At 40.6% G+C, this 461,373-nt stretch carries 379 protein-coding genes, 16 tRNA genes, 3 rRNA genes, 12 pseudogenes, 3 riboswitches and 1 other annotated feature (2 of these 414 only partly in view); of the genes and pseudogenes, 117 read left to right on the forward strand and 293 right to left on the reverse strand.

What is annotated here, in order from left to right; genetic code table 11:
• A protein-coding gene (locus N4627_RS06655; protein WP_098045529.1) for a phosphoenolpyruvate carboxykinase crosses the window boundary here: on the reverse strand, positions 1-1,676 show its 5' portion. It extends 22 nt beyond the left edge of the window; only the first 1,676 of its 1,698 coding nucleotides appear in the window; the start codon lies at positions 1,674-1,676; the stop codon falls past the left edge of the window.
• A gap of 178 nt (positions 1,677-1,854) precedes the next feature.
• On the opposite strand from N4627_RS06655, the gene N4627_RS06660 reads away from it, so the two are divergent.
• A complete protein-coding gene (locus N4627_RS06660; RefSeq protein WP_098045528.1) occupies positions 1,855-2,367 on the forward strand; it encodes an acyl-CoA thioesterase in 513 nt (170 codons plus the stop codon).
• A gap of 58 nt (positions 2,368-2,425) precedes the next feature.
• Here N4627_RS06660 and N4627_RS06665 read toward each other — a convergent pair whose 3' ends face one another.
• The 7 genes from N4627_RS06665 to N4627_RS06695 form a co-directional block, all read right to left on the reverse strand.
• On the reverse strand, positions 2,426-2,797 hold the full coding sequence (locus tag N4627_RS06665; protein WP_375712428.1) for a heavy metal-binding domain-containing protein: 372 nt from the start codon (positions 2,795-2,797) through the stop codon (positions 2,426-2,428).
• A 540-nt stretch (positions 2,798-3,337) separates the two neighbouring features.
• Entirely contained in the window at positions 3,338-4,033 is a 696-nt protein-coding gene (apf, locus tag N4627_RS06670) for an aggregation-promoting factor (RefSeq protein ID WP_152378537.1), read from the reverse strand.
• A 355-nt stretch (positions 4,034-4,388) separates the two neighbouring features.
• Positions 4,389-5,390 carry a SufD family Fe-S cluster assembly protein gene (locus N4627_RS06675; protein WP_098045488.1) on the reverse strand — a complete coding sequence of 334 codons (1,002 nt, stop codon included), beginning with the start codon at positions 5,388-5,390 and terminating at the stop codon, positions 4,389-4,391.
• Between the two features lie 12 nt (positions 5,391-5,402).
• Entirely contained in the window at positions 5,403-5,990 is a 588-nt protein-coding gene (gene nrdG, locus N4627_RS06680) for an anaerobic ribonucleoside-triphosphate reductase activating protein (protein ID WP_003717206.1), read from the reverse strand.
• A gap of 11 nt (positions 5,991-6,001) precedes the next feature.
• Positions 6,002-8,236 carry an anaerobic ribonucleoside-triphosphate reductase gene (nrdD, locus tag N4627_RS06685; protein ID WP_260964365.1) on the reverse strand — a complete coding sequence of 745 codons (2,235 nt, stop codon included), beginning with the start codon at positions 8,234-8,236 and terminating at the stop codon, positions 6,002-6,004.
• 349 nt (positions 8,237-8,585) lie between these two features.
• Complete coding sequence (locus tag N4627_RS06690) at positions 8,586-9,512, reverse strand: MMPL family transporter (RefSeq protein WP_191337237.1); 927 nt, start codon at positions 9,510-9,512, stop codon at positions 8,586-8,588.
• A 66-nt stretch (positions 9,513-9,578) separates the two neighbouring features.
• Positions 9,579-11,567 (reverse strand): MMPL family transporter, encoded by a 1,989-nt coding sequence (locus N4627_RS06695; RefSeq protein ID WP_260964369.1) that lies wholly within the window; start codon positions 11,565-11,567, stop codon positions 9,579-9,581.
• Between the two features lie 164 nt (positions 11,568-11,731).
• Between N4627_RS06695 and N4627_RS06700 the strand changes: the two genes are divergently transcribed.
• Entirely contained in the window at positions 11,732-12,280 is a 549-nt protein-coding gene (locus N4627_RS06700; protein WP_040531337.1) for a TetR/AcrR family transcriptional regulator, read from the forward strand.
• Between the two features lie 165 nt (positions 12,281-12,445).
• Here N4627_RS06700 and N4627_RS06705 read toward each other — a convergent pair.
• From N4627_RS06705 to N4627_RS06795, 19 genes are all read right to left on the reverse strand, one after another.
• Positions 12,446-12,530: transfer RNA gene (locus N4627_RS06705), tRNA-Leu, on the reverse strand.
• A 28-nt stretch (positions 12,531-12,558) separates the two neighbouring features.
• Positions 12,559-12,629 (reverse strand) — tRNA-Cys (locus N4627_RS06710).
• Positions 12,630-12,669: 40 nt separating this feature from the next.
• Positions 12,670-12,744 (reverse strand) — tRNA-His (locus N4627_RS06715).
• Between the two features lie 17 nt (positions 12,745-12,761).
• Positions 12,762-12,832 (reverse strand) — tRNA-Trp (locus N4627_RS06720).
• 6 nt (positions 12,833-12,838) lie between these two features.
• Positions 12,839-12,921, reverse strand: a tRNA-Tyr gene (locus N4627_RS06725).
• Between the two features lie 5 nt (positions 12,922-12,926).
• Positions 12,927-12,999: transfer RNA gene (locus tag N4627_RS06730), tRNA-Phe, on the reverse strand.
• A 52-nt stretch (positions 13,000-13,051) separates the two neighbouring features.
• Positions 13,052-13,124: transfer RNA gene (locus N4627_RS06735), tRNA-Val, on the reverse strand.
• 8 nt (positions 13,125-13,132) lie between these two features.
• A tRNA-Glu gene (locus N4627_RS06740) sits at positions 13,133-13,204 on the reverse strand.
• Positions 13,205-13,211: 7 nt separating this feature from the next.
• Positions 13,212-13,303: transfer RNA gene (locus tag N4627_RS06745), tRNA-Ser, on the reverse strand.
• A gap of 48 nt (positions 13,304-13,351) precedes the next feature.
• Positions 13,352-13,468, reverse strand: a 5S ribosomal RNA gene (rrf, locus tag N4627_RS06750).
• A 76-nt stretch (positions 13,469-13,544) separates the two neighbouring features.
• Positions 13,545-16,466 (reverse strand): 23S ribosomal RNA (locus tag N4627_RS06755).
• A gap of 203 nt (positions 16,467-16,669) precedes the next feature.
• Positions 16,670-18,244, reverse strand: a 16S ribosomal RNA gene (locus N4627_RS06760).
• Together the 16S, 23S and 5S rRNA genes with 9 tRNA genes alongside form the textbook arrangement of a ribosomal RNA operon.
• A 404-nt stretch (positions 18,245-18,648) precedes the next feature.
• Complete coding sequence (locus tag N4627_RS06765) at positions 18,649-18,897, reverse strand: YkuJ family protein (protein WP_260964371.1); 249 nt, start codon at positions 18,895-18,897, stop codon at positions 18,649-18,651.
• 157 nt (positions 18,898-19,054) lie between these two features.
• Positions 19,055-20,074 (reverse strand): lysylphosphatidylglycerol synthase transmembrane domain-containing protein, encoded by a 1,020-nt coding sequence (locus N4627_RS06770; RefSeq protein ID WP_260964373.1) that lies wholly within the window; start codon positions 20,072-20,074, stop codon positions 19,055-19,057.
• Complete coding sequence (locus N4627_RS06775; protein ID WP_191337232.1) at positions 20,074-21,099, reverse strand: glycosyltransferase family 4 protein; 1,026 nt, start codon at positions 21,097-21,099, stop codon at positions 20,074-20,076. The genes N4627_RS06770 and N4627_RS06775 overlap by 1 nt, the downstream gene beginning before the upstream one ends.
• 3 nt (positions 21,100-21,102) lie before the next feature.
• Complete coding sequence (locus N4627_RS06780; RefSeq protein WP_040530885.1) at positions 21,103-22,320, reverse strand: glycosyltransferase family 4 protein; 1,218 nt, start codon at positions 22,318-22,320, stop codon at positions 21,103-21,105.
• A gap of 157 nt (positions 22,321-22,477) precedes the next feature.
• Positions 22,478-24,208 carry a phosphoenolpyruvate--protein phosphotransferase gene (gene ptsP / locus N4627_RS06785; RefSeq protein ID WP_191337231.1) on the reverse strand — a complete coding sequence of 577 codons (1,731 nt, stop codon included), beginning with the start codon at positions 24,206-24,208 and terminating at the stop codon, positions 22,478-22,480.
• The gene (locus N4627_RS06790) at positions 24,208-24,474 is read right to left on the reverse strand and encodes a phosphocarrier protein HPr (protein WP_003716808.1); all 267 of its coding nucleotides are present in this window, start codon (positions 24,472-24,474) and stop codon (positions 24,208-24,210) included. The genes ptsP and N4627_RS06790 overlap by 1 nt, the downstream gene beginning before the upstream one ends.
• A gap of 117 nt (positions 24,475-24,591) precedes the next feature.
• Positions 24,592-24,777, reverse strand: a complete 186-nt coding sequence (locus N4627_RS06795) for a hypothetical protein (RefSeq protein WP_003716807.1) — start codon at positions 24,775-24,777, stop codon at positions 24,592-24,594.
• 232 nt (positions 24,778-25,009) lie between these two features.
• Between N4627_RS06795 and N4627_RS06800 the strand changes: the two genes are divergently transcribed.
• The 3 genes from N4627_RS06800 (at position 25,010) to proC (ending at position 28,863) form a co-directional block, all read left to right on the forward strand.
• On the forward strand, positions 25,010-27,214 hold the full coding sequence (locus tag N4627_RS06800) for an ATP-dependent Clp protease ATP-binding subunit (RefSeq protein WP_098045331.1): 2,205 nt from the start codon (positions 25,010-25,012) through the stop codon (positions 27,212-27,214).
• A 151-nt stretch (positions 27,215-27,365) separates the two neighbouring features.
• The gene (locus tag N4627_RS06805; protein WP_003716805.1) at positions 27,366-28,088 is read left to right on the forward strand and encodes a MucBP domain-containing protein; all 723 of its coding nucleotides are present in this window, start codon (positions 27,366-27,368) and stop codon (positions 28,086-28,088) included.
• Positions 28,078-28,863 (forward strand): pyrroline-5-carboxylate reductase, encoded by a 786-nt coding sequence (gene proC / locus N4627_RS06810; protein ID WP_260964382.1) that lies wholly within the window; start codon positions 28,078-28,080, stop codon positions 28,861-28,863. Before N4627_RS06805 ends, proC begins: the two co-directional genes overlap by 11 nt.
• A 274-nt stretch (positions 28,864-29,137) precedes the next feature.
• On the opposite strand, the gene N4627_RS06815 is transcribed toward proC, so the two are convergent.
• From N4627_RS06815 to N4627_RS06845, 7 genes are all read right to left on the reverse strand, one after another.
• Positions 29,138-29,845, reverse strand: coding sequence for a hypothetical protein (locus N4627_RS06815; RefSeq protein WP_040530881.1), 708 nt, complete (start codon positions 29,843-29,845; stop codon positions 29,138-29,140).
• Positions 29,838-30,710 carry an ABC transporter ATP-binding protein gene (locus N4627_RS06820; protein ID WP_003716802.1) on the reverse strand — a complete coding sequence of 291 codons (873 nt, stop codon included), beginning with the start codon at positions 30,708-30,710 and terminating at the stop codon, positions 29,838-29,840. Before N4627_RS06820 ends, N4627_RS06815 begins: the two co-directional genes overlap by 8 nt.
• Positions 30,688-31,071 carry a GntR family transcriptional regulator gene (locus tag N4627_RS06825; protein WP_003716801.1) on the reverse strand — a complete coding sequence of 128 codons (384 nt, stop codon included), beginning with the start codon at positions 31,069-31,071 and terminating at the stop codon, positions 30,688-30,690. The genes N4627_RS06820 and N4627_RS06825 overlap by 23 nt, the downstream gene beginning before the upstream one ends.
• Before the next feature lie 365 nt (positions 31,072-31,436).
• The gene (locus N4627_RS06830) at positions 31,437-32,555 is read right to left on the reverse strand and encodes an AI-2E family transporter (RefSeq protein ID WP_260964386.1); all 1,119 of its coding nucleotides are present in this window, start codon (positions 32,553-32,555) and stop codon (positions 31,437-31,439) included.
• 163 nt (positions 32,556-32,718) lie between these two features.
• A complete protein-coding gene (locus tag N4627_RS06835; protein ID WP_260964388.1) occupies positions 32,719-33,117 on the reverse strand; it encodes a hypothetical protein in 399 nt (132 codons plus the stop codon).
• 132 nt (positions 33,118-33,249) lie between these two features.
• Positions 33,250-34,173: a type II toxin-antitoxin system antitoxin SocA domain-containing protein gene (locus N4627_RS06840; protein ID WP_260964390.1), complete on the reverse strand. Its 924-nt coding sequence runs from the start codon at positions 34,171-34,173 to the stop codon at positions 33,250-33,252.
• A 14-nt stretch (positions 34,174-34,187) separates the two neighbouring features.
• Positions 34,188-34,478, reverse strand: a complete 291-nt coding sequence (locus N4627_RS06845) for a type II toxin-antitoxin system MqsR family toxin (protein ID WP_260964392.1) — start codon at positions 34,476-34,478, stop codon at positions 34,188-34,190.
• A gap of 563 nt (positions 34,479-35,041) precedes the next feature.
• Between N4627_RS06845 and N4627_RS06850 the strand changes: the two genes are divergently transcribed.
• A complete protein-coding gene (locus N4627_RS06850; protein ID WP_260964393.1) occupies positions 35,042-35,575 on the forward strand; it encodes a hypothetical protein in 534 nt (177 codons plus the stop codon).
• Between the two features lie 88 nt (positions 35,576-35,663).
• Here the strand turns inward: N4627_RS06850 and N4627_RS06855 are convergent, their stop codons facing one another.
• The 3 genes from N4627_RS06855 to N4627_RS06865 form a co-directional block, all read right to left on the reverse strand.
• Entirely contained in the window at positions 35,664-36,176 is a 513-nt protein-coding gene (locus N4627_RS06855) for a hypothetical protein (RefSeq protein ID WP_260964395.1), read from the reverse strand.
• A gap of 81 nt (positions 36,177-36,257) precedes the next feature.
• Positions 36,258-37,466, reverse strand: a complete 1,209-nt coding sequence (locus N4627_RS06860) for a mannosyl-glycoprotein endo-beta-N-acetylglucosaminidase (RefSeq protein WP_003716792.1) — start codon at positions 37,464-37,466, stop codon at positions 36,258-36,260.
• A 110-nt stretch (positions 37,467-37,576) separates the two neighbouring features.
• Positions 37,577-39,721, reverse strand: coding sequence for an SEC10/PgrA surface exclusion domain-containing protein (locus N4627_RS06865; RefSeq protein WP_260964397.1), 2,145 nt, complete (start codon positions 39,719-39,721; stop codon positions 37,577-37,579).
• A 338-nt stretch (positions 39,722-40,059) separates the two neighbouring features.
• Here N4627_RS06865 and N4627_RS06870 point away from each other — a divergent pair, with 338 nt between their 5' ends.
• The gene (locus N4627_RS06870; protein ID WP_373878835.1) at positions 40,060-41,370 is read left to right on the forward strand and encodes an LCP family protein; all 1,311 of its coding nucleotides are present in this window, start codon (positions 40,060-40,062) and stop codon (positions 41,368-41,370) included.
• 50 nt (positions 41,371-41,420) lie between these two features.
• Here the strand turns inward: N4627_RS06870 and N4627_RS06875 are convergent, their stop codons facing one another.
• The 6 genes from N4627_RS06875 to N4627_RS06900 all read right to left on the reverse strand — a co-directional run bounded on the left by N4627_RS06875 (position 41,421) and on the right by N4627_RS06900 (position 51,508).
• Positions 41,421-42,398 carry an Lreu_0056 family protein gene (locus tag N4627_RS06875; protein WP_260964400.1) on the reverse strand — a complete coding sequence of 326 codons (978 nt, stop codon included), beginning with the start codon at positions 42,396-42,398 and terminating at the stop codon, positions 41,421-41,423.
• 127 nt (positions 42,399-42,525) lie between these two features.
• Positions 42,526-43,026: a hypothetical protein gene (locus N4627_RS06880; RefSeq protein ID WP_040530864.1), complete on the reverse strand. Its 501-nt coding sequence runs from the start codon at positions 43,024-43,026 to the stop codon at positions 42,526-42,528.
• Positions 43,027-43,084: 58 nt separating this feature from the next.
• Complete coding sequence (locus N4627_RS06885; RefSeq protein WP_098045420.1) at positions 43,085-44,389, reverse strand: NlpC/P60 family protein; 1,305 nt, start codon at positions 44,387-44,389, stop codon at positions 43,085-43,087.
• A 208-nt stretch (positions 44,390-44,597) separates the two neighbouring features.
• Positions 44,598-46,598, reverse strand: coding sequence for a hypothetical protein (locus N4627_RS06890; RefSeq protein WP_260964403.1), 2,001 nt, complete (start codon positions 46,596-46,598; stop codon positions 44,598-44,600).
• A 112-nt stretch (positions 46,599-46,710) separates the two neighbouring features.
• Positions 46,711-49,017: a peptidoglycan amidohydrolase family protein gene (locus N4627_RS06895; RefSeq protein ID WP_260964406.1), complete on the reverse strand. Its 2,307-nt coding sequence runs from the start codon at positions 49,015-49,017 to the stop codon at positions 46,711-46,713.
• 103 nt (positions 49,018-49,120) lie between these two features.
• Positions 49,121-51,508: a KxYKxGKxW signal peptide domain-containing protein gene (locus tag N4627_RS06900; RefSeq protein ID WP_260964408.1), complete on the reverse strand. Its 2,388-nt coding sequence runs from the start codon at positions 51,506-51,508 to the stop codon at positions 49,121-49,123.
• A 162-nt stretch (positions 51,509-51,670) separates the two neighbouring features.
• Here N4627_RS06900 and N4627_RS06905 point away from each other — a divergent pair, with 162 nt between their 5' ends.
• Positions 51,671-52,420: a hypothetical protein gene (locus N4627_RS06905; protein WP_260964410.1), complete on the forward strand. Its 750-nt coding sequence runs from the start codon at positions 51,671-51,673 to the stop codon at positions 52,418-52,420.
• A gap of 121 nt (positions 52,421-52,541) precedes the next feature.
• Here N4627_RS06905 and N4627_RS06910 read toward each other — a convergent pair whose 3' ends face one another.
• The 12 genes from N4627_RS06910 to N4627_RS06975 form a co-directional block, all read right to left on the reverse strand.
• On the reverse strand, positions 52,542-53,516 hold the full coding sequence (locus tag N4627_RS06910) for an acyltransferase family protein (protein WP_003716783.1): 975 nt from the start codon (positions 53,514-53,516) through the stop codon (positions 52,542-52,544).
• Between the two features lie 12 nt (positions 53,517-53,528).
• A complete protein-coding gene (locus N4627_RS06915; RefSeq protein ID WP_003716782.1) occupies positions 53,529-55,106 on the reverse strand; it encodes a peptide chain release factor 3 in 1,578 nt (525 codons plus the stop codon).
• 108 nt (positions 55,107-55,214) lie between these two features.
• Positions 55,215-56,942, reverse strand: a complete 1,728-nt coding sequence (locus tag N4627_RS06920) for a hypothetical protein (RefSeq protein ID WP_260964414.1) — start codon at positions 56,940-56,942, stop codon at positions 55,215-55,217.
• A gap of 49 nt (positions 56,943-56,991) precedes the next feature.
• A complete protein-coding gene (locus N4627_RS06925) occupies positions 56,992-58,110 on the reverse strand; it encodes an acyltransferase family protein (protein ID WP_260964416.1) in 1,119 nt (372 codons plus the stop codon).
• Entirely contained in the window at positions 58,107-59,597 is a 1,491-nt protein-coding gene (locus tag N4627_RS06930) for a BCCT family transporter (protein WP_260964417.1), read from the reverse strand. Before N4627_RS06930 ends, N4627_RS06925 begins: the two co-directional genes overlap by 4 nt.
• 4 nt (positions 59,598-59,601) lie before the next feature.
• The gene (locus tag N4627_RS06935) at positions 59,602-60,315 is read right to left on the reverse strand and encodes an NTP transferase domain-containing protein (RefSeq protein ID WP_003716773.1); all 714 of its coding nucleotides are present in this window, start codon (positions 60,313-60,315) and stop codon (positions 59,602-59,604) included.
• 1 nt (position 60,316) lies between these two features.
• Complete coding sequence (locus N4627_RS06940; RefSeq protein WP_260964419.1) at positions 60,317-62,053, reverse strand: phosphotransferase; 1,737 nt, start codon at positions 62,051-62,053, stop codon at positions 60,317-60,319.
• A gap of 167 nt (positions 62,054-62,220) precedes the next feature.
• Positions 62,221-62,334, reverse strand: coding sequence for an IS3 family transposase (locus tag N4627_RS06945; protein WP_390893942.1), 114 nt, complete (start codon positions 62,332-62,334; stop codon positions 62,221-62,223).
• 83 nt (positions 62,335-62,417) lie between these two features.
• Positions 62,418-62,798, reverse strand: coding sequence for a DDE-type integrase/transposase/recombinase (locus N4627_RS06960; protein WP_390893929.1), 381 nt, complete (start codon positions 62,796-62,798; stop codon positions 62,418-62,420).
• Positions 62,799-63,279: 481 nt separating this feature from the next.
• Positions 63,280-63,657, reverse strand: a complete 378-nt coding sequence (locus N4627_RS06965) for a transposase (protein ID WP_260964420.1) — start codon at positions 63,655-63,657, stop codon at positions 63,280-63,282.
• Positions 63,658-63,737: 80 nt separating this feature from the next.
• Positions 63,738-64,802, reverse strand: a complete 1,065-nt coding sequence (locus tag N4627_RS06970; protein ID WP_260964422.1) for a glycosyltransferase — start codon at positions 64,800-64,802, stop codon at positions 63,738-63,740.
• 24 nt (positions 64,803-64,826) lie between these two features.
• A complete protein-coding gene (locus tag N4627_RS06975; RefSeq protein ID WP_260964424.1) occupies positions 64,827-65,942 on the reverse strand; it encodes an acyltransferase in 1,116 nt (371 codons plus the stop codon).
• Positions 65,943-66,000: 58 nt separating this feature from the next.
• Here N4627_RS06975 and N4627_RS06980 point away from each other — a divergent pair, with 58 nt between their 5' ends.
• Entirely contained in the window at positions 66,001-66,807 is an 807-nt protein-coding gene (locus tag N4627_RS06980) for a LicD family protein (protein ID WP_260964426.1), read from the forward strand.
• Positions 66,808-66,851: 44 nt separating this feature from the next.
• Here the strand turns inward: N4627_RS06980 and N4627_RS06985 are convergent, their stop codons facing one another.
• The 3 genes from N4627_RS06985 to N4627_RS06995 form a co-directional block, all read right to left on the reverse strand.
• The gene (locus N4627_RS06985) at positions 66,852-67,829 is read right to left on the reverse strand and encodes a glycosyltransferase family 2 protein (protein WP_260964428.1); all 978 of its coding nucleotides are present in this window, start codon (positions 67,827-67,829) and stop codon (positions 66,852-66,854) included.
• 7 nt (positions 67,830-67,836) lie between these two features.
• The gene (locus N4627_RS06990; protein WP_260964430.1) at positions 67,837-68,703 is read right to left on the reverse strand and encodes a beta-1,6-N-acetylglucosaminyltransferase; all 867 of its coding nucleotides are present in this window, start codon (positions 68,701-68,703) and stop codon (positions 67,837-67,839) included.
• 73 nt (positions 68,704-68,776) lie between these two features.
• A complete protein-coding gene (locus N4627_RS06995; protein ID WP_260964432.1) occupies positions 68,777-70,888 on the reverse strand; it encodes a C39 family peptidase in 2,112 nt (703 codons plus the stop codon).
• Between the two features lie 182 nt (positions 70,889-71,070).
• On the opposite strand from N4627_RS06995, the gene N4627_RS07000 reads away from it, so the two are divergent.
• The gene (locus tag N4627_RS07000) at positions 71,071-73,371 is read left to right on the forward strand and encodes a GH25 family lysozyme (protein WP_260964434.1); all 2,301 of its coding nucleotides are present in this window, start codon (positions 71,071-71,073) and stop codon (positions 73,369-73,371) included.
• Positions 73,372-73,656: 285 nt separating this feature from the next.
• Positions 73,657-74,928, forward strand: a pseudogene (locus tag N4627_RS09250) (ISL3 family transposase).
• A gap of 363 nt (positions 74,929-75,291) precedes the next feature.
• Here the strand turns inward: N4627_RS09250 and istB are convergent.
• Positions 75,292-75,915, reverse strand: a pseudogene (gene istB, locus N4627_RS07015) (IS21-like element helper ATPase IstB); the annotation flags it as partial.
• Positions 75,916-76,032: 117 nt separating this feature from the next.
• Positions 76,033-77,448 (reverse strand): IS21 family transposase, encoded by a 1,416-nt coding sequence (istA, locus tag N4627_RS07020; RefSeq protein ID WP_152378542.1) that lies wholly within the window; start codon positions 77,446-77,448, stop codon positions 76,033-76,035.
• A 137-nt stretch (positions 77,449-77,585) separates the two neighbouring features.
• Between istA and N4627_RS09215 the strand changes: the two are divergent.
• Positions 77,586-77,738 (forward strand): annotated as a pseudogene (locus N4627_RS09215) (IS30 family transposase); the annotation flags it as partial.
• A 148-nt stretch (positions 77,739-77,886) separates the two neighbouring features.
• Here the strand turns inward: N4627_RS09215 and N4627_RS09240 are convergent.
• The 5 genes and pseudogenes from N4627_RS09240 to glf all read right to left on the reverse strand — a co-directional run bounded on the left by N4627_RS09240 (position 77,887) and on the right by glf (position 83,167).
• Entirely contained in the window at positions 77,887-78,234 is a 348-nt protein-coding gene (locus tag N4627_RS09240) for an IS110 family transposase (protein WP_390893932.1), read from the reverse strand.
• Positions 78,235-78,649: 415 nt separating this feature from the next.
• Positions 78,650-79,318: pseudogene (locus tag N4627_RS09255) on the reverse strand (peptidoglycan DD-metalloendopeptidase family protein); the annotation flags it as partial.
• Between the two features lie 117 nt (positions 79,319-79,435).
• Positions 79,436-80,485, reverse strand: a pseudogene (locus tag N4627_RS09260) (KxYKxGKxW signal peptide domain-containing protein); the annotation flags it as partial.
• Between the two features lie 135 nt (positions 80,486-80,620).
• Positions 80,621-82,042 carry a flippase gene (locus tag N4627_RS07030; protein WP_260964442.1) on the reverse strand — a complete coding sequence of 474 codons (1,422 nt, stop codon included), beginning with the start codon at positions 82,040-82,042 and terminating at the stop codon, positions 80,621-80,623.
• A 6-nt stretch (positions 82,043-82,048) separates the two neighbouring features.
• Positions 82,049-83,167, reverse strand: coding sequence for a UDP-galactopyranose mutase (glf, locus tag N4627_RS07035; protein ID WP_098045298.1), 1,119 nt, complete (start codon positions 83,165-83,167; stop codon positions 82,049-82,051).
• Between the two features lie 180 nt (positions 83,168-83,347).
• Between glf and N4627_RS07040 the strand changes: the two genes are divergently transcribed.
• Positions 83,348-83,797 carry a hypothetical protein gene (locus N4627_RS07040; RefSeq protein WP_098045299.1) on the forward strand — a complete coding sequence of 150 codons (450 nt, stop codon included), beginning with the start codon at positions 83,348-83,350 and terminating at the stop codon, positions 83,795-83,797.
• 55 nt (positions 83,798-83,852) lie between these two features.
• Here N4627_RS07040 and N4627_RS07045 read toward each other — a convergent pair whose 3' ends face one another.
• The 8 genes from N4627_RS07045 to recX form a co-directional block, all read right to left on the reverse strand.
• Positions 83,853-84,869, reverse strand: a complete 1,017-nt coding sequence (locus N4627_RS07045) for a galactofuranosyltransferase (RefSeq protein WP_260964447.1) — start codon at positions 84,867-84,869, stop codon at positions 83,853-83,855.
• A gap of 87 nt (positions 84,870-84,956) precedes the next feature.
• Positions 84,957-85,886, reverse strand: a complete 930-nt coding sequence (locus tag N4627_RS07050; protein WP_260965087.1) for a glycosyltransferase family 2 protein — start codon at positions 85,884-85,886, stop codon at positions 84,957-84,959.
• Positions 85,887-86,021: 135 nt separating this feature from the next.
• Entirely contained in the window at positions 86,022-86,858 is an 837-nt protein-coding gene (locus tag N4627_RS07055) for a hypothetical protein (protein ID WP_260964449.1), read from the reverse strand.
• A 116-nt stretch (positions 86,859-86,974) separates the two neighbouring features.
• Complete coding sequence (locus tag N4627_RS07060) at positions 86,975-87,736, reverse strand: DUF4422 domain-containing protein (RefSeq protein WP_240411599.1); 762 nt, start codon at positions 87,734-87,736, stop codon at positions 86,975-86,977.
• 11 nt (positions 87,737-87,747) lie between these two features.
• Positions 87,748-88,395: a sugar transferase gene (locus tag N4627_RS07065; RefSeq protein WP_390893933.1), complete on the reverse strand. Its 648-nt coding sequence runs from the start codon at positions 88,393-88,395 to the stop codon at positions 87,748-87,750.
• A gap of 300 nt (positions 88,396-88,695) precedes the next feature.
• Positions 88,696-89,310 (reverse strand): YveK family protein, encoded by a 615-nt coding sequence (locus N4627_RS07070; protein WP_260964452.1) that lies wholly within the window; start codon positions 89,308-89,310, stop codon positions 88,696-88,698.
• The gene (locus N4627_RS07075) at positions 89,307-90,500 is read right to left on the reverse strand and encodes a polymerase (RefSeq protein ID WP_260964454.1); all 1,194 of its coding nucleotides are present in this window, start codon (positions 90,498-90,500) and stop codon (positions 89,307-89,309) included. The genes N4627_RS07070 and N4627_RS07075 overlap by 4 nt, the downstream gene beginning before the upstream one ends.
• Before the next feature lie 113 nt (positions 90,501-90,613).
• Positions 90,614-91,426: a recombination regulator RecX gene (gene recX, locus N4627_RS07080; protein ID WP_260964455.1), complete on the reverse strand. Its 813-nt coding sequence runs from the start codon at positions 91,424-91,426 to the stop codon at positions 90,614-90,616.
• Positions 91,427-91,527: 101 nt separating this feature from the next.
• Between recX and N4627_RS07085 the strand changes: the two genes are divergently transcribed.
• Both N4627_RS07085 and N4627_RS07090 read left to right on the forward strand, forming a co-directional pair.
• A complete protein-coding gene (locus N4627_RS07085) occupies positions 91,528-91,740 on the forward strand; it encodes a hypothetical protein (RefSeq protein ID WP_191337186.1) in 213 nt (70 codons plus the stop codon).
• Between the two features lie 23 nt (positions 91,741-91,763).
• Positions 91,764-92,006 (forward strand): DUF2922 domain-containing protein, encoded by a 243-nt coding sequence (locus N4627_RS07090; protein WP_191337185.1) that lies wholly within the window; start codon positions 91,764-91,766, stop codon positions 92,004-92,006.
• Between the two features lie 58 nt (positions 92,007-92,064).
• Here the strand turns inward: N4627_RS07090 and N4627_RS07095 are convergent, their stop codons facing one another.
• The 5 genes from N4627_RS07095 to map all read right to left on the reverse strand — a co-directional run bounded on the left by N4627_RS07095 (position 92,065) and on the right by map (position 96,870).
• Positions 92,065-92,994, reverse strand: a complete 930-nt coding sequence (locus N4627_RS07095) for a YihY/virulence factor BrkB family protein (protein ID WP_260964461.1) — start codon at positions 92,992-92,994, stop codon at positions 92,065-92,067.
• Between the two features lie 69 nt (positions 92,995-93,063).
• A complete protein-coding gene (locus tag N4627_RS07100) occupies positions 93,064-93,423 on the reverse strand; it encodes a type II toxin-antitoxin system PemK/MazF family toxin (protein WP_098045309.1) in 360 nt (119 codons plus the stop codon).
• Positions 93,404-93,637 (reverse strand): antitoxin of toxin-antitoxin stability system, encoded by a 234-nt coding sequence (locus N4627_RS07105; protein ID WP_098045310.1) that lies wholly within the window; start codon positions 93,635-93,637, stop codon positions 93,404-93,406. The genes N4627_RS07100 and N4627_RS07105 overlap by 20 nt, the downstream gene beginning before the upstream one ends.
• A 422-nt stretch (positions 93,638-94,059) precedes the next feature.
• Positions 94,060-95,574, reverse strand: a complete 1,515-nt coding sequence (gene yjeM / locus N4627_RS07110; protein ID WP_098045311.1) for a glutamate/gamma-aminobutyrate family transporter YjeM — start codon at positions 95,572-95,574, stop codon at positions 94,060-94,062.
• Positions 95,575-96,015: 441 nt separating this feature from the next.
• A complete protein-coding gene (map, locus tag N4627_RS07115; RefSeq protein WP_003716745.1) occupies positions 96,016-96,870 on the reverse strand; it encodes a type I methionyl aminopeptidase in 855 nt (284 codons plus the stop codon).
• A 113-nt stretch (positions 96,871-96,983) separates the two neighbouring features.
• Here map and N4627_RS07120 point away from each other — a divergent pair, with 113 nt between their 5' ends.
• The 3 genes from N4627_RS07120 (at position 96,984) to N4627_RS07130 (ending at position 98,849) form a co-directional block, all read left to right on the forward strand.
• Positions 96,984-97,433, forward strand: coding sequence for a flavodoxin (locus N4627_RS07120; protein WP_003716744.1), 450 nt, complete (start codon positions 96,984-96,986; stop codon positions 97,431-97,433).
• Entirely contained in the window at positions 97,433-97,870 is a 438-nt protein-coding gene (locus N4627_RS07125) for a GtrA family protein (protein WP_003716743.1), read from the forward strand. Before N4627_RS07120 ends, N4627_RS07125 begins: the two co-directional genes overlap by 1 nt.
• A 385-nt stretch (positions 97,871-98,255) precedes the next feature.
• Positions 98,256-98,849, forward strand: coding sequence for an Rpn family recombination-promoting nuclease/putative transposase (locus tag N4627_RS07130; RefSeq protein ID WP_003716742.1), 594 nt, complete (start codon positions 98,256-98,258; stop codon positions 98,847-98,849).
• A gap of 105 nt (positions 98,850-98,954) precedes the next feature.
• Here N4627_RS07130 and wecB read toward each other — a convergent pair whose 3' ends face one another.
• From wecB to N4627_RS07155, 5 genes are all read right to left on the reverse strand, one after another.
• Positions 98,955-100,082 carry a non-hydrolyzing UDP-N-acetylglucosamine 2-epimerase gene (wecB, locus tag N4627_RS07135; RefSeq protein WP_003716741.1) on the reverse strand — a complete coding sequence of 376 codons (1,128 nt, stop codon included), beginning with the start codon at positions 100,080-100,082 and terminating at the stop codon, positions 98,955-98,957.
• Positions 100,083-100,209: 127 nt separating this feature from the next.
• Positions 100,210-100,821, reverse strand: coding sequence for a helix-turn-helix domain-containing protein (locus tag N4627_RS07140; protein WP_003716740.1), 612 nt, complete (start codon positions 100,819-100,821; stop codon positions 100,210-100,212).
• Between the two features lie 294 nt (positions 100,822-101,115).
• Positions 101,116-101,188, reverse strand: a tRNA-Arg gene (locus tag N4627_RS07145).
• An 85-nt stretch (positions 101,189-101,273) separates the two neighbouring features.
• The gene (locus N4627_RS07150) at positions 101,274-102,578 is read right to left on the reverse strand and encodes a DEAD/DEAH box helicase (protein WP_260964464.1); all 1,305 of its coding nucleotides are present in this window, start codon (positions 102,576-102,578) and stop codon (positions 101,274-101,276) included.
• Between the two features lie 13 nt (positions 102,579-102,591).
• The gene (locus N4627_RS07155; RefSeq protein WP_003716738.1) at positions 102,592-103,611 is read right to left on the reverse strand and encodes a Gfo/Idh/MocA family protein; all 1,020 of its coding nucleotides are present in this window, start codon (positions 103,609-103,611) and stop codon (positions 102,592-102,594) included.
• 157 nt (positions 103,612-103,768) lie between these two features.
• On the opposite strand from N4627_RS07155, the gene N4627_RS07160 reads away from it, so the two are divergent.
• Positions 103,769-104,131 (forward strand): DUF4828 domain-containing protein, encoded by a 363-nt coding sequence (locus tag N4627_RS07160; RefSeq protein ID WP_003716737.1) that lies wholly within the window; start codon positions 103,769-103,771, stop codon positions 104,129-104,131.
• 48 nt (positions 104,132-104,179) lie between these two features.
• Here the strand turns inward: N4627_RS07160 and N4627_RS07165 are convergent, their stop codons facing one another.
• The 7 genes from N4627_RS07165 to N4627_RS07195 all read right to left on the reverse strand — a co-directional run bounded on the left by N4627_RS07165 (position 104,180) and on the right by N4627_RS07195 (position 109,497).
• Complete coding sequence (locus N4627_RS07165; RefSeq protein ID WP_003716736.1) at positions 104,180-104,752, reverse strand: LOG family protein; 573 nt, start codon at positions 104,750-104,752, stop codon at positions 104,180-104,182.
• Positions 104,745-105,674, reverse strand: coding sequence for a lactate/malate family dehydrogenase (locus N4627_RS07170; protein ID WP_098045316.1), 930 nt, complete (start codon positions 105,672-105,674; stop codon positions 104,745-104,747). Before N4627_RS07170 ends, N4627_RS07165 begins: the two co-directional genes overlap by 8 nt.
• A gap of 76 nt (positions 105,675-105,750) precedes the next feature.
• Complete coding sequence (locus N4627_RS07175) at positions 105,751-107,277, reverse strand: glutamate--cysteine ligase (protein ID WP_003716734.1); 1,527 nt, start codon at positions 107,275-107,277, stop codon at positions 105,751-105,753.
• Positions 107,278-107,430: 153 nt separating this feature from the next.
• On the reverse strand, positions 107,431-108,099 hold the full coding sequence (locus N4627_RS07180; RefSeq protein ID WP_003716733.1) for a type 1 glutamine amidotransferase: 669 nt from the start codon (positions 108,097-108,099) through the stop codon (positions 107,431-107,433).
• A 129-nt stretch (positions 108,100-108,228) separates the two neighbouring features.
• Positions 108,229-108,717 carry a prolyl-tRNA synthetase associated domain-containing protein gene (locus tag N4627_RS07185; protein ID WP_040530849.1) on the reverse strand — a complete coding sequence of 163 codons (489 nt, stop codon included), beginning with the start codon at positions 108,715-108,717 and terminating at the stop codon, positions 108,229-108,231.
• Positions 108,718-108,822: 105 nt separating this feature from the next.
• The gene (locus N4627_RS07190; protein WP_040530846.1) at positions 108,823-109,218 is read right to left on the reverse strand and encodes an iron-sulfur cluster biosynthesis family protein; all 396 of its coding nucleotides are present in this window, start codon (positions 109,216-109,218) and stop codon (positions 108,823-108,825) included.
• 81 nt (positions 109,219-109,299) lie between these two features.
• Positions 109,300-109,497: a hypothetical protein gene (locus N4627_RS07195; RefSeq protein ID WP_224758369.1), complete on the reverse strand. Its 198-nt coding sequence runs from the start codon at positions 109,495-109,497 to the stop codon at positions 109,300-109,302.
• 257 nt (positions 109,498-109,754) lie between these two features.
• Between N4627_RS07195 and N4627_RS07200 the strand changes: the two genes are divergently transcribed.
• Positions 109,755-110,885 (forward strand): IS30 family transposase, encoded by a 1,131-nt coding sequence (locus tag N4627_RS07200; protein WP_260964471.1) that lies wholly within the window; start codon positions 109,755-109,757, stop codon positions 110,883-110,885.
• Positions 110,886-110,963: 78 nt separating this feature from the next.
• Complete coding sequence (locus N4627_RS07205; protein ID WP_289565654.1) at positions 110,964-112,511, forward strand: recombinase family protein; 1,548 nt, start codon at positions 110,964-110,966, stop codon at positions 112,509-112,511.
• A gap of 20 nt (positions 112,512-112,531) precedes the next feature.
• Here N4627_RS07205 and N4627_RS07210 read toward each other — a convergent pair whose 3' ends face one another.
• The 7 genes and pseudogenes from N4627_RS07210 to N4627_RS07240 form a co-directional block, all read right to left on the reverse strand.
• The gene (locus tag N4627_RS07210) at positions 112,532-113,206 is read right to left on the reverse strand and encodes an aspartate/glutamate racemase family protein (RefSeq protein WP_124031661.1); all 675 of its coding nucleotides are present in this window, start codon (positions 113,204-113,206) and stop codon (positions 112,532-112,534) included.
• A 58-nt stretch (positions 113,207-113,264) separates the two neighbouring features.
• On the reverse strand, positions 113,265-113,852 hold the full coding sequence (locus N4627_RS07215; RefSeq protein ID WP_124031662.1) for a uracil-DNA glycosylase family protein: 588 nt from the start codon (positions 113,850-113,852) through the stop codon (positions 113,265-113,267).
• Positions 113,853-113,877: 25 nt separating this feature from the next.
• Positions 113,878-114,513, reverse strand: a complete 636-nt coding sequence (locus N4627_RS07220; RefSeq protein WP_098045513.1) for a Crp/Fnr family transcriptional regulator — start codon at positions 114,511-114,513, stop codon at positions 113,878-113,880.
• Between the two features lie 19 nt (positions 114,514-114,532).
• The gene (locus N4627_RS07225; RefSeq protein ID WP_003716725.1) at positions 114,533-115,078 is read right to left on the reverse strand and encodes a hypothetical protein; all 546 of its coding nucleotides are present in this window, start codon (positions 115,076-115,078) and stop codon (positions 114,533-114,535) included.
• Positions 115,075-115,308 carry a heavy-metal-associated domain-containing protein gene (locus tag N4627_RS07230; protein ID WP_098045514.1) on the reverse strand — a complete coding sequence of 78 codons (234 nt, stop codon included), beginning with the start codon at positions 115,306-115,308 and terminating at the stop codon, positions 115,075-115,077. Before N4627_RS07230 ends, N4627_RS07225 begins: the two co-directional genes overlap by 4 nt.
• Before the next feature lie 85 nt (positions 115,309-115,393).
• Positions 115,394-117,235, reverse strand: a complete 1,842-nt coding sequence (locus N4627_RS07235; RefSeq protein ID WP_260964476.1) for a heavy metal translocating P-type ATPase — start codon at positions 117,233-117,235, stop codon at positions 115,394-115,396.
• A 225-nt stretch (positions 117,236-117,460) separates the two neighbouring features.
• Positions 117,461-118,591: pseudogene (locus N4627_RS07240) on the reverse strand (IS30 family transposase).
• A gap of 116 nt (positions 118,592-118,707) precedes the next feature.
• Here N4627_RS07240 and N4627_RS07245 point away from each other — a divergent pair.
• Positions 118,708-118,944 (forward strand): annotated as a pseudogene (locus N4627_RS07245) (recombinase); the annotation flags it as partial.
• Between the two features lie 162 nt (positions 118,945-119,106).
• On the opposite strand, the gene N4627_RS07250 reads toward N4627_RS07245, so the two are convergent.
• The 50 genes and pseudogenes from N4627_RS07250 to rpsJ all read right to left on the reverse strand — a co-directional run bounded on the left by N4627_RS07250 (position 119,107) and on the right by rpsJ (position 156,009).
• Positions 119,107-119,652: a cysteine hydrolase family protein gene (locus N4627_RS07250; protein WP_034525178.1), complete on the reverse strand. Its 546-nt coding sequence runs from the start codon at positions 119,650-119,652 to the stop codon at positions 119,107-119,109.
• Between the two features lie 10 nt (positions 119,653-119,662).
• Positions 119,663-121,093 (reverse strand): annotated as a pseudogene (locus tag N4627_RS07255) (nicotinate phosphoribosyltransferase).
• Between the two features lie 104 nt (positions 121,094-121,197).
• Positions 121,198-121,914, reverse strand: coding sequence for an NUDIX hydrolase (locus N4627_RS07260; RefSeq protein WP_040530834.1), 717 nt, complete (start codon positions 121,912-121,914; stop codon positions 121,198-121,200).
• Between the two features lie 418 nt (positions 121,915-122,332).
• Entirely contained in the window at positions 122,333-123,709 is a 1,377-nt protein-coding gene (rlmD, locus tag N4627_RS07265) for a 23S rRNA (uracil(1939)-C(5))-methyltransferase RlmD (RefSeq protein WP_260964487.1), read from the reverse strand.
• Between the two features lie 97 nt (positions 123,710-123,806).
• Positions 123,807-124,826 (reverse strand): diacylglycerol kinase, encoded by a 1,020-nt coding sequence (locus N4627_RS07270; protein WP_003716696.1) that lies wholly within the window; start codon positions 124,824-124,826, stop codon positions 123,807-123,809.
• 9 nt (positions 124,827-124,835) lie between these two features.
• Positions 124,836-126,260 (reverse strand): Asp-tRNA(Asn)/Glu-tRNA(Gln) amidotransferase subunit GatB, encoded by a 1,425-nt coding sequence (gene gatB, locus N4627_RS07275; protein WP_260964490.1) that lies wholly within the window; start codon positions 126,258-126,260, stop codon positions 124,836-124,838.
• A gap of 1 nt (position 126,261) precedes the next feature.
• Complete coding sequence (gene gatA / locus N4627_RS07280; protein ID WP_003716694.1) at positions 126,262-127,734, reverse strand: Asp-tRNA(Asn)/Glu-tRNA(Gln) amidotransferase subunit GatA; 1,473 nt, start codon at positions 127,732-127,734, stop codon at positions 126,262-126,264.
• Complete coding sequence (gene gatC, locus N4627_RS07285; protein ID WP_003716693.1) at positions 127,734-128,051, reverse strand: Asp-tRNA(Asn)/Glu-tRNA(Gln) amidotransferase subunit GatC; 318 nt, start codon at positions 128,049-128,051, stop codon at positions 127,734-127,736. Before gatC ends, gatA begins: the two co-directional genes overlap by 1 nt.
• Positions 128,052-128,448: 397 nt before the next feature.
• Complete coding sequence (locus tag N4627_RS07290; protein WP_003716692.1) at positions 128,449-129,564, reverse strand: CamS family sex pheromone protein; 1,116 nt, start codon at positions 129,562-129,564, stop codon at positions 128,449-128,451.
• Positions 129,565-129,567: 3 nt separating this feature from the next.
• A complete protein-coding gene (ligA, locus tag N4627_RS07295) occupies positions 129,568-131,610 on the reverse strand; it encodes an NAD-dependent DNA ligase LigA (RefSeq protein WP_260964496.1) in 2,043 nt (680 codons plus the stop codon).
• Positions 131,611-131,629: 19 nt separating this feature from the next.
• Entirely contained in the window at positions 131,630-133,915 is a 2,286-nt protein-coding gene (gene pcrA / locus N4627_RS07300) for a DNA helicase PcrA (protein ID WP_260964498.1), read from the reverse strand.
• Positions 133,916-134,043: 128 nt separating this feature from the next.
• Positions 134,044-135,216 (reverse strand): ATP-grasp domain-containing protein, encoded by a 1,173-nt coding sequence (locus N4627_RS07305; RefSeq protein ID WP_191336941.1) that lies wholly within the window; start codon positions 135,214-135,216, stop codon positions 134,044-134,046.
• 24 nt (positions 135,217-135,240) lie between these two features.
• Positions 135,241-135,816 (reverse strand): xanthine phosphoribosyltransferase, encoded by a 576-nt coding sequence (locus tag N4627_RS07310; RefSeq protein WP_056974557.1) that lies wholly within the window; start codon positions 135,814-135,816, stop codon positions 135,241-135,243.
• Between the two features lie 18 nt (positions 135,817-135,834).
• Positions 135,835-136,464 carry a glycoside hydrolase family 73 protein gene (locus N4627_RS07315; RefSeq protein ID WP_191336940.1) on the reverse strand — a complete coding sequence of 210 codons (630 nt, stop codon included), beginning with the start codon at positions 136,462-136,464 and terminating at the stop codon, positions 135,835-135,837.
• A gap of 205 nt (positions 136,465-136,669) precedes the next feature.
• Entirely contained in the window at positions 136,670-137,443 is a 774-nt protein-coding gene (locus N4627_RS07320) for a (S)-acetoin forming diacetyl reductase (protein ID WP_003716686.1), read from the reverse strand.
• A gap of 150 nt (positions 137,444-137,593) precedes the next feature.
• Entirely contained in the window at positions 137,594-137,995 is a 402-nt protein-coding gene (gene rpsI, locus N4627_RS07325; RefSeq protein WP_056974559.1) for a 30S ribosomal protein S9, read from the reverse strand.
• A 7-nt stretch (positions 137,996-138,002) separates the two neighbouring features.
• Positions 138,003-138,446 carry a 50S ribosomal protein L13 gene (rplM, locus tag N4627_RS07330; RefSeq protein ID WP_040530816.1) on the reverse strand — a complete coding sequence of 148 codons (444 nt, stop codon included), beginning with the start codon at positions 138,444-138,446 and terminating at the stop codon, positions 138,003-138,005.
• A gap of 105 nt (positions 138,447-138,551) precedes the next feature.
• On the reverse strand, positions 138,552-139,322 hold the full coding sequence (truA, locus tag N4627_RS07335) for a tRNA pseudouridine(38-40) synthase TruA (RefSeq protein WP_003716682.1): 771 nt from the start codon (positions 139,320-139,322) through the stop codon (positions 138,552-138,554).
• 17 nt (positions 139,323-139,339) lie between these two features.
• Positions 139,340-140,140: an energy-coupling factor transporter transmembrane component T family protein gene (locus N4627_RS07340; protein ID WP_124031877.1), complete on the reverse strand. Its 801-nt coding sequence runs from the start codon at positions 140,138-140,140 to the stop codon at positions 139,340-139,342.
• Positions 140,133-140,996 (reverse strand): ATP-binding cassette domain-containing protein, encoded by an 864-nt coding sequence (locus N4627_RS07345; RefSeq protein ID WP_191336939.1) that lies wholly within the window; start codon positions 140,994-140,996, stop codon positions 140,133-140,135. The genes N4627_RS07340 and N4627_RS07345 overlap by 8 nt, the downstream gene beginning before the upstream one ends.
• Entirely contained in the window at positions 140,972-141,799 is an 828-nt protein-coding gene (locus tag N4627_RS07350) for an energy-coupling factor transporter ATPase (protein ID WP_260964504.1), read from the reverse strand. The genes N4627_RS07345 and N4627_RS07350 overlap by 25 nt, the downstream gene beginning before the upstream one ends.
• A gap of 201 nt (positions 141,800-142,000) precedes the next feature.
• On the reverse strand, positions 142,001-142,384 hold the full coding sequence (rplQ, locus tag N4627_RS07355) for a 50S ribosomal protein L17 (RefSeq protein ID WP_003716678.1): 384 nt from the start codon (positions 142,382-142,384) through the stop codon (positions 142,001-142,003).
• 34 nt (positions 142,385-142,418) lie between these two features.
• Positions 142,419-143,363, reverse strand: coding sequence for a DNA-directed RNA polymerase subunit alpha (locus tag N4627_RS07360; protein ID WP_003716677.1), 945 nt, complete (start codon positions 143,361-143,363; stop codon positions 142,419-142,421).
• A gap of 82 nt (positions 143,364-143,445) precedes the next feature.
• On the reverse strand, positions 143,446-143,835 hold the full coding sequence (gene rpsK, locus N4627_RS07365; RefSeq protein ID WP_003716676.1) for a 30S ribosomal protein S11: 390 nt from the start codon (positions 143,833-143,835) through the stop codon (positions 143,446-143,448).
• 33 nt (positions 143,836-143,868) lie between these two features.
• On the reverse strand, positions 143,869-144,234 hold the full coding sequence (gene rpsM / locus N4627_RS07370) for a 30S ribosomal protein S13 (protein WP_003716675.1): 366 nt from the start codon (positions 144,232-144,234) through the stop codon (positions 143,869-143,871).
• 31 nt (positions 144,235-144,265) lie between these two features.
• Entirely contained in the window at positions 144,266-144,385 is a 120-nt protein-coding gene (gene rpmJ, locus N4627_RS07375; protein ID WP_003714521.1) for a 50S ribosomal protein L36, read from the reverse strand.
• Between the two features lie 35 nt (positions 144,386-144,420).
• Positions 144,421-144,639, reverse strand: a complete 219-nt coding sequence (gene infA, locus N4627_RS07380; RefSeq protein ID WP_040530804.1) for a translation initiation factor IF-1 — start codon at positions 144,637-144,639, stop codon at positions 144,421-144,423.
• A gap of 129 nt (positions 144,640-144,768) precedes the next feature.
• The gene (locus tag N4627_RS07385; protein WP_278777665.1) at positions 144,769-145,419 is read right to left on the reverse strand and encodes an adenylate kinase; all 651 of its coding nucleotides are present in this window, start codon (positions 145,417-145,419) and stop codon (positions 144,769-144,771) included.
• A 5-nt stretch (positions 145,420-145,424) separates the two neighbouring features.
• Positions 145,425-146,747 (reverse strand): preprotein translocase subunit SecY, encoded by a 1,323-nt coding sequence (secY, locus tag N4627_RS07390; RefSeq protein WP_003716672.1) that lies wholly within the window; start codon positions 146,745-146,747, stop codon positions 145,425-145,427.
• Positions 146,748-147,182: a 50S ribosomal protein L15 gene (gene rplO, locus N4627_RS07395; protein WP_003716671.1), complete on the reverse strand. Its 435-nt coding sequence runs from the start codon at positions 147,180-147,182 to the stop codon at positions 146,748-146,750. It lies immediately after the preceding gene.
• Between the two features lie 32 nt (positions 147,183-147,214).
• Positions 147,215-147,397: a 50S ribosomal protein L30 gene (rpmD, locus tag N4627_RS07400; RefSeq protein ID WP_003716670.1), complete on the reverse strand. Its 183-nt coding sequence runs from the start codon at positions 147,395-147,397 to the stop codon at positions 147,215-147,217.
• Between the two features lie 14 nt (positions 147,398-147,411).
• A complete protein-coding gene (gene rpsE / locus N4627_RS07405; RefSeq protein ID WP_003716669.1) occupies positions 147,412-147,921 on the reverse strand; it encodes a 30S ribosomal protein S5 in 510 nt (169 codons plus the stop codon).
• A gap of 22 nt (positions 147,922-147,943) precedes the next feature.
• On the reverse strand, positions 147,944-148,300 hold the full coding sequence (gene rplR, locus N4627_RS07410) for a 50S ribosomal protein L18 (RefSeq protein ID WP_040530802.1): 357 nt from the start codon (positions 148,298-148,300) through the stop codon (positions 147,944-147,946).
• A gap of 65 nt (positions 148,301-148,365) precedes the next feature.
• Positions 148,366-148,902, reverse strand: a complete 537-nt coding sequence (rplF, locus tag N4627_RS07415; protein ID WP_003716667.1) for a 50S ribosomal protein L6 — start codon at positions 148,900-148,902, stop codon at positions 148,366-148,368.
• 29 nt (positions 148,903-148,931) lie between these two features.
• Positions 148,932-149,330 carry a 30S ribosomal protein S8 gene (gene rpsH / locus N4627_RS07420; protein ID WP_040530800.1) on the reverse strand — a complete coding sequence of 133 codons (399 nt, stop codon included), beginning with the start codon at positions 149,328-149,330 and terminating at the stop codon, positions 148,932-148,934.
• A gap of 30 nt (positions 149,331-149,360) precedes the next feature.
• Positions 149,361-149,546, reverse strand: coding sequence for a type Z 30S ribosomal protein S14 (locus tag N4627_RS07425; protein WP_003716665.1), 186 nt, complete (start codon positions 149,544-149,546; stop codon positions 149,361-149,363).
• Between the two features lie 15 nt (positions 149,547-149,561).
• Positions 149,562-150,104, reverse strand: a complete 543-nt coding sequence (rplE, locus tag N4627_RS07430) for a 50S ribosomal protein L5 (RefSeq protein WP_003716664.1) — start codon at positions 150,102-150,104, stop codon at positions 149,562-149,564.
• Between the two features lie 30 nt (positions 150,105-150,134).
• Positions 150,135-150,443: a 50S ribosomal protein L24 gene (rplX, locus tag N4627_RS07435; RefSeq protein WP_003716663.1), complete on the reverse strand. Its 309-nt coding sequence runs from the start codon at positions 150,441-150,443 to the stop codon at positions 150,135-150,137.
• A gap of 34 nt (positions 150,444-150,477) precedes the next feature.
• Positions 150,478-150,846: a 50S ribosomal protein L14 gene (gene rplN, locus N4627_RS07440; protein WP_003716662.1), complete on the reverse strand. Its 369-nt coding sequence runs from the start codon at positions 150,844-150,846 to the stop codon at positions 150,478-150,480.
• A 64-nt stretch (positions 150,847-150,910) separates the two neighbouring features.
• Entirely contained in the window at positions 150,911-151,177 is a 267-nt protein-coding gene (gene rpsQ / locus N4627_RS07445; RefSeq protein WP_003716661.1) for a 30S ribosomal protein S17, read from the reverse strand.
• A 25-nt stretch (positions 151,178-151,202) separates the two neighbouring features.
• Positions 151,203-151,409 (reverse strand): 50S ribosomal protein L29, encoded by a 207-nt coding sequence (gene rpmC / locus N4627_RS07450; protein ID WP_003716660.1) that lies wholly within the window; start codon positions 151,407-151,409, stop codon positions 151,203-151,205.
• On the reverse strand, positions 151,399-151,833 hold the full coding sequence (rplP, locus tag N4627_RS07455) for a 50S ribosomal protein L16 (protein ID WP_003716659.1): 435 nt from the start codon (positions 151,831-151,833) through the stop codon (positions 151,399-151,401). The genes rpmC and rplP overlap by 11 nt, the downstream gene beginning before the upstream one ends.
• Positions 151,834-151,835: 2 nt before the next feature.
• Positions 151,836-152,495, reverse strand: a complete 660-nt coding sequence (gene rpsC / locus N4627_RS07460; RefSeq protein WP_003716658.1) for a 30S ribosomal protein S3 — start codon at positions 152,493-152,495, stop codon at positions 151,836-151,838.
• Between the two features lie 12 nt (positions 152,496-152,507).
• Positions 152,508-152,855, reverse strand: coding sequence for a 50S ribosomal protein L22 (gene rplV, locus N4627_RS07465; protein WP_003716657.1), 348 nt, complete (start codon positions 152,853-152,855; stop codon positions 152,508-152,510).
• An 18-nt stretch (positions 152,856-152,873) separates the two neighbouring features.
• Complete coding sequence (gene rpsS / locus N4627_RS07470) at positions 152,874-153,149, reverse strand: 30S ribosomal protein S19 (protein WP_003716656.1); 276 nt, start codon at positions 153,147-153,149, stop codon at positions 152,874-152,876.
• 40 nt (positions 153,150-153,189) lie between these two features.
• Positions 153,190-154,035 carry a 50S ribosomal protein L2 gene (gene rplB / locus N4627_RS07475; RefSeq protein ID WP_040530795.1) on the reverse strand — a complete coding sequence of 282 codons (846 nt, stop codon included), beginning with the start codon at positions 154,033-154,035 and terminating at the stop codon, positions 153,190-153,192.
• Positions 154,036-154,060: 25 nt separating this feature from the next.
• The gene (gene rplW / locus N4627_RS07480) at positions 154,061-154,354 is read right to left on the reverse strand and encodes a 50S ribosomal protein L23 (RefSeq protein ID WP_003716654.1); all 294 of its coding nucleotides are present in this window, start codon (positions 154,352-154,354) and stop codon (positions 154,061-154,063) included.
• Positions 154,354-154,977, reverse strand: a complete 624-nt coding sequence (rplD, locus tag N4627_RS07485; protein ID WP_003716653.1) for a 50S ribosomal protein L4 — start codon at positions 154,975-154,977, stop codon at positions 154,354-154,356. Before rplD ends, rplW begins: the two co-directional genes overlap by 1 nt.
• A gap of 22 nt (positions 154,978-154,999) precedes the next feature.
• On the reverse strand, positions 155,000-155,662 hold the full coding sequence (rplC, locus tag N4627_RS07490) for a 50S ribosomal protein L3 (protein ID WP_003716652.1): 663 nt from the start codon (positions 155,660-155,662) through the stop codon (positions 155,000-155,002).
• A gap of 38 nt (positions 155,663-155,700) precedes the next feature.
• Positions 155,701-156,009, reverse strand: a complete 309-nt coding sequence (gene rpsJ / locus N4627_RS07495; protein ID WP_003716651.1) for a 30S ribosomal protein S10 — start codon at positions 156,007-156,009, stop codon at positions 155,701-155,703.
• A gap of 344 nt (positions 156,010-156,353) precedes the next feature.
• Between rpsJ and N4627_RS07500 the strand changes: the two genes are divergently transcribed.
• Entirely contained in the window at positions 156,354-159,245 is a 2,892-nt protein-coding gene (locus N4627_RS07500) for a YfhO family protein (protein ID WP_040530792.1), read from the forward strand.
• A gap of 53 nt (positions 159,246-159,298) precedes the next feature.
• Here N4627_RS07500 and N4627_RS07505 read toward each other — a convergent pair whose 3' ends face one another.
• The 5 genes from N4627_RS07505 to rpsL form a co-directional block, all read right to left on the reverse strand.
• Positions 159,299-160,624 carry a uracil-xanthine permease family protein gene (locus N4627_RS07505; RefSeq protein WP_098045113.1) on the reverse strand — a complete coding sequence of 442 codons (1,326 nt, stop codon included), beginning with the start codon at positions 160,622-160,624 and terminating at the stop codon, positions 159,299-159,301.
• 12 nt (positions 160,625-160,636) lie between these two features.
• Positions 160,637-161,977, reverse strand: coding sequence for a guanine deaminase (guaD, locus tag N4627_RS07510; protein WP_098045112.1), 1,341 nt, complete (start codon positions 161,975-161,977; stop codon positions 160,637-160,639).
• A 155-nt stretch (positions 161,978-162,132) separates the two neighbouring features.
• Positions 162,133-164,217, reverse strand: a complete 2,085-nt coding sequence (fusA, locus tag N4627_RS07515) for an elongation factor G (RefSeq protein WP_003716647.1) — start codon at positions 164,215-164,217, stop codon at positions 162,133-162,135.
• A gap of 138 nt (positions 164,218-164,355) precedes the next feature.
• Complete coding sequence (gene rpsG / locus N4627_RS07520) at positions 164,356-164,826, reverse strand: 30S ribosomal protein S7 (protein WP_003716646.1); 471 nt, start codon at positions 164,824-164,826, stop codon at positions 164,356-164,358.
• Positions 164,827-164,847: 21 nt separating this feature from the next.
• On the reverse strand, positions 164,848-165,267 hold the full coding sequence (rpsL, locus tag N4627_RS07525; RefSeq protein WP_098045111.1) for a 30S ribosomal protein S12: 420 nt from the start codon (positions 165,265-165,267) through the stop codon (positions 164,848-164,850).
• A gap of 266 nt (positions 165,268-165,533) precedes the next feature.
• Here rpsL and N4627_RS07530 point away from each other — a divergent pair, with 266 nt between their 5' ends.
• Entirely contained in the window at positions 165,534-166,220 is a 687-nt protein-coding gene (locus N4627_RS07530; RefSeq protein WP_260964519.1) for a prepilin peptidase, read from the forward strand.
• Here the strand turns inward: N4627_RS07530 and N4627_RS07535 are convergent.
• The 20 genes from N4627_RS07535 to N4627_RS07630 form a co-directional block, all read right to left on the reverse strand.
• The gene (locus N4627_RS07535; RefSeq protein WP_191336935.1) at positions 166,176-167,393 is read right to left on the reverse strand and encodes a DUF998 domain-containing protein; all 1,218 of its coding nucleotides are present in this window, start codon (positions 167,391-167,393) and stop codon (positions 166,176-166,178) included. The genes N4627_RS07530 and N4627_RS07535 overlap by 45 nt on opposite strands.
• A 135-nt stretch (positions 167,394-167,528) precedes the next feature.
• Positions 167,529-171,164, reverse strand: coding sequence for a DNA-directed RNA polymerase subunit beta' (rpoC, locus tag N4627_RS07540; protein ID WP_040530786.1), 3,636 nt, complete (start codon positions 171,162-171,164; stop codon positions 167,529-167,531).
• Between the two features lie 49 nt (positions 171,165-171,213).
• Positions 171,214-174,840 carry a DNA-directed RNA polymerase subunit beta gene (gene rpoB, locus N4627_RS07545; RefSeq protein ID WP_040530782.1) on the reverse strand — a complete coding sequence of 1,209 codons (3,627 nt, stop codon included), beginning with the start codon at positions 174,838-174,840 and terminating at the stop codon, positions 171,214-171,216.
• A gap of 224 nt (positions 174,841-175,064) precedes the next feature.
• Positions 175,065-175,658, reverse strand: a complete 594-nt coding sequence (locus tag N4627_RS07550; RefSeq protein ID WP_260964522.1) for a TetR/AcrR family transcriptional regulator — start codon at positions 175,656-175,658, stop codon at positions 175,065-175,067.
• A gap of 234 nt (positions 175,659-175,892) precedes the next feature.
• Positions 175,893-178,370, reverse strand: a complete 2,478-nt coding sequence (locus N4627_RS07555; RefSeq protein WP_098045107.1) for an ATP-dependent Clp protease ATP-binding subunit — start codon at positions 178,368-178,370, stop codon at positions 175,893-175,895.
• Between the two features lie 14 nt (positions 178,371-178,384).
• Positions 178,385-178,852, reverse strand: coding sequence for a CtsR family transcriptional regulator (locus N4627_RS07560; protein WP_003716638.1), 468 nt, complete (start codon positions 178,850-178,852; stop codon positions 178,385-178,387).
• A 226-nt stretch (positions 178,853-179,078) separates the two neighbouring features.
• Positions 179,079-180,101 (reverse strand): alcohol dehydrogenase AdhP, encoded by a 1,023-nt coding sequence (gene adhP / locus N4627_RS07565; RefSeq protein WP_003716637.1) that lies wholly within the window; start codon positions 180,099-180,101, stop codon positions 179,079-179,081.
• Between the two features lie 199 nt (positions 180,102-180,300).
• Positions 180,301-181,341 carry a serine hydrolase domain-containing protein gene (locus tag N4627_RS07570; protein WP_003716636.1) on the reverse strand — a complete coding sequence of 347 codons (1,041 nt, stop codon included), beginning with the start codon at positions 181,339-181,341 and terminating at the stop codon, positions 180,301-180,303.
• Between the two features lie 121 nt (positions 181,342-181,462).
• Positions 181,463-181,536: transfer RNA gene (locus N4627_RS07575), tRNA-Pro, on the reverse strand.
• A 49-nt stretch (positions 181,537-181,585) separates the two neighbouring features.
• Positions 181,586-181,659 (reverse strand) — tRNA-Arg (locus N4627_RS07580).
• A 6-nt stretch (positions 181,660-181,665) separates the two neighbouring features.
• Positions 181,666-181,737 (reverse strand) — tRNA-Gly (locus N4627_RS07585).
• An 83-nt stretch (positions 181,738-181,820) separates the two neighbouring features.
• A tRNA-Leu gene (locus N4627_RS07590) sits at positions 181,821-181,903 on the reverse strand.
• Positions 181,904-181,906: 3 nt separating this feature from the next.
• A tRNA-Val gene (locus N4627_RS07595) sits at positions 181,907-181,979 on the reverse strand.
• A gap of 64 nt (positions 181,980-182,043) precedes the next feature.
• Entirely contained in the window at positions 182,044-182,685 is a 642-nt protein-coding gene (locus N4627_RS07600) for a deoxynucleoside kinase (RefSeq protein WP_191336933.1), read from the reverse strand.
• A 159-nt stretch (positions 182,686-182,844) separates the two neighbouring features.
• Entirely contained in the window at positions 182,845-184,323 is a 1,479-nt protein-coding gene (locus tag N4627_RS07605) for an amino acid permease (RefSeq protein ID WP_098044981.1), read from the reverse strand.
• A gap of 100 nt (positions 184,324-184,423) precedes the next feature.
• A riboswitch (Lysine riboswitch) is annotated at positions 184,424-184,597 on the reverse strand.
• A 36-nt stretch (positions 184,598-184,633) separates the two neighbouring features.
• Entirely contained in the window at positions 184,634-185,119 is a 486-nt protein-coding gene (locus N4627_RS07610) for a GNAT family N-acetyltransferase (protein ID WP_040530778.1), read from the reverse strand.
• A 70-nt stretch (positions 185,120-185,189) separates the two neighbouring features.
• Positions 185,190-185,864, reverse strand: a complete 675-nt coding sequence (locus N4627_RS07615) for a phosphatase PAP2 family protein (protein WP_003716632.1) — start codon at positions 185,862-185,864, stop codon at positions 185,190-185,192.
• A 50-nt stretch (positions 185,865-185,914) separates the two neighbouring features.
• Complete coding sequence (locus N4627_RS07620) at positions 185,915-186,388, reverse strand: threonine/serine exporter family protein (protein ID WP_003716631.1); 474 nt, start codon at positions 186,386-186,388, stop codon at positions 185,915-185,917.
• A gap of 9 nt (positions 186,389-186,397) precedes the next feature.
• Positions 186,398-187,153 (reverse strand): threonine/serine exporter family protein, encoded by a 756-nt coding sequence (locus N4627_RS07625; protein ID WP_003716630.1) that lies wholly within the window; start codon positions 187,151-187,153, stop codon positions 186,398-186,400.
• Positions 187,154-187,272: 119 nt separating this feature from the next.
• On the reverse strand, positions 187,273-187,938 hold the full coding sequence (locus N4627_RS07630) for a metal-dependent transcriptional regulator (protein WP_040530775.1): 666 nt from the start codon (positions 187,936-187,938) through the stop codon (positions 187,273-187,275).
• Positions 187,939-188,121: 183 nt separating this feature from the next.
• Between N4627_RS07630 and N4627_RS07635 the strand changes: the two genes are divergently transcribed.
• Positions 188,122-189,024, forward strand: a complete 903-nt coding sequence (locus tag N4627_RS07635; protein ID WP_098044979.1) for a cation diffusion facilitator family transporter — start codon at positions 188,122-188,124, stop codon at positions 189,022-189,024.
• Between the two features lie 251 nt (positions 189,025-189,275).
• On the opposite strand, the gene N4627_RS07640 is transcribed toward N4627_RS07635, so the two are convergent.
• The 3 genes from N4627_RS07640 to N4627_RS07650 form a co-directional block, all read right to left on the reverse strand.
• A complete protein-coding gene (locus N4627_RS07640; RefSeq protein ID WP_098044978.1) occupies positions 189,276-189,965 on the reverse strand; it encodes a VIT1/CCC1 transporter family protein in 690 nt (229 codons plus the stop codon).
• Positions 189,966-189,979: 14 nt separating this feature from the next.
• A complete protein-coding gene (locus N4627_RS07645; protein WP_260964529.1) occupies positions 189,980-190,663 on the reverse strand; it encodes a VIT1/CCC1 transporter family protein in 684 nt (227 codons plus the stop codon).
• Between the two features lie 204 nt (positions 190,664-190,867).
• Positions 190,868-191,344, reverse strand: a complete 477-nt coding sequence (locus tag N4627_RS07650; RefSeq protein ID WP_003716625.1) for a universal stress protein — start codon at positions 191,342-191,344, stop codon at positions 190,868-190,870.
• 271 nt (positions 191,345-191,615) lie between these two features.
• Here N4627_RS07650 and N4627_RS07655 point away from each other — a divergent pair, with 271 nt between their 5' ends.
• The 4 genes from N4627_RS07655 to N4627_RS07670 are packed head-to-tail and all read left to right on the forward strand — an operon-like array spanning position 191,616 to position 194,506.
• Complete coding sequence (locus N4627_RS07655; RefSeq protein ID WP_003716624.1) at positions 191,616-192,356, forward strand: amino acid ABC transporter ATP-binding protein; 741 nt, start codon at positions 191,616-191,618, stop codon at positions 192,354-192,356.
• Between the two features lie 16 nt (positions 192,357-192,372).
• Positions 192,373-193,200 (forward strand): transporter substrate-binding domain-containing protein, encoded by an 828-nt coding sequence (locus tag N4627_RS07660; protein WP_098044976.1) that lies wholly within the window; start codon positions 192,373-192,375, stop codon positions 193,198-193,200.
• Positions 193,201-193,839 carry an amino acid ABC transporter permease gene (locus N4627_RS07665; RefSeq protein WP_003716621.1) on the forward strand — a complete coding sequence of 213 codons (639 nt, stop codon included), beginning with the start codon at positions 193,201-193,203 and terminating at the stop codon, positions 193,837-193,839.
• A 13-nt stretch (positions 193,840-193,852) separates the two neighbouring features.
• A complete protein-coding gene (locus tag N4627_RS07670; RefSeq protein WP_003716620.1) occupies positions 193,853-194,506 on the forward strand; it encodes an amino acid ABC transporter permease in 654 nt (217 codons plus the stop codon).
• A gap of 72 nt (positions 194,507-194,578) precedes the next feature.
• On the opposite strand, the gene N4627_RS07675 is transcribed toward N4627_RS07670, so the two are convergent.
• The 4 genes from N4627_RS07675 to N4627_RS07690 form a co-directional block, all read right to left on the reverse strand.
• Entirely contained in the window at positions 194,579-195,766 is a 1,188-nt protein-coding gene (locus tag N4627_RS07675) for a CPBP family intramembrane glutamic endopeptidase (RefSeq protein ID WP_260964533.1), read from the reverse strand.
• A 125-nt stretch (positions 195,767-195,891) separates the two neighbouring features.
• On the reverse strand, positions 195,892-197,754 hold the full coding sequence (rnjA, locus tag N4627_RS07680) for a ribonuclease J1 (RefSeq protein WP_003716618.1): 1,863 nt from the start codon (positions 197,752-197,754) through the stop codon (positions 195,892-195,894).
• A 502-nt stretch (positions 197,755-198,256) separates the two neighbouring features.
• Positions 198,257-198,607 (reverse strand): hypothetical protein, encoded by a 351-nt coding sequence (locus tag N4627_RS07685; protein ID WP_003716617.1) that lies wholly within the window; start codon positions 198,605-198,607, stop codon positions 198,257-198,259.
• Between the two features lie 82 nt (positions 198,608-198,689).
• Positions 198,690-199,133, reverse strand: coding sequence for a MerR family transcriptional regulator (locus tag N4627_RS07690; RefSeq protein ID WP_003716616.1), 444 nt, complete (start codon positions 199,131-199,133; stop codon positions 198,690-198,692).
• Between the two features lie 189 nt (positions 199,134-199,322).
• On the opposite strand from N4627_RS07690, the gene N4627_RS07695 reads away from it, so the two are divergent.
• Entirely contained in the window at positions 199,323-200,765 is a 1,443-nt protein-coding gene (locus N4627_RS07695) for an MDR family MFS transporter (protein ID WP_373369915.1), read from the forward strand.
• A complete protein-coding gene (locus tag N4627_RS07700; RefSeq protein ID WP_003716614.1) occupies positions 200,762-201,460 on the forward strand; it encodes a DUF4811 domain-containing protein in 699 nt (232 codons plus the stop codon). The genes N4627_RS07695 and N4627_RS07700 overlap by 4 nt, the downstream gene beginning before the upstream one ends.
• 82 nt (positions 201,461-201,542) lie before the next feature.
• Here N4627_RS07700 and N4627_RS07705 read toward each other — a convergent pair whose 3' ends face one another.
• Positions 201,543-202,418: an RluA family pseudouridine synthase gene (locus N4627_RS07705; protein WP_003716613.1), complete on the reverse strand. Its 876-nt coding sequence runs from the start codon at positions 202,416-202,418 to the stop codon at positions 201,543-201,545.
• Between the two features lie 267 nt (positions 202,419-202,685).
• Positions 202,686-202,760, reverse strand: a tRNA-Asp gene (locus N4627_RS07710).
• A 128-nt stretch (positions 202,761-202,888) separates the two neighbouring features.
• Here N4627_RS07710 and mprF point away from each other — a divergent pair.
• Positions 202,889-205,474 carry a bifunctional lysylphosphatidylglycerol flippase/synthetase MprF gene (mprF, locus tag N4627_RS07715; RefSeq protein WP_260964538.1) on the forward strand — a complete coding sequence of 862 codons (2,586 nt, stop codon included), beginning with the start codon at positions 202,889-202,891 and terminating at the stop codon, positions 205,472-205,474.
• Positions 205,475-205,556: 82 nt separating this feature from the next.
• Positions 205,557-206,519 (forward strand): 2-hydroxyacid dehydrogenase family protein, encoded by a 963-nt coding sequence (locus N4627_RS07720; protein ID WP_003716611.1) that lies wholly within the window; start codon positions 205,557-205,559, stop codon positions 206,517-206,519.
• Between the two features lie 216 nt (positions 206,520-206,735).
• On the opposite strand, the gene N4627_RS07725 is transcribed toward N4627_RS07720, so the two are convergent.
• The 3 genes from N4627_RS07725 to N4627_RS07735 all read right to left on the reverse strand — a co-directional run bounded on the left by N4627_RS07725 (position 206,736) and on the right by N4627_RS07735 (position 209,730).
• On the reverse strand, positions 206,736-208,046 hold the full coding sequence (locus N4627_RS07725; protein WP_098044971.1) for an NCS2 family permease: 1,311 nt from the start codon (positions 208,044-208,046) through the stop codon (positions 206,736-206,738).
• Positions 208,047-208,139: 93 nt separating this feature from the next.
• Positions 208,140-208,712, reverse strand: coding sequence for a DJ-1 family glyoxalase III (locus N4627_RS07730; RefSeq protein ID WP_003716609.1), 573 nt, complete (start codon positions 208,710-208,712; stop codon positions 208,140-208,142).
• 31 nt (positions 208,713-208,743) lie between these two features.
• The gene (locus N4627_RS07735) at positions 208,744-209,730 is read right to left on the reverse strand and encodes an alpha/beta hydrolase fold domain-containing protein (RefSeq protein ID WP_003716608.1); all 987 of its coding nucleotides are present in this window, start codon (positions 209,728-209,730) and stop codon (positions 208,744-208,746) included.
• A gap of 150 nt (positions 209,731-209,880) precedes the next feature.
• On the opposite strand from N4627_RS07735, the gene N4627_RS07740 reads away from it, so the two are divergent.
• Positions 209,881-211,206, forward strand: a complete 1,326-nt coding sequence (locus tag N4627_RS07740) for a replication-associated recombination protein A (protein ID WP_260964543.1) — start codon at positions 209,881-209,883, stop codon at positions 211,204-211,206.
• Positions 211,207-211,267: 61 nt separating this feature from the next.
• On the opposite strand, the gene N4627_RS07745 is transcribed toward N4627_RS07740, so the two are convergent.
• The 10 genes from N4627_RS07745 to N4627_RS07790 all read right to left on the reverse strand — a co-directional run bounded on the left by N4627_RS07745 (position 211,268) and on the right by N4627_RS07790 (position 224,358).
• On the reverse strand, positions 211,268-212,746 hold the full coding sequence (locus N4627_RS07745) for an MFS transporter (protein ID WP_191337079.1): 1,479 nt from the start codon (positions 212,744-212,746) through the stop codon (positions 211,268-211,270).
• Between the two features lie 152 nt (positions 212,747-212,898).
• Entirely contained in the window at positions 212,899-213,549 is a 651-nt protein-coding gene (locus tag N4627_RS07750) for a uracil-DNA glycosylase (protein ID WP_003716605.1), read from the reverse strand.
• A gap of 15 nt (positions 213,550-213,564) precedes the next feature.
• Positions 213,565-214,905, reverse strand: coding sequence for a threonine/serine exporter family protein (locus N4627_RS07755; RefSeq protein WP_040530943.1), 1,341 nt, complete (start codon positions 214,903-214,905; stop codon positions 213,565-213,567).
• A gap of 105 nt (positions 214,906-215,010) precedes the next feature.
• Complete coding sequence (locus N4627_RS07760; RefSeq protein ID WP_098044969.1) at positions 215,011-215,898, reverse strand: LysR family transcriptional regulator; 888 nt, start codon at positions 215,896-215,898, stop codon at positions 215,011-215,013.
• Positions 215,899-216,472: 574 nt separating this feature from the next.
• Positions 216,473-217,894, reverse strand: a complete 1,422-nt coding sequence (locus tag N4627_RS07765; RefSeq protein WP_260964546.1) for an anion permease — start codon at positions 217,892-217,894, stop codon at positions 216,473-216,475.
• Between the two features lie 70 nt (positions 217,895-217,964).
• The gene (locus N4627_RS07770) at positions 217,965-219,353 is read right to left on the reverse strand and encodes a flavocytochrome c (protein ID WP_124031829.1); all 1,389 of its coding nucleotides are present in this window, start codon (positions 219,351-219,353) and stop codon (positions 217,965-217,967) included.
• A gap of 39 nt (positions 219,354-219,392) precedes the next feature.
• A complete protein-coding gene (locus N4627_RS07775; protein ID WP_040530758.1) occupies positions 219,393-220,781 on the reverse strand; it encodes a class II fumarate hydratase in 1,389 nt (462 codons plus the stop codon).
• Between the two features lie 297 nt (positions 220,782-221,078).
• On the reverse strand, positions 221,079-221,672 hold the full coding sequence (locus N4627_RS07780) for a peptidylprolyl isomerase (RefSeq protein ID WP_260964549.1): 594 nt from the start codon (positions 221,670-221,672) through the stop codon (positions 221,079-221,081).
• Between the two features lie 18 nt (positions 221,673-221,690).
• Complete coding sequence (locus N4627_RS07785) at positions 221,691-222,734, reverse strand: zinc-dependent alcohol dehydrogenase family protein (RefSeq protein WP_098045224.1); 1,044 nt, start codon at positions 222,732-222,734, stop codon at positions 221,691-221,693.
• Between the two features lie 79 nt (positions 222,735-222,813).
• Positions 222,814-224,358 carry a plasmid pRiA4b ORF-3 family protein gene (locus tag N4627_RS07790; RefSeq protein WP_260964551.1) on the reverse strand — a complete coding sequence of 515 codons (1,545 nt, stop codon included), beginning with the start codon at positions 224,356-224,358 and terminating at the stop codon, positions 222,814-222,816.
• A gap of 184 nt (positions 224,359-224,542) precedes the next feature.
• On the opposite strand from N4627_RS07790, the gene N4627_RS07795 reads away from it, so the two are divergent.
• Positions 224,543-225,949, forward strand: coding sequence for a DUF2252 domain-containing protein (locus N4627_RS07795; RefSeq protein ID WP_124031827.1), 1,407 nt, complete (start codon positions 224,543-224,545; stop codon positions 225,947-225,949).
• 108 nt (positions 225,950-226,057) lie between these two features.
• Positions 226,058-227,095 carry an aldose epimerase family protein gene (locus tag N4627_RS07800; protein WP_003716594.1) on the forward strand — a complete coding sequence of 346 codons (1,038 nt, stop codon included), beginning with the start codon at positions 226,058-226,060 and terminating at the stop codon, positions 227,093-227,095.
• Between the two features lie 123 nt (positions 227,096-227,218).
• Here N4627_RS07800 and N4627_RS07805 read toward each other — a convergent pair whose 3' ends face one another.
• Positions 227,219-228,466 (reverse strand): D-alanyl-D-alanine carboxypeptidase family protein, encoded by a 1,248-nt coding sequence (locus tag N4627_RS07805; protein WP_098045227.1) that lies wholly within the window; start codon positions 228,464-228,466, stop codon positions 227,219-227,221.
• A gap of 203 nt (positions 228,467-228,669) precedes the next feature.
• Here N4627_RS07805 and N4627_RS07810 point away from each other — a divergent pair, with 203 nt between their 5' ends.
• Positions 228,670-229,461, forward strand: a complete 792-nt coding sequence (locus N4627_RS07810) for a serine hydrolase (RefSeq protein WP_056974601.1) — start codon at positions 228,670-228,672, stop codon at positions 229,459-229,461.
• 67 nt (positions 229,462-229,528) lie between these two features.
• On the opposite strand, the gene N4627_RS07815 is transcribed toward N4627_RS07810, so the two are convergent.
• Positions 229,529-230,419 (reverse strand): aldo/keto reductase, encoded by an 891-nt coding sequence (locus tag N4627_RS07815; RefSeq protein WP_260964555.1) that lies wholly within the window; start codon positions 230,417-230,419, stop codon positions 229,529-229,531.
• A 196-nt stretch (positions 230,420-230,615) separates the two neighbouring features.
• On the opposite strand from N4627_RS07815, the gene N4627_RS07820 reads away from it, so the two are divergent.
• The gene (locus tag N4627_RS07820) at positions 230,616-231,458 is read left to right on the forward strand and encodes an aldo/keto reductase (RefSeq protein ID WP_260964557.1); all 843 of its coding nucleotides are present in this window, start codon (positions 230,616-230,618) and stop codon (positions 231,456-231,458) included.
• 206 nt (positions 231,459-231,664) lie between these two features.
• Here N4627_RS07820 and N4627_RS07825 read toward each other — a convergent pair whose 3' ends face one another.
• Positions 231,665-232,990 carry a dihydrolipoyl dehydrogenase family protein gene (locus tag N4627_RS07825; RefSeq protein WP_260964558.1) on the reverse strand — a complete coding sequence of 442 codons (1,326 nt, stop codon included), beginning with the start codon at positions 232,988-232,990 and terminating at the stop codon, positions 231,665-231,667.
• Between the two features lie 280 nt (positions 232,991-233,270).
• On the opposite strand from N4627_RS07825, the gene N4627_RS07830 reads away from it, so the two are divergent.
• From N4627_RS07830 to N4627_RS07845, 4 genes are all read left to right on the forward strand, one after another.
• The gene (locus N4627_RS07830) at positions 233,271-234,488 is read left to right on the forward strand and encodes an MFS transporter (protein ID WP_260964561.1); all 1,218 of its coding nucleotides are present in this window, start codon (positions 233,271-233,273) and stop codon (positions 234,486-234,488) included.
• 27 nt (positions 234,489-234,515) lie between these two features.
• Complete coding sequence (gtfA, locus tag N4627_RS07835) at positions 234,516-235,973, forward strand: sucrose phosphorylase (protein WP_003716587.1); 1,458 nt, start codon at positions 234,516-234,518, stop codon at positions 235,971-235,973.
• Between the two features lie 219 nt (positions 235,974-236,192).
• Positions 236,193-237,080, forward strand: coding sequence for a 3-hydroxyacyl-CoA dehydrogenase (locus N4627_RS07840; RefSeq protein WP_260964564.1), 888 nt, complete (start codon positions 236,193-236,195; stop codon positions 237,078-237,080).
• A gap of 16 nt (positions 237,081-237,096) precedes the next feature.
• Positions 237,097-237,987 carry a 3-hydroxyacyl-CoA dehydrogenase gene (locus N4627_RS07845; protein ID WP_260964565.1) on the forward strand — a complete coding sequence of 297 codons (891 nt, stop codon included), beginning with the start codon at positions 237,097-237,099 and terminating at the stop codon, positions 237,985-237,987.
• Positions 237,988-238,221: 234 nt separating this feature from the next.
• Here N4627_RS07845 and N4627_RS07850 read toward each other — a convergent pair whose 3' ends face one another.
• Together N4627_RS07850 and N4627_RS07855 are read right to left on the reverse strand one after the other, a co-directional pair.
• Entirely contained in the window at positions 238,222-239,334 is a 1,113-nt protein-coding gene (locus N4627_RS07850; protein WP_260964566.1) for a hypothetical protein, read from the reverse strand.
• 59 nt (positions 239,335-239,393) lie between these two features.
• Positions 239,394-239,912 carry a hypothetical protein gene (locus N4627_RS07855; RefSeq protein ID WP_260964568.1) on the reverse strand — a complete coding sequence of 173 codons (519 nt, stop codon included), beginning with the start codon at positions 239,910-239,912 and terminating at the stop codon, positions 239,394-239,396.
• Positions 239,913-240,714: 802 nt separating this feature from the next.
• Between N4627_RS07855 and N4627_RS07860 the strand changes: the two genes are divergently transcribed.
• Positions 240,715-241,659, forward strand: a complete 945-nt coding sequence (locus N4627_RS07860; RefSeq protein WP_003716582.1) for a Dyp-type peroxidase — start codon at positions 240,715-240,717, stop codon at positions 241,657-241,659.
• Between the two features lie 436 nt (positions 241,660-242,095).
• A complete protein-coding gene (gene abc-f, locus N4627_RS07865; protein ID WP_260964570.1) occupies positions 242,096-243,583 on the forward strand; it encodes a ribosomal protection-like ABC-F family protein in 1,488 nt (495 codons plus the stop codon).
• A gap of 6 nt (positions 243,584-243,589) precedes the next feature.
• Here the strand turns inward: abc-f and N4627_RS07870 are convergent, their stop codons facing one another.
• Positions 243,590-244,300 (reverse strand): alpha/beta hydrolase, encoded by a 711-nt coding sequence (locus N4627_RS07870; protein WP_098045234.1) that lies wholly within the window; start codon positions 244,298-244,300, stop codon positions 243,590-243,592.
• A gap of 169 nt (positions 244,301-244,469) precedes the next feature.
• Between N4627_RS07870 and N4627_RS07875 the strand changes: the two genes are divergently transcribed.
• Entirely contained in the window at positions 244,470-245,498 is a 1,029-nt protein-coding gene (locus tag N4627_RS07875) for a YeiH family protein (RefSeq protein WP_260964571.1), read from the forward strand.
• 71 nt (positions 245,499-245,569) lie between these two features.
• Here N4627_RS07875 and N4627_RS07880 read toward each other — a convergent pair whose 3' ends face one another.
• From N4627_RS07880 to N4627_RS07950, 15 genes are all read right to left on the reverse strand, one after another.
• On the reverse strand, positions 245,570-246,163 hold the full coding sequence (locus N4627_RS07880; protein WP_260964572.1) for a class I SAM-dependent methyltransferase: 594 nt from the start codon (positions 246,161-246,163) through the stop codon (positions 245,570-245,572).
• Between the two features lie 18 nt (positions 246,164-246,181).
• Positions 246,182-246,850, reverse strand: coding sequence for a potassium channel family protein (locus tag N4627_RS07885; RefSeq protein ID WP_098045237.1), 669 nt, complete (start codon positions 246,848-246,850; stop codon positions 246,182-246,184).
• The gene (locus N4627_RS07890; protein ID WP_003716576.1) at positions 246,843-248,186 is read right to left on the reverse strand and encodes a TrkH family potassium uptake protein; all 1,344 of its coding nucleotides are present in this window, start codon (positions 248,184-248,186) and stop codon (positions 246,843-246,845) included. Before N4627_RS07890 ends, N4627_RS07885 begins: the two co-directional genes overlap by 8 nt.
• Before the next feature lie 200 nt (positions 248,187-248,386).
• The gene (locus N4627_RS07895; protein WP_003716575.1) at positions 248,387-249,028 is read right to left on the reverse strand and encodes a hypothetical protein; all 642 of its coding nucleotides are present in this window, start codon (positions 249,026-249,028) and stop codon (positions 248,387-248,389) included.
• 2 nt (positions 249,029-249,030) lie between these two features.
• On the reverse strand, positions 249,031-249,891 hold the full coding sequence (locus N4627_RS07900) for a DNA adenine methylase (protein ID WP_040530935.1): 861 nt from the start codon (positions 249,889-249,891) through the stop codon (positions 249,031-249,033).
• Complete coding sequence (locus tag N4627_RS07905) at positions 249,872-251,074, reverse strand: ATP-binding protein (protein ID WP_003716573.1); 1,203 nt, start codon at positions 251,072-251,074, stop codon at positions 249,872-249,874. Before N4627_RS07905 ends, N4627_RS07900 begins: the two co-directional genes overlap by 20 nt.
• Before the next feature lie 52 nt (positions 251,075-251,126).
• A complete protein-coding gene (locus N4627_RS07910; protein WP_260964579.1) occupies positions 251,127-252,146 on the reverse strand; it encodes a hypothetical protein in 1,020 nt (339 codons plus the stop codon).
• A 370-nt stretch (positions 252,147-252,516) separates the two neighbouring features.
• Entirely contained in the window at positions 252,517-253,074 is a 558-nt protein-coding gene (gene efp, locus N4627_RS07915; RefSeq protein WP_040530735.1) for an elongation factor P, read from the reverse strand.
• 193 nt (positions 253,075-253,267) lie between these two features.
• The gene (locus N4627_RS07920) at positions 253,268-255,217 is read right to left on the reverse strand and encodes a copper-translocating P-type ATPase (protein ID WP_260964581.1); all 1,950 of its coding nucleotides are present in this window, start codon (positions 255,215-255,217) and stop codon (positions 253,268-253,270) included.
• Entirely contained in the window at positions 255,217-255,588 is a 372-nt protein-coding gene (locus tag N4627_RS07925) for a cupredoxin domain-containing protein (protein ID WP_003716569.1), read from the reverse strand. The genes N4627_RS07920 and N4627_RS07925 overlap by 1 nt, the downstream gene beginning before the upstream one ends.
• Positions 255,589-255,672: 84 nt before the next feature.
• Positions 255,673-256,353 carry a matrixin family metalloprotease gene (locus N4627_RS07930; RefSeq protein WP_040530732.1) on the reverse strand — a complete coding sequence of 227 codons (681 nt, stop codon included), beginning with the start codon at positions 256,351-256,353 and terminating at the stop codon, positions 255,673-255,675.
• A gap of 106 nt (positions 256,354-256,459) precedes the next feature.
• Positions 256,460-257,500: a zinc-binding dehydrogenase gene (locus N4627_RS07935; RefSeq protein WP_260964586.1), complete on the reverse strand. Its 1,041-nt coding sequence runs from the start codon at positions 257,498-257,500 to the stop codon at positions 256,460-256,462.
• 118 nt (positions 257,501-257,618) lie between these two features.
• Entirely contained in the window at positions 257,619-258,857 is a 1,239-nt protein-coding gene (gene glyA, locus N4627_RS07940) for a serine hydroxymethyltransferase (protein WP_260964587.1), read from the reverse strand.
• Between the two features lie 91 nt (positions 258,858-258,948).
• Positions 258,949-259,668 carry a B3/B4 domain-containing protein gene (locus N4627_RS07945; RefSeq protein WP_003716565.1) on the reverse strand — a complete coding sequence of 240 codons (720 nt, stop codon included), beginning with the start codon at positions 259,666-259,668 and terminating at the stop codon, positions 258,949-258,951.
• Positions 259,669-259,686: 18 nt separating this feature from the next.
• Positions 259,687-260,139 carry a MarR family winged helix-turn-helix transcriptional regulator gene (locus tag N4627_RS07950; RefSeq protein WP_003716564.1) on the reverse strand — a complete coding sequence of 151 codons (453 nt, stop codon included), beginning with the start codon at positions 260,137-260,139 and terminating at the stop codon, positions 259,687-259,689.
• A gap of 243 nt (positions 260,140-260,382) precedes the next feature.
• Here N4627_RS07950 and N4627_RS07955 point away from each other — a divergent pair.
• Both N4627_RS07955 and N4627_RS07960 read left to right on the forward strand, forming a co-directional pair.
• Positions 260,383-261,309: pseudogene (locus tag N4627_RS07955) on the forward strand (magnesium transporter CorA family protein).
• 110 nt (positions 261,310-261,419) lie between these two features.
• Positions 261,420-261,920, forward strand: coding sequence for a transposase (locus N4627_RS07960; RefSeq protein ID WP_260964590.1), 501 nt, complete (start codon positions 261,420-261,422; stop codon positions 261,918-261,920).
• Between the two features lie 204 nt (positions 261,921-262,124).
• On the opposite strand, the gene N4627_RS07965 is transcribed toward N4627_RS07960, so the two are convergent.
• Positions 262,125-272,672, reverse strand: a complete 10,548-nt coding sequence (locus tag N4627_RS07965; protein WP_260964592.1) for an MBG domain-containing protein — start codon at positions 272,670-272,672, stop codon at positions 262,125-262,127.
• A 652-nt stretch (positions 272,673-273,324) separates the two neighbouring features.
• Here N4627_RS07965 and N4627_RS07970 point away from each other — a divergent pair.
• Positions 273,325-274,737: a Na+/H+ antiporter NhaC family protein gene (locus N4627_RS07970; RefSeq protein ID WP_040530727.1), complete on the forward strand. Its 1,413-nt coding sequence runs from the start codon at positions 273,325-273,327 to the stop codon at positions 274,735-274,737.
• 89 nt (positions 274,738-274,826) lie between these two features.
• Here the strand turns inward: N4627_RS07970 and glsA are convergent, their stop codons facing one another.
• The 3 genes from glsA to N4627_RS07985 all read right to left on the reverse strand — a co-directional run bounded on the left by glsA (position 274,827) and on the right by N4627_RS07985 (position 277,416).
• Complete coding sequence (gene glsA / locus N4627_RS07975; protein ID WP_240411669.1) at positions 274,827-275,750, reverse strand: glutaminase A; 924 nt, start codon at positions 275,748-275,750, stop codon at positions 274,827-274,829.
• A gap of 36 nt (positions 275,751-275,786) precedes the next feature.
• Positions 275,787-276,419 carry a GyrI-like domain-containing protein gene (locus N4627_RS07980; protein WP_124031494.1) on the reverse strand — a complete coding sequence of 211 codons (633 nt, stop codon included), beginning with the start codon at positions 276,417-276,419 and terminating at the stop codon, positions 275,787-275,789.
• 130 nt (positions 276,420-276,549) lie between these two features.
• Positions 276,550-277,416: a TrmH family RNA methyltransferase gene (locus N4627_RS07985; RefSeq protein WP_260964599.1), complete on the reverse strand. Its 867-nt coding sequence runs from the start codon at positions 277,414-277,416 to the stop codon at positions 276,550-276,552.
• Between the two features lie 618 nt (positions 277,417-278,034).
• Between N4627_RS07985 and N4627_RS07990 the strand changes: the two genes are divergently transcribed.
• The 3 genes from N4627_RS07990 (at position 278,035) to tnpC (ending at position 280,182) form a co-directional block, all read left to right on the forward strand.
• Positions 278,035-278,223: a hypothetical protein gene (locus tag N4627_RS07990; protein ID WP_260964601.1), complete on the forward strand. Its 189-nt coding sequence runs from the start codon at positions 278,035-278,037 to the stop codon at positions 278,221-278,223.
• Entirely contained in the window at positions 278,213-278,569 is a 357-nt protein-coding gene (tnpB, locus tag N4627_RS07995) for an IS66 family insertion sequence element accessory protein TnpB (RefSeq protein ID WP_098045482.1), read from the forward strand. The genes N4627_RS07990 and tnpB overlap by 11 nt, the downstream gene beginning before the upstream one ends.
• A gap of 71 nt (positions 278,570-278,640) precedes the next feature.
• Complete coding sequence (tnpC, locus tag N4627_RS08000; RefSeq protein ID WP_260964604.1) at positions 278,641-280,182, forward strand: IS66 family transposase; 1,542 nt, start codon at positions 278,641-278,643, stop codon at positions 280,180-280,182.
• Positions 280,183-280,419: 237 nt separating this feature from the next.
• Here the strand turns inward: tnpC and N4627_RS08005 are convergent, their stop codons facing one another.
• From N4627_RS08005 to N4627_RS08040, 8 genes and pseudogenes are all read right to left on the reverse strand, one after another.
• The gene (locus tag N4627_RS08005) at positions 280,420-289,080 is read right to left on the reverse strand and encodes an LEA family epithelial adhesin (protein ID WP_260964605.1); all 8,661 of its coding nucleotides are present in this window, start codon (positions 289,078-289,080) and stop codon (positions 280,420-280,422) included.
• A 513-nt stretch (positions 289,081-289,593) separates the two neighbouring features.
• Positions 289,594-290,517: an IS30 family transposase gene (locus N4627_RS08010; RefSeq protein WP_260964607.1), complete on the reverse strand. Its 924-nt coding sequence runs from the start codon at positions 290,515-290,517 to the stop codon at positions 289,594-289,596.
• Positions 290,518-290,710: 193 nt separating this feature from the next.
• Positions 290,711-292,040, reverse strand: a pseudogene (locus tag N4627_RS08015) (glycoside hydrolase family 13 protein); the annotation flags it as partial.
• A gap of 108 nt (positions 292,041-292,148) precedes the next feature.
• A complete protein-coding gene (locus N4627_RS08020) occupies positions 292,149-307,223 on the reverse strand; it encodes a DUF1542 domain-containing protein (protein WP_260964609.1) in 15,075 nt (5,024 codons plus the stop codon).
• 365 nt (positions 307,224-307,588) lie between these two features.
• Complete coding sequence (locus N4627_RS08025) at positions 307,589-308,557, reverse strand: IS30 family transposase (RefSeq protein WP_260964612.1); 969 nt, start codon at positions 308,555-308,557, stop codon at positions 307,589-307,591.
• A 659-nt stretch (positions 308,558-309,216) separates the two neighbouring features.
• The gene (locus N4627_RS08030; protein ID WP_260964613.1) at positions 309,217-310,425 is read right to left on the reverse strand and encodes a tyrosine-type recombinase/integrase; all 1,209 of its coding nucleotides are present in this window, start codon (positions 310,423-310,425) and stop codon (positions 309,217-309,219) included.
• Positions 310,418-310,627, reverse strand: coding sequence for a DUF3173 domain-containing protein (locus N4627_RS08035; protein ID WP_191685045.1), 210 nt, complete (start codon positions 310,625-310,627; stop codon positions 310,418-310,420). The genes N4627_RS08030 and N4627_RS08035 overlap by 8 nt, the downstream gene beginning before the upstream one ends.
• Positions 310,628-310,947: 320 nt before the next feature.
• Entirely contained in the window at positions 310,948-311,871 is a 924-nt protein-coding gene (locus N4627_RS08040; RefSeq protein ID WP_260964619.1) for an IS30 family transposase, read from the reverse strand.
• Positions 311,872-312,239: 368 nt separating this feature from the next.
• Here N4627_RS08040 and N4627_RS08045 point away from each other — a divergent pair, with 368 nt between their 5' ends.
• The 3 genes from N4627_RS08045 to N4627_RS08055 are packed head-to-tail and all read left to right on the forward strand — an operon-like array spanning position 312,240 to position 315,850.
• On the forward strand, positions 312,240-315,116 hold the full coding sequence (locus tag N4627_RS08045; protein ID WP_260964621.1) for a hypothetical protein: 2,877 nt from the start codon (positions 312,240-312,242) through the stop codon (positions 315,114-315,116).
• A gap of 17 nt (positions 315,117-315,133) precedes the next feature.
• Positions 315,134-315,469: a hypothetical protein gene (locus N4627_RS08050; RefSeq protein WP_191685047.1), complete on the forward strand. Its 336-nt coding sequence runs from the start codon at positions 315,134-315,136 to the stop codon at positions 315,467-315,469.
• A gap of 15 nt (positions 315,470-315,484) precedes the next feature.
• A complete protein-coding gene (locus N4627_RS08055; RefSeq protein WP_260964624.1) occupies positions 315,485-315,850 on the forward strand; it encodes a hypothetical protein in 366 nt (121 codons plus the stop codon).
• Here the strand turns inward: N4627_RS08055 and N4627_RS08060 are convergent.
• Positions 315,834-316,741, reverse strand: a pseudogene (locus N4627_RS08060) (IS30 family transposase). The gene N4627_RS08055 and the pseudogene N4627_RS08060 sit on opposite strands and share 17 nt — an antisense overlap.
• A 156-nt stretch (positions 316,742-316,897) precedes the next feature.
• Here N4627_RS08060 and adhP (N4627_RS08065) point away from each other — a divergent pair.
• Positions 316,898-317,923, forward strand: a complete 1,026-nt coding sequence (gene adhP, locus N4627_RS08065; protein ID WP_260964627.1) for an alcohol dehydrogenase AdhP — start codon at positions 316,898-316,900, stop codon at positions 317,921-317,923.
• Positions 317,924-318,053: 130 nt separating this feature from the next.
• Here adhP (N4627_RS08065) and N4627_RS08070 read toward each other — a convergent pair.
• Positions 318,054-318,503: pseudogene (locus N4627_RS08070) on the reverse strand (IS30 family transposase); the annotation flags it as partial.
• A gap of 74 nt (positions 318,504-318,577) precedes the next feature.
• On the reverse strand, positions 318,578-319,453 hold the full coding sequence (locus N4627_RS08075) for a LysR family transcriptional regulator (protein ID WP_260964629.1): 876 nt from the start codon (positions 319,451-319,453) through the stop codon (positions 318,578-318,580).
• A 127-nt stretch (positions 319,454-319,580) separates the two neighbouring features.
• On the opposite strand from N4627_RS08075, the gene N4627_RS08080 reads away from it, so the two are divergent.
• Positions 319,581-320,612, forward strand: coding sequence for a YeiH family protein (locus tag N4627_RS08080; RefSeq protein WP_152709980.1), 1,032 nt, complete (start codon positions 319,581-319,583; stop codon positions 320,610-320,612).
• A gap of 802 nt (positions 320,613-321,414) precedes the next feature.
• On the opposite strand, the gene N4627_RS08085 is transcribed toward N4627_RS08080, so the two are convergent.
• The 7 genes from N4627_RS08085 to N4627_RS08115 form a co-directional block, all read right to left on the reverse strand.
• Entirely contained in the window at positions 321,415-321,672 is a 258-nt protein-coding gene (locus N4627_RS08085; protein ID WP_098045426.1) for a hypothetical protein, read from the reverse strand.
• A complete protein-coding gene (locus N4627_RS08090; RefSeq protein ID WP_260965094.1) occupies positions 321,669-322,373 on the reverse strand; it encodes a hypothetical protein in 705 nt (234 codons plus the stop codon). Before N4627_RS08090 ends, N4627_RS08085 begins: the two co-directional genes overlap by 4 nt.
• Positions 322,300-323,307 carry a relaxase/mobilization nuclease domain-containing protein gene (locus N4627_RS08095; RefSeq protein WP_390893934.1) on the reverse strand — a complete coding sequence of 336 codons (1,008 nt, stop codon included), beginning with the start codon at positions 323,305-323,307 and terminating at the stop codon, positions 322,300-322,302. Before N4627_RS08095 ends, N4627_RS08090 begins: the two co-directional genes overlap by 74 nt.
• 148 nt (positions 323,308-323,455) lie before the next feature.
• On the reverse strand, positions 323,456-324,043 hold the full coding sequence (mobC, locus tag N4627_RS08100; protein WP_260964636.1) for a plasmid mobilization relaxosome protein MobC: 588 nt from the start codon (positions 324,041-324,043) through the stop codon (positions 323,456-323,458).
• Between the two features lie 745 nt (positions 324,044-324,788).
• Positions 324,789-326,342: a glutamine-hydrolyzing GMP synthase gene (gene guaA / locus N4627_RS08105; RefSeq protein ID WP_260964638.1), complete on the reverse strand. Its 1,554-nt coding sequence runs from the start codon at positions 326,340-326,342 to the stop codon at positions 324,789-324,791.
• 93 nt (positions 326,343-326,435) lie between these two features.
• Positions 326,436-327,359 carry a type I pantothenate kinase gene (gene coaA, locus N4627_RS08110; RefSeq protein WP_040530723.1) on the reverse strand — a complete coding sequence of 308 codons (924 nt, stop codon included), beginning with the start codon at positions 327,357-327,359 and terminating at the stop codon, positions 326,436-326,438.
• A gap of 292 nt (positions 327,360-327,651) precedes the next feature.
• Positions 327,652-329,742, reverse strand: a complete 2,091-nt coding sequence (locus N4627_RS08115) for an LTA synthase family protein (protein ID WP_098044547.1) — start codon at positions 329,740-329,742, stop codon at positions 327,652-327,654.
• 465 nt (positions 329,743-330,207) lie between these two features.
• Between N4627_RS08115 and N4627_RS08120 the strand changes: the two genes are divergently transcribed.
• Both N4627_RS08120 and N4627_RS08125 read left to right on the forward strand, forming a co-directional pair.
• On the forward strand, positions 330,208-331,101 hold the full coding sequence (locus tag N4627_RS08120; RefSeq protein WP_191336873.1) for a DMT family transporter: 894 nt from the start codon (positions 330,208-330,210) through the stop codon (positions 331,099-331,101).
• Positions 331,102-331,180: 79 nt separating this feature from the next.
• Positions 331,181-332,077, forward strand: a complete 897-nt coding sequence (locus tag N4627_RS08125) for a DMT family transporter (RefSeq protein ID WP_003716552.1) — start codon at positions 331,181-331,183, stop codon at positions 332,075-332,077.
• 60 nt (positions 332,078-332,137) lie between these two features.
• Here N4627_RS08125 and helD read toward each other — a convergent pair whose 3' ends face one another.
• Positions 332,138-334,465 (reverse strand): RNA polymerase recycling motor HelD, encoded by a 2,328-nt coding sequence (gene helD, locus N4627_RS08130; RefSeq protein WP_003716551.1) that lies wholly within the window; start codon positions 334,463-334,465, stop codon positions 332,138-332,140.
• Between the two features lie 169 nt (positions 334,466-334,634).
• Here helD and N4627_RS08135 point away from each other — a divergent pair, with 169 nt between their 5' ends.
• The 3 genes from N4627_RS08135 (at position 334,635) to hflX (ending at position 337,340) form a co-directional block, all read left to right on the forward strand.
• The gene (locus tag N4627_RS08135) at positions 334,635-335,285 is read left to right on the forward strand and encodes a VTT domain-containing protein (protein WP_003716550.1); all 651 of its coding nucleotides are present in this window, start codon (positions 334,635-334,637) and stop codon (positions 335,283-335,285) included.
• A gap of 85 nt (positions 335,286-335,370) precedes the next feature.
• The gene (locus N4627_RS08140; protein WP_003716549.1) at positions 335,371-336,030 is read left to right on the forward strand and encodes a histidine phosphatase family protein; all 660 of its coding nucleotides are present in this window, start codon (positions 335,371-335,373) and stop codon (positions 336,028-336,030) included.
• 35 nt (positions 336,031-336,065) lie between these two features.
• Positions 336,066-337,340: a GTPase HflX gene (hflX, locus tag N4627_RS08145; protein ID WP_003716548.1), complete on the forward strand. Its 1,275-nt coding sequence runs from the start codon at positions 336,066-336,068 to the stop codon at positions 337,338-337,340.
• 215 nt (positions 337,341-337,555) lie between these two features.
• Here hflX and N4627_RS08150 read toward each other — a convergent pair whose 3' ends face one another.
• The 11 genes from N4627_RS08150 to N4627_RS08200 all read right to left on the reverse strand — a co-directional run bounded on the left by N4627_RS08150 (position 337,556) and on the right by N4627_RS08200 (position 347,030).
• On the reverse strand, positions 337,556-337,816 hold the full coding sequence (locus N4627_RS08150; RefSeq protein WP_260964648.1) for a GlsB/YeaQ/YmgE family stress response membrane protein: 261 nt from the start codon (positions 337,814-337,816) through the stop codon (positions 337,556-337,558).
• Positions 337,817-337,831: 15 nt separating this feature from the next.
• On the reverse strand, positions 337,832-338,017 hold the full coding sequence (locus tag N4627_RS08155; protein WP_260964650.1) for a CsbD family protein: 186 nt from the start codon (positions 338,015-338,017) through the stop codon (positions 337,832-337,834).
• 216 nt (positions 338,018-338,233) lie between these two features.
• Positions 338,234-339,232, reverse strand: a complete 999-nt coding sequence (locus N4627_RS08160) for a D-2-hydroxyacid dehydrogenase (RefSeq protein ID WP_260964652.1) — start codon at positions 339,230-339,232, stop codon at positions 338,234-338,236.
• 138 nt (positions 339,233-339,370) lie between these two features.
• The gene (locus tag N4627_RS08165) at positions 339,371-340,603 is read right to left on the reverse strand and encodes an L-lactate MFS transporter (protein WP_260964653.1); all 1,233 of its coding nucleotides are present in this window, start codon (positions 340,601-340,603) and stop codon (positions 339,371-339,373) included.
• A gap of 202 nt (positions 340,604-340,805) precedes the next feature.
• Positions 340,806-343,439, reverse strand: coding sequence for a YhgE/Pip domain-containing protein (locus tag N4627_RS08170; protein WP_260964655.1), 2,634 nt, complete (start codon positions 343,437-343,439; stop codon positions 340,806-340,808).
• A 42-nt stretch (positions 343,440-343,481) separates the two neighbouring features.
• Complete coding sequence (locus N4627_RS08175; protein WP_098044539.1) at positions 343,482-344,042, reverse strand: TetR/AcrR family transcriptional regulator; 561 nt, start codon at positions 344,040-344,042, stop codon at positions 343,482-343,484.
• Positions 344,043-344,196: 154 nt separating this feature from the next.
• On the reverse strand, positions 344,197-345,054 hold the full coding sequence (locus N4627_RS08180; protein WP_003716541.1) for a DUF6681 family protein: 858 nt from the start codon (positions 345,052-345,054) through the stop codon (positions 344,197-344,199).
• 18 nt (positions 345,055-345,072) lie between these two features.
• Positions 345,073-345,489: a hypothetical protein gene (locus tag N4627_RS08185; RefSeq protein ID WP_003716540.1), complete on the reverse strand. Its 417-nt coding sequence runs from the start codon at positions 345,487-345,489 to the stop codon at positions 345,073-345,075.
• Positions 345,490-345,560: 71 nt separating this feature from the next.
• A complete protein-coding gene (locus N4627_RS08190) occupies positions 345,561-346,004 on the reverse strand; it encodes a Fur family transcriptional regulator (protein WP_003716539.1) in 444 nt (147 codons plus the stop codon).
• A 41-nt stretch (positions 346,005-346,045) separates the two neighbouring features.
• Positions 346,046-346,615 carry a guanylate kinase gene (locus N4627_RS08195; protein WP_191336868.1) on the reverse strand — a complete coding sequence of 190 codons (570 nt, stop codon included), beginning with the start codon at positions 346,613-346,615 and terminating at the stop codon, positions 346,046-346,048.
• Between the two features lies 1 nt (position 346,616).
• The gene (locus tag N4627_RS08200; protein ID WP_003716537.1) at positions 346,617-347,030 is read right to left on the reverse strand and encodes a bis(5'-nucleosyl)-tetraphosphatase; all 414 of its coding nucleotides are present in this window, start codon (positions 347,028-347,030) and stop codon (positions 346,617-346,619) included.
• A gap of 135 nt (positions 347,031-347,165) precedes the next feature.
• Between N4627_RS08200 and N4627_RS08205 the strand changes: the two genes are divergently transcribed.
• From N4627_RS08205 to N4627_RS08220, 4 genes are all read left to right on the forward strand, one after another.
• Positions 347,166-348,560 carry an APC family permease gene (locus N4627_RS08205; protein WP_003716536.1) on the forward strand — a complete coding sequence of 465 codons (1,395 nt, stop codon included), beginning with the start codon at positions 347,166-347,168 and terminating at the stop codon, positions 348,558-348,560.
• A 179-nt stretch (positions 348,561-348,739) separates the two neighbouring features.
• Positions 348,740-350,053, forward strand: a complete 1,314-nt coding sequence (locus N4627_RS08210; protein WP_003716535.1) for an MFS transporter — start codon at positions 348,740-348,742, stop codon at positions 350,051-350,053.
• Between the two features lie 452 nt (positions 350,054-350,505).
• Positions 350,506-353,175, forward strand: coding sequence for an HAD-IC family P-type ATPase (locus N4627_RS08215; protein WP_260964662.1), 2,670 nt, complete (start codon positions 350,506-350,508; stop codon positions 353,173-353,175).
• Positions 353,176-353,519: 344 nt separating this feature from the next.
• Positions 353,520-354,848 (forward strand): APC family permease, encoded by a 1,329-nt coding sequence (locus N4627_RS08220; protein ID WP_040530710.1) that lies wholly within the window; start codon positions 353,520-353,522, stop codon positions 354,846-354,848.
• A 200-nt stretch (positions 354,849-355,048) separates the two neighbouring features.
• On the opposite strand, the gene N4627_RS08225 is transcribed toward N4627_RS08220, so the two are convergent.
• From N4627_RS08225 to N4627_RS08240, 4 genes are read right to left on the reverse strand one after another with little or no spacing between them, the layout of a single operon-like run.
• Positions 355,049-356,122: an ABC transporter substrate-binding protein gene (locus N4627_RS08225; protein WP_003716532.1), complete on the reverse strand. Its 1,074-nt coding sequence runs from the start codon at positions 356,120-356,122 to the stop codon at positions 355,049-355,051.
• A complete protein-coding gene (locus N4627_RS08230) occupies positions 356,119-356,934 on the reverse strand; it encodes an ABC transporter permease (protein WP_003716531.1) in 816 nt (271 codons plus the stop codon). Before N4627_RS08230 ends, N4627_RS08225 begins: the two co-directional genes overlap by 4 nt.
• Position 356,935: 1 nt before the next feature.
• A complete protein-coding gene (locus tag N4627_RS08235; RefSeq protein ID WP_260964666.1) occupies positions 356,936-357,742 on the reverse strand; it encodes an ABC transporter permease in 807 nt (268 codons plus the stop codon).
• Positions 357,742-358,836 (reverse strand): ABC transporter ATP-binding protein, encoded by a 1,095-nt coding sequence (locus N4627_RS08240; protein WP_003716529.1) that lies wholly within the window; start codon positions 358,834-358,836, stop codon positions 357,742-357,744. The genes N4627_RS08235 and N4627_RS08240 overlap by 1 nt, the downstream gene beginning before the upstream one ends.
• 765 nt (positions 358,837-359,601) lie before the next feature.
• Between N4627_RS08240 and N4627_RS08245 the strand changes: the two genes are divergently transcribed.
• From N4627_RS08245 to N4627_RS08255, 3 genes are all read left to right on the forward strand, one after another.
• A complete protein-coding gene (locus N4627_RS08245; RefSeq protein ID WP_260964669.1) occupies positions 359,602-362,007 on the forward strand; it encodes a Xaa-Pro dipeptidyl-peptidase in 2,406 nt (801 codons plus the stop codon).
• Between the two features lie 97 nt (positions 362,008-362,104).
• The gene (locus tag N4627_RS08250) at positions 362,105-363,004 is read left to right on the forward strand and encodes a proline-specific peptidase family protein (protein WP_191911044.1); all 900 of its coding nucleotides are present in this window, start codon (positions 362,105-362,107) and stop codon (positions 363,002-363,004) included.
• A 143-nt stretch (positions 363,005-363,147) separates the two neighbouring features.
• On the forward strand, positions 363,148-363,798 hold the full coding sequence (locus N4627_RS08255; RefSeq protein ID WP_003716525.1) for an HAD family hydrolase: 651 nt from the start codon (positions 363,148-363,150) through the stop codon (positions 363,796-363,798).
• Positions 363,799-363,880: 82 nt separating this feature from the next.
• Here the strand turns inward: N4627_RS08255 and N4627_RS08260 are convergent, their stop codons facing one another.
• Entirely contained in the window at positions 363,881-364,960 is a 1,080-nt protein-coding gene (locus N4627_RS08260; protein ID WP_260964675.1) for a DHHA1 domain-containing protein, read from the reverse strand.
• Between the two features lie 126 nt (positions 364,961-365,086).
• Here N4627_RS08260 and N4627_RS08265 point away from each other — a divergent pair, with 126 nt between their 5' ends.
• Both N4627_RS08265 and brnQ read left to right on the forward strand, forming a co-directional pair.
• On the forward strand, positions 365,087-366,328 hold the full coding sequence (locus tag N4627_RS08265; protein ID WP_260964677.1) for a DUF2325 domain-containing protein: 1,242 nt from the start codon (positions 365,087-365,089) through the stop codon (positions 366,326-366,328).
• 67 nt (positions 366,329-366,395) lie between these two features.
• Positions 366,396-366,639: a binding site (T-box leader), on the forward strand.
• 85 nt (positions 366,640-366,724) lie between these two features.
• Positions 366,725-368,104: a branched-chain amino acid transport system II carrier protein gene (gene brnQ / locus N4627_RS08270; RefSeq protein WP_260964679.1), complete on the forward strand. Its 1,380-nt coding sequence runs from the start codon at positions 366,725-366,727 to the stop codon at positions 368,102-368,104.
• Between the two features lie 227 nt (positions 368,105-368,331).
• Here the strand turns inward: brnQ and N4627_RS08275 are convergent, their stop codons facing one another.
• The 3 genes from N4627_RS08275 to N4627_RS08285 form a co-directional block, all read right to left on the reverse strand.
• Entirely contained in the window at positions 368,332-368,925 is a 594-nt protein-coding gene (locus N4627_RS08275) for a glycoside hydrolase family 73 protein (protein WP_003716521.1), read from the reverse strand.
• Between the two features lie 68 nt (positions 368,926-368,993).
• Positions 368,994-369,776: a putative ABC transporter permease gene (locus tag N4627_RS08280; protein ID WP_124031607.1), complete on the reverse strand. Its 783-nt coding sequence runs from the start codon at positions 369,774-369,776 to the stop codon at positions 368,994-368,996.
• Positions 369,777-369,817: 41 nt separating this feature from the next.
• Positions 369,818-371,359, reverse strand: a complete 1,542-nt coding sequence (locus tag N4627_RS08285; RefSeq protein ID WP_040530702.1) for an ABC-F family ATP-binding cassette domain-containing protein — start codon at positions 371,357-371,359, stop codon at positions 369,818-369,820.
• 383 nt (positions 371,360-371,742) lie between these two features.
• Between N4627_RS08285 and trpX the strand changes: the two genes are divergently transcribed.
• The 6 genes from trpX (at position 371,743) to N4627_RS08315 (ending at position 376,861) form a co-directional block, all read left to right on the forward strand.
• Positions 371,743-372,732, forward strand: a complete 990-nt coding sequence (trpX, locus tag N4627_RS08290; protein ID WP_260964682.1) for a tryptophan ABC transporter substrate-binding protein — start codon at positions 371,743-371,745, stop codon at positions 372,730-372,732.
• Complete coding sequence (locus tag N4627_RS08295; protein ID WP_124031610.1) at positions 372,729-373,628, forward strand: ABC transporter permease; 900 nt, start codon at positions 372,729-372,731, stop codon at positions 373,626-373,628. The genes trpX and N4627_RS08295 overlap by 4 nt, the downstream gene beginning before the upstream one ends.
• Entirely contained in the window at positions 373,621-374,385 is a 765-nt protein-coding gene (locus N4627_RS08300; RefSeq protein ID WP_260964685.1) for an ABC transporter ATP-binding protein, read from the forward strand. Before N4627_RS08295 ends, N4627_RS08300 begins: the two co-directional genes overlap by 8 nt.
• A 75-nt stretch (positions 374,386-374,460) precedes the next feature.
• Positions 374,461-375,036 (forward strand): cadmium resistance transporter, encoded by a 576-nt coding sequence (locus tag N4627_RS08305; RefSeq protein WP_003716515.1) that lies wholly within the window; start codon positions 374,461-374,463, stop codon positions 375,034-375,036.
• 32 nt (positions 375,037-375,068) lie between these two features.
• Complete coding sequence (locus N4627_RS08310; RefSeq protein WP_003716514.1) at positions 375,069-375,398, forward strand: ArsR/SmtB family transcription factor; 330 nt, start codon at positions 375,069-375,071, stop codon at positions 375,396-375,398.
• A gap of 128 nt (positions 375,399-375,526) precedes the next feature.
• Positions 375,527-376,861 (forward strand): MATE family efflux transporter, encoded by a 1,335-nt coding sequence (locus N4627_RS08315; protein ID WP_098044524.1) that lies wholly within the window; start codon positions 375,527-375,529, stop codon positions 376,859-376,861.
• A gap of 91 nt (positions 376,862-376,952) precedes the next feature.
• On the opposite strand, the gene trxA is transcribed toward N4627_RS08315, so the two are convergent.
• The 4 genes from trxA to N4627_RS08335 are packed head-to-tail and all read right to left on the reverse strand — an operon-like array spanning position 376,953 to position 379,933.
• The gene (gene trxA, locus N4627_RS08320; protein WP_098044523.1) at positions 376,953-377,267 is read right to left on the reverse strand and encodes a thioredoxin; all 315 of its coding nucleotides are present in this window, start codon (positions 377,265-377,267) and stop codon (positions 376,953-376,955) included.
• A gap of 2 nt (positions 377,268-377,269) precedes the next feature.
• The gene (locus N4627_RS08325; RefSeq protein WP_098044522.1) at positions 377,270-378,031 is read right to left on the reverse strand and encodes a DUF475 domain-containing protein; all 762 of its coding nucleotides are present in this window, start codon (positions 378,029-378,031) and stop codon (positions 377,270-377,272) included.
• Between the two features lie 22 nt (positions 378,032-378,053).
• Positions 378,054-378,956, reverse strand: coding sequence for an RluA family pseudouridine synthase (locus tag N4627_RS08330; RefSeq protein ID WP_260964691.1), 903 nt, complete (start codon positions 378,954-378,956; stop codon positions 378,054-378,056).
• Positions 378,956-379,933, reverse strand: coding sequence for a choloylglycine hydrolase family protein (locus N4627_RS08335; RefSeq protein WP_040530699.1), 978 nt, complete (start codon positions 379,931-379,933; stop codon positions 378,956-378,958). Before N4627_RS08335 ends, N4627_RS08330 begins: the two co-directional genes overlap by 1 nt.
• Positions 379,934-380,077: 144 nt before the next feature.
• Between N4627_RS08335 and N4627_RS08340 the strand changes: the two genes are divergently transcribed.
• Positions 380,078-380,995, forward strand: a complete 918-nt coding sequence (locus N4627_RS08340; RefSeq protein WP_003716508.1) for a magnesium transporter CorA family protein — start codon at positions 380,078-380,080, stop codon at positions 380,993-380,995.
• 393 nt (positions 380,996-381,388) lie between these two features.
• On the opposite strand, the gene N4627_RS08345 is transcribed toward N4627_RS08340, so the two are convergent.
• A complete protein-coding gene (locus N4627_RS08345; RefSeq protein WP_003716507.1) occupies positions 381,389-382,819 on the reverse strand; it encodes a C69 family dipeptidase in 1,431 nt (476 codons plus the stop codon).
• 82 nt (positions 382,820-382,901) lie between these two features.
• A riboswitch (purine riboswitch) is annotated at positions 382,902-383,000 on the forward strand.
• A gap of 54 nt (positions 383,001-383,054) precedes the next feature.
• Between N4627_RS08345 and N4627_RS08350 the strand changes: the two genes are divergently transcribed.
• Both N4627_RS08350 and nhaC read left to right on the forward strand, forming a co-directional pair.
• On the forward strand, positions 383,055-384,380 hold the full coding sequence (locus tag N4627_RS08350) for a nucleobase:cation symporter-2 family protein (protein ID WP_269257392.1): 1,326 nt from the start codon (positions 383,055-383,057) through the stop codon (positions 384,378-384,380).
• Between the two features lie 398 nt (positions 384,381-384,778).
• The gene (gene nhaC / locus N4627_RS08355) at positions 384,779-386,146 is read left to right on the forward strand and encodes a Na+/H+ antiporter NhaC (RefSeq protein ID WP_003716504.1); all 1,368 of its coding nucleotides are present in this window, start codon (positions 384,779-384,781) and stop codon (positions 386,144-386,146) included.
• Between the two features lie 75 nt (positions 386,147-386,221).
• Here nhaC and metF read toward each other — a convergent pair whose 3' ends face one another.
• Both metF and metE read right to left on the reverse strand, forming a co-directional pair.
• Positions 386,222-387,067: a methylenetetrahydrofolate reductase [NAD(P)H] gene (gene metF / locus N4627_RS08360; RefSeq protein WP_003716503.1), complete on the reverse strand. Its 846-nt coding sequence runs from the start codon at positions 387,065-387,067 to the stop codon at positions 386,222-386,224.
• Positions 387,068-389,335 carry a 5-methyltetrahydropteroyltriglutamate--homocysteine S-methyltransferase gene (gene metE, locus N4627_RS08365; protein ID WP_390893935.1) on the reverse strand — a complete coding sequence of 756 codons (2,268 nt, stop codon included), beginning with the start codon at positions 389,333-389,335 and terminating at the stop codon, positions 387,068-387,070. It abuts the gene before it with no gap.
• Positions 389,336-389,462: 127 nt separating this feature from the next.
• Here metE and N4627_RS08370 point away from each other — a divergent pair, with 127 nt between their 5' ends.
• On the forward strand, positions 389,463-390,404 hold the full coding sequence (locus N4627_RS08370; protein WP_260964696.1) for a LysR family transcriptional regulator: 942 nt from the start codon (positions 389,463-389,465) through the stop codon (positions 390,402-390,404).
• Between the two features lie 227 nt (positions 390,405-390,631).
• Here the strand turns inward: N4627_RS08370 and N4627_RS08375 are convergent, their stop codons facing one another.
• On the reverse strand, positions 390,632-392,179 hold the full coding sequence (locus tag N4627_RS08375) for a YfcC family protein (protein ID WP_260964699.1): 1,548 nt from the start codon (positions 392,177-392,179) through the stop codon (positions 390,632-390,634).
• 202 nt (positions 392,180-392,381) lie between these two features.
• Here N4627_RS08375 and N4627_RS08380 point away from each other — a divergent pair, with 202 nt between their 5' ends.
• Both N4627_RS08380 and N4627_RS08385 read left to right on the forward strand, forming a co-directional pair.
• The gene (locus N4627_RS08380) at positions 392,382-393,665 is read left to right on the forward strand and encodes an ATP-binding protein (RefSeq protein ID WP_098044519.1); all 1,284 of its coding nucleotides are present in this window, start codon (positions 392,382-392,384) and stop codon (positions 393,663-393,665) included.
• Positions 393,666-393,676: 11 nt separating this feature from the next.
• On the forward strand, positions 393,677-394,501 hold the full coding sequence (locus N4627_RS08385) for a DNA-binding domain-containing protein (protein ID WP_124031617.1): 825 nt from the start codon (positions 393,677-393,679) through the stop codon (positions 394,499-394,501).
• Positions 394,502-394,570: 69 nt separating this feature from the next.
• Here the strand turns inward: N4627_RS08385 and N4627_RS08390 are convergent, their stop codons facing one another.
• The 3 genes from N4627_RS08390 to N4627_RS08400 form a co-directional block, all read right to left on the reverse strand.
• Positions 394,571-395,692: an aminotransferase gene (locus N4627_RS08390; RefSeq protein WP_124031618.1), complete on the reverse strand. Its 1,122-nt coding sequence runs from the start codon at positions 395,690-395,692 to the stop codon at positions 394,571-394,573.
• Positions 395,693-395,705: 13 nt separating this feature from the next.
• Positions 395,706-397,127, reverse strand: a complete 1,422-nt coding sequence (locus N4627_RS08395) for a basic amino acid/polyamine antiporter (RefSeq protein WP_260964704.1) — start codon at positions 397,125-397,127, stop codon at positions 395,706-395,708.
• A gap of 432 nt (positions 397,128-397,559) precedes the next feature.
• On the reverse strand, positions 397,560-398,213 hold the full coding sequence (locus tag N4627_RS08400) for a histidine phosphatase family protein (protein ID WP_003716487.1): 654 nt from the start codon (positions 398,211-398,213) through the stop codon (positions 397,560-397,562).
• A gap of 158 nt (positions 398,214-398,371) precedes the next feature.
• Between N4627_RS08400 and N4627_RS08405 the strand changes: the two genes are divergently transcribed.
• Positions 398,372-398,644: a hypothetical protein gene (locus N4627_RS08405; RefSeq protein WP_003716486.1), complete on the forward strand. Its 273-nt coding sequence runs from the start codon at positions 398,372-398,374 to the stop codon at positions 398,642-398,644.
• 127 nt (positions 398,645-398,771) lie between these two features.
• Positions 398,772-400,904: an LTA synthase family protein gene (locus N4627_RS08410; protein WP_056974635.1), complete on the forward strand. Its 2,133-nt coding sequence runs from the start codon at positions 398,772-398,774 to the stop codon at positions 400,902-400,904.
• A gap of 279 nt (positions 400,905-401,183) precedes the next feature.
• Here N4627_RS08410 and N4627_RS08415 read toward each other — a convergent pair whose 3' ends face one another.
• The 3 genes from N4627_RS08415 to N4627_RS08425 form a co-directional block, all read right to left on the reverse strand.
• Entirely contained in the window at positions 401,184-402,419 is a 1,236-nt protein-coding gene (locus N4627_RS08415) for a D-alanyl-D-alanine carboxypeptidase family protein (RefSeq protein WP_260964708.1), read from the reverse strand.
• A 23-nt stretch (positions 402,420-402,442) separates the two neighbouring features.
• Positions 402,443-403,090 carry a L,D-transpeptidase gene (locus N4627_RS08420; protein WP_003716482.1) on the reverse strand — a complete coding sequence of 216 codons (648 nt, stop codon included), beginning with the start codon at positions 403,088-403,090 and terminating at the stop codon, positions 402,443-402,445.
• A gap of 445 nt (positions 403,091-403,535) precedes the next feature.
• On the reverse strand, positions 403,536-404,531 hold the full coding sequence (locus tag N4627_RS08425; protein ID WP_260964710.1) for an NAD(P)/FAD-dependent oxidoreductase: 996 nt from the start codon (positions 404,529-404,531) through the stop codon (positions 403,536-403,538).
• A gap of 121 nt (positions 404,532-404,652) precedes the next feature.
• Between N4627_RS08425 and N4627_RS08430 the strand changes: the two genes are divergently transcribed.
• The 6 genes from N4627_RS08430 to N4627_RS08455 all read left to right on the forward strand — a co-directional run bounded on the left by N4627_RS08430 (position 404,653) and on the right by N4627_RS08455 (position 410,802).
• On the forward strand, positions 404,653-405,609 hold the full coding sequence (locus tag N4627_RS08430; RefSeq protein ID WP_098044512.1) for a nucleoside hydrolase: 957 nt from the start codon (positions 404,653-404,655) through the stop codon (positions 405,607-405,609).
• 49 nt (positions 405,610-405,658) lie between these two features.
• Positions 405,659-405,748: riboswitch (TPP riboswitch) on the forward strand.
• Between the two features lie 62 nt (positions 405,749-405,810).
• Complete coding sequence (locus N4627_RS08435) at positions 405,811-406,368, forward strand: ECF transporter S component (protein ID WP_003716479.1); 558 nt, start codon at positions 405,811-405,813, stop codon at positions 406,366-406,368.
• Between the two features lie 5 nt (positions 406,369-406,373).
• Positions 406,374-407,774 carry an ABC transporter ATP-binding protein gene (locus tag N4627_RS08440; RefSeq protein ID WP_260964714.1) on the forward strand — a complete coding sequence of 467 codons (1,401 nt, stop codon included), beginning with the start codon at positions 406,374-406,376 and terminating at the stop codon, positions 407,772-407,774.
• Positions 407,758-408,414, forward strand: coding sequence for an energy-coupling factor transporter transmembrane component T family protein (locus N4627_RS08445; protein WP_260964716.1), 657 nt, complete (start codon positions 407,758-407,760; stop codon positions 408,412-408,414). Before N4627_RS08440 ends, N4627_RS08445 begins: the two co-directional genes overlap by 17 nt.
• 41 nt (positions 408,415-408,455) lie before the next feature.
• On the forward strand, positions 408,456-408,797 hold the full coding sequence (locus tag N4627_RS08450) for a DUF4870 domain-containing protein (protein ID WP_040530691.1): 342 nt from the start codon (positions 408,456-408,458) through the stop codon (positions 408,795-408,797).
• Positions 408,798-408,831: 34 nt separating this feature from the next.
• Positions 408,832-410,802 carry a cation:proton antiporter gene (locus N4627_RS08455; RefSeq protein WP_003716475.1) on the forward strand — a complete coding sequence of 657 codons (1,971 nt, stop codon included), beginning with the start codon at positions 408,832-408,834 and terminating at the stop codon, positions 410,800-410,802.
• Between the two features lie 85 nt (positions 410,803-410,887).
• On the opposite strand, the gene N4627_RS08460 is transcribed toward N4627_RS08455, so the two are convergent.
• Entirely contained in the window at positions 410,888-411,247 is a 360-nt protein-coding gene (locus N4627_RS08460) for a DUF1304 domain-containing protein (protein WP_003716474.1), read from the reverse strand.
• Positions 411,248-411,454: 207 nt separating this feature from the next.
• Positions 411,455-412,459: an alpha/beta hydrolase gene (locus N4627_RS08465; protein WP_260964719.1), complete on the reverse strand. Its 1,005-nt coding sequence runs from the start codon at positions 412,457-412,459 to the stop codon at positions 411,455-411,457.
• 93 nt (positions 412,460-412,552) lie between these two features.
• On the opposite strand from N4627_RS08465, the gene N4627_RS08470 reads away from it, so the two are divergent.
• From N4627_RS08470 to N4627_RS08480, 3 genes are all read left to right on the forward strand, one after another.
• On the forward strand, positions 412,553-412,966 hold the full coding sequence (locus tag N4627_RS08470; protein WP_040530688.1) for a helix-turn-helix domain-containing protein: 414 nt from the start codon (positions 412,553-412,555) through the stop codon (positions 412,964-412,966).
• Positions 412,967-412,975: 9 nt separating this feature from the next.
• Positions 412,976-413,833, forward strand: coding sequence for a hypothetical protein (locus tag N4627_RS08475; protein ID WP_003716471.1), 858 nt, complete (start codon positions 412,976-412,978; stop codon positions 413,831-413,833).
• A gap of 147 nt (positions 413,834-413,980) precedes the next feature.
• Positions 413,981-415,147: an MFS transporter gene (locus N4627_RS08480; protein ID WP_003716470.1), complete on the forward strand. Its 1,167-nt coding sequence runs from the start codon at positions 413,981-413,983 to the stop codon at positions 415,145-415,147.
• A 517-nt stretch (positions 415,148-415,664) separates the two neighbouring features.
• On the opposite strand, the gene N4627_RS08485 is transcribed toward N4627_RS08480, so the two are convergent.
• Together N4627_RS08485 and N4627_RS08490 are read right to left on the reverse strand one after the other, a co-directional pair.
• Entirely contained in the window at positions 415,665-416,129 is a 465-nt protein-coding gene (locus N4627_RS08485) for a hypothetical protein (protein WP_003716469.1), read from the reverse strand.
• 97 nt (positions 416,130-416,226) lie between these two features.
• Positions 416,227-417,240 carry a lipoate--protein ligase gene (locus tag N4627_RS08490; protein WP_040530684.1) on the reverse strand — a complete coding sequence of 338 codons (1,014 nt, stop codon included), beginning with the start codon at positions 417,238-417,240 and terminating at the stop codon, positions 416,227-416,229.
• Between the two features lie 206 nt (positions 417,241-417,446).
• On the opposite strand from N4627_RS08490, the gene N4627_RS08495 reads away from it, so the two are divergent.
• On the forward strand, positions 417,447-417,911 hold the full coding sequence (locus N4627_RS08495; protein WP_003716467.1) for a universal stress protein: 465 nt from the start codon (positions 417,447-417,449) through the stop codon (positions 417,909-417,911).
• 9 nt (positions 417,912-417,920) lie between these two features.
• A complete protein-coding gene (locus N4627_RS08500) occupies positions 417,921-419,849 on the forward strand; it encodes an elongation factor G (protein ID WP_098044507.1) in 1,929 nt (642 codons plus the stop codon).
• Between the two features lie 42 nt (positions 419,850-419,891).
• Here N4627_RS08500 and N4627_RS08505 read toward each other — a convergent pair whose 3' ends face one another.
• Genes N4627_RS08505 through N4627_RS08520 form a run of 4 tightly spaced genes read right to left on the reverse strand, consistent with a single transcriptional unit; the run spans position 419,892 to position 422,858 of the window.
• Positions 419,892-420,527 (reverse strand): ABC transporter permease, encoded by a 636-nt coding sequence (locus tag N4627_RS08505; RefSeq protein WP_003716465.1) that lies wholly within the window; start codon positions 420,525-420,527, stop codon positions 419,892-419,894.
• Complete coding sequence (locus N4627_RS08510; protein WP_098044506.1) at positions 420,520-421,290, reverse strand: ABC transporter ATP-binding protein; 771 nt, start codon at positions 421,288-421,290, stop codon at positions 420,520-420,522. The genes N4627_RS08505 and N4627_RS08510 overlap by 8 nt, the downstream gene beginning before the upstream one ends.
• Complete coding sequence (locus tag N4627_RS08515) at positions 421,265-421,930, reverse strand: ABC transporter permease (RefSeq protein WP_003716463.1); 666 nt, start codon at positions 421,928-421,930, stop codon at positions 421,265-421,267. Before N4627_RS08515 ends, N4627_RS08510 begins: the two co-directional genes overlap by 26 nt.
• 22 nt (positions 421,931-421,952) lie before the next feature.
• Positions 421,953-422,858 carry a glycine betaine ABC transporter substrate-binding protein gene (locus N4627_RS08520; RefSeq protein WP_260964727.1) on the reverse strand — a complete coding sequence of 302 codons (906 nt, stop codon included), beginning with the start codon at positions 422,856-422,858 and terminating at the stop codon, positions 421,953-421,955.
• A 164-nt stretch (positions 422,859-423,022) separates the two neighbouring features.
• Here N4627_RS08520 and N4627_RS08525 point away from each other — a divergent pair, with 164 nt between their 5' ends.
• On the forward strand, positions 423,023-423,487 hold the full coding sequence (locus N4627_RS08525; RefSeq protein ID WP_260964728.1) for an Rrf2 family transcriptional regulator: 465 nt from the start codon (positions 423,023-423,025) through the stop codon (positions 423,485-423,487).
• A gap of 48 nt (positions 423,488-423,535) precedes the next feature.
• Here the strand turns inward: N4627_RS08525 and N4627_RS08530 are convergent, their stop codons facing one another.
• The gene (locus N4627_RS08530) at positions 423,536-424,438 is read right to left on the reverse strand and encodes an ROK family protein (RefSeq protein WP_003716459.1); all 903 of its coding nucleotides are present in this window, start codon (positions 424,436-424,438) and stop codon (positions 423,536-423,538) included.
• A gap of 196 nt (positions 424,439-424,634) precedes the next feature.
• On the reverse strand, positions 424,635-427,046 hold the full coding sequence (locus N4627_RS08535) for a phosphoketolase family protein (RefSeq protein WP_040530678.1): 2,412 nt from the start codon (positions 427,044-427,046) through the stop codon (positions 424,635-424,637).
• A gap of 243 nt (positions 427,047-427,289) precedes the next feature.
• Here N4627_RS08535 and N4627_RS08540 point away from each other — a divergent pair, with 243 nt between their 5' ends.
• Entirely contained in the window at positions 427,290-428,399 is a 1,110-nt protein-coding gene (locus N4627_RS08540) for an acyltransferase (RefSeq protein WP_260964731.1), read from the forward strand.
• Between the two features lie 136 nt (positions 428,400-428,535).
• Here N4627_RS08540 and N4627_RS08545 read toward each other — a convergent pair whose 3' ends face one another.
• Positions 428,536-429,267 carry a GntR family transcriptional regulator gene (locus N4627_RS08545; protein ID WP_260964733.1) on the reverse strand — a complete coding sequence of 244 codons (732 nt, stop codon included), beginning with the start codon at positions 429,265-429,267 and terminating at the stop codon, positions 428,536-428,538.
• Between the two features lie 126 nt (positions 429,268-429,393).
• Between N4627_RS08545 and ybaK the strand changes: the two genes are divergently transcribed.
• The 4 genes from ybaK (at position 429,394) to N4627_RS08565 (ending at position 433,706) form a co-directional block, all read left to right on the forward strand.
• Complete coding sequence (gene ybaK, locus N4627_RS08550) at positions 429,394-429,900, forward strand: Cys-tRNA(Pro) deacylase (RefSeq protein ID WP_098044501.1); 507 nt, start codon at positions 429,394-429,396, stop codon at positions 429,898-429,900.
• Positions 429,901-430,023: 123 nt separating this feature from the next.
• Positions 430,024-431,457, forward strand: a complete 1,434-nt coding sequence (locus N4627_RS08555) for a C69 family dipeptidase (RefSeq protein ID WP_003716454.1) — start codon at positions 430,024-430,026, stop codon at positions 431,455-431,457.
• A 307-nt stretch (positions 431,458-431,764) separates the two neighbouring features.
• Positions 431,765-432,613 (forward strand): sugar phosphate isomerase/epimerase, encoded by an 849-nt coding sequence (locus N4627_RS08560; protein WP_260965091.1) that lies wholly within the window; start codon positions 431,765-431,767, stop codon positions 432,611-432,613.
• Positions 432,603-433,706 (forward strand): AI-2E family transporter, encoded by a 1,104-nt coding sequence (locus N4627_RS08565; RefSeq protein ID WP_003716452.1) that lies wholly within the window; start codon positions 432,603-432,605, stop codon positions 433,704-433,706. The genes N4627_RS08560 and N4627_RS08565 overlap by 11 nt, the downstream gene beginning before the upstream one ends.
• A 58-nt stretch (positions 433,707-433,764) precedes the next feature.
• Here the strand turns inward: N4627_RS08565 and N4627_RS08570 are convergent, their stop codons facing one another.
• Genes N4627_RS08570 through N4627_RS08580 form a run of 3 tightly spaced genes read right to left on the reverse strand, consistent with a single transcriptional unit; the run spans position 433,765 to position 435,709 of the window.
• Positions 433,765-434,283, reverse strand: a complete 519-nt coding sequence (locus tag N4627_RS08570; RefSeq protein WP_003716451.1) for a DUF1836 domain-containing protein — start codon at positions 434,281-434,283, stop codon at positions 433,765-433,767.
• Complete coding sequence (locus N4627_RS08575; protein WP_390893936.1) at positions 434,280-434,822, reverse strand: saccharopine dehydrogenase related protein; 543 nt, start codon at positions 434,820-434,822, stop codon at positions 434,280-434,282. Before N4627_RS08575 ends, N4627_RS08570 begins: the two co-directional genes overlap by 4 nt.
• Positions 434,823-434,842: 20 nt before the next feature.
• Positions 434,843-435,709 carry a multidrug ABC transporter ATPase gene (locus N4627_RS08580; RefSeq protein WP_124031845.1) on the reverse strand — a complete coding sequence of 289 codons (867 nt, stop codon included), beginning with the start codon at positions 435,707-435,709 and terminating at the stop codon, positions 434,843-434,845.
• 277 nt (positions 435,710-435,986) lie between these two features.
• On the opposite strand from N4627_RS08580, the gene nrdI reads away from it, so the two are divergent.
• Positions 435,987-436,448: a class Ib ribonucleoside-diphosphate reductase assembly flavoprotein NrdI gene (nrdI, locus tag N4627_RS08585; RefSeq protein ID WP_003716447.1), complete on the forward strand. Its 462-nt coding sequence runs from the start codon at positions 435,987-435,989 to the stop codon at positions 436,446-436,448.
• 219 nt (positions 436,449-436,667) lie between these two features.
• On the opposite strand, the gene N4627_RS08590 is transcribed toward nrdI, so the two are convergent.
• Positions 436,668-437,105 carry a VOC family protein gene (locus N4627_RS08590; protein WP_003716446.1) on the reverse strand — a complete coding sequence of 146 codons (438 nt, stop codon included), beginning with the start codon at positions 437,103-437,105 and terminating at the stop codon, positions 436,668-436,670.
• Positions 437,106-437,465: 360 nt separating this feature from the next.
• On the opposite strand from N4627_RS08590, the gene zwf reads away from it, so the two are divergent.
• The 4 genes from zwf to N4627_RS08610 all read left to right on the forward strand — a co-directional run bounded on the left by zwf (position 437,466) and on the right by N4627_RS08610 (position 443,024).
• Complete coding sequence (zwf, locus tag N4627_RS08595) at positions 437,466-438,944, forward strand: glucose-6-phosphate dehydrogenase (protein WP_260964740.1); 1,479 nt, start codon at positions 437,466-437,468, stop codon at positions 438,942-438,944.
• 133 nt (positions 438,945-439,077) lie between these two features.
• Positions 439,078-440,514, forward strand: a complete 1,437-nt coding sequence (gene gndA / locus N4627_RS08600; protein ID WP_040530667.1) for an NADP-dependent phosphogluconate dehydrogenase — start codon at positions 439,078-439,080, stop codon at positions 440,512-440,514.
• A 312-nt stretch (positions 440,515-440,826) separates the two neighbouring features.
• Positions 440,827-442,788, forward strand: a complete 1,962-nt coding sequence (locus tag N4627_RS08605; RefSeq protein ID WP_003716443.1) for a glycoside-pentoside-hexuronide (GPH):cation symporter — start codon at positions 440,827-440,829, stop codon at positions 442,786-442,788.
• An 86-nt stretch (positions 442,789-442,874) separates the two neighbouring features.
• Positions 442,875-443,024, forward strand: coding sequence for a hypothetical protein (locus tag N4627_RS08610; protein WP_098044497.1), 150 nt, complete (start codon positions 442,875-442,877; stop codon positions 443,022-443,024).
• 557 nt (positions 443,025-443,581) lie between these two features.
• On the opposite strand, the gene N4627_RS08615 is transcribed toward N4627_RS08610, so the two are convergent.
• Positions 443,582-444,049: a universal stress protein gene (locus N4627_RS08615; RefSeq protein WP_040530665.1), complete on the reverse strand. Its 468-nt coding sequence runs from the start codon at positions 444,047-444,049 to the stop codon at positions 443,582-443,584.
• Between the two features lie 233 nt (positions 444,050-444,282).
• Here N4627_RS08615 and N4627_RS08620 point away from each other — a divergent pair, with 233 nt between their 5' ends.
• Together N4627_RS08620 and N4627_RS08625 are read left to right on the forward strand one after the other, a co-directional pair.
• Positions 444,283-444,732 (forward strand): Lrp/AsnC family transcriptional regulator, encoded by a 450-nt coding sequence (locus tag N4627_RS08620; RefSeq protein ID WP_003716441.1) that lies wholly within the window; start codon positions 444,283-444,285, stop codon positions 444,730-444,732.
• A 13-nt stretch (positions 444,733-444,745) separates the two neighbouring features.
• A complete protein-coding gene (locus N4627_RS08625) occupies positions 444,746-445,243 on the forward strand; it encodes a GNAT family N-acetyltransferase (protein ID WP_191336878.1) in 498 nt (165 codons plus the stop codon).
• Positions 445,244-445,295: 52 nt separating this feature from the next.
• Here N4627_RS08625 and N4627_RS08630 read toward each other — a convergent pair whose 3' ends face one another.
• Positions 445,296-446,576 carry a cation:dicarboxylate symporter family transporter gene (locus tag N4627_RS08630; protein ID WP_040530662.1) on the reverse strand — a complete coding sequence of 427 codons (1,281 nt, stop codon included), beginning with the start codon at positions 446,574-446,576 and terminating at the stop codon, positions 445,296-445,298.
• A 216-nt stretch (positions 446,577-446,792) separates the two neighbouring features.
• Between N4627_RS08630 and N4627_RS08635 the strand changes: the two genes are divergently transcribed.
• The 4 genes from N4627_RS08635 to N4627_RS08650 all read left to right on the forward strand — a co-directional run bounded on the left by N4627_RS08635 (position 446,793) and on the right by N4627_RS08650 (position 452,199).
• Positions 446,793-447,461, forward strand: a complete 669-nt coding sequence (locus tag N4627_RS08635) for a YczE/YyaS/YitT family protein (RefSeq protein WP_098044495.1) — start codon at positions 446,793-446,795, stop codon at positions 447,459-447,461.
• A 16-nt stretch (positions 447,462-447,477) separates the two neighbouring features.
• Positions 447,478-449,052 carry an amidohydrolase gene (locus tag N4627_RS08640; RefSeq protein ID WP_260964744.1) on the forward strand — a complete coding sequence of 525 codons (1,575 nt, stop codon included), beginning with the start codon at positions 447,478-447,480 and terminating at the stop codon, positions 449,050-449,052.
• A gap of 317 nt (positions 449,053-449,369) precedes the next feature.
• A complete protein-coding gene (locus N4627_RS08645; RefSeq protein ID WP_373369905.1) occupies positions 449,370-450,851 on the forward strand; it encodes a YfcC family protein in 1,482 nt (493 codons plus the stop codon).
• Positions 450,852-450,864: 13 nt separating this feature from the next.
• On the forward strand, positions 450,865-452,199 hold the full coding sequence (locus N4627_RS08650; protein WP_260964747.1) for a dipeptidase: 1,335 nt from the start codon (positions 450,865-450,867) through the stop codon (positions 452,197-452,199).
• Between the two features lie 406 nt (positions 452,200-452,605).
• Here the strand turns inward: N4627_RS08650 and N4627_RS08655 are convergent, their stop codons facing one another.
• From N4627_RS08655 to N4627_RS08665, 3 genes are all read right to left on the reverse strand, one after another.
• Entirely contained in the window at positions 452,606-453,598 is a 993-nt protein-coding gene (locus N4627_RS08655; protein ID WP_240410659.1) for a LacI family DNA-binding transcriptional regulator, read from the reverse strand.
• A 67-nt stretch (positions 453,599-453,665) separates the two neighbouring features.
• On the reverse strand, positions 453,666-455,114 hold the full coding sequence (locus N4627_RS08660) for a UDP-glucose--hexose-1-phosphate uridylyltransferase (RefSeq protein WP_260964751.1): 1,449 nt from the start codon (positions 455,112-455,114) through the stop codon (positions 453,666-453,668).
• 243 nt (positions 455,115-455,357) lie between these two features.
• Positions 455,358-456,536, reverse strand: coding sequence for a galactokinase (locus N4627_RS08665; RefSeq protein ID WP_098044489.1), 1,179 nt, complete (start codon positions 456,534-456,536; stop codon positions 455,358-455,360).
• A 225-nt stretch (positions 456,537-456,761) separates the two neighbouring features.
• Between N4627_RS08665 and N4627_RS08670 the strand changes: the two genes are divergently transcribed.
• The 4 genes from N4627_RS08670 (at position 456,762) to N4627_RS08685 (ending at position 459,331) form a co-directional block, all read left to right on the forward strand.
• Positions 456,762-457,715: a GDSL-type esterase/lipase family protein gene (locus N4627_RS08670; protein WP_098044488.1), complete on the forward strand. Its 954-nt coding sequence runs from the start codon at positions 456,762-456,764 to the stop codon at positions 457,713-457,715.
• A gap of 69 nt (positions 457,716-457,784) precedes the next feature.
• Positions 457,785-458,570: a tyrosine-protein phosphatase gene (locus N4627_RS08675; RefSeq protein ID WP_260964754.1), complete on the forward strand. Its 786-nt coding sequence runs from the start codon at positions 457,785-457,787 to the stop codon at positions 458,568-458,570.
• Between the two features lie 13 nt (positions 458,571-458,583).
• Complete coding sequence (locus N4627_RS08680; RefSeq protein ID WP_003716428.1) at positions 458,584-459,090, forward strand: YbhB/YbcL family Raf kinase inhibitor-like protein; 507 nt, start codon at positions 458,584-458,586, stop codon at positions 459,088-459,090.
• A 13-nt stretch (positions 459,091-459,103) separates the two neighbouring features.
• The gene (locus tag N4627_RS08685) at positions 459,104-459,331 is read left to right on the forward strand and encodes a hypothetical protein (protein WP_040530658.1); all 228 of its coding nucleotides are present in this window, start codon (positions 459,104-459,106) and stop codon (positions 459,329-459,331) included.
• 62 nt (positions 459,332-459,393) lie between these two features.
• Here N4627_RS08685 and N4627_RS08690 read toward each other — a convergent pair whose 3' ends face one another.
• Positions 459,394-459,720: a hypothetical protein gene (locus N4627_RS08690; protein ID WP_003716426.1), complete on the reverse strand. Its 327-nt coding sequence runs from the start codon at positions 459,718-459,720 to the stop codon at positions 459,394-459,396.
• Between the two features lie 38 nt (positions 459,721-459,758).
• Entirely contained in the window at positions 459,759-460,922 is a 1,164-nt protein-coding gene (locus N4627_RS08695) for a hypothetical protein (RefSeq protein WP_260964758.1), read from the reverse strand.
• A 107-nt stretch (positions 460,923-461,029) separates the two neighbouring features.
• Here N4627_RS08695 and greA point away from each other — a divergent pair, with 107 nt between their 5' ends.
• Positions 461,030-461,373: the 5' portion of a transcription elongation factor GreA gene (gene greA, locus N4627_RS08700; RefSeq protein WP_260964760.1), read on the forward strand. Its footprint extends 175 nt past the window's final position; only the first 344 of its 519 coding nucleotides appear in the window; its start codon is at positions 461,030-461,032; the stop codon falls past the right edge of the window.

Raw genomic sequence — 461,373 nt, forward strand, 5'->3', positions numbered from 1 at the left:
AGCAATTCAGAAGCTGATTCCTTCAATGCATCCTTAGACTTGTCATTTCCAAGGTGAGTGAAGATTTCACCAACATAAACTCCCTTATTAAATAATTCAGTGAAGACCTTGTCAATAATTGGCTTTGTCTTTTCTTGTTCTTGAACAGGACCAAATGGGTTAGCAAAGAATGTCTTACTCATTCCAACTTCATCAGTTGTTCCCAAGGCCTTCCGCTGACCGGCAATAAAGACTTTTTCAGCTTCTTCCTTAGTGTCAAAGCGGTGAATTCCAACTTGATCGCTATAGTTGTTAGCATACAACCACATATCAATGTGGTGGTGCTTAACAACATTTTGATAAGTATCAGCTGGAATAATAACCCGGGCATTCTTCCGTTCTGGGTTCAAGTATACCCCACGGTCCATGTTGTTAAATGCAACCGCACTGCTCAAGTCGTCAAGACGAACAAAGGCACCAGTTTCTGTACCCTGTGCATAGATGTGACCATCATCAGTCAAGGTAAAGCTTCCCATATCATCAAAAATGGTTTCCATACTGACAATCTTATCATCGGCCAATTCTTGTAAGGCTTCAATTGATTCGGACTTTCCGGCACCTGAATCACCAAAGAAGACAACGTTCTTTTCCTTACCATTAGTGAACTTGATCTTCAACATTGAGCCGTGAATTGGCAAACGACCATTGTAAATTTGGTGAAGGTTATGAACGGTCAAGCACATCTTCTTCATGTAACCAAAGTAAGTGGTCTTATCAGTGTATGGTACTTCACCAACCCAAATATCGTTCTTCTCATCGTGGTAATAGTGTGAAACCATTCCTTCAGTCTTCTCAAGGCCAAAGAGAACAACAAGATCTGGCTTTTGTCCCTCGACTTCTTCAGGTGATGCTAGTTCAAACAAGTTTGAAAGAGCAATTCCATTTACTAAGTAATCAACGTTAAAGTAGATGAAGGCAAGGCTTTCACCAATCTTAGCTGGGTAACAGAACCACTTACCCCGTTCACCATGGAAACGATCGATCGGGTTCTCTTCTACAGCTGAGAAGACTCCTTCCCGCTTGTTACTCTTAGTATGCATCATCATTGGTGGTCGGAGCATTACGGTATTGATGAAATCAATGTCACGCAGTTCTTCATAACCAGCAGGAATCTTCCAATCATGTTGTTGAACTAAGATAGTAGCATTGGTTGCCGCATTAACTTGCCGGTATGTCCGGTTTTCAAAGCCTTGAAGCTTTTCTTCAAGAATCCGGTAAAGCTTCCGTACCAAATTATTAAATTGGGTATCAATAGTCCGAAATTCGTTGCCAACAATTTTATTATCATTGTAACTAATAACAGAAACCCGCAATAATGAACGATAGTATGAGTACAATTCTTCGACACTAGCTAAAATATCTTTAGGATCATATTCATCAAAGGCACTATCATCGTCAAAAAGGATCTTCTTTAATACATCGATAAATTTATCAACACTGGCATTATCAAAGGCATCATCATCGTTATCAGGATTTCGTGAATCCAAGTATAATTTAACGATTTGCTTTACTTCATCACTATTTACTAATGAAGGAATATCAGTGAAGTAGTTTTGACTGTAATTTAGGGTTGCTACTCCACGTTCAGGGTTTACATATAGTGACTTAGTATCAATAATCTGACTGTCTTTTGACATTAATCTCATCCTTTCATCTCCGTAGTGTCTCCATTATAGTATATTTTTAAGAGAGAGATGAAAAAAATATTAACAAAATTTCATTTATTTGCAGAAAATACCAATTTTTATTAAAGAAAACGGTTTCTTAACTATGCTAAAATAAACTATAAGTAAATATTTTTAAGGAGAGCCATAAATAATGAAAATAAATTGTAATGAAACTCTTGCGGTCTCCCTGCACCGTGTTTTTAATGCCGACCTCAATGAACACGGGACCGTTTTTGGCGGGCGAATTTTAGAGTTAGTGGACGGCGAGGCCTCTGTTGCCGCAATGCGTGTCACCCGCTCAACCGTCGTGACAGCCGCCATGGACCATGTTCAATTTCTTAAGCCATTCCACCTTCAAGACTCAATGTGCATGGAAGCCTACGTTACAGGTGTTGGGCATAGGTCATTAGAAGTCTTCGTCAAAGTCATTGGTGAACACTTAATGACTGGTGAACGCTTTGTCGGTTTTTCTTGCTTCATGACTTACGTAATCCAAGATCCCCAAAAATCAATCAAGTATGACCAAGTAATTCCACAAACAGCAGAACAAAAGGCCATGGTAGCTGGCTATGCAACCCGTCGTCAGCATCGAAAAGAAAATCGCCAAGAGCAAGCAGCAATTATCAACTCAATTAGTAAAGATAAGCCATGGGAAAACTAACCTAATAACGGCTTCTCAACTCTCATAATAATTTGAAAGTTGAGAAGCCGTTTAATATTTATTTGACTATTTTAACCGCTGTCCCGTACGCTGTAACCATTGAAGAAGTGGACTCAAAACGCATCGCTACTACTACATCCGCTCCTACTCGCTTAGCCTTATCTCGTAATACTTTAATTGCTTGCTCATGGGCAGACGCTTTTTCTTCTCCAGTAGCGGTTCCAAAGACTAGACCAATAATTCTGTAATCATTCTCCGGAATTTTTTCAGTCGTTGTTAAAGTAATTTCATCAACTGCTTCAATTGTTGGCTGTTTTTTCTTCTTTCGTCCCTGAGATACAAATCCTGCTAGGCCACGATTTATCCCTGCTCCATACATCTTTTTAGCACGATCAATTGATTCCTGATCATTTTTTGACTTAAACAGCATTTAACTCCCACACCTATTCATAGATTATTATATTTAGATTATAGCAAAAACTCGAAGCTGGGAATTAACTTTCTCGGAGGGACGGTTGACTAACCTAGAACGATGAATGATGATGAAATCATCAGAATCGTTCGTAGTTAGGCTCGAGTCCCTCAGTTACGATACGAAGTGAGCCTATTTGGATTCCCGCGATTAGACTCTATAGGTTCGGAGAGCGCTAAATATGGAAAAGAGGATGGGAAAAAAGCCTAGTTTTTTCCCATCCTCGAATTATTTGCTATTTTATTGTAGAAATGCGTTTGCTAGAGATAACGGTCCTCGGCAACATAGCTGAAACGCGCTCGCCAGGAGCTTGCTAGAGATAACAAACTCCTGCCTAGGCGCAAGTCGCCTTCGGCAGGAGAAATTCTAGGCAACATAGTCGAAACGCGTTCGCAGGAAAGCCCTTAGAGACAACAAACTCCCTCCCAGGTGCTTTCAAGCACCCAGTCGGGAGAAATTGTTGTCTTACAGGACTTTTTTATCCTGCTCACACTCTAATTAATACCAACCGTGTGATTGCCAGAATGATTGTGCGGCACTCCAGGATCCGTAACGGCTAGCTACGTATTGGTCGGCTACTCGTTCTTGGTTTGCGGCGGAGTAGTCACCGTTAAGGTATGATGCGGATAATTGGTACTTACCAATGTATTGACCGTTTTGGGCACTGTAGCTACCACCTGATTCACGGGCAGCAATCCATGCCTTAGCGGCAGCATCGTTACCGGATACGCTTGATGTGTAGTTACTGTAACTTGCAGCATTGCTTGCTGAAGTTGTTGCAGTTGCGGTTTGTGCCTGAGTACTTGCTGAAGCAGTTTGTTGTGATTGTGCTTGGCTTTGACTAGCAGCACTAGTTGAGGCAGCTGCGGAACTAGTTTGGTTAGCAGTATTAGCTGATGGTAAGGTTTCAACTTGTTGTTGAGTAGCAGGTGCAACTTCACCGTCATCCTTGATTACTAACTTTTGACCAACGTAAATCAAGTTCTTGTTAGCAATGTTATTGTTTGAAGCTAACGTATCAACGAAAGTTAAATCATGACCTAACTTATATGAAATTCCTGATAAGGTGTCACCGCTTTGCACCGTGTAAATTGAGTCGGCGTTAGCGGTTGTGGTAGTTGCGATAGTACCTAAGGCAACGACCCCGGCTACAGCAGCTGTAACTTTAGCGATGTTCTTCGATAACTTATTCATATAAATGAAATACCTTCCTTTTCTCAAATATTGTTTCAAATTTCTAATTATTAATTTAGGTTGTTGATGAACCTCATCAACGGTTTCTAATATACACGATCAAAATTACATGGTAGTTACTACAGATTATCAATTTCAGTCTTTTCCGTAATCTGATGTAACAAAGCAATTATTTTCACTTCTGAGAAGCATTAATAAAGCCCGGTAGCAAGCGATCCAGCTATCTTTTCTCATCAATTCATTTATAAAATATATTTTGTAATAAAGGAAAATAAAAAAGTCTAAATTAGGGATTTCTGACCCTTAATTTAGACTTTTTATCGCTATTCAGTGTGTTTCTGTAACTGTTTTGTAACTAAGAAAGACGCGCTAACCATGAATTAGCCGGCAATTGCGCCTTAAAGAAGTCACCAGGAGCATTAAAATGAGATGTCTCTTTTTGATCATTAACTACTGTCTTTTCATTACTAGCAATAACACGGTGTTGATGAAGCTCCAATGGTTCGTCATCCACAGTGGCTAGTTTTCCCCACTTCAACTGAGCATTAGGAGCCACCCATCCCCACTCATTTACTTGGGCACTAGTGTTTTCACCGTAGCCATCAACCTGAGTAACCACCTCTTGCTGGCAGTCAGCCTCAACCATAGAAGCTAGCTGGACATTCCAATGGGCATCAGAACCATCAAGAAAACTATAAAAGCTACTATATCCTTGTTGATTCTCTGGAATAACCCCTTCAACCTCAAGCTTCGATCCACGTGCTTGATAAGAGTGAACTGCTAGGCGAACTAGGTCACCATGATAGTGATTATTCTGGCAGAACTTTACCTGAGCTCCCGTCCCCATCAAAATTTCAGTAGCAGCAAATAACGGACTTTGCGTCTTGTAATCACTCTCTTCAATGACCGTTACCTGAGCACCAGCACCAACAATAATTAGGTTATGCGGATTATTGCTCCTCGTAACTAGCCCAACTTTTAACGGTTTCTCTAATTTTGTTTCATCTGGAACATAAATAAATTGACCAGTATCCATTAATGCCAAGTGAAGTGCATTCAACTGGTTGTCCTGCCAGCGAACTGCTTTCTCCATCAAGTTTTCCTGTAATAATTCAGGATACTTTTGGACAGCCATGTTGATTGGCAGTGCAACAAAATCGTCCCCGTCATGATTCAGCAGTGAAGATTCATCATTGGTTACAAGCTCTGGTTCCTGCCACTTTGCTAACCATGCCTGCTGCTGATTGGCTAACGGGAACCGTTTTTGCAGCATTATTGCTAGTGAACGCTTCTTTTGTAGCCAGTCTGGTTGTCCCTGACTAGCCTTTTGAACAGTCTTCAATAATTCTTCATTCATTAATCTCACCTGTTAATGGACTAATTTATCCCAAATAACTACTTTGCCACTAGCAAATGACTTAGGGACATCAATAATTCGTTGATTGGAACTGCCCCGGAATTGTAAAGTCAGATCCTTTTTTGCCAACAAGAACCGGCCATCAACCAGAATATCAATATTATGAAGCATTTCCAATTTATCATCAGAATCCTTCAATAGTTCTTCCCAGGTATATCCAGACCATGACCAAATATCTTTAGTATGGCCGAATTCCTTTCGTAGCCGATGAATCAACTTTAAACAAACCTGAGTGTTTAAAAACGGTTCGCCACCAAGAAGAGTAAGTCCCTGAACATAGCTCTGCGAGAGATCTTCCATTATTTGATCTTCAAGTTCCTGGGTATAAGGCTGACCATAGTGGAAGTTTTGTGCCGCCTTATTGTAGCAACCCGGACAATTAAATAAACAGCCACTAACATAAACACTGCAACGAACCCCTTCACCATCAACAAAGTTAAACGGCTTATAGTCCGCTACGTATTGAAGTGAATGGTCCTTTGCTAGCCACTCCTTTGGTTGTGGATTTTTTGGTAATCTTTGTGGTCTCTTTTCTCCCATTTTTACCCCTCTTAAATTTGATCACCGTTAATTGCAGCCCGGCTTTCCTTGCAGTCAAATTGACGGTTTTGTTCAAATTGAGCAGCCGACTTAATCATTGAAGAACTCATATGCTTTACCCGGTGGATAATTTCTTCATGTCGACCATGAACCATTGGCCGCTGCTGTGGATTTCCTAAGTAACCACAAGTCCGCTTAACAACATCACACGTTGCCGGATCATGGTTCCCACATTGCGGACACTTAAAGCCACGTGCAGTTGCCTCAAATTCACCTTTAAAGCCACACTTAAAGCATTGGTCAATCGCGGTATTTGTTCCCAAGTAACCAACATGATCATATGCCCAGTCCCAAACAGCTTCGAGTGCCTTCGGATTTTGCCGCAGATTTGGATATTCGCAATAGTGAATGAAGCCACCCGCAGCTTGGTATGGAAATGCTTCTTCAAATTCTAGTTTTTCAAATGGTGTCGGGTGCTTTCGTACATCATAGTGGAAACTATTAGTGTAATATTCCTTATCAGTAACATCTTCAATCCGGCCAAACTTTTTAAGGTCATCTTGGCAGAAAGTATCAGTTAATGATTCAGCAGGAGTTGAGTAAAGACTGTAGTGGTAACCTTCTTCGCTTTCCCACTTAGCACAAAGTTCATGCATCGCCTTAGCAATCGAAACTGCAAAATCATGGGCTTCCTTATTGTGTTCCCAATTTGAACCATAAAAAGTGGTGCAGACTTCATACAATCCAATGTATCCCAAAGAAATAGTTGCTCGACTATTCTTAAAGACTTCATCAACACTATCAGTCCGCTTTAGCCGCTTGCCAAACGCACCATACATGTAAAGCAACGGTGCATTTTCGGGCTTAGCCTGCTTTGTCCGCGCAATTCGGTACTTCAAAGCAGTATGACAAATATTCATCTTTTCTTGGAAAATTTGCCAAAAGAGTTCCTTATCGCCTTGAGCTTCAAGGGCAATCCGCGGTAAGTTAACCGTTACAACCCCAAGATTCATTCGACCAGAATTAACCTCTTTACCTGTTTCAGGGTCTTTCCATCCCTGCAAGAACGAACGACATCCCATTGGCGTCTTAAAACTGCCAGTGATTTCTTTAATTTTGTCGTACATCAATAGATCTGGGTACATCCGCTTAGTTGAACATTCAAGTGCCAGTTGCTTAATATCATAATTTGGATCACCAGGTTGTAAGTTCAATCCGCGCTTCAATGTAAAAATCAATTTAGGGAAGATTGCTGTCCGGTGTTCCTTCCCTAATCCCTTAATCCGGATCTTCAGAATTGCTTTTTGAATTTCCCGGCTAATCCAACTGGTCCCTAGGCCAAAGTTGATTGTGGTAAATGGTGTTTGCCCCTGGCTTGAGTAAAGAGTATTGATCTCATATTCCAGAGCCTGCATTGCATCATAAATATCCTTCTTTGTCTTCGCACGAGCAAATTCTTCCCGCTTTTCAGGGGCAATCCATTGTTCAGCATCCTTCATATGCTTTTGGTAGTTTAGCTTTGCATATGGTTCCAATAATTGGTCAATCCGGTTAGCGGAACAACCACCGTACTGTAATGAAGCTACGTTTGCAATAATTTGGGACATCTGAGCAGTTGCCGTTTGAATTGAACGTGGTGAAGAAACCCAAGCATTCCCGATCTTGAAGCCATTCTTAAACATTTCATCAAAGTCGATCAAGCAACAATTAGTTTCGGGTGTTACTGGGGAATAGTCCAAATCATGCCAGTGAATATCGCCACGTAAATGAGCCTTAGCTACTAAATCAGGTAACATTCTCAATCCCAAAGCACGGCTAACGACCCCTGCTTCCAGATCCCGTTGCGTATTAAAAACGTGGCTATCCTTATTTGCGTTTTCGTGGACAACCCGCGAATTACGGTCAAATAATTGACTAAGCTTGTATTGCGGATCAGTTGCTTCCGCAAAGTTTTCCTCGTCTTGACGGCGATAGTTAACATATTTTTGGGCCAGAATATTTTGGTCTGCTTTCTTTAGCCCCGAAATAAATGCTTGTGCAATTTCAATAGTAGAAACTGTTTTCTTTCCCATAAAGGAGAGCAGCTCTTGGTAAACAGCAGCTTTCGTTTTACTGTCAGCATTTAGTTCCTTTAACACTAAGTCAATCTTATAGCCGTAAAAGGGTGTCTCAGTGCCATCACGCTTTACAACCTTTACATCGGTTAGATTTTGTAAACTTGTATCATTCATTAACTCTATTTTCATTTCTGCAGACCCCTCTTTTATTGTTTAACGATTGCTATCTTACTATTGAATAAATTGAAGAGAAAGGTTGACTTCCTCAACACAATATGTAGGGGGTGATATATTATATCTACTATTTATTGTGATTTTTGCTAAATTGAGACAATCTAATTAAGAATGATAAAGTACAAGGTCTTGCCTTATTAACTTTCTTCCGGATTTTGTATTGAAAATCCGTCTTTTTTCTCTTCTTCATATTATCAATAGATAAATCATCTAACTAAAAATTTATTAATCTAGATACATGAAAAATGATTCATATATAACTGATTACTTCAATAAAATTCAGTGGAGAGGTCTAAATTTTTGATTATTTTGTATTATTTTTTATTCCAATTCCCCTATTAACCCGTGAATCATAAGTTAATTTAACATACGCAGACATAATAATTGGCAATACGGTTACCAAAATCATCAAGCCAAGAATCACGGCAATTGCAACCTGAATTAAGGTCATGACTCCAGATGGGATTAGGGCAGCAAAGGTTCCACTCAATATAATAATTGCTGACATCACAACAGTACCGATAACGGTTGCAGCTTGTAGAATATGCTTAACCTGATTTCCAGGATCCACTAGTTCTTCATCTCGATAACGCATCATCAGGAAAATGCTGTAATCGACTCCTAACGCGACAAGCATAATAAAGGTGAAAAAGGGTGCATTCCACGTTAACATGCGTTCATGAAAAAAGTGCTGTGCAATAAGGGCTGTTAAATTAATGGCAGTATAGTAGGTTCCAACCAGAGTAGCAATAATCACCATTGGTTGAAGAACTGACCGCGTAAAGAATAGCAAGGCAATCCCAATACCAATAATCATGATCATAGCAGTCCGTGTGAAGTCGCCCTGAGATAAGGTCTCAAGATCAAGATTTTGTGACGTTTGGCCTCCAATCGCCACTTTGGCCTTGCTTAATGATGTCGCTTTTATCTGTGCTTTAACATCTTTTTCAAGCTGCTTAACTGTTTTGGCAGCAGTATGACTATTAGGATCAGCTTTTAAAACTACTGATAATTGTGTTAATTGACGGTCTTTATTCATATAAATATTGTAGGAAGTCACGAGATCACTATTATTAAGTTCATTTCGAGGAATGTTTAACTGATTACCTGCTGGTGAGTTTTTCAATTCACTAAGGTATGATTGCACTTCACTAATTCCATTTTGAACTTTATCTAATCCGCTAACTGCCTGATTTAAGCCGGCTTCTAGCTGATTTAACTGGCTAGACATCGCTTGTAGTTGGTGATTTAGTTGTTGAACTCCGCCGTTAACTTGATTAATACCACCGTTTAACTGTTAACCACCACTAGTTAATTGATTGCCAGCTGTTTTTAGCTGATTTCCAGTATGAGTCAGTTCACTACTCCCATTAGTTAGTTGGTTAATTCCTTGACTTAACGTTGGGACTTGCTGATTAATTGTGGTTAATGCACCAGCTAGTTGACTTGTTCCCTGGTTTAATTGACTGGCCATTGCAAAATAAGATCCAGTGGAATGGCTATTCATCAGTGACGATAGTTGTTGGATCTGCTGGTTAGCTTCTGTTACCGATTGATTCAACTTCTGACTAGCAGAAGTCACCTGATTAATACCGCTTGCAAATGGGTTAATCCCCACTTGCAATTGACCGATTCCGCTCGCTAGTTGATTAGTCCCTGCAAGATACTGATTTGTTCCTGCAACGTATTGATTTAAACCAGTGTTAAATTGACCACTAGCATCTGCTAATCTCTGACTTCCATCTGCTAATTGTTGGACTTGTGCAAGTTGTTCCTTAATGTTAGCACTAGCCAGTTGATTACTAGCATTCTGCAAGCCATTCTTGATCGTTGTTAAACCAGTCTGTGATTGTTGTAGGCCAGTCAAAACAGTTTTCAATTGATTTTTGACATAAAGCTGGTTAAGCGGTCTCCCGGTGGGTTGGGTAACCGACATTACCGACTTCACCCCTGAATTTTTCTTAACAGCATTGGTAATCTGATCAATTGCTGCCAAATCCTGCTGGTTGTTTAAGGGATGGTTTAATTTAATGTTAATTGTGGTTGGTGATATTTTCCCTTTTGAGAAATCACGTTGGGCAATCAAGTATCCCTTCTTAATTGGATTACTATTCGGCACCTCATCAGCTGAATTAAAGTTTAATTGTTGCGGGGCATTCACAATTGTTATCCCTGCAATCACCCTAAAAATCACAATATAAATCAGCGGCTGTTTCAATCCCCGTTGTGATAGGAACCGCCAAACTTGACTTGACTGCTGAACCTTAAAATTATGTGACGGCCAAAATAGTTTTCTTCCTAACACAGCCATAAAGAAGTAGTTTAGGGTTAGTAATACTGCTAACAGAACTAAAACACCAACCGAACAACTAACTGCTGACCGATAGAACGAAAATTTGGCAAAACTTAACGCAGCAAAGCCAATAAAGACTGATAATCCGCTGTATAGGATTGTTCGGCCAGCTGACGCTTTGACAACGTTAATTGCTTGATATTGATTGCTGTTTGCAAGCTCCTCTTTGAACTTATCGTACAGCAAAATATTATAATCAGTACCAATTCCAAACAGAATGATCACTAAAAAGACCTGTGTAAAGTCAGAAATGGGAAAATTAAAATACTTAGCAAGGTTCATCACTAAACTTAGGGAAATAATCATCGCAATTCCTACATTTAATAACGAAACTAGGGGAATGATTAACGAACGAAAAACCAGCACTAATACAATAAAAATAAAGATAATGGTAATAACCGCAGTCTTCTTTATTCCCTCTTCAGTCGTATTAGAAAATTCATCTGCTAATAAGGTGTCACTAGTAACATATGTCTGTAACCCTTCTACTTTTAAAAGTCGCTTGATCTGTTGTGCCTGCTGATCAAAGTTAGCTGTTTTCTCAACATCAACATTAACCAACTCGGTTTGCCGGTTGCGAGAAATAACCTGTTTAGCAACTTCTTTACCATTTAATGTACTGGTAATTTTTGTGACCTGATAATTCTTCTTTTGACGGGCTAACTGCTTAACCCGATCATTGATCTTTCGCTGATCCTCCTGATTTAGCTTGCTCTTATTATGATAAACAATTACAACCGAACTAGAATTTTTTCCTGTCTGCATCTGTTTATTCAGCTTATACGCCTGAAAGCTTTCACTAGTTACCGGTAAAGTCACCTGACCTTTTTGGCGAATCAATGCTGAAATGTCGGGTAACGTAACTACTGATACTACAGTTAGAAATAACCAGATAATAATTGTCGCAACATAATTTCTACGTATCCAATTCATTTATTTTGCTCCTCTTTTAATTTTTTGAACAGCTGTTGATTAATTGACATACGTATAATATATTATGGATAGTAAGTTAAACAATGGTTAATCTATAGGATAGTGTCAAATTTTGAATATTTTAACCAAGCTTGTCGATAAAAAAAGAAAATGGAGAGAATAAAATGACTGATCGTCGTGTAAATAGAACCAAACGTCAAATAAAGAAAGCTTTAATTAATCTACTTAGCAAAAAAGCTCTTTCTCGCATTACTGTTTCAGAAATCACCGAGCTAGCAGATATTGGTCGGGGAACTTTTTATACGCATTATCAAGATATCTATGACCTTTATCATTCATTAATTAATGAATTAGCTAAAGATCTTTTGGACATTTTTAGTAGATATTATTCACAGGCAACTAAAGACAATAATTTTATTCCATTATTCCAGGCCCTTTCAGACTATATCTCAACGCAGCAAGACATACTTACCATGCTTGCTAGTAAGCAAAACAGTGAATTAACAATCAGCTATCTTCAAGATCGCTTCAAGCACGAACTAGTTAATTATGATAATTCAAATGGATTGGAACAAATTATCGGTAATATTTACGGAGTTGCGGGAATTTTTGGGATCTTTATTGACTGGCTGCAAGGTAAAATAAAAGCCTCACCAGAAGAATTAGGTGAAGCTATCGGTAAATTTGCGAATAAATATTGGGTTATGGATTAACTTTATTTTTATCTTTTTACCGTGTAATTTTGTATGTTTACGTTATGCTCACGTGCTTAACTAGGCATAAAGACATTAAGTAAAAAAAGTAGGTTGAAGCTAAATATATCAAGCTTCAACCTACTTCATTGTTTGCTAACTAATATTAATTATCCGTCTAAAGTATGCCTCCGGTGGGGGTCGAACCCACACTCCCTCAACGGGAACTGGATTTTGAGTCCAGCGCGTCTGCCAATTCCGCCACAGAGGCAAAATATTAATATTAGCTAACAACTAAAAGGTGGTAATCGGATTTGAACCGATGATAAAGGTTTTGCAGACCTCTGCCTTACCACTTGGCTATACCACCAAATAGTTAACGTTAAAAGTGATAAACCCTTTTAACAAAGGGCGGTATGTGGGATTCGAACCCACGCGTGCCGGACCCACAAACCGGTGTGTTAACCAAACTTCACCAATACCGCCAAAAAATTCATAAAAGCAGGGATAGTAGGAATCGAACCCACAATGACGGTTTTGGAGACCGTAGTTATACCGTTTAACTATATCCCTATAAAGTGGGGGAGAGTGGATTCGAACCACCGAACCCGAAGGAACGGTTTTACAGACCGTCGCGTTTAACCAGACTTCGCTACTCCCCCATAAATGGCGCGGGACGGAATCGAACCGCCGACACACGGAGCTTCAATCCGTTGCTCTACCAACTGAGCTACCGAGCCATTGCGATAATATGGGTTTTATTAAATTACCAAACACAACTTTCGTTGTGAATGGAGGATACAGGGCTCGAACCTGTGACCTCCTGCTTGTAAGGCAGATGCTCTCCCAACTGAGCTAATCCTCCATAAAGAGTGACCCGTGCGGGATTTGAACCCACGATACCAGCGTGAAAGGCTGGTGTCTTAACCACTTGACTAACGGGTCATAACAACGGAGAGTAAGGGATTCGAACCCTTGATACAGGCTTTAACCCGTATACAGCATTTCCAATGCTGCTCCTTCGGCCAACTCGGACAACTCTCCAAAATCCGAGCCCTGGCAACGAACCAGGTGCCAAAGCTCAATCAAATCGCGTGGCAACGTCCTATCCTCGCAGGGAGCGATCCCCCAACTACTTTTGGCGTGTTGAAGCTTAACTTCTGTGTTCGGCATGGGAACAGGTGTATCCTTCAAGCCATCATCACCACACTTACCCTTTGCGGGTTCGAGCTTACGCTCTCAAAACTAAACAATATCGCTCTTCTTCCAAACCTTACCGCTTAACTTGGTTAAGTCCTCGACCGATTAGTAATGGTCCGCTTCATGCCTCACGGCACTTCCACTTCCATCCTATCTACCACATCATCTTTGTGGGGTCTTACTTCCCGAAGGAATGGGAAATCTCATCTCGAGGCGAGTTTCACACTTAGATGCTTTCAGCGTTTATCTCGTCCATACATAGCTACCCAGCGGTGCTCCTGGCGGAACAACTGGTACACCAGCGGTATGTCCATCCCGGTCCTCTCGTACTAAGGACAGGTCCTCTCAAATTTCCTCCGCCCGCGACGGATAGGGACCGAACTGTCTCACGACGTTCTGAACCCAGCTCGCGTACCGCTTTAATGGGCGAACAGCCCAACCCTTGGGACCGACTACAGCCCCAGGATGCGATGAGCCGACATCGAGGTGCCAAACCTCCCCGTCGATGTGGACTCTTGGGGGAGATAAGCCTGTTATCCCCAGGGTAGCTTTTATCCGTTGAGCGATGGCCCTTCCATGCGGAACCACCGGATCACTAAGCCCGACTTTCGTCCCTGCTCGACCTGTCTGTCTCGCAGTCAAGCTCGCTTGTGCCTTTACACTCTGCGAATGATTTCCAACCATTCTGAGCGAACCTTTGGGCGCCTCCGTTACCTTTTGGGAGGCGACCGCCCCAGTCAAACTGCCCACCTGACACTGTCTCCCAGCACGTTCAGTGCTGCGGGTTAGAGTGGTCATAATGCAAGGGTAGTATCCCACCAACGCCTCCGTCGAAACTAGCGTTCCGACTTCTATGGCTCCTACCTATCCTGTACAAGCAGTACAAACACTCAATATCAAGCTACAGTAAAGCTCCATGGGGTCTTTCCGTCCTGTCGCGGGTACCCTGCATCTTCACAGGGATTTCAATTTCACCGAGTCTCTCGTTGAGACAGCGCCCAGATCGTTACGCCTTTCGTGCGGGTCGGAACTTACCCGACAAGGAATTTCGCTACCTTAGGACCGTTATAGTTACGGCCGCCGTTTACTGGGGCTTCAATTCAGAGCTTCGCCGAAGCTAACCCTTCCTTTTAACCTTCCAGCACCGGGCAGGCGTCAGCCCCTATACTTCATCTTACGATTTTGCAGAAACCTGTGTTTTTGATAAACAGTCGCCTGGGCCTATTCACTGCGGCTGGTCTTGCGACCAGCACCCCTTCTCCCGAAGTTACGGGGTCATTTTGCCGAGTTCCTTAACGAGAGTTCACTCGCTCACCTTAGGATTCTCTCCTCGACTACCTGTGTCGGTTTGCGGTACGGGCAGTTAACGTGCTCCTTAGAAGCTTTTCTCGGCAGTGTGACATCGGCAACTTCGCTACTGTAATTTCGCTCCCCATCACAGCTTGTCAACCCGGATGTAAGCATTTGACTCACATCCTGACTTACTGCTTGGCCCCACTCTTCCAATCGTGAGGTTTGCTTAGCCTCCTGCGTCCCTCCATCGTCAAACGCAGTTAACTGGTACAGGAATCTCAACCTGTTATCCATCGCCTACGCCTCTCGGCCTCGGCTTAGGTCCCGACTTACCCTGGGAGGACGAGCCTTCCCCAGGAAACCTTAGTCATTCGGTGGACAGGATTCTCACCTGTCTTTCGCTACTCATACCGGCATTCTCACTTCTAAGCGCTCCACCAGTCCTCACGGTCTAGCTTCACCGCCCTTAGAACGCTCTCCTATCACGTGCACGTAGTGCACATCCACAGTTTCGGTAATATGCTTAGCCCCGGTACATTTTCGGCGCAGAATCACTCGACTAGTGAGCTATTACGCACTCTTTAAATGGTGGCTGCTTCTGAGCCAACATCCTAGTTGTCTATGCAACTCCACATCCTTTTCCACTTAGCATATATTTAGGGACCTTAACTGGTGATCTGGGCTGTTCCCCTTTACACGGTGGATCTTATCACTCATCGTGTGACTCCTGGGCATAAATCAATGGCATTCGGAGTTTATCTGAAGTTGGTAACCCATGACGGGCCCCTTGTTCAAACAGTAGCTCTACCTCCACGATTCTAATTCCCAAGGCTCCCCCTAAAGAGATTTCGGAGAGAACCAGCTATCTCCAAGTTCGTTTGGAATTTCACCGCTACCCACACCTCATCCCAGCCATTTTCAACTGACACGGGTTCGGTCCTCCAGTGCGCTTTACCGCACCTTCAACCTGGACATGGGTAGGTCACCTGGTTTCGGGTCTACAACTACATACTTCATACGCCCATTTCAGACTCGCTTTCGCTGCGGCTCCGGTTTTTCCACCTTAACCTTGCATGCAATCGTAACTCGCCGGTTCATTCTGCAAGAGGCACGCCGTCACCCATTAATGGGCTCCGACAGCTTGTAGGCACATGGTTTCAGGAACTATTTCACTCCCCTTCCGGGGTGCTTTTCACCTTTCCCTCACGGTACTGGTTCACTATCGGTCACTAGGGAGTATTTAGCCTTGCGAGATGGTCCTCGCTGCTTCCGACGGGGTTTCACGTGTCCCGCCGTACTCAGGATCCTGAACTGAGAGAGTGCCGTTTCGTCTACTGGGCTTTCACCATCTCTGGCACAGCTTCCCAACTGTTTCGACTACGTCGCTCTTTGGTAACTCAAATGTTCAGTCCTACAACCCCAACGAGCAAGCTCGTTGGTTTGGGCTCTTCCCCGTTCGCTCGCCGCTACTGAGGGAATCGATTTTTCTTTCTCTTCCTGCAGCTACTGAGATGTTTCAGTTCACTGCGTCTACCGCTTGCTAGCTATAGATTCACTAGTCAAGCAACCAACGACTAAGTTGGTTGGGTTTCCCCATTCGGAAATCTCCGGATCAAAGCGTACTTACCGCTCCCCGAAGCATATCGGTGTTAGTCCCGTCCTTCATCGGCTCCTAGTACCAAGGCATTCACCATGCGCCCTTCATAACTTAACCTTGATAATCACTTCGTGATTATCCGATTAATTGAGTTAGCGATTATTTCTAAAAAACTCAAAATAACGCGGTGTTCTCGGTTTGTTTTGTTAATTAATAAAGAAAATTGATATTATTTAGTTTTCAAAGTGCAAGCTTGAGAGTAAACCTCTCAAAACTAAACAAAGTTTCTTCGATGTGTAGGTTTCCGTTTTATTCCTTAGAAAGGAGGTGATCCAGCCGCAGGTTCTCCTACGGCTACCTTGTTACGACTTCACCCCAGTCATCTGCCCTGCCTTAGGCGGTTCCCTCCAAATGGTTAGGCCACCGACTTTGGGCATTGCAAACTTCCATGGTGTGACGGGCGGTGTGTACAAGGCCCGGGAACGTATTCACCGCGGCATGCTGATCCGCGATTACTAGCGATTCCGACTTCGTGTAGGCGAGTTGCAGCCTACAGTCCGAACTGAGAACGGCTTTAAGAGATTAGCTTACTCTCGCGAGTTCGCAACTCGTTGTACCGTCCATTGTAGCACGTGTGTAGCCCAGGTCATAAGGGGCATGATGATCTGACGTCGTCCCCACCTTCCTCCGGTTTGTCACCGGCAGTCTCACTAGAGTGCCCAACTGAATGCTGGCAACTAGTAACAAGGGTTGCGCTCGTTGCGGGACTTAACCCAACATCTCACGACACGAGCTGACGACGACCATGCACCACCTGTCATTGCGTCCCCGAAGGGAACGCCTAATCTCTTAGGTTAGCGCAAGATGTCAAGACCTGGTAAGGTTCTTCGCGTAGCTTCGAATTAAACCACATGCTCCACCGCTTGTGCGGGCCCCCGTCAATTCCTTTGAGTTTCAACCTTGCGGTCGTACTCCCCAGGCGGAGTGCTTAATGCGTTAGCTCCGGCACTGAAGGGCGGAAACCCTCCAACACCTAGCACTCATCGTTTACGGCATGGACTACCAGGGTATCTAATCCTGTTCGCTACCCATGCTTTCGAGCCTCAGCGTCAGTTGCAGACCAGACAGCCGCCTTCGCCACTGGTGTTCTTCCATATATCTACGCATTCCACCGCTACACATGGAGTTCCACTGTCCTCTTCTGCACTCAAGTCGCCCGGTTTCCGATGCCCTTCTTCGGTTAAGCCGAAGGCTTTCACATCAGACCTAAGCAACCGCCTGCGCTCGCTTTACGCCCAATAAATCCGGATAACGCTTGCCACCTACGTATTACCGCGGCTGCTGGCACGTAGTTAGCCGTGACTTTCTGGTTGGATACCGTCACTGCGTGAACAGTTACTCTCACGCACGTTCTTCTCCAACAACAGAGCTTTACGAGCCGAAACCCTTCTTCACTCACGCGGTGTTGCTCCATCAGGCTTGCGCCCATTGTGGAAGATTCCCTACTGCTGCCTCCCGTAGGAGTATGGACCGTGTCTCAGTTCCATTGTGGCCGATCAGTCTCTCAACTCGGCTATGCATCATTGCCTTGGTAAGCCGTTACCTTACCAACTAGCTAATGCACCGCGGGCCCATCCTGAAGTGATAGCCGAAACCATCTTTGAAACGAAAACCATGTGGTTTTCGTTGTTATGCGGTATTAGCACCTGTTTCCAGATGTTATCCCCCACTTCAGGGCAGGTTACCCACGTGTTACTCACCCGTCCGCCGCTCACTGGTAATCCAACGTCAATTCAGTGCAAGCACGTCATATCAGTTGGGCCAGTGCGCTCGACTTGCATGTATTAGGCACACCGCCGGCGTTCATCCTGAGCCAGGATCAAACTCTCATATAAAATATAAGAACTTGAATAGCTCTAATTCAAATTAATTAAGCGAATTGACTTCGCAAATGTTTTGCTTCAAATCGTAATGATTGAAGACCCTACACATTTGATTCGTCGAAACTTTGTTCAGTTTTCAAAGGTCTACCTTGTTCAACTGCAAAGCTGAACAACATTTAATATTTTATCGCATACCCATTTCAATGTCAACAACTAATTTTAATTGATTAACTCATCAAAGATTAAATCATTGACCTCAACAAGCAGCTTAAATAATATATCATGACAACAAATTAATGTCAACATATTATTTCAAATGAATTTACAATAAAATGTAACTTTCATTCATATTACCTCACAGGCAACGATAACTAATATACCTTGTTCGCTAGTCCACGTCAATAGGAAATTCTAATTTAAAATGTATGCTTAAAATCATACAGGCAATTAAAGACTTCAATTGCAGCTAAATCAATATCATCAAAACGAAAACGTTCTCGCGGACGATAGCGTTCAAAAACGAATTCACCACTTGAGCGAATATACGTTATCTCACAAAGAGGAATTCCAAACTGTTCAAATATTCTTTTCTGTCTATTATTAGAGTGATCAAGTGTCATTGCTTGAAGTCGTTTAATAATTTTTTCTAAATTTGAAGAGTACACCCTTCATCCCCCACATTCGTTTTAAATAATAAGGGCGAGAAAACTTTTTCTCACCCTCACTCTACTTGAACATATAAAATTCAATCATACCTTGATTTTTCTTGAAAGCTTCCAAATCAATTCTAATCATTCATTTTATTTCGACAATCTATCAAACTCATTTACGATGTTGAACCCGGTTTGGCTTAACGATTAAAGCAATTATTCCAGCAAACATCCCAAAATAATACGTTAATAACCGCCAAAGAAGCATTGCTAAAATCAATTTAGTATTCGAATTGACAAAACTAGCAAATAAAACGGAAAAACTATATTCTGCCCCTCCTGCACCTCCAGGAATTGGAAATAGTGAAATCACCATAAAGATTAACACGTGCAGGCTAACTACCATTATGAAGTTAATATGATGAACGCCTAAAGCAAGAAGAATGAAATACGGAATAATGTAGTAGAAAAAGAGCTGAGCAATTGTGACGATGCATACTCTTGCTAACTTACCATATTCCTTTTTCATTTTTAGACTTTCCTGGTAGAAAGAATCAATTTTCTCGTTCAAAAGAATCTTCATTCTTTCGTATCGTTTGGCTTTCATAAATAATGCAAGCGGCTTAATAAGCAGGTTCGTTGCTTTTTTAGTAAAGTGGTACCAATACATCACCATCAACAAGCCAACGATGACAGCAAGGTGGATTGTAAAGCCAAAGACAACTAATAATGCTAATGCGTGAAGTTTTTCTTCAATATAATGAAAACCAATTAATAGCGAAATAAGAAAGTTTACTACAATCATCGCTTGAAAGACAACAAACTTCATTAAAAGAACGGAACTAGCAATTCCGCCATCCACACCAGATTGGAGCATCGCCACCAGTTGTGCAGGCTGTCCCCCAGTTGAAAATGGAGTAATCCCATTAAATAGCTGTTCAATTAGAGGTAACCGAAATGAGTCTTTCCAGGTAAAATCTGGATAGCGATCTTTCATAAATATCTTTACCACAACTCCTTCCAATCCGAGGTAAAGACAAATACAAATAACCGCAACAAGCATCCATCCCCAATTGATCGTATTAAATTCCTGAATCAAAACATGAAGATTAATGTCACGTAAGGCGTATACAAAAATCCCCACCCCAATCAGGAGCATCATAACCAGGACGCCCCAATTACGCCGGCTCATTAATTAGCCTCCTTTGCTTGTTGACGGTAAAAGCGATCCCAAACTTTTGCTAAGTGATCTTTCGAGTAACGCTTTGAAGTTTCAACTGCTCGTTCCCGTAAGTAATTCAATCTTTCCGGATTATGGGTGAGTTCTACAAGCTTAGTTTGCATTTCACTGACATCCTTCGCCGGTTCGTAATCCCCATCAATGATTGAATGATACAAATCAAGATCACGAAGCATTACGGGCGTACCACAACTGAATGCTTCAAGAACTGACATTGGAAATAGTTCGTTGAATGATGGAAGTAAGAATAAGTCAGCAGCATTATTTAATTCTGCAATTTCTTTTCGACTAACAATTCCCGTAAACAGCAAATTTGTCGGTGGATTATCAACAACTTTTTTTAACTCACTGTAACCATCAGTTAAGCGGCCAAACGAAAAGCCACCTGCCCACACAAACTGGATATTGGAATTCTGTTGGGCCAGTTTAATAAAATCGGGAACTCCTTTTCGTTCCTGGATCTGACCGCTTCCGAGAACCACAAACTTGTCTGCTGGCAGATGATACTTTTTCCGATATTCTTGCCGAGTTTGTTTATCAACCGGGAAAAAGTTATCCGAGTCAACAAAATTAGGAATATAAGTCACGTGGTCACGAGGAATCCCGTACGCAACTAGCTTATCAATAAAGGATGGATTAACGACAACTAAGTGATCCATCCGCTTATAAAAGGCGATTACGTACCGATAAAAGATTCCACGAAATGGTTGTGGAATTTGTAAGCTTCCCTCTAAAGTTTCGGGAAGGAAATGAACGTAGCCAATTTTCCGTCCCCGCTTTTTAGAAAATGTTGAGAAATAAAAGGGCAGATCAATCGTGTGGTAATGACTGATCTGGCTTTTTCGATATTTATTAATCGCAATGTCAAACTGATCGGCAAAGCGAGTTTTTAAGAGATGGATTAATTCCAAGTAAGCACTGCCGACCCCTTGTCCGGCAACCTTGTCGGCAGACGAAAACATGGTAATTTTTAACATTACTTAACTCCTCGATCGATGAAAAAGATTCCGAAATGTACCCTTTGATTGACTAGATTGCTTCTCAGCCATTGTCTCTTGGCAATCTTGATAAAATTTAAGAATCCGCTGAGCAAATACTTCTGCAGAAATCTCGTGTAATTTTGCATCACGCTTATTCTGTTCCTCAGGCGTCCGCGGATTATTAAGGTAACGAAGGACACCATTAACAAGATCAATCCGCTTTTGGAAGCTAACCCCAATAGCTGGGTCATCAATTAACTCATCAGTATACTCACTCCGCATTACCACAATCGGCAAATCGGATGCCAATGCTTCATCATATGTCAATCCCTGGGACTCAGAATCAGACGCAGAAACAAAAACATTTGCCATTTGATAGTAATGATGAACATCATCATTATCAACCTGCCCCGCAAACTGAATATGATCAGTCAAATGCAGGTGCCGAACCTGTCGTTCCAAAGTTTCTCTTGCGGGTCCATCCCCAACTATCAGTAACTGAGCATCAGGTTTTTTAGCTAAGATATCGGGCATTGCTTCAATTAAGGTATGGATATTCTTTTCAAATGCAAGCCGGCTTAACGATAAAAGCACTGGTGTATCTGGCTTATACCCCCACTTGGCACGGAGAGCGTTCTTCTCTTCAAGAGAATCCCGCTGACCATATACTCGCAAGTTAATCCCAGTTGGAATAATCCGAATTGGTGCGTCAACATTATAAGAACGCATTGTCTCTAACACCCGTTCACTCGGTGCCACTACTCCAGAAATATTATGGAGATAAATATGGGCTAATCGACCAACATCCTTTGGCTTTAGAATATGGCCATTAGCAATGTAATGAAGATAGTCCTGATACATTGTGTGATAAGTATGAAGACAAGGGATGTTCAGGTGATGAGCAACAACTTTGCCCATTACCCCCAACGAAAATTCGGTCTGATTATGAACAATATCCAATTGAAGCTTCTCTGCAATCTTGATTGCACGAAAAGCACCCCGAATGGCAATTCGTCTATCCGTAAATGACACAAAGGGGATGCTTGGAAAACGATAGATCCCATTTTCTTTGTCATCGTCCTTTGCTTTAGGATCCGTTGTGGTAAAAATATATACCTGGTGTCCCTGAGCAATTAGTTCATCACGGAGCGTCTTAATCGACGTCGCGACCCCGCTTACTTGGGGAAAATATGTATCTGTAAAAAGACCTATCTTCAAGCTAATTGCTCCTTTTTTCTTTAATCTCAATTTAAAATAATCGTAAGATCATTATACAAAAGCATCTAATGATCCGCAAAAAGGTATCCTGACAATTGTAGACTGTTCAATCAGCAACAACAAGTTTTTTTGTCAAATATTAAGATCACTTAAGGATTTATTCGATCACTTTAGGGACTGCTTGACGAACCAATCGTTCAACTTCGGCAGCAGTTGTCGCATTGAGAGCCTTGTGAACTAGCGGTTGTAATTGACGAGTATTAAGTTGATTAATTAATGAGCGAATATGCAAAATGCTGCTACTATTCATGGAGAATTCATCCAATCCCATCGCCATTAACAATGGGGTTGCTAATGGGTTGCTTGCCATTTCACCGCACATACTTACCCACTTACCTTCAGCATGAGCTGCGTCAATAACTTTCTTAACTAAACGAAGAACGGCCGGATGTAATTCTTGATAAAGGTAGGCCACGCGAGGATTCCCCCGATCAGCTGCAAATAAGTATTGAATTAAATCATTACTGCCGATACTAAAGAAATCCACCTCACGGGCAAAGGCATCTGCCATCACGGCACTTGAAGGAATCTCAAGCATCATCCCGACTTCAATGTTATCTGCTACTTGAACTCCCTCATTTAATAGTCGTTGCCGTTCTTCATCCAAAATTTTTCGTGCTTGCCAAAATTCTTCAACCGTCGCGATCATTGGAAACATGATTGCTAACCGTCCATATACAGATGCACGAAGGAGTGCCCGTAATTGTGGACGAAGAATCTCAGGCTTAGCAAGGCCAATTCGGATTGCACGAAAGCCAAGGAACGGGTTGTTTTCTTGAGGCAGCTTTAGCATCCCCAGATTCTTGTCACCACCAATATCAAGCGTGCGGACCACTACTCGTTGCCCTGGCATTTCGGTTAAGAATTGTTTATAAGCTTGTGTTTGCTCTTTTTCACTGGGAAGTCGATCACCACTCGCATACAAAAATTCACTCCGAACCAGGCCAATTCCTTCAGCCCCATTTTGCCGAGCATCAAGGACATCAATTGGCGTTCCGACATTAGCAACAACCTTAAAGTGGCGGCCATCGGTACTAACGGTTTGTTCATCCTTTAATGTCCCCCACTCTTGTTGTTCGCGATCAAATTGGGCGGCTAATCGCTGATAATGATCTACTTCCTCTTCTGACGGATCAACAATAACTTTGCCATGAATCCCATCAACGATCAGTAAATCGCCATTTTTTATTATTTTAGTAGCCTTCTCGGTCCCAACAACTGCTGGTAACGATAGAGTCTTACTCATAATTGTAAAATGAGAGGTTCTACCCCCGTCATCAGTAACAAGTCCGGCAACAAATCGCCGGTCAAACTGTGCGGTATCAGTTGGTGTAATATTTTGAGCTACAAAAATTGCCCGATGATCCAAAAGAGTTGGATCGGGAAGTTCAACCCCCATCAAATGACTAAGCACTCTTTTAGTAACGTCCTTAATTGCCGTTGCTCGCGACGAAAGATAGTCATTATCGTTCATTTTTTCGAGAATTTTTAATTGCTCATCTGCAGTTTTCTTAATTGCCCATTCTGCAGATAAATGGTCACGATTAACTTTTTTAAGAATTTCAGCATGGAGGGACCGGTCATCTAAAATTGCCAGCTGATCATCAACAACTGCCGCTGCCCTCTTCCCCAATGATTTATGGGCATGCTGGCGAATTGTCTGAACTTCATTCAGCGTTAAAGTAAAAGAATCATGAAGCCGTTTGACCTCATGATTCTCATTTGCTGAATATTGTTGGTTAACAGATAAATCTGGTCCCACTAATAGGTAGGCAGGAGCAATAGCAATCCCACTGCTCGCCGCCAAGCCATTCAAAAGTGTGGACATTAGTCTGTTAAGCCTTCCTTCTTCATTGTTTCAGCAACGGCATCCAAAGCTTCCTTTTCATCGTCACCCTTAGCAGTAATGGTAACTGAAGCATTTTGACCAACACCGAGTGACATAACACCCATGATGGACTTCAAATTAACACTCTTACCTTCGTATGAAAGGGTAACATCAGAATTATATTTAGAAGCTGCTTGAACCAGGATAGTTGCTGGGCGAGCGTGAATACCTGTTTCAGATGTAATTGTAAAATCACGTTTTTCCATAATTAAATCATTCTCCTTCGAGCATATTAGCAAATTGTCAGTGGCCAGGCCCTGATAATTTCATTGCTTTTATTTTAGCAATTGTAAACTTTAATTACAAGTTCTCTCAACGATTGATCATCGCTTTTTTAATCGATATGTAAGCGTTCCCCCACGATGGGCTTCCGCTTCAATTTGCGTCCGGTATTGATAACCATGAAAAACCGGCTGAAATGCCTGAAATTCCTCTGGAGTAATATCAAAATGACTAATCTTTCCCGAATGCAAATCCTCAAGTTCCTGTTGATAATCTCTTTCCGTCATTTAACCACCTCATTAAAGGATCTCTGACTTTTTCACCACCCTTATTTTAGCATTCATCTATCAAGAGTGCTAAAATTTAATAGAAAGTTTGACTAATTTTTTCTTAAACCAATTCATTTGGCTTGCAGTCAAACAAAAAGTAAGTATAATTAACATCAATGGTCAGGAAAGGTCAAAGATAATAATTTCCTTTTCGATGGTCGGATCTATTTTACTAAGGGGGTATTTTGCGGTGCTTTGTCAAAATTGTCATCAGAATCCTGCAACGATCCATTTACAAATGAACCTTAATGGCCAACGAGTTCAACTCGATTTATGTCAAAATTGCTATCAAAAATTACAAAACATGCAAACAAATATGATGAATGGAGGTAACGGAATGAATAATTTCGGTTTTGGAAGCCTCGAAGACTTCATGAATGCCATGAATAATATGCAAAGTCAACAAGCTGCTGGTAATGGGGCTGCTTTTAGCGGTCAAAACCAACGACAAGGCGGTAACGGTGGTCGCGGCAAGGGAATCCTTGGTCAGTACGGCATTAACTTAACCGACCTTGCTCGCCAAGGAAAGATTGATCCAGTTATCGGTCGTGATAACGAAATCAAGCGAGTTATTGAAATCCTTAATCGCCGGACTAAGAATAACCCAGTTTTAATCGGTGAAGCTGGTGTTGGTAAGACTGCTGTCGTTGAGGGCTTAGCTACTGCGATTGTTTCCGGTGAAGTACCAGAAAAGCTTGCTAATAAAGAAATCATTCGGCTTGATGTTGTTTCCCTTGTTCAAGGAACCGGGATTCGGGGACAGTTTGAAAAGCGGATGCAACAATTAATGGCCGAAGTGCGGAAGAACAAGAACATTATCCTCTTCATTGATGAAATCCACGAAATCATGGGTGCCGGAAATGCTGAAGGCGGCATGGATGCCGGAAACGTTTTGAAGCCTGCCCTTGCCCGTGGCGACTTCCAACTTCTTGGTGCAACTACCCTTAATGAATACCGAAAGATTGAAAAGGATGCTGCCCTTGCACGGCGTTTCCAACCAGTTGAAGTTAATGAACCTTCAGTTGATGAAACGATCCGGATCCTTAACGGGATTAAAGGCCGCTACCAAGATTACCACCACGTTAAGTACACGGATGATGCAATCGTGGCTGCCGCTAAACTTTCAGATCGCTACATTCAAGAACGGTTCCTGCCAGATAAGGCAATTGACCTAATGGATGAAGCGGGTTCACGGAAGAATTTAACGTTAAAGAATGTTGATCCAAACGCAATTGAAAACGAAATTCACACTGCTGAAGCACATAAGCAACAAGCAGCAGATAACCAAGATTATGAAAAAGCTGCCTTTTATAGGGATCAAGTAAGCAAGCTTGAAAAGGCAAAGAAGGAAGCAGAAGAAAATCATTCTGAGGAATCCGCAACGGTAACCGTTAAGGATATGCAGGATATTGTCGAAGAAAAGACTAATATTCCTGTCGGCGATCTGCAAAAACAAGAAGAAAACCAACTTCGGGATCTTGATAAGAAGCTTGACGAACATGTCATTGGCCAAACTGAAGCAGTTGATAAGATTGCGCGGGCAATTCGTCGGAACCGGATTGGCTTAAACAAGTCTGGTCGGCCAATTGGTAGTTTTCTCTTCGTTGGTCCTACTGGTGTTGGGAAGACCGAAACGGCTAAGCAACTTGCTCTTCAACTATTTGGTTCTAAGGATTCAATGATTCGTTTTGATATGTCAGAATACATGGATAAGACATCTACTTCAAAACTTATTGGTGCGGCTCCAGGTTATGTTGGCTATGAAGAAGCTGGTCAATTAACTGAACAAGTTCGTCGTCACCCTTACAGCTTAATCTTGCTTGACGAAGTGGAAAAGGCTCACCCTGACGTTATGCACATGTTCTTACAAATCCTCGATGATGGTCGATTAACCGATTCACAAGGTCGGACCGTTAGTTTCAAGGACACGATCATTATCATGACTTCTAATGCCGGAACTGGCGATGCTCAAGCTAGCGTTGGTTTTGGTGCTGAGTCAACTGGAAGTACTCACTCAATCATTGATAAATTGACCAACTACTTTAAGCCAGAATTTTTGAACCGGTTTGATGACATTGTTCAATTCAATGCCCTCAGCAAGGATAATTTGATGAAGATTGTTAACCTGATGATTAGCGATGTTAACAAGATGCTGACTGACCGTGACTTATCAATTACTGTTCCTGAAAATGTTGATGAGAAGTTAGTTGACTTGGGGTATGATCCAAAGATGGGTGCGCGTCCTCTTCGTCGGGTAATTCAAGAACAAATCGAAGATCGAATTGCTGACTATGTTCTTGATCACAATGATGCTCACGAGCTTGCTGCACAACTAGATAAAGATGGTAATATTACTGTTGTTGCCGCACCACAGGCAGATAAAGTTACTGATTAAAAGTTAAATTACGAATAATCTATTGGAGACTGGGAAAAAACATGTTTTTCCAGTCTTCTATTTTTTTACACTTTGTTAACCTGTTCATCACAGAGGTTTCACCTTATCAATGCTATAATGAAAAGTAAATATAGTTGACGGGGTGAAAAGGATGGAAGATAAGTTCAAAACAGGAAACCCAATCTGGGTCTACTACACAAATATTGATACTGGAGAAAACCTGGTTGTCCCCCAACTCTTACGGGGATTTATGGGAGAAGAATATTCCGTTAAAAAGAAGCAATTCGACGGTTACCAATTTGTCAAAAGTGAGGGGGAATTAACCGGAAAATTTGATGATCAGCCACATAGCATTCACGTTTATTATCGGAATAAAAACTGGGGTGAAGTGGAATCGATCGAAATGTATCTCCACCTCGATGCGGTTACTGCAGTTTACGATATGCCGAACGGGATGCAAGTTGGCACTCCTTTCCCGGACGATATTGTTCTGAAGGCCTTTCACCGCGTTGCAACTAAATCAGGAGAATTTTGGTACGAAATTGGCAGTGATCAATGGGTAAAATACGACAAAATGACAATTGTGGATAACCCATTCAAAACCGAAGATGAAGACTTTCAATCTAAGCTTGCTGACAATATGGCAGTAATTCCAATGAAGAAGACAAAAGCAGTGATTGACTATCTTCCAGGAAGATCAATTGACGCTTTTAATAAACCATATGGTGATAAAGTTGGCGAAATTAAGGATGGTCAAGAAATCACGATCACTGGTAAGATGAGTGATAATGATGAAATTATCTGGTACAAAGTCGGTAATGGAATGTTTATTACCGGCAACTATGTCAAATTGGAGGATCAAGATGGAGACTAATCAACAAACAATTGCAGTCGTTGGTGTCGGTAATATGGGGTCCGCAATTATTAAGGGACTCGTAAATACGAACCAGTTTAATATCATTGGCGAAAACCCAGATAATCCTCGGGTTACCAAACTTGGACAAGATCTCGACTTTACCGTCGTTAATAATAATCAAGATGTTGTTAATGCTAATCCTGACTTCGTTGTGCTTACTACCCCCGCACCGATCACAATAAAGATCGCTCAAGAATTAAGCCAGCTTCCCGCCTCAACAACTGTTATCTCAGCAGCTGCTGGTGTTTCATTGAAAGAATTACAATCAGTGATTACCAATGCTACAGTGGCAACAATGATTCCCAACACCCCGGTTGCCGTTAATGCAGGAACAATTGGGCTAGCTCTTCCTGAAGCGATTACCGATGAAAAGGCAAATAAGATTATCGCTTTCCTTAAATTATTAGGTGATGTGATCCCAGTTAGTGAAAATCAATTAGATATTGTTGGCGTCATTGGCGGGTGTGGACCAGCATTTGTGGATGTCTTCATGGATGCCATGAGTGATGGTGCCGTTGCGAACGGAATGAATCGACAAACAGCTTATCGTTTGATTTCAAGTATGGTTAAGGGAACCGGGAAACTTGCTTTTGATACTAACAAACTTCCCGCTGAACTTCGTGATCAAGTTACTTCACCAGCCGGTACAACAATTAAGGGTGTAATGGCCTTGGAAAAGAATCAGTTCCGCTATGCAGTAATTGATGCAATTAACAAGGCAGCCGGAAAATAAGAATGGTAAATTTTAAAAAACAATCCCGTTACTAATCGGTTAAATGACTAGTGACGGGATTGTTTGTGTTTTAAATTATTTTGGGTAATGGAAGGCGAAAAGGGTGCTTGCTGTGACCGCAATCTCTGTCTAGCTTTTTCTAGGCAACTTAGTCTAAACGTGCTTCGCTCGAGTTTCCTAGAGCTAGCAACCTCCTTCCTAGGCGCGAGTCGCCTTCGTCAGGAGAAATTGCTAGCTTTCCGGAAACTCTTTGGAGCGAAGGCACTCTCTTTCCTTAATCCCTTCTCAATTGCATTTTATCGTTGAAGAACTTGGAAAGGAAAATGACGATAACCATGGTGATTCCCCAAATGATCCACCAAGTGCTGGAAGAACTAAGAATCGTCCAAAGAGCACTATTAGGACCGATCCATTCATTATGTTGATAACCAATATTAAGGCTCATCATTGCCCGAATAAGTGCAACCAAGAAAATGATAAATAGGATCGGCAGGCCGATGCCGACAATCCACTTCCAGGTCCGGTTAAGCAAACCAAAGCCATTACCAATCATTTGAAAAATTAACGTACTAGAAAGAAGAACTAATAATTGCATCCCCATCGCCTGCCAACTTGCTAGCGGGTGGTCAAACAAGCTTAATAAGTTATTAACCACCCAAATTCCAATGGTAGCAAGGGCTAAAGCAATCAATCGTCCCCACCAAAGGGTCTTTCGTGAAATCCCGTTTTGAATTGTCCACTTAAAATCATCATAAGCAGTAATTAAGAAATAACCGAGTAAAATCATTGTGAATACTGGCGGTAATACTCCTGGAATTCCTTGCAAGCTAACGAGAAATGAATCAACACGACGATCAATTAGCAATTCAACAAAATATCCCAAAAATACTACGCCGACAGCCCAAGCAGCAGCAACGGCTAACGCCCAACCGAGGCGATGAAAAACATTGGTAATTACTAATCGTTGTTCATGACTAAGCATCTTCTTGTTGGCCTCCATTCGTTAAGTAGATAAATAAGTGCTGTAAATCATAGTGTCCAATCTGAACTTGATCAGGAAGAATCCGATCTTCTGGTAACTGATCAAAGACATGGGCTGTCCGAATATTCCCCAAGTCGGTTGTTGAAAGGACGTTCAACCCTTCCGTATACTGATCAACTAACTTTGCAGGACCAGAAATATCGTATGCCCGGTCCAGCAAATCCTGAACATCAGCATCCTCAAGAACCCGATGACGATCAATCAAGATCACATGCTCAACCAATTGTTGAATTTCATCAATTAAGTGAGTTGACAAAACGATCGTCCGTGGCCGCTTTTGGTATGACTTAATTAATTCTTGATAGAAAATTTCACGGTGGTTAGCATCTAATCCTAATACCGGCTCATCAAGAAAAATATAATCAGCATCAACGTTTAATGCCAAGCTAATCTTAGCAGCGGTTTTTTGACCAGTGGAAAGTTTGGCAAATTTTTGGTTACCATCAAGCTCAAACTGTTTAAGCATTTGTTCAGCATTTTGATAATCAAAATTACCGTATGCACCATCAGCAAGGTCAAACATTTGGTTAATTTTTACCTGCTTATAGTAAAGGTTATCTTCACCAATAAGGAAAATCTTATCCAAAGTTTGATCAGTATTGACCTCCTGATCACCTAACTTGATCGAACCAGATGTCGGAAAGATCCGGTTACTGATTAAGTTTAGGAGAGTCGATTTCCCCGCACCGTTTCGACCGAGCAAGCCATAAATTTTTGCCGGCTCTAAAGTGAATGAAACATCATCAAGAATTACTCGACGTCCAAATTTCTTTGATAAATGACTAATCTTTAATTGTTCCATCATGCTCACCCCGCTCAATTAATTCGACTAAATGTTGCTTATTAATTCCTAATTTATGTGCTTCCACAAGGAGAGTTTTGACATAATCCTTATAGAAACTTTCTTTACGCTCTTCCATAATCTTTTGTCGAGCCCCCGTTCGTACAAACATTCCGCGTCCACGGTGCTTTTCAATCAACCCCGCATCAACCAGGATATTCATCCCTTTCAAAACCGTTGCTGGATTAATATGTAATTGCTGGGAAAGCTGGGTAGTTGATGGTACCTGGCTCCCTTCATCAAAGCCACCGGTAAAAATCATTTCTTCCAGTTGACTTGCGATTTGTTGGTATAACGGTGTTGACTCGTTAAAGTGAAATTGCAAAAGATCATCTCCTTAACAGCCAATTAGTTATATGGTTAATTGCTTATGTAACTAACTATATAGGATCCTTAAAACTTTTGCAAGTTTAAATAAAAAATAGTTTAAATTATATTTTTAGCCGTTCTTTATATAATATATAGGAATCTTTCCGAATATAATTGAATGGAAAATAAAGAACTTGGTCTTGATAATCAAGATATCAAACAACGCTTAATGAAGTCATTTAACTTAACTGCTGAACAGGCTGTCCAAGCGGTACAAAACAAATAGTTTATATTCTTTAAAACTTAAAAAATCCTGTAGGCGTATTATAAAGTACCCTCCAGGATTTTTAAGATCTATTAATAAAACATTACAAAAAGCTATTATTCTCCCTGTTCATCCTTCACCGGATGCTCAATCCGATAAATATCAAACATGTATTCAACCACAGTCTTAAGAACAGCATAGAATGGGATACAAAGAATCATTCCGGCAATCCCAGCAATGTGCCCCGCAGCAAGCAAGAGGACAATGATTGTTAGTGGATGAATCTTAAGGGTCTTACCGATAATATTTGGATAGATAATATTACCATCAACCTGTTGAACAATCAGAACAACGACAATTACCCAAATTAATTTATCCGGGGCCATTGTCAATGAAACAAATAGTGCTGGGGCAATCCCGATATATGGACCAACATAGGGGATGATGTTGCACAAACCAGCGACAATCCCAAGGACAAGTGCCAGTGGTTCGTGAATAATTAGGTAACCAATTGAAGTAAAGACGCCAACGAAGAGACATTCAATCACTTGTCCGGCAATGTATGAAGATAAGGTGTTGTTCATCTTGCCAAGCAACTGGTTAACTTCCTTAGCGTGGTGTGGTGAAAGCCACTTCTGAATGGCAGGGACCAATTTTGAGCCATCCTTTAACATGTAAAAGAGCATTACCGGAACCGTAATGGTAACAACGGTAATGTTAGTAACCATTCCAATAATGTCGCCAACCCGTTCAGAGAGCCCCTTCAAGATCTTTTGTGCATAAGCGGCTAATTGATGATCAAACTGACGGTAGTATGCATTAAGATCCACGTGTTTCAACGGCGAATGCTTAATCGTATCGTTCATTAAACTCTGCAGCCCATTAACTGTTTGCGGCAAGTGATTAACTAATTGGCTAATTTCCTTTACTACTGGTGGAATTAATGCCGAAATTCCCCAAATGATAATTAGTATTAGCAGGACAACAATTAGTAAACTAGCCACGCCACGATTTATCCGGAATTTACCGATCCTGATCTTCATGATCAAATTCAGAATTGGGTTCAACATGTAATATAAGAATCCCGACAGCAGCAATGGGACAAAAACTACTGATAGGAATGTCCAAAATGGCTTAAAAATAAACTGAATTTTGGTACAAACAAATATTAGTGTCGCAATTGTCAAAAAAACAATCGGCCAAAACAGCCAATGATAAAATTTTTCTCGATTCATTATAATAATCCTAACATTTACAAAATAAAAGGACACCTCGTAAAAGCAGGTGCCACAACATCCCTTCTACCATACACTAAGGATGTTTGATTGTAAATGAGAAAAATAATTCATTCCTTTCTATTAGCAATCTTAACCTTGAAATTCATATCTGTAGTACTACTTACTTCATCGTTTTAACAACATAGTGCTTACCTGCCGTGACATCGTACTGAACAAGACGGTAATCATGAAGCAGTTCTTTTTGCTTTTTCGTTAGTTGGTTTTCTTTAAGGATTTTGCCTTTTTGCGTAATAAAGCGACTGTTACTATTGTAGGCATTCACATTACCGCTTGCCTGAACATCCTCGGTAATCACCGGCAGCTGTTCGTAAACCCGTGTCAGCAAGGCCTGATACCAGTCAACTTTGTAGTTGGTTTGCTTAGCTGCCATAGCAATAAAGTCGTTTGGTGCAACGTAAGCCGTCTTTTGCTTAAAGTTCCGTGCACCATGTTCTCGCGCATATCGATTAGAATAAATGAAATAATCTGTTTCATGGAGTTTGAGACCATCCTTAGTCATCTCATTACCATTTTTAATATAGACGGTGGGGAGATACAAAAAATAGTATACAAAAGGCCTGTAATAGCACCGTTAAATGCTGTTATTACAGGCCTTTTCATGGTTATAAATGCTGACTAGAGTCGCTAAGAACTATTCCTCTATCCCTCGCTTAAACGTATCAAAAATCAACTGATCCTTAATTACTTCCCGATCTGGGGTTAAGTCCCACGGTGAACCTGCCCGATGAGTTTGCTTGCTTAATCGAGAAGCGTTGTAGTTAATGTAATCTTCGTTCACTTTACTTAGAAGATCTACAATCTCGCCATCCTGTGAAACTAAGTTATAGTCATCCATCGCTTCTTTATCTGGCTTATCAATGTCCAGAACACTTTGACCATTAAATTTATCATGTACTTCCGTTATCAATGGGCCATATTGGAAGTGGACGATTGTTGAAGAAAATAATTTATTTCTGGTTGCGGCTAAAAATCTCCCATACGCAATGTAGAGCAGTTTAATGACCTTCATTTGTGTCAATGGGTCAATATTTAAATCGCTATCCCTTTCAAAATAGTTTTCAACTCGTAACCAATTAGCTAATTGTACGGCCGTAAACTTAGGTTTCTCCTTTTGTGACCCAACCACACCATCATTATTGCTTAGATAAGAGTTCACCTTCGAAATTAATTCATCAGAGTAATCATTCTTTTCATCAGCAATATATTGTTGAAGCACATCATCATTAGCAATGAGTGATTTTAGCAGTCTATTATTGGCTTTGGTAGGAAATGCACCAGCCTCGTAAAGTGCTATTGTATTTGGACTTAACCCAGTTAATTCAGCTAAATTACGTTGAGATAGTCCTACCTTAGCACGATATTGCTTTAATTCTTGTGGTGACAGTAATCCCATCTCATCACGGTATTGTTGACGAGCTATTTCGGCAGCTTGATCATCCAGCTCTTTATCCGGAATCAGTTCATTGGTGTTACTGTCAAAAAGAGCCGGCGCCGTTACCGTGTACTCATGTCCGTTAATGGTATAAGTAGTTGTGAAGTTCTTTTGGTAAGCCATATAAACCTCCTCCTTTAATAATCAAGATGAAAACTGATAAATACCACTTTTTGGTTATTCTCAGTAAATATAAACTTAATGTAATAAGTCTGTCCATCACTAGTTTTAAATACCCAAACAAATTGTAATGGATTATTTCGATTAGGTTCATGTTTGACAAAATCGTTAATGGATAACTGTCTAACAATTTCCTTAGCTAAAGTTACAGAAACCGGCATTGCCATTCTGCTTTGTCGTTGAACCATATAAAATCGATCATGATTTACAAGAAATTTTAATCTTGCTAATGCTTCACCAACCTCCATTACAATCCTCCTAGTATTTTATTGCTATATCATTATAGCATGACGGTGATGCCTTTACTACTAATTAGTAGCACGAATATCAAATAATAAAGTCTCCTAATCAAAGTTCACAAAATGATCAAGATATTCTGCATATGATTAAGATAATTCAGTTCACTAAAGTTAACACATTTTAACCACGACTAAGCTTGCTACACCAGCAATCCAAGCACTTCTACCATTCAAAAACTACTTACCAACATCTGCCCGTGTTAACAAACGTGTTAAAGCAGCCCCATTTAAGTAACCAAAAACCTGTAACGCCAACAATACGCTGGTATTACAGTCTTATGTGTTCTTGTGGTACTCACTACAGCTTCAGCAATATCTACATAATTTTAATCAATAAAAAGCCAAGTAATATTAATTAAGTTTCCTTTATTACCCTTTCATTGCATTTCATTACAAAATTGGTCATTTTAATTGCTAAACATTTACATTAACATTTCAAATATGTTACAATATATGCATTAAAAGAGAACAACAACGTTAAAATTAACGTTGCCGGAAGGAGTGCTATTACCATGAAGATGAATAAGAAAGTTTTAAATAGTTCACTTGTTATTTTACTTGCACTAGGTCTAGGTGGTTGTGCTGTTGGCAGTTCCACAACTACATCGCACAAGACCCATGAAGCATCAAGTTCACAAGTGGTTAAGCAAAGTCACAAGAAGAGTGAAAAGTCAGCATCAACCAGTGCTAAAACTGCAGCTGCTACTAGCCACTCAGCAAGTACAAACGTTGCATCTTCAAGTAGTAGCACAAGTTCCGCTAAGAACGTAACTACCAGTTCGGCTGCAAATACAACTAACAATGGTGCTAACCAACAAGTTACTGCTCCAGCTAAAGTTGCTAGTTCATCAAGCAGCGTTAAGGAACAAAAATCAGTTCAACTTGGTCTAGGCGATGTCGCAACTTGGACTGACTCTGAAGGAGTTACCCACAATGTTGATAGCGACGGGATGGATCGTTACACTACCAAGGGAAGTTCCCAAGTTCAATACAAAGACTGGTCAGGAGCATTGCCAAGCGGAGTTACGGTAAGTCATAACGAATAATTAAAATAGTGGAAATAGCATTCTTTCACAAAAAGAGGAGTCAGCAATTAGCGCTGATTCCTCTTTTTGGGTTTATAAAACATTTAGCTCAAACATGCTGTACTTCTTTTACAGTAATATTTTCATTCTTATTAAAGTCAAAAATAAGATCACTTTCAATCTTATTAATAGCTTCAAAAATTTTCAAACAGTAATTTATATTTTTTCGTTTTTCACCAATTACTTTATTACAAAATGATTTATCAACAAAGAAAATTTTCTTTTTAGTATGTGGATCGACAATAATGCTATTTATAGCTTCATTACCAAACTTTGCTGATGGCCAATTTCTGTGAATATATTTTATTGTTCTTTTTGGCTTTGGCTCCTTAATATTAATAATTGCTGCCATATCACCTGAATTAATACAAACTAACTGATAAACATCTTTCCCATCCTCACAATCATATGCAACACAAAAATGAAGTTTCGGCTTAGGATCTAACCGATATTTTAAATCTTTTCTACTTACGTAACATGCATAGCAAGCTGCCAATAAAGCAAAAAATGCCAAAATAGCCGAAGCCACATCAGCCCAAGCCGAAATAATACCTGAATCCATTTTCAATTCACCAAGTCTCTTTTTATTTGATTGTATAACAAAAAGGCTGCCAATTCAGACAGCCTTCTAAATTAGATTTAATTATAGGCAATGACCATTAACATCAAAGTAATATTCCCTGTATTCACCATTCCACGGAGCATAATGCCAGCCATTAGCTACCATATCACCTGCACCATCAAAATAGTACCAAGCACCATTGATCCATAACCATTCATTCTCGGCCCTAGTACCATCTGCTTTAGAATACGACCAGGTTGGATATTGGTTATGGCCATTACTGAATGAATGCCAGCAATTTGTTACATAGTGGCCGTTTACATCAAAGTAATATTCATTGTATTGATCATTCCACGAAGCACCATGCCAGCCATTAGCTACCATATCACCTGCACCGTCAAAATAGTACCAAGCACCATTAATCCATAACCATTCACTTTCTGCTCGTGTGCCATCAGACTTGGAATATGACCATGTATATTCTGGATATGCATATTTGCCATTATTATATGAATGCCAACTATTTGTTACGTAGTGGCCATTAACATCAAAATAATATTCGTTATATTGCCCATACCATGGAGCACCATGCCATCCATTAGCAACCATGTCACCTGCACCGTCAAAATAGTACCAAGCACCATTGATCCATAACCATTCACTTTCTGCTCGTGTGCCATCAGACTTGGAATATGACCATGTATATTCTGGATATGCATATTTGCCATTATTATATGAATGCCAACTATTTGTTACGTAGTGGCCATTAACATCAAAATAATATTCGTTATATTGCCCATGCCATGGAGCACTATGCCATCCGTTAGCTGACATCTCACCTAAACCATCAAAATAGTACCAGGAACCATTGATTAATAGCCATTCACTTTCTGCTCGCGTACCATCAGTCTTACGATAAGTCCAATCATAGGTACCATCATAATTCCGACTTGATTGCCAGCCAGTTGAATAACCAGAGTACCAATCTGCTCGTGCTTGACTGGTAGTGGCTGTGACAGACTGAGCAACAGTCGTAGTTTGTTGTTCACTTGCAACATTACTACCTTGTGCACTAGTATCAGCAGAAGCACTCGTAACTGCTGCATCACTATTACTTACTTGAGTCGATACAGCACTACTATCTGTATTTACATTATTAGTAGTAGCAACAGTAGTACTATTCATATTGCTACTATTTGTACTTACATTAGTATCAGCACTAACACTAGTAATTCCAAGCGCTAATCCTGCTAAAACAGTGGTTGAAGCCAACCATAATTTCTTTTTCAAGATTATTCCTCCCCAAAAGTAACAAAATACGGTTTCATTTTAGCACTTAATTATTTAGCTAACAAGCTAACACAAAAAGGCTGACTCAACGCCAACCTTTCTTAATCAACTTATTCAGTTAACCATGCATTTTGCTCATCAAAATGGTAAAGCTTACTTTGTCCGTTATTGGTTAAGTAAACATCCCCAGTATCCGCTTCACCATTATTCTTAAAGTGGTAGTAGTGACCATTAATCTTTTGCCAGCCGATTAATGCTGAGCCACTAGCGTCAAAGTAATACCATTTTCCATTAACTTTTTGCCAACCAGTAGTCATTGCTCCAAACAAACCGTTATGTTGAGTGGTTAAGAAATATACCTTTCCGTTAACCGTTTGCAACCCACTCTCCATTTGGCCAGTCGTTGAGTTCATATAGAACCAGTTATTACCAATAAATTGCCAGCCACTATTCTGCCAAGTATTTATTGGATCGAAGTAATACCAACTGTTATCAATCAACTGAAATCCACGTACTGCCCAGGCATTAACAGTATCAAAGTAATAACCATGCCCGTTGATCTTTTGCCAACCTGTCAACGCTTTACCATCGTTACCAAAGTAGTACCAGTTTCCTGCACCAGACCGGAACCATCCCTTTGCTGCAGCTCCATTATTATAGAAGAAATACCAATTATTATTAATATTCCACCAGCCGGTCCGCATGGCTCCGTAGCTTCCATCATGTTGGGTATTCAAGAAATACAGACTATTCCCAACATTTTGCAATCCCGTCATCATTTGACCATAGCTAGGGTTAAAGTAGAACCAATTATTATCGATCCATTGCCAATTCGTATCCATCCACGCATTATTTACATCAAAGTAATACCAATTACCACTTAAATTCTGCCAATTGGTCAGTGCCCATGCATTATTTAAGTCAAAGTAATACTTATGATTACCAATCCACTGCCAATTAGTCTCAGCAACCCCCTGACTAGTAAAGTAATACCAGTGGCCGTTAATGAATTGCCAGCCAGTCAACGCAGCACCATTATTTTGGAAATAATACCAATTATTATTTACCCTTTGCCAACCAGTTACCATCGCACCACTATTGTTTAAGTAGTACACATTGCCATTAACATTCTTCAAACCAGTTTGCATATTACCAGTTGTCGGTTCTAGGTAATACCAATTACCGTTGATCCACTTCCAACCTAACTCTAATAGTCCAGCCTGATCAAAATGTCGCCATTCATTATCAATTAAATGCCAGCCAGGAGTGTTATATTCTTCAGCAGTACTAGAATTATTATCACCTTCAGCCCAGATAAAATGCATATCAACATTTAACAAATTAAAGTTAAATGTCGAACCATCACTATAAGTTCCCGTACCAACTGATTTAGTAATGGATGGGTAGATCCCAAGCGTATTAATTCTTTGTGGATTAGTCAAAAAATTTTGTGCATGACCAAAATTATCTGAAGCATCATTAAAGAGCATTCCCATTACACCATAGTAAATTAGTGCTCTTAAATCATCCATTGTAGTTACACTAAATACAGGAATAGCATTATTATTGATAAACTCATTCCCTTTAGCACTTGCAAAAGGACGAACAGCTAAACCATTTATATTATCATTATAAATTTGTTGGGCAGCAATATTTTCACTATGATTGTTAAGAATTTCTGGATCATGCCAATGACCATTCATTAATGATTCATTCTTATTTTGATATTCCAACGCCATTGACCGAACCTGATCTATCGTTTCGTCATTTAATTGAAAAGGCTCCAAGCCAAACTCACTTCTAATTTGATTTACTAAGCCTACTCCATACTGATTCATTTGGATCGTTTGTTCAGGACTTAGGTTATTAACATTTACATATTCTTTAGCGGCAACACTGTCTGATTGGTAATTATTCATACTCAACCCGCTAATTGTTGTCTGCTGAAAATCATTTGCTTCAGTAGAGTTAGAAATCCCCCTTAATTTATCAAGAGTATACCCTTGTGAGAAGTTTACGTACTGGGTACTCTGTGTATTTAAATTGGCCGAATAAAGTGCTGCAGTTGTCGCTGAAGCTTGCTGCTGAGCAACATTACTGACAATGGGCTGATTACTATTAACATTATCAGAATTAACACTTGTCGCGGAATCGGTTGTTTGTGTATCAGCGAGAACATTATTTTCAGCAATCCCAATCCCTATTGCGGTGGTCAGTGCCGCAACTGTCGTTATTTTCACAAGATTTTTATTCATCAATCTTCCCCCATAGTTTGTCGAAATAATCTTATATCATAATTCTACACTAACTGATATTATAAAACGAAATGTTTACAGAATTGTTAAGCTAATATTAGCAAATTGAAATGACCCTTACATTTATAGTATATTAATAAGGTTAAAAACTTTTAATTGAGGTACAAAATATGAATGACAATCACGAGACACGTGAAGAATATCGAAAAAAGATGGAACAACGGATCCATGATAAGGTAGCTCAGGATCAGAAGCAAAATCATGAATCCAAAATGTCAAAATTTAAGTTACCAAAATTTAAGTCTTCAAATAATAACCCACGGAGAACTTCATCAAATATGAATCCAAATACACCAGAAGTTCATCACTACCGAACTCCTCGCTGGGTTAAAAATATTATTTGGGCACTAGTTATTTTGGTATTACTCGGTGGTGGCTACGAATACCATAAGATTAATTCGGCTGCTAATAATATTTTTGGCAGTGGCGATGGTAAAATCAGCAAAAAGCTCCAAAAAGGTGAGCCTGTTTCTGTCCTAGCAATGGGAACTGATGTCGGTGCCTTGGATCGTGGAAATACTGGTGGAAATACTGACTCGCTTGAATTGTTTACAATTAACCCTAAAACAAAGAAAATAACTATGACCAGTATTCCTCGTGATACGCTAGTTCGTGTTCCGACTAAAGAAGGTCCTACATACGTAAAGATTAATGCAGCATATTCAATCGGTGGTCCCAAAAAGACCGTTAAAGCTGTCTCCGAGCTGTTAGATGTTCCGATTGATTACTATGCCGTTATTAACATGGGGGTTTTAAAAAAGGTTGTTAATACAGTCGGTGGTGTAACCGTAGATAATCCTTTTGCGTTTACGTACGAAGGACACCACTTTAAGAAAGGAAAGCAACACCTTAACGGTGAGTTAGCTCTTAAATATTCTCGGATGCGTTACAGTGATCCAAATAATGATTATGGACGACAAAAGCGTCAACAACAGATTATTGAGAGTGTTATTCAGAAGTTCAAGAAATCTGGTTCTATTGGAACTGCAAATAAGATTCTTGATGCGGTTAAAGATGGTGTAAAAACAAATATTCCAGTTGATGATATTGCTACACTATATGGTAATTACCACGCTGCAATGGATAATGTCACAACTTACCATTTCCAAGGACAAGATGCCACAATTGAGGGCGTCTCATTCCAAATTGCTAGTCCAAAAGAAATTAATCGTATTTCTAAACTCATTCGTAAACAACTAGGTCTTAAACCTAAGAAAGTTGTTAACCACGAAACTAGAATGTACAAGTCTCAACCATCCTATAATGGTGTAACTAATACAGACTTTATTCTTCCTGGTGGTGCTAGTTATAACGATCCAGGTAGTGGTAATGGAAGCGATTATGTTATTGGTGGTAAGACATCAATAAAATCGTCATCACAAAAACAAAGTTCTATCTATTCTAATAGTGCAAGAACCTATGGTGAAATAAGAAGCTCACAGGTTACTACCCAAGTTCCTCAAACAGAAAGAAGAACACAATCAACCGTCCGTAGTGAGTACCAAACTACAAGAACTCCTACTACTGGTCGTGTTTCTGAAAATACTACAGCACGTACTGTTCAAGAACCAACTACAACTCGTGAATAATAAAAAAATATCATTCGGAATTTTAGATAATTCTGAATGATATTTTTTTATTAGTTATCGTTATAATCTGATTCTGGCTTTAGCTTATTAGCATAACCATTAACTTCATCTTTCTGTGACTGATTAGTATAGTAATCTCGAAGCAGTCCCGATACAGTAACGTGTTTCGTTGTGGTCGAAGCCTCTGCTACTGATTGACCCTCTTTAGGATCAACGTATTTAATCGTTACGTCATTGCCATTCCGTTTAAAATAAAGCCAACTAGTCGGATCACCATTAGCAGTAACATAGCTAAAGCCATCCGAACCATTTCCATACCACATCATCCCATCACTTATTCCATCTTTAAACCAATCTGGTTCTTGATATAAAGCAACAAGAGTTCCCAGTTGCTGAGTTGATAAATTATGTGAATTATTCGTTGGTGTAGACTGGTTCCGCATGTCTTGAACCTTAGTATTATTAGCAACATTCATAATTCGACTAACCGCATGGTGTTGCTTGGCATAAGCGACCATTTCAGCCTTAGTTACCCCATCAGGAGATATACCAGCATCACTATCCGAGATGTAAGTTTTATTACCAGCTATTGTGTAGTAAGTACTATCTATCCCATGTTCACTATCCTTTTGATTAAGCTTTACATAATATAAAAGCTCTGCACCATCAGGGTAGTCCTTATAAAGCGGTCCTTCACCTTTTGGAACACTATCTTTATTATAGATTTTTACAACTGCTCCCTGACCAGATACTTCCATATCCTTAGAATAGTCATTCTGATCAGCGCCTGGCATATGTTCACCAGTATAATAAAGAACTAATGCTGCGTTTTGAGCTGGCGTTAGGTGCGCAGGGTCAAGCGTTGAACTATTAGAAGTAGTCGTAGTAGCACTAGTTCCACTTGATGACTTTTTAGCAATCTTCGTATTATTTGAACTAGAAGCTGAATTGTTATTATTTGTATTACCACATGCTGCTAAAGTTAGAGCAAGTAATGGTGTAGCAATTATTAAACCTAACTTTTTCATTAAAGATCCCCCAAAAATTAATATTTAACACTGTAATTATAAAACAGTTCAACTTATCTGCAATATCTTTCAAGCCAAAAGAAAAATCCATAACCTACATCATAGATTATGGATTCATTGAATTCGCTTATTTTCCAGTAACCGAAGTAGCTGTTACACGGAATGAATGACCATTACCACTCACAGTCCAATCATTAACCCCGTTTTGAACAGCTGTATATCCATCAACTTCATCAATTGACGGTAATCCAGTAGCTGGCTTACCAGAAATACCAGCATTGTTTAATTGGTTACCAATATGTTCCTTAACAATATTTTTAGCATCTTGTGCTGTCATTTGTCCACGAGTGTTTTGCTCTGATGATGAAGTAGCTGACTTATCAGTAGCAACACTATTAGTCGAATTATTTGAACTCATTTCTGAACTAGATGAAGAACTTTCACTTACCTTCTTACTTTGCTTAGTAGAAGTAGCTGCAGTTTTTCCTGAAGTCTTTGCGCTTTTTACAACTTTACTTGAAGATGCATCATTACTGGAACTCTTTTTAGCAGAACTACTTGAATTAGCACAGCCCGCTAAAGTAATCATTAATGCACCAGCAGCAACAGTTGCCATAATTTTTTTCATATAATAATGCTCCTTCTTGATTAATTGTTTCATCTATTATCTTATATTCTAAGACTAATTACAATACAACGTAGTAACTTGCTGAGTAATACTTAGTGTAACCAACTTTAATTACATCACCAGGTTCTGGAGCATGGACATACGAACCATTACCAAGAGAAATAGCTACGTGGTAAGGGGCACTATCACTACCAAAGAAGAGCAAAGCACCCTTCGGAGCATTAGCAACATCATAGTGGTGTGCACCCAATGTTTGTTGTTGGTAAGTAGTCCGATAATTTGAACCTAAGCCGTAAGCCCATTGAACTAATCCAGAGCAGTCAAAACCAGTTGATGGGTTGTTACCACCCCATACATATGCACGACCGCGCATTGACATTGCCCTATTTACGGCTTCACTATGATCATCCAACCAAGCACCATTGGATCCAAAATTATATGTTTTACCATCAATCGTTTGAGTACCAGTAAGCATATTAGCATTGTTAGTATCGAAGTAGTACCAAACATTGTTAATCTTTTGCCAACCAGTTAAAGCATTGGCGTTAGTAGTATCAAAGTAGTACCAGAAACCAGCGTTAGACTTATACCAACCGGTGTTAGCCCAGGCATTACTTTCATCAAAGTGGTACCAGTTGTTATTAATCTTTTGCCAACCAGTTAAAGCATTAGCGTTGGTATCATCGAAGTAGTACCAGTTATTGTTAATCTTCTGCCAACCCTTTTCAGCCCAGGCATTTGATTGATCGAAGTAATACCAGAAACCGGCATTTGACTGATACCAACCAGTACTTGCATTAGCATCGGTTTCGTCAAAGTGATACCAGTTATTGTTAATCTTTTGCCAACCAGTTTCTGCTTGAGCAGTTTCGTTATTGAAGTAATACCAGAAGCCAGCTTGTGATTTGTACCAACCAGTTTGGGCATTTCCTTCATTGCCAAAGTAATACCAGTTGTTGTTTACTTGTTCCCATTCATTGGTAACCTTAGCATTATTATTGTAGTAATAAGTATTACCGTTTTCTTTAACTAAACCGTTTTGGGCTACTGAAGTTGTTTGACTAGCTTGACTAGCAACATTAGTGGAAAAGTTGTTAATCGTTGCTGGCTGTGCTGACACGACATTATTACTTGCACTAGCAATACTACTATTGGTACTTGCATAACTAGCTGCCACAGTTGCACTTTCAACAGTTTGTTGTGATTGAGCAACTTGAGTAGTCGAAGTTGCATTGTCTTGAGCAACTACATCAGCTTGAGCGTCAGTAGCCATTGTTATACCAAAAGCTAATGAAGCAATAGTGATTCCCATAGTTAACCATTGCTTACCACTCTTATATAACTTGTAATGTTTCTTACTCATAAACTAAAATACAACTCCCTTTAATTCGTTCATCAATAATTTCAACGGTTACTACTATACAATAAATTTTTCTTAAAAAGTTGAATGTCGTCAGTTTGTTAACGAATGTTGCCGTCTTGTAATATTAGTGAAATTTTTTGTTACAAAAAACGTCTTGACCCTCATTAAGTCAAGACGTTCTCAATCAATAAAATATTAATTTAACTTATTAGTAGCCACTCCAGTAACCATTGCTGTAGAAGTAGTAGCTCTTACCATTGATATTTTGCCAACCAGTCATCATTGCACCGTGCTTTGGATAACCTGGATTAAAGTAGTACCAGTGACCATTTAGCCATTGCCAATCAGTAGCAGCAGCATAACTACCTGATTGGAAGTAGTACCAAGTACCATCTTGACTCATCTGCCAACCAGTAACTGGATGTCCTGCCGCGTCAAGATAGTATAACTCATTGTTATCCCGGTTAGTTGTCCAGCCAGTTGACATCCAAGCATTTTCTTGGTTAAAGAAGTACCAATAGCCACGGTACCATTTCCAGCCAGTATATGCAGATGCATTAGTGTTATCAAACCAGTACCAGTGACCATTAATCCATTGCCAGCCAGTTAATGCCCAGGCATTATTGTAATCAAAGAAGTACCAGTAGCCAGCCGGTGATTGGAACCAGCCTGTTTGAGCATTAGCATTGACTGGATCAAAGTAGTACCAACGATTATTAAGTCGTTGCCAACCAGTAAGGGCCCAGGCATTACTGTAATCGAAGAAATACCAGAAACCAGCTCCAGATTTAAACCAACCTGTTTGCGCCCAGGCGTTAACTGGATCAAAGTAGTACCAATGATCGTTAATCTTTTGCCAACTAGTTAAGGCATATCCTTCATCAGTATCGAAATAATACCAGTGATTATTAAGCAATTGCCAGCCAAGATATGCACTTCCATCGCCTTTAAAGCCATACCATTTGCCATCAACCTTTTGCCAGCCGGTCTTCATTGCACCATAAGAACCATCATGATTAATATTAAGGTAATAAATATTCCCATCAATCTTTTGAATTCCAGTAACCATGGAACCATCACTTGGTGTGAAGTAGAACCAGTTGCCACCTAATTGCTGCCAACCTTGTAGAGCTTTACCATCTTTTCCATAGTAGTACCAAACAGTTTCAGTAGTACCATCTTCTTGCTTAACTTCTTTAGTCCCCCAACTATTAGGAGTTCCTGTTGGTAAAAACGGATTGGTGTTCAAGTAAGCCAGTTGAGCCTTCAAATAACCATTAATTGTATTTTTCATTGAAGCAAGGGCATCCGCTTTTTCTTTTTCAATTGCAGCAAGCTTTGCTTGATTTTCTTTTTGTAATTTTTGTAAAGCGTCTCGGTTACTTTGTTCAAGCTTATTCAGGAAGCCACTTTGAGCAAGCGAACCGATAAACAAGGTCTTGGCAGTTGCCAATGCACTTTCCTGAGTTTTCTTAGCTTCTGTTAACTTATTTTGAGCATCTTCGTTTTCCTTTTGTGCCTTTTCATATGCACTCTTGGCTTCAGCACTCTTCTTTTCTGCTTCCGCAACTGCGGCTTCAGCATTTGATTTATCATCACTTGAAGCTGATTCAGCGACCTTCTTAGCAGCATCTAAGTCAGAAGCAGCATTATCACTAGCTACCTTGGCAGCTGATGCAGCGGTTGAAGCTTGGGCAGCCGAATCACTTGCTTGAGCGTATGCGGCATTAGCACTTGAAGTAGCATCACTATATGCTTTGTATTCTGCTGGGGCGACTGATTCGATCCCAGGAATTTTTGTTGGATCAGTATTTACAGCACTAGAAGCAATTGCATAGGCTGAGGAATTAGCATCAGATAATTCTTTTTCAGCTGCTGAATTAGCCTTAACTTGAGCTGCACTTTTTGCATCATATTCAGAATTTATTGCAGAAGTCTCACTAGCAATTGCTGAACTTGCAGCAGCACTAGCAGCACTAGCAGTCCTTGTAGCACTAATTGCTGAACTTGCAGCAGCATAACTATTAGCTGCTGGAGTTGCGGCTAAACTAGCAGAAGTATTTGCCTTAGCTACATAACCTGTGTTTTCAGTGGCAATGTTATCAGCACTTACCTTAGTGTTAGATGATAATAATCCAAGTGTCAAAGCAGCACCGGCAACTAAAATCGTATTTCTCAATTTATGAGAATGAAGACTCTTGTTAGTCATTGATGATTCTCCTTTTTTACGCTTAATCACAATTATTTTACAACATCTATTTTAGAATTAACACCGCAATTAATAATAAAAGATCCCATCAACTGATGAGATCTCATTATCATTATGCCCAGTAGAAGTTAGGACGGTAAACCATTTGGTATGGCCGATCATCATCGTTCCAATACCATTGATAGTTAAATTCTTGAACAGCTTGACCAGCAGCACCATACCGAGAATTTGGATTTGAACTCCAGTAGTATCCACAAGTTGAGATACACATTGGATCTGAACCTGCAGTAGAGATAACTACCGTATGACCTGCTCCACCAGCAGAAGCACCTGGGTTACCCCAAATTACAATATCACCGTATTGAACATTTTGAACGCCACGGCCACGTCCTGCAAGGTAGTAACCATTTTGAAGCAAGTAATTACCTAAATCTAAAGTGGAATAAGTATGGGCAGGTGTATGACCGCCAGCGCTCCAAACAGCTTGAGTCATTGAACCAGAACAGTCAGCAGTTCCATCAGCTCCAGTTCGTGAACCGTACATCGAATAAGTTAACTTACCTTCTCGGGCCAAGAACCAATTAATTACTCGTTGACTAAAGCCAATAAAGGCACCATTACTTTGCAGGTTTACCCAGTGACCATCAATCCAATGACCACCAGTCCACATATTAGCATTGGTCGGGTCCATGTAGTACCAGTTATGACCCACAAATGTCCAGCCAGTATGAGCCCATGCATTTTCCGGATCAAAGTAATACCAGAAACCTGCCGGTGATTGGTACCAGCCTAGAACTGAATTTGCATTGTTAGCATCAAACAAGTACCAGTGACCATTGATGCTTTGCCAACCAGTTTTGGCAGTTCCATCCTGGTTAAAGTAGTACCAGAAACCTGCCGGTGACTTATACCAGCCAGTGGTTGCGGCTGCATTATCACCAAAGTAATACCAACTACCGTTTACCTTTTCCCAAGTATTTGCTACCAAACGGTTATTACTCTTAAAGTAATGATTATTTCCCAGCTTATTTAAGCCATCAGCTAGATTATTCAAATCCAGATCGCCAGTAGTTGAATTGAAGTATAAGGTTTTTCCGTCCACAATTGCTGAATTTTGGCGAACACCAGTAACAAGATCGTAATATTGTAGTGAACCTGTAGCAGGATTATAAACTAATCCCTTTTGTTGACTTCCTGATGGGCTAAAGAAGTAGTAGTCGCCATTAATTAAATGAACACCTGTAAACATTTGGTGATTCGTAGGATCAAAGTAATAACGGTTACCATTGATTGTTTGCCAACTAGATAATGCTGAGCCACTGTTGTTAAAGTAGTACCAGCTACCATTAACCAATTGCCAACCAGTCTTCATCGCACCGTATGCACCATCATGTTGATCGTTAAGGTAATACAAGTTGTTATTGATAGTCTGAAGACCAGCAAGCATTGCATTATTTGTAGGAGCAAAGTAATACCAATTATTTCCTAACCACTGCCAACCCGTTAAAGCCCAGGTATTGTTAGTGTCAAAGTAATACCAGCTGTTATTCAATACTTGCCAACTTTTAAGCGCCCAAGCATTAGTCGGATCGAAGTAATAACGGTGACCGTTGATCGTTTGCCAACCAGTCCGTGCTTCTCCATCTTGATTGAAGTAGTACCAGTTATTATTAATAAGATGCCAACCAGTGTAGGCAGCACCATCATTAGCACCGCCAAAGCCATACCAACGGCCATTAATTTGTTGCCAGCCATACTTCATTGCGCCATAAGTACCGTCATGTTGATCATTTAAGTAGTAACCATGGTTATTAATCTGCTTTAAACCACTTTGCATAATTGAACTGGACGGATCAAAGTAGTACCAATTATTTCCTAACCATTGCCAGCCGTTCATAGCCGCACCATTATTAGCAAAGTAGTACCAATTATTATTAACAGATTGCCAACCAGTCTGCATTGCACCATATGTGCCATCGTGTTGTGGATTTAAAAGGTATTTACTATTGTTAATCGTTTGTAGTCCCGTCTCCATCGCACTATTTTGCGGGTTTAGGTAATACCAATTATTATTGATATATTGCCAATTGGTAGCGTTTTGACCATTATTGAAGTAATACCAGTTATTCTGGCTAGTTTGCCAGCCGTTTGCTGTTTGCCCATTAGTATTCTTCCAACTAGTAGTACCATTAGAATCAGTTTGCTTAGTATACCCATTGATATCTGTTGGTGTTGACAAATTACTAGGTTGATCACTAGTAGTTTGAACCTGAGCAGCTACATTTGACTGAGTAATTGCTGTAACAGTTGACTGCTGGTCATCGGCGTAAACACTTGAGGCACCCATAATTCCGAGTACTGTAATACAGGCAGTTAACCAAAGTTTGCCAGCTTTATACAATTTAAAGTGATTTTTCATCAGATCTTACCCTTCCATAAATATAAACACTCTTATCTTAACACCAAACAAAAAAACTAGATAGGAATTTTCCAATCTAGTTTTTTACCAAGTTTTTAAGTGCTTAACCTATAATTTGGCGCGTAATTCTAGCCAAGGCCTCAACATAACTAACACCCCAATTAAAATTACGGTTGTTCCGAGTATAAACTGCAATTGTATAGCTATTACTACCATTTGGAATATAACCAATACTATTAACTTCCCATAAACCATTATCACTGGCAGGACGCCAACCGTTCTTCAGGTAATAATTACTGCTTCCAGCAGAAATACCCCAGCTTTGCTCAGCAGAAACGGTATTCATTAGCCATTTGATATAATTCCGTGACTTATCATTAAGGTAGTTAGAAGATGGATCTAAGTAGATCATCTTCAATAGCTTTAATTGATCTGATGGAACCGTTAATGATGAACCCCAATGAGGAGCAGCAGTTGTCTGATTCATCCCCAAAGCACTATAGATAGCACTTAGAGAAGTAATCCCACCAAGATAATTTGTCAGAATTGCTGTAGTCGCATCATTATCACTGTTACGAATCATCCGCATTGCAAGTGACTGTTGAGTCGAATCAAGATTACCACCAGTATTGTGAAGAAGCATCGCAAGAACAGCAACTTTAACTGTACTAGCAACCTCATATCTTAATCCTGGATTATTTGTTGTTGCATATTCAGCCCCGTTTCGCTGAAGCTGAATAGCTATTGAAGATGAATTCCAATAGCTCCCCATTATCTGTTGCCAGTTATAAGTTAATGTCTGATTCAAATCTAACCAAGCATCATCAGGATTAAAGTAGTACCAAATACCATTAATATATTGCCAGTTAGTATCAGCCCATGCATTGACTGGATCGAAATAATACCAGTTACCATAATCTGATTGGTACCATCCTGTTACTGCATTTGCATTAGTATTATTAAACAAATACCAGCGACCATTAATATGTTGCCAATTAGTTAATGCTTGACCATCATGATTAAAGTAGTACCAGAAACCAGCACTGGACTTATACCAGTCAGTCGTTGCTTCTCCGTTGTCTTGAAAGTAGTACCATGAACCATTGATTTGTCGCCATACATTTCTAGCAAAGGTTCCATTCTCAACCAAGAAATATTTATTACCAACTTTATTCAAGCCATTAACAAAATTATCACTCTTAAGATAACCATTAGTTGACTCAAATGAGGTTGTTTTACCATTCACAATGATATTTGCTGGTTGAATACCAGTTTGCTCATCATAATAGCTTAATAATTTAGCTGTAGGATCAAGGAAAAATCCTTTTACCTGATGTCCAGACGTTAGATCAAAATAATAGTGGTGACCATTGACTAAAGTGTAACCCGTAGCCATCTGGCCAGTTTCAGGATCTAAATAGTATTGACTTCCATTAAGTGTTTGCCAGCCAGTTAGTAACCAAGCATTTTGTTGATCAAAATAATACCATTTTCCTGACAATAATTGCCAACCAGTTAATGCCCATGCATTTATAGGATCAAAGTAGTAACGATGATTATTAATGGACTGCCAGCCAACACGAGCTTCACCATCTGAATTAAAGTAATACCAACGATTATTAATTAAATGCCAGCCAGTATAAGCAGCGCCATCATTGGGACCACCGAAGCCATACCAACGACCATCGATCAATTGCCAACCATTCTGCATAGCGCCAAAACTTCCATCATGATTAGTATTTAAATAATAACCGTGACCATTAATTTGCTGTAAGCCAGATAACATTTTCCCCTTTTGGTTGGAATCAAAATAAAACCACTGATTATTAATTTGCTGCCAACCGTTCATTTGCCATACATTAATCGGATCAAAATAATACCAATTATCATCAATATTTTGCCAACCACTTACTGCAGAAGCATTAGTTAGATCAAAATAATAGTTATGATTATTGAGCGTCTGCCAACCGGTTTGGGCCTGACCATCCTGATTAAAATGATACCAGTAGCCAGCATTTGAACGATACCAACCTTTAATTGCTGCACCGTTGTTAGCAAAATTATACCAATTGCCGTTTACGTTTTGCCAGCCAGTTTGCATTGCCCCATAAGTTCCATTATGTTGTTCGTTTAAATAATAGATATTATTCTGAATGTTTTGTAAACCGGTTTCCATAGCATTGGTTTTTGGATTCAGATAATACCAATTATCACTAACATTTTGCCAACCGGTTTGAACTTGACCATTTTGATAATAGTACCAGTTATTATCTTTATTCTGCCAGCCATCGGTTGTAACTACTTGATTTGTTGCGTCATTAGTAGTTTGTGAAGTTTTTAAATGAGCGCCCGTTTGAACAACCTGCTGATTATCATTTGTTTCATTATTGTTTACATCCGCATTAACATTACTTGAAATTGCCAATGTACTAAAAATAGTAATTGCTGCTGTAAGCCATATTTTACCTGCTTTATATAACTTATACCTCATAATAATAAGCTCCTCCCGTAATTACTTACATAATGTATTCTATCACTATCAATAGGTTTTATTTTCTTCGCTATATTGCAGATTAGTTACTTGAATGTTTCAAAAATGTTACAATATAAGTGAAAGGAAACTAAATAATTGATTGGAAAGGGGTGCTACATTATGTTAAAGATGCAAAATAAGATAATTGATAGCTTATTAGTATGTGTTCTTGCACTAGGATTAGGCGGTTGTGCAACTAGCAGTGTGGCTACCCATAAAACAGATCATGAGCCTGCTAGCACTAAGATCGCTAAGCAAAACAGTCATAAAAAAGCTACTACAGAAACTAAGCAAGAAAATTCTAGTAGTCAATTGCCAACTAATAAAGAAGCTAAAGCTATTACTAATAATAAATTAGCAACTAATACTCCTAGTCAAAACGCTACTCAGTCATCCTCAACGAATCAACAAACTAGTACGACTAATCAAGCTAATAATTCGGTATTAGCCACAAAAAACAATCCAGCTACTCAAAAGCAAAAAGATATTCAACTAGGCACTAACGATCTTGCCGTTTGGACTGATCAATACGGAATCGTTCATCATGTTGATAGTAATGGCTTAGATCACCAAACTATTCCTGGAAGCGTTCAAGATCACTACGAAAACTGGTCAGGAGCTTTACCAAGTAACGCTCAGGTTATTCACAACGCTGGTCCAATCATTCCAAATCAATCAGATAAAGTTCAACATAATAACGGTGTTCAGTTAGGCCTTGGTGATGTTGCAACCTGGACAGATCAATATGGAATCACTCACCACGTCGATAGCGATGGCATGGATCGCCAGACAATTCCAGGTAGTACGGAAGTTCATTACCAAGATTGGTCGGGACCGTTACCGGATAATGCTCAGGTAATACATGATTAATTTAAAGAAACTAAAAAGACTATTGATTGATCGAAAGGATCAATCAATAGTCTTTTTAACTTAATTTAACATTTCAGGACCATTAAATTTAATAGGATATATTATCAAAAATACTGTATTTCTATAATGTTATCTTTCTTTTATAAAATCTTTGAAACAGGATAACCAACATGAGAATTCCTAAATCAACAATTAAACGAGCCAAAGCTGCTAGCCATGGTGAGCTTATAAGGCCACCCCAAAATACCCAATAAAAATCTAAATGATGAATACATAAAACGGACAAAGTATGCTTTCCTATCGTTGCAACGTAATTACTTATTTTGAAATTTTGGATTCCAATAGAAAGGTAAGATATAACTACTGTACCAGCTACTGCCTCTATAACGGATACCAGGAAATAAGGGTAATGCCTTGTAGCCATCTCAATATTAATAGAGTTCTGTAAGCAAATTATCCAATACACGAAACATATAAAAACAAAGATAGGTAATGTATATTTCTTAATATTTATTTTTTCACTAAAATATCCTTGCTTCAAGACTGAACCTATCCACATAAATAAAGCTGCTATGGGAATAATATCTAAATCCTGCGGTAACCAGTGATGTAATGATATTAAATATGCAAAGTAAGAAATTATTCCAAGGATTACACCAATATATTTATTATCAAAAAACACTTGTAACAAATCAAATAAAATTTTTGCCCATACAAATACTATAAGAAACCACATTACGCCTACAGTACTAATTGCATGTACCCCTCCATATGTGTTTGAGCCTTGGAAAATCCCTATAAGAGTATCTAATGCTATTTGGCTCACCGAGCCTTTCCATACTAGCACTTTTTCTACACTTAACAGAATAATCATAAATATCGCTAAGATAAGCATTTCCAATATCTTCGGTAATTTTGATTTCCACTTAGAATAGGTCAGTACCGCACCCGATGTAAATCCTGACAATATAAAAAACAGTGGCATATGAAAGGAAAAAATAAATGTTCTAATATTACCACTAATTTCATGTCCGATAATCATGAGGATGATTGCAATTCCCTTTGCTATATCTACCCAAACAAGTCTCTTTCTCATAAATAAATACTCCTACAACTTTGCCGTTAACTTCACATCAGGATACTTCTGCTTGAACCAGTTCTCGGCAAATTGATTTTCAAACAGGAATAGTGGTTGATCGTGAATATCCTTAACAAGAATATTCCGTGATGACGACATCTTCTCATCGAGTTGATCTGGATCGATCCACCGGGCTGTCTTATTCCCCATTGGTTCCATTACTACTTCAGAGTTATATTCATTCTGCATCCGGAACTTGAAAACTTCAAATTGAAGTTGACCAACAGCACCAAGGATATAGTCTCCAGAAGTGTATGATCGGAATAATTGCACTGCCCCTTCTTGAACTAACTGGTTAATTCCCTTATGGAATGACTTCTGCTTCATCACATTCTTTGCTGTTACCCGCATAAATAATTCAGGAGTAAATTGTGGAAGCTTTTCAAACTTAATGTCTTTTTTACCAGTATAGATCGAATCACCGATTTGGAAATTACCAGTATCATATAACCCAATGATGTCACCCGCAACCGCATTTTCAACGTTTTCCCGGGTATCTGCCATAAATTCAGTCACGTTAGACAAACGAATTGGCTTCTTGGTTCGTTCAAGAGTAACATCCATTCCCCGATCAAACTCACCTGAACAAATTCGGACGAAAGCAATCCGATCACGGTGTCGAGGGTTCATATTAGCTTGGATCTTGAAAACAAAACCAGAAAATTCTGGATCGAGCGGTTTTACATCCCCATCATTTTCTGTACGGTGATCACTTGGCGCTGGGGCAAACTGAAGGTAAGTTTCCAAGAAAGTTTGCACCCCAAAGTTAGTTAATGCAGAGCCGAAGAAAACTGGCGTTTGGTCACCGGCCGCAATCTTATCCCGATCAAGCTGGTTACCAGCAACATCCACTAATTCCATTTCATCTAAAGCATCTTGCCATTCACCATCATTAGCCAATGGATTATCGCCCTTAACATTACCATCATCGTCCAACGGTAAATATGGATTATCTTCATCAGCGGGGTGAGTTAAAGCAACTCGGCGATTAAAGCGGTCATAAATTCCCTTAAATTGTCGGCCAGAACCGATTGGCCAGTTAATTGGGTAAGTTTCAATTCCTAAAGTCTCTTCAACCTCGTTTAACAAGTCTAGTGGATCACGGGCATCCCGGTCAAACTTGTTCATAAAGGTAAAAATTGGAATTCCCCGCATCTTACAAATTTGGAAAAGTTTCTTAGTTTGTGGCTCAATCCCCTTAGCAGAGTCGATAACCATTACTGCGGAGTCAACCGCCATTAAGGTCCGATAAGTATCTTCAGAAAAGTCTTCGTGCCCTGGAGTATCAAGGATATTAATTCGCTTCCCTTGGAAATCAAACTGCATAACAGATGAAGTAACGGAAATTCCCCGCTTCTTTTCGATTTCCATCCAGTCAGACTTAGCAAAGTTACCAGTCTTCCGGGCTTTAACAGTCCCCGCTTCACGAACAACCCCACCAAAAAGTAAGAGTTGTTCAGTAATTGTCGTTTTTCCCGCGTCCGGGTGTGAAATAATGGCGAATGTCCGCCGCTTATTAACTGCTTCAGCAAGTTGTTTTGGTGACATTTTATTTTCCTTTCGTTACTTTATTCGAATACTTTAATTTACGATTGATAATTGATAATTATGTTGAATTTTATAAACTTTACTAGTTATATTCCTAATAGTAATTAATTAATTAATCTCCTGGTAGTTTATTGCATTTTTTCGTCTAAAAATAAACATAATCAATAACACTAACCAGCCTATCGTACTTATGCCTACCATATAATAATAGACTCGACTAGGAGAGTAGCCTACAACTATTCTGCTTTTTCCTTTCAATAAATTATTCAGTTTTACACTCCCACGTTCACTAATTTTGAATGGGACTTTCTTTCCATTTAAAATCACATAAGTATCTCTATATGCTACTATTGGTAAATCAATTGTACTACCATTCGTATCTATATTTAGATTATTAATAATCCTATTTGGCTCGCTTTGGGGATCTGTCACTACCTTTCGCCCATTTACATATGCAATATTGTTTATTAACGTATCCAGTGCTTTACTATTCACACTCTTTTGAGGAAGGTAATCAGATTCACCAAAAGTTTCCTTATAATCAAACTGATATTCATAATTCTTGTTATCAACTTGAGCAAATGGCAATGTCTTTGATTGTCCGCTTAAGTTCTTTTTTAAGTAAGTATTAGGGTTATAATTTCTTATCTCAGCATAGTACTTAGCTTGTGAGCCAAAGTATAGAAGAATAAAACTACATGCTAATACTACAACTACTATATATTTATTAATACCATATTTTGATATTAACTTCTCAAAAATATACGAAGCACTGATAGAAAGAAATAACGTAGCAAATAGTAAATATCTATGTGGCATTTGCACCAATATTAATGGTGTATGTACAAACAAATACCATGGAAAAATGGAGGAAGAAATCAACAACAACAGAATTCCAATTATATATATATTAAGTTGTAGCTTAGATTTTTTAACAAAATACCATCCTAGCAGTAATGCAATAATTAAAATCAATCCTATTGAATGCGTATTCATATAATCTGAATTTCCTAAAGAAAGTAATATAATTTCTTGTAAATTGGGAATTGAATTATTTAAAAGCTGTAGTAACGTTGTTGATACTTTACCAGAGGACATTTCAAATACAAATTGATATAAAAACCCTACTGATAAAACAACTGTTAGTAAAATACTCCATAGAAGTGAATTAATTCTATATATTATTTGTTTTCTATTTGGGGATACAATTATATAAATTAATAAAATAGCTATAAATATTTCAACTAAAATAAATGCAGTTAACAAGTGTGTCCATAATACTAGAGACATTCCAATACTTAAGATAAACCACCTATCCTTCTTTCCAAAGAAGACCTCATAGAAGCCGAGAAAAACTATTGGTAAAAAGGCCGCAACAATAAATTCTCCTATCATATGTTGAGCTATACCTAAACGATACGTATTCCCCGTATATGCTAGTGAAAAAAACAACGACATTAATTTATTACCACTAAACTTTTCCATACATATATATGCAATATAAAAAGTTAAAAATGTTACTATTCCATACCATATGTAGTAAGCACTTACCGCATTAGTAATCAGATGAATAATAGCCCATGGATACAAAAATAATGTTGGATAAAACAGAAATGTTCCTGAACCAATATGTTGAACTGTACTTGTTGATATAAATGTGAAAATTTGCCCTTCCTGTAGATTATTATAAATTTCTTGAGCCCTTGATGAGTGGAATAACCAATCAAACATTAAAATCAGTCTTCCGTATCTTAATCCTAATATAATCATTAAAGAACTTAAGACTGCAAAGAAAATAATAATACACAGATTGTAATATTTATCTTTTATTTCCAATTTTTTCTCCTAATTTTTCAGTAGATACTATACTAAAAATTGAATATCTTTATAATTCAATATATTTGTCAAAGATCCTTTCCAAATTATTAAAAAGGATACTTATATATGTGGTCATTTTATTGATTAATTTTTCAAAAATCAGTCTCCTACAAATAATATCTGCTATGATGCAAATTCCAAACACCACTAATGAAAAAATTAATCCAGCTATCAAATACTGTAATCCTGATTGTTCGTATAGTTTAGAAGATATTAACTGAGTCCAGATTATTGGTCTAACAAACGAATCCTCATGAATTAAATAAACGCCGAACATCGAGCCAGCAATATAGTTAATAAAGCTACTATTAAAATGGCAATTCTTAAAAAAAGAAAATAAAAAAATCGATGTTCCAATCACAATTGGACCATTTATATTAAAAGTATCTAGAATGCCATTAAGCAATTTTTGAGAATCTGCTAAATACGCGCATACAACTGCCAGTAATAATCCAACAACAGAGCCGATTGCTGTATATTTTTTGGAGTTCAAAATTTTTCCACTATATTTTCTGACATAAGCAGCGATGAAATATAGTAAAAAGAAAAACGTTGTTTGTGTATAACCAAAATTATCTAAGCTCGTATCTGGTTTCCCACTAAAAATGTTAAAACTTACTACTAAAATCGACCATAAAAACGTTAAGCCTATTATAAGAAGTATCAATTTAGGCTTATTTAATGAATTAATAATTATATTTAAAAAAGGCATTGCAAACAACATAATTACATATGCATATACAAACCAGTACCCACTAGGTAAAGGAAAAGGTAGCAAAATTGTCTTTAAAGAGGTCGGAACTAATAATTTTGTTTGCAATATAAATTTCAAAAAAATCCAAATTCCAAAACTGTAAAATATAGTTACTAGCATTAGATTAATTGGTCTTCTAAAGTTAAATTTCTTTTCACACAAAAAATAGGCACCAATTATTACAAAAATATCGACCCCTAATTTGCCAAAAAAGTGTAAAAATAAGTTAACTTTCAACGCACCTAAATATTGTGTATTATAAACCCACCACTTAAAGGTGCTATGGTAGGCATAGTGATGAATCACTATTGCAAACATACTCAATATCCGAAGTAATTCAATACTCGAATTTCGACTACTTCTCTTTATCATTTATTTCTCCTACTCTCTCTATAAAACCCAACCACAATCATGATCATCACGATCATTGTCGGCAATGCCGCTATAATGGCTACCGATTGAATATTATACATATTACTATTACTGATTAACAGTGCCATTGGCAATACCATAAACACAATTGCCCAAAATCCTCGAATCGCTTTACTAGGTTCTTCTTCGATTGATAAGTGCTTATATGAATATTTAGAGATAACCATAGTAATAGAATCAAACACGGTTGAATATAAACCAATCATTGCTAAAGCCAAAAGAATCAAGGCAATGCGATACTGAGGCAAAGTCTCCATTAGCTTAATGGCTACCTGGGCATAGTTTTTGCCATCTGAGATTAACTGGGTAGCGTTGACTAATCCTTGCACTTGGCGTGACATGCCAAAGCTACTTAACACAACGAAAGCACAGAAGGTTCCACCTAGTCCCCAAGTATAACCGCGTAAAACTACGTCCTTAATTGTTCGTCCCCGACTAATACTACCAATAAAAAATGGCGTGGCCACACACCAAACAATCCAATATGACCAGTAGTAGATTGTCCAGTTTTGGGTAAAACTATGGCTATGAGTTGTCGTCGCCATCCCGATGAAATTTTGGGTTAAATTCCCTACTGCCTGGACACCAGCATCGACAATATAACTAAAAGAACCGCTGAAAAGTAAAACATAGAGTAATAAGCCAATAAAGAAAACATAACAAATCGTACTTAACCGCGAAATTGCCTTCATTCCAATTACTGAAGCAATCAGATAAATTGAAACAACCACGCAAATTAAAATAATCGATAGTTGCTTAACCTGACGGATTCCAAAAAGGACACCAACCGTTTGCGACAATAAGGGCATGGACATGGAAAAAGTAGTCGCCGTTCCTGCAATTAAAGCAAAGATAGCGATTAAATCAATCAATTTTCCCGCTATGCCATCAGTATATTTATCCAGTAATGGTCGACAGGCTTCTGAAAATTTCTGTCGTTTGTTTTTGGTCACATATAGCATATAGGCAAATGCCACCGCCAACATTAGGTAAAACGACCAAGCAATCGGTCCCCAATGAAATAACGAATAGGTTAACGACCATTCCATTGTTGCCCCTTTTTGCTTGATAAACGGCTCACTGGAATACATTAGCCATTCACATAAGGCGTAAAAGATAATATCGGCTGACATGGTTGAAGTAAAAATCATGACTCCCCAGCGAAGGTTTGAATATTCGGGTTTGTCTGTTGAATCACCGAGCTTGATTCGGCCAATCCTTGAAAAAGCAGCGTACAGTGTACTGATAAAAAAGAACAATCCCACCAAAATATAGAGAAACGATAATTGATTATTTAAGAATGACCGAATACCTTCCAAAATGAGCTGTGAATTTTTAGGGAAGCGTTCTAATAAAAAACTCAGGCCAAAAACAACAATAATCGGAATAGTAACTAAGGACCAGTCAATTTGTTTATACTTTTTCACGATCCTATCCTCTCTTTGTCAGCCGCTGATCAACCTGTTTCAATTGGTCGACACTATCAATTTCGATAATATCATTAGCCGCAATTGGCATTACATATAATGAAAACTCATCAAAGTAATCAAACATGGCAATATCATCCCAGTAAATATCATAATGATGAGCATGTTCAAACTCTTCTTCTAAGTAGTCTTTCAGACGCAGACTATCTTCCGCTTGCCATTTTGATAGGCTATATAAGCGCCAACCATGATCATTTCCTGAACGGTCGCATTGTAAGATCTTACCATTTTGATCGGGATGCATAATCCATTCATCAGTAAACCGATCAATCTTTGCTCCAGCATATCCAGAATGGGTAAATTCCCTCTTTAATAATTTGGGATTCATTACTAACTGATCGCCATCGAGGATTACCGTGTTCTTTAATTCATTACGAGCCACATACAATGATGAGATATTATTGTACTGGTTATAGTACGGATTATTAATCAGCTTCACACCTGGATACTTTTCTCCCAGATAATTAAATTGCTTGGCTAAATAACCGACAACAATTGAAATATCATAAATTCCATTTTGGTGCAGTCCTTCAATTACTGATTCGACCATTGGCTTTCCCGCAACCCTAATTAGCGGTTTAGGTGTTTTATAGGTTAACGGACGCATCCGGGTGCCTAAGCCCGCTGCCATAATAATTGCGTTTTCTATTTCTGCCATCTTATTTCCTTTCCAAGTACCGAAGCACCTTTTGACTGTACTCTTTTGCGTACCGATACTGAGCTAATGAGTATTCACCAAAGTCTAAGCCTAATGACTGCTTGTATTCGCACCAATTACTCCAAAGCAGACCACATATAGCAACATAAGCGTAAATCTTATACCGAATAGCCTCACTGACTGAATGTTCAAAATATAAGTCGATTAAGTGATCTATCTGTGATTGATCGTACATTGAGTAAATTGCAAACATAGCAATATCGACATGTGGATCCTGCATTCCAGCATATTCCCAATCAATTAAGAAAATATTTCCTTGTTGATCAAACACAAAATTATCGGCATTCGCGTCAATATGACATAGCGTCCACTCTTTATCCAACCGCTCAATATATTGCAAGAGTCTTTCTACCTGTTGTTTCACCTTACCGTAATCACGATAAGCAGAAGGGACACTGCGTAACTGCTCATACTTATTAATTTGACCAGCTAAATCAAATTGATGATCAACTTTTAAGTTCTCCTGATGCATTTGTTTCAATAGATACATGCATTGTTGAACATCATCCCAATTATTAGGATCACAATTTCGGGAGTTTTCAATAAACTCAGTTAGTTTATAGCCGTTTTGGGGATTTAAATACAAGGTCCGTTCTACATAAGGTAATCCTTTAATCCTTTGGTAAACATCGTATTCTTGGTGACGATTAATTAATTGACCAGTTCCTGCTCCAGGGATCCGCATAATGTATCGTTTTCCCTGACAAGAAAAGATGAAGGAACGATTAGTCATACCTTTCTTCAAGACGTGGATCTGATTAATTGCTTCTCCAGGAACTTTTAGCGTCTGTTCAATTACATCAATTGCGTCATTTTTTAAATGATTGGAATTACCATCAAGATCACGCAATTCTTCATAAGAGTTGATTTCGGCATACTCATGCTCATCAACCAAGTTGGCATCAATCGCCGAACCATGAAAGTCTAAAGCCGATTCCCAAAACTGATTAAGTCCATCACGTGAGTCTACCCGATCAATTAATCGTTGTTTTAGTTGTTTTCCTAACTCATTATCCAGATATGCGAGGCCAACCATTCTATTGCCGTCTTGATTAACTGGCTTAATGTTTCCTCGATTAGTTACTTGCCAGTTTGAACCCGAATTAGTTTGTCGACTAAACATGTACCATGCTTGATCTTCAAGTTCTGAAAACGGATTGTTCTTAAACCAAAGATCACACGGGACAATATAACTATTTTCTAAATAATCCTTAGCCAGATACAATGAATACAGGTTATTCCATTCACCGTATTTAGTATTAACTACTAATTCAACCCCATATTGATCGATCAAGTATTCATAATGCTCTTTCATAAAGCCAACAACAATTTTAATCCGCTTGATCCCTTTAGCTTGAAGCTGCTTGATCAGGCGCTCAATTAACGGTTCTCCATTAATTTCTAGCAATCCTTTAGGCTCCTCGGTATTAATGGGAACCATCCGCATTCCAAAGCCAGCAGCTAAAATGACTGCCTGTTGCGGATGATGGTTTTCAATATACTCTTTTCCCTTAATCGTTAGAGACAGCTCCTCATTAAAGAAGCCATTCTGCTTCAACTGATCTAATAACTGATTAACCTTTCCTAAGGAGATATTCAGCTGACTTGCCAAGTCTCTTTGAGTTGCTTGAGTTTTTTTTAATTTTAATTTGAATAAATCTAGTAATTGTTTGTTCATATATTCTATCCTTTTATATAAAATTGAACAAAATAATTTTATCATTTTACAAACTATATTTAAATAATCAATTCTGAGTTACCTCCATAACATGTATGTGTAAAAAACTACTTGATAAGATACAACATAACTGAAGTGCAAGACAAAAGTTAGACAAAATTGAAATATTAAGCTGCTAAAGTATGATTTCGGTACTCAACCGGAGTCATACCTCTTGTTTTTAAGGTCGTTTTGACGTTGTTAAAGTACTGAACATATTTTTTTTGGGGGGGAAAGATCAGTTAGTTCCGTAATGTCTTTACACGTTGGAAAGCCTGCCAGTAATTCCGTCTTAAATAAGTGAAAGAAACTTTCTATTGGAGCGTTATCCAAGCATTTTTCCTTCCGTGACATACTTTGAATGAACCGATGATCTGCTAATTTTTTGGGTATAGTAACCTAACTGGTAGTGCCAACCTTGATTTGAATGGATAACCGGTTGTGTATCATCAGGTAAATTGTCAATCAATTCTGTTAGAGTTCGCATAATCAAATCTTTATTGGGGCTGGTACTAATCTGGAAAGCCAGGAGCTCTTGACTCGCTTCGTCAATCATTACTGAGATATAAGCCCATTGGTGATGGGCTAAACGAACCTGTGTCACATTAGTATGAATAACCTGATAAGGCCGAACTTCATTGAATTCTTGCTTCAATTTATTGTCTGCAACCTGACCAATGGTGCTGATATGATGAGTATTTACCATTCCGACGGCAATTGTATAAGCTTACTTGCACATCTAATTCACGCATTAACTTCCAAATTGTATCTCCCAACAAGTGTAATTTAAAATTATCCAGTTCTGCTTGAATGCGCCGATAACCCGCCGTCCAACGCCCTCGAATTTGAAACTGTTGAGCGATTTGAAGAATTACTTCCTTTACTTCACTATACTTGTCATGACTGTTAGCGATTCGTTTCCGTTCATCGTGATAGGTGGTCTTGGGAAGCTCAATGGTTTTAGGGAAATCACCAATCTTATTAACGTTACTTCTTGGGTAGAGATTCTTGATCGTCTCTGATCCGATTCACTATTTGAGTTTTCTTCCTGGCTTTGAGGACCCGAACAGAGGCAACGATTTTTTTAAGATATCACACTCCAACTTGGTGTCATAAAGTTCTTGATTTTTCTTCGCTAATTATTCTTTTAAGCGTTCTAACTCACTCTTGCCGGCGAGTTAACGGATTTATTTTTTGGTACGTTTCATTTTAGACGGCCTACCTTTCGGTTGAGGCTTCAAAGCTGTAATCCCGTCCCGTTCAAATTGTGAGCGCCATACAGAGATTTGTGCTGGTAAGATATCAAAACGAACCGCTACTTCAGCCATTGAATCCTCATGAGCTTGGTAGTAGTCTGCCACGTTTAACTTGAAATCGGTGGTAAAGGTTCGCTTATATCGTCGACGTTTAAAGGCACCGACCCCATTCAAACGGTATTGCCGAATCCATTTAGCTATTTTTTGTCTGTTAATCTGATATTTTTCACTTAAAGCATTAGCACTTTGTGAAGTTGATAGATATTCATTCACAATCTTCGTCTTTAATTCAGGTTTGTATTTGACCATATGAAAAGTGCCCCGCAATCATTAGATTTCTTGTCTAACAATTGTAGGGCACTTCAAGCCTCTCAAGCAGTTTATTTACATCAATTATTTTTTATTATTTTTTCTAAACTCTCTTTTAACTTCTTGTAATAGTTATTTTCGTAATAGAACTCTATACTTTGTTTTACCATCTTTGGGTTAAAAGTTATATTTGCCAATTGATTTATTTTATAAGCTAATTCTTTTACATTTCCTTGATGATAATACAATCCATTCTTACCATCTTTAACAATATCACTAAATCCTTTGAAATTCGAAGTAATACAAGGTACACCGTAACTTAAAGCTTCTAAAGCAACCATCGGTAACCCTTCAAATTTAGAAGTTAAAATTAATGCATTAGGTTTGATATCAGTCAAAATTATCTTCCAAGGATCATTAGTCCAAAAATGCCATCTTATTTCCTGTTCAATATTAAGCGACCTAGCATATTTCTTACATGCATCGATTTCATCAGGAGAGCCGAAAATATCAAGGGTCAGTTTAGAATAGTTATTATTATATTCTTTAATTCCATCAAAAAGTTCCTTTAAATTTTTTTGACCATTAAGGGTTATATGTCCAATAAATACCAATTTAATCTTATTGCTTTTGGGGGATATATTCGTTTCTCTCTTTTTGGAAATAGGATTAAAGATTAAATAAATTTTTTCTTTAGGAATTCCGAGCTCAATCATCTGGTCTCTGATACTTGAACTTATTGCTAAGTGATAATCAGCATAGAGCAAATTATGCGGATTAAACATATTTTGATCTTTTAAAGAATAGTGGATCCATGAAATTATATTCCACTTTTTGAAACATATTTTTTTATAAAAATAAGCTAATTTTAAAATATTGGCTCCCAAAATAATAACTTGGTCATCATTATTAATTCTTGAAAATGTCCTAGCCAAGTAACCACTTAGTTTTAATTTGGCCGTGCTAGATGGATAACTAATATTAATTTTCTGAGGTAATTTTTTAAGCCACGATTGATTTCCTGGATTATTTAATAATGTCAACGATATATCATAATCTAACGACATTCTTCTTATCACCTCAGATAAAACTGTTTCTATACCCCCATTTCCACTAACGGGTGAACAAATAAAATGTATTTTCATTATGTAACCTCTTTAATACGATAACTAATTTTTGTCGAACATCTTTAGATGAACCATTGGTTTCTTAAGCAATTTTGTTACAAAGCTTACTATTTTTAACTTTCTAAAGGCATATTGACGAATAGCCTCAACTATTGACCCTAAAATAAACCATCCCAAAGCTGTTAGAAGTATCAAAAATAACATAAAGAGTATATTCTTATCGTAAAAATAAGCGTATCTTCCTTTAAACCAAGCATAGACAATATAATTAGTTTGTAACAAGTAGGTACCGAAAGCTAATGTGCTAATATGTTCAATAAATCCTATAGTGTATCTTCCCTTAATATTTATATTTACAAATACCCAAAATAATAAAATGGCGTTTATTACCATTATAGGATTATTATAATTAAACCACTTAAACCAATTATCATATAATACTTTCCCTGATGAATAGCCATTGCTCCCTATTACCGTTAAGTTTACTATTACAGCTCCCAATATCGAAGCCATGAGATACATAAGTAAACTAAGATTAGGCTTTATTTTTAAACCATATTGTTTTAAATAAGCACCAAAAATATACATGATTATTAACCAGATTCCTGAGAAGCCATTATTTAATGCAAATGAGTCTTGATAAAATATCCCTCCTATACAACTTGTAATTATAAATAATAATAAACATAACTTTGAAAATTGTGATTTATTTAATTTTTTAATTCCATTATTAATAATTGGCATTAAGATAAAAAGCAATAAATAAGCGTTAAAATACCAGTATTGCTTGCTAAGTGTTGGGAATATACTAGCGAGCTCTTGAAAATGGTTTAAATATTGTGGAAGAAAAAGTAAAAAAAATAGCATTATTCCCCAAGAGAAAAAAAGTACCTGGAGCCATAGCTCAATTATTCTTTTTGCTTTTCTCTTTGCTTTTATTCCCACATATCCTGATATAAGAGCAAAGAGATTTACTGCAACATTGTTAAAAAAGGTTAATAGTAAAATTACTTGTGTATGGTATGTATTAACCTGATGTTCTAATAAACTCCCTCCATTTGACATGACGTGCAAGGTCATAATCATATACATAGATATTATTCGTAGCAAATCTACTCCATAGTTTCGTTCTTTCACCAATTTATCTTCCTCTAACATTTTATTATAAATTCTAAAGTATTATACTGAACTTATTAAGTATAATTGAGGTATTAACATGAAGCAACTATCCTTAAAAGAAATTCGTCGGCGTCTGCTTGGAATTCTTATAGAACTTGATGAGTTTTGTTCAGAAAATAATATTAAGTACTACTTATGCGCTGGCACCCTTTTAGGTGCTGTTAGACATAAGGGCTTTATTCCATGGGATGACGACATTGATATTTGTATGAGTCGTCCAGATTATGATAAATTGCTTTCTATTTCAAAAGAAAACGATACATTTCATAATCATTACAAAATTATTAGCTACCAGAATGGCACAACACATTATCCCTTTATAAAAGTCTTAGATACAGAAACATATACACAACAAAGTTACACCAATGAGACAAATGAGAATTCATTATGGGTAGATATTTTTCCATTTGATGGGGTACCAGAAAATATTTCAGAAAGAAAAAAGCTTTATCGAAAGGAACTGTTTATTCGCAAAATTCTTAATCTCAATTTTGCGAAGCCTGGAGACGGGAAATCAAGAGTAAGAGCTCTTGCCAAACTACCTTTAATTCCATTTGCAAAAATATATGGAATCAATAGAGCAAACAAAGAAATCGATAAATTGTGCAGAACATATAATTACGATTCTTCTAATTATGTAGGCGACATTGTTTGGGGAGATTATGACAAAGAAATTATTAAAAAAGAAGATTTTGATAATTATGTCAATATTGAATTTGAAGGGTACCAATTTAAAACAATGTCAAACTGGAATCACTATCTAAGTGAACTTTACGGTGATTATATGAAATTACCACCCATTAATCAACGTGAGAATCATCAACTAAAAGCATGGATTCGATAAAGAGAAACTACTGTCAACAAGATATTGCTGACAGTAGTTTCTCTTTAATGATTATGACGCGACCTTAAGATAAAAGCTACCGAAGCAACATGGTAAAACCTTACCTTTATTGCGAGGATTGGTAACATTCTAAAGCATTTACAATCACTAATTTTTATATTACTTATTGCATTTTTTATTATTGTCTTTTTAATTACTTCTTTTAATTGCTCTAATTTTTCGGAATAGCTTTTAGGATTCTCAATATCAAAAACTTCATGCACCATCATTATATTCAAGTGCATTAATACGTAAATCCTATATGATTTTTTTAACTCAGGAAATAATGCTATCCTTTTCTCTGTGATATTTAAAGCAGTTAAATAATCGTCTACCTTTCGAGGATCAAAGGTCCTCATTACTGAATTTTTATTATTTCGATAATAATAAAAGTAATTAATTCTCTCATCTATTATCCTAGTATGAAGGAGATATTGGACCATAAAATCCCCATCTTCTGCTAATCGTAGATTCTCATTAAAGGATATGTGATTTTCTTTAATAACTGATAAATTGAATATTTTCCCCCATACCGTCATATACCTAGTAGGATTTTCTAACATTTTCTTAGAAAAATCTATTACATCATTTCCCTTTATAACTTTATTTTCCTTGATAATTGTTTGCTTATTACCATCATTTAAATAATTAAAAATAATAAGATCCCGGTTTTCAATCAAACAATTAAATAAATATTTATCCCATCCATCATTCAACGTATCGTCAGAGTCAACAAATAGGATATATTCGCCAGTTGCATTATCTAATCCATTATTCCTTGCCGATGAAACTCCACTATTTTGTTGTTTAATAATTTTAATTCTTTTATCAATTCCTATAATTGTATAAATCGAATCATCTGTTGAACCGTCATCAACAACAATAACCTCTATATTTTCTTTAGAATTAATTATGCTCTTAACACATCTTTTTAGCAAACTCCCACTATTATAATTTGGAATAATAATACTTAGCTTTACCATCCGGGTATCACTTCCTTTTCAACATCTCTATCAATTCATAAGATCGAGGTAGTTCAACTTTCCTTATAAAAAACGCATCAGAATTTCTTATTTTACTAAAATCGCTCTTATCTAGAATTGCAGGAAAACTGTTATTTCTCTTATGCCAATCAATATAACGATGATTATTAGTGTCAATTCGCTTAGCAAAAGATTTATTATTTCTTAAAATTGTTGGCACCCAAAATTCATCCGAACAAAATCCAGTTTTAAACATTTCTAATACATTAGAATTTTCATTTAAATAATGAATCAAATACTCAACCGAATCTCGTGGTAAATCTACCCACTGAGATCCATTGTAAAGAGTTAAAGCAATACCCAATTTCTTTAGCTTATTAATTCTTAAAATTTTTTGCAAAATAATACTAAATCTATGATAAATCTTGCCAAAATTACTTTTGCGATTTATCTTATCATAATTAAAATAATATTTTTGCCAATCTACTAGTGATTCACCTGCTTTTCTATATTTAGCAGACTCATAATTCCAAATATACAGATGTGAATTATTTTCAAAGAAATTATATATTTTAGCAGTATCAATTGCTGGCCAATCTTGACCAGATATAAGATGAAAATATGATATATTTTTATTTTTTAATGCTAAGTTAATTAAATCTATGGTTGCCTGAACAATACTCCATGCCCCCCAATGAACATTTTGTGTTGATATATAATTAATCTTTAGCGTATCTAATAATTTTTTTTGACGTTCTGTTATTTTAGTTTTCTTATCTATGTGAATATAAATCTCAAACTTATCTTTAAGAATTCTAGATAATTCAATGACCTGATCAATATTTTTGTGTGCCAAAATTAAAACAGCTTGCATTTTATTTCTCCTATAAAAAAGCATCCATGAATAACTAGAACACTAAAAATTCACAGATGTTTTCTTTTCTAAACTAATCAACTGTTATTGCCTGTCCACCATATTCCCTGGCAAACTGAGCAGTTGTGATCCAACCTTTTGCCCCATAATCATATGCGTTCCAGCCGAATGATCCTTGATTAGCATAACTATAGCAAGGATCAAAAATCCGGAACCAACCATTTTGGTAACCTACAATTACCTTAGCATGATTATGATGTGTATAAGAGCTTTCGTACCTTGAATATCCATAATAAAGTACTGGTCGGCCTGAATTAATTGTATCAATTATTTCTTGTACACTACTTCCAGAAATATTTCTAACAGAAGCGTCAAAGTGGTGTGCAAGTTCTACTAGGGAATCAGGTTGGATAATTAAGTAGAATCCTGCTCCATTATAAACATTTCCTGCCTGGCGATATTGTAAAAGATTTACAGCCTGTCCCATATTAATATATTCTTTAGGGCTTAACATCATTGCCAAAGAGTAAACCGAACAGCCTTCTCCAACAGGAAACTGACTATACCATTGAGGAAACCATAGCCGTCCACTATTATCAGCATGGTAAGTCCAACCATTAACATTTACCCACCGATTTTGGTACATATTAGCATTAACCGGATCAAAATAGTATTCAATTCCATTAATGACATGATACCCTGTATCTGCCCATGCATTAGTTGGATCGAAATAGTACCAGTAACCATTAATTCGTTGCCAATTTGTTAATGCATTCGTATTTACTGAATCAAAATAGTACCATAATCCAGCCTGTGATTTAAACCAGCCAGTTCTTGCATCCGCATTAGTTGGATCAAAATAGTACCAATAACCATTAACCCGTTGCCAATTTGTTAATGCATTACTACTCGTATTGTTAAAATAATACCAGTAACCTTTAATTTTTTGCCATCCTTTTAAGGCGTTAGCATTTGTATTATCAAAATAGTACCAATAGCCTGCTGGGGACTTAAACCAGCCCAACTTACTTGCACCTTTACTATCAAATAAATACCAAAAGCCTGCTGGGGACTTAAACCAGCCAATAGAAGCTGTTCCATCATTGTTGAAATGATACCAAGAACCATTTAGTTTTTGCCAGCTATTAAAGGCAAAGCTGTTTGCACTTCGATTGTAATAATAGACATGACCGGCGATTTGATTTAACCCATCATTAAGAGTAGTAGTATCAATCACTCCAGTTAATGGATTGAACTTATAGGTGTGACCATTCACCGTAAGTTCAGTTTGCCGAATACCGGTACTTGGATCGTAATACTTTAATAGCTTAGTATTAGCATCAACTAACATTCCCTTTAATTGGTGCCCAGATGCTGGATCGAAGTAATAGTAATTACCACTAATTAAAGTATCACCGCTTGCCATTTGTGCATTTTCTGGTTTGAAGTAATAAGTGTTACCACCAAGGTTTTGCCAACCAAGATATGCACTCCCATCATCCTTAAAGCCATACCAATGACCGTCAACATACTGCCAACCAGTCCTCATTGCACCAAATATTCCATCAGCTTTATCATTCAGGTAATAGAAATTATTGTTGATCTTCTGAATACCACTTTCTAGAACTGCGGTTTCTGGATTCATGTAGTACCAATTACCATGAAGATAGTTCCAGCCGGTATATGCACTACCATCGCCTTTAAAGCCATACCAGTTACCATCAACATACTGCCAACCAGTTTTCATTGCACCATACGTACCATCATGTTGTTCGTTTAGGTAGTAGGTTTTATTATTAATCTTTTGAATTCCAGTTTCCATCTTGGCGTTATCTGGATTCATGTAGTACCAGTTATTATCAATGTTTTGCCAATCTTTATTTTGATTACCATTGTTAAAGTGATACCAATCGTTGCCAGAAGTTTGCCAACCATTCGCACTTTGGCCACTAGTATTCTTCCAAGTACCATTTTGATTCGTATAGCCGTTAATGTTAGTAGTTATATTTGAATCATTAGACTTGTCATTATTACCTAAAAAGTACTCGTTTTGAGTTGAAGTGACTTCAGTATTATCAGAAGCAGACACTTGATTAAAATTAGCTGAGACTGCAAATGATAATACTGCAACCGCTGCAGTAACCCAAAGCTTCCCTGATTTATAAAGCTTAAAATGTTTTTTCATAACTACCCTCTCAAATAAAAATAATTTAACACTAGTAATATATCACTATTTTTTATTTCTTCCTACATGTTAATCATAAAAAAATTACAATTTGTTAACAGATCTTAATATTATTGAAATTAAACAATTAGTATTAGGAATTATAATAGTTATCGTTATATAAATTTTTTAGGAGGATTATAGTGACTCAGAAGAACCATATCTATCTTGCTTCAACATTAACATTATTATCTTTATCAACCTCGTTATATTTAAATTCTAAAAACGTTCAAGCTGATACTAACCAGGTACAGACCGAACAAGTAAATTCAAATGCCAATTTAGGTGCTAATTCCGCTTCAACACAAAGTCAAAGCGCCTCTTCAGCAAGTGCTTTTGCTACTAGTTCCAATAATGTAGCTAGTGAAAGCACTACTGAACCAACGCAATCATTAAGTATCAACAGTCAAAATTCAGCTGCACCAGCAACCGCATATACAACCGTAAAGGCAGCTGCACAAACTGCTTATGATGGCACACCAGTAATCAATATTGGTGACGCTAACTACCCTCGAGTAGATGCTGTTGACATTAGTGGATATCAAGCTAGTATGACCGCCAACAACTTTGTCACCCTAAAAAATCTCGGAGTTAAAACAGCAATTGTAAAGGTTACTGAAGGGACATATTACATTAATCGATATGCTGGCCAACAAATTAACTATGCTAAAAATGCCGGATTAAATGTTCAAGTTTATCACTATGCCAAATTCGGTAGCCAAGGTGCCGCCATTAACGAAGCTAATTACCTAGCAAATGAAATGGAAGCCTTAGGACTAGATAAAAACACCTTAATTTATGCTGACATGGAAGATACAACTACCAAATATTACGGAGTTGCTAACCATTTAAATGCTTTCTGGAATCAATTAAATAATCGTGGCTTTACTAACCATGCAGTCTATGCCTCAACCTCTTATGATCAAACTTATAATGTTAGTTCAACAGTTGGGAAAAACCGTACTTGGATTGCTCAATACCTTTATTCACCATCTTCAACTAACCTAAGGAACCAGAACTATGGAGCATGGCAGTTTAATGCCCATGGCCGCATTCCTGGATATAATGGTGACTTAGATATCTCGATCGATTATCAAGGGTTAGTCGCCAACTCGGGGGAATGGTCTAACAATAATGGGAAATGGTCATATTCAATTAATGGTAATAATGTTACTGGCTGGCAACGAATAAATAATAACTGGTACTACTTCAACCAAGATGGCACCGCGCAAACTGGCTGGTATCAATCAGGTGCTGGCAACTGGTATTACTTTGACTATACTAATGCCTGGGCTTTAACTGGTTGGCAATATATTAATAATAATTGGTATTACTTTGATTACAGTAATGCATGGGCTGACAAAGGTTGGCAATTCATTAATAATAACTGGTATTATTTCGACCCAATGAATGCTTGGGCACTGCGTGGTTGGCAAACAATTAACGGTAATCGTTATTACCTTGACCCTAGTAACGTTTGGGCACTCAAAGGATTTCAATATTTAGACAATGCTTGGTATTATTTTGATGATAGTAATGCCTGGTTGAGTCATGGTTGGCGCTACAATGGTGGACAATGGTATTACCTAAGTCCAAGTACTGGTCAACTAGAAAGCGGTCTTCAAACAGTTAACGGCAAAGTTTACTATCTTCAGCCAAATCACAATGGCTACTTTGGTGCAATGCAGACTGGTTGGTTTAACTTAAGTAACCATTGGTACTTCTTTAATAACGGTGGTGATGCTGCTACCGGATGGTTTAAATCACCAGCTGGAGCTTGGTATTACTTTGACAATAATGGTCAAGCACGCACTGGATGGCAGACCATTAACGGTAACCGTTATTACTTCGACTCAAATAATGCCTGGGCCGATACTAATTGGCAATATATTAGTAATAATTGGTATTATTTTGATCCAACTAATGCCTGGATAACTAAAGGATGGTTTAAGTCGCAAGCAGGATTATGGTATTATTTCGATAATGACGGAAAGGCTGAAACTGGTTGGCAGATTATTAATGGGCATCGTTACTATTTTGATTTAAATAATGCCTGGGCTTTAACCAGTTGGCAAAAGTTAGACAATAATTGGTACTATTTTGATCCTATTAATACTTGGGTAACCACAGGCTGGTTTAAGTCTCCTGCTGGAGCTTGGTATTACTTTGACGTTAATGGTCAGGCACGTACTGGATGGCAGACTATTAACGGTAATCGGTATTATTTCGACCCAAGTAATGCCTGGGCTGATACCAATTGGCAATATATTAATAATAATTGGTACTATTTCGATAATGACGGAAAAGCTGAAACTGGTTGGCAAATTATTAATGGGCATCGATACTACCTCGATAACGATGGTAAAGCAGTAACTGGCTATCAATATATTGACGGTAAGCTCTATCACTTTGACCAAGAGAATGCATGGCTATTAGCTGATTAAAAATCAAACCCCTGTTGAAATAACTCACCTTTGGGTGGTGGTATTTCAACAAGGGGTTCGGATAATCGAGTAGGAGGTAATTGATTAATTCAATTACCGACCTCTCACACCACCGTACGTACGGTTCCGTATACGGCGGTTCGACAACTTAATCACTTTTAAATTGGGCTCTACAATTTTAAGTACTGATGAACTTAACATCAGTGCTTATTTTGGTTTAAATTTAAAATAAAAAACGAAAGATGGCTTGAACCCCCGTCTTCGTTTAAGAAAGGACCATCTCTCATGGATTATTCTATAGGAGTTAAAGATTGCCACTTAGAATTAGATACGCAGCGCTTCACCGAGTCGATTGAAGACCAAGGTAGTCGGATTGTCATTCATTTGATTCAGTCTTATCCCATAAATTGCCCACACTGTGGTCAACCAATGCTTAAAAATGGTTTCAAAACAGTTAATGCTTCTCGGCCCATCACTGCACTATAAGCCAACTATTTGGTCAATTAGAAAGCAAAAATACATCTGTAAACCTACTAATGATTGCCCTACGACGATCACCAAATTCGCTACAGTTAAGGATATCGATTACCGTAATCATATTACTTGGGCTATTAAGCAACGGGCAATGATGCTTTTAACGACTAATCAATCACAAAAAGATTTAGCCAAAGTTCTTGGTGTTTCTGATTGAACGGTCCGTCGTGTTATTACCAACCTCGATCGTTTTTTCAAGACCAACTACCGTTGGCTACCCCGTCATATTGCTTTTGACGATTTTAAATCAGGGAAGATGGCGCCTAGTGGAATGAGTATGATTTGATAAGCATTGCGAATCACCGGGCTTTGGATATTATTCTATCCCGATGTAACCGTTATTTACGTAACTATTTTCTCCACTATGATCGTTTAACACGATTAGCCGTCCAAACAGTTACGGTAGATTTATACACTCCATATCAACGATTAATTCATGAACTGTTTCCGCACGCCATCATTATTGCCGACCACTTTCATGTCGTCGCCCAAGCATACCGCGCTCTTAATCAGATCCAAGTTCAAGCAATGAATCGGGCTGGTAAGGGAACTCATCAATGGCGTGCCTTAAAACGTTTTTGGAAACTCATTTTAACTCCATCTAGTGAGCTTAAGTATGATAATTACTGGCGTTGGGCTAACTTCGGTTATGCTCAATTAGCAGATGTCGAGGTTATCCACCGTCTACTTAGCTTTGATGAAGAGCTCAAGCAGGCGATCTAATTTTTGCCATTAGTCAACGGAGTCAGCATCGCTTAAATCAACAACTACTCACTACCAAACTAACCATTCTTTCTCAACCACTCCAAAAGGTGCAGAGAACCTCGCGTCAACACAAGAAAGAAATTCTCCATAGCTTTAAGTATGTGACTTATACTAACGGTCCCGTTGAAGGAACTAATAATAAAATTAAAGTTATTAAACGAGTTGTCTATGGTTTTCGGAGCTTTGATTATTTCCGAAATCAGAATTCTACTAGCCTTGTCGAATACCTATATTGCGATTAACTGGAAAAACAAGTAAACAGCCCGTACCAAGATTCAGGCACGAGCTACTTAATAAAGTTATTCTATTTTCTTGTCAGTACTTCTTCTTATAGTCTGTCAAGTACTATTCTTTGTAAAAAATGTGTATACTAAAAATACTTCAAAAATGGTTTTTTTGAAGTCATTCATTATATAAATGCAAGATCATTTAATGAGCAGTTTTGTTATAATCGTAAACTTGATTAGTGCGAACCAAATTTATGATCGTTCTATTTAAATGATTAGCACATGCAATAAGAGCCACCAAATCATGTTTAGAGTATGGTGTATTTTGCAAGTAAAAAGTGCAGAGAAATGCAATGACTTTTTACATAGTCTTGCAGCCCACTTCTTATTTTATTTAGTTATTTGATAATGCATTCTTTAATCGATAGCTTTCTCCAGTAAAACTAACAATATGCGCATGGTGAATCAGCCGATCTACTAATGCTGCTGTTAATCTTGGATCAATAAATACCTTATTCCACTGACTAAATTCCAAGTTGCTCGTGATAATAATACTCTTAGTTTCATACCAGTCACTTATGAGTTGAAATAATAATTCTGATCCTGTTTTACTGAATGGTACATATCCCATTTCATCTAATATGATCAGCTGATACTTGTGGCATTTCTTTTTGAAACGTTCTATTGAGAGACTTTTCCATTCTTGTTCCAACTGATCTACTAGTTCTGCTACCCGCCAGAATTTTACATTAATGCCGTTTTCGATTGCTTTAACTCCTAATGCAGTTGCTAAGTGAGTTTTACCTGTTCCAGGTGTACCAACGAAAACGGCGTTTTCGTTTTTATCAATAAAGCTTAAATTCAGTAATTGTTGCTTAGAATCTGGTGTCGAAAAATTGATTTGTTCACGCCAAATATAATCGTTTAAGGTTTTTCGTTTTGGAAATTTTGCTTGGTTATAAAGCCTGGTAATCTTCTTATCGTACCTAATCTCAATTTCCTTTTTAAGTAGGCCTAAAAGCCATGCCGATTTATCATCTTCAGGGAATTAATTTAACTTTGCTATATTAGCCATATTTGATAATCGCAATTCTGTACATGCTTTGGCTAGTTCTTGATTATTCAATTAAGTGACCTACTTTCTGTCTCTTGCTAGTTGATCGTAACTTTTCATATTGACACTGAGCTCTTCCGAAGTTGGTGAAATCCCGACTAGCTCGTAAAACCGTTCATTGATCTCTTTCAATGGATGAGTGCTTAAGAGTGTTATTAGTTCGTCTATTCGGTTGGTTTGTAACCGCCAGTCTTCTGTTGAAAGATAGTAAGCAATTCGTTTGGGAAGGTATTTCCAGTATCTAGAATAGGTCATTGACCGTGGCTTCCTCTTCCAAGTAATAAAAACGCTTGACCACTCAATAGCGCGTTTCTTAGTTAGGTAAGGGCGTCGCCCTTTACTAACAATTTCGCCATTTAGATCATAAATTGTATAACTGGTTGCGGTAAGAACGCAGGTTAATGAAAGCATTGTTTTAGCCATTGGAATATGTATCCTGGTTTTATCAATTGTTACTTCGTTATACCGGTTTGGTTTAACTTCAAATTGCTTAAAAACTGGATAATCTATATCAGGCAATTTCAAAAATGATGTTTGTTCTTCTTGCCATAGGTCACTAATCTTTTTCCTCTTTTCATAGTGTACTCGTTGCGAATCTTTTTTTAGTTTATCGGCTAGTCGTTGATTCAAATTTTCAAAACTAATTAGCTTAGGGCTGGTTGAAAAAAAGTTGTATCTAACATAACCAACTTTATTTTCAACACTTCCTTTCTCATATCCACTTCGTGGATTACATGTTTGAACCTTAAATCCATAATGCAAAGCAAACGATTGGAATTCCTTTGTTAAACGAGCTTTTTCATATCTGGTTTTACTACGAACAACTGCAGTAGACATATTATCAATTCGTATAACGGTAGGTACCCCATTTATTTGCTTTAAAATCTGTTTGATTCCTTCTAATAAGCATTCTTGATTTTCTGCTGGTAATGCAATACCAAAAGCACGGTTACTGAAGGGGAAGGTCATTACTAATATTTTAATATCTACAAAGGATCCGTCTTTTTCGACTTCCATCGTGCCAAAGTCTAATTGCGCTTCACCTGCAGGATGTTCTAGTCTTTCATATCCTAAATCTTTTACTTCTCCTTTGTCAGTATGTGTTGCCTTCCATTCTTGTACAAAATTACAAACGGTTCTGTATGATCCTGGAAATCCTGATTCAATTAGGTCATTAAAAAACTGTTTATTTGTTCGACGTTTCTTCCTTGGTAATTTAAAGTCTTCAGTTAGCCAAAGGCTAACAATATCTCCCCATTTCTCTTCATACATCATACCGGATCTTTTATGGAGTTTAATCTTAGGGACAAAGTCTTTATCAGCATACTTTTTTGCTGTTCGCCAATTAATATTTAAAGACTTTCGAATTGATTCAATAGACTGATCGTGATTATTTCTTAAATTCCTGATAGTATTAATATCGGTCATTGCTAACATACCTTTCTACCTCCAAAGTTTTGATGTCGCAAAACTAACTTTAGAGGAAAGTGGGCTGTTAGACAATGGCCTTTTTCATTACACAATTATGTATTATTATGTTGCATAATTGTGTACTTCTATTTTGCAATATACATGCTCAGATCATAGCGACTAATGATTGGATGAATCACTATCCACGAGCTATGTTTAATGGACATTCGTCAATGGATATCTATCGTAAGGCCTTCTACCAAGAGATATCACAGCTCCATCAACCAATAATCAATTGGTCAGTATTATTTATTTGAGTCCAGTGGCTAACTTATTCTTGAAATTTAGGAAATATTTAAAATTTCTGGCAAATCATATCGTATGAAAGATTACACGGAACAACATGCAAAGCAGCATTTAAACCGGTGAAAAAGTACATTTTTAAACCGGTGATTTCTGACAATTTTAAATCGGTGTTGACATCTTATTTAATTCTGGGAAAGATAATTCTAGGCTTGAATGTAAGTGATTTATAATTCGTGTTCGTTCACTAATTAATTCTTCATATCGGGTGGCTAGAACCCTAAGCGGAACATAATCCGGATTACAATAACGTCTACCATTTAGATTATCTAATTGTGTAACACCTAATAGCGCCAATTTCATTGAGTCTTTTGTGTCCGTCTTATCACGTCTTAGAGTCGCCATTCTCATATTCGCTTCTAAGGGATTGAGTTCAATAAATTTAACGCTTTTTGTCCTCAAAAATCGAGCTAACTGTGCTGAATAGACTCCTGCGGTCTCAAAGATCACAATACTATCTTACTTGTTATTACCTCTCCAAGTTTCTTAAAACCAACTACATTGTGTTCAAAGCTAAAATTGCTTATTTCATATTCACTTGTGATTACTGTTGCTTTACTCTTTCCTCGACTAACATCTGTTCCAATAAAGTTCACCGAACCACCTTCATAATTTCAATTAAGGCTATATAACTCTCTTTGCTTATTTTCTTTAATACGATCTGTCCGACCATCATCCTAAATCAAGTTTTTTTAAGGAAGTTATATAATGGGCCAGTTTGACACCCGAATTCTCTGATTCATTCGTACTGTCGACCTCAACCTTAATTCTCAGTATATAAGAAAAGGTAGATAAAAGCATCATCATGCTTTTATCTACCTTCTACTTTAGGATGTTTGCCGAAGAGCCTTAATTATAGAATTGTTTATAATCCTTCACGAATAATCTTTTGTGGATCTAACCATGTGCCGTTATTAATAAATGAACTAGCCAAAGCATGGTTAAAGTTATGATCCCGAGTAATACCAATGTGGACATGTGAAGTATCACGAATACCAATCACATCACCCGTATTAATCTTTTGTCCCTCATGAACCAGGATATTATTCTTACTTGAAAATGCTTCTTGATAAACAACTAGGTACTCACCAGTATCGACAACAGCATACCAACTTAAGCCTGAACCATATCCAACAATTTTAACAGTTCCGCCATGAATAGCATGAACTTCTCTTCCCGGGTGATCAATTGAACCGAAATCCAAACCATCATGAAAACCGTTTAACCGAAATTCACCGCCAGCATGAACACCGAAGAGTTGACCACCACTAAAATATCCTTCACCATCTTGTGGGAATGGCCAATCCCAACCATCAGCCCATGAACCGTCTGAATTAAATGTATAAATTTTACCATTTATTTCTTGGGTACCTGTCATCATCCAAGCGTTTGTTGGATCAAAGTAATACCACTTACCGTTGATTCTTTGCCAACCGGTATCTGCCCAAGCATTTACCTCATTAAAGTGATACCAATAATTATTAATTTTTTGCCACCCTGTTAACGCATTGGCATTGATTGAATCCATATAATACCAAGCACCTGCTGGTGACTTAAACCAACCAGTTTTTGCATTAGCATTTACTGGATCGAAGTAGTACCAATATCCCGCTGCCGACTTGTACCATTCTGTATCTGCCCAAGCATTTGTTGGGTCAAAATGATACCAGTAGTTATCAATCTTTTGCCAATCTGTTAAGGCATTAGCATTGGTTGAATCCATATAATACCAAGCACCTGCTGGCGACTTAAACCAACCAGTTTTTGCATTAGCATTTACTGGATCGAAGTAGTACCAATATCCCGCTGCCGACTTGTACCATTCTGTATCTGCCCAAGCATTTGTTGGGTCAAAATGATACCAGTAGTTATCAATCTTTTGCCAATCTGTTAAGGCATTAGCATTGGTTGAATCCATATAATACCAAGCACCTGCTGGCGACTTAAACCAACCAGTTTTTGCATTAGCATTTACTGGATCGAAGTAGTACCAATATCCCGCTGCCGACTTGTACCATCCTGTATCTGCCCAAGCATTTGTTGGGTCAAAATGATACCAGTAGTTATCAATCTTTTGCCAATCTGTTAGAGCATTTGAATTTATTTGATCGAAATAATACAAATTATTATTTATAGTATTCCAACCTTTCAATGCATTTCCGGTTTCATTATCAAAATAATACCAAAAGCCAGCTTGAGACTTATACCAACCTGTTTGTGCAGTTCCATCTTCTTTAATATAATGCCAATTATCATTCACTTTTTGCCAACCAGTATTTTTTACATCTGATTGAGCAGAAATATCACTAGCCTGATTATTTAAATCAGCTGCATCGATATTATTAGAGCTTTGAGAACTAGCATTTACTTGATTAGTTGCATTCACTACAACCTTACTTTGAGCAAATGAGGTTTCAGTATTGATATTTTGATTTTGTTGGGTTGCAGCAGCTTGAGCACTTGCAACTGAGGCACTAGCAGAATTGCTATTTTCATTATTAGCAATAGTCAAAGTTGTACTTTGAGAAGCATTACTTTCTGCTGTGGTTTGAGTTTGCGTAGTTTGGATCTGATTATTAGTCGTATCAGCATGAACATGCTTTACTTGTGTTCCAGCAATAAAACCGATCGAAACGATCGCTGCTGTAATCCATTGCTTTCCTGACTTGTAAAGTTTAAATCTTTTCTTGCGACTATTCAAAACGTTGTAATCCTCCTAAAAGTGGGACGAAATCTATTTTTTAAATTAATTTTTAAACATAACACTTTGTCAAGTATAAAAGATAAAATTCATGCTCGCAACTTCTCAAGAAAATTGTTAGGTTTTTGTCATATATTAATTCTTACCGATAATATTTTTTGCTTGGCTCAAAATTTTAGCATGAAGGATAAACAGGCCAGATAAGTAAATTACTATTCCGACGGCAACTTCCAATACTAAATTAGCAATTGTCATTTGGATAGTATTACTGATTCGATTGACGATTATAAACATTACTAACCCGCTAACTACATATTTCCAAACTTCCCCAAACATCTTACGTCGGCTAATTGTCTTTCTAATCATTGCTAGCTGAGAAGCAGTAACCAAGAATTCTGAACCAACTGTTGCCAAGGTTGCCCCGTTAGCTCCCCAAAACGGAATTAGAACCAGATTAAACGCAATATTACTTACCGCACCAATAGTTACTGAAGTTGTAAATTCCTTAACTCGGTTAACCGGCATCAAGTATTGAGTACCAGTAACATTACTCCATGCAATTAAAACAATTACTGGTGACTCAAGAAACATAATTTGACCAGCCATTTGAAAACCACTCCCTAAAAACCACGGAGCAAATTGTTTTGAAATTGCCATCAACCCAAACATCATTGGAATCGAAATAGATGAAACAAATTCAAAAGAGGAATACAAACTATTTCGTACGCCTTCAATGTCACCCTTAGCATACTTATTAGCCACATGCGGTAACATTACTGTTCCAGTTGCGGTAACAATTGCTAAAACAAACTTAACAATCTTATCTGATTGTCCAAAATTCCCCAAAGCAGCCTGTGAATCCATATGTCCTAACATCAATCTGTTCAACACAAGATAGACCTGTGTGGTGATAGTTGGAATAAATAGTAATAATGATGGATAAAAATGCTTAAATGGATGCCAATCACTAATTTTAACCCAAACAATATTTTCCTTTAAATAAGGCCATAATGTTAAATTACCAACAACTTGGGCGCCACCTAAAATTAAAATATATTTTCCTAAATCAGCTGTTGACTTGATAAAAGTAAAAATCAAAATTACAGAGGCTAATTTAACTAGTGCATTTCGCACCACCGTAATTTTGAAGTTTTCCAACCCCATAAAATACCATGAAACATCTAGACCTGTTGCAATAATCCAGAGACCCTGCATAAGAAAATAATATTTAAAAGTCGTACTAAAAAGAAAAACAGCAGCTAAATATGCAATAAGGGATAAAGAAACGGTCAATAATTGTAACGCTTCAACTCCCCAAAAAGTTCGCGAACGTTCATATAAGTCATCACGATGGTAGGCCACTTCTCGATTACCATAAAGAGTAATTCCCATTTGCCCCATAAGGTAAAAGAAGGTTACCCATGCATTAGTGTATTCGTTAATCCCAACATCATGTGCACCTAAAACACGAGAAATATAAGGAACAGTGATCAATGGAATAATCATGTTCAAAATTTGATATCCCGCATTATACAAATAGTTCTTGATAACTTTCATTGCTAATTACTTAAACTCCTTATTTACGGCAACTAAGGCTGCGTGGAGAACTTGATCCATATTGTAGTAGCGATATTGACCAAGCCGTCCACCAAAGATAACATTATTAGCCTTTTCTGCAGCAAGTTGAGCATACTTCTTGTAAAGCTCATTATTCTGCTGATTATTAACCGGATAGTATGGTTCATCGCCACGATGCCAGTCTGCTGGATATTCTCGAGTAATAATCGTTTTATCTTTGTCGCCCTTACCAAATTCGAAGTGCTTATGCTCGATAATCCGCGTGTATGGCGTTTCAGCATCGGTATAGTTAATCACCGCGTTCCCTTGGTAATTACCAACGTTCTTTTCTTCAGTTTCAAAACGTAAACTCCGATATTGAAGTTCACCAAGTTGATAATCAAAGAATTGATCAATCATTCCAGTAAAAACAACCTTAGGATAATTAGCTAAATAATCATCCTTCTGATCGAAAAAGTCAACTCCAGTTTCAACATCAATCAATTCACTATCAAGCATCTTTTCAACAATTTGAGTATAACCACCAATTGGAATTCCTTGATAGAGATCATTAAAGTAGTTGTTGTCATATGTCAGACGAACAGGCAACCGCCGAATAATAAATGCTGGTAGTTCGGTAGCTTTTTGCCCCCATTGCTTCTCGGTATAACCCTTAATTAGCTTTTCGTAGATGTCCCGACCAATTAACGAAATAGCTTGTTCTTCAAGGTTCTTTGGTTCCTTACCAGCCATTTCTTGACGCTGTTCGTTAATCTTTGCCAGTGCTTCTGCCGGCGTACGAACACCCCACATCTCACTAAAGGTGTTCATATTAAATGGCAAATTATACATTTGCCCCTTGTAATTAGCAACAGGACTGTTTGTGTAACGGTTAAATTCAGCAAACTGATTAATGTAATTCCAGATCTCCTTATTAGAAGTGTGGAAAATATGAGCACCATATTGATGGACTTGGATACCGTCAACTTCCTTAGTGTAAATATTTCCTGCAATGTGATCACGTTTTTCAATTACCTTAACCTTTTCGCCACGCTTAGCTGCTTCGTAAGCAAAGGTAGCACCGAATAAGCCGGCACCAACTACAAGATAGTCATACTTTGTCATGGAACACTCATCCTTTCATATGTAACGTTATTTATTGATGAAAATTTTAGATAATGTTAAAATCAGTTTGTTTGCGTTTATTCAACTAGTAATAAACTTCCTGCAAATGCTATAATTATACTATTAAATACTTATCAAGTATAGTTGATTTGAACCTTTCAATATAGGAGAGATACTTATATGAAGAAATTTAGTCGTTTATTTTTGTCTGGAATATTAGTTACAATCTTAGGATTTGGGTTAGCTGGCTGTGGTTCACAAAAGAATTCTAAGGACACTGCATCATCTTCACATACCAAAACTGAAAAAGTTACTAAGAAAGCTACAAAAAAGACAAGTAAAAACAGTAAGCAAAATTCTACTAAGAAGACAAGCTCGACTAGCAGCAGTGCAAGCGTAACATCATCGTCGCAATCAAGTTCTTCAACTGCTAATAGTAATGTCAATAATAACAGTCAAAAACAATTAGGGCTTAACGATGTTGCTGTTTGGACCGATCAATATGGTGTTACTCACCATGTTGATAGTGACGGAATGGATCGTCAAACAATTGCAGGTAGCTCACAAACAAACTATCAGGATTGGTCAGGAAGCTTACCAAGTAATGCCCAAATTGTTAAACAGAATTAAACAAAACTAAAAATATAGCCAGATAGTAATTACAATTACCATCTGGCTATATTTTTTATTCAGTAATATTTTCTATTTTTTTAACTGCGCTCTTTATAAAGTCACCTTTTCGTAACTTTTTAGCGATCTCAATAGTATTCATCTTCATTTCAGAATATTGATTCTCAGTAATATTTTCTAAAATGTCATCAAGATTTTCGAGGCTGTTTACTGCAATTCCTAAATTATTTCTCAAAATGAAATCAGCAAGAGCGGCTTCTTTCCAAATAATTACTGGCTGTCCACTGCTTAAGTAAAGGGAAACCTTATGCGGATTATTATAGCGCATATAATTACCAAACTTCCCGCTACAAGTATCTAATTGATCGCCATCCCAAACTAGCCCGAAATTCTGAGTAAGTTTCTTTGGTAATTCATCTGGGCTCATTTGACCATGATAAGAAACGCCTTTTAAATAGTGTTCGCTTGGATATGAACCAAAGATTTCTAATTTTCCAGCTTGTAAACTTATTTTATCAAGAAACTTGGACTTTGCTAAGTTCCCAGCAAAGCATATTGTTCTATCATATTCAGAATTTTGGTTTATTTTTTGAGGATTGTTGTAATCAAAAATTCCCAATTCTACCATTGGAACAGTAACACCATTTTCCTGTAACCATCGTTTCATTTTATGATTATGAACTATTAAGCCATCAGTAGCGTTAAAAAGTGCTCGTTCACCATCCCAGTAGGTTTGGTCATTCTGAAAAAGGCGAAGCGATTCAACATCATGAATAATGAAAAATAACTTTTGGCTTTTTGAACGCATCTTTTTGATCATTCTTTTCATCACATAGCTTGAATAAGTTGGGTACTGAAAGAATAGTTCATCAAATTTTTCAACATTATTAAATAAATGGGGGATCACCCAGTATGCTGTCTTAATCTTATCTAACTTGGATTTGTTATTTAACTGCCGATGGATTACTTCAAAGCCAGATTGTGCTAAATAATAATCCACATCTTGTTTAGCTTTAGGGCCCGCATTATTACCATTCCCATAGTCAGCAACCGTAAAAACTACTTTTTTCATTTTAATTTACCCTTTATTTTTACTATAGAGTTTTATATATTCAACAACCATCTCAATAAAGTCCATATCAATGACCTTTTTACTCTCTTATTTTTTCTCTTTTACAATATAGACTGGTCGTTGTTTAGTTTGCATATAGATTTTACCAATATACTTACCAACAATTCCAATACACATCAATTGAAGGCCACCAAGTAAAAGCATGATGCAAACCATTGATGCCCAACCAAAGGCACTGCTGCTTGGTTCAACAAGTCTCCGAATGACTACAAAGATTAATCCCAAAACCGATAAGAAAGCTGATACTCCACCAATCCAAGTAGCAATCGATAACGGTGCTTCAGAAAAGTCAGTTATCCCATCAACCGCATACTTAAATAGCTTCCAGGTTGACCAATCAGTCGTTCCTGCAACCCGTTGAACATTCTTATACGGTAAATACTTAGTCTTAAAACCAACCCAGTTGAAGAGCCCCTTTGAGAAACGATTATATTCTTTTAAGGATAAAACCGCATTAACCATTTGGCGAGTCATCATTCGATAGTCTCGTGCTCCGTTAATAATCTTTGTATCAGAAATCTTGTTAATAACATCATAAAATTTATCACTAAGGAATGATTTAACCTTCGCCTCACCAGTACGATCTGTCCGTCGCATCCCAACACAATCGAATTCTCCTGTAGAGATATACTTATACATTATTGGTAAATATTCTGGCGGATCCTGCAGGTCAACATCCATTACAACAACATAATCTCCTGTCGTTGCTTCAAGTCCAGCATATAATCCAGCTTCCTTACCAAAATTTCTGGAAAAGGATATATAGTGAACCTTATCAGAATTTTGTTGGTGCAACTTTCGCAATTCATCTAGTGTTTTGTCATCTGAGCCATCATTAACAAACCAGTATTCAACCTCAACTGGCATCTTATTAACAACTTTTTCAACAGCAGGGTAAAATAATGGTATTGATTCCTGTTCATTGTAACAAGGAACCACGATTGATAATTTCAAGATATTTTCACCTTATTTAAAATATAAAGTCAGCGATAGATAGTACTAACATAGTATATTATTTACTATATGTTAAAAGATCATTGAACACTAATTATTATGATTGACAAAATAGTATAGTATTTAAGTTTATTTCAATTATATGATGTCCTTCATTTCCGCTTCAAATTCATATTTTATCTCATTAAAATTTCTTGAGTAATTAACTATATAATAGTTTTTATGCTCACTAATTAAATTAGTATTCTTACCAATTGGTAATTTCTCTTTTGTCTTCACAAAATAGAACAAAGGTTCATCGAGTATAATATCTTTAACTAAAAAGTAATTTGCCTCACTATCTTTTAAAGAATATACACCTTGATTAATAATTCTAAATTTTGAACTATCATACGGATCAATTTTTTTATTCAAAATTCGTGTTTTAAATCTATTTAAAAATAAAGCTCTAATTAAGAGAACGACAACAACTAGAGTATTTAATATTAATAAAATATAATTGGTGGTTTGAGCGTTTGATGTCACCCTTAAAGGATTATAATAAATATTATTATGACCGGATAATAATAATATTGTAAAGAAAACTATCCAAATATCATGAATTAAATACCATATTACATAAAGCAAACGAAACACCGCAGAAGCAGGATTATAACTAACAGTAATATTATTAGTATAATCATTAGATGGAAAAATATTAAAAAAATCTGTTTTATCAAACAAAAAAATAATAATAAAAACAACTAACAAAATAATAATAATTGTGCCTATAAACATATTGGTAGAATAAAATCTCATACCTATTTTTGATAAAGCAGTACCAAAATCAACATGATTCCATATTAAATAATTACGTTTTTGTTTACCAAACATTTGTAACAGCACAACATCAAAAATAAATAAAATGTTAATTATTGGTAAGCCTAGCTTTTTTTCAGCATATTTTTTAAGTGTTTTATAAAATTCTTCAGCCATTTTCTTTATCTACCTTTACCTAAATAGCACCCTCTAAATCATAAAAATACGAACATTTGGTATTCGCCTGATGATCAAGTAATACTTAATATCTGATTTATCAATTGATTATTATTTCACGCATGTCCTGTAATCTTCCGCAGAACAAACTTACCGCCCTTCTTGAACCAGTTAGTATGCTCCATGAAGACGTACTTTACTTCAACCGTCGAATATTCAGGGTGAACCTCAAGCCATACATCCAATAGTAGCTCGCTTAAAAAGCCGTAAACCCGTTGTTCATAGGTTGAATAATTTGAAATATCAATCCGGCTTTCCACTTCACCAAGAACGTCAAACATCCATGTGCAATACTCATCCAGCGGTTTGCGCTTCATAATAAACATATTAAACATGTGAGCCCATGTCCGCTTCATGACTTTTTCAAAGGCAGCTGCGTATTCAGGATAATTTTGGTGGATCACCTGACGCATTACCTCAAACGGCTCATGCTCATGAGCGTGAAGGTAGTGAGACTCATTTGTCTCGATATAGTAACGTCGTTTAGGTGGCAAGATAATATCATGATCCTTAAGCAAGTCAGCCACTTGTTCACTTGACAATACCTCATCCAGTAATTTTTGGTGGTTAAGACTTAGGTAACGACGATAGTGAACTAACCCCATTGCATCAACGTCTAAGTTCTTCCATCCCCAGTAAATCGCTGTTAATTCATTATAGTAAGGGTTCTTCGCTGAAATATTGTCCCCCGTATTATCACCCTGGAAAGTATGGTTAACATCAGGATGAATCTCTTTACCAACAAAGACTGGCAAATACAATGGGTCTTTGGGCATTGCATAATTTTTATGAGCAGCAACTAATACTTTTGTCTTCACAGTCGTTCTCCTTAATAAGCAGCGTTAGGCTTGATCATCACCTTAACAGTTTCAAACATAATCTTAAGGTCAAGCCATACTGAACGTTCATTAATGTAGGTCAAATCAAGTTCAACCATCTGATCAAAGCTTAAGGCGTTTCGCCCACCAACTTGCCACATCCCAGTAGCACCAGGCTTAACCATTAAGCGTTGGCGATCATAATCGGTATACTCTTTAACTTCGTATGGTAGCGGTGGCCGGGGCCCAACAATACTCATCGAACCCCCAACAACGTTCAATAATTGAGGCAGTTCATCCAAACTATACTTCCGAATAAACTTACCAACCTTGGTAATCCGAGGATCCTCCTTCATTTTGAACATTGCTCCTTCAACTTCATTCTGATCACGGAGCTTTTCTAACAGCTCATCAGCGTTAGTAACCATTGACCGGAACTTAAACATTTTGAAGGGCTTGCCATCTTTTCCGACCCGGGTCTGGGTATAAAAAACTGGTCCCGCAGGATCGTTAACCTTAATTGCTATTGCGATGATTAAAAAAACTGGACTAAGAATCACTACCGCTATTAATGAAGCAGTAAAATCAAAGATACGCTTGATGCAACGATACACATACTGATGATCCAATCGTTGCTGATCAACTTTTATAATTTTCATGATTATATCTCTTTTTCATACGTAAATTTATCCTATATATTTTACCAGCTAATCAGCCTTATTACTAGTTTACGCGGCCATTTTGCGGTAATAAGTCTTCTTTAATTTTTATGTATTAATAGATGGGTGTTTTAAAGAGCGATGATCTCTCGATTAAGTACTTTTTACGATGACTATACCATCCATAAATATTCTCAAATAATTAACAATAGCGAACCAGTAATAATCGCCTAATACTAGCTCGCTACCTTATAGCAATTCTATAACAAACATTAATTAACTAATGACCAATAATAAGCTTCAAATCAATTTAGTCCAAGTAGTAATTGAAAATGAAACGACCATTCCTAAAAGAAAACCAACCGCTAGTCCAAGAACTGTATATTTCTTACGAGAGGGTGATGTGATAGATTTAGCATCATTCTTGTCACTTTTTGATACTGACTTTACAGAACCAAAGGGTATTTTACTAGGAACTTCTTTTTCTGCGGCACGCACAACTGCATTTGTTAATTGAGCAGATGTTTTTGCAGATGGAGAATTAGTAGAGATTTCTATCATTGTAGTTGCGGGTATTACTTGTGCACTAGTCATGCCTGCAATATCTTCTACACTATACTTCTTTTGTAGTTTACTTGGTAGGTATTCTCTGGCTTCACTTATAACATCATCACTTTCAATGACTTCCTTGTATGTTTTAGTCAAACTCAAGTCAGCCTGAACTTCGTCATTAGCAGATTCACCAGTATAACTATGGTCAATAATTACATTTTGAGTAGTCTTATACGTAGTGCTTTGTTTATGTTGTGCATAAAAATAACCCAAGGCTCCAAAAATAACCGTGAAAGCAATAATTAATACACAGTTTTGAATAATGGTTTTATAAATATCTTTAGTTTTTAATTTATTACTCATTTATATAGCTCCCTTTTAATTGCATAATCGTCAACTGAAAATAAATATAATAAAAATGGATTATATATAAGTTGTATTACATGTGGTTCAAACATCAAACTTAACGATGTGATCAAAATAATGGCTGACAAGACATAAGTTTTTCTTACTGTCGAAATTAAAGCAATTAATGTTAAAAAAATAACTATAATAACAAATGCCATAATTCCCCATAATAAAAGCATTCGCAGATAAGACGAGTCTATGTAAAAGTATCCATGTGACATTTGTCCAATTCCATTTGCATACTTATGTCCGTAAACACCAGCGTATGAATATTCAGTAATTGATCTTCCAAATAGATTTGGTTTATAACGTTGAAAAGCAGTATAACCTAACTCAAGCCTTCCTGAGCTTAAATCATTTAATTTTCTTAAAGGATAATTGTCACTATTATAAAAATATGAACCAAAAACAACTATCCATGCAGTTATAGGAACTGCTAACCAAAAGAAAGATGCTATATGTCGTGCAATTCTTTTATTGCGATAAGCTCGCTGTGCGATAATCATAATCGGAATGATCAAAATTGTTGCCAGAAAATCCAACCTGGTATTTGTGAGTTTCATACCAATACAAGCAATTAAAAAGATCCCACAGTAATCCCAGAAATTTAAATGATTAAATCTCAAATAACAATAAGCTAGTGCCATAAAAAGGCCAAGAGCAGCAATGTTAGAAGGATACACCATTCCTAGTGAATACCTTGTAGGTCGGGACACTGAATAATATATTAAATTAGGAATAACTTTTAATAGTGAAAACGCTATTATTGATAGAAGAAAAACCGCATTAAAATACAAATACCATTTAACAATAAGCTTAAAATCAATATTTTTTGCTCCAAAAATAAATGGAAACAGGAATAAATAATCACTAATTTGTGCAATTCTCCATGTAATAACACCGGTTAAAAGAATTAGTACAAGAACTATAAGTTCTTTTCTACTCCACATATCAATAATAAATATCTTATACAATAATAGGGGAAGAGCAATATAGGATATTAATCTCAAAATATGAGAAATAGCATCAGTAGCAAAAGTTGTTTGCATTAAAAAATTAGGCAAAAAATAAATAGTAAATGCCAAAAAATATATTCTAATTCCCAAAGCAGAAGATTTATGAATATTAGCTTTTAATTCTTGCATAGTGCTAATAATAAGTTCTTTTTCCTTTCATAATATTGACTATTTAATCTAATTAAAATTCTCTGATATAGATTTCTAATTATACATAATATCTTACACATTTTACCAGCATTTTACTCGTCTGAAAAGCTTTCCTCTGAATCCTGACGATCTAGCCAAGCTTGCGTAGCATCTAAATCGAAGCCTTTCCGGTACATTGCTTGCTTAAACTTCATTTCTCGCTCATAACCTTGGTAGCGACGAGAACGGTGCCAGATCTTCTCTGCCTGGTGGTTCAGCAGCTCTTCTTGCTGGTCAAAATCTTCTTCTGGTTCAACCTGATCCTTAACTTGGTCATAAATCGTGCTAGCATATCCTTTTGTCATTAATCCCTGACGAACTTTTTGTTCTTGACGACGAATGGGTTGGGAACGATAGCGACGAAAAAGTTTTTTTGCTAATTTTGTGGCGTTTTCTAATTGACGTTCGAGAGTAAATTGAGCTAATGCATCATCAATATCATTTTCACCGATCTTCTTTAACCGGAGCTTCTGCCGAATATTTCCCGGCCCTTTAAGATCGGTATTCATCTCGGTGCGAACGTAGCTAGCGGCATATTCATGATCATCGAGAAGCTTTTGCGCACGGAGTTTTTGCAAAACTGGCTCAATAAATTCTTCTGGCGTTTCAAGATCGTGAAGCTTTTGAATTACGTCACTTTCCGTCCGCAACTGGTGAGATAAGTAGTCAAGCATCCGCGAATAGGCCCGAGCAATTTGATCAGCAGTTGTAATTTGGGCTTCGAGTTCCTGATCAATCTCCATCCCCTTCATCAACCGGAATTGAATCAACACACTCTCCGCTACCGGGAAAGCATACTTACCATCTAAGTAGACGTTGTACCTACCCTGTCTTTTTTGCGCTTCAATTTTAGTGATTTTTGCCATTTTAAAATTCCTTCTTTACAAATCCAATTCTCATTCGTTGTTAATAGGTGTAAGCAGTGGCCACTACTTATCAACCAAATTAAACCAAAGGAGAATTCATCATGAGCATGTCTCGAAAGTTCAAAGCAGCCAAAATTCAATTAACGTTAGTCGGAGAAAAGCATCCCAAGGGAGTGAAGCATGTCCTGAATAACGTTACTGAAAATGTCAGCGAAGATCAGTTCAACTTACTCGTCTCTGCCATGGAAGCCCTAACCACAGAACACGTTGCTGGTGCTGACGTGATCAGTACCCAATCACTTTCCCGTAACTAAAACTAGAAAGGAAGAATTAATCTATGAAAACTCTTAATTTAACCTTCAAAGGTAGTCTTGCCAAAAAGCACGTTCTGAAGTTGAGCTATGCTAACGACCAATTAGATGCCGAAACGGTCCGTCAGGCAATGATTAACTTAGCTAATACCCACCTATTCTTCAAGGACGGTGAAGAGTTGTACGTTACTCCAATTGCCGCGAAGTACGTTGATACAATTCCAACAGTCCTTTTCAATGACGAAAAGAAGGCTCCCGTAGCTGAATAGCAATATTCCATTTTAATAATCCTTACCTTAATAGCGAGGCTGGTTAATTCCAGTCTCGCTATTTTTTCACGATCAGCCTTTTAGCATCATCATGTTCAGTTTTAATTAACTGCCAGAAGTGCTCTTTTTCTTCGAGTTTCCCGTCGTGAGCTTCTTGAAGAGCTGCGTTAATTGCTGCTCCCATCATGATTAAGTAGCCAGAGAAGTCCAACCAAACCATCATTGCAATGAAGGCTCCAATGGTCTTATAACCAATCACACCATGACTGAAAAGAACGGTGTATAACCCGAACAACTTAGAGAGCCATAGCCAGAAGATTGAGACAAGAAAGGCCCCAATTGCTGCAAAACGAAGGCCAACCTTAGCATTGGGAACAAAGTAATACAGCATTGTCAAAGCAATAAAGATAACGGCAAAGGTAATCGGCCACTTCAAGCTACTGAACAGGAAGATGTACCGGCGATTGAAGTGCAGGAATGGTTGAAGCCATTTCAGGAATTGTTCACCGACCCCGTAAAGGAAGACAATCACGAAGATAATGATGACAACGACAATCATCCAGATGAACGAAATCACCCGATTGCTTACCGGATTTTGGTTTTCAGCAATTCCATACGCATGATTGACACTTCGTTGAAAAGCAGCGATTCCCTGACTAGTCGACCAGAGAGCAATCAAGGCCCCGGTGGTCAGGACGCCACCACTCCCCCGCTGTAAGAAGTCTAGAACTAACGGCCGGATAAAGCTGTAAACCGTTGCCGGGACTAACGTTTGCAGGTAGGTAAGAACGGTATTTGCATCCAAACCGATCATTGGTAACAAGTTCCCAATCACCAGCAATGCCGGAAAAATTGAAAGTAACGTATAGTACGCGAGTGTCGCTGCAGAACTAGATAGTTGGGCCAGGGTAAAATGCTTGACCAGCATCGCAATTAAATTCTTTAATTTTGCTTTATTTAGCTTCCCGATCATTGCCCAACTCCTCATCAGTAATACTCGTTCATTATACATTATTTTGAATTGCGTGCGAACTGTGGAAAAAATCGCCCGCATTTATTAGCTATTCAATATTTCATTATGAATCATCAACGCACGGGCCCAATCTTGCGGACTGGCGATTTCTCCAGCAAATTCTGCCCGGCGTTTTCGAATACTGAACGTAAAAATTTGAAGCGGGTTAATATAGCCCTCGATGTTCTTTGTATGCAACGGTATAAAGAACTCTCTCAATCGATTATTCTTGGCATGGGTAATCGGCATGACCATTACCAGCCCGGTGACCTTACTATAATTAGCAGAACTCATCACGATTGCTGGATGCCTCCCCTTAATTTCTTTACCAACAGAAGGCTCAAAATCAATCCAAATCAGATCCTGCTTTTGAGGAAGGTACTTATTAATGTAATAATTCGTCATCCCTTACCCCACCATCAATAAAGCCAGTATCATCACCATCATAAAGATGCTTTGCAATAAATTCACTATTCTTAAAAGGATTACTACGTTTAGGCATATACACTATCGCCCCACTTCGATCTTGGTATACCTCATATTCCTTGTACCGCTTCTTAATAGATTTAGGAACGGTAAGAACATCCGATGTTCCAACGCGCCTGATCTTAACTGTCATTTTAACGCCCTCCGTTAATATATATTCGATATATATTATATCTCACCTCTCAATGTCTTAGAAGAAATATTGCTTATTCCCACACCATTTAAAAACGAAAGAAATCAGAAAAGATCGGAAATTAACCGAAACTTTTCTGATTTTTCAGTGCAATTTAAAGATTATCGGTGCAAAATCGACTGATTTTGCACCGATAACTTGTTTGTTGCACCGATTTAATTTTTAATACTTCGAGATAACGACTCAGAAAGCGTGCTTGCCAAGAACTTGCTAGAGCCAGCATTACTACTGCAACATAGTCAAAACATGCTCGTCAGGGACTTGCTAGAGCTAACGCCCTTCTGGCTAGACGTGAACAAAGTCACGCCTTCGCCAGAAGTCATCGTTAGCCAACCGCAAGTCCTCTGCTGACTCGCACTCTCCTACTTAATCACATTCTTAACATGGTGCTTCTTAGCAGAGATTTGGTAGAAGATCAAAGCTACTGCAGCGAAGAAGACAGGACCAGCGATTGTCCAGAAAGCAGTCTCCCAATCCTTATCTAACATTGGTTGGATAAAGGTAAAGAGAATTCCGACAATCAAAATAATTTCAACGAAACAAACAATCGTATTAGTCAATGCCTTGTTCTTGAAAACAACAAATGGCCGTTCAATATCTGTCCGCTTCTTAAAGAATGGAAATGCACCAACTAAGAAGAGGTATGGGAAACAAGTGGAAACGTTGGCCATATCAGTCAAGATGGTGTAGAACCGTTGAGCGGCAGAACCACCAAAGGCAACCAAGAAGATAATAATGGAAACAACTGTAACCTGAAGCCACATTGCATTTGCAGGCATTCCCGCCTTATTAAGCTTAGTCAGCTTCTTTGGCCATAAATCAGGGTTAGAACCAAGAATAAAGGCCTTAATTGGTGAATACATCAGAACGAAAAGGGCTCCTAAGAATCCTAGTGCCTGTGAGAAGGCAACAATCCGCGTCATAGCAGCACCCCATTCGAGAGCAACTGCGTGAGAAAATCCTAAAGCAGTTCCTAATTTAACCCCTAAGATGTTAAAGAGGACATAGGTAGCGTTCCCCAGGTTAGTTGTCGACACTGCAAAGTCATGCTTGTAATTAGCAAACCAACCAGCCATCAAAATCATGATGACATAAGCACCAATCGTAAAGACTGAAGCAATGATCAGACCACGTGGGAATGTCTTTTCAGGGTTCTTCATTGAATCAGTAACAGATCCAAGTGATTCCATACCGCCATAAGCGAAGATTGCATAAACAACGAAAGAAATAATTGCAATTGGCGTCTGGAATTGTGGGTTAGGTGACATAATCAAGCTCTGAGCACCATCAAAATGTTGAGCCAAAACACCCTTGTTAATAATCAAAACAATAATAGCTGCAATCACATAAATGATATTAACAACAACGGTGAAGATCCCACCAAGTGAACCAACTTTGGCAATCGCAGTCATCCCCCGAGAACTAAAGTAGGTACAAGCAATCATTAAGATAATTCCAAGGACACCAATAACTTCAGTTGAAGTCATTCCCCAGAAATGCCACTGCTGAGTGGTATCCTTACCAAAAATCAATGCGGAAAAAGTAATCCAAATCCGTGATGCAGTAGAAACCATCCAAACAATCCAGGAAGCTAACCAAACGAAAGTCCCGATGAAGGCCATTCGTTCACCGATTGAACCGGCAAGCCAGGAGTAAATTCCCCCTTTAGCATCCTTAAATGCAGAACCATATTCTGCCATCATTAAGCCACACGGGAAGAAGAAACAAATCCCCGCAAGCGCATACCAGATAATACTGCCATAGCCCATTTGCAAGTAGGCGTTTGATACGTTACCAAAACCAAAGATCGCAGTAATGATCATCGTCACTAGGCCAAAGGTAGTAATCATTTTTTTATTACTACTCTGCTCATCCACAATAAAAAACCTCCATAATATAATGCAAAGATTCTTAAATAAAAATAAGAAATTATTTAATATTTTAAGTATAGTCCTCTTTATTAAAAATAAAAGTATTTTTCAAAAAATCTTATTGTTTTCTAATTTTATTTATGCATATTTGCCGACTTATTCACGCATAAAATACATTATAAATAGTTATTTTCATCATTTTATGTATATTTATGAATATAATCATTAGCGATTATGAACGCTTTATTTGAATAAATCTTAGTAAAGTTCTTCCCTCAGCTTCTCATAAATCATAAAATGGCAGATCACTAATTTTTATTTAGTAGATCTGCCATTTTATTTATGCATTATTATGTTTTATTTATTTAATTTTAGTGGTTGCTTTATTTTCTTATGAGTGATGGACTGCAAAGCCACCGGAAGTTTTTAACGGACTCGCACTCTAATCTATTCAAAATGACTAGCCACGTCTTTAGCAATTTCACTGTAATGCTTCAAGTACTTGGCGTAGTTGTCGTCATAGATGTACTTGGCATCGGCTTCGGGGTTTTGGGAAGTTAAGATCTTTGGCCCCTTATCGGTAACGACAAGAGTATGTTCATATTGGCAAGACCAACCACCATCAGCAGTTTTAGCAAGCCAGCCGCTTGGATCACTAGTATCGGCTTCCCAGGTTCCGGTATTAATCATTGGCTCAACGGTAATTGTCATCCCGTTCTTTAAGCGGAGGCCTTGGCCGTGTTCGCCATAGTGAGGAACCATTGGATCTTCATGCATTGTTGGTTGAATCCCATGGCCAACAAATTCACGAACATCCCCATAACCATTTTCATCTTCAGTATAGTGTTGGATAACGGCACCAATATCACCAATCCGGTTACCGGCAACGCATTGATCAATTCCCATGAATAATGACTTCTTGGTAACATCCATCAACTTTTGAATTTCAGGCTTAACATTACCAATCCCATAACTCCAGCAGGAATCACTAAAGAAGCCATCAACACTAACAACGGTATCAATCTTAGCTAAATCGCCATCTTTAAAGATGAGTTTCTTCCGCGGGAAACCGTGACAAATTTCGTCATTAACACTGACACAGGTTGCGTATTTGTACCCTTCGAAGCCAATTTGTTCAGCCTTAGCGCCGGCAGCCTTAAAGTACTTCCGGGCAAAGTCTTCAACTTCCCAACTTGAAATTCCTGGCTTAATAAATTGCCGGATTCCAATGTGCATACTTGCAAGGGCAGCACCGGCCTTTTCCATCGCTTCAATTTCGCGTGGTGATTTTAATGTAATCATTAAATTGTCCCCTTCATTATTTTATACGTAAACTAGTATAACACTTGTCACCAAAGAAGTAGCAAAGCATGCTATACTATGAAACGTAATTTATTTTAAACGGGGGAATAAAAATGGCTAAAGCACTTGTTGTTTATGCTACCATCACCGGTAATAACGAAGACGTTGCTGATATTATTACCGAATCATTTGAAGATCAAGGCGTTGAAGTTGACGAAACTGAAATCACAATGGCTGATGTGGAAGACTTTAAGGATGTCGACATTTGTGTCGTTTGTCCTTATACCTATGATGAAGGTGCTCTTCCAGATGAGGGATTAGATTTCTATGATGACCTTCAAGAAGCCGATTTAACGGGAAAAGTTTACGGAGTTGCCGGTTCAGGCGATACTTTCTACGCTGACGATTATTGTAAAGCAGTCGACCTCTTTGGCGAAGCGTTTGAAAAAGCCCATGCGACTAAGGGTGCTGACAATGTTCACATCAACTTATCACCAGATGAAGATGATATTAAAACCCTTGATAGCTTTGTCGCAAAATTAATTGAAAAGGCGGCTAAGTAATGATTAAACAACTCTGGAGTAAGTATAAGTCCATTATTGCCTACCTGTTCTGGGGTGTTGTCACTACTGTTGTTAACTTAGCGGTCTTTCAAATTTTAAGTCCCGGTCTTCACTGGAACGTTGAAGTAGCAACCGTAATTGCATGGTTTGCCTCTGTGCTGGTAGCCTACTTCACGAATAAAGTGTGGGTCTTTGGCTCCCATTACACGACCGTTAGTGACTTTTTAGTTGAAATTCTTCGCTTCTTTTTCTACCGTGGACTGACCCTGGTAATTGATATGGTAATTACCTATGTTGGAATTCAAGTTCTCAAGTTCGATACCCCATTACAACAATTTATTGTTAAGTTTATTGATAACGTTATTGTGGTAATCGCAAATTATATTTTCTCGAAGTGGTTAATCTTTAAGGATAATCGTGGGATTGAAGATAAGTAAATATTAGCAGGCTGAATCAGGGATTGATGCAGGCTGCTATTTTTTCTTCGTTGCTTTTCATGCAAAAACGCCTAAATGCCGTCTTATATATTTAGGAGGATTGAAAGCCTCAACTCTAATAATGATGGTGGCAAATGGATTATCGTGAATCATATCTAAAGCAACTTGAGGAAAAATGGGAGCATTTGACAATTACGAATGACATTATGTTTGGGATGGTGATGGAAAATGAACAAATCTGTTTAGAACTTATTCAACGTTCCCTACCAGAACTAAACATTAAAGCAATTTCGCGAATTACTCCCAGAAACAAATTACCGGTCCAATCAGTGCACGAACAGTCCGGTTTGATGTTTTTGTCCGTGATGAAGAGCAGCGAACTTTCGTGGTTGAAATGCAAGTTGCGGATAAGCACAATCTTCCCTTTCGGCTTCGTTATTACCAACAGCAAATTGATTTCGATATTTTAAACGTTGGCGATGATTACACAAAATTAGCACAGTATCCAACCTACATAATTATGTTCTGCGATTTTGATTATTTTGGTCGCGGCTGGAGTAAATATCAGTTTGAAAATCGCTGTATTAATGATCCAAAGCTTAAGCTAGGTGATCAACGGCAAATTACGATCTTCAATGCCAAAGCTAGCCAGTTTCATGGTAATATGAAGCTAAAGGGATTCCTCAAATTAATGGGAAACCAAATTGACACAAGTGATCAGCTTGTCAAACAAGTACGGACTGAAATGAAACGGATTCGTGAAGACCCGATAAGGAGGCATGGCTTTATGAAATATGAACTTGACCTAATGGATGCACGAAGAGAAGGTAAAGAGGAAGCTCAAAAGGAAGCACAAGTCAAAGCAGTTACGATGCTAAAAGATTTGGGTTTAGAGCAAGAAAAGATTATTTCAGAATTAGCTAAAACATATAACATGAGTCATGATGAAGCCTTAAAGTTAATTCAGAAAGTTAGATAGTTATGACATAAGTACTTTTATCAAGTTCAAATACGAACAGCGCGGTATGCAAATAGGGTTCCAGTGTCCGGTATAACCGAACTCTGGAACCCTATTTGCGCTCCCTTACTTCTTACTAAGGTAATTTTCAATAATATCAAGGATCCGTTCACTAGCATGACCATCACCAAACGGGTTTTCTGCCTGATCCATTTTTTTATAGGCTTTATGATCGTTCAAAAGTGTAAAGACAGCCTGTTGAATACTTGTTGGATCAGTACCAACAACTTTAACGGCACCAACATCGACGGCTTCCTGTCGTTCTGTTTTTTCTCGCAGAAGCAAAACCGGTTTATGAATAGCTGGCGCTTCCTCTTGAATCCCACCAGAATCAGTCACAATAAAGTCACACCGTGCAGCAAGATTTAAGAAATCGCCATGATTAAGCGGCTGAATTAAATGAATCCGCTCTTTATTCCCCAGTACTTCATCAGCAAGACTCATTACCTCGCTATTGGGGTAAACCGGATAAATTAAGTCAACATCCTCATTGGTCTCCACAATATCTCTCATTGTATGAAAGACCCGTTTCATTGGCGCACCAATACTTTCAACCCGTTGCATCGTTAAAATAATAATGCGGTGATCATCGGGAATATGTTCAAGGAGGTCACTCTGAAAATTAGTTGTTAATCGCTCCTTAACGGAATCAATTACCGGGTTACCGGTCACATAAATTTGTTGAGCAGAGTGGTGTTCACTTAACAAATTATCCCGAGCCCGAGTTGTTGGGGCAAAGTAAAGGTCAGCTAAATTATCTGTAATCCGCCGGTGCATTTCGTCTGGAAATGGTAGGTACTTGTCATAAGTACGCAATCCCGCCTCAACGTGTCCTAACGGAAGATGGTTGTAAAAGCTTACTAGACTAGCAGCTAAACTAGTAACTGCATCCCCCACTACTAAAAGCATATCCGGTTGGCCAGCGTTAATAACGTTATCAAGGTTATGGATTAGCTGGCTTAACTGTTCAGCATAATCAGTATTCTTTAGGCCAGAAAGATCTAAGTCAAAATCTGCCGTTAAATTCAAGAACTCCATCGTTTGTTGAAGGAGCGGGCGTCGCTGTTGGGCAGCAATGACAATTGATGGTTTCCAAGTACTTGGATCCCGTTTCATTTGCTCGATAATTGGTGCAAGCTTAATTGCTTCAGCACGCGTCCCAAATAAAAGCATAATTTTGAATGGCTTCTGCACAGTGACAACTCCTTTGCGAAAATACTATTTTAATTGTACAACATTTAATAATATCTGGGAAAATTTACTCCGGATAAACTTTATTTCCCGGGAAATAGTAGATCCAATTTCTCATGGTTAATCATTTTTACTTTCTTGCCACATATATATATTTTCGTAAGAGATACTGAACGCCTACCAATATAGTTAAAACTGACGATGCATAGCGTCCTGACATTCCCTGATGAACCAGAATCACGCTAACAATAACGGCTAAAACAAATACTCCGTAAAACAATTTAGCAAAAATTGATAATTTTTCGTCAGGCCGTTTACCACTCCGATAAAATGTGCGTCGGTTGATCCCAAGAAAAAAAGGTGTTACTAGTTCTTCATAAATCATGGCAAGAAGAAAGATTGCTACCATGCCATACCAAGCAATACTGCCTCCTTTTGTTGAATCATCAAGAAAATAACTAAGCCCAAACATTACCCAAATAAAGCCATAAGAGACACTAAACGAATTCATTGCTCTCCCTTGTTCTAAATAGTCCTTCAACTTTTGGTCCTCCCTTAATAGAGAATCAAGTGAAATTTGATAAACATTGCTAATTTTTACAAGCATATTCAAATCAGGATATGTTTTATCATGCTCCCAATTAGACACTGCTTGTCGAGTAACGAAATACTTTTCAGCTACCTCCGCTTGTGTCAAATCTAGCTCCTGTCGTCGTTCTTTAATTTGTTCGCCAAATTTCATTGGTCTCTCCTTATTTTTGGGTTAAGTATATCGAATAACAATAGACAGTACTAGCAATGATTCATTGCACCACTAAAAATAGTACAAAAAATAGGCAAGAAAACACATTGTTAAAACGTCTTTTCTTACCTCTAATTATCTACCGTTAGCTTCCAAACTTACTAAGTCTAATCGCGGGAATTAACCTTAGCCTTCGAGTCTAACTACGAACGACTCTGATGATTTCATCATCATTCGTCATTCTAGGTTAGCCAACCAGGCTCTTAAATAGGTTAATTCCCAGCTCCAACCAAATGGTCCCATCCGGAATCGAACCGGAATCGGCCGCTTAGGAGGCGGATGTACTATCCAGTTATACTATAGGACCAGACAAAGAGTATTATCGCATTTACGAACAAACTCGTAAAGCTAATTTTACTCTTTTTCATTAATTATTCAAAACACTGCCTTAATCACATCCCACTCTTACGGCGGTGCTTGAGACGAATCCCCTTATTTTTCCGATTTTTCTTATGAGGATTCTTTTTCGGCTTTGTCAGTTTACCAAGGGTGTGATGAACAGTCTTTTCGACACTTGCATTGTCATTCCACTGTTCTTTTTGCAATTGCCGACTGTTTTGCCGCCGAACTGAAACTGACTTTTGACCCTTTTGTGGTTTTTGATCCGTAATTTGGTCATTATCAATGTAAAGATGCTCCAAATGATAATCAGTTGGGGCAAGGAGCTTTTTCAAATCACGGATATCGTGATCATCACCTAAGTTAATTACCAGTCCTGGTTCACCTTGACGGCCTGTCCGCCCAACACGGTGGATATAAGTATTCGTTTCTGTTGGCAAATCAAAGTTAATAACAGCAGGAAGCTTAGGAATATCAATCCCCCGCGCAGCAACATCTGTTGTCAGTAATAACTTAATCTGGCGTTTCCGAAACATCCGCATCGCCTTTTCACGTTGCGTTTGCTTCTGTCGGCCACCCAAAGTTCCAATTGTCATATGTTCGTGACGAAGACGACTAGCGGCATAATGAAGTGTCCGGGTACTATTAAAGAATACCAAGCCACGAAAATCTTTGATACTGGTCAGCCGACGAAGGACAGCAGTCTTTTGCGCATTCGTTCGCGCATCAATATACCCGTGACGAACATTTCCCCGAGTATGGTCACTATCAGTAACATCAAGGGTTAAAATATCCCGTCCGAACATCACTGAAAGTTGCTTAAACACTGGCGATTTAGTAGCAGAAAAGAACGCTAACTGAGCGCTTAATGGCGTAGCACGCTCAATATCTTCAACAACAGCCAAAGTATCGTCACGCAGTAAGTCATCTGCCTCATCAATCACCATCGTCTGAAGATGACCAAGCTTGAGGTTCCGGTTATCCAGCATATGGAGAACTCGCCCCGGCGTACCAACAACGACATCCGGATGTTTACGAAGCTTCATTACCTGTCGGCGAAGGTTAGCACCACCTGTTAAGGCAAGGACTTTAACGCCAATAATATTAGCCCATTCACGCATTACCCGGGTCGTCTGGATCGCTAATTCTTGTGATGGCGCGAGAACTAATAGCTGGGTGCCAGCCCCGGGCATAATTTTCGGAAGAAGAGGCAAAGTAAATGCCAGTGTTTTCCCTGAACCAGTAGGCGCGATACCGAGGATTGACTTGTCTTCAGCTAATGGTTTAGCAACTGCCTCTTGGATTTCAGTCGGTTGTTTAAATTGCTGATTAAATTTTTCTTGAAATTGTTCGATCAAATGTTATCCCATCCTATTCTTGATCTTTATCTGCTGGAAATTCTAGTTGAGCTGATTGACGGAGTGAGTACATTACGGAGTTAACCATTTCTGAAAGGTCCATCCAGCCCTTGTACTTCTTCATTTGTTCTTCATTATCTGGATCATTGAACAAGTCAGCAAAGTCGTTCATTTCATCTGTCATTGAATTCTTCTCTACTGGTACATCAAGTTGGTGTGCTTGCTTGTCGGTATCGTAGTACGTTACCTTTTGGGTTTCAAAAATACTATCAAAAACAAGGGTATCCTTTAAGCCATAAACTTCGGATGGCAAGTATGAGTTAGCTGTCTTCCCAAAGTTTAAGGTCACACTGAATTTGTCATAATTCAAAATGGCAACACCCTTAGCGTCAACACCTGTCTTGCATAGGGTCGGGTAGTAAACAACGGATTGTGGCTGGCCAAACATTGTCAGTGCACCATAAACTGCGTAAACACCGAGATCCATTAAAGCACCACCAGCATACTTCAGGGTAAAGATATTTGGATAAGGTTCATCCCCTGCCAAAACCTTGTCATACCGTGAGGAGTACTTCATTACAGTAATCGTTGCGCCTTGAACATAATGCTCTTTCATCTCGTCAACTTTCTTCAGCCCTTCCTTGTAGAGTGGCGTATGGATATGACGAGCAGCTTCAACTAGGCGTGCCTTCGGGTGAGCCGCCAGTAAGGATTGAATCCCGGAAAATTCACTTGGGTTTACAAATGCTGGCTTTTCAACAATCACAAACTTATCATTTTCAATTGCTAAGCGTGCTTGTTGGTAATGCAAACTATTTGGTGACGCGATGTAAACAACGTCAAAGTCACCATCTTCAAAGAATTTTTCAAGATCATCATAAAATTCTGTAGCACCATATGGCTTACCAAATTCCTTAGCCCGGTCCAGTGTCCGTGAATAGACCGCGGTTAGTTGATACTTGCCAGTAGTCTTGGCAGCATCAAGCATTTGATCCGTAATAATATGAGTTCCAATAATTCCTAACTTAAGCATTTAAGCCAACTCCCTTATCAGATATTTAACTTGTTACATTAATCATACCAATTATTGCTTGTTTTTAACAGAAATGAAATCTTTCGATCATATAATTATGTGTATAATAAGTTTGTAGAAAAATGACTTATCACATAATTGAGGAGATTGATGGAATATGAGAAAAAAGGGAATGTTACTTTTCGGCGCGGGACTAATGGCTGGGCTCTCTAGTACGTTAGGGTTCAGTCACGCGAAGAAAAGTAACACATCGGCTGCGTTACCGATATTCTATGCTGGTACTTGGCAATATTATGATCATGAACGCAACCGAACCCATATAATTACCATCTCTCCTGAATTAAAGCTGGGAATTGACAATCAAGAAATTCCCGCAACAGTTCAACTAGTTCGTGAAGATAAATTAGTTTATCTCGATAAATTTGGCTATCATATTACAATTCAAGCCAATGATCAGCGTCCAGTTTCATTAATTGATGAAGCTGATGATCAGGTCTATACAATTCAACCACTAAAATAGAGGTCATGAAAAGCTCTTGTTGCTTCATGACCTCTTTGATTTTTAAAACTATTTCTTATATTCCCGGTAGTGAGGAGCGTGATAGTGTTCCATGAAGTCAAGGATTTGGTCAAAGTCGTCACTGAAGCACATGCTATCGAGATAGGTCTTCTCGAGGAAACCTTCGTGAGACATGTGTTTAAATACTTGTTCAAGTGGTGAGTAAAAGTCATCTTGATTATAAAAGGCAACCGGCTTGGGATTTTCTCCAATCGTGATCCATGAGGCGGCCTGACTAATTTCTTCAAGTGTCCCAATACCACCAGGAAGGGCTAGCATTCCATCTGCCATTGCCATCATCTTTTCTTTCCGGTGATCCATATCAGGAACAATTTTGAGATCCTGAATTTTTTCATAAGCAGCACCACGGCTGGCAAGGGTTTCAGTAATAATGCCGTGAACGGTTCCGCCATTATCAAGGACCCCATTGGCAACGGCCCCCATTAAGCCAAATTGACCACCACCGTATACAAGATCGATTCGGTGAGCAGCCATCCACTCACCTAATTGACGAGCTGCTTCTAAATACTTTTTATCACTGCCATCTCTTGCACCGCAGTATACAGCTAATAATTTAATCATTTTCTTCCCCTCCTTGTTGCAAAATTGCAATTTGCTGTTGGATTGCGTTGGCGGCTGTTTTAACGGCTGCTTCTTCTACAGGATAGAGGTTTAATAACAGTGGATTCCCCTGACCGTTACGATTAATTAAGGTTGGAAAACTTACATATCCTTCATACTGTGGTTGATAAATTGCCAGCGGAACACTTAGTTCACCACTACCTAAAATTGCAGAAATAATTTGAATGGTCCAGACAACAACGGCACTCGCATTGTAGCCCAAGCCGTTTAGCGTATACCAATTATCCAAATCAGCGTTAATCCCTAGTTTATTTTGATCGAGATGGTGGCCGTTAATCGACTTTTCCAAATTTTGACCATTGACAGTAACTGTTGACCAAGCAAACACCTTTTCGCCATCGTGCTGACCATATACAAAGCCACTAACATTCTGTGATGATAACTGAGCAGCTTTAGCAACTGCCTGGCGCATTCGCATAGTATCAATTGTTGTCCCAATTCCCACTACTTGTTTTGGTGGTAAAGCAAGTTGCTGCTGAAGGTAAGCCGTAATTGCTTCATTGGGATCACTAATATTTAAGACAATTCCGGAAAAGCCGCTTTGCTTAACTCGTGGTGCGATCTCCTCAACAGCTTGCCCATTCCTTGTTAACTCAGCCATCTGATGCTCTTTAAGAAGCTGACTATCACCAAATGCTGTTATCAAAATATCCGCATTTTTTAAGGCTGCGTAGTCCTGAATAGTGATTGTGGTACTTGTCATTAAGGCGGTTTGGGCATTTTCTAAATCGGCTTTCAAGCCAACAGCTAAATCATCATCTTGATCGATTAAGACTAACTGATCTACTTTGTCGGTTGTTACTAGATCATGTGCCAATAGTCGTCCAACATGTCCCAGACCAATAATTCCAATTTTCCGCATCTTACGCTCCTCCTTAACCAAAAACGAGGCACCACAAGGAATTGTGAGGCCCCATTATTCATTAATAATATCTAATTTATTGTTGTTCTTGAAACTTAATTGCTTCAGGGAATGTATCTAAGATGTACTTACGTGGACCATCTGGGAAATCAAATTCTCCTTGAGCTTCATAAGTTTCATCATGATCGCCAACCGTCAATGTGACACCATCATCATCAAATGAAACATTTACTCCCAATTCAATGGCCGCTTTGATCAAACGCTGCGTATCATCAGAATACTCATTGCTAATTGCCTGAAGCGGGTGAGACATGTTCATATTAGCAGTAAAACGATCATTAGCCAGCTTTAAGCCGAACGAAAGTAAATTGCCGTTTTCAATCTGATCAGCCAATTGACCGCTAATCGTCAACGCTGGATCGTCAACCCGACGTTGAACAAATTTAAGAGCTAACCGATACTCACGTGGTGCATTAAATTCATCAACCAAATCCTGCAATTCAGCAATAATCTTAATAGCGGCCTCGTGCATTTCTGGAGTTTGTTCTTTTGGCTTTTGAAGTGCTACCTCATTATTAAGCTTTCGTGCTGTTGCTAGTTTTTCTGGTAAATTATCCGGAAGCGGCTTAACTAACGTATTAATCATTAACAATTCAAGGAAATTAATCGTATCGTCACTAACTCCTGTCCGAGAAAGCGGATCAAGATCAAACGAACGGAATTCAAGATAATTAATACCCTTAGTCAACATCCCCTGTAAATCACCAACGTCTTGGTTATGACGCCGACAACGAACAGGACCGAAGAATTCCTTAATGCTGTAATAAGTACCATCATCCAAGAATTGCTGTAGCTTAGAAAAATGTTCTTCTAATGAATTATAGCTAACTTGTTCATTAGGCAAGTTATCATCACCATAATCACTACACCGCAAACTACGAACCGGTAACTCAAGGTGTTCCGGTACATTCACATCTTCAGAAACTGGGCTTGCACCGTAAAGGTAAGTGAATAGCCATTGATAAAGGACAAAGCACTGTGCCATCTTAAAATACAGATGATTTTGAAAATCAACAAGTGAATGATACTCATCCTTATAGAATTGTTCGTATAAGGCTTTCAAAAGTTCCTTGTTAAGGCTGAAATTAACATGGACATCACCCAACAATTCCTGGGTAATTCCGTATTTTTTGCCTAGGTAATCGTGGTTTGCTTGGTCCCAAGACTTGGTATTGGCAGTCATTAGGTAGTCTAAATCATGATTATAGACAGGCGCTGGAGCAAGGCTGAGAGGCCATAGTCGTTCATCCTCATGAAGTTGGCCAACCATAATCTGTTCAAGCATCTTCAACTGACGAACAGCATTCTTACTTCCAACAACTGGTGACGTTTCAAAGTCAATCATGTTGTCAGTAAAGCCAGAATTCAAATACAAGTTATGACGACGAGAACGGAGCGCCTCTGGATAAGGGTACCGACTTGCTCGACCGTTAGTTAATACCCGGTGCTTCTTTGCCTCTAGTCCAAACTCTGACGCAAATAGTTTTGCATTTAACTCTGGCTCGCTTAATGCTTGACGAATTACGGCATATCGATCAGCCATTCAAATCACCTCATTTCTCATATACCATACACAATAACACTTTGGATACTGAATTAGCAACCTCAAAAGCGAAGTGACAATAATCAAATAATTGCGCAAAAGACAACTGAATTAACGGTTGCTTACTGAAATGCTTTGAGATGCTAAAGTGCTTTATTTTGTAATGTAATTGAGCAGTTTGAACATTACCTGCTTATTCTCTGCTGGAACATCGTGGTTAATAATTTCAGCAGCTGTTTGATGAAGGTCATTATTTTCAAGCGGGTACTGATTATCGTTAATTGCAATCTCACGAACATTGTCCTTCATTGGTTCAAAGTGAAATTGCAGACCGATAACGTTGTCGTGATAAAGGAAGCCTTGATTTTCATTTAAATCACTACTAAAAAGCAGCTTAGCATCATCAGGAATCTCAAACATATCCTGGTGCCAATGCAAAGCTGTTAACTTTTCTGGAATACCTGGAATTGCATCGTTTTGTCGATAAACTGGTGCCCAGCCAACTTCTTTATGGGGAGCTTGGCTAACTTGGTAGCCTAGCGCTTTAACAATCTGTTGCGCTCCTAAACAAGCACCAAAGATTGGTTTACGTTCATCAATCAAAGTCCTAATTAATTCTCGTTCTTCTTCTAACCACGGAAAGTCATCATTAGGACTCATTGGACCACCAAGAACAACCAGCATATCAGTCTCAGCTGCAGTTGGTAAATTGCCAAATTGATCCGGGTGATAAACATACATTTCATTGTTATTTGCATGAATCCAATCCCGAATTGATCCGGGTCCTTCATTGGACGTATGCTGCAAGATATTTACTCTCATTACCTAATACTCCTATTTTTATTTACTCCCCAACGTACTCCTACTTAGTCACTAGAATTTTAATGTTATTCAGATCAGGTGTCAATAAAAGCGAGCGACAATGAGAAGTTATTTTAATATCAATGAAAACTAAAGATCTACTATTTGAATAGTGGTACCGATCTTTTTCAAAAGTGCCAGTAAATCAGTGGTTTTCAATATAACAGTCTGGGTATTGGTATTTGGATGGACTCCAATTAACTCATTCATTTTAAGAACTTCTTGCGTAATAATTAGCGATACCTGATGCTGTCGATCATTAAAGAGGTTAAAGGGTGACACCATCCCCGGAGTTACGTTTAGGATCTGACTCATTTCATCTGAGGAAGCAAATGATAATCGGGATGATCCAACTGCCTGACGAAAGCTTTTTTCATCGAAGCGCTTATCTTCTGGAAGAATATATAGGAAATAATTTTTCCGATTATGGGTATGGAGAAAGAGATTCTTTGTCCTTGCAAACGAGTAGTTTTGTACATATTGATCCGCTTCATCTGTCGTAAAAACGGCTGGATGATGAACTACCTGGTATTCAATTTTATTATCATTTAGCAATTGATAAATTTGCTGTGGAGTCATATTATTCTCCTTATTAAATGCACTTATAAATAAAGCCACGAACAGTCATTATGGATTAGAGTTCGCAGCTTCGTTTGTATATTTTCAGTTGGTTTATATTATTTGTTAGCAATCATGAGTACCGCTGTATTCCGTCTTAAGCGGCTCATTAATTTCTACCACTTCAACGTTATCAGTTAAGATTTTGGTTGGGCTAACCAGTGGCATCGTAAAATGCTTTGGATCAAAGCGAAGTTCCATTTGGTCTTCAAATTGAGCACTAGCATACCATTCGCTCTTAATCCGAATGTCACCAATATTGGAACTAACAATCTCATCAAAATCAGGTAGCTTAACATCGCGGTTAACAAAAATTAACCGGTAGTTAGCATCTAAGTTACAATTGCCGATTGCAGAAAATGGACCTACCCCATCATCAAAGTCCAAGACAATTTGCTTATCAGGGCTCATGTACTTTCTGAGTCGATCCATTGCCGCAGCAGTTACGGTTAATTTTTTCATAAGCAACTCCCCTTTAAGTGATATTGTAATTATTATTTTACTCACTTTTTATAAGAGATAAAGGAAGATGCTCACGAAACTTTACTTTACCTTTTTATTCTTATCAATCCGGTTAACAGTTAACGGATACTTAGCATCTAATTTAGGACCAATTTTCTTAATCACAATCTCTCTTTTTAGCGGGGCAAAGATCATCCAGCCACCAATCCATAGCACACCAAGGATTGAGGACAAAGCATTACTGTGAATTAATGGGAAAAGGCATCCCCAAATCATCATAACGACAATAAAACAGGCATTGTAGATACTCTTAAATGTATGGTACTCTTCGTGTCGCTGATAAAACTGTGATTGTAACTGTTCATCAGCTGATTGGATCTTTTCCTTTTGCTGATTAGATTGGGTCGGCGGAAAAAGTTCGGTGGATTATAGAATGAAGTTAGCCACCCAGTTGGTGGTAAATAAAAAACGCCATTCGGCGTGACATCAGGTATCATATTAAGTGAACCAAACCTATATGAAAGGATGTCCGTCAAATGACGCACTTAAATGATACCATGTCTACTAGTTTATTGACTACTCATAAAAAGAATGCTCATCTTACTAAAGAAGAACGTGTGATGATTGCGACTTTAAAGTCGCAAGGACTTTCCAATCGCGCAATTGGTCGCCAATTAGGAGTTAATCATCAAACAATTAATAACGAGCTCAACCGTGGTACGGTCTGCCAACTTCGTCGTCAAAAATCTAATGGTAAGATTTACGAATATTCTTACTACATCTATAGTTATGAAGCTGGTCAGGCCACATATCTTGAACATCACCGCCATTCTGGTCGTCGTCGCTTATATTATTCTTCAAAGCAATTTTTACGGTTAGCTGATCAGCTAATGCTTGGTGAGTTTGACGACCACCATTACTCCCCACAAGCGGTTATTTATAAGGCTCGAGATTTAATGAATGATGGCACCCTGATCCCAAAGTCGGTTGTAACTTTATATCAATGGATTAATGAGGGTGTGCTTCGTACGTCCAATTTAGACCTCTTTGAAAAACCTAAACGTAAGCATCATCGAACTCATCCGCAAGCTAAAAGGTGCTTAGGGCCTAATATTGCTCAACGACCTCAAACTGCGGACCAACGGTCCGAAATTGGCCATTGGGAACTAGATACAGTTCAGGGACAGAAAAACGGTAATGACAGTGTTGTACTAGTAATGACTGATCGCCTTTCACGAGTTAATATCACGAGTAAAATTGCTGGTAAAACTGCGCATGCAGTAAATCAGTTCTTTATAAATTTACGCCAGAAAATGGGCTCAGATGCTTACTATCGCATCTTTAAGACAATCACCTCTGACAACGGTTCAGAATTTAGTGAGTTAACACAAGTTCACGATCATGTTTTCTATGCTGATCCGTATTCCCCTTGGGAACGTGGATCCAATGAGATCAATAACCGGTTTCTCCGCAAGGAGATTACCAAAGGTGAAGCTATAAATAACTATAGTAGTGCTCAGATCATAGCGACTAATGATTGGATGAATCACTATCCACGAGCTATGTTTAATGGACATTCGTCAATGGATATCTGTCGTAAGGCCTTCTACCAAGAGATATCACAGCTCCATCAACCAATAATCAATTGGTCAGTATTATTTATTTGAGTCCAGTGGCTAACTTATTCTTGAAATTTAGGTTCTTTCATTATTCGCTACCGTAATGATATTGATGAAAACACTAACATCTGGTTTGAAGGCCGAGGTTACAACATTGGCTTTATCGATGATGTCAAACAATTAAGAGTAGCGGCCTATTGCCGGGTATCCACTGACAACGTTGCACAATCGGAAAGCCTAGAAAATCAGCGGCAACATTATCAAGAATATATTAATCGCCACCCTAATTGGCAGCTAGCTAGGATCTACTTTGATGAAGGCATTTCAGGCACCAAACTGAATCACCGCAATGCCTTAAAAGAGTTATTGGCTGATTGTCATAACCACCGGATCGATTTGGTGATTACCAAGTCAATTAGCCGTTTTGCTCGAAACACAATCGATTGTTTAAAATACATTCGTGACCTTAAAGCCATCAATGTAGCCATCTTCTTCGAGAAAGAAAATATCAACACCATGGATGCCAAAGGTGAAGTACTCATCACCATCATGGCTTCACTTGCCCAGCAAGAAAGCGAGTCGTTATCGCAGAACGTTAAGCTCGACTTGCAATACCGTTACCAGCAAGGCAAAGTTTTGATCAACCATAATCACTTTCTCGGCTACACCAAGGATAAAGATGGCAACCTGGTGATTGAACCAGAGGAAGCCAAAACGGTCAAACAGATCTTCTACAGCTACCTGCAAGGGATGACGATGAAGCAAATTGCCGAATCGCTTAAGGCAGACGGTGCCTTAACGGGTGGCAAGAAAACTAATTGGCACTCTAGCGGCATTGCCTTGATCCTCAAGAATGAAAAGTATATGGGCGATGCTCTATTACAGAAAACTTACACCGTTGACTTTCTAACCAAGAAACGCGTTAAAAACAATGGCATCATGCCGCAATATTATGTTGAGAACGATCATCCCGCCATCATTCCCAAGTCCGTTTTTATGCAGGTGCAGAATTTGATCCGGTGGCGCCACAACGGAATCACCACTAAGAATGGCAAACGCCGGCGGATCAACAGCAAGTACTGCTTTTCGCAACGGGTCTATTGCGGCAAATGCGGTGACATCTTTCAGCGAAATATGTGGTATAACCCCGTTAAGGTTGCCGTTTGGCGCTGTGCCAGCCGCATTAAACGCAGTAAGAAAGGCCGGCGCTGCATGATTCGCAATATCAAGGAACCTCTTCTCAAGACCGCTACCCTTGATGCCATCAACCAGCTAATCGAAAGTCATGAATTAGCGGATAAGCAAATCAAAGCCAATATCATGAAAATTGTTAGGAATTCTAAAAGCCCTACGATTGAGGAGCTGGACAAACGGCTAGAAGAAGCTCAGTTGAAGCTGATCCAAGCAGCTAACCAGCACCAAAACTGTAATGACCTCACCCAGCAAGTGATGGAATTACGTGAACAAAAGGAAAAGGTCCAGGAGATTGAATCCGAAAACCAAGTCAAGCTCCACAATATCGACCAGGTCAGTGACTTTGTAGATGAACATCAACATGGTCTTCAAGAATTCGACCCGCAGCTAGTTCGCCGGCTAATCGAAAAAATCACCATCTTTCAACGCTATATGGAGTTCACGTTCAAAGATGGTGAAGTGATTAAAGTTATGATGTAAATATTTAGGATATGTGGTACTCAGCTATTTTGGCTGGGTGTTGTTTTTAGAAGTTGATCCACAGCAGCTTTGATTTGAACCTGAGCAATATCAAACACTTGAATGTTCTTGAAATCTTCCTGCCCTAAGATTGACGGCAATTCGGTACATCCCAAGACTGCACCATCAAGGTGATCTTTTTGAACCATCTTATTGATAATTGTCATTAACTGCTGCTTAGTCTCTTTCTTAACAATCCCGTTTTCGAGTTTGTCTACAATTTTTTGATGAATTATGGGTTGATCATCTTCACTGGGACGGCAAACTTCAATTCCGGCCTCTCGAAATGGTTTGATGAAAAAGTCATTTTGCATTGTAAATTTGGTGCCTAGTAAAGCCAATCGTTGAAGGTGCAACTGCTGAGCAGCCGCTACCGCTGTCTCGACAATGCTTAACAATGACAAATCAGTGCGCGCTTGAATCTTATCAAATAATAGATGGGGCGTATTGCCACATATCAAGCCAAAGTCACACCCGGCTTTCAATAAATTATTGGCCGCAGCTCCTACATAACCGGCGATTTTCTCATACTGTTGAGCATCAAGCAGACGGAACATGTGGTACATATTAATGGATTCGATAGTGATACGAGGCAGCTCTTTATCAGTCCCGACCCGCTCCTGATACTGCTTAATGATTGCCGAATAATAATTCATTGTTGCTTCTGGGCCTATACCACCGTATAATGCCTAGTTTCTGCATTTGGATCATCCCCTAATTATTTAGAATTATTTGAATTCTTCTTTGCAGGTCTGGAATTACCTTCTGTTTAAACCAGGGATTTTTTGATTCCCAAACCTGATTACGGGGTGAAGGGTGAACAATTGAAAAATAGTCTGGCAAGTATTGCCGATAATTCCTGACAACATCAGTCAACCGATCTTTATACCTTAGGTGAAGGTACCTTCTCGTCGCATAAGCGCCCACTAAAATGGTTAACTGAATATTAGGCATTAATTTCAGTAGCTGGGGGTGCCATTTTGGGGCAAAGTCTTTACGCGGTGGAAGATCACTGGATCCTCCCTTTCCCGGATAATAAAAATCCATTGGTAAAATGGCAATCATTCCAGAATTATAGAAAACATCTCTAGATACTCCTAGCCAAGCCCGTAGACGGTCACCGCTTGGATCATCCCAAAATTTCATTTTTTCCTGAGCAATTCGTCCAGGTGCTTGACCAATTATGTTTATTCTGGCTGATGAAGAAGCATAATAAAGTGGTTTTATTCCTTGCTTTGTAAATACTGCGTTCTCAGGATCCACCTGAATTTCTTGAAAGATTTTCTGAAATTTACTTTGCATACGATCTAACCCGCTTTCCTTTAAGCTAGTTTTGAAATAACTTAATTTGACGTACTTTACGTTTTAATCGACCTTGTTTTTCTAATAAAGCAAACTTACGAGATAAAGTTTCCGGTGTTGTTCCAAGATATAAGGCTAGGTCTTTCATTTTTAAAGGCAAGGCAAAACTATTTTTTTCAATTTCATCAGCATATGCTTGTAAATATTCTAGTAGCCGGTCTTCCACTTTAGGTAAAGTCAATAAGTGAATCTGTGTTTGCATTTTCGAGACTTTATCCATATTTAGTTCCAGTAGCCTAATACTTAATTCTGGTTGTTCATGCATTAATTGCACCAAATCTCGCCGTTTTAATAAGCAGATTTCACTAAATTCCGTAGTCTCTACGTAATTATTAATATTCTCTTGGCCAAAAAGCCAATTCTCGCCAACATAATCGCCCGTATGTAGAATCTGTAAAATATTTTCATGGCCGCCTTCATCTAATGTATACTGTTTAGCACTCCCTTGAGCCACGATTACTAAATTTTTGCTCCCCATAGGCTCGATCGCCAACTCACCTTTTTGATAGTTTTTATGCTGAACCAATTTTTCGATTTGCATCTTCTCATCCTGAGGTAAAGCATTAAATAGTGGTACTAAGTTAACACATAAATCAGCCATTAAATTCATCGTCCTTTAATTAAAAGTCATCATCGTCGTCTTCGACATACAATCCTTCTTTTAGTTCATGAACTAGGAAGTCTTGAGTTACCCGAATTTGCTCCTTAATCCAAGCCATTAAATTAGTTAAATTAGCAGATAATTCTGGCCAACTTTCATTGTTAGCTAAAGCAATTGCCTTAGTAATGAAGAGCGTTTGCGTATCAAAATCTTTTACCAAGGCAAATAATTGCTTATCACCTGCTAAATATTTACTACTGCCATCTTCTTCTAGCATAGTATATTCCTTAAATTGAGCTGTAATTGTTGGAATACTTTCACCATTATTAACCAATAAGTGATTCAATTGATCAAATTCCTGACGTTCATAAGCAATCCAACCAGTAGCTTTTTCGGCTAAAAAAAGACTAGCAGATCCTTTAGCAAATAAGTTAGCTTGGTTAATCTTTAAAGAATGGATTAACAAGTTAGAAATAATGTGACCAGTCATGGCAGCTGCAGTTGGCTGGTGGTGATCAAGATTACTTTGCTTCAATTCCGCCTGATATTTTTCTTCTGCATTCATTGATTGAGCTCCTTTTCCTTAATTCCTTGTACTTCATAACCCATTTTTTCAATAGCCGTCTTGACATCAATAGTTTTAGTCTTATCAGGATCCAACATGAATTTTAATTTTCCTGCATTGAATAAAACTTTGATTTGGTCAGTACCATCCAAATTATCAACCGCTTTTTCAATTTTACTTAAGCATGAAGGACAGGTCATGCCAGATAATTTCATCATTACTTTTTCCATGATTAAATTCCCCTTCCTTATTAATTTACATATCTAATGCTACTTTGTTTTGTTGATTATAAACTTGATGATCGTCAATTTTTTGTTAAAATTTGATTAATCTCATCCCGTTCAAGATAACAATTAAGATACTAAATTCATGAATAAACATCCCACTTGCCATTCCAACATAACCCGCAAACAAACCGATGAACAACAATAAGACTGTCAGTAAAGCCATCACGATATTTTCATTCATGTTTAAAATTGTCTTCTTGGATAAGCCAAGGGCATAAGCGATCTTCCGCAAGTCATTTTTAACTAAAACTATGTCTGAAACTTCAATGGCAACATCCGTTCCACTACCAACGGCAATTGCAACATTAGCATTAGCTAAGGCCGGACTATCATTGATCCCATCACCAATAAAAGCAATATGGTGTCCCTTAGCTCTTTCTTTTTTAACAAAAGCAGCCTTGTCTTGTGGCAACATTTGACCATGAACTTCATCGATTGGCAACTTCGCCGCAATTCGTTCAGCAGTTTCTTGATTGTCTCCAGAAAGCATCACTAGCTTCTTAACTCCTAATTCTTTTAAGTGGGTTAAAGCATCATTAGCTTCTGGGCGCAATTGATCTTTAATGCCAAAAACAGCTAATTGACTTTGGTCTTCATTAGCAAAAGCGACAATTGAATTACCTAATTGACTTAAATGATTAATTGTCTTATCCAATTTTGCATTGGTACGGGTATTTTCAATGATTAAGTCTTGGTTACCTAAATAATATTTTTGATTATTTAAAGTGGCGATGATTCCCTTACCCTTAACAGTTTCCACTTTAATTGAAGCTGGCTTTTGTTTATTTAATTTTGCAATTGCCTGAGCTAAGGGGTGGTTACTTTGACGCTCAATTTGAGCAGCTAATTTAATAATTTCATCTTTGGGCCCATTTAATACCTCAATTGCACTAACTTCTGGATGTCCAACAGTCAAAGTGCCGGTTTTATCAAAAGCAATTTCATCAATCCGATGAGTTTGGTCCATCACTTGCGACCCTTTAAACATAATGCCACTTTTAGCACCATTACCGATACCAGCAACTGTAGATACTGGCACACCAATAACTAAAGCACCTGGGCAACCCAGCACCATAACTGTAATAGCCAGCCTAAGGTCTTTAGTAATTAAACCTACAACAATTGCAATTATAAGTACGGTGGGAGTGTAATATTTGGAAAACCGGTTAATTAACTTTTCTGTATGTGACTTTGTATCTTGTGCTTCTTCAACCATTTCGATAATTTTACCGAAAGTCGTATCTTCACCGACTGCGGTAGTTTCGACAGTCAATGTACCGTTTTCAAGGATAGTTCCTGCATATACTTCATTACCGGCTTTTTTATTAACTAATTTAGATTCACCGTTAACACTGGCTTCATTAAGATAACCAGAACCTGAAATAACCTTGCCATCGACTGGAACCTGATCACCAGTTTTAACTAAAATCTTTTCACCAGGATCAATGAAATCGATGTCTTCTTTCTCAGTTGAGCCATCATCTTGAATAACTAACGCAGTTTGTGGTGCCATTTGAGTCAAATCAGCGACGGCTGACCGAGTTTTTCTTAAAGTTAATTCTTCCAACACATCTCCTAACATGAATAGCCAAGTAACAATGGCTGCTTCATTAAATTCACCAATAATGAAGGCACCGATTACCGCCAGCGATACTAAAACATCAATAGAAATTAATTTAACCTTTAAAGATGAAATAGCCGTCAAAGCAATTGGAAGCACTCCGACAATCCCCACGATAAGCATTAAAGCCTGGTATGGCAAATTCATGTGCAATAGCCATTTAGATCCTTCAGCAAGCAACAGCAGAATAGTATTAACAAGCAAAAGCTGCTTTTTGTACCTCATAAAAAATTGTTGTAACTTAATCATTTTTCACCTCTCCCTTTCTTGACACTACACATCATAGGTAAAAAACAATTTAGGTGACTTGACTGTTATCAAGATACTAGTGTCTTTTTATATTCATCTTTTAAGCAAAAAATCACAATTTTATCGTGTAAATTTCGTTTAATAACAGAAAGAATATACAAAAAAGACTAGAAACCATGCAAAAAGCATAGACCCTAAATTTCAAGAATAAGTTAGCCACTGGACTCAAATAAATAATACTGACCAATTGATTATTGGTTGATGGAGCTGTGATATCTCTTGGTAGAAGGCCTTACGATAGATATCCATTGACGAATGTCCATTAAACATAGCTCGTGGATAGTGATTCATCTAATCATTAGTCGCTATGATCTGAGCACTACTATAGTTATTTATAGCTTCACCTTTGGTAATCTCCTTGCGGAGAAACCGGTTATTGATCTCATTGGATCCACGTTCCCAAGGGGAATACGGATCAGCATAGAAAACATGATCGTGAACTTGTGTTAACTCACTAAATTCTGAACCGTTGTCAGAGGTGATTGTCTTAAAGATGCGATAGTAAGCATCTGTGCCCATTTTCTGGCGCAAATTTATAAAGAACTGATTTACTGCATGCGCAGTTTTACCAGCAATTTTACTCGTGATATTAACTCGTGAAAGGCGATCAGTCATTACTAGTACAACACTGTCATTACCGTTTTTCTGTCCCTGAACTGTATCCAGTTCCCAATGGCCAATTTCGGACCGTTGGTCCGCAGTTTGAGGTCGTTGAGCAATATTAGGCCCTAAGCACCTTTTAGCTCGCGGATGAGTTCGATGATGCTTACGTTTAGGTTTTTCAAAGAGGTCTAAATTGGACGTACGAAGCACACCCCCATTAATCCATTGATATAAAGTTACAACCGACTTTGGGATCAGGGTGCCATCATTCATTAAATCTCGAGCCTTATAAATAACCGCTTGTGGGGAGTAATGGTGGTCGTCAAACTCACCAAGCATTAGCTGATCAGCTAATCGTAAAAATTGCTTTGAAGAATAATATAAGCGACGACGACCAGAATGGCGGTGATGTTCAAGATATGTGTCCTGACCAGCTTCATAACTATAGATGTAGTAAGAATATTCGTAAATCTTACCATTAGATTTTTGACGACGAAGTTGGCGGACCGTACCACGGTTGAGCTCGTTATTAATTGTTTGATGATTAACTCCTAATTGGCGACCAATTGCGCGATTGGAAAGTCCTTGCGACTTTAAAGTCGCAATCATCACACGTTCTTCTTTAGTAAGATGAGCATTCTTTTTATGAGTAGTCAATAAACTAGTAGACATGGTATCATTTAAGTGCGTCATTTGACGGACATCCTTTCATATAGGTTTGGTTCACTTAATATGATACCTGATGTCACGCCGAATGGCGTTTTTTATTTACCACCAACTGGGTGGCTAACTTCATTCTATAATCCACCACCCAACAAATTATGGACCTTCGCAAACAAAAAGAAAAAGTACAGAGTCGGGAAACTAATCAACAAGCCAAACTACACAGCCTTGATGAAATCAACAAATTAGTCGAATTGCACAAGTATGGCTTAGTTGACTTTGATGAACAATTGGTTCGTCGCTTGGTAGAAAAAATCACCATCTTCCAACGCTACATGGAATTCACGTTCAAAGATGGTGAAGTAATTAGAGTTAATATGTGAAAACTTGGGATATTCAGCACTCACTTATTTGAGTTGGGTGCTGTTTTTAGATTGTAGTTTTTTAATTTGGCAGATTGCAAGAAATAACAGCCCCGATGAAAAGAACTAATTTTAATATTCAAGTACTGGGGCTCTTACTTCATAGCAGGCAGTCAAAATTCATTAAACCAGCGTCGCACCCAGTGAATTCTTAAAATGGTCAAGCGCCCACTCCTGACCATGCTTAGTAAAGGTGGCGACCCCCTTAACCGGAATCGCAATCTGGTAGTTCAAATTATAGGCGGCAATTGCGGTGTGCAGGACACAGATATCGGTGCAAACACCTGCAATCCACAAGTTATCAATTTTTCGTTCCCGCAGGTAGTTATCAAGATTAGTATTTTGAAATGATGAATAGCGGTTCTTATTAAACTGGTAAACCCGGTCACTGGCCTGATGTTGTTCAAACCAGTCATTAACCTTGCCGTATAGCTGTTGACCAGGCGTACCGACCACGTTATGTGGCGGGAAGAGTTTAGCTTCTGGACTAAACCGGTCCCCACAATGGGCATCAGTCGGGAAAATTACGTAGTCGCCATTTTGGTAAAAACGGTTGGCCAGCTGAACCAAATAATCTTCTAATTCCTGCGCTGGCTTGCCACAAGTAAGCGCACCATTGTCAGCGACAAAATCGTTTGTATAATCAATAATTAATAATGCTTTAGTCATTGCTAACTCCTTATTTTTGTGCCTCATCAACCAGCTTTTGTTGCAAGTCAGCTAACCGCTTGGTTAAATAAACCGGGAAGCGGTCCGGATTAAGCAACCGCTTAGCAGCCGCTGGCAGCTGTGCTAATTCGGTCTGCGCAAAGTGCTGGATGGCAAAAGTGTCGGTTTCAATTGGCGCCGCTTTTCCCAGTGTCAAAACTTGCTTAAGCAGTGGCTTAGCAATGAAGTCGGTTAAAATCACTTTATTCCAGGTGACGTGAACATCAGCATTGATTGCCGCAATTTCGGTTCCAATCTGCTCGTCAGCCAGGGCAATTACATCGGCAACAGCGTGTTGGGGATCATGCTTATCGTAGAGCCGGTAAACCTGCTTATTCCCAGGGAGCGTAATCTTTTCGCGACTATTACTAATCTTGATCTTTGGCACCCATTTGCCATCATTTTCTAATGCCGACATTTTATAAACACCGCTTAATACTGGACTGGATGAACTGGTAATTAGTCGCTCACCGATCCCAAAGTTATCCAGTGGTGCCCCTTCATCAAGCAATGACTTAATAATGTGGGCATCAAGGGCGTTTGAAGCAGTAATCTTAGCGTTGGTAAAACCAGCCTCGTCCATCATCTTCCGGGCCTTGGTTGCCAACTGGGCAATATCACCAGAATCGATGCGGATACCAACCGGTTCGTGGCCAGCTGCCCGCAATTCCTTAAAGACTTTAATTGCGTTCGGTACCCCAGAGTTAACCACATCGTAGGTATCAACTAACAGGGCAGCATTGTCAGGGTAAATTTTGGCCCAGGCACGAAAGGCCGTTAATTCATCAGGAAAGCTTTCAATCCAGGCGTGGGCCATCGTCCCCACCGCCGGAAGGTTAAACAGCTTGGCAGCTAGCACATTGGAGGTACTACTGCACCCACCAATAATGGCAGCCCGCGCACCATATATTGCGGCATCAGGCCCCTGCGCCCGTCGTGCACCAAATTCCATTACTGGGCGTCCGCCAGTAACGCTGGTGATCTGCCATGCCTTCGTTGCAATCAATGATTGGTGGTTAATGATGTTTAAGATCAGGGTTTCAAGAAGTTGGACATCAATTAGTGGGCCACTAATACTAAGGATTGGTTCCTGTGGGAAGACTGGCGTGCCTTCTGGGATTGCCTTAATTGAGCAGCGGTTGTGAGCTGCCGTCAGGTAAAAGAGAAAGTCGTCACTAAAGTGGTTAAGGGACCGCAGATAAGCAATGTCATCAGTTGAAAAGTGCCAGTTCTTAACTTCATCAATTACTTGCATCAATCCAGCACTAATCACAAAACTGCCATCATCGGGCGCCTTACGGTAAAAGACGTCAAAGCGCGCCTACTTATCGTGGGGAAATGTTTGATAATAACCGTTGGCCATTGAAAACTCATACATGTCGGTTAATAATTCATGCTTCATTATTAAATAACTCCTAACAAATTTAGGTAAAAAATACTTTAACTACCGCAAAAAAATAAAAGTATATTGAACTTTTATTATCACTGATTGTAGCACTTTTATTTTTAGACGCAAGGTAGTACCAGTTTAAATAACTTTGGTGGCCGGCCTGACCGCTTTGTTGCGGCGGTACCAACTTCCTTAAACAGTTTTTGGTGGGTCTTTTTAAAATTAGAATTATCAATTTGATCGACCGTTGTTTGGCGGAAAGTAGCATAAACTTCGCGGGCTTGCCGAAGGGTAAAAGTCGGTCCTAAGATCTGTAAAATGGTTGGCTGGTAGTCCAGTTTATTTTTAATTCGTACAATGGCCGTATTAATAATTTGGTGGTGGTCAAATGCTAGCGCCGACCCTGCAGCCAAACTCAAAACTAAGTCATCATTTTGCAAGATAAACTTTCCGTGGTCAAAGTTAAGACTAAACCACCCGACTTCGGTTGCTCCGTACCCGGCCCTCAGTTGCGGCATTGTCGGTAAGAAAGTCATGTAGGCAATCGCCAAGGCCCGCTCACCGCTTACCCGGTCGGGATCGGTGAAGGTTGCCAACTGTTCGGTAGCACTGTTTGATAGACGAACACCAATTTTATCCTTAATCAGGCGGATACAGGCAACGTCAGCACTTTCATCCCGCCGCAATAGGGTTTCTGGTAAAGCCCAGTGGCCCTCAAATGGCGGATAAGCCCGTTTGACCAGCAGGACTTGTGGTAAATGGGTCAGGGGATTAAAACTCCAAATAACATTTGCAATCGTAATTAGCGGACGCGCAACAACTTTGTCAGCCATCTCTTTCACCTCATAAAATATTATAGCGCAATCAAGAATCACAATAATAAAAAAAGCCAAGGTGGCTTAGTCTAGTTCTCCAAATTCTCTTCATCCTTACCCATTGACAAAGAGCCCAAATTTTCGATATTTTAACCGAATTAGCATAAATTCAATATTATTAACTCAATCTTTAGTACCAAACTGACCGATTCATACATACCACAAACACTACCATATCAACGCTCACCTCTACTTTCACTACCCTAATCGACACGACCTGCCAAACTGGACCTTTGTCTACTCGACTATCAAAATAGGACATTGAACACTCGACCCGCCGGCCCTAAATAGAAAAAGTGTGCAAATTCCAATCGTTCAGAAAGGAAAATGCACACTTTTAACTATCTATAAATACCGTCATACCGGCGTTTATCGGCTATTTTTCTGTACGTTCAAGGACTGTAACAGACTCAACATGCGTCGTCTGTGGGAACTGGTCAACTGGCTGAATCGGTTTCGTCACATGGTATCCTTGTTCAGCAAAGCGTTGAATATCACGGACTAATGTGGCTGGATTACAGCTAACATAAATCACCTTTTGTGGTGCCATCTTACCAGTAGCCTCAATCAACGATTCAGCAAGGCCTTTACGTGGTGGGTCAACAATCACGATATCTGGCTTTAAGCCATCTTCTTGCCACTTAGCGAATTGTTCTTCCGCTTTACCGACAACGAATTTAGCATTCTTAATGCCGTTGCGCTTGGCGTTGTACTTGGCATCATCAATCGCTGCAGGAACAATTTCAACCCCGTAAACTTGCTTGGCGTGCTTAGCAACTGCCAACGAGATCGTCCCAATTCCACAATAAGCATCAATAACTGTTTGACTGCCATCTAAACCAGCATTATCAATGGCGGTTTGGTAAAGGCGTTCAGTTTGTTGCGGATTAACTTGGTAAAAAGATAATGGTGAGATTGCAAAATCAATGCCGAGCAATTGGTCATGAATTTCATCGGCACCCCAGAGCGTTTTATTCTTGTCGCCAAGTAAGCGGTTAGTCTTCTTGTCATTGATGTTTTGAACGATGCTCTTTACTTCAGGTACGACTGCTACAATGCCATCAACGATTTGTTCTGCCATTGGTAATCGCTTCGTATTGGTGACTAGCACTACCATTACTTCATGACTATAATATCCTCGACGCACCATGACAGTTCGGATAACACCTTTACCAGTTCGTTCATCGTATGGTGTTACATGATATTTCCGTAATAGGTCACGAACCACGATAATTACTTGGTCAATAGCTGGATCTTGAATATAGAAGTCTTCGATTGGTACTAAGGTATGACTTCCGCGTTTGTAAAAGCCAGTCTCCAATTGACCACGAACCATCTTGACCGGTACTTGGGCCTTATTCCGGTAATGGTATGGTTTGTCCATCCCCATCGTTGCCAACACCTCAATCTCATCTAGGTGCGCCTTTGCCAGCAACTCAGCAATTTGGTGCTGTTTAAACTTTAATTGAGCTTCATATTTAAGGTGACCAAGCGGAGCAATCCCTGTCTGGATATACTTCTTATCCTTAACATCAACCCGGTCAGGACTTTTCGTCTGCCATGCCATTACCCGGCCCCAAGCAAAATGACTAGCAACTTTTGTAATTTTTACTGTGATTTCTTCCCCGGGTAAGGCATTCGGAACAAAGACTGGAAAATCATCAATCTTCACAACCCCGTTACCCTCATAAGTTAAATCCACTACCTTAGCAGGATATTCTTCATTTTTGTGTACTGGAATATTTAATTTCAAGATTAATCCTCCGATAATTTCAACGTGACAAACTTTCCCTATTATAACAAAAGAAACGGCTAACTTCCTATTTTTAGGATGCTAGCCGTTTTTCAATTTAATTTTGTTTTTCTTCGCGATCCTTAATATCATCAACACTCTTCACGAAGTCTTGTTCAACCCGCTTAAAATCATCAGAAACTGTAATAGCATCATCAGGAATTTCGTCAAGGTTAGCAACAACTTCAATATGTTGTTTCAAATCGTGGAATTCCATTGGCGCATCGCCACCGTATTCACCATCAAGGTTAACCATTAAGCGATCGTCCTTGTTTAACGGAATTACCTCAATATCGGTTGCTTTCTCATAGATGATTCGTGGATCATCCAGGTGCTTTCCTTGTAAGGCTTTTGCCATCAGACTCAACATATCAATCATGTTCGTCTTCTTCACGATAATCATCGTAAACTTACCGTCATCAAGAGAAGCATCGGGAACGATTTGTTCAAAACCACCAACAGAATTTGTTAGGGCAATCATAAACATCGTTGCGTTACCCCGATATTCTTTGCCATCGTACTTAATCTGCATCTCAATTGGCTTGATCCGCGGAATAAGTTCTGCACCCTTAGCAAAGTATGCCGCATAACCAAAGAGAGACTTCATTTGCGAAGGAACCTCGTAAGTTAATTCAGTCATCGTTCCCCCAGCGGCAATGTTCATGAAGTAATTCTCGCCTGCTTTACCAATATCAATTTTGAATTTCTTATTTTTCTTCAAAATCAACTTGGCTGCAGCAATCGGATCATCACGAGGAATTCGTAACGCCCGCGCATAGTCGTTTGTCGTTCCGGCGGGAATAATTGCCAAAGTTGGCCGGTGTTCTAATCCGGCAATCCCGTTAATTACTTCATTAAGGGTTCCGTCACCACCGGCAGCGACGATCAGGTCAAAGCCTTCCTTAGCTGCACGAGTTGCCTCGTTCTTTGCTGAGTCTGGTGCTGGTGTCGTGGCAAAAGCGCTGGTCTCGTAGCCAGCCTTTTCATAGATTGAAAGAATATCAACGAGATCACTCCGGAAAGTTTCACGACCAGAAGTGGGGTTATAAATTATCCGAGCACGTTTTCGCACGGTCATCCCTCCAAACTACTTAGCGTTTAACGACTTCATCAACAACTTAGTAACAACTTGTGGGTTAGCCTTACCACGAGTTTGCTTCATGATTTGGCCCATCAGGTAACCAACAGCCCGATCCTTACCGTTCTTAAAGTCCGCAATTGATTGTTCGTTGTTTGCTAAAACATCATCAACGATTGGTTGCAATTGAGCTGGGTCAGATAATTGAACCAAACCATGTTCCTTAGCGTAAGCGCTTGGTTCTTCGCCATCAAGAATTCCCTTGAAGACTTTCTTTGCCATCTTGGAGGAAATGGTGCCATCTTCAATCAACTTAACCATCCCGGCCAAGTTAGCTGGTGTCAACTTAGTATCAGGTAAGTCAACCTGCTTATCGTTCAAGTAAGAATTAACATCATTCATTAAGTAGTTAGCAACCCGCTTAGGATCGCCACCATCCTTAACGGCTTCTTCAAAGAAGTCAGACATTTCCTTGGTCTGAGTTAAGACCATCGCATCATAATCGGTTAAGCCAAGATCCTTAACGTAATGCGCCCGTCGTTCACCCGGCATTTCAGGCATTTCTGCCTCAATTTCGTCAATCCACTTTTGATCAACGTTTAAATCAGGAATATCTGGTTCTGGGAAGTAACGGTAGTCATCGGAACCTTCCTTTGTCCGCATTGAAATTGTTTCACCAGTAGCTTCATCATAACGCCGTGTTTCTTGGGCAATGTGACCACCTGAAAGCAAGACATTTTGGTGACGCTTTTGTTCGAATTCCAATGCCTTCCGAACATAGTTAAAGGAGTTGATGTTCTTCATTTCGGTCTTGGTACCAAACTGTTCAGAACCAACCGGACGAATGGAGATGTTAGTGTCGACACGCATCGACCCTTCTTCCATCTTCACATCAGAAATCCCAGTAAACTGGATCCGTTGACGAAGAGCTTCCAAGTAAGCAACTGCTTCTTCAGGTGAAGCAATGTCCGGCTTAGAAACAATTTCGATTAATGGTGTTCCTTGACGGTTTAAGTCAACATATGAGTACTTGCTGGTATGAGTGTTCTTACCGGCATCTTCTTCAATATGCATTTCTTCAATCCCGACTTTTTTCTTCTTACCATTAACTTCAATTTCAATCCAACCATCATGAGCAATTGGTGTTTCTGATTGAGTAATCTGGTAAGCCTTTGGGTTATCTGGGTAGAAGTAGTTCTTCCGGTCAAAGTGCATGTGACGAGCAATTTGAGCATGAAGAGCCAGGCCGGCCATAATTCCATCACGAACAACGCCCTTGTTCAATGTTGGCAAAACACCAGGGTACCCCCAGTCGATCACATTAGTATTTCTGTTAGGCTGGTCACCATATTCTACTGGTGATGGACTGTAAATTTTTGAATTAGTCTTCAATTCGACGTGGACTTCTAGCCCAATCGTTGTTTCAAAGTTCATCTTAGTTTTGACCTCCTAACTTAGGTGCCTTCTTGTGAACATCAGTAGTTTGTTCAAAGACATAAGCGGTGTTGTAAACTGTTTGTTCATCAAATGGCTTTCCGATAATTTGTAAACCAACTGGCATGCCATTCTTAGCTGAGAAGCCAGCCGGAACTGACATTGCAGGAAGACCAGCCATGTTAACAGGAACTGTCAAAACATCGTTCATGTACATGGTTTGTGGATCGTCGATTTCAGCACCAATCTTAAATGCTGTTGAGGCACCAGTAGCACCAAGAATAACGTCATGATCCTTGAAGACATTGTCAAAGTCCTGAGCAATTAAGCGACGAACCTTAGCGGCCTTGTTAAAGTAGGCATCGTAGAACCCGGCTGAAAGTGAGAAGGTTCCCAACATGATCCGCCGTTTAACTTCTTCACCAAAACCTTCAGTCCGAGAACGAACATAAACATCTTCAATGTTCTTAACATCTTTTGCCCGGAAACCATACCGAATCCCATCATATCGTTGAAGGTTTGATGAAGCTTCGGATGAGGCCAAAATGTAGTATGCAGGAACACCGTACTTAGTATGAGGCAATGAAACTTCATCAATGACGGCACCGAGTGATTCAAGATGATCAAGGGCGTTCTTAATTACTTCATGAACATCATCATTAATTCCTTCGAAGTATTCCTTAGGAACAGCAATTCGCAAGCCCTTAACGTTAGTATCGTCGTTTAATTGAGCGGCCCAGTTAGGAACTTCCTTCAGGGATGAAGTCATATCGTGTTCATCATTGCCACTAATCATTTGGGTTAACAATGCGTTGTCCTTAACCGTTCGAGTCAACCAACCAACTTGGTCAAAACTTGAACCAAAGGCAATGATTCCCCAACGAGATACCCGGCCATATGTTGGCTTCATTCCAACAATTCCGTTAAATGATGCGGGCATCCGAATGGAACCACCAGTATCAGTTCCTAAGGCACCAAGGACATCCCCAGCTGCAACTGCCGCAGCAGAACCACCTGAAGAACCACCAGGAACCCGGGTAAGATCCCATGGGTTATGGGTTGTGAAGAATGCTGAGTTTTCAGTTGATGAACCCATTGCAAATTCATCCAGATTGGTCTTCCCAACATTAATAAAGCCGTTGTTATTTAACTTTTCAACAACCGTTGCGTCATAAACAGGGTTGAAGTTTTCCAAAATTTTGGATGCTGCAGTAGTCTTTAACCCCTTAGTTAAAATATTATCCTTAACTGCCAAAGGAATCCCAGAGGTTAATTGATCTTCGCTAATTCCCTGTTGGTCAATTTCGGCAGCCTTCTTCATTGCTGCTTCTTCGTTTAATGTAATGAAGGCCTTTACTTGATCTTCATTTTTCTTAATGTGATCAAAGGTTTCTTTCGTTAATTCAGTTGCACTGATCTTCTTATTCTTTAAATCATCATGCAGCTGACTTAAGTCGGTTTGATAGAAATCCATTATTCGCCGTCCTCACTTTCATCGATGATTGCAGGAACTTTAATGTACCCATCATCAGTATCAGGAGCGTTATTAAGCAATGCGTCGGTCTCTTCTTTAGAGCTCTTAACTGCCTTGTCCTCACGCATAACATTTTCCCGATCTGAAGCTGAAGTCATTGGTTCAACACCCTCGGTATCAACATTAGTGAGGTCTTCAAACATATCAATAATGCTTCCTAATTGAGTGGTAAACTTGGTAAGCTCTTCATCTTTGAATTCCAACTTAGCAAGTTCAGCAACGTGTTCTACTTGTTGCTCAGTGATCTTACTGGCCATTCTCTCTACCTCTTTTCCAGTAATTATGGCTTAAATATAGTACATACATTTAATAATTTTAGCACAGAATACTAATGGTTTTAACTATTCATCCTTAAATATTCAAGGGAAAAGAAAGTGTTTCATAATTGATGAAGAAGTGAAACCTCATGTTATGAAACACTTAATTTTATTATTTAGTTAAAAGGGTTCGCAGTGACCGCAACCTCCACCTATTGCAACATAGTCAAAATGCGTTTAGCCTAAGCTCCCTCACAATAGTTCTACTGTAACATAGTCAAAACGTGTTCGCCCTAACCTTCCTCAAGCTAACGACCTCCACCTCCGACGACAAAACGTCGTTCGGTGGAGAAATCGTTAGCCACCGGAAGGTTTTAACGGGCTCACACTCTATTCCTTAATACGAATCAAACACGTGGCTTTGGAATTTGTCGGAGCCGGAATTACGGTAAACGACGGCTTGCATTTCGGAACTAGATTGAATCTTGATGTCAATTGGAATTCCGCTTGGCAAGTATTTTCTTGCGGCACGGGCAATGTATTGAGTAAAGCTGGTAATTTCGGTCTGACTATAGAATTGCGTTGTAATGGTAATATGCATTCCAGTCAATGAACTACCGTTGTACTGTGCTTGAGCAGTTACTCCACTTAAGTTAGGGAAGAAACTCTGAACCTGACTCTTAAAGTTAGAGAAACTATCATTATCCGTTTGATCGGATTTAGTTTCCTGGTCAGTTCCGTTAGCCTTTGGTAGTACAGCAGTCCGGTAGTCTAACTTATGCCAGCTGCTAATCTTGCTTCCGTTGTTCTTACTATAAGCAAAGAAGCTTCCACCAACTAAACTATCGTCTGGTGCCTGCTTATATAAAGCAATCACGATTGGAACATTCCGTAATTCTTTCTTCTTCCGTAACCGGGTTAAGATCTTTTGAGCAGCGATTTCACCCTGACGCTTAACCTCTGCATTACTAATGTTCTTTGTATAATTTGGTCCATCAGTCTTCTTCTGGTAGTTATATTCAGAATTAATTCCGATCCCAATTGTGACACCATGCAGTTTCATTGAATTACCGCTTTCCTGCATGTAATCCTGTTCTTCAATCTGCTGAATGTATTCTGGATTAGGATCGCTCTTTTTCCCTTCAGCCGGGTTAAGACCTTCTGGATTGCTCTTGCTCTTTCGTCCTAGCCAATTTTCAACCGTACTGGTATCAAGATATTGACCTTCTTGGAAAATATAATTTTTCGTTGAGAAAACCCGTTTTGATACTTGGGTTAAGCCACTTTCAAAACTTTTAAGGTTATATGAATTACTATTTTGGCTAACATTGACTCCCCGTGCCTTACTTGTTTTGTAGTGGCCATTTTTAATAACCCCTTGATAAGTTCCACTCAAAGAACCAGTAGTACTGTAATTTTTCGATGATTTATGACCAAAGCCACATGAAGTCAAAACCAAAGTTGACATCAAGAGGGCAACCCCAACGGTTATTTTTTTTAGTTTGTTCTTCAACGTTTATTGTTCCTCCTTCATTGCCTGACTAAAGCGTTGGTCATCCCAAACATCGACTCCAAGCTCCTGAGCCTTAGTGAGTTTGCTTCCCGCTTTTTCTCCGGCAATGACAATATCAGTCTTTTTTGAAACACTACCTGTTACTTTAGCTCCATGTGCTTCTAACCAGTCTTTTGCCTCAGTCCGGGTCATCTCCACTAATTTTCCGGTTAAAACAACCCGTTTACCATTCCAATCGCTCGACTCATCGACTGGTGTAGTCGAGCCAAGATAAGTAAAGTTGAGGCCGGATTGACGAAGCTCCTCAATTAATGACTGAACCTGTTCATTAGCAAAATACGTTTCTACGCTTTCACCAATTGTCGGACCGATTCCATCAACAGCGGAAATTTCATCGGCACTAGCTCCCATTAACTGATCCAAATCATTAAAATGAGCCATAATCAGGCGTGCTGCTTTGGCGCCAACATGACGAATACCAAGTCCGAATAAAAGGCGCTCGACAGAATTATTACGACTATTATTGATCGATGTCAATAAGTTTGTCGCCGATTTTTCACCAAATTTATCTAAAGTTAATAATTGTTCTTCTGTTAAGGCATAAAGTCCCGCAACATCGTGAATCAGCTTCTTATCCCATAACTGTTCAATAATCTTTGGTCCGAGGCCACCAATGTCCATTGCATTTCGTGAAGCAAAGTGTGCTAGTCCCTCTTTAATTTGTGCTGGACACATTGGGTTAATGCACCGGAGAGCTACTTCATCATCAAGGTGAACTAGTTCAGAATCACATGCAGGACATTTTGTTGGAATTTGATATGGCTCACTATCAGCCGGTCGCTTACTCAAATTAACTTTAGAAATTTCTGGAATGATATCGCCTGCTTTATGAAGGTAGACAGTATCACCTAACCTAACATCCTTTTCCTTTAAGTAGTCAGGATTATGAAGGGAAGCACGACTAACTGTTGTCCCAGCCAATTGAACCGGATCCATTACAGCAGTCGGCGTTACATTCCCTGTTCGGCCAACAGTCCATTCAATATCACGGATAATTGTCGGCTGTTCCTCTGGAGGAAACTTGTAGGCAATCTCCCAGCGAGGCACCTTAACAGTATTTCCGAGTACTTCTTCAGTCTCAAGATCATTAACTTTCTCCACAATTCCGTCAATTCCGTAGGCTAACTGGTCACGTTTAGCCGTGTATTCATTAATGTAATCTTCTATTTCTTGTCGATTATGAACAACCCGGTTATGCGGATTAACCTTAAAGCCAAGCTCACGCATCCTATCTAAAGCCTCTGCTTGAGTTGTAACTCCCAGCTTTTGATATTCAGGAACATAGTACATAAATGTATCCAAATCACGTTTGGCTGTAACCTTGGGATCTAACTGTCTAAGGCTTCCTGCTGCTGCGTTTCGGGGATTAGCAAAAATTGGTTGACCATCATCTTCTCGTTGTGCATTCAATTTGGCAAATGACTCTTTTGGCATGTAGCATTCACCACGAAATTCAACGGAGAGTGGTTCGGGAAGTTCTTGGGGAACCGATTTTATTGTCCGAACATTTTCGGTAACATCTTCGCCAATATTACCGTTTCCGCGAGTTGAACCCTGGATTAGCTTTCCGTTTTCATAAACGAGCGATAGTGACAAGCCATCGATCTTTAATTCAAGGTTATACTCTGCCTCAACATCAACGTCACGATTTTCCTGTTGACGATGATTAAAGTCCATTAGCTCTTCAATTGAGAAGACATCCCCCATCGACAACATCGGAATCTCATGCCGAACCTTCGTCAGCTGGCTTTCAGCCTCACCACCAACTTGCTGTGTTGGTGAATCTGGCGTTTGCAATTCGGGAAAGCGTTGTTCAATCTGAACAAGCCGTTGGTATTGACGATCATAAACATAGTCTTCCACCGTAGGACTGTCTTGTTCATAGTACTCTTTCCCCCATTGAGCAATCTGCTTTCGCAATGGACCAATTTCTTCTTTTGCCTGATCCAATGTTAATTGTGCAACCGGGATTGATTGATTATCCATTTTATTGGCCTCACTTTAATTAATCAGTAACCTTCTTAATTGGCGCAAAACTAGCCAAAAGTCGTTTAACTCCTTGTTGAGGAAAGGCAATGTCAAGTTCCTTGTCATTACCACTTCCACTAACCTTAACAACGGTTCCTTCTCCCCACTTCTTATGGGTTACCTTATCACCGGTCTTCCAGGAAACCTGGTCAGCTCCCGTTCCCGTATTAGTTACTGGCTTTACTCGTTTTCCAGCACTCCGGTATTGGCGACGCTGCTTCTGCTCTCGATAAGTAGTTGCAGTGGCCGCTTCACCACCAAATGGCAATTTTTGTCCTCCAAGACGCTCAGCAGGCTGATCATTCTCGAATTTAAGAAGGTCAGGATTAATTTCCTCCACAAAACGAGATGGCTGGTTTCGTTGGATTCGGCCGTAAAGCAACCGGGAAAAGGCATTTGTTAGGTAAAGTTTCTTCTTTGCTCGGGTAATTCCAACATATGCAAGGCGACGCTCTTCTTCAAGTTCATCGTCTTCTAAAATTGCCCGAGAAAGTGGGAAAATTCCTTCTTCCATCCCCACAAGAAAAACTACCGGAAATTCAAGTCCTTTGGCAGCATGAAGAGTCATCAACGTAACTGCCGGAGCTTGTTCGTCAACGTCATCCTGATCAGAAACCAAAGCAAGGTCAGCAAGAAAGTTGGTAATCTTTTGAATGTTATTATCATCCTCATCCTTATGCTGCTCATCATATTCTTGGGTAACCGATTTGAATTCATCAAGGTTTTCACGCCGCGCCTGTGATTCAAGACTCTTATCTTGTTCAAGCGCTTTATTGTACCCACTCTTATCTAAGATTTCTTCCGTTAAGTCAGTTAAGTTTAAGAACTCAGCTTGCTTAGTTAAGTTACGCATTAACTGACCAAACTCATCAATTTTAACCCGCGTCCGCGTTGAGATGTTATTTGCAATATCAACGTTTTCTGTAGCCTCAAGGAGTGACCAATTATTATCATTAGCAAATTCTCGCAAATGGTCAACACTGGTCATCCCGATTCCCCGCTTAGGAGTATTAACTACTCGTTCAAAGCTCATTGAATCTTGAGGGTTAACAATTAATGTCAAGTAGGCAAGAATATCCCTAATTTCTTTCCGGTCGTAGAATTTATGGCCACCAACCATGGTGTACGGAACACTACTCTTTAAGAAGGTTTCTTCGATCATCCGTGATTGAGCGTTAGTACGGTAAAGAATGGCAAAGTCATTGTACTTATAATTATTCTTTTCCCGTTCTTCTTTAATTTTAGAGACAATAAATTGGGCTTCATCGTGTTCGTTTTGTGCCCGGTAGTAAGAAATCTGGTCTCCCTTGCCGTTTTCAGTCCACAACTTCTTTTTCTTTCGGTAAACGTTATTATCGATCACTTCGTTAGCCGCGTCTAAAATTGTCTGAGTTGAACGATAATTTTGTTCCAGCATTACTGTATGTGCTTGTGGATAATCATGTTCAAAGTTTAAAATGTTATTCATGTTTGCGCCACGCCAACCATAGATACTCTGGTCAGCATCCCCAACAACGCAAAGGTTCTTGTATCCCTGAGCAAGCATGTTAACTAACTTATATTGAGCATCGTTAGTATCCTGATACTCATCGACATGGATGTAATGAAACTTATCTTGATAGAATTCCAGAGTCTCTTGATCCTTTTCAAAGAGCTCAATTGTTTTCATAATCAAATCATCAAAGTCTAAGGATTGATTAGCCTCTAGTTCCCGTTGATAGAGTTTGTACGCGCGAGCAACCATGTTCTCAAACATGCTATTGGCTTCTTTTGAGTAGTCATCAGGGGTTTGCAATGCATTCTTAGCATTAGAGATTGCACTGAGGATACTTCGGGGATCGAATTTTTTGGTGTCAATATTTAATTCTGCACAAATCCGTTTCATTAATGTTCGTTGCTCACTGGTGTCAGCGATCGTAAATGCTCGGTTATACCCCAGCTTTTCAATATCGCGTCGCAGAATCCGTACACAGAGGGCGTGAAATGTGGAAACCCAAATGTCACGAGCACTCTCACCTAAAAGCTTACCAACACGTTCTTGCATTTCTCGTGCGGCCTTATTCGTAAACGTGATCGCAAGAATATTCCAAGGAAGCACACCCTTTTCTTCGATCAGATATGCAATTCGATGAGTTAGTACTCGAGTCTTTCCTGAACCAGCTCCAGCCATTACTAAAAGTGGCCCCTCTGTTGTTAAGACTGCTTCGGTTTGCTTATCGTTCATGCCGTCTAAAAGTGCTTGACTATTCACGCCTATTTCCATCCTCTCTAAATTTCAATCGGCTCATATTATACCAAATTTTCAACTTCTTTTGGTCGTTTTCGAACATATGTTGCAAAAATAAAACTGAGCTTAAGACTTTTGGTGAGCAGTCTCAGCTCAGTTCTTATTTATTTTTCTTGCTCTTCATTATCTGACCCTGAATTTGGCAATGTTTTATTCCAAACCTCAGTATCATCAACCTGGTTTCGTAAAGCATCCAGGTCAGTATCGCCAGTAACCCAAACAAAACCAAGGATTCCTGCTGGATCAGCAGTATCAGTATCACTATTAAAGAAGCGGAACTTCCAATTATTCTTAAGAAGCCACTGACGACGAATAGCAACGGACTGGTAGTTCCGGATAATCATTAGTAATGCCGTCTGCAACTGTCGAATAACATGTAATGGCATTCCAACACTTGCTCGCAATTGTTGTTCGTACTGATCCACATTTGTCGTATTGTCATAAACATTTGCAATTGATGTTAGTCCTAATTCAATGTTCTTAACGTAAAGTGTCCCAGTCGAAGTTACATAAAAATTAACCGAGAAAACACCGGTATACTGAAGTGAATCAGCAACACTCTTAATAATCCGGTGCATTTCTTGTAGCATGTCATCCGCAACCTCAGCAGGTGAAGCCACTGAAATTAATTGCCGGTCCTCATTATATTCCAATTGTGCTAAGGGAAAAATTTCAACTTCGCCATTAGCACAAGCAGCAGTTAAGGTATATTCTGCCGTGTGGTCAATCCACGATTCCAGTAGATAGGTTCCTGTATCAATAAAGTCTGCAGCCCTGGTAATGTCAGATTGACGTTTAATCATCATTGATTGTTCACCGATCCCCCGTTGAATTGGCTTCAGAAGGGCCGGATAACCGATTGAGTCAATTGATTGGTAAACATCATCTAAACCAATAACAGTAACATAGGGAGCAATATTAATATTGATTTGATCCAAAAATGCCCGTTCCATTAACCGGTCTTGAACAATTTCCAAACCGTTAATGCCTTGTGGAATTGCTGCATATTGGCCAAGAAAACGGATCACAGTAGAATCAATGTTAGGTGTTTGATAAATGATAGCATCACAAGCCTCACCGAATTCGGTAAGTTTTTGTTTGTCATTATAAGCACCATCAATTGTAAAATCTGCCATCTTAGTAATGTCCGGTTGAGAACGATCAACGTAAACACCAACATTAAAACCAGCTTTTTTAGCAGCTGCAATCATCGCTACCCCGTTACGGTTAATTCCAATAATTCCTAAAGTACTGCCGGGAAAAATTGTATTACTCATTTAATTCTCCTCTCTGCACTATCATTAATCTTCCATAAAGGTTACCTTACCATCCGCTAATGATTTAATCCTTGCTAGTGATTCAACTCGAATACCACGATCTTTTAATTCTTGAGCTCCAGGCTGGAAACTCTTCTCAATCACAATCCCAGCACCAGCAACATCAACGCCAGCTTGATCAGCAATCTCTAGCATTCCTTCAACTGCCTGTCCGTTAGCTAAGAAATCGTCAATCATTAAGATCTTATCATTAGCATCGACATATTTTTTAGAAATAGAAATTCGATTGGTTGTCTTTTTTGTGTATGAATAAACATCAGCAGTATACATATTCTGGTTCAGGGTCAAACTTTTGTGCTTTCGTGCAAAAATTACCGGAACCTTAAGTGCCAAACCAGTCATCACCGCAGGAGCAATTCCTGATGATTCAACTGTCCAAACCTTGGTAACTCCCTCATTAGCAAATAGCTTTGCAAATTCTTGACCAACTTTAAGCATCAATTCTGGGTCAACCTGGTGATTAAGGAAAGCATCAACTTTTAAAACATTTCCTGGAAGAACCGTTCCGTATTGTTCAATTTTCTCTTGTAATTCTCTCATAATACAAACCCCTCTTGATTATTTATCATAATTATATAACTTATACGTTTGAATGACTGAAATAAGCTTCTTAGCATAGTCTGGATCGGTAGCGTAGCCAGATTGCTGCAGAGCTTTTGCTGCCTCTTCATAATTAGCAGCCTTAACAACTCGATCATAATTCTGCCGATTCATATCAGTTCCTTGAAGCATTAGCCGGGTATGATCCTTAATCGATTCATCCCAACTACTATAAACACGAAAACGGTCCTTAATGACAATCCATTTACCACCAGTATATTCTTTAGTTGTCATAACTTTTGAATTAGCACCAGTTCCCTTAATTCCGAAAAGATTATGATACTGAGTAGCTAATTTACTGGTACCCCAATTAGATTCAAGGATCGCTTGGGCAATCGTAATTGACGCATAGACATGGTATGTATTCTGCATTGCTTGTGCTTCTGGAGCCACCTGCTTAATAAATAACTCTTTAGCTTCACGATCCCGTTTCAGTGCAGCCTGTTCAATACGTTGCTGGTTCCAAATTCGGTAAAAGTGGTGACCAACATAAACACCCAGGAACAATATAATAATAACCAATAACCACACAAAAACGTTCCCATGTGATTTTCTCTTCCTCGTTCTTCTCCGCCGCCGTTTTGCCAAAAGCTATGCCTCCCTTATTTTCACTACTAACTATTGATTGTAGCAAAATAAGCCTTGTTTGGGAGAATATTTTAGTATTTTAAATTTAAAAATAAGAAAAGGGCTGGAATTTTATCCAACCCCCGTTAGTTAATATGATTGAAATTTGCTCCTCAAAAACTCGCTAGTCTTCCGCAAGTTCTTCACTGAGTTACGATCACTCATTCTAGTGGAATTGCATCCCACCATCAACAATGATCGTCTGTCCAGTAATGTAATTTGAATCAGGGCCAGCTAAGAAGCCAACAGCATTGGCAACATCTTCTGGTTCAGAGAGCCGTTTTAAAGCAATGTTCTTAGCAAATGTCTGCATTCCCCATTCATCACTCTTACCAGCATTCTTTCCTACTTGGTGGGCAATATCAAACATCATTGGTGTCTTAACAATTCCTGGAGCGTAGGCATTAACAGTAATGCCTTCGTCAGCCAAATCACGAGCAGCTACTTGAGTAATTCCCCGAATAGCGAACTTAGTACCAGAATAAAGTGCTAAGTTTGGATTACCAACAACCCCAGCTTGTGAGGTGGCATTGATGATCTTTCCACCGTGACCTAACTTATTAAATGCTTGGTGTGCAGCTTGGATTCCCCAAAGAACACCCCCAACATTTACTCCATAAACCTTTTCGAATTGTTCAGGAGTAATTGTATCAATTGGCGTAGTTGGACCAAGGCCAGCATTATTAACAACTACATTTAAATCACCAAAATGATCAACAGTCTTCTTAACCGCAGCGAATACAGCATCACGATCAGAAACATCCGCAACGATTGGTAAAGCTTCACCACCCTTTTCTTCCAGTTCCTTAGCAGTTTCCTGTAGTTTATTTTCTTCCAGGGCAACTAAAGCAACGGAAAAGCCATCGTTAACTAACCGTTCTGCAATTGCCTTACCAATACCTTGACTACCACCAGTAACTAAAGCAACACGTTTTGCCATAATTTAGCCTCCTTATATTAGTAAGCGGTTACAACAACTATATTATACGTCTTTTAAATTAAAGATAAAAGAAATACGATTGTGTATGTGTATAAAAAAAGAAGTTGGACAAAAATCCAACTTCTTTTTTTGGAAGCGATAAATCGAATATTAACGCTTACTAAATTGAGCAGCCTTACGAGCCTTCTTAAGACCTGGCTTACGACGTTCCTTCATACGAGGGTCACGAGTCAAGAGACCGGCCTTCTTCAAAGCGTCACGGAAGTCAGGGTCAACTGCGAGTAATGCACGGGCGATACCGTGACGTACTGCACCAGCTTGACCAGAGAAACCACCACCATTAACGTTAGCTAAAACATCGTATTGACCGTCAGTCTTAGTAACATTAAATGGTTGGTTAACAATAGCACGTAAGTTGGCAAATGGAATGTAGTCTTCAATTGCCTTGCCGTTCATTGTAATCTTACCAGAACCTGGTACTAAGCGAACACGCGCAGTAGCGTCTTTACGCCGACCAGTACCACTGTATTGAACTTGTTGAGCCAATTCCATTCCCTCCTTAAATTAAGTTAGTAATATCGAGTGCTTCAGGCTTTTGTGCTGCATGACTGTGATCTTCACCAGCGTATACATGAAGCTTTAAGCCCATCTTACGACCAAGAGAATTGTGTGGAAGCATACCCTTGATTGAGTGTTCCAATAACTTCTCAGGTTCCTTAGCACGGAAGTCACCAGCAGTCCGTTGCTTCAAACCACCAGCGTAGTCTGAGTGACGGTAGTAAATCTTGTCAGTAGCTTTCTTACCAGTTAACTTAACTTGCGCAGCGTTGATAACAATAACATTGTCACCAGTATCAACGTGTGGAGTGTATGTTGGCTTGTTCTTACCACGCAAAATTGATGCGACGACAGCAGAAAGACGACCCATTGGGACATCCTTTGCATCGACAACGTACCACTTGCGATCAACTTCACCAGGTTTTGCGATGTATGTCGTTCTCACGATTAAGTCCTCCAATTTTGTTTTTCTTTTACATATAATAGTGTACCGAGTTATTAGATGGAAAAGAAATACCAAGTGCTAGTATACCTTGTTACAACCACTTCGTCAATCACTTTCCCGATCATTCCCGTAATCTACTGAAACTAAATATAGGCCGCTTGCGGGAGCAGTCATCCGAGCTTGTGTCCGATCTTTAGCTGCTAATACACGTTTAACATCATCAACAGGTCGTTGCTTACTGCCGATTTCTAAAAGAAAGGCCACCATGATCCGAATTTGATTATAGAGAAAGCCGTTCCCAGTAAAGTCAAAAACAACCTCATTTCTTAATTTATCCCGTTTGATATCTATTTTATAAACGGTTCGAACATTGCTTTTAGCTTGGCTTCCGGAGGCTACAAAGCTAGTAAAGTCATGTTCGCCAATAAAGTTCTTAGCAGCCTTTCGCATTAACGTTAAATCCAATGGATATTTAAAATGTGCTGTATAGTTTCGCTTAAAGGGATTAACAAATTCTCCTTGATCCACTCGGTAACGATAAGTCTTATTATGAGCACTATACCGGGCATGAAAATCGCTATCGACTAATTCTGCTTTTTTTATCAGAATATCAAGCGGCAAAATACTATTTAATGCCTTGCGCATTGATTCATTACTCAGGTGGTATGGAATATCAAAATGAGCAACCTGATTTAAGGCATGAACTCCAGCATCAGTTCTCCCTGATCCAATTACTGGAATTTCAGGGGTTGGATGCTTAGCAATCTTGTTAACCGCATTTTTTAAAACCTGCTCTACCGTTCTTTTATGCGGCTGAATTTGAAAGCCGGAAAAATTTGATCCATCGTAAGCAAATGTTATTTTGTAACGATACACAATGAAAACTCTCCTCGCTAAATTAAGTTTAAAATCCCAATTACAACATCAGCCATAAGCATCAACAATAATGCAACGGTATCTCCTTTGTGCCAGGATAACTGGCGATATTGAGTCCGTGGACGCTCTAATGAATATCCCCGCGCTTCCATTGCTGTTGCTAAGTCTTCCGAATGCTGAAACGAATTCACAAATAATGGAATTATAATTGGAATAAGGTGCTTTAGCCTCGTTATTAAGTTTCCTTGGTGGAAATCCATTCCCCGTGACCGCTGAGCATTCATAATTATCTTAATATCTGCCATAATTGTCGGAACAAATCTTAATGCAATTGATAACATCAGGGAAATCTTATCTACCGGAACTCTTAACCATTTTAACGGAAAAATTAACCAGGAAAATGCTCCAGCTAACTGCAGAGTTGGCGTGGTTACCGTGAGAATCGTGGATGCTGTAATAATTACCGTAAACCGATAAAAGATTAAAAATGCATTCTTTATTCCGTCACTTGTTATCGAAATCCAGCCATAATGCCAATACATCTGACCGCCGCTACTGAATAGGACCTGTAGACAAACAGTTATTAGGATCACAATTAAAAATGGCTTTATCCCTGTCCAATACATCCGAAGAGGAACCCGGCTTATAATCAGCGTAATTAGCAAAACAAATGATATCCAAATCGCTGGCCATAAATGATTAGCAAAAAAAACACTGATAACATACCAAATACAAAGAATTAATTTAGTCCGGGCATCTAAACGATGAATTGGTGAATTTAGCGGAACATAGCTTCCAAAGACAACCATGTTACCCATTTGCCATTCCCCCATTCTTTAATCGTTCAATCAGGTTTGCAGACAGTTCATCCAATGATAGAGGCAATCCGCTCAAACCAATTTCCCGGGAAATTTGAATGCTTTTAGGAGCCAACAAGTTACTCTTTTTTAACAATTGCTGACTACTAAAAAATTCTTGTGGACTACCATCAAACGTAATCTGCCCATCGTGAAGTGCAACAATTTGGGTTACTAATGATGTAACCATTTCTAAATAATGAGTAATCATAATAATGGTAACTCCACGTTGGTTCAATTCTTTAATAATGTTGAGTAACCGTTGAACAGCCAAGGAATCAAGGCCAACTGCGGGTTCATCTAAAATTAAAACTTCAGGATTCATTGCCAGTACTCCAGCAATTGCAACTCGTCGTTTTTGTCCACCAGATAGTGAAAAAGGAGATTGTTTAAGAATCGTCGGTGATAATTGAACGGTTTCTAACGCCTTCATAATTGACTTATTTATTTTTTTCTGAGGCCAACCAAGATTCTGTGGCCCAAACGCTAAATCATCACGAACAGTTTGCGCAAATAGTTGGCGCTCAGGAAATTGAAAAACAAAACCAATTTTTTGGCGAAATAGCTCCTGTTCTCTTTTGGATGTTTGATTATTAATTAACCGTCCATTGACGACTACCTGTCCTGATGTTGGAAGAGTCAAGGCGTCAATTAAGTTGACCAGGGTTGATTTACCACTGCCAGTTTGGCCAACCAACACAGTAAATGCTCCATCCGCAATCTTTAAATTAATATTACGCAGTGCTTGATGAGCGAGAGGCGTCGTTGGCTGGTAAATAAAGTTAACATTCCTTAATTCAATTTTTGCTTTAGCCATCGAACCATTTCCCCCGTTGTTATGTATTCTTGAGGAGCCTTTATTCCTGCATGGATTAACTTCTCTCTAATTTGCTCACCAGCTGCTGGTGTCAGTTGAAGCTTTCTTAATAATTGATGATTTGATAAAACCTTTTTAGTAACATCATTTGCTACTACTTTACCTTGATCAAGGATCAAAATATGATCAGCCAGTTCTGCTTCATTAAGGTCGTGGGTAATCATGATGATTGTATACCCCCCATCATGATGAAGAGTTTCTAGTAGCTTCATAATTGATTCTCTTCCCACTGGATCAAGCATGCTAGTAGCCTCATCAAAGATAATTATTTTAGGCTTTACTGCTAACACTCCCGCAATAGCAATTCGTTGTTTTTGACCACCAGAAAGATCAGCAATTAAACTATCTTCACAATCAATCATTCCAACACTCTTTAAAGCTTGCTTAATGATCGTTGGCATTTCTTCCGGAGCAACATTATAATTTTCTAAACCAAAAGCAACATCTTCGGCAACTGTTGAGCCAACGAATTGGTTTTCCGGGTTTTGAAAAACCATTCCAACCAACTTATGAACTGTTTCTAAATGCTGTTCATTTACTTCTAAATCACCAATTAGAATTTTTCCCTTACTTGGTTGAAGAAGGCCATTAAGAAGACGAACAACCGTACTCTTCCCACTTCCATTATGACCAACAATTGAGATCCATTTATTTGTCGGCAAAACAAATGATTGATTATCTATTAGTACCTTATTAGAGTCAGGATATTTAAATGTGACATGGTTAAATTTAATCTCTTGCATCTTTTTTATCCTTTACGTTAATACTTATTATTTTAACAGAGAAAGCAAAAGAATTTAAAAATAAAAAATCACTTACCAGAGAAGTGCACGGTTAATCCGCATTCAAGCTAGACTAGGGAATAATCCCACCATCGTAACGCTCTATACTTCAATGATAGTGATTCTTTATTACGTATTAATAAACTTTTGATTAACGAAATGTTAGTCAACGAATTCTAAGATAACCATCTTAGCACCGTCACCACGACGAGGCATAGTCTTCAAAATCCGTGTGTAACCACCATTACGTTCAGCATACTTAGGTGCTAATTCTTCAAACAAGTTTTGAAGAGCAGATTGAATACGGATGTTGTCGCCATCTTCCTTAACATCAGCAACAACGTTCCGAACAAAAGCAGCTGCCTTACGACGTGAAGCTAAATCGCCACGCTTTGCAAGGGTAATCATTTGATCAGCAGTCTTACGAACTTCCTTAGCACGAGCCTCGGTAGTAGTAATCCGACCATTAACAATTAAATCAGTAGTTAAATCACGTAATAAAGCCTTACGTTGTGAACTTGTACGTCCTAATTTACGGTAACTCATGAAGTTGTCCCTCCTTTTCCATTGGTTTGATTAATTAATCATCTTGACGGAATGAAACGCCGAGATCGTTTAATTTCAACTTAATTTCTTCAAGTGACTTTTGGCCTAAGTTCCGTACCTTCATCATGTCAGCTTCGGTCCGATCGGTCAATTCCTTAACGGTATTGATACCCGCACGCTTAAGACAGTTGTATGAACGAACTGAAAGATCAAGTTCTTCAATTGTCATTTCAAGCATTTTTTCTTTATGGGTTTCTTCCTTTTCAACCATCACTTGTGCATTTTGAGCCTCTTCAGTAAGGTTGACAAACATTGCCAAGTGTTCCGTTAAAATCTTAGCACCCAAGCTAACAGCTTCGGTCGGTGTTAATGAACCATCAGTCCAAACATCTAAGGTTAGCTTATCGTAATCATTACGTTGACCAACCCGAGCATTTTCAACTGTGTAGTTAACACGTTCAATCGGGGTATAAATGGAGTCAATTGGCAATACACCAATTGCGAGATCATCCATTCGAGCTTTGTTATCATTTGCAGAAAGATAACCACGACCCTTGTCAGCAGTCATCTTGATGTGCAGTTCGGCACCATCTGCAACGGTAGCAATGTATAAGTCAGGGTTAAGAACCTCAACTTCACCATCGCCTTGAATATCACCGGCGGTAACTTCAGCAGGACCTTTAACATCAATCTCAAGATCCTTTTGTTCTTCTGAATCCAGTTTTAGAGAAACTTTCTTCAGGTTCAAAATGATTTGAGTTACATCTTCAGTAACACCTTCAACAGTACTGAATTCATGTAAAACACCATCAATTTGAATACTAGTGATGGCAGCACCAGGTAATGATGCTAGTAAAACTCGTCTTAATGAATTACCAAGTGTAGTTCCATAACCACGTTCGAGCGGTTCAACAACGAACTTACCGTAGCTATCAGTTTCTTCAACCTTGTGAATGTTTGGCTTTTCAAATTCGATCATTCTATCTCTGTACCCCTTTCAAACGCAGTTCGTATTTTAGACTAAAAGGCCATTGATGGATTCGTAACTCCAGCAATGTCAATTAAACACGACGACGCTTTGGAGGACGAGAACCATTATGAGGAACTGGAGTCACATCACGAATAGCAGTGACTTCCAAACCAGTTGCTTGAAGAGCACGGATAGCTGATTCACGACCAGAACCTGGACCCTTAACTTCAACTTCAACGGTCTTCATGCCATGTTCCATAGCTTGCTTAGCAGCAGCTTCTGAAGCCATTTGAGCAGCGAAAGGAGTTGACTTTCGTGAACCCTTAAAGCCCAATACACCAGCTGATGACCAAGCAACAGCGTTACCTTGAACATCAGTAATCATGATCAAAGTGTTGTTAAATGTTGAGTGAATGTGAGCAACACCAGTTTCAACATTCTTTTTTGCACGACGCTTACGCGTACCTTTTTTGGTTGCCATATTAAGTACTAACCTCCTTTATATTAAAATAGATTACTTCTTCTTGTTAGCAATAGTAACTGCCTTACCCTTACGAGTACGTGCATTGTTCTTAGTGTGTTGACCACGAACTGGTAAACCACGACGGTGACGCATTCCACGGTATGAACCAATTTCTTGGAGCCGCTTAATGTTCAAAGTAACTTCACGACGTAAGTCACCTTCTACTTGGTATTGGTCAACTTGAGTACGGATTTGTTCTTCTTGTTCAGGAGTTAAATCACGAACACGAATATCTTCAGAAACACCAGCGTCCTTCAAAATCTTTTGAGCACGTGTGTTACCAATTCCGTAAATGTATGTTAAGCCGATTACGATTCGCTTGTCACGAGGTAAATCGACACCTGCGATACGAGCCATTTATTTACACCTCCATCCTTATTTAAATAAATTACTTACCTTGACGTTGCTTGTGCTTTGGATTAGCAGAGCAAATAACCATAACACGTCCGTGACGCTTTACGATCTTGCAGTGTTCGCACATCCGCTTGACTGATGGTCTTACTTTCATTTTATTAATCCTCCTAGAGAGTTACTGTTTAATTACTACTTAAACCGGAAGGTAATCCGACCCTTGGTCAAATCATATGGTGACATTTCAACCTTAACACGGTCACCAGGTAAAATCTTAATGTAATGCATCCGGATCTTACCAGAAACGTGTGCTAAAATTTCAGCACCATTTTCCAATTCAACTTTAAACATCGCATTAGGTAAGGTTTCAGTAATCTTACCTTCAACTTCAATCACATCGGCTTTTGCCACAATTGGTTCCTCCTTGCATAACCAAGAAATGACGTAAAAACGGTGGAAAACGACATCATTTCCCACTGTAAGCTATATAAACCTTACAAAGTTTAGCATAACTATGTAAACTTCGCAAGGTTTAACAGCTTAAAGGTTATCTAATACCTTTTTAACATCTTCATAAACCTTGACAATGTCTTGTTGACCATCGATTGTGTACAAAACACCTTTCTTTTGGTAGTAGTCTACCAGTGGTGTATTTAACTTGATGTTAACATCTAACCGATTCTTTACGGTTTCAGGTTTATCATCATCACGTTGATAAAAATCATGATGACCACAAACATCACAAGTACCTTCAACCTTAGGTGGGTTGTATACTCGGTGATAAGTTGCACCACAATTACGACAGATAAATCGACCACTTAGTCGTTCTACCAATACATCTGGTTCGACGTGAATATTGATAACCGCATCTAGTTGTCGATTACTTTCAGCCAACATCTTATCCAATGCTGCTGCTTGGTTAAGATTACGTGGGAAGCCATCTAACATGAAGCCTTTTGCCGTATCATCTTTCGAAAGACGTTCCTTAACAATACCATTGGTAACTTCATCAGGAACAAGTTCTCCCTTATCGATGTACTTCTTTGCCTCAATTCCCATTGGCGTTTCATTCTTAATTGCTGCCCGGAAAATATCTCCGGTAGAAATGTGAGGAATATCAAAATCCTCAACAATCTTTTGAGCTTGTGTACCTTTACCGGCACCAGGCAAACCCATTAAAACAAGATTCATTGTCATTATACTTCTCCTCCTTCTGGTCTTGGTCCACGAATAAATCCAATATATTCACGTTTCATTGTCAAACCAGTTAATTGACGGACAACGTCAAGAGCAATTTGAACAATAATCAGTAAACTAGTACCACCTAATCCAATTGATTGACTTAGGTTCCATACATTGCTGGCTACTAATGGAATTAATGAAATCAATCCCAAGAAAAGTGAACCAACAGTACTTAACCGCATTAATAATGCTGAAATATATTGCTGAGTACCCTTTCCAGGACGAACTCCTGAAATATAACTCCCTTGTTTTTGCAAGTTTTCCGCAAGCTTTTCTGGATTGACTTGAACAAAGGCATAGAAGAAGGTAAATACAACAATTAAGAAAATATATAATGTAATTCCTGGTCCAGACTGCATGTTAAATATTGTAGATAACACTTGGTACCAGGTATCTCCACCATGATTTTGTTGGAATGCCATTAAGATTGTTTGCGGTGTAGAAATGAATGAACCAGCAAAAATAACCGGAATAACACCAGAAACGTTAATCTTTAATGGTAAGTAACTACTAGCAGGTGAAGTGGTAGTCCGTCGAGTATACTGAATTGGTAAGCGTCGTTCAGCCTGTTGTACCCAAGTAACAAAAGCAACAATGATAATCAATGCAATTATTACTAAGGCAACAAAACCGATTCCCATCCAAAGTGCCGATCCAGATTCACCAGCAATTTGGTCTTGCCATAGTTGGTAAATACCACCTGGCATCTGAGCAACAATACCAGCGAAGATTAGCATGGAAACCCCATTTCCTAATCCTCGCTCAGTAATCATATCACCCATCCAAGTTGCAAACATTGTCCCTGCAGTTAGAATTAATCCAATTGTCAAGTATGTTGTAACATTTGGATGATTGACAAGCTTTATCGAGCTTAAAGCATTAAAACCTGCTGTAATACCGATTGACTGAATAAATCCGAGAACAATTGTCAGCCATCGGGTTGCTTGATTCAACTTTCGCCGACCAACTTCACCTTGTTTACTCCATTCAACAAATCGTGGAACAATATCCATTTGTAGTAATTGAACAACAATTTGTGCAGTGATGTATGGAGAAACACCCATCGCAAATAGTGAGTAATTTTCTAGTCCACCACCACTAAAGGTATTAAGGATTGAAGCCAATCCAGTCGATGAAATTTCCTGCAAAGCAGCAGCATTAACACCAGGAACTGTGATCGCCGCCCCAATCCGGTAAACAATTAATACAAATAATGTAAAGAATATTTTTTTACGAATATCCTTAACCTTAAATGCATTTTTGACGGCTGTAAACAATTACATCACCTCAGTTTTACCGCCAGCAGCTTCGATAGCTGACACTGCTGAAGCAGAAAACTTATTAGCCTTAACAGTTAACTTCTTAGTAAGCTTACCGTTACCAAGAACCTTAACACCGCTCTTCAAGTTCTTAACAATGCCACTTTCCATCAATAATTGTGGAGTAACTTCAGTACCATCTTCAAACCGATCTAACGTACTTAAGTTAACAATAGCATATTCCTTACGGTTAATATTAGTGAAACCACGCTTTGGAATTTGCCGGTAGAGTGGCATTTGACCCCCTTCAAAGCCTAAACGTGTCTTACCATGAGCCTTTTGACCCTTAGTACCACGTCCAGAAGTAAAACCATGACCTGATGAAAGGCCACGACCCTTACGAAGACGCTTTGAACGAGAACCTGCAGCAGGTTTTAATTCGTTTAACTTCATTTAGTAGGCACCTCCTTATTATTTAGTTGTAATTACTTAACTTCTTCAATAGAAACTAAGTGAGCAATCTTAAAGATTTGGCCACGTGTTGCAGCGTTATCTGGTAAGATAACAGAACTGTTAATCTTACCAAGACCCAAAGCCTTAACAGTCCGGCGTTGGGTTGGCTGACGGTGGGCAACACTGTGGATTAAAGTAACTTTAACTTGAGCCATAATTAGTGCCCTCCTTATTCTGCTAAGTGGTCTACAGAAACGCCACGAAGTTTAGCAACTTCTTCAGCGCTCTTTAATTGCTTCAAACCTTCGAATGTTGCACGAACAACGTTAACAGGAGTGTTTGAACCAAGACGCTTTGAAGTAACATCGGCTACACCAGCAAGGTCCATAACGTTACGGACCGCACCACCGGCAGCAACCCCGGAACCTTCAACGGCTGGCTTCAACATAATCTTTCCACCACCGTATGTACCGATAACTTCGTGTGGAATAGTAGTACCAACGATAGGAACAGTGATCAGGTTCTTTTCAGCAGCAGCTTGAGCCTTACGAATAGCTTCAGGAACTTCTTGAGCCTTACCAGTACCAAAACCAACATGGCCCTTACGATCGCCGACAATTACTAAAGCGGCAAAACGCATCCGACGACCACCCTTAACAACCTTGGTAATCCGGTTGATGGCAACAACTTGATCGTCTAAGTCCAACTTTGCTGGATCAATGAATTCTGATGATGTCATTGCAGGTTATTCCTCCTTTTCCTTAGAATTTAAGTCCGTTTTCACGAGCAGCTTCAGCTAATGCTTGAACACGACCATGGTAAAGGTATCCACCACGATCAAAAACAACATTAGTGATGTTCTTTGCAGCAGCACGCTTGGCAATTAATTCACCAACACCACTAGCTTGTTCAGTCTTGCTCTTTCCACTAACTTCACTGTCAATTGTGGAGGCACTTGCGAGCGTCACACCCTTTACGTCATCAATTAATTGAGCGTAAATGTTTTTGTTTGAACGGTAAACACTTAAGCGTGGGCGCTCCGCAGTACCAGAAATCTTACCGCGAACGCGCATATGACGACGTTGACGGATCTTATTCTTATCTGGTTTAGAAATCACAACAGTCACCTCTTAATATAAAATATAGTTTAATTTGTCGATAATAACTAGTTAGTAACCAAATATTACTTACCAGTCTTACCTTCCTTACGAATAATGTGTTCGTTTTCGTAACGAATACCCTTACCCTTGTATGGTTCAGGTGAACGAACGGCACGAACTAAAGCAGCAAAATCACCAAGGTGTTGCTTGTTGATTGAGCTTAATTCAATAGTAGTGTTGTCAGGAACCTTAATATCAACATCTTCAGGCTTGTCCATTTCAACTGGTTGTGAGTAACCAACAGTCAAAATAAGCTTGTTACCCTTAAATTGAGCACGGTAACCAACACCGACAAGCTTCAAGGTCTTACTAAATCCATTAACAACACCTTCAACCATGTTGTTGACGTTTGCACGGGTTGTTCCGTGAACCATCTTAACTTGGTTGCTATCTTCATCACGATCAAATTTTACAACGTTGCCTTCAACGCTCATCTTGATCAATGGTGAAATTTCGCGACTTAAAGTACCCTTAGGACCCTTTACAGTCACAATATTACCTTGTTGAGAAATTTCTACACCTTCTGGTAGATCAATTTCCTTGTAACCAATACGACTCATGCTTGCACCTCCTAACTTAATTTAATTAATTACCAAATGTAGGCGATAACTTCGCCACCAATTTTCTTGGCGCGAGCAACCTTGTCAGTCACAACACCCTCAGATGTTGAGATAATGGCAATCCCTAATCCGTTGAGAACCTTTGGCACTGCGTCAGCCTTAACGTATGTACGAAGACCAGGCTTAGAAATCCGCTTTAATCCGGAAATAACCCGTTGACCATCGTTACCATACTTTAAGAAGACACGAATGATGCCTTGCTTGTTATCGTCAACGTATTCAACATCGCGAATGAAACCTTCATTCTTTAAGATTTCGGCGATGTCCTTCTTCATCTTTGATGCAGGTGCTTCTACTGATTCGTGTTGAGCCATATTAGCGTTACGAATACGAGTTAAGAAATCTGCGATTGGATCACTCATAGACATCGATGTTTTCCTCCTTTGTCGGTGATTTGTTTACCAGCTAGCCTTCTTTAAACCAGGAATTTGTCCCTTGTGGGCAAGTTCTCGTAAGCAAAGCCGGCATAAGTGGAATTTACGGTAAACTGAGTGCGGACGTCCACAACGTGCACAACGTGTGTATTCACGACTTGAGAACTTAGCTGGACGGTTGCACTTAGCAATCATTGATTTTTTAGCCAATTTGTGGAACCTCCTTTATTTAGCGAACGGCATACCAAGTTGAGCCAATAATTCGTGTGATTCTTCATCAGTTTGTGCAGTTGTAACAATAACAACATCCAAACCACGAACACGGTTAACCTTATCAAAATCAATTTCAGGGAAGATTAATTGTTCACGAATACCTAAAGTGTAGTTACCACGGCCATCAAATGACTTGTTGCTTACACCATGGAAATCACGAACACGAGGTAATGAAACATTAATCAACTTATCCAAGAAATCATACATGCGTTCACCACGTAAAGTGACCTTGGCACCAATTGACATTCCTTCACGAAGACGGAAGCCGGCGATTGACTTCTTAGCCTTAGTAATTAAAGGCTTTTGTCCAGAAATCAATCCCAATTCTTCAACGGCTTCATCAAGGTTCTTTGAGTTGGTAGTAGCGTCACCAACACCCATGTTTAAGACAATCTTGTCAATCTTAGGTGCTTGCATGATTGATGAATAGTTAAACTTTTCAATCAATGCTGGACGGATTTCACTTTCGTACTTAGCTTTCAAACGATTTTCCATTGGAAGTTATTCCTCCTTTCGTAATTAATTTTAGTCGATAGTCTTGCCAGATTTCTTGGCAAAACGAACCTTCTTACCATCAACGAACTTGAAACCAACACGGGTTGGTTCGTTAGTAGAAGGATCAATCAGCATAACATTTGAAGCACTGATAGCAGCTTCAGTATCAATAACTCCACCATTAGGGTTTGAGTTACTTGGCTTTTGGTGTTTCTTAACCATGTTAATGCCTTCAACGATCACACGGTTTGCAGAAGCAATGGTCTTTTTAACAGTACCTTCCTTGCCCTTGTCCTTACCGGCGATAACGCGAACTTTGTCACCTGTTTTAATGAACATGTTGATAGTGCACCTCCTTATTTTTGGGTAAATCTTACAGAACTTCTGGAGCTAATGAAACGATCTTCATGAAGTCATCTCCACGAAGTTCACGAGCAATTGGGCCAAAAATACGGGTACCCTTAGGGCTCTTATCGTTGTTAATCAAAACAGCAGCGTTTTCATCAAACTTGATGTATGAACCATCCTTACGGTGTAGACCTTGCTTAGTCCGTACTACAACAGCCTTAACAACGTCACCCTTTTTGACAACGCCACCTGGTGTTGCCTGTTTTACAGTAGCAACAATAATATCACCAATATTACCTGTTTTTACTCGGGAACCACCTAAGATCTTGATTACCAAGATTTCGCGGGCACCGGAGTTATCAGCGACCTTCAACCGACTTTCTTGTTGAATCACGGTTAATGTCCTCCTTCCATCTTTGAATAAGAATTAGAATACGAAATTTAGAGTTGTCTGCTAATTAAAGGGTAGCAGCCTTTTCGACAATCTTTACAAGACGGAAACGCTTCTTTGCAGATAATGGACGTGTTTCCATGATTTGTACAGTGTCGCCAGTCTTAGCTTCGTTGTTTTCGTCATGTGCGTAGTACTTCTTAGAATACTTAACACGCTTGCCGTAAATTGGGGCACTCTTGTAAGTATCAATCACAACAGTGATAGTCTTATCCATTTTATCGGAAACAACGCGGCCTTGATAAACCTTACGTGCATTACGTTCTTCACTCATGCGCTAATCCTCCTTTTCGTATTCTTTATTTATTTAATTCTTGTTGACGAAGAACTGTCTTAACCCGGGCAATGTCTTTGCGTACTTGCTTAAGACTTGCAGTGTTTTCCAATTGGCCGGTTGCTAATTGGAAACGTAAGTTAAATAATTGCTCCTTCAGTTCCTTTTCACGGTCAAGTAGCTTCTCAGTGGTTAATCCATTCAGTTCTTGTACGTAATCTTTACTTTTCATTAGATTGTCCACCTACTTCCTCACGTTTTACGATCTTAGTGCGAACTGGCAACTTGTGACCGGCAAGACGTAAAGCTTCACGAGCAGTTTCTTCAGATACACCTGCTACTTCGAACATTACCTTGCCACGCTTAACTGGGGCAACCCATCCTTCTGGGGCACCCTTACCATTACCCATCCGGACACCAACACCTTTGCTAGTGTAGGAAAGTTGAGGGAAGATCTTAATCCAAACCTTACCACCACGCTTCATGTAACGGGTAATAGCGATACGAGCAGCTTCAATTTGACGGTTACTAATCCAGTGGGAATCCAATGCTTGTAAACCAAACTCACCGAATGAAACAGTCTTACCACCCTTGGCTTCACCACGCATGTGGCCACGTTGAACCTTACGGTGCTTAACTCGCTTAGGTACTAGCATGTTTACTTCCCTCCTTCTTCATCGTTGTTCTTCTTGGTTGGCAAAACTTCACCACGGTAAATCCAAGTCTTTACACCAAGAACACCGTATGTAGTATTTGCTTCATCCCAAGAGTAATCAATGTCGGCACGCAAAGTGTGCAAAGGAACAGTTCCGTCTGAGTATGATTCAACCCGTGACATATCTGCACCATTCAACCGACCAGCAACTTGAGTTTTAATACCCTTAGCACCGGCACGCATTGCACGTTGCATAGCACCACGCATTGCACGACGGAATGCGATACGTGCTTCCAATTGACGAGCGATACTTTCACCAACAAGGTGAGCATCCAAGTCTGGCTTCTTAATTTCCACAATGTTAATGTGGACACGCTTACCAGTTAACTTGTTTAATTCCTTACGAAGTGCTTCAACTTCTGAACCACCCTTACCAATAACCATACCAGGCTTGGCAGTATGAATTGAAACGTTTACGCGGTTAGCAGCACGTTCAATTTCAACGGTTGATACTGAGGCATCAGCAAGTCGCTTTTCAATGTACTTACGGATCCGAAGGTCTTCGTTTAAGTAGTTTGCAAAATCTTTTTCTGCATACCACTTAGCAGTCCAGTCGCGAATGACCCCAACACGAAAACCATTAGGATTGATCTTTTGACCCACTATTCATTCCTCCTATCGTTCTGTAACAACCACTGTAATATGACTAGTCCGCTTGTTAATTGGTGAAGCGGAGCCCTTAGCACGTGGACGGAACCGCTTAAGGGTTGGTCCTTCGTTTGCGAATGCTTCGCTAACAACAAGTGAAGCACGATCTAAGTCAAAATTGTTTTCAGCGTTTGCAACAGCAGAATTTAATACTTTTTCAACATCTGAAGCGGCACCACGAGGAGTGAACTTCAGAATAGCAAATGCTTCAGCAACGCTTTTACCGCGAATTGCGTCTAAAACAAGACGAACCTTACGTGCAGAAACACGAACCATCTTAGCAGTTGCCTTAGCGGATGTAATGTTTTCAGCCATGTCTATTGTTCACCCTCCTTACTTAGTTGCCTTGTCATCAGTAGCGTGACCATGGAAAGTCCGTGTTGGAACAAATTCACCAAGCTTATGACCAACCATATCTTCTTGTACGTAAACTGGCACGTGCTTACGACCATCATATACAGCAAAAGTATAACCGATAAAACTTGGGAAAATTGTTGAACGACGTGACCATGTCTTGATGACAGTCTTCTTATCAGAACCTTCTTGTTCCTTAACCTTCTTTAATAGAGAAGCATCAGCGAAAGGTCCCTTCTTCAAACTACGACCCATTTAGTGTACCTCCTCTCGGGTATTTAAGCGATATTTAATCTTAACGAGTGTGTGGACCGCGCTTCCGACCACGAACAATGAACTTGTTTGAACGAGCCTTGTGTGAACGAGTCTTCTTACCAGCGGTCTTCTTACCCCATGGAGACAGAGGAGATGGTAAACCAACAGGTTGCTTACCTTCACCACCACCATGTGGGTGATCATTAGGGTTCATAACAGAACCACGAACGTGTGGACGTTGACCAGCGTAACGAGTACGACCAGCTTTACCCTTAATCAGCAATGCATGTTCATCATTACCAACAGTACCGATAGTAGCACGGCAAGTTGCAAGAACCATCCGAACTTCACCAGATGATAAACGAACAAGTACATACTTTTCTTCCTTACCAAGTAATTGAGCAGAAGCACCAGCTGAACGAGCTAATTGACCACCCTTGCCTGGCTTTAATTCAATGTTGTGAATAACTGTACCAACTGGAATATTCTTTAATGGAAGAGCATTACCAACCTTGATATCAGCATCTGGACCAGATTGAACAGTCATACCAACCTTAAGGCCCTTTGGAGCCAAGATGTATGACTTAGTACCATCAGCATAACCAAGTAAAGCAATGTTTGCAGTCCTGTTTGGATCATATTCAATTGCCTTTACGGTTGCAGGTACATTATCCTTAATCCGCTTGAAGTCAACGATACGGTATTGACGTTTTACACCACCGCCACGGTGACGAACAGTAATGTGACCGTAGCTGTTACGACCAGCCTTGTGCTTCAAAGGAGCCAATAATGACTTTTCTGGAGCTGACTTTGTAATTTCTGCAAAGTCATAACCGTTCATATTACGGCGACCGTTAGTAGTAGGTTTGTACTTACGAATTCCCACTATGTTTTCCTCCTTTTTCTAATGATTAGTTTTCGCTGTCATTAAACAGCTTAATTTCATTTGAGTCGGCAGATAAAGTAACAATAGCCTTACGACGACGTTTAGTGTAACCAACGTAACGGCCTTGACGCTTCTTCTTACCCTTTAAGTTCATGATGTTTACCTTAACAACCTTAACACCAAAGATTTCTTCAACAGCATTCTTTACTTGTGTCTTAGTTGCTCGTAAATCAACATCGAATGTGTAACGCTTGTCGTCCATACCAGCCATTGAAGCTTCAGTAACTACTGGACGTAAGATAACTTCGCGTGCTTCCATTATGCGAGCACCTCCTCTACTTGAGAAAGAGCTGACTTAGTGATGACAATCTTTTGACTGTCAACAACACTTAAGATGTTAACACCAGCTGGTGTAACAACAGTGGCATTTGCCAAGTTGCGAGCAGACAAAGCAGCGTTCTTGTCATCATCAGTAACAACAACCAGTACCTTTTCGGCAACCTTAAGGTTATCCATAACTCCTGCAAATTCCTTAGTCTTTGGTGCATCAAAGTTTAATGCATCAACAACAACTAAAGCGTTGTCGAGAACCTTTTGAGAAAGGGCAGACTTAATAGCAAGTTGACGAACCTTGCGAGGAAGGCTGTACTTGTAAGAACGTGGAGTTGGGCCGAAGACAATACCACCACCACGGAATTGTGGTGAACGGATTGAACCTTGACGAGCACGACCAGTACCCTTTTGACGCCATGGCTTCTTACCACCACCGCTAACAGCTGAACGGTTCTTTACGGCATGAGTACCTTGACGCATTGAAGCACGTTGACGAAGAATGGCTTCAAACTCAGCATTTTCATTTGGTTCAATACCGAAAATATCAGCATTCAAATCGATAGTACCGTTTTGGCTACCATCTTGCTTGTACAAATTAACGCTAGTCATTATTAACTTCCTCCTTTCTTAATTATTTGTTGTGTTGCTTGCTCAGGCTCTTCTTAGTGTTAGCCTTCACAGAATTCTTAATAGTAACGTATGACTTGTTAGCACCAGGAACGTTACCCTTAATTAAAAGAACATTGTTATCAAGATCAACCTTAACCACTTCAAGGTGTTGCATAGTGACAGTCTTGCCACCCATACGACCTGGTAACTTCATTCCCTTGAAGACACGGTTAATAATTGGTCCTAATGAACCTGGACGACGGTGATAACGAGAACCGTGTGACATTGGTCCACGTGATTGGTTGTCCTTGTGAATGTTACCTTGGTAACCATGACCCTTTGTAACACCCGTAACGTCGACAGTTTCACCTTCATTGAAGACATCAGCCTTAACTTCGTCTCCAACCTTGATGTCATCCCCTAATTCAGCGTCACGGATTTCACCGATGAAGCGCTTAGGGGTCGTGTTTGCTTTTGCTGCATGACCTTGTTCAGGCTTGTTACTCAAGATTTCACGCTTGTCGTCAAAACCAAGTTGAACGGCATTGTAACCATCGTTTTCAACGGTCTTAATTTGCATAACAACGTTTGGCGTTACATCAATAACAGTAACTGGTACTAATTCACCGTTGTCAGTAAAAACTTGAGTCATCCCAACCTTTTTACCTAAGATTCCTTTGGCCATGAGTACACCTCCTAAAATAATTTAATTTAAAAATATAATTACAACTTAATTTCGATATCAACACCACTTGGAAGATCGAGCTTCATAAGTGAATCAACAGTCTTTGGTGTTGGATCAACGATATCAATCAAACGCTTGTGAGTGCGCATTTCAAATTGTTCCCGAGACTTCTTAAACTTGTGTGGTGAACGGAGAACAGTGTAAATAGTCCGTTCAGTTGGCAACGGGATAGGACCTGAAATTTGAGCACCTGTACGCTTTGCAGTTTCAACAATCTTGTCTGCTGATTGATCAAGGATACGGTGTTCATAAGCCTTTAACCGAATACGAATCTTTTGTTTTGCCATTATATTCCCTCCTTCGTCAGATTTAAAATTTGACTAGCTCCGCGGAAATTACCGCCACATCCTGTGGCAAAGCGGCCGGGTGTGTCGCAACCTTCCGCATCATCGCTTCGCAGCTTAATTTCGTTTGGGGGTATACAAAATATACCTCTTGAACTCAAGCACCTATCCATAATACTAAAGAATGATTGTTATATCAACCTTTTTGAGAAATTAATTTCACTTTTTTCTTTACAAGTTGATTGCAGTCACGAAATTTTTCTGCAATATTTTTTAGTTTTTGTCGTGTTTGTACTAACAAATGCTAAAATATGATCATTGTACATTTATTTATCAAGGAGTTACTTATGGAGTTTTCGTTTAAGAAAAAAAACGTCACTAAACTATACCTCGAATACACAGTTCTCTTTTTATTCCTTGCTTTATGTATTTTCGGGACATATTTAGTAACTGGTCATAGTATTATCTGGAGTAAGGATGCTTTAAATCAGCACCTTCCTCTTTTAGCCCAGTACCGTCAAGCAGTGGTTAATTTTCTTCATCACCCTGGAAAGCTTAATTTTTGGTCCTGGCAATTTGGATTAGGATCAGATACTTTCCAAGTCTTTTCCTATTATAATATTGGAGATATTTTTTCCTATTTGGCACTGCTCTTTCCGGCACGTGAAATTACCCGAGCTTACCAGTTCATTAGCATTATTCGGATGTACTGTGTCGGTCTCTCCTTTGTTTATTTTGCGCAGCATTTCAAATTTAAGAATACAACCATTCTCGCAGGAACAACTGCTTATCTAGTAAATTCTTTCCTATTATATGCTTGCGTTGCCCAACCGTTTTTTACAACACCCTTTATTCTTTTTCCATTAATCGTGGTTCAAATTGAACGAATTTTACAGGGTGGCTCTGCATGGCCATTAACTGGTGCTTTCACATGGATGCTCATTAGTAACTACTATCTGGCATTTATTCTCGGGATCGGTTCATTAATCTACCTTATTCTTCGTGTTACGACCAAGTACTTAAGGGTTCTTAATTATCTCCAAGTATTTATTAAGTTAGCCTTTGCTACCATTACAAGTCTGCTCTTATCAGCCATTATGTGGATCCCAGAGCTGATTGCTGTTAGTCATTCAACTCGGCTTGGGGCACAATTTGCAAATGGCTTAAAGGTTTACCCGCTATACTACTATCTCTTCTTACCGAAACAGTTAATCAACGGTGATCAATGGTCCTTTATGTTTTGGAGTGCTTTGGGAATTGTTTCTATCGGTTTCATTGCCCTTGTCTATGTCTATATTCATGCTAAAAAGTACCCATTAATCACAATTAGCCTTAGCCTTGCCCTTATCATGCTCCTCATTCCTGCTGTTGGTGCAGCCTTTAACGGAATGATGGCTGCTTCGAATCGCTGGACCCTCTTAATCTACCTTCCCTTAGCAATGGCAATTTGCCTATTAGTTGAAAATGCTACCTCACTCTCTCACCACTCGCTAAAAATTATTTCTTCCGCAACGGGAATTTATGTAGTGGTTCTTCTCGTTACATTTCTCTTTGAAAGCGAAAATGATATCATTATCCCCCTCCTTTTTCTTATAACTTCATTACTCCTTCTCTGGTTGATTAACTTTCATCGTCTTAGCTATCCCCAGCTTTGGCTTTTTGGAATTATCGTTCTTAACGCAGGATTCAACGCAATCTACGCATCATTTCCGTTTAATGGGGATTTCAGTACTAAGATGCTTAACCGTGGACAATACCAGCAAATGATGGCAATGCGTTATGGAGGACTTGACAAAGATTTGACTCGTACCCCTACTTACCGGGTATCAACAATTAGCCAAAATCAAATCATTGATGTTCCAACTATTGATAACGATCTTACTTCTGGACTTCATAATATTGATTCATATTATTCACTGCAAAATCAATATTTAGGTGATTTCAGTACAAGCTTGCAAAATAACCAGTACCAAGCAAACGTCCCCCTTCGTCAAGTTGATGATCGGACGGTTCTTAATAACTTTTTAGGCGTTAAGTACTTATTTGTTCAGAGTGATGGTGAAAATGCTACCAAGATTCCTGCTGGTTATTTTCTGGATCAATCATCTACCCCCATTATTAATTACGATTCTGGCCAGCCAAGCAATATCAAGGACAAAAAAGACTTTATTCCTACCCAGACAAACCGCTATAAATCAAATAATGCTTTCCCACTAATTTACTGGCAAGATAGCTACATTAGTCAGAAACGTTACCACAAGTTATCCCCTACCGAGAAGGAGCGAGCACTGGCAAGTGGGGTGGTGGTTAACCATGAAAACGTTACTAAGGGAATGAAAGCCGCAAATCTTAATAACCACGTCTATAAGTTAAAAAGCAATTTAATATCAAACCGGTTGAATAAGGTTAACCCCAAAAACTTAAAGTATACGGATAGCGAGGAGAAATACCGGATTGAGCTGCCGCAATTAACAAACTCTACTTTTAGACGAAAACTTCGTGGATCTGAACTTCACATTGAGTTTAGTCAAATTAAGTTCACCCCATTTTCAATGAAGGAGCAGCTCAAATATGAGCAGAAACACCTCCAACAGATGGCAACTAATCCTGGCAGTAGCGTTAATTATAAATATAATCAGTATCGTTATTGGCGCTATCATGTTCTTAATGGTTCACCTGATATTAGCTTTAAGATTAACGTTGGCAGCCGCTTTGGTACCGCAACAATTAATCAACCAAAGCAAAGTACCCTTTCATTCTTTAAGCAAGTTAAAAATTCAACGTTGAATATTGGCTACTATGCTGGTGGTCTTCCAGATCATCTTTCGTTTCAACCAACAAAACTTGGTACTTATCAATTAAAGTACCAGGTAGTTGCTGAAAAGCTTGATGATCATTACCAAAATCAATTGGCAAACATTAAGAAGCATGGTTTGCAGAATATCAAGTTTGGTCGGAATCAAATTCAAGGCACAATCAGTACTAGCAGAAAGGGAATCCTTACCTCCTCAATTCCGTACTCAAGTGGTTGGCGGGCAACCGTAAACGGTAAAGCCGTTAAAACAGTTAGAACCAACCAAGCATTCCTAGGAATTCCGCTTTCGGCCGGTACACACCAGATAAAGTTCACTTATCAATTACCTGGCTTCCGTCCTGGCTTAATCGTAAGCATCGCTGGTTTAATCTGGACGCTAGTAGCTGCTTTGATCTCACTAATTATGTTTAACCGAAAAAAATAACTAGAAAAGGCTCCCAACGTCATTTAGACGCTAGGGAGCTTTTTGAGAATAAATTAAATTTTAGCCCGCTTTGGCATTATGAGGTTAAGAACAATTGCCGTAATTGCTGCCATTGCAACTGGTGAACCAAGAAGGTATTGAACCATTTGGGGTGCCCCATGAACAATTTTTTGCGGAATTAACACTAAAGCAATCGTAATCACAATTGGCAATCCGATGATGTAGAGGTCACTTTCTCGGACCTTTAAGTTTCGGATAACATTTAACCCATTTAACATAATTGTCACAGTAATGATAGCGAAAACCCCACCAATTACTGGAGCCGGAATAGCTGCAAGAAAGGCTGAAAGCTTTGTACAGAATCCCAAGATAATGAACCATACCCCAGCGGCGACAAACACAATCTTACTGGCAACACCAGTGATTGAAATAATTCCAGCATTTGTAGAGTATCCCGTAACAGGTGTTGTCCCGGTAATCGTAGCAATTAAACAACTAAGGCCTTCACCAATAATTCCCCGGTTCCATTGCTTATCAGTAATTTCATGATTTGTTACGGCACCCATTGCAAACCAGGTCCCGGTAGTTTCAGTAGTTAAGATTGCATAAATAATAATGAAGGTAAAAATTGCAGTCATATCAAAGTGGATTCCCCAGTGAAAAATTGTTCGTTGAGGAAGACTAAACCATGGGGCTGCTGCAACGGATGAAGCATCAAAACGTCCCATTGAAGCACTAATTGCAGTTCCGACTAACAAGGCAATTACAATTGAACCAGTCTTAAATAACTTTTGAACCTTAGGGAAACGAATACTGATTGCTACACAAACAATTAAGATAGCAGCGGTAATTCCTGCTAATTCCATGTTTTGGTAAACATCACCTTTAGCCTCAAAGATATTATCGTTCAATGCTGAAGGAATTAGTGATAAACCAACGCAAGTAATAATTGTCCCACCAACAACAGCTGGAACTAAACGGTTAATAATTTTTTGGAAGAAGCCGCTTAGCCCAAGCAGGATTAACAAAATTGCACCGACAAGTAGTGCACCCATTAATGTTGACATCCCACCACCATGAAGGCCGCCACTAGCAAGAACAACCCCAGCAGCCGCAGTTAAGGGAACGAATGATGGTCCTTGAGAAACGGGCATTTTCATAAAGTAAGCCGTTTGTAAGATTGTACCAATTCCACAGGCTAAAAACGTTGCTTGGAGCAATCCTGTGGAATCAGCTGCCCCCATTGCCAATAGTCCACCAAGAATAATTGGCGGAACATAAACGTCCATTGCTAAAACGTGTTGTAAACCAAGTAATACTGCTTCTCCGGTTGGAACCTTTTCATCGGGTCCAATCAATAATTGTGCCTTTTCATCCATTAAGTTATCCTCCTACTCTCTTTCATAAACCCTTTTACCAGCAACATAAACACTTTGAATATCTTGTTGTTCGGTTTGATACATTAATCGCTGAAAAACATCAGCAATTGATAGTTTCATTAATGGCTGATGTCCATTGACAATCTGAAAGTCAGCTTGAAAGCCTGGAGCAATTTTCCCAACCTTTAGTTGAAGAGCTTTAGCCCCGCCAACAGTCGCCAAGTAAAATGCATTTGCCATTGTTATTCGTGAGTCTTTAACACCACGAGTTGCCGTTGCTAGCGAACTATCAACCCCATCCGTAAGCATCTGTGAAGACTTAATTGCTTGCCGAATATTATGGTAAAGACTTGGCGAATAGCCCCCTGAAATATCGCTCCCTAAGCCAACGCTGTTTCCATAGGCTAACAATTTTTTAACCGCTAAAACCCCATTCCCAAAATAAACATTTGAAATTGGGCAATGGGCAATCGTGGTTCCTCTTTGGCGAAGGGTCGTTAAGTCATCACTAGTTAGCTGGGTTCCATGAGCCATTACTGATTTTTCTGTTAATAGGTGAAAATGATCCATTACAGCCGTATCATGAATGCCAAATCGCTTAATTGCGTATCCATGTTCCCAATTACTTTCACTTAAATGAGACTGAACCGGTAAATCATACTGTTTGGCAAGCTGACCAAGACCAGTTAATGCTTCGTCCGTACAGCTCGGCACAAACCGTGGTGTAATAACCGGAACCACTGTTGATGAAGTCTTCTTTGCTAATTCAAATATCTCTTTAATAAATTGCTCCGTTGCATGAAGAGCACTTACCGATGATTGGTTGCGATAATAATCCGGTGTTTGTTCCGGATTATCCATGACAACTTGGCCAACAAACGCACGTAAGCCTTGTGTAACAGATTGACGTGCTAATTCTACATTAGCATCGTTATGAATCGTCCCAAACATCATTGCAGTAGTAGTACCATGACTAAGCAATTGATGGACAAAATCTTGATAAACACGACGAGCATAGTGAGAATCGGCAAACTTAGCTTCTAACGGAAAAGTATAGTGATTCAACCAATCGGCCAACGGTAATTCAAGTGCTAATCCTGCTTGAGGCCATTGTGGAGCATGGACATGAAGATCAATGAAACCTGGTAATAAGTATTGGTTAGGCTTTAACTCAATTAATCGCCCCGCTTGTCGAGCATCATTTAGTATTTGTGAATACTCAGCATCAACTGGCGACAATGTTCGTGTTATGGTTCCACTACGATCAATACAAATTAAATGATCTTCATGGAATTCTACTTCATTCACATTTTTAGATGTAAAGTAAGTTCCGTGAATAACGATGTTCTCCATCAAATTATTTCCTTTCAATAAATTTGTATCATTAGCTTAACACGAACTATTTTAAATGTAAATACTTAATAATTCGTTTTTATTTAAAGGATAGGAAAAGGGCCTGAAGACTAATTCGTCTTCAGGCCCCTTCTAAGGTTAATTAACAATAATGATTAGTTATTGCCGCTTTCCTTAATGATCTTTTCTTGAACTGACTTAGGAACAGCTGAGTAATGATCGAAAGTCATAGTGAAGGTACCACGACCCTGGGTAGCAGAACGAAGGGCAGTAGCATAACCGAACATTTCTGAAAGTGGAACAAATGAGTGGATTTGTTGAGCGTTACCACGTTCTTCCATACCATCAATGGTACCACGACGAGCAGTAACTTGACCCATAACGTCACCCATGTTTTCTTCAGGAACAACGATGTCAACCTTCATAATAGGTTCGAGGATAACTGGATCTGCTTTCTTAGCAGCGTTCTTTAATGCAAGTGATGCAGCAACCTTGAAGGCGGCTTCACTAGAGTCGACTTCGTGGTAACTACCATCGTAAAGCTTAGCGTGCATATCAACAAGTGGGTAGCCTGCTAATACACCGTTTTGCATAGCTTCCTTCAAACCTTGTTCAACGGCAGGAATGAATTCACGAGGAACAACACCACCAACAATGGCATCTTCGAATTCAAAGCCCTTACCTTCTTCAAGTGGTGTGAATTCGATCCATACATCACCGTATTGACCTTTACCACCAGATTGACGAACAAACTTACCTTGTGCAGATACCTTCTTAGTAAATGCTTCACGGTAGGAAACTTGTGGCTTACCAACAGTAACTTCGGCGTGGAATTCACGACGGAGACGTTCAACAATGATGTCCAAGTGAAGTTCACCCATTCCGGCGATCAAAGTTTCACCAGTTTCTGGGTTAGTTTCAGCCTTAAAGGTTGGATCTTCTTCAGCCAACTTTTGGAGACCCTTGTCCATCTTGTCTTGGTCAGCCTTTGACTTAGGTTCAACAGAAACTTGGATAACTGGGTCAGGGAAGTCCATTGATTCAAGTTGAAGTGGGTGATCAGGATCAGTTAATGAATCACCAGTAGTAGTGTTCTTCAAACCAATAGCAGCAGCAATATCACCAGAGAATACTTCTGGAATTTCGTGTTGTTGGTTGGAGTGCATTTGAAGCAAACGACCAATCCGTTCACGCTTGTCCTTAGTTGCGTTAAGAACGTATGAACCTGATTGAAGTGAACCAGTGTAAACCCGTAAGAATGTTAAACGACCAACGAATGGGTCAGTAGCAATCTTAAATGCCAAAGCAGCAAATGGCTTGTTATCACCGGCAGTCAATTCAACTTCATTACCATCAGCATCGTGAGCAACGAATGGCTTAACATCAAGTGGTGATGGTAAGTAATCAATAACAGCATCAAGCATCATTTGGATACCCTTATCCTTATAAGCTGAACCAGCTAATACAGGGAAGAGTTTTTGTTCCAAAGTACCCTTACGAATAGCAGCCTTAATTTCGTCAACGGAAATTTCGTCACCTTCAAGGTACTTTTCCATGATGTTGTCATCAATGTCAGCTAAGGTTTCGATCAAGGCATCGTGACGCTTTTGTGCTTCTTCCTTCATGTCATCAGGAATATCAACAGTGTCCCAGTTAGTACCAAGCTTATCTTCGTCATAAACATAAGCAACCATCTTAACCAAGTCAACAACACCAGAGAAAGTATCTTCGGCACCAATTGGCATTTGGATTGGTAATGGGGTAACGTTCAAACGATCCTTAATAGTTTGAACTGAGTAGTCAAAGTTGGCACCAACTTTGTCCATCTTGTTAGCAAACACAATCCGTGGAACGTTAAAGTCATCAGCTTGACGCCAAACAGTTTCGGTTTGTGGTTCAACCCCGGCTTGGGCATCAAGAACAGTTACGGCACCATCAAGAACCCGAAGTGCACGTTCAACTTCGACAGTGAAGTCCACGTGTCCTGGGGTATCGATAATGTTAATCCGGTAATCCTTCCAAACGGCAGTAGTGGCTGCGGAAGTGATAGTGATACCACGTTCCTTTTCTTCATCCATCCAGTCCATTTGTGAAGCACCATCGTGGGTTTCACCAATCTTGTGAATCTTACCAGTGTAGTAAAGAATCCGTTCAGTGGCAGTCGTCTTACCGGCATCGATGTGGGCCATGATACCGATGTTACGAGTCTTGTCAAGAGGGTATTCACGTTTGTTAGCCATCTTAAAAGTGTATCTCCTTCCAGAATATGGTTATTTCAAAATCAAACTTTATTTAGAAAAAGGGATGACGGTTATTCAAATAATCTACGTCACCCCTATATTGTAACTGGTTAGACAACCGGTTTCAATTCGCAGTGATTACCAGCGGTAGTGTGCGAAAGCACGGTTGGCTTCAGCCATACGGTGAGTATCTTCACGCTTCTTAACTGAGGCACCAGTGTTGTTTGAAGCATCGATGATTTCACGTGCAAGACGTTCAACCATTGTGTGTTCACCACGCAACCGTGCGTATTGAACAATCCAACGAAGACCTAAAGTGGTCCGACGTTCTGGACGAACTTCGATTGGAACTTGGTAGTTTGAACCACCAACACGACGAGCCTTAACTTCAAGAACAGGCATAACGTTTTCCATAGCTTGTTCGAAAACTTCTACAGGGTTGTTACCTGTTTCATTCTTAATTTCATCAAATGCTGCATACAAAATCTTAGTAGCAGTTCCGCGCTTACCATCGATCATCAAGTGGTCAATCAAGCTGGTAACCAACTTTGAGTTGTACATTGGATCTGGTAAAATTTCACGCTTTTGTACATGTCCTTTACGTGGCATTACTTAATCCCTCCTAATATTTTACTTCTTGTCCTTAGGCTTCTTGGTACCGTACTTAGAACGTGATTGCATCCGTCCTTCAACACCGGCAGTATCAAGAGTACCACGAACGATGTGGTAACGAACCCCAGGCAAATCCTTAACACGACCACCACGAATTAAAACAACTGAGTGTTCTTGGAGGTTGTGACCAATACCAGGGATGTAAGCAGTAACTTCAATCAAGTTTGAAAGACGTACACGAGCGTACTTCCGCAAAGCTGAGTTAGGCTTCTTAGGTGTCATAGTACCGACACGGGTAGCAACTCCACGCTTTTGTGGTGATGGAGTCTTAATTTCTTCCTTCTTAAATGTGTTGTAAACATATCCAAGAGCTGGTGACTTTGACTTGCCCTTGTGGCTCTTCCGGCCTTTACGTACCAATTGGTTAATGGTTGGCATAATTTTTCCCCTTCCTAGTTTTAAGTCCACACATCCAGGTGGTTCTTTTTCATGAATAAAAAAAGTGCTTGGATGTTATTAAATTATGTGCCTTCGTTGACGCAAAGTCTGCCCAACGACAGACACCGACGTTGCTATAAAAAGCACCTTTAATAGACTATCACGGTCTTCTGTTAATGTCAACGAGGTCTTGTTAACTTTTCTAAAGATCATTTCGTGATTTTTACGTTATGGATCTATAGAGACAGTTTCTGGAGATGATACTAATGTTTTTTACATTTATTAATTGTGCCATTCTTACTACCCTGGCTTCTTTTGTTACCCTCTGTGGTCAGCGGCAGCTTAATAACCAATTGCCATGGTCGCCAAAGCATTCTGTTTGTGATAATTGCCATCATCCTCTCAGTTGGTGGCAACTTATTCCCATCCTGGGCTTTATCATTCAACGGGGACATTGCCATTGGTGTGACGCCAAGATTTCACCATTCTTTCCGTTATCAGAACTCACGATTATTCTCGTCACGGCTTGGACGTTCACTTCCTCCTGGTACCATAACCTGATCTTTGCCATTGTTATTCTTACACTTTTATACCTTTCAACAACCGATTTCGTTAGCCAGGTAATCTACCCAATCGCATTAATTGGGTTGCTTCCCCTTCTTTTAGTTCTTCCCCGCCAATCATTACCAATCGGCAAAGTCACGGTTGAGTTAGTTATAATCGGACTCTTTCTTTTGGGATTACAGCATATTACCAAGGGGCTGGGAACAGGCGATATTGAATTCATCCTTGTAACCGACTTAATAGGGGGCTGGGAATTAACAGCACAAATTGTTTTAATTGGCTGCCTGCTAACACTAATTCCAGCCCTAATAAAAAGGAACAGCAAGGTGCCCCTCATTCCTGGATTAGCGCTTGGCTTCATCCTGAGGCTGCTTTTCTGTTCCGACTAGTGTCTCGTCTTCTGTTGAATTATTTTTTATTTTAACAAGAAATAGCTGTTCGCCATATTGAGCAAGGTTTTCAATATTTTGTAGTAACAGCAATAACCAAGAAAATGAAAGAGCAAATTCGATCAGTTCAAATGCCGTTAACGACAAATAATTAGCCAGTTTAAAGACAATATATTCTGCTCCCATTACCGCCCCAATCACGTAAGAAGTGACTAAGAATTGTCTGGTAACTTCTGGAAGAATCCAGCGAATAGCAACAATCAAAATTAACATAATATAAACTAACCACATTGAAATTCGGTCATGCAGAACATGAAATTTGGGATCGTTAGGGAATAAGCCAATTGCTGCGATACAAGCTGCTTCACCATACAATAGCCACCGTAACAATTGAGTTTTAATTCCCGGATACTTTTGTTGGAGATTAACAAAAAGATAATCAACTAACGCCATCATTAGTAGTCCCGAAAATATTAAGGTCACGTTAAACTGTAAGTTCGCTGAGTTTTGTGAGGTTCCCAAAAAGCTAAAGTTATATTTCCACCAATCGCGAGTGGAATTAGTTAACATCGAAAATAGCATTCCGCCAATGATCATTATCGTCAACAAGTTAGTAATAATTGCCGAAGAGAGGGTTAACGCAAGATTAATTGTCAAGTAATTAATAGCGGCAATAATCACAAAAACAAAGGTTGTCGAAGTATAAATATCGAATCGAGCATCTGTAAATAGCTTCTCTAATAACCAGAAAAAGGCTGAAAATGAAAAGGCAATAATTAATCCATAAGCAATTGTAATTACTGGTAAGCTTCGCCAATAAATATTTCTCGTTGGCCCATTATTTTGCAATTTTGTGACAATAAAGGTAATCACAAAAACAAGCAAGCCGCTTACCAAGCTTAATAGCATCGAACCATAAGCAATCGAATAGTCACCAGTAATTGGGACTGTCTTCATGTGCTGGTTACGGCAGAAAGCAAAAAAGACAATTGTTAAAACCAATGCTGGCAAAATATACCAATACAATCTAATTTTTGGCAACTGATCTGTTACTCGTGACGGCCTAATCGTAATTTCATTATGGTTAACATTTAGTTCTAGTTGTTCATTTGCTATGAATCCCGTTTTCTTCATTGCAGATTCCGGAATCTCAATAGTATATTTCTTTGACATTTTCTCTCCCAAAAATAACGAAGAACCATAGCCCCTTAGCCATAGTTCCCCTACCTATCGTTCTTCTTCATTATTTAAAATAGCAAAAAGGACCATGACAATCAAGTCATAGTCCTTCTTATGGGATTAAGCTAATTAATTTTGCTTGTCTTCTTCCTTCATCTTAGCTTCTAAATCTTTGATGGAATAAGCAGCAACATTAACTTCTTTTGGCTTAATGTTCCGGTACGTACTCATACCAGTACCTGCTGGAATGATCTTACCGATAATAACATTTTCCTTCAAACCAACTAATGGGTCATTCTTACCACGAATAGCAGCATCAGTCAGGACACGAGTAGTTTCCTGGAATGAAGCAGCTGATAAGAAACTGTTAGTTTCAAGGGCAGCCTTGGTAATTCCTAAGATAACTGGACGAGCAGTAGCTGGAATATTACCGGCTACTAATGTCTTGTAGTTAGCATCACGGAATTGACCAATGTCCATTAATTGTCCTGGCAACATATCTGTGTCACCTGGATCCATGACACGAACCTTCCGCATCATTTGACGAATCATGATTTCAACGTGCTTATCTAACAGATCGATCCCCTGCATACGGTAAACCTTTTGAACTTCAGCAAGGAGATAAGTTTCTGTAGAAAGAACATCACGAACCCGAATCAATTCCTTAGGATCAATTGAACCTTCATTAAGAGCAGTTCCACGGTGAATAAAGTCACCTTCAGCAACCCGCATCCGTGCAGTAATTGGTAAGGTGTATGTCCGAGTATCAGTTTCACCCTTAACAGTAACATCCTTAGTCCGTTCTGCTGGATTTTCTTCGATTGATTCAACTTCACCAGTAACCTCAGTAATGGTTGCACGCCCCTTAGGATTACGTGCTTCCACAATTTCTTGAACACGAGGGAGACCTTGAGTAATATCTTCGTTACCGGCAACACCACCAGTGTGGAAGTTCCGCAAGGTCAATTGAGTACCTGGTTCACCGATTGATTGAGCGGCAACGGTACCAACTGCTTCACCGGCTTCAACCCGGTCACCAGTAGCTGCGTTTCGGCCGTAGCATCGTTCACAAACACCGTGTTCAGTGTTGCAAGTAAATGCAGAACGAATAGTAACCTTCTTAACGCCAGCATCAACGATCTTTTGTGCCATTGTTTCGTCGATTAGAACGTTCTTACCAACGATCTTCTCGCCAGTCTTTGGATCAAAGACAGACTTCATAGTGTAACGACCCATGATCCGGTCGTAAAGTGGTTCGATCATTTCGTTACCGTTTGTAATTGCAGTAACTTCAAGGCCACGGTCAGTGCCACAGTCCTTTTCACGAACAACAACATCCTGAGCAACATCAACTAACCGCCGAGTCAAGTAACCTGAGTTAGCAGTCTTCAAGGCGGTATCGGTCATTCCCTTACGAGCACCGTGAGAAGAAATGAACATTTCCAGCACTGACAAACCTTCATAGAAGTTAGAAAGAACTGGCAATTCCATAATCTTACCGTTTGGAGAAGCCATCAACCCACGCATTCCGGCAAGCTGAGTAAAGTTAGAAATGTTACCACGAGCACCTGAGTCAGACATCATGTTGATTGGATTATGGATGTCCATATGTTCAATCAACTTGTTTTGAACTTTGTCTTTTGCATCGTTCCAGATACCAATAACCCGGTCGTAACGTTCGTCATCAGTAATCAACCCACGACGGAATTGCTTGGTAACTAAGGCAACTTGCTTACGAGCCTTCTTAATAATTTCTGGCTTTTCAGGCAAGTCATGAATATCTGACATTGCGGTAGTTAAACCAGAAATAGTTGATTCGTAGTAACCAAGGTCCTTAATCCGGTCAAGGAATTGAGAAGTCTTGGTAACCTTGTATTGCTTGTAAACTTCAGCAATTAAGTCTGACAAGAAGCCCTTCTTGAATGGTGGAACTAGTGGTGCATTTTCAAGGTATTCGTTGATATCTTCACCCGGATCAAGGAAGAAGCGGTCATCAACACCCTTAGTAATGTTATCAGCAGTAGGTTCGTTAATGTAATTGAAGTCTTTAGGAAGAATCCGGTTGAACAATAACTTACCTACACTAGTTACCATGATCTTACCGCGTTGTTCATCAGTAAATGGCTTGTCAGGGAATGCTGAAACTTGTACACCAACACGAGTTTGGAGTGAAACATAGTTGTTCCGGTATGCCATTTCAGCTTCATCGGTATCCTTGAAGATCATCCCTTCACCTTCACGACCCTTATCTTCAGTGGTCATGTAGTAGTTACCGATAACCATATCCTGAGATGGAGAAACGATTGGTTCACCGTCACGAGGACTCAAAATGTGAGAAGCGGCAAGCATTAATAGCCGTGCTTCAGCTTGAGCTTCATCAGAAAGTGGTACGTGGATCGCCATCTGGTCCCCATCAAAATCGGCATTGTAAGCAGTACATACCAATGGGTGAAGACGCATTGACTTACCAGAAACCAGAATTGGTTCAAAGGCCTGGATACCTAACCGGTGCAATGTAGGGGCCCGGTTAAGAAGAACTGGGTGTTCCTTGATAACATCTTCAAGAACATCAAAGACATCATCATCACGACGGTCAATCTTCCGCTTAGCTGCCTTAACGTTAGCGGATAAACCACGCTTAACTAATTCGTGCATGATAAATGGCTTGAACAATTCAAGAGCCATTGGAACAGGAAGCCCCATTTGGTTCATTCGTAATGATGGACCAACATCAATAACTGAACGACCAGAGTAATCAACACGCTTACCAAGCAAGTTTTGACGGAAACGTCCTTGCTTCCCCTTCAGAAGGTGAGAAAGGGACTTCAATGGACGGTTACCAGGACCTGAAACAGGACGACCTCGACGGCCATTATCAATTAAGGCATCAACGGCTTCTTGGAGCATCCGTTTTTCGTTTTGAACAATGATTCCTGGAGCTTGCAACTTCAAAAGACGCTTCAAACGGTTATTCCGGTTAATAACCCGCCGGTATAAATCGTTTAAGTCAGAGGTAGCAAACCGGCCACCTTCAAGTTGAACCATTGGCCGTAAATCAGGTGGCATAACAGGAATAACATCAAGGACCATCCATTCCGGCTTATTACCAGACTTGATAAATGCTTCCAAAATATCCAAACGACGGATAGCACGAGTCCGCTTTTGACCAGTTGCTTCCTTTAGTTCTTCCTTTAATTCGGCTGCTTCCTTATTAAGGTCGACGTCTGCTAATAACTTCTTAATAGCAGCGGCTCCCATTTCAGCAGTAAAGCGGTCGCCAAATTCAGCCTTCTTGTCACGGTATTCTGCTTCAGAAAGCAATTGCTTCTTTTCAAGTGGAGTATCACCTGGATCCAAAACAACGTATGAAGCAAAGTAAATAACTTCTTCAAGTGATCGTGGACTCATGTCTAAGACAAGACCCATCCGACTTGGAATCCCCTTGAAGTACCAAATATGGGAAACCGGAGCGGCCAATTCAATGTGCCCCATCCGTTCACGACGAACCTTTGAACTAGTAACTTCAACACCACAGCGGTCACAGACACGACCCTTGTAGCGAATCCGCTTGTACTTACCACAAGCACATTCATAGTCCTTAGTTGGGCCAAAGATTCGTTCGTCAAACAGACCTTGTTTTTCTGGCTTTAAAGTCCGGTAGTTGATGGTCTCGGGCTTCTTAACTTCCCCGTAAGACCAACTACGGATCTTATCTGGTGATGCCAGGCCGATCTGCATACTTTCAAATTTATTGACATCAATCAAAGGATTTTTCCTCCTTATTTTAATAGTTTACGTTCAGCACTAAGTAAAACTAGTCTTGCTTAGTCTTGTCTTGTTCATCAGTTGTTGCAGCTGATTTATTATCGGCAGACGCTTCGTCTTTCTTTTCTTTTTCTTCAGCATTGTGCTTTGCAGCATACTTAGCTAAAGCATCAACATTAACAACTTCATCATCATCTTCATCCATGTTCTTCAATTGAACTTCATTATGGTTACCATCAAGCACCTTCATATCAAGGCCTAATGCTTGTAATTCCTTAACAAGAACCCGGAATGATTCAGGAACACCCGGCTTTGGAATTGGTTCACCATTAATGATGGCATCGTAAGTCCGAACACGACCAACAGTATCGTCTGACTTGTAAGTAAGGATTTCTTGAAGAGTGTATGCAGCACCGTAAGCTTCAAGAGCCCAAACTTCCATTTCACCGAACCGCTGACCACCAAACTGAGCTTTACCACCCAATGGCTGTTGAGTAACAAGTGAGTATGGACCAGTAGAACGAGCGTGAATCTTATCGTCAACCATGTGGGCTAACTTAAGGTAATGCATTGAACCAACGGCAATCCGGTTTTCAAATGGTTCACCTGTACGACCATCATAAAGAATTGTCTTACCGTCTTCAGGGAACCCGGATTCCTTAACAGCATCCCAAACATCCTTATCAGTAGCACCATCGAATACTGGTGTTGCCATGTGAATTCCAAGACGCTTTGCAGCCATTCCTAAGTGCAATTCAAGCAACTGTCCGATATTCATACGACTTGGCACACCCATTGGACTCAACATAATGTCGATTGGTGTACCGTCTGGCATATACGGCATATCTTCTTCAGGAACAACGATAGAAACAGTACCCTTGTTACCGTGACGACCTGACATCTTATCACCGACTTGGATCTTCCGCTTTTGGGCAATGTAAACCCGAACCATGGTGTTAACACCTGGTGAAAGTTCATCCCCATTTTCACGAGTAAAGACCTTAACGTCTTGGATAATACCGCCACCACCGTGAGGAACACGGAGAGAAGTATCACGAACTTCACGTGACTTTTCACCAAAGATAGCGTGAAGCAACCGTTCTTCAGCAGATAATTCAGTCATTCCCTTAGGAGTAACCTTACCTACTAAAATATCGCCGTCATGAACTTCAGCACCAATCCGAACAATCCCATTTTCGTCCAGATCTTTAAGTGCATCGTCACCAACGTTAGGAATTTCACGGGTCATTTCTTCAGGTCCAAGCTTAGTTTCCCGAGCTTCTGATTCGTATGACTCGATATGAATTGATGTATAAACATCATCCTTAACTAACCGTTCGCTAATTGCGATGGCATCTTCGAAGTTGTAACCTTGCCAAGTCATGAAGGCAATCAATGGATTTTGACCTAAGGCTAATTCACCTTGTTCCATTGATGGTCCATCAGCAAGAACATCATCGGCGTCTACATGTTCGCCAACTTTAACAATTGGACGTTGGTTGTAGTTTTTACCACCGTTAGAACGACGGAACTTCATTAATTTGTAAGTATCAAGAGTTCCATCTTCTTCACGAACACGAACTTCACGAGCATCAACATATTCAACTGTCCCTGACTTCTTAGCAATCATGGCCACCCCAGAGTCATGGGCTGCTTTGTAGTCAATTCCAGTACTTACTAATGGTGCATGAGGGTTCAACAACGGAACAGCTTGCCGTTGCATGTTAGCACCCATCAAGGCACGGTTAGAGTCATCGTTTTCAAGGAATGGAATACATGCGGAAGCAACGGAGACAACTTGTTTTGGAGAAACGTCCATGTAATCGACGTTCTCAACGCTCGTTTCAATGTAATCATCCTTATCACGACACATAACTTGGTCTTGAGCAAATGAACCATCATCATTCAAAGGCGTGTTGGCCTGAGCAATGATGTAGTTATCTTCTTCGTCGGCAGTTAAGTAGTCGATCTTGTCAGTAACTTTATGAGTCTTCCATGAAACACGACGGTATGGAGTTTCGATGAATCCATACTTATTAACACGAGCATATGATGAAAGACTGTTAATCAAACCAATGTTAGGACCTTCAGGAGTTTCGATTGGGCACATCCGACCATAGTGAGTATAGTGCACATCACGAACTTCATATCCGGCCCGATCACGAGTCAAACCACCAGGACCAAGGGCGGAAAGACGCCGCTTATGAGTTAATTCACCAAGCGGGTTGGTTTGGTCCATGAATTGTGACAATTGTGAAGAACCAAAGAATTCACGAATTGAAGCAACAACTGGCCGAATATTAATCAATTGTTGTGGAGTAACAGTGTCAGGATCCTGAATTGACATCCGTTCCCGAACAACCCGTTCCATCCGTGCTAACCCAATCCGGAATTGGTTTTGCAATAATTCACCAACTGAACGAATCCGCCGATTACCTAAGTGGTCAATATCGTCGGTAGTGCCGATACCTTCTTGCAAGTTGAAGAAGTAGTTCAATGAAGCAAGAATATCAGCTGGTTCAATATGCTTGTATTCCAATGGAATGTGGCCATTACCGATAATTGGAACAACTCGTTCTGGATCTTCATGGGAGTAAACCAAAACTTTTTGAAGCTTTACTGGTTCAGTAACCACGGCTTCATCAGAAGGAGTGTAGGTAATCATCTTAAAGTCGTCACGATCTAAGTATGGTTCTAACTTCTTCAATACTTCCTTGGTAACCTTGTCACCCTTTTGCGCAAGCACTTCACCAGTATCTGGATCAGCAAGGGTTTCGGCTAAGGTTTCACCAAGAAGACGGTACTTCAGCATTAACTTCTTGTTAGTCTTGTATCGACCAACAGGAGCCATATCATAACGCTTAGGATCAAAGAACCGTGCTGTCAATAGGTTCCGAGCTGAGTCCGCAGTCTTAGGTTCACCTGGACGAAGACGTTCATAGATATCCTTAAGTGCTTCTTCAACCCGAGAGTCTTCAGCATTCTTGTGAACATCCTTATCCAAAGTTAAGGATAGGGTCTCACTGTTGCCACCAAACATATCAATGATTTCATCATCTGAACCAAAGCCAAGTGCCCGGATTAATTCAGTCATTGGTAACTTACGAGTCCGGTCAATCCGAACGTAAGAAATATTCTTAGCATCAGTTTCGTATTCAAGCCAGGCACCACGGTTAGGAATAAAGGTAGCACCATAACTTGGCCGGCCGTTCTTGCCAGCTTCTTCATTGTAGTAAACACCTGGTGACCGAACTAATTGAGAAACAATAACCCGTTCAGCACCATTAATAATGAAGGTCCCTTGATCTGTCATTAATGGGAATTCACCAAAGAAAACATCTTGAGACTTAATTTCCCCAGTCTCATGGTTAGTAAGACGCAAAGTAACGTGAAGCGGTGCTGAGTAATTTGCATCATGTTCACGTGCTTCATCAACAGTATACTTAGGTTCCAAAAGTTGATAGTCAACGAATTCCAATGATAACTTCCCTTGGAAATCATCAATTGGCATAATATCATCAAACATTTCCCGTAAACCTTTATCCATGAACCACTTGTATGAGTCCGTTTGGATTTCAATCAGGTTTGGCAGCTCGAGAACTTCTTTGATTCGGGAGTAGCTACGACGGGTACGGTGCTTACCGTATTTAACTAAATGTCCGGCCAAACTGTTCACCTCTCTAATTTATTCAGTGAGTTCAAATATTACAATTTGGTTACAAATGAACTAAAATCATAATTTTGAGCAAAAAAAATCCAAAAACAGTTAAAAACTGCCTTTGGTTTTATTTACTGAACCTAATGGACAATAGATCACTAGGTTCATATGAGAACTCACAATTACATACTTTTGTAGTATATAAGATAATTTATTAAATGTCAACAGAGTTACTCAACTAATTATTTTGTTTTTGAAAGTCCGCTAATAATGCAATCCAAAATTAATTGATCGCGTTGATCGTCACTAATGTTATGGCCACCAATTGGCTGGTAGGTACCAAAAATCAGTGAAATTCCAGCTAAGAACAATTCAGCAGCTTCTTGCGGCAAAATATCAGGACGTAATTCAACTTCTGGTTGCTTAAAGTACTCAGCAATTGGCTGAAGATAATTCATTGCGAGAATCATGTTCAATTTTTGTTGGGAACTCTTTGAAAGCAAACTAACTGCTTGGTGGTATTGATCGTAAATACTTACTGGGTGATGTTTTTTCAGTACAACCGTAATTTGCCACAATTGTTCATTAGGTGTTAGCTTATGTTTCCGCATTACCTTATTAATATCCTTACGAACCTTACTACTCAAATTAGTCATCACGTCTAGATAGAGGACTTCCTTATCGCTAAAGTGATGGTAAAGAGCCGGTTGAGTAATCCCAACTTGCTTAGCAATATCACGAGTAGAAGTTTCACCGAAGCCTTTTTGCAAGAAGAGCTTAGTTGCCGTTCTCATAATTGACTGTCGTGTTTTTTCAAGCTGTTCAGCTCTCTTCATACTTTACTATCTCCTAACATATTAATCACATTATAAATATATAATGCCACCAAAGCTTTGATTTGACAAGCTTTTAAGCAAAATTATCTCCTCCCAAATTAGATATAGATAAAATAGTATTTTTATTCTTATTAATTTCAGTTGAACAGATGATAACAGAAATGTTTAATAACTTCCCGTAAATAAAAGGACTTCAACGTTCCAAAAGCCAAACGTCAAAGTCCGATTTTAATTTTAATTCTTTACCATTCGCTCATTGTGGTCATTTTTTACTTTCAAGGTAATTTTTCCTTGGTGAGCACCGACAACAACGTTATCACCAGTTTTTACGTTGCCACTTAGTAGCGCGGTGCTTAGCGGATCCTCAATCAGATCCTGCAATGCCCGACGTAATGGCCGAGCACCATATGCCGGATTGTAACCCTTAGTTGCCACAACATCAATCGCTGCAGGCGTAACTTTCAAGTTAATTCCTTGTTCAGCAACCCGTGCTCTTAGTTGAGCAACCATCAATTTAACAATTTGGTGAAGTTCATCCTTTTGTAAGGAGTGGAAAATTATTGTTTCATCAATCCGGTTCAGGAACTCAGGACGGAAATGCAGTTTTAATTGTTGACGAATTGCAGATGCCATTGCCTGATAGTCCTGACTAACATCACGTGCACCAAATCCGACCTCTTTTTCATCTTGGAGCTGGGTAGCACCTAAATTAGAGGTCATAATAATGATGGTATTGCGGAAGTCAACTTTTCGTCCCTTAGCATCAGTCAAATAGCCATCATCGAGGACTTGAAGCAACAAATTAAAGACATCGGGATGCGCTTTTTCTGCCTCATCTAATAGGACAACCGAATATGGGTGTTGACGAACCTTTTCTGTTAACTGACCACCTTCATCATAACCAACATAACCCGGTGCAGCACCAATTAAACGACTAGTACTGTACTTTTCCATATATTCAGACATATCAATCCGGATCATGTTATCTTCAGAACCAAACATTGCCGCCGCTAGTGCCTTAGCTAGTTCCGTTTTCCCTACTCCTGTTGGTCCAAGGAACATAAATGAACCAATTGGCCGTTGCGGATCCTTCAAGCCGCTTCTTGCTCGACGGATTGCCTTTGCAACGACTGATACAGCCTCATTTTGTCCAATGACACGATTATGAAGAACCTTTTCGAGGTTAACTAGTCGTTCGCTTTCGCTCTTCTTAAGCTGGGTCAACGGAACACCGGTCCATTCAGCAACAATTTTTGCAACATCTTCCCCTGTTGTGTGGAGCTTTCGCTGTGCAGATTGCTTCTCAGCCTTTTTCTGTTGCTCATCAACCTTAGCCTTTAACGTTAGCTCTTCTTGCCGGAGATTAGCAGCCTGATCAAAATCTTGGTTCTCAATTGCAGCTTCTTTTTGTTGCCGTAATTGTACTAATCTGGTAGTTAATGATGGTTGATGATTTCCCTTTTCTTCGGCATCAATCCGTACCATTGAGGAAGCCTCATCAATTAAATCAATTGCCTTATCCGGTAAATAACGGTCTGTGATGTAGCGACTTGATAATTTAACAGCCTGCTTTAATGCATCATCATCAATTTTAACATGATGGTGTTCCTCATATTTTGGCCGCAAGCCATTTAGAATCTGCAAAGCAATATTTTCAGTGGGTTCTTCAATCTGAACAGTCGCAAACCGTCGTTCTAGTGCAGCATCAGATTCAATATACTTTTGGTATTCATCAAGAGTCGTAGCACCAATTGTCTGTAAATCACCACGAGCAAGAGCTGGCTTTAAGATATTTGAAGCATCAATCGCCCCTTCAGCACCACCAGCACCAATCAAAGTGTGTAATTCATCAATGAAGAGGATGACATGGCCGTCTTTTTGAATTTCGTCAATAACCTTTTTCAACCGATCTTCAAATTCTCCACGATACTTAGTTCCGGCAACTAACGATCCCATATCAAGCATCATCAATCGCTTCTGTGCTAAGTCTTCAGGAACTTCATTGTTGGCCATTCGACGAGCTAATTCCTCAGCAATCGCTGTCTTCCCAACACCGGGTTCACCAATTAGCACTGGATTGTTCTTTGTTCGGCGACTTAAGATCTGCTCAACCCGTCGTAATTCGTTGTCGCGACCAATTACAGGGTCAAGTTTACCATCCCTTGCCATTTGGGTCATATCACGTGCAAGCTTATCAAGAGTTGGTGTCTGCGATCTTCGTGTTCGTTGTCCCGGCTGTCTGCCTAAGCGCTGTCGTGCCTGAATATCTGAAACACCAAGACGCCGCAAGGTTACTTTGCGAATTTGTCGGGGTAGAACATCTAAGCTCATTAAAATTCTGGAAGAAAGAATTCCTTCATCTGAAATCAACGCGAGTAATAAGTGTTCAGTACCAATCTTTAAGGCATTTAACTGCTGTGCTTCCTGTCCCGCTAGTGCTAATACCTGCCGTGCTTTGGGAGAATATGGAAGGTAATCAGCTGGCCCCATGTCATCCATGGTCCCATAGCCAATCATCCGCTCAATTTCTTCTTGAATATCATCGCTAGTAATGGAGAATTGCTCAAAAATCTTGCTAGCAATTCCCTCCCTTTCAATTGCCAACGCAAGTAATAAGTGTTCAGTACCAACGGCTTGGTGCTTAAAGTACTTTGCTTGTTCATGGGCGAGTGCCAAGACGTGTTTGGCACTAGGTGTAAACATATTATCCATTAACTGCTTTCCTCCTAGCTCTCATACCGTAAACGATTAAGCATTGAAATTAAAATTCTTGCTCTTAATCGAGCTTCAACATTGCAATCATTCACATTTAGGGTCTGCTTTGACAAGGCAACTAGCATTAAATCCCCCTCACGCCTTGTCAGCAGCTTTTCATCATAAAGCGTTCGAACAATGTCATAAGCATCACGCTCACTAATTGAATCCCCGATTGCTTGGATCAGTGAGTTTAACACATCAACATTATCAAGTAAATTAACGCGCTCAATTCGAATATAACCGCCACCACCACGTTTACTTTGCACTAAATATCCATGCTGAATAGTAAATCGGGTTTTGATTACGTAATTAATTTGTGACGGAACAACATCAAAATGGTTGGCAATTTCCGAACGACGAATTTCAATTTGAGATGACTCACCAAGTATTTGTTTCAAATACTCCTCAATAATGTCAGAAATGCTTTTCTCTTCCATTCCATCACCTCCAAATTTCTTGACTAATCTTGACCAAATTTTACCACAATATTAAATTAGGGACCAGAAAACAGTCTCAATAAAGAGCAAGTGTTAGCAAATTATTTAGAAAAAAGTACAAAATAAGCCCCCGGAGCTCGGCCTTACCTTACTCTAGGAGCTTATTTACGTTTGTGAGACTCAACATCTCACTCCCGCTAAATTTCAAAAAGGGGATATTTATAGATTAATCTTCTAAGCTGAAGTCAACAACGTTCCGACCAACAACCTTGTTATCCTTTAATTCTTGGATCATGTCGTTGATTTCACTTAACTTCCGTGTCTTAACAATTGGGTGAACCTTACCTTCAGCACCAAATTGGAAACATTCAGCTAAGTCTTGACGGGTACCAACTAATGAACCAGCAACGATAATTCCGTCAAGAACTGTCTTAGCAATGTTAAGCTTCATGTCACCTTGTGGAAGAGCAACGGCAACCAACTTACCATCTGGACGGAGGGAATCAACGGCTTGGTCAAATGCTGAAGCTGAAACAGCAGTTACAACAGCAGCGTGAACACCGCCAACCTTTTCTTGGATTTGCTTGTCAACATCGCCATCATGACGGTTGATAACAATTTCAGCACCGTTTTCCTTAGCAGCTTCAAGCTTTTCAGGGTTACCATCAACGGCAATAACGTGAGCACCGAAGACATTGTGGGCAAATTGAATACCCAAGTTACCAAGACCACCGGCACCAACGATAGATACCCATTGACCTGGCTTAATGTCAGCAACCTTCAATGCCTTGTACATAGTAACACCGGCACAAGTTAATGAAGTAGCTTCAACTGGGTCAAGGCCTTCTGGAACCTTAACAGCATAGTCAGCAGGAACGATACATTGTTGTGCCATTGCGCCATCAGCAGTGTAACCAGCATTCAAAACGTTCCGGCAAAGTGTTTCACGACCAGTAAGGCAGTATTCACAGTGTCCACAGCCCTTGAAGAACCAAGCAATTGATACCCGGTCCCCAACCTTTAAGGAAGTAACACCAGGAGCAACTTTAGATACACGACCAACACCTTCGTGACCAATAATCCGACCTGGCTTCTTACCAAAGTCACCAGCAGCAACGTGCAAGTCGGTGTGACAAAGACCACAATATTCCATATCAACTAAGGCTTCACCTGGTTTAAGATCCCGAAGTTGAACATCCTTAACAGTAACGTAACCATCTACTGGATCGTTAATAACAGCAGCTTTCATAATCTAAAATCTCCTTTGAACTTGTTATCTTTTACACAAGATATAATAACAAATCCAATTCAGTTTTTAAAGCGCTTTTGTGAATAAATAAACAGGAAATTGACAGACCAATATTCTATTAGTTCTCCACCAATTTACTGAAGCTAGCATCACTTAATTAATACCAATTGTGAGTATTTTAGCAAATAAATTTTATTCACTATGGCTGAATTTGCTCACCATAGTAAATTTCATAAAGTTCTTCAGCAGTTTGGCGCAGAGTTTGATAATCAATGTTATTGGTAAACAGCATCAGCGTTCTTTTAGTTTTATAATCCGCAAAGAAGCAGCAATTATATCCCGGTTCGCTACCATTAGCCCGGATAACCGTTCCCTGAAAATAAATACCGCCAAAATAAGCTTCACGCTGGCTCTTAGGTTGATTAGCAAAGTTCTTAATAAGTTTTGGCTTACTGAGTACACCGTGGTAAATAAAGTTCCAATAGTTTAATGGTGAGAGTAACAAATCACCGGCACCAATTTCTGACGAAGCGGCTTGTGATAGCATCTGCCAAGTCATCCCTGGTTGCATAGTTTGCAGTACTTTACGCGGTTTTACCTGATACACCATTTTTAGCTGATGGTGATTCAACGGTTTCAAAATTGTCTTTTTAATATAGTGATAGTAACCGCCATGAGTCCGCTGGCGAATAATCGCACCTAGTATTTCAAAATCAATATCCTGATAGTTCCAATCATGATTGGCTGTATTCTTAAAGTGATGAAGGAAGAACCGTTCCTGACTTTGTTCGTTATTTAATGTTTTCTTCGGTAACGCACCATCGTTTTGCAGCCCACTCGTATGAGTCATTAACTGTTGTAACGTTATCTGGTCGCTTCCCTGAATTTGGGGATAATATTTGCTTAGTGGCGTACTCCACTTCAGTTCACCCTTTTGAACGAGCTGGTACACTGCGACTCCCGTTATCAATTTTTGCAACGAACCAATCGGAAATAGGGCATTAGGAGTAACAACCTGTGCTGGATTAGTTGTAAGTTTATTCCTTAAAACTACTGGTTGATCCTTTTTCCCGTTAACGAGGATAATTCCATTAATATGGTGATCATGAAGGTATGCTTGTAATTCCAGCTTAGTTTTTCTATCAACCTGACTGGCATTCACATTTTTTTGCGGGCTCCAGAGAAGCACTCCCAGAATAATTACCGGTATTAATAATAAGTAGAATAATTTCCTTGTCATAAGCCGTTCCTAAAAATTGATTGTAATCTAAAGCAAAGTGTCTTTCGCCAAGTCACTACTACTAAAAAAAGCAGGATAGAACTAACAGATTAGTTTCCCCTGCTCTCTACATTTATAATAATCGGAACTACAAGATTTGAACTTGCGACCTCTGCGTCCCGAACGCAGCGCTCTACCAAGCTGAGCTAAGTTCCGAAAAGAAAAAGCGTGACAACACTAAGTAGTGTGCCACGCTTTTAAGTAGTGCACCCAGAAGGAGTCGAACCTTCAACCTTCTGATTCGTAGTCAGACACTCTATCCAATTGCGCTATGGGTGCATAAAGAGCGGAAGACGGGATTCGAACCCGCGACCCCCACCATGGCAAGGTGATGTTCTACCACTGAACTACTTCCGCATAACTGTTCTGCAACAATAATTAATATACCACGTGTCACAGACCGATGTCAATATGATTTTGAAATAAAGTATTATTTCAAATGCGGATGAAGGGACTTGAACCCTTACATCTAAAAGATACAAGATCCTAAATCTTGCGCGTCTGCCAATTCCGCCACATCCGCATATGGAGGATACAGGGCTCGAACCTGTGACCTCCTGCTTGTAAGGCAGATGCTCTCCCAACTGAGCTAATCCTCCGAAAAATGATATATTCATAATGGAACTTTATTAATATATCATCATTTAAATTTAGTGTCAACAATTATTTCAAACCAAGTTCGATTAATTTTTGATCAATCATTTTCAATACTTGACGTGCCGCTACTGGATCTTCGACAAAGTCATACTTATCCCCATCAATCAGCATTTTAGGACTAGCATTATATTGTTGATACCAATCACGGTAGCGTTCATTAAGGTTCTTGTAGTAATTATAGAGAGATGGGTCATTAGTGAGCTGTTCGTATGACCGACCACGTTTTTTTATCCGCTCCAGCATTGTTTCGAATGAAACCTGGATCGTGATTAGCAGATTAGGTGCTTTTTGGTGAGGTTGTTCAGGTAACTCTTCCATCATGTTGTGCAGTAATGATGAGTAAATATCCGATTCTGTTTCGGTTGCCCGCCCCATATCAGCATTGAGTTTAAACAACAATGCATCTTCAAAAATTGAACGGTCAAGGACATTTAAATCATTTCCAAAAGAATCTTTAATCTCATCTAGTCGTCGATTTAAAAAGTAAATTTGCAGTAAAAAACCATACTTTTTCGGGTCCTTATAAAAGAGCGGCAAAATCTTATTATCATCAACAGATTCATAAAATGCTTGGCTATTCAAATGATCAGCCAGCAATCCGGTTAGGCTTGTTTTCCCGGCGCCTATTGTCCCTGCAAGTGCAATCATTAAACGCTTCTCCCCCTTTAATTTATGAAAAACAACTTTACCATTCTAACATTGAACATTAAAAAAAAGAAGAGACTGAACCAGAAGTCCTCTTCCTAAATTCGAAAAGGATTCCCATACCTAAATTTTCTCGGTATAGAAACCCTCTTCAAATTCTAATTAATTTTGTTCTGGGTCATACTTTTCACCCTTAGTCTGCCGAGAAAGATCTACTTCCTTCAACGGAATAATATGGGTCTTATAACGAATTTTGTAGTAGAAGAACAAAATTAGGAATAACGGTACACTCATGTACGTAATCAAAATATTTGACCAGTCAAGTTTTGCAAAGGCCTCAACGTTCTGCCCGCAAATAACAATTGTACAAAGAACAAGCGCAAAAATCGGTCCAAAAGGATACAGGGTTGCGTGATATTTAAGTTCGCTTACAGTATGGCCCTGAGCGGTGTAAGCTTTCCGGAACCGGTAATGTGAAATGGCAATTCCTAGCCATGCAATAAAGCCACACAGTCCAGAAGCATCTGTTAGGTAAAGGTAAGCTTGAGGAACCACAAACTGAGTTGCAAATGCCAATGATGACACAACCATCGTCCCAATTAGTGCATAAATCGGTATTCCCCGACGGTTAACATAGCCGAAGAATCGCCATGCGTAACCTTCACGAGCCTGCGAGTAAAGCATCCGGGTTGAAGCATATAAACCAGAGTTAGCCGCAGAAACAACCGCAGTTAAGATAACCGCATTCATGATACTGGCAGCAACCGCTAATCCAGCCCGCTTAAAAATGATTGTAAACGGACTCATCGTAATGTTAGTAACATCCGAATTTAACAGGTTCTTATCTGTGTATGGCAGGACACATGCAATTACAAAAATGGCAAAGATATAGAAAAGAAGGATTCGCCAGAAAGTTGAATGAATTGCCTTTGAAATTGACTTTTCAGGAGTAGCAGCCTCTCCAGCAGTAATCCCAACTAATTCTGTCCCCTGGAAAGAGAAACCAGCAACCAAGAATACACTAATAATTGCAGGAATGCCGCCAACAAATGGAGCTTTCTTGTAGTGGAAGTTGCTGAAGCCAACTGGTTGACCGCCCATAATTCCCAGAATGATTGCAACCCCGACAATTAAGAAAACGATCACGGTAATTACCTTAATTAATGCTAACCAGTATTCTGTTTCACCGTACGAACGAACTGATAAATAGTTGATAAGGAATACTAAAACCAAGACAACCGTACTAAATACCCAGCTAGGAACATGTGGCAACCAGAAATTCATTACAATTCCCGCACTGGTTACATCAACTGGAATTGTAATCGCCCAGTTAAACCAATAGTTCCATCCCATAGCAAAGCCTAGTGCTGGATCAACAAACTTTGATGAAAATGCAGAAAACGATCCGGTAAGCGGCATATAAGTCGACATTTCACCAAGGCTAGTCATCAAGAAATAAACCATAATCCCCATGATTCCGTATGCAACTAAAGCCCCGCCTGGTCCAGCAGTTGAAATTGCCGAACCACTGGTAATAAATAGACCAGTACCAATCGTTCCACCAAGAGCAATCATTGCCAGGTGACGTGTTTTAAGTGTTCTTTTTATCTGCCCCTGACCATTACCCGTGTCTTCTGTCATCTTAAATTCCTCCTGTAAAATATCTGAGCGACTTACTCAATAAAAAAGGATCTTCCAACAAGGCAACCTCATTAGAAGATCCAAGATTTATCATTGAATCGTTCAGCGAAGCGCCCCGCGATTTATCGCGACAGTCCATGACTTTTTCAATCATGACCCAATGCAGCTCAGAATAAGCTAAGCAGCATTTCGGCATTCTTTCCTTTCAAAACTACTCCGGAACTTATTTTCCTAATAGTCAATACTGATAAAGAATGCAACCTCTTCATTTCGATAACATTATACTCTCATCATTTAATAACGCAAGCCATCATCCCATATCTTGCCGCTTCCAGAGTTCGATCATTCCTGGATTTATAGTGATACGAATAAAATTACACCGGCTTAAAACACCAATTGACGAAGCATTATCGCTCCTTACCTCTGCAGTTACCGTGATCTGAGAGCGGTTTAACTGGTCGCAAACGGCACTTAACGCTTCTGTCATGTACCCTTGATGCTGTTTTCGTGGAAGAAGTAGGTAGCCAACCTCGTATTGCTTTGGAAGAATAGCACCCGTTTTATCGTAGGAATGGAGAAGGATAATCAAGCCAAGTAGTCCTTGCTCTCCCCTTTCCCTTATTTGCAGTACACATTCCGTTTGGGCAAGCATCCCTAAAGTAACTAAATCAACCTTTCCAACTGTAACTAATCCTGCCTGTTGGAATAATGATTGATATTTTAGCAGTGGCGTTAATTCAATAACATTTTGTCGGTGAACCCTTTCAACAATAAGGCGTTTCGTTTTAATTTTCATCAAAAGACCATCCATTTCCCGGGAAATAAAAAACGCAAACAAATCAAAAATGATCCTTTGCGTTCTTCTTTTAATAAATTGAATTACTAAAGATTTTTAGCTCTCGCAGTTTTGGTGCCCAGGCTACGTATAGCCATTCAGCAACTTGAAGCCAAGCATATGCCAAAACCATTGCTGCAATTGTATCTACAGGCCAGTGAGCATATAAGTATACCCGTGAAACCGCCAAGAAGAAAATTGCAAAAATTAATAATAATTGGCAAATCGTCCGGACAGCTGCTTTCTGAATTATTGGGATTACCACAAGGAAAAGGATCCCAGCAACCAGAAACAATCCAAGGGTATGACCGCTCGGAAAACTATAGCCATCGTCGGCAGCTAAGTGTTGTGCTGGTCGTGCCCGTTTTACAAAATGCTTGACCAGTGTTCCTATGACATCCCCACCAATAATTGTACAGATTGCCCATACTGCAGGAATTCGGTAATTTCTTAGCCATAAAACAATTGCAATAATCAGGACCCATAGCAAATCAAGCTTAGGACTTGCTAAAAAGGAAATTAAAGTCATCAAGGCATGGAACCAACCAATATTTTCAAAGCGTTGGCTAGTAAATAACGATTGAAAAACTGCATCCATTGTGGTTCCAATTGTTGAATTGAACTTAATCATTAGCATCAAAACAATAAAAACGACTCCACTAATTGTAAATCGTTTCCACCGTTGATTATCTGGAACAATTAACATTATCTTTCTCCTATCATCAATTAAACATTAATTTAGAGTATACCATACCCCTAGCTTTTTGATTTTGAAGTTTTTACTAAACTAAGATGCAAGTAGTTTACTGCGCGAATTAGTAGTTCGCCAAGCCCGAAGCCAAGAGTAATCGCCCCAGCAATTACAATGACCTGATAAAGATATACCGTTGCTAATTGATAATTACCAATTGCAAAATTACGAACAAGTTTGTAGGCCTGTCCCCCTGGAACAAACGGAACTAAGGCAGGAACATTAAATACAATCATCGGCATTTTTAAGTGACGGGCAGCAACCATACTAAGCAGAGAAATTAAAATGGCAGCAAAAAGGTTACTGATTGCCAAGCCAGTATGCTGATAATAATACATTATCCAATAGATGACCCAAACACCGCCACCAATAATTCCAGCCGTATTATACGCCCGTAACGGAATATGCAATAAAACACCGAAGCAGACGGTAGATATATATGAAAGAATAAATTGTACGAATAAGTTTTCCCAGTTCATTCGCTTCTCCTAACTAAAACGCATGACAATTACAATTGCACTACCAATCGCTACTGCAGTTAATATTGCCTCAATTCCGCGAGTTGGGCCGCTAATGAGATTCCCAGAAACAAGGTCCCGGGCAGCGTTTGTTAGGGGAATTCCTGGTACCAGCGGCATTACGCCTCCAATAATAATTGAATTGGCATTTTGAGTCCACCCAAGTTTAACGGTTAAGATTGCTAAGCCTCCGATAACTAGTGATGCACAAAACTCACCAAGATACTGAATTTTAAATTTACGGACAACGAACGAGAATACAGCATAACTTAAGCCGCCAATGATAAATGCCGCCCACCAGTCAACAACGTCCCCAGTAAAAACGATCATTAAGGCAGCACTTAAAATAGCGGCTGCGAATGCTTCTAATGGATTTTGCCACCAGTCAGTCGTCTGCCGTTCAATTGACTTTAATTGGGCATGCGCCTCGGGTAATTCAATTAGTCCGCTTGCTAGTTCACGAGAAACTTCATTTACTGCTGCAACCTTACTAAGATCATTTTTTCGCCGGCGAATATCAGCAACCTGCGAATTAGGGAGATCATCACTGCTCGCAACAATCCCGGTTAACGTTGTGAAAGCCTGGAATTTTCTCAAACCGGCATTCTTTGCGATTCGATCTAAAGTATCGTTGACCCGTTCCATATTTGAGCCATTCTCGATCAGCAGTCTTCCTGCTAGAACACAGGTCCGTAACGCAAGAATTCGTCGTTCTTCTGTTAGCATTAATGTCTTCCCTCCCGATGTTCCTAATTCATGTTCTCCCTCTGTGAAAAACTGGGTTACTATCTTTCTAACACTAAAGTAGCAAAAAAGACCGAGGTATTTCTCGGCCCTTCACATCACTATTTGTCTGAATTTCCGGCCTTAATAAAGATGTTGTGCGATGCCTTATACGAAACATTTAACGGGGTATCTTCACCATCTTTTTCAATAACTAATGGCCCCTCAAACGGCTCGTGGCGGATTACTTTAACGGTATCGTTTGGCCGTAACTTTAATTCTTCCAGGTATGTTAATAATTCATGGTTATCTAAGAAGCGTTCAAGCTGAACTGTTTCACCATCATTTGCATCTGCCAGCAAACGGTGTGAAACATCAGGAAACTGTCCACTCGCTGACGGAATAACTCCACCATGAGGACATGCTTGCGGGTGTTGTAAAAAGTTATCTAGTGCTGTTGCTAAACGGTCACTTGTTTGGTGCTCTAAAACTTCGGCTTCTGAGTGAACATCCGCAAAATTATAGTGAAGCTTATCAACAAGAAATGTTTCCCACAGGCGGTGTTTACGAACTAACTCTGCTGCATACTTCTGTCCCTTTTCAGTAAGTGAAATACCAGCATAGGGTTCATGAACTACTAGTCCTTCATCAGATAGTTTTGAAACCATTTCTGTTACAGAACCTGCCGCTATACCTAGGCCTAACGAAATATCCTTATTTGAAACCTTCTTGTGACTACCACCTAGCTCAAAGATAATCTTAAGATAATCTTCTTTCATCGGTGTCAAGGGCTGCATCCTCCTCTACTTTGTTTATCGGCCTACGAACGGTCCTCTAATTAACTTATAATAACACATTTGATTATAGCATAATCAATAAGCATCTTCTTCGGATAGCCTAATTTTTTTGTTAGTTAGTAATTTAGTATGCTAAACTTATGAAGGAGATATCAAAGAAATGAGGAGTTTACGATGGATGAACAAATCACGGGAAAATGCTTTTTAGCAGTAACCGTATTAAACGTTCTGATAACTGTTGTTGAAATTATCGGGGGACTGGTTTCAGGAAGTCTTGCCTTACTGTCCGATGCCTTTCATAACTTAGGAGACTCATTTTCAATTGTTCTCGGCTATGTTGCCCAGTCAATTGCTAACAAGCCAGAAACGAGCAAACGGACATATGGATACCGTCGCGCTGAAATTCTTGCGGCAATGGTCAACGCTGCTTTCTTAGTAATCGTCTCGGTATTCTTAATCATCGAAGCCATTAAACGAATTCAGCAGCCCGCACATATTAACGGTGAAATAATGTTAATTGTTGCCGTTGTTGGTTTAGTCGCTAACTTACTTTCAGCGGTTCTGCTTCATTCTGGAAGCCACAATAACTTAAATGTAAAAGCAACCTACCTTCACGTTTTAAGTGATGCCCTATCATCATTTGCCGTAATTATTGGCGGTGTGATTCTAACATTTATTAACATCCCTTGGCTTGATCCGGTTTTGACAATTGCAGTGGCAATCTACATTGCCTACGAGGCTTGGCCTGTAATCAAGCAAACCGTTACCATTCTTATGGAATCAGCGCCAAAGCTTGACTATAACGGGATTGAACGAGATTTGGTTAAAATTGATGGGGTTACCGCGGTTCACCATGTTCATGCATGGATGATTGATGAAAAGCGAATTATTTTCTCCGCCCATTTAAATTGTCACGATATGAAGCTTAGCGATGTTGAAAAAATTTATAGTCAGGTTGATAAAATTCTTCGCGAAAAATATGGTATTTGCCACGTCACAATTCAAGCAGAATACCACCGGGGAAAAGACGAGGACTTCTTCGATACGGTGGTTGATGAGGAACATTTAATTAAATAAGTAGTAAGAGGATGAGAAAAAACTAAACATTTTTTCTCATCCTCTATCCATATTTAGCGATCTCCGAACTTATAGAGTCTAATCGCGGGAATCCAAATAGGCTCACTTCGTATCGTAACTGAGGAACTCGAGCCTAACGCAGCGAAGCAAGCCTATTCGGCTACGAACGATTCTGATGAGTTTATCATCATTCATCGTTCTAGGTTAGTCAACCGTCCCTCCGAGAAAGTTAATTCCCAGCTTCAATATTTTTAGAACAGCTTACCAACTCCGTAGTGGATGGCAACAGTAATCAATGCAATGATAATATTTCGAATAACTGCGATTTTTACTAACCCGTTTCCCAGCTTTGAACTAATATATCCGGTTAGCGCACTAGTTAAAACTACCGCCAAAATAACCGCATACCACTTATAAGCAGCGGGGGCAAAGGTCATCGCACAAAGGGGAAAGATTCCACCGGCAGCTGCTGAAAAGAGAGAGGAGAAAGCAGCATCCCAAGGATTCAAGTAGTGTCCTAACTCAATATCATACTTAACCCGAACAACGGTCTCCAGAGGCTTTTTGCTAAGAAGATCTTTTGCAATTGCGAGTGAAGTTTCTGGAGTAACACCCTTGCTGACGTAATAATCCTTAACAGCAGCAACTTCACTTTCAAAATCAGTTTTTAAGAGGTGTTGCTCCTTACTTACGGCCGATTCTTCTGTATCCTTCTGTGTTGAAACTGAAGCATACTCTCCAGAAGCCATTGAAAACGCACATGCAAGCAAATCAGATAGCCCCGCAATAAAGATCGTAAACCGGTCAGATGTCGCAGCGGCAACAGAAACCAGAACACCAACAACGGTTAAGATACCATCATTCGAACCTAATACACCAGCACGAAGGGTATTCAGCTTTTCTTCCATCGTTTGCTTTTTTTGTTGCTTAATTTTTTCCATCGCTCACCCCTCCTTTAGTGTGCCAGCAACTGACCAATAATATAGGTAACACCCATAGTTAGTAATCCAGCAATGGCATTCCGAATACTTGACTTCAACCGGTTAGAATTACTCAGGATCGCAGCGCAGTATCCCGTTATTAACAGGGCGATTAAAACCGCGATTGCAGTCGCAAGAATTCTACTTTCTGCGGGTGCCAGCGTAACTGCTAGCATTGGTAAGACAGAACCGGTTGGAAAAGAGATGAACGATGCAATGGCGGCCGCGTATGGACTGGTAAAATCTTTAGGATTAAACCCATACCGTTCTTGAACAACAGTTGACAGGGCATCCTTATCCATCAGTTCCTTGGTAGCCTGCTTAGCAAGTTTGGGATCAATATCCTGATCTTCATACTTTTGCTGAACATAATTAAATTCTTCTTGGTATTGATCATCTAATCGTTGACGTTTACTAATCAATGCCATTTTTTGTGAATCCTTCTGGGTAGATACCGATACGTACTCACCCATACACATTGAGATCATTCCGGCTAACGTCCCTGATAGTCCAGAAATTAAAATAGAATAGGCATTATTAGTTGCAGCGGCAACCCCGATAACAATTCCGGCAATTGAAATAATGCCGTCATTGGCCCCCATTACACTAGCACGCAAAATATTAACTTTTTGTGCTAGTGACATCTTTTTACTAGCCATTCTAAAGACTCCTCTTTTTTAAATTAGAATCATTATAACATTGTTTAAAAGTAGATCAACTAATAATTCTGTGTTTTTGACGTTAGTTTAGAAAGATTATTAATTGCATCTTAAAGGATAAAGGGACCGCGACAGGTTGTCGTAGTCCCTTTATCCTTGATTAGCTAAGGTTTTAAATCAGTACTAATTACTAATCAGAAATAATTATTCATATCTTTCCACAGCGGTTGTCCGAATAACAAATACGGAAGTACCTGCATGTCTAGTCATGTAGGATGCTTGTGAACCAACAGCCTTCCGATTACCCCATTTACCAATTGACCCAACAACTAGCAAGTCTGGTTGAAATGCTGGAATAACGTGGTTACAAATCCGTTCCGCTGGTCGTTCACCTTGATCAACAATTCCCGTAATCTTGCTTGGATCAACTCCGTAATCAACGGCAGCCTTTACGTATTCGTTAATCCGTTTCCGTAATTCATCAGCAGAACTGTGAACATAATCTTTGTCAAGAATTTGATAAACATTAACGTTACCAGTTTCCAAAATAGAAACAATTCCTAATTCGGAGCCATCACGTTTTGCCTTATCTACTGCATATGAAAAAGCAGCCCGGGCATCTGGTGCATCATCGACACCGACAAGGATCTTCTTGAACTTCTTTGGCTTAATTTCAAACATTAAACTATTCCCCTCTCTGTGGTCCTGACGATCAATAGATTATCTCGATCGCAGTAAGTTTCACCTACTATGTTACTACTTATCAAATATTTGTAAATATTTATTTTGGTAAGCCTAAAATAAAATTCTTTTATATTAAATGATAATTATTTTTAAATTTTTATATTCGTCTGAGCTTTCTTGCCTGTCGATCCAACAAGTTCTATAATTTAATTGTTTTAGTCTTTATGACTACTAATGACATCGTAAATTTAGGGGAGAGTAAAGTACCATGTCAATGATAGAATTTCATGATGTCCAAAAATACTATGGTAAATTCCACGCATTAAAGGACATTAACTTAACAATTGATGCTGGTGAAACGGTTGTTTTAATCGGTCCATCCGGCTCAGGAAAAAGTAGTCTAATTCGGACAATTAATGGGTTGGATCCAATTCGTGACGGTCAATTAATTGTTAACGGGTTTGACCTAGCTGATAAGAAAACCAACGTTAACTTGATTCGTAAAGACGTTGGAATGGTTTTCCAGCATTTTAACCTTTACAACAATAAAAACGTTTTGGAAAACATCATGCTGGCACCGCGGATTGTTCTTAAACGACCGGAAAAGGAAAATCGTGAATTCGCAATGCAGCTGCTTGAAAAGGTTGGCCTTGCCGATAAGGCTGATAATATGCCTGCACAACTATCAGGTGGGCAAAAGCAACGGATTGCAATTGCCCGCAGCCTAGCAATGAAGCCAAAGTGTCTTCTATTTGACGAACCCACGAGTGCACTCGATCCAGAAATGATTGATGATGTTCTTAATGTAATGAAGGATATTGCAGAAAATTCTAACATGACCATGCTGGTGGTTACCCACGAAATGGGATTTGCTCGGGACGTTGCCGACCGGGTTATCTTTATGGCTGATGGTCGAATTATTGAAGATGACTCCACCGAAAAGTTCTTTGGCGATCAACCAACTACTCAACGGGCCCGCGAATTTATGAGTAAGATTAGCGGACACTAAGGGGGAGGCCAAAATAATGAAAAAGATTTGGCACTTATTAACGATTGCTGCAGTTGCCCTTATTAGTATCACCGTTCTTTCTGGCTGTAGTTCTGTGGCTAATCAAGACGTTCTCAAAGTTGATCAAAAAAATAAGCAAATTACTTGGGGAGTTAAAGCTGATACTCGTCTTTTCGGTTTGGAGAATATTCGAACGGGAAAGCTTGAAGGGTTTGAAATCGATCTTGCCAAGGCAATGACTAAAGAAATCCTCGGGCCTAACGGAAAGGCCGTTTTCGTTCCCGTTACTAGCAGTACTCGAGTTCCGCTATTAAAGAATGGTAATATTGACACCATTATGGCAACGATGACAATTACGCCAGAACGGGAAAAGCAGGTTGATTTCACTAAGTCCTACTTTGATGCCGGTCAATCTCTTTTAGTAAAAAAGGGTAGTCCGATTAAAAATATTCAAGATTTAAATCAGCCCGGCAAAGTTATCTTAGGGGTTTCTGGTTCTAATTCAGTTAAAAACGTGGCAAAGTATGCACCGAAAGCACGAGTTCTCCAACTTTCAGACTACGCTCAAGCAATGACGGCCTTAAAGTCTAAGCAAGGAGATGCATTAACCACAGATAACGGGATCCTTTACGGGATGGCAAGTGAAAATCCTAGTTATGAAGTTGTTGGTGGCAATTTTACTAAGGAGCCTTACGGAATCGCGGTAAACAAGAACCAAGCGCCATTCAGAAACAAGTTGAATTGGGCGTTAGAACGACTTGAAAAAAACGGAACCTATAACCGGCTTCTTCTAAAATGGTTTGGTAACGTTAAAGGGTTTAATTATCAGGAGATGAAGCGTTAAATGTTAGATATTATTACAACACAGTGGCATCCCCTACTCAGCGGTCTGTGGAACACCATTCTTTGTAGTTTAATCGCACTTGTTGGGAGCTTAATAATTGGAACATTCTTTGCTCTGCTAGAGATTTCTAAGTATCGAATTGTTCGTTTGATCGGGAGTATCTATGTTGAAGTTTTTCGGAATATTCCTTTATTGGTAATTGCAATGGGCTTCTTCCTCATTATTCCCATGTACATCACTAAAATAAGCGGTTTTGCTGCCGGAACAATTGGTTTAACTCTCTATACTTCCGCCTTCATCGCTGAAACTGTTCGGGCAGGAATCAATTCAGTCGAGGGTGGTCAATTAGAAGGTGCCCTTGCCAATGGACTAACTCACGGTCAAGCAATGCGTTACATCATCCTTCCGCAGGCATTTAGAGTTGTTATTCCGCCACTAGGCAACCAATTCATTAACTTGGTCAAGAACTCTTCTGTCCTTGCCTTTGTAGCCGGTTTTGACTTAATGTATGAAGGAAATCTGATTGCAAATGACACCCTCCAAACAATGCCAACTTACTTCATTGTTGGTGTCCTTTACCTGATTATTACCTTACCTCTCAGCTACTATATGCGTCACCTGGAAAAGAAGCTAGCATAGGGAGGTGGATAATATGCAAAACTTTATTGATGCCTACTCATGGGTTAATATTCGTTTCTTACTTCAAGGATTAGGAATTACCATCGAAATCTCGGTTGCCTCAATTATCTGTAGTTTCATCATCGGAACTTTGCTAGGAATTATCCGGTATGCCAAGATTAAGTACGTTTCGGCAATTGTTGGTTTCATTATTGACTTAATTCGAAACCTTCCACTACTGCTGATCATCTTCTTTACTTACTTTGGCCTACCAAATATTGGAGTTAAGCCCGAAATTATTCCGGCTGCTATTATGGCGCTAACCGTTTTTGAATCCTCAATGGTTGCTGAAATTGTTCGTTCGGGAATCAATTCAATCGACTATGCCCAAACTGAAGGAGCACTTGCCAACGGTCTTACTAAGTGGCAGGCTCTCCGACTAATCGTTCTGCCACAAGCAATTAAAAACATGCTTCCGGCACTTGTTAGCCAGTTTATTTCACTGGTTAAGGATACCTCACTGGCAACAATTATTGTCTTACCAGAATTGATGTACCATGCTCAAATTATTTATGGTCAAAATACCAACTACATCATTCCAATGTTTGTCGCTTTGGCCGTTCTGTACTTTATTGTTTGTTACTCTCTGTCCCTTCTTGCTCGTTACCTTGATAAGCATCTGGCATAGGAAAAGAGTAACAGTATAAATAAACAAAATGATCCAGCCCTTAGCTAAGAGCTGGATCATTTTTATTTATCCTTAATATTGAATTGAGTAACCAAAATGTTGGTGTTCACCCGTTAAGCGTTTAACATGACGTTCCATAACTTTTCTACGAGTACCAAACATCATCCAAACGCTAAAGCCACCAAAAATCACAAAGAGGATTAACAGTGCCCACCAATCACCAGGAACCAAATCACCAGTAAGTTTAGTAGTTCCCGTTGCCAAGAAGCTAAACCAGTCGAGACTAAAGTGCATTAGCATCGTTAACCATAGTTGTCCTGTATAAACGTAGACAACTGCTAAAAATAGTCCCAGAAGGAAAGCTACACCAATTTGATAGAACGTTAAATCAGCTCTTTGTCCGCCTAAGTTAATCAAGTGTGCAAAGCCGAATAAGATTGAACTTGTAAGGAGTGCTAACGGCAGTCGCTGCTTAACATTCCGCCATGCGTAAAAGAGAACTCCAAGCATTGCAAAGCGAAATAGGCTTTCTTCCGCTAGTCCCGCTTCAAATGCCTGGCATGTTAGCTTAAAGAATCCCCCCTTAGGCAAATGATTGATCGCCATCATATTACTGCCTAACGGAACAACAAAAATTGCGATCATCAACAAGAGGATCCACCAATTAAAGTCCCCACTCCAGTTTGGCTTTAGCCCAGGCCATGACAAATGCCAGGCACGCATCACCGTTGTGGCAAAAATAAAGTAGGCAACTGCACCAACCGCTCCAGTTGCTAGTAAGGTCGATAGTTTTTGATTGTCAATTAAATCAAATGGTAAAGATGTAAACGGAACAATCACAATCTGAAACATCCAAATCACAAAAATAAACCGCTCAATACTTAATTCCATTTGTCCACCAATAACACTAGCAAAGGGCGCGTACATTACGAAATAATACAAAATCATGATTGATACTACTCCCCGAGATGGCATGTGAAGTACCGTAATAATTTCCCGGGTAATAACCCCCCACGCAAACGTTAAAATTATTGGCTGAGCTAGGCCCTGAAGCCAACAGTTAACACTACTGATAATTGGGGGAACATTCTCCCATAGTTCCTCAGAAAGGCCTATTCCGAGGATAATTACCATCCATAACAATTGCAGCCAAATATTACGGCCAAGTTCAAAGTTACGAATCATCATCATCATTAAAATAATTAAAGTCGCACCAATTTGAACTCGATACCAGATTTTTAAATAGTCTCTTCCAGTCATCGAGATTCCTCCAAATAAATAATTGCTTATACCGTTCGATCATACCAAATTAAACAAACTAGTTTAAGCATTTATTTAAAAATAAAAGAGAACTGATGAAAATTCCTCTCAGTTCTCTTCTTCACCTATTCGTTTTTACCAGCAGCAACTGGTTCTTTTTTAACGGTTTGTTTCTTATGACCGTTATGTTTCCGTTGTTGATGGTTCTTCCGGTTGTTACTGTTATTCTTTTCGTGATTAGCTTTCTTTTTATTATTGTTTGGTTGACGATAATGATGGTTTTCGTAATGACGATCGCCATTTAAAATCGTAACCATTGGAATAATCACTGGACGCCGACCTGTTCGCGCATAAAGGAGCTTCTGTAAACGACTAATAATCGTCCGGTTAAGTGCTCGCCGATCCACGTGCTTATGATTCTTAAAGGTATTCAAGATTGCCCAAAAGACTTCATGGTTCGCCGCCTTAATTAGTTCTTGAGATTCATGCATGTAGACAAATCCCCGGGAAACAATATCAGGTCCAGCAACAATTTGGTAATCTTTCAAATCAACAACCGCAACAGCAGTCACAACCCCTTCTTCAGAAAGAAGGCGACGTTCGTGAATTTCAGGATTACCAACAGTATCACCAGCATCACGCCCATCAATGTACACGTCAGCAGCACTATCAATGTGATCCGCAATTCGTGCAGAATCCTTGGTTAATGCTAAAACATCACCATTAGCTAAGATAAAACTATTCTTTTGCGGCACGCCAGTCATTTCTGCTAACTTGGTGTGAATCTTCTGCATCCGGTATTCACCGTGAACTGGAGCAAAGAACTTTGGCTTCATTAACCGCAACATAAACTCTTCGTCAATCTGACCACCATGTCCAGAGGTGTGGATATTATTAACGTAACCATGAATAACGTTCGCACCATCTTCTTCAAGCTTGTTAATTAAAGCATTAACACTAGTAGTATTACCAGGAATTGGGTTACTTGAGAAGACAACCGTATCACCGGGTTGAATGGTGATTTGCCGGTGAGTACCGTTGGCGATCCGACTCAGAGCTGCCATTGGTTCACCCTGAGAACCAGTACACATAATTAAAACCTTTTCCGGTGGATAATTATTAATTTCATTCTGATCAATTAATGAATCCTTGGGAATATTAAGGTAACCTAGTTCTTGACCAGCTGTAATGGCATTTTCCATACTCCGACCAAAGACAGCGATCTTTCGTCCTTGGGCGATCGCTGCATCTGAAGCTTCACGTAGCCGATAAACATTGGAAGCAAATGAAGCAAAGATGATTCGGCCCTTAATCCGTTCAAAGATCCGCCGAATATGAATGTCGACCCACCGTTCAGACTTAGTAAATTGTGGTCGCTCAGCATTAGTACTGTCAGATGTCAGAAGAAGAACACCATCATCACCAAGTTTGGCCATCTGTTGAAGGTTTGGCCCTGGCAAGTGACCAACTGGAGTTAAATCAAACTTAAAGTCACCGGTTTGAACGATTGTCCCTTGAGGTGTATGAACGGCTACTCCTAAAGTATCAGGGATTGAGTGAGTAGTCCGGAAAAAGCTAACCCACAATTTTTTGAAATGGACTTCATCAAATTCGTTGATTTCATGAAGCTCTGCATCACGTAACAGGTGCTTTTCTTCAAGTTTTCCCTTAATTAAGGACATTGCAAATGGTCCCGCATAGATTGGCGCATTTACTTTCTGCAAGAAGAATGGCAAGCCACCAATGTGATCTTCGTGACCGTGAGTGATAAAGATTCCCTTAATCTTATCTTTGTTTTCAATTAGGTAATCATAATTCTGAATTACGTAGTCAACCCCAAGGAGTTCATCTTCAGGGAAAAGCACACCACAGTCAATAATAATTATTTCGTCTTGGAATTGAACACAGTACATGTTCTTACCAATTTCGCCTAAGCCACCCATTGCATAAAAGGCAACTTCATTATTCTTGATATCTAATTTTGACATAATACCTTTCTTATACCTTTCTATTTTTCTTAAATTCTACTTAGATTTAAACAATAACGGAAAATTGTAAGCCAAAAGACCCGCTTCTCAGGTAAAGGAACGGTTTTATCAATTGGTGATTCAGTTTTATATTTTATATCCGTACTTAAAACTAATAATATTTTAACATAAATTGTTTTTTTCTGCTATTATCCAAGAATCAAAAAAATTACCCAGAAATAATATAAAATGACCTCCCTAAATCAAATAAGGAGATCATTTTATTATCATCTTTAAATGTCTGATTTTATTATGCTCGCCAGGGACTTGCTAGAGTTAGCGTTCTGGGCAGCATAGTCGAGATGCGTTCGCCCTAACTGTAAGTTCTAGGCGGCATAGTCGAAATGTATTCGCCCTAACCTTCCTCGAGCTAACGATTTCTCCACCTCCGACGATGAAACGTCGTTCGGTGGAGAAATCGTTAGCCACCGGAAGGTTTTAACGGGCTCACACTCTTTTTTTCCTAATCCTCCTTTGGCAATTGTTGTTCTTCCTTTTGCCAAAGCTTTTCTAATGGAACAATGGGTTGTCCTTCTTGATTAAACTTTACGTCGGTTAACTCGCTGAGGACTTCCTCATATGCGGGTTTGCAAAGACGTTCGCTAATTTCAGCAAGTTCTTCTGCACCATGGTAGGAATTTTCCTTCAGAACGTGGTTTATCGTTCCCATAACCTCATTTGAAGCCTTGGCCCCCATAATTTCAAGACTCTTTAATCGGTATTGATGAATATAAAAAGCAATAAATGTTTTCAAAGCTGCTTCCTTAGCTGCTTGATTATCTAGCTCATCATAGCGCAATCCTACTTCTGCCAATCTAATCGCTTTCCTTTCTTAGTTTACCGTAGAATACATAGCTATTATTTCTACCATAACACAAACCGCTAATATTCGTTAGTTATTCACTTTTTCGAAGGTGTAACTCAGTTTTACCGTCCTCAATGGTTGCATAAACCTCAGTATTTGGATTTTCGGCAATCTTTCCCAGTATAATTTCACCCTTGCCTGAACCAGTTTGCTCAACACTCAATTTTTGGTTAAAGATAAACTCCCTGAATAGCTTAACAGCTTCTCGGCGTTCCTGCTCTTTCTTAACCGCTACAGCAAGCGTATATCCCTGATCAAGGAAAAACTTAATCGTACAAACCCGATAAAGAATGTTAATTGAATATAAGTGATTCTGGTTCTTTTCCCCTTGTTCTGAGTTAATGTATCCCTTCTTCTCCCAATAACGAATTTGACTCGGTGACACTCCCGTCATTTCCACTAATTGGGACATCGTAATCCTTAAGTTGCTCTGCTTAATCATTTTACGAAACCGATCTGCTAGTAAAATATCCATCAAATTCCTCCAACCATTTAATTCACGGTTTATTATCTTAAAGTTAGTTGTTTTTGTCAAATAATTTGACAATGATATTAGATAGTTTTATATTAGCTTGTATTGATTTAAAAACGAAAAGAGGTATTTAGTGTGGATCAACAATCTGTTCCAGTAGATATTAACAATAAGCCATACAACAGAAGCCTAATGGTTCTCGTCTTATTAATCGGTGCCTTTTGTACTATTTTAAACCAGACCATTCTTTCAACTGCTTTTCCAGCTTTAATGAAGGCTTTTAATATCAGTACGTCAACGGTTCAATGGCTAACCACTGGTTTCTTAATGGTTAACGGGATCATGATCCCAATCAGTGCATACTTAAGTAGTCGCTTTAACACTAAAGGACTATTTGTCATTGCAATGTCAATTTTCGAACTAGGAACAATTATGTCCTGGCTTGCCCCATCCTTCGCTGTTCTTTTAAGCGGAAGATTAATTCAAGCAATTGGTGTAGGAATCAACATGCCATTAATGCAAAATATTATGCTGACAATCTATCCACCTGAAAAGCGTGGTGCCGCGATGGGAATCAACGGGTTGGTTATTGGCTTAGCTCCTGCAATCGGGCCAACACTTTCTGGATGGGTCATCGATAACTTTAGCTGGCGGTGGCTTTTTGGCATGATTGTACCAATTGCTGCGATTGTAATTATTGCCAGTTTATTCTTGGTTAAAAACGTTATTCCAAATCAGAAGCCTCACCTTGACTGGTTGTCTGTCGGTATCTCTACCGCTGGATTTGGTAGTATGCTTTACGGTTTCTCCAGTGTTGGTAATGATGGTTGGACTGATCCGATTGTCTTAACAACTATTATTATCGGAATTATTTTAGTTGTTTTCCTCGTTATTCGCCAAAACAAACTAGATGAACCATTTTTAGAGTTCAAGGTTTTCAAGAGTAATGAATTCACCCTAGCAACCATCTTGAGTTCCATTGTAATGATGGCAATGGTTGGGGTTGAGTTGGTTATCCCGCTATACCTTCAAATCATTCACGGAATGTCTGCTTTCCATTCAGGACTAACACTTCTCTTTGGTGCCCTTTTCATGGGGGTTATGAGCCCAATCACGGGAAACCTATTCGATCGCCATGGTGCAAGACGGTTAGCGATTACCGGGATGTTCATTCTTTCTGTTGGCACAATTCCGTTCGCCTTTATTACCCGTGATACGCCAATTATTTACATCGTCTTCTTATATGCAGTTCGAATGTTTGGAATCTCAATGGTAATGATGCCGGTAACTACTGCCGGGATGAACTCTTTGCCATACCTTTTAATTTCACACGGGACAGCCGTAAATAATACTTTACGGCAGGTCGCTACTTCTGTGGGAACGGCAATTATGATCTCAGTTTTAACCAACGTTACGAACTGTAATAAGCCTAATCATTCATTACTTAAAGCCGCTCCACTGCAATATAAGTCACAAATGTTTGATGCAACTTTAATGGGATACCATTCAACATTTTGGTTTGCAATTGCCTTTGCATTGATTGGCCTTTGCTTAACTTTCTTTGTAACAAGCGGTACAGGAATCCATGTAAAAATTGATGCAAACGATATTCAAGGAAAGGAGGATCCTAAATGATTATTGTCTTAATGTTTGGTTCCGCGCTTGCGCTATTCGCCTGCGTGATGTTTATTAATCAACGTCTAGCAAGGATCGTTGGTACCCTTATTTTCGGGATTCTCTTTGTCGGCTCAACTGCTTTAATGACGTTAAATTACAGTCAGCATTTCGGGATGAAAAAGGTAACAACGACGACCCGCCAAACTGTTTATTCAGCAGCTAGTCCCCTTCCAATTGCTATTTACCAACCAGTTGGAACTAGCGGCCAAGAAAATGTCCTAATTTATAAGACTCACCAAAATCAAAAGAATGCTGCTCATACTCAAGCAAACGAATACACGACAAGTAAAATGAAATTTACAAATCGAACTGCGCCAGAATTAAAAACAACCGAAACACGGTGGCAATTTAAGAACAGCTTTTACAAGGGTCTCTTTCTGTGGTCAGGAATGAACGGGACATTAATCAAACGGACTAACGTAATTGAATACCCACACACATTTGTTAAGCTGACTCCTGCGCAGGCTAAACGTCTTCAAAAAAGGATGACTAATACTGATAACTCACAGATTCAAGTTCAAGCAAAGAGCTTCGTAACTGCGAAGGTTAAAGCTGCAATGATAAAGCAACCAAATATGAATGCTCAACAGATTCATCAAATATCACAACAGGCTGAGCAAGAATTCCTCGCTCAATTAATTAGGAAAAATTAGGTACAAATGGTAAAAGAGACCGCTAAAAAGCGTTTTGCTTTTTTGGCGGTCTCTTTTTGGTTATCCACTTAGCGAGATAACCTCATTTTATTTTCTTATCAGGAATTTCATTTATTTCCCGGGAAAATGTTAATTGCTTTAAGGTAAAAGGATCCTTAAATGATAGTTTAGTTGCCCAAAGTGCTTGGTGCTGGTACTTAGAAGTATCACCACCATAAAGATGATCACCGATCAACGGGTGATTAATTGAAGCTAGATGAACTCGTATCTGGTGGGTGCGCCCTGTATGCAAACGAACTCGCAATTTAGTCCAGTCTGCACCTTCCTCTTCTACCCAATACTCAGTTACTGCACGTTGACCATCTTCAGCAATAACTCGCTGAACCTGTCCTTCACGACGAGCAATTGGCTTATCAATAATGTCATGCTCCTTATCAAAGATTCCTGATACAAATGCCGTGTATTCCTTTAACATCTGGTGCTGCTGAACCTGTTGACTAATCATGCTTGATGCCACATGGTGCTTAGCAATTAAAAGCAAGCCGCCTGTATAACGATCAAGTCGAGTAATTAAATGCGGTCGTTGGTCAGCTGACTTTTCTTCAACCAAGTAGTGGACTGCACGATTAAGGACAGTTCCATTGTCAACTGTAGGGCCAGGAATTGACGTTACCCCTGCAGGCTTATCAATTACTAGCCAATTATCGTCCTCATAAACAATATTAAGCGGGGCATCACTCAATTTTACCGATAAGTCACGCAACTCCGGTTGAGCAATTATAGTTAATGGCTGGTTAGGCAATATCTTCGTCGTTGGTCGAACTTTTCGGTGATCAACCAAAAATTTTCCCTGACCATTCTTTAAATCATTGAAAAGGCGGTGTCCCATTCCCAATGATTGAAGAAACTTTTTAATTTTAATCGGTTGGGCACCTTGATATTGCCAAGTGTTTTCCATTTTTACCTCCAAAATTGTTTCAGGATATAAAGAAAGAAGCTGGAAATTAACTTTCTCGGAGGGACGGTTGACTAACCTAGAACGATGAATGATGATGAAATCATCAGAATCGTTCGTAGCCGAATAGGCTTGCTTCGCTGCGTTAGGCTCGAGTCCCTCAGTTAATTTCCGCGATTAGACTCTATAGGTTCGGAGAGTGCTAAATATGGAAAGAGGATGAGAAAAAACGCCTAGTTTTTTCTCATCCTCTTTCTTTATTTACTATGACGGTCCGTACGAGACTCGAACTCGTGATCTCATCCGTGACAGGGATGCGTCCTAAACCAACTAGACCAACGGACCATTTGACAACAAATAAAAGTATACGAAACTTCCCCTCAGGTGTCAACAACTTTTTTAATTTCCTTTTTCTTCTTCATCAGCCATAAATACCTTATAATAGTTATTAGCATTCTATTGAGGAGGATACTATGGAATCCCTATATAAACGATTGTCATCATGGTGGGTTAAATACGCGCGACCAATAAAGATTGTCTTTGTAATTTCGGTCATTATCTTTGTCGTACATGCCCTAACCAGCTTTTTCAAAACCGTTGATTGGCACCGGGTTGGTACAGGGTTAAGCAATTTAACATGGTCAAACATTTTAATTCTGCTTATTTTTGGTTGTATCGCAGTTGTTCCAATGCTGGGGTATGATTTTGTAATTGTTAAATTTCTTCCTGGAAAGTTCAAGCGATCATACATTATTCGCTGTGGCTGGATTACAAACACGCTCACAAATATTGCTGGTTTTGGTGGTGTCCTTGGCGCAACAATGCGTGCTTATTTTTACCGTAAGCACGCCAACAAAAAAGATATTTTATTAGCAATTTCTAAGATCGCTGTTTTCCTTTTGTCAGGACTTTCGGTACTTTGCTGGGTTGCCTTATCCTTTATGTTTATCTTCCATCAGGGAGGTCACTTTAACCAGTATGCACTTTGGCTTGTTGCTGGTGGTCTTTACTTCCCTGTTGTTTTTTACTTTACCCTAATTAACAATAACCGGTTATTTAAGGACGTTACCCCAAAAATTGAGGGACTTCTAGTCGGCAGTTCAACTTGCGAATGGCTATTTGTTGCTCTTTTCTTCCTGCTAGTCGGTTGGTGCTTAGGGGTTCGTCACAACCTAGCATCAGTTTTACCCCTATACGTAGTTGCTCAGCTGCTTGGGGTTATTTCCATGATTCCCGGTGCCCTCGGTTCCTTCGATGTCATGATGATGTTTGAATTGTCATTAATGGGAGTTTCTAAGCCGACAATTATTATTTGGCTACTCCTCTTCCGAATTTTCTATTATATCGTGCCGTTAATTGTCGCCGGAGTTCTCTTTCTTCACGATTTAGCTCGGCAAGTTAATGACTTCTTTGATGGTCTGCCATTAGTCATCATTCAAAATACTGCTCACTTTCTAATCACAGCATTCATGTACATTTCTGGAATCTTGATGCTGCTTGCCGCTGCGGTTCCTGACATTACAGCCGATAACAAGCTCTTTGCTCGACTTTATCCGTTTACTTTCTTTTTTATCCATCAATTATCCACAGTGCTATTCGCCATTGCCATGTTAGCTTGTGCCCGGGGATTAGCATCAAAGGTTCAAAAGGCTTACTGGCCGACACTCGCCTTATTACTAATCGGGATTATCAGTACCTGGTGGAATTTAAGAACAATGAGCTTAACCATTTACCTTGCCATTGTTCTGGTTCTTATTCTCCTTTCAAAGCGGGAACTCTACCGTGCAAAGCTTCAATACTCAATTAGTAAATTTGCAACCGATCTTTTGATTTTTGCCGGAAGTTGTATTCTTTACGTTATTGTAGGGGTCCTTAACGCTCCCCAATATATCCGGTCACACAAGATTCCAAACTTCTTCCTTTTTCCGGGTGAAAAAGTTTGGTTCTCCGGCTTGATTGGCCTACTGCTTGGATTAATTCTCCTGGTTTTAATCCTCCGTTACTTCTGTTCTGGCGCTGACCCGTTTGCTAACCAGCAAAAGTTTGCTGCGGATCGGGTTCATAATGTTATTGACCAGTTTGGTGGTAGTCGGACTAGTCATCTCGCCTTCTTAAAAGACAAGAACCTGTACTTCTACCAAAAGGATGATCAGGATCAACTATACTTTATGTACCGTCGAAACTATGACCGCTTAATTATTATGGGTGATCCTGTTGGTAATGCCGCTGAAATTCGACCTGCTCTTCGTCAATTTCTAACGGAAGCCGACCTCTATAATTACCAGTTAGTCTTTTATGAAGTCTCCGGTGACTTTACGATGTTACTTCATGAATTCGGCTTTGACTTCATTAAAACTGGTGAAACTGGACTGGTTCGTCTAGCAGACTTTACCTTAGCGGGAAAGCGACAACGATCACAGCGGGCGTTAATGCATAAATTTGATCGTGAAGGCTACCAATTTAACGTTGTAAAACCTCCATTTGACGACGAATTCATGCAAAAATTAAAGGCTGTTTCCGATGATTGGCTGGGAAAGCAAGTAGAGAAGGGCTTTTCCTTGGGATTCTTCTCACCAAATTACATTCAGCAAGCACCGGTCGTAACCGTTACAGATCAAGACGGCAAGATCGTTGCTTTTGCTACCTTCATGCCAACCGGGGGAAAAAAGTACCTGACCATTGATTTAATGCGGCATACCCATAGTGCTCCTTCGGGAATTATGGATAAAATATTCATTAGTATGTTCCTGTATGGTCAAGAACACGGTTACGAATATTTTGACCTCGGAATGGCCCCATTATCAAATGTGGGTGAATCACAATTTAGTTTTCTTGGTGAAAAGGCCGCCCACTTTATCTACGAATACGGCTACCACCTGTATGGGTTCCAAGGACTTCGCCGGTATAAAAATAAGTATGCTGACGTTTGGGAGTCCCGATACACCGCATTCCGGAAGTGGAGTTCAATTATTAACTCAATGTTGGCTCTTGTCAGTGTCATTAACCAACGTGCAGATAAACCAGAAAAGCATGTTTTCTTTTTCTGGATTACCCGTTAATTTGCCGATAATTTAGGAATGAACTATAATGATCGTGTAATCGTTTACACGGTCATTATTTTTTATTAGGAAGGCGAATATTATGGCTACCGTTTACCTATCAGCAAAATTACCAAAAGTGGCTACTGAAATATTAAATAAAGCAGCAATCCACTATGAAGTTTTTGATGGAACAGGCTTAATTTCAAAAGATGAACTGATTAAGCATGTTAAAGACTGCAAAGTATTGATTACTCCGCTATCTACCCAAGTTGATCAAGAAGTAATTGATGCTGCCCCAAAGCTTAAGCTAATTGCCAACTTTGGTGCTGGGTTTAATAACATTGATGTAAAATACGCCCGGAGTAAGGGGATCGATGTTACTAATACGCCATTTGTTTCCTCAACTGCTACTGCCGAGGTTGCTAGCGGATTAGTTATTGCCCTAATGCGAAGAATTGTTGAAGGGGATCGCGTGATGCGTTCTGTTGGTTTTGACGGCTGGGCACCACTCTTCTTCCTTGGTCACGAATTAGCCGGCAAGACTTTAGGAATTGTTGGTTTAGGAAGTATTGGTCGTGGAGTTGCGCAACGTCTCCACGCATTTAACATGAAGATTATTTACACCCAACGTCACCAAGCTGATCCAGCAACCGAAGCTCAATATTCCGCTGAATACGTTACACTTGATGAATTACTAAAACGTTCTGACGTAGTTACTCTTCACTGCCCACTAACCCCAGAAACACACCATTTAATTGATGCTCCTCAATTCGCAATGATGAAGGATTCAGCATTCCTAATTAATTGTGCTCGTGGACCCGTAATTAATGAAGCTGCTTTACTTCAGGCACTTCAGGAACATAAACTTGCTGGTGCAGCCCTTGATGTTTATGAAGCTGAACCAAATGTTGCTGACGGCTTCAAGAAACTTGATAACGTTATCTTGACACCACATATTGGCAACGCCTCATTTGAAGCTCGGGATGCAATGGCTGAAATCGTTGCTACTAATGCCGTCAACGTTTTAAATGGAGAAGCCGCTAAATATATTGTTAATAGGTAGGCTCAATAAAAATTCCCGCTAAAAGAAGCGAGGAATGGGGCTGTGACATAAGCTCTATTACTTAGATAAAGCACGAACAGCGCAGTACACAAATGAGCTCCAGTATTCGGTAAGATCCGAACACTGGAGCTCTATTTGTGCTTGCGGGGGCGTGAAAACGAAGTCATAAATGACTTCTGTCACGCTCCCAGTCCCCGCTTTTTAATTAAATAATTATTACTTCACGTTCAAAATTGCAATAAATACAATAAAGATAAAGAAGAGTGCATACATAATCGGGTGCACTTCCTTACCTCGCTTGGCAGCAATCATGGTAAGTGGATACATAATTAACCCAAGAGCCATCCCATCTGAAATACTGTAGGTTAACGGCATCCCGATAACAATTAAGAATGCCGGAATCGCAACTTCGAGTTTTTCCCAGTGAACCCGTTTCATTGACTGAGCCATCAATACCCCAACGATAATTAAGGCTGGTGCGGTTACCTGGTTAGTAACTACTGGCAGCAATGGCGAGAAAAACATCCCCAAAATAAAGCAGATTGCCGTTACCACTGAAGTCAACCCAGAGCGACCACCAACCGCGATTCCCGCTGATGATTCAACATAGGCGCCAACTGGTGAAGTCCCTAAGATAGAACCAACTAACATCGCACTAGAGTCGGACATTAAGGCTTTCCCAACCCGTGGCATTTTATTATCCTTCATAAAGCCCGCTTGTTGAGCAAGACCAACTAATGTTCCCGCGGTATCGAAAAAGGTTACTAGCAAGAAAGTTAAAACAACAACCCAAAGCTGCACGGTATTAATATGGGAGAAGTATTCAACGCCGACGCCAAACGTTGGCTTTAAGCTTGGTGCACCCGAAATAACGTGGTGTGGCATTGGAATCAGCCCGGTAATTAATCCCACAATTGCGGTTACCGCCATTCCAATAAAGATTGCTCCCGGAACTTTTTTAACCATCAAAATTGAGGTAACAATTAGGCCAATGATCGTTAACCAGGTAGTTGGGGTAGTAAATGAACCAAGACCAACAACGGTCGACTTGTTAGCGACAATTAAACCACCCTGGTGAAGTCCTAAAAAGGCAATAAATAAACCAATTCCACTAGAAATTGCAAACTTCAAATCACTTGGAATCGCGTCAATAATTACTTCACGTAACTTAAAGATGGTAATGAGGATAAAGATCAATGAAGCAACAAAGACAGCAGCTAAGGCAGTCTGCCAGTTAACTCCCATCCCGATAACAACGGAATATGAGAAGAAAGCGTTAATTCCAAGGGCTGGTGCAGTAGCAATCGGGTACCTTGCGTAAAGCCCCATCATTAACGTCCCGAATGCTGCGGAAAGAGCAGTTGCTGTGAATACTGCCCCCTGATTCATCCCTGCTGCTCCTAAAACATTGGGGTTAACGAACAAGATGTATGACATCGAAATAAAAGTTGTGAACCCCGCTAGAATTTCTGTGCGAATGTTCGTATTTAATTCATTAAGCTTAAAATAATTGCTAATTGTGTTCAAGAAAAAATCCTCCAAACAGTAATTACGAATAAAACAACAAATGGTATCTTATAATATTCGCATTCATCTGTAAAGAGGAATCTTAGATAAAATTTAGATATTTTGAGCAAGATAATCGTACAGCATGTCCTTCTTAATTTGCTTTGTGTCAACTCCCAAGACTTCTGCAATCTTAAAGGCATAGGCAAGCGCGGTTGCTGGGCCACGACTAGTAAGGATCTTAGCCTCTTCATCGACTACAGTAATATCTTTGTGGAAACGGGCACTCGGTACTTCCTTTTGAATTTCTTCATTCATCCCCGGATAGCAAGTGTAATCATGGTTATCTAACAAGCCATAACGAGCAAGTGCGATTGGTGCAGCACACATAGCGGCATCCCACTTGCCTTCCCGGTTACGCTGAACCATTAATCGCTTTAATTGTTCGTTATCACGAAGTCGTTTTGAGCCACCCATACCACCTGGGAAGGCAACAAGATCATACTTCAACAGCTGATCGCCCATCAACTCATCACAAGTTAATTTAATATTATGAGCACCAAGGACTTCCCGATCTTCAAGGCCAACCATTTTGGCATCAATACCAAGGCGACGCAATACATCAATCACCGTTAACCCTTCAACTTCTTCGCAACCTGGTGCAAATACGACTGCAACTTTTGGCATAACTTAAGATCTCCTTCTTCAATTCTTCATTCTAATTGTTAACTATTTTTGTTATTTCCGTCATTACCTGATCGGCTTCTGGCATCCGGTATACCGGAAAAATATGCGGTAAATCACGCCCAACGACAAACTTAACGGGCACTTTTGTATCACGGAGTTTTTTGACGAATAAGGCACTATCTGGGTACATAATCTCCCGAGTACCTACACAAACAAAAACATCCCGCATCTGACTAACATCACCATTTATTGGACTTAGCCTGTAATCATCATGCTTTTCACCTGCAGCCCACAGTTTAGCTACTCGCCGTAATCCCTTAACTGATAAGGTCACGTCATGAGCTTCATACTTGGTGATTGTCGGGTTATTCAAGTCGAGATCCAACCAGGGAGATATTAAAACTAAGTGTCCTGGTTGTGGCAAATCAGTTGCTGCACAATATTCACAGAAACCAGCGGCTAAACCGCCACCAGCAGAGTCACCCAACAGCGTAATGTTACTTACCGGAATTTGATCATAAACTTGTTGATATACCTGGGTAATTTCTCGATATGCCGTTTTAAACTGGTGCTGTGGAAGATGAGAATATAGGACAACGTAAACGCGTGCCCCTGTTTTTTGAGCTAACCGGTCAGCAAATAACCACTGCTCCTTTACAGGTGACTCAACATACGCACCCCCCGGCAAATAAATAATTGCCTTTTGCGAGCCTGACTGTTCATTTAAAACATAGGTTCTTGCCAAAGTGTTGGATAATTTTCGCAAACTGACGCTAAATGGGACCGCCGGCATCACAAAGTCTTCTTCACTTTCTTGTTGCGCTTCCGTAAGCATCTGGTGAAATTTTTGTTCATCAGTCATCCGTTGCTTAAAGCCGCTTACCTGAATTTGTAATTCAACAAATGTTGCTCGCTGTGAACGGTGTTGACCACAGCATACTAATTCACGGATACTTTGGCCAAAATTACTAGCAAGTTCAGATGCAACCTGGTGTTGAAATTTTGGTAATTTTCTCATGAGCTGTTGGGCTCCTCTTAATAAACTAGTCGAGTTTTCCCGACCTCACTATAGAAATAGTTACTCTCATCGTAACACGATTTCAGCACCCAGCTCCATTCAATTTTATTAAGTTTTGTCTTAAAATTAATTAAAAAGGAAGTAATCTTAATGCACCAAGAATCTCTTTTCGCTCAATCAAATAATAATACTCCGCTAGCTAACCGTATTCGTCCCCGAAATCTTGAAGAATTTATGGGGCAACAGCAATTAATTGGTAACGGCAAGGTTCTTCGTGATCTAATTGAACACGACCAGGTATCCTCGCTTATTTTATGGGGACCGCCTGGTGTCGGCAAAACCACGTTAGCGGAAATAATTGCCCAGCAAACGAAGTCCCATTTCATCACCTTTAGTGCTGTTACAAGCAGTATTCGTGATATCAGAAAGATTATGGAAGAGGCGGAGAAGAATCGTGAGTTTGGTGAACGAACAATTTGCTTCATCGACGAAATTCACCGTTTCAATAAAGCACAGCAAGACGCTTTTCTCCCCTTTGTTGAACGGGGAAGTATTATTTTAATTGGGGCAACAACGGAAAATCCCTCTTTTGAAATCAACTCTGCCCTGCTTAGTCGGTGCAAGGTTTTCGTCCTTAAATCATTAACAGTAAATGACATTATTGCGATCCTTAAAAGAGCAATCAACCACCCAGATGGTTTCCCCGGAATTAAGATTAGTTATAATGATGACGTTTTAACAATGATTGCAGAGTTTGCCAACGGTGATGCTCGAGTTGCCCTTAACACCCTAGAAATCGCCGTATTAAATGCTAATCACCACAACCACCAAGTAAATCTAACAATCGACAGTCTGAAGCAACTGATCAATACTAAATCATTACGCTACGATCAACACGGTGAAGAACACTACAACGTTATTTCCGCCCTTCACAAATCAATGCGCAATAGCGACGTTGACGCAGCAATTTACTGGTGTTCACGAATGATCGATGGCGGTGAAGATCCGCTCTATATTGCCCGGCGGTTAGTCCGGTTCGCCAGCGAAGATATTGGTCTCGCAGATACTAATGCATTAAATGTTGCCATTAATACTTTTCAAGCTTGCAAATTTCTCGGTGTTCCAGAATGTGACGTTCACCTAACAGAATGTGTTATCTACCTATCGCTGGCGCCCAAGTCAAATGCGGTCTATAAAGCTCGAATGACTGCCAAGAAAGTAATTAAGAAGACTGGTAATCTGCCTGTTCCGCTTCAGATTCGGAATGCACCAACAAAATTAATGAAGGATCTTCATTACGGTGCCCACTATCAATATGCCCACGATACTAAGGACAAACTAACCTCAATGAAAACAATGCCACCAGAATTGGCGGAGCAACAGTTTTATAAGCCAACAACCCAGGGACGTGAAGGACGCTTTAAGGCCCGAATGGAGCAAATTAAAGAGTGGCATCAAGAACACGATAATCAATAGCTAATGAAAGAGCGAGCGTAAAAGCATAGCCACAACCGGCTTAGTCTTTACGCTCACTCTTTTAGTTTATTTTTACAGACTGTTTTCTATTTCGGACCCACATCACAATGACCATTACTAACGAAATAGTAATGAGGGTCAATGCAGTGATTACAATGTTTCTATACCCACTGTATAAGATATGACGCATCTCGGGTAACAACGATGCCGGTAAACTACTTGCTGTTTTGGCGTTAGATAATTTATTTAGCATTCCCATTGTAATTCCATGATGGTGTTTGATTCCCTGCAACAAAGCATTATTAAGGATCACCCCATAAATTGCGGACATGAAAGTCTGACTGAGGATCCGCATTAAATACCCCATTGATGTTGCAATTGGGACATCCCGTAATTCAGCATCAGTCTGAACATTAATCTGAAGAATGTTAAAAACTAAACCAACACCGAATCCTTCAAACGCCCCAAGAATCATAATTAACCAGAACGGTGATTTCTGACCACCAAGCAACAGGCCAAGGAATGAAATAAAAATCGTTAAAGCACCTAAGCCAACAATTTCATACTTCGACCACCGATCCTGAATAAACGGGACCAGTTCAGAGCCAAGAAAATCCGTCACCGCTCCTGGTATTTGGGTCATTCCACCAAGTAACGCCGATAACCCAAGAAGTCCCTGGGCCCACATTGGGATATAAATAACAAAGGCGATAAAGGAGCCCCAAATAATCACAAAGAGCATAAAGTCGATTACCAATTCATGATTAGTAAATAACCGGTTCGGGACAATCGGGTCAGCAGCTTGCTGATCAACTCTTACCATCCACCATAATAATGCCCCGCCAATAATCATTAGACCGAGGATAACGGGAAGCGAGGCAACCCCAATTAACTGGACGGCAATCAAAATCAACATTAAGCTACTAACTAACAACGTTGCTCCCAAGTAATCAATTGGTTTGCCGGCTGCCTGTTTATTAACGTTCTGATAAAAGATCGCAATGATCGTAATCGCAATCAACGCAATCGGAACATTAACGTAAAACACCCAATGCCAACTAAGTGCGTCAACGATCCACCCACCAAGAAGGGGGCCGATAATTGAAGCAGTCCCGAAACAAGCACTTGATAGACCAAGCACTGTGGCTCGCTTCTTAAGGTTGGTATAAATTTCGGCAAAGACAATGAATGGAATCGTGTTCATTCCACCTGCACCAATTCCCATTATTGCCCGGGCAATAATAAACCAGGTGATATTTGGAGCAAGTCCCTGAAAAATCGCCCCAATCGCAAAAAGAGAGGTTGCACTAATGTAAGCAATCTTATTTCCCTTATGCTCACCAAACTTACTCCATAATGGGGTTGCGACGGCCATCCCAAACAGGAAAATCGCTACTATCCACCCCATATACTGAAGAGCGTGCAAGTCACTGGTAATTGCTGGTAATGCCGTATTAACAATCGTCCCGTCCATTCCTGCCATGATATTAGATAACAGCAAGGCGCCCGTAACGATCGTTCGTCGTTGTTTTAATTCCAAGTTCTCGTCCCCTCCCCAGAATAAAGATAGCGGGTCCGCAGTATTCCGCTTCACCCGCTCTCTATCGAATGTTTTTTTAAGTTAATAACTAGTCATGTATTATACAAAGGGTTGAATACTAACTCAACCTCTTTTCAATTTTAAATCAACAATTAGTTAGTATTCTGAATAAATTCCCCTAACCTTTGCCAATCACGCAAAATGGTCGGCTCTAGTTTTCGACTGTACAGAACTGCAGCCGGATGATACATCGGTACTAATAAGGAATTAGTTGTTGCTAGTTCGTAGCCGCTACCATCTTTTTTGGCATGCTGAATTGGTTGATCCAACAGTCGGCCATGAAGTTTGCCAATGTTAGCTTGTGGCCCAAGCAGCCGTTGTAACGCCGTGTTGCCCAGTGGAACGATTATTTTGGGTTGTACCTGAGCAAGTTCCCAGTCAAAAAGGTTAGCAAACGCTAATACTTCCTTCTTTGTTGGGGTCCGGTTTGGCTTTTTTGTCACCTTAGCACCCGTTTTCTTATCGACAACCTCTTTAATAGAATACGGGCGCTGACGAACAACACTAGTGATATAAACGCTATCCCGATCATAACCAATCGTTGCTAACATTTTCATTAGCTCCTTACCAGAGGCACCCGAAAAGGGAATATTATGAACTTCTTCATGACGACCAGGTGCCTCGCCAACTAGCATCAAATCAGGTTTTAGTTTTCCCTGACCAGGAGTAAAGCCAGCAAGATTTCGTCCAGCAACTCGTTGGCGCACTTCAGCTAAAAGATTTTCTGGATACTGAATGATCATTTAATCACTCCCATGTTAACCATTATGCCGCCACTTTGGATCAGTGATAATTCGGGCAGCGATTAACCCTAATGGTAAGAAGACAACAATCAAGAGGGCCTTAGTAATCCAGAGGGCACCGACACTGATTGATGTTAATCCCATATTGTACATTGCCTGATACATGTACAATCCAGGAATCATAATCACGATCGAAGGAACAGTAATTGAAATCTGTGGATAATGAATTTTTCTTTTAACAATTGAAGCTAATAATCCAGCAATCAATGCACCAATAAACGCACAGGCACCCGCAGGAATACTACTATAATCAACTAATTCCAACCGAGTAGTGTTGGCAACCGCTCCAATCAATCCAGCAACTGCCGCCATTTTTGGCGTACTGTTAAACATTATTGAGAAACCAAAGACGCCACCAAAGCTCGTCACAATCCGCAATAATATTAATACCAGTGGTGGCAGAGGCATGGCTGCTAAAGTTCCCGGGCGCAGACGGACGGCCATCGCCACAATCCACCCTACTAGCGTTGCTACCACAATAATGGTTACAGCGTAGGCAAGTCGTTCGAGACCCGAGCGCATATCTAACTTAGAAATGTCTAGGCCACTAGTAATGAATGGAAAACCAGGAATAATGAAGAGCATTGCACCAATATACCCAGTTTCATGGCGTGGACTAATATGAACCAGCCATTGCATTCCGATAAAAGCAAAAAGATAAAAGAGGCAAGCAATTGCAACCCCGACGGAAACACAAGCCAGCAACGTAATATGCCGATCAATTAACTTCCGCCGGACATAGTTTCCTAAGCCTGCACCAAGAAAGCAACAGGCCATTTCAACAGGTCCGCCACCAAGTAAGAAAACGAAGCAGCTACAAGCTAACGCGGCCGCCAACCCAACCTGAATTGGCGTATAATTTCCCCGACTATGGGCAATTTTCTCAAGTCGATTATGTATTTCACCAATTGTCATTTCACTGCCATGCTCATGAAATTCGTCAATAAACCGTTCCATCTGGGATAATTTACTTGTATTAATCCCTGTGCTTGGTAATGATAATGCTTGAGTATAGCTATGGTGAGCATCCATGCAGGTGTATTCTAGTGAAACCAGTCCAATATCAGCTGAACAGGTCATTTTTAATTCACGAGCAACGATATTCATTGAGTCACGAACTCGCCAAGCCCCCGTTCCGTACGACAGCATCATTAACCCAATTCGTCCAGCAATTGCGGCCCGTTCTACTAAATTAGCTTCACCTGCTGGGGTGAAATTATCATTAGTAAAAAAGTCTTGCCACGGGATTGCCATATGGTGATGTGTCGAAATATGTTCTGCTGGTTCGAATCCCATGACTCCTTCAGTATCTTCTGCGTCACTTTTTTTCATGACTGCTTTCCTCCATCAATTCCATTCAATTTAAATTCACATAAATAATTATACCGACCTTGTCAACCACTAATTATCAAGCTGAATTTGTTTTACTCGTTGAATAAAGTCTTGTTCGTCATCACTAAGAACATACCCTTCCCGAATTACGATCGAAATATAAAATTTTTCTGGAATTGGATCAAGAATATCCAATGCTTTGATTCCTGGCTCATTTGTCGCGGCATCCTTAACCATTAGACTGATTCCCTTATTCTGCCGGACAAGTTCCTTAATCCAAGAAACATTCGGTAACCGATAAACAACAATCTGAGGCTTAATCTGGGCATAAGTACAATATGCTTGAAATGCAGATTGATGAACGTATTGCTGATCATAGTTGATAAACTTTTGCTCTGCTAATTCATTAAAATGAACGGCATCCTTTTGGGCCAATTGATTTTGCTCACTAACAATTATTCCGAACGGGCGTGTTGCTACTAACTCAGCAAAAATATCTTCCTCATTAATCGGCGCAGTCGATCCTAAAATTGCAATATCAATTTTTCCCTTCCGCAACTGATTAAGCAGATCATGGGAACCAACCGAGGTTATTCGGAGACGGGAAAGCAAGTCACCAGAAAACTCCTCAACAATTTTAGAAATATATAATTTCCCAATAATCGGTGGCAAGCCAAACCTGATCTGCTTTTTGTTAGCACGATCAATTTCCTTTCGGGTTAAATCAATCTTGTCATTAATCAGAACAGCATTTTCATAAAGAAGCAACCCACTTCGCGTAATCATTTCATCTCGGTGAAAGCGATCCTTACGAACTAATTGGGTATTAAATTCCCTTTCTAATCGTTGAATTGCTTGGGTAATGCTCGGCTGGGAAACCTTAAATTCTTTAGCAACCCGTGTGTAATTTTTATATTTAACTAACGCAACAAAATACTGTAAATCGCGGGTATTCATTTTTGTTCCTTCCTTTTTTCGATACATAATCATATCTTACGCCATAACCAAATAGAACAGCAAGCAGATAATAACGACAAGCGTAATTTATTATCTCTGAATACAAAAAAACAGACTGACGAAGCTTAATTTCGTCAGTCTGTTAGTTAATTTTCTATTCAAAAGTTTGAGTGGTTGGGCAACAGAGTCAAGAACTGCTCGCCAGGAACTTGCTAGAGATAATAGACAACAGAGCCAAAATATGTTCGCAGGGAAGCCCCTATAGACAACAGACTCCCTCCCAGATGCTTTCAGCATCCAGTCGGGAGAAATTGTTGTCTTACGGGCCTTCTTTACCTGCTCGCACTCTATTTTAAACGTGCTTCGCTCGAGTTTCCTAGAGCTAGCAACCTCCTTCCCCAGTAGCTAACTGAATTCTGTCACCAACAAGTTGGTAGCCATAACTCTAGTTAGCCTTGTGAAGGTTCACAGACGAAAACAAGTTTTCTGGTTCACTCTTTAGGCGCAAGACGCCTTCGTCAGGAGAAATTGCTAGCTTTCCGGAAACTCTTTGGAGCGAAGGCACTCTATTTAATTACCACATTCCCAGTACTTTCATCCAGAGGCTTCCGATACCGATCCAAACGACGATGTAGAAGATCCCGAGGACAAAGTTGAGTGACCACCACTTGGATTGTGGAACGTAACCAGAACCGAAGAGGACTGGTGCAGGGCCTGAAGCGTAGTGGGTGGTAGATGCCATTAAGTTACCGAAGAACCCAAGCATCAAAGCAGCTAACATTGGTGGAACATTAGCAGAAATTGCCACTGCCAAGAAGGCACTGTACATTGCAGTAACGTGGGCAGTTGAACTAGCAAAAAGGTAGTGGGAGTAGAAGTAAACCACAATCAGGATGATTAATACTAATACCCAGTTCATTCCGTGAAGTGAGCTACCAACAGCCTTACTCAACCATGGAATAAATCCTAAGCTTGTTAATGAACCAGCCATCATAACCAGAACAGAGAACCAAGTCAATGTGTTCCAAGCACCGGTTTCATGCAAAACATCTTGCCAACTGAGGACCCCAGTTAAGAGAAGCAAGCCTAATGCGATGAAGGCAGCCAAAGTTGCATCGACACCAATAAAACTACCAACAATCCAGAGAGCTAATGCCAATACAAAGATTACGGCCATCAACTTTTCAGGGAGAGTCATTGGTCCCATTTCTGAAAGCTGATTTTCAGCCCATTGCTTGGCGTTTGGTGTTTCCTTAATTTCAGGCGGGTACATCTTGTAGATCAGCCATGGTACAACGATTAATGAAATAACACCTGGTACCAAAGCAGCTAAGAACCAGCCAACCCAGGTAACGTTAACACCATTACCCTTAGCAAGAGTTTGAACTAGCGGGTTAGCAGCCATCGCCGTCATGAACATTGCGGCGGTAATCATGTCACCATGGTATTCAGCGAAGATTAAGAATGAACCAATCTTCCGCGAGGTGCCCTTCTTTGGATCTGATCCAAATGATTGTGATAATGATTCAATAATTGGGTATAAAACACCACCGGCACGAGCAGTGTTACTTGGAGTAGCTGGTGCCAAGATTAGGTCAACCCCAATCAGTGAATAAGCTAAGCCAAGTGTTCGCTTACCAAAGGCCTTAACAAAGTTCAATGCAATCCGCCGACCAAGTCCGGTCTTGATAAATCCACGGGCAATGAAGAATGCCATTGCGATCATCCAGATAGAAGCATTTCCAAAACCAACGATTGCCTTTTCCATTGGTACAGTCTTTGTCAATACCGTTAAAGCAAACGCAACAATTGATACCCCACCAATTGGTAATGGTCGAGTAATACATGCAATGATCGTTGCAACGAATAAGGCAAAAATATGCCAACCAGCAACCGGAACTGCAGCCGGCTTAATTGGGGTCATAAACCATAAGATTAGGCCAACGATAACAGGCCAAATGAACCCCTTATAATTTACACTTTCTAATTTTTTCATCTTTCCGTCCCTTAATTAAATAGTAATAATTGCTTGCGGTGGTTTCTCACCACCAACTGTTGCTATTTGTTTACAAACTCCGTGCGTACAGCGCAACTTGTTGACCTGCTTGACGACCAAAGACGATCGTTTCAGCAATGGAGTTACCCCCAACACGGTTGTTACCATGAAGACCACCAGCTACTTCACCAGCAGCGAAGAGTCCCTTAATGATGTCACCATTACCATCAAGCACTTGAGTCTTTGGTGTGATGTGAATACCACCCATTGTGTAGTGAATAGCAGGTGCAATGTGGATAGCGAAGAATCCTGGATTAGTAATGCCACGATCCATCCCCGTTGTCCGACCGAATTCAGCATCATCATGGTTTTCAACCGCTTGATTCCAAGTTGCAACGGTTTGCTTTAGGTTGCTTGGATCCACATTAATCTTCTTTGCAAGATCTTCAATCGTTTCACCATGAACAACTAAGCCAACTTTGTCATAGAATTCAATTGCCTTAACGTGATCACGAATTCCTTGGTCAAGAATTAAGTAGGCACTGTGTTCTGGTAAGGCTGTAATTGCATTAGACACAATCTTCCGGGTATTCAATTCGTTAACGAATCGCTTTCCCTCAGCGTTTACTAGAATTGCGCCTTCACCACGGACTGCTTCACCGATCAGGTAAACGTGGGGATTATCCTGCTGAACCGTTGGGTGGACTTGAACCAGGTTCATTTGCATTAATTCAGCACCAACGTTTTCAGCTAACTTCAAGCCGTCACCAGTAGCACCCGGTTGATTGGTTGTCTTGTAGCTTTCAAGATCTGGGCGGAACCGCTTAATGTATTCCTTTGAAGCACCAAAGCCACCAGTAGCTAAAATAACAGCCTTCGCATTAATAATCTTAGTGATCCCGTCAGCATCAACCTTAACGCCATTTACGCGACCATCATCAGCTCGCCGTAATTCGGTAACCTTAGTCTTGTTAAATACCGGAATATCTTCTTGAGCAACAACTTTCAATAAGCTCTTTACCAAGAAGCCACCAATTGGCGCCATACTTGCTGGACGGTGGGTCCGTTTTTTAGACATTCCACCAGTAATGGTAATATCATCAAGCTTAATGTCATGATCAGCTAACCAGTCAATTGCTGGAGCAGTATGGTAAACGAAGTAGCCTAACATATCTTTATCGTTGAGCCGGCCACCGTCTTTATATGTTTCATGATAAAAGTCAGCAACGTTATCAATCACGCCATGGTGAAGTTGAACATTGGTTTCAGCAGCGTTCATTCCAGAAGAAGCACGGTTAGTATTCCCACCAAGCTCTTCTTCCTTTTCAAGTACGGCAACCTTCATCCCCAATTCATTTGCTTGAATAGCGGCTGAAAGACCAGTTCCACCAGAACCAATAATTACAACGTCATAGTCGTTTTCTAACTTGCCAACAGATGTTGGTTGAAATTCTGCCATTACGTAGTTCTTCCTTTCAATATTTAGTTAGCTTTAACCCTAGTCCTTACGATCAACGTTGGTCATCTTGAGCATGTCCATCCATTCATCGTATTGTTCTTCGGTTACCTTGCCAGACTTCAAAGCAGCTTCCTTCAAAGTGCTTCCTGCCTTATCAGCAGCTTGAGCAATCTTGGCGCTGTCGTGGTAACCAATGTGTGGTGATAATGCAGTAACAGTCATGAGTGAGTTATCAACTAATTCTTCCATCCGTTCTTCATTAACGGTCATGCCATGGATCATCTTGTCAGCAAAGCCCATGATTGTACCAGTCAATAAGTCAGCTGATTCAAGGAAGGCATCAATTAATACTGGCTTATAAACGTTCATTTCAAAGTTACCTTGTGATGATGCCATTGTTACAACAGTATCATTACCGAATACCCGTAAAGCAGCCATCGTTACCGCTTCAGCTTGAGTTGGGTTAACCTTACCAGGCATGATTGATGAACCAGGTTCATTAGCTGGAATGTTTAATTCACCGTAGCCGGCACGTGGACCAGAACCCAAGAAACGAATATCTTGAGCAATCTTGAACATATCAGCAGCTAAGCTCTTCAATGCACCGTGAACAACATCTAATCCAGAGTGGTTAGCTAAGCCGTAGAACTTGTTTGAGTCGGCTGTTAAGTTTAAGCCGTATACTTCACTAAGCTTTTCAGCAATCTTCTCTGGCATCCCTTCAGCAGCGTTCAATCCGGTACCAACTGCGGTTCCACCAATTGCTAATTCGTTTAGGGTTGGTTCAAGAGTCTTAATGTAATCAAGATCATGTTCAAGCGCAGCAACGTATCCTGATAGTTCTTGACCGAAAGTCAATGGAACAGCATCTTGCAAGTGAGTCCGACCAACTTTAACGGTCTTCATGTACTTATCTTGCTTTGCCTTTAATTCGTCAATCAAGTGTTGAACAGCTGGCTTCAACTTATCAAGAGCTTCCAAAGCAACAACGTTCATTGCTGTTGGGAAGGTATCGTTAGAACTTTGCCCCTTGTTAACATCATCGTTTGGTAAGATTTCGATGTCAGGGTTAAGTTGGTGAGCCTTATGAGCAACTACTTCATTGGTGTTCATGTTGGTTTGTGTACCAGAACCAGTTTGGTAAACCTTCAATGGGAAGTCTTTACGTAATTCTTCATCGCTCAAAGCTAAGAGTTCGTCAATTGCTTGAACAATCAAGTTACCCTTTTCTTCAGAAATAGCATTTGTTTCCATGTTTGCTTGGGCAGCTGCCTTCTTAATGTTCAATAAAGCACGAATAATGGCTAATGGCATATACTGACCAGTTGGGAAGTTGTTTCGACTCCGTTCTGTTTGTGGTCCCCATAATGCATCTGCAGGAATTTGAACTGGACCAAGAGTATCTTCTTCAGTACGGTATTTTGTCATTGTAAAAGCCTCCATTGTCTAAAAAATCGTCTGTTTGTGAAAAAATACACATCAATTACACTATTATCCTAACGCGGAATAATATCCATAGTCAAACCTTTAGAATGTTATAATTTTCACTTATAATAATTTCCCGAGCATTGATTATTACTGACTTTGTAACCAACCATCGAATTATTTTCACAAACTTGATAAACAAAAAATCTAGTCAATTTTTCTCAAAAAACTAACTAGATTTTTATTGCTATTAAGATTAAAATCACAAAGTTATTAGACAGAATCAGCTAATTTTTGTTGTTAGTTATTCTTATCAATCGTTACTTTTTCCATGACAATATCTTTCTTCGGCTTATCCATGCTATCACGCTTAGCTTGACTAATTTTCTTGACCACGTCCATCCCGGTAATTACTTGACCGAATACGGTGTGCCGATGATCTAGCCATGGAGTACCGCCAACCTTGGCATAATGGTCAATAATTTCTTGAGGATAACCGACAACCTTCATTTGTTCAATCATATTAGCCGGTACATGTTCGTTAGAAACAATAAAGAACTGACTTCCATTGGTGTTTGGGCCAGCATTAGCCATCGAAAGCGCCCCGGTAAAGTTAAACAATTGATCAGAGAATTCGTCCTCAAAGGCTTTGCCGTAAATGCTCTTACCACCACGACCTGTTCCGGTTGGGTCTCCTCCCTGAATCATAAAATCAGGAATTACCCGGTGAAAGATTACCCCATCGTAGTAACCTTTTTCTGCTAATTGAACAAAATTATTAACGGTCTTTGGTGCTTGTTTCTCAAATAATTGAATTTTAATTTCACCAAGGTTTGTTTTGATTATTGCTTGCGGTCCCTTCACAGACGCAAGCTCTAATTGTGGATACTGCATCTAATTTCCTCCTTCATTTTACTCATGACTTATTCTGAGCACACAAGCGCCCTTAATATCACCACGTTTAACGTATTTCAATGCATCAAGTGCCTTTTCAAGCGGGTATTCGGTAACTTCAGGATGAATATTAAGACGATCGGCTAATGTTAAGAACTCTTCCCCATCACGACGAGTATTACTTTCAACACTCGTTAGCGTCTTTTCATGGAAGAGGTGTTTTTGGTAGTTCAGGGTTGGAACATCTGACATATGAATTCCTGCCATCGCCAACGTTCCTCCTGGGATTAAGCTTTCCAATGCTGGCAAAACGATGTCCCCTACTGGAGCAAAAATAATTGACGAATCTAGCGGAACATCCGAAAGATCATATGCGCCCTTAGCAGAAACACAGCCAAGCTGAAGAGCAAACTTTCGAGCATCAGCACCCCGAGTAAAGACGTGGACTTCTACTCCCTGAGCTAATGCAATTTGCGCTGTTATGTGGGCAGAACCGCCAAAGCCATATAAACCTAAACGGCCACCTGCAGGGACATTAGCCCGTTCATAAGCTCGATAACCAATGATTCCAGCACATAATAATGGCGCTGCTTCTAGATCATCAAACTTCTCGGGAATCCGGTAAGCAAATCCTTCCGGTACGGTAACATACTCAGCGTAGCCACCATCATGATCCCAGCCGGTATAAACTGAATGCGGGCATAGGTTTTCATGACCGGAACGACAGAACTTGCAAACACCACATGCATGACGGAACCACGGAATCCCAATCCGCTCACCTAGTTCAAACCGTTGTGTTTCGGGTCCAAAAGCAACTACCTTACCGACAATTTCGTGTCCAGGGGTAACGTGCTCATGATGAACCGGTAAATCGCCTTCTGCCACATGTAAATCAGTATGACAGACACCACAAGTAAGGACCTTTACTAAGACCTCCCCGCGTTGTGGCTTTGGAACTGGCTTAGTAACAAGCTTTAATGGAGCATTTTCACCATCAATTGGACCGGGAGTGGTTACTTCCCATGCACGCATTGTTTTTGGAATCTCAACTTGATTACTCATCTTCAAGACCTCTTTTAATTAGCTTTCTGTAAACTATTGTAGTCCTTTTTGTATATTTGTGAATTAATAAACAATAAAATTATTGATACTGTTTAGCAATTTCTGCTGTTAAGGCAAACCATTGTTTTTGTAACTGGTTAGCATTGAAGCCGCTATTGATTGTCTGATCATCCTGAGCAGCTAATTCCAAGCCAGCAGTTCCGCCAATATCATCTACAATCCCCTTGCCATTGCCGTCTAAAACTTTAGGTTCAGTCGGACTTAGTCGATAGCGTCTGATTGGCGTTGTTTTCTCAATTAGAATATTGAACTGCCAAGAATCACCAAAATCATATTCAAGTGTTAAGCGATCACCCTGCTGAGCCTCCCCTAACCAGTGGAGCGTGATATTCTCTCCGCCATCAAGGTACGGCAATTGGTAATTCTTCTTGTTTAGTTGAAGGTTATACAGGTGTGAACCAGTTGCCCCAAAACTGGCCATAATGAAGTAGCAAAGTTCATCAAGCCGGGTTTCGCCACTAAACTGAAGTCGTCGCCACATACTCGGCTGGTAATCCGCTAATTCAACTTTTATTTGATATTCAATTTTGCGGTAATGGTGTGCATGCTTTAATGAAGAACGCCGGCGGGTAAGCTCAGATTCTGCACTATGCAGCATTCTCTCTAACCGGTAACCTTCCTTAGCGGGCGTTGCATTATCGATTGCTTGATTTAATGCTTGGCTAAACTGATCAAAATCAGCATCAGCAAACAGAGCTTGCCGCTTGAGGAACCGACCGAATTCCCGAAAGGCGGCTCCCATCCCCCGATACTTTGAAGTAGTTAATCGTTCACTATTGCGTTTGCCATAATCATAAACGTAATAATAAATTGTCGAAATATCATCCAGAATCGTCTTCCCGTCTTCTGCAAGGTAAGATAAGTAATCCGTTGCGTAATCAGTATCCCGATCGATAATTTGATCGCTCTTCCCAAGTTGCTCCAGTGAAGAACGGTAATCCTGAATAATCTCCTCACGAACTTCTGACTCATTCATGACATCATTGAGTGATTCAGAATGATAAAGATACCGTCGATTATGTTCATTAAGCTTAGGATGTGCTGGAACAGCGAAATTATTAATTACGTAATTCTCAAACAGTTCCGTTGCTGTTTGAACCTCGTTTGTTTTAACATCCTGCAGTTTTAAATTTTTCATTAGTGCAAGTGAGATTGCCGGATTACTGGGATCATCATCCCACTGAACAATATCAGGCCGAGTTAACAGGTTTTGAAAAATCTGCAACCGCTGTTGAAGTGCAGGAACAACTGGCCGAACAAATTCAACCTGTTTCAATTGTGCATCACGAATCATCCGAACTTTAACTCGTGGTACCGGGAGAACTTCCAGCAGCCGAATTAGCTCACGCTTAAATGTTGCGGTAAAAGCCCGTGGATCGCTAAACTGCTGGGGATGACGAACTATCACCGGTAACGATAGAAGGTTATTCATTACAATCATAAAATCGCCGGTTACCCTAATCGACCAGGCATCGGTGCGCATCAACCGTTGTTCATCAGCTAGCCTTGTATTTGCATGGAGATGCTGAGCAACATTATTTTCAACAGCAATTAACACCATCATCACTCCTTCTTCTAAAACGGGCTTGAATTTATTATTTTTAGCAAACAGACCCACGTTTTATCTCTACCGTTTCCTCTATCTCCATTGTGACAGAATGGCTAAGTGAAAACAAATATTCTAGACAATAAGGATAAAACTACTAAAATAATTTAAGAAAACGTGAAATATTAAAGGAGTAACGAAAATGCTTGATTCCGGTAAACTAGATATTTTTGATCTCAAGAAAATCAAAATTAATCGAACAGCAAAGGAGTTAGAAGAAGCGGGAAAAGAAATGCGAACTAAGGTAAGCAGCGAACAGCTAGCCGAATTTGTCCCCGTTCACCGTGATGCTGTCGCCGCAATCAAGAAAACAGAATCTAAAATGATTCAAGAACTGCTGCCCCTTCGTCACGAACGAATGCTGGCTAGCAAGTTTGCTTTCTTTCGCGGAACAGCAGAATTAATGGAACAGGATCTTAAAGATCAGTATCAAAGCCATATTCCATTGATTATTTGTGGAGATGCCCACGTCAATAATTATGGTTTCTATGCTTCCCCAGAGCGTCAATTAATCTTTGGCCTGAATGATTTTGATGAATCACGGATTGGCAATTGGGAAAGCGACCTTAAACGTCTTCTGGTTAGTGCTCGCCTAGCTGGTGAAGAAAACGGCTTTAGCGACGAACAGCTTGACTCCGTTCTTCACCTAATTACAAAGACCTACCGCCATAGTATTAAGCACAATGATAAGCTGAGTCTTTTCCAACGTCTCTACTCTTCATACGAAATTCATGACATGATCGCCGCAATTGATACTCTGAACAATAGTGCTAGCCAAATGAATGAAATCCTCAATAAAATTATTAAAAAGAGCAGTCGAAGCAACTCAGAGCAAATCGTCAAGAAGATGACGAAGCTTAACGAAAACGGTCAGTTAAGATTTAGTGAAAATGCTCCCCGCGCTAAACATGTCAATGCAGAGAAGTATGCAGAAATCCTTCAAGGCTTTAACCATTACCGGAATAATGTACGTCAAGACATCCGCATCTTTCTCGGCAATTTCAGCATTACCGATATTATTCGCTACAGTGTTGGCGTTGGTAGTTTTGGGACTCGCTGCTACCTGCTTCTCCTCACTGGTAACGAAGGCAGCCATTTAGTTCTTCAAATTAAGGAAGCAATGCCCCTTCGTTATAACCTGCTCCGTTTACCAACAGCAGAAGCAATTAAAAATGGCGTGTTAGCAGGACGACGAATTGTCACAGCGCAACGAACCCTCCAAGCTTCTTCTGATCCATTTCTTGGTAGCACATCATTTGGCGGACGAAGTTACTATGTTCGTCAGTTCCGTGATATGAAAGAATCAATTAAAGTAAATAAGCTTGATTACGAAAGTTTTAACCTCTACTGTCAGATCTGTAGTACACTGCTAGCAATAGCCCACTTTCAAAGCCCAACCGCCCCAATGGTTCGTGGTTACCTCAAAGGACAAAAAGCATTAGATGATGGTCTCGTTGAATGGACAAACGCCTATGCTAAACAAGTAGCCATTGACTTTGATGATTTTCGGAATAGTTTGCAGGATAATAATGGACTAATAACAAAATAGTGGTTTATAAGGAGGTGATGCAACCGTTTGCACCACCTTCTTGTTAAATTGTGGTAAAATAGGTTCTGTAAATATTGAAGCGCTTACTTCAAGGAGGCAAATAGAATTATGAATATTACTAAAGTACCGTTTGGAACTTACCAAAACAAGCCAGTTACAAAGTATGTTTTGACAAATGATCACGGTGTCCAAGCGGGAATCTTAGACTTTGCTGGACTATTACAGTCATTTAAGGTGCCAACCAAGGATGGCGGTAAGGCCGATATGGTCTTAACTACTGAAAACCTTGATGACTTTACTAACAATGGTTTTTGCACTAACCGTTTAATTGGCCGGGTTGCCGGAAGAATTGCTGATGGCCAATTTGAAATTGATGGTAAGGAATACCACGTTGAACAAAACGAGGGTAAAAACACGCTTCATGGTGGGACTAATGGTTTCTACAGCTACATTTGGGATGTTGATTCTACTAACGTCACTGATAACGAAGCATCCATTACTTTAAGTCTCACCCTTACTGAAGAAATGGATACTTTCCCTGGAAAGATTCATGTTACCGCAACCTACACATTAGACAATGACGATAACCTGACCTTGAAGTTTGGTGCTACATCTGATGCAGATACTTTGTTTAACCCAACTAACCATACTTACTGGAACATGGCTAAGGCAAGTGCTAAGACAGTCAATCAATTAAAGCTCTATGTCAATTCCAAGAACCACTTAGCCGTTGACGATGGCAAGATCCCAACTGGAGAAAAGTTAGCCAATGAAGGAACACCATTTGACTTTAGCACCCCAACTCGTCTTGGCGATGCACTCGAAGGAATGGCTTCAACTAAAGAAAACGGGTTTGATGATATTTGGGAAGTTGAACCAAGTCTTACCAAGCCAGTTGCCACCCTTGAAGATCCTGAAAGTGGTCGTAAGATGACCCTTTACTCAGATCGGAATGCCCTAATTATGTACACCATGAACTCCGATGATCCAGCAGTATACAACCACGGTGAAGTTCATCCCCACTTAGGAATTGCAATGGAAGCTCAAACCCTTTCAGATGCTATCCACCATCCAGAATTTGGTGACATCACCCTTCATCCAAACGAGGAAAAGAACTACACAATTAAGTGGCACGTAGAATACTAAATTCTATAACATTTTAAAGAAAAAGAAGAGACAGGAAAAAGCAAAATGCTTTTCCTGTCTCTAATTATTTATCACTAATTTTCGAATTTACCGAGTCTAATTGTGAAAATCAATCTTTCTCCATTAAAACCAGCCGTTCTTCTTAATATTATCAGTAGCCTTAAAAGGAAGTTGAATTGAAGACATCCCTGTTGGTTTAAGGGTAACATAGCCAACATGCTGTCCCTTTTTAACCGGAGCCTTTAACTGGTGAGTCATCGAGCGATCTGCCTGTGCTATCTTCAATTTTGCCCCAACCTGGTTAAGCACTGTACCTTTAGGAAGCCAGATCGTAGTTGCCTTGGTTAGTTCAAGTCCAGTACTATGTTTGTCTTTGGCGTGGACCACATGAGCATCCTGAACGTTCTTTGATAGTTGTCGCAAAGAAGTTAGCTGAACTGGCTGATAAATCTCAGTTAATTTCTCATAGAATTTTTGAGCATCCTTTGACTGAGCGTTCCAGTCGCCCTTGGTATGAAGCGCCACAACGATTACTCGCCGACCAGCAAATGTTCCTGTTGAAATTATACATTTACCAGCCGTATCAGTATTTCCCGTCTTTAACCCATCAATCGTACCGTTTTTGGGAGCAAAACCATTTTCCGGTAATAACGAATTGATGTTGATCATTTGGTATTCCTGGTTTGCACTAACCCGGAAATTAGCCATCTTGGTCTTGGTAATTTTGAGTGAATCAGGATATGTCTCAATTAAGTACTTTGAAATAAGTGCCATGTCTTTAGCCGAGAACTGATTTTCGGCCGTCTTTTTGACCCCTTTAAGGCTATTTTTGCCTAAATCACCGTTTGCTAGGCCAATCATATTATAAATTTTAGCGTCGGTAACGCCCGCTTTTTTCGCGACTGCTTGCATTTTCTTGTTAAAGGCTGCGGTACTCCCCGCATCTGCCAAGGCAAGGGCTTCTGCACTACCGTCAGCTGATACAATCATCATTGATTCTGTAAGCTGACGAATAGTGTAACTCTCTCCCGCATTTAGTGGGACATTGGAAAAATGCCAATCATTCGCAACCTTAGCAACTGCTGGCGTAATCTTAACTTTTTGGTTCCAACTCAAATGATGGTTTTTAACATCTTGTTCAATTACAGCTAGTGTTAATACCTTAGTCAAGGATGCAACTGGGTAAGTTTTATTAGCATTCTTCTGGTATAAAACTTGGCCTGTTTCAGCATCAATTGCGTAAGCAGCCCGCGCATTTAAATTTAACTTTGTTGTATCCGCTGAGGCTGAATTAGCAAACCCCAGACTAACTACATTTACCGTTAAAATAGTAACTAAAAAAGCAATTAATGCCCTTTTTAACTTTTTCATCAAACTATTGTTATCCCTCTCTCAAAAATATCAAACTCAATAATATCGCATTCAGATGTTAAGAGGATGACTTTTTAATAACTTTTATGAAACATTTTCCGAGTTATTAAAATTCTCCTAATAATTAGGTGAATTTTCCTCCTTTTTCACTCAATTACTGGTATGATTGTCTAATGTTATCAAATTAAAGGAGAGTTTTCACTATGGGTGCATCTCGTCGTCGGTTAAACCGTCGTAAAGTTGTCTTGTTTATTCTTATTATTCTTGCAGCGTTCTGGGGAATTCACCATTTTACCGCAACGAGTCCCCGCTTAAAATCAGCTTGGAATAAGATCATTTTCACCTCAAACAATAACGTTGCCATTGCCGTCTATTCACCAAAAACTCACCGCACATACTCTTCATCCAACGTCCCAAACCATAAATTTCATATGGCAAGTACGGTCAAAGTTAGTGTTCTTGCCGGTCTCCTGGTTAAGCAAGATGGTGTCTTATCCTCACACCAGCGTTCACTAGCTAAACAAATGATTGAAGCAAGTGACAATAACTCAACCAGTGAATTATTCGATGATCTTGGCGGACAGCAAGGACTTCAATCCACGTTTAATCAATTTGGGATGAAGGATTCAACAGCGGATTCATCTTGGGGATTAAGTACCACGACGGCTAAGGATCAAATTAAGCTTCTGAATAATATTTTCTACAAGTCAAATCTTTTATCCGCAGATTCTCAACAATACATTAGCAGTCTAATGAGTAATGTTGAAAGCGATCAAATCTGGGGTGTCTCAGCATCAAGCGATAACTTCGCCTTAAAAAACGGTTGGCTCGAAAATGGTAATGAAAAATGGATCATTAACAGTATCGGCTATGTTAAAAACAGTAACGGGACCTCCTATACCATCGCCATGTACAGTGATAAAAACCAGTCAATGCAGACCGGAGAGGAGGTTCTCAACCAGCTTGCCCGCGTTACGAAACCAATTTTAAACTAAATAACGAAAAATAACCTCCCACTTTCGGTATGCCGAAAGTGAGAGGCTATTTTATTCCAATTAAATTTCACCACTTATCTGGCGTTGCAACATAATCACCGATTCCATCATGATTACCATTCCACTGGAAATCATGATACCAAAGTGAATGCTTTTCTTGATCTAATTCATCAATTTCTTTCATCTCATCAGCAGAAAGCTCGAAATCAAAGATCTCCATATTCTCTTTCATCCGTTGTTCATGGATCGTCTTTGCTAGCTCGATCATTCCATGCTGCAATCCCCACCGAAGTTCAACTTGAGCTGCACTCTTATTATGTGCTTCAGCAATCTTGTTAACAACTGGGTCCTTTAATAACGTCCCGCTTCCTAGTGGTGACCAAGCTTCAAGTTTTATACCATGTGAACGGTCAAAATCTACAATTTTCTGTTGATGGATATGTGGGTTGAACTCAATCTGGTTTACCGCCGGAATTATCGTCCCATGATCCATTAAGTCAGTCAGCCTTTCGTTATTAAAATTGGAAACACCAATTGCCCGTGCTTGACCATCTTTTAAAATTGCTTCCATTGCTCGCCAGGTTTCGTTATATTTTCCATCTACTGGCCAGTGCTCTAATAAAAGATCCACGTGATCAGTTTGCAAAGCCTTTAACTGCCCTTCAAAGGCTTGCCGAACATGATCATAGTCTCCCTGATCGCCGTTAAAAATCTTAGTAGTTAGGAAAATATCATCACGATTAATACCATCCTCTTTAATGGCAGCTTGAATTCCTTTACCAACACCTGCTTCATTTCCGTACTGTTTAGCTGTATCAATTAGAACATAACCGTTCCGTAAGGCAGCATGAACAGCATTTGCCGCATCCTCAATTGTGGACTTCCAAACTCCCAGTCCTAATTGAGGAATCTTTACTCCATTATTCAGTTCGATTTGTGGTTGCATATTCTGGTTCATATATTACCCACCTCCATAATCTGTATTAACCCTTTTACTATTAGAATGCAAAAAAGTTAACTACTAATAGATAGCCACCACATTGAATAACCAGTAAAGACAGATCTATAATGAGGTTAAATTTTTGGCTTAGTAACAAGCTAATCTCAGAAAATTTAAGTCAGTATTCTATGATTTCTTAATTGGAAGTGTCAAAATGGAAATTCAATCAAACATGTTAGCCCTTGCTGATGGTAATCAAATGCCACAAGAAGGATTTGGCCTTTATAAAGTTGATGACCAAGAAACAATGAATCACGCTATTAAGGCTGCCTATGAGGATGGTTACCGTCTTTTTGATACAGCTCAACTCTACGATAATGAGGCAGAAGTTGGTCAGGCATTTAAAGATTTAAATATTTCCCGGGAAAATATTTTTGTCACCACCAAGGTTTCTGAAGCTAACCAAGGATACCAAAGTGCAATCGATTCTGTAAAAGAATCCTTGAAGAAGCTTCAAATGGACTATGTTGACCTATTACTCGTTCACTGGCCTATCCAGCGAGCATTTTTTGATACTTGGCGCGCGTTTGAAGAACTAAAAAAGGAAGGACTTACTAAATCAATTGGTGTTAGCAACTTCCAAATTATTCACCTTCAATATTTAGCAACCAAGGCTAATGAAATGCCAGTCGTTAATCAAGTTGAACTTCATCCACGCTTAACCCAAAAGCCACTGTTTAAATATGACGAAGAACATCAAATTGTTACCCAGGCATGGAGTCCGCTTGGTCGTGGAGCAGTCCTCAATATTCCTGAATTAAAGGAAATTGCTGAAAAACACGGTAAGTCAACTGCTCAGATTATTTTACGTTGGCACTTGCAAAACGGGGTTTCATTTATTCCAAAGTCCGTTCACTCCGAGCGGATTCAGCAAAATGCGGATATTTATGATTTTAGCCTATCAACTGAGGAAATGAAGAAGATCGATGACCTTAATCAATACGCTCGAACCGGCCGAGAACCCGAATTGACTTACGAATATAATCATCAATATTAGCAGAAGCTGAGAATCAAGCTTTTTAAGAGTCCGTATGGCTAGTCGAGAACGGAGGTTGGTTTGATTAGAACCGTTCTCCGTTCGTAACTAGACACTAGGGCTCTGCTTGATTCCCGCGATTAGACTCGGTAATTCCGGAAATTACTGGTAATAGTAAGGGCTTGAGAAAAAACAAAATGTTTTTTCTCAAGCCCCTTTATTGATCATCAAATCAACCCTCCAGCAACCTTATCTGCTAATGCCGGATAAATTGCGATGATTGCTTGTCGGTATTCTTCGCCAGTAATCCTTAATCCAATTACTGGTAAGAAGTTATTAACATCATCGGCCGCATTGTCACCAACAGCACTTACACCAACCAAGGCGTCTCCCTCAAAAATTAGTGTTAGCTTTCCGGTTTGATCATTTTGGCCAGCTGCAAGACTAGAATACTTGAGGTTAAGGGTCTTTGTCTGGTATTGACTATTCCCCCTTGCAACTTCTTCCTTCACACCGGCTTCGGCAATCTCTGGGAATGTAAACGCAGCGGTTCCAATCGTTGGGTACTTAATTGCTGCCGTTGTCTTTCCTTCTAAGTAGTCAAAGAGATATTCTCCTTCAAATTCAGCAACTGGTGTCAGCTTAGGTTGCGGTCGACTGATAACATCACCAATTGCGTACACGTTTGGATTGCTTGTCTGTAGGTGTTCATTAACAATGATTCCGCCCCGAGCACTATTAACGTTAGCCACTGCTAATGCTAGCCGATCAATGTTAGGTTGGCGACCACTTGTATCGACTACATAATCAGTTGGGATCTCTCCTTGATCGGTCTGTACAATAAATCCTTCATCTTGCTGCCGAACACCCTGAACACTAGTATTCATTAAGAATTCAATCCCCCGCTTTTCCATTGCTTCCGTAACCACTTGAACCTTTGATGCAGGAAAAGCTTTTAACGGCCGGGCAGAATGATCAATGATCGTAATTGAAGCCCCTGCAGCACCCAGTACAGTTGCTAATTCCATGGCTACATAACCGCCACCAATAAAGGTAACGTGTTGTGGTAAGTGAGGAAGTGATAGCACATCCCTGCTAGTATGCGTAAACTGTTCACCAGGAATTGCTAACCGATGAGAACGCTGCCCCGTAGCAATCACAATCTGATTACTTTGGTACTGATGACCATTAACTTCAATCGTATTGTCATCCACAAAATGAGCATATCCTGATTCAACGTCATGACTCTTTGCAATGATTGCTTTGGTTTCTTCCGGCCATGAATTAAAATGATTTAGCTTAGTAGCCATCAATTCTCGCCAATCAATTGATGCTGCTTGTTTGATCCCTCGACCTTGGAGTTGTTGACTTTGCAGAACTACTCTGGTTGCACCTTCAAGAAAAATTTTCGGTTCACAGCCATAGTTCGGACAGGTCCCACCAAACTCATCCCCATCAACTACCAAAACCTTGCGGGAAGTTTTGGCTAATAAGTTAGATAGTTTATAAGCCGCTGGGCCAGAGCCAATTAAAATATAATCATACTTCTTCATTTTTTGCCCTCCATTCTCTTGGTTTCACGATAACATAAGCCAGCCTTAAAAAATATTTTTCTGCTTATTCACCTTTTCACTTTCATTATTCATTCGTTCCTTTTCGCATTCCTACAAGCTTTCATTTTTATTTTCATAATATGCCAATTTAATAGCAATGAAAATGATTACATGTTTATTTGATAAACGTTTGACATTTAAAAATGATCATTGTATATTATTCACACAAGCTAAATGATAAGCGTTTATCAAATTAATAATTTGGAGAGTAATTTGAACTATGAATAACAAGAATTCAATGGTTACCAAACTCGCTTTCTTATCTGTTTCCTTCATGGTTACTAGTGCGTATGCCATTCAAGGTTCACTACCACAATTAAAGGCTGCATTAGGAATCAGTCAACCACAATCGGAGTACCTGGTTACTACTCCTTCATTTGCGGTAATGATCTTCGTTGTCCTCTCACCATTACTTCAAGAATGGTTCAATATTTCTGACAAGAAGATTATTATGGCTGGTGTTACCATCGTTGGTCTTGCCGGGTTGGTTCCAATGTTTATTAGTAACTACACTGTTATCTTGATTTCCCGACTAATTCTGGGTGCTGGTTATGGGTTATACAACTCCCAAGCGATTTCCTTGATTTCAGTTTGGTACCAAGGCGAGACCCGAGCTCAAATGCTTGGTTGGCGTGCGGCTGCCGAACAGATTGGTCAAGCATGTACCCTTGCAGTTGCTGGTCTCTTACTTAATTACGCTGGCTGGCATGCTTCATTCCTTGTTTATGCCTTTGCATTCGTTGTTCTCTTCTTCTTCGCAATGCGGGTTCCTGATGACAGCAAGGCTCAGGATGATAGCGTTGCTGAAGACGACCTCGCTGAGGAATTAACTAACGAAAAGCCACAAGAAATCACTAAGATTAGTCCCGTGGTTTACCTTCTTGTCTTGTTTGCATTTCTGCTGGTTGTTGACTATGTTGGGATGGAAAACCGGTTCCCTGGATTATCCGTTGCCATCAATGGTGAACAATACACTGGTTCATCAATGTTCCTTTCTTTAATGCTGATTGGAGCAACTCTTGGTGGAATCTGCTATGGGCCAATTAACAAACGGCTTGGCTTTGGAACTGTCTACCTTGGCCTCGGCTTAATGGCCCTTTCAAACTTCCTGTTTGGCTTTGCCGGTCATAACTTTGTTGTCATGGTCATCGGTTTACTATTAATCGGTTTCCCGCTTCAATTAGTTTCACCATTAATTTTCAACCTGCTTCCAGACTTGGCTCCTGCTAAGCGGCAACCATTAGTAACATCCCTTTGCTTAATCGGATTTAACTTTGGTTCATTTTTCTCACCAACCATCGGTCAATGGACAAACAACTTGCTTGGTCAACCATTAAGCGGTCTCGGCCTCGCAGCACCATTCCCGGTTTATGGTGTTGTCCTGATTCTAATTGGAATCATCATCTTCTTTGCAAGTTGTCATGCACAAAAAGCTTAATCAAAATTATTTAGGAGGATTTTAATTATGCCTATTCAAAACAAAGCAATGTTAATTACTTATTCTGACTCAATGGCTAAGAATATTAAGGAAACTCACGAAGTATTAAAAAACTACATTGGCGATGCTATTGGTGGTGTTCACTTGCTACCATTCTTCCCATCAACTGGTGACCGTGGTTTCGCTCCATACCGTTATGACGTTGTTGACTCCGCATTCGGTAACTGGGATGACGTTGAAGCATTAGGTGAAGATTACTACTTAATGTTCGATTTCATGATTAACCATATCTCCAAGAAGTCAGTAATGTACCAAGACTTCAAGAAGAACCATGATGATTCCAAGTACAACGACTTCTTTATTCGTTGGGAAAAGTTCTGGGAAGCTGCTGGTAAGGGTCGTCCTACTCAAGAAGACATTGACCTTATTTACAAGCGGAAAGATAAGGCCCCTGAACAAGAAATTGACTTTGATGATGGTTCTAAGGAACACCTTTGGAATACTTTCGGTGAAGAACAAATTGACATCAACGTTAAGAGCAAGGTTGCCCAAGAATTCTTCAAGCAAACCTTAACTGATATGGTTAAGCATGGTGCTGACTTAATCCGGTTGGATGCCTTTGCTTACGCTGTAAAGAAGGTTGACACTAACGACTTCTTTGTTGAACCAGAAATTTGGGACCTCTTAAATGAAGTCCGTGATATTCTTGCCCCTTACAAGGCTGACATCTTGCCAGAAATCCACGAACACTACACTATTCCAGAAAAGATTTCTGACCATGGTTACTTCGTTTACGACTTTGCTTTGCCAATGACCACTCTTTACACTCTCTACTCTGGTAAGACTAACCGCCTTGCTAAGTGGCTGAAAATGTCACCAATGAAGCAATTCACTACTCTTGATACTCACGACGGAATTGGTGTCGTTGATGCTAAGGACATCTTAACTGATGATGAAATTGAATATGCATCAAACGAATTATACAAGGTTGGTGCTAACGTTAAGCGGAAGTACTCAAGTGCTGAATACCACAACCTTGATATTTACCAAATCAACTCCACTTACTACTCAGCATTAGGTGACAACGATGACGCCTACCTCCTTTCCCGGGCAATCCAAGTCTTTGCTCCTGGTATCCCAATGATTTACTACGTTGGTTTGCTTGCCGGCTCAAACGACCTTGAATTACTCGAAAAGACTAAGGAAGGTCGAAACATCAACCGTCATTACTACACTAAGGATGAAGTTGCTAAGGAAGTTCAACGTCCAGTAGTTAAGAACCTCTTAGACTTGCTTTCATGGCGAAACAAGTTTGCTGCCTTCGACCTTGATGGTTCAATTGAAGTTGAAACGCCAAGCGAAACCACAATCAAGATTACGCGGAAGGATAAAGACGGCAAGAACGTTGCTGTTCTCGATGCTGATGCTGCCAACAAGACCTTTACAATCACTGCTAACGGTGAAAAGGTTATGGAACAAAAGTAATTTCATTAGGTTAACCGGACTGATAATAAACCCTTTCCAATTAACAAGGACGGTTAAATAAAATTACCAACATCCTAAACTTAATTAGGCCACTAATATTCCAAGATTTTGGATATTAGTAGCCTATTTTTTGTAATTTTGTTTATTGTAAGCGATTTTATGTTACGATCAGCATAGAGTTGTATTGTTAACTAGGTTTGTTACAGGAGGATGATTATAATGGCATTTCAAAATGTAACAATTGCTGGAACGGGTGTGCTTGGAAGCCAGATTGCTTATCAAACGGCATTAAATGGTTTCAACGTTACAGCATACGATCGTAATCCAGATACTGCTAAGAAGCGGGTTAGTGCGCTAAAGGCAAGTTACCAAAACGATTTAGGACTAAGTGATGATGAATTCAATGCTGGTCTTAGTCGGCTTAGCTTCACCGCTGACCTTGCCGAAGCAGTTAAAGATGCTGATTATGTAATTGAGGCCTTACCAGAAAATCTGGAAATTAAGGAAGAGTTCTACAAGCAATTATCAAAACTTGCCCCGGCAAAGACTATTTTTGCAAGTAACTCCTCAACCATGGTTCCTAGTCAGCTAGTTAAGTTTGTCGATCGACCAGCAAAATATCTCCACATGCACTTTGCCAATAAGATTTGGAAATGCAATGTTGCCGAAATTATGGGGACGAATGAGACAGACCCTGCTGTTTTCCAAGAAGTAGTTGACTTTGCCCATGCAATTAAGATGGTTCCAATCCCGCTTCATAAAGAACAACCAGGATACGTCCTTAATTCACTCCTGATTCCATTTGTGATTAGCGCAATGGCTCTTTGGGTAAAAGGTGTTGCCGATCCACAGACGGTTGATAAGGACTGGATGATCTCTACCGGTTCACCTGTTGGCCCATTTATGATGCTCGATGACGTTGGCTTACGGACAGTTTGGAACATTGTCACTAACCTTTACGAATCTCGCCATCAAGAAATCTTCAAGGTGATTGCCGATCGGCTTAAGGAAATGATTGATGCTGGTCACGAAGGACTTGAATTAGGCCAAGGATTCTATCACTACCCTAACCCTGAATTTGCGGACCCAGATTTTCTTAAGAAGTAGAAGGGAGCACGTAATTATGTCATTTAAAAACATTACCGTTGCGGGTGCTGGTGTTTTAGGAAGCCAGATTGCCTACCAAATTGCGCTTAATGGGTTTAAGGTTACCGTTTATAACCACCACATTGATACTGCTGAAAAGCGAATTAATGCGTTAAAAGCGGATTATCAACGTGATCTCAACTTAACCGATCAAGAATTTCAAGCTGGGTTAGATAACATTACTACAATTACCACTGATCTTAAAGAAGCCGTTAAGGACGCCGATTACGTCATCGAAGCTCTCCCAGAGTCATTAGAACTTAAGGAAAAGTTTTACGCTGAACTTTCACAGGCCGCTCCTGCTAAAACGATCTTTGCAAGTAATTCTTCATCATTTATCCCCAGTCAACTGGTTAAGTTTGTTGATCGCCCGGCAAAGTTCCTCCACATGCACTTCGCTAATAAGATTTGGCGGTTTAACGTTGCTGAAATTATGGGAACTGAACAAACTGATCCAGCGGTTTACCAAGAGGTTGTTGATTTCGCTCGTGAAATTAAGATGGTACCAATTGAGGTTCATAAGGAACAACATGGCTATGTTCTTAACGCCGTCTTAATGCCTCTCCTTGCTTCTGCAATGCAATTATGGGCAAATAATGTTTCTGATCCGCAAACAATTGATAAGGACTGGATGATTTCTACTAATTCACCAATGGGTCCATTTATGATCTTGGACATGGTTGGTTTACGGACTCCTTACCAAATGGAGCTCAATGCTTACCAAACTACCAAAGATGAGATTCACCAAACAATTGCTCAAAAGTTAAAAGCAATGATTGATGCCGGACACGTTGGTCAAGAGTCAGGTCAAGGATTCTATCACTACCCTAACCCTGAATTTGAAGACCCAGATTTTCTAAAGAAATAAATTAATAGCTATGAAATAGCAAAAAAAGCTGGGAATCAAGCTTCTTGAGAGTCCGTATGGCTAGTCGAGAACGGAGGTTGGTTCGGTTAGAAACGTTCTCCGTTCGTAACTAGACATTAGGGCTCTGCTTGATTCGCGCGATTAGACTCGGTAAATTTAAAAATTATCGGTAATAGTTAGAGGCTGAGAAAAAACGTTTTGTTTTTTCTCAGCCTCTTTTAGTTTAAGTTTAATTTACTCTTCCCCAGACAATGCGCCAAGAAGAGCAATTGCTATCATGTACCAAGCGTTGGTGTCATCTAGCATTGGCAACTCGGTATTATCAGCACCAGGAACCTGCTCGGCAACATTCTGAACTGGTTGTTGCGGTGTCGGCTGTGGAGTTGGTTGCTGCTGAGTCTGTGGTTGTTGAACCGGTTGTGATTGTTGTTGACTAACCGGCTGTTGAATAACTGTTTCCCCAGCAGGTGATTCTTCAATTACCCCTTGGTCACCACTATTAGCTGCTGGTGAAGGTTGTTGTGCAACCTGATGACGTAACACAGTAACGTTATAAGTGGCGATTGCCGGTGTGTTGTTATCATCGGTTACTTGAATATTAATGCCCTTTGGCTTACCAAAGTATTCAAAGTCAGGTGAGAAGGTCACTAATCCGGTGCTTGGTTCCAAAATATAACTACCAATTCCTGAGATAGAAATCTTTTCAGCATTACTTACCTGACCATTAATGATAAAGCGGGCCGGGTGGTTAGCATCAATCCGAGCCATTACTTGATCACTACCACTAGTGATCCGAACCTTAGAAGTTTGACTTTGACCTTGTTCACCAATTGTTGGCGCAATCCGCGCACTCGGCCGAACAGCGTCAACTGTTGGCTGGTACTGAAGGTTGGTCTGCTCACCACTAGCAGATGTTACCCGAATAGTTACTTTATCTGGTTGACCAATAAAGTTTTTATCTGGTGCAAATGATACTGTTCCTGTATTAGGATCAATTTGATATAGACCAACAGTCTGACCATTCTTAGTCGCACTAAGCTGCTTGCTTGCCTGACTATTGCTGATAAAGTCAATTGGCCAATTACTATCAAGCGGTCTCCCGGGTTCATTAGGACTAGAAATAATTGTAATTTGTGAAGTCTGAGTAACCCCTTGAATATCATGAGTGTTTTGCAGCTGGATTCCTAAAACAGTCTGACTGAAATTGCCAAGGTAACTATGACCATCTGAACCATAAGCAATAAACTCTATTGGTTGCGGACGACCAACAAATGTCCCGCTTGGCTGGTAAATAATTTCATTCTTTCCCCGGTTAATCCGGTAAACACCAATCTTTTCGTCGTTCAAGATTGCATCAAGTGATTGTGCACCAGTTGCGCTTCCGTTGACCCAGAACTTGATGTCCCTTACATCAATATTTGATGGCTTTTCTGTTCAATCTTCTTTTCAGGATTAGTCCGTTGGTAAAACAGATCAGTTGATGGATTATCGTTTTGGGTAATTACAGGTAGGTTATTTTTAATTGAAATCTTGGCATGTTGTTCCTTACCTTGCCAGCCAACAGTTGACGGGTTAGAAACTTCACCACGAATGATTTGTGGTTGGAAACGGACAAAACCAATATATTCAAAGTTACTATCTGACAAGATTACGTAAGCTGGAGCAATCGGCCCATTATAAGTACTGTCGGTTAATTCAAAACTAACTTCAGCACCACGGTGAGCACCCTTAGAGGTTAACGTGTACGTTCCAACATTGGTATCTGGAACCGGCTCGCCATTTTCGTCCATCTTTTGAGCAGCCATCTTAATAGAATTCCGCCCGGTATCAATATAGTTTCCTTCAACCCAAATAGAAGTATTCCTATCAAAAATCTGGTTCAGGTTATTAGTCAACGTAATGGGACCAAATGTAGCGGGCCACATTTCGTCCCCTGACGTACTAACACTGTAGAAGTTATCCAGTTCAATACTTTGTGGCTGGTTAGAAAGGTTAGCCGTCTTTTGCCCAACTAAACTGTAGTAAACAATGTAGTAGACATCAGTATCCTTAGTAGGATCCTTTAAGGTTGCCGGGTCAAACGTATTGACAACGTTACCATCGCTTAATACTGAACCGTAACCACCTTCGACGGGGATATGAATCTTCTTAAATGAGCCATCCTCGTTCTGGGTGTACGGAATTGACCGTAATTTTTCTTGCTTTAATGCTCGATCTAAACTATGTAAAACAACGGATCCATAGTGTCCCTGCTGCCTTCGTCAAAGTACTCATTAGCAGCAGTCAGTTGACTTGGATCTATTGATTGATTTTGCTCATTAATATTCATTATCTCACCGTCACTTTGCCTTATTGACCAGCCCGTTACAACCATTAATTATAAAAATTATTCCCCGATTATTGATCGTAACAGTATAATTCAGCTTCCATTCTTAATTATTACTCTCCCCCACTAGCAAACTGATTTTGTGAAGAATTATGCTAGTGAGGTTAAAATAACATTCGCTTGATAAACAAGTTTTCAAATTTCTTAATTTAAACTCTCAAAATAAATCGTATATCTATTTTAACTTAAATGCAATTATTATCATACACTTATCTCTATATAATAAATTTATTATTAGTTAACTTTATTATACCTCTACCAGGCTCCAGCGAAGATTAAATGATATAATAAAAGTGAAATTCATAGTATTTAATCGGTCTTTTGTGAAGGGAGTAATTTAAATGGTAATGAATCCAAGTAAAGCTCAGGATGTCTGGAAAGACGCAGGAGAGCACGTTCAATTTACGGTTCTTGAACTAAATCGCAAGGATCAAGCAAAGGAACAAGAGGCAATTCAAGAATTTGTAGATCGTTATCAGGCAATTATCAGATCATTACGAATTCGTGATAATAATGGTAACTTAAAAACTTCGTTAGGCTTTAGCAGCGATGCTTGGGACTACCTATTTCCAAACGCTCCTAAGCCAAAGGAACTTGAACCATATCAAACCCTTTCCGGTGAGAAATACACAATGCCAGCCACTAAGGGTGATCTCTTTCTTCATATTCGAGCAAATGACGAGGCTGTTGTATATGAACTTCTCCGTCAGTGTCGGCTCTTCCTGAAGGACTTTACTACCGTTATTGATGAAACAAAGGGCTTCCGTTACTTTGAAGGACGGGCAATTATCGGTTTCATTGATGGCACTGAAGCCCCGCAGGTTGAAGATGCCGCCCACTACGCAATCATTGGCGATGAAGATCCATTCTTTGAAAACGGCTCATATGCTTTTGCTCAAAAATGGCGTCACCATATGGACATCTGGAATCAATTAACTACTGAAGATCAAGAAAAGGCTGTTGGGCGAAAGAAGTTTAGCGACCTTGAGCTTGAAGATCACGAAAAGTTTGCTAATGCCCACAACGTTGCCTCGCAAGCAACAATTAACGGTGTAGAACAAAAAATCGTCCGGATGAACGTTCCATACTCCGATCCCGTTGCCGGAAATACCGGAACCTACTTCATCGGCTATTCCCGTTATTGGAAAGTCACTAAGACAATGCTTGAAAACATGCTCAAGAAGAATGATTACCTGTTATCATTCTCCGACATTCTTTCCGGCCAACTCTTCTTCATCCCTTCTCGTCCCCTATTAGACAAAATCGCGGATGGGGAACTAAATTAGAGTGTGAGCCAGCAAAGGATTTGCGGAAAGCTAGCAATTTCTCCTGACGAAGGCGACTCGCGCCTAGGAAGGAGGTTGCTAGCTCTAGCAAGTCCCTGGCGAACACATTTTGACTTAGTTGCCTAGAACGTTAGCTCGAGGAAGGTCACGACAAACACGTTTCCACTCTATCGCAGCAAAAGCATCATTTGACAACCTTTCCTAAAATTGATACGCTTTGATTAGCAAAATTTGAGGAGGGATCATCCATTGAAGTTTTAATTCTACACAATTTACTGCAACTAATCTGTACCAACGACGCAGAAAGGTTGCTCACGGGTAGAATTATTATTTCAATGTGAAGATCATAAATTTAATGGTAGGAGAATACCATTTTAAAGGTCTGCCCGTGTGGTAGGCCTTTTTTGCGTCCATAAGAAAGGACGTGATGCGTTTAATGGAAAACTTAACAATCAGAAACCTCTCGTTTGCGTATCCAGGACAGGCTCCCCTTTTCGATCACTGTAATTTAGACCTTGATGGTGACTGGAAGTTGGGTTTGCTTGGTAGAAACGGCCGTGGGAAAACTACCTTGATGAAGATCCTTCGTAATCTCGTCAACTACCAAGGTTCGATCATTACTAACCTAAAGCCGCAATATTTCCCGTTAACCATTAAAAAGCCGACTTTCCTTGCTGGAGACGCGGTGATTGAGGCAGTGCCAAACTCGTTTCTTGAGCCTTGGCAATTAGAACGAGAACTAAATTTAATGGCAACCAATCCTGAAATCTTGTGGCAGCCTTACTCAACGTTAAGCGGCGGCGAACGGACAAAGCTCCAATTAGCTGCCCTCTTTGCCAGCGATTACGATTATCTTCTTCTTGATGAACCAACAAATCACCTTGATCAGGTTGGTCGTAAACAGGTTACTAACTATCTCCGTCAAAAAACTACTGGCTTCATCATTACCAGCCATGATCGGGAATTTCTTGATCAAATTATTGACCATACCTTAGTAATCGAAAGATCTCAGCTAGTCTTAGAACGAGGAAATTATTCAACCTACTTTAAACAAAAAAAGCGTCGTGACCAAGAAGCAATCACGACTAATCAACAGTTAAGAGCTGATATTAAGAAACTGAAACAAAGTCAACAGCAACGCCAGCAATGGGCCAATCGAGCTGAAAGTGAGAAAAAGAATAATTCCCACGCTGATAAGGGATTCCTTGGCGCTAAGGCCGCAAAAATGATGAAAAAGTCAGTAACCATTAATAACCGAATAGAGCAAGCAATCAATGATAAGCAGGGATTACTTAACAACATTGATTCCACCACACCGCTCTCGCTTAATCTTCAGCGAGATCATCACCAGACTTTGCTAGCGGTTAAGGACGTGACCCTCTCATTCTCTGACCATCAGCTCTTTGATCCACTGAATTTTACCGTTAAGCAAAATGAACAGGTTGCTCTCAGCGGCAGGAACGGCACTGGAAAATCCAGTTTAATTCAGGCAATCTGTCACCAATTTTCCGGGAATATTAACGGAACAATTGATCTTGCCAACAATATTACAGTTAGTACGGTTCGCCAAGACTATTCAGATAATTCAGGAAGCCTAACTGAATTTGCCAAAGCAAACCACCTAGAATTGGAAACATTCCTCAATATTCTTCGTAAGTTAGGCGTCCCGCGCTCGATCCTTCATAACCGAATTGAGACGATGAGCATGGGACAGCAAAAGAAAGTTGAATTGGCACGATCACTAGCTACTCCCGCCCATCTTTATATCTGGGATGAGCCGTTAAATTATCTTGACACATATAACCAGGAGCAGCTAATTGACTTAATTCAAACATATCAACCACCACTCCTCTTTGTCGAGCACGATCACCACTTCATTGAGCAGGTAAGTTCGAAGGTTATTTGCTTGAACAAAGATGAGTAACCTACCCTAATCCAATGTTTTTAGCCAATTAAGAAAGAGTTTAAACCATTCGCTCATGTGTTCATCTGTCCGGTCATTATTGACGATTCCCGTATACTTATTAGCAAGTGCCAGCCCGTGGTTACCAGTGCTAAATTCGTGAAGTTCGACAGGAACGTCATGTGATCTCAACGCTTGAACATATGGCAAAATATGGTCATTGAATGGTGTTACTTGGTCATTAAACGAGCCCCAAATAAAGGTTGCCGGAGTATTGTCGTTAACAAGTTGAGTAACATCCTCAGTTGACACGCCCATTCGATCATCAATTGTCGGTTTAATTACCGGATAGCCAAGGCCAACAAACTTAGCCTTCGTGTGCGCAATGTTACTGTATGCAGCTGCTAACTGTCCGCCAGCTGAAAAGCCGATAATTCCTAACCTGTTGAGATCCACATTTAGTTCGTCAGCATGAGCAACGATATGATCAAATGCCTGCGCAACTGCTGACTTAGCTGCCTGATAGTCCTTGTGTTCAACTACCGGATAACGGACCACAAATGCTTGGAAAGCGTGACTAGCAAAGGTAATTGCGACTCGTTCAGAATCTCGTTCCATAATCTTGTTGTAACTTCCACCAGGGATAATTACGATTCCTGGCAACGGTTTGTCACTATTGCTGTGGTAAACATCCAGTGAAGAAAAAGATTGAAATAGTGAAACGTTTTGAATATCCATTAATATCCCTCCATTTTTTAACACCTTTATTTTCATGCTTTTTTTGAACGACTTCAAGCAGAATGATTAAGGCAACCGTTTACATTTGACTTTCTTAAGAAATCCCCTTCTTTATGTTCATGGATCTGCTAAAGTTATACAGGATTAAAGAGAGGGGTATTATTAAATAATGTCAATTATTAAAACGAAGAGCTTTTGGCTGGCTGCCGTGATGACTCTCATCTGTGCGGTTGCTGGGGTTCTTCTAGCAAAGCTACCGTATGTCAACCTGATTGGGGCACTAGTCATTGCGTTGCTTCTTGGGATCGCAATGCAGCTGACACCAAGTAAACTACAAGCTGATGCCAAATCAGGAATGGGCTTTATCTCAAACAAGTTTTTACGTCTCGGGATCATCCTTCTTGGTTTCCGGCTAAATCTTGAGTCACTCGCCCAAGCTGGGGTAAAGACGATTCTTGTTGCGATGGTTGGGGTTACCGGAACCATTTGCTTAACTTACTGGCTCAGCCGCAAATTTGGTGCTGAAGATGAGTTAGCAATTCTCTCTGCTTGTGGTTGCGGAATTTGTGGTGCTGCTGCCGTTATGGGGGTTTCACCACAGATTGAAACTACCGATGAAGAACGGAAACGGGAAAATGAGGTTCTCGCGGTAGCAGTTGTTTGTGTTATGGGAACTGTTTTCACCTTGGTTGAAATTGGTCTTAAACCAATTCTGGGCTTAACCGATCCCCAATTTGGAATTGTTGCCGGTGGATCACTCCACGAAATTGCCCACGCAGTCGCTGCTGGAGGCGCCTTTGGTGAAGCCAGCCTAGATAATGCATTAATCATGAAGCTTTCCCGGGTCCTTCTTCTTGCTCCGGTAGCATTAATTGTCGGTTACTGGTACCAACGACGGCTCATCCGCGAAAGTATTGAAGAACACGAACAGGCACCAAAGAAATTACCAATTCCGTGGTTCCTTGGCGGGTTCATTCTAACCAGTATTCTGGGAACATTCCTGCCGCTTTCTGCAGGATTACTGGATGGCCTTGTTCAAGCAGCCTACATCTTTTTAGGAATGGCAATGGCGGCCCTTGGAATTTCGGTTAATTTCCGGGTCATTTTCAAACGTGGCGGTGCTGTCTTTGGTGCTGCCGCAATCAGTTCAACCTGTTTACTGATCTTTATGATTGTTATGAGTCGGCTCTTCTTCTAAAAGACTACTTTAAACTGATAAAGCCCTTAGCATTCGGCTAATACCGAATGCTAAAGGCTTTTCTGTTATTCCTATCTTCTCGCCATCAAAACACTGGTTTTTAACCATGGGCCACCCCACCAGCCATTGATGCCGGTAGGGACTATCCTAACATCTTGAAATCCTAGATTGTTCAGAAGCGGTCGATACTGCTGAAGGTTACCAAAATCAACAATGATTAGGGTGCCATTAGGCTTCATTACCCGAACAGCTTCCTGAATTGCCCGTCCCCGATTAATCGCGGGAGAAACACTATGGAAAGTAAATGTTGAAAGGACATAGTCATAGTGCCGACTCTCTAACGAAAGGTTCAGTAAGCTACCATCAACCAGTTTTGCCCGATCAGCAACCCGATTTTCCTTAATCCGTTCGTTTTCCTGCTTGGTCACATTTTCATTACCGGTGTTGACTCCCGTTACCTTTCCGGGAGCTTTTAACCGCTTTGCCACGTCGATAAACAGACCAGCATAGTTTAATCCTAAGATTGCGACCTGCGCATTCCCTGATATTTTTAATTCCCGAAGAATTTGGTTCCAAATTAAACTACGCCCCCGAAATAGCGTATTGCAATAAATTCCAATCACTAACAGGATTAAGATAATGATAATCGCTAATAATACCTTCATGATTTACCCTCTTTTCGGTCAAGCAACAATGCTATTAAGCTTCTTAATGTCTTTTAAGTCGCCCACTACTGTAATTTTATCATGTGGCTTGATCACGTCATTAGCTTGAGGCATCTGATTAACCTCATCATCAGCATTTACGATAATAATGACGTTAACGTTAAACCGATTCCGAAAATCAAGCTCGTCTAAAGTCTTGCCAAAGAACTTTGGGTTATTAATATTAACCTCAGCTAACGTGACTTTCTTACTGAGTTGGACGTAATCAATTACCCCTGGATTTAACTGTTGAAAGACAAGTCGCTTTGCTAAATCATGTTCTGGCCGCACAACCTGATCGGCCCCGATTTTCTCAAGAACTCGAGCATGGTTAGCGTTCTCCGCTCGACAGATGACATCTTTTGCCCCTAACTCTTTAGCAATTAACGTCACCATAATGCTAGCCTCAACATTTTTTCCGATAGAAACATAAACATGATCGAAGCTTCCAATATCAAGATCGCGAAGTGCATCCTCATCCTGAGCATCGGCAATTACCGCTCGCATAACAGAGTCGGCGTATTCATTAATTACCTCTTCATTACTGTCAATTGCAAGAACTTCTTGTCCCGCCTGAACTAACGCATCACAAATAGACGAACCAAATTGTCCTAAACCAATGACAGCATAACTTTCTCGTTTAACCAATTAAGACACCTTCCTTTGGATAACGGTATTCCCGTTGCTTTGGCTGAGCATTGAGGATTGAATACATCACCGTATAGATCCCGACCCGTCCAATAAACATTAAAAACATAATAATTAATTTGCCGACAAAATTTAGACTAGGCGTGATCCCAAGAGAAATTCCCGTTGTCCCAAAGGCTGCGGTTGCTTCAAAGGTAACGTAAGTCAAGGAATCGTGCCGGGGAAGTGCTTGTGTTTCAACTAATAACAGAATCGAAATCATCAAAATTGCAAAGGCAACAAAAAGCAGCGTCAATGCCCGAAAGACATTTTCGTCCGTAAATCGCCGGTGAGCAAAGACCGTGTCCCGACGACCACGCAGAGTAGCGATACTCTGAAGAGTCAGCAAACCAATCGTGGTGGTTTTGATCCCCCCAGCAGTCGAACCGGGAGCACCACCGATGAACATCAAAATAATTGTCGTACTAATTCCGGCCGCACTTAGTTTCGTATACGGGATGGTAACGAGTCCTGCCGTCCGGGGAGTTATTGCCATGAAGATCGTATTAAATATCCGTTGGGGATAGGATAATTCCCTACTAAACTGGCCTAAGTTATGTTCAGTCAGAAAATAAACTAAAACTGAAATCACAAAGATTACCGCCCCAGTACAAAGGACAAGGTGGGTATGAAGTGATAAATGGTGGCGTTTAGGGAATTGAAGCAAATCCTGCCAAACCAAGAAGCCAAAGGAACCGGTAATGATTAATACGGCCATTACCGTTAACATGTAAGGATCCTTGGCATAGTTCTCAAGACTATTGCCGGTTAAATCAAAGCCAGCATTGCAAAAAGCTGAAATAGAATGAAAAACGCTAAACCATAGTCCCTTTTTTAGGCCATAACGGGGATAAAAATCAATAAAGAGTAATCCCATCCCCGCCACCTGAATAATAATTGATAAGCGGATGATTAAATTAACCACGTTTAGTTGTGAAAGGTGATCAAGGTTAAGCGCCTCTTGGGTTAACAATCGCGTAGACATCCTCATTCGCTGGTGAATCAGCAACGACATCATAACCGCAAACGTCATGAAACCGAGTCCACCAACTTCCATTAGGATCGCAATCACCACTTGACCGAAGAAAGACCAGTAAGTCGCGGTCGGCACCAGAGTTAAGCCAGTTACACACGTTGCACTAGTGGATGTGAAAAAGGCGGTCATGATATCATCACTGCGACCGGACCGCGTTGCAATCGGCAATGATAGCAAAATCGTGCCAAGCAAAATGATCGCTAAAAAGCCCCAGGTCAATAGCTTGGGAAAAGAATATTTATGATTAAAGATCTCGATCATTAACTCTCACCCTCCATTCCAATTCAATCTGCTTTCTATCTTATCATTAACTAATGATTTCAGACAAAAAAGGCAACGGTATAATGCCGTCGCCCTTTTTGTGATTCAAAGTAATTAATTGGATAAAAATAATCCATAATTAGTTATACCATAAAAAGAAAATTTTGTCCCGTAATCTTTTCAATCGTATAGTAAGTGTTCTAGCTCTCCAGTCCAAAATACCAGTCTTCATAGTGATCAAACATAATTCGTACTCCATTATTACGAAGACTATCAAAATAATCATGGTAATCAACCGATTGTGTTTTCTTTATTTCACCCGTAACTTTATCCAATGTCTGGCCATCTAACCACCATGATTTATTAAACATGGCTATAAATTCTACTGGAATAACTGGTTCTTTCATTTGGCGATTAAATAATTCCTGATAAAGGACTCGTTTAGCATTAAGGCCAAATAGTTTCTCATCAACAGAGCCTGAACCATTTTGATACTTTTTTTCAACAATAAAAACTGTTCGTCGCTTAAAGTTAAAAAAGGCTTCATCAGGTTTCCAAAATTTATGATGTATATTTTTTATTCCATAGACTTGTTTCAAGACATTATAAAACTGAAACTGCTTGGTCACGACCCCAATATCTTCATTATTAATCCGATCATGGACAAGAAAATGACTATCCTTTGCTCCCTTTTTTACTAAATTTTCTCTTTTGATTGGGTATTCTGCTAACTCATATCTACCGTTAAAATCGTTTGCTAAATGATGAGCCAAATCTGTCTGTCGTTCAAAAGCAAGCCCATTTAAATTAGTATTTGCTCCACCCGTACCATTCTCAATCATATTTATTCTCCATAAGTTGTAATAATTACTTCACCAACTTTGCCCCGCCTATTACCTTTTGAATTAACGCTTCGTCGTGCCTGGACATGGTGAATATGAAATTGACGATTAGCATAGAGTTGCTCAATTAGCGGCACATCAGAATTTGATAACATTACTTTGACACCGCGATCAGCTAATTGCAATGCTAAGTCACGTAATTCTTCCTGCTGAATTAAGCCAAAGCCGTCTTTGGTATAACTCGTAAACGCAGCCGTTTGGTTAACTGGAATATATGGCGGATCAAAATAGACAAAATCATCTTGTTCAGCGCTTGTTACTGCATCCCGGTAATCGCCCTGAAGGATCTCAATATCATGAGTAACTAGGTAATGGTGATCATTACGAATCGCGTCAACTGGGATGCTTACCTTCTTGTGAGCGCCATAGGGGACATTATTCTGTCCCTTTGAATTAACTCGCCACAAACCATTAAACCCAGCCTTATTCAAATAAATAAATCGTGCTGCCCGTTCAACAGCAGACATCTTTGACAAGCGGCCGTCCCGATCGGCTAAGCGAATATTTAAATAATATTCTTTACTATCATTATCTGCATGATCGTTAACCAAACTAATTAACTTCTCAGGCTGGTCCTTAACAACTTGCCAAGCATTAATTAATTCCTCATTAAAGTCATTAATTATCGCTTTTTCGGGAAGAAGATTAAGCAAATTAGCCCCACCACCAATAAATGGCTCAAAGTAGCGATTAAATTTTTGGGGATAATAGGACGCTAATTCAGCTAGTAATTGGCGCTTCCCACCAACCCACTTTACAAATGGTGCAGCAGTCATTCGTCCTTCAGTTTTCATTCTCTTCATTCCTATCATGATTATTTTCCCACCATTTTGGCAGGTTAACGTTAATTTTTCGTTGTGGTTCATTTGCCAATGATAAAACAGCTTCTCCAGTTGATAACTGGCTTATTTCATGCAAATCAATTTCATCCGCAATTGCCAAACTAGAAAGTTCCTCTGGGCTTGTCAAATGATGAAGTAAGAGATTAGCAAACTGCGACCGTAAGCGAGCTGGCAGGTCTAATGGCGACTGAGTAGTCAGGGTCATTGATAAACCAACCTTGCGTCCTTCACGCAGGACCTGGAAAATCCCGTTATCCGCAAGTTGGTGCTCATCCCTTGGCAAGTATCGGTGAGCTTCATCAAGAACAATATTAACCGGGAAGCTATTAGGCTTTTGCAAGCGAGCAGCCAAAAGATTCTTTAACAGCAAGGAGATAACTACTCGCTGGCTTTCCTCGTATTGCTTCAATTTTGAAAGATCAATTACTAATGTTCGGTGACTGCTCCGATGTTCCAGAAACATTTTAATGACAAAATTCAACTCCGTCTTAAAGATTCCTGGGTGTGGCTCCGGGTCAAAGAGTACCCGAAAGGCATCACTGGCAAGTCGTTGACGAATTGTCGCAATTGCATTCCACTCGTGATTAATTGTCTGCCGATCGTACTGTTGACCAAGCAATGCATAATTAGCTCGTTCATCAGAATACGGGATTACGAACTCCTCAATTAATTGTTCGGCTAACTGCTGGGGTGCAAATGACCGGGACCAGTTGCTGAGCTTTGCTAATTGTTTTTGGTAATCTGCAATTGGAACCCCAATTTTAACATATGGTTTCCTGATTCGAACCAGGTTCTGTTGGATCCGTAATGCATCAACAGCCTGCGATAGCTTATCATTCAACAACGGTGATCCTGAAATTTGAAGAGCTTCCCGTAGTTGATGAGCACTTAACTGTCCAGCTTCAAGATAAGCATTTTCACCTAATTTATAGGTTACTGAGTTAGGTAGTTTTGAATACTCACCAGTTGGGTCGAAAATAATCGTGGTGTAGTTTGTGCGCTGCAATTGATCAAGCAGTGATAAAGTACTCGTTGTTTTGCCACTGCCCGTTTGTCCCACGACAAGTAAGTGGTGAGCAACTAAAGAATGAATGTCTTTAACCGGCTTCCCAGCGATCGTTGTTGCAAATGTTGTTTGAGTCATATGATGCAGCCCTCCAATTTAATCCACGCCTATTCTCTCCCTATTTTACTCTTTACCGTTCACTTGCGATAGTCGCCACTAACTGTTTAGCTTCCCTAACACCAAATGAACGAGATGTTTTCACTGGATAACGGTGTGTATTGAGGATCTGCAGGGCTTGCGCTCGGTTAATTTTTAACTGTTCTGCCAGTGATTCAGTTATTAAAACATAGAATGCAAGCTCACGTAATTTAATCGCTAGCTGGGCCCGGGCCTTAGTTAGGGTTAGTTCATTAATTGCTTTCCAGTTTTGGACCAGGAACCGACTCTTCCTTCTTTGAAGAGAATAATTTGTTGCGTTGCTTTTTACCCGGTGAAGTTCCTGTTGTCCCAAACCCTGTTCACTTAGCTGGTACGTGAGTAACGTAATCTGTTGCTCTATCTGTCGCCAGTCGTCGGCGATTGATGCTAATAACTGTTTGATCTGCTCTTTAGTTAATCGTGGCCGGTTCCCTGTCTTCAATTGTTCAACTAGGGTACGGAGATCATGCTCGTCAGTATCGTATAGTGGTAAATTAACCTGACTAAAGAGCTGACAGCGTTGAAATAAAATTGTACTTTCTCGGTTCTTAAACCCGTTATGTTGGCAAGCATAGTCAAATAATTTTTCGGGAAAACGCTGGCCAGATTGGTACTTCAACAGAATGCTATCCATGTACAGGTGAACCTCATTGATCCCCTGCTGAATTTCCTTAGCAACTGCCATCGGGATACTTGCATGCTGTTGAAAGTGAGTAATTCCTAAATATAGCAGTTTACCTGTCGAACGTGAGCGAAGAATAAACTGATTCTTTAACCGGCGTCCACAATCGCAGTATAAATTCTCACCATGGTGACCATGTACTCGCTGATACCAGGGATCAACAACCATCCCCACAAACTGCCAATCAGTATTCTGTAAATAGTGACGAGTATGAAATTGTGAAAGCATCGTGAAGCGGGTAAATTCACTTAAGGCTTCGATTTGTCGTTCATTTAATTGCTGTAAAATGCTGGCGCGTTGTTCAGCCGTCATCGTAATTATCTTTTTCAAAATCGTCACTACCCCACTAAAACAAATTGCTATCTAAATATACTAGAACAATTGTTCGAAGTCAAATTCTTGTTCAAATATACTCGCTAGTCAAAAAAAGACTAAGTTGAAAATTCAGCTTAGTCTTTTTTGAATTTATCAATTTCGTCTGTGAACCCACTCAGCTACTGCGGATCACCGTAACGTTCTAGGCTACACAGTCAAAATGTGCTCGCCAGGAACTTGCTAGAGATAACGTTCTAGGCAACACAGTCGAGATCGGCTCGCCCTAACCTTCCTTGAGCTAACGACCTCCGCCTCCGACGGCAAGACGCCGTTCAGCGGAGAAATCGTTAGCCACCGGAAAGTTTTAACGGGCTCGCACTCTAATTTAGGCACGTGACTTGTAAGATCCATCAGTAGTGTTGATGATCAGCTTGTCACCGTTCTTGATGAATGCAGGAACGTTAACAACTAAACCAGTAGTCATAGTAGCTGGCTTGCCACCACCATCAATAGTGGCACCCTTGATCATTGGTTGGGTATCAGCAACTTCAAGTTCAACTGTGGTTGGTAATTCGATCCCAACGATTTCACCATCAACAAAGTTAACAGTAACCTTCATGTTTTCAACCAAGTACTTCTTGTCATCGCCAAGTTGACTAGCGGAAACTTCGTATTGGTCGTAGTTTTCCATGTCCATGAATACTGAAGCATCGCCTTGATCATAAAGGTATTGTGCTTGACGCTTGTCAACGTTAACTTGTTCAACCTTTTCGGATGGACGCATAGTAGTGTGAACAATGGAACCAGTCCGAACGTCTTGGATGTCCATTTGCATCAAAGTGTTACCCTTACCTGGCTTGTGGTGGTTGATTTGAAGAACCCGGAGCAACTTGCCACCGCGTTCAAAAACCATTCCTTTTTTCAGATCGATTGTTTGAATCATAACTAAAAACTCCTTCACGTATTTTTGAACTACGCTCTCGCAATGAGAGTATGATCCAGGATTACATTAATCCCGTCCTCATGGCTTCGTTCGTAATTTTGCTCATAAAAGCATTCGGTTCCTATTGTATCACACCTCAAAGCGCAATCTAACCCCTAGAATAAAAGTGATCTCATTCTAGGAGTTAGAAATATTAGTTTGCCAAGTGACTAGCTACTCGTTCATCCGGAATTTTGACATAATTCAGCAATAATGATGATGTTACGACTGAAACCGAACTAAAGGCCATCGCAAGTGCCGCAATTTCTGGACTTAATTGTAAGCCCAGGCCAACAAAAATTCCGGCGGCAATCGGGATCCCAATTAAGTTATAAATCAAAGCCCAGAATAGGTTCAGCTTGATTCTGTTAAAGGTCTTCTTTGACATTTCGATTGCTTGGACAACACCCATTAAGCTATTTTGAACGAGGACAATGCTTCCAGACTCAATAGCAATATCAGTCCCGGAACCCATTGCAATTCCGACATCAGCCGTAGTTAACGCAGGAGCATCATTGATCCCGTCACCAACAAAAGCAACTTTATTCTTCTCCTGTAGCTTAGCAACGTAATCCGCCTTTTGGTTTGGCAAAACGCCAGCAATTACCTGGTCAATTCCAACTTCCTTAGCAATTGCTTCAGCGACTTGTTGGTTATCTCCAGTCAACATTACCGTCTTCAAGCCCTGCTTCTTTAATTCAGCAATGGCTGGTGCAGAACTTGGCTTAGGGACATCCTGAATTGCGACCAGACCAATTACCTTATTATCAACACCAACCAAGACAACCGTTTTTGCTTCTTTTTGCAACTTCATAAGCTGTTCTTTCAGTTTAAAACTAACCTGCGCGTCTTCGGCTAATTTTTCATTACCGATAAATGCAATCTTGCCATCAACTTTAGCACGGACTCCTTTTCCCTCTACTGCATTAAAGTATGCTGCTTCCGTAAATTGAATTTGGTCTTCTTCTGCCTTCTTCATAATTGCGGAGGCTAACGGGTGCTCAGAAGATGCTTCTAGGCTAGCCGCTAAACTAAGCACCTCATGAGAATCACCAATAACATCTGTTACTTGTGGCTTTCCGGCAGTAATTGTTCCCGTCTTATCAAAGATGATTGTCTTAACATCTTCAATTTCTTCAAGTGCTTCGCCATCCTTAATCAGTACTCCCATCTTAGCAGCTCGACCGGTACCGACCATCAATGCTGTTGGTGTAGCTAACCCAAGAGCACACGGACAAGCGATGACAATTACTGAAACGGCAAAAAGCATTGCCTGAACCGCAGTAGCACCGAAGAAAACGTACCAAAAAGTGAAAGTTAAAATTGCAATAATCAAAACTACCGGAACAAAAATCTGTGAAACACGATCAGTCAGATGCTGAATTGGTGCATGACTAGTTTGAGCCTTCTTAACCATTTCGACAATCTGAGCGAGCATCGTGTCTGAGCCGACCTTCGTTGCTTCAAAAGTGATCGTACCATCACCATTGACTGTCGAGCCAACAACCTCATCCCCAGGCTGCTTCTTTACTGGCATGCTTTCCCCAGTAATCATTGACTCGTCAACCGTAGTCGTCCCGCTAAGAACCTTCCCATCTACCGGAATTTTTTCTCCAGGCTTAACCTTAATCGTCTCGCCTACTTGAACCTGATCCAGCGGTACCTGAACAAATTCACCGTTACGTAAGACGGTAGCGTCCTTCACTTGTAAATCAAGCAGTTTCTTCAAGGCATTTGAAGCATTATCGTGCATCCGTTCTTCCATTGTATCGCCGAGAAGAACAAAGACGGTAATAAAGGCTGCACTTTCAAAGTAGACTGCCCGTCCCGTTACCATTGCAAAAATACTGTAAAAGTATGCAATCGCAGTTCCCAAGGCAACTAAAGTGTTCATGTTAGCACTGTGCTTTTTAAATGCTGCCCAGGCGCTGGTCCAGTAAGGGAGAGCTGCTACAAGCATGATGATTGTGGTAGTAATTAACGCAACCCAATTATAACCTGGCATCATCCAATGAAATGGCATTGCCAACATTTGGATTAGCATTGGGATAGCTAAAATAAATGCAATCCAAAAGCGTTGCGTACTAGTTAACTTGCGGAGCATCACTTAACAACCACCTTCCCGTGAAACATATCCATCCCGCAGGCAAAGTTGTATTCACCAGCTTTATCGGTCGGAATCTTAATTGAGGTTACCGGTTGCTTGGTAAGATCCTTATTAACTCCCAACTTATCAAAGACAACGTGGGAGAGACAAGCAGTAGAATCCTTCATATTGAAGTTTACCGTTGCCGGAATCCCCTTTTTCAAAACGACTTCTTCTGGCGAATAACCCCCCTGAACAACAACCGTTGCAGTTTGCTGATCATTAGCAACCGCTGCTTGTTCGCTTGATTGTTCATGCTTACCAAAGAACCACCAAACAATTCCCGCAATCAACGCAACCGCTACAATTAGAACAATGATTTGTGCCATAATAAATTCCTCCGTTTTTATCGTTTACAAATGTAATTTATAATTCTATTGTAAATCATTGTTTACATTTGTCAACAATAAAATTTATTGGTAAAGGAGACGAATGCTTTTCCGATCCTGTTTGGTAATTCCGTTACGAATATTCCGCGGTACCATAACACTATGCTCATATTCCGGAGCGTGGGCTAACCCTAAGGCGTGTCCTAGTTCATGTTGGGCAACCTCACTCCGAAAGTTTGGGTTAGTATAGTCTAGCTGGTAAGGATCAAGGATCGAGGTCGCCTTTTGTAATTCATGGGTATCAGGATTGTACTCCGTCTTGGTTTCTCCCAGCTGGGCTGTCTGATAGCCGACCCCGTTATTGCTGGTATGAGCCGAAAGATCACTATCCGTGGCAATGATGTTTGCTTTATCCTCGTTTTTCGTCCACTTAATCTTGATCACTTTAACCTGGTTCCACTTTTTGACTGCACTGCGGAAAGCAGCCTTTAGTTGGGGATCAGTCGTCCGCATGTAGATCAGGATCGTCCGTTTCCGCCACCTGATTCCTTCAAGGGGTGTTGGTGTATTCTGGGGGATTGCTAATTTCTGGTTATTTGGTGTTTGATCAGAATCATTAAAACTAAAATCGTTTGAACTGGCGTCTTCAGCATCCTGGTTGAAATAGTTTGTTGGCAGTGATGAATTATTATCATCAGCACTAGCCGACTGAGTAATTAAGCCAACCGTTATTAACGTCAATAACAATAAGAAATAACGACGCATCTTCACCCCTCCTTTCTCACTCGTCCCTAACTTTAAAAAACCGCCCTTCGATTCGTCAAAAATAATGAACTGACGAATCAAAGGACGGTTGAATTATTTAATTTGCTTAGTCAATTACAACGTAAGACTTAATAACTTGACGGTCATCCATTGCCTTATATGCATCCTGAATTTGGTCAAGGGTGAATGTCTTAGTGAAGACCTTACCAGGGTTAATTTCACCATCAAGAACGGCCTTAAGAAGAATAGCCTTGTCGTAAGTCGTAACTGAAGCCGGACCACCAGCAACAATTGTGTTCTTATAGAATGGGGTAGTCATATCTTGCTTTGGCGTATGTGGCAAACCAACCCGACCAACAATGGCGCCTGGACGGCCAACCTTCATTGCTGTGTCAGTTGATTGTTCAGTCCCAACACATTCAAGAACAGCGTCTGCACCGTCACCATGAGTCAATTCCATAATCTTCTTCACGGCTTCGTCACCACGTTCGGCAACGTTATCGGTGGCCCCAAACTCCTTCGCTAAGGCTTCCCGATCTGCGTGCTGACTGGTAGAAATGATCTTCTTAGCGCCACGCATTTTAGCAGCGATAATTGCACAAAGACCAACAGCACCGTCACCCATAACTACAACGGTATCGCCATCCTTAACGTTAGCAACCCGTGCGGCATGGTAACCAGTAGCCATGACATCAGCAAGGGTCAAAAGTGACTTCAACATCCCTTCACTATAATAGCTTGGTTGACCAGGAACCTTAACAAGAGACCATTGACCATGTTGGAAGCGGTAGTATTCTCCTTGAACACCATTACTAAAGTTATCAGCGTGATCTTCGCATGAACCGTCAAATCCCGCACGACAAGCAGCACACTGACCACAACCATGGGTAAATGGGGCAATTACAAAGTCACCAGGCTTAACCGTGGTAATGTCATCCCCGACTTCTTCAACAATTCCTAATGCTTCGTGACCAGAGTTTTCTTCGCCACCCTTAAGTGGGTTGATTCCCCGGAAGTTCCAGAGGTCTGATCCACAAACGCAAGTCCGAACGATCTTCAAAATCACATCGTCCGCTGCTTGAACTACTGGCTTTTCGACGTCCTTTAATTCCATTTGTCCTGCTTTAGCAAAAAATGCCTTCTTCATTTTGAGGACTCCTTTCATTTCAATAACATTCTCCTTTATTATAAGGAAAAAGCGACGTAAATGAAAAACGCTTTCTTCCTATAGCTAACCATTCGTTTGCGGAATAATTTTGCCCTAATTATTCCTCGATTGGGTACTTACTAGTTAGCTCATGGACCTGCTGGGCAACTTCTTCCTTGACTGCTTTATCATCAGCGTGTTCCAGCAACTGAATAATCAAATCAGCTACCTGACGAACATCAGCTTCCTTAAAGCCCCGGCTAGTTACCGCTGGTGTCCCAATCCGCAACCCGCTCGTCACAAACGGACTGCGCTGATCATTAGGGATTGATTCCTTATTCGTTGTAATGTGGACCTCATCCAATAAGTCTTGAGCGTCCTTACCGGTAATGCCGGTCTTAGTAATATCAATTACCAAGAGGTGGTTTTCGGTACCCCCAGAAACAACCCGAATAGTGGCCGACTTATTAAATTCGTCTGCCATTGCTGCAGCATTTTTGACAACCTGGTTAATGTAGTCAGTAAATTGCGGCTGAAGATCCTCATAAAACGCTTGGGCTTTCCCGGCAATGACGTGTTCCAGCGGGCCACCCTGAGTTCCAGGGAAAAGTGCCGAATTAATCTTCTTACCAATTTCTGGCGACTTAGAAAGGATCATCCCGCCACGAGGGCCACGAAGAGTCTTATGGGTTGTCGTGGTAACCACATCCGCAACCGGTACCGGGTTAGGATGGGCTCCCGTAGCTACCAAGCCAGCAATGTGTGCCATATCAACCATTAAGTATGCGCCAACTTCATCCGCAATTTTACGGAATTTTTGCCAATCAATAATTTTACTGTAAGCAGAAGCCCCAGCTACAATCAATCGCGGATTAATCTCTAACACCAATTGTTCAATTTGATCAAAGTCCAGTTCTTCCGTTGCCGGATTTAAGCCGTAGCTGTATGATTCATAAACTTTTCCTGAGAAATTTACCTTTGCTCCGTGGGTCAAATGACCACCAGCATCCATCCCCATTCCCAGGATCTTATCCCCTGGCTTAAGGAGTGCCTGGTAAACCGCCATGTTTGCTTGCGAACCGGAGTGGGGCTGCACATTCGCGTATTCAGCACCAAAAAGCTTCTCTGCGTAGTCAATTGCCAATTGCTCAACCTGGTCAATGTATTGGCAACCACCGTAATAACGTTTGCCTGGGTACCCTTCCGCATACTTATTAGTTAATACGGATCCCTGAGCTTCCCGCACTTCCTTAGAAACAATGTTTTCGGAAGCAATTAATTCGATCGTTTCTTGCTGACGGTGTTCTTCCTTCTTAATTGCCGCCCATAATTCTGGTGATTTCCCTGCATAATCCATTAAGATCACTCCTTAGTAGATCCAGCGCGATATTACTAAGATGATTATATCAAAAAAGACCAGGAACATTCCTAGTCTTAACTGAAATTAATTACTTTGGTACCACTGCTGTCGGGTTATCCTTAGTAAGGTGGAAGACCTGGCTTGGCTCAACATTAAAGTAGTGTTGAATCAACTTTGATAATTCTTCCATTGCTTCATTAGCGCGTTTGATTTGTTCAGCGTTAACTGATTCAATTACGGCAACCACGTTTTGAGAGTCCTCTGTCAGCATTGTCCGTTCACCGTCACGCCAATTCAGGCAACGGCAAACTGCACCATCGTTATCGTACCAGAGAACTTCACCTTCAAGGGCTGGCTCGTTCTTACCATCACCAACTGAATCGAACGCTTCGCCGCCTTTTGCAATCCCAAGGTGCATATCACCAGCAATCTTATCCCGGTCTTCAATACCTACAGGAACGCCATATGTCATTGAAACACTGTTGTAAACATCAACTAGCGGGTTAATTGGCTCAAAAGTTCGTCCCTGATTTGCTCGCTTCAATAGTGCTTCGACTGATGCACGCGCACCCTTCTTTTTCTTGAATTGTTGGTAAGCCTTCCGCCACTGGTCAATCACTGGATTCAAACGGAAAGTTTCGTTCGTCAAAAACTTTTGGGCTTCCTTAGTAGCATTATGGAGTAACTGCCGTCGTTCTGTTACATTCTCATCGTTATCGTGATTATTAATTCCGTCTGCGTACAAAATATTTACTTGAGCGTCTGGGAAAAGATCCCAAAAGCCTTGGTCAACTGTTACTTGATCCATTTCAAATCGCTCCTTTAATTAATATTTTCGTTTTCCGCCACGCTTAACGAACTTCCAATCAGCGTCAATGTTTTGACGAATCCGCTTCAAATAATCATGAACCTGTTGGGCTTCTTCTGGAGTAAAGCCCTGCAAAGCGACTTCATTCGAATGCGAATTCTCCCGGATAATAAAAGGATAAATCTGCTTCCCCTTTTCCGTAACGTAAAGGTGCTTAATCTTTTTATTGTCCGGATCGCTTTCCCGATAAACATAACCCTGCTTTTCCAAACGACGCACGGCACGGGCAAGAGTTGTCCGATCGACCTTTATCAGATTGGCAAGCTGCTCGGCAATGATCCCCGGGTGTTCATATATCCGCACCACATAGAGAAATTGCAGGTTAGATAAGTTAATGTCCTTAAATTCAATGTTGGAAATTGAATCAAGCGCGCGCTCAATCATTCCCACCTCACGCAAAATGTCAATCATGATAAATATCTCCTTACTTGTTCTATTATATTTATTTTTGTTGCAAATGCAACAAAAATAAATAATTATCCGTTAAAATTAAACTAGCCCTCTTTCGGTAGCATCTTCATTCCTGAACAAAAATTAAAGAGATTCATAAACTGGTAAGAAGTCCTTTAACTTTATAATGACTAAAGCTTATTAAACTCCCGGCTATGCTAGAATCAACCTATAAAGTTCTTATTAATTATTGTGAGGTGAATTATGCTAACAAAATACCGGCTTTCTAGCCACGGCCCAGAGAAATGTACCGCGGACCTTAAAAACTGTAATTTAATTTTGCTTACACAGGCTAGTAAAAATGAGTTACATCAAGTATGTCAGACTTTCGATCTTGAGCACTTGACGTTTGATTACTGTTCGTCCCCTGAAGAAGTTTCGCACTATCACCCAATTATTAGCGATACTCTTCCGGAAGGGCACATCCTGGTAATCTATGACTTTATCCCCAAACAAGAAAAAATCGAAAATCAGCTAACTCCTGCCATTATCATTTTTAATCAGGACGTTTTAATCATTTGCACTGACAATAGTGAAACCTGTCAACGGCAACTCGCTGAAAAGGATTCACAAATTATTGATTTCATTGCTGGCTACACCCTTAAATGTCAGCAAAATTTGATGAATGCCCTCTTGGAATATAAGCCGAAAATCGATCAACTTGATGCTGCTGCCCAAGAATCATTCAACAATGATGAATTAAGGGCATTAACCAACTTAACCAGAAAGTTAGTTTTCTTTGAACACACCATGAACGACCAGTCAGAAACAGTTGCCGCATTTATTAAGGATCCGCAGTTCAAAGCCGTTCGTCAAAAGGAGCTTTGCTTTAAATTAGATATTCAGCAACGACGGCTCACAAAAACGATCCATATATTTTGAGATCTCCTTGATTCGATCAGTGGTTTATTTACTGAAATGATGAATTCCAGTTTAAATAACTTAATGAAGTTCCTTGACTCAGCTGGACTGGTGATCGCAACGGCAGCACTGGTTTCTGGATTCATGGGGATGAACGTGGGTGGTCTTCCATGGAAAGATACTCAGTTTGGCTTCTGGCTTACCGTTATTATTTCCGTAAGCTTAGCACTCCTCATTTCAATTTACCTAAAAAGAAAAAGTTATCGCTAAATAAAAAGAAGATCTCGCGTGCCCGCGCAGAACAAATTGCCCACAGCCTTTATTCGGCAGCTCGCCTTTCATATTCGGCAGTCGACGATGATTCACCGGTTTATCTTCAGGTGAAGCACCTCGTAAACCAAATTCGGGAAGAAACCAAGCTTAAGGCTAGTATCATCGAGCAAATGACTGCACTCGCTAAGGAACTGCCTGAATATAACGAACTGCTTAGTATCCCAGGATTAGGCGTCCGAACCGTGGTGTCCTTGATTGGTGAGCTTGGTGATATTCGACGTTTCCGCAACAGTAATGCCTTGAACGCCTTTATTGGGATCGATTTACGACACTATGAGTCTGGTGATTATGTCGCTAATAATCATATTAGTAAGCGTGGAAATACGGTAGCCAGGAAGATTCTCTTCAAGGCAATTCAAAACATCGCCTCAGCTGCTCATTATCACCCAAACCACATCAATGACTATTACCAACGCCGGAAATTAGAGAACGGTCAACAAGGAACGAAGAAGATTGCGATCGCTGCTATTCACCGGTTAATTCGCACTATTTATCATCTCGTCATAAATAACCAATTCTATGATTACACCTTAGCTACTAAAGGGTAAGTCCAGAATTAGTTCATTGTCTTAAGTTCAGTCCACTGTTTAAACAGATGTAAGCAATGGGCTTTTTTGTCGTGGGCTTTAAACCTGCTTTTCGACCTTAATTACCTAATTTAAACCAAAAGAAAAGCGAGACTACCAACATAAAAGTAAATAATGTCGGTAATCTCGCTTGACTAAGCGTAGAAATAAGTAACTAGAAATTAACTACCGTTCCTGCTCATCTTTCTTTCGCCGTCCAGTAAAGCCAAAGATGCTTACAAGACCTGCAAAGAGGAATCCAAGCATTGAAGCCTTCTCATGATCAGCGTTACCAGTTTGTGGTAATTGCTTTTCCTTATTGCCATTCTCATTAGTGTAATGAGCAATTTGGGAAGAAATTGCGTTGCCGTTGGTAATGTAACCAGTAGTGCCATTTCCAGGTACATTGCCGTTTGGCTTGGTATTGTTTCCAGATTGGCCTGGCGTTACCGGTTGAACCGGAGCAGTCGGTTGACCTGGAGTCGTTGGCTGTTCAGGTGTTGTTGGCTGAGCCGGAGTAGTCGGTTGATCTGGTGTTGTCGGCTGTTCAGGTGTTGTTGGCTGATCTGGTGTGGTTGGTTGGTCAGTTCCGTCAGCTACCACTCTAATAACAGTTATTCCATTATTAACCGTGATCTGCATTGGTAATTCCTGACCATCCGCTAGCTTGTAACCCTTTGGCACGCTAAGAGTTACTGGAAGAACTTGACCAAGTTCACCGTTATAACTAGCGGTTCCTACTACCTTACCCGCTTGATCAACGAACTGAACTGTTTGGGTAGCAGTCGTTGGCGTTGGGTTTATAGTGTAAGAAATTTCTACCGTTTCATCTTGAGTATCAACCGTCACTGATTGAGCCTTCACTACTTTATTGGCAGTATATCCAGGGATCTCTGGTGCAGTGTAGTCTGACCACTCTGTTGGATCTGAACTTGTCCAGTCACTGTAGGTAATTGCACCCGTTACTTCATCGAACATTGCTGTTCTAGTGAAGTGAACAACTTGCTTAATTGTTGTCGTCTTACCGCTCGGGTCAGTGACCACAATCGTCCGAGTTGGGCTAGCCGTTAAGTTCTCCATCTTCTCGTAGTTCTTACTTGGGTCACCTGGCACTGGGCCGGTTGGAATTCCTGATGTTGGTGTATCAGGCGTAACAGTAATTGTCTTATGTTCAACCTTTACAGTTACAGTTGGAATACCATCAACGGTTGCAGTAACCGTCTTAGGAATTTCTTGACCCGGAACGATCTGCCAACCTGCTGGAGCTTGTGGAGCTACCTTGACAGTTTCGCCAGTCTTACCACTAAGGGCGGTCTGGCCAATTTCTTTACCATTACTATTATCAACGTACGAAATCTTACCGGTTTGTAGGTTAGCAGTGTAGCTAATAGTAATTTCACTATCCTTGTCATTACCAGTTACCGTTGCTTGCTCAACTTGGGCAGGAGCTGCAGTATAGCCGGCAAAGTCCTTCGGTGTGAAGCCAGCAAAGGTATTCTTGCCATCAACTGCAGTCCACTGACCTTCGCTATTAGCAACGAGTTTACCAGTTATCAAGTCATACTTAGCAGTCCGCGTAAACTCAACCGTTTGTTTCTTTTGGTCTGCTGGAATTTGAGCTAGTTGTTCTTGACTCAAACCTTCGTAATTGATGGTCCGAGTAACATCCTTAACCAAATCATTTTCCTTGAACCAATTTTTATCCTTAGTTGGATTTGTCGTTGGATCAGTTGGGTCAACGGTTGCCGTCTTATGAACCAGTTTGATGTACAAGCTCTGGCTCAATGGTTTGCCAAAAGTATAGCTGGTTGGCAATTCTTGATCTGGTGCCAACTCATAGTTTTCTGGAACCTTCAAGTCAAGATCATCAATAGTTGAGCCTGCAACGCCAGACTTAGTACTTGTTTGACCAACTTGCTTATTCCCCTCTTGAGTATCTTCGAATTCAATCGTCAAGGTTGCATCCAAAGTAAACTTAGCGTCTGAAGAAACATTCAGCTGGTAATTTGGATTGGCCTTTTCAAGGGCGATGATACTTTCTGGAGTTAAGTTAATGACGTAAACACCAGATTCAGCTGGAATGCCGTTTGCAAATTCGTAAGCCATCCCTGCTGGAACCGTAATCCCAGTTGGCACATTAACCTTAAATTTCTTGCCATCAATTGAGGTCGATGTACTTTCTTGGCTACCAGTAATCGTTACGTTAGCTTCTGCCGGACTAATTACATAAGTAAATCGACCGCTTTCAGAAACATTGTAGTTTGGATTATCAGCTTGGAGTTTCTTCAACCCATCAGCAGTTAAGGCGATGTAGTAAGTACCGGCATCTGTTGGGGCTGAAATAGGCTTGCCGTTGGCGTCGACCCACTCGTAGTCACCAGCAGTTAAGTGAACAGTATTCAGTGTCTCACCGTTTACCAAACCAGTCGAAGTAAATACACCAAAGTTGGTATCTTGGGTGTTAATTGTTGCCGGTTGACCATCGTAAGTCTTGCCATCTGCACCCTTACTATTATCACCAAGGATAACATTAAGATCCTTTTGCTTAATCGTGTAAGTAGCAGATCCTAACAAGTCTTGTGCATCCAAGGTAACATTCCCTTGACTAGCGTGTTGATTAATTGCCCGCTGTAAGTTAGCTAAGCCTTGTTCACTCAACTCAATAGTGTAAGTACCAGCATTAGTTGGTGCATTGCCATCCTCAGTCTCCCAAGTGTAGTCACCATCCTGCAAAGTGTAAGTACTTTGAGCAGTTGAGCCTGGGAAGTTGAGGTGAACAATAACGTTACCGTCTGTACTGTCAACTTCAGCAGTCGTTACCGCATGACCATCGTAAGTCTTAGAAGCTGAACCACTAAGCGTTGCCTGACCAGCAACTGCCTTAATCGTGTAAGTAAATGTGCCATCAACCATAGTAAAGTGGTAGTTTGGATTATCAGCCTTAACATGAGCAATTGCGACATCGGTCAATCTCAAGTAATAAGTACCTGCGTTAACCGGGTTACCAGTCATTGCAACGTAATTGCCATCGTTATCCTTGGTGTACCAAGCATAGCTATTGGCATTAATACCAGTTGTATTAATGTTTTGACCTGATACTAAACCAGTTGCATTCCAAGTCACATCATTTACTACATCAGCAATTGAAGTAGTTTGACCATTGTAGTCACGGCTAGTTGAACCACCAATTGTTGCAATGGCAACAGCTGGATTAATGGTGTAGTTAATTACACCGTCAACTGAACTAAATTGATAGTTTGGATTTGCTTGTTGCAATTTAGTAAGTGTACTTGCATTCAAGCGTGCTTGGTAATTTCCTACATCAACCGGTGCACTTTCAAGCTTCTTACCAGCTGCATCGTACCAAGTAAAGTCACTAGCACTGATGCCTGGATTTACCAATGGCGTATTGGTAACTGTACCGTCAGCCTTAATCGTTAAGCCAGTTACATCAAGATCCGCTGGTTGACCGTTGTAAGTCTTAGATTGGTCATCACCAAAAACCGTTACATTAGCAATCCTCTTTGGTGTAATCGTGAAGCTTGCTTGACCAGTTAAGTCATCTGCAGAAATTGTGACGTTATTTTTACCAGCTTGCTGGTTCAGAGCAGCTTGTAAGTGAGCTAAGATAGCCTGCTTGTTCAACTTAATAGTGTAAGTACCAGTATTTGTCGGTGCAGAAATTGTTTGACCATCCTCAGTATCCCAAGTATAGTCACCGTCTTGCAAAGTGTAAGTACTTTGAGCAGTTGAGCCTGGATAAGTAAGGTGGACTAAAATCTGACCATTGTTATTTACTTCAGCTGTAGTTACTGCTGAACCATCAAAAGCCTTTTCATTAGATCCACTAAGTTTTGCCTCAGCAGCTACCGCACTGATCTTGTAGTCAGCATTAGTATTAAACCTCCACTCGTAGTTAGCACCGTTATTACCAGTTAGTTGTTCGAGCTTTTCTTGACCTGTCCGTGACAATTCAACGTGGTAAGTACCGACATTGGTTGCATCGCCAACAATTTGCAAATCATTAGCTGTTAGAGCAAGAGTTTGTGCTGTACCATCTGCCGAGTAGACAGTTGCTGAATAAGTAACATTATATTTACTTAATTCAAGATCATTTGGTACGGTTTGACCAGCGTTATAGACTTTACCATCACTACCATTAAGAGTAACTGTAACTTCACCCTGGTTAACTGTAAGTGTACCTTTGGTAGTCACATCAGTAGCACCTTGTGGATAAGAATAGTTAGTACCTAAAGCTTTTTCAATGTTAGTTAACCCTTGCGTAGATAATTCTACTTGATAAGTACCGACATTACCTGGAGTTTGGTTAAATACCAAGTCGCCATCAACTGCATCATAACTTAAAATTGTTCCATTTTCAGTAGTAATAGTCAAAGTGTAGCCCGATGGATTCTCACTAATTACATCAAGCCATTCTGGACTACCATAAGTAACACTGGATTGACCTGAAACAGCAATCGTTACCGGCATCTGATCAACATAGAAGTTTGCTCGTGCACTAGCTGCTTGCGTCCAATCATAGTTACTTGCACCAGTTAAGTCTTGCAATTTCTTTAAACCTTGTGCTGATAACTTAACTTGATAAGTACCGACATTACCTGGCTGAGTAACAAATTCAAGATCGCCATTACCTAAAGTTACATTGGTGTAAATTAGTTCAGCGTCATTATCTACGTTGTCATTATGAACTGGAGCGGTGATTGAAATTGAGTAGCCGTTGTTGCCACCATAATTAATAGTTGTATTTTCGCCATATTTAATATGTTCAGCACCATTAATCGTGACTGTTGTTTGCGCTGGGGTAATGATATATGAAGCTGGGGTATGGCTAGGCTCCACCACATCTTTTTCACTAAGAATGACGTTGCCATCAGTGGTAGTAGTTTTACCAACATTGCCTGAGAAGTCATAGTCTGTGAACAACTGACGCAGTTTATCAGTTAATTGCTTAGAGATCTTGACACGATAAGTCCCGACATTTGTTGGAACACCACCATTTGGATAGCCTTCAACATATAAGTCACCAGCAGTCCACGTAAGTCCCGTATCATTGTCATTATTCAAAAGCTTACCGTCTTTCCAAGTTAGATGTGGAATTGGTTTATCAGTATTCAACCAATTAGTAAAGTCTAACTTATATGCACTTGGATCAAACGGCATTGCTGTTCCATAAACGGTTGTCTGGTTACCAGTTAAGGTCAATTCAGCCTTATGTTCGTAAATGAAGTATTCCCCGCTATTAGCTGATTGACTAATCGTGTAGTTGCTTGCGCCGGTTAGTTGTTTAATTCTTTCAAGACCACTAGCAGTTAAGCGAACAATATAAGGTGTCCCTTTAATAGGTTGTCCATTAACTCCATATCCAGCATTAGCGTGAAGCGCTGGGTTACCTTGAGCATCTACTACTTCAAGATCATCTGGCGTTAAATCGAACTTGCCTAAATCAACAGGCTCAGTATCCGAGTTCCCCCAGACCAGCTTAATATCGCCCTTATTAATCTGATCTTGCGTAATTGCTGCATTTTTATCATTAAATACCTTCGAAGCACTACCAGCAACTCCAATTACGAGTTCTGCAGGATTTACTACATAAATAATTTGACCGCTAATTGTACTCTTGCCATTATCTTCAAAGGTATAGTTAGGATTTGCATTAGCAAATACCTTTTCACCAGCGGCATTCAACTTTAAGTAGTAAGTTCCTGCATTGGTTGGCGCAGGAATCTCGTTACCCTGAGCATTGTACCAAGTGAAATCACTTGTAGACAAGGTAGGAAGCGTTAAGTTTTCAACATTGTGGAAGCCAAAGTTTTTAGCCGCTTCACTATTAGTTGGATCGAAGACAACAGCTTGTCCATTATATGTTGATTGCTCGTTACCATATAATTGAACATTTGAAGCTACCGCTTGTTTAATTTCAAAACTAGCAGTTCCTGCTTTATCAGCAGTCGTAGTTAAAGCAACGTTACCTTGACCAACAGCTTGGTCAATTTGAGCTTGGATATGGTTAATCCCTGCTTCAGTCAACTTAATAGTGTAATTACCAGCATCTTTTGGTGCGCTACCATCAGCTGTATCCCAAGTATAGTCACCATCACTTAAAGTAAAAGTAGTTGGTAAGTTAGTAATTCCAGTACCGTTAATTGAAACATTAATTGTCGAACCATTAGCATACAAGTCAGTAGTAGTAACGACTGAACCATTGTAGACCATTGAATTATTACCACTAAGGTCAGTAGTCACTTTAGCTTGGTTAATGGTGTAAGTACCAGTTCCTGCAGATGCAGTGGCCGACCACTCAACATTAGCGCTATTAATGGCTTTGATATTATTCCAGCCCTGTTGCGATAACCGAACCTGGTATTGACCAGCATTCACTGGTGCCACAGTTGTCCAAGTACCATTAACATTAAATTCAATGTCGCCAGCAACCAACTTATAAGTTGGATTATTTGGTTCATTTAGTTTAATTGAGTATTGGCTTAAGTAATTATTTGGACTAACTGCTACTCCAGTATATGTGTATACTGGATCGCCACTAAATTTAGCACTTGCTTTGTATTTATTAATGATTAAAGTACCAGTACTGTTTGCAAGACTAATGCTGTAATTATTACCAAGTGCTTGTTGAACCTTAGCTAAGCCGTCAGCAGTCAATTGAACTTGGTAAGTATTAGCATTTACAGCTGGTCCATTGACAATCATAAAGTTGCCTGAATCAAGAGCTATGTTAGCTAAGCTTGCTAATGCACCAGTACCGTTGCCAGCAGCTTTAGCAATTGAAACAGTAACACTATTAGTTCCATCGGCATTGTAGACAACATTAATTGCCGATCCGTTATAAGTTTCAGTTTGCGTACCACTTACACTAATTACATTAGCTGAAGGGATAATTTCAAAACTAGCTTGTCCACTAATTGCGTTATTTGCGAATTGGACATTACTTTGATCTTTTTGACCACTACCAGCTAGTGACTTGATGTAGTTTTCAACATTAGTAATCCCTGCTTGGGTCAAAGTGATAGTGTAGTTACCAACATCAGTAGCAGTGCCACTAATCGTGTAGTCACCTTGCTTTAACGTGTAAGTTTGACCATTTACACCTGGGAAGTTAAGACTTACCTTAATATCACCATTTGAGTTAAGTTGAGCATCGCTAATTGCTTGGCCGTCATAAACCTTACTATTAGAACCATTTAAAGTTCCAGTAGCTTCAGCTGGCGTAATGGTGTAAACACCTAAACCAGTGTTAGCCAAAGTAAAGTTTGGATTCTGAGCTTGAAGAGCTTTAAATGCTGCATCAGTTAATTTAACGTAGTAAGTACCAACGTTCTTTGGGTTTTCAGTTAACGCATTACCACTAGCATCAACCCATTCATAGCTGTTGCCAGTAAATGATTGAGTATTCAGTGTTACCTTCTTGCCATTAACCATCACAGTAACTTGGAACTTAGCTGGATCAATCTGGTTAGTAGCTTGAGCGTCATAAACCTTAGTGTAATTACCTTCAGTAACGTTAGCTAGGGTAGCATCAGTATTTAATGGTGTAATTGTGTAATTCGCACTACCACTGATTGCATCACTAGCAAACTTAACGTTACTTACATCATTTTGACCGTTACCAACAGCTTGTTTAATTATTCCTTCAATTGCATCTGAATTCAGAACAATTGTATAAGGTTGACTATCTGCATTGACCGGAGCTTGACCATTTGGTGTATTCCAAGTAAAGTCGCCCGCGTTTAACTTAACCGTAGTTAAGTAATCTGCGTTGCCATCTTTTGGATAATGCAAGGTCAAAGTAATGTGGTTATTATCATTACTTACGTTTAAATCATCAACGCTAACAGCATTGCCATTGTATGGACGCGTGCCATTACCAGATAAAGTAGCTGACGCATTCGCTTGATTAATAGTGAAAGTACCATTGCCAGCATTAGTTAAAGTAAAGTTTGGATTGTTCTTTTGTAGTTTTGCTAAACCAGCCGCGTTTAACTTAACTTGGTAAGTACCAACGTTTACTGGAGCTACACCATCAGCCCAATCAAAGTCAGCTGAAGTTAAGCCGGTTGCATCTAAGACAACGCTTTGACCATTCACAATAGCTGTAAATTGGAACTTCGCAGGATCAATTGCGTTTGGAGCTGCACCATTGTAGGTCATCTCATAATTGCCAGTTCGGGCATTAGCCATTGTGGCCTCACTATCAAGCTTGTTAATTGTGTAAGCTGCGTTGCTAGTAATTGTTGATTTTCCGTCACTAGTCCAAACAATACTGTTATTGCCGAACTGGTTCTTAATGCCAGTTTCACCTTGTGTGGTTAAACGAACTTGATACTTGCCAGCATTAATTGGCATGTTAGTTGACCAAGTTGTGCCGTCAGTAGAAAATTCAACATCCCCATTTTGCAAAGTATAGGTACCTGAACTTGCAGTAGGTCCGGTTACTGTTACATGAATACCATTATTAAGTTCACCATTAGTAATTGCTTGACCGTTATAAGTGCTCTCGCCATTACCTGTTAAGGTTGCCGTAGCTACAGCGCCCCAAGTGATATTAATAGTTGTGTCTTGTGTAGTACCGGTTACTGTTTCAGCTGGAATTTGACCATTTACCAGTGTAAGTGGAGTCGTAACACCATTTACTGTTTGAGTAACCGACATAGTGTAGCCTTCATTAGCTGGAACATTTTGTGCAGACCAGTTGCCAGTATTCCACCCACTACCTGCAAAGCCAGCGAATACTACACCAGTGTCATCGTTATTAACTTTTACTTGACGCTTCAATACAACTGTTTTAGTAGAAAAAGTTCTGGTTGCTTCTCCTGGTTCAGTGATTACAATTGTACGAGTTACTGTCTTATTTACTAGAGATTTAGGAACATAGTACGTGATTAATTCATTCCGCATAAACCATTGATTTGCAGTTGAATTAGTAAAAGTAGTATTTGAATTATAGACTGGAGCACCAAAAGTAAAGGTACTATAGGAACCTGCAGAATTAATATTAGCCATTACATATTCTGAACCAGCGCTAGGAGCATTTACACTCCAGCTTTGAGTCGATTTTGTAGGAAGGCTCCATGATCCAGAAAGCACTTTAAATCCAGGAGTAGTTGAATTGCCAGCGGTATTATCCCATTGCCAATTACCATAAGTAATGGTATTATTGTTAACGTTTAAGCTACCAGTTCGATTGTAAAATATTTGTACTTGAGAAGCTGGGGCAAAATCCTGACCATCTTTATTACCACCCGAGATGATAAATTTAGCGGTCACCAATCTCGCTTGGGTTTGAACTGGAATATACAAAACAGTGTGAACTGGACGGGCTTCATAAACCGAGGCGTTCTCAGTATATGCTAAGGATTCCTTACCTTCGTCGGATGTCCCTGCCTTATTCCAAGTTGGGTAAACAAATTGGTTTGCTGGTTTACCAGATTTATCAGTAATTACAGCAGCGGTATAACCATCTACAGTTGGCACATCAGCCACAACTGCTCCCCAACTTGTTGGTAAGCTTGTCCAATTACCAGATACTACATGATAACCATTTTGACCCTGTTTAGTATCCCAAAGCCATGGAGAATACGTATTTACTTTAGTAACCTGATCTTGATACTTATTGCGGCTGTAGTACACATCAAGAACTGCTGATTGTGCAGCACTACCATCTTGGGTGTAGGTACCATCAGCATTAACTTTGGCTTTGACATAGTTAACCGTTGCAGTCCGCGTTTGTCGCTCTTGAGTAGTATTAATCTTGTGCTTAAGATTAATGGTCATATTAGCGCCAGTTAAGGCCTTAAGAACGGAAAAGGTATTTTCCCATCTATAATTTGGAGTAGTCCAATCAGCTTTTGGATCAGTAAGTGGTACTCCATAACTTCCAAGTAGCTGTACCCTATCTGGCACTCCAGAAGTTGAAATAGACTGATAGTTTGTAGCGTTTGCACCATCAGGGAATTTTAATTGCGATACAACATATGGATCATAGCCACCATTGCCTGCAGTAGAACCTGACACTTTTACCGTACCAAGATTAGTGTTTGAGTCTTCATCATGGAAAGTAATGTAGAAGTGCATCTTTTGGTGAATTGGCACTTGAACAACCGGCGTCGTTTGACTAAAAGCAGTCAAAGTATACTGACTTGGAATTGACGCACCGTTTCCTAGTTCATAACCATCTGGCATCGCCATATTAAAGTTAAGCTTAGTGGCAACACCTGGAATAAACTCTTGTGAGTAAGGTTGACCGACTACTTGATCATTTTTATATTCATCCACAAACTCAAAATTAACTTTTTGGGCAATATTGACCTTAGCAGTAGCAGAACTCGTTGGGTGAGTTGCTGAAGAGGCAGAAGAGGTAGTAACTGTTGCGGAGTGGCTAGTGGCTTTAGCGGAGTTTACCGGTTGAGTTGGTTGGGGCGCTGCAGTTTGCGCTTGCTCGCTCTTTGCGGCTGTCTCTTTATTAGACTGCTCTTGGCTGCTATTCACTGAAGCCGCTTTAACCACTTCAGCAGTATTAGGCGTACTACCCCCATTGCTAGTATTATCGGTATTTGCGCTTGCGCTAACGTTCATCACTGCGGTTGCACCAAAAGTCAGCAAGAAGGTCGCGCACGCAGTCATCCATTGCTTCTTGTGCTTGTATAACTTGAAGTTTCGTTGTTCGGGAATCATTTTTCTCCGTTGATTGTTTCTCCCCATAATTATTCTCCTCTCCGCTTTATTTATTCACGATTTAGTATCCAATTATTAATTATACTGCAATTTCATTTATCGTACTTAAGCCAGTTCAAAATTGAACCATAGTCTTCCAATTAACCACTAAAATTCCCAACTGGTCTTGGTTAACATTAATTTTTTAAAATGATAGGTTATTAATAATAAAAGTCAAATTCAAGCCATATGTCTACATATAGATTATACCATGAACTAATTTTAATTATCATTCTATATACTATTATTAAGCTATTTAAAGAAAAAATAAAGTAATTTAGCATTAATGGGTTTAGTGATAATTTTGGCAAAAAATCAAAATTAGAGATTGACAGATTAAAATGAGAATGTTTTAATAAAAGCATCATTTAACGAAGGGAAAGATAAAATATGACTACTCATTCACTAAGTACCAAGTATTATTATCGCTATGCTCAGCAACTTTAATGTCTGCACGATGATGGTGCGGGCAAATCTGTTCGCACCTCAGCATAGTTGTATTTAGTGAGCTATTGCTAGGTGAGATCATAACCTAGTAATGGTGAGTCATTTCGATAAATTCCGTCTTTCTATTAGACCACCAGCTAGGTTGAGCAGTTTTGCTTGCAAGCTGGTGGTTTTATATTTAAGGAGAAAGATTATGAGTTTATTTAAGAAAGATACGAATCATCCAGAACCCAAATTCAGTTTTGGTGAAAGTTTACTAGTCCTCTTCGGGATCCTTTGCATTCTAGGTTACCTGATTATTGTCAAAAAGCAGGAGCCGCAAGCGCCCCTCTTTATCTCATTCATGGTACTTGCCGTTTACGGTCATCTTCGCGGCTTTAAGTGGCAAACCGTAATGGACGGGATGCGGGAAGGTCTTCGTGCCGGGGTTGACCCATTAGTAATTTTCCTTTCTATTGGGGTCCTAATTGCTACCTGGATCTTCTCAGGAACCATCCCCACAATCATGTACTTCGGTTTCAAGATTATTTCCGTTAAGTTCTTCTTGCCGACCGTCTTCATTGTTTGTACCTTAGTCGGGGTTGCCTGCGGGAGTTCGTTCACTACCGTTTCCACCATGGGGATTGCCTTCATTGGGATTGGTGCCACTTTACAGATTAATCCAGGATTGACTGCTGGGGTCATCGTTTCAGGAGCCTTTTGTGGTTCTAACATCTCCCCGCTTTCCGGTACTACTAACTTAGCCGCAAGCGTTGGTGAAATCAGTATCTACAAGCATATTCAATCATTACTCACTACCGACATCCCCGCTTGGGCTCTCTGCCTCGTTCTTTACACCTTCCTTGGCTTGAACTCAAAAAACGTTAGCCTTGCTGCTGTCCACCAAATGATGAACGGCTTGAGCAACGGCTTCTGGGTTTCCGGCTGGGCCTTATTGCCAGTTCTCCTCTTAGTTGTCCTGGCAGTCCTTCAAGTACCAGCAATTCCTTCACTCGGTCTTGGTTCTCTCTTTGCCGTCCTTCTTGGCTGGTTCCACGCGCCAAGCACTAGCATTTCGACAATTACTAAGACAATCATGACCGGTTTCGTTTCTCACACCGGTAACAAGACAATTGATACCCTGCTTTCCAAGGGTGGAATTTCAAGCATGCTGACTTCACTGGCTTTAATCGTTTTTGCCCTTGCCCTTGGTGGTCTGTTAATCAAATTCAACATCATCAGTACAATTATTAACCACCTTACCGGAATCGTAAAAACACCAGGTCGATTATCCCTAGCAACCGCGATTACCTGTATCGGAGTGAACTTGTTAGTTGGTGAACACTACCTTGCCATTATCCTTCCCGGTCAATCATTCTTACCTTCATTTGATAAACTTGGTTTGAAACGGGTAGATCTCACCCGGATCCTTAACGACGCCGGGGCTGCAGTCAATGCCATTGTCCCGTGGAGTGTTTCCGGAGTCTTCATCGCGACTACCCTGCAAATTAACCCATTGCAGTTCATTCCATGGGCCTTTTTCCCATTCCTCGTCACTATCTTTACAGTGATTGCTGGAATGTTAGTCAAGGTTCCGCAAAAGCGGGTTAACGTTGTGACCGAATAGGAAGTTCAAAAAATAATAATAAAGCTGAAAGAGGCCGAGAAAGACAAAATGTCTTTTTCGGCCTCTAAATGTTACTAGTAATTCCCAGCTTAATATTTAAAAATATCCAAATCTAACTCACGGCTGATCATTTCGAGTAACGCTAAACCAGCAACGCTATTTCCTGCTTGATCAAGAGCTGGGCTAAAAATCCCAATTCCGTATTTGGGTGCACTAGCAACTAAGCCGCCACCAACGCCGCTTTTTGTTGGAACACCAATCTTAACTGAGTAAGTCCCCGACTGGTTATAAAGGCCGGTCGTCATCATGACGGATTTAGTATAAGTCGCTGCGTCACTGGAGATTAACCGCTCACCGTTCCACGGGGCGATCCCATCATTTGCCAAAACTGCGCCCAAGTTTGCAAGGCTTTCACAGGTAACCATCATTGAGCACTGCTTAAAGTAAGTCTCAAGGCTTGTTGTTACATCATTGGCCAACGTTTCCTTAGCTTTCAGATAATAGGCGAGTGACCGGTTCATGTCCCCCGTCCGTAATTCGGATTGATAAATTTCTTCATTCAGGGTAATTTGCGGATCATTGCAGATTTCCCGAGTAAAGTTAAGGATCTGGTCAAACGGGGAAAGGTGGTCCTCCTCTTCAATTAATGACGAAACCAGGATTGCTCCACTGTTGACAAACGGGTTCAATGGTTTGGTTTCCTTAGTAATTTCCATATTTAAAATCGTATCAAAGGCAAAACCTGTTTGCCGGGTACCAACCTGGTCCTCAACCGTGGTAAGCCCTAAGCGCTCAATTGCATACAGGAGAGCAATGACTTTAGAAACACTCTCGATTGCAAAGCGGACATTAGATGCACCAGCACAGTCTTTCTTTCCGCTATCGACATTATAAAGACATACCCCTAACTGGTAAGGATCAACCTTGGCAAGGACCGGAATATAGGTTGCCACCTGCCCCTCATCGATCCGCTTCCAACAGGCTTGAATTGCATCGTTCAAATTTAACACCATTCGATCATCTCCATTCCACAAACTTTCTTTATCTTACTATTGCTTTTTCACTGGTAAGCGAAGAACAGTTTTTAGGTTAGCCGGTTTTGTCCGCCGTGGATCGGATAAGTAAATCTCGTGGTGGTGACGGTGGTCATTAATATCTAACTTGAGGCCGTTATTTGCAATAAATTCATGCAGCTTTTCAACGGTGGCCGGTTCATCATCGTATGGTCCAACGTGGAGTATTTGCGCACATAATCCCTCATCAATGGTCTTAAATTCAACCTTAGAGAAGTCAGTCTGTTTCTTTTCGGTAGCCGTTTTAATTGCCCAATCAAAGACATCCGTGGTAACAAAATCTGGCATCCGGATCAACGAAATGAAGTTAAACTTCTCCTTATGCTGGTAATCAACACCTTGAACGCCTGGTTGCCACCACATTCCCTCTAGCGGTGGAACAACAAAGTCAAAATAGCCAGGGATCTGGTAATCACCCTTCTTACTCATCTTAATTGTGTAGGCAATCCCATAAAGGGGCTGAAGTGCCTGATTATATTCACCATTTTCAGCGTTAGGATCACCCTTCCCCTGCACTGCAAGGTAATTCATTGGCGGAACTTTAATTATTGCCGGTCGTTTTCCTGGACGATAAAGTTCTTTTTGTTCTTTTTTAAAATCGTATGCCATTGTTTTATTCCTTTATAACTTTTTATATTCTCGAATCTATTTTATATCTGTTTATATCTTCAAATTTAATAAAAAATTGAGAGTGGCACAATGAACTAGACAAGCTAGTTCTGTTCCACTCTCTTGATCATCAATTTTCTTCCCGATTACCTAGCTCCCAAAAGGCTAGGGCCGAGGCAGCGGCTACATTTAAGGAGTCCACGCCCGGTGCCATTGGGATCTTAATTGTAAAATCACTCTGTGCAATTGTTTTTTCTCTTAAACCCGGACCTTCTGAGCCAAGAATAATGGCAAGCTTATCCACTTGATCCAGTTGCGGATCGTCAATATTAACGGTGTTGTGACGTAATGCCATCGCTGCGGTTTTGTAACCCAACCGATGAAGCAAGCTAATTCCTTCTGCTTGCCAGAGTTTGGCGTCAACATAGGTCCACGGCACTTGGAAAACCGTTCCCATTGATACCCGTGAAGCCCGCCGATAAAACGGGTCGGCAGAGTCACTCGTCACGACTACGCCATCTATTCCAAGAGCTGCCGCTGAACGAAAAATTGCTCCAATATTGGTTGGATTGACTACGCTTTCGAGAACCGCAATTCGTGGGTGAGCTTTCGGCATCGTTGCTAAAAAGCTAGCTAGATCTGGACGCTTTACCCGATGCATCGCAGCCAGTGCACCCCGCAAGAGATTGTACCCGGATAACTGACTAAGCAGTTCGCTACTAACCACATAAATTGGCGTTTGCCCTAAGCCACTCGTTTGGTTAATCGCCATTTCGTGATCCAAATCAGCCAGGTCTCGGTCTAGCGCCTTTTTTTCAATCAAAAGGGAAGCCGGCTGATACCCCGCCCGTAAAGCTCGTTCAATTACCTTCGGACTTTCCGCAATAAACAATCCAGGTTGCGGTTCCAAGGCATGGAAGAGCTGAGCTTCATTCAGGCGGACGTAAGGAGCCAAATCGGGTCTTGCTAAATCTGTAAGAAAAATTAAGTTATGCATGCTGAATCTACCTTATCGTTTGTATTACTGTGATGAGATTTATTTTAACGCTTTTCGTACTGTGTGTTGAACTACCAACTTTTCTCGTCACTGTGGTTATTTTTATAGAATTAACAGCGATGAAAATTATCGCCTAGCATATCGTTTTTTGTACCTTTATATTACAAAAATATAGCGGGCCTTCAATGGTAGTAACTTCGGCAACTACACTTTCAATACTGTTCAAACAGAATAATTATGTTTTTTGCCAAAGATTAACGCCATTGTAACAAAAAAAGCGATGAACAACTTCGTCCACCACCTTTTTACATTTAAAAATACAACACCCCTTAATAAAGGGGTGAAGCGGCTCCCGCCATATTTTCTATATATTATTATATCTTAACATAACTAATAGTCAATGTTTTTAATTACTATATATAGTGATGCTCTTGCAAATACTCTTAAATAAGTTACTAATAGCATTGTCTTTGTATAAGTCACGATTTCTTTGCATTCTAGTACACCATTCATTCAAATCATCTATTTTATGTAAGCAGTCAATAACAATACGTCTAGGCGCGGTCGACCAATCCCCCTATACTGAAAACATAAGATTCAGTACAGGAGGATTTCTTTATGGAAGAGAAGCATGATATTGTGGCACCCGTTTTCAAAGCCAAAGGTAAGCCGGTTAGTAAGGCTAAAATTTCATCGCAGCCAGTCGTTAAAAGGAAAGCTGGAAATATCCAATTAACAATTTTCAAAGGCACCAATCCCAGCCTTGCGGCCGAGATTGTAAAGGCTGTGGTGCGTTATGCTCATTAACTGGCACGATCCAGACCATGTTTATCTAGTTTGCGGGAAAACTGATTTACGTAAAGGAATTGATGGGCTAGCGATGGTTATCGCGGAAAACTATGGACTAGAGTTATACGATAATTCTCTGTTCCTCTTTTGCGGGTCACGTAATGATCGGTTCAAAGGGTTACTTTGGGACGGTGAAGGCTTTATTTTACTCTATAAGCGTTTTGAGAATGGTCATTTGAGCTGGCCAAGACATAGTAGTGAAGCTAAAGAATTATCAGCCAGGCAATTGGATTGGTTACTGAAAGGATTAAACCCGTTGCCAGTTCGTCGGATCAAAGCTGCCCAACCAGGTACCCTTTATTGAATTACCTCTGTTTAAAACCGTTGTTCTTTGATATAATTACCGAAGAATAATTTAAAGGGAGGTGACGTACTATGAGTAAGAGCTTAGTAGAAGAGAATCGAGAGCTTAAGCAGCAGATCAAAGCCTTGAAGGATCAGGTTAATAAGTTGACAGCGATTATTAAGCTTCAACAAAACCAAATGTTTTGGGAAAAAACTGAAGTAATTGAGTCCGTAGTTGATGGTCAGCAATCATTGCTTAGTGATGATGAACTAGCTCAGCTGCAAGATTCTAATGTTTCAATCACGGAAGTGATTGAAAAGCAGACAAAACAAGTGGTGCGTCACCGGAAAGCCAAGTCTTCTGGTCAGCGGACCGCTTTTTTGGATGGTTTACCTCAAGTGGATAAGACGATTCATTTAACTAATACGGATTGTCCAAAGTGCCATGAACAGATGAAAAAGATTGGTAATCATTTGTATAGCCGTGAAGTCCGGCTAAAGCCTGCCGAGTTGTACTGTGTGAATTTATACCAAGAAAGCTATAAATGTAATGACTGTGACGAAGATGGTAAAGATATGATCATTAGTAGCCAGATGCCACAATCATTATTGCCTCACAGTTATGTTTCCAGTAGTGTTTTGGCTAAAGTAGCTGAATATAAATTTGCCTTAGCTTTACCCTTTCATCGACAAGTAAAGCTTTGGCAAGCCGTTGGCTTGCCAGTTAGCGGTCGTCAACTCGCCACTAATATCATTACAGTTAGTCAAACATACTTGAAGCCACTGTATGAACGGCTAACCCAATTAATGCAAGGTGAAAACGTAATTCAAATGGATGAAACGCCATTTAAGGTCATTGACGAAGCTAAAAATACCAGCTATTTTTGGGCAACCAAGACCACGAGCGAATTTAGTCATCATCAGATGGTGATTTTTCACTATCGTAATACACGCTCAGGAAAAGTAATTGGCGATATTATCGGACAGGGCTATCCGGGCTTTATCATGTGTGATGGCTATGGCGGTTACAGTAATCGTTTATATCCCAATGCCCGATTTGGCTCGTGCTTAGTTCATATTCGTCGGGAGTTTATTCGAATCACTAAATTACTGAGTAAGAAGCAATTAAAGTATTCGAAAGCTCTCCATGCGGTAAAACTACTCGGGGCCGTTTTCCATAAGGAAAACGAATTAGTATATCAAACTGAAAAGGAAAAGCGGCAGCAAAGAATTACTCATGTGAAGCCGTTGCTTGATAGGTTTTACCAGTACTTGGGAAGTATCACTTCACCACAGGGCCGGCTGTGTGCAGCCATCAAGAATGCCTTAAAGCTTCGGACAAGAGTCTATCGGATTTTTGAAAATGGACAAATCCCCCTAAGCAATAACTCGCTAGAAGGAGAGATCCGTTTTACAACCTTGGTTCGTAAGAACTGCTTGTTTGCGAAAAGCGTTCGTGGAGCTGAAGCCAATGCGATTTATTACACGTTAGTGGCAACAGCAAAAATTAATAAACTAAATGTATATAAGTATTTCAAATACCTGTTTGATCGACTACCCAACCAGAAAAGGAGCGACATTGAGGCTTTTTTACTGTGGGCAGAAGAAGTGCAACAAGTATGTCATAACTAGAGAAAGGGCGTGAACCGTAAAAAGCCGCGGCTCACGCCCTTTCATTTATTTTCAATACGTATCGTTATTGACTGCTTACATTGACTGCTTACTATAGACGTGCTGTTATTCGGTGCTTACGTTATTGACTGCTTACCGTGCTTACGTTTGTTGGCTACTAAAAAGGGCCCGACCCTAACCGTAATTGGTTAGGGCCGGGCCCTTTCTTATGCGTTGCGCGGTGGTAAATTAATTACCTTAGTCTTCGCGCTTCTTCTTCAGACCGAGCAAGCCGAGGAAGGCTACGCCCAGCCCACTCAACATTGCCCACGTAGCTGGTTGGTCCCCAGTCTGTGGCAAGTGTTGTTGTGCTTGTTGCTTAGTTGCGGTTTGGTTCGTTGACGTTGCGCCCTTCATTTGGTTACCATTGGTTCCAGCGCCTGGCTTCGTTGCCGAGCCAGTAGTTGCTTCAGTCACGTGCTTGTGCAGGTTTGCCTGTAACGTGGTCGTGCTACCGTCCGCAAAGGTAACTTGTACGTTCCCGGCGGCATCAACCGTGATCGTCGCAATTGGGGCCGTTGGGTTGGCCGTCCGAATTGCTTCCTTGACTTGGTCTTGTTCGGCTTGCGTCAAGTGGTTCGGATCAACCACGTCGACCGCTTGCCCAGGGTTCAGTGGGTATTTATCCGCATCCATCTTGCCCGTTACCAAGTCGTGACCTGGAATCGTATTCGTGGAGCCATCTGGGTAGGTGATGGTCGTCGTCCCATCGTCACCGACCGTGACCTTCGTCCCATCCGGCAGGTTCGGGTTCGCTTCGTCAACCTTGTTCTTAACGGCGTTCTTTTCATCGTCCGTTAACTTGGTTGGGTCATCGACTTTAACCTTGTCGCCATCTGGTACGTTTGGCGTGTTCTTATCAGCGTCGGTTTCTGGACGTACCAAATCGCTACCTGGGATTGTATCAGTTGACTTAGTCTGATCTGGGTAGGTAATCGTTGCTGTACCATCATCGCCTACTGTAACTGTAGTGCCACCTGGGAACTTATCCTTATTAGCGTCTTCCACATTCTTCTTAACTTTATCTTTTTCAGGTTGAGTTAAGTGGCTTGGATCTGCTACTGGTTCCTTGGCTGGAACGTTTGGTGTGATCTTCTCAGCGTCGGTTTCTGGACGTACCAAATCGCTACCTGGGATTGTATCAGTTGACTTAGTCTGATCTGGGTAGGTAATCGTTGCTGTACCATCATCGCCTACTGTAACTGTAGTGCCACCTGGGAACTTATCCTTATTAGCGTCTTCCACATTCTTCTTAACTTTATCTTTTTCAGGTTGAGTTAAGTGGCTTGGATCTGCTACTGGTTCCTTGGCTGGAACGTTTGGTGTGATCTTCTCAGCGTCGGTTTCTGGACGTACCAAATCGCTACCTGGGATTGTATCAGTTGACTTAGTCTGATCTGGGTAGGTAATCGTTGCTGTACCATCATCGCCTACTGTAACTGTAGTGCCACCTGGGAACTTATCCTTATTAGCGTCTTCCACATTCTTCTTAACTTTATCTTTTTCAGGTTGAGTTAAGTGGCTTGGATCTGCTACTGGTTCCTTGGCTGGAACGTTTGGTGTGATCTTCTCAGCGTCGGTTTCTGGACGTACCAAATCGCTACCTGGGATTGTATCAGTTGACTTAGTCTGATCTGGGTAGGTAATCGTTGCTGTACCATCATCGCCTACTGTAACTGTAGTGCCACCTGGGAACTTATCCTTATTAGCGTCTTCCACATTCTTCTTAACTTTATCTTTTTCAGGTTGAGTTAAGTGGCTTGGATCTGCTACTGGTTCCTTGGCTGGAACGTTTGGTGTGATCTTCTCAGCGTCGGTTTCTGGACGTACCAAATCGCTACCTGGGATTGTATCAGTTGACTTAGTCTGATCTGGGTAGGTAATCGTTGCTGTACCATCATCGCCTACTGTAACTGTAGTGCCACCTGGGAACTTATCCTTATTAGCGTCTTCCACATTCTTCTTAACTTTATCTTTTTCAGGTTGAGTTAAGTGGCTTGGATCTGCTACTGGTTCCTTGGCTGGAACGTTTGGTGTGATCTTCTCAGCGTCGGTTTCTGGACGTACCAAATCGCTACCTGGGATTGTATCAGTTGACTTAGTCTGATCTGGGTAGGTAATCGTTGCTGTACCATCATCGCCTACTGTAACTGTAGTGCCACCTGGGAACTTATCCTTATTAGCGTCTTCCACATTCTTCTTAACTTTATCTTTTTCAGGTTGAGTTAAGTGGCTTGGATCTGCTACTGGTTCCTTGGCTGGAACGTTTGGTGTGATCTTCTCAGCGTCGGTTTCTGGACGTACCAAATCGCTACCTGGGATTGTATCAGTTGACTTAGTCTGATCTGGGTAGGTAATCGTTGCTGTACCATCATCGCCTACTGTAACTGTAGTGCCACCTGGGAACTTATCCTTATTAGCGTCTTCCACATTCTTCTTAACTTTATCTTTTTCAGGTTGAGTTAAGTGGCTTGGATCTGCTACTGGTTCCTTGGCTGGAACGTTTGGTGTGATCTTCTCAGCGTCGGTTTCTGGACGTACCAAATCGCTACCTGGGATTGTATCAGTTGACTTAGTCTGATCTGGGTAGGTAATCGTTGCTGTACCATCATCGCCTACTGTAACTGTAGTGCCACCTGGGAACTTATCCTTATTAGCGTCTTCCACATTCTTCTTAACTTTATCTTTTTCAGGTTGAGTTAAGTGGCTTGGATCTGCTACTGGTTCCTTGGCTGGAACGTTTGGTGTGATCTTCTCAGCGTCGGTTTCTGGACGTACCAAATCGCTACCTGGGATTGTATCAGTTGACTTAGTCTGATCTGGGTAGGTAATCGTTGCTGTACCATCATCGCCTACTGTAACTGTAGTGCCACCTGGGAACTTATCCTTATTAGCGTCTTCCACATTCTTCTTAACTTTATCTTTTTCAGGTTGAGTTAAGTGGCTTGGATCTGCTACTGGTTCCTTGGCTGGAACGTTTGGTGTGATCTTCTCAGCGTCGGTTTCTGGACGTACCAAATCGCTACCTGGGATTGTATCAGTTGACTTAGTCTGATCTGGGTAGGTAATCGTTGCTGTACCATCATCGCCTACTGTAACTGTAGTGCCACCTGGGAACTTATCCTTATTAGCGTCTTCCACATTCTTCTTAACTTTATCTTTTTCAGGTTGAGTTAAGTGGCTTGGATCTGCTACTGGTTCCTTGGCTGGAACGTTTGGTGTGATCTTCTCAGCGTCGGTTTCTGGACGTACCAAATCGCTACCTGGGATTGTATCAGTTGACTTAGTCTGATCTGGGTAGGTAATCGTTGCTGTACCATCATCGCCTACTGTAACTGTAGTGCCACCTGGGAACTTATCCTTATTAGCGTCTTCCACATTCTTCTTAACTTTATCTTTTTCAGGTTGAGTTAAGTGGCTTGGATCTGCTACTGGTTCCTTGGCTGGAACGTTTGGTGTGATCTTCTCAGCGTCGGTTTCTGGACGTACCAAATCGCTACCTGGGATTGTATCAGTTGACTTAGTCTGATCTGGGTAGGTAATCGTTGCTGTACCATCATCGCCTACTGTAACTGTAGTGCCACCTGGGAACTTATCCTTATTAGCGTCTTCCACATTCTTCTTAACTTTATCTTTTTCAGGTTGAGTTAAGTGGCTTGGATCTGCTACTGGTTCCTTGGCTGGAACGTTTGGTGTGATCTTCTCAGCGTCGGTTTCTGGACGTACCAAATCGCTACCTGGGATTGTATCAGTTGACTTAGTCTGATCTGGGTAGGTAATCGTTGCTGTACCATCATCGCCTACTGTAACTGTAGTGCCACCTGGGAACTTATCCTTATTAGCGTCTTCCACATTCTTCTTAACTTTATCTTTTTCAGGTTGAGTTAAGTGGCTTGGATCTGCTACTGGTTCCTTGGCTGGAACGTTTGGTGTGATCTTCTCAGCGTCGGTTTCTGGACGTACCAAATCGCTACCTGGGATTGTATCAGTTGACTTAGTCTGATCTGGGTAGGTAATCGTTGCTGTACCATCATCGCCTACTGTAACTGTAGTGCCACCTGGGAACTTATCCTTATTAGCGTCTTCCACATTCTTCTTAACTTTATCTTTTTCAGGTTGAGTTAAGTGGCTTGGATCTGCTACTGGTTCCTTGGCTGGAACGTTTGGTGTGATCTTCTCAGCGTCGGTTTCTGGACGTACCAAATCGCTACCTGGGATTGTATCAGTTGACTTAGTCTGATCTGGGTAGGTAATCGTTGCTGTACCATCATCGCCTACTGTAACTGTAGTGCCACCTGGGAACTTATCCTTATTAGCGTCTTCCACATTCTTCTTAACTTTATCTTTTTCAGGTTGAGTTAAGTGGCTTGGATCTGCTACTGGTTCCTTGGCTGGAACGTTTGGTGTGATCTTCTCAGCGTCGGTTTCTGGACGTACCAAATCGCTACCTGGGATTGTATCAGTTGACTTAGTCTGATCTGGGTAGGTAATCGTTGCTGTACCATCATCGCCTACTGTAACTGTAGTGCCACCTGGGAACTTATCCTTATTAGCGTCTTCCACATTCTTCTTAACTTTATCTTTTTCAGGTTGAGTTAAGTGGCTTGGATCTGCTACTGGTTCCTTGGCTGGAACGTTTGGTGTGATCTTCTCAGCGTCGGTTTCTGGACGTACCAAATCGCTACCTGGGATTGTATCAGTTGACTTAGTCTGATCTGGGTAGGTAATCGTTGCTGTACCATCATCGCCTACTGTAACTGTAGTGCCACCTGGGAACTTATCCTTATTAGCGTCTTCCACATTCTTCTTAACTTTATCTTTTTCAGGTTGAGTTAAGTGGCTTGGATCTGCTACTGGTTCCTTGGCTGGAACGTTTGGTGTGATCTTCTCAGCGTCGGTTTCTGGACGTACCAAATCGCTACCTGGGATTGTATCAGTTGACTTAGTCTGATCTGGGTAGGTAATCGTTGCTGTACCATCATCGCCTACTGTAACTGTAGTGCCACCTGGGAACTTATCCTTATTAGCGTCTTCCACATTCTTCTTAACTTTATCTTTTTCAGGTTGAGTTAAGTGGCTTGGATCTGCTACTGGTTCCTTGGCTGGAACGTTTGGTGTGATCTTCTCAGCGTCGGTTTCTGGACGTACCAAATCGCTACCTGGGATTGTATCAGTTGACTTAGTCTGATCTGGGTAGGTAATCGTTGCTGTACCATCATCGCCTACTGTAACTGTAGTGCCACCTGGGAACTTATCCTTATTAGCGTCTTCCACATTCTTCTTAACTTTATCTTTTTCAGGTTGAGTTAAGTGGCTTGGATCTGCTACTGGTTCCTTGGCTGGAACGTTTGGTGTGATCTTCTCAGCGTCGGTTTCTGGACGTACCAAATCGCTACCTGGGATTGTATCAGTTGACTTAGTCTGATCTGGGTAGGTAATCGTTGCTGTACCATCATCGCCTACTGTAACTGTAGTGCCACCTGGGAACTTATCCTTATTAGCGTCTTCCACATTCTTCTTAACTTTATCTTTTTCAGGTTGAGTTAAGTGGCTTGGATCTGCTACTGGTTCCTTGGCTGGAACGTTTGGTGTGATCTTCTCAGCGTCGGTTTCTGGACGTACCAAATCGCTACCTGGGATTGTATCAGTTGACTTAGTCTGATCTGGGTAGGTAATCGTTGCTGTACCATCATCGCCTACTGTAACTGTAGTGCCACCTGGGAACTTATCCTTATTAGCGTCTTCCACATTCTTCTTAACTTTATCTTTTTCAGGTTGAGTTAAGTGGCTTGGATCTGCTACTGGTTCCTTGGCTGGAACGTTTGGTGTGATCTTCTCAGCGTCGGTTTCTGGACGTACCAAATCGCTACCTGGGATTGTATCAGTTGACTTAGTCTGATCTGGGTAGGTAATCGTTGCTGTACCATCATCGCCTACTGTAACTGTAGTGCCACCTGGGAACTTATCCTTATTAGCGTCTTCCACATTCTTCTTAACTTTATCTTTTTCAGGTTGAGTTAAGTGGCTTGGATCTGCTACTGGTTCCTTGGCTGGAACGTTTGGTGTGATCTTCTCAGCGTCGGTTTCTGGACGTACCAAATCGCTACCTGGGATTGTATCAGTTGACTTAGTCTGATCTGGGTAGGTAATCGTTGCTGTACCATCATCGCCTACTGTAACTGTAGTGCCACCTGGGAACTTATCCTTATTAGCGTCTTCCACATTCTTCTTAACTTTATCTTTTTCAGGTTGAGTTAAGTGGCTTGGATCTGCTACTGGTTCCTTGGCTGGAACGTTTGGTGTGATCTTCTCAGCGTCGGTTTCTGGACGTACCAAATCGCTACCTGGGATTGTATCAGTTGACTTAGTCTGATCTGGGTAGGTAATCGTTGCTGTACCATCATCGCCTACTGTAACTGTAGTGCCACCTGGGAACTTATCCTTATTAGCGTCTTCCACATTCTTCTTAACTTTATCTTTTTCAGGTTGAGTTAAGTGGCTTGGATCTGCTACTGGTTCCTTGGCTGGAACGTTTGGTGTGATCTTCTCAGCGTCGGTTTCTGGACGTACCAAATCGCTACCTGGGATTGTATCAGTTGACTTAGTCTGATCTGGGTAGGTAATCGTTGCTGTACCATCATCGCCTACTGTAACTGTAGTGCCACCTGGGAACTTATCCTTATTAGCGTCTTCCACATTCTTCTTAACTTTATCTTTTTCAGGTTGAGTTAAGTGGCTTGGATCTGCTACTGGTTCCTTGGCTGGAACGTTTGGTGTGATCTTCTCAGCGTCGGGCTTCACACCATCAAGAGCAGACCATGCATCATTTTCAGCTTCAGTAAGCTTTTCTACCGTCGCTTGATCTGCATAGGCACCTGTATCTTTGTTAATCAAAGCTTTAGTTGCTTCAGTTGCATTGTCATAAGCTGCCTTTTTATCTGGATTTGCGTATTTATAGCGATCAGATGCCTTTGTTGTATCTTCCTTATGATCAGCAAAACTGCCATCAGAATCATACTGTCCGATACTATTACCCAGTTTCTTCATTGCATCATTTAGGGCATTGCCTTGATCTACAATCTTAGCTAAAGCATCTGGATCTGCAGCATTATTATGAATCTCACTACTTAAAGCATTAATTTGTGCATTATTAAGATAATCTTTATTAATCTTAGCTAAAGCATCCTCACCGATTTGCCAATTAGGAATAATATCTTTAGGGTTTAATGGTGTTAATGGTGCATCTGGATGAGCTGGATCAGCTGGATTCAGTGCTCTCTGCTCACCATATAAGCTAGAAAACATGTTATAGTATTTATTCTGAAAAGAATAAATATTAGCTGCGATTCCTGAGAATTGTTGATTTTTCGGACCTGTAGTTAATTCTACTTCATGAGAGTCTGTGTGTTGCGTAGTAAAGGAAATTTTATAAGAAGAAAATTGTGATTGATCATTGACACCTTGTGACTTAAATTCCATTGCTTGGTTAAAGTTATCACTGCTAAATACGCCATTAGGATTAGCGTTTTTAGAATTTAACCTATACCCCAGTGTGTCATAAATGATTTTGTTCCCCTGTTTTGCACCGTCAACTCCAGTCTTATTTTTAATTTCAAAATTATTAAGATGAAAGTCATGATTGCCACCTAGATAAGGGATCCTCTCATCATATGCATTATTATATTCAACCCCATCTTCAAAGTAAGTCTGCCATAAGTTCCTACGACCAGCATAAGCATCAGTATTGAAATAGTATGGGCCTTGCAAATATTGATTGTTATAAGCTGGCATGGTTTTACTATTAATTAAACCAGTATTTGGATCAACATCTGTGTTAGGATTAAATGAAAACTTCACTTCAGGTGATGGATTTGATACTGTAATGTCAGTAGATCTATTACTATTGTCCTTAAATGTATGAGCTACAAATGTTTGATTAGGATCAGTAGTTATGTCCATGTCAACATCACCAACGATTTGGTAGTCATTAGTGAGAGCAATACCAAATTTTGCAGATTGTAACCCACTTAAGTTACTGCCAACATTTTGTAATCCCTTATGAGGAAAGAAAACAACAGTCCAACGGGTCTTACCATTTCCTAAATCTTCTTTAGAAATATTGATATTATTTTTAGTATCTTCAGCTGACGTTGCATATTGCCCAAAAGCAGTACCATTAGCTTGAATATCAGCAGCATGGTAAACGTAGTCATTACCATAAATAGTTACAATCTTGTAATACTTTCCATCTTTACCTTTATAGATATTAGAACTGTGGTTATCTGAAGAAGTTAGATTATTCTCATTGGCCAATTTTTGATTTTCTTTATCTGGCTGAGTATTAATGTTATCTGGATTTACTGTAACTGCTGCACTTCTGTCACGACCAGTATTAGTACCTGTACCAGTACCAGCACCAGTATCAGTACCAGTATCAGAAGCTGCCATTAAGTTCATAAATGCTAATTTTGCTGCTGATTTAGCTGCTAATGATTTAATATCAGTGTGAGCGCTACCTTGCGTCTCTGGTGAAGATTGTGAGGTTGGCGCAGCTTCTGTAGAATTATTAGCTGTTGCATTGTTACTTGCACTACCTTGTCGAACTTTTTCTGTTGCACTAGTTTCTTTCTGAGTATTAGTTTGTCCAGTAGTTCCCAATACAGTTTGTTGCAAATCAATGGTTGGTAAACCATTAGATTTTTCAACGCTTTCTGTGGTTGCTGCCTTTACAGAATGATCTGTAAAGTTAATTCCAAAAATGGTTACTCCTAATAATACCGAAGCCACACCAACGTTAAGCTTACGTAAACTATAACGCGGTGTCCGCTTAGTTTCTAAAAATTCAGGTCGCTTCATCATTATTTTTACCTCCTAAATTTAATACTAGTGGTGTATTGCAGTACACCAGAACAATAGCGCTACCGTTAAGCTATCAGCCTAATTGTTGAATATAATATTTCTTCAAAATTCCGCTACTTACTCACTACCCTCATTCCCCTTTCATATAATCAACCGAAAAATTTAAAATCCAACCGTTGATTTATCACTTTTAGCAGCGCTTCCTAAATCAAAAACATTATCGTTGTAATAATCCATTTTGGCTACTAATTCACTATCATTATAACATAACAGTTTATTTATGATAAATGAAATGCATATGATTAGTGAATTCTTTGCGAATAAAATGTTGCGGCCAACGCCGTCGGGCTACTCCCCTATAAACTAAATTTTATTAAGCTCGTGTCCAGGCACCGCCACGCATAAAAAACTGATGCGGTCGGCGCTGATTACACCAATCGCATCAGTTTATTTTTGTCAATTTTAAAATTAGTTTATAATTTCGGCAGATTGCAAGAAATAACTTGAACGAATTTAGTAACGTAGATTAAGCAAGAAGATCTCGATTGGTGTATGCCAGTTAAGACATTTAAGTGGCCGGAAATTCAAATACCAATTAATTTGAATCAGCTTGTGATCGCTTAGTTCTTCAATGGCTTGTCCCTTGGGAATAAACCGTCGCAAAACTCGGTTACGGTTCTCATTACTACCGCGTTCGTGCGGTGAATAGGCATGGGCAAAGTAAACCTGAGTACCCGTTAGCTGTTCAATCGCCTGATAATTAGCGAACTCTTTCCCATGATCTACGGTCAGCGTCTTGAGCTTGTCTTGAAGTTGACTAGCTAGTTCAAGCACGGCTTGAGTCATGGATTGACTGTCGCGACCATGGAGCCGTTTAATAATTGTCAGGCGACTCTTACGCTCCACAAAAGTGGCTACAGCTTGACCTTTACGTTTGCCAGAAAGTACGGTATCAGCTTCAAAGTGGCCGAATTCCTGGCGAGTTTCGACTTTATGAGAACGCTCCTCAATGGAGCGGCCGTGACTGAACGTACCACGCTTTTCTTTAGCACGATGACGACGAATTCCATGATCAGGCAAATCGGGTAGCTGTACATCAAGCCAGCCTTGATCAATCCAGTTATAGACCGTCTTGTAGGCAATTCCAACTACATGGGCAACTTGTTCAGGGGACCACTTCTGGACTTGAATCTTTTCCTCGATCAAGTGTTTAAGGTTTTTAGTGAGCGAAGACTTCCGCCCCCGTTGACTAACCTTGCGTTCAAAGTCAGTTTGCGCTAGCTTAGCCCGGTACTCACTATTTAGCCGGTGAAGTTCGTTAAAGACTGTGGTCTTACTAAAGCCTAAGTAGTTAGCGATGTATCGCAAGGAACGTCCTTCATTATGAAGTGTTTCAATGACAACACGGTTCTGGAATGATAAAATAGTGGTGCCCATTAAGGTCCTTCTTTCTAATGGAATGTTGAGGTAACACCATTAAAGACCTTGATGGGTTTTTCTGTCCACTTAAATGTTCAACTTAAATTTTACAATCTGCCATAACTAAAAAGAGGCCGGGAAATAACCCGACCTCTTTGCTATTTTAATGATAAAAATGCAGCGGCTGGCTGTCCAGTCATCCCGCTACTCGTTATTCAATTGTTATCGCAAAACCGTCTGGAGCCAGCTGGTGCCCCTGCATTCCCTGACTAAGAAGCAGTTGGCCCCTGGTTGCTAACTCCGCTGGTGCGCCCGTAGTGTTAAAGAGCCCTTTAAGCACTTTCCCAGCACCTGTACGGGAAACTTCCACCACCCCGATTGGCAGGACATTAAATGCAATTGTCCCGCCTGCAATTAGGTCGGCATAGTCACGACGCAATGCGACTAGCTTCTTAAAATATGCAAGCATTTCTTGAGCATCATCGTCAGGCGCCCAGTTCATTGGCTTCCGACAGTCCGGATCATTGTCTCCATCCATGCCGTACTCGGTGCCATAGTAAATTGACGGTGTTCCAGGCTGCAAGAATGTAAAGGCAAAAGTTTGCTTGACTAGGTCCCGGTTATCGTGGGCCTGAGTCATAATTCGCGCTGTATCATGAGAATCCAAGACATTAAACATCATCTGATTAGTCTGGTCACGGTACTTCATCAGCTGGTTGCTAAGCTGATCACTCATTCGTTCCGCACTAAGCCGGTGGTTGATGAAGTGGTCCAAAATAGCACCGGTGTAGCTGTAGTTCATTACCCCGCTAAATTCGTCCCCGTTCAGCCACGCCTGCGAGGTATGCCAAATCTCACCTAGGATATAAAAATCTGGTTTGAGGGCCGTTGTCTCCTGATGGAACCTCTTCCAGAAGTGGTGGTCAATTTCATTGGCCACATCCAGCCGCCAAGCATCAATATCAAATTCTTCAATCCAATATTTGGCAATTCCCAACAAGTAATCCTGCACTGCTGGGTTAGCTGTGTTGAGTTTCGGCATATGCGGTGTGTAATCAAAGGTATCGTAAGTTGCATCCGGGGTAAATTCAAAGTTCTTGGTCGGCGTGTAAGTTGCTGGGAACTTATTAACATGGAACCAATCAGCATATTTCGAGTTTTGGCCGTTTTTAAGGACGTCCTGCCACTGCGGCGACTTATCACCAATATGGTTAAAGACGGCATCTAGCATTACCTTAATCCCCCGCTTGTGAGCCTGGGCAACCACTTCCTTAAATAAGGCGGCGTCACCAAAGTGAGGGTCAATCTGGTAATAGTCTTCTGTATCATACTTATGGTTAGAAGGGGCTTTAAAAAGCGGGTTAAAGTAGATCCCATTGACACCCAATGCTTGAGTGGTCCAGTACACCCTGCAAGTCACCACCATAGAAATCCTGACGACCAGGATGGTCATTGGCATTCCACTTTTTAGTACCAGCAGGGTCGTTGGACTGATCACCATTGGCAAAGCGATCGGGGAAAATCTGGTACCAAACCGTGCGGAGGTTCGAAGACAAACGCCCCAAACCAGCTTGCTAGCCGATTTGGGGCGTTTTTTCTCACTCTCCTTATTTATGTTATGAATTTGTTACGACGGTTTGAGTAGTTGCTTAATCCCGCTTTTTACGGAATCCGGCACTGCCCAACAAACCAACTAAGCCTGCAATGGCTAAGCCAACTAAGCCTGCACCACGTTGTGTTTCGTTACCAGTTTGTGGTAATTGAGTTTTTTCATTACCAGACTGTTGAATAGAACTATGATTTGTAACGTCACTGGAGTTATCACTTTGAATATGACCAGCTTGGTTACCGTTCCCTTCATTAGTTGCAGAATTATCTTGGTCATCGACTGAATTACTCTTAACAGTAATTCCGTTAATAGCTGCAATTCCATTGTTCTTAGCAGTTTGAACGTCTTCATCAGTGGAAGCACTCCGAACGTTTTCCTTAGCCTGGTTAGCTGCGTTCTGAGCTTGATCAATAAGGCTTTGTTTTTGGTCATCAGTTAAGTTAGCATTGTTGATTTCTTCAACCTTTTTAGCTAAAGCATTCTCAATTGCCTTGTTGGCAGCATCTTTAGTTGCAGAAGTAGTAGGAACATTAATGTTGTTAATCTTTTCAACACCATTATTCTTGGCAGCTTCAACAACCGCATTAGTAGTAGCGTCATCAATAGCGGCCTTTGCAGCGTCAGCTTCTTGATCTACCAAGTCGTTTAAAGGCTTGGCTTCTTCAGCAGTTAATGGCGCCTTCGCAATTGCGCTCTTCTTATTGTTAAGAGCAGCATCAATTGCAGCCTTTGCACTTACCTTGTCGATTGCGAGCTTACCTGCATCCTTTGCATCTGCAACACCTTGGTTATCAGAAGCTTTCTTGATGTTTTCTTGAGCATCACCAACAGCTGTGTCAATTTGATCCTTTGCTGTTTGCTTTTGATCATCAGTTAAACCTGAAGTTTCATCGATGGCCTTCTTAGCAGCATCAGCTGTGTTATCGAGATCACTATTAGCGTCATTCTTGGTCTTAGAAGATGTTGGAATTTCAACAGCATTAATAGCTTCAACACCATTTTCCTTAGCAGTGTTTACTGCATCATTAGTTGTGGCTTTATTAATGTCAGCAATTGCGTCATCAGCAAGTTTTTGTGCTTGGCCAACTAACGTGGATTTTTCTTCAGCAGTTAAGTTAGTACCGTTAATTTTAGCCTTCTTATCTGTTAATGCAGCATTGATTGCGTTAATGGCATCAGTCTTAGAAACTGAAGCAGGGATTTCAACAGCATCAATAGCTTTTTCACCATTGGTTTGCGCTGTATTAACATCAGCGTCTTTAGTGGCAGCATCAATCTTGCCCTTAGCTTCGTTAGCTGCAGCAGCAACTGTCTTCTTCAAATCAGCCTTTTCTTCAGCAGTTAAGTTTGAAGCATCGATTGCATCATCCTTAGTCTTAGCAGCTTTATCAATGGCATTCTTAGCATCAGTCTTAGCAGCCGAAGCAGGGATTTCAACAGCATCAATAGCTTTTTCACCATTGGTTTGCGCTGTATTAACATCAGCGTCTTTAGTGGCAGCATCAATCTTGCCCTTAGCTTCGTTAGCTGCAGCAGCAACTGTCTTCTTCAAATCAGCCTTTTCTTCAGTAGTTAAGTTTGAAGCATCGATTGCATCATCCTTAGTCTTAACAGCTTGATCAATGGCAGCCTTAGCGTTCTTCTTAACATCTGAAACTGTAGGAATTGTCATGTTCTTAATAGCTTGAACACCATTTTCCTTAGCAGTGTTTACTGCATCATTAGTTGTGGCTTTATTAATGTCAGCAATTGCGTCATCAGCAAGTTTTTGTGCTTGGCCAACTAACGTGGATTTTTCTTCAGCAGTTAAGTTAGTACCGTTAATTGCAGCCTTCTTATCTGCTAATGCAGCATTGATTGCGTTAATGGCATCAGTCTTAGAAACTGAAGCAGGGATTTCAACAGCATTAATAGCCTTTTCACCATTGGTTTGCGCTGTCTTAACATCAGCGTCTTTAGTGGCAGCATCAATCTTGTCCTTAGCTTTTTGACCTTCAGCATCAACTGTCTTCTTCAAAGTATCCTTTTCTTCAGCAGTTAAGTTTGAAGCATCGATTGCATCGTTCTTAGTCTTAGCAGCTTGATCGATGGCAGCCTTAGCAGCTGATTTAGTTGCAGAAGTAGTAGAAACATTAATGTTGTTAATCTTTTCAACACCAGTGTTCTTAGCTGTAGTAACATCAGCGTCTTTAGTGGCATCATCAATTGCAGCCTTAGCTTTGTTAACTTCATCAGAAACGGTCTGCTTCAAAGCAGCCTTTTCTTCAGCAGTTAAGTTTGAAGCATCGATTGCATCGTTCTTAGCCTTAGCAGCTTGATCGATGGCATTCTTAGCAGCATCTTTAGTTGCAGAAGTAGTAGGAACATTAACGTTGTTAATGTTATCAACACCAGTCTTCTTAGCTGATGCAACATCACCGACAGTTTTTGCACTGCTAATGGCAGTCTTGGCACTATCTGCTGCTTTCTTAGCTTGGTCCTTCACAGCTTGCTTTTCATCAGAAGTCAGGTTAGGAGCACCCTCAATTGAATGATTCTTTTCAGCCAGTGCTCCATCAATTGCGGCATTTGCATCATCCTTGTTGATTGCTACAGTTCCGTTGTTGACTGCATCAGTAACAGCTTGTTTAGATTTAGCATTAGCAATAGCTTCCTTAGCGGCCTTAGCATCGGCATCAACTTGGTCCTGAGCAGCTTTTTTCTCACTGTCAGTAATACCGTTAGTATTTTCAATTGCCTGCTTTGCGGCTTTTGCTACGTCATCAATATTTTGGTCAGCTTGTTGCTTAGTAGCTGATTGGGCCGGAATTGATACTTGATTAATCTTCTCAACACCAGTGTTCTTAGCTGATTCAACATCAGTGACAGTTTTTGCATTGCTAATGGCAGTCTTGGCACTATCTGCTTCTGTCTTAGCTTGGTCCTTCACAGCTTGCTTTTCTTCAGTAGTCAGGTTAGGAGCATCATCAATTGAATTATTCTTTTCAGCCAGTGCTCCATCAATTGCGGCATTTGCATCATCCTTGTTGATTGCTACAGTTCCGTTGTTGACTGCATCAGTAACAGCTTGTTTAGATTTAGCATTAGCAATAGCTTCCTTAGCGGCCTTAGCATCGGCATCAACTTGGTCCTGAGCAGCTTTTTTCTCACTGTCAGTAATACCGTTAGTATTTTCAATTGCCTGCTTTGCGGCTTTTGCTACGTCATCAATATTTTGGTCAGCTTGATCCTTAGCCTTCGCTAAATTGCTATTGCCATTCAAACCGCTTTGAGCATCTTGCAAGTGTTTTGTAGCTGTTGCTACTGCACTTGGATCATTGCTGTTCTTGGCCTTTTCAGCTGCTGATAATGCATCATCTAACGCCGTTTGCTTACCTGAATCGGCTTCAGTATAGTTTGGTGTCGACTTAGCACTATTGGCATCTGATATGGCTTGGTTCAAGTTACCTAAATCATCATTCAAAGTCTTGGCAGTTTGTTCAGCCTGTTGAACGTCTGAAGTTGTTTGCGCATTGCTAATATTTTGCTTGGCAATATCCTTTTGACCATCTGACAAGTTAGGCAACTTAGCTATATTTTGGTCAGCTTGATCCTTAGCCTTCGCTAAATTGCTATTGCCATTCAAACCGCTTTGAGCATCTTGCAAGTGTTTTGTAGCTGTTGCTACTGCACTTGGATCATTGCTGTTCTTGGCCTTTTCAGCTGCTGATAATGCATCATCTAACGCCGTTTGCTTACCTGAATCGGCTTCAGTATAGTTTGGTGTCGACTTAGCACTATTGGCATCTGATATGGCTTGGTTCAAGTTACCTAAATCATCATTCAAAGTCTTGGCAGTTTGTTCAGCCTGTTGAACGTCTGAAGTTGTTTGCGCATTGCTAATATTTTGCTTGGCAATATCCTTTTGACCATCTGACAAGTTAGGCAACTTAGCTATATTTTGGTCAGCTTGATCCTTAGCCTTCGCTAAATTGCTATTGCCATTCAAACCGCTTTGAGCATCTTGCAAGTGTTTTGTAGCTGTTGCTACTGCACTTGGATCATTGCTGTTCTTGGCCTTTTCAGCTGCTGATAATGCATCATCTAACGCCGTTTGCTTACCTGAATCGGCTTCAGTATAGTTTGGTGTCGACTTAGCACTATTGGCATCTGATATGGCTTGGTTCAAGTTACCTAAATCATCATTCAAAGTCTTGGCAGTTTGTTCAGCCTGTTGAACGTCTGAAGTTGTTTGCGCATTGCTAATATTTTGCTTGGCAATATCCTTTTGACCATCTGACAAGTTAGGCAACTTAGCTATATTTTGGTCAGCTTGATCCTTAGCCTTCGCTAAATTGCTATTGCCATTCAAACCGCTTTGAGCATCTTGCAAGTGTTTTGTAGCTGTTGCTACTGCACTTGGATCATTGCTGTTCTTGGCCTTTTCAGCTGCTGATAATGCATCATCTAACGCCGTTTGCTTACCTGAATCGGCTTCAGTATAGTTTGGTGTCGACTTAGCACTATTGGCATCTGATATGGCTTGGTTCAAGTTACCTAAATCATCATTCAAAGTCTTGGCAGTTTGTTCAGCCTGTTGAACGTCTGAAGTTGTTTGCGCATTGCTAATATTTTGCTTGGCAATATCCTTTTGACCATCTGACAAGTTAGGCAACTTAGCTATATTTTGGTCAGCTTGATCCTTAGCCTTCGCTAAATTGCTATTGCCATTCAAACCGCTTTGAGCATCTTGCAAGTGTTTTGTAGCTGTTGCTACTGCACTTGGATCATTGCTGTTCTTGGCCTTTTCAGCTGCTGATAATGCATCATCTAACGCCGTTTGCTTACCTGAATCGGCTTCAGTATAGTTTGGTGTCGACTTAGCACTATTGGCATCTGATATGGCTTGGTTCAAGTTACCTAAATCATCATTCAAAGTCTTGGCAGTTTGTTCAGCCTGTTGAACGTCTGAAGTTGTTTGCGCATTGCTAATATTTTGCTTGGCAATATCCTTTTGACCATCTGACAAGTTAGGCAACTTAGCTATATTTTGGTCAGCTTGATCCTTAGCCTTCGCTAAATTGCTATTGCCATTCAAACCGCTTTGAGCATCTTGCAAGTGTTTTGTAGCTGTTGCTACTGCACTTGGATCATTGCTGTTCTTGGCCTTTTCAGCTGCTGATAATGCATCATCTAACGCCGTTTGCTTACCTGAATCGGCTTCAGTATAGTTTGGTGTCGACTTAGCACTATTGGCATCTGATATGGCTTGGTTCAAGTTACCTAAATCATCATTCAAAGTCTTGGCAGTTTGTTCAGCCTGTTGAACGTCTGAAGTTGTTTGCGCATTGCTAATATTTTGCTTGGCAATATCCTTTTGACCATCTGACAAGTTAGGCAACTTAGCTATATTTTGGTCAGCTTGATCCTTAGCCTTCGCTAAATTGCTATTGCCATTCAAACCGCTTTGAGCATCTTGCAAGTGTTTTGTAGCTGTTGCTACTGCACTTGGATCATTGCTGTTCTTGGCCTTTTCAGCTGCTGATAATGCATCATCTAACGCCGTTTGCTTACCTGAATCGGCTTCAGTATAGTTTGGTGTCGACTTAGCACTATTGGCATCTGATATGGCTTGGTTCAAGTTACCTAAATCATCATTCAAAGTCTTGGCAGTTTGTTCAGCCTGTTGAACGTCTGAAGTTGTTTGCGCATTGCTAATATTTTGCTTGGCAATATCCTTTTGACCATCTGACAAGTTAGGCAACTTAGCTATATTTTGGTCAGCTTGATCCTTAGCCTTCGCTAAATTGCTATTGCCATTCAAACCGCTTTGAGCATCTTGCAAGTGTTTTGTAGCTGTTGCTACTGCACTTGGATCATTGCTGTTCTTGGCCTTTTCAGCTGCTGATAATGCATCATCTAACGCCGTTTGCTTACCTGAATCGGCTTCAGTATAGTTTGGTGTCGACTTAGCACTATTGGCATCTGATATGGCTTGGTTCAAGTTACCTAAATCATCATTCAAAGTCTTGGCAGTTTGTTCAGCCTGTTGAACGTCTGAAGTTGTTTGCGCATTGCTAATATTTTGCTTGGCAATATCCTTTTGACCATCTGACAAGTTAGGCAACTTAGCTATATTTTGGTCAGCTTGATCCTTAGCCTTCGCTAAATTGCTATTGCCATTCAAACCGCTTTGAGCATCTTGCAAGTGTTTTGTAGCTGTTGCTACTGCACTTGGATCATTGCTGTTCTTGGCCTTTTCAGCTGCTGATAATGCATCATCTAACGCCGTTTGCTTACCTGAATCGGCTTCAGTATAGTTTGGTGTCGACTTAGCACTATTGGCATCTGATATGGCTTGGTTCAAGTTACCTAAATCATCATTCAAAGTCTTGGCAGTTTGTTCAGCCTGTTGAACGTCTGAAGTTGTTTGCGCATTGCTAATATTTTGCTTGGCAATATCCTTTTGACCATCTGACAAGTTAGGCAACTTAGCTATATTTTGGTCAGCTTGATCCTTAGCCTTCGCTAAATTGCTATTGCCATTCAAACCGCTTTGAGCATCTTGCAAGTGTTTTGTAGCTGTTGCTACTGCACTTGGATCATTGCTGTTCTTGGCCTTTTCAGCTGCTGATAATGCATCATCTAACGCCGTTTGCTTACCTGAATCGGCTTCAGTATAGTTTGGTGTCGACTTAGCACTATTGGCATCTGATATGGCTTGGTTCAAGTTACCTAAATCATCATTCAAAGTCTTGGCAGTTTGTTCAGCCTGTTGAACGTCTGAAGTTGTTTGCGCATTGCTAATATTTTGCTTGGCAATATCCTTTTGACCATCTGACAAGTTAGGCAACTTAGCTATATTTTGGTCAGCTTGATCCTTAGCCTTCGCTAAATTGCTATTGCCATTCAAACCGCTTTGAGCATCTTGCAAGTGTTTTGTAGCTGTTGCTACTGCACTTGGATCATTGCTGTTCTTGGCCTTTTCAGCTGCTGATAATGCATCATCTAACGCCGTTTGCTTACCTGAATCGGCTTCAGTATAGTTTGGTGTCGACTTAGCACTATTGGCATCTGATATGGCTTGGTTCAAGTTACCTAAATCATCATTCAAAGTCTTGGCAGTTTGTTCAGCCTGTTGAACGTCTGAAGTTGTTTGCGCATTGCTAATATTTTGCTTGGCAATATCCTTTTGACCATCTGACAAGTTAGGCAACTTAGCTATATTTTGGTCAGCTTGATCCTTAGCCTTCGCTAAATTGCTATTGCCATTCAAACCGCTTTGAGCATCTTGCAAGTGTTTTGTAGCTGTTGCTACTGCACTTGGATCATTGCTGTTCTTGGCCTTTTCAGCTGCTGATAATGCATCATCTAACGCCGTTTGCTTACCTGAATCGGCTTCAGTATAGTTTGGTGTCGACTTAGCACTATTGGCATCTGATATGGCTTGGTTCAAGTTACCTAAATCATCATTCAAAGTCTTGGCAGTTTGTTCAGCCTGTTGAACGTCTGAAGTTGTTTGCGCATTGCTAATATTTTGCTTGGCAATATCCTTTTGACCATCTGACAAGTTAGGCAACTTAGCTATATTTTGGTCAGCTTGATCCTTAGCCTTCGCTAAATTGCTATTGCCATTCAAACCGCTTTGAGCATCTTGCAAGTGTTTTGTAGCTGTTGCTACTGCACTTGGATCATTGCTGTTCTTGGCCTTTTCAGCTGCTGATAATGCATCATCTAACGCCGTTTGCTTACCTGAATCGGCTTCAGTATAGTTTGGTGTCGACTTAGCACTATTGGCATCTGATATGGCTTGGTTCAAGTTACCTAAATCATCATTCAAAGTCTTGGCAGTTTGTTCAGCCTGTTGAACGTCTGAAGTTGTTTGCGCATTGCTAATATTTTGCTTGGCAATATCCTTTTGACCATCTGACAAGTTAGGCAACTTAGCTATATTTTGGTCAGCTTGATCCTTAGCCTTCGCTAAATTGCTATTGCCATTCAAACCGCTTTGAGCATCTTGCAAGTGTTTTGTAGCTGTTGCTACTGCACTTGGATCATTGCTGTTCTTGGCCTTTTCAGCTGCTGATAATGCATCATCTAACGCCGTTTGCTTACCTGAATCGGCTTCAGTATAGTTTGGTGTCGACTTAGCACTATTGGCATCTGATATGGCTTGGTTCAAGTTACCTAAATCATCATTCAAAGTCTTGGCAGTTTGTTCAGCCTGTTGAACGTCTGAAGTTGTTTGCGCATTGCTAATATTTTGCTTGGCAATATCCTTTTGACCATCTGACAAGTTAGGCAACTTAGCTATATTTTGGTCAGCTTGATCCTTAGCCTTCGCTAAATTGCTATTGCCATTCAAACCGCTTTGAGCATCTTGCAAGTGTTTTGTAGCTGTTGCTACTGCACTTGGATCATTGCTGTTCTTGGCCTTTTCAGCTGCTGATAATGCATCATCTAACGCCGTTTGCTTACCTGAATCGGCTTCAGTATAGTTTGGTGTCGACTTAGCACTATTGGCATCTGATATGGCTTGGTTCAAGTTACCTAAATCATCATTCAAAGTCTTGGCAGTTTGTTCAGCCTGTTGAACGTCTGAAGTTGTTTGCGCATTGCTAATATTTTGCTTGGCAATATCCTTTTGACCATCTGACAAGTTAGGCAACTTAGCTATATTTTGGTCAGCTTGATCCTTAGCCTTCGCTAAATTGCTATTGCCATTCAAACCGCTTTGAGCATCTTGCAAGTGTTTTGTAGCTGTTGCTACTGCACTTGGATCATTGCTGTTCTTGGCCTTTTCAGCTGCTGATAATGCATCATCTAACGCCGTTTGCTTACCTGAATCGGCTTCAGTATAGTTTGGTGTCGACTTAGCACTATTGGCATCTGATATGGCTTGGTTCAAGTTACCTAAATCATCATTCAAAGTCTTGGCAGTTTGTTCAGCCTGTTGAACGTCTGAAGTTGTTTGCGCATTGCTAATATTTTGCTTGGCAATATCCTTTTGACCATCTGACAAGTTAGGCAACTTAGCTATATTTTGGTCAGCTTGATCCTTAGCCTTCGCTAAATTGCTATTGCCATTCAAACCGCTTTGAGCATCTTGCAAGTGTTTTGTAGCTGTTGCTACTGCACTTGGATCATTGCTGTTCTTGGCCTTTTCAGCTGCTGATAATGCATCATCTAACGCCGTTTGCTTACCTGAATCGGCTTCAGTATAGTTTGGTGTCGACTTAGCACTATTGGCATCTGATATGGCTTGGTTCAAGTTACCTAAATCATCATTCAAAGTCTTGGCAGTTTGTTCAGCCTGTTGAACGTCTGAAGTTGTTTGCGCATTGCTAATATTTTGCTTGGCAATATCCTTTTGACCATCTGACAAGTTAGGCAACTTAGCTATATTTTGGTCAGCTTGATCCTTAGCCTTCGCTAAATTGCTATTGCCATTCAAACCGCTTTGAGCATCTTGCAAGTGTTTTGTAGCTGTTGCTACTGCACTTGGATCATTGCTGTTCTTGGCCTTTTCAGCTGCTGATAATGCATCATCTAACGCCGTTTGCTTACCTGAATCGGCTTCAGTATAGTTTGGTGTCGACTTAGCACTATTGGCATCTGATATGGCTTGGTTCAAGTTACCTAAATCATCATTCAAAGTCTTGGCAGTTTGTTCAGCCTGTTGAACGTCTGAAGTTGTTTGCGCATTGCTAATATTTTGCTTGGCAATATCCTTTTGACCATCTGACAAGTTAGGCAACTTAGCTATATTTTGGTCAGCTTGATCCTTAGCCTTCGCTAAATTGCTATTGCCATTCAAACCGCTTTGAGCATCTTGCAAGTGTTTTGTAGCTGTTGCTACTGCACTTGGATCATTGCTGTTCTTGGCCTTTTCAGCTGCTGATAATGCATCATCTAACGCCGTTTGCTTACCTGAATCGGCTTCAGTATAGTTTGGTGTCGACTTAGCACTATTGGCATCTGATATGGCTTGGTTCAAGTTACCTAAATCATCATTCAAAGTCTTGGCAGTTTGTTCAGCCTGTTGAACGTCTGAAGTTGTTTGCGCATTGCTAATATTTTGCTTGGCAATATCCTTTTGACCATCTGACAAGTTAGGCAACTTAGCTATATTTTGGTCAGCTTGATCCTTAGCCTTCGCTAAATTGCTATTGCCATTCAAACCGCTTTGAGCATCTTGCAAGTGTTTTGTAGCTGTTGCTACTGCACTTGGATCATTGCTGTTCTTGGCCTTTTCAGCTGCTGATAATGCATCATCTAACGCCGTTTGCTTACCTGAATCGGCTTCAGTATAGTTTGGTGTCGACTTAGCACTATTGGCATCTGATATGGCTTGGTTCAAGTTACCTAAATCATCATTCAAAGTCTTGGCAGTTTGTTCAGCCTGTTGAACGTCTGAAGTTGTTTGCGCATTGCTAATATTTTGCTTGGCAATATCCTTTTGACCATCTGACAAGTTAGGCAACTTAGCTATATTTTGGTCAGCTTGATCCTTAGCCTTCGCTAAATTGCTATTGCCATTCAAACCGCTTTGAGCATCTTGCAAGTGTTTTGTAGCTGTTGCTACTGCACTTGGATCATTGCTGTTCTTGGCCTTTTCAGCTGCTGATAATGCATCATCTAACGCCGTTTGCTTACCTGAATCGGCTTCAGTATAGTTTGGTGTCGACTTAGCACTATTGGCATCTGATATGGCTTGGTTCAAGTTACCTAAATCATCATTCAAAGTCTTGGCAGTTTGTTCAGCCTGTTGAACGTCTGAAGTTGTTTGCGCATTGCTAATATTTTGCTTGGCAATATCCTTTTGACCATCTGACAAGTTAGGCAACTTAGCTATATTTTGGTCAGCTTGATCCTTAGCCTTCGCTAAATTGCTATTGCCATTCAAACCGCTTTGAGCATCTTGCAAGTGTTTTGTAGCTGTTGCTACTGCACTTGGATCATTGCTGTTCTTGGCCTTTTCAGCTGCTGATAATGCATCATCTAACGCCGTTTGCTTACCTGAATCGGCTTCAGTATAGTTTGGTGTCGACTTAGCACTATTGGCATCTGATATGGCTTGGTTCAAGTTACCTAAATCATCATTCAAAGTCTTGGCAGTTTGTTCAGCCTGTTGAACGTCTGAAGTTGTTTGCGCATTGCTAATATTTTGCTTGGCAATATCCTTTTGACCATCTGACAAGTTAGGCAACTTAGCTATATTTTGGTCAGCTTGATCCTTAGCCTTCGCTAAATTGCTATTGCCATTCAAACCGCTTTGAGCATCTTGCAAGTGTTTTGTAGCTGTTGCTACTGCACTTGGATCATTGCTGTTCTTGGCCTTTTCAGCTGCTGATAATGCATCATCTAACGCCGTTTGCTTACCTGAATCGGCTTCAGTATAGTTTGGTGTCGACTTAGCACTATTGGCATCTGATATGGCTTGGTTCAAGTTACCTAAATCATCATTCAAAGTCTTGGCAGTTTGTTCAGCCTGTTGAACGTCTGAAGTTGTTTGCGCATTGCTAATATTTTGCTTGGCAATATCCTTTTGACCATCTGACAAGTTAGGCAACTTAGCTATATTTTGGTCAGCTTGATCCTTAGCCTTCGCTAAATTGCTATTGCCATTCAAACCGCTTTGAGCATCTTGCAAGTGTTTTGTAGCTGTTGCTACTGCACTTGGATCATTGCTGTTCTTGGCCTTTTCAGCTGCTGATAATGCATCATCTAACGCCGTTTGCTTACCTGAATCGGCTTCAGTATAGTTTGGTGTCGACTTAGCACTATTGGCATCTGATATGGCTTGGTTCAAGTTACCTAAATCATCATTCAAAGTCTTGGCAGTTTGTTCAGCCTGTTGAACGTCTGAAGTTGTTTGCGCATTGCTAATATTTTGCTTGGCAATATCCTTTTGACCATCTGACAAGTTAGGCAACTTAGCTATATTTTGGTCAGCTTGATCCTTAGCCTTCGCTAAATTGCTATTGCCATTCAAACCGCTTTGAGCATCTTGCAAGTGTTTTGTAGCTGTTGCTACTGCACTTGGATCATTGCTGTTCTTGGCCTTTTCAGCTGCTGATAATGCATCATCTAACGCCGTTTGCTTACCTGAATCGGCTTCAGTATAGTTTGGTGTCGACTTAGCACTATTGGCATCTGATATGGCTTGGTTCAAGTTACCTAAATCATCATTCAAAGTCTTGGCAGTTTGTTCAGCCTGTTGAACGTCTGAAGTTGTTTGCGCATTGCTAATATTTTGCTTGGCAATATCCTTTTGACCATCTGACAAGTTAGGCAACTTAGCTATATTTTGGTCAGCTTGATCCTTAGCCTTCGCTAAATTGCTATTGCCATTCAAACCGCTTTGAGCATCTTGCAAGTGTTTTGTAGCTGTTGCTACTGCACTTGGATCATTGCTGTTCTTGGCCTTTTCAGCTGCTGATAATGCATCATCTAACGCCGTTTGCTTACCTGAATCGGCTTCAGTATAGTTTGGTGTCGACTTAGCACTATTGGCATCTGATATGGCTTGGTTCAAGTTACCTAAATCATCATTCAAAGTCTTGGCAGTTTGTTCAGCCTGTTGAACGTCTGAAGTTGTTTGCGCATTGCTAATATTTTGCTTGGCAATATCCTTTTGACCATCTGACAAGTTAGGCAACTTAGCTATATTTTGGTCAGCTTGATCCTTAGCCTTCGCTAAATTGCTATTGCCATTCAATCCAGTTTGTGCATTCTCAATAGCTTGAGAAAGATCCTTAACAGTTGTTAAGTCAGCATTACTACCATTTGTTGCATCAGTAACAGCTTGACCGTTCTTGATTGCATTATCTAAAGTAGACTTCTTATCAAGATCGGCTTCATCATACGCAACAGTTCCATGAGTTGCTTCACCATTAGTAATAGCCTGCTTTAGAGTACCCATGGCTCGATCCAATGTACTTGCATCTTGCTTTGCTTGATTCATGGTATTTAAATCAGTAGCTTGATCAATTGCTGCTTCAGCTGCTTGCTTTTGGGCGTGATTCAAATGCGTTAAGTTTTTGATCGTAGCCTTGGCACCATTGCGATCAATTTTTACATAAATATAGGCATCGTGATCACTTTTTGAAAAAGTACCCTTTAGATTTGGACTAGTACCAACTAATACATATCCTTCTGGAGCCTCAGCGCCAGTAGCATAATCATAAGGATCCCCAATATTTCCAGTATAAGTTCGAGGATTCATTTCTTGACCACTAGCAGGTACACCATCGCCAGGAGCATATTGACTATCGTCTGTATCCTTAGTTACATCGATATAATGAACACGAAGTTGACTTTTATCTTTTTCACCAACTTTTTGGTAGTAGTAAACCATGGCACCATCAACATGGTTGATGCGATTATTGTAGGTGTAGCCTTGACCACCTGCCTTAAAGCTCATTGAATGATTGTTATCGTCATGGCCTAAAATTTTACTTGCACTAGCACCAAGAGGTTGTCCCTTGTAATATGCAGTTGCTCTTACAGTACCATTAGTATCAATAACAGTTTGTTTTACATAAACATCATCGGTAATGTATTGCGTATAAGTTTGACCTACCTTATAAGGCGCAATAATACCATCTTCGTACGACAAGCCTAGGGTCTTAGGGCTGCTTACTAAAGTATAGCCATCAATTTTTGGCGCATCGCCATTAATCTTAAAGCCTTGATAACCAAAGCCAGTAACCATCAATGGTTGAGCAATATCTTTACCTGTCTCTTGATCAACATATCTTACTGAGGTGGTAGTTTCTTGTGGGATTACACTAGCCCAGCCACCAATCTGTTCTTTATAGTTGATACCATTCTTATCATCCAATTCTTCTCTAGTTTTGTCCTTGTATTTAGGATTTAAAATACCTTGATCAAAAATAGGCGTTAAACCATAGCCACCTTGGCCATCGTCTTTAAAGCCCTTCAAGACTACAGAGAATGATTCACCATTATAGTTATGGACTTGTAAATTGTAGGTACTACCACCGATACCAAGGAAACCTCCATATTTCATTTCAGGAGCAGTTTCATTTGGAGTTTCTGTTTGTTGCTGAACAATATCCCTATACGTGTGGACTACATAAGTATAGAGGTTTTTATCGCTAGTATCTTGGCCTCTTGCAAATAAAATAATTCGGTGATACTGTTCTGAAAAATCAGCATATCCCGCAAAGAAGTACTTATCTGAATTGTTCTTAATAATACCATCATCGCCAAAAATTGTGTTTTCAGCATAACCTGCATAATCCGTGCCAAACCGACCTGGCGCAACTGTCTTATCAATCCAGGTATTTTTACCACCACGATTTTGATAATCGCTCATCATTGGGTCAGTTACTTTCGTAACCGTTTGATCTGATTTATGCAAAGTTGAACTATCAGTTGTGGAAGTAGTTACTAGTAATTTAGTAAGGAGACTTGCTAAAGTTTTATCAATGTTACTTACTACTTGAGTGTTAGTGGTCTTGTCAGTTGGTTGGCTATTTTCCTTGTTAGTTGTATTAGAGCTAACCTTTGTATTATCAGAATTTTTAGTTGCGGTTTGAGTTGTTTGCTTAGCTTTAGTACTTGAGGTTTGCGTAGCTTCTGTAGAATTATTAGCTGTTGCATTGTTACTTGCACTACTTTGTTGAACTTTTCCTGTTGCACTAGTTGCTTTCTGAGTATTAGTTTGTTCAGTAGCTACATCATTGTTTGTTGTAGCTTCTTTTGCTTTATCTGCTGCATCAGTAGCTGCTTGGTTCAACTTGTCTTTAGTAGTTTGATCAATAGTGGTTGCTCCATTAATTTCGCTCTTCTTATTGTTAAGAGCATCATCGATGGCCTTATTAGCATCATTTTGACTATCAGGCACTTTCACTGCACCAATTGCATTAATACCCTTAGTTTGTCCAGTAGTTCTCAATACAACTGCTGAAGTTTGTGGCAAATTACCGGTTGGTGAACTATTGGGATTTTCAACGCTTTCTACTGGGGTTGCTGCCTTTACAGAATGATCTGTAAAGTTAATTCCAAAAATAGTTACCCCTAATAATACCGAAACCATACCAACGTTAAGCTTACGCAGACTATAACGCGGTGTCCGCTTAGTTTCTAAAAATTTGTGTCGCTTCATCGTTATTTTTACCTCCCAAAGTTAACAACTAGTGGCGTATTGCAGTACCCCAGAACAATATCGCTACCGTTAACCTATCAGCCTATAAGCTATCAACCTAATTGTTGAGTATAATATTTCTTCAATCTGGTAATATTATAGCACAGTTTAGCGACTTTAACGGCCGCTTGGATCTCGATCCGGGCGGCTTTTCTGTTTGCAGTTAACTTATCAGATAGTAAAAGAGACTAACCGCAAAGGCTAATCTCTTTTCAAACACTAAAATTATTCAAGTTCGCGATTGAGAGTAGTGAGACGCAATCTCACTGCTCTCTTTTCATATATTGTGGTACTAGAAATAATGTTTCCCGAAATGTCAATTTAAATTAGAAAAAAGTTGAGAGCTGTTTATCGGTGACATGACTTAAGAATTCTTCAAGTGGTGTGTGGTAATTAAGTGACTTTCGTGGAATATTGTTTCTTCGATGCATTAGTTGAGTAATTAGTTCATCTGGTAAATTACGAAAGTCTAAGCGTTTACTGAGACCATCACGGCGTAAAATACCATTATTATTCTCATTCAATCCCCGTTGATTAGGCGCTCCAACCTCCGCAAAGTAAGTGTGAAGATCATGCTTATTGGCAATCTCACGCCAGCCGGCAAACTCTTTACCATTATCAAAAGTGATTGACTTAACAAAATGACGAGGCATTCTAGAAAGCCATTTATCTAAGTGGTAATTGATTGCTTCATCCGTCTTACGATGAACATTAAGGACGATCATCACTTTAGATTGTCGCTCAACTAGCGTCATTACCGCACCATGATGGGCTTTCCCTTGCACTGTATCTGCTTCAAAGTGGCCAAATTCGTGTTGGTAGTGAGGGGAATCTTGATATCCCTGGTAAATACTACGACCGAGATGCCCCGCCTTACCACGACGTTCGACATAGCCATTTGGGTGTCGTTTCCCCTTCATCGGTAATTGGAGGACATTGAAATTATATTGTTCGCGAGCAAACATTCGATAAAGGGTTCGCCTACTACAGCTAATTGTTCGTTCTACCCGGCCAACGATCGTATCCGGCGTCCAGCCAACTTTAACCTGCTCATTGATATAGCTAATCTCGTTTTTGGACAGCTGAGTACGCTTACGGCCACAACGTTGCTTATTACGTTGGTAGGCTTTAAGATATTGTTCAATTGTTTTACCAGTATCCAGGAAACGGTAAATACGGTAAATCGTTTTCTGGCTTCGTTTAAGTAGTTTAGCAGCCTGGTAAGCTTTTGTACCTTGATACCAAAAATCAGCTATGAGGGTTAATTCACGTGTGGTAAGATGTTTATAGGTCATTTGTGATTGTCTTTCTTTTGATTAGGGATACTCAAAAGTCTATCACAAATGGCTTTTTTATTTTTCTAACTTAATTTTACAAACGGCGATTAAGACAATTCAATTAATTCAGAAACATGATTTAAAGCACGAAAAAAGCGGCAAGTAGCATTCAAAACTACTTGTCGCTATTTAATTACGCAACTGGATAAGATTGTGGCATTCCCCAATAAGAACGTTTTTTAATCATCCTCACATTCCGCTTATAATCAGCGATTTCAAGGGTCTACTTTTTACGCAGTTTTTGAATTGTAAATTCGCCGGCAACAAAAAAGAAACAAAAAATGCCCCACTTATCAAATGATGATAAGTAGGACAACAGTCACTTACTTTTCAATAAAAGTAAGCAAAAATATCTAAATAGTCTCTATAAGCTAGCGTTTGGTATCTAATTAGAACCATAAGGTACCTTTTGACTACTATTTTGGTAGGGAACAACCCGATTTTTGCTTATTTTTGAATTAGTATGGTTCCGACAAATGCCGTCATATTGGGATTCCTTCTCCTAGCGCAATAGTCGAATTATTCGTACTCAAGGGATAATGCCCTAAAAGAAACCCCGTTAAAACGGGGCTTTTAGCTATTGCAAATTAACTTTGGTAGGATTTTGGTAGGGAACCTTATTTTACAGAATGAATATTTTGATTTCCAGTAAAATTAAGTTGGTTTTTTGTTGCTGACTTAAAATTAATATTTCCTTCCATTTTGTCCGCAATAGTTTCATCATTACGAGGCCAAAGATGCGCATAATACTTTAACGTAATCTCAGGGCTTGAATGCCCCAAGCGCCTGGAAATTGTCAAAACATCCGCATTGAATTCATTAATCAAATAGCTGACACTACTATGCCGTAATCCCTTCGCTTGAATGGGTTTAACACCTGCTAATTTAGCAAACCTCTTTACAATTAATGGTATTGTTGTCCGGCTCATTGGTGTATCATCATACGACATAATGAAATTATGCACACCATGTTTTTCCTGGTCTTTCTTCCAATTTTTAAGAATCCGAATAGTATCGTTATCCAATGATATTGTACGAATTCCGTTAATTGTTTTAGTATACGGCTTAAGTTCATAATCGTTTTTATTCTTCATCTCTAACGTCTTATGAATTTTCAGTCTGTGGTGTTCAAAGTCTATATCATCATATGTTAATGCCAATCCCTCACTCACACGCATGCCACATGTAAAGTATAAGTACAGGATAACAAAGCACATATGTTGATAGTAATCTTTGGTGTAAATTACTGACAAAACCTTTTCAAATTCTGATTTTGTCCAAAAAGCTACAGTACTTTTTCCTTTGTTAATGGTCTTCGTCCTACGCGATGGATTTTTAATTAAAAAATCCATCCGAACAGCGTAATCCAAGGTATTACGGAACATACAATAAATTAAACTCGCAAAGCCTTGAGAATAACCACTTTTACCTAGAAGAAACACCCGAAACTTTTCGCAATCAGTAGCCCTAATATCTCGTAGCTTTTTAGCACCAAACCACTTTTTTAAGTGCTTAAAAGTGCTTTGGCGACTTTTGAATGTACTATTCTCAACATCAGACTTATAAGATGGAATATAGAAATCATCTAAGAAGTCATCATATGTCAAACTATAATTAGCAAAGCCATTTCTTTCTTGGTACTCATTCTTTATTCTGACGGCTTCTTTATACGCCTCATGCGCAGAAGCAAATTTATTATGTTGAGCATCACGTCGTCCTTTTTTCTGAATTCTTCGACCAGTTATTAGGTCATGACCTAGTTCGACTAAGTAATAATACTGGCCTTTGTTATCAAGATAAACATTAGGATATTTAGTTTTAGCCATCTTGATCACTGTCTTCATATAAATGAAACCCAATAATATTTTCAACGGCCCTAGTCGGAACTACCCCAATTCGTTTCCCATTATAAAGAGCAAAGCCTTTATTAACAAGTTCAATTTTGGCATGATGAATAATATCGCGAGCCTGATGTTCCTTGAAGCCGATTGACATTAAATCTTTATAATTAACGGTTTGCTTTCCCATTTATGCGATGCTCCTTTCTTTTAGAAATAAATCATGAGACAATACTAGTAATATCAATTTATATAATTGGTTGATTGTATTTAGGGCTCTGTATTACTTTGGTCGGTTGCAGTGCTCTTTTTATTATATGCATTGGTATTACACCAATCGTCATACCGATCAACTATTTCTTGTTTATACATCTTTGAGTCAGGATATTTATCATGATTTACTTCCATGACATACCCTACTCTTAGATATTCACTGGCAGGAACTGGATAGCGCTTATCAATTAGTGGTTTTATAATTTTGGCAGATTGCAATAAATAACTTGAACAAATTTAATGACGCAGATTAAGCAAAAAGATCTCAATTGGAGTTCGCCAGTTCAAACATTTGAGAGGCCGTGAATTCAGATACCAGTTAATCTGAATCAATTCATCATCACTAATCTCTTCAATTGGCTGACCCTTAGGAATAAATCGCCGTAACACTCGATTACGATTCTCATTACTACCACGTTCATGCGGAGAATAAGCATGTGCAAAGTACAACGGCACGCCGGTATTTTTCTCAATTGATTGGTAGTTGGCGAACTCTTTCCCGTGATCAACCGTCAGTGTCTTGAGATTAGTTCCTAATTGATTAGTTAACTCAAGGATAGCCTTAGTCATTGAAGTGCTATCTCGTCCATCAAGCCGTTTAACGATAGTAAGGCGACTCTTGCGTTCGACAAACGTAGCTACTGCTTGACCTTTGCGCTTACCAGATAAAACTGTATCAGCTTCAAAATGGCCTGCAATATTACGATCAGAAGCTTCAGCTGGACGATCTTCAATCGAACGACCATGACTAAAAGTACCACGAGTTTCTTTAGCCCGCTTACGGCGAATACCATGATCTGGTAAGTCAGCTAAGCTAATCTCTAAGAGGCCTTGATCAACCCAGTTATAGATAGTCTTATAGGCAATCATAACCACATGGGCTACTTGTTCAATTGACCATTTTTGAACCTTGATCTTTTCTTCGATTAGTCGTTTGAGGTTAACCGTTAATAAGCATTTCCGGCCACGATAACTAAGTTTAGTTTCGTGGTCGGCTTGCGCACTAGTCGCATGGTATTCACCCTTTAACCGGTGAATTTCATTAAAGATAGTAGTCTTACTAAAGCCCAGGTAATCAGCGATATATCGAAGAGATCGATTTTCATGACGAAGCGTTTCGATGACAATGCGGTCTTCAAATGATAAAATAGTGGTGCCCATAAAGGTCCTTCTTTCTAATGGAATGTTGTGACGACACCATTAAAGACCTTTATGGGTTTTTCTGTCCACTAAAATGTTCAACTTAAATTTTACAATCTGCCATTAACATTTCTTAATAACGAATAAAGGGCAACGTTGTTGCCCTGTTTTATTAATACGTATTGAACTTATGTCCATTTCAATATTTATACGGCTATTCTGTTTACTCCGTATAGCACAACAAAGTTGTGCTTATCTATATTTATGTGAATATTAGTTAGCTTTAACTGGTATTTATATTTAATTATATATTTCTATATTAAGTCGCTAGATTAGCAAATTCTTGCTAGTTAAGCGACTTTTTGTTTTTTATAAAAGGAGAATACTACATGTTTATTAAGGAAAAACCTTTTAGTAATTGGACTTTACCTGGTGAGGATATCAATAAAGTTATTGTTGCTTTTGATTCTGAATATCAATCGGGAAGTCGAAATAATATTTCAATTGGTGGTGAATTAATAAATGTTAATCAACGTCGCCTTAAAGATATTATTTCAATTCAGCTTGGGTTTAACTATCGAAATCGTAGTCCAACTTTATATTTTATGAAACGTGACCCTGATGATTCGGCCTTTCGTTTTAGTGATGTAATAAAACTACTCAAAAAATATTTATGGAAGATTGGTAAATATAAAGAAGTTAGGGAACTTAAGAAATTAACTATTGAACTTTGGACTTTTTGGGGTGGCGTTGACCTTAGTGTTTTTCAGGATTACGAAAAGATTCTAACTGAAAATACCAAAAGTAAGAAAGATACTAGCAAAATTGTTGCTATTCATAGTAATACGGTTTTTACTAGCCAACCTCTTAAATTGCGTATCTCAGATGAAAACCGTAATGCTGTAAGTATTACTAAAAATGATAAGTTGGTAATCCGTGATATGACTAAGTTAGCACCTGGAAAAGAGAATTTAGCTGGACTAGGTAAACTAATCGGTGTCCCTAAGATTGATACTGAAAAATGGGACCAACAAGATGGCTGCCCTAAAGGTTACTATAAGGCACATATGACAAAATTATGGGAAAATCGTCAGTCTGATTTTGTAAATTATGCTTTAGAAGATGTGGTGGTGACTGCCCTATATGGAACTTTCATTTTGCAGTTTCAAAAGCAGTTAACTGATGATGGATTCGGCGACTTTAAACCACTGCAACTTAAACCAAGCTTAGGTAGTATTGTTGGTTCCATCATTGGTTGTCAAAATGCGAAATCTTCCGATTGGATTGTCGATGAAGTAGTTAAATTACTTAGCCAATTGAAGCAACGAACAAACAATGATAAAGATTTTGAAAGTTTCTTAAGAACCATTTGCAAACCAGAAATCAAGACCGAAAAGGGAAAAGTAGTTCGTGACTATCATTTCAATGAATTACATGCCAACCCAACCTCAGACGACCTGAAAAGATGGTTGAATGAACATCTTGATTTTGACAAGATTCGTAAAGGTTATTGCTTCCCTAGGACTGATATAAGTTCTGATAAGAGTCATAAACATCTAGTTCATGATATGACTAACAAAATAGACGTTCCCTTAAACAGAATGTTTAATGACGCTGTTAATGCTTATAACGGTGGATATAACATTGTGATCTACACCGGTATTATTCCTCAAGGTGGAGAAAAGCGAGATTGGGATATTAGTTCTGCTTATTCTGAAGCTGGACATTTACTTCCTGATATAGCACCAGGCCTGGGTGCTGTAAAGTTCAAGGAATTTCACAATTTAGCAGCAAATCAGTTTAGTCGTATTGTGAAGGCTGCCGAAAAAATAAACGGTCCTTATACGGTTGGTGTGGGGATTTTTGATATTGAATATCCCTCAGACTACAAAGGATTTGTGATAACGCCTAAAAATGTTAATGAAGGTCCACGTTATTTTAGGAAAATTCATGAAGTAACTTTATCTTATACTGATGCTTATACAGCATGGTCTTGCGGGGCAAAAGTCTTTACACATCGATTGAGTTTTGTTAGACAATCGCGAATTATTCTAGGAACTCTTGACGGGATAAGTCAAGAAGGTCATATTCAGGACATTTTTCAAAAGCGTCGAGAACAGTGTGTGCATGGTAGTCCCGAAGACAAGATGAACAAGAACGTTGTGAACCAGTGCTACGGGGTAACAGCTGAGGGATTGAAAAAGAAAACCAGCCCCGACTATAACAACGGTCGTCCGTATTATGTACCGTTTAGTAGAATTACTAATCCGCTAAAGGCTATCCAATTTACGTCTATTACGCGGTTACACATTATTACCTTGCAACGAGCAATTTGGAAAATTGACCCTAAGGCAGTATTTCTTAACAATGTAACGGATGGTTGTCTAACGTGGACCAAAAAGCCACTAAAAATTGATGAAATTATTCAATCAATGGACCAAATTACGGCTAAAGAAAATCCTTGGTATCACGATATGGTTCATAACTATTTTGATGGTAAATACATTAAAAGAAAAGACGGTACCGACCAGGAAACAGCGAACTTACGAACTCGATTAACTTTTAGTCGTGATAATCAGTTAAGTGCAATGGTTGGATTAACTAAAATTACGCCTAAACAAGTCTTTAATAAGTATCTTGATCAAGGACGTTCCACAATTAACGTTGTCAACCATCAAATTACTGGAATTACGGCGATGCGACACGAGGAAAAATTCCAACATTTACAAACCTCGTGGAATCAAACGACAGATTTATATTTCTCATTTGATATGGCTCAAGTACCAATCAACTACCATCAATCGGGACAGTTTGTGTACTGGGAAACTAGACCGTATAACTCAGAAGACGAATTTAATCGATTATGGCAACCAGGACGTGATGTTTTAAAATATGGCGTTTGGTACTCGGCCGAATATGCGCCTTTCTTTCTGCGATTCTTTACCGAACTTCAAAAAGGATATAAGCCTATGAAGTTTTGGAAGGTTAATAAAAAGGATAAGAAAGGTGATAGTTACTTGCATAGAGGGACAGAAGTCTACCGCAACTGGTCTTTCTATGTAGCACGAAATAATCTTGATATTAAAAATTCTTACGGATTAATAATCCAAATATTTCATGACCATGGTTGGGTATATATGCGCGGAACCGAAGAACGTGAACTTCCGCAGTTACAGTCATTTAGTGCAACTATTCGTCGGATTCAAAAGAATCACGTTAAGGTATTACCCAACTATGTTTTGCTACACGAATCTAATCTAATTTAAAAAGGAGACCTTTAATTATGAATTCAAACTTATACAAATTGAATGAAGCAATTACTGAAATGATGAAATTGCACTATTATCTGGGACATGTATTCCGTGATTCGGAACCCGATATTACTGTTAAGACATTTAAAATCCGTTATAAAACTGATGAGTTATATGGAAAGTTGGGTGAATTATGGGATGGTAAGTCTAATGCCTATATTACAAGAAATGAAATTAAATCAATGTGTTCTAAATTTGCGGTAAGCAAGAATGAATATGATGCATTTTACAATTTGCCACCTGAAAAACGTATTGATGCTTTAGCACATATGTATGGTGATGCTATCGGAATTAAAAAAGTATATTAAAAAAGGAGCAAAGCAATGAAATTAAATCTTTCAAATTTCAACCAACGATTCACGTTTCGTGCAATAGTTCAAGGTTATTGTTTGGATAGCGTATGGTCAACAAATGAGGAACATTATATTTGGAAACCCATGATTATGCTTTCAAATATTAATTACCAAAACACTGATACGGGGCTTTTTGAATATGCTGGAGAGAAGACTTGTATCAGCTATACCAACAAGATAGCTAAGTTAGGTCAATTGGTTGCTGGTGAGATGATACAATTTAATGCCCGATATGTTGGTGAATACTTTGAATCTTTGGACCGATTGATGAATCCGTCTAAATTTAAAAGGCAGATTGCAAGAAATAACTTGAACGAATTTAATGACGTAAATTAAGCAGGAAGATCTCGATTGGTGTGCGCCAGTTAAGACATTTAAGTGGCCGGGAATTCAGATACCAATTGATTTGAACCAGCTGGCGACCGCTCAGCTCTTCAATAGCTTGTCCCTTGGGAATAAATCCGCAAAACTCGGTTACGGTTCTCATTACTACCGCGTTCATGTGGTGAATAAGCATGGGCAAAATAAACCGGAGTACCAGTTTGCCGTTCAATTGTCTGATAGTTAGCGAACTCTTTACCATGATCCACGGTAAGCGTCTTGAGCTTGTCTTGAAGTTGATTAGCTAGTTCAAGTACGGCTTGAGTCATGGACTGACTGCCGCGGCCATGGAGCCGTTTAACAATTGTCAGGCGACTCTTACGCTCCACAAAAGTACCACAGCTTGACTTTTACGTTTGCCAGAAAGTACGGTATCAGCTTCAAAGTGGCCGAATTCCTGGCGAGTTTCGACTTTATGAGGACGCTCCTCAATTGAGCAGCCGTGACTGAACGTACCACGCTTTTTTTAGCACGATGACGACGAATTCCATGATCAGGCAAATCGGGTAGCTGTACATCAAGCCATCCTTGATCAATCCAGTTACAGACCGTCTTGTAGGCAATCCCCACCACATGGGCAACTTGTTCAGGGGACCACTTCCGGACTTGAATCTTTTCCTCAACCAAGTGTTTAAGGTTTTTAGTGAGCGAAGACTTCCGCCCCCGTTGACTAACCTTTTGTTCAAAATCAGTTTGTGCTAGCTCAGCCTGGTACTCACTATTTAGCCGGTGAAGTTCGTTAAAGATGGTGGTCTTACTAAAGCCTAAGTAGTTAGCGATGTATTGCAAGGAACGTCCTTCACTATGAAGCGTTTCAATAACAACACGGTTCTGGAATGATAAAATCTGCCAAAAAAAAATTTATTGTGCAAACGTTTGTATTTTAAGAAACCGCTTGCAAAGGTACAGGCCAAAGACTATAGTAAAAGTGTTCAGGAAATCAAATATATTTGAAACTCCTAAAGAAAATGTCTATTGATTAGAATATAGGAGATGTCAATTATGAAAGCTGCTGTAGTACGTGATGCCTGTGATGGCTACTTTGATGTTAAAGATGTTGATTTACGTGACCTTAAAGCCGGTGAAGCTTTAGTTAAGATGGAATACTGTGGTCTTTGCCACACCGACTTACACGTTGCTTCTGGTGATTTCGGTAAAGTTCCTGGTCGGATTACTGGTCACGAAGGTGTTGGTCGAGTAGTTAAGGTTGCTCCAGGAGTTACTAGCCTTAAAGTTGGCGATCGAGTATCAGTTGCTTGGTTCTTCTCTGGCTGTGGTCACTGTGAATACTGTGTCAGCGGTAACGAATCACTTTGTCGTGAAGTTAAGAATGCTGGATACACCGTTGATGGTGCAATGGCTGAATATTGTATCGTTGAAGCTGACTATGCTGTTAAAGTTCCTGAAAACTTGGATCCAGTTAAGGCAACTTCAGTAACCTGCGCCGGTGTTACTACTTACAAGGCCATCAAGACTAGTGAAATTCGCCCAGGACAATGGATCGTTATTTATGGTGCCGGTGGTCTTGGAAACCTCGGTGTTCAATGGGCTAAGAATGTCTTCAAGGCTCACGTAATCGCTGTTGATATTAGTGATGAAAAGCTTCAATCAGCCAAGGAAGTTGGTGCGGACTTCGTTATCAATTCTTCAAAGGTTGACCCAGCAAAGGAAATCCAAGATAAGATCGGTGGCGCTCAAGCTGCTGTTGTTACCGCTACTGCTCCAATCTGTTACGATCAAGCACTTGCTTCAGTTAAGGCTGGCGGTAAGGTTGTTGCCGTTTCACTTCCAAAGGGCAACATTGATGTTCCAATTTCAAAGACTGTCCTTGATGGTATCGAAATTGTTGGTTCACTTGTTGGTACCCGTCAAGATCTCGCCGAGGCCTTCCAATTAACTGCTGATGGTGGAATCGACCCAATCGTTCACACCCGGAAGTTAAGTGAAATCAATGACATTGTTGACGAAATGAAAGCCGGCAAGATCATTGGTCGGATGGTTGTCGACTTTACAAACGGCGCTAACTAAATTTGATTTCAACGTTAATCTCCCTTGTTTTTGAAAACATCCAGTATAAATAATTAAGACATTTGCATGACGAAAGCCTTGCAAATGTCTTTTTATATATGGCAGATTGCAATAAATAACTTGAACAAATTTAGTGACGTAGATTAAGCAAGAAGATCTCAATTGGTGTTCGCCAGTTCAAACATTTGAGTGGCCGTGAGTTCAAATACCAGTTAATCTGAATCAACTCATCATCACAAATCTCTTCAATAGCTTGTCCCTTGGGAATAAATCGTCGCAAAACTCGGTTACGGTTCTCATTACTACCGCGTTCATGTGGTGAATAAGCATGGGCAAAATAAACCGGAGTACCAGTTTGCCGTTCAATTGTCTGATAGTTAGCGAACTCTTTACCATGATCCACGGTAAGCGTCTTGAGCTTGTCTTGAAGTTGATTAGCTAGTTCAAGTACGGCTTGAGTCATGGACTGACTGCCGCGGCCATGGAGCCGTTTAACAATTGTCAGGCGACTCTTACGCTCCACAAAATCAGCCAAGCCACCCCAAACGTCAACCACCGTGTCTGCAACATCAAATTGCCCCCTTCTATAAATAGTTCTAGCTTACCGAACGCAACCGGACCTGACCACCGTTGGTCCCCAAGCTTAACCAGAACTTAATTTCCCAGCATTTCCCGGGCGATCGCCACCAGGGGACTAAATTCGGCGGCAAAGGAGCTTTCCTTTAAGTAGATCAAATTCAAGGGATGCTCGAGCGGAAAGCCGGCCAGCGGCAATTCAAACAAATCGCCCCGGGCCAATTCGTTGGCCACCAGGGCCCGGTACATAAAGCTGATCCCGACCCCCTGCTTAAGTAATTCAATGATCGCCGTCGGGCTGCTTAAGGCTAAGGTCTGGCGAAAATCACTCAGCTGGGCGTTGTGCGCCGCCAGCCAGGTCGTCAAAATCTCGCGGGTCCCCGAGCCGGCTTCGCGGACGATCAAAAGCTGGTCAAGCAAGGCTGGCAATGTCGCTGGCGCCTCGGCCTGGGCGGTCACGCCGATAAAGGGCGCACTGCCCAACGGGGCGGTGGCAAAGTCCTGCCGCGAATAATTACCCTCGATCAAGGCCGCATCTAATTGACCGGCGAGCAGCTGCTGGGACAGGACAGCGGTATTTTCAATCGTCACTTCCAGCTGGTAGCCGGCCGCGATCACCTTGGCCAGCAGCTGCGGCAGTAAAAAGGCCCCCAGCGAGCGGGTCGCCCCCAAGCGCAACGGCGGGGTCTGGGCCAAGCGGAGCCGCTTTAAGACCGCCTGATTGTCCTGCCCGAGCCGTTTAGCGTAGGCCACTAGTTCCGTGGCCGCCGGCGTTAGCTTGACCCGGCGCCCGTGGTGGACCAACAGCGGGACATCTAGATCGGCCTCCAGGCTGGCCAGCTGCTGGGAGACGGCCGGCTGGGTGATAAAGAGCTGCTGAGCGGCGGCGGTCAACGAGCCGGTCTGCGCCACCACCATTAAGGTCGTCAACCGGTGGTCCAGTAAATTTTCCATCGCCCTGCCCCTTTCATAAGGAAAACTAACTTACAAGAAAGAAATCATAATTTTTATTTATCAGTCTAGCATGGTACATTAAGAATGTAAAAAAATCCGGATGTCAATTCGGAAAGGAGAAAGTGAAATGCTCAAGAAGATATTTAGCTGGCCCTTTGCTTGCGCCGCGCTCTTAACCTTAATTTGTTCGCTGGCCGGCAGCTACCTGGCCACCCTCCCCTACCTCAAGGTGATTGGTGCCTTAGTGATCGCCCTCTTGTTAGGGATGGTGATGCAAGTTGGTCGCCCGGTCCTGGATTACAGCCGGCCGGGAATTGGCCTGATTGCCAACAAGTTCCTGCGTCTCGGAATCATCCTGCTGGGCTTTAAGCTCAATTTGATTGCCCTGGCCCAAGCCGGGATCAAGACGATTGCCCTGGCCGTCGTGGTCGTGACCTTCACGATTTTAGTCACCTACCAGCTCGCCCGCCGCTTCGGGGTCGACCGCCACTTAGCGATCCTGACCGCCAGCGGGACCGGGATCTGCGGGGCCGCCGCTGTGATGGGGATTTCATCGCAATTAACCAGCGATGACGATCCAGCCACCAAGTTGCGCCACCAGGAAAATGAGGTGGTTGCCGTAGCGATCGTGGCGATCCTCGGGACACTCTTTACCCTGATCGAAATCGGGCTCAAGCCACTCTTGCACATGACCGCCCTGCAATTTGGGGTGATGACCGGGGGCAGCCTGCACGAAATCGCCCACGCCGTCGCCGCTGGGAGCGCCGGGGGCCCGGTCAGCCTTGATACGGCGATCATCACCAAGCTTTCGCGGATCCTGCTCTTGGCCCCAGTCGCGATCTTAGTCGGGATCTGGTACCAAAAGGCGACCCGGCAAGCCAACCCGACCGGTGAAAAGCAGCCGGTGCCGATTCCGTGGTTCATGCTCGGCTTTATCCTGGCCAGCGTGGCCGGCACCTTTATCCCGGGCCTGGCCGCGTTGGTACCAAGTCTGGTCAAATTAGCCTACCTGCTCCTAGGGATGGCAATGGCCGCCTTGGGGATGAACGTGAACTTCTCCGTGCTCTTCACCCGCGGCAAGATCGCCCTCGTGGCCGCCGGAATTTCTTCGGTGTTGCTCTTGATCCTGGTCGCAACTTTGTCCAAGACCTTCTTTTAATCCGTAATTAAACGCTAAAACCGCCGTCTTCCAACTCCCGGAAGGCGGCGGTTTTGTTTAAATCATGCGTCATTATCTGACTTCAACTCCGTAAATTGAGCATCTAATTTAGCAATAATTTGAGCGCGTAACGTTTCGATCCGTTTGGCTACTGATTCCCACATAAATTTAGGGATGTGATTAATTACTTAGAAGAGCATTATTCACGAAAATCCTTATCAGTTAGGATAAAGGAAAATAGGGACACATTCTGTGCCCACCTTGAGGACAAACTCTTTACTGAGGACTCTGTCACGGGCAACGGTTCTGGCTCGTACACCTTCGACCAAATCAAAGCTGAGCAAAACTTGGTTTCTAATTGGGAACTTTTACGAGAAGCGAAATCTGCGCTTAGCACAGATTTCGACCCACTGACTGCTGGTCCGGAAGCTTGCGATGTTTTGATTCGCTGTTACTTACTCCCTGAAGCGATTGACCTTGCACTTCAAAAATTGCTATAATAAAAAAGTGCACTGGTAACCACCAATGCACGCAAACCTTTATGAAAGGCCGTGAGATTATTACGGAATTTCTTGGTTGCGCCTCGCTGGTGGTGTATTGCAGTACACTAGAACAAGGGCGCTTTATCCGCTAATCTATCAGCCCAATTGTTGAATATAATATTCAAACTTTAGCTGGTTATATTATAGCATGGATTAGCAACCTTGACCAACCGTTCAGCTTTCGAGCTGGGCGGTTTTTTCTGTTGAGTTATTCTTTAAAGTAATTTCATAATAATGGCTCAACACTTTGTTGGGCCTTTTTATAGTCCTAGGTCATTATCATTATTACGATTTTTACTTGAAGAAGAATTCGTATTTTTAGTTCGTTGCCTTAATTTTTGACGTTGTTCTTGCTTTTCCACTTGCCTAATCATTTTCAGATGTATCTGTATTTGACGTATCCGTTTATTTTCACGTTCTGATTGTGTATTTTTAAGTTCCCATTCAGGAATTTTAGTAACTCTGGTTAAGAGTTCATCTAATTTTGCATCAGAGAAACTGTCCACGTTGAAACTCATTTTTCCTCCCTAATTAATTTCCGATCTAAACCGTACATTAGTAAGATTACGAAGCACATGACAAAAAATTTTGCCCAGCCACCTGGTACTACTGTCACTAATAAGATTGCGAGCATGGCTTCCACGATTAAAAAGTATGATAGCCACTTAAGTTTATGAATACTTTGTTCGAGTTTGGTAACCGCATTTTCGGCCACATCTGCCGATAATTGCGCCGACTCGCTGGCCTTTTGTGCGATATGACGGTCCTTTTTAAAACCATCACTAACTGCCGTTTTGATAACCTCCTGGATAGTATGGCCGGTTAAGGCTTGGAACTCTTGGTACACCGATTTAGTCACATTAGAAGTATCAATCGTGATACCTTGTTGCATCGCTAAAATTAGTTGACGCATTACTGGTACTTGTTGCTGATTAATTGTCTTGGTATAAGTTTGTAAATATCGACCAATCTGATTCAGGTCAGCCAGTTTAGCGATATACTGCTGAGTCTTTTGATCTAAACGATTTTCCCTAAGATTAATGTTAGTTTCTAATCCATCATATTTTTGACTAAGAGCATCAACGCGCTTGCCCAAGCCATCACCATAACCAATATCGTGCGCATCTGTGACAGTCTGTGTCACCTTAGAGGTCTGGTCCTGAAGCTGTTTTGTGAGACTTTGCTTTTGCTGTAGCAAGTCGTCGTGCAATTTTTGCACGTCTTTTTTGTCGGCTAAGCTCTTCAAGTCGTCGTGACTGGCTTTGTCTTCTATGAGTTTGTCGAGTTTTAAGTCCATCTCTTTGTTCCTGTTCTTCAATTTTGGTGGCTTGGAGTTGATGTTGATTGAATTTGAATTGTTGCTGTTGACGCTGAGATCGTGCTCGGGCATCTGCGGCCATGGTTTTGATTTTTGCAAGTTGTTCGTTTTGTTCATTATTTGTTCGCTCCTCCTGTTTCTGTGCAAAACATTGTTCTAAGTTACTTTTAGTAAAGCTCTGTCCTAGTCCGCGTGTTGATATCACCTCACCGGTTTGTTTTTTCACCCGTTGATAAAAATCCCGAACTTTATATTCTTTTCCATTAATGGTTTGATGATATGTCCAAGCAGTCCCTTTCTTGCGCTCAGTAATCGTAATTCCTTGGGTGCCTAATAGGTGGACAAATTCTCTTAGGGAATCAACCTCATTCTTAACTTGGTTGATTATCTTCTTTAGGCTCTTCTGCCACTGCGAACGCGTCACTATATTATCTATATCTTGTCGTTTCTGTTGTTTAGATATAGGGTTAGTCCAACTATTGCCAGTTACTCGCTGATAGTTAGCTATCATTTCATGATCAAAGTTGGTTCTTAATTTATATATGTTAAAGCGGTTAGTTGGTACTGTACGGCCATTAGGTCTTACGGTATTAAATACAATATGAGCATGTAGCTTACCGCCGTCCCCATCAGCCTGAATGGCGATTACTGATTGTGCATCGGCAAAATGTTGATGAACATAATGTTTGACAAGCATTAAAGCTTGGTTTGCCTGTTCACTCAGGTCAGTAGTATCAAATTCATCGGGTGAAAAAGAGATAATTAATGTTTGTGCTTGGTATTTACGTTTAGGATTATGGGCCTTCTGCAGATTAGCTTTAAATTGCTTTTCCAAATACGCACCATTTTGTGTGTTTGCGATATGTCCATGTTGGTCATGCAGTAGCTTAATATTGAACCCGCTACACGCTAATACTCGCCGCGATGTCTTTTGATAGCTATGGGGTGGTTCCTGAAATAGATATTGCAACCGTCCGTAACTACTACGACACGAGTGCGTTTCGAGAACTGTCATATCTATCATTCGCTTTCTTGAGAAGTCCTACCTTAGTTTGAAACTCGTCAATTTTAGAGTGTAACTCTGCTAAAATCCGATTATTCTGAACAAGTTGGTTAGCTACCCAATTCCATAAATCACTATCGGTTAAATCAGCGTTCTCTTGTTCTGCTTGCCCTTTTGCGGTATTCAAAACATGAGCGATTTGATTTAAATTGGTTCCTGATTTGGTCACCGCATACATAATTCCTTCAAGTTGTTGCTGAATATCAGCGTATTGGTCCCGAACTATCTTTAATTCGCTTAATGACTTGGAATTTGTTAACCCACACAATGCTTCAACTAACGGCAACCTACCCTGATTATTTAATTGCTGAACTAAAATTGTAACTGCATCATAATTGTCATTGTGACACTCATCAGTTGCTTGCATTAATAATTTCTCATCACGAATCATTTGGCGCATTGCCTTTGAGTTACCAGTAAGCCCCAATTCATGCTTCACTTCATCAAAATCCGCCAACTCATCCTCACTTAGACGAGCCTGAATTAACTTATTCTTTAATGGCTTCATTCTCAATAACCTCCTCAGTTTTGCCTAACGGCAAAAGAAATTTTCAGTCTTCGCGTGCTCGCGACAACGACTGACTAAATTTCCTTAATCGTCGGGTCGTATATTTTTGGTACCTACCAATATTTAATTGGTAGGTACCAAATTCTTCAAATATATTATATCTCTGATCATATACGACTCGCAAGCAATTAAGTTAGTAATACCAAACGAGTTTGTAATACATAACTAATGCTTGGAGGGGCGCCTTGCTAGCTCCCCTTCACCCTGTCGAGCAATCAGATATTACATTCGAAAATGAGTACCTTGAGATTGCATTCAAGGTCATTTCGAGATTCTATATCTGATTTACTTATGTGTTCGACATAAGTAACAACACCGACCAGCTGAACTTGCCAGCTGGACCAGCAATTTCTTTTTGCATCATCAAAAAGAAACAAAAATGACTACCTTATCAATCAACGATAAGGTAGCCAACAGTTGCTTACTTTGACCAAAACAAGCAAATATTACAAAAATAATAAATTTGGTAGGTAACGGCATAAAAAAATAGAATAACTATCTTTCAAGTTATCCTATCTAATCCCAATGTTTATCTTAAATAGACCTGCCAATTTAATGATTACAATCGCTAATTTTTGGTAGGGTTTTTGGTAGGGAACAACCCAGTTTTTGCTTATTTTTGAATTGGTGCAGTCCCGCTAAAAGCCGTTATACCGGGATTCCTTATCCTAGCGCAAAAGCTGAATTATTCGTACTCGATCGTCGAAGGTGGCTTACTCGTGACATCATAAAGGATGCGGTTAACGTGATCGACTTCGTTTACGATCCGGACAGAGATCTTTTGCAGAACATCCCACGGAATCTTAGCAAAGTCAGCAGTCATCCCATCAATTGAGGTAACGGCACGAATAGCAACCGCGTAGTCGTAAGTCCGACCGTCACCCATAACACCAACTGAACGAATCCCTGGCAAGACAGTGAAGTATTGCCAAATCTTTTCGTCTAAGCCGGCCTTCTTGATTTCTTCACGCAGGATTGCGTCACTTTCACGAACAATTTCAAGCTTTTCAGGAGTAATTTCACCAATTACCCGAATTCCTAAACCAGGACCTGGGAATGGTTGCCGCCAGACTAATTCGTGTGGGATCCCTAACTTTTCACCCAATTCACGGGTTTCATCCTTGAAGAGCTTCCGCAATGGTTCGATCAACTTAAAGCCAAGCTTCTTTGGCAATCCCCCAACATTATGATGGGACTTGATTGTTTGGGCAGTGTCAGTTCCGGATTCGATCACATCGGTGTACAAGGTTCCTTGAGCAAGGAAGTCCGCATCTGGAATCTTCTTCGCTTCTTCGTTGAAGACTTCAATGAATTCCTTACCAATAATCTTCCGCTTGGTTTCAGGATCGGTAACTCCCTTTAACTTACCAAGGAAGCGGTCAGAAGCATCTACCTTGATGATGTTAACACCAAGATCTTTATTTAACGCCTTCATGACTTGATCTGCTTCGTTCTTCCGCAGTAATCCGTGATCAACAAAGATACAAGTTAATTGGTCACCAATTGCCTTGTGGATCAAAACAGCAGTAACACTAGAATCAACCCCACCTGAAAGGCCAAGGATGACTTTCTTATCGCCGACTTCTTGACGAATATGTTCAATCTGAAGATCGATAAAGTCATCCATCGTCCAGTTATCCTTTGCGCCACAAACATCAAAGGCAAACCGCCGTAAAATGTCTAAGCCGTATTCGGAGTTCCGCACTTCAGCGTGGAATTGGATCCCGTAAAACTTCCGCTGATTATCAGCAATCGCAGAAATTGGGCAGTTCTTGCTAGTTGCAACAACTTCAAAGCCTTCTGGTGCTTGAGTTACCAAATCACCGTGGCTCATCCAAACGTATTGCTTCTTTGGTAGTCCCTTGAACAAGACTGCGTTATCATCTAAGGCTTCAATGTCAGCCCGACCATATTCGGAATTATCAGCCTTTTCAACCTTACCGCCAAGGTCGTATGACATTAATTGCATCCCATAACAAATTCCTAAAATTGGAATACCTAACTTAAAGATCTCCGGATCAACCTTAAAGGCATCTGGATCATAGACACTGTTGGGACCACCAGAGAAAATAATCCCCTTAGGGTTAATCTGCTTAATCTCATCAGCAGTAATCTTATGCGATAGAAGTTCGGAATAAACTCCAAAGTCACGTAACCGCCGAGTAATCAATTGGTTATATTGACTACCGAAATCAAGCACGATAATCTTATCGAAAGCATCCAAGTTTAATTTTGCCACGTTGCCACTTCCCTTTTCTGAATTTCTTATTTCTTAACAACTAAGTTTACAAGCTAAACGTTTAATGGTCAATGGTCATTATTAGTTCGTTTTTTAACCGCGTTTTAGGTAGATCCGATCAACCACGTGATTAGCGGTTTTATGAAGAATGATGTTGGCCCGATTACGAGTTGGCAAAATATAATCAGTGAGGTTTGGTAAATCAACTGTTTGCCAAACATTCTTCGCCATCTTAAACGCTTCTTCTCGCGGCCCCTGGGAATAGGAATAATAGTAGTTATCCGGATCAGTAAGCGCCGTATCTAACAACATCCCAAACCGTTGCAGGTACCACTTTTCGATCTGCTCAGCATCAGCGTCAACATAAATTGCAGTATCGAAATAGTCACTAACATAAATTTGCTGACTAGATGGCAGCTGAAGGGTATTAATTCCTTCCACGATTAAAATATCTGGTTGCCGAATAACTAACGGCTGGTCTGGCATCACATCATACACTTGATGTGAGTATGTCGGTGCCTTTACTACTGTCTTACCAGCCTCAATATCATTCATAAAACGCAACAGCTTCTCCATATCATACGATTCAGGGAACCCTTTCCGATCCAGAATCCCCCGTCGTTTCAATTCGGCATTTGGATAAAGGAAACCATCCGTGGTCATTAATTCGACCCGTTTATCTGGGAGAAGCTTGTTTAGCAAAATACTTAGCAGACGGGCAATCGTACTCTTGCCAACCGCAACCGATCCCGCAATCCCTATAATATACGGGACCCGTTCACTTTTCTGGTGGAGAAAATTAGCCTTTTGCATCTGCCATTCCAGATGATTTTGAAAGCGCAACTGAAGCAGCTTGATTAGTGGCAAGTAGACATCTTGAACATCCTCAATTGAAATTCGATCATTAAGCGATTTAATCTCATCAAGGTTATCCTGGCTCAAACGAACCGTATCTGTCGGAAAGAAGCTATGCCATTCCTGTCGATCAAATTGCTCATAATTCATCCATTCATTCATAGTTACTGATTCCTTCATTAAATAATGTAAGCGATTAACAATAATCATACCATAGTTTAGGATGACTAGATCAGAAAGTGTTCTTGGTTATACTTATCAACAAATTCAGCAAAGAATGGTAATGATAATTGGACAAAGCCACAACGAGGAACCGTAATCAATTAATCGGCTATAACATACCTGTTTATATTTGCTTATCTTATTTTATATTTGCTTTATATTTGATAATTTCATTTTATATTTCAATCAAATAAAAACCTGCCAGTTTTTTGCTGACAGGTTTTTATATACCCTAATCTGGGAAACTAGGGTTCTGATCTTTCAATTCCGGTGCGTCAGTCGAGTAATCATCGTAAGTACTTTGATTATTATTCTTTGCCTTCACACTCGTCTTGTGTTTCTTCTGATCCTTCTTCAGTTTCTTCAGACTCTTCTTCATGTTGTAAGTGTAGTCCTTCTTGTTAACCTTCTTGAATCCTGGAAGGTTGTAGAACCGAATCAAGTCACCATTCATTACCTTATCGGCTAACCCTAACTCAGTTGTGACGTACTTTTGAATCTTGTCAAACTGCTTCTGTTCCTTTGCCGTTGGGTTCTTGATCTGCTTTCCAGTGGAAGTGTGGTAGTAATCGCCGTTATACTTCGTGTATTTTGGCGTTACCCAGTCACCATTCCGGAATGGCACAATTTGGTTACGATTCTTAGAGAGAAGATCCTGACCAAATTGAATGTACTTGTTGGAACTAATTCCTAATAGGTCTTCAAGGGTTGGCAGAACATCAATTTCACCACCGTAAGTATGGTCAATTCCGCCCTTAAGACCAGGAGCATTGATCATGAATGGCACCTTTTGGAACATTGCCAAGTCGTAGTTAGTAACCTTCTTCTTACCCAAGATTTGAGCAATTGCCGGCCGGTGATTATTTGAAATTCCGTAGTGGTCACCATACAAAATGATGACACTGTTTTGCCGCAAGCCAGACTTATCCAGGTAATCTAAGAATTCACCAATTGATTGATCAAGGTAATGTGCAGTTTGGATATAGTGATCAACCGTGTCATCCCCGGTCTTCCACGCATCAATCGAGGTATTCTTCTTATCAATAATGTATGGATAGTGGTTAGTAACAGTAATCAGCTTTGCGTAGAACGGTTGTGGCAACTGTTCTACATAGTGCATTGATTCCTTCATGAAGATCTTATCCTTCAATCCGTAACCCAATTCCTGATCCTTAACCTTTGGATAGTAACTCTTACTAAAGAAGTATTGGTACCCAAAGGACTTATAAGCATTATCACGGTTCCAGAAACTCGGCACATCCCCGTGGAACGAAGCTGTCGTATAACCCAGCTTTTGGTGCAATAAAGCAGGTGCTGATTGGAACGTGTTGTTTGTTCCGTCAGTAACCATTGCTGAACCTTCTGGCAAACCATAAAGGGAGTTTTCCAGCATCATTTCGGCATCGGCAGTCTTTCCTTGACCAACCTGGTGGAAGAAATTATCAAAAGCCAGAGTATTAGATGAATGGTACAGCTTGTTCAAGTTTGGCATTACTTCTTGACCATTTTGCTTATAATCAATCATAAATTGCTGCAAACTTTCCAAGTGGACAACGAAGATATTCTTTCCCCGCATGGTCCCTTCATATTCAACATTTGGACCAGCATAGTTCTTCTTTAAGAACTTTTGCACTGGCTTTAGCTGTTCCTTATTTGCCTTCGCCTTAACTACACTGTTATGGGTTGTCTTTACCCCATCATAAATAGTGTAAGCCTGTAATCCCAAATACTTAACAATGTAGTTATTATCAAATGTCCGAGTCAACAATTGTGAACGGTTTGATTCAGCCATCCCCAAGTTAACGCCAAATAAGACAAAGCCTAACGCGGTAATCGTCATTGCATAACGAATCTTAAAGTACCGCATATCAACCCGAATAACATGGAACAGGAGTACTAATGCAAGAATAATCACATCAGCGTAAACCAAGAAATCTTCTGGACGAATAATTCCTAGAATACTCGTCCCCAGGTTGTTGGAGGCTGCTCCTGAACCCTTAATAATGTTAAATGTAATAAAATCGGAAAATTCACGGTAGTACAGGATGTTAGCGAACAGCCAGGTTGAGAGTAATGCATTAATAATCAGCATCAACCAGTACGATAGCCGTCCCCTAAAATATAAGGCAATCCCCAGAAAGACTAATGCACCAGGAATAGTATTAAATGCCAAGAGAAAGTGCTGAACACTCCCCTTAACACCTAAATTAAACTCAGTGCTATATGCCCAGTAACTTTTAATTGCAAACAGGAGTACTACTAGCAGAAAAAAGCCAAGCTTGGTATTCAAGCCGTGCCAGAGCTTCTGCAACGCTGTCTTCATAATCGTTCCTCCATTAAAAAATATCAATACTTACAATATTACAACAATTTAGAGCGAGCAACCTTTAAAAACTTATTTCAAAAAAAATTAAGAATAAAGTAGAGTGCGAGCCAGCAGAGAACTTGCGGAAAGCTAACAATTTCTCCCGACTGGATGCTGAAAGCATCTGGGAGGGAGGTTGTTAGCTCTAGCAAGTTCCTGGCGAGCAGATCTTGACTATGTTGCCTAGGAAGGAGCTTAGGCTGAGCACGTTTGAAGTAGAGTGCCTTCGCCCCAAAGAGTTCCCGGAAAGCTAGCAATTTCTCTCGACGAAGGCGACTTGCGCCTAGGAGAGAGGTTGCTAGCTCTAGGGAACTCGGGCGAAGCACGTTTCTACTATGTTACCCCACTCTCCCTTTTTTCTTTGTTGTATTTGCAACAAAATATCATATACTAGGATAGTAAATATTTTGGGGAGGAATCTTAATGTCAAAACGTAAGGCTAATTTACTTTTACTAACCGTCGCCATTCTCTGGGGCGCAAGTTATATTTTTGTCCGAATGGCAATCAATGCTGGAATGCAGTCAGGGATGATTAATGCTGTCCGTGGATCGATGTGTGTCGTTGGCTGTCTCATTGTTTTCAATAAAAGCATCCGTCAAATGACCCGGTTTGATTTCAAAGCTGGACTGTTAATGGGAATCACAAACTTTATTGCCTATTATTTGCAAACTGACGGTCTTCGTTTTACTACGCCAGCCAAAAATGCTTTTATCACTACCATGTACGTTGCTCTATCGCCACTTCTCTTATGGATCTTCTGGCATGAACGACCACGACGGAAAACTTACTTTGTTATTCCGCTAGCGTTAATCGGGATGGGCATTTTAACCAACGTTACGGCTAGTGGATTAGCCTTAAATTATGGTGATCTTCTAACACTTATTTCTTCAATTTTCTGGGCACTCCAATTAATTTTCTTCGGTAAAATTGCCTCTAAAGCTTCAAGTCCCTGGATAATCATCTTTATGATTGGGTTAATTCAAGGGATCGCTGGTTGGTGCGTCTCCTTTACTACTGAAACGCAGACTTTTGCCCACATCCACTGGATCCAAGCACTAATTCCGGTTGCCCTGCTCGCAATTCTTGTTACTTTTGTCGCTCAAGGGCTGCAAATCACTGCCCAAAAGTATACCGACGCTACATCTGCTGGTTTGCTTCTGATGCTTGAATCGTTCTTTGCCAGTGTCCTATCAGTAATTTTAGGATACGATTCCTTAACTCATTCGTTAATCATTGGTGGAGCAATCCTGCTTCTCGCCAACGCTATTATGCAAACTGATCTTCACCGCCTCCCATTCTTAAAACGGACTAATTAATTGCATTTCGGATCAACAATTGGTACTCTGCAATTATCTTTTAACCAGGAATTTTCTGGAAGTTGAAAGGAGCACGCTGATGAAGCTTTCCAAAACAGTTGCTAACCTCCTCCTTGTTTTTGTAACCATTCTTTGGGGGAGCACCTATATTTTCAATAAAATGGTGGTCAATGCCGGAATGCAATCGGGGACCATCAATGCAGTTCGCGGCGCCATGTGTGTGGCTGGCGGGATCATCCTTTTTCATCGTCAATTAAGCCAAGCCACCCGTTTTGACATCAAAGTGGGCTTGATCGTTGGCCTGGTTAACTTTTGCGGTTATTATCTAAGAACACTCGGCCTTCAATCTACGACACCGGCCAAGAGTTCCTTCATCACCGTGACTTACGTTATCTTGACTCCATTAATTTTATGGATTTTTTGGCACGAACGACCACAGCTTAAAATCATTTTTGCGATTCCGCTATCACTCGCTGGAATGGCAATTCTAACGGGGATTACAGGAAGTAGTTGGTCTCTTCAATCAGGCGACTTAATCACCTTCTTCTCCGCCTTTTTCTGGGCATTGCAAATTATCATTTTCGGTAAATATGCGAGCCGAGCATCTAGTCCGTGGATTATCATTACGTTAATCGGGGTTGTCCAAGTAGTTTGCGGCACCCCATTAGCGTTGACAACAGAACGGGCATCCCTTGGCCATATTCAGTGGCTTCAAGCACTTCTCCCACTGGCAATCATTGCTGTGGTGATTACCTTTGCTGCCCGGGGAATCCAGATTAGGGCACAAAAGTACACTGATGCCACTTCTGCCAGTTTGATTTTGATGAGCGAATCATTTTTTGCAACAATCATTTCCGTTATTCTCGGCTACGACCAGCTTTCACCACGATTAGTTATTGGTGGCTTGCTAATTATTATGGCTAACGTGATTATGCAGTTTAATTTCCGCAGTTCAAAGCTAAGAGTACAAGATTAAGCTACATTTAAAACAAAAACCTAAGTTCTCGTCAAGCGGAGACTCAGGTCTTTGTTTTTATTAATTATTTTTACCGCGCTTCACCAATGAATACAGGTCATCTGGTACACCCTTAAGTAATGGCGTCACCTTACCGACGGAAATCATCGTTAACGCATGCATTGCCCGAGAAGCAATCGTGTACAGCAATTGGCGTTCACTGTCATCAGGGTATTCCTGCTCGTTAACGTTCCAGGCGATCACTGCGTCAAATTCTAGCCCCTTAGCCAAGAACGATGGCACAATAATGACCCCATCAACTAAACGCTGGTTTTCTGTCCGAATAAGCGTTGTCTTGACATTCCGTCGCTTTAATTCGTCATAAAGTTTTTCACAATCATTAAGCGTCTTACCGATAATTGCCACTGCATCATGCTCCTGCTGGTACTTCTTTAGCGTTTCAACGACACTATCAACACCGGTAGAATAACTATCAGTTTCAATTACAGTTGGCAAATCACCATTCCGGTCAAAGGCTTCAATTGCCTCCCCATTCGTTAGGAAGTGCTTTGTAAAGTCCGTAATTTGTTTAGTTGACCGATAAGACTTAGTTAATTGAACAACCTTGGTCTTTTCTGGATCAAACATCGTCCCCAATTGCCGTAAGAGCGAACGACTATTTTCATGGGTAAAAATTGCCTGGTTCAAGTCGCCAAGAAGAGTAAAGCGGGCGTTAGGGAAACGGAACTTTAGGTATGCTAATTGGTAAGCATCATAATCCTGAACTTCATCAATGAAAACATACCGAATATCCCGTTGACCCTTCTTTCCGGTCATTAAATCGTAAAGGTAGAGATAAATGGTAATCCCGTTAGCACTAATGTTTCCTTGACGAAGATCATCTTTTGTTTTTTCAACGTATGCTTCCCATTCAGTGGTACTAATGCCAAATTTATCCAGGTCTATGAGTTTAGGGGTTGCCCGTAGAAGGTGAATGAATTGGGCGTTGATATTGAGCCATAAATTATGATCAATCGCCCGTTTTACCGGTGTAAGAGCCTTCATTACAATCTGACGGGCCAAGAACTTGAATTGTTGGTTTTCATCCGCAAATTCTCGTGGCTGGTTGTCCATCAAATCATCAATTTGCTCCTTGCTCAGGTTTTGTACGGCTTCTTCAGCCCACTTACTGCGCATTTCAACGCTCACCCGGTGATTGAGGTACTTGATTAGTGCTTCCTTAGTTCCATCAAGTCGGTTGCCAAGATTGTAGTTATTATTAAATGAATAATAAATTTCTTTGATCTTCTCTTTGCTAATGAAGACTTTTCCGCGGAACATCAAATTGCGAAAACGCATATTGGCTTTCCCAAGGTGCTTAGCGTAACGTCCGGTTGCCTTAAAGTAAGCTAAACTCGTTGTTAGTTGAACTGCCTTTTTGGTTGTCGGATCCTGGCTGCTGTCAAACCGTTGAGCTAGTGTTTCCACATGAAGCCGTGGAACCCGTCGATTAGCAAACTGGTAATAAGTCATCTGGACCATATTATGCTCCCCTAATTCTGGAAGCACTTGGTCAATGTAATCATTAAATAATTGGTTAGGTGAGAAGAGGACCACCTGAGACGAACTCAGATTACCTCGGTAACGGTACAGAAGCCATGCAACCCGTTGAAGAACCGCAGCTGTTTTACCAGAACCTGCAGCCCCCTGGACAAAGAGAAGATCGTCTTTTGTGTCCCGAATAATTTCGTTTTGGGTTCGTTGAATCGTTGTAACAATACTCTTCATCTTAGTGCTGGAATGGGTGCCCAAAGCTTCCAAAAGCATTTGATCACCGACCTGCTCATCAGTATCAAAGATCGTTACAATCGTCCCATCATCAATCTGAAATTGACGTTTGAGGGTCATATTAACTTCCTGAGTACCAACAGGAGTCTCGTAACTAACCTTCCCTAGCTTTCCCTCATAGTAAATTGAAGAAATTGGTGCCCGCCAATCATATACTAGAAAATGATCTGGCTGATCACTAAATGATGCTAAACCAATATAAACGGTTTCGGGTTTTTCAGCACCCTTTTCTTGGAAATCAATTCGGGCAAAATAAGGTTTCTTTTCTAAGCGTTTCAAGGTTGAAAGGCGATCTGCAGCATGTTGCCAGCTGTTTTGCCGTTCATCCAGCATCTGCTGCTGGGCACGGAATGACATTGCCGTATCCATCATCCCAGAATAGGTCGTCGTGTTTAGATGAATATCATCGATCTGTTTATTGATCCCCTTAATATCATGTCGGGCGGTGTGGATCTTTTCCTCGGCCTTCTCCTTCGCCTGTTTGATCTCATCAATAACGTGATCTAAATGCTGCTGTTCAAATTCTTGTACTGACTGTTCGGTCACTCTTTCTACCTCCATTCGTGAAATCGTCTTACTATTATATCATTGATGAAGCGGTGACCGAAACAATATCGCCCTGTTATCGTGAATGCTAAATTATCTTTAAATATTACTGCTACCCTAACTTTTAAGTCCAGAATAACGGTAAAATAGTATAATAATTCGATTCAGAAAGGAGCCGTGTCGATTGGCCAACTTACTTTATATTTTGACTCACATTGCTGAAGTAATCATTCCAATGTTTGAATGGCTCGGGCCGTGGAGTTACGTTCTACTTTTTATGATTATCTTTATGGAAACCGGACTGGTCATTTTTCCGTGGCTCCCGGGAGAATCACTGATTTTTCTTACCGCCTCGTTCATTGCATTTCACCCTGTTCTGAAAATGGAAATTGTAATTCCCGTTTTCTTTTTAGCAGCCTTTATTGGCGATACGGTCAACTACTTCATTGGCCGCTCACTTTCACGCTGGCAATGGCTGGCAAAACGAGTTAACGGTCCCGGAATGGTCAAGGCCCACCAATTATTGGAAAAACACGGGATTAAGACCATTGCTTTCGGTCGTTTTGTACCGCTAATCCGGACGTTTGTGCCGTTAATCGCCGGGACAATGCACTTTGATTTTCGCCGGTTCATGGTCGGCAACCTTCTTGGTGTTATAGTATGGGTTCTCCTTGCCAGTGTCGTTGGTTACTACTTTGGCAGCATCCCATTCGTTAAGGAACACTTCTCGTTAATTATCCTGATTTTTGTTGCTGCTGCTTTGCTGGTTATCGCCACCCTTGCCCTCATTCGTCACATTCGGCGAAAGATCCTTAAGCGGAATAACATGCTGTAACATTAGACTGTCACGGTTCCCACTTACCATTAAAGCATGGTAAAATAGTAGATAATTGTTATTACGTAAAAAGGAGCTGATCAAGTTGGCAATTACTGTCTACTTTGTTCGTCATGGTCAAACATACCTTAACCGCTATAATCGGATGCAGGGATGGTCTGACGCTCCCCTTACCGAAAAGGGGATTGAAGATGCTAAGCGTGTAGGAAAGGCACTATCGAAGGTTAAGTTTGATTATATTTTCAGTAGCGATCTTTCACGGGCAGTTAATACCGCACGGTTGCTCCTTGCTGCTGATCCTAATACCGACCTTAAGGAGCCAATTCAAGAACCAGCATTTCGAGAAATCTTCTTTGGCTTCTTTGAAGGAGCAAATGGCGGTGCAGTTGCCGACATTGTTGGTGGTAAATATGGCTACCATACATTCTCACAAATGGCTGCTGGCTGGGGCACTGATGAACTTAAAGATCGAATTGCAAAGGCGGATCAATATGGGGACGCTGAAGATGCTGAACGTTTTTGGCACCGAATGGATAAGGGCTTTGATCGATTACGCAACCTGCCAGATAACTCTGTTGCGGTTGTCGTTTCACACGGTGCTGCTATCCGTTCAATCGCTGATCGCTACCTTGAAGGGGTCGATCAAAATGTTTCGCCACGAAACGGCAGCATTATGAAAATGACACTAACTGATACTGATACTCATGTGGACTTCTATAACCAACTCCACATTCCTGATAAATAAAATAATTAAACCAAAAGGGGGAACACTATCTTTCAATGGATAACATACAAACTGAAGAGCCAGTATTAATCACTGGGTTAAACACCGAACAAGAAGACTTTGATTATTCCATGACCGAACTTGCTGAACTAACCCAGGCAAATCACATGAAGGTAATCGACCGGATTGATCAGTCAATTGACCGGCCTAATCCAGCTACCTACTTCGGAAGTGGTAAGGTTGATGAAATTAAAGAAGCAGTTTTAGCTGAAAATGTTTCAACCGTGATCACTAATGATGAGTTAACTCCTAGTCAGTTACGAAACCTTGAGGACGAACTTGGCTGTCGTGTTCTTGACCGTACTGCACTGATCCTTGAAATTTTCGCTGAACGGGCACAGTCCAAGGAAGCCAAACTCCAAGTTCAAATTGCAGAATTACAATACCGACTGCCACGATTACAGACTAGTGCTAACCAACGACTTGATCAGCAAACCGGTGGCGGTAGCGGCTTCACTAACCGGGGATCCGGTGAAACCAAGTTGGAAATGAACCGGCGGACAATTCAGAATTCAATCAGCCACCTGCGAAAAGAACTGCGGGTAATTGATCGTTCCGAAGAAGTTAAACGGAAGCAACGGGACAAGAGTGCCATTCCAACGGCTGCCCTCGTTGGTTATACTAACGCTGGTAAGTCTACGATCATGAATGGCCTCGTTGAAAAATATGGTGCTGGCGAAGACAAGACTGTTTTTGAAAAGGATATGCTATTTGCTACTTTGGATACCAGTGTTCGTCAATTAACATTACCGGATCAAAAACGGTTCTTACTTAGTGATACGGTCGGCTTTGTCAGCAAGTTGCCAACCCACCTTGTTGAATCATTCAAGTCAACGCTTGCTGAAGCAGCCAATGCTGACCTGTTGATTCAGGTAATTGACGCTTCAGACCCACATTACGAAGACATGATGAAAACCACTCAAGAAACTCTAAAGCAGATTGGAATCGAAAACATTCCAATGTTGTATGTCTTCAACAAGGCTGATAAGACCGACATGGAATATCCAGTACTTGAGGGTGACGATCAAATTGTGATTTCTGCTAAGGACGATGAATCACTCGATCTCCTCGTTTCAGCTATTCGGAAGCACCTCTTCCAAGACTATGTTGAAGCCAAAATGCTGATCCCGTTTGCGGACGGAAATGTTGTTTCATACCTTAACGAAAATACCAACATTTTGAATACTGAATACCAAAACAGCGGAACTGTTCTAACCGTTGAACTTTCGCAAAAAGATTACGATAAGTATCAAAAATACGTTATTCAATAAATAGGAAGCTGGGAATTAACCCATTTAAGAGCCTGGTGGGCTAACCTAGAACGATGAATGATGATGAATTCATCAGAGTCGTTCGTAGTTAGACTCGAAGGCTCGGGTTAATTTCCGCAATTAGACTCTGTAAGTTCGGAGATAACTAAATATAGATAGAGGGTGAGAAAAACTTTTATTTTTCTCACCCTCTATCTATATTTATATAAGTGATACTACGCTGCTCCCCGATTAATCATCCCCATAATCCAGGAAACGATTAATACCAGAATTACTGCACCGATAATCGAAGGGACAATTGCCATTCCAGCAACTTGTGGTCCCCAAGCACCGAGGACAGCCTCACCCAATGACGAACCTACTAGTCCGGCAATAATATTGCTGATGACTCCCATGGAACCACCACGACGAGTAATCGCTCCGGCAATCAATCCAATGACACCACCAACGATTAATACCCAAATCCAATGGAACATTTACATCCCCTCCTTTTATTCAGCTAATTCTTCTTTTTTCTTAGCGGCTTTCTTCTTTAACTCATCTGCTTTTGCTTGAGCCTTACCGTGAGTTTCTTGTGCTTTACCTTCTGCCCCACGAACCTTGTCCTTAGTTAGCTTTCCTTCAACCTGTTTTAACTTGCCAACAACCTTATTCTTAATACTCTTTTTGCTAGTCATAGTCTGCTCCTTTCTCTATCCGAATGACTGTGCGCTAGTAACTTTCTTTGATGATTTGATCATAACAATAAGCGGTTTCGTTAGCGATACTTTGCTAGTCTGCTTATGAAAGTATTAATATTAATTATCTTTTCCTTAAGTTAACAAAAGACGTGAAGATACTAATTTAACAGCATCCTCACGTCTTTTAACGTCTGCTCACTTATTAATTATGAATTAAAAACGAACTTCATTCTTAACATTTTTTCCTTCAACAATCGCTGCAACATCATTCAAACTAACCTGAACCATATTGCGAACAGCGGTAGTCGTCATGAAGGCAACGTGTGGTGTCACTACCACGTTTGGCATTGCAACTAATTCCTTGAAGTCAGCCGGAACGTCCGCTGGCGAAACTTTCTTACTAAAGTAGGTTGTTTCATCACCAAGCGTATCAAGGCCGGCTCCCGCAATTTCATGATTCTTCAGGGCTGCAATCAAATCATTAGTATTAACCACTTGTCCCCGTGCCATGTTAATCAAAATTGCATTATTCTTCATTTGCTTAAACTGTGGAGCTGCAAACATGTTTTCCGTACTGGAAGTCAACGGAACGTGGAGAGTAATAATGTCAGCTTCCTTTAACGCGGTTTCAAGGTCAACAAATGCATCAACATATGGTGCATAAACAACACTAGTTTCTCGTGTAACCGCAATTACCCGTGCACCTAGCGCCTTATAGATCTGGGCGGTTGCACCGCCAATATGACCGAGGCCGACAATCGCAACGGTTTGGTTATAGATTTCATTACTAACTAGATCCTTGCTCCAGCGGAAGTCAGCGTCATTTACCATCCGTTCCTTAAACTCGCCAATCCGTCGTAAAAGGTACATTGCGTGAGTTAGCCCCATTTCCGCAATCGCCCGTGGAGAGTAGATAGAAACATTTGTGATTTTCAGACCATTTTTCTTTGCTAACTCAAGATCAAACATGTCAAATCCTGCTGTCCGGGTTGATAGTTGCTTAATCCCAAATTGCTTTAACTTAGTATAGATGGCTGGATCATCAATCTTGCTGGTTTGAAGAACTGAAATTCCATCAAAGCCCTCCACTAAATCAATGGTTGAAGTCGTTAATTGCTCCCTAACCAATTTAACTTCATTGCCAGTTTTAGTCGCCCATTCCTTAGCGTATGGTACTTCCTTATCATCTACGCCAAACATAATTAGCTTCATTTGAAACCCCATCCTTTTCATATTTGTGTGTAAAAAATCGCTTACATTCTTTATTATACTAAATTATTAGGACAAACAAAAAGCTGGAGACCAGTTTAACTAGCCTTCAGCTTTTAAATTAGAAAGTTATTTTTCAAGTTAAGCAGCCTTAGTTTCCCGACAAGTGACAAAATCACGCTGAATCCAAACGGAAACAATCATTGCTAAAGCATCAATAATAACAAAGACAATCAAAGTTACATAGTAATTGTGGAGTACTTGGTGAGTGTAGGAAAGAAGGATTGGTCCAACCATCCCCGCTGCAGCCCAGGCAGTCAAGATGTAGCCATGAATTGCTCCTAATTCCTTTGTTCCAAAGACATCGCCAAGGTATGCTGGAATTACTGAGAATCCGGCACCGTAGCATGACATTAACAAGCAGAGCGCTAATGCAAAGATAAATGGTGTCTTGAAGAAGAGGAGAACGAAGAGCATTAAAATATCTAACACAAAGATCAAACTATATGTGAGTGGCCGACCGATAAAGTCAGATAATGTTGCCCAGGCAAGTCGACCGAAACCGTTGAATAAACCAATGATCCCGACCATTACCGCAGCAGCACTGGCAGTCATTGTCGTCATGTTCTGAGCCATTGGTGATGCAGCTGAAACAAGTCCAATTCCAGTTGTGATGTTGATAAAGAACATGAACCACAAGAATGCAAAAGTCCGGGTCTTTAATGCTTGGTTGGCAGTTAATTCTTGGTTGGTTAAACTTACCCGTTGAGCGTTCTCAGCGATTGCTTGTGGTAATTCATGAGGACGTGGCTTTTTAATAAATTGAGCAGCCACAATCATTACAACAAAGTAAAATGCTCCTAAAACGTAAAAGGTATTAGCAATCCCAACAAGTGCCATCAGGTGTTGAGCAACTGGACCAGTAAGCATTGCCGCAAAACCGAATCCCATAATCGCTAACCCGGTAGCTAACCCCCGCTTGTCAGGGAACCAGCGAACAATTGTTGATACTGGTGTAACATAGCCAGAACCTAACCCTAATCCGCCAATAACACCATACGCTAAGTAAAGCAACCATAAGTGGTGTGATTGGATAGCTAATCCGGTTAATGCGATTCCGCTTCCGTAACAAATACTTGAGATTGTTCCAGTAACGTTTGGGCCAAACTTTTCAACCAACCGTCCCATAAATGCAGCTGACATTCCTAAAAAGAAGATTGCCAAACTAAATGCAAATGATACTGATGTTTCCTTCCAACCAGTATAGGCAGAAATTGGCTTGGTGAATACACTCCAAGCATATACCCCACCAATCATTAAGTGGAGAATTACCCCCGCAATTGCGACTCCATACCGGTTTCTCGTCTTTGCCATTCTTGATACTTCCTTTACTATTATTTCCGAACATTATTTTTAAATAAGCTCTATTAGTTCGGTGTTTAAAAAATAGCACAGGATTTTTAATTAAACAATAAGTAAAACACGAACTTTAATGTTGTAAGCGATTAAATAATAAATTATTAAAAGAGCCGGAAAAGTTAATGCTTTTCCAGCTCTTATTAATCATAATTAAATTCTATTTATTATCTTGACCGTTTGATGTAAAGCCATCGCCCTTACCCATTGGACCGTGTTCGTTAGCTTTTAAGCTTTCGACAGTTGGTGCACGGAATTCGTGTGATGCAATTCCCTTCATCGTTAATAAGAGTAACAAGTTAAAGACAACTGCGATTCCGAGAAGGACAAGGTTACAGAACAATGTGTAGTGAGTACCAAGACCACCACTGATTGAATCACGAAGACCAAGAATTGAGTAGGTCATTGGTAAGTACCAGTGAATAACGTTGTAGAACTTCATGGTAACTTCCATTGGGAATGTCCCACCGGAACCACCAAGTTGTAACATCAGAAGAACCATGGCAACAAACCGTCCTGGGTTATCAAAGGTCATCGACAAGAACATTACGACGGCCATTGAAGCGAGTCCAAAGAGGATTGTTGTGGTAAAGAATGACGGAACGTGGTCAATTGTTAGTCCACACATCATCATGATTCCACATTCAACAACGGCCATGGCAATTGCGGCTACCGCACCAACGACAACCTTACTGAACCACCAAGCAGTTGCAGAAGCATCTGGATCCGCAACCCGCCGAATTGGGTAAACAAAGTTGAAGACCAACATACCAACATAGAGGGCAACTGACAAAACATAAGGTGCCAATGCATGACCGTAGTTTGGTACGTAACTGTAGTTAGAGTGCTTTTCAACTGAAGGTTCAGCAATCATCTTAGCAGTCCGGTTAGAAGTCTTAATACCGTTGATCGTCTTTGCACCCTTGCCAAGAGCAGTTGAGAGCTTAGCAGCACCAACATTTAACTTGGTAATTCCCTGAACAAGGGCAGGTGAATTATCAACTAATTGCTGGGTACCAGCAGCTAATTGGTTAACCCCCGCAGTCAATGCAGGAACCTGACCATTCAGTTGACCAAGGGCACCAGCAAGTTGACCAGCACCAGCATTTAATGCACCAGAGTTAGCCGTTAATTGACCAACCCCAGCACCTGCTTGCGCAACCCCAGCGGTGTATTGACCAATCCCAGATGTTAACGCCCCGGCACCAGCGGCAGCGGTATCTACTCCGTTAGTGTATTGGTTGACACCAGCGTTCAACGTATTGGCACCAGAAGAAATTTGGCCAGTAGCTTCTTTCAATTTATTAACAGCATCTGGCATTGACGATAAAGTACCCTTATAACCATTTAAAGTGTTTAGTAATGTATTAGCTTGCTTGATTGTGCCATCAGCATTATCAAGAATTGTTGACATTTGAGAAAGCTGACCAAGTTGCGATTGCATATCACTTAGAGAACTCCCCAAGCTATTTAAACTAGTTAATGTATCACCCACACTGGCAATAGTTTTAGCACTTTCCCCAGCAGTTTTAGCATTTGCTCCAGCTTGTGCAGCTAATGCACCTAATTGGCTCTTAATATTATTATCACTAGTTGAACCTGCAAGTTCTTGTAATTTACCAGCGATCTCAGCATCACTTTTGGCAACACTACCGGCTCCGCTTGCAGCACTCGTTAATTGTCCTTTAACCTGACTGACACCAGCAAGAGCACCAGAAGCCTGTTGAAGCTTACCCGCACTTTCTTGAACACCAGCTAAAGCAGCCTTAGCAGTCGTTAAACCAGCTTGTAATTGGGTTAATCCCTTTTGAAGGTCCTGGGCTTGATTCATTGCCCCCATAATACCGTTAAAGTCAATATTGCCTAGCTGACTATTAACAGTACTATTTAACTGACTTGCACCAGTTGCTAATCGATCAGATCCACTTCGTAACTGACCAGAATTACCGCTCAATGTATTCAAGCCGCCTTGCAACTGGCTCGCACCAGAGTTCAACGCACCAGAATTAGCGTTCAACTTGCTCAATCCAGCAGCAAGCTGACCGACACCACCAGTGTATTGGCGGATACCGCTAGCAAGCGTTTGACTACCAGATGCTAATTGTTGAGCACCGGCAGCTAATGGGGCAACGCTTACCCGTAATGTTTGAACACCGTTGTTTACTTGGGAAACCCCGGCGACGTATTGGTTAACCCCGCTTTGAAGAGTAACCATTCCAGTACTCAATTGCTTTGCCCCGTTAGAAGCAGTACTCATTCCCTTACCAACAGTATGCAAAGCCTTGAACATTGCCGTAGCGTATGCCCGGGTAACTTGTGCCCGAATACTTTCGTTTAGCTTAGTCATCCCGAGTTGACTAATTACTTGACCAATGTAGTTAAGAGAACCATTAGTCTCGTACTTCAACTGCATTTGCTTAGGATGCTTATCCAATACAGTTGTGGCGTTTTTCGAAAAGTCCTTTGGGATCGTCACTACTGTGTAATATTTCCGGTGGGTTAAACCGTAATGTGCCTTTTCTGGTGAAACGATTTCCCACTTTAATTGCTTATTCTTCTTTAATTCTTTAACCATCCGGTGTCCAATATCCATCGTTTGTCCACGATATTCAACTGGAACATCCTTATTGACAACCGCTACTGGTAAGTTTTCTGTACTCCCATATGGATCCCAAACAGACTTCAGGAAAAAGATACTGTAAAGGAATGGGATGATACAAATAACAGTAGTGGAAATCAATAATAGTCGATTGTGCAGGATATTCTTAAATTCTGCTTTAATCGCATTCCACATTTCTATTCTCCTCTTATCCCCTAAATATTTTTATTAATAGTTTCATCGTTTTTGTTCCAATTGACGACCAATTGATAACGACTGCATCGTTCGTTTGGCAAATTCAATCACATGCTCAATTGAAACATCATAGTTTTTCTCCTGCCACCAATAAAACGTGCCGATCAGTGCGCCACTCAAAACATAAGCCAGCATCTCCGGATCATCGGTTTGTTGTAATAATTGGATAACAGAATCATTGCTCTTTTCACGCCGACGTTCCAACATAATCTGGCTTAAGATATGCATCATTTCAGCATACAGCGAACTATGAGCACTTTCAGATGCTAAGTGCCGAAAAACGTTCTTATGATCATTGACGTAGTAAATTAACTGCTTAATTAGATCATCTTCAGAATCACTACTATCAACCAAGTGGTTTATTTGTGTTCCCAGAGTTTGTTCAAGGAGGTCATATTTATCACGGAAATAACGGTAAAAACTGCTCCGGTGTAATAACGCTTCTTGACAAATCTGGTCAACGGTTAAGTGCTCAAAGGAATATTCTTCAAGCAACGTCAACAATGCATTTTGAAAATCACGCACGGTTCTCGTGACTCGCACAACTTTCCCCTCCTTTTCGCCGATTTTGCAATGAATATTGTAAACCGTGTCAAAAATAGACAACAGAGTTAATTTGGCACGTCTGCTCTAAAATAAGACAAAAAGAAACTATTGTCTCATTAAGATTGGGACAATAGTTTTACTATCCAACATTTTATTCAATTGTAGTTCTTTGATTTGAAGTTCGTTGACGATAAGCAACCTGAGCTTTCAGCCCATAGTCGGCAGTTGTCATGATTGTGGTGCCGCTTCGGCCGGGAATTTTGTTTGGCCCGTCAACCACGACCAAGTTGGCCAAATAAATTCGGTACTTCTGGTGGGCTTCCCGAACATCGGTCAACCCAATCTTCGAAATATGCCCAACTGGCCGTCGCTCCATTTGGTTCATCCCCATATAAATTTCGAGGCGGTGACGAAGCGGATCATGGACCAGTTCAAAAAATGGTGGAATTGACTCCGCATTCAATGCTTGAACTGGTTTATGGGTCTCTTGGTATTGACGGATAATCTCCCGTTCATTCATCCCGTTAAAATCATTGACAAAGATCTTTTCTGTTAAGAGCCGGTCAACCACTTTTTGGAGGTTCTCCTGTTCCGCTTGGTCAATCTCAACGGTTGCGGGAATAGTATCTGCACCATCAAAAAGGCCGTTTGACTGGTTAGCAAGCCCGGTTGAATACCGGTTTGCTCCCCGTCTCATTTGTGACTGATTATTATCCGCAAATCTTTGCCCCGTAATTTTGGCAATCCGTGGAGACAAAAAATCAAATTGTGATGTCTTTCCTAAAAAGTAAAAAACAAAGTTAACGTAAATAAAGTATGTGATTGCAATCATCGCTAAGCAATACAAAAAGCCTCGCAACCAGGCTTGGTTAATGAATAAGCGAAAAGTCACGTATACCAAATAAATATCACCCAGAGTTGCCAGAATAATATAAATCCGGTTCTTTAATTTAACGTCCAAGTTAAAGTAACTTAGCGATGAGTTAATCATATCGAGAAAACTAAACATTAGTTAGGTTCACCCCGCTTATTGATTATCAGTCGTGGTCTGATTATTAGTATTTTGACCACTATTTGATTGACCTGTCTGGTTTTCATTGCCAGTTGAAGTATTACCACCGTTATTTTGCTTATTCTGGGTAGTAGTCGAGGATGAGCGTTCAGTATCGTTCCCAGTATTATTTTGATTTTCCTGAGTAGTTGAATTGTTATTACTACGAGTACTGGAAGATTGCTGTTCGCTTTCATCCTGTTGTGAAGATGACCGGCTAACTGAACTACTGTCATCAGAGTCCATTCGTCGACTAACCGATGAGGTAGAACTTACTCGTGCACCTTCAGATGTATGCGTTGCGTGATTAACCACAACGTTAGTAGCTCCCAGTGCTAATACGATTGAAAACAACGCAAAGGGAGTTACGAAAGGTGGGATTTTATTTGCCATAAATAAATGCTCCTTTTCTACAACCTATCATACTCGCTTTTTTCCTCCATAAATGTTAAGGAAAATTGAAATTATTTTGCCTTTTTCTTGTTTGCCCGACAATTAGCACAAATGCCATGCAGTTCAAACGTATGCCCATTAATTTTGGCCCCCGGCAGCTGCTTGGCAAAAAAAGCATAGTCAATCGGTGGCATTTTGATCTCTTGCACCCTGCCACAAACATCACAAATAAAATGATGGTGATGGTTGGAATCACAACAAACCTTAACCTGCATCCGTTCACCAGCTTGTCTCGTTTCAACAATCCCCAAGCTTTCAAAATCCTTTAGGTTCCGGTATACAGTTCCATGGCTAAGTCCCGGATTATCCTTTCGCAAGCGCTGATCAACATCCGTAAAATCAATGTAGTGATCAGGATGCTCAGCTAAAATCTCAATCATTTGCTGACGCTGCTTAGTCCATCGTGAACCATTATCCTTTAATACCTTACGAGCTTGCTCTACAAGGGTACTCATCTAATGCCACCTCCCCAATGAGAAAAATATTCTACCACAAATCAGTCTTTTTCTGAACTGATTCGTCTTACTATTTGGTCAATCTGATTAGTTGTTTGCGACCAGGAATCATTAACAACAACGTTTGCAATCCCTTTAAGCTCATCTGGCAAATGAAGGTCCCGATGATACTCAGGGCTCTTCAGTCTTGAATGAACTGCCCGTAATTTATCTCCCCGTTTAACCATTCGATGAGCTAACGATGCAATATGACTCACCGTCAAAAAGATAATTACCGCGCGATCACCAAGCTTCTGGTAATAGGTGAACGCGCCCTTAGTATCCAGCACAATCACGTTATCATGCCCCGTCTGCCATCCCGCAACCAAGCTTTCCAATGAAGAGCCGTAAAGGTGGTGATCATATTCAACGGATTCTAATAAATGAAGTTTGTTCATTGAAGCTGGCGTCTCAAAATGGTAATCAACCCCATCCCGTTCATTTGGGCGAGATGCTCGCGTTGTATGGGTAATAACCCGTTCCATTTTGTAACGGTCATGAAGATACTTAGCAACCGTTGTTTTTCCCGAACCAGCTGCACCGGCAATTACAAATACTTTCCCGAAATTCATATTACTTGGTTAAATGATCGTTAACTTGATCGAGAAGTTGCTTGAGATTGTCGTAAGTCAACCGTTCCCGAGCGTCAGCATAGTTAAACCAACCGCAGTTTTTAATTTCTTCTGCTTGTAAATGAATATCTTCGCTCTGCGTTAAGTCTGCAGTATACAGCGTCATCTGCTTCCGATTACCATTTGGCAAGTCATATTCGGTATATACATGAAAACTAGTGTCGATTGGCAGCACTAATTGCGTTTCTTCTTTAATTTCTCGCTTAGCAGTCTCTTCTAAGGTTTCGTTTCCTTCAACGTGACCTTTAGGGAATCCCCAAAAATGGCCCTTATTCTGACTTTCTAACAGTAAATATTCAATTTCACCATTATTCTTTCGGTAAACAACAGCACCACTAGTGATTTCAATTGCCATAGTTACTTGACTCCCTTTAAAAATAATCTAATGTTTCTAATTGACTTTTAATGTTAATCAAATGTATTATATTTAGTATCCGCGACAGGAATTGTCCCTTGTCGCTAAATTTATTATAGCAAAGGTGGGTTAAAGATGGGCTTAAACATTTTCCGAAAAGAAAGCCTCGATCGTTACCTTGGAGCTGATAAGCTTTTTGTTAAGACGATGAATGCTCGTGATCTGATGGCTATCGGGATCGGAACCGTCATTGGGACTGGGATTTTCATTCTTCCTGGTACCATCGCGGCTAAGCAAGCTGGACCGGGAGTCTCCCTTTCCTTCTTGCTTTCCGCAATTGTCTGTGCATTTGCTGCAATGTGTTATGCTGAGTTTGCTTCAGCATTACCCGTTGCTGGTAGTGCTTATTCTTATGGTAACGTGGTGTTCGGCGAATTCTTTGGTTGGCTCCTTGGCTGGGCGCTGGTTCTGGAATATATGCTTGCCGTGGCATCAGTCTCAACGGGGTGGGCGGCCTACTTTAATTCATTTATTGAAAGTTTTGGGTTAAAGATTCCCCATGCCTTATCTGGTCCATTTGATCCCGCACACGGTACATATATCAATATCGTTGCGGTTGTCATCGTCCTCTTAATCACCGTAATGTTATCTCGTGGTCTGCAATCTTCCGTTCGGGTTAACAACATTGCGGTGGTGATTAAAGTTGCCATTATTCTAATTTTTATTGTTGCTGGATTGTTCTTCATCAAGCCAAAGAATTACCACCCATTCTTGCCTTACCACATGAGCGGGGTTATTCATGGGGCAACGATTGGTTTCTTTGCTTACTTAGGTTTTGACTGTGTTTCTAGTTCAGCTGCTGAGGTGAAGAATCCAAAGCGCAACATGCCGCTTGGAATTATCGGGACTTTAGGAATTGTTACCCTGCTCTACATGGGGGTTGCTATTGTTCTTACAGGGATGGTGAAGTATACACGACTGGATGTCGCTAACCCGGTATCATACGCTCTTCAGCTAGTTCACCAAAACTGGCTGGCAGAACTGCTTTCAATCGGGGCACTAATTGGAATGTTTACCATGATGGTTGCCATGATCTACTCAAGTTCTCGACTAATTTACGCGATCGGCCGTGACGGATTACTCCCAGCATTTCTGGGAAAGCTAGATAAGAAGAGTCACTCTCCACAAGTGGCCCTCTGGATTGTGGCCGTGATCATCGCTACCATGGGCGGTTTAGTTTCACTTGATCAATTAACTAGTTTAGTTAACATTGGGACCTTATTTGCCTTTACACTGGTTTCATTTGGAATTATTCCTCTCCGTCGCCGAAAGGATATTGGTAATCGTGGTGGCTTTAAGGTTCCCCTTTACCCATTTATTCCGATTCTTTCCGGACTGCTTTGTCTGGCAATGATGACCCAGTTACAGCTCGAAACTTATATTGGTGCCGGAATTTGGTTTACACTGGGAATCATTATCTACTTCACTTATGGTTACTGGCACAGTAAACTAAACGACAAACAAAATTAAATTTAAAGCTCTGCGGATTGGCTCCATTTCAGAAGCTAATCCGCTTTCTTATTCCCTGATAAATATTTGACAGCCCAGTTTCAAGTTTGTTAGTGTTTTTAACAATCTGTTTTAAAATTTATTGTTAATTTCAAGGAGGAATCAATTAATAGACACTCTTAAATGACTGTCTAATATTTATGGAATATACAAAAAAGAATTACAAGAAAGCACCGTTAAAAGCCGTTCACTTTCGCGTTTTATTTGCGATTATTCTTGGTCAAATTGCCTGTGGGTATGCCCTAGGTATTAGTGGTACCGGGCTTACTCAAGCACAGCATTATATTACCATCAATGATTTTTGGGTCGGCTTAATCGGTGCTGGTAGTTTACTGGGACTCATGGGAAGCGCACTAATGGGACGAATTGCCGATCAGTTTGGTCGACGTCGAATGCTATTGGTTGACATGTATCTTTTTGCGGTCTTTTCGCTTCTTCAGTTAGTAACTACTAACCTGTTCTTATTGTTTATTCTTCGTCTCCTTATTGGCTTAATGATTGCCATTGACTACACTGTAGGAAACTCACTGCTCGTTGAATGGCTGCCAGCAAAAGAAAGTGGTAAACAACAAAGCCAATTAATTATCTACTGGACAGTCGGCTTTATTCTTTCCTACATTGCCGGGATTATGATTAGCGGTTTTGGCAGTCATAATTGGCAAGCGATCCTTGCTTCTTCTGCTGTTCCTGGATTAATTGCCGGAATCTTTCGTTCAGTATCCAAGCTCCCTGCTTCTCCTAGCTGGCTTGCTAGTCAGGGTGAAAATAAAAAGGCCCAGAAGTTAATCCAAAAGCATATTGGTAAACGCTGGGGTCTTCCTCTCCGTCTCCTTAAAGCTAAACCCGTTGACAACATTTCCTGGACGATCTTATTTAGTAAAAAGTACCGTTGCCGAACACTTGTCGGTGGATTATTTTATGCTTGCCAGGCGTTTGCTTTCTTTGGCATCAGTATCTTTTTACCGATTCTATTAAAGAGTATGCATATGGGCGATAGTAATTTATCAGGAATAATTTACAACGGTTGCATGATGGTGGGAGTATTGATTGGTGCATGGATTTTCAAAAGAATCAGTCGCCGAGCATTCTTAATTGGAACCTTCTTCCTATCTGCACTTAGTTTGATCGGCATGATCATTGGCCCTCAGTCGTCTTTCGGCTTTCAAATTGGGATTTTTGCACTATTCTCAATCATCCTTTCTTCAGGGTTGACCCTTGACTACCCTTACCCAACCGAACTCTTTGACATTAAAGTTCGGGCTACCGGAGTTGGAACTTGTATCACAATTAGTCGGATTGGTGCTGCTAGCGGAACCTTTCTCTTGCCAGTATTGACTAACATTGGTGGTGCGCATCTCGCAATGCTCGTTTGCACCATCGTTTTAATCATCGGTGGTCTGATCTGCCTTCTCTGGGCTCCCGAAACATCGCCACGATTTGTGAAAAGCAAATAGATATCAAATAACCTAAGATTAGTTCAGAGCCAGAAATAGTCTTAGGTTATTTATACTTAGTGCTCTCCAAACTTACAGAGTCTAATTGCGGGAATCCAAATAGGCTCACTTCGTATCGTAACTGAGGGACTCGAGCCTAACGCAGCGAAGCAAGCCTATTCGGCTACGAACGACTCTGATGAGTTCCTCATCATTCATCGTTCTAGATTAGTCAACCGTCCCTCCGAGAAAGTTAATTCCCAGCTTATTTATTTATGAATTTTCATTGAACTATTGTCTAAAAATCCTTTAATAGCGCCTTCTCACCTTAACCAGAATGGTATAATATTCTTACGAAAAAATAAGAAAAGGACTGATTAAAGCAACTTAACTCAAAGCGAACAACCGACTGTTAATCATGGGGACGGGATCCCATGAGATTGTTGCTTTATAGTAAATATTTGAGGAGCAAAATGAAAGAACAATATCAATTAACTACTGATGAATTAAAGAAAGAATTCAACTTAACGGACTTCACTCAGGGTTTAACTAGTGCCGAGGTAAAGCAAAAGCTAGCCAGCGATGGTCAAAACGTCCTTGAAGTAAAGCCGACTCCTAAGTGGAAAATCTTCCTTCGTCAATTTAACAACATTGTGATCTACATTCTGTTAGTTGCAACGTTATTAACAATCATTATTGGGCACTATACTGACGCCATCGTTATTGGGGCTGTGGTTATCTTAAATTCCTTGATCGGGTACTTCCAGGAAACTAGTGCTGCCAATGCCCTTGCCAAAATTAAGGAAATGATGGCTAATCAGGCAACCGTCTATCGAGACGGTAAACGTCAGGACATCGATGCTGCTGATCTAGTTGTTGGTGACGTGGTTTTCCTTGAGGCTGGTGACAACGTTCCGGCCGACTTGAGGATTGTTTCTGCAGATAATTTACGGATTGAAGAATCTGCGTTGACTGGGGAAACGAACTCTGTCATTAAAACAGACCAAGCATTGACTGATACTGATATTCCGTTAGCAGAACGCGTAAACATGGCATATGCTTCCACTTCCGTAACAAGCGGAAGCGGTCTGGGGGTTGTAATTGCTACTGCTGAGCAGACTGAAATTGGGAAAATTTCTCAAGAAGTTGCCCACATTAAGCCAAAGAAGACCCCGCTTACCCGGGAAATTGATCATGTTGGGACAGTGGTTTCGTACATTACGATCACAACCTCGATTATCGTCTTCATCGTTGGGTTTATGCTTAAAATTTACTCACTCCCTTCATTAGCGCTTGCTGTTGTTGCAATGCTTGTGGGGGCGATCCCTGAAGGTTTACCAGCGATTACTTCTGTGATCCTAGCCTTTGGAATCAGTAAAATGGCCAAATTGTATAAGACAATTATTAAGTCAATGCCTGCCGTAGAAACTCTCGGTTCGGTTGACGTGATTGCAACTGATAAAACTGGGACATTGACCAAAAATGAAATGACAGCGACTGAACTGTGGGTTGGCGATCAACTCTATCAAGTTTCAGGAACTGGATACGCACCAACCGGTGAAATTAAATTTAACGGTAAAAAAGCGCCACTTACTGACCAACTCAAACTTTTTGTTGAAGCTGGTTATCAAGCCAACGATACCGTGTTAAGCGAAAACGATGGTGCTTGGCACATTAATGGTGAGCCTACTGATGGTGCCTTCTTAACGCTCTATCACAAGGCATATGGTCCTAAGCACCAATCACAGTATGCCGAAATTGACCTGTTACCATTTGACTCTGATTACCGGTACATTGCCGAACTGACAGAGAACCAAGAAAGCCACGAAAAAGTAATCTTCATCAAGGGTTCTCCTGATAAGTTATTTGAAATGGCTCAAAAAGAAGATCCAAGCTTTGACCTTGCCAAGTGGCAACAACGGGTTAACGACTGGTCAAGTGCTGGTAAGCGGGTGATTGCCGTTGGTTATCAGCCAGTACCAAGCAACGAAAACTTAACTGAGGTAGAACACGAACACCTTTACAAGGGAATTAAATTTCTTGGCCTAGCTGCATTGCTTGATGCGCCACGGGAAGAAGTAATTGTCGCCTTAAAGAAGATGAATACTGCTGGTGTTCACGTTAAGATGATTACTGGTGATGACCCGCAAACTGCTCGGGCAATTGGTAAGGAGTTAGGATTAACTAATGGTCCGATTAATGCCATTACCGGTGCGGAATGGGATAAGCTATCAGCAAAGGAACGGGAAACTGCTGCAATGAACAACCAGGTCTTTGCCCGAACAACCCCGCAAAACAAGCTCGAAATTGTTGAAGCACTGCAAAACCAACAACAGGTTACCGCCATGGTTGGTGATGGGGTAAATGATGCTCCAGCATTAAAGAAGGCTGACATTGGAGTTGCCATGGGAATCAAGGGAACGGACGTAGCTAAGGATGCTGCTGACATGATCCTTGGTGACGATAACTTTGCTACCATGGCAGCGGTAATTAAAGAAGGTCGTCGGATCTACGACAACATTAAGAAGAGTATTCTCTTCCTCCTGCCAACTTCCTTTGCTGAAGGACTTGTCGTTGCTTTCTCAATTCTGACTGGCCAACAAGTTCCGCTACAACCTGCCCAGCTACTTTGGATTAACCTAATTGCCGCCATCACAATCCAGTTTGCCTTTGTCTTTGAAAAGGCTGAGGATGGGATTATGGAACGTTCACCACGACCAATTACTCAGCGATTGATGAATCGTCATGATCTCTTCCAAATGGGTTATGTATCTGCGTTAATGGCAATTTTCGCCTTAATTGGATACGAATGGTTCATCCGGGGTGGTGCAAGCGAAATAAACGCCACAACAATGATGGTAAACACAATTGTTATCAGTAAGGTCTTCTACTTCTTCAGTATTAGAACTGAACAGTACGGGTTAACTCAAATTAACGATATTAGCAAAAATGCCTGGGGCGTAATTGGATTGATGATTATCTTCCAGCTCTTCTTGACTTACGTACCGTTTATGCAAACTGCTTTCCATGTTACTGGAATCAGTCTCGCTGAATGGGGTGCCGTAATCCTCTTCTCCTGCTTGATTATGATTTTCACTGAAGGAGATAAGTGGATTCGGTCAAGGGTGAAAAAAGTAAATTAAATAGCTTTAATCGGTGAAAGAACAGTCTTTTCACCGATTTTTCTTTACCCGTTAATATTTAACCGCACAAATAATCGCCAATTTAGGGCTTGCAAAATTAAATTTCTAATGGTATTCTAAGAAACATCAAGTACACGAAAGGAGAAAGATCAATGTTAGTATTTAATAATCAATTACAACAATCTTCCTCCTCAGCCTCTAGCTCTATTCGAGGCTGAGTGATTTTAGTGTACCTATAGAACGGTTTAATGAATTGCCGGGTTCACTTAATCATTTGGCACTTTCCAGATGATTAAGCGTGGACCCGGTTTTTATTATGCCGATTTTGAATTGGAGGAATGGCGATGAATAATCAACCAAAAGAAGATTTAAAACGGTCGTTAGGTTTTTGGTCGGCAATCTCGATTGTCGTGGGGACAATTATTGGTTCAGGGATCTTTTTCAAACAGGGTTCCGTTCTTGACAGTGCCGGTTCATCAACTTTAGCCATCGCCGCCTGGGTGTTTGGTGGGATTATTACCCTAACTGGTGGTTTAACTGTCGCTGAAATTGGGGCTCAAATGCCATACACTGGTGGTCTTTACGTCTACATTGAAAATCTTTATGGCCGGATTTTTGGCTTCCTTGCCGGATGGATGCAAGTAATCGTCTATGGTCCCGCAATCATCGCTTCAGTTGCCGGGTTTATGAGTATCTTAATGGCCAATTTCTTTGGTCTTGGTACTGAATGGCGAATTCCACTGGCTGTCATCACCGTTCTAGCAATCGGTGTGATGAACCTTTTTGAAAACAAGGTTGGTGCGATCTTTGCCATTATTACAACGGCAGGGAAAATGATTCCAATCGCAGCAATTATTATCTTCGGTCTCTTTTTTGGTAACCAACATGCATTTGGTCAAACCGTTACCGAAGTTCAACACGCTACTGGCGGCTTTGGTGTTGCAGTTTTAGCCACCCTCTTCGGTTACGATGGTTGGATCCTAATCGCTAACCTTGGTGGTGAAATGAAGAACCCACAAAAGTTGCTACCAAAGGCAATTATCTTGGGAATTACCGCTGTTTTAGTAATCTACACTTTAATCACTATTGGAATCCTCAAGTTCCTGCCAGCTAACTTAATCCACCGCCTTGGCGAGAACGCCACTGCCTACTTAGCAACGAAGGCATTTGGTGCTATTGGCGGGAAGCTTCTCTCGGCCGGAATTATTATCTCGATGATGGGAACGCTTAACGGGAAGATGATTACCTTCCCCCGGATCGTTTACGCAATGGCGCGTCGTGGCGATCTTCCATTCTCGCGCTTTCTCTCGTTCGTTACACCAAAGGGAAAGTCGCCAGTCGTTGCCACATTATTTATCGTGGCTCTTGCAACCGTGATGATGTTTTTCTTTGATCCTGACCACCTCTCGGATCTTTGTGTCTTCACAGTTTACTGCTTCTACCTTTTAGCATTTTTCGGAATTTTCATTTTAAGAAAGAAGAACAAGGAGCCTCGTCCTTTCAGCACCCCGCTCTACCCACTTGTACCAATTATTGCAATTGCCGGTGGAATCTTCGTTCTTGTCAGTGAAGTCTTCAACGACCCTGCCGGTGTCCTTCTCTTCATCGGAATCGTCATCGTCGGTCTTCCAATCTTCTATGCCGTCAAAAGGATGGATGCAAAGAGAATGTAATAGAAGAGTGCGAGCAGATCTTGACTATGTTGTCTAGAACTGAAGATAGTTCCTGGCGAGCAGATCTTGACTCTGTCGCAATAGAACCTGTCAAATAAACCTACACCCCTAATAAAGGCCGAGAAAAGCAAACAACTTTTCTCGGCCTTTATCGATCTAGTTTTCAATTTACATAGCCTAATCGCGGTAAAGATCCATCTTTACTTCTTAAACATCTTAAACTCCAAAAACAAATCATTATACTCACCTAGAACACGTCGAGGAAGATCCTTATACGTTTGCAGGTGTTCCATTGTTGATTCTGGCGGGTAGAATTGCTGATCATCAGTAACAGACCGTGGCAATAGTTTCTTTGCAGCGCGGTTAGGGGTCGCGTAACCAACGTATTCAGCGTTCTTAGCTGCATTTTCTGGTTGAAGCATAAAGTTAATGAACTGGTAAGCAGCCTGCTTATTCTTCGCTGACTTAGGAATTACCATATTATCAAACCAAATATTGCTCCCCTCACTAGGAACAACATAGTGTAAGTGATGGTTAACACTCATCATCTCCCGAGCATCCCCGGAATAAGTTACCCCGACAGCTGCTTCGTCCTGTTCCATATACATTTTCATCTCATCCGCGATAATTGCCTTTACGTTTGGCGTTAAAGCTTGCAGGTGGTGTTGAGCTTGCTTTAATTGCGAATAATTTGTCGTATTAACTGACTTTCCTTGAGTAATTAATGCCACCGCAAATACATCCCGTGCGCTATCAATTAATAATAAATTATTCTTTAGTCGTGGGCTCCAAAGCTGTTCCCAGTGTTGCACCTCTTGCCCGGTAATTTTTTGATCATTATAGATGATTCCTAACGTTCCCCAAAAATACGGAACTGAATATTGATTTCCTGGATCAAAATCCTGATTAAGAAAACGGGCGTCAATATAGCGCAGATTGCTGAGCTTCCGATGATCCAATGGCGCTAAAAGGTGTTCTTTTTTCATCCGTTGAACCGTATACTCACTCGGGACTACAACATCGTAGTTTGTCCCGCCTTGCCGGATCTTCGTTAACATTGATTCATTACTGTCAAAGGTTTCGTAGTCAACATGGTAGCCTGTTTGCCGTTCAAACTTTTTGATCAGTGCTGGGTCAATATAATCTCCCCAGTTATAAACGGTCACTGTCTTTCCACCACTACCATTATTCTGCCGGTTCATGAAGTAATCGCCCAATGCTAGCAAACAGCATAGTGCGATAATCCCCAGAAGGGCGCTCCAGAGTTTTTTCATTGAGCATCCCCCTCTTTAACCGTAACAACTCGTTGACGACGACCTGCATGTTTACTAACAAAGTAATACCCAATTACTAATGCTAAGGAAACAATGAACATTAAGGTTGATAAAGCATTAATTTCAAGATTAACCCCCTGACGTGCCCGAGAATAAATCTCTACTGATAACGTTGAAAAACCATTTCCGGTAACAAAGAAGGTAACCGCAAAGTCATCGAGCGAATAAGTCAGAGCCATAAAATAGCCCGCCATAATTCCTGGTGAAATTGCTGGTAAGATCACCCGGGATAATGCTTGCCACCGTGATGCACCAAGGTCATAGGCAGCATCAACCAAAGTTGGCGACAATTCATTAATCTTTGGCAACACCATCAAAACCACAATCGGAATTGAAAACGCAATATGGCTTAAAAGCACTGAAACAAATCCCAGGCGAATGCCAAGGACAGTGAAAAAGATCAAAAAACTTGCCCCAATAATGACATCTGGAGAAACCATTAAGACATTATTCAATGACAACAAACTATTCCGCCAAGTTCCCCGCGTTTCTTTAATCGCCAACGCCCCAAGTGTGCCGATGATTGTCGCAATTAAAGACGACAATACCGCAACCAATACTGTATTGATCACGATCGTAATCATCCGGGAATCCGCAAATAAGTCGGCATAGTGTTGAAGGGAAAAGCCGTGGTAATGTTCCATCGTTTTTCCAGAACTAAAAGAAAAGATCATTAAATAGAGGATCGGTGCATAAAGGATAATGAATACTAATCCTAAATACAGCTTGCCCCACGCAACTTTTTGCTTCATCTTAACGCTGACCTCCTTTCTCACGCGTATCACCAGTAACAAACATTACAATAAACATTGCCAGGATCAAGACAACCCCAATCGTTGATCCCATCCCCCAGTTTTGGGTCGTTAAGAAGTGCTCTTCAATTGCGGTCCCTAAAGTAATTACCCGGTTACCACCGATTAACCGAGTGATCATGAAAAGGGAGAGCGAAGGGATAAAGACGGCTTGGATTCCAGCCTTTACTCCTGGCATTGATAATGGAAAAACAATTCGCCGGAACGTCTGCCAAGAAGTCGCCCCGAGATCCTTGCTAGCATTTAACAATGAGGGATTAATTTCGATTAATGCATTATAGATTGGTAAAACCATAAACGGAATTTCAATGTATGCCGCAACGAACATAAAACTAGCGTCAGTGAAAAGCAGTTGATGACTTCCCAAACCAACAAACCGTAAAAATTGGTTAATCGACCCGGTTCGCGAAAAAAGACCAATGAATGCATATGTCTTCAGCAAAAGGTTAATCCATGTCGGCAAAATGACAATTAACAACCAGAATTGACGATTCTGCAGTTGAGTAAGGACATAAGCAGTCGGATAGCTAATCACGAGGGTCACTACTGTAATTAGAGCCGCGTACCAAACGGAATTCAGGGTCATCTTTAAGTATGTTGGCGATGTTAGGTAATCCTGGTAATTAGCAAGTGTGAAATGGCTATTAATATCAAAAAATGATTGATAAAAAATCAGTGCTAACGGGGCAACCACAAAGAGGATGATCCATAAAGCATAGGGAACGATGAACATTACTTTTTGCCGCATTAATTCTCATCCTCCTCGTAGCTATCAAGACGAGCATCAAAGTCTTCTTCGGACTCGTTGTACCGCATTACGTGAATATCTTCGGGATCAAACGTTAAGCCTACTTGTGCCCCGACTCTTGTTTTATGGATTGAATTAATCTTCCATTCATGGTTTCGCTGATCGTGAGCGGTAATTTGGTAATCAACTCCCCTAAAAAGCTGCGTATCAACCATCGCCTTTAATTTCCCCTGATCAACTGTGGTGATGTCCAAATCTTCCGGGCGAATTACAACTTCAACCTTTTCGTTAGGCTTCATCCCGGCATCTACGCACTCAAAGTCCTGACCATTAATATTTACAACATAGTCCTTCTTCATTACTCCAGGAATGATATTGCTTTCGCCAATGAAATCAGCAACGAAATGGTTTAACGGTTCATCATAAATATCCACTGGAGTTCCCGTTTGCTGGATCTTGCCATCATTAATAATCATGATTTGGTCGCTCATCGCTAACGCTTCTTCCTGATCATGGGTGACAAAGATAAAGGTAATCCCCAATTGCCGCTGTAACTGACGCAATTCTCGCTGCATGTCGACCCGCAATTTGTGATCAAGGGCTGATAAGGCCTCATCAAGCAGGAGAACTTTCGGGCGGTTAACAATTGCTCGGGCGATCGCTACCCGTTGACGCTGACCACCAGACATTGCAGTAATTTCCCGATTACCATAGCCATCCAGCCGCACAAGATGCAGGGCTTCTTTTACCCGTTGCTGGATCGCCGTCTTTTTTACTCCTTTAATTTGCAAACCAAATGCTACATTTTCAGCAACATTCATGTGCGGGAATAAAGCATAATCTTGAAAAACAGTATTCACTTGTCGTTTGTTTGCAGGTACGTTATTAATTGACTGCCCATCAAAAAGGATTTCACCGCTGCTAGCTTGATCAAACCCGGCAATGATCCGCAGAATAGTTGTTTTCCCAGAACCAGATGGTCCAAGCAGAGTATAAAATTTCCCTGCTTCAACCTCAAAATCAATGTCACGAAGAACAACATTATCATCGTAACGTTTACCAACATGTTTAAATTCCAAGATATTTTTTGCCATAATCTTCCCTCACTGTTTATTTGCTTCATCGTCCATAGTTAGCCAATTAATTATACTCTTTATTTATTTTCTCGGTAGTTACAATGCAATGACAATTTGGATTTATAATGAAGAGTGTGAGCCAGCAGAGGACTTGCGGAAAGCCAGCAATTTCTCCTGACGAAGGCGACTTGCGCCTAAGCGGTGAACCAGAAAACTTGTTTTCGTCTGTGAACCCTCGCAAGGCTGACTAGGACTTTATAACCAACTTGTTGGGATATAAAGTTCAGTCAGCTACTGCGGAAGGAGGTTGCTGGCTCTAGCAAGTCCCTGGCGAACAGATCTTGACTTTGTAATGGTAGAACTTTATCTTGAGGAAGCTTAGACTGAACGCGTTTAGGCTATGTTGCAGTAGGATGATATAGATAAACTTTATTGCAACATATTCAAGAGTTAAAGTTTCTACTGCAGCTAAGCCAAAACGTGTTCCTTCGGAACTCGCTAGAGCTAACGACCTCCGAGAAGTGGTGCAAGACACCACTCCCCGGAGAAATCGTTAGCTTTCCGCGAGTTCTTTGCGAGGTCACACTCTATCAAACGTGCTCGCCGTGACCGCAACTTCCGCCTAGATGACGTTCTACTGCAGCTAAGTTAAAACGTGTTCGCAGGGAAGTCCCTATAGACAACAAACTCCCTCCCAGATGCTTTCAGCATCCAGTCGGGAGAAATTGTTGTCTTACGGGCCTTCTTTGCCTGCTCACACTCTATCACAACGAGGTGCTCTTTATGAAAATTAACCAATTTAGTATTACTAAGACAAGTTCTGAACAGAAATTACGTGAATTAAAGATGCTCCATTTACTGAGAGCTAATGAAGCAACGGAGCTGGATCCAACGCAAATGTGGCTTACTCTCCTTGCTCGTACTCACATGGCAAGCGAGCAGCCAATTGCGGTTCGTCAATGGCTCCACGATCTGCTTGCTACACCAACTCTGGCAATTGATGAGTGGCTTGAACACGATCGGTCACTAACGACTGATGTTTTTTACTTAGTTGCTCTTCAACTCCTTCATTTTGAGCCAGAAGTTGACTTTGATCTTAACCATCCCCTTGAAGACTGGGCGCACATTGGTCTTCCGTTTGTCCAACACACTAGCTGGTCAACGCTAGATGTCCTAGAAGCCTTTTACCTTCTTCTCAACACCCGCAACAAGAATGGTCAGTCATTTATTGATCAGCTAACGAGCGAAGGCTTTCTCGCCTGGTCATACCAGTTACCGGCATATAAAAAGCCGCTGTACTTTAATGGCAAACCACTTGCTTCTTTTGATCCGGCCAAGTTTATCCGTGAAGTAGTTTATGTTGAGACTGATATGGATACCGATTACGATGGCAAAGCCGATCTCGTTAAAGTCGAAATCCTCAGGCCAGTCGATAGCAACAACGGCTTAAAGGTGCCAGCTGTCTTTACCGCTAGTCCATACAATCAGGGAACTAATGATGAGTGGGGAGAAAAGGTAACCCACCATGTTAATCATCCGCTAACCCATAAAGTTGCTGGAGAAAACGCTCCTGCCGAACCAACCTTTCCAAAGCAATTCACCCATCGCAAGATCAAGGGTGAAAGCAAACGTGCCACAGAAAGTTTTGCGGAAACACCGGCTTACACCCTAAATAATTACCTAGCAGCTCGCGGTTATGCAATTATCTACTCTGCAGGAATTGGAACTAAAGATTCTGACGGTCTGCAAACATGTGGTTCGCCTGAACAGACTGACTCAATGAAGGCAGTTGTTGAATGGCTTCATGGTGATCGGATTGCGTTTACAGATCGGCATAGCGGGATTAAAATCAAAGCCTGGTGGTGTAACGGTAACGTTGCAATGACTGGGCGATCCTACCTTGGAACCCTAGCTACTGCTGTTGCGACGACTGGCGTTCCCGGATTAAAAGCAATTATTAGTGAAGCGGCAATCTCGTCATGGTACGACTACTACCGAGAAAATGGTTTAGTTCGTGCTCCAGGTGGTTTCCAGGGTGAAGATGCTGATGTTCTGGCTGATGAAACCTTCAGTCGAACAAAGCGGCCAGCTGACTACCAGCGAATTAAGAAAACTAATGATAAATATATTGCTGGACTTGCACAGGCAATGGACCGGAAAACCGGAAACTACAATCAATTCTGGGCCAACCGTAACTACCGACCAGCGATCAAAAATATTAAAGCGGCCGTCATGATGGTTCACGGTCTAAACGATACTAACGTTAAACCAAGCAACGTTAAGGCGCTCTATGACGAATTACAAAAGCTTCCCGTAACCAGCAAGCTAGTCTTACACCAAGGTCAGCACATCTATATCAACGCCTTCCAATCCCTCGACTTTTCCGAAATGGTTAACTTGTGGCTAGCCAACAAACTGTGGGGAAAGGACAACCACGCTGATAAAACTCTGCCAAAAGTGCTAGTCCAGGATAATACGCAACCCGAAACTTGGTGGAAATATGATGAGTGGACTGCCGGAAACGAAAGAAGACTCTACTTTAATAAAACGGAATTATCCGCTAATGATCCGAAACTTTCTTCGGAATATCGTTTTAACGATCACCAAACTGCTGAAACCTTTGAAAAGTGGTGCCACAATATTAATGACTGGCAAAATTCATTAATTAAGGATCACGGAAAGTTCTCCTACAAATTAACGACAGCACCAGCAGAAAAAGATCTTTTGCTTCGGGGGACTCCTGAAGTTACCGTTACCGTTGCTTCTTCGGCTGATCACGGGATGCTTAGTGCTCAATTAGTTGATTTGGGCACTGCTAAACGATTAACGATTTCTCCGGTTTTGATGAATCGAAATGGTCTCCAACTAGGTTTCCACTGGGCAAGTGACGATCTCCGTGAATTCCGGTTGCAGCCAAAGACTAGTGACTACAAGATAATCGCTGACGGTCATATTAATTTGCAAAATCGTCACAGTGCCAGTCAAGTCGATGATTTAGCAGCAAACCAGTTTGTGAAAGTTCACTTTGAGCTTCAACCGCTTTTTCATCACCTGCTTAAAGGTCACCGCCTCGGTCTGGTTATTTATAGCACTGACTTTGGCGCCACTCTTCGCGGTAATGAAGAGATTACCTATACTGTTAAAACGGCCGATAGTTCCTTGTTGATTCCGGGAGTAATGACGCTCTAGTTTCCCACACCAATCGCTTATTTTTCACAAGTAAGCTTATCCTGTGCTAGAATAGTCTGTATACTGTATTAATATGCAGGCAAAGGAGAGATTGAGAATGCAAACAGGAACAAAGATTATTACCCTAGATAACGGTTATCACCTGTGGACAAACACTCAAGGCGAGGGTGACATTCACTTGTTAGCTCTTCATGGTGGCCCTGGTGGAAACCATGAATACTGGGAAGATGCCGCGGAACAACTGAAAAAGCAAGGACTAAACGTTCAAGTTACAATGTACGATCAACTGGGTTCGCTCTATTCTGATCAGCCCGACTACTCAGATCCTGAAATTGCTAAGAAATACTTAACCTATGAATATTTCTTAGATGAAGTTGATGAAGTTCGTGAGAAGTTAGGACTTGATAACTTCTACCTCATTGGTCAAAGCTGGGGCGGTCTCCTTGTTCAAGAATATGCTGTTAAGTATGGTCAACACTTAAAGGGTGCCATCATTTCATCCATGGTCGACGAAATTGATGATTACGTTAAACACGTCAACGCACTTCGGGAAAAGACGCTTTCTAAGGAAGCCGTTGACTTTATGAAGGATTGTGAAGCGAAAAATGATTACAGCAATCCGAAATATCAAGAGTATGTTCAGGTAATGAACGAAAACTACATTGACCGGAAACAACCTTCTAAGCTTTACCACCTTAAAGATCTTGGTGGCGATGCGGTCTACAACGCCTTCCAAGGTGATAACGAATTTGTAATTACCGGAAAACTAAAAGATTGGCATTTCCGTAACCAGCTTAAGAATATTAAGGTTCCAACCCTGATTACCTTTGGTGAACATGAATCAATGCCACTCGCTACCGGGAAAAAGATGGCCGAATTAATCCCAAATGCTAAGTTTGTTACCACGCCAAACGGTGGTCACCACCACATGGTTGATAATCCAGATGTTTACTACAAGCATCTCGCTGATTTCATTCGGGATTGCGAACAAAACTAAAGATAATTCAGAAGCTGAGAAAATTCGAATTGGTTTTCTTGGCTTTTCTTATTCTTTGCATTACAGATATTGATATTAGTTAATTCCTAACCATAATTGGTATACAATAAGAATGGAATACTTAAGATTGCGAGGTTTACTTTATGGCACACCAAATTACAAATTTCATTTTTGATATTGATGGAACACTCATTAATACTTATGAGAAATACATGCCACCAATGATTGATGTAATGGAAAAACATGGCTACCATGTTCCTGCAGACCAAGTTGATTCTCTCAAGCGAAAGCTCTTCGGTATTACCGGCGCTGATTCTTTACGTCAGGGCGGTGTCAAAGAAGAAGACATCCCCGAAATGGTCGCTGAATGGCGCGCTCTATCTTTTCAACGTGAAGATTTAGTAACGGTCTTCCCCGGAATCAAAGAAATGGTTACGGGATTAGCTGCTCGTCCTGACACTAAATTAGCAATTGCGACATCTAAGGTTCGCGAAGATTATCAAGAACACTTTGTCAATGATTACGACTGGACGAAATATTTTGATGTTGCCGTAACTGAAGAGTTAACTAGCAAACATAAACCAGATCCTGACCCAATTCTGTTGGCGATGGACAAACTTGGTGCCCGTCCTGAAAATTCAGTTTACGTTGGTGATACGATCAACGATCTGAAAGCTGCTCATAATGCTGGTATTAAATTTGCTGGTGCACTATATGGATCATCACAGCCCCAAAACATTCAAGACGCTGATTACCCACTCCACGAACCACAAGATTTATTGAAGATTGATTAAAAAGAAGGGTGACATAACAGAGGTTATAAAGAGCTTCTGTTATGTCACCTTCTTTACTCTATTAAATTAGTGCTTTTCTTGCTTACTTCTTGAATAACTGTGCCATCTTGGCTGCAACCTCAGGATCAAGATTGTCTGCTAAAGTACCAGTGTTATTTGTCGTTGTTGTTTGCTGGCTATTCTTAATAATTTCGGCTAAATTATCAGCAACCGCTTGTTCACCAATTTCAATTGGGTTGATGGTAAGTCGTCCACCAGCAGCATCAGTATGACCGCCACCATTAAAGTATTTCTCAGCGAACTTAGCAACATCAAGTTTCCCGTTGCTTCGTAGTGAAACACTGACTGGGCTAATTACTAATGCTGCATCGACATCAGGATGCTGAATCAGTAGTTCATGGGCGATCTCAGACTTGTAATCGTTAGCGTAAACGAGACCCAATTGATGTCCGGCAATCTTTGTAATTAAGGTATCCTTCAAATGGCTCTTTAGGTACTTTGCCCGACGTTCGTTAAGCGTCTTAATCAGAAGCTTATTCTGCTTAGAATATTCTTCCCAACCAACACTAAAAACGTTAGCAACGAATGATGCCGAGTCTTGTAGAGGATAAAACCAGAATAATTGGTCAAAGTTATCAGCAGCAACTCGTTCTTCTTCACTAATGTTTGGATCGTTTTGCCAATCCCATGTGTCGTAGGCCCGAATAAGTTCTACAAGATACTCAAGCTGTTGTCGTCGTTCTTCACTTAATTCAGTAAAGTGCGGCTGACTTGTTACCCAATCCCAAACAAGACTTGTTGCACTCGGGTTTACTTTCGGGTTTGCTGGACGAATACTGTTAGCCGAATATTGTTCCCGTAATTCAGCCTCGGTTTCGTGGTGATCAAATACCAACCAGTGGTTAGCAAAATTAGCATTTAGCTGCTTAAATGTATAATCACTATCTGGTGTCATATCCATAATATAAACATCAGTAGCGCGACTTGCCTCTGGAGTCTGCAACCACTTAGCAAATTCTTCATCAATTCGACCGGCACCACAATTGGTAAGGTCAAATTCACAATGGGGAAACATCGTCTCTTTAACCGTTTCTAATAAAAGCGGTGCTCCAAAGCCGTCTAAGTCGTTGTGTGAGAAAATTTTAATTACCTGATTTGCCATGATTAATACCATTTCCTTTGCTTAATCCTAATCAATTATACCAAGAAGCTCATTCATATGTCCTGACACTTTCCGAACTTCTTGGTATGATTATTATTAGTAAGCATTTAGAAAGGATAAGGCACTATGCAAATATACGATTATCGTCATGAGCTGATCGAATTACTAGAAAATACCAGCAGTGACCAACAAAGTTTAAGGCAAACACTCCAGAGTTTAAATACCGTGATTAATATCTTAAATCACTATGAAGATACTAAATCATCAACATCATTCCAGAGACCAAAGCAATTCTCCCAATCTGAAAGCAAGGCAACCCGGCCAGCACCACGGATTCGGCAAGCAAGTCATTCTTCCCTTCTTACCGGTCCGGCACACGAGGTAACAACCAGCTCGCTCAAGCGTCCGGTCACTCCTGAACCAGTCACGGTCGAAAAGGTTTCTCAAGAAGAGCGACTAGCAGCGGATGATCTTTACCTTGTTCACCGAAAATTAAGCGGTGCTGAAATCAATCACCATTATTACAGCGAAGCATTGATTCATTCACTTCACTTTCCACTTGAAGACGGTGACATTGTTCAACTTGATCCCCAGCAAACTGTCCGTGGTCTGCCATCAATTCGCCGAGTAACTGCTGACCACTTGGATGGTTATAAACCAGAAAAGATTGAAGTGATTGAATACGCTGAATTAAGCAGCGTTCCTGGTTCAGATGTCTTACAAATCAGCTCTACGCTAAAAGGTAATTCAATCTTGGATGAAAGTTCGGCAAATACGATCGTCATCGACCCATTTAAGTTCCCTGTGCGGAGTCTTAAAGCTGGAATGGTGATTGACTATGCCTATTTTGACCACGGCAACGGTCTTGAGGACGCCAAAAATGGATCAATTCGTTGGATCCACGAAAAGCAGGACTTCGACACAACCAAACAACCTGCAAAGCCAAAGCAAGTTAAGAAGCCCGTCCACCCACGTCACGATTATGAGAAAAAGCTGGATTACGATCTGAAGCAACGAATCGTTCTCCTAATTACTGGCGATCGGGAACGTTCACAAGAATTAAAGGCAGTTGTCGATAAGCACCATGGGATTTATCATGCTCTTGACGCTTCCATGGAAGATAAGGTTTCCAGCAGTAAAATGAAACGGGAAATTCGTGACGCTGACTTCGTTGTAGTCTGCATTGATAAAATTCATCACCGCATTAGTCAGTTAGCAAACCACCATGCCAAGCGTTATGAAAAGCCATTGGCAATCGCTAATACAACAACAAATACCGCTGTTGAGCGAGCAATTGCGCGTGCTTTGAATGGCGACCCTGCCTATGCACAAACAAGCGAAGATATGGCTAATTACCAGGAAAAATAAAAAAATTCTAAAAAGTTGTTGACTTTTATTAAAAACTATTTAGAATAATAAACAACAATTTAATTATTCGATCGCAATGAGAAAGAAGAGTAAATTAGCGATAGCCATTAGCGAGTCTCGTTAGGTGGAAGGAGACAGGTTCAACGTTAATCGAAAATCACTTTCGAGCTTAAGTCTTAATTCATAGTAAGACTTAATGGTAGCACCCATTAACGTGCCAGCGTATCGCCCAGTCCCGGGCCGTACGTGTAAGGTATTATCAGTAATGATGATACGAAGATAGGGTGGTACCACGCTCGAGCGTCCCTTAACCAAAGTAATTTTGGTTAAGGGACTTTTTTGTTGGGATCAAAGCAATTATTTAATGCTTTTTATATCCTAGGAGGGAATTTAACTATGCAGGATTTAACAACAAAAAAGTTAACATTTAAGCAATACTTAGTTGTTGCTTCGTTACTGTTTGGGCTATTCTTTGGTGCCGGGAACTTGATTTTCCCGCTTCACCTTGGCCAGTTAGCTGGTGCGAATTGGGGCCCAGCTGCTCTTGGTTTCTTAGTTACCGGGGTCTTACTCCCGTTACTTTCCGTTCTTGCCATCGCTGTTACTCGTGCTGAAGGAGTTTACGATGTTGGTCGGCCACTTGGTGCAGCATTTGCCCTAGTCTTCATGGTTTTGATTCACGCTACCATCGGTCCTTTATTCGGGACTCCCCGGACAGCAACCGTTTCGTTTACTGTTGGGGTTGCGCCATTCGTTCCAAAAGCTGCTCAAGGCTGGTCACTATTGCTTTTCTCAGCAGTATTCTTTGTCTTAGCATTTGCCTTTTCTTACAAGGAAAACAGCATTCTTTCAAACGTTGGTAAGGTTTTGAATCCTGTCTTCCTGGCACTTTTATTCTTAGTCTTCGTTGTTGCATTTGCTAATCCGTTGGGTAACCCAGCTAGTGCACCAGTAACCAGTGCCTACGTTCACAGTGCTGTTACTAATGGTTTCCTTGAAGGGTACAACACAATGGATGCTCTAGCAGGTCTTGCCTTTGGGGTTACTGTTGTTACCGCAATTAAGGGGATGGGCGTTCGTCGTCCAGGTGCCGTTTCAAAGGTTGTTACAAAGTCTGGTGTTCTCGCAGTTGGTGCCATCGGTTTCATCTACCTTCTCCTAATCGTCCTTGGTGCAATGTCACTTGGTCGCTTTAAGGTTTCACCTGATGGCGGTGTGGCTTTCAACCAATTAGTTAACGCTTATGCAGGTGCATTTGGTCAAGTTGTTTTAGCATTCCTATTAACTGTTACTTGTTTAACTACTGCTGTTGGTTTAGTTGCTGCTTTTGCTCAAGACTTCCACAAGCACTTCCCAAAGGTTAGCTACCATACCTGGTTAGCACTTAGCTGTCTCGCTTCATTCTTAACTGCTAACTTCGGTTTGGACCAAATCATCGCTTGGTCAACACCAATGTTAATGTTCCTTTATCCATTAGCAATGGTCCTAATCGTCCTTTCTGTTGCTTCACCACTTTTCCATCGTGATGGTGTTGTCTACTTCTTCGTTGTCCTCTTAACTGTGGTTCCAGCACTTGGTGATATGGTCGTTGCTTTCCCAGCTGTTGTAAGTCAAAGCTCATTTGGCCTCTGGGTAGCTGGTGTGCGGAAGATGTTGCCACTCGCTTCCATGGGACTCTCGTGGGTAGTTCCAGCCCTTGTTGGTTTAGTTGTTGGTCTCGCATTCCACTTCTTCCGGCACAACCAAGTTAACGTTAAGAAGACTGAGGTTGATTAATCTAGTAATCGTCATTAATTAAAAACTCCAAATCTAAAAAGCTCAGTTCAGGATGTTATCATTCTGGACTGAGTTTTTTACATGGTGAATGTGTTTGTTCTAGGCTACATAGCTAAGAGCTGCTCGCCGTGACCGCAACTTCCGCCTAGCTATCCTGTCCTTGATTGTAACCAATCCTCGTCCGGGATTTTCTAGTGCTCAGTTGCTAGTTCGTCACGGCTCACACTCTATTTGTCATACCTCTCCAGTCCAAACTTTTGGATGGCGTAGATGAGTTTGTTGGCATAGTTAGGATCGGTGGCGTAACCGTTCTTTTGGAGTTCTTGAGCGGCTTTTCGGTAATTGGTATTGGTGCGGACGCCATCGAAACGGTGGTGATTATCCTTAGTTCCATTAACAATAATATTAGTGTGAGCCTTAATTGAATCATCCCAGGTTTGGTAAACGGCAAAATACTGAGGAATGTACCGTTGCTTACCATTAATGTTTTCAATCGTGTACATTCTAACCTTATCTTCGCCCTTGCTTGCCTTCATCCCAAACAAGTTGTTGTACTTATTGCCGAGCCGACTATTCCCCCACTGGGACTCTAATCCGGCTTGAGCAATCGTGATGCTTGCTGGAATTCCATACTTCTTTTGTTCACGCTGGGCTGCGGGTGCAACCTGGGAAACAAATTGCTTGACGGTCATGTTTTGGTCATGAATTTGTCGTGGGTAACCTGATAACGGACTATTTTTAATTGTTAACCCACAAATCGTAAAGACGACAACAAGAAAAACGATTGTAATTGCAGAAATAATTTTGGTTTCTTTTTTCATATATATTCCTCTTTAACTAAAGTATTCGCGCTTATTATAAACAATCATTTATTATAAAGCGAGAGGTCTTAAGACTTCTTTAATAAGTCCTTCTTGACATCATTAAAGTGCTTTGTATCGGTAACCTTCATCTTTGGGAAGCTCTTAATCAGCCGCCGTTGGTTCCAAGAAAGGTGCTGGTTAAACCGTCTTGCATCTTCACTATCAATAATCTCTGCTCGCCAATTAGCCAGCCGCTGCTTTAAGCGATGTTCTTCAGCAGGTTTGGCTTCTTGAATCAGTTGATGCAAGTGTTCAAGCCGTTGATTAATCCGGTTATCCCATTGCTTAGTAGATGTATGAAGCTGGTGGACACTGAACATTGTTAAAACCGTATCAGTGCCCATTACAAGAACGATTATGACAGCCAGCCAACCGTGTGTCCGTGCTTCTTCCCAATTAATTATTCGCTGGATAAACGGTTGAATGAACTTAACTAAGAAAACAACACCGATTCCCCAAAACAGTGATATTTCTGGAGCAACTCGTCCTTGGATGTTTCCTTTCAGTTTAGAATAATCCCAAAGCTTCATATGAAAAGCTTTCTCCAAAAAGAGACTCGCAAAATATTCAAAGATACTAGCAACGATAAAGCCAACAATAAATAAGAGAATCAAATTATTTTTAACGGGTTCCGCTGTAATTAAAATCGTGGTAACAGCAAACCCATAGACTGGACAATATGGGCCGAAAAGGAAGCCACGGTAGGCGTAGTGATGATCCTTAATCGAACAATAGAAGGTTTCCCATAACCAGCCAATTACTGAATAGGTAAAAAATAAGACAATAATTTCTGAAATTGAGTAATGCATAGTCCGGCATCCTCCCTTCATCAATTATTGTCTCATATTTTCTACTTTAAGCTAAGCTTTTCAACATTCAGGATCTTATCAAGCCAGCCTTCATAGAAACTTTGCTCGTGACTAACTAAAATTAAATTTCCCGGGAAATTTTGCAATGCCGTTTTCAACCCTTCCTTGGTTTCATCATCAAGGTGGTTTGTCGGTTCGTCCATTATCAAAAAGTTGGACGGGGTTAACTCTAAAATAGCCAGCTTAACCTTCGTTTGTTCCCCACCGGAAAGTAAGTGTAACGGCTTCATTGTATTTGCCGCATTAATTCCTGCCCGAGCTAGCTTTTGCCGAATTGTTTTCGGTTGCATCGTTGGGAACATATTTTGAATCATCTGTAATGGGGTCAGTGATGGATCGTCCCATTCAAGATCCTGATCAAAGTAGTTAACCTTGGCAGATGGTGAAAAAGTTGCTGTTCCACCAAGTGCAGGTATCTTCTTTAGGATTGACTTAATCAACGTTGATTTCCCAACACCATTAAATCCCGTGAACAGAAGCTTTTCTCCCATCGTCATTGAAAATGTTACGGGCGCTAACAATGGATGACCATACCCAACGGAAAGTTTTTCGACCCGAAGTGCATTGGCGGATCCGGTATTTTCGTACGGAAACTTAAAAGTTGCCTTTAAGTTATCTGCCGGTGGATCAATCCGCTTCATCCGGGCTAACATCTTTTCCCGTGACTTAGCCATTGTTGACTTTGATCCCGCCTTATTTTTTCGAATAAACCGTTCAGCCTTTTCAATAACAACCTGCTGCTTTTCGTATTCCCGTTCCTGGGTTTCTTTCCGCTCTTCCTTTTGGCGCATTGCCTGTTCAAAGCTCCCCCGGTATTTAGTAATTTTCCCGAAAGCAACATCACAGATCGTATTCGTTACCTGTTCCAAAAAGTCGTAATCGTGAGAGATGATCATTGCTGCCCCATCGAAGTCGTTCAAGTAGTCAATCAACCACTCAATGTGGGCCGTATCAAGGTAGTTAGTCGGTTCATCAAGCAGGATTACATCCGGCTTTTCGAGTAACATCTTTGCCAGGATAATTTTGGAACGCTGACCACCACTCATCTCAGAGACAACGTGATCTTTCCCGATTTCGGTTAATCCTAACCCATTCATTACTCGCTCAACTTCGGTCTCAATATCATAGAAATTATGAGCATCCAATTGTTCTTGGAGTCGGCCAGCCTTAGTTAGCAACTCGTCATCCATCTTTTGAGCATATTCTTCGTACAGCTTATTCATCCGGTCATTAATTTCATAAAGATCGGCAAAAGCGGTATGGAGAAACTTAATTAAAGTCATCCCCTTAGGAATATCAACGTACTGGTCCAGGTAACCAATTTTAACGTTCTTAGCCCAAGTTACCGTTCCCGATACCGGGAGAACTTTTCCAATCAAGATCTTAATTAAAGTACTTTTACCAGCACCGTTTTGACCGACAATTCCCATATGCTCATGCTTTTCAAGCTGAAAGCTAGCGTCATTGTAGAGCTGCTTATCCGCATAACTCATTGTCAATCCCTTGACATCTAATACTGCCATGTCTTCTCTCCTCATTTTTCCGTTTAAACTGCTTAATATGGTAACACAAATCAAATTTCTCTCCAAACCGATTATTAAAGGAATCTCATTTTTGCCTTGACATCCAGATCATCCTTCGCTAAACTATAACCAATCTTAAATGAACGGAGAATGTTAAATGATTATGTCTCGCACCAACAAGTTAAATACTTGGCAAAGCCGGTAATTCGGGTTGAGTTCGTCATGGATGCAACCTGAGATGACAGATTGCATCTGTGCCGGCTGAGAAGTGATCATTTATTCAGTCTGCATGGATCCTACATGCAGGCTTTTCTTTTTTCAAAAGCGGAGAGCCCTTTGCATGTGGTTCCCCGTTTTTTCTTTAGGGAAGGAGTTCTATCTTTATGAAAAGAATGTCTGCAGTCATTATCCTGCTGCTTTGCTTTCTCGGTATTGCATTTTTCACCGAAAACGGTGGTGTTGTTAAGCAACGGGTACCAAAAGTCGGGGTATTAACCTTAATGCACCACCCTGCCTTAGATCAAATCTACAAGGGGTACGTCGATGAGCTGGCTAAGGAAGGCTACCACAACGGGAAAAACATTAAAATTGAATATGAGAACGCCAATGGTGACCAGAGTAATCTTAAAACTATGGCCAATACATTGACGAATAACAATCCAACGGTTCTCTTTGGGATTACTACACCCGCTGCTCAAGCACTCGCTAATTCTACTACTAAGACACCAATCATCCTCGGCGGTGTTTCTAATCCTCAGGGGGCTGGCTTAGTGAAAAACAACCAGCATCCTGGTGGCAACATTAGCGGTGTTTCTGATTTGGCACCAATTCATCAGCAGCTAACCTTAATTAAGCAATTTGTTCCTAACCTCAAAACTCTCGGGGTAATTTATACTTCTAATGATAGTTCTGGTGTTACTGGTTACCACCAAATCGCCCGTGAATGTAAGAAGATGAACATCAAGCTTAAGGCTTACTCGATTTCAAACAGTAATGACTTGAACCAGGTTTCTCAACAAATGGTAAGCCAGGTAGATGCGGTAATTGTCCCAACTGATAATACGGTTGCTGGTGCAATGCAGACATTGGTAAAGAATGCGGATGCTGCTAATAAACCCGTCTTCCCTGCTACTGACACCATGGTTAAGCAGGGTGGCGTTGCAACATACAGTGTTAACCAATACAAGCTTGGTGTAATGGGCGCCAAAATGACCGTAAAAGTCCTTAAGGGAGAGAAAGTTGGTAACTTGCCAATTGAATACGTTCGTCGCGGTGAACCAGTCCTTAACCTTAAGCAGGCTCAAAAACTCCACTTACAAATTCCTGCCCAATTCAAACATGAAGCACAAACAAAGGGGGAAGTATACAAATGAATCTAATCGTTTCATCTATCGGTCAAGGATTGCTCTGGGCATTACTCGGGCTTGGCCTCTACCTCACATTTAGGATCCTTGATTTCTGTGATATGACAGTTGAAGGGACCTTCCCTCTTGGCGCCGCTACAGCAGTTACTGCCATTGCAAATGGAATTAACCCGTTTTTCGCAACGTTATTAGCGATCGGTGCCGGGATGATTGCTGGCTTAATTACCGGTCTTCTTTATACTAAGGGAAAGATCCCAAGTCTCTTAGCCGGAATTCTAACCATGACCGCAATTTACTCCGTTGATTTACGAATCATGGGGAAATCTAACATCTCACTATTAGGAAAACCAACACTTTTTAATGGTAACGTTCTTCGTCAGCTTCCCCAATTCTTTGATAGCGTAACAGTCGGCTTAATCGTGATTATCATCGTAACTATTCTGATGATGATCTTTCTCGCAACTGATTATGGTCAAGCATTCATCGCAACCGGGGATAACCCCACAATGGCAAAGTCGTTAGGAATTCATACTGACAAAATGATTAATGTCGGCTTGATGGTTTCCAACGGGATGGTCGCCCTCTGTGGTGCCCTCGTTGCCCAAAGTAATGGTTACGCTGACGTTAATATGGGGATTGGGACCATCGTTATTGCCTTAGCTTCAATTATTATCGGTGAAGTAGCCTTTGGTGACCTTACTCTTAACCAGCGACTCGTTGCGGTGACTCTCGGTTCAATCATTTATCGCTTAATTCTATTAGCCGTATTGCAACTTGGCTTCTCCGCTAACGACCTCAACTTAATTTCTTCAATTGTCCTTGCAATCTGCATGATGCTACCGCAATTGGAAAAGGTTGTTAATTTAAAAAAGCCAATCTTGAAGGGAGTGCAGCCACATGAGTAAGCCCATTTTAGAATTAAAAGACGTCAAGACAGTTGTTAATAAGGGAACTGCAAACGAAACCACGATTCTTAAAGGAATTAATTTAAAAATTAATGAAGGCGACTTTATTACCATCGTCGGAACTAATGGGGCTGGTAAGTCAACCCTCTTCAATGTCATCGGGGGAAATCTTCATGCTGATAGTGGACAAATCCTTCATAACGGCAAGGACATTACCCGCTCAACCGAAGAACAGCGAACCACTTTTCTCGCTCGAGTCTTTCAGGACCCTAAACTTGGAACAGCTCCCCGAATGACCGTTGCCGAAAACATGCTACTTGCTACAAAGCGTGGCGAAAAGCGGCACCTTGTCCTTCGTAAGCTCAAGCAAAACATGGACCGCTTTACTAAGCTCGCCGCTACTATGAATAACGGGCTTGAAAACCGGATGACAACAGCAACTGGTGCGCTTTCTGGTGGTCAACGGCAAGCTCTTAGTTTCTTAATGGCAACCCTTAAACGTCCTGATATTCTCCTACTGGACGAACATACTGCCGCCCTTGATCCGCATACGAGTTTAAACCTCCTCCATACCACTGATGAGCGGATCAATCAGGATCACCTGACAGCTCTGATGATTACTCATCACCTAGAAGATGCCTTAACATACGGTAATCGGTTAATTGTCCTAAAAAATGGCCAAATTAAAGCCGACTTTAAGGGCGAAGCAAAACAACAGCTCACCACTGACAAACTCTACACCTATTTTGAAGATTAACCTTGTAAATATTCCAAAAATGATATATATTAAAAAATGAAATATATCGTTTTTGGAATATTAGAGGTTTAAATCATGAATTATTGGCTTCTTTTTGTTACCTTTATTGCCGTTAATCTAGACTTCTTCTTTATCTTGCTTTGTCTGGTCAATAAATATCCATTGCGAGACGTTATCATCGGTTACATGATTGGGGTCGCTCTCCTAGTTACTTCTAGTTTTGCTGCTGGAAAGGTGCTTGCACTCTTCTTTCCTGAATGGCTCCTTGGCTTCCTTGGGATTTTGCCAATTTACATGGCACTCCACGATAACGATGAAGATCCCAACCAACAATCAGCCACTCGATCACCAATTCTGATCGTTCTCATAACATACCTTGCAGTTTGCTCTGGTTGTAATCTCTCGATCTTCTTACCAATCCTCACGGGAATTTCACTCAATCATTTTGGCTTGGCCTTAAGTTTCATTCTTACCCTCACCATTCTCGTTGTAATTTTGATTAAGGAAATTGGTAAACTATCACCAGTCGCCCGGTTCATGGATAAATATAGCGAACTGCTAATGAAAATTATCTACATTGGAGTCGGAATATATGTTTTCTTCGATAGCGGACTGATCCGTCACTTGGCACAGTGGGGCGGTCTGGTATAATATTCACCAAAAAGCGATGGAGGCCTTCACCTGTGGAACAACCAGATGTTTTAATTAACGAAGCGGCAAAGATTTACAAAGTATTAAGCAATAGCACAAGAATCAAAATTCTCTACTATCTCCGTCATCAAACTGATGAGGTTGATGTAAAAACAATTGTTAATGATCTTGGTCTTGCCCAACCAGTGGTTTCCAAACAACTCGGAATCCTCCGGCGTTACCAACTGGTCTGTTCTCGTCGCTCTGGCACCCGGGTTTTCTACATCCTTGACGATCCCCACATTATGGAATTAACGGATGACATGATTGCTCACGTTAAACACGAAATCAAAGGCGAACCCCACCCGAAGAATTTGTATTAGAGAGAGTGCGAACCGCGACGGACTAGCTTCCTTGCATTACAATATCAATATCCTTTAAGATAATAAGAGGCTAAGAGTATTCTTGGTCTCTTTAATAATTTAAACAATTTTTAACGGGAGGATTATTTGTGAATAACCTATTTGAGCGTACTTCGATCAAAAAGGCCTATTTTACTCTTGCACTACCGGTAGTGTTAAGTATGGCTGTAACGCTTATTTATAATCTGGTTGATACTTTCTTTGTTTCTAAGACTGGTAACCCTGACCTAGTTGCTGGAGTATCTCAGGGAGCGCCAATTTTTACCTTGATGATTGCGATTGGTGATATTTTCGGTCTTGGTGGCAGTTCATTAATTTCACGGCTTTTCGGTGAGCGTAAGGATCAACTTGCAAGAAACGTTTCCGGCTACGCTTTCTATTACTCAATAGCCTGTGGAATTGTTGTTACAATCATTCTATTAGTCTTTCAAAATCCAATCCTTCACCTACTCGGGGCCTCACCTAGTACCTGGAAGTACGCCCGTGAATATTACCTGGTAATTGCTTGGGGAGCGGCATTTATCATCTTTGGTTTATCGCCAACCAATATTCTTCGAACGGAAGGCCTAGCGATTCAGTCAATGATTGCCTCAATGGCTGGAACAATCATTAACATCTTCTTAAACCCGATCTTTATTTTCACCTGTGGATTAGGAGCTGCCGGCTCTGCCCTGGCAACGGTCACTTCAAGCGTAATTGCAGATATTATCATGATCTATTACCTCAGAACGAAGAGCAAGAAACTGACGACCTCAATTCATGAAACGAAAATTAGCCGGCATTACCAACTTCAGATCTACGCCATCGGGATTCCCGCATCAATTACCAACATCATGGTCTCCTTTGCCACTGCAATGACTAACCGCTACTTAATTTCATATGGAGCCAATAGTGTTGCTGCAATGGGGATTGCGATGAAAGCTAATTCAATCATTATTATGATCATGGTCGGTTTTGCCTTTGGTGCCCAACCATTAATTGGTTATGCCTACGGTGCCCGAAACGAAAAACGCTTTTACGAAATTATCCATTTTGATTTATTTGTTATTTCTTCAATTAACATTGTCTTAACAATCCTTCTTCTTATTTTTGCTCCTGAAGTAATTCGTATCTTTATGAACGATCCGGTAATCGTTAAAGAAGGAGCCTTGATGCTTCGCTGGTTATCTATAACAACTACTTTAGCTGGGATAATCCTGGTATTTACCACCGCTTTCCAGTCAATGGGAAAGGCTGTCCCGGCTTTTTGGTTATCATTCAGTCGTCAAGGGTTAATCTTTGGCCTAGCTATCGTTATTTTGGCTCATTTCTTTGGTTATACGGGAATCTTAGCTGCTCAAGCATGTTCAGACGTGCTAACTTTGATTTTGGGACTAATCTTCTACAAAGTCTATGAACCACACTTTGATAGAAAGGAAAGCTGAATAATAAAGCTTTTTAAGTTTCCGATTGGTTCTCCATAAAAAGAAGACTAAAAAACTTGGGGACGGAAAAAATTTTCCGTTCCCAAGTTTTTTAGATTTTTCTTGAAAAGTAATGATCCAACTTTGCTTCAGGGTAGAAGCCCGTTACCTTTTCTTTAGCAACGCCATCGCGAAAAAGGATCAGGGTTGGGATGCTCATTACTTTGTATTTAGCAGCCATTTCTTTATTATCATCAACATTCAACTTCAAAAACTTAATTTTACCGGCATACTTTTTTTCGAGGTTTTCCAATGCCGGAGCCATCATCTTGCAGGGGCCACACCAGGGAGCCCAGAAGTCAACCACCACCACTGGAGCAGAGCTAGTCAACTCAGCAAAAGTCTGGTCAGTCACAACTGTTGCCATTGCTATTCTTCCTTTCGTTTTGGTTGACGAAGATAGTGAATGATCATCGTAACGACAAAGACAATGAGGACAAATGCCCCAAAGTAACCGGATGGTATTTCAATGTCAATTGCCGGAATAGTTAAGAAGAGCTTAATTGCAATAATGAAAATTAAGACATACGCCATTGGTTCCAGTTCTGGAATCTTCCGCATTAACTTCATAATAATTTCAGCGACACCACGCATACATGCAATCCCAATAATCCCCCCGATTAAGACGATTACTGGATTATTTGAAATTGCCAAAGATGCCAATACGGAGTCAATTGAGAAGATAATGTCCATCATTTCAATCTGGGCAACTACCGACCAAAATAGCTTTCTTCCCGTTAAGTTTCCGCCTAAACGATGAATTAACGGTTTTTTCTCTTTCTTTTGCTTATGAGAAAACTTGGCACTGAAGAATCGGTACACTAAGTACATCAGGTAAACAGAACCAAGAACCTTAATTTCCCAAAAGTGGATCAAGTAGGTTCCTAACCCAATAACCAGGAACCGGAAAATATACGAACCCCAAATCCCGTAGAAAAGTGATTCTTCCTGTTCCTTTAGCGTTGGCAAGACTCGTGTTTGGGCAGCCAACACAATCGCATTATCGACCGAAAGCAAACACTCAATTAATACTAAGGAAAGGATAATCAACCAATCCTGTCCTGAAGTAATTACCATTGCCCAATTATGACCATCAAAGAATGGACCATAAAGCTTTTCTAAAAGTGACAATCAATGTCCTCCTTTAATTTCTCTATTCTAAATGGTATTTTACCAGATCTTGACTAAAATAGTCAGGAAGCGGCGCGGTAATTGTAATTTTCTGATTACTAAACGGCACCACTAACCGTTGCTTGTACCCGTGTAAGTACATTTTAGCTGACGAAGAAGGATTATAAATCGGATCTCCCACAATCGGATGACCGCTATATTCAAGATGAACTCTTAATTGGTGAGTTCTTCCCGTTCCTAACTTCAAATCAACCAGCGAATACTCCGAATTACTCTTAACCGTTTGATAAAAGGTTTGTGCCCGTTGTGAATGCTCACCATTAACCTTCCTTTTTCGAATATCACTTGGATCATTTCCAATTGGCCAGTCCCACTCACCGCTACCTTTGATTTGACCTTCAACTAGTGCTAGGTACTCCCGATGAATTTTTCCCAGACTAATTAGTCGGTCTAAGATTGGCACAACAACCGGATTCTTCGCCACAATTACCACCCCGCTAGTTTGCAGATCGATTCGGTGAACCATATATGCTTGATGGTGTAAATAGCCGGCAACATCGTTCATTAGCGTTCCGGTTTCTCCCGTCTCATTAGGGTGACTCTTTTGGCCTCGTGGTTTGTTAACAACCAGTAAATCACGATTTTTATACAGCACATCCAGCTTAGGATTGTTTGTTGGGATGTACTGATTATTACCTGGGTGGCGGAATTCATCCCCTCTAAATTGCAGCACCACCTGATCCCCAGGGTGAATTGCCGTGTTCATTGAATGGTACTTGCCATTTACCAACACTTGACGACGACTACGGAGATAGTGAACAAACCGTTTTGGAAGAAGCCATTGTTGCTGTAATAGCTCACGAATGGAGAGCACTGGCTGATTAGCGGCTAACTGTTCCTGAATCTGCCATTGATAGTTAACCATTACTTAACCTCCCGAACAGTTAATTGGTCAGGGACATGATAAACTTTTGGCTTGTCCCAGCTAAGCATTTCCGGTGTTAATTGCAATTTTGTAATATCACCGCGGTGGTACGGTTGAAAGTAATAACTGCGACTCTCAGCCACCGTCACTGCGCGGTATACGGAATAGGTGCTCTGGTGACGAGTATTTTGCGGAACCGTGACGCTATCTAAGAGGTGCCACTCACTGATCACCCCATGCTTTTCATCCTGTGGGACATCTGATCGTTCCTTTAAATAAGCAGCCCGAACAAATCTGGCACTTGGCGAATAATAACCTGGCGGATTGGTTTTCCCTGAAAGACGGCCAGTCGTTACCCGCGGTGTGTTGAGTGGGACACGATGTTTGTTAAAAGCTGGTGTAAATTCAACGTATTTTTCCATTTGCTGAAGCTGCTTTTCAAAATTAGGACTGTTAGTCACTACGCCTAAGGGATTCTCAATTACTCGTAATGGGTTTTGGGTTGGTTCAATCACAACAATTCTTCCCGTCCGGTCAGCAACCGCAAAGTGAAGTTCAGGATTACCATACTTGGTATCGCTATTCTTTTCACTCATTAATTCAACTTCACCGAGGTGCTCTTCAATTTCAGCGACAGTTCGAAAGTTACCGAGAAGCCAAAAGATAAATTCATACGCTGCAAGCTGAACTTTTCCCTGATTACGCTCATCTACATAGTGTGCTCCGTTAGCAAATGTCAGTTTCTGCGCCATTAGACCATGCTCATTAACCCCATCTGATACATCAATCCGAGTTGCAGAAAGGCTTCCCCCGCCAACCATTGCATATTTGTTTGTATAAATTCGGTGATCAAATGCAGTGGCCCACTTGAATTGTCGAGGAACAAATAACGGTGAGACTGCCAAGGCCGGCCAATCCATTGTTCGCGCCAATAAGTGAGTATGATCAAATGTTACCTGATAAATACTGGTACACATGATGGTTTACCTCCCTTTTTTTATCTTAAGTTTATCTGATTTCCCGGGAAATAGTTATCATTTTGTCTTCAGACTGCTTTACTTTTCTCTGCTAAAATAGTTGAATAGGATTATAAGCGATTTACGCAAGGGGGATGAACGGCAATGTTAAGTACGGAGAGAATCAACGCTCATAGCTGGTGGATCAGTGTGTTTGAACCACTCCCCCACGAGCGGCAGGATCTTATCCAAAAGTATGAGGTTACTAAGGAGCTGCTTGACTATGCCATTGACCCCTATGAAAAAGCTCGGGTTGAAGTTGATCCAGATGCTGGAGTTACTTTGCTGATCTTCGATGTCTATGTTCCAACTCACGAGGTAACTGCTCCACAGACCGCACCAATCGGTATTATGCTAACAAATAACAACCTGATCACATTCACAAATGCTAAGACTAACTTTGTTAACGGAACTATCGCTAACCAACTCAAACGTTTACAGAATCGCGATACCGTTGTTGAAAAATTAAATCTGGTTCTCGCTGTCCTGTACCGCTTGTCAACTGATTACTTTGGACCTTTACGCCGGGTTGACCAAAAGCGGCAACAAATCCAGCGCTCACTTCAAGGGCGTACCGGTCGAAAAGCCATTACTGAATTTATGGAAATTGAAACTGGTTTGGTCTACATGCTTACTTCACTAAAAGGGAACGTTTCGTTACTGGAAGAATTCGAGCGACGAATGAATCCGATCATGTCGACCCGTCAGAGGAATGACCTTGATGATGTTATTGTCGAAGCCCAGCAAGGACTGGAAATGGCACAAATGACTTCTGATGTCTCTGCCCGGGTTTCAAATGCATACAGCAAGGTCCTGGATAGTGACCTAAACCAAACAATGAAGTTTTTGACAATTTATTCAATTCTTCTTTCCATCCCCACCATCGTTGCCGGATTTTATGGTGAAAACGTCGCACTACCGCTGGCTAACAAGAGTTATTCCTGGATCATTACCATCGTAATTGCAATTCTCTTAATGATCCTCTGCGCTGTCTTCCTAATTAGGAAGGATTGGTGGAAATAAGGAAGTGCAGACGAAGCACGTTATCACTATGGTTGTTGTCTATAGGGGCTTCTCTGTGAACGCGTTTTGGCTCAGCTGAAGTAGAAAAGCCTAAGTACAAGACTATGTACTTAGGCTTTTTTGTGTGGTTAGAGATAGCGTTCTAGGCAGCTGAGTCGAGATCTGCTCGCCGTGACCGCAATCTCCATCTAACTATCCCGTCCTTGATTGTAAAAACAATCATCGTCCGGGATTCCTTAGTACTCGATTGCTAGTCCGTCACGGCTCACACTCTACTTTAAACGTGCTTTGCCCGAGTTTCCTAGAGCTAGCGACCTCCTTCCTAGGCGCAAGTCGCCTTCGTCAGGAGAAATCGCTAGCTTTCCGGAAACTCTTTGGGGCAAAGGCACTCTTTTAATAATTATCCCCTCTCTCAAACTGGAACTTGGAGTTTAAGAGGGATTGGTGGATAAGACTGTTGAGAAGGTCCTTGGTAGCGTCCATGGCGTGGGTTGCGGTCTTGTCGTTTCGCTTGGTAAGGAAGTCGGTAACGGCATCTCCTTGCTTGGTTTTTGCAATGGCGGTAATCATGTCGACCCGCTTAACGGCATAGCTTTGTGAAGCATCACGGAAAGCATTTACCTCGTTAATAAATTCATGGTAACGAGGTTCAACGATTACTTCCAATTGTTTTTGTAGCCAGTATGCACTGTCATCAACCTTGTTGCCAGCGTGATCGTATGATGCCGGCGTTGCATTAATGTTCGTAAAGAATGGAACGTATGGGCTGTACGCAAAGAAGCCAAAGTTAATCCATTGAATTGCGGCACATTCTGCCGGAACGTTATTCCGAATTTGCAAAATGCATGAGCTTTGGTTCCGGTCTAAGGCAATTGAACGGAACTTCTTTTGATCCTTTTCGTCACCAGAAGCATACGAACCGGTTGGATCATATGGTGTGCCATTGTAGTGTGATGACAGGAAGTATTCAATATCTTCAACAGCCAGCTTCTTTTCTGCCCGTTGGATGAACGGAATGTCCAAGCTGGTTGGTTCTTGTTCAACAGATGGTGTAAACAGCTTTTGACCATACCATGAACGTGGGGTGTTGTAATATTGGTCAGCTTCGTCATTAGTTCCGAAAATCTTCCGGAAGTTGAAACTACCTGGGTATGGATTTAAATTATTGTCTTGAACAAATTGTTGGATTGTTGAGGCAAACATAAAGTTGTCTGGATCTTCAAAGTTAACCTCTTCAATGCACATGATATTAGGACAAATTGCATAGGCATCATCCGGAATCCGTTGAGCAACCCACTGGTGACCGCCAGCAGTTTCAAAGTACCAGACTTCATTGTTATCACTAAATGCAATCCCGTTACTTTCACCAGTCCCGTAAGTTTCAATTAAGTGACCAAGTCGTTGGACACCTTCACGAGCACTCTTGATGAATGGCAGAACAAGGTAAACCATTGAGTCTTCGTCAACACCCTTTTCAACAAGCGGGTCGTGGCCAAGTACTCGAGGGTTAGTCATTTCGGTTTCGGATGCACTCATCGCAACGTTATACTCGTTGATCCCTTGTTCATCCCACCGACCGTTATTAATGTCACCGTTTGTCGTGGCGGTAAAACGACAGCCTTGACCATCCAAGTCAACTTCCAAGCCATTATAAGTTGACTTAAAGTGTTCACCAGTATAGTCCTTAGCAGGATATACCTGGAAAGTCTTTGGGTTAACACCATCGTAATAATCTTCATTCCGTGCAATCATGGTTGAACCATCAATTGACGCGTTTTTACCAACTAACATTGCAGTACAACTGCTCATTTTCTTGACGCTCATTTTGTCCCGTCCTTTCGGTTGCATTTACTAATATAATAACACTTTTAGCCTAATCGACTTGCTTGCTTTTTCAAGTCGTGGTAGGATAACAACACTATATGCCTATATAATACCGTAATATGGTCGGTGAGTCTCTACCCAAAGCCTTAAACTTTGGACTATAAGCAATAATACTAGTTTATGTTTGGGGACTGCGACATTTGTTAGCAGTCTCTTTTTTATTGGAGGATTAATCGTGGACGAAACAGGTTCAGTAAATAACACTCACCAACGAAAAGGTTTATTTTCACCTAAAGATCTGGTACTTGGTTTTCAACATTTATTAGCAATGTATTCGGGGGATGTTCTTGTCCCGTTGTTAATTGGTAATTATTTGCACTTTTCGACCATCCAGATGACTTACTTGGTTTCAATCGACATTTTTATGTGTGGGATTGCAACACTTCTTCAGTTAAAGCGGACCCCGCTAACCGGGATTGGCCTCCCCGTTGTCCTGGGCTGTGCTGTTCAATCAGTGACCCCGCTGGAATCAATCGGGAGTAAGTTGGGAATCACTTACATGTACGGGGCAATCATCGCCGCCGGAATCTTTGTTTTCCTGATTGCCGGAGTTTTTTCCAGACTAAAGAAACTCTTTCCACCCGTTGTTACTGGTTCGTTAATCACCATCATTGGATTTACCCTGGTTCCGGTCGGTTTTCAGGATCTTGGTGGTGGAACGCCGACTGCCCACTCATTTGGTGATCCCAAAAACCTCTTCATCGGTTTCGTCACAATTGCGATAATCCTGCTCCTTAATGCCTGGGCAAAGGGCTTCTTGAAGTCAATTGCCATCCTATTAGGAATTTTGATTGGATCCTTTGTTGCCGGCGCAATGGGGATGGTTTCATTAAAACCGGTTTCTGAAGCTGCCTGGCTCCATACCCCGCAACTATTCTTCTTTGGTGTCCCTCACTTTAACGGAAGTGCCATGATCACAATGATTTTGGTTTCATTAACAACGATGATCGAGTCTACCGGGGTCTTCTTCGCCCTGAGTGAAGTCACCGGGCAAAAGCTCACGAGTGATGATATTAAACGGGGCTATCGTGCTGAAGGAATTGCCGCAATTCTTGGCGGCCTCTTTAACACCTTCCCATACTCAACATTCTCCGAAAACGTTGGTGTTATTCGAATGTCTGGGGTTAAGACCCGTCGACCAGTTTACTACGCAGCCTTCATGCTGTTGCTTCTGGGATTACTTCCTAAGGCTGGGGCTCTTGCTACCGTTATTCCTGATCCGGTTCTTGGTGGTGCCATGATTGTTATGTTTGGAATCGTTGGTGTCCAAGGTATCCAAATCTTACATAAGGTCGACTTTACCGATAACGGAAATATCCTTGTCGCCTCCGTTTCCGTTGGCTTGGGACTGGGTGTCACCATGTACCCACATATTTTCCAATTCTTACCAACTGAATTTCAGATTATGATGGGTAACGGTGTGGTTGTCGGTAGTGTTGCTGCCGTTGTCCTCAACTTGCTATTTAACGGTTACGGAAAAGAAAAGCCAGCCAAAGATTAATCTCATTAAATTTTAATAATAGTATTGACAATTTAATTTGGTCACGCTAGAATAACTTCAACAATTATCGTTTCAGTAATTGCTTCGTTCGGTGTCAGAGAGCCGGTGGGGATGTGCGAACCGGTCAGGCGGAGTTAATGAATTATCGCGAGTTTAAGATTGCTCGGCCATAGTCAGTGCCGTTACCACCTGATACGAGAGCGTATTAGATCAATGCGTATGTGGGTGGTACCGCGGTTAATAAATCGTCCCGTTGATGAATTATTTCATCAGCGGGATTTTTTATTCAATCAGTTCATTAAGGAGGAGCAAAAATGAAAAATTGTGGTGGCATTATTCGTTATCAACTTCAATTCAAACACTAACCAATCAATTATTTTATAAGGGAGATTTGAATTATGAAGTCAATTAAATTCGGTGAAGCAGTTAGTATCCTACTAATTATGTTAGTTATTTTAGGGACAGCCGTTATTAGGTTTGGGCTCTCCCCACAAATTCCAGTCCTCTTCGTCATTGCCTTAATCATGCTTTGGGCAAAGCTACGGGGAGCTTCTTGGGACGACCTTCATAAGGGGATCCAAGACGGAATTGGTACAGCAATTATTCCTATTTTTATCTTTATCCTGATTGGGGCATTAATTGCCGTTTGGATTAAAGCTGGGATTATTCCATCAATCATGGTAATTGGCTTTAAGATTATCAGTGCACGGTGGTTCGTTCCTTCTACTTTCCTCGTCTGCTCACTAGTTGGGGTTTCAATCGGGAGTGGCTTTACAACCATTTCAACAATCGGGTTAGCACTTTTCGCTGTTGGTCACGCAATGGGAATTAACCCTGCTTTAATTGCTGGTTCAATTATTTCTGGTGCGGTTTTTGGTGACAAGATGTCTCCGTTATCTGATTCTACCAACCTGGCCTCCGCAATTGCCGGTAGCGACTTATTTGCCCACATTAAGAACATGATGTGGTCCACCATCCCATCCTTCATTGTTTCATTTATTCTTTTCTGGATTATTGGTCAAAGCGGTAGCGGGATGAACTCTAGTAGGATCGTTCACACTACTCAAGCATTGATGAACAACTTCAGCATTAGCTGGTGGGCCTTGCTGCCAATCACATTGCTCTTTATCTGTGCTTGGCGTCACGTTCCAGCCATTCCAACTCTATTTATCAACATCATTGTGACCGTAATTATGATTTTCATTCAAGATCCGCACACGTCCCTTAAGTCCTTAACTAACTTAATTAGCGAAGGATTTGTGGCTCACACTAATGATGCTTCTGTTAACGCCCTTCTTTCTCGTGGTGGGATTACAAGCATGATGGGTACCGTATCCTTGATTATTGTGACCCTTTCACTTGGGGGAATCTTGATGCAGTTTAACGTTATTCAATCTGCTATGGATCCGCTTGTTAAGCATCTTAAGACTCCAGGAAGCCTAATTCTTACCACGATTCTTTCTGGAATTGGCGTGAACCTCTTTGTCGGGGAACAATACCTTTCAGTAATTCTTCCAGGACGGGCCTTCAAGGGTGCCTTTAAGGATATGAAGCTTTCTCCACTAGCACTTAGTCGGGTCCTTGAAGATGGTGGTAGTGTTATCAACTACCTGATCCCATGGGGAGTTGCGGGGATGTTCGTAGCCTCCACTTTAGATGTGCCAGTTCTTCACTTCTTACCATTTGCATTCTTTAGCCTCTTCTCACCTGTATTCTCCGTTATCAGTGGTTTTACTGGGATTGGATTGAAGCGCGCTAAAAATTAAATTACAAAAGAAAAGGCCGGAAAGACAAAATGTTTTTCCGGCCTCTTACTATTACCAGTAATTTCCAGCTTCCCCTTAGCAACAAACCCGGAAAAGCGATCCAATGTTTTGCTTAACCTGTCGGGCAGTATCTGAATGGTTCATCGTGTAAAGGTGGATCCCAGACACGTCATTAGTTACTAAGTCAACGATTTGGTCAATTGCATAGGTGATGCCAGCTTGCTTCAGTGCTTGGGGATGATCATGATATTTTGCCAGAATATCCTTAAACTTCTCCGGAACCGTCACTGCACTGGTCCGCAAAATTCGGTTAGCTTGTCGTTCATTAACAACTGGCATAATGCCCGCAATAATTGGTACGTCAATCCCGCCAATAGCACACAATTCACGGAACCGATAATAACTGTGATTATCCAAGAAAAGCTGGGTAATTATTTGGTCACATCCCGATTCAACCTTTAATTTTAAATGTTGAATTTCATCTACCATACTCAGTGACTCGGGATGTTTCTCCGGGTAGCAAGCCCCGGTAATTTGGAAATCAGGATAATTTTGTTTGATATAAGCAATCAGGTCACTAGCATGGGCAAAGTCAGTTTTCTTTTCCAGTTTTGGTCGTTCATCGCCCCGCAACACCAGTACCCGATCAACATGGCATACCCGCAATTGTTCCAAGATTCGATCAACGTCTTCCCGGCTGAGATACCAAGCAGGGAGATGTGCCATTGCTGGTACCTGACAATCGTTCTCAACGTAATCCGCTACCCTAACCGTTTCATGAGCAAGTTGTTTTGTATTACTGTTACAAGTGACACTGATGAAATCTGGAGAAAGATCGCGCAGGGATGTCAGTACCTGGTTAAGATGATTGATCCCCACCGTCGAATTAGGCGGAAAGACTTCGTACGATAAAGTTGTCACTTAATCACCCTCTCCTAACTGACGACGAACTTCACGAGTTGCTTCAATTACATTGGCTAAACTAGCCCTTGTTTCCTCAACACCACGGGTTTTTAGACCACAATCTGGATTAATCCAGACCTTTGGAGCAGCAATCTTAGCAAGGATCCGGTTGATTGTTGCCTTCACCTCGTCAACGGATGGAATTCGTGGTGAGTGAATATCATAAACTCCAGGTCCCACTTCCGTTTCAAAATGTTGTTTCTTCAATGTATCGAGGATTTCCAAATTAGAACGTGAGGCTTCAAAGGAAATAACATCGGCATCCATCGCATCAATTGCCGGAACAATATCGGAAAACTCGCTGTAACACATATGGGTATGGATCTGGGTTTCCGGTTTGACCTTGCTATGGACTAAGCGGAAAGCCGGAATGGCCCAGTTCAAGTATTCAGAATACCAATCAGACTTTCTCAGCGGCAGCTTTTCTCTCAAGGCTGCCTCATCAATTTGAATAATCTTAATCCCGTTAGCTTCTAGGTCAAGGACTTCCTTTTGGATAGCCAAAGCTAACTGAAGCGTTGATTCCCTTAAGCTAATATCTTCACGAGGGAATGACCAGTTCAAGATGGTTACTGGTCCTGTCAGCATCCCCTTAACCAGTTTTTTGGTTTGGCTTTGAGCGTACTTGGACCACTTAATGGTAATTGGCTGTTGTCGTTTAATATCACCCCAAATAATTGGTGGCTTAACACAACGGGTTCCGTATGATTGAACCCATGCATTCTTGGAGAATATATATCCCGAAAGGTGCTGGCCAAAGTATTCAACCATATCATTCCGTTCAAATTCCCCGTGTACCAAAACATCCAGTCCGATCTTCTCTTGCCACTTTAACCATTCGTCAATCTTTCCCTTAATGAAGTTGTCGTATTGTTCCTGATTAATTTCATGGCAACGAAACTGACGGCGAGTTTGCCGAACTTCCTTAGTTTGTGGGAAGGAGCCGATCGTTGTGGTTGGTAAAAGTGGTAGGTGAAATTCTGCTTTCTGGATCTTTTCTCGTACTTGACGAGCTGGTTGACGAACAAAATCTTCATCCTTCAGGTTTGCAATTTGCTTATGTAATTCAGCGTCTTCCTGAACCCGTTGCTTAGCAAATAATTCCTGATTAGCACGGAGCTTTTCTTTAGCAGAACCTTCGTAGATTGCTGCAAGATCATTAAGCTCACCCAGCTTTTCTACAGCAAACGCAAAGTGCTCCTTAACAGCTGGTTCAAAATTTTCATTTTTAACTGTAATTGGCACATGGAGTAAAGAACAAGATGTGCTAACCACAAGCTTCTTCACTCCGGCTTTCTTGAGTTGCGTCAAACTCTTATCATAATGATTCCGCCAAATATTTTTCCCGTTAACAATTCCGGCAAAAAGAGTCTTGTCTTCCGGAAAATGGTGACTAACTAATTGGAGTGTCTGCTTTCCTTCAACAAAGTCAAGGCCAAGACCATCAAACGGTAATTCGATCAAGTCGTCATAAATATCCCGAACGTCACCAAAATAAGTCTGCAAAAGAACCTTTAGTTTCCCTTTAGCGTTCAATAGTGGCTGGTAGAGTTCATTGAATAGTTGGCGATCTTCCGTAGTTAAATCCTTAACGAGGGCAGGGTCATCAAGTTGAATCCATTTTGCCCCGCTGTCTGCAAGTCGATTAAAAACTTCTTTATAGGCAGTTACAGCGTCATTAATAAAGTCACGAGCAGTCACATTTTGATATTCGCTTAACTTCAGTAATGTAAAGGGGCCAATTAATACGGGGCGGGTAATGATCCCTAATTCTTTTGCTTCTTCAAACTCTGCAAAAATTTTATTTCCAGTTAGCTTAAAGTGGGTATCCTGATTAAGCTGCGGAACAAGGTAGTGATAATTGGTGTTAAACCACTTCTTCATTGGCCAAGCCAGAACATTTCCTTCTTCACCCTGGTAACCACGTGCTAGGGCAAAGTACTTATCCAACTCAGAAAACGGTAAATCTTGAACATCTTGTGGAACTAGATTAAATAGGAAAGCTGCATCTAAGGTTTGATCGTAGTATGAAAAATCATTGCTCGGAATTGCATCGATCCCCTCCTGCTGAAGGAGTTTCCAGTTGCTTTTTCTCAGTTCCTTTGCTGTTGTCCGTAACTCTTCTTGACTAATCTTATTCTTAAAGTATTTTTCAGTAGCAAATTTCAATTCACGCTTCTCACCTATCCGGGGGAAGCCAATAATCGTAGTAGTTGTTGTCATCATTCGTTCATCTCTTTCGCCTTTTTATTTGTCTAATAATCTACCATGGATTTTTGCTATTGAATAACTGTTAAATATTTGAACTGGATATAGGCAAAGACTATAATGCAAATAAAAAAGGATCAGACCAATGAGAATTAAACAATTAGAATATTTAGAAGCCGTGATTGAAACCGGCTCAATTAACGAAGCGGCTAAGCGACTCTACCTTACCCAACCCAGCCTTTCAAGCGCGATCAAGGATTTAGAAAGAGAAATGGGAATCACAATCTTTCAAAGAAGCAACTCAGGAGCCCGTTTAACTGCTAATGGGCGCGAATTCATGAATTATGCCAAACAAATTCTGGATCAGGTTCGTCTGCTCGATGACCGTTTCAAACATCAGCAAGCACTTCACCAGTCCTTCGCTGTTTCTGCACAACACTATGCTTTCGTTGTTAATGCCTTTGTAGAATTAATCAAGGAAATCAATTCACCAACTTATAAGTTCACTCTCCGTGAGACAGAAACCGAAAATATTTTTAATGATCTACGAGCCTTTAAGAGTGAGTTAGGTGTACTCTACATCAATAATTTTAACCGACGAATTATCAATAAATTATTAACGGAGAACGGCCTCAAATTTACGCCACTCTTTGTTGCTAAGCCACACGTCTTTTTAAGCCGTTATAATCCCCTTACAAAGCGACAATCAATCAGCCTTGATGATCTGACCGAGCTTCCCTACCTCTCCTTTGAGCAAGGTGAAAATAATTCCTTTTACTTTTCCGAGGAGATTCAGTCAACTCTGAGTCATAAAAAGGAGATTAAGGTTAGTGACCGTGCAACTATTTTCAACTTAATGGTCGGTCTGAATGGCTACACCATCAGTTCAGGAATCATTAGCAGCAAGCTTAATGATGATAAGATTGTCGCTATTCCCTTAGAGCTCGACGATCCCATAACAATCGGGATTGCTCAACATCAGCATACTGTGCCAAGCCAGTTAAGCCTGAAATTTATTCAGTTGCTTAAAAATCATATTCGTGATTACGGATTCAAAATTATTGGTGAGGAAAACGAAAGGGTGTGAGCCTTTGAATATGGTTCACACCCTTTTTATGTTTGTTATTTGGTGTTCTTGACAGCAGAGTTGGAACGTGTTTAGCCTAAGCTTCCTCAAGATAACGTTCTACTGTCACATAGTCAAAAACGTGTTCGCCCTAACCTTCCTCAAGCTAACGACCTCCGACTCCGACGGCAAGTCGCCGTTCGTCGGAGAAATCGTTAGCCACCGGAAGGTCTTAACGGGCTCACACTCTAATTCATCAACACTTCCGTTACCAGAATTCCGCCACCGAAGATGAGGACAAAGGCAACGACTGGCCAGACGAAGCGAACCCAGTGAGAGTACTTCATGTCGAGCATTTGCAGAGTTGCCATAACTAATCCGGTTGGGGCAAGGAAGAGCATTGCGTATTGACCGAACTGGTAAGCGGTAACAACGATATACCGTGGGATATGAACAGTATCGGCCAACGGTGCCATGATTGGCATAGCAAGAACTGCCAAGCCGGAAGAAGATGGCACAATGAAACCTAGGACGAAGAAGATCAACATCATCATAATGATGAAGACAGATCCTGACATATGACGAACTAATTCTGAAGATTGGTAAAGGATCGTATCAGAAATATAACCATCATTCAAAATGTTGTTAATTCCCCGTGCTAACCCAATGATCAATGATACCCCAACTAAGCTAGCGGCACCGTTAGAGAATGCCTCGGTTGTTTGGTATTCACCAAGGCCATCTTTATGACCAAAGCAGGTTAAGAACATGATAATTACCGCAATCAACAGGAATGATGAAGCCATTTCTGGGAAGGCCCAGCCCTTAGCCATCACACCCCAAATCATGATAATAAATGAAGCGGCAAAGAGAACTAAGATAATCCGTTTCTTAATTGTAAAGGTAAGATCCTTTTCTTCTGAAGAATCCATTGACCACATTGCATCAAACTTAGCCTTATCTTCATAAGTGTATGAGAATGACGGATCCTTCTGAACCTTCCGGGCATACCAGTGAAGGTAGAGGAGCAAGCAAATAACAGCAACGGTGAACCCGATGATCCGTCCAGTCATCCCCTGAGTAAATTGAGTCCCGGCCGCATTAGAAGCAATTACAACCTGGAATGGGTTAATAATCGAGAAGGTTGTCCCAATTGATGAAGCCAAGAAAATTGCCCCAACAACGACAATTGAGTCATAGCCCATTGCAACAAATACTGGCGCTAAAATTGGGTAGAAAGCCACCGCTTCTTCTTCGATTCCACAGAGCGTTCCCCCAAATGCCAACAGAACGGCAACCATAAAGACAAGGATAAACTCTTTACCTTTCGACTTTTTCGTCAACGCTTCAAGCCCTGACTCAAAAGCCCCGCTTGCCTTAACGACCCCAATAAGGCCACCAAGGACAAAGATAAAGATCATAATATCAACAGCCTGCATCGTCCCGTTGACCATGCTGGTGAAAATCGAGTACAGACTCATTGGGTGCTGTTTAAGCCGCTTATAAGTTCCTGGAACTGAAACCGGCTTACTAATTGCCCCAGACTTAAACTGGTCAACGTCAATTTTCACGTTGAGCTTCTTCAGAGTTGCCTGCGTTGCCGGATAAACCGTCTTCTTTCCGCTTGGCGCTACAACCTGAAGATGATCATGGCTATACGAAAGCTTAGAATAACTTCCTGCTGGCACAAACCATGTTAAAAATACTGAAATGACCGTCAGAAAGAACAGAATTGTGAAGGCGCCAGGCATCTTCAGTTTCCATTTTTTCTTTGGCTGATTAGCAGTTGCATCCATAACCCTAAACTCCTCACTATAAATAAAATAATTGCACTTACTATTACTACTCCCGTCTGTTAAATAGATAGTTGTATAATAGTAGTTAATATGATTAATAGTTATTAACTGATTAATCAGTTACAATCAAAATTTTAGTAAGCGCTTTCCACGATCATCAAAAATAATCATAATTAATCATGGATAAAATTAAGGAATTCACATGTTAAAGAATCTTAACTTTTTACGTTACCGTAAATATCAACGAATTATTATTGCAGCTGTTTGTGTCGCTCTTGCTTCCCAAATTGGCACAAGTGCATTCACTAAGGGGAATATGATTGCTCTTTCTGCTTTCCTTCTGCCTGTTTTTCTCTACTTTAACCAGGACTTAAACCCGCTTCAATTAGGGTTAGCGATCGCGATCGCCTCCCCTGTTTTTCGCGGATTCGTCCTGCTAGTAAGTAATGGTGCCACAGCTTCAAATGCTATTGCCTATACGATCGCTGACATCATCTTTTTTACCTGTTACGTCTTTCTTTATTATTTGATTTATTGGCTCCGCAGTTTTCAAAATAACGTTGCTTTTTATTTTACGATTATTATCTGTGATTATTTCGCTAACATGGCCGAGATTGCTTTTTTAAATCATTTTAGTGCATTCTCGTTTAGTGTTCTTCAGGGATTATTCATCCTTGCTTTTGCACGGTCGACACTGGCCTTTTTGATTGCTTTTCCCATCCGTTACTTTCAATTTTTAACGGTGAATAGTGAAAGTCATGAACGCCAATATTACCATTTCATCTGGGTTGCATCGGCAGTCAAAAGCGAAGTCTACTTCATGAAGAAAACGATTAATGAAATTGAGCAGGTAACCAAAAACGCCTACCAACTCAATCAACGGCTAAAGGAGAAGGGACTTCCCGAAGAACAGGCAATGGCGTATAAAATTGCTCAGAACGTTCATGAAATCAAGCACTCCTACCAAAACCTTATTAAGGGACTAGGAGATTATTTTGACGATCAAAGCAACGCACCGATGACAATGACCGATATTCTGAAAATCGTTGTCGACTATTCCCAAATGATTATCCGCGAAAAACAGGCTCATATTAACCTGGTCGTTCAAAATCACGTTGATATTACCATTCCGCGTCATTTTTACCTTGTCACCATCCTATCAAACCTCATCATTAACGGGATTGACGCAATTGGTACTAAGCGAAATGGGGAGTTGCTAATCAAAGTTACTGCAGACAATCAGCACGTCTACTTTTCAGTTACCGACAACGGGAGCGGGATCGCAAAAAATCTCTTGCCGCTGATTTTCAAATCAGGTTTCTCAACTAAATTTGACCAATTCGGTGATATTTACCGGGGAATTGGTCTTTCAAACGTCAAGACAATTGCTGAGGAACAGTTTGCAGGAAAAATCACTGTCGATTCAGCTCCAGGCATTGGAACAACCTTTTTCGTAACATTGGATAAGCAAAAGCTAATTAGTTAGGGTGAGTAAAGATGAAATTTTATATTGTCGATGATGACCAATCAATTCTCTATGTCCTGCAAAATATCATTGAACAAAACTTTAACGATGAAGTTGTCGGGATGACCAGTTCTTCACCTGACGCATTGCAAGAATTAATGGTTAAAGATGTCGATATTGTCCTTGTTGACCTGTTAATGCCTGAACTATCAGGAGTTGACCTTGTACGAAAAGTCAAAGAGGTGAAGCCAAATATCCGTTTTGTAATGATTTCCAAAGTGCAAAACAGTGAGATGCGGGCGGAAGCTTATAAGGCCGGAATCGAATTTTTTATTAATAAGCCCATTAATTTGATTGAGGTTAAAACCGTTCTTAAAAATGTTAGGCAAAGCCTCCAAATGGCAACCCAACTCTCTGATATTTCGAAGATGGTTAATAATTTTACTCCCCAGTCGCAGCCAAAATCGGCTGAAGCGCACCACCAAGCTACCGCTACCCTCAACTATCTCGGGATGACTTCTGAAAAAGGGACGAGTGATATTCTTAAGATCATCTCCCTGATGAAGGCGCAAAAAGAGAATTACCGGAATATTGACCTAGAACAATTAATGGGCATTTCAGAGCACGAACGTCGGATAATCGATCAGCGAATTCGGCGAGCAATTAAAGTTGGTTTGGCAAACATCGCTAACCGCCTGATTGACAACCCCTATGACGAACAGTTATCTGATATTTCTAACCTGCTCTTTGGCTACGAAAGCGTCCACAGTGAAATGCTATACCAGCAAGGCAAGCGTTCTTCCGGTGGCAGAATTTCCATTCAAAAGTTCTTAGACGGTTTAGTAAGCAAAGAGTAAAAAAGATCTGGAAAATAATTTCCAGATCTTTTTTATTACTAAGTCTAATCGCGGGAATCAAGCTTCTTTCTAATCCCATTGATGAAGATAACTTGATAATCGTTTGAGTCCTTCTTTAAGGGTTGCTTTTGGAGCACAGTATCCTAAACGAACGTGCTTTGGTGTATCAAAGGCGTCTCCCGGAACAAGCAAGACTCCTTCATCCTTTAACAAGTTCTCACAGAAAGTATGAATATCTACCGGAACATCTAGCTTCGGGAATGACGTTGAAACTGCTTGAGGCATTACCACTGAAGCACGATCTTCATGTTCAATCCACTCTTGATAAATCTTCAAGTTACCGAGAACCAGCTTTCGATTACGTGCCAACACCTGGTCACGGTGACGAAGAACGTAGGTGGCAAGCAAATCATTAAAGACACCGCCACAAATCATTGTATAATCACGGAATTTCCGGAAAAGATCTGCTAATTCACTATTTGTTGCGGTCCAACCGATCCGAATTCCTGGTACTGAATAGGTTTTAGAAAGTGAATTAGTCGCGATTCCCTTATCATAGAGGTCAATGATTGATGTAAATTTCGTTGGATCGTCTAACGGCAAATAAACCTCATCAACCAAAACGTATGCACCAACTGATTTTGCAATTTCAACAACCTGTTCCAAGAACTTCTTATCCAAAATTGTCCCAGTTGGATTATTAGCATTGTTTAAGCAAATCATCTTCGTATCAGGACGAATCAGTTTTTTCAGCTCGTTAATGTCTGGGTACCAGTTGGCTTCTTCATGAATATGCCAAAAGTCAACTTCTGCCCCAAGCGACTTAGGAATATCGTACAACTGCTGGTATGAAGGGTATTCTGCAATAACATGATCGCCTGGTTGAATCAAACTATACAGGGCTAAGATATTAGCTCCAGTGGCCCCGTTAGTCTGTAACACATTTTCGGGCTCCACATGTTGGTACAGCTTAGCGACTTCCTGCTTAAATTCAGGTGAACCCTCAATCCAGCCGTAGTTCATCTTTTGTTGATCCAACATTGCATAGAACTCTTGACCATTATTACCATCAAGGTTTAAGACTTCATGCATTGTTAATGATGCGATTGTACTTTGGGAAATATCGTATTTAGCACTCTTTTCCCATTTATTCAGCCACGCCTCAACACCAAATGGAGCGATTTCTACCATAAGTCATAACCTCCTAATTATTAATTGAAATTGTACCGTTACCAATTAACACTAGTGAAACTATGGCAAAGATAACGATCAATGCCATAACAATTTTTTCTTTAGTAGTAACGACGTGCTTAAATTCCTTACATGCTTGCAAGTAAAAAATGAAACCAGGGATAAAGCCGACAGAAACTACCATCACTTGCTTCCATCCTGATAATACCATCGCCATTAACTCAAACAGGGTTGCGATTAATCCAATGATAAACTGACCCCATTCATGATTTTGACCACTATATTCCATTTGGTAAACCCCAACTAGGAAGTAACAAATAAGGATCGCGGCTGTACATAAAGTATATGCAAAATTATACGCATAATCAGTGAATAATAAGGAGAACAGGAAGATTGACTGAAGTACCCCAGTGATGATTAATGCTCGAGTTGGTGCTTTCTTGCTGTTTAACTTCCCCCAAGAGGTTGGCAGGGTTTGATCATCTGCCATTAGCATCAATGATTCAGCTGGCAACATGGTCCATGAAAGCCAGGAAACTAGCACTGAAATGATTAACCCAATACTAATCAATGCGGCACCCCAACCGCCAACCAGGTGTTGCATAATCGCACCAAGAGCCGGTTGACCACCAGCAGCTAACTGCGCCCGGGTCATAACTCCATAAGGCAAGATCGAAACAACGATGTAAATTGTCAATAAACTAGCAAGACCAAGAATTGAAGCCTTTTCTGCATCAGTCCGTGTCCGTGCCCGGCTCGAAAGCACTGACGCACCTTCAACCCCAACGAACAGCCACATCATAACAATAATTGATGACCGAACTTGGGTAAATAGTGACGTTTGCTTTAGTACATGAACGTTTTGTGCAACGTTGCCCCAAAAGTCTGCTGTAAACATCTTTGCCTTAAAAGCAATGATTACACAAATTACGAACACAACTAGCGGAATGATTTTGCATATTGTTCCAATTGAATTTATAAATGCTGCTGATTCAATCCCCCGGTTAACTAACAATGTCAAAATCCAGGTTAAAATAATTGCTACAATAATGGATACTAAATTTTGACCATTTGCAAACACCTTGGGAAAGAATGTCCCGAACGCACTCATTGTAATCGTGGCAAACGCAATGTTACCAAGCCAGGCCGATAACCAGTACGCCCATCCAGAAATGAACTCACCAAGTGGTCCAAATGCAGCCCCTGCATAACTAAAGATCCCCGAATCCAGATCCGGTCGTTTTTGCGAAAGATTATTTAACGATAATACTAATGTTAAAACCCCAATTCCAACGATAATCCATGCTAGAATCGCTGGTCCAGGTGCAGCTGCTGTTGCTAAGTCACTCGTTATTCCAAAAACTCCTGAGCCAATTGTTGAACCGATAATCAACAACGTTAGCTCGGTTGTATTAATTCCTTTTTTCTCATCCATTGGCATTAACTCCAATCTCCATCCTCAAGTAATACTCAATATTCTTTATTCAAAATAATGAATATTTATTAGTTGCGGTAATTATAACAGTGTTAAGTAATTCTTTCAAATATGATTGAATGCTTTGCAAGGTTTGCGTTTTAGTCCAAAAAGCTGGGAGATCAGTTAGGTTGCTGGTCTCTCAGTTTTTTTGCAAAGTTTAAGGGGCTAAATGTGCTTGGCAGAGGTTGCTAGAGCTAACAATTCTGGGCAACAGAGCCGAGATCTGTTCGCCGTGACCGCAACTTCCGCCTAGCTGACGTTCTACTGCAACAAAGTCAAACCGTGTTCGCCGGGAAGCCCCTATAGACAACAAACTCCCTCCCAGATGCTTTCAGCATCCAGGCGGGAGAAATCGCTAGCTTTCCGGAAACTCTTTGGGGCGAAGGCACTCTACTTGTCATACTCCTCAATCTTGAAATCGTGGTCGGTGAGGGTGGCGGTGGTGAGGCTACCATTTTTTGGCCGGACGGTGACATCATATTTGCCGCCACCAAATTTTTCAACAAGACTTAAGAGAGTATTCCCATGGCTTACCCACAGAACGTTGGCATCTTCAGGAAGGTCAGCGTGCCGAATTAATTCAAGTCCCTTGTTCATCCGTTCCCAGTATTCCTGATTATTTTCCGCATCATGGAATGGATCAGCCTCTTTCAGCCAATCCTTTGCTTGACCAATGGAACTTGCGAGAACAATTTCCTTGAACGTATTGTAGCCATGTGGGGCACCAGCGTTATACCAAGCCCAATCCATATTGGTTCCCTCATAAGAGCCGTAAAACTCTTCACGGAAATATGGGGCAGCAACTGGTTCACGTACGGAGTCTGCCTGATTCAAATCAAGAATCTTTTGAATGGTTTCCATTGCCCGGGTTGTATCACTACAAAAGGCCGCATCAAAATGAACATTTTTCAGCCGTTCACCAGCATTTTTAGCATCTTGCTTGCCCTTTTCCGTCAGCGGAGAGTTACTCCATCCTTGAAGCTTGTTATAAATGTTGTAGTACGTTTGACCATGTCGTACTAAGTAGATGTTTAATTTTGTCATTGAACCATCCTCCGTTCTTCTGTGATCTTCTTAATTATAGCGCTTCCATTAGTGATTTAGAAGAGGAACCAATTCTTTGAAATTGCTTATCCTCGTTTTCACAGCTTCTTCATACTTTCCCATTATCCTTAAAGCCAAGATGAAGGAAGGGATTATTAATGACATTAAAAGAAACTACTTCTCAACCTAACATTGTCGCGGCTAAAATTATTGCCATGAGTGCTAAAAAAGTTACCGTAGTGACAGAAGAAGGCCACTTATTGGTAATTCCATTAACCAAGGAGTACCGGCAGGATAAAACGATGCTTGAATCGTTAAAAGATATTCTTCACGCCGGGATCTGGATCCCCGTTAACAAAAAGTTACGCAAGTTATTCAGTCATGACTGGTTAGTGGAACCTGAACCAGTCCCGGTTAAGGTAAACAAATAATTAAATTTTGACAACAATCTTTCTTAGATAAATGTTTCTCAATTAATCTGTGATAGAATGGCTATTGATTTGCTAGTTTTGCTAGCATTAAATAACTATTAAATCTCGATTGCGAGGAACATTCCTAATGAAAAAACTAAGCAAATTCGTGGACACTAGGATCGGGTTCTTCACCCTTCTAGTGGTCCTTTTTTGGTTAAAGACATTATTTGCTTACTTTACTGACTTTAAATTAGGAGCAGAAGGCATCTTTCAATACCTTATTCTGCTAATTAATCCGTTACCAATTACCGCATTAATTTACAGTATTGCCTTTTACTTTAAGCGGTCCCGCTTCTTCTACCCGGTTTTAATGGGATTAGATATTGCCAACACGCTTTTACTGTACCTAAACGTCATCTATTATCGTGAATTTACTGACTTTATGACCATTGCGACTATGACTGGTTACTCAAAAGTTAATCAAGGGTTAAGCGGCAGTTCACTAGCCCTCACCAACGTTCACGACCTTTTTTATTGGCTTGACATTGTCATTATTATCATTTTAATGCTGCTGCACAAGATTCACTTTGATCCCCGTGCTATTAGCAGTAAATTAGCCTTTGCATTTACTTCAATGGCATTGACACTTTTCGGTATTAATCTTTCATTGGCTGAAATGAGCCGGCCACAATTACTTACCCGGACGTTTGACCGAACTTATATTGTTAAATATCTCGGCATTGATGCATTTACCGGGTATGATGTTGTGAAATCGCAACATATTAACAAGATGCGCCAAAGTGCCACCAAGTCAGAGCTATTAAAAGTTAAAAAATTTACCGACAAGCACTATGCATCCCCCAATCCCAAACTGTACGGGATCGCTAAGGGACGCAACGTGATTGTTATCCACCTTGAAAGCTTCCAACAATTCTTAATTGATAAGAAGGTCAATGGCCAAGAAGTTACCCCATTCTTAAACTCCCTATATCATGGTAGTGATACTTATGCATTTGATAACTTCTTCCACCAAGTTGGTCAAGGGAAGACCAGTGACGCTGAAAACATGCTTGAAACAAGTACGTTTGGGCTTCCTCAAGGGTCGCTTTTTGCCACTCTTGGTAGTGATAATACCTTCCAGGGTGCTCCAGCAATTCTAAATCAACGAGCTGGTTATACTAGTGCCGTCTTTCATGGTAACGTTGCCAGCTTCTGGAACCGGAATAATGTTTACAAGAACTTGGGGTATCAATACTTCTTCGACGCAAGCTACTATGATACCTCTGGTGATAAGGCAACGGGGTATGGCCTTAAGGATAAGCTGCTTTTTAAGAACTCAGTTAACTACTTACAGAACTTACAGCAGCCGTTCTATACCAAGTTTATTACCGTTACTAACCACTTCCCGTACAGCTTGGATGACGAAGATAAGGATCCTAATTTCCAAACTACCAATACCGGGAACACTACCGTTGACAATTACTTTGTGACAGCTCATTACCTTGATCAATCACTCGCTGAATTCTTTGCTTACCTGCAAAAGACCGGGTTAGATAAAAACTCAGTGATCATGATTTATGGTGACCATTACGGAATTTCAAATTCTGAAAACAAGGCTTTAGCAACTGCCCTTGATCGTAACCCAGATGACTGGACAGACTTTGATAATACTCAACTTCAACGAGTACCATTAATGTTTGTCATTCCTGGTTCTGGCGGCCACGGAGGAATTTATCACCAATATGGTGGCGAAGTTGATGTTCTACCGACCCTGCTTCACCTTCTTGGAATTAGCACCAAGCGGTATATCCAGTTTGGTACCGACCTCTTCTCTAGTCAGCACAGTCAGGTCGTTGCCTTCCGTAATCATGATTTTGTGACCCCACGTTTCTCCAGCATTAGCGGAACAATTTACGATAATAAGACTGGTAAAATTGCTAAATTAACTGCAAAGCAAAAGAAACAGCTAAAGAAGAATCATAAACTTGTTAATACCGAATTATCACTTTCCGATTCCTTAAACGAAAAGAACCTTCTTCGTTTCTACCATCCAAAGGGCTTCAAGAAAGTTAACCCTGCGGACTACAATTATTCCAATGGTTTGAAGCGTGAGAAACAAATCGAAAAGGAATTAGGAGATAAGTCAACCAGCATCTTCTCAAAGAACGGTGATCGTTCAACCGTTGATGATTACTCAACCGACGCTCCTGAACAAAATCACTCCTCAACCGATTCTAACCGAATCAAAATTACTAACCCGGATGGGAATAACAAGTAGAGTGTGAGTCGTGACGAATTAGCAACTGAGCACTAGAAAATCCCGGACGATGATTGTTTACAATCAAGTCCGGGATAACTAGGCGGAAGTTGCGGTCACGACGAACGCATTTCGACTCAGTTAAAGTAGAACATTATCTCTAGCAAGTCGAGTACGTTTCTCCTCTGCCACAAAATTCCAAAAACACCGAACTGCAATTTTAATTGTAGTTCGGTATTTTTTGCTTTGTTATGTAGTTAAGCATTTACTGTATCATAGCCAAAACGACTCACACTCTATTTAATTCCAAATTCTCTGCCAAAGGTTTCCGCGGTTGATTGTTTCGGTACTTTGTAGTGGGATAGTGAGCGGCTTATTATCGACGGTTCTGATGTCAGAGCCGGTAACTGCGATGGTTCCGAGTCGTTCACCCTTCTTAACTGGTGCGTTCAACCTTGCTTTATGGTTAGTTAAGTGCTTGTAATAACGAGGCTGAATAGTGTACTGAGCAGTCTTTTGCATCTGCCATACTGTAATCGAATGAGGTCCAACAGTTAGCATCCGTTTAGCACCATTAGAAACCCGCTTTTGCGACTGCTTTTTATTCAGTGTTAGCACTTGTTGGTGGGCATTTTGAATAAAGTACTGGTACAACTTCTGCGTTTGCGTAAACCGAGCATCCTTATCCTTACCGGTAGCATGAAACACAACAGTGATCAGTCGATGACCCTGGTAAATCCCCGTACTAGCGAAGCAAGCTCCGGCAGCATCAGAAGTTCCAGTCTTCAAACCATCAATCTGCACACCGTCAACGGTATATTTGCCACCTGAAAGCGTTTTATTAAGATTTTCAACTTCCTTTGTCTTCCCCTTGGCAATCGTAAATTGAGCTTTGGGCTGACTTGTAACTTTTAGAACACTTGGGTAATGTTTAACCAAGTACCGTGACATCAAAGCAACGTCACGTGCAGTCATCGAGTTTTCAGCATTGTTACTGATTCCCGCTTGCTTCAGTCCTTTCAGGTCACCATTCTTCAACCCAACCGGATTAACAATCGTGGCATCGGTAATTCCTATCTGTCGAGCCTTCTTTTGCATTTTCTCGTTAAACTGTTTGATGGTGCTCCCATCGGCAGTTGCTAATGCTAAGGCCGCCCCATCAGCAGATTTAATCAAAGTTGCATTGAAAAGCTCTCGCACCGTGTATGATTGTCCAGCTTGTAACCCAATTGCAGAATAGTTTGAATCATTAGAAACCTCAGCGATCTTTTTACTGATCTTTACTTTGGTATTCCATGAAAGCTGGTGATGATTAATTTCATCTTCAATCACGCTTACCGTTAACAGCTTACTAATTGAAGCAATCGGTAGCTTTTCCTCACTATTTTGCTGATAAATAATCTGTCCCGTATCAGCATCGATCATAATTGCCGATCGACTATCGATCATTTGGGCAGCGGATGCTGTTTGCGGTCTTGCAACCACACAACAAATCATCAGTAACAATGTCGAAAGAAAAGCGATAACCTTTTTCATTTTTATTCTCCAATTAGCTGCATTTAACCAACTATTTCAACTTTTGTGCCCACCGGCAAATTCTCTTCCATCCACTTTGCATCTGCCACTGATAACCGAATACAGCCATGCGAGCCCGTGGATTTTCCTAATTTAGCAGCTTCTTTTTTATTGTATGATCCGTCCGCATTGGTTGGAACACTGTGGAACAAGTATTCTCCATGATTTAACCAGGAAGTATAGTAATTAGCTCCTTCTTTTAATCGCGCATTGTAAAAACTATTTCCCCGTTCCTGTTGAACATAAAAAGTACCCGTTGGTGTCATACTCTTCATTTTACCTGTTTTAGGATCTTTCTTATAAATCCCACCGGTTGAATACATTGTGTAGATCACATGATTACCATCATATAAATAGGTGCGGTTAGTCTTTAAATTGACCTTGATCCACAAGTGCTTAACCTTACTCAGATCAGGGTATGCCTTTGTTTCAGAAGACTTTCGCCAATCAATTGGTGTCCGCATCTGGCTGCTAGAACTAGATGATGATTGCTTTTGAGCGACTGTTTTTGTAACAGTAGTGGCCGCCGTGCTCCCCTGATCGTTCGCACTAGTCTTTAAGCTTGAATGAACACCAAAAATAGCAATTATTAGGCAGAATAACGCATAAATAACGTATCTACTTCTTTTCATTAATTTTACCTTACCCCTTTTAATTCAACTACCAATAAAATCATTTCTATTATATTATAGACTATTAGATAATCAATCGTATTTTAAATGAATAATAAGAGGTAACAGAATGCGTCAAAATTTGAAGATCAGCTACCTTACCGCAATTTTCTTTTTTATTGTTGCGGTGATTTGTGCTAACTTAATGTAATTGGAGATCAGCTCTATGCAAAGTATCAGTAACCTTTTTAACAATCTTTGGACATATATTCTCACCCATAAATGGTCAAAAGATATTCTGCGAGGAAACATCCTCTTTATTTCTCTCATAATCATCTATGATCTTTGCCATTTTCAATTAGCAATCATCACATGGGGGATTTTCTTTAAATTTTGGATTATTCTCAACATCTGTTACCTTTTTAAATTATTTCTTGATCTATTTTAATGTTCTTAAAATTAGTAGTTACTTTCTAATCTTCATTGATGAACTGTGAGTTGCTAGCCGTTTAGTCGGGTAAAGTTTCTTAGCAAGGGCCGTGATTGCGGTCGGAGCTTCACCAAAAGCAGTCGCAATTAACGCTGTCTTTCCAGGATAGGTAATCCCATCCCCAATTGCATAAACATTTTCAATATTTGTTTGCATCGTTGAATCAACCTTAATCAGGTTTCGCTCAGCAGCTAAATTAAGCGACCATTGATCAAGTGCCGCATTATTTGACGTAAAACCATAGTTAACCACAATCCGATCAACGTTCAAGTTTGTCATTTCATCACTACGCATCTTCTTTAACTTCAACGTGACGGATTGATCGTCTTCCACCTGAAGTTCCTTTGGTAAGAACGGTGTAACCAAGTTCACGCTTGATTGCTTTAAAAGTGAAACAGAATGTTCCATCCCGCGGAACTGATCTCGACGGTGAACTAGCGAGACCTGCTTAGCTATGGGCTCAAGCATTAATGCAATATCAATGGCTGAATTACCGCCACCCAAAACCGCTACTCGTTTGTCAGCAAAGTCATCACGGTGAGTAACAAAGTAGTGAAGCTGGTTGCCCTCAACCTCATCTACTCCATCAAGAGCCAATTTTCGGGGCTTAAATGCGCCATTTCCTAAGGCAATCACAATTGCCCGGGAATGAGAAACTCGGCCAGCACTCTTAACTGTAAATGTCCCGTCTGCTTCCTTTACAACATCCTCAACGGTCTCATTTGTAAACTGGTCAACCGGAGCTACCGCAAGTTGCTTTTGCAGCTGACTTACTAATTCGTGTCCCGTTACTCCTGGAAGTCCTGCAACGTCCCAGATTTGTTTTTCCGGATAAAGAGCATTAACTTGGCCGCCAAGTTGGGGCAAGCTTTCGATCAATTGGGCGTTTAATTCATGGAGTCCACAATAAAAGGCTGCAAACATTCCTGCAGGTCCGCCACCAATAATTGTAATGTCATACATTTTTGCCATTCGCCATGGCTCCTCTCTATTCTTTTTTCTTATTGTAATTGATTTTTGCTGAAATTAAAATTGCGGGGCCAGCATCATTTAGCTATCATTAACATAAACTAGCTAACTGGAGGAAAATATCATGGCCACTAAAAAAATGATCCTGGATCTAGATACAGGGGTCGATGATGCGTTAGCTCTTGCGTATGCAATTGCTGACCCCAACATTGACTTAATCGGAGTTGTTGCTTCTTACGGTAATAACTTATTAGATCAAACCGCTAAGAACTCATTACAGCTGCTTGAATTACTCGGCCAAGACATCCCCGTTTTCAAGGGACTTAGCCACTCAAGCACTACTGATCATTTTACAGTCATGCAGGTCAGCAAGGAGATTCACGGAAATAACGGAATCGGTGATATTTCACTTCCTGAACCGCGTCACCAAGTTCAAACTAAAGACGGTGTTGATTTTATCATTGAAGCGGCTCATCAGTACAGTAAAGACCTCATTGTCGTTCCGACTGGTCCATTGACAAACCTTGCTGCTGCACTACATCGGGATCCGCAGATCAGTCGCTTAATCGGTAATGTTACTCTAATGGGCGGGGCGTTGACAGTCGAAGGAAATGTTAGTGAAGTTGCTGAGGCCAATATTAATCAAGACGCTGAAGCTGCTAACGAGGTCTTTACCAGTCAATTACCAATCACAATGGTTGGCCTTGACGTTACTTTGCGGACACTCCTCACAAAAAAAGAAACTCAGCAGTGGCGTAATTTGGGAACACCGGCTGGAATTGCCTATGCTGAACTCACTGATTTCTACATTGATGCCTACTATCGGTTAGGGATCGATAAGCATGGCTGTGCAATTCATGATCCGCTGGCAGTCGGCGTGGCAATTGACCCATCATTTGTAACCACCCTTGCTCTGCCAATGAAAGTTATTACTAGCGAACATAATTATGCCCGGACAATCGGTGATAAGATGCGGTTAAATGAACCCCATCCAAATGTTAAGGTTGCAATTAACGTTAACCAAGAACGATTCGTTCCCGTCTTTATGAACCACCTGACTAATCTTTTAGCCAATCACTAAATTAACTGTCGAAGAATCTGTTTTTGTTGTATGATAGTAACAAAAGAAAATCATTTGTCTGGGGTGCCACTTGGCTGAGATTAGACCCATTGAACCTGTCTAGATAATACTAGCGAAGGAAGCGCGTTTTTAATCAACCAATTAAGGGACCATGACATTTTTTGTCACGGTTCTTTTTCTTTCCCCAAGAAAGGAATCATTATGTTTCATCAATTTCACTTAAAAGATATTATTCTCTTAGCAATCATCGGAATCGTTTTTGGAGTAATCTACTTAGCAACTGGCCTGCTTTATAACGGTTTAACAATTGCCTTGACTCCCTTTGGCTATGGACCAATGGCTAACGATATTACATTAGGGATTTGGTGTATGGCTGGCCCGTTAGCTGGTTTTATGCTCCGCCTTCCCGGTGCCTCATTTCTCGGTGAATTTCTCAGTGCCGTAGTGGAAATGCTCCTCGGTGATCAATGGGGCGTAACCACCCTGCTCTCGGGTCTGGTTCAAGGAATCGGGACCGAACTTGGTTTTACCTTAACGCTTTATAAAATATACAATTGGGTAACATTACTTCTCTCCGCAACAACTACCACGATTCTGACATTTGCCTGGGATTGGTTCCGGAATGGTTACAGCCATTTCCCATTTTCAATGTTAATTGTGATGTTAATTGTTCGCTGGCTATCAATGTTTTTCTTCACCGGTGTCCTCGTTAAACTCATCGTTAACCTGTTAAACAGAAGTCACGTTCTTTCGAGGTAGAATGAATGGAATCAATAGCTATTCAACATCTGACATTCTCATATAAAGGTGACCAGCCGATCCTTAACGACGTCTCCCTTGAGTTGCCACTTCATACTTCAATCATCTTCAGCGGACCCGTTGGCAGTGGAAAAACTACCCTGTTAAAGTTGATCGCTGGCCTACTTCCAAAATACGGTGGCAACTGTTTAGGGAAAGTCATCATTCCCCATGGGCAACGGATTGGGATGCTCTTTCAAGATCCAGCAATGCAATTCACAATGGATACCCCACAACATGAATTAGAATTTACCCTAGAGAATCTTCAAATTCCTCACGAAGAAATTAACAAGCAGGCAAGGGATGCCCTGGCCTTTGTTGGTTTAGAAAAGCTTTCCCAGCAAAAACTAACTACCCTTTCCGGTGGTCAATTACAGCGGGTTGCGTTGGCAATTACAATTGCAATGAAAGCAGAGATCATTTTACTCGATGAACCTTTTTCAAGTATTGATGAAGCTAACCGGCTGTTTCTCCTTCAAAAACTAACCCAGCTTCAAAATGAAAATGGCACAACAATCATTATCAGCGAGCACGATCTCCATAATTACCAAAATTTTAGCCAGCTTGTTGTTCAGTTCCACGACTCTAAAGCCACACTTCTTTCACCGCAAAATAGCTTGACACTGTTAGAAAATGCTAACCACCAGCATAGTAGCAAGCTGATCACCAAAATTCCCCCGCTAACTGCTAATATCGTTATGAAGTTAAAAGACTATGCTATAAGTCGTAATCAAACTTCCCTTATTAAGCCCACCAGCTTAAATATTATTCAAAACAAAGTTACCTTACTAACTGGTGCTAGCGGTGCGGGAAAATCAACTCTTCTTAAATCGATTGCTAAGTTAACTCCCTACCAAGGAGAAATAACGTATAAGGATCAAAACATTCAAAAAATATTCCCCGGGAAATATTATTCTAAAGTCGGTTTAATCTTCCAAGAAACCAATCAACAATTCCTAAACGTTACTGTCGGTGAAGAACTAATGTTAAGCATCAAAAATGGTCATAACCCATTTTTAACCTCCAAAACAGCAAAGGAACTTTTAGCAATGGTCGGTCTGCCTGATATTAGTCAAAGAATTATTTATTCACTGAGTGGCGGCCAGCGAAAACTTATTCAAAACCTTGTCATGCTAATAATGGGACAGGAAATTTTGCTAATGGACGAGCCATTTGCAGGCCTTGACCATAAATCATTGCAGAAGTTACTGACCCTTATTGAACAGAGCAAGCAACACTTTCCACAAACCTTGCTAATTGTGAGTCACCAATTAGATCACTTAGCTAGCGTGGTTGATTATCACCTTAGTCTTACTAATCAGCAGCTTTCATATCAAGGAGGGCCACAAAATGAATCCCAGCATTAAACTTCTCCTCCTTCTCCTTATTTCACTCGAGATTAGCTTTACAAATCAGCTCTATGTAAACCTAATCCTTATCGTCTGTCTTTTGGTCGTTCTCCTCTGTCACCACCTAACATGGCGTCGCTTTATATGGCTAATGCTAATCCCCGTAATCCCTGGGCTTGCGGTTCTCATCACTATTGGCGGATATGGTCCAGGACATAGTTGGCTTACTGGATGGAGTATGGTAAGTCGCTTTTACGTTTATGTTTTTGCTGGCGGAGTAATGACTTTCACAACCTCAACACTTACCCTAGCGCGATCATTAGAACAGAACTGTCATCTTCCCAGTAAGTTCGCCTATGGTACCTTAGCAGCGTTAAATATTTTGCCACGAATTAAACGAACCGTTATTTCAATTAGGGTTGCCGGAAGAATGCGCGGAATTAATCTTCATTGGTGGTCGCCAATTCTTTACTTCAAAGCAATTCTTTCAGCCATTAGGTGGTCGGATCAACTAGCTCAGGCAATGGAGACTCACGGTTTTCGTGAAGGGCAGCCACGGACTTTCGCTGTCCGAATTCCTATTTCTTGGTCTGATTGGGCAATCCTAATAACTAGCATCATTATTCTCCAGGTTCTGCTAATTGCACTCCCGCAATAGATCAGGCATAATGAAGAAAAATGATTGGAGATTTTTTCACTATGAATAACGATATTAGTTTATCCAAACGAATCATTGGGGCCCTTTCGTACCTCAGTATTCTTTTTCTTCCAGTAATTTTTCCACTAATTGTCTGGATTGTTGCCGGAAGCGATAATCCTTGGGTTAAACGCCAGGCTAAGTTAGCCTTTTGGACGCAAATTTTCCCACTACTATACATTATCTTCTGCTTCCTATTTATTAGCGTAGCAGCTTGGCATTCAATGATTGCTAATCTGGGCGCATTCAGCGGGATCCTACTAACTTTTGCCCTGTTAATTGCGTTAATCCTCTATATTTATAATATTGCAATGGCAGTGAAGGTTCTTCTGGGTCGTGAATAGTTTAGCAGTCTTTTAGAAGGAGTTGAGTAAGTAAATGAACATTATTTTTACAATCTTTCTATTACTGGCTGCCGTCGTTATCGCTAATATTATTCACCTAATTTATCCGAAAATTCCGTTATCAATCTACCAGATTGTGGCCGGGATTCTAATGGCATCCCTGCCAACCACTGCCACTGATTTTACAATGCATCCGGAATTATTCATGATGGCGGTTATTGCCCCATTGATGTTTAATGATGGTCAAAATCAGTCATTCAGGGTTTTATCAAAAAACGTTAAAAATATCCTGTCGCTAAGTGTCGGTTTTGCGCTTGTTGCGGTAATTATTATCGGTGCTACCCTTCATTTAGCCTTTCCCAAGCTATTTACTCTGCCCCTCGCCTTTATGCTAGCGGCAATTATTACACCAACCGATGCCGTTGCTGTAAAATCGTTAACTACTAACGTAATGATGCCTGAAAATGTCAATACGACTTTGGAAGTTGAATCCCTCTTTAACGATGCTTCAGGAATCGTACTGTTAGACCTCGCACTTGCCGCTTTTACCTCTGGAACCTTTTCACTTGCCCACGGAATTTGGTATTTCTCTTACGTATTCTTCGGTGGGATCATCTTCGGGGCAATCCTAGGCAACCTTCTGATTACTCTTCGAATGAAATTGATGAGTCAACACGTTGATATTGGTTCAATTGTGATCCCAATTAACGTTATGACTCCGGTTGTTATTTACTGGCTAGCTGAAGAATGCCATTTTTCCGGGATCTTAGCGGTTGTCTCCGCGGGGGTTGTTCATAGTATCCTCTATGATCGGTTACGCCTAACCTCCGCCAAAGTTCAAATGGCAACAAAGACAATTTGGACAATCATTAGTGACGCCCTCAATGGAATTGTCTTTGTTCTTTTAGGGCTCTTAATCCCCCAAGTAATTGGACGAACTTCACCAGCTAACCTCTTAAAACTAATTAGTCTCTCGGTAATGCTTTTCTTAATAATGTTAATTCTTCGGTATGCTTGGGCTCGCTGGCGATTAGTTAACCTGCATTCACCAAAGGAAGAACTTAACCGTGATAGTTGGTTACTTGCTTTGGGAGGCGTTCACGGGACCATCACGCTTTCTTTAGCCTTCTCCCTGCCGATTATTGTTAGCGGTCATCAATTTGCCTTCCGGAATTCAATTATCCTCATCTCGGCATTGGTAATCCTAACTAGTATTATCGTCGGGGCAATTGCCTTTCCAATAATGCTTCCACGAAAAGCTAATGACTACAGTGCAACGGAATTTCATGATGCCCTCGTCAAAACAGTTCAATATGCAATCAATGAACTAAAGTCAAATACCGAGGATCGGGCTGAAAAAGCGATCATCATGGATCAGTTAAGCAGTCAAATGACCCAATATTACCGGATTAATTCGGTTGTTTTTGAGAAAATTGCCCGGAAATCTCACCAACTAGAATTGGAAATTATTGAGCAACTTGCTGAAGAGGAAAAGATCTCTGAAAAGCAAGCTGAATGGTATTCACGAATTGTCGCCCGTTCAATTTATAATACCGGGAACCACACTTTTATGTCCTTTGTCTCGACTGTTATTCACCGAATCAAATGGCGAATTATCCGGCACCGTAACGGTAAAGTTCAAGCCCAACACCGTCGTCAGCTTGAACAACACCAGCTTCATCCCGACCAATTCTTATCATTTAAGGCTGTCTTTAACCTTCTTAATCAAGAGGTTAATAAATTCCTTGATACAATTCAAACGCCAAAGAACGTCAATGAAATTACAATGATTCGCCGTGCTTATCTTCAGCGAGCCCACTTCTTTAACCGTGATTCACAAGTTGACGCTGACAGGATGAATGCTCTCTTTGTTGAAGCATTTCAGTTTGAGCACTCATATGTTCAGCAGTGCCTTGCTGATGGCAAGTTTTCTCAATCACTTGCTAATGCGCTCAATGAACAAATTTCAACCGATGAACTTGTAATGGTTCAGTCAATGGAATAAAAATGAAGCTGGAAATCAAGCTTTTTAAGAGTCCGTTCGTAACTAGACACTAGGGCTCTGCTTGATTCCCAGCTTCTTCAGTTATTTAAAGCGATAAAATCAGCCCAATTACTGCTGGAATAAATTGGAATAGCCAAATTTTCTTTGTAGCGGTTAAGGCGCCATATAACCCAACAACTGCAACGAAAATAAGTAATAAACGACCTACCATAATCGCAGTCATCCCCAGGAAAATAAACTGACTAGCAATCAACGATACTCCAAGCATTCCGTTGTAGATTCCCTGGTTAGCCATTGAAGTTCTTGCAGCCTTTTGGCGAAGAAAAGATTCTTCCATATCAAATGCTTTGGCTTGTTTTGCAGGGCTAGCAAACATTTCTAGCACCATAATCCCTAGATGTTCAATTCCAATTAAGATTGTAACGATTTCAAATGCAATTCCCAATTTTTGCTTCTCCTATCCGTTTTTGCTTCGACTGTTAATTATAACATTGTTGAAATGGGCTTCCACTTAGATGAGGTTCTACTGTCACAGAGTCAAAACGTGTTCGCCGTGACCGCAACTTCCGCCTAGCTATCCCGTCCTTGATTGTAAACAATCATCGTCCGGGATTTCCTAGTGCTCAGTTGCTAATTCGTCACGGCTCACACTCTATTTTACATACCTCCCCAAAAACCTTTCAAGATGGTGGCGGTAGGATTGAGGAGAGTGGGCGAAGGAAGAAGCGTGGGAAGCACCGTTAACGACCCATAATTGCTTAGGGCCTTGAGTAGCTCGATAGTTGGCATATACCATATTGGTTGGAACAAAATGATCGTTACTCCCGTGGATGAAGAGCATTGGCAAATGATTATGGTGCAAACTATTAACGGAACTAGCCTCACCAGTAAAGAAGCCGTTACGAATTCGGTTGATCAAACTGAGCGTCTTAACTAATGGCCAGCGAATTGGCGTTGGAATATTGTATAGATTCCCCGCTTCATAGTTAAGCTCATCATTGAGACTGCTATACCCGCAATCTTCAACATAGGCCTTCACCTGTTTCGGCATATGGATTCCACTTGTCATCATCGTCGTAGCTCCACCCATGCTGACACCATAAATTACAACCTGACTATCTTGACCATTATGTGCAATTAGTTTTTGAGTCCACTTACGAACGTCATAACGTTCCGGCCAGCCATAGCCAATATATTTTCCCTGGCTTTGACCATGAGCGCGGGCATCCGGCACTAGAACGTTATACCCCATCTGGTGAAACAGCGCTGCATACTCGCCCATTTTTTCTTTATTCCCCATAAAGCCATGAAGAATTACCACGTTCTTAGTCGTTTTATGACTTGCCGGAATGTAATCCGCAACCAACCGGTAATTCTTAGTGACAGATTTCATTGTCCAATGTTGTTTTTGGGCATGCTTAAACCACATTTTTTGGGTGTATAACGGATCACTCTTTTCGATTCGCTGATTATTCTTAACAAATGACTTATGACCAGGAACCATCCCAACGTGGAAAAAATAAGATCCTGCACCAAAAAGTGCAACTCCAAGCACCACTAACACCGTGATTATCCCACGACGGACCCAATGTTTTTGTTTCTTTTGTTGTAAGTTCAAAATAATTAACCCTATGTTGCATTTTTTGTTAACGGTCATGATTTTATCACAGAATATTTTTAATTGCACATTTTTCCACGAAACGTGGCTTCCAATGTTAAAATAAAGGTTAGTACTAAAGGGAGTGACTTGATGTTTCCAGAAAGATTACGCGCCTTACGTAAAGGGCAAAAGATCACATTAAAAGAATTAGCTGAACACCTCAATCAGAATCTCGGTCCTAACGAAAAGCCAAATACTGCTTCACAAATTGGTAACTGGGAACGGGGGATCCGGACACCATCTTACATTGAAGCTCGTAAGCTAGCCGAGTTTTTTGATGTCAGTCTTGACTACCTTACCGGGAAGTCAGATCGAGATGACTTTGACCTTGCTAAACTATTAATTTCCGCCCGCAATTTAACCTTTAATCAAACAGATATTAGTAGCGATGACCGTTACGAAATTTTCCAACTGATCGATGGTTACTTAAAGGGACGGAATAACCGTCTTGATACAGATAAATTCTACGGAAAACAAGAACAGCTTAATTTGAAGTTAAAGTAAGGAGCTATTATGAATCCAAAGCAACTAAAGAAGCTTAAGAAGCGGATTAAGAAGGCCCAGAAAGTTCTCCAACAGCCCAAATATATTGAAGAACTTACTCAATATCGTGACTTATTTGATCCTTTTCCAGAGGTTAAATTCTTAATTAATAATGCCTTAGAAAGTGACCGGTTGCTTAAAAACGGCCTTTTACCACAACCATTACCTCACCTTCTTCTTCCTGATGACATTCAAGATCAAGTATTCACGTACGTTAACCAGCATTATCCAAAGGGCGATCCACGGGGTGACGCTTTATGGAATAAATATTCAGCCGCTCTTCCTAAGCTAGATAAAGCCCTCCGCAATTTTCGTGACTACCTTGAAGATACTTATGGCATGTGGTCATACGTCAATGCTCCCTTCGCCAAGGCATTAGCGGAATACTTAAATGGTGCACCAGTTCTCGAAATTATGGCTGGAAACGGCTATATCTCTAAGGGGATCCGGAATAATAACGCTTCGGAAAAAATCTTCACTACGGATAGTCAAGCCTGGACAAAAGAGAATGAAACCGGAAAACACCCCGTCACCCAAATTGAGAAGTTAGATGCTATCGAGGCAATTAAAAAATATGGCAATCAAGTTAAATACGTCATTATGTCTTGGGCACCAGACAAGCAGGAAACGGATTGGGAAGTTCTCCAACTTCTCAGAAAAGATTACCCAGAAATTAACCTTCTAGTAATCGGTGAGAAGAATGGTGCAACTAATTCAAAGATTTTCTGGCATAATGCCCAATTAAGTCAGGATGAAGCTTTGCAAAAGGTTAACCGGCAACTTCATTCATTCGACTTAATCGACGAGCAAATTTATCTCGCAAAGTAATTAAAGACCGCAAACTTTTTAGTGGCGGGTCTTTTTTTTGTATTCCCTAGTAATTCAAGTTATTATTCGATACAATATTGCAAGTTTGAAATTTTTAAGGAAAGGAAAACTGTCCGGCATTCTGTCGATCAGTAAGGGTTAAATACAATGAAGTACCGTCTTCAATCAATTTTATTCGTGTTTGTTGCGTTTATGCTCGGCTGTAATGAATACATGATCGTTGGTGTTCTTCCCGATATTGCACACCAATATCATGATTCATTATCAACGCTTGGACTGCTCGTAACTGTCTTTGCACTTGTTTATGCTATTTTCACCCCAATTATTACATCACTCGCGAACCGCTGGCGACGACACCACGTTTTGCTTGTCTTGATGGTGGTATTTTTTATCGGCAATACCTGGACTGCTCTTGCTAGCAACTTTATTTCAATGCTTTTCTCACGAGTATTAACGGCTACTGTTGCCGGAGCAATTATTTCAATCGTGTTAGTAATGGCTAGTTTTGTAGCACCACGGGAAAAGCGGGCCAGCCTGGTCTCCTGGGTCTTTGCCGGCTTTAGTATTGCCTCCGTTATTGGGATTCCAATCGGTACGGTGATCAGTACTACTTTCTCATGGCACGACAGTTTCTGGATGATTTCTGGCCTAACAATTTTTGTCTTTGTCTCTTTAATCTGGCTGGTCCCAAAAGACACCCCACAATTCAAGAGTACTCTAAGCAAACAATTCACTCTTTTAAAGGACACACGGGTTCTGCTCGGGGTTGTCTTCATTGTTACAGTCTGTGCTGCTGATTACACTATCTACACTTACATCCGGCCATTAATCACTAACGAAATGGGATTTAGTAATACCTGGCTAAACTGGCTGCTGTTCGGTATGGGGATCTTCTTTATCATCGGAAATAAGTTTGGTGGCTACATTGCTGATAATGGTGGGATTCACCGGTTAGGCGGAATTTATATTGCAATGACGATTCTCTATCTCCTATTTGGACCGTTGCTATCATTCAAATGGATTGCCATCATCATCGTTGCATTGCTTTGTATTGCCTTCTCCTCCTATGGTTCTTCAACCCAGTTAATGTTCCTCGACATTGCTGAAAAGGAATATCCGCAGTCATTAGACCTTGCCTCATCCCTTAACTCAATCTTCGCCAACATTGGGATTTCTCTCGGCTCATTCACCGCGTCCCAAGCTGTTGCCTTTTTGCCAATGCGCAACTTAGGCTACGTTGGTGCGGTTTATGGTCTTGCCGCAACAATCCTTGTCCTGGTTCTAAGTAAGAAGTATACGGGGATGCGTTTTTAAAAAATAAGCTGGGAATTAACCCATTTAAGAGCCTGGTTGCGAAACGGAGTGATCCTATATGGATTCCCGCGATTAGACTCGGTAAATTCGAAAACTACTAAATAATAGTGAGAGGCTGAAAAAACGAAATGTTTTTTCAGCCTTTTCTTAGTGGACAAACGTACAATATGCGAATAACAGAAGAACGAACAAAACAAAGTAACCAAAGAAATACCATTCTCTCATTTCGATCACCCCTCATCTTCATTGTAAGCCCTTCCAGAAGAGAAAGCTAGCAATTAAGGGAAAAGAAAAAGCTAACCTAGAGCTGTATTAACAACTCTAGGTTAGCTCCGTGTATTGATACCATCTCAGGAAACTAGTCGGTGTCCACTCCGACTACTTCCAGGCACCTCACAATCCGGTGAGTTATGTGCCCCACGTTCGAAATGTCTTATGGTAGCCATTTGGGTTGCTACCAGACCTCTCGACTCATCGCAAAGAATAATTTAACACGAATGGACCAATTGCGCAAGTTTTATGCGTCTGCTCGTGCTTCCATCACATCGGCAAGGTGCTCAGCAAGCCACTCTTGAAGCCTCTTAATAAGGGGATCGATGTTTCCTGCCAGGTCAGTTTCGTTGGCTAACTCATCGATCCGTAGCCCAGACTTATTAACATCTTCACTCTCCATTACCATGTAGAGGTTCACCGGGTAGCTAATCTCCTTATCCAAAAGCTTGCCATCTAACCGCTCAGCTTCTGCCATTGGAATATTGATCAGGTTGGTATCAAGATGAAAAATCACTGGATCACCTTTCTTAACCCTAATAGTGATTTGATACTTTCCTAAATGCCCTGTATCTAATGCATCGATCACTGTTTCGATTGCTTTTTTTAATGTTGTTTTTTGTTGAACCTTTGATGCGGTTGTTTCGTTTTCGGTAATAAGTACCTTGTTACCAACAACCTGATCTAAATAATCTGCAACTGTTAATTTCATGTTCCGTCTCTCCTTACCGGATCAAAAAATGTGGTTAATCCACCATCCGGAAATGATCAATCAACCACATTTTACTAAAGATCACAGTAAAGCTCAATTAAGCTAATAGATCCGCAATTTGATCCGTTGGAATACCAGTAATGTATTGCTGGGTACCATTTTCATTCAAGACCTTGGCAATTGCGTCATGATCATACTTAACTCCCTTAAGCTTGGCCGCTAATTCACTAATATCTTGCGGGCCAAAGAAGTCACCGTAGAACTTTACATTCTTAATCACACCGTCTTTAACATCAAACCGGGCATCAATTGTCCCCATGTCAAAGTGCTTCCGCCGCTTAATAGTAAATTCAGGAGACTTGCCGTAGACCCAGTCCCAGTTGTTATAGTACTGTTCATAAATCTTATCAATTTCCTTTTGATCTTCTGGAGTAACCACGTATTGCTTATCCTTAATTTCGTCTAAACTATCCACGTGGAAGAGTCCCTTAATCAAATCATCACGGAAAGTTGGAACATCAATGTCCTGATATTCCTTATCAAGGAATGGACGCAGGTTAGTAACCCGTGACCGAACTGACTTGATTCCCTTTGATGCGATCTTATCCTTGGCAACATGGAGGGCGTCTGCAACAACGCTCAAATCAACGTTCAACATCAATGTCCCGTGAGAGAACGTCTTGCCATTCCGTGAGTACATTGCGTTGCCAGAAAACTTCTTACCATCAACTAGGATATCATTCCGTCCACTAACTTCAGCAGTCGTTGCCCCCATTTTATGTAAAACATCAACAATTGGTTGGGTAAAGGACTTAAAGTCACCAAATTCTTCACTATCGCTTGGGACAACAAAACTAAAGCAGAGATTTCCGAGATCTTGGTAAACGGCACCACCACCAGAAAGCCGCCGGGTTACCCGAATGTTATGCTCTTTAACGTAATCGTGATTGATTTCTTCAAGAGTATTCTGGTTCCGCCCAACAATGATGCATGGTTCTTCGTAGTAAAAAAGCACTAGTGGTTCCCGACCAAAATCCTTATCATTCATCAAATACTGTTCGGTTGCCAAGTTCATCCCAATATTATGGGAAGTCATTGAAACATATCGCATATTAACTGCAACTCCTTTGTGAAGATTCTAACTATTATTAGACTAAATTCGGTAAATTGTCCTTTAATCTACCTTTAAAGTTTAGTCCTATTTGCAACCGTTTTCAATCATAGGGATTAATTTTAGTAAAATTATATTTTTTATTAACTACGATTTAAGATAAACATTTATAATTAAAGTAAAGAGTTCGAAAGGAAGTAAGTTCGATGAAGGATATGCAATATCAAAACATTGTTGCGGCAATTGATGGATCAAAGGCAACCATCCCCGTACTAACAGCAGCCGTTAAGTCTGCAATACAAAATCACGCCCACTTGGATCTTCTCACAATTGAGCAAATAGGCCAAATTACAGATGGCTACATTACCGATAAAACCGTCAGTAGCGATCAAACATATAGTTTAGTTCAAGCCACTGAAGAACGGTTAGAGGATCTTAAGATGCGCGCTTGGAAAATGGGGCTTCTTGATGTTAGTATCCATATTCGTTTCGGTAATCCTAAACAGGTCATTGCTAAAGACTTCCCTAAAGATCACCATAACGATCTAATCGTCATTGGAACGACCGGACTTTCAAGCGTTGAGCGGTTTGTCCTTGGTTCGGTTACCAATTACGTTAACCGTAACGCCCTCTGTGATGTTCTCGTTGTTCGGACAGAAGATAACAATTAGGAGGCACTTGTGAAAAATATCGTTGCAGGAGTTGTCGCACACGTTGACGCAGGAAAAACCACCCTTTCAGAAGCTCTTCTTTACCGTGGAGGAACGCAACGACAACTGGGACGGGTTGATAATGGTGATTCTTTTCTTGATCCAAACACCCTTGAAAAGCAACGCGGAATCACTATTTTTTCCCATCAAGCAAGCGTCAATTATGACGACTTTCACCTCACTTTGCTTGATACCCCGGGACACGTTGATTTTGCGGGGCAAACTGAACAAGTGCTCCCTGTTCTTGACTACGCTATTCTAGTTGTCTCAGCAACCGATGGAATCCAAGGCTCTACCCGGACACTATGGCGTCTCCTAGAGAAATACCAAGTTCCAACATTTATTTTCATCAACAAGACAGACGTCATTGGTGCCGAACCTGCTCAAGTAGTTCAAGAATTACAGTCAGAATTTTCTCCCGCCTGCCTATCATTTTCTGAACCGCTAACCGCTGACACAATTGAAGCAATCGCAATGACTGATGATAAAGTTTTAAGTGATTACCTTGAATCCGGTGAAATCAGTGATAACACCATTCAGCAATTAATCAACCAGCGGAAGATTTTTCCAATTTATTCTGGTGCAGCCCTTAAATTAACGAGGATTGATGACTTTATTGCTGGCTTTTCTAAGTGGACCGTTGAACCATCACTGCCGACGGAATTTCAGGGACGAGTTTTTAAGATTTCTCATGACGATAAGGGAGAGCGCCTAACCTGGATTCGGGTTCTTGGCGGCAGTTTTAAGGCAAAGGAAGAACTGATTCCAAATGAAAAAGCTAACCAATTACGCGTCTATAATGGTGCTAAGTTTACCGTTGTTCAGAAGATTTCAGCTGGTGAAGTTTGTGCAATTACTGGTCCTACCACAACCTTTCCGGGTCAGGGATTAGGAACTACTGATGATCTGCCACTCAACGAAATTCAACCAGTTCTTAGTTACGCAGTTAATTTAAACGGCACCGATCCCCATAAATGCTTATTAGCGTTACGAGAACTAGAGGATGAAGAGCCCCACCTTAACGTTCAATGGTCGGAACACCTTCAGGAAATTCATCTTCAAATTATGGGAGAAGTCCAACTCGAAACCATTCAACAACTGCTTGATCAGCGCTACGGAATCAGTATCAGCTTCGATGAAGGAAACATTCTTTATAAGGAAACCATTACTTCAAAGATAATCGGCATTGGCCATTTTGAACCGCTACGACACTATGCTGAGGTTCACCTTTTACTTGAACCTGGCAAACCAGGAAGCGGGCTGTCCTTTGCTAACGAGTGTAGTGTTGATGTCCTTAACCATAATTGGCAAGAACAGGTAATGACCAGCTTACGGGATAAGGAACATCGGGGCGTCTTAACTGGTGCGCCGTTAACAGATGTCAAGATCACCCTAATTAACGGTCGTGGAAGTATTGTCCATTCTGTTGGCGGGGATTTTCGTGAGGCAACATCCCGCGCCGTTCGTCAAGGACTGATGGAACTTAAACAGTCTGGTAACTGTGAACTACTTGAGCCTTGGTACCAATTTAGGTTAACTGTTAGCCAGGAACAAGTTGGTCGCGCAATTAACGATATTCAGCAAATGGCCGGTACATTTAAGCTTAACGATGATCATTCAAATTCATCTACCGCCGTTATTACCGGGACTGCCCCAGTCACTGAGATGCGCAAGTACGCATCAGTAGTTCGAGCATATACTCATGGACAGGGGCAGCTTGAATTAACAGTTAGTGGCTACCAAAAGTGTCATAACGCTGACGAGGTTATTACAAAAGCAAACTATAACCCGACCGCTGATTTGGCTAACACTCCTGATTCTGTTTTCTGTGCTCATGGTGCTGGCTACCCTGTTAAGTGGGATCAAGTCCCATCAATGGCTCATGTGACAGATAAGTAAAACGAGACCTGAAATAATTTTCAGGTCTCGTTTTTTAGCCACTTAACCAATAACCGCTCGCCAACGATGAATTAGCAACCATTCAATTAGCTTTAAGATTCCGGCACACAAGAGCGTCAGCACAACTGTTAACAATGTTCCCCATAAAATAGGCACAACCTGCTGTGACTGGAGACCTTCAAATAGTAGCTGTCCTAATCCACCAGCATTAATCGTAGCCGCAATTGTGGCAATTCCCATTGTTGAAGCTAAGGCGACTTGGAGTCCACTGAAAATGGCAGGTGTTGCAAGAGGTAGCTGAACCTTAAAGAACACTTGCTTTCTTGTCATCCCCATTCCCTTAGCAACCTCAATTAATGCTGGATCGATTTCCTGAATACCAGTAATGAAGGTTCTTAATAAAACATACTCACAATAAATTGTTAAGACAATAATTGCCGTGCGCATTCCTAAACCGGAAATAGGCAATAAGAGGGCAAAAAAGGCAAAACTGGGAACTGAATAAAGCAACGAAAAAAAGTAGGTTAACCCATTCAACCAGTTTTTTCTGTGCATCAATAACAGGATCATGGCTCCCGCAATCACCAGAGCAATTCCTAAAGAAGCCAGAACCATCACAGCGTGTTGTTGCAAGTCGATGAGCATCGTTGACCAATTAATTTTCCAATACTCAATCATGATACTGCCTCCAGAGCTCTTGATTCTGTTGAACTGTTCCCAAAAGTTCTTTAACAAAAGGAGTTGCTGGATGAGAAATAATTTCTCCCGGTGTTGCAAACTGCTCAATTCGTCCTTCGTGCATTATCATCACTCTCTGGCCCAGGAAGAATGCCTCATTAATATCATGGGTAACAAACATAAAGGTTTTATTTGCTAGCGATTCGTGAATTCGTTTAACTTCTTTTTGTAATTCAATTCGCGTTAGAGCATCTAAGGCCCCAAAAGGTTCGTCAAAAAGAACGTATGGCGGGTTAACAGCTAATGCCCGAGCAACGCCAACCCGTTGTTGCTGTCCACCGGAAAGTTGACTAGGGTACCGATTAGCATATTTTGCTGGATCGAGTTGAACTAAAGCAAGTAATTCCTTCACCCGCTGATCGATCTTTGACTGCTCCCACTGCAGCATTTTCGGCACTACTGCAATATTTTCCGCAATCGTCATGTGAGGAAAAAGCCCGATCTGCTGAACAACGTAACCCATATGACGACGTAATTGTACTAGATCAAGATCACTAATTTTTTGACCATCAATCAGGATCTCTCCAGCATTCGGCTTCCAGAGGCCATTAACCATTTTAAGGGTCGTTGTCTTGCCGGAACCGGAAGAACCAAGGATGGTCACAAACTCTCCTTGGTTGATCTCAAAACTCAAGTCCGGGATTACCACATTTTTGCCAAATTGTTTTTGAACATGTTTAAATTGAATAACTGGCTTCGTCATACCGCCGGGCCCTCCTAATCAAAAAATCAAATCCAGCCATTGAAAGCAACGCCAGGATCGCCACACTAACTCCACCGATAACAACATAGGTCATATCGTATAATCCCAATCCGGTAAAAATTAATGTTCCTAATCCGCCAGCACCAATATAAGTAGCTAAAGTGGCGCTCGCAATGATTTCAACAAGGGCTAACTTTATCCCATTCAAAATATAGGGTAAGGCAAGCGGGATCTCGATTTGTCGCCGCAACTGTTGACGACTCATTCCTAAGGCAGTGCCAACTTCCTTATATAATGGACTAACCTCGTTAAAGCCGAGAATTGTGTTGATTAATAATGGTGGTAATGCCAAAACAACAAGTGCAATCAATGCTGGAGTCATCCCCGTTCCGATAAACGGAATTAATAAAAAGAGTAACGCTAAACTCGGAATAATCCGTAATACCTGGGAAAAAGCAGTACAAAAGGCTGCTACTGTCTTGATCCGCGAACCAATATACCCCAACGGCAACGCAATCGCCATTGCAATTACCAATGTAATCCCACTAAGGTAAATATGTTGCCAAACGTATAACCAGTATTGACTACTGTCCGTTTGAAAATAATGAATAATTTGCGATACCAAAACGTCACTCCCCAATTTCTTTGAAACGACCCATCTACTAATTCAATACGTGCTCGTTATACCAATTTTTCGCTACTGTCTTATAGTTTTGACCATCAACATCAACCTTTTTATTAAGACTAGTCAACTGCTTGGTAGTTAACTTAGCATCAACCTGGTTCAAAGCCTTTTCCATCTTTGGGTGACTCTTGGCTGCCTTCTTATTTACTAGTGGAACAAGATTATATGGCGACCACAGTCCTTTATCATCTTTCAATAGGGTAAACTTACTAGTAGCAAGCTGACCATCCGTAGTAGAAACCGGTGCTGCGTCTCCCTTATTTTGTGACATAATTTTATACTTTAAGCTGTCATCGTAATCCTTATGGGACTTAAAGTTGTATTCCCCGTATTTCTTATTCATCCCTGGTAACGCATCTGCCCGTTTATCAAACTCTCCTTGGGAAACAAACCGAATATGACTAGCATTTTTTTGGAGATCGCTTAACGTCTTAATATTATATTTTTTAGCAACACTCGTCCGCATTCCAATCCCTTGACGATTATCTCCTGGTGCATAATTAAAAGTTACTAGACCATCTTTCTTTACACCATTCTGTGCTAACGATGCCATCTGTGAAGCACTCTTACCATTAGCACTTTTCTTTAGGTACGCCTCGACAATTGTTCCAGTATATTCTGGATAAACATCAATCTGCCCAGTCTTGACTGCACGGAAAACAACAGAATTAGAGATATTTGGTTTCCGCACTACCTTATATCCAGCATGTTCTAATGCTAATGCGTAAATTTCACTAACTGTTTTACTTTCCGAAAAGCTCTTAGAACCAACGATAATCGGCTTACTGCTTGCACTGATGGTCGTTGGAATACTACTACCAACCAAAATCATTATGCCAAGCAAAGCTAGTCTAGTAATCAACTTCCTTAAACGAGTTGTCATTCTTCTGCCTCCATGATTAGTAACTTAAAAAGTTTCATCGTTCAAACTTATAATTCTAAGCTTATATTAATGATAATATGTTGTCAAGAAATACAAATGACTTTCTTCTGGATAATTGTAACACCAGCTGTTACAATTAGTTATACAGAAAAGGAGTAATTAACATGAGAATCTCAACTCGTTTTAGCGATAGTATCCATATTCTCGCTTTTATTGAAACCTACAAGGGTAAATTACCATTAAGTAGCGAGCATATCGCTGCAAGCATTGAAACTTCTCCGGTTGTTGTTCGTCGATTAATGGGAAAACTACGGAGTGCCGGATTGATCAAAACTGTCCATGGTTCGGCTGACCCTAAGCTAATGCGTGAACCAAAGGATATTTCCCTCTATGACGTTTTCCTTGCGGTCGAGGATGAACAGCACCTTTTTGCAATTGATCCTAAGACTAATCCTGATTGCATTGTTGGTGGCAACATTCAAACAACCCTTACCGAATTTTATAACCAAGCGGAAACAGCAGCAAAAGCAAAACTAGCGACAATTTCTTTGCAAGATGTTCTTAACTCAATCCTTGTTAAACAGAGTGAGAAAGATCCCCAAAAGTTAATAAACAGTAATTTGAAATAAGTAAGAAGGCAGAAAACCAGATTGTTTTTCCGACTTCTTACTTATTTCTTATTTTTCAATTTTTAGAAGCAACCCATAAAGAGCACCAAGAAGGTTGGCCTCATTGCCAAAGTTGGCTGCCTTGATAACTGGCATTGTAATATCAGCCATCAATCGACGATCTGCTCGTTGAACTTTAATAAACTGGTTTTTAATTTCCTCAATTAAGATTGGCTGGACACTAATTCCACCACCAATAAGAACTACTTCAAGGTCAAGGACTGCTTGAAGGGAAACGATTAAATAAGCAACCCGTCGACAATACTCTTCAAAAATTTCCCAAGCAAGCGGATCATGAGCAATGATTTTTTGAAATGCCTGTTGTCCATCTGCCGGATCAGGAAGCTTGCACGCTTGAGCTACCATTTCAACCATTTTAACCGCTGAAGTAGTAGCACCCACCGTCCGTTGTTCAGCTAGTGGATCATCACGATTAGTTACGATCGCACTTAACTCCCCTGCACGACTATGCGGACCATGAAGGAGCTTTCCATTAACCACGATTCCGCCACCAACTGATGTCCCTAAAGTAATAACCGCACCATTATCAACGTCGACCAGGTTTCCTAGCCATTGTTCTGCTAACGTTGCGCAATTAGCATCATTCCCAACGTAAACCGGTAACTGGGTCGTCTTTTCAAGATACTGAGCTAACTCAAATTTTCCCATATAACTCAATACCCCTGTAAACTGAACACTTCCCGTTTGTGGATCAACAATTCCGGGAACGCTTACGCACACGGCGGCAATTAATTGGTTTTCTTGAATAATTGTTTGCAGGACCTGCAAGAAAGCATCTTTGGAGCGTGGTGTTTGCTGTCTTCCCTTAGTCATAATGTTTCCCGAATGATCAATTCGGGCACTTTTGATCGTTGTTCCACCAATATCAATACTTAGGTACTGCCGTTGCATACTCACTAACACCTCACTTCAGTTATCACTAATATTATACACAACTATTTTGACCCTTCAAAGCTGGCTATCCGGCTAGCTTTACCGGTTTACAAAACTTTGCATTTAATTTAAAACCAAAAAATAGCCGAAGAAAAGCAATCTTTTCTTCAGCTATTTTCGTTTTATTAAGTGTTTAATTAGTAATCAACAGTGATTACTTAAGACCCTTCCAAGTCCAGTTAGTAACTTCTGGTAAGTCCTTACCTTCTGAACGGATGTAGTGGTTGTGCTTGTTAATCATGTTGTCCATCTTGGCAACAAATGCAGCACTCTTTTGTTCGTAACCAGGAACACTTTGGATAGCATCCTTAGCTAAGTTGAAACGGTCAAGTTCGTTCAATACACGCATGTCGAATGGAGTGGTAATGTCACCATTTTCTTCGTATGAGTGAATGTGAACGTTCCGGTTTGCACGATCGAAGAACAATGCTTGGATCATGTCACGGAATCCGTGCCATGCAAAGATAACTGGCTTGTCAGTAGTGAAGTAACGGTTGAATTCTGCGTCAGACAAACCTTCTGGGTTCTTGTCTTGCTTCATCAACTTCATGATTTCAATGATGTTGATGTAACGAATCTTCAATTCAGGGAAGTTGTCATGAAGAATGTCAATAGCAGCAAGAGCTTCTTCAGTTGGTTCAGTACCTGCTGATGCAAAGACAACATCTGGTTCGCTACCTTGGTCAGTAGATGCCCAGTTGATGTAGCCAAGACCGTTATCAACTAATTCAGTAGCTTCGTCAATGGAGAACCATTGTGCACGTGGGTGCTTGGAAGTTACGAAGATGTTGATGCATTCTTGGTCGTTGAAGGCTTTGTTAGAAACAGCCATCAGAGAGTTAGTATCTGCTGGTAAGTATTCCTTAACAAGATCTGGACGTTCCTTTTCGAACATGTGAGTTAACAGACCTGGATCTTGGTGAGTGTAACCGTTGTGATCTTGTTGGAATACAGTTGAAGTATCAACAAAGTTCAATGCTGGGTATTGGTGACGCCAGTAGAGATCCTTAGCCTTACGTAACCACTTCATGTGTTGAGTAAGCATTGAGTCAACAACACGACCGAATGCTTCGTAAGTTGCGAAGAATCCGTGACGACCAGTTAAGGTGTAACCTTCAAGGAATCCTTCAGCTTGGTGTTCAGAAAGTTGTGAATCAATCATCCGACCTGAATGTGCAAGGTTTTCATCGTTTGGTTCGTGAATACCTTCCATCCATTGACGCTTGTCATTGTCAAGGAATGCGTAAAGACGGTTTGACTTAGATTCATCAGGACCGAATCCACGGAAAGTGTTAGGGTTCAATTCAGCCATCTTGCTGAGGTACTTACCCCATTCAAGCATGTCTTGCTTTACAACAGAACCTGGTGTTTGAACATCAACAGCGAAGTCCCGGTAGTTTGGCAATACAAGTGGCTTAGGATCGATACCACCGTTAGTGATAGGGTTCATAGCCATCCGACGGTTACCTTCTGGTGTGTTCTCTTCAACAAGAGCAACTGGGTGACCGTTTTCGTCAAACAATTCTTCTGGCTTGTATGACTTCATCCAGTCAACAAGCATGTCCTTGTGTTCCATGTCATCTTGTGATACCGGAATAGGAATTTGGTGAGCACGGAATGAGTTTTCGATTGGGTTACCATCGAGATCCTTAGTAGGACCAGTCCAACCCTTAGGAGCACGGAAGATAATCATTGGCCATTGTGGTAATGAGTCATCGTTGTTTTCACGAGCATTCTTTTGGATAGCCTTGATTTCTTCAACAACAGTATCCATGGTCTTAGCCATTTGTTCGTGAACTTCCATGTGGTCCTTGTAACCGTTAAATTCACCTTCACGATCAGCTTCCTTGTAAGCTGAAACGAAGTAAGGCTTCCAGCCCATACCTTCGAAGTACTTAGTAAGTTCTTCGTCACTCATCCGTGAAAGGATAGTTGGGTTAGAAATCTTGAAACCGTTAACTTGGATGATTGGTAATACCGCACCATCCTTGATTGGGTTGATGAACTTGTCTGAGAACCATGATGCCATCAATGGACCAGTTTCAGCTTCACCATCACCAATTTCAACAGCGGCGATAACGTCTGGGTTATCTAAGATTGCACCAACACCGTGTGAAAGTGAGTAACCAAGTTCCCCACCTTCGTGGATTGAACCTGGAGTTTCAGGTGCGGCGTGTGATGCAGTACCGCCTGGGAATGAGAAGTGCTTAAATAACTTAGCCATTCCCTTAGTGTCTTGAGTAAATTCTGGATAAATTTCAGTGTATGAACCATCCAAGTATGAGTTGTTAACCATAACTTGGCCACCGTGACCTGAACCTTCGATGTAGAACATGTCAAGGTCGTACTTCTTAATTACACGGTTCAAGTGTGCGTAAATGAAGTTTTGAGGAACAATAGTACCCCAGTGACCAATTGGCTTAGGCTTAACGTCTTCTGCCTTTAATGGTTGACGTAATAATGGGTCACCCATTAAGAATAATGTACCAACTGAAAGGTAGTTGGCTGCACGCCAGTAAGCATCAACACTTTCCAAGTACTTCTTGGAATCGTAATCTACTGCCATTCTAATAAACACTCCTTCTGAATAAATAGATACGTTCTTGCCGTTAAACAATACGTAAATCATTCAAATTTACATTACTAATAATAACGGATTTAAAATAAAAGTCAACCTTTTAATAAATTGATCCGATCCAATTTATGTGGTTTATATTTCCACCCAATTATCTTAACAAAATAGTGACGAAAAAAGAATCTCGCTTTACACTTATTAATGTAAGTTTAAATAAAATATGGAGGATTAATTTTGCAACAATTAGGTGCAGAAAGCCAAGCAGACATTGGAGACTTCGTAAAGCTTTTCGCTGTGATTACCGTAATGATCCAATCAATTATCAGTTTTCTGATGCAAACTTCCTTACCCGTGGGTCAACAATTCTTGCTTGGTGGAATATATGAAGTAGTTAAATTTTCCGCATCAGCTTTTATCTTCGGCATTCTTTTTTCGTCAACCCGCACCCATCCCATGGCTCGATTACGCGATTATCACCGGTTTATAATTAACCGTTGGCACATCCTATTTATCCCCTCAATTCTTTGGACAACGGTCTACTTAATTTTTCTGCCGCAGCTACAACAACATGGTCATTATCACAACTTGACTAGTTTTGGTTGGCAATTCATCAACGGTAACGCTGCCCCACACCTTTGGTACAACGTTATGATGCTTCAATTCATTATCTTAATGCCAATTTTCTGGAGCCTTGCTCGTTGGTGTACTGGAAAACCGCAACGGGGAATCCTTATTTTTAGCCTAACCCTAGCATTTGAATTAGTGTGGCATTGGATTTACAAATTAGAAATTTTCCATGGTCCGCAAGCCCAGCAATGGTACTTGTTTGATCGAATTTTTCCGAGTTTTATTATTTTTGCCGTTAGCGGTACCCTCTTGTGGGTTTTTCATGAATCAATTTGTTTATTTGTAATGAAACATTGGGGACTGCTGGTTACTATTTGGTGTCTTCTTCTTTACTACGTTACTTTTAATTTCTTTAATTATGGTACGCCAGTCAAGTTAGATAATGCCCCTTATTATTTACCATCAATGATTTTCTATAATTTAGCTTCAATTGGCTTAATCGCAACAATTGCAATGTATATGCAAAAGTTTCGTAGCCAATGGTTGCCCTTAGTTCATTGGGTGGCACTTTATGCTCACCGTGCTTACCTTTCCCACGTATTCTGGCTTTACTGGAACTGGAAACTGCTAGCTCACTGGACAATCCCGTTAATGATTAAATTTCCGTTTCTAATTATAATGACTATTTTGTTAGCATTTATTTCTGCCTATGGTTTTCATTGGTTATGGTCAACTTTCAAGTATAGCTTTCACTTTCGTCATCTAATCAATGGATAATTGAATTTGTCTTTTTGCAACTCGTTGATGACAATAAGATCGCCAACTACTATCGAAAATTATCCGCTAATAAAGTTGAAGATTAAATATTAAGAACGGCAACCTTTATGTTATCAGAGTTGCCGTTCTTTACATTTTAATTTTCTTGATCCAGACTCACAAAAGTGTCATATTTCATATACCGGTAATGAACTCGCATGTTCGAAACTTCAAAGGGTGTTCCATCATCAAGGAAGAAGACCCCTTCCATAATCGCAACCGGTTCAGCTGGCTTGAGTTTAAGAAGTCGTTGATCATCAGCCTTTGACGGAGCAACACTAATCGACATAAAGGACTTTGTAACCCGCTTTCCCTTTGCAGTTTCTAGGTAGTTAAAAATTGAACTCTTAACAATGTCTGGCGAAAGGGTTGGAATAATCTTAATCGGAATATAACCAGTTTCGATAATAAAGGGTTGGTCATCAATTAAGCGAAGTCGTTTGATCTTATAGACAAAATCATTATCATCAAGAAAGAGGTCCTGCTGAAGATCTTTGCTTGCAGGGATAACCTGATAGTCCATCAGTTTAATGCTTTGCTTCTTGTCACCAAACTTAAAGCTATCGGTAACCCCCAAGTTACTTCCTTCATAGCGAAATAGCGACCGATTCTTTAGGTATAAGGGGTTAATAAACGTTCCGGATCCCCGTTTTTTAAAGATAATCCCTTGTTGTGCTAAAACACCAAGTGCGCGTTTGATTGAACTGCGACTCACCTTGTAACTTGCACTAAGACTTCGCTCATCAGGTAATTTCATTCCCGGATATTGATTTGCTAGGATTTTTTGTTTTATATCACTCATTACTGAGCGGTATACTAAATCTGCCATGTCATTTACTCCTCGGATTATTTGATAGACGTTTAATTCTGTTTCTAGTATAGCAGACCTATTTAAAATTGGGATCTATTTTAGTAAAAATTGGTTCGTCCCAGAAAAAAGGAGCTTAAAAGATTTATGAGTAAAAAGAAAAAAAGTAAAATGAAGAAAACCCAGGTTGAACAAATCTTGGACAAAAATAACATCCCATATGAACAAGCAGAATTTCCCACCCACCAAGATGGTGACGTCCGCTCGATGAGTGTCGATCATTCTGGTGTTGATGAACACCATATTTACAAGACATTAGTTCTTTCTGGAAATGTTACTGGTCCGCTTGTTGGCGTAGTTCCAGTAGATCAGCACCTTGATGAAAAGAAGCTTGCTAAGGTTTCTGGAAATAAAAAGGTAAACATGGTGCCATTAAAGAACCTCTTGAAGACTACGGGATATGTTCATGGTGCTAACACACCAATTGGTATTTATGAAAAGTTCCAGTACCCAATCTTCATTGATAATGAAGCGAAGGAGCAAGGCGAGATTTACGTTTCATCCGGTAAACTTGGTCGTTCAGTTAAACTCAATTCAGAGGACTTAGCTAAGCTGGTTCATGCCGAATTTGCTGATCTTGAACAACATCCTTAACTTAGTTGATATTACCGATTCCCATTAAGTTAACTTATGTGGGTAAATTGATAACCGGTATCAAGAAGCTTAAAATGATAATGACCAATTTTTTATGTTTTATCTAGAAAGGTCTTGAAATAGATGAAGAAAAACTTATCTGCTTGTACCACCGTCCTGGTTGGTAAGGACGCTACAATTGATGGCTCAACAATGGCAGCAAGAAATGACGATACGTTTGGCCCATTAACACCACAACGGTTTGTCACTTATCCTGCTTACCATAACCATCCTAATCAAGTAAAAGCCTACTTAAATAAGTGTGTTGTTGATCGGCCAGCTGACGGTTACCGCTATCAGGGAACCCCAAACGTTAATTACAAGACTGAGGGAGTTTTTGATGAAAGCGGCTTTAACGAAAAGAACGTTGGAATGAGTGCCACTGAAAGTGTTTATGCCAACGAACGGGTTTTGGCATGCGATCCCTTAAATACCGAATCTGGAATCAATGAAGACCTTATCGTCGCTGCAACACTTCCATTTATTGACAGTGCTAAAGATGGTGTTAAGTACCTCGGTCAATTGATTGCAAAGTATGGTTCTGCAGAAGGAAACGGGGTTATTTTTAGCGATAAAAATGATGTTTGGTACATGGAAATTGTTACCGGTCACCACTGGGTTGCTGAACGAATCCCAGACGATGCCTATGCAGTAACCGGAAATCGGGTTGCCATTCAACAAGTGGACTTCAATGATCCTGATAACTTTATGTGGTCAGAAGGTATTCAAGAATTTGTTGAAAAGAATCATCTCAACCCTGATAAGTACGGCTGGGATTTCCGCCATATTTTTGGAACGGCCGATGTATTCGATCAGCACTACAATACACCACGTCAATGGTACGGTCATAAAGTCCTCAATCCAAGTGTAGAACAGGATCCGCTCGACTTTGATCTTCCATTCATTATGCGAACCAACCACCGGATTACTTTGGCAGATGTGCAAAAGATTTTGAGCAGCCACTATCAAGGCACCCCATATGATCCACTAGGTCACGGTACTGAAGAACAAAAGCACTTGTTCCGGCCAATCTCTCTTAACCGGACACAGAACTCCCATGTTCTTCAAGTACGGAATGATTTACCAGAAGCTGCTTCTACTATTATGTGGATGAGTTTTGGTATTCCAACCTTCACTCCTTATATCCCATTCTTCGGTAATGCGGATGATATTGATGTCAGCTACCGTGAAACACCAAAGAAGCTTAATATGGATCTGAAGAGCGCTTACTGGATGTACCGGGCACTTTCAATGATTGTTGAAGCTCACCACGCTGAATTTGCTCAGGATGATCTTAACTACTTAAAGGACTCACGCGAATACCTTTACCGGTGGGTCAGTCAGGTTGCGCCAAAGGTTGAAGGAATGAGTGATAATGATGCTTGTGCCTACCTCAGTAAAGAAACCCACAAGATGGTTGCGGAAATGGCAAAACGAACTAAAGAGTTAATGAGTAACTTGATTATGCACGGCCTTGAGCTTTCTAAATTAACATTTATTATGGATAAGAATCTGTAGTGCATTCACCACTAAGAGGATGAGAAAAAACTAAGCGTTTTTTCTCATCCTTTTTCCATATTTAGCGCTCTCCGAACTTATAGAGTCTAATCGCGGGAATTAACTGAGGGACTCAAGCCTAACTACGAACGATTCTGATGATTTCATCATCATTCATCGTTCTAGGTTAGTCAACCGTCCCTCCAAGAAAGTTAATTCCCAGCTTCTTATTTTGTTCCATGTGAAACGTTTCAATTTTCTTCATCAGTCGCTAACCATATAATCTGCTAAAATGAAGGTAACTATTTTATTGGAAGGACTGACAATGATGGTTATGCCAATGCTAGGGTTAAAGGGAAGCAGCGATCAGCAACAGATTGACGACCGCCTTCAATATCACCCAGACGTATATGAGTTTTATACAAGTGCTGCTGACTTTACACCTGAAGGGTATCAGCGCCTTGATGAAGCAGTTCAATATGTTCAGTCAAAGGGAATTCAAAGGATCGTTATCCACCACCCAATGGTCTATCATGAGTGGCACTCAGAAGTTGTTGCCCCCGAAAAAAGCTTTCCAGAGCTTTATCGGTTCATTGAAACATCAACTGAACAATTAATTGCTCTAGCAAAAAAGCGAAATATCCAAGTACTAGTTCACGGTGGCTATGCCGGTAAAGAAGTTCAGGAAATGGTTAGCCTTTATCCAAGTGTCGAAAAAGCTCGCCAAGCGGTTTATAAACGGTTAGATCGCTTCGCAAAGGCTGACGGTCAGCATATTATGTTTGAAAACTCAATTGCCCCGGTATTTGCATACGGTCATCCGGAACAGGAAGACGAGATACTAAGCCATAACTACCGACTAGCATTCGACACTTCTCACTGCTTTATTGAAATGCACGGTGATAATCAAGCACTGCAGGCATCCCTTAAGCATTTGCGTGATCACGTTGTCCACTATCACCTTGTAGATTCAATGGGGCAAACACATGATAGTCTGCAACTAGGTAAGGGAAAAATTGATTGGGCTCCTGTACTAAAGCTATTAAACCCAAATGCTAGTAGCATATATGAAATCAACCTTCACGATCAGTGGAACTGCCGTGAACAGGTTGAAAGTCACCGGTATCTTACCAATATCGCTAAGAAGTTAATGCAAGGAGAACAACGTGAAAGTTAAAATTCAAAAAAATCACCTATCCCTAGTAATTACTCTTTTTTGCCTGTACCTGGCAGTAAGGTATTGGCCGACAGTGGCTAAACTGATTAGTTCAGTTACTAGTGCTGCAATGCCGCTTTTAATTGGTGGGGTTATCGCATATATCGTTAACCTTCTTCTTAATCAGTATGAGCACCTCTATTCCAGAATATTTAAGACAAAGTGGGCGCAAAAATACCGACGATTATTCGGGATTGTTCTTTCCTACCTAACAATTATTCTAATTCTAGTAATTGTTTCATCATTAGTAATTCCGGAGCTTATTTCTTGTATCAAGTTACTGGTGGCTAATCATGGACAAGTAGTTAACCGTTTCGTAAAAGTTATCGAGCACAATAAGGATTTAAATACCTTATGGAACAGCTTTGATTTAGAAAAGATTAAATGGAATCAAGTCGGTAAATACCTTACTGCTGGTTTTGGCGGGACCTTTAAAGCAATCATTTCAACTGCATCATCAGTATTTTCAACTGTAGCGACTGCTGTGGTTGCCCTCTTCTTCTCCATTTACCTCCTAATTTATAAAGAAACACTGAGTCGCCAAATAAAAAGACTTATTAACGCCTACCTTCCCCAGTTAGGCAAACATATTTTCTACGTTACCAAAGTTTTTAATGATAGTTACAGCAGCTACATTGTTGGTCAGTGTAAGGATGCTGCTATATTAGGGATTTTCTGTTTTATTGGGATGAGCGTTCTCCGGATGCCATATGCTTCAATGATTGGCGTAGTAACTGCGATTGGTGCCCTAATTCCCATTATTGGTGCAATTCTTGGCGCTGGAGTTGGCGTAATCATTATCTTCGCGGTTTCACCAATTCAAGCAGGAATGTTTTTAATCTTTATTATCATCCTTCAGCAGCTCGATAACCGAATCACCTACCCGCTAGTTGTCGGCAAATCAATTGGTCTGCCTAGTGTCTGGGTTTTCGCCGCTGTTATTATTGGTGGAGGAATTTACGGTATTTTAGGAATGATGTTTACCGTACCGTTATTCGCTGCTATCTATAAAATTATTAAGACAGATACCCATAAACGCCTAGCAAATGAATAAATTAAATGGGAGAGTTACTCGGAGCCGCAGATGGCTCTGGATTAACTCTCCCATATTTTTAATCTTCTTCTGTTTTGTTACTATCTGCCATTGTTTCTAGCAGGTATCTAGCTTTCAATCCAGCTAGAACCGCATCGATCCCTAGAACCATTAATTGTTCATTAGACGGGGTGAAATTCGGGTTAGCTGGAATTGGCTCATTTCTTAACCGCGCATTAAGGACTTCTACAAACCGGTCGTAGGCTTGTTTAGGATAATCCTTAGCAGTGATTTGGAGGATCCCTTGGCGAATATCATTAATTGTAAAGGTATTTTTGAAAAAGCCAATCAGTAATAAGTCAACGATTTGGTTAACAGCATACTTTTTCTTAATTGGTGCCTGAATGGTTTTCTTTTTTACATAGTTGTTAATCATTGACTTGGTAAGAGGTTCCATCCCCAAACTAGTTAAATACTCATTAATCACTGCAGCTACTTGATCAACATATAATCCCAAGCTTGGTAATTCTTCCCATTTTGGAAAATGCATCCGGGAGATCCCATTCTCCCAGCGTTTAAATTCTGTTAAGTTTGTCATTGTTGACCTCCCTCGCTATTAACAATCCCAATTGACTGATTAAGGTAGCGGTTGGTTTCAAGAACCGTTTGGAAAATCGAGACGAGTTGGTTTATTCCCAATTTGTTACCAGTCATCGGTTGGCCTTCACCAATAACTGAAACACTCGTATTTGTCAACATCAATGGTGGAATACGGACAATTGTATACGGAATCTCAAACTCATCAATCATTTTAACCGCATATTGGTGCATCATTATCATTGAACGTGCATCCTTGCCATACCACTTTTCTACTTGTTCCAGTGAAGCATCGTCTGCTGTTCCGGGAATGCTTAACATTACAATTTTTTCTGGTAAAAACGTACTCTGATCTATTAAATCAGCCAATTCTTGAACTTCGTCATCCACGTAATCGTTTAGTCTTGGTAGCCAGCACAAAATATCGCCCGATTGAAGTTGAACCTTAAAATTTGTTGATACAATGGCATCCGGCACCTTTTTCATAATCTTAAGTGCCAGTTCATCCTCCCGATTATCAACCAGTACTACTCTACCCACATGCATCCCTCCTTAAACACTTACCAGGTCATTAGTTCATCCTCTACTGTTGCGTCTTCAATTCGAACATCAGTAATCGTACTTTGTTCCATTAATGGAAGGAGAACTTGAATATTACCTGTGAAAAGGAACCGGGTTTCTTTAGGCGCTTCTTCTAACATATGAGCCCCTAACTTTACCGCGTTTTCAACCGGGAAACCTGTTCCAATAATTGTTACTACACAGTCAACACTATCCAGCATTTCAACATTACGAGCAGATGTCAGGTGACTACCTTCAAAATAATAAATCACCTTAGAAAAACGCATCAGTGTAGAAACATCCTGACTTGTAAAGATAACAAGTGAATCAGTCTTTTTAGTGTAGTCAGCAACCAGTTCGCTCATTGTCAAACGACTATCCTCATCAAGGTCATCAAAAGCATCATCAAGAAGAACAATTGGCCGACACCAAGAAAGGAGGAGAACGATTCGAAGCTTTTGCTGCTCATCGGGAGTCAAGTCAGCAACCCGTCTTCCCGGGACAATGCCGAGTGATTCAAGCATTTGGTTAGTTTGATCAATCGTCAAAACGTTTTGATGATGCTTGAGACAATTCTTTACCGCCTTTAAGACTGTTTTCCCCTTTAATTCAATATCATCAAAATGAGCCACGAGCGGATTGCCATGACGCCGGTTTACTTTTCCCAGCGGTTCACCATTTACGAGTACTGATCCCTCTTCAATACTTCCCTGAGCATCTAAGAGCTGCTTTAATGCTGTTGTTGCACCATTATCATTACTACAAAAAGCAATCACTTGTGGTGAAGTCAATTCTAATGAAACATTTTCAAGCTGATCCCCAGACTTAGCATCGAATGTTAAGTTATCTAAAACAATACTACTCAAATCGAGTCCTCCCAAATTAAGAAACATTATAGATTAATTTTATCATGTAATTATGTAAATAGACTATGCCATCGGTTTAAAATGATTTTTATCCCTTACTGGTTGCTCGTTATCTAAATATTTCTTGTACTATGTTTAATAGCTTAATATTTTTTACCATTTGCTACAATAATATTAGCAATCCTTAACAATAAAATAATTTATACTGTTATTTATCGCCCTATTCATCTAAAATAGACTAGGAATCAATTACGTTATAATAGAAAGAGGATCTCAAATGACAGCAATGAACATTCTTTATATCTCTATTGAAGGGAATACGCGTTCATTTCTTAGCCGTATGGAAACATATGCTAAGCAACAACATAGTTTTAATCCCAGCAGTCCACTATTAAACCTTAAGGAAATCACTGACCAGACTGAAGCAGCTGATGAACAAGAACCATTTTTCGTTTTTGTTCCGACATACTTAGACGGTGGCGATGGTATTACTTCTGGCTTTACAGAAATTATGACCACTGCTCTGGGCGAATACATTGCTTATGGCGATAATGCTAAGAAGTGCCTTGGAATTGTCGGTAGCGGTAATCGAAACTTCAACGAACAGTATTGCTTAACTGCAAGAAAGTACGCTAAGCAATTCGATGCTCCTTTCCTTGCTGATTATGAACTTCGCGGAACTTCTCAAGATATTGAGGTTATCTACGATCGTCTTGCAAAGAGATGGAATGAAAAATAGAGTGTGATCAAGATAAAAAATAAGAGGATGGGAAAAACTAGGCGTTTTTTCTCATCCTCTTTCCATATTAGCGCTCTCCGAATCTATAGAGTCTAATCGCGGGAATTAACTGAGGGACTCGAGCCTAACTACGAACGATTCTGATGATTTCATCATCATTCATCGTTCTAGGTTAGTCAACCGTCCCTCCGAGAAAGTTAATTCCCAGCTTCCTATTTTTTAATCTTCCTGCATCAATTTACCACTACAAATCAACCAAGTGATTCCGTATTTATCTACTACTTGACCAAGCTGATTATCAGCTGTTTGATTGCCAAACGGAATTGTAACACGCTGTTCGTCAGAGCTTGCTACCTTATTAAATAACTGTTTTGCCCCAGCCTCATCTTCACCGAAATTAATCATGATGGAAACCATTGATGATGGTTGGGGATTCGTCATTGTTGCGTCTGCACAAATTAGCTTCTGACCAGCAACCTGAAATATGCCACGAAAAGTTGTAGTACTTAACGAGTCAATATCCAATCCCAAGTTTTCCGCTTGTTCTTCACTAAGCGGCTGGTGATAAACAATTTCTGCATCAAAGTTCTGAACATAGTAGTCCATCGCTTCCTTTGCGTTCTCAAATGTTAAATATGGGTATATCTGTGCAGTCATGTTTTTCCTCCGTTAAAATCCTCTTTTTTGATTATATTGTTCATTCTGTGTCACGTCAAACAAGTGTCCCAAAATGAGGCACTAAAAATTACCTTTCTAATATATTAGAACGAGTATTTTTTGATTTTTCATTCGCATTTCTGCTTAATTCTGCATAAAAAAGCAAAAAAGTTTTGTTCTAGACCAATTATTTATCAATAGCGGATGTTCTTTTCATATGAATAAAGATCTCAGTTGATCCATTATCTTTGTAAAGAATTCATAGAGAAAACGTTTACCATTTTTAATGCAGAATTGCCGTCGAAAGTATATAATTGTAGCGTTAGAAGATTTTCTGAATATTCAGAAGGAGTGAACATTTTGGCTACAGAAAATAAGGCATTAATTACATTATTCGGTGCAACTGGTGACTTAGCTAAGCGGAAGCTCTACACTTCCCTTTTCAAGCTTTATCAAAAAGGCTACTTAGCTGACCACTTTGCATTACTTGGTACTTCACGTCATGAAATGAGCGATGAAGAATTCCAAGAAATGGTTTTAAATTCAATTAAGGATATTCCTGCAAAGGATGGCGAAGCAGAAGAATTTTCTAAGCATTTCTTCTACTGTGCTCATGATGTTACTAAACCAGAACATTACGCTAAGTTGAAGGATCGCTTAGCTGAACTTGACAAGCAATTCGGTACTGAAGGTAACCGTTTGTTCTACATGTCAATGGCTCCACAATTCTTTGGTACTATTGCTATCAACATCAAGAAGCAAGGCTTATTAACTGACAATGGTTACAACCGTCTTGTTATTGAAAAGCCATTCGGACGTGACTTTGACTCAGCTAAGAAGCTGAACGACGAATTGTCACAAACATTTGAAGAAAACCAAATTTTCCGGATTGACCACTACCTTGGTAAGGAAATGGTTCAAAATATCCAAGCATTACGTTTCGGTAACCCAGTCATCGAAGCTCTCTGGAACAACCGTTACATTGACAACATCCAAGTAACCTTAAGTGAAAAGCTTGGTGTTGAAGAACGTGCCGGATACTACGACAACTCTGGTGCTTTACGTGACATGGTTCAAAACCACATCATGCAAGTTGTTGCTCAATTAGCAATGGAAGAACCTGTTGCCTTTACTGACGACGATGTTCGTGTTGAAAAGATCAAGGCATTGCGTAGTTTACGTGTTTACACCCCATCACAAGCAGCTGCTAACTTTGTTCGTGGCCAATATGGTGCTGATGGCAGTCAACCTGATTACCGTCATGAAGATGGTGTTGATCCAGAATCAGGTACTGAAACATTCGTTGCTGCTAAGTTAATGTTTGATAACTACCGTTGGTCAGGCGTTCCATTCTACGTTCGGACTGGTAAGAAGTTAGCCGACAAGTTTACACGGATTGATGTAGTCTTCAAGAAGCCATTAATTGATATTTTTGCTAATCCAACTTCTGGCAACGAACAAGCTCTTCATTCCAACGTTTTAACTATCTTTGTTGAACCTAAGTCCGGCTTTGCTCTCCAATTAAACGCTAAGCATGTTGGTCAAGGTTACACAACTGAACCAGTTGACTTGAAGTTCCTTCAAAGCGATTCTGCCAAGAAGGAATCACCAGAACCATACGAACGTCTTTTCCACGATGCTCTTGAAGGTAACCACACTAACTTTGCTTCATGGGCTGAAATTGCTTACGCATGGAAGTTCGTTGACGTTATTCGGAACCTTTGGGACATCGAAAAGCCACAATTCCCTAACTACACTCCAGGCTCAATGGGTCCTGCCGCAGCTACTGAATTGTTAGCTCGTGATGGTCGCAAGTGGGTTTACGATCTTAACAAATAACCTAAATTACCGATAAGGTTTAAGAAGAAAATAATTTTCTTCTTAAGCCTTTTTTGTTTTTACTTTCAAAGTTGTTTGCTGTATAATAATTATTGTGAAAATAAACACAAGATTAGCTAAGGAGTGTAAGAATATGTCAGATCAAAAAGCACAAATTGGTGTTGTTGGTTTAGCTGTTATGGGTAAAAACCTCGCCTTAAACATTGAAAGTCGTGGTTTTACCGTTGGTGTTTATAATCGTCACCGTAACCGAACTGACGAAATGATCCGTGATCACGGTGATAAAAAGTTAGTGCCAAGTTACACAATTGAAGACTTCGTTAACTCACTAGAAAAGCCTCGTCGAATCCTTATGATGGTTAAGGCTGGTAAGGCTACTGATGCTGTTATCGATGAATTATTACCATTACTTGATAAGGGTGATGTTTTAATTGATGGCGGTAACACTAACTTCCATGACACAATGGCACGGAATGCTAAGTTAGACAAGTCCGGAATCAACTTCATTGGCATGGGTGTATCTGGTGGTGAATTAGGTGCTCTCTATGGTCCATCATTAATGCCTGGTGGTCAAAAAGAAGCTTATGACTTGGTAGAACCAATTCTTACTAAGATCGCTGCCAAGGCTGAAGAAGACGGCAAGCCATGTGTTGCCTACATTGGTCCTAACGGTGCTGGTCACTACGTTAAGATGGTTCACAACGGAATCGAATATGGTGACGAAGAACTGATCGATGAAAGTTACAACATCATGCGGAACGTCTTAAAGATGCCAGTTGACGATATTGCTAAGACCTTTGCTGAATGGAACAAGGGTGAACTTTCCAGCTATCTTGTTGACATTACTGCTGACATTCTTACCCGAAAAGATGACCTTGGCGATGACAAGAGTAAGCCAATCGTTGATATGATTCTTGACCGTGGTGCTAACAAGGGAACTGGTAAGTGGAGTTCTGAAACTGCCCTTGACGGTGGTGCACCACAATCTGTTATTACTGAAGCCGTTTATGCTCGTTACATCTCAATGATGAAGAAGGAACGGGTTCAAGCAAGCAAGGAATTGCCTGTTGATACTGAAGCCGTTTCAATTGATAACAAGAAAGAATTAGTTGAAAAGATTCGTCAAGCTCTCTACTTCGGTAAGGTAATGAGTTACGCTCAAGGATTCGAACAAATGCGGATCGATTCCGAACGTTACAATTGGAACCTCCAATACGGCGAATTAGCCCAAATTTGGCGTGCTGGTTGCATTATTCGTGCCCAATTCTTACAAAACATTACTGATGCCTTCGCAAAGAATCCTGACTTGAAGAACCTCTTATTTGACGACTACTTCAAGGACATTGCTAAGAAGTACCAAAAGGCTATTCGGGACGTTGTTGCACTTGCCGTAAAGGCTGGTGTACCTGTTCCATCATTAAGTGCTGCTATTAGTTACTATGACTCATTCCGTGCTGAAGTCCTTCCTGCAAACTTACTACAAGCACAACGGGACTACTTTGGTGCCCACACCTACGAACGGACAGACCGTCCTGGTAACTACCACTACAGCTGGTACGAAGAACAATAATTAATTATTATATTTCCATTGAATTAAGGACTTATGATGAAATCATCATAAGTCCTTTTTTGTTCATCACTGAATAAACATTTACCAACCGCTCATTCTTCCTAGTCATTTTATTAGTACTAAGTCATCATTGCTTATTATATTTCGCCTATTAGCACTATACCAATTAAACAATTTTTACCTAATGGATAAATTATTTAGCAAATTTTTTCGTAAAAATTTACTAAAAGAATATTGACATCTTTTATGAAAGCGCTTAACATAATGGCTGTAAGTTATTATAAATGTTGATGCAGAAAAGGGGAGTCTACAATGAACAATAGTTCTAAGAGTCAAGAACATGTTGGTCGTGCCCGTTTCGCCTATTCAATGGGTGCATTTGGACACGATGCTTTCTATGCCTTGCTCTCTACTTACTTTATTATGTATGTTACCGGACACTTATTCCATTCCGGTAACAAAGCATTCAATGATCACATGATTTTATGGATTACCACAATTATTGCGGTTCTCCGGATTATCGAATTGTTAATTGATCCAATGATTGGGAATGCGATTGACCGGACCCATACTCGTTGGGGTAAATTCAAGCCTTGGGTTGTTGGCGGTGGAATTATTTCTGCTGTTATCTTAGCAGCACTTTTCACTCCACTAGGTGGCTTAAACGTTTCTAGCCCTTATCTTTACTTGATTATTTTTGCCATCTTATACATCATTATGGATATCTTCTATTCATTTAACGATGTTGGTTTCTGGTCAATGCTTCCAGCCTTATCATTCAATTCACACGAACGTGATAAGATTGCTACCTTTGCTCGGGTTGGTTCCACTGTTGGTGGTCAGATTGTTGGTTTTGTTATTATGCCAATGGTTCTGTTCTTCTCCGCTAACCAAAACGGTGGTACTGGTGATGACCGTGGTTGGTTTATCTTCGCGGCAATTATCGCTGCCATCGCCGCCATTACTGCTGTTGGTGTTGGTTTAGGAACTCACGAACAACAATCATTGCTTCGTGAAAACAAGGAACAAACTAAACTTAAAGATGTTTTCAAAGTCCTTGTTAAGAACGATCAACTATTCTCCATTGCAATGTCCTACTTGTTCTACACAACCGGGATTACGCTTGTTAACAGTATGGAGCTTTACTACTTCACATACATTCTCGGTAATGCCAAGGCCTTCTCAATCCTTGGTGGTTTGAACACTGTTGTCGGTGTTATCTCAGTTCTTACTTTCCCAATGTTTACTAACAAGATTAGTCGGCGGAAGTTATTCTACGGCTCTGTCAGCATGTTAGCATTAGGATTATTAGTCTTTGCCTTTGCTGGTCATTCACTAGTAATGGTATTGATTGGTGCTGAATTATTCTTCATCCCACAACCACTTGTTTTCTTAGTTGTTTTGATGACAATCACTGACTCAGTTGAATACGGTCAGTTAAAATTAGGACACCGTGATGAATCATTAACACTTTCAGTTCGTCCATTACTCGATAAGTTTGCCGGAGCTGTTTCTGGTTGGATTATCGGACCTACTGCAATCGCTGCCGGAATGACTGCCGGAGCTACTGCATCATCACTTTCTGCATCAGGTGTAACAACATTCAAGCTTGTTATGTTCCTTGCACCAGCAATCATGCTTGCTATCTCTGTTATTATCTTTGCCACTAAGGTTAAGTTGGATGAAAAGATGCACGCCAAGATTGTTGATGAACTTGAACAAACCTGGGGTAAGCAATTCACCAAGGGTAACAGCAACGAAGCTGACTCAACAGATGAAACTGTTGCAGCTCCTAAGCCTGGTGTAACAGAAATCCCTGCACCAGTTGCTGGTACTGTTGTTGACTTGAAGAATGTTAGCGACCCTGCATTTGCTAGTGGAAGCATGGGGCAAGGATTTGCTATCAAGCCATCTGACGGTAAGGTTTACGCACCATTCAGCGGTACTGTTCGTGCAACCTTCTCAACCCGTCACGCTGTCGGTCTAGTTTCTGATAGTGGGATTGCATTATTAATCCATGTTGGTATTGATACTGTTAAATTACACGGTACTGGATTTGTTACCTACTTCCACAAGGGACAACATGTTACTAAGGGTGACGAATTAATGGAATTCTGGGACCCAACTATTAAGAAGGCTGGCCTTGATGATACCGTTATTGTTACCGTTACTAACAGTGAAGAGTTTGACTTCAAGCAATTGATTCCTGCTAACCAAGAAGTTACAACAACTGATAACGTTATGGAAGTTACAAAGAAGGATCAAGAAAAGTAAAACTGATTCTTTATAACTTAAAAAAGAGTAGCGAGAAAATTCTCGCTACTCTTTTTAGTTCTATAATTGAGGACGGAGGTGTTGATATGACTAAAAATAAAATCATTGCCTGGTTCTTCGTTATTCTTTGGGCGATCGTCCTGTACTTAACGCTTACAAATAAGATGATGCTTGCAATGGATCTAATGGCAATTGGGATGTTTCTTGATGCAATTAAGTGCTTAATTAAATCATGAAGCTTGGTAAAATAAAAGAGTACGAAGTCAAAACTATAATTCAGTGAATTACGATTTTGACTCCGTACTCTTTGGTTTATATGTGTTCTTGGCAATATAGTCAAGATCTGTTCGCAGGGAAGCCCCTATAGACAACAAGCTCCCTCCCAGATGCTTTCAGCATCCAGTCGGGAGAAATTGTTGTCTTACGGGCCTTCTTTACCTGCTCACACTCTAGCTGAGATCTGTTCGTCGTGACCGCAACTTCCGCCTAGCTATCCCGTCCTTGATTGCAAGACAATCATCGTCCGGGATTTTCTAGTGCTCAGTTGCTAATTCGTCACGACTCACACTCTACCCCAAACGTGCTTTGCTCGAGTTTCCTAGAGCTAGCAACCTCCTTCCCCAGTAGCTAACTGAATTCTGTCACCAACAAGTTGGTAGCCAGAACTCTAGTTATCCTTGTGAAGGTTCACAGACGAAAACAAGTTTTCTGGTTCACTCTTTAGGCGCAAGTCGCCTTCGTCAGGAGAAATTGCTAGCTTTCCGGAAACTCTTTGGAGCAAAGGCACTCTATTTTATTTTACCTGATCCACCGCCGTACGAACAACAAGGACATCAACTGGAGCATTCCGCTTAACGTAGGAAGTAACAGAACCCATGATTGCTCGTTGCATCCGTGACAAACCACTGGCACCCATCATAATCATATCGTTGTGGTGATCCCGAACAAAATCAAACGCGATAATTGTCTTTGGGTTTCCTAAACGAATGTGAATATCAATGTTATCAAAGTTTTCCTTATCCTTAACGCGCTTCAAAACGTCATCAAGGTATTGCTTAGACTTATCAACCAATTGGTAAGCGATACTGCCATCAGACATCCCGGCAAAGTTATAAGCCATTGCACGGGTGTCAATAACGTTCAACACATCAATGTGTGCCTTGCCATTACGTTTAGCAACCGCTACTGCACGTCCTAACGCTAATTCAGATTCCTTTGAGCCATCCATTGGAACTAAGATGTTTTCATATTCTTGATCCATAATCGAACCCTCCATTCAACCTCTTACATTTATTAATTACTATTGTACCATTAATTAATCTGCGCTTGTAACTATGTAATTATTATTTACTACTTTTATCAACTATTCTTTACTGGTTAAGTATTTGACTTGCATCATGCAATCAATTACAATCAACGGTAAATAATATTAAGATTTAATTAGGGATGTTTAATTAATTCTAATTTTGCATCTAATGAAATGAGGTAATTAACGTGGACAAAATCGATCGAAAAATTGTCAATATTTTACAAACAAACGCCCGAGCGTCCCTAAAGGATCTCTCAAAGGAATGTTTCATCTCTTCCCCTGCAATTGCGGCAAGAATTAGCAAGTTGGAACGTTCCGGTATTATTAAAGGCTACCAAGCAGATATTAACCTCGAAAAAATTAACTTCCATGTTAAAGCTTTTATTCAAGTCCAACTTGAACCTCGGCAAAAGAAAGAATTTTATCCTTATATTCAGAACATTCCAAACGTCATTGAGTGTAACTGTGTCACCGGTGATTTTTCTGAAGTAATGGAAGTGGTTTTCCCGTCAACGACTGATCTCGATGACTTTATTAATGATATTCAACAACGTTTCGGTAAGACAAGTACACAAATTGTCTTTAGCACCAGTGTTGACCACCGAGGCGTTCAACTGAGTGATCCTCAGGAATAGGAGCGATCTACTAATGCTCAGTTTTCGTCGAGCAACTCCAAACGATCTGTCGAGGATCGTTGCAATTTATAACAGTGCAGTGCCAAGCCATGACATTACTGACGATGAAATGCCGATCACTGTCGATAGTCGTCAAGAATGGCTTAATCATTTCAATGATCGTTTCCCAATCTGGGTAGTAATCAGTGATTCAACAATCATTGGCTGGTGCTCACTTGGCCAGTTCTACCCGCACCAGGCTTATCAATTTTCTGCCGAAATCTCAATTTACTTAGCTTCTGATACTCAAGAACGTGGCTACGGAAAACAAATTTTAAATTTCATTGACCAGCAAATTACCGACAACCTTGATATTAAAACCGTAATTGCTTACGTTTACGAAAATAATCTTCCCAGTCAAAAGCTTTTTCAAAAATGTGGTTATCAACAATGTGGCGTCTTACCACAGATTTCAATCATTGATGGCGAACTCAGAACACTCAAAATCTTTGTTAAACACTTCAATCTGTAAAGAAATACCGCTAACATCCAGCTTTGAATGTTAGCGGTATTTTAACACTACTCTAGTTTTTACCATAAGTATCTAGGTAGTGATTATATTCTTTACGGTTAAATTCTTTTTCAGATTCACCAATAACCAGGGTTGCAATGGAATTACCAACAACGTTTACGGCTGTTCGTCCCATATCAACAAACCGGTCAATTCCGGCAATAAAGGTAAGCCCGGCAATCGGTACCCCAATTGTCGAAACACTGGCCAGAAGAACAACAAATGAGGCTCCTGGCACCCCAGCCATCCCTTTACTTGTAATCATCAAGACAACCAGTAAGGTAAACTGGTGGGCAAAGCTTAAGTGGATTCCGTATGCCTGAGCAAGGAATAACGCTGCCAATGACTGGTAGATGGCCGAACCATCAAGGTTAAAGGTATACCCAGTTGGAATAACGAAGGAAACAATCCCCTTGCTGACACCCATCTTTTGTGTCTTCTCCATTAGCCGTGGCAACGTAACTTCAGAACTCGCTGTCGTAAAGGCTAAGATGATTTCATCAAGAATAACGTGCATTGTCTTCCAGTAGCGCAAGTGGAATAAGTGGGCAGTAATCCCCAAAATCACCACAACAAAGATGATCATTGTCATATAAGCAATAACAATAAACAACCCTAATGGCAGTAACGCACTAATTCCCATTTCGGCAATCGTCATCCCAATCAGGCCAAAGACCCCGATTGGCGCAAACTTCATTACCCAGTTAGTAACCTTGAACATTACTTCGGCAACCGCATTCAGCACATCAATAAGAATCTTTGCCTTCTCACCGACCGAAGCAATTCCCAAACCAAAGAGGACTGAGAATAAGATCACTGGCATCATATCCCCATCAGACATTGATTTAAAGATGTTCGTTGGAATAATGGAAAGAATTAATTCCCAGAAGCCGCTATTATGCGAAGCAGTTTTAGCGCTCGACATGTACTGTGAAATATCAGTAGCATGAAGCTTATGAATATCAATAAACGTTCCCGGGTGGGTAATGTTACCAATTACTAGCCCAAGAATAATGGCAATCGTAGTTAAAACTTCAAAGTAGATTAAAGTTTTTCCACCTATCCGTCCTAACTTCTTAATATCACCAATATTCGCAATCCCAACCGTTAAACAAGAAACGACGATTGGCATAACGATCATTTGGATCAAACGAATAAAAATGGTTCCCAAGCTCTGCATGACCTTAATTGCACCAGTATTATGGTAAAAGACCATCCCACAGATAATCCCCAATACTAGCCCAATCATAATTTGCCAGCCCATGCTTAGGCGTGAAATTCGGTATTTTTTCACCTTAAATCAGACTCCTTAAAAAATGTCTTGTTCTACTTTAGCATATTTTTAAGGGTTTTTCTTAGTAAAATTTAAATTTTATTTCTCTAAAGCCGAACAGTTATTTTAATTTCATAATTTTTTATTCATTTATTTTCCATATGGAAGCGGTTTATTTTTCAAGTAAATAGAAGTAGGATATTACTATAGTCTATTTTCAAAGGAGGAAATCGACAATTGACCAAACAATGGGCAAATAGTCTCACTGGTCGCTGGTGCTTTTTAGCATTTTCCATTTTCCTAAATTCCTGTTCCAATGGTCTCACTGTCTCTACAAACATGGGAAGTGCAATCTGGACTGCCTCCGCTGCTAATCTTAGTAACTGGCTCCACTGGTCGCTAGGAAATATGCTGTTAATTGAAGGAGTTATTGTTGCTATCACTAACCTGCTTCTGTTAAGAAAATTCGATTACTTTCGGTTAATTCGTAATCTTCTTTACATCATCCCTTTTAGTTATATTCTCCAGGGATTTGCTGACTTCTTCAATTATATTGGCGTTCCCGATCTCAATATTTGGTTTCGTGTCATCCTTGATATTATTGGGTTATTTGGTATTGCTGCCGCTGTTTCGCTTTACCAGCGAGCCAACCTAATTATGCATCCGAATGATGACTTCCCATATATTTTACGGTTCCGTTTTATGCATGGTTCCGCTGTTTGGTCACAATGGACAAGTTATATTCCGCCAATTATTTTAATCATCATCTCAGTAATTGAGACCCACCAGTTAGTTGCCGTTAACTTTGGGACAGTTTATAACATTCTTACCCAAGGTTACCTAATTGGTTGGTCTGATCACCATTTCTTTAGCAAATTGCACCACCACCTAAATTACAAATATTAAGAGAGGTAATTTTACTATGAAGAAAACCTACATTAACGGTCATATTTTTGTTGGCGATTCAGAAGATCACTTTGCCAATGGCATGATCGTTGAAAACGGCCGAATTAAATGGATCGGTAATGATCCGGTCCCAGAAGGAGAAACAATTGATCTCCAGGGACAAACCGTTCTTCCGGGATTAATCGACTGCCATACGCATCCAAAATACATTGCTGATGCCTTACATGGTGTCGCTTGTACTCCGCCAAACGTTAACAGTATTAAAGAAATGCAAGAAGCATTACGTAAGTCTCCCGCCTATGGTAAGGGTGAAGATGTCTGGATCGAAGGATGGGGATTTGACGAAACCAAACTAGCCGAACACCGGAGTCCTAACCGGGACGATCTCGATGCCGTCTCAACCACTCAACCGATTTTTATTTACCGTTCAGACTGTCATTCTTCTGTTGGGAATTCTAAGGCCCTTGAACTCGCTGGAATTGACGAAAATACGCCTGACCCAGTTGGCGGAAAAATTGAACGGTTCGCTGACGGACGACCAACTGGATTCATGCGGGAAGTTGCTGCATCTCAGCTTTTAATTCGTGCTAAGTCCGCCCAGAGCTATGAAGGCGATGTCCAGAACATGGTTAAGAGTTCCGAACACTACCTTGCTAATGGACTCGTTGCAATTGGTGAAATGATGGGACGGATGAAGCCATATACCTCTCTTAAGCTTTACCAAGACGCGATTAAGGGTGGTTTTGCCCCCAAGGCATCAATTTACTATGTCTTTGATGAAATTGATCCTGAAAAAGGACTTCAACCAAGTGGCGATGCTAAACTCCGTGTTGCTGGGATTAAAGTCTTCATGGACGGCAGTATTTCTGGTGAGACAGCATTTAATGCCGATCCATACCCATCAGGCAAAATGGGAGTTAGTCTTACATCGAAAGAAAAGTTAACTCGTGCTGTTAATATGGCGCGTGAAAACAAGTTGCAGTTAGCTGTTCATGCGATGGGCGACCAAGCTATCCAAACCGTTATCGACGTTACTAAGGATCTCGATCCATGGCTTGATGAAATGCCATCAGTGCGGATTGAGCACGCATCCCTAATGAGTGATGAAATGTTCATTGAAATTGCTCACAGTAAAATGAAGTATGCCTTAGTAACCCAACCGATTTTCTTCTTTGCTGAAGTTGAATCATACCGTCATTATTTGAACGCTGAACAATTCAAGCTAGCATACCGAGTAAAGACAATGTTAAATTCCAAGGCAATGCTTGGCTTAAGTTCAGATGCACCATGTACCCCATGGGCTGAGCCTGACAGCCCCTTCTACAGTATTTATGCCGCTGTCACCAGGAAAGCAGCTAATGGTGATGTTGTAAATGCCAATGAAGCAATCACTGTCCCCCAAGCAGTTCTTGGCTATACTCGTGATGGTGCTAAAATCGGTGGCTTTGACGATAACGGCACTCTGGAAGCAGGCAAGGCAGCTGATTTTGTCATTCTCAACAAGGATATTTTCACTGTTCCTCATAACGAGCTTCAAACTGTTCGGGTTAAAGAAACCTGGATGGCTGGGGAAAAGGTTTTTGAAAATTAAATATTTGACTTTGAAAAAGGCTGGGATTTGTTCCTGGCCTTTTGGTTTTGGGACTTGCTGGAGTTCTCGGCAACATATTCTAAACGTGCTTCGCCCGAGTTTCCTAGAGCTAGCAAACTCCTTCCTAGGCGCAAGTCGCCTTCGTCAGGAGAAATTGCTAGCTTTCCGGAAACTCTTTGGGGCGAAGGCACTCTAATTCCCAATTGATGCCGCTTTCAAAGAAGTTTACAATAGGGTTGTGAATAGATTTGCAAATTAGTTTTTTGGGGATTGGAGTGAGAGATTTGCAAGAAGTTAAGAAAAAGCATCGGTTCCATATGCCGTCAGCGTTCACGATTCTATTTATTATTATTGTTATTATTGCTATATTAACCTGGATTATCCCAGCCGGAACATACTCAACCGATAAGGCCGGAAATATTATTTCTGGTACCTACCGTTCGGTTGCTAGTAAGCCACAAGGGATCTGGGACGTCTTTATGGCTCCTGTCATCGGAATGGTTGGTGACAAGAAAACTGAAGGAGCAATTTCAGTTTCACTATTCATTCTGGTCATCGGGGGCTTCCTTGGAGTTGTAAACAAGACAGACGCCCTTAACGAAGGGATTAGTTCAATCGTCCACCGTTATAAGGGACGAGAAAAATTACTGATCCCGATCCTAATGATCCTTTTTGCCATCGGTGGTTCTACCTACGGAATGGGTGAAGAAACAATTGCCTTTTACCCATTATTAATTCCCGTAATGATGGGTGTTGGCTTCGACTCATTAGTTGCCGTTGCAATTGCCCTCGTTGGGACTCAAGTTGGTTGTTTGGCGTCAACCGTTAACCCATTTGCTACCGGAGTTGCTTCACAAACATTAAACATCTCTCCAGGTGATGGTTTAGGTTCACGGGTTCTTCTCCTGATTATTACGACAACCATTAGTATCATCTACGTTTACCACTACGCTTCTGTAATCGAAAAGCACCCTGAAAAATCGCTTGTTTATAAGCAACGTGCAGCAGATGAGAAGCGATTTGCAATTAAAGTTCGTTCTGACGATGATAATTTTCAAATGTCAAAACGGCAAAAAGCAGTTATCTGGCTCTTTGGTCTTACATTTGTAATTATGATCCTTGGCTTAATTCCATGGACTAACCTAAACAGTCACTGGACATTCTTTGACAGCTTTACAAAATGGCTAACAGGCATCCCATTCTTAGGCAATTTACTCGGCCACGATATGGCACCACTAGGGACTTGGTACTTTAACGAAATTACCATGCTCTTCCTCTTCATGTCTGTCCTAATCATGTGGGTTTACCACATGAAGGAAAGCGAGTTCATGGATGCCTTCATGAAAGGAATGGCTGACTTCCTTAGCGTTGCAATTATCGTTGCTGTTGCCCGGGGAATTCAGGTAGTTATGAATAACGGAATGATCACCGGGACCGTCCTCCACTGGGGTGAAACGGGTCTCCATGGTCTTTCACAAAGTATCTTTATTATTTTGACCTACATTTTCTACATTCCAATGTCCTTCTTGATCCCATCAACTTCCGGTCTTGCTGCTGCAACTATGGGAATTATTGGTCCTCTTGGCCACTTTGCTCACGTTTCTGGAAGCCTAGTTATTACGGCTTATCAGGCTGCTTCAGGTTGGGTCAACTTAATTACCCCAACTTCTGGAATTGTTATGGGTGCCTTAGCAATCGCCCACGTTAACATCAGTATTTGGTGGAAGTGGATGTTGAAATTGATGATCTACCTATTCATCGTTACCTGCGTATTCTTAGGAATCGCTGCCGTACTCTAGGAGGAATTAAATTATGACACAATTAGTTACCGAAAAAGAACAACAAGAGGCTGTCAGCGCTCTTGAAGAGTTAATTTCCGTACCTTCTTATAATCAAGCTGCTGAGGACGGTGCTCCATTCGGTCGGGGAATTCGAAACGCCCTTGATAAAATGATGGAAATTTGCGAACGTCTTGGGTTTAAAACTTATGAAGATCCTGATGGTTACTATGGCTATGCTGAAGTTGGCGAGGGTGACAAGATTTTTGGTGTAATTTGTCACCTTGATACTGTTCCTGCTGGCGATCCCAAGGCCTGGGAACATGATCCATTTAAGGGAACAGTAGTTAACGATGCCGTTTACGGACGTGGTTCTCAAGATGATAAGGGACCTGGAATTGCTGCATTGTTTGCTGTTAAAGCTTTGATGGATCATGGTTACAAGTTTAACCAGCGAATTCGCTTTATCTACGGGACTGATGAAGAAATTCTTTGGCGAGGAATTGCTCAATATAACAAGAAAGAAAGTCAAATCGATAGCGGGATCTCCCCTGATGCGGAATTTCCATTGATTTACGCTGAAAAGGGTCTCCAGCAATCCTACCTTGTTGGACCGGGAACAGATCAACTTAAGCTGAGTTTAAAGAATGCCTTTAATGCTGTCCCTGACAAGGCTGTTTATGATGGCCCAAAGCAGGATGAAGTTAAGGCAGCTCTTGATAAGCATGGCTTTGAATATACTAGCGATGAAAATTCAATTACCGTTCTCGGAAAATCAGTCCATGCAATGTTAGCCCCACAAGGAACTAATGCCGTTCTTCGCCTTGCAATCGCCCTAGATGATGTCTTTGACTTTAAGCCACTTGATTTCATCGGCAAGCTCTTCAAGGAGGATGCCACCGGTACTAACCTGCTCGGTGATGTTGAAGACGAATCTGGTCACCTGACCATCAATATTTCAAGTCTCGAAATCAACGAAAAAGAAACCCAGATGCAAATTGATCTGCGGATTCCTGTTACCGTTGATCGAGATAAGTTTTTGGAAAAGCTCGCACAACGAGTGGCTCCATACGATCTCAAGTATGTTCACTTTGACTATGTTGCACCGCTATACGTTCCAAAGGATAGCAAGCTAATCCAAACCTTAATGGACGTCTACAAGGAACAAACCGGTGATACCACTGCCACACCACAAATCTCTGGTGGCGCTACCTTTGCTCGAACAATGAATAATTGTGTAGCCTTTGGCGGAATGCTTCCAACCACTCCCGACTACATGCACCAAGCCAACGAACAATGGCCCCTCAAAGACATGTTCAAAGCTATGGAAATCTATGCTCAAGCGATAAAGAGGTTGTGTGTAGACTAGAGTGTCTTCGTCCCAAAGAGTTTCCGGAAAGCTAGCAATTTCTCCTGACGAAGGCGACTTGCGCCTAGGAAGGAGGTTGCTAGCTCTAGGAAACTCGGACGAAGCACGTTTAAAGTAGAGTGTGAGCCGTGACGAACTAGCAACTGAGCACTAGAAAATCCCGGACGACGATTGAATTGCAATCAAGGACGGGATAGTTAGACGAAGGTGACGGTCGTCGCGAGCAGATCTTGACTCTGTGGCAACAAAACGTTAGGCTGAGCACATTTAATAGGTGGCTTCCCTGCGAGCACATTTCGGCAATGTTGCACTAGGATGCAGGACTCGTCAAATTAAAACAATACTCTTTTATAAACAAAATAAGGGTGAGGAAAAGCAAACAAAATGCTTTTCCTCACCCTTATTCTTATTTCGTCGTCTGTCGCTTAATCAAATGGGTTCCAACAACCGTCTTACATGGGTCACTAGCTGGATGTGCGAGTCGCTTGACCATCACATCGACTGCAGCATGAGCCATTTCATCGGTTCCTACATGAATCGCTGACATACTTGGATAAACATACTTTACAATCGCGGTATCATTAAAGCTAATCATGGCTAAACGGTCAGGAATATCAATCTTTGCTTCCTGAACGGCCTTTAGCGCCCCGACAGCCATTGGATCATTAGCAATAAAAATCGCATGTGGTAACTTATTGCCAAGCTCTTCAATTGCTTTCTTCATTGCCCGATAGCCCGACATTGATGTATAGTCACCGGCAAACATAAATTCCGGATGATAAATACCACGTTGCCGCAAATCTGTTTCAAAATACCGGCGGCGTAGATCAGGAACTACTTCATTGTCCGTTGTCTTTTCTGTTCCAGCGAGCATTCCAATGTCTTGAATTCCTTCATCCAAGAACTCGTTAATAACAGTATGGACAGCATTCTCAAAGTCAGGCACTAAGCAGTCATATCCCGCAGCTAAACTATCGAAATCAACAAAAACAATATTGTTAGTTACCAATTTTAACTCTTGAACTTGCGAATCACTAAATTTACCGATTGCAATAATTCCCGTTACGTTCCGGGGAATCTTTTCTAAGTCATTTTGATAAATTGGCACTGTCTGGATCCCGCGTTGTTGAGCAGAACGTTCGATCTCCATTCGGATCCCCATATAGTAAAGGTCATCAAGTTCTTGGGTAAGCGAATACCATTGAACAATTGCTACTCGTTGCACTTGGTCACTTCGCGTCCGCTTATGCTTCGTGTAATTTAGCTCTTCTGCTGTACTTAAAACCCGTTGCCGAGTATTTTCATTAACAGAAAGCGTCGAATCATTATTCAAAATTCGCGAAACCGTCGCAATAGAGACACCAGCTCGACTGGCAATATCACGTAACGTTGCTGCCATGGTAATCACCCCTTCCCATTTTTAGAACTTATTTTACCTGGATTACCATTAATTTGTCTAGACTGAACTATAATTGAGCGATAAAACGATCCCAACCAGCGTTTCCGGCTTCATCATCCTTGAAGACACCGGCATTTTCAAGAACATTAGCAAATACATTCGCCAATTCTTGTTCCATGATTTCGTCAACGTTATCAGCATTAATGTCCATCTTTTCGGCAATTTCCTTAGCCCATGGAAGGTGACTGTCAGCAATATTATTTGCTTCACCTAACCAGAACTTCTTAACTTCCGCTAATTCGTCCTTTAACCGAGCTGGCAAAATTGCCCGTCCCATAACTTCGATCAAGCCGATATTTTCCTTCTTGATGTGCCATAATTTTTCGTGTGGGTGGAAGATACCAAGTGGGTACTTGTCACTAGTATCGTTGTCCCGTAAAACAAGATCAAGAACGAACTTCTTCCCATCACGGTGCATAATTGGGGTTACTGTGTGGTGACGAGTATCGCCATCAAATGCCTTTAAGGAAAGACTTTCATCATCATAATGATCCCAAACATCAATGATATGAGAACCAAGGTTTATTAATTCAGTAGTGTTTGCACTGGTTAAACGAATGTCACTCATTGGCCAATTAACAATTCCGGCTTCAACGTCTGGGTATTCGTCAAAGTGGAGCGGCTTTTTAATTTCAGCCTTCATCATTGGGAAGCTGTGACGACCACCCTGGTAGTGTTCGTGGGCTAACATTGAGCCACCAACAATTGGTAAATCAGCGTTACTGCCGACAAAGTAAGCAGGCAATTGTTCTTCAATTTCAACTAAGTTAATCAAGGTTTGCCGGTTAATTTGCATTGGTTCATGCTTGCTGTCGAGGAAGATGCAGTGTTCATTGAAGTAAGCATATGGTGAGTATTGGAAGCCCCACTTGTGGCCACCAACCATAATCCGGATTACCCGGTGGTTGCTCCGGGCTGCTTGTCCTAGACGTCCCTTGTACCCTTCGTTTTCCATACAAAGGGCACATTGTGGATACTTCTTCTTGGTATCATGAGCAGCCGCTGCAATTGCCTTTGGATCCTTCTCTGGCTTAGACAAGTTAATGGTGATTTCTAGATTACCGTACTTAGTTGGCCGATCAAAAACGATATTCTTCTTGATCGCAGCAACCTTAACATAATCATTTGATGTCATTAACTTGTAGAACCAATTAGTAGCAGTTTCAGGAGATTCTTGGTACTTCTCCCAAAATTCTTCGTTTACAACAGATGGACGTGGTGTCATTAAGTCATAAAGTTGATCATTCAAAATTTCCCGTTCTGTTTGACCATCCTCAATCTTACCCCGCTTAACGGCCAGATCAACTAATTGGGCAACAACTGGCTGGCCCTCATTACCATCAACATCTTCATCGCCTACAAAGCCACGAATCTTATTCATTACATAAATCTTGTCAAGTGGCTTGTATGCTCCACTGGCAATTACATCATCAGCAAATTTTTCGATTAACTTCATCTTTTAATTCCCCCACTCACTTTAATACATTATTCAGCGTTTAGGTAGCATGCGCGCTAACGTTCTAGGCAGCATAGTCTAAACGTGCTCGCCGTGATATTCCTCAAGCTAACGTTCTAGGCAGCACAGTCTAATCGTGCTTCGTCCGAGTTTCCTAGAGCTAGCAACCTCCTTCCTAGGCGCAAGTCGCCTTCGTCAGGAGAAATTGCTAGCTTTCCGGAAACTCTTTGGGACGAAGGCACTCTATAATTTGTGCGGACCATCCACAACTTCGGCGTCATAGAAGCTGGCGTCGTAACCGATTTTATCGCGGTAGATCTTACCAACATTCTTCTTGAAGTTTTCAGCTTCGGACTTCTTAACAATGGCAATTGCACTACCGGCGAAACCACCGCCGACCATCCGTGCACCAAGACAGCCAGGTTGATCCCAAGCATTTTCTGCTAAGGTGTCAAGTTCCTTACCAGTAACTTCATAGTCGTACTTCAATGAAACATGTGAAGCGTTGATTAAGCGACCAAGTTCTTCAAGGTCACCCTTTTGCATTGCGTCGATTGCCCGCTTTGTCCGTTCGTTTTCACTAACTGCATGACGAGCACGACGAATCAAAGTATCATCATTAATCAGGTAAGTGTATTGATCAAAGGTTTCAGAATCAATTTCACCAAGCTTGTTGATGTTTAACTTCTTGCTAAGACGCTTTACAGCTTCTTCACATTCTTGAACCCGTTCGTTGTACTTTGATCCAGCTAGTGAGTGGGTCTTATTCGTACTCATAATGATAATTTCGTAGTCGCCAAGTTCAAGTGGCAAGTACTTGTAGTCCAAAGTGTTGCAGTCAAGGAAGATTGCATTATCTTTCTTCCCCATCCCCACAGCAAATTGATCCATAATTCCAGAATTCAAACCAACAAAGTCATTTTCTGTCTTTTGACCAAGCTTAACGAGATCAATCTCATCAATATCTAAATTAAATTCTTCCTTCAATAAGTTACCCATCAGCATTTCAATTGAGGCTGATGATGATAGACCTGAACCGTATGGAAGGAAGCCATGGATATAAAGATTAAATCCATGATCAATCTTGTAGCCGCGTTGCTTGAGGTACACAAGCATCCCCTTAAAGTAGTTAACCCACTTTTCATCTTTAGCAGACTGTGGTTGTTCATCGTTAATATCAAAAGTAATGATCTTACTATTTTCAACCTTTGCGGAGTTTGCTGAATAAATTGCTACGGTAGTGTCTTCACGTGGACCATAAACACCATAAGTACCAATGCTAATTGCACATGGGAAAACATGACCACCATTGTAATCCGTATGTTCACCAATCACATTAATCCGTCCAGGGGAGAAGAAAACGTCCTTTCCTGGTTCCTTAAATGTGTCTTGATATTCTTTAAGAAAATCTTGCTTATCCATGTCAAAATACCTCCATGACCACTTGAGCAAAGTGGCTAAACAAATTAGTAAACTTTTACTAAACTATAATTTAGACTCTTTTACCCCATTTGTCAACAAGCGCTTTCATTTTTGAAGTAATGATATTGTAAGCGTTTTCTATAAAAGCTGATGGGACGCCTGTTTGTCCCTCCTTAGTTTGGTTTAAAGTTCTATAATTATAAAAAAAGGAAAGGGATTTTTTTCATGCATCGCTACTCCCCAAACTCTCTCTACAAATTAATCCACCCTCATGGACGCTGGTTCATTAAGGGGCTTAACCAATCCGCAACCCTCTATACTACTAATCTTGGTAGCCGATTACGGTTCATTGCTAAAGGTGTTAATAACCTGACAGTTAATGTGTTGGATAACCGCAACCCATTTTCACCCTCACAAATTTATGCCTGGCGAATAGACGGCAACCAGTGGCATCGTGAACTAGCAAGTCACCGCAGCTGGCATATAGAATGCGAATCAGCAAACCACTTGATTGAAATTATAACGGCTGGCAATTCGGATCTTGATCGTGTTTGGAATGACAACGAAGGTTTTGCAATCACTTCAATTGATGCTGAACAAGGAAAATTGATTAGTGCGCCGCCAGTCCCGGTGATTGATTTTATTGGTGATTCAATCACTGCAGGATGTTGGGTAGCGGGGCATAATGCCTCGATTGACTACCGACCAGAAAGTAACTATGTTGGGACCGCCGTTGACTTGCTTCACGCAACTGATGTACGAATTGCCTATTCTGCTGGTGGTGTGCTTCGTCAAGCCACTGGTGGTGTTCCGACTGCGGATCAATTCTTAACGAAACTTGATGCCACGACTTTTTGGCAAGCAAACACGCCTGATCTAGTAGTAATCAACCTTGGTGTTAACGACCGGCGTTTTTCGTTGGATCAATTTAATGCGAGCTATGATCACTTCTTGTCCCTTGTTACTACCCTTTTCCCTTCAATTCCAATTCTCCCAATGATTCCGTTTAGTCAAACTTTTGCTGAATCAATCCGTTCTCTTACTAAGAAACACAAGCTTCCCCTGATCGAAACTCAAGGATGGTGTTCTAGCTTTACCGATGATCTCCACCCTGATCAGTCTGGAGCCACCGAAAGCGGGTATCGATTAGCGGAGAAGTTATCAAACTGGCTAAAGTAGGGTACAATTAATAAGGTAAAGTACTTAGGATGTAGCAAGTAGTTCATCCTAGTAAAAGGAGGTTTTGACATGACGGGTCAACGCTTATTAGACATTCAAGATGGCCATAATTTTCGCGATCTGGGTGGCTACGAAACTAAAGATGGACGTCATGTAAAGTGGCACCGGCTTATCCGTTCCGGTTCGCTTGCTCATTTAAACGAACATGATTTAAGCACTCTAGCAGCAATTCCCGTTACGATCGACATTGATTTACGGGCACCAGAAGAGGTTAAGCAAGCTCCCGATAAACTCCCCCAGACTGCTAGCTATTATCATCTACCGGTATTTAAATCTGATGAAACTGATGCCTCTCACAGTGATGAAGAGATCATGAGTCGGATTCTAAAACCAGGTAATGGCTATCAGCACATGCTTGATGTTTACCGCCGGATGGTAGAGGTCCCTACTGCTAAGGCTGCTTACCAGCGAATGTTTGAACTCCTGTTAAGTAATAACCCTACTCAGGCCACCCTCTTTCACTGTACTGCCGGGAAGGATCGCACGGGGATGGCTGCCTATCTAATCCTGAGTGCCCTCCAAGTACCTGAAGAAACGATTCTGAAGGATTACCTGCTTACTAATAAGGCAACTCAGAGTTTTCGGGAACAGTGGCTTCAAATGTTGCGTGATAAGGGTGAAAATGAGGTCGTAGTAGAAAATCGGCGTGCTCTTGGTTCTGTTTCGGTCGACTACCTTAACCAGACAATTGATCTGATCAATACTAATTACGGAAATGTCCAAAACTACTTAACCGAATACTTCGATCTCTCGCCAACTGATCTCAAGCAACTACAACAACTATATTTAGATTAAAGAAGTGATTTTAATGAAAATTTCAGTACCACTTATCAATGGAATGTTAGCTGATGAATACGGTAAGTATGCTCCGGCTAACTCAATGCTAGCTGACCACCCAATTAAATCTTTCCCAATAGAGATCAATGAAGCTCCTGCCGAGACAAAGACATTTGCCATCGTTTTTATTGATTATGATTCCACTCCAGTTTGTGGTTTTACTTGGATTCACTGGCTCGCTGCTAATATTCCTAGCACCATGACTTCCATTGCGGCAAATGCTAGTCGCCAACTAAGCGATCAATTTATTCAAGGAAATAATAGTAATGCCGGATCCCTAGTTAATGGCGATCCTGCAATTTCTAGCGGTTACGTCGGTCCACAGCCACCAGATCAGACTCACCACTACACACTAAGGGTTTACGCCCTTGATGACCAGTTGCCGCTGAAGAACCACTACTGGTTAAACGAGTTTATCCATGCTGCTGAAGGTCATATCTTGGCTCAGGCAGAATTTGATATTCCAAGTCGTGCATAAGGAGGAACAAAAAATGGAAACAAGAATTTTCTTTAACCCTGGCGATTCAATCGCTAATATTCATGATTACAACGAAGCAGTTCGTAAGGGCCAAATCTTCAAGCGTGAACGAGAAGCAGATGATCTCGTCATCGCTAAGGGACCCGATGACGAAGAATACGCAATCTTCTATGCAAAAGATGCGCAAGTTAAGCCGAAAGCTGATAAAGTTAAGCCATATGAAATTAAAAATCGGCTTTAGCGTAACAAAAACGATCGTGATGGAAAATTTCCATCACGATCGTTTTTTTCATTTTCTTTTCTTTAACGGCCACCAACAATTTTAGCAACTTGTGATTCAAGGTAGCCAATCAATACATCTGAATCAGCTTTGAAGTCATCAACAAAGCTCTTGCCGTTTGGAGTAACGACACCAACTTGTTCACCCATTGCATCGGTAACAATTAACTTATCCCCGTCACGCTTTACCTCATCGTAGCGTCCTTCAAGCGCCTCATCCAATAAGGCCTGCAAAATATCTGGAACAGCCTGCTCAATCACTTCTTCCGGTGTTACTTTTTCACCATGAACCTGATGTTTAGCCACCTGAACAGCTACTTCTTCCATGTTTTCAGGAATATATGCACTCATTAATCTCAGCTCCTTTCCATCACGACAAAATGAATCAATTACTTTTTACGCTTTTTTCGCCGTTTCTTACTAAACTTAATTCCTTGTGGGACCCGCTTTTTCCTTAACAATTGCCGATCCTTTTCTACTGGAACTGGTTGATGAGTTGCCTGTTGCCGCTTATGCAATTGTTGTCGTTCGTACTCACCCCATGGGCTAAGGATCGACCGCATAAACGTTGCCACTTGTGATTGGTGGGCATCCATCCACTTCTCGGTTTTGTTCACGTTATCAGTATCAACACCTTGACTCTGGATGTATGAAAGCATCAATTGGGTTGTCCGTTGACGACGTTCCATTGAAGCCAGCATGTTTTGCGAAGTTTGCATATGGGCAATAGACTTCAAGGCAACCCGGTACTGCTCCATATCAATCTGGTCAGTCCGTTTCAAGTAATCAAATAACGCTTGCGCAGTTGGAACAATATTTAGGATCTCCAACTTGGTAATATTGGGATCCAGTGGCATCATCATCCCCAAGACCAACTGCAAGTCAGCAAACCGCCACTGATTAATTCCTTGATGACATTCCTGATACATCAATTGCAGGAATTCCGCAACCAGGTATTGCTGATCGGCAATACTGAGGTCCTTCTCCTTAAATTCCGGAGCAGTGGCAACTTCTTTTTTGATCCGCGTAATTTCCTGTTTCATCTTTCCTGCTGGAATTAACTTTACAGGAGTAGTCGGCTGCTTTAGTTCTTCACTCGCCGGTTCTTTGACAAGTTGATCTTTTTGTGGTGTTTCATGCTTAGCAGTTTGTTTTTTGGTACCCGAAGCAACTGTCTTTTGTGAGTCACCATTCAATTCAGCCAATGTCTGGTGAGCTTTTCGACACTTATTCATTATTGGCCGCTGCTCATCAATGGCCTTTTCAATTGCACCTAATTGCTTATTCCCCAAGAACTTTTGATAAGCCTTCAGCACTGGTGCCACGGCAATTCCAAACGAATTAGTTAACGCTGGATCAGCAATGAATTGACCAACCATTACTTGTTGAACCGCTTGGGGTGTCCACGCGGTATCATCCAGTTGGTGCTCTTCGGTCATATACTTATTAAACCGGGTCAAAATATTTTGAGCATGTTTCTGCTGGTTAGCAGATAGCTGGTTATACGTGGACGAATTTAGGAACCCTTTAATATGTTCTTCCTGTTCGCTCATTTCCCAATTATTCCTCCATCAAAAATTGAATTATCTTCTCTATCATATCATAATTACAGGTGAACAATTAATTACGCCGTCAGTAAGACGACAAGGAGCGATTTTCAATGCAACGTAAAAAGATCCAAGAAGCAATGGCTCACGTATATTTTCAGAAAATGACACCAACCGGCTATCATGAAATTGAGCAGGAAATCGAAAAGCTACAAGCACAGCGTCCTGCCAAGATTGCTCAGCTAAAAGCTGCCCGAGCCCTCGGCGACTTATCAGAAAACACCGAATATAGTACCGCTAAACGTGAATTGCGCCATTTGGAAAGTCGGTTGCGCTACTTAAATAAGCAGCTTCAATATGCCGAAATCATCAAACCTACTGACTCGCAAACCATCGATCTTGGAACTACAGTTACTCTCCAATTTATAGACGATGATGAACAGGTTAACTATACAAT

The organism is Limosilactobacillus vaginalis (assembly GCF_025311515.1).
In the GTDB taxonomy this organism is placed as follows: domain Bacteria; phylum Bacillota; class Bacilli; order Lactobacillales; family Lactobacillaceae; genus Limosilactobacillus; species Limosilactobacillus vaginalis.

What these genes read in the sequence shown, in the direction of transcription:
- N4627_RS08215 (WP_260964662.1), top strand. Translation starts at nt 350,506, where the DNA reads ATGAAAGAACAATATCAATTAACTACTGATGAATTAAAGAAAGAATTC.
- N4627_RS07820 (WP_260964557.1), top strand. Translation starts at nt 230,616, where the DNA reads ATGGAAATTCAATCAAACATGTTAGCCCTTGCTGATGGTAATCAAATG.
- N4627_RS07780 (WP_260964549.1), bottom strand. Translation starts at nt 221,672, where the DNA reads ATGCAGTATCCACAATTAGAGCTTGCGTCTGTGAAGGGACCGCAAGCA.
- N4627_RS06960 (WP_390893929.1), bottom strand. Translation starts at nt 62,798, where the DNA reads ATGGTAAATACTCATCATATCAGCACCATTGGTCAGGTTGCAGACAAT.
- N4627_RS06900 (WP_260964408.1), bottom strand. Translation starts at nt 51,508, where the DNA reads ATGAGGTATAAGTTATATAAAGCAGGTAAAATATGGCTTACAGCAGCA.
- N4627_RS07775 (WP_040530758.1), bottom strand. Translation starts at nt 220,781, where the DNA reads ATGACAAAATACCGTACTGAAGAAGATACTCTTGGTCCAGTTCAAATT.
- apf (WP_152378537.1), bottom strand. Translation starts at nt 4,033, where the DNA reads ATGAATAAGTTATCGAAGAACATCGCTAAAGTTACAGCTGCTGTAGCC.
- N4627_RS08615 (WP_040530665.1), bottom strand. Translation starts at nt 444,049, where the DNA reads ATGGATCAAGAATATGAAAACATCTTAGTTCCAATGGATGGCTCAAAG.
- N4627_RS08040 (WP_260964619.1), bottom strand. Translation starts at nt 311,871, where the DNA reads ATGGGCACCACTATTTTATCATTTGAAGACCGCATTGTCATCGAAACG.
- rplQ (WP_003716678.1), bottom strand. Translation starts at nt 142,384, where the DNA reads ATGAGTTACCGTAAATTAGGACGTACAAGTTCACAACGTAAGGCTTTA.
- N4627_RS08235 (WP_260964666.1), bottom strand. Translation starts at nt 357,742, where the DNA reads ATGCGGCAAAAAGTAATGTTCATCGTTCCCTATGCTTTATGGATCATC.
- ligA (WP_260964496.1), bottom strand. Translation starts at nt 131,610, where the DNA reads ATGGATAATCAATCAATCCCGGTTGCACAATTAACATTGGATCAGGCA.
- N4627_RS07125 (WP_003716743.1), top strand. Translation starts at nt 97,433, where the DNA reads ATGATTAAACAACTCTGGAGTAAGTATAAGTCCATTATTGCCTACCTG.
- N4627_RS07040 (WP_098045299.1), top strand. Translation starts at nt 83,348, where the DNA reads ATGAAGAAATTTAGTCGTTTATTTTTGTCTGGAATATTAGTTACAATC.
- N4627_RS06795 (WP_003716807.1), bottom strand. Translation starts at nt 24,777, where the DNA reads ATGACGGAAAGAGATTATCAACAGGAACTTGAGGATTTGCATTCGGGA.
- N4627_RS07870 (WP_098045234.1), bottom strand. Translation starts at nt 244,300, where the DNA reads ATGGATATTCAAAACGTTTCACTATTTCAATCTTTTTCTTCACTGGAT.
- rpsJ (WP_003716651.1), bottom strand. Translation starts at nt 156,009, where the DNA reads ATGGCAAAACAAAAGATTCGTATTCGGTTAAAGGCTTATGAACACCGT.
- coaA (WP_040530723.1), bottom strand. Translation starts at nt 327,359, where the DNA reads ATGAATGAATGGATGAATTATGAGCAATTTGATCGACAGGAATGGCAT.
- nrdI (WP_003716447.1), top strand. Translation starts at nt 435,987, where the DNA reads ATGACAGCAATGAACATTCTTTATATCTCTATTGAAGGGAATACGCGT.
- N4627_RS08465 (WP_260964719.1), bottom strand. Translation starts at nt 412,459, where the DNA reads ATGACCGTTAACAAAAAATGCAACATAGGGTTAATTATTTTGAACTTA.
- N4627_RS08295 (WP_124031610.1), top strand. Translation starts at nt 372,729, where the DNA reads ATGAATCTAATCGTTTCATCTATCGGTCAAGGATTGCTCTGGGCATTA.
- N4627_RS08610 (WP_098044497.1), top strand. Translation starts at nt 442,875, where the DNA reads ATGACTAAAAATAAAATCATTGCCTGGTTCTTCGTTATTCTTTGGGCG.
- N4627_RS06850 (WP_260964393.1), top strand. Translation starts at nt 35,042, where the DNA reads ATGAAGATGAATAAGAAAGTTTTAAATAGTTCACTTGTTATTTTACTT.
- N4627_RS08645 (WP_373369905.1), top strand. Translation starts at nt 449,370, where the DNA reads ATGCCGTCAGCGTTCACGATTCTATTTATTATTATTGTTATTATTGCT.
- N4627_RS08240 (WP_003716529.1), bottom strand. Translation starts at nt 358,836, where the DNA reads ATGGCAAAAAATATCTTGGAATTTAAACATGTTGGTAAACGTTACGAT.
- N4627_RS06885 (WP_098045420.1), bottom strand. Translation starts at nt 44,389, where the DNA reads ATGAGTAAGAAACATTACAAGTTATATAAGAGTGGTAAGCAATGGTTA.
- rpsL (WP_098045111.1), bottom strand. Translation starts at nt 165,267, where the DNA reads ATGCCAACCATTAACCAATTGGTACGTAAAGGCCGGAAGAGCCACAAG.
- N4627_RS08200 (WP_003716537.1), bottom strand. Translation starts at nt 347,030, where the DNA reads ATGGCAATTGAAATCACTAGTGGTGCTGTTGTTTACCGAAAGAATAAT.
- N4627_RS07600 (WP_191336933.1), bottom strand. Translation starts at nt 182,685, where the DNA reads ATGATTGCACTTGCAGGGACAATAGGCGCCGGGAAAACAAGCCTAACC.
- adhP (WP_003716637.1), bottom strand. Translation starts at nt 180,101, where the DNA reads ATGAAAGCTGCTGTTATTAACGATCCAGTAGATGGTTACGTTACTGTT.
- N4627_RS08455 (WP_003716475.1), top strand. Translation starts at nt 408,832, where the DNA reads ATGAACATTATTTTTACAATCTTTCTATTACTGGCTGCCGTCGTTATC.
- N4627_RS08340 (WP_003716508.1), top strand. Translation starts at nt 380,078, where the DNA reads ATGTTAAGTACGGAGAGAATCAACGCTCATAGCTGGTGGATCAGTGTG.
- N4627_RS07550 (WP_260964522.1), bottom strand. Translation starts at nt 175,658, where the DNA reads ATGAAGAGAGCTGAACAGCTTGAAAAAACACGACAGTCAATTATGAGA.
- N4627_RS08220 (WP_040530710.1), top strand. Translation starts at nt 353,520, where the DNA reads ATGAATAATCAACCAAAAGAAGATTTAAAACGGTCGTTAGGTTTTTGG.
- N4627_RS06935 (WP_003716773.1), bottom strand. Translation starts at nt 60,315, where the DNA reads ATGGCAGAAATAGAAAACGCAATTATTATGGCAGCGGGCTTAGGCACC.
- N4627_RS07605 (WP_098044981.1), bottom strand. Translation starts at nt 184,323, where the DNA reads ATGACAGAAGACACGGGTAATGGTCAGGGGCAGATAAAAAGAACACTT.
- N4627_RS08345 (WP_003716507.1), bottom strand. Translation starts at nt 382,819, where the DNA reads ATGAGCGTCAAGAAAATGAGCAGTTGTACTGCAATGTTAGTTGGTAAA.
- N4627_RS07055 (WP_260964449.1), bottom strand. Translation starts at nt 86,858, where the DNA reads ATGGCTGAAGAATTTTATAAAACACTTAAAAAATATGCTGAAAAAAAG.
- N4627_RS07340 (WP_124031877.1), bottom strand. Translation starts at nt 140,140, where the DNA reads ATGGGTAACATGGTTGTCTTTGGAAGCTATGTTCCGCTAAATTCACCA.
- N4627_RS08675 (WP_260964754.1), top strand. Translation starts at nt 457,785, where the DNA reads ATGACGGGTCAACGCTTATTAGACATTCAAGATGGCCATAATTTTCGC.
- tnpC (WP_260964604.1), top strand. Translation starts at nt 278,641, where the DNA reads ATGAGTAAGAGCTTAGTAGAAGAGAATCGAGAGCTTAAGCAGCAGATC.
- N4627_RS07065 (WP_390893933.1), bottom strand. Translation starts at nt 88,395, where the DNA reads ATGAAAATTATAAAAGTTGATCAGCAACGATTGGATCATCAGTATGTG.
- N4627_RS06675 (WP_098045488.1), bottom strand. Translation starts at nt 5,390, where the DNA reads ATGAATGAAGAATTATTGAAGACTGTTCAAAAGGCTAGTCAGGGACAA.
- N4627_RS08370 (WP_260964696.1), top strand. Translation starts at nt 389,463, where the DNA reads ATGAGAATTAAACAATTAGAATATTTAGAAGCCGTGATTGAAACCGGC.
- N4627_RS08435 (WP_003716479.1), top strand. Translation starts at nt 405,811, where the DNA reads ATGTTTCATCAATTTCACTTAAAAGATATTATTCTCTTAGCAATCATC.
- N4627_RS07755 (WP_040530943.1), bottom strand. Translation starts at nt 214,905, where the DNA reads ATGGGATTCGAACCAGCAGAACATATTTCGACACATCACCATATGGCA.
- N4627_RS07900 (WP_040530935.1), bottom strand. Translation starts at nt 249,891, where the DNA reads ATGAAGAGAATGAAAACTGAAGGACGAATGACTGCTGCACCATTTGTA.
- N4627_RS08640 (WP_260964744.1), top strand. Translation starts at nt 447,478, where the DNA reads ATGAAGAAAACCTACATTAACGGTCATATTTTTGTTGGCGATTCAGAA.
- N4627_RS07670 (WP_003716620.1), top strand. Translation starts at nt 193,853, where the DNA reads ATGCAAAACTTTATTGATGCCTACTCATGGGTTAATATTCGTTTCTTA.
- N4627_RS08445 (WP_260964716.1), top strand. Translation starts at nt 407,758, where the DNA reads ATGAATCCCAGCATTAAACTTCTCCTCCTTCTCCTTATTTCACTCGAG.
- adhP (WP_260964627.1), top strand. Translation starts at nt 316,898, where the DNA reads ATGAAAGCTGCTGTAGTACGTGATGCCTGTGATGGCTACTTTGATGTT.
- N4627_RS07690 (WP_003716616.1), bottom strand. Translation starts at nt 199,133, where the DNA reads ATGGATATTTTACTAGCAGATCGGTTTCGTAAAATGATTAAGCAGAGC.
- gtfA (WP_003716587.1), top strand. Translation starts at nt 234,516, where the DNA reads ATGCCTATTCAAAACAAAGCAATGTTAATTACTTATTCTGACTCAATG.
- N4627_RS07070 (WP_260964452.1), bottom strand. Translation starts at nt 89,310, where the DNA reads ATGAGTAATAAATTAAAAACTAAAGATATTTATAAAACCATTATTCAA.
- N4627_RS08045 (WP_260964621.1), top strand. Translation starts at nt 312,240, where the DNA reads ATGTTTATTAAGGAAAAACCTTTTAGTAATTGGACTTTACCTGGTGAG.
- N4627_RS07560 (WP_003716638.1), bottom strand. Translation starts at nt 178,852, where the DNA reads ATGGAAGAGAAAAGCATTTCTGACATTATTGAGGAGTATTTGAAACAA.
- glyA (WP_260964587.1), bottom strand. Translation starts at nt 258,857, where the DNA reads ATGGATTATGCAGGGAAATCACCAGAATTATGGGCGGCAATTAAGAAG.
- N4627_RS08440 (WP_260964714.1), top strand. Translation starts at nt 406,374, where the DNA reads ATGGAATCAATAGCTATTCAACATCTGACATTCTCATATAAAGGTGAC.
- N4627_RS06855 (WP_260964395.1), bottom strand. Translation starts at nt 36,176, where the DNA reads ATGGATTCAGGTATTATTTCGGCTTGGGCTGATGTGGCTTCGGCTATT.
- rpsQ (WP_003716661.1), bottom strand. Translation starts at nt 151,177, where the DNA reads ATGAGTGAAGAACGTAATGCACGTAAGGTTTATCAAGGCCGCGTTGTT.
- efp (WP_040530735.1), bottom strand. Translation starts at nt 253,074, where the DNA reads ATGATTCAAACAATCGATCTGAAAAAAGGAATGGTTTTTGAACGCGGT.
- N4627_RS07185 (WP_040530849.1), bottom strand. Translation starts at nt 108,717, where the DNA reads ATGACTCCACAGCAAATTTATCAATTGCTAAATGATAATAAAATTGAA.
- N4627_RS08120 (WP_191336873.1), top strand. Translation starts at nt 330,208, where the DNA reads ATGTCAAAACGTAAGGCTAATTTACTTTTACTAACCGTCGCCATTCTC.
- N4627_RS07250 (WP_034525178.1), bottom strand. Translation starts at nt 119,652, where the DNA reads ATGACTAAAGCATTATTAATTATTGATTATACAAACGATTTTGTCGCT.
- N4627_RS07785 (WP_098045224.1), bottom strand. Translation starts at nt 222,734, where the DNA reads ATGAGTAATCAAGTTGAGATTCCAAAAACAATGCGTGCATGGGAAGTA.
- N4627_RS07635 (WP_098044979.1), top strand. Translation starts at nt 188,122, where the DNA reads ATGGATGAACAAATCACGGGAAAATGCTTTTTAGCAGTAACCGTATTA.
- N4627_RS08390 (WP_124031618.1), bottom strand. Translation starts at nt 395,692, where the DNA reads ATGGTAGAAATCGCTCCATTTGGTGTTGAGGCGTGGCTGAATAAATGG.
- N4627_RS07170 (WP_098045316.1), bottom strand. Translation starts at nt 105,674, where the DNA reads ATGCGGAAAATTGGAATTATTGGTCTGGGACATGTTGGACGACTATTG.
- rpsE (WP_003716669.1), bottom strand. Translation starts at nt 147,921, where the DNA reads ATGACATCATCAGAATTCATTGATCCAGCAAAGTTGGACTTAGACGAT.
- N4627_RS08335 (WP_040530699.1), bottom strand. Translation starts at nt 379,933, where the DNA reads ATGTGTACCAGTATTTATCAGGTAACATTTGATCATACTCACTTATTG.
- N4627_RS07620 (WP_003716631.1), bottom strand. Translation starts at nt 186,388, where the DNA reads ATGAACTGGGAAAACTTATTCGTACAATTTATTCTTTCATATATATCT.
- N4627_RS07760 (WP_098044969.1), bottom strand. Translation starts at nt 215,898, where the DNA reads ATGAATACCCGCGATTTACAGTATTTTGTTGCGTTAGTTAAATATAAA.
- N4627_RS08185 (WP_003716540.1), bottom strand. Translation starts at nt 345,489, where the DNA reads ATGGCAAATAAAATCCCACCTTTCGTAACTCCCTTTGCGTTGTTTTCA.
- N4627_RS08380 (WP_098044519.1), top strand. Translation starts at nt 392,382, where the DNA reads ATGTTAAAGAATCTTAACTTTTTACGTTACCGTAAATATCAACGAATT.
- N4627_RS07095 (WP_260964461.1), bottom strand. Translation starts at nt 92,994, where the DNA reads ATGAGGAGTTGGGCAATGATCGGGAAGCTAAATAAAGCAAAATTAAAG.
- N4627_RS07655 (WP_003716624.1), top strand. Translation starts at nt 191,616, where the DNA reads ATGTCAATGATAGAATTTCATGATGTCCAAAAATACTATGGTAAATTC.
- N4627_RS07140 (WP_003716740.1), bottom strand. Translation starts at nt 100,821, where the DNA reads ATGAAATTTGGCGAACAAATTAAAGAACGACGACAGGAGCTAGATTTG.
- rpsI (WP_056974559.1), bottom strand. Translation starts at nt 137,995, where the DNA reads ATGGAATTGGCTCAACAAGTTCAATACAGTGGTACTGGTCGGCGTAAA.
- N4627_RS07615 (WP_003716632.1), bottom strand. Translation starts at nt 185,864, where the DNA reads ATGTTAATTGTTCCAGATAATCAACGGTGGAAACGATTTACAATTAGT.
- N4627_RS06805 (WP_003716805.1), top strand. Translation starts at nt 27,366, where the DNA reads ATGGAAGATAAGTTCAAAACAGGAAACCCAATCTGGGTCTACTACACA.
- rplE (WP_003716664.1), bottom strand. Translation starts at nt 150,104, where the DNA reads ATGGAAAATCGTTTGAAAGCTAAGTACGAAAGTGAAATCCGTCCAGCA.
- N4627_RS07075 (WP_260964454.1), bottom strand. Translation starts at nt 90,500, where the DNA reads ATGCAAGAATTAAAAGCTAATATTCATAAATCTTCTGCTTTGGGAATT.
- N4627_RS08205 (WP_003716536.1), top strand. Translation starts at nt 347,166, where the DNA reads ATGGGCTTAAACATTTTCCGAAAAGAAAGCCTCGATCGTTACCTTGGA.
- N4627_RS08695 (WP_260964758.1), bottom strand. Translation starts at nt 460,922, where the DNA reads ATGAGCGAACAGGAAGAACATATTAAAGGGTTCCTAAATTCGTCCACG.
- N4627_RS06845 (WP_260964392.1), bottom strand. Translation starts at nt 34,478, where the DNA reads ATGGAGGTTGGTGAAGCATTAGCAAGATTAAAATTTCTTGTAAATCAT.
- N4627_RS07990 (WP_260964601.1), top strand. Translation starts at nt 278,035, where the DNA reads ATGGAAGAGAAGCATGATATTGTGGCACCCGTTTTCAAAGCCAAAGGT.
- N4627_RS08535 (WP_040530678.1), bottom strand. Translation starts at nt 427,046, where the DNA reads ATGGCAGTAGATTACGATTCCAAGAAGTACTTGGAAAGTGTTGATGCT.
- N4627_RS08555 (WP_003716454.1), top strand. Translation starts at nt 430,024, where the DNA reads ATGAAGAAAAACTTATCTGCTTGTACCACCGTCCTGGTTGGTAAGGAC.
- N4627_RS07980 (WP_124031494.1), bottom strand. Translation starts at nt 276,419, where the DNA reads ATGGCATACGATTTTAAAAAAGAACAAAAAGAACTTTATCGTCCAGGA.
- N4627_RS07930 (WP_040530732.1), bottom strand. Translation starts at nt 256,353, where the DNA reads ATGCGTCGTTATTTCTTATTGTTATTGACGTTAATAACGGTTGGCTTA.
- N4627_RS07830 (WP_260964561.1), top strand. Translation starts at nt 233,271, where the DNA reads ATGAATAACAAGAATTCAATGGTTACCAAACTCGCTTTCTTATCTGTT.
- N4627_RS07120 (WP_003716744.1), top strand. Translation starts at nt 96,984, where the DNA reads ATGGCTAAAGCACTTGTTGTTTATGCTACCATCACCGGTAATAACGAA.
- N4627_RS06690 (WP_191337237.1), bottom strand. Translation starts at nt 9,512, where the DNA reads ATGTCTAGCCAGTTAAATCAGCTAGAAGCCGGCTTAAATCAGGCAGTT.
- gatA (WP_003716694.1), bottom strand. Translation starts at nt 127,734, where the DNA reads ATGGATTTCTATCAAACCGACTTAAGTCAGCTGCATGATGATTTAAAG.
- N4627_RS08405 (WP_003716486.1), top strand. Translation starts at nt 398,372, where the DNA reads ATGACATTAAAAGAAACTACTTCTCAACCTAACATTGTCGCGGCTAAA.
- N4627_RS08480 (WP_003716470.1), top strand. Translation starts at nt 413,981, where the DNA reads ATGAAGTACCGTCTTCAATCAATTTTATTCGTGTTTGTTGCGTTTATG.
- N4627_RS07925 (WP_003716569.1), bottom strand. Translation starts at nt 255,588, where the DNA reads ATGGCACAAATCATTGTTCTAATTGTAGCGGTTGCGTTGATTGCGGGA.
- N4627_RS08685 (WP_040530658.1), top strand. Translation starts at nt 459,104, where the DNA reads ATGGAAACAAGAATTTTCTTTAACCCTGGCGATTCAATCGCTAATATT.
- N4627_RS08395 (WP_260964704.1), bottom strand. Translation starts at nt 397,127, where the DNA reads ATGGATGAGAAAAAAGGAATTAATACAACCGAGCTAACGTTGTTGATT.
- rnjA (WP_003716618.1), bottom strand. Translation starts at nt 197,754, where the DNA reads ATGTCAAAATTAGATATCAAGAATAATGAAGTTGCCTTTTATGCAATG.
- N4627_RS07085 (WP_191337186.1), top strand. Translation starts at nt 91,528, where the DNA reads ATGAGCATGTCTCGAAAGTTCAAAGCAGCCAAAATTCAATTAACGTTA.
- gndA (WP_040530667.1), top strand. Translation starts at nt 439,078, where the DNA reads ATGTCAGATCAAAAAGCACAAATTGGTGTTGTTGGTTTAGCTGTTATG.
- N4627_RS07195 (WP_224758369.1), bottom strand. Translation starts at nt 109,497, where the DNA reads ATGATGATTTGGGGATGCCTTTTCCCATTAATTCACAGTAATGCTTTG.
- N4627_RS08115 (WP_098044547.1), bottom strand. Translation starts at nt 329,742, where the DNA reads ATGAAGACAGCGTTGCAGAAGCTCTGGCACGGCTTGAATACCAAGCTT.
- N4627_RS07200 (WP_260964471.1), top strand. Translation starts at nt 109,755, where the DNA reads ATGACGCACTTAAATGATACCATGTCTACTAGTTTATTGACTACTCAT.
- N4627_RS07610 (WP_040530778.1), bottom strand. Translation starts at nt 185,119, where the DNA reads ATGAAAATTAAAACGAAACGCCTTATTGTTGAAAGGGTTCACCGACAA.
- rpsG (WP_003716646.1), bottom strand. Translation starts at nt 164,826, where the DNA reads ATGCCACGTAAAGGACATGTACAAAAGCGTGAAATTTTACCAGATCCA.
- rpsM (WP_003716675.1), bottom strand. Translation starts at nt 144,234, where the DNA reads ATGGCTCGTATCGCAGGTGTCGATTTACCTCGTGACAAGCGAATCGTA.
- N4627_RS08385 (WP_124031617.1), top strand. Translation starts at nt 393,677, where the DNA reads ATGAAATTTTATATTGTCGATGATGACCAATCAATTCTCTATGTCCTG.
- N4627_RS08305 (WP_003716515.1), top strand. Translation starts at nt 374,461, where the DNA reads ATGAATTATTGGCTTCTTTTTGTTACCTTTATTGCCGTTAATCTAGAC.
- N4627_RS07555 (WP_098045107.1), bottom strand. Translation starts at nt 178,370, where the DNA reads ATGGATAATATGTTTACACCTAGTGCCAAACACGTCTTGGCACTCGCC.
- N4627_RS06980 (WP_260964426.1), top strand. Translation starts at nt 66,001, where the DNA reads ATGAAGCAACTATCCTTAAAAGAAATTCGTCGGCGTCTGCTTGGAATT.
- N4627_RS07105 (WP_098045310.1), bottom strand. Translation starts at nt 93,637, where the DNA reads ATGACAGTTAAGATCAGGCGCGTTGGAACATCGGATGTTCTTACCGTT.
- hflX (WP_003716548.1), top strand. Translation starts at nt 336,066, where the DNA reads ATGGATAACATACAAACTGAAGAGCCAGTATTAATCACTGGGTTAAAC.
- N4627_RS08170 (WP_260964655.1), bottom strand. Translation starts at nt 343,439, where the DNA reads ATGTGGAATGCGATTAAAGCAGAATTTAAGAATATCCTGCACAATCGA.
- N4627_RS07350 (WP_260964504.1), bottom strand. Translation starts at nt 141,799, where the DNA reads ATGCAAGAGATTAAATTTAACCATGTCACATTTAAATATCCTGACTCT.
- N4627_RS07880 (WP_260964572.1), bottom strand. Translation starts at nt 246,163, where the DNA reads ATGAAGGTATTATTAGCGATTATCATTATCTTAATCCTGTTAGTGATT.
- metE (WP_390893935.1), bottom strand. Translation starts at nt 389,335, where the DNA reads ATGATGACAACAACTACTACGATTATTGGCTTCCCCCGGATAGGTGAG.
- rplC (WP_003716652.1), bottom strand. Translation starts at nt 155,662, where the DNA reads ATGGCCAAAGGAATCTTAGGTAAAAAGGTTGGGATGACTCAAGTTTTT.
- N4627_RS07895 (WP_003716575.1), bottom strand. Translation starts at nt 249,028, where the DNA reads ATGATTGAGAATGGTACGGGTGGAGCAAATACTAATTTAAATGGGCTT.
- trxA (WP_098044523.1), bottom strand. Translation starts at nt 377,267, where the DNA reads ATGGCAACAGTTGTGACTGACCAGACTTTTGCTGAGTTGACTAGCTCT.
- helD (WP_003716551.1), bottom strand. Translation starts at nt 334,465, where the DNA reads ATGGAGGTAGAAAGAGTGACCGAACAGTCAGTACAAGAATTTGAACAG.
- N4627_RS08265 (WP_260964677.1), top strand. Translation starts at nt 365,087, where the DNA reads ATGCAAATATACGATTATCGTCATGAGCTGATCGAATTACTAGAAAAT.
- N4627_RS06915 (WP_003716782.1), bottom strand. Translation starts at nt 55,106, where the DNA reads ATGTCACCAAAACAACTTGCTGAAGCAGTTAATAAGCGGCGGACATTC.
- N4627_RS07500 (WP_040530792.1), top strand. Translation starts at nt 156,354, where the DNA reads ATGGAGTTTTCGTTTAAGAAAAAAAACGTCACTAAACTATACCTCGAA.
- N4627_RS07840 (WP_260964564.1), top strand. Translation starts at nt 236,193, where the DNA reads ATGGCATTTCAAAATGTAACAATTGCTGGAACGGGTGTGCTTGGAAGC.
- N4627_RS08415 (WP_260964708.1), bottom strand. Translation starts at nt 402,419, where the DNA reads ATGAAAAAGGTTATCGCTTTTCTTTCGACATTGTTACTGATGATTTGT.
- N4627_RS08470 (WP_040530688.1), top strand. Translation starts at nt 412,553, where the DNA reads ATGTTTCCAGAAAGATTACGCGCCTTACGTAAAGGGCAAAAGATCACA.
- N4627_RS08690 (WP_003716426.1), bottom strand. Translation starts at nt 459,720, where the DNA reads ATGAGTGCATATATTCCTGAAAACATGGAAGAAGTAGCTGTTCAGGTG.
- N4627_RS06925 (WP_260964416.1), bottom strand. Translation starts at nt 58,110, where the DNA reads ATGATAAAGAGAAGTAGTCGAAATTCGAGTATTGAATTACTTCGGATA.
- N4627_RS07230 (WP_098045514.1), bottom strand. Translation starts at nt 115,308, where the DNA reads ATGGAAAAAGTAATGATGAAATTATCTGGCATGACCTGTCCTTCATGC.
- N4627_RS06970 (WP_260964422.1), bottom strand. Translation starts at nt 64,802, where the DNA reads ATGAAAATACATTTTATTTGTTCACCCGTTAGTGGAAATGGGGGTATA.
- N4627_RS06820 (WP_003716802.1), bottom strand. Translation starts at nt 30,710, where the DNA reads ATGATGGAACAATTAAAGATTAGTCATTTATCAAAGAAATTTGGACGT.
- N4627_RS07875 (WP_260964571.1), top strand. Translation starts at nt 244,470, where the DNA reads ATGTCAATTATTAAAACGAAGAGCTTTTGGCTGGCTGCCGTGATGACT.
- rplD (WP_003716653.1), bottom strand. Translation starts at nt 154,977, where the DNA reads ATGACTAGCGTTAATTTGTACAAGCAAGATGGTAGCCAAAACGGTACT.
- N4627_RS08450 (WP_040530691.1), top strand. Translation starts at nt 408,456, where the DNA reads ATGAATAACGATATTAGTTTATCCAAACGAATCATTGGGGCCCTTTCG.
- N4627_RS07825 (WP_260964558.1), bottom strand. Translation starts at nt 232,990, where the DNA reads ATGAAGAAGTATGATTATATTTTAATTGGCTCTGGCCCAGCGGCTTAT.
- N4627_RS08520 (WP_260964727.1), bottom strand. Translation starts at nt 422,858, where the DNA reads ATGACAACTCGTTTAAGGAAGTTGATTACTAGACTAGCTTTGCTTGGC.
- N4627_RS08420 (WP_003716482.1), bottom strand. Translation starts at nt 403,090, where the DNA reads ATGAAAAGAAGTAGATACGTTATTTATGCGTTATTCTGCCTAATAATT.
- rpmD (WP_003716670.1), bottom strand. Translation starts at nt 147,397, where the DNA reads ATGGCTCAAGTTAAAGTTACTTTAATCCACAGTGTTGCCCACCGTCAG.
- N4627_RS08670 (WP_098044488.1), top strand. Translation starts at nt 456,762, where the DNA reads ATGCATCGCTACTCCCCAAACTCTCTCTACAAATTAATCCACCCTCAT.
- N4627_RS06985 (WP_260964428.1), bottom strand. Translation starts at nt 67,829, where the DNA reads ATGGTAAAGCTAAGTATTATTATTCCAAATTATAATAGTGGGAGTTTG.
- N4627_RS06840 (WP_260964390.1), bottom strand. Translation starts at nt 34,173, where the DNA reads ATGGCTTACCAAAAGAACTTCACAACTACTTATACCATTAACGGACAT.
- N4627_RS07765 (WP_260964546.1), bottom strand. Translation starts at nt 217,894, where the DNA reads ATGAAAAAATTAGAAAGTGTAAATTATAAGGGGTTCATTTGGCCTGTT.
- N4627_RS07345 (WP_191336939.1), bottom strand. Translation starts at nt 140,996, where the DNA reads ATGGCTAAAGCAAAAATTGAATTAAGGAATGTTAACTTTATTTACCAG.
- N4627_RS08250 (WP_191911044.1), top strand. Translation starts at nt 362,105, where the DNA reads ATGCAAACAGGAACAAAGATTATTACCCTAGATAACGGTTATCACCTG.
- N4627_RS08055 (WP_260964624.1), top strand. Translation starts at nt 315,485, where the DNA reads ATGAAATTAAATCTTTCAAATTTCAACCAACGATTCACGTTTCGTGCA.
- N4627_RS08260 (WP_260964675.1), bottom strand. Translation starts at nt 364,960, where the DNA reads ATGGCAAATCAGGTAATTAAAATTTTCTCACACAACGACTTAGACGGC.
- N4627_RS08075 (WP_260964629.1), bottom strand. Translation starts at nt 319,453, where the DNA reads ATGGAAAATTTACTGGACCACCGGTTGACGACCTTAATGGTGGTGGCG.
- N4627_RS08400 (WP_003716487.1), bottom strand. Translation starts at nt 398,213, where the DNA reads ATGACAAAATTAAACATCTACTTAGTACGACATGGTCAAACGTACTAC.
- N4627_RS07965 (WP_260964592.1), bottom strand. Translation starts at nt 272,672, where the DNA reads ATGGGGAGAAACAATCAACGGAGAAAAATGATTCCCGAACAACGAAAC.
- N4627_RS08495 (WP_003716467.1), top strand. Translation starts at nt 417,447, where the DNA reads ATGAAGGATATGCAATATCAAAACATTGTTGCGGCAATTGATGGATCA.
- N4627_RS07700 (WP_003716614.1), top strand. Translation starts at nt 200,762, where the DNA reads ATGATTATTGTCTTAATGTTTGGTTCCGCGCTTGCGCTATTCGCCTGC.
- N4627_RS06880 (WP_040530864.1), bottom strand. Translation starts at nt 43,026, where the DNA reads ATGAAAAAAATTATGGCAACTGTTGCTGCTGGTGCATTAATGATTACT.
- N4627_RS07270 (WP_003716696.1), bottom strand. Translation starts at nt 124,826, where the DNA reads ATGACCGTGCGAAAACGTGCTCGGATAATTTATAACCCCACTTCTGGT.
- N4627_RS08560 (WP_260965091.1), top strand. Translation starts at nt 431,765, where the DNA reads ATGGTTATGCCAATGCTAGGGTTAAAGGGAAGCAGCGATCAGCAACAG.
- N4627_RS07225 (WP_003716725.1), bottom strand. Translation starts at nt 115,078, where the DNA reads ATGAATGCAGAAGAAAAATATCAGGCGGAATTGAAGCAAAGTAATCTT.
- N4627_RS06870 (WP_373878835.1), top strand. Translation starts at nt 40,060, where the DNA reads ATGAATCCAAATACACCAGAAGTTCATCACTACCGAACTCCTCGCTGG.
- N4627_RS08010 (WP_260964607.1), bottom strand. Translation starts at nt 290,517, where the DNA reads ATGGGCACCACTATTTTATCATTCCAGAACCGTGTTGTCATTGAAACA.
- N4627_RS08505 (WP_003716465.1), bottom strand. Translation starts at nt 420,527, where the DNA reads ATGATTGAGTATTGGAAAATTAATTGGTCAACGATGCTCATCGACTTG.
- N4627_RS07860 (WP_003716582.1), top strand. Translation starts at nt 240,715, where the DNA reads ATGGTAATGAATCCAAGTAAAGCTCAGGATGTCTGGAAAGACGCAGGA.
- N4627_RS08020 (WP_260964609.1), bottom strand. Translation starts at nt 307,223, where the DNA reads ATGAAGCGACACAAATTTTTAGAAACTAAGCGGACACCGCGTTATAGT.
- N4627_RS07660 (WP_098044976.1), top strand. Translation starts at nt 192,373, where the DNA reads ATGAAAAAGATTTGGCACTTATTAACGATTGCTGCAGTTGCCCTTATT.
- N4627_RS06975 (WP_260964424.1), bottom strand. Translation starts at nt 65,942, where the DNA reads ATGTTAGAGGAAGATAAATTGGTGAAAGAACGAAACTATGGAGTAGAT.
- N4627_RS08085 (WP_098045426.1), bottom strand. Translation starts at nt 321,672, where the DNA reads ATGAGTTTCAACGTGGACAGTTTCTCTGATGCAAAATTAGATGAACTC.
- N4627_RS08195 (WP_191336868.1), bottom strand. Translation starts at nt 346,615, where the DNA reads ATGAATTTCGGGAAAGTATTTGTAATTGCCGGTGCAGCTGGTTCGGGA.
- ptsP (WP_191337231.1), bottom strand. Translation starts at nt 24,208, where the DNA reads ATGTCCACACTTTTGAATGGCTTGGCGGCGAGCAGTGGGATTGCTATT.
- rpsS (WP_003716656.1), bottom strand. Translation starts at nt 153,149, where the DNA reads ATGGGTCGTAGTTTGAAGAAGGGACCTTTCGCTGATGCTTCTCTATTA.
- N4627_RS07735 (WP_003716608.1), bottom strand. Translation starts at nt 209,730, where the DNA reads ATGAGAAAATTACCAAAATTTCAACACCAGGTTGCATCTGAACTTGCT.
- N4627_RS08570 (WP_003716451.1), bottom strand. Translation starts at nt 434,283, where the DNA reads ATGACAAACTTAACAGAATTTAAACGCTGGGAGAATGGGATCTCCCGG.
- N4627_RS07890 (WP_003716576.1), bottom strand. Translation starts at nt 248,186, where the DNA reads ATGATCGAGATCTTTAATCATAAATATTCTTTTCCCAAGCTATTGACC.
- N4627_RS07235 (WP_260964476.1), bottom strand. Translation starts at nt 117,235, where the DNA reads ATGATTAAGTTACAACAATTTTTTATGAGGTACAAAAAGCAGCTTTTG.
- N4627_RS07705 (WP_003716613.1), bottom strand. Translation starts at nt 202,418, where the DNA reads ATGGAAAACACTTGGCAATATCAAGGTGCCCAACCGATTAAAATTAAA.
- N4627_RS08510 (WP_098044506.1), bottom strand. Translation starts at nt 421,290, where the DNA reads ATGACGAAGCCAGTTATTCAATTTAAACATGTTCAAAAACAATTTGGC.
- N4627_RS07795 (WP_124031827.1), top strand. Translation starts at nt 224,543, where the DNA reads ATGCTTGATTCCGGTAAACTAGATATTTTTGATCTCAAGAAAATCAAA.
- N4627_RS06700 (WP_040531337.1), top strand. Translation starts at nt 11,732, where the DNA reads ATGACTGATCGTCGTGTAAATAGAACCAAACGTCAAATAAAGAAAGCT.
- N4627_RS06815 (WP_040530881.1), bottom strand. Translation starts at nt 29,845, where the DNA reads ATGCTTAGTCATGAACAACGATTAGTAATTACCAATGTTTTTCATCGC.
- N4627_RS08655 (WP_240410659.1), bottom strand. Translation starts at nt 453,598, where the DNA reads ATGGCAGCAACGTTACGTGATATTGCCAGTCGAGCTGGTGTCTCTATT.
- N4627_RS08255 (WP_003716525.1), top strand. Translation starts at nt 363,148, where the DNA reads ATGGCACACCAAATTACAAATTTCATTTTTGATATTGATGGAACACTC.
- N4627_RS07160 (WP_003716737.1), top strand. Translation starts at nt 103,769, where the DNA reads ATGAGAAAAAAGGGAATGTTACTTTTCGGCGCGGGACTAATGGCTGGG.
- nrdD (WP_260964365.1), bottom strand. Translation starts at nt 8,236, where the DNA reads ATGAAAATAGAGTTAATGAATGATACAAGTTTACAAAATCTAACCGAT.
- N4627_RS07570 (WP_003716636.1), bottom strand. Translation starts at nt 181,341, where the DNA reads ATGACAAGGAAATTATTCTACTTATTATTAATACCGGTAATTATTCTG.
- N4627_RS08125 (WP_003716552.1), top strand. Translation starts at nt 331,181, where the DNA reads ATGAAGCTTTCCAAAACAGTTGCTAACCTCCTCCTTGTTTTTGTAACC.
- abc-f (WP_260964570.1), top strand. Translation starts at nt 242,096, where the DNA reads ATGGAAAACTTAACAATCAGAAACCTCTCGTTTGCGTATCCAGGACAG.
- N4627_RS07770 (WP_124031829.1), bottom strand. Translation starts at nt 219,353, where the DNA reads ATGGCAGAATTTCAACCAACATCTGTTGGCAAGTTAGAAAACGACTAT.
- N4627_RS07815 (WP_260964555.1), bottom strand. Translation starts at nt 230,419, where the DNA reads ATGAACCAGAATATGCAACCACAAATCGAACTGAATAATGGAGTAAAG.
- ybaK (WP_098044501.1), top strand. Translation starts at nt 429,394, where the DNA reads ATGAGTAAAAAGAAAAAAAGTAAAATGAAGAAAACCCAGGTTGAACAA.
- N4627_RS08030 (WP_260964613.1), bottom strand. Translation starts at nt 310,425, where the DNA reads ATGGCTAAAACTAAATATCCTAATGTTTATCTTGATAACAAAGGCCAG.
- N4627_RS06665 (WP_375712428.1), bottom strand. Translation starts at nt 2,797, where the DNA reads ATGCTGTTTAAGTCAAAAAATGATCAGGAATCAATTGATCGTGCTAAA.
- proC (WP_260964382.1), top strand. Translation starts at nt 28,078, where the DNA reads ATGGAGACTAATCAACAAACAATTGCAGTCGTTGGTGTCGGTAATATG.
- N4627_RS08485 (WP_003716469.1), bottom strand. Translation starts at nt 416,129, where the DNA reads ATGAAATTAACAGTTGCAGATTATTTAGATCAGGTTGTTGGTAACAAG.
- N4627_RS08275 (WP_003716521.1), bottom strand. Translation starts at nt 368,925, where the DNA reads ATGAAAAAAGAAACCAAAATTATTTCTGCAATTACAATCGTTTTTCTT.
- N4627_RS08590 (WP_003716446.1), bottom strand. Translation starts at nt 437,105, where the DNA reads ATGACTGCACAGATATACCCATATTTAACATTTGAGAACGCAAAGGAA.
- N4627_RS08530 (WP_003716459.1), bottom strand. Translation starts at nt 424,438, where the DNA reads ATGCAACGGCAGTACCTAAGTATTGATATTGGTGGAACAACGATCAAA.
- N4627_RS06790 (WP_003716808.1), bottom strand. Translation starts at nt 24,474, where the DNA reads ATGGAAAAACGTGATTTTACAATTACATCTGAAACAGGTATTCACGCT.
- N4627_RS08425 (WP_260964710.1), bottom strand. Translation starts at nt 404,531, where the DNA reads ATGGCAAAAATGTATGACATTACAATTATTGGTGGCGGACCTGCAGGA.
- N4627_RS07530 (WP_260964519.1), top strand. Translation starts at nt 165,534, where the DNA reads ATGTTTTTTACATTTATTAATTGTGCCATTCTTACTACCCTGGCTTCT.
- rpsH (WP_040530800.1), bottom strand. Translation starts at nt 149,330, where the DNA reads ATGTCTATGAGTGATCCAATCGCAGATTTCTTAACTCGTATTCGTAAC.
- N4627_RS07155 (WP_003716738.1), bottom strand. Translation starts at nt 103,611, where the DNA reads ATGCTTAAGTTAGGAATTATTGGAACTCATATTATTACGGATCAAATG.
- N4627_RS08155 (WP_260964650.1), bottom strand. Translation starts at nt 338,017, where the DNA reads ATGACTAGCAAAAAGAGTATTAAGAATAAGGTTGTTGGCAAGTTAAAA.
- N4627_RS08150 (WP_260964648.1), bottom strand. Translation starts at nt 337,816, where the DNA reads ATGTTCCATTGGATTTGGGTATTAATCGTTGGTGGTGTCATTGGATTG.
- rplX (WP_003716663.1), bottom strand. Translation starts at nt 150,443, where the DNA reads ATGTTCATTAAAACAGGTGACAAAGTTCGCGTTATCGCCGGTAAGGAC.
- guaD (WP_098045112.1), bottom strand. Translation starts at nt 161,977, where the DNA reads ATGGAGAACATCGTTATTCACGGAACTTACTTTACATCTAAAAATGTG.
- N4627_RS06875 (WP_260964400.1), bottom strand. Translation starts at nt 42,398, where the DNA reads ATGAAAAAGTTAGGTTTAATAATTGCTACACCATTACTTGCTCTAACT.
- rplF (WP_003716667.1), bottom strand. Translation starts at nt 148,902, where the DNA reads ATGAGTCGTATTGGTTACAAGGAAATTGATCTACCAGAAGGTGTAGAA.
- N4627_RS07790 (WP_260964551.1), bottom strand. Translation starts at nt 224,358, where the DNA reads ATGATGGTGTTAATTGCTGTTGAAAATAATGTTGCTCAGCATCTCCAT.
- N4627_RS08210 (WP_003716535.1), top strand. Translation starts at nt 348,740, where the DNA reads ATGGAATATACAAAAAAGAATTACAAGAAAGCACCGTTAAAAGCCGTT.
- recX (WP_260964455.1), bottom strand. Translation starts at nt 91,426, where the DNA reads ATGGCAAAAATCACTAAAATTGAAGCGCAAAAAAGACAGGGTAGGTAC.
- N4627_RS08680 (WP_003716428.1), top strand. Translation starts at nt 458,584, where the DNA reads ATGAAAATTTCAGTACCACTTATCAATGGAATGTTAGCTGATGAATAC.
- N4627_RS07720 (WP_003716611.1), top strand. Translation starts at nt 205,557, where the DNA reads ATGGCTACCGTTTACCTATCAGCAAAATTACCAAAAGTGGCTACTGAA.
- N4627_RS07030 (WP_260964442.1), bottom strand. Translation starts at nt 82,042, where the DNA reads ATGAAAGTTATCAAGAACTATTTGTATAATGCGGGATATCAAATTTTG.
- N4627_RS08160 (WP_260964652.1), bottom strand. Translation starts at nt 339,232, where the DNA reads ATGAAGCTAATTATGTTTGGCGTAGATGATAAGGAAGTACCATACGCT.
- N4627_RS06770 (WP_260964373.1), bottom strand. Translation starts at nt 20,074, where the DNA reads ATGAGCCGGCGTAATTGGGGCGTCCTGGTTATGATGCTCCTGATTGGG.
- N4627_RS07805 (WP_098045227.1), bottom strand. Translation starts at nt 228,466, where the DNA reads ATGAAAAAGTTAAAAAGGGCATTAATTGCTTTTTTAGTTACTATTTTA.
- brnQ (WP_260964679.1), top strand. Translation starts at nt 366,725, where the DNA reads ATGCAGGATTTAACAACAAAAAAGTTAACATTTAAGCAATACTTAGTT.
- N4627_RS06895 (WP_260964406.1), bottom strand. Translation starts at nt 49,017, where the DNA reads ATGAAAAATCACTTTAAATTGTATAAAGCTGGCAAACTTTGGTTAACT.
- N4627_RS07640 (WP_098044978.1), bottom strand. Translation starts at nt 189,965, where the DNA reads ATGGAAAAAATTAAGCAACAAAAAAAGCAAACGATGGAAGAAAAGCTG.
- N4627_RS07180 (WP_003716733.1), bottom strand. Translation starts at nt 108,099, where the DNA reads ATGAGAGTAAATATCTTGCAGCATACGTCCAATGAAGGACCCGGATCA.
- N4627_RS08525 (WP_260964728.1), top strand. Translation starts at nt 423,023, where the DNA reads ATGAGAATCTCAACTCGTTTTAGCGATAGTATCCATATTCTCGCTTTT.
- N4627_RS07950 (WP_003716564.1), bottom strand. Translation starts at nt 260,139, where the DNA reads ATGATTGACATTTTGCGTGAGGTGGGAATGATTGAGCGCGCGCTTGAT.
- N4627_RS08180 (WP_003716541.1), bottom strand. Translation starts at nt 345,054, where the DNA reads ATGTTTAGTTTTCTCGATATGATTAACTCATCGCTAAGTTACTTTAAC.
- N4627_RS08625 (WP_191336878.1), top strand. Translation starts at nt 444,746, where the DNA reads ATGCTCAGTTTTCGTCGAGCAACTCCAAACGATCTGTCGAGGATCGTT.
- N4627_RS08280 (WP_124031607.1), bottom strand. Translation starts at nt 369,776, where the DNA reads ATGCATTACTCAATTTCAGAAATTATTGTCTTATTTTTTACCTATTCA.
- N4627_RS07855 (WP_260964568.1), bottom strand. Translation starts at nt 239,912, where the DNA reads ATGTGGCCCGCTACATTTGGTCCCATTACGTTGACTAATAACCTGAAC.
- N4627_RS07305 (WP_191336941.1), bottom strand. Translation starts at nt 135,216, where the DNA reads ATGAGTAATACAATTTTTCCCGGCAGTACTTTAGGAATTATTGGAATT.
- N4627_RS06890 (WP_260964403.1), bottom strand. Translation starts at nt 46,598, where the DNA reads ATGACTAACAAGAGTCTTCATTCTCATAAATTGAGAAATACGATTTTA.
- N4627_RS08545 (WP_260964733.1), bottom strand. Translation starts at nt 429,267, where the DNA reads ATGGCAGATTTAGTATACCGCTCAGTAATGAGTGATATAAAACAAAAA.
- N4627_RS07100 (WP_098045309.1), bottom strand. Translation starts at nt 93,423, where the DNA reads ATGACGAATTATTACATTAATAAGTACCTTCCTCAAAAGCAGGATCTG.
- rpmC (WP_003716660.1), bottom strand. Translation starts at nt 151,409, where the DNA reads ATGAAAAGTAAAGATTACGTACAAGAACTGAATGGATTAACCACTGAG.
- N4627_RS06865 (WP_260964397.1), bottom strand. Translation starts at nt 39,721, where the DNA reads ATGAATAAAAATCTTGTGAAAATAACGACAGTTGCGGCACTGACCACC.
- N4627_RS07665 (WP_003716621.1), top strand. Translation starts at nt 193,201, where the DNA reads ATGTTAGATATTATTACAACACAGTGGCATCCCCTACTCAGCGGTCTG.
- N4627_RS08230 (WP_003716531.1), bottom strand. Translation starts at nt 356,934, where the DNA reads ATGAAGCAAAAAGTTGCGTGGGGCAAGCTGTATTTAGGATTAGTATTC.
- N4627_RS08650 (WP_260964747.1), top strand. Translation starts at nt 450,865, where the DNA reads ATGACACAATTAGTTACCGAAAAAGAACAACAAGAGGCTGTCAGCGCT.
- N4627_RS07750 (WP_003716605.1), bottom strand. Translation starts at nt 213,549, where the DNA reads ATGATCATTCAGTATCCAGAAAATCTTTTAGCTGAAGTGCGCCAACGA.
- gatC (WP_003716693.1), bottom strand. Translation starts at nt 128,051, where the DNA reads ATGGCCAGTAAGATCACTGAGCAACAAGTAGAACACGTTGCTGAACTT.
- N4627_RS08475 (WP_003716471.1), top strand. Translation starts at nt 412,976, where the DNA reads ATGAATCCAAAGCAACTAAAGAAGCTTAAGAAGCGGATTAAGAAGGCC.
- N4627_RS07260 (WP_040530834.1), bottom strand. Translation starts at nt 121,914, where the DNA reads ATGGCTGACAAAGTTGTTGCGCGTCCGCTAATTACGATTGCAAATGTT.
- rplW (WP_003716654.1), bottom strand. Translation starts at nt 154,354, where the DNA reads ATGGAAGCACGCGAAGTTATCTTACGTCCAGTAGTTACTGAAGCTTCA.
- N4627_RS08330 (WP_260964691.1), bottom strand. Translation starts at nt 378,956, where the DNA reads ATGGTTAACTATCAATGGCAGATTCAGGAACAGTTAGCCGCTAATCAG.
- N4627_RS07740 (WP_260964543.1), top strand. Translation starts at nt 209,881, where the DNA reads ATGCACCAAGAATCTCTTTTCGCTCAATCAAATAATAATACTCCGCTA.
- mprF (WP_260964538.1), top strand. Translation starts at nt 202,889, where the DNA reads ATGGAATCCCTATATAAACGATTGTCATCATGGTGGGTTAAATACGCG.
- rplV (WP_003716657.1), bottom strand. Translation starts at nt 152,855, where the DNA reads ATGGCTGAAAACATTACATCCGCTAAGGCAACTGCTAAGATGGTTCGT.
- N4627_RS06940 (WP_260964419.1), bottom strand. Translation starts at nt 62,053, where the DNA reads ATGAACAAACAATTACTAGATTTATTCAAATTAAAATTAAAAAAAACT.
- N4627_RS06835 (WP_260964388.1), bottom strand. Translation starts at nt 33,117, where the DNA reads ATGACTAAGGATGGTCTCAAACTCCATGAAACAGATTATTTCATTTAT.
- N4627_RS07215 (WP_124031662.1), bottom strand. Translation starts at nt 113,852, where the DNA reads ATGCAAAGTAAATTTCAGAAAATCTTTCAAGAAATTCAGGTGGATCCT.
- glsA (WP_240411669.1), bottom strand. Translation starts at nt 275,750, where the DNA reads ATGGTGTTAAATTTGAACGATGCAATTCAAGCCTGTTGGAAGCGGATC.
- N4627_RS07945 (WP_003716565.1), bottom strand. Translation starts at nt 259,668, where the DNA reads ATGGATCAAGTAACAGTTGACCAAGGCTTTTGGGATCTTTTCCCAGAC.
- N4627_RS07730 (WP_003716609.1), bottom strand. Translation starts at nt 208,712, where the DNA reads ATGCCAAAAGTTGCAGTCGTATTTGCACCAGGTTGCGAAGAAGTTGAA.
- N4627_RS07190 (WP_040530846.1), bottom strand. Translation starts at nt 109,218, where the DNA reads ATGAAAAAATTAACCGTAACTGCTGCGGCAATGGATCGACTCAGAAAG.
- rplO (WP_003716671.1), bottom strand. Translation starts at nt 147,182, where the DNA reads ATGAAGTTAAACGAATTAAAACCTGCTGCAGGTTCTCGTTCAAAGCGT.
- N4627_RS08605 (WP_003716443.1), top strand. Translation starts at nt 440,827, where the DNA reads ATGAACAATAGTTCTAAGAGTCAAGAACATGTTGGTCGTGCCCGTTTC.
- N4627_RS08245 (WP_260964669.1), top strand. Translation starts at nt 359,602, where the DNA reads ATGAAAATTAACCAATTTAGTATTACTAAGACAAGTTCTGAACAGAAA.
- N4627_RS08025 (WP_260964612.1), bottom strand. Translation starts at nt 308,557, where the DNA reads ATGACCTATAAACATCTTACCACACGTGAATTAACCCTCATAGCTGAT.
- N4627_RS08050 (WP_191685047.1), top strand. Translation starts at nt 315,134, where the DNA reads ATGAATTCAAACTTATACAAATTGAATGAAGCAATTACTGAAATGATG.
- N4627_RS07810 (WP_056974601.1), top strand. Translation starts at nt 228,670, where the DNA reads ATGGGTGCATCTCGTCGTCGGTTAAACCGTCGTAAAGTTGTCTTGTTT.
- N4627_RS08035 (WP_191685045.1), bottom strand. Translation starts at nt 310,627, where the DNA reads ATGGGAAAGCAAACCGTTAATTATAAAGATTTAATGTCAATCGGCTTC.
- N4627_RS07675 (WP_260964533.1), bottom strand. Translation starts at nt 195,766, where the DNA reads ATGACTGGAAGAGACTATTTAAAAATCTGGTATCGAGTTCAAATTGGT.
- N4627_RS08410 (WP_056974635.1), top strand. Translation starts at nt 398,772, where the DNA reads ATGAAAAAACTAAGCAAATTCGTGGACACTAGGATCGGGTTCTTCACC.
- N4627_RS07645 (WP_260964529.1), bottom strand. Translation starts at nt 190,663, where the DNA reads ATGGCTAGTAAAAAGATGTCACTAGCACAAAAAGTTAATATTTTGCGT.
- N4627_RS08375 (WP_260964699.1), bottom strand. Translation starts at nt 392,179, where the DNA reads ATGGATGCAACTGCTAATCAGCCAAAGAAAAAATGGAAACTGAAGATG.
- N4627_RS07045 (WP_260964447.1), bottom strand. Translation starts at nt 84,869, where the DNA reads ATGAAAAAAGTAGTTTTTACGGTTGCTGACTATGGGAATGGTAATAAT.
- N4627_RS07970 (WP_040530727.1), top strand. Translation starts at nt 273,325, where the DNA reads ATGAGTTTATTTAAGAAAGATACGAATCATCCAGAACCCAAATTCAGT.
- N4627_RS08165 (WP_260964653.1), bottom strand. Translation starts at nt 340,603, where the DNA reads ATGGCAAAGACGAGAAACCGGTATGGAGTCGCAATTGCGGGGGTAATT.
- N4627_RS07695 (WP_373369915.1), top strand. Translation starts at nt 199,323, where the DNA reads ATGGTTCTCGTCTTATTAATCGGTGCCTTTTGTACTATTTTAAACCAG.
- N4627_RS06905 (WP_260964410.1), top strand. Translation starts at nt 51,671, where the DNA reads ATGTTAAAGATGCAAAATAAGATAATTGATAGCTTATTAGTATGTGTT.
- fusA (WP_003716647.1), bottom strand. Translation starts at nt 164,217, where the DNA reads ATGGCTAACAAACGTGAATACCCTCTTGACAAGACTCGTAACATCGGT.
- N4627_RS07800 (WP_003716594.1), top strand. Translation starts at nt 226,058, where the DNA reads ATGAATATTACTAAAGTACCGTTTGGAACTTACCAAAACAAGCCAGTT.
- pcrA (WP_260964498.1), bottom strand. Translation starts at nt 133,915, where the DNA reads ATGGAAATAGGCGTGAATAGTCAAGCACTTTTAGACGGCATGAACGAT.
- N4627_RS07165 (WP_003716736.1), bottom strand. Translation starts at nt 104,752, where the DNA reads ATGATTAAATTATTAGCTGTATACTGCGGTGCAAGAGATGGCAGTGAT.
- nrdG (WP_003717206.1), bottom strand. Translation starts at nt 5,990, where the DNA reads ATGGGAGAAAAGAGACCACAAAGATTACCAAAAAATCCACAACCAAAG.
- rpmJ (WP_003714521.1), bottom strand. Translation starts at nt 144,385, where the DNA reads ATGAAAGTAAGACCATCAGTCAAGCGGATGTGCGAACACTGCAAGATC.
- N4627_RS07985 (WP_260964599.1), bottom strand. Translation starts at nt 277,416, where the DNA reads ATGCATAACTTAATTTTTCTTACAGATTTAGCAAGACCCGATTTGGCT.
- N4627_RS07650 (WP_003716625.1), bottom strand. Translation starts at nt 191,344, where the DNA reads ATGTTTGAAATTAAGCCAAAGAAGTTCAAGAAGATCCTTGTCGGTGTC.
- N4627_RS07625 (WP_003716630.1), bottom strand. Translation starts at nt 187,153, where the DNA reads ATGCTAACAGAAGAACGACGAATTCTTGCGTTACGGACCTGTGTTCTA.
- N4627_RS08005 (WP_260964605.1), bottom strand. Translation starts at nt 289,080, where the DNA reads ATGATGAAGCGACCTGAATTTTTAGAAACTAAGCGGACACCGCGTTAT.
- N4627_RS07505 (WP_098045113.1), bottom strand. Translation starts at nt 160,624, where the DNA reads ATGGATGAAAAGGCACAATTATTGATTGGACCCGATGAAAAGGTTCCA.
- N4627_RS08300 (WP_260964685.1), top strand. Translation starts at nt 373,621, where the DNA reads ATGAGTAAGCCCATTTTAGAATTAAAAGACGTCAAGACAGTTGTTAAT.
- N4627_RS08430 (WP_098044512.1), top strand. Translation starts at nt 404,653, where the DNA reads ATGGCCACTAAAAAAATGATCCTGGATCTAGATACAGGGGTCGATGAT.
- N4627_RS07175 (WP_003716734.1), bottom strand. Translation starts at nt 107,277, where the DNA reads ATGGCTGATCGATATGCCGTAATTCGTCAAGCATTAAGCGAGCCAGAG.
- N4627_RS07385 (WP_278777665.1), bottom strand. Translation starts at nt 145,419, where the DNA reads ATGAATCTTGTTTTAATGGGTTTGCCTGGTGCCGGTAAAGGTACACAA.
- N4627_RS07320 (WP_003716686.1), bottom strand. Translation starts at nt 137,443, where the DNA reads ATGGCAAAACGTGTTGCTTTAGTTACTGGTGGTAGTCAAGGTATTGGT.
- N4627_RS07845 (WP_260964565.1), top strand. Translation starts at nt 237,097, where the DNA reads ATGTCATTTAAAAACATTACCGTTGCGGGTGCTGGTGTTTTAGGAAGC.
- trpX (WP_260964682.1), top strand. Translation starts at nt 371,743, where the DNA reads ATGAAAAGAATGTCTGCAGTCATTATCCTGCTGCTTTGCTTTCTCGGT.
- N4627_RS07920 (WP_260964581.1), bottom strand. Translation starts at nt 255,217, where the DNA reads ATGCTCCGCAAGTTAACTAGTACGCAACGCTTTTGGATTGCATTTATT.
- rplP (WP_003716659.1), bottom strand. Translation starts at nt 151,833, where the DNA reads ATGCTAGTACCTAAGCGAGTTAAGCACCGTAAGGTTCAACGTGGCCAC.
- N4627_RS07935 (WP_260964586.1), bottom strand. Translation starts at nt 257,500, where the DNA reads ATGAAGAAGGCATTTTTTGCTAAAGCAGGACAAATGGAATTAAAGGAC.
- N4627_RS08225 (WP_003716532.1), bottom strand. Translation starts at nt 356,122, where the DNA reads ATGAAAAAACTCTGGAGCGCCCTTCTGGGGATTATCGCACTATGCTGT.
- N4627_RS07360 (WP_003716677.1), bottom strand. Translation starts at nt 143,363, where the DNA reads ATGATCGAATTTGAAAAGCCAAACATTCACAAGGTTGAAGAAACTGAT.
- N4627_RS06695 (WP_260964369.1), bottom strand. Translation starts at nt 11,567, where the DNA reads ATGAATTGGATACGTAGAAATTATGTTGCGACAATTATTATCTGGTTA.
- N4627_RS08490 (WP_040530684.1), bottom strand. Translation starts at nt 417,240, where the DNA reads ATGCGATATGTTTCAATGACTTCCCATAATATTGGGATGAACTTGGCA.
- N4627_RS06965 (WP_260964420.1), bottom strand. Translation starts at nt 63,657, where the DNA reads ATGGTCAAATACAAACCTGAATTAAAGACGAAGATTGTGAATGAATAT.
- rpsK (WP_003716676.1), bottom strand. Translation starts at nt 143,835, where the DNA reads ATGGCAACCAAAAAAGGTACGCGTAAGCGTCGTGCAAAAAAGAATGTT.
- N4627_RS06995 (WP_260964432.1), bottom strand. Translation starts at nt 70,888, where the DNA reads ATGAAAAAACATTTTAAGCTTTATAAATCAGGGAAGCTTTGGGTTACT.
- gatB (WP_260964490.1), bottom strand. Translation starts at nt 126,260, where the DNA reads ATGAACTTTGAAACAACGATTGGGCTAGAAGTCCACGTCGAATTGAAG.
- N4627_RS07210 (WP_124031661.1), bottom strand. Translation starts at nt 113,206, where the DNA reads ATGAATTATTATTCGGCAATCATTAAGCAGTATCAGGAGCGGGTCGGG.
- N4627_RS06830 (WP_260964386.1), bottom strand. Translation starts at nt 32,555, where the DNA reads ATGAATCGAGAAAAATTTTATCATTGGCTGTTTTGGCCGATTGTTTTT.
- N4627_RS08080 (WP_152709980.1), top strand. Translation starts at nt 319,581, where the DNA reads ATGCTCAAGAAGATATTTAGCTGGCCCTTTGCTTGCGCCGCGCTCTTA.
- N4627_RS06990 (WP_260964430.1), bottom strand. Translation starts at nt 68,703, where the DNA reads ATGCAAGCTGTTTTAATTTTGGCACACAAAAATATTGATCAGGTCATT.
- N4627_RS08665 (WP_098044489.1), bottom strand. Translation starts at nt 456,536, where the DNA reads ATGGATAAGCAAGATTTTCTTAAAGAATATCAAGACACATTTAAGGAA.
- N4627_RS07535 (WP_191336935.1), bottom strand. Translation starts at nt 167,393, where the DNA reads ATGTCAAAGAAATATACTATTGAGATTCCGGAATCTGCAATGAAGAAA.
- N4627_RS08285 (WP_040530702.1), bottom strand. Translation starts at nt 371,359, where the DNA reads ATGGCAGTATTAGATGTCAAGGGATTGACAATGAGTTATGCGGATAAG.
- N4627_RS07220 (WP_098045513.1), bottom strand. Translation starts at nt 114,513, where the DNA reads ATGGCTGATTTATGTGTTAACTTAGTACCACTATTTAATGCTTTACCT.
- nhaC (WP_003716504.1), top strand. Translation starts at nt 384,779, where the DNA reads ATGAAGTCAATTAAATTCGGTGAAGCAGTTAGTATCCTACTAATTATG.
- istA (WP_152378542.1), bottom strand. Translation starts at nt 77,448, where the DNA reads ATGTTAGCAATGACCGATATTAATACTATCAGGAATTTAAGAAATAAT.
- N4627_RS06775 (WP_191337232.1), bottom strand. Translation starts at nt 21,099, where the DNA reads ATGTTAAAAATTACCATGTTTTCGTCTGCCGACAAGGTTGCCGGACAA.
- N4627_RS07090 (WP_191337185.1), top strand. Translation starts at nt 91,764, where the DNA reads ATGAAAACTCTTAATTTAACCTTCAAAGGTAGTCTTGCCAAAAAGCAC.
- N4627_RS08660 (WP_260964751.1), bottom strand. Translation starts at nt 455,114, where the DNA reads ATGAAGTTAATCGAAAAATTTGCTGATGATGTAATTGCCAGTGGAGCA.
- N4627_RS08190 (WP_003716539.1), bottom strand. Translation starts at nt 346,004, where the DNA reads ATGAGTACCCTTGTAGAGCAAGCTCGTAAGGTATTAAAGGATAATGGT.
- map (WP_003716745.1), bottom strand. Translation starts at nt 96,870, where the DNA reads ATGATTACATTAAAATCACCACGCGAAATTGAAGCGATGGAAAAGGCC.
- N4627_RS06910 (WP_003716783.1), bottom strand. Translation starts at nt 53,516, where the DNA reads ATGAGAAAGAGACTTGTTTGGGTAGATATAGCAAAGGGAATTGCAATC.
- mobC (WP_260964636.1), bottom strand. Translation starts at nt 324,043, where the DNA reads ATGAAGCCATTAAAGAATAAGTTAATTCAGGCTCGTCTAAGTGAGGAT.
- N4627_RS07310 (WP_056974557.1), bottom strand. Translation starts at nt 135,816, where the DNA reads ATGAGAGAATTACAAGAGAAAATTGAACAATACGGAACGGTTCTTCCA.
- tnpB (WP_098045482.1), top strand. Translation starts at nt 278,213, where the DNA reads ATGCTCATTAACTGGCACGATCCAGACCATGTTTATCTAGTTTGCGGG.
- N4627_RS07905 (WP_003716573.1), bottom strand. Translation starts at nt 251,074, where the DNA reads ATGACTCAAACAACATTTGCAACAACGATCGCTGGGAAGCCGGTTAAA.
- glf (WP_098045298.1), bottom strand. Translation starts at nt 83,167, where the DNA reads ATGACAAAGTATGACTATCTTGTAGTTGGTGCCGGCTTATTCGGTGCT.